This window comes from Microbispora sp. H10836 (assembly GCF_012999525.1).
In the GTDB taxonomy this organism is placed as follows: Bacteria; Actinomycetota; Actinomycetes; order Streptosporangiales; family Streptosporangiaceae; genus Microbispora.
The window spans coordinates 1-459,718 of record NZ_JABBWU010000002.1 but is presented as its reverse complement, the minus strand read 5'-3'; the positions used below and the strand labels follow the sequence as shown (position 1 = coordinate 459,718).

Genomic DNA, 459,718 nt, shown 5'->3' with positions numbered 1-459,718 from the left:
CTTGGTCATCTCCTCGTTCTGCTGCTGGCTGACGAGTGTGGCGTTGACGACGAGGATGTCCTGCAGCATCTGCCGGAAGCCCGCGACGCGCTCGGTGACCGTGATGGCATGGTCGGAGACGTCGCGCAGGTAGCGCTGCAGCTCCTCGTTCACGCCGTATTTGGGCGAGCCCGCGATGAAGCCGTCGAGCATCGGGACCAGCGGGCTGGTCGCCCGCTGGAACTCGATGACCTCGCGAGACAGGGCGTAGATGCGCCGGGGCGCGGCCGGGTCCCCGCCGAAGACCTGCACCTCGATCTCGTCGACGTCGTTCTGCAGCCCGGCGACCACCGGCGCGTAGCCGTCCACGACCGCGTCGAGGATCGCGTACAGCACGGCCTGCGGCCCCTGGCGCAGGAGGTCGGGGTCCGACTCCATGCGCCGGCGCACCTTGGACAGGTCGGGCGCCTCGCTGTGCCTTACGGTCAGCACGAAGTCGGGGCCGACGAAGATGTGCAGCTCGCCGAAGGCGACCTTCTCGGGCTGGTCGAGATACTGGGCGGCCCGCAGCACCACGAACAGCGTGTCGCCGTACCGGTCGGCCTTGGGCCGCTGGTGGGCGACGATGGCGTCCTCGATGGCGAGCTCGTGCAGGCCGAACTCCTCCGCCGCCTTGATCAGCTCGGCCTCCTCCGGCCGGTACAGGCCGATCCACGCCATCGCACCCGGCCGCGACCGCAGCGCGGCGATCGCGTCGCCCAGCGAAAGCGGCGAGTCCACCCGCTCGCCGTCCACGTACACGGCGTTGTCGATCACGCTGTGCCGGAACGGCTCCTCCTCGCCCGCACGGGGGTCCATGGATTGCTCGGGAGCCTGCTCCGGTTTCGCCCTCATCAGCCCACTCAATCCGCGCAGTCCACGCATACGCCGCTCAGCCACACGTAGAAGGTAACCGCCCTCGCATCGGGCACCGACCCTCGCCACCCGGCCTCGGGTTCGCGCGCATGCCGAACGTGGTGCCGCCCCAGGCGCGGGTGGTGGGCACGTCCGCGGCCGGGGGGCGTCCGCCGTACGATTCCGGGGGTGACCCCCCTGAAGGCACTGTGGAACCACCTGACCGCCGTCCAGGTCGCGCCCCCGCTCTGGCTGGTCGTCCTGTCCGGGTTCGCCGCCCTCACCGTCGTCGCCTACCCGGCGTCGTGGCACATCTCCCGCGGCCTGATCACGATCGCGCACGAGGGAGGCCACGCGCTGGTCGCGGTGCTGACCCGGCGCAAGCTGCGGGGCATCCGCCTCCACTCGGACACCTCGGGCGTGACGCTCACCAGAGGCAGGCCCACGGGGCCCGGCATGATCGCCACAGCCGCGGCGGGGTACGTCGCGCCCTCGCTGATCGGGCTCGGGGCGGCCTGGCTGGTCGCCGACGGGCGGATCACGATGCTGCTGTGGGGCGTGCTCGCCCTGCTGACGTGCATGCTGCTGGTGATCAGGAACTTCTTCGGCGCCGTGTCGCTGCTCGCCGTGGGCGGCGCGGTCTTCGCGCTGTCCTGGTTCGCGCCGCCCGACGTCCAGTCGGCCTGCGCGTACGTCGCCGCGTGGTTCCTGCTGCTCGGCGGCGTACGGCCGATCCTCGAACTGCAGAGCAAGCGGCGCGTCGGCCGCGCGCCCGACTCCGACGCCGACCAGCTCGCCCGGCTGACCCGGGTGCCCGGCACGCTCTGGGTGCTGCTGTTCCTGCTCGTCTCCGCGTCCGCGCTCGTCTACGGCGGTTATCTCCTCACGGCCCGCTGGCTGCCTCTGTGAGCTGTTGACCTTGCCGCGACGTCAACGTCTCTAATGAGGGCATGCGGATCGGCGAACTTGCCGCGCTCGTCGGGGTGTCCACCCGCACCGTGCGGCACTACCACCACCAGGGCGTGCTGCCCGAACCGTCGAGGCGGCTCAACGGCTACCGGGAGTACGGCCTGCGCGACGCGCTCCTTCTCGCCCGGGCCCGCAGGCTGACCGAGCTGGGCCTGTCGCTGGACGAGGTGCGCGACGTGCTGACCGGCGACTCCGCCCGGGAGCTGCGGGAGATCCTGCTGGAGCTGGACGCCGACCTCGCCCGGCAGGAGGCGGCGATCAGGGCCAGGCGCGGGCGGCTCGCCGCGCTGCTGAGCGAGGAGTCGCCGTCGCCGGACGACGCCGTCTCGCCGGCGATGGCCGAGTTCCTGCGGTGCCTCGAACCCGTGCGCGACTCCCCGTTCGCGGCGGCCGAGGCCGAACTGCTCGCCCTCCTCGACGCGGCGGCCGAGCCGGAGGACCGGGATCGCCTGCTGGAGCTGATGCGGCCCATGACCACACCGGAGGCGGTCGCCCGGGCCGAGGCGTTGCACCGGAGGCTGGCGGAGCTGTACGGCGCCGACCCCGCCGACCCCCGGGTCGGCGCCCTCGCCGCCGACTTCGCCGCGCACCTGCCCCGCGAGCTCGCCGCCTCGCTGGCCTCCGCGATGCCCCGCGCCGACGACCCGTTCGCCCAGGCGTTCCTCGCCGATCTGTCCCCCGCGCAGGCCGAGGTCGCGCGGCGGGCCATGGCGCTGCTCGCGGACGGAGCGGCGTCGTGAGGCACGCGATCGGCTACAGCCGGGAGCAGACGCCGGCGATGGCGGTGCTGCTGTTCGTGCTGGTCCTGGAGACCGTGGCCATGGACCTGCTGCTGCGCCGGTTCGGGCTGCCGGACGCGCCGCGCCTGGTGATACTGGCCCTCGACGCGGCGTCGGCCCTCGGCGTCCTCGGCGTCATGGTGAGCTGCGCCCGCCGGCCGCACACCGTCTCGCCGGACGCGCTGCGCCTGCGGTACGGCCGGCTGTTCGGCCTGGACGTCCCGGCGCGGCTCGTCGCGTCGGCGCGCGTCGACCGCCGCTACGACGAGAACAGACTCCTGCGCATCTCGGACGGCGAGCTCGCCCTCGCGGTCTCGTCCCAGACCAACCTCGTGGTCGACCTGCGCGAACCGATCGAGGTGTCCCCTCCGCGCCGTCCTTGGCAGGCTGTACGCCCGGCGACGGCCGTCCGGCGGGTGCGGTTCTTCGCCGACGATCCCGCGGCCGCGGTGCGGGCCGTCGCCGCGCTCACCACGACGACCACGGGCGAGCCCGCTCCCTGACCTGTCCGGGCCCGCGGGTCACGACGCGGCCGGTGCCGCCTGGTCGGCGGCGAGGACGGCCGCGAGCGCGGCGGGGGTGATGTTGCGGCCCGAGACCACCGCCACGACCCGTCCGTACACGGCGACCTTTCCGGCGAGCAGGGCGGCGACCGGCACCGCTCCCGCGCCCTCGGCCACGTATCCACGCTCCGCGGCCAGGTAGCGCAGCGCGGTTCGGATCTCGTCCTCGGTCACCGCGACCAGTTGGTGCACATGCCGTGCGACGAGGCCGATAGTGGCCGATCCCGGCTCGATGTTCCCGGCAAGGCCGTCGGCGAGGGTCGGGCCGATGCCGACGGGCACGCGGCGGCCCGCCCCGACCGCCGCGGACACGGCGGTGGAGGCCGCGGCCTCCACTCCGACGACGCGCACGTCCGCGCGGCCCGCCGCCCACAATCCCAGCCCGGAGGCGAGCCCTCCGCCGCCGATCGGACACACCACGGTCAGCGGGCCGTCGACCTGCTCGTCCAGCTCGTGGCCGATCGTGCCCTGGCCCGCGATGACGTACGGATCGTTGTAGGCCGATATGTAGTGGCAGCCCGGCGTCTCGGCGAGTGCGAGCGCGTGTTCCTCCGCCTCGTCGAAACTCTCGCCCGTGCACACCAGGTCCACGTTCAGACGGCGCAGCCCGTCCACCTTCGCTGCCGAGGCGGTCTCCGGGACCACCACCGTCGCCCGCCGGCCGAGCGTCCTGGCCGCGAAGGCGACGCCCAGCCCGTGGTTGCCGGCCGACGCCGTCACCACGCGGGTACCCGGCGCGGCGGCCACGGCGTTGAGCGCGCCCCGGACCTTGAACGACCCCGTGGGCTGCAGGCTCTCCAGCTTCAGCCCAGGGTCGCCGGGCGTGCCCGCGCCCGGGTCCACCGGAGTGGGATGGAGGTGCTCCCGAATCACCTGCCTGGCATTCTCCAGGTCGTCGCGCCGGGGAACGACGACGTCTCGTACCGATCGGTTCTCGCCCATATCCCGATCATGGACGTGGCCCGTTCGTCGCCGCAGCCCGGTTGGTCCTTTACGTTGTAGATTCGTTCAGCGCCTCGTGGACGAGGGCGATGTCGGCCGGGTCGGCGGGCCGGCCGTTCTCCGCGGCGGCCTGGGCCACGAGCAGTTCGCCGGTGTGCGCCACATGAGCGCGCATCGCCGTGGCGGCGGCGTCCGCGTCGCCCGCGAGCACGGCGGCGAGGATCGGCTCGTGCTCCGCGGCGACGTCCGCCAGCGAGCGGGAACGGTCGACGGTGGAGGCGCCGAGCGTCACCGTGGCGTCCCTGAGCCCGGCGACGACCTCGGCCAGCCGCCGGTTGGCTCCCGCGGCGAGGATCGCGTCGTGGAAGGCCCGGTCGTGCCGCATGAAACGCGGCTCGTCATGGTCGGCCGCCGCGGCGCGCATCGCCTCCAGTTCCTCGTGCAGGGCACGGGCGAGGCCGGGACCGGCGTGGCGGGTCGCCCGCCTCGTCGCGGGCACCTCCAGCAGCAGCCGCAGGTGGAACACCTCGGCGATCTCCCGGGGGTCGCGGCGCAGCACCCGGAAACCCCGGCTCCGCTCGAACCGGACCAGACCGGCCTCCGCCAGCCGGAGCATCGCCTCGCGTACGGGGGTGCGGGAGACGTTGAGCTGCCCGGCCAGCCGGTAGACCGAGTACAGCTCTCCGGGCCGCAGCTCGCCCGAGTGGATGGCCTCCCTGACCGCCTCGACGACCTGCTCGGTGAGACTGGAAGTGCCGGCGACCGCTCGCACCGTCTGACCACCCTCCCGAGGGCCGTGGGCCCGCCCGCGTCCCGGCGGCGCATTGACATGCAGCATGCTACATGCCAGGTTCCCATCGGGAACCCCGCACCGGCATCGCGCGTGCCCGCATGAGCCCCCGGATGGAAGGCCAGCGATCGTGATCGTCCCGAGCAACCCCGAGTCCGTCTTCACGTACGGCGCGCCCGCGCTCAAGTTCGGCCCCGGCGCGTCCGCCGAGATCGGCTTCGACCTCGGGCAGTACGGCGTGCGCCGCGCGCTGGTGGTGACCGACGCCGGCGTGGCGGCGACGGGCGCTCCGGCGCGGATCGCGGAACAGATCGCCGGGTTCGGCATGCACGCGGAGGTGTACGACGGCGTCCGCGTCGAGCCCACCGACGAGAGCATGCTCGCGGCGATCGAGCACGCCCGCGCGAGCGGCCCGTGGGACGCCTTCGTGGCGGTCGGCGGCGGGTCGAGCATCGACACGGCCAAGGCCGTCAACCTGCTGACCACCAACCCGGGCGAGCTGATGGACTACGTCAACGCGCCGATCGGCGCCGGACGCGCCCCCTCGCGTCCGCTCAAGCCGCTGGTCGCGGTGCCCACGACCACGGGCACCGGTTCGGAGAGCACCACCATCTGCGTGCTCGACGTGCTCGGTCTCAAGGTCAAGACGGGGATCAGCCACGCCCGGCTCCGCCCGGTGCTGGCGGTCGTGGACCCCGGCCTCACGATGACGCAGCCGCCCGAGGTGACCGCCGCGGCGGGGATGGACATCCTCTGTCACGCCCTGGAGAGCTACACCGCCCGGCCGTACACCTCCTACGAGCGCAGGCGGCCGGAGGAGCGCGTGCCGTACTGCGGGTCGAACCCGGTGGCGGACATGTGGTCGGAGCAGGCGCTCCGGCTGCTCGCCGGCTCGTTCCGCACGGCCGTACGACACGGCGACGACGCGCAGGCGCGGGGCGCGATGGCGCTGGCGGCGACGTTCGCGGGGCTGGGGTTCGGCAACGCGGGCGTACACATCCCGCACGCCAACGCCTATCCGATCGCCGGACGGGTGAAGGATTTCCACCCGGCCGGCTATCCCGGTGGCGAGCCGATGGTCCCGCACGGCATGGCCGTGGCGCTGACCGCGCCGGAGGCGTTCCGGTTCACCTTCGAGGCGGATCCCGCGCGGCACCTGCGCGCGGCCGAGCTGCTCGACCCCTCGGCGGCCACGCCGGACGACCCGGCGGAGTTCCTGCCCGGCGTGCTGACCGCGCTCATGCGCGACGTCGGCATGCCGAACGGCATCGGCGGCGTCGGGTACGCGGAGGGCGACGTGCCGGCGCTGGTGGAGGGGGCGATGAGGCAGCAGCGGCTGCTCACCACCTCACCCAGGCCCGTGGCGGAGGACGACCTCGCCGGCATCCTGACCCGGTCGCTCGCGCTCTGGTGAACCGCCCGCGGGGCGGGTGCGGGCGATCGCACGCGGCCGCCACTGACGCAACAGCGTCCGCACCCGCGTGAAGCGGGCCGCCGCCCCGCGTACCGCCCCGGCCGAGACCGGCGTCCTAGGCGCAGGTCCTCGCCTCCGGCGCGCAGAACCGGACCTCGGGGAAACGCTCCGACGGCCCGTCCAGCAGGGCCCGCGGCCGCCCTCGCAGGTGCAGGTCGAGGAACGCCCTCACGTACGTCCGGGTGACCTCCACGGTGCGGGGACCGGGAAGGCCGCCCCCGAGGTCGACGCCGATCTGACGGGCCAGCAGGTCGTAGTCGGTGAACGACGCGTGCACCGACCCGGTCACCACGAGCCAGCGCCTCCACCCGGACAGGCGCCCCCAGTCGCGGCCCCACGTCGCGTCCTCGCCTCCCGGCCCGTGCGCCTCCTGGCCCAGGAAGAGGAACGGCCGCGCCAGCCCGGTCACGGGAATCGGGACGAACATCGTGCCGTCCATGTTGATCCCGGCCCGCACGCGGCCGTCCCTCAGCATGGTCTCGGCGGCGCTCGCGCCCCCGAGCGAGCTGCCCGCCATCGCGATCCGGGACGGGTCGATCAGGCCGCCGCCCTGCCAGGCCGTGCGCGGGCCGGTCAGCCGGCCGAGCACGAAGGAGACGTCGGCCGCCCGGCTCCGCACCGCCCTCTCGCCGAAGTCCTCGCCGGACTCGATCCGGCAGGCGGCGCACGTGGCGACCCGGCCGTCGGGGAAGGTCGTCGCGAAGCTCTCGTACGTGTGGTCGATCCCGGCCACCACGTAGCCCCTGCTCGCCAGGTCCTCGGCCAGGGCCGTCAGGGAACTGGCCGGCCACGTGAATCCGGGAGAGAGCACCACGAGGGGCAGGGAGCGGCGGGCTCCCGCCGGCTTCGCGTCGCGGAACGCGTTGGTCCGCGTCCTGCTCAGCACGTCGGACGGCACGCCGGTCACCCCGGTGCCATCGAGGACGAGTTGCGACTCGGCCGGCGTCATGTACGGCGCCCGCCGCCCGCCCCGTGACTTCGCGGGATACCACAGCGTCACCATGAGCTCGCGCGCCTTCGCGTCCGGCACCCACGGGTCCGGACGGGAGAGGTCCTTGAGATACAGCGACGTGGTGCCGACCGGATGGGAGCCGGTCGGCGTAGGCAGGTACGGCGCGCGGCCCGGCTTCGCGGACGCCGGAGAGGAGGCCGCCGGCACCGGTGCGGCGGAGACGGAGCCGTACGTGGACGCCGAGGCGGGCGACGAGACGCAGCACAGCGCGGCCAGCAGAGTGAGCCTCCCGGCGGCGACCAGCCCACGCGCCGGGAGGCGGCGGCCCCCCTGGGGAACGGACGCCGCTGTCGTTCGGAAATGGATGGGTGACATGGCCTCATCCTGCGAAATGGATCCGGGGACGGGCATCGGCCGAAAGCAGGGTCGGAGCCGCCTGCGTCGTACTTTCGGACGTTTCGGCATGGACGCCCTCAGGGCCCGGACATGGCCGTCGCGCCGGGAACGGGTTTACAGCGCGTGACCATTCCAGGTCCCTCGACGCTCTTGACCTGCACCGGAGCCCGCTCGCTCGCCCGTGGCCGCGAAGATCATTGCACGCATATTGCACGGCACGAAAACGATCAGTTCCAGCACGTAGACTCGGAGCCATGACGGCTGCCGCCCCTGAAGAGTACGAGGACATGCATCGGCTGGTCGACCAGCTCAGCGGAGATCAGCTCCGGGAGATCCGCGCGCACACGCTGCGACTGGTTCACTCCTCCGAGCACGCCGACAGCGACTCCTGGCCGCCGGCCTTCTTCGGCTCCGTCCGTGCCGGCCGCTCGGATGTCGCCGCCCGTACCGAGGAGATCCTTGCCGAGGGCTTCGGACACGGCGAGTGATCGTCGTCGATACCGGCCCGCTCGTGGCCGCCACGATTTCCGACGATGCCGATCATGAGCGCTGTGTCAGCGAGTTCAAGCGCCTCCATGATGCGCGCCGAGAGCTCCTCGTCCCCAGCTTCGTCGCGGCCGAAGTCTGCTACATGATCTCCAGGTTCGGCGGCGCCGCACCGGAGGCCGCGTTTCTCCACGCTCTCGAGTCGGACGTGTTCACGCTCGTCGAGCTGACCGAGCCTGACCTCTCCAGAGTCGCCGCGCTGGTCGAACGCTACGCGGACTTCCCCCTCGGCGCCGTTGACGCCTCGGTCGTCGCGGTGGCCGAGCGCGTCAAAGTCACTGAGGTGTTCACGCTCGACGTACGCCACTTCGCCGCGGTCCGCCCCGTGCACGTGCCCGCCTTCACCCTGCTTCCCGGGTAGGGCCTCCGTCCCTGCGATCCGCGATCAAGCCCCCGAGGCTCGTGCGGCCTCGCACGCTCCTCCCCCGTCCGCGCATCCCGTATGCCGTCGACCCGCTGCGGAGCAGCAGCAGGCCGGCGACGGAGGCGCAAGCCCGTCTTCGTGTGTACGTCAGCCGGTCGCCGTTCCTCGGCCATCGGACGCCAAGGGTCAAAGACGGGCTTGAGCCGTAGGAGCTGGTCTGCTGGGCTTGCCCGGGTCGATGGCAGGAGGATGGATGCGCGGGCTCTACATCAGCCACCTGCGGCCCGCGTTCTCCGGCCGGGCGGCATCCTGGAGCCGGAGCGCCCCCGCCGGAGGCACAATATGCGCGTGACGGCGATCGCTCTACCGTGCGTGGGGTCACTGAGGTGGGTCGCATGGCAGGCAGGAAGTGGGATCGTGAGGCTCGCCGGGTCCTGCTCGGCTGGACATGCTTCTTAACGTGTTGGTGCGTGTGGGATGTGCTCTCGGACCTTGTCGTTGACGGCCCGCAGAAGATCACGTCGGTGCATGTCGTTGCCCGTGTTGTCGTTGCCGCAGTTTTCTGGCTCGTGGGTGCGCTGCTCTTGCGCTGGCTGGTCCGGACGGTGAACGGGAAATCCGAAAGCGAGGAAGACGCCGACGGCTAAAAGAGGTCAGCGGTCGTTGGTCGGGCGTTGTAGGCGGGCCCCCGCGATTGCCTGTGGCGTTGGTTCCGGCCTGGTGGTGTGTGGCGGGCGGCGCGCAGCGCCGCCCTTGATGCGGCCATTGAGGACCTGGACGAGGAGATCAACCGGGCGGGCCTGCGCGGCAACGTCCTCGGCCGCACCTCCGGCGAGCGCTCACGCTCCACGAAGCGGCGGCAGGACGCCCCGGATCTGCCCAAGCGGCAGATGACCAAGGCCACGCTCGGGCGGACCTTCACCGGCTCGGAGGGAAAGACCTATCGGCCGTCGATGTTCGTCACGCTCACCCTGCCCTCCTACGGACGAGTTTTGGAGGGTGCGCCCGTCCATCCGGGCACCTACGACTACGCGCGGGCGGCCCGCGACGCGCTGCACTTCTCCAAGCTTGTGGACCGCTTCGTGCAGAACCTTCGCCGAGTGGCGGGCTATGACGTGCAGTACTTCGCCACCGTCGAACCTCAGAAACGGCTCGCGCCGCACCTGCACATGGCGATCCGTGGCACCCTGCCCCGTGCGGAGCTGTGGCAGATCATCGCCGCGACCTACCACCAGGTGTGGTGGCCCTCGACCGATGAAGTCCGGTTCGAGGGTGACCACCTGCCGGTCTGGAAGGACGGGGCCGGCTACCTCGACCCCGACACCGGGGAAGTCCTGCCGACCTGGGAACAGGCCCTCGACGCTCTGGACACCGACGAGGACGCCGAGCCCCTGCACGTGCTCCGGTTCGGCGACCAACTCGACATTGAGAGCGTCCTCGCCGGAACCCCGGACGCCGACCAGCTCATTCAGTACCTGTCCAAGTACCTGACCAAGTCCCTCGGCGACGCTCTCGGCACCGATGACCCTCGCCGCAAGGCACATGCAGAGCGGCTACTGGAGGCGCTGCGGTTCGAACCGTGCTCGCCGACCTGCCCGAACTGGCTCCGCTACGGCATCCCGCCCAAGGGTGCCAAGCCCGGCGTGGCTCCGGGCCGGTGCAAGGGAAAGGCGCACAAGCCCGATCACCTCGGCTACGCGGGCCGACGCGTCCTGGTCTCGCGGAAGTGGTCGAACAAGACCCTCACGGAGCACAAGCAGGACCGCCGCACGTGGGTTCTGGAAGCTCTCGGCGTGGAAGACGAGCCGGTCGACCCCCACCGCTACATCTGGCGACCCGTCAAGCCCGGAGATCCCGACTTGGCCCCAATCGGTGTGCGCCTGCTCCGCTCGGTCCATGAACGGCAGCGCTGGCGTAATCACCTGGCCCGGCTCGAAGCCGAGGCAGACGGCCAAGATCTTTCGGCAACTGAAGGGAGGGCGGCATGAAGAAAGACGACAAGCTGATGACAGTCCCCGAAATCCTCGACGAGCTCGGCGGCAGCTCCCGCCGGACCTTCTACCGGTGGCGTGAGACCGGCAAGGCTCCCGAGGGCCTCAAGCTCCCCAACGGGGAGATCCGCATCTACCGCAGTGAGTTCGACGCCTAGCTAAAGCCTGCGGGAGGCTGCGTGAACACCTCCTATGACGTGAAGTTCTTCGAGACCTACCGGAACAAGTCGAGCAAGACGCCGTCCTACGTCGTTCGATGGCAGGTGGCCGGCAAGCGGTCTTTGAAGACCTACCGGACCAAGGCTCTCGCCGAGATCTTGTCGGACCTCCGCCAGGCGGCCAAGCGGGGAGAGCCGTTCGACGTCGAGAGCGGTCTACCGGCCTCCATGATCAAGGCCAAGAGCGCGCGGACCGTCTTCGCCTTCGTCCGGGCCTACATCGATATGAAGTGGCCCCACGCTGCGGCGAAGACGCGCGACAGCATCTCTGACGCGCTCTCCACCGCGACGAGACGAAGACCGTGCGGCTTGCCCTCGACGCTCTCGCGTCCGGAGGGCCTCTGAGCTGCTGTTCTGCTGGTGGCAGGTCCAGGGTTCGAACCTGGGTAGGCTGAGCCGACGGTTTCCCTTCGCCGTCGACGATCTCCGTGACCGGGACGGCACGGCGACGCCGCCGGCAGGCCGGCGACCGCGCGGCCGGTCCGGCCGTCCGCCGACCTCGCGCGTCACCACACGCGGTCAGCGATGCGACAGGGTGGAACCGGAACGGCCCTTGATAACGCGAAGCTGGGCGGGGATGCGCACCCGCAGTTCGGCAACGTGACTGACGACACCGACGGCGCGGCCGCCCTCGCGCAGGCCGTCGAGGATGTCGAGCACGTCGTCGAGCGTCTCGTCGTCGAGCGTGCCGAAGCCCTCGTCCACGAAGAGGCTGCCGATCTCCGCGCCGCCCGCCTCCGCCGTGACCACGTCGGCCAGGCCCAGCGCCAGGGCGAGCGAGGTGATGAAGCTCTCGCCGCCGGAGAGCGTGGCGGGGTCGCGTTCCACGCCGGTCCAGGCGTCGAGCACGCGCAGGCCCAGCCCGCCGCCCGACCGGCCCCGGTCGCCCGCGGACCGGTTCAGGTCGTGCCGCAGCAGATAGCGACCGCTCGACATGCGGTCGAGGCGCTCGTTCGCCGCGTCGACGACCTGCCGGAGCCGCTCCCCCAGCACGTACGCCGACAGCCTCATGTGCCACCGGTTGTCGCCGGACGTTCCGGTCGCCAGCTCGGCGAGCCGGCGCACCAGGCGGTGGCGCTCCTCGGCGGGCCGGTAGGCGCGCAGCGCGGCGTCCAGTTCGCCGGCGAGCCCCGTGAGCTGGTCGAGCCTGCCCCGCGCCCGGTCGCGCGCCGAGGTGCGGGCGGCGTGGTCCCGCTCGGCCCGCTCGTGGCCGGCCTCCAGCTCCGGCAGGTCCGCGCCCGGCTGGGCCGCCGCAGCCACCAGTTCGGGGTCGGCGAGGAGCCCCTCGACCGTGGCACGCTCGGCGTCCAGGTGACCCAGCCGCTCGGACATCGTCTCCCGGTCCTCCGGCGTGCGGACGGCGGCGGCCGCGTGCTCAACGCTCGCGAACCCCTCCCCGGCGGCGGCCCTGGCCGCCTCCGTCAGCGCCGCCCGGCTCTCGCGGTCGGCGGCGGCCGCCGCGACCGCCGCCTCGGCGGCCTCCCTGAGCAGGTCCGCCTCCTCCTCGAGCCGATCGAGGCGGGCGGCGAGCGAGGCGTCCTCGCCGCGGGCGGCGTCGATCACCTCGGCCAGCCTGTGCTCGTCGGCCACCAGCCTGTCCCGGTGCGCCCGCGCCTCCGCGATCGCCGCGCCGGTGCGCGCGGCCCGCGTGCCCAGCTCCTCCAGCTCGGCCGCGAGCCGGGTGGCGCGGGCGGCCAGCTCCTCCTCGGACGCGGCGAGGGACCGGGCGCGCGCCAGGTCCGCCTCCGCCGTCACGAGGTCGCCCTCCAGGCCGGCGGAGAGCCGCTCGCCCTCCGCGAGCAGGGCGTCCCTCCTGGTCCTGGTCTCGGTCAGCAGCCCGGTCAGCTCCGCGGCCCGGTCACGCGCCGACTCCAGCTCCGCCGCGAGCCGCCCGGCCTCCCCCTCGGCGGCCGCGACCGCCGTCTCCGCCGCGCGCAGCCGCGACAGCTCCTCGCGGGCGTCCGCGAGGGCGGCGGACGCGTCGTCCTGAGACAGGTCCCCGGCGCGCGCCGCCGCGTCGCCGAGCCGCGACGAGAGCGCGGCGACGCTCGCCTCCGCCTCCTCACGAGCCCGCTGGGCGGCTTCGAACGCCTCCTGCGCGGCCTGCTCGTCGTCCGCGGTCGCGGCCCGTGCCGCGGGCGCGGCGGGGCGGGGGTGTTCGGTGGCGCCGCAGACGTCGCAGGGCTCCCCGGCGACGAGCCCCGCCGCCAGTTCGGCGGCCATGCCGTCGATCCTGGCCTGGCGGACCTCCTGGAGCCGGTCCCTGCGTTCCTGGGCCAGGTCGACGGCCGCGCGCCGGTCGTGCTCGGCCGCCTCCAGCTCGGCGGTCAGCGTGTCACGCAGCCGCGCGGCCGCCAGGCGCTCCTCCGCCAGGTGGGCGGCGGCCTCCAGGGCGGGGACGCGCGCGGCCATGTCGCGTAAACCCCTGAGCCGTTCCTCGGCGCCCACCAGCAGCGCGGGCAGCTCCGCCTGCGCGGCCCCCGCCCGCGCCTCCTCCTCGGCGAGCCGCGTCAGTTCGGCGTCCAGCAGATCGGCCTGCTCGGTGACCTCCCGCACCCGCAGCGCGGCGTCCCTGGCGGCCGTGAGGCCCGGCAGGCTCGCCGCCGCCGTACGCGCCCGGGCGAGCCGTTCCTCGACGTCGAGCCGCTCGGCCGGCAGAGCCGCCCGCCGCCGCGTCAGCCCGGTCTCCTCCTCGGCCAGCTCGGCGAGCCCGCGTTCGGCGTCCGCGCGCTCGTGGCGAACCTGCCGAAGGCGCGCCTCCTCCGGGAGGATCTGGCGCACCCGGGCGACCTCGTCGCGCCGTTCCCGCTCCAGCACGGCCAGCCGCTCGGGATCCGGCCGCTCGCCGTCCGGTCCCTCACCCGGCTCCTCACCCGGCTCCTCACCCGGGTCCACGCGCGGTCCCGCGAGGGAGCGCGACACCGTGAGGCCGGGAAGCGCGCGGAGCGTGGCGTCGGCGGCCAGCCGCCGCGCCTTGGCCGCGGCCTCCGCCCGCTGGCCGGCCTGCCGGATCAGCGGCGCCACCCGGTCGGCCCGCGCGGCCTCGTCGAGCATCGCCTCCAGGTCCGACCGCTCGTCCGCCGCCGCGTCGAGCTCCTGTCGCCGGGCCAGGGCGGCGGCGTGCCTGCGCTGCCGGTCGGCCAGGGCCCGGCCCTCCTCCAGTCGGGCGCGGGCGGACAGCAGCGCCTCCTGGCTCGCCGTGCCGGCCGCGACCGCGCCGGCGAGCGCGCCGCGGGCGAGGTCGAGCACCTCCCGCGACCAGGCGGCGGGCTCGGAGGCGTCCTTGGGCAGCGGCAGGTCGTCTCCGGCCGCGCCGCGCATGCGGTCGAGCACCGACTCGACCCGCTGGCCCAGCTCCTGGGCATCCCGCCAGGTGCGCGTCCGATGGTCGGCGAGCCACCGCTCCACGTCGCCGAACACCCGCACGGAGAAGAGCCGTTCGAGCAGTTCCCGCCGCTCCTCGCCGCCGGCCCGCAGGAACTTCGCGAACTCGCCCTGCGGCAACATCGCGACCTGACAGAACTGGGCCATGGTCATGCCGGTCAGCGTGTTCACGAAGTCGCCGGCCTCGTCGCTGCGGGTGCTGCGCGCGATCCACTGCCCGCCGGGCCCGGTCAGCCCGTCGACGAGTTCCTCGACCAGGGCCTTCGCCTTCTCCTCCACCAGGCCCGTGCCCCTCAGCTTCGGCCGCATCCAGGCGGGCGAACGGGTGATGCGCAGGCGCCTGCCCCGGATCGTCACCTCCAGCGTCACCGACGGCCCCCGATCCGGCGGCGCGTGGTCGCAGCGCAGACTCCGAGCGCTCTCCCGCTGGCCGGGCACCCTGCCGTAGAGGGCGTAGCAGACGGCGTCGAGCACGGTCGTCTTCCCGGCGCCGGTCGGCCCGTGGATCAGGAACAGGCCCGCCTCGCCGAGCGCGTCGAAGTCGACCTCCTCCGTCCCCGGGAACGACCCGAACGCGACCAGGCGCAGCCGATGCAGCCTCACCGGACCTCCAAACTCGTCCACGGGCCGGGCCCGCGCCCCCGCACCACCACCCGCATGGACAGGCTCCTCATGCCACCCTCTCGCCTGGCGGCTCGGGGTCGCGTCGTGCCGGAGGCGCGCAGGTGACCCGGCCGCATCGCGCTGTGCCCACCGATTCGCTCGCTCATACGCTCTCCTTGATGCGGCACGCCTCGACCGCCTCCTCCAGCAGGCGCCGTTCGCCGTCGTCGGCGGGCTCGCCGCGGACCTCGCGGACGAAGTCGAGCGCCACCTCTATCTCGGGCCGGCCGGCGATCCTCGCCCTGGCCGCCGGTCCCCGCGCCACGCCGTCCGGCTCGAAGGCGAGCGCCAGCGCGTGCGGGAAGCGCCGGCGCAGGCGCTCCATCGCCTCGCGCGGCCGCACCGGGTCGGTCAGCGTCACCTGCAGCCAGTGGTCCTCGTACCGGTCGTAGCGACCGTCGGTCAGCAGGTCCTCGATGCGGCCCCGCACCGTGCTCACCGGCCGGGGCACGGGGGCGGGGACGAACTCCGTCCCGCCCGTGGCGAGGTCGACCAGCCAGGAGCCCTTGGTGTGGCCGGCCTCGGAGAAGGAATAGGCGATCGGCGATCCGCTGTAGCGAACGGTCTCGCTCATCACCTGGCGCCCGTGCAGATGTCCGAGCGCCGCGTAGTCGACCCCGGCGAAGGCGCTCAACGGCACGTGGGAGACTCCGCCGACGCTGATGTCCCGCTCGCTGTCGCTCGCCTCTCCCCCGGTCACGAAGGCGTGCGCGAGCACCACCTTGCGCTCCGCCGGGTGCGCCCGGACACGCTCCATCGCGTACGAGACCGCGGCGGTGTGGCTGCGCTCGGCCAGCTCCCACGGCCCCCGGACGAGCTCGGGCTCCAGATAGGGGATGCCGAAGAACGCCACGTCGCCGATCACGACCGGCTCCCAGGCCCGGCCGGGGTCGGTGCGCAGATGCACCCGCTCCATGAGGTCGGCGCCGAAGCCCAGCCGTACGGCGGAGTCGTGGTTGCCGCTGATCAGCACGGTGTGCACGCCGAGGGTCTTGAGCCTGGCCAGCGCCTCGTTGCACAGCGCCACCGCGTCGACGGGCGGCAGGGCCCGGTCATAGACGTCGCCGGAGACCACCACGACGTCCACGCGCTCGGCACGCACGGTCTCGACCAGGTGGTCGACGAACGCCGCCTGGGCGCCGAGCAGGCTCTCGCGGTGGAACGACCGGCCCAGATGCCAGTCGGAGCTGTGCAGGACACGCATGTCGCAGGAAGCTAACAGGTCCCGCCGACAAACGCGGCCCCAACCACCCCTCTGGTGGGCGTGGTAAATGGGAAGTAATGACTTAGCCTGGATTCGGTATCGCGCGCACGCATGGGGGAGCGGCCTCATGAACGTCGGCCGGGGCACTCTCGGAGTGATCGCCGGTGTGCTGATGGTGGTGCTCGCCTCCGTCGGCCACCTGCTCTCCCCACCGGCCTTCGACCCCGCACCCCTGCCCGCTTCGCCCCGGTTCCGCGAGATACCTCCCCAGCCCGCCGTCGAAGTGCGCCCGGTCGCCCGCACCGACAGGTTCCGTACCGAGACGATCCTCGTCCCGGCGAGGAACGAGACGCTGAAGGCGACGATCAGGGCGCCCCTGTCCCCTGGACGCCACCCGGCGATGGTGTTCGTGCAGGGCTCGGGATCGGGTGACGGCGGGGAGTTCACCCAGCAGGCCGAGTGGCTGGCCCGGGCGGGCATCGTGACGCTGGCGTACGACAAGCGGACCGTGGGCTACTCCTTCCGCAGCCGCGATTTCGGGCTGCTCGCCGACGACGCCCTGCGCATGCTGCGGGCGCTCCGGGAGCGACCGGACGTCGACCCGGCGCGGGCCGGCCTGTGGGGGGTCAGCGAGGGGGGCTGGGTCGTCCCCATCGCCGCCGCCCGCGATCCGCAGGCCGCTTTCGCGGTCCTGGTCTCCTCGCCGAACGTCTCGCCGCTGCGCCAGGTCGCCTGGGCGCTGAACGAGCAACTGCTGCGCCTGCACGCCCCGACCGGCGTGCGCGACCTGCTCACCCGGGCGATGGGCGGGGTCGGCTTCGATTTCCTGCGCTACGACGGGGTGCCCGCCCTGCGCGGGATCGGTCAGCCCGTCCTCGCGTTGTACGGCACCGACGACCCGTCCATTCCCTTCGTGGAGAGCACCGAGGCCCTCACCGGCGCCCTGACGCGGAGCGGCAACACCGACTACACGATCCGCTTCCTCGCGGGGGCCGACCACGCCATGCGGATCCGCGGCGGGCCGTACGCGGCGGACTACCTGCCGACGCTGGCGAACTGGATCAAGGACCTGCCGCGCACGGCCAGGTCCCCGCTGCCGATCGCGGGGGCGACCCCGGTGCAGCGTTTCGAGGCGAGCGACGTGCCGGCCGCGCCGTGGTGGGGGGACAGCACCATCCTGTGGCTCACGCTCTGCCTGGCCGCGGTCGGATACGTCGCGGCGCCGGTCACCGAGATGGTCGTCCGGCTGCGCGGGCGCGACCTGCGGCTGCAGGCCAGGGTCCACCTGTGGCCCGCCCTCAGGCGGCGACTGCGCCGGATGGCCTGGACCGCGCTCGGCGAGCTGGCCGCCGTCATGGCGTTCATCACGCTCATCGTGCTGTTCTCCGTCAACCAGGCCGGCGCCTGGCCCGCCGTGCAGGCCGGGTGGCTGGTCGTACGCCTGCTCGCCATCGTGATGCTCGTGCAGACGGTCACGGCGTTCGCAGCGGTGATCGGCGGCCTGCGGGACGGGTGGGAGCCGACGCCCTGGCAGAAGAGCGTCCTCGCCGGCGTGCTCGGCGGAACCGCGCTGCTGCTGCTGACCGCCGCCTACTACGGCCTGTTCGCCTTCCCCTGGTAGCCGGTCCGGGTTCGGGCGGCCGTCCCCGACGCCCTTAACCTCTCTCCGGGCGCATCATGACCCGCGACCCGGATCCGGCCGGCCGCGGGGGCCCGCCACCGGCCGTTCGACCGCGGATCGAGAGCCGGTTCCCACGATAGGGACGAGCCCTGGTCAAATCCGGGTACGAACTTCCCCGGCTCGCGGCTGCCACCGGTTTTCCGCGGCCGGCGTCGCTTCAATTAACACGTGGTCACCCCTGATCTGGCACCCCGGAAGGGCGCCGCGCCGCCGACGCGTCGCAGCGGGCCGGCGCGGAGAGCCGCCGCGCTCATCGGCTGGGTGGCGCTGTCGGCGGTGCTGCCCGGCGCGGCGCACCTTCGGGCGGGCCGGTGGCGCACCGGACTGCTCCTGCTCGGCGGCTACCTGACCGTGGCCGTCAGCGTCGCCGGCGTGGCCGCGGGCGCCGACGCGGGCCTCGCCGGGCACGCGCTGGGCTGGCTGAGCCAGATCTCCCTGGTGTTCGCGGCCTGTGCCGTCGCCTGGTTCTGCCTGGTCGTCCGCTCGTACGTCGTCCTGCGTCCCGGGCGGCTGCCCCGCTCCGGGCAGATCCTCACCGGCCTGGTCGCGGGGGTGCTCGCGGTCCTCGTCGCCGTGCCGTTCGCGGTCGCCGCCCGGTACGTCCGCGTGTCCGAGCAGACCCTCGACTCGCTCTTCAGCGCATCGGACGGGTCCGGCCAGGTGGGCGGCGCCGTACGCCGGGACGACCCGTGGGCGGGCCGCGACCGGGTCAACGTGCTCCTGCTGGGTGGCGACTGGGGCGACAACCGGATCGGGATGCGCACCGACAGCATCAACGTCGCCAGCGTGGACGTGCGGACCGGCAACACGGTGCTGCTCGGGCTGCCCCGCAACCTGGAGCACGTCCGCTTCCCCCCCGGCAGCCCCATGGCGGCCCGGTTCCCCTTCGGATTCCAGCTGCCCGAGTCCCGCCCCGGCTGGCGGGAGGACCTGCTGTTCTCGGTGTGGCAGTACGCCGACGACCATCCCGAACTGTTCGGCGGGCGGCGGCACATGGGCGCCGAGGTACTCAAGGAGACGGTCGGTCACATCCTGGGCCTGCGGATCGACTGGTACGCGCTGGTCAACATCTGGGGCTTCGCGAAGATGATCGACGCCCTCGGCGGGCTCGTGGTGGCGGTGGACCGCGACATCGTGTACGGCCTGTACGACGAGGGCGTCGTCAGGGCGGGCACCCGGCGGCTGACCGGCACCGAGGCGCTGTGGTACGCCCGCTCCCGCACCGGCAGCGACGACTTCGACCGCATGCACCGGCAGCGGTGCGTCCTCGGGGCCCTGCTCTCCCAGGCCGACCCGGCCACGGTGCTGACGAGGTTCACCGAGATCGCGGCGGCCACGCGCGGGCTCATCCGCACCGACGTGCCCCGGCCCATGCTGGAGCACCTGGTGCCGCTGGCGTGGAAGGTCAAGCACGCCGCGATCAACAGCCTGCAGTTCGTGCCGCCCCTGATCAGCACCGCTTATCCGGACTGGGACCGGATCCGGCTGCTCACGGCCAGGGCGATCCGCGCCTCGGTCCACCCCCAGGCCGGCCCGTCCGCCGCGTCGGCCGGCTCCTCGCCCGCCGCCGCTCCGCGCCGGCACCGCCACCGGCACTCCCCGTCGCCCTCTCCCACGCTCGTGCTCGCCACGCCCGGGACGCCGAGCCCGATCGACGACGGCTGCGGGACGCCGCACACGGCGACGGCCCGCTGAGCCGTCAGACGCGGAAGGTCTCGCGGGCCATGCGGCGTACGCGATCCTCGTCCACGTTGTGCCCGAGACCGGGCTGGGTGAGCGGCACGGCGACGACCCCGCCGGAGGCGCCGACCGGCGGGAGCACCACCTGGGCGCTGCGCGGCGGCTCGGCCACGTCGCTGGGCAGGGAGCAGCCGGGCAGGCTGGCGACGGCGACCGTCGCGGCCCGGGCGAGTCCCGCGCCGAGGCCGCCCGCGCAGACGATGTCCCACCCGGCCTCCACCGCGCGGTCGTGCGCGCGCCGTACGGCGCCGAGCGAGCCGATCTTCGCGGGGCGCAGCAGCAGCGCCCGGCCCGCCCTGACGCTCACCGCCTCGTCGAACTCGGCCACCGAACTCACCTCGACCGCGACCGCGGCCGACACCCTGTCTTGCAGGTCGGCGCTGGTCAGCAGGTCCTTGAACGGGCGCTCGATCGCCACCACCCCGTAGGCGTCCAGCGCCTCCAGTTGGGCGATCTCGGTGTAGGCGCCACGCCCGTCCACCGCGATGGCGAGGCCGGGGTAGGCGGCGCGCACGGCGCGCAGCGGCTCCACGTCCCAGCCGGGGTGGACGTCCAGCGTCACGTGCCCGTAGCCGGCGCACACGTGCCGGTTCACCCGGGCGACCATGCTCTCCAGCGAGCGGTCCGCCGTAAGCCGGACGGTCGCGATCAGCGAGGTACGGCTGCCGCCGAGTGCGTGGGCGAGCGGGACGCCGTTCATGCGGCCCCACAGGTCCCAGCAGGCCATGTCGCCGGCCGCGCCGCCGGGGTTGTCCCCCAGCTCCGAGGGGTGCTCCCAGTCGAGGCCCACGAGCGCGGGCAGGGCCCGCTCCAGCGGGCCGGCCTCGCCGGGATCGACGGCCTCGCCCCAGCCGACCATGCCGCCGTAGTCCGTGATCTTTACCAGGACGGTCTCCGGACGCCTGCCATACGGCAGGGTCATCCTGAAGACCTCCAGCTCCCGGACACGCGGCACTCGGATCCCCTTAATTCTTTCCCCGGGGTCCCCGCCCGCGGCCGGGCCGGACACGGCGCCTGGCGGAATTTCCGGGATTCCCTAGACCTCCATGGTGCCCGCTTCGCGGCGGTGCTCGAAACGGCCGCCGGCCAGTGCGGCCGTGCCGGCCATGACGACGAGCAGGCCCAGGCACGTCAGGTAGACCCACGGCAGGCCACCGTACGCGGCGAGCAGCGCGCCGGTCAGCGAGACGGCGACGACCGAGAAGACCGATTCGCCGACGCTCAGCGACGCGCTGTTGCGGCCCTCCTCCCCGGGCGCCGACAGCTCCAGGACCAGCACCGACAGCGTCGGGAAGACCATGCCGATGCCCAGCCCGGCCACCACCCAGCCCGCGAACACGACGGGGACGGGCACGGCGGGGATGACGGCGGACGCGGTGACGCAGATCCCGGCGGCGATCAGCATCGCGCCGAGACGGATGGTCAGCGCCCGCGCGTGCGGCCTGCGGCCCTGGATCCAGGACCCGAGGGACCAGGCGAGGGCCCCGCCGGTGAGCGCGAGACCGGCCTCGGCCGCGTTCAGCCCCCGCTCCCGCACCAGCATCAGCGGCACGAACACCTCGGCGGCGAAGAACGACCCGGCGGCCAGGCCGCGCAGCGCGACCACGGTGGGCAGGCCACGGGCGGCGCGCAGCGTCCCCGTGGGCAGCAGCCTCGGCAGCGTCAGCGCGAGCACCGCCAGCCCGGCCACGGCCAGGGGGACGCCCGCACCGGCAGCGCCGCTGCCGTACTGCAGCAGGGCCGCGCCGACCGCGGCGCACACGCCCCAGGCGAAGCGGGGCAGGAAGGCCCGGCCCATCGCCTCCCTCGGCTGCCCGCCCGCCGCGGGCAGGCCGCGCCACATGATCAGCGCGGCGGGGACCGACAGCACCGCGACGCCCAGGAAGATCCAGCGCCAGCTCCAGGTCTCCGCCACGAACCCGGTGACCGCCGGGCCGACCACTGACGGCAGCACCCAGGCCGCCGCCAGCGCCGAGAACACCCGAGGGTGCATGGCGGAGGGATACGCCTGGGCGACGAGGACGTACAGCGCCACGTTGAACAGGCCGCCCCCGAGCCCCTGGAGGAACCGGCCGACGAGGAAGACCTCCATGGCGGGCGCGAACCCGGAGACCGCCAGCCCGGCGACGAACCCCGCCACCCCGGTCCACAGGGCGGGGAACGGCCCCCGCGCGTCGCCCCAGCGGCCGCCGAGCACCGTGGCGATCACGGTGGCGGCCATGCCGCCGCTGAACGCGAGGCCGTACAGGTGGTAGCCGTTCAGCTCGCGGCCGATCAGCGGCATCGCGGTGGCCACCGCGAGATACTCGAACGCCACGAGCATCACCAGGGCCACGATTCCGACGCTCAGGGCCCGGTATCGCTGGCTGAAGACGGCCGGGGCGGTCATCACCGAAGTCATGATACGGACATTACAAATCACCGTCCCGGCGCGGGAATGCGACCTTGGTCGTAGGACCGGCGCTCGATCGCGGCGGCCATGAGGCCGGGAAAGGCGTCCGGTGTGCAGGCGAAGGCCGGCACGCCCATCGCGGCCAGCGCCGCCGCGTTGTCGTGGTCGTACTGCGGCGCCCCCTCGTCCGACAGCGCGAGCAGCACGATCACCTGGACTCCGGCGGCGGTCAGCGCACCGATCCGGCGCAGTGTCTCCTCCCGTGGCCCGCCCTCGTACAAATCGCTGACCAGCAGGAATATGGTGTCGGCGGGCCGGGTGATCAGCTGCTGGCAGTAGGCCACGGCCCGGTTGATGTCGGTGCCGCCGCCGAGCTGGGTGCCGAACAGCACCTCGACGGGATCGCGCAGCCGGTCGGTGAGGTCGGCGACGGCCGTGTCGAAGGCCACGAACGAGGTCTTCAGCGAACGCATCGAGGCGAGCACCGCGGCGAAGACCCCCGCGTACACCACCGAGGCGGCCATCGAGCCGCTCTGGTCGACGGCCAGCACGACCTCCCGCCGCACGGCCCGTTGCCCGCGGGCGTATCCGACCAGCCGGGACGGCACGACGGTCTTCCGCTCGGGCAGGTAGTTGCGCAGGTTGGCCCGGATCGTCCGGTCCCAGTCGACGTCGGCCGCCCTCCTCGGCCGGCTGGTCCTGGCCGAGCGGTCGAGCGCGCCGCCGACGGCCGCCAGCGTGCGCCGCGTCAGCCGCTCCTCCAGCTGCCGCACGACCGTGCGGACGACCGCTCTGGCCGACTCGCGGGCGCGCTCCGGCATGAGCCGGCCCAGTGACAGCAGCGTGCCCACCAGGTGCACGTCGGGTTCGACGGCCTCCAGCATCTCGGGCTCCAGCAGCAGCCGGGTCAGGTCGAGCCGCTCGATGGCGTCCTTCTGCATGACCCGCACGACGCTGGAGGGGAAGTACTCCCTGATGTCCCCCAGCCATCGGGCCACGCGCGGCGCGGACGCGCCAAGGCCGGCGCCGCTCCGCTCCTGCTCGTCGTAGAGGGCCGCGAGAGCGGCGTCCATGCGGGCGTCCGCTCCTTCGAGCGTCCCCTCCGCCGCGCCGCCGAGCACCAGCCGCCAGCGGCGCAGCCGCTCGTCCTCGCCGTCCATCAGGGCCTCCCGCCCGTCTCGCGCCCCAAGATCTCCCGCACGGTCCGTACGGCTCCCGCCGCCAGCCCGTCGTCGAGGTCCGCCCCCGCGTCACCGCCCGGTTCCGAGGAGCGGAGCGCGGAGCCGGAGCGGATCCGCCGGCCGATCATCCGCCGCTCGGGCGCCGGGAACGCCCCGAACGTGCGCCGCAGCAACGGCAGCGCGTCCGCGAACTCCTGGGAGGACAGGCCGGTGAGCCAGGCGTCCACGGTGGCGAGCAGGCGCGGATCGTGGACGAGCAGCAGGCCGCCCCCGGACAGGAAGCCCTCGATCCAGGCCGCCGACCGGGCCGGGGGGTTCCCCGGCGACATCGACCGGGCCATGCGCGCGGCCACGTCGTCCTCCAGGGCCTCGGCGTCGGACAGGATCCGCACGATGCGTCCGTCGAGCAGCCCCGGCAGGTCGTCGCGGCGGGCGACCGCGCCCAGCGTCGTGAGCCACCGCCTACTCGCCATCGGCGCGGCCGCCCCCGTCAACCCGGCCGCGTCCATCAACCCGCTGGCCGCGTGTACCCCGTCGACGAGCGCCGCCATCGCGCGGGCCGCGTCCTCGTCCAGTCCCGTCAGGGCGGGGGACAGCCCGGCGCAGATCCGGGCGAGCATCGACTCGGTGACGTCCGCGAGGCCCTCCGTGCCGCGCACGTCGCCGTAACGGCGGGCCCGCACGAGCGCGGGGAGCGCCGCCATGAGGTGGCGCACCTCGCCGTCGAGCGCCGCCCGGTCCTCGATCCGCGCCAGGACGTACGGAAGCGCGCCGAGGAGGTGAGCCGGCAGGCAGCGCTCGACCAGCGCGGCCAGTTCGGGCAGGCCGGCGCCGTCCGCGAGGTCACGGACGCGGGCCGTCGCCGCCGACTCGACCGTGATCCCCCACACGGCTGCCTCGATGAGCGCGACGTCGAGCTCCGGTCGCCACTCCAGCGACCAGGACTCCTTGAACGTCCCCTTGCTCCGGGCCCGCCGGGGCGTTCCCCAGGGCACGTCGAGCAGGGCGAGCCGGTGCAGCAGCCGGCTGCGGCCGAGGTCGAGCGGCCTGCGCAGGTCCAGGTCGTGCTCCCCGGTGAGGGTCTCCGGCTTCATACGCAGCCGCCGCTGCTCGTCACGCAGGTCCCGCCGCAACGGCACCATCGGCGTGGCCTCCGGCACCCGCCCGAGCCGCTCCCCCACGACCATCCGCCGCTGGACCAGCTCGACCTTCGGCTCGTCGCCGTCGCACAGGACCGCCCTGACCGCCTCGGTGACCTCCGACAGCCCGGCGAGCGGCCTGCCGCGCAGCACCGCCAGCCCCCCGGCCAGCCGTACGGCCTCGATGACGTGCGCGGAGGAGACGGGCAGGTCCTCCTCACGCAGGATCGCGGCGGCCCGGGCGAGCCAGCGCTCCACCGGCCGGTCGGGCGCCGTGAACAGGTGCTCGTACCACCCGGGCGCGGCGACGCCCGCGCCGTAGCCCGCGCCCGCGGCGAGCCGTCCGTGGGTCCACGGCACCCACGTCATCTCGACCCTGACCTTGGGCAGGCCGCGCAGCAGCCGCTCGTCCTCCGCCGCCGAGGGCGGGCGGCCGGGGCCGGCCGGCGCCCCCGCCGGCACGGCCGTGGCGGGCCCCCGGGCGCGGTGGCCGGGCGGAGTGAGCACGGGCGGGCCCAGCGCGGACAGGGTCAGCGCGGGCGGGGTCAGCGCGGGCGGGGTCAGCGCGGGCGGGGTCAGCGCGGGCAGGTGCCAGGCCCCGCAGACCACTGCGATGCGGGCGAACCCCTCCCGCGCCGCCTTCCGCAGCGTCCTGCGCATGTACGCCTCGCGCCGGGCCTCGACGCCCTCCGCGACATGCCCGTCGCGCACGGCCCGCATCGCCTCCGCGATCACGTCGAGCGTCCCGGCCTCGCCGCGGTGCTCGACCAGGTCCTCCCACCACCGCTCCGGGTCGTCGTACCCCGCCGCGCGGGCCAGTTCGCCGACGGGGTCCCGGCGTACGGGGTCGGCGTCCAGCGCGAGAGCGTGGGCGGCGGGCAGGTCGCAGAACCGCGCCTCGACGCCCGCCCCGGCCGCGTAGGCGATCGCCTGCCATTCTGGCGAGAACTCCGCGAACGGCCAGAACGCGGCCCGCGACGGCTCCCCCGGCACGTACGCCAGGAGCGCGACCGGCGGGCGCATGCCGGGGTCGGCGGCGAGCCCCAGGAGGCCGTCGGCCTCGGGCGGGCCCTCGACGAGCACCAGATCGGGCCGGATCCGGTGCAGCTCGTCCCGCACCGCCCTGGCCGATCCCGGCCCGTGGTGCCGCACCCCCAGCACCCACACCTCCGGCACGCCCCGGTCCTCGCTCGCGCCCCCGCGACCTCGGCGGGTCCCGCCATCTGGGTCAGAGGCTGGACCGAGACCCCCGCCACTCCCCCGGGCACCCCGATCACCGCCGCTCGCGGTGCCGTCGCGGTCGCCGCCCTGGGTCCCTGCGCCCGGCCCACTGCTGCGGCGAACCCGGTGCGGGCCCGGGGGCGCGACATCCCCGGCGGTCCCACTGGCACCCGAACCCGCACCGCCACTGGCACCCGCACCGCCGCTCGCGCCCGCAACGCCACGGGCAACCGAACCGGCACCCGCAGCGGCACCCGCACCGGCACCGGCACCGGCACCGGCACCGGCACCGAGGGGCACGGTGCCGCCGTCGTACGGCGCGCGCGGGCCGGACGAGGCGCCGGCGGCGATCTCAGCCGGCATCGCGGCAGGCCCGGTAGAAGTCGCGCCAGTCGTCGCGGCCGCGGACGACGGTCTCCAGGTACTCCTGCCACACCACGCGATCGGAAACCGGGTCCTGGATCACCGCCCCGACGATGCCGCCCGCGACGTCGGCCGGGCGCAGCACGCCGTCCCCGAAGTGGGCGGCGAGAACGATCCCGCTGGTGACGACCGAGATCGCCTCCGCCGTGCTGAGCGTGCCACTGGGCGACTTGACCTTGGTCCGGCCGTCGGCGGTCACCCCCGCCCGCAGCTCCCGGAAGACCGTCACCACCCGGCGGATCTCCTCCAGCCCGGTCACGGTCTCCGGCAGTTCCAGGGCACGGCCGAGCTGCGCCACGCGCCGGGCCACGATGTCGACCTCCTCCTCGGTGGTGGCCGGGACCGGCAGCACGACGGTGTTGAACCGCCTGCGCAGCGCGCTCGACAGGTCGTTGACCCCGCGGTCGCGGTCGTTGGCGGTGGCAATGACGTTGAAGCCCTTGGCCGCCTGCACCTCCTCACCCAGCTCCGGGATCGGCAGCGTCTTCTCCGACAGCAGGGTGATCAGGGCGTCCTGCACGTCGGACGGCATGCGGGTGAGCTCCTCGACCCGCGCCAGCCGTCCCTCCGCCATGGCACGCATGACCGGGCTCGGCGTCAGCGCCTGACGGGAGGGGCCCTCCGACAGCAGCCGCGCGTAGTTCCACCCGTAGCGGACGGCCTCCTCCGCCGTGCCCGCCGTGCCCTGCACGAGCAGGGTCGAGTCGCCGCTGATCGCCGCCGCGAGGTGCTCGGACAACCAGGTCTTGGCCGTGCCCGGCACGCCGAGCAGCAGCAGCGCCCTGTCGGTGGCGAGCGTCGCCACCGCGACCTCGACGATCCTGCGCGGTCCGATGTACTTGGGCGTGATCTGACCGCCGTCCCCCAGCACGTAGGTCGTCACCGCCCAGGGCGACAGCCGCCAGCCCGGCGGGCGCGGCCGGTCGTCGGTCTTCCCGAGGACGGCCAGTTCGTCGGCGAACTGGTCCTCCGCGTGCGGACGCAGAACGCTGGTCATGCAAGCTCCTCCAGCATGTCGAAGCGGAACCGCAGGATCGCGGCCAGTTCGGGGACCTCCACCACCCGCGTGTGCATCGCGGGGTCGAACCGCTCGCCGGCCAGCCGGACAAGCTCGCCGGCGTTCCACGGCTGCGTCCGCGTGGTCTCGACGATCTTCTTGAGCACGGCCTTCGCCAGCCGGAGCCCCCACGGTCGCGGCACGCCGCCCAGCATCATGACCATCTGGCCGTCCACGGGATGGCCCGCCACCAGCTCGGCCGCCCGCTGGGACTGCTCCTCCGGCGGGAGCACGGCCAGCAGGTCGGTCAGCGGCTCGGCCCCGAACAGGGCGCGGGCCCACGTCGTGTCCCGCTGCAGGATGGCGGCCCGGGTCCAGCCCATGCGGACCTCCCGCTCCCACTCGCCGATCCGGGCGCCGGCGATCTCGTCCGGCGGCATGCCGAGATGACCCGGCCAGAACGACAGCGGCGTGTGCGCCACCACCTGCTGCAGCCACCAGCCCCGCGTCTCCATGCCGGCGGGCGGCCGCGCCCTGACGCCATCGCGCTCCATCGCGGCGTCGCAGGCCGCCGGCGGCTCCGCCCGCACCCCGGCGCCCCTCCTGGTCACGAACCGGCGCACCCGCGCGGTCATGCGGCGGGCCAGCCGCGACTCCGGCAGGCGGGTGAGGAGGTCGGCGGCGGCCTGCCGCACCTCGCGGCGCCGATCGTCCAGCACCGCCTCCAGGAACGGCTCGTCGGCCATGCCGAGTCCGTCGGCGAGGATCGTCACGAAGACGGTCCGGTCCTCGGGCGTCTCCGCGCCCCAGCCCCGTGCCAGCAGGTCCCTGGCGGCGGCGGGGTCGCGGCGGCGCAGCGCGGCCAGGAAGGCCCGCCTGTCCCCGCTCGTGCCGAGTTGCCACACCTCGTCCGGGGGGACGTGCGCGGGCTCGGCCAGCAGGTACGCCCAGGCGGAGTTGAGACCGGCGAGCCACCGGCCCCGGGCTCCGGTGACCGCCCCCAGGTACGCGCGGATCGACCGGTCCCGCGCCCCGAGGTCGAGCAGCCCGGGGATCAGCTCGGCCGGGACCCGCACCCGCCGCGCGGCGGCCGTCTCCAGCCACTCGGTGAGCAGTCTGCCCTGCTCGCCGCCGAGCATCCGGGCCAGCCGGTCCGCCGCGGCGCCGGGCACGAGCGGCAGCGTCTCCGCCGCCGCGGGGGCCGGCGGACCGCCCCTGCCCGGCCGCCGCCCCGCGCGCGTCCTCACCACCTGCTCGGCCGCCTGCTCCAGCAGACTCTCGGGCGGGACGCCGCGGCGATCGGCGCCCACCAGCGCGGCGGACACCAGCTCCTCCCACGGAACGGTCATCGGGCGGCCCTCCTCCGCGTGGCGGCCGCCTTCGCCCGCCGTCGTACGCCGAGGCCGGCCGCTCCGGCGCGAAGGCGGCGTGCGCGGCCGGGGCGAGCCGCAGGACCAGATCGCCGGGAGGGTGCCGCGCGACGCGCCGTGGGCACGGCCGGGCGACCGGCAGGCGCGAGCGCGCGCGGCACGGCGGCAAACGGGCACGGCGCGGGCACGCCCAGACGCGACACGGCGGCAAACGGGCACGGCACGGGCACGCCCAGACGCGACACGACGACAACCCGAACCGGTGTCATAACCGCACCACCCCACCCTCTTCGTCCCATGTGGTGAGCGGGAGCAGCCCGCGCGGCGTCCACTCGGCGGCGACCGTCACCGGCCGTCCGCCGGAGACGGCCAGCAGCCGCCACGGGACGCCCGCGGACGGATGCAGCGGCAGCGCGTTCCCCTCCTCGTCGGCGAGGCCGTCCAGGCAGGGGACGACGCCGGCGAGCACCAGCGGCCACGAATCGGCCCAGGGGTCGGCCGTGAGCACCTCCGCGATCAGCGCGGGCACCAGGGAGACCGTCGTCCCCGGCGGCGGTCCCGCGTCGGCGAGGCCGTACCGCTCGGCTACGAGGGCCCGCAACGGCGACGCCCCCGGGTAGAACGCCAGATCGGCGTCGATCGTCGTGCCCAGGGCGAGTGACGCGTCCGGCGGCTGCCCGGCCGGCGTGAACGACAGCACCATCGCCGCACGGCCCGTCGTACGGCCCGCGAGCCACACGCGCCGGGCGACCAGCCGCTCCTGCTCCTCGTCCCGGCTGCCGACGACGTCCCAGTGGTCCCGAACGGCCGCGGTGGCCAGGACGGACTCCCGGGTGACGGGGAAGCCGACCCGCGCCCGCACGGTCTGCCGCAGCGGCTCGGGCAGCGCGGCGGCGCGGCGGTGCGCGACCGCGAGCAGATGGAGCAGCGCGTACTCCCCGAGGAGAAGGCCCGGCCAGTCTTCCGCGTGCAACACCCGTGAGAGCCGGGCGACGGTCCCCGCCACGCCGGGCGCCTGCGCGTCGACCAGCCGCCTGGCGAGGTCGTCCCAGTCCGCGAGGCCCGTCTGGCGGGCCTGCGCGATCCCCTGCGCGACCTGGTCGGCCAGCCACCGCTCCAGCTCCGACAGGCCCGCCGCGACCCTGCCCTCCCGCTGCTCGGCCTGCGCGCGCCTGGCCGCCGCCCGGCCACCGGCGTCGGTGCCGGCGATGGCACGGTCGCGGCCCGGCTCGGCGTCACCCGTGCCCCGGGTCGCGACCTGGCCCCACCGTTTCGTCACCCGCCGCACAGTAGCCACGCGGTCCGACAAAAACGCGGGCCGGCGAAACGCGCTCCGGCAGTGCCGGGATCGGCGGCCAACAGCCGGCGCCGCGGCCGGAAGCACGCCGGGAGGAGTTGTCGGTGCCGTATGGCAGGGTCGCGGCCATGAGCGAGCTCCCCGAGGCGAACTACTCGAAGAAGTGGGACGACGATTCCCGGCCGGTCCTCCCCCTCGTCGGCGACGAGCGGGAGATGCTGACGGCTTTCCTGGACTGGCACCGCGTGACGTTCGCGCTCAAGTGCTCGGGCATCCCCAAGGAGCGTCTGTCGGAGAAGGGGGTGTCGCCGTCGGGGCTCAGCCTCCACGGAATCCTCCGGCACCTCGGGGGTGTCGAGCGGTGGTGGTTCCGCATCCAGTTCGCCGGTGAGGACGTCCCGCTCCTCTACTACTCGGACGACGACCCCGACCAGGACTTCGGGGATCTGGACGGGGACGTCGACGAGGCGTTCGCCGTGTGGCGGGCCGAGTGCGAGCGCTCCCGCGAGATCGTGGCCGCCGCCCGCTCGCTGGACCAGACCGGCGTGCACCGCGCCACCGGACAGCCCGTCTCGCTGCGCCGGATCCTGGTCGCCATGATCGCCGAGTACGCACGCCACAACGGGCACGCCGACCTGCTCCGCGAGCGGATCGACGGCGCCACCGGCCAGTGAGGACACGATCCCGCCGGACCCCGGCCCGACTCCCCGGACGCGCGTGACGACGGCACGCAGACCGCTGTGTCCGGGGCCCGTCGTGCCCGGACGGCACAACGGGTTCTCGCCCCCGGTGGAACGGGAGCCCATGTCGTCCGCATCTGGTGTGACCGGTGGGCGCCGATGCCGCCGTCGTGGTTCTGTCAGGGCTGCGTGCCATACTCACCTGCGTGGTTGCACGTACGCCGCGAAAGGTGCTGATCGGGCGTTCTGCCGAGCTCGACCAGCTCGCGGGTGTGCTCGGCGCCGCCGCGGCCGGGCTCGCGGGGGTCGCCCTGGTGGGCGGCGACGCGGGGATCGGCAAGACCCGGATCGTCACCGAGCTGTGCGACCTCGCGCAGCGGCGGGGGTTCGTGACGCTCGTCGGCCAGTGCGCCGAGCTCGGCGACGCCCTGCCGTACCTGCCGCTGGCGGACGCCCTGCGCGGCGCCGCGGCCGATCCCGGCGGGCCGGTCGCTCCGGCCGTCGCGGCCCGTCCCGCGCTGCGTCGCCTGCTGCCCGGCGACGAGGCGGGACCGACGGAGTCCACCACCGGCGGGCTCGCCCAGCAGCGCCTGTTCGGATCGGTGCTCGACATGCTGTCGGAGGTGGCCGGGCGGCAGCCGGTCCTGTTCGTGTTCGAGGACCTGCACTGGGCCGATCGCTCGACCCGTGACCTGCTGGTCTTCCTCACCCGCATGCTGCAGCGCGAGCGGGTCTGCCTCGTCGGCACCTACCGTACGGACGACCTGCACCGGCGTCACCCGCTGCGCCCCGTCCTGGCCGAGCTGCGCCGGCTGCCGCTGGTCACCTCCGTGGAGCTGCCGCCGCTGGGCGACGACGAGATGGCGGAGTATCTCGCCGTCCTCGACCGGGACGGCGAGGCCGCCGCGGGACCGATGGCGGGACACGGTCTGAGGACCGTGATCGAGCGTGCCGGGGGCAACCCGTTCTTCGCGGAGGAGCTGCTGGCGGCGGGCGCGGAACGGGCCCGGCTGCCCGGGACGCTCGCCGACCTGCTGCTGGCCCGGGTGGAGACCCTGTCGGACACCGCCCGCCAGGTGCTGCGCGTCGCCGCGGTGGCCGGTCGCCGCGTCGGCCACGACCTGCTGCGCGACGCGACCGGGCTGGGCGACCTGCCGCTGGAGGACGCGCTGCGCGAGATCGTCTCGCGGCGGCTGCTCACGGCGGGCAGCGACGGGTACGCGTTCCGGCACGCGCTCCTGCAGGAGGCCGTCTACGACGACCTGCTGCCGGGCGAGCGGACCCGGCTGCACACCACGTTCGCCACACTGCTCGCCGAACGCGGCGGCTCCCCCGCCGAACTGGCCCATCACCATCTCGCCGGGCACGACCTGCCGGGCGCGCTGCGGGCGTCGGTGGAGGCCGGCCGGCTGGCCGCCGGGCTCGGCGCGCCGGCGGAGGCGCACCGGCACTTCGAACGGGTGCTGGAGGTCTGGGACCAGGTGCCGGAGGCCGACCGGCTGGCCGGGGAGAGCCGGGCGAGGATCGCGCTGGCCAGCGCCGCCGCGGCGGCCGCGGGCGGCGACTACCACCGGGCGGCGGAGCAGTTGCGGCGGCTGCGGCGCGAGGCGAGCGACCCGGTTCTGATCGCCGAGACCGGCGAGCGGCTGTCCTACTGTCTGGCGGACGCGGGCGGCGACGAGGCCGAGGCGATCACCGTGGCCCGGGAGGCCGTGGACATCGCGCCGCACAGCCCACTGCTGGCCAGGGCCCTGGCCACCTACGCCCGCGCCCTGTTCCGGGAGTACCGCTACGACGAGGGGGCCGCGACGGCGTCCAGGGCGCTGGAGGTGGCACAGGCGACCGGCGCACACGACGCGGAGGCCAGTGCCCTCGTCACGCTCGCCCTGATCGAGGAGGAGTCGGCGAGCGGCGTCGAGCACACCGTCGACCTGCTCACACGCGCCACCCGCCGGCCTTCGGGCGACCTGTCCATCGACCTGCGGGCGCGCTTCAACCTCGCCCGCATCCACTACGAGAACGGCGCCCTCGCCGTGGCCGCCCGCATCACCGAGGACGGCGTACGGCTGGCCGGCGAGACCGGGCTCGCCTGGAGCACGTACGGCACCGACCTGCGTTTCCTGCACTACCTCGTGCACTACGCGGACGGCGACTGGGAGACGGCCGAACGGCTGGCCGGAGGGTTCGGCGTCCGGGTCGGCACCCTGGCGGAGGCCCGGCTGTCCTCGTTCGCCCTCTTCGTGGAGGTGGGCCGGGGACGCCCGGGCGCCGACGAGAGGCTGCGGTGGCTGACCCGGTTCTGGTCCGACGAACTGGTCGGCTACATGGCGCGCGGCATGGCGGCCGAGCAGGCCCTGTGGCGCGGCGACCCCCAGGCCGCGCTCGACCACGCCGGCGCGGTCATCGCCACGCTCGAGCCGTTCGATCCCGGGGTGATCCGCATCGCGGCCACCGGCCTGTGGGCGCTGGCCGACCTCGGCCGGACCGGCGAGCCCTGCGACGACCTGCTGCGCCGGGCGCGGTGGGCGGCGGAGAACGGGCCGAACGGCCCGCGCGCCCGGCTGGGGCCGGAGGGCGGTGCCTGGCTGGCCCGGGCGGAGGCCGAGTGGCACCGCGCCCACGGCACGGCGGACCCGGAGGTCTGGCGGCGCGCCACCGACGCCTTCGGCTTCGGCTTCGTGTACGAGGAGGCGCGGTCGCGGTGGCGGCTGGCCGAGAGCCTGCTGCGGGCGGGCGACCGCGCGGCGGCCCGCGCCGAGTGGGACCACGCTGTGCGCGTCGCCGCCACGCTCGGAGCCAAACCCTTCCTGGAGACGCTCAGGTCGGTCGGGGCGCGGGCGGGGTTCCCCGACCCCACCGCCACCGCCACCGGCACGACGGCCGCCACGACCGACGGCCCGCCGACCCCCGCGCCGGGCCTGCCCGCCGCGGACGACGGGACCTCGGCACCGGCCGCCACCACGGGCCGGGAACCGGGACGGCTGGCCGCGCTCACCGCGCGCGAGCGCGAGGTGCTGGCCCACGTCGCGGACGGCCTGGCCAACCGGGAGATCGGCGAGCGGCTGTTCATCTCCCAGAAGACGGTCAGCGTGCACGTCTCCAACATCCTGGCCAAGCTCGGCGTGACCAGCCGCACCCAGGCCGCCGCGGTCGCCCTGCAGGAGGGCCTGTCGCCGGGCACCGCGCGTGGAAATACTGTGTAATCGAGGCTCGGCACCAGCAACACTTCCGGAGGTCAGCGGTGGCTCGGCAGATCGTTTCCGTCGTCGCGGGTGAGGAGCTCTCTTCGGGCACGCCGTACGAGTCGGTGAACCCGGCGCGGCCCGCAGAGACCGTGGCGACCGTCCTGCTCGCGGACGCGGACGGCTTCGCCGGCGCGTGCCGCGCCGCGGCGGCGGCCCAGCGGGAGTGGGCACGCGTCCCCGCCCCCGTGCGCGGACGGGTGATCGCCTCGATCGGCCGCCTGGTCGAGGCCAACACCGAGGCGCTGGCCCGGCTGGTGACCGAGGAGATCGGCAAGCCGTACGCCGAGGCGCTGGGCGAGGTCCGCGAGATCGTCGACACCTGCGACTTCTTCCTGGGCGAGGGCCGCCGCCTCTACGGGCAGACCGTGCCGTCGGAGATGCCCGACAAGAGCCTGTTCACCTTCCGGGTGCCCGTCGGCGTGGCGGCGGTCGTGACGGCCGGCAACTTCCCGGTGGCCGTGCCCTCGTGGTATCTGGTTCCGGCGCTGCTGTGCGGCAACGCGGTGGTGTGGAAGCCCGCGGAGTACGCCGCGGCGTCCGCGCACGCGCTCTACCGGCTGTTCGCGGCGGCCGGCCTCCCCGACGGCGTGCTCAACCTCGTCTTCGCCGGCGGCGACCAGACGTACGCGGGTCTCGACCGCGCGCTCGGCGAGGGCACCGTGCACAAGGTCGGCTTCACCGGGTCGAGCGCGGTCGGCCGAGCCGTCGGCGAGCTGTGCGGCCGGCACCTGCAGTCGCCCTGCCTGGAGCTCGGCGGCAAGAACCCGATGGTCGTGATGCCGGACGCCGACCTCGACCTCGCGGCCGAGGGCGCGTTGTTCTCCGGGTTCGGCACCGCCGGGCAGCGGTGCACCTCCCTCGGCACGGTCATCGTCCACGAGGACGTGCACGACGAGTTCCTGCGCCGGTTCGCCGCCGCCGTGCGCGACGCGAAGATCGGCGACCCGAACGGCGACGTCCTGTACGGCCCGCTGCTCGACCACAGGTTCGCCGAGCGGTACGAGGACTACCTGGGCTGGATCCAGCCGCACCACACCGTGCTGCCCGGCCCGGTCGGGCGGATGGACGGCGACGGCCTCTACTACCACCCGGTGGTCGTGGACGGCGTCCGCCCGGACGACCGGCTGTTCCTGGAGGAGACGTTCGGCCCGATCGTGGGCGTGACGACGTTCTCCACCCTCGACGAGGCGATCGACCTGGCCAACCGGCCGGGATACGGCCTGTCGTCGTCCATCTACACCACCGACCCGAAGGCGGTGTTCCGCTTCCGCGAGGGCGTGTCGGCCGGGATGGTCAGCGTCAACAACTCCACCTCCGGCGCGGAGGCCCATCTGCCGTTCGGCGGGAACGGCAAGTCGGGCAACGGCAGCAGGCAGAGCGGCATGTGGGTGCTCGACCAGTTCACCCGCTGGCAGGCGATGAACTGGGACTACTCGGGCCGCCTGCAGAAGGCCCAGATGGACGTGGCGGAGATCACGCCGGATCTGGACTTCCGGCTCTGACGCCGGGGGACCGCCGCGCGGGATTCGACGGCCCCGTGGTCCCGGCACGCGCGGGCACGCCGCCCGATGAACGCATCGGACGGCGTGCCTCGGTCACCGGAGGATCGGCTCCGGCAGCGGGGGTCGCGTCACGTGCCCGGACGTTCCCCGCTCACCCTCAGTCGCCGTGGGGGTCGCAGGGGAAGCTCGCCGCTCCGGCGGCCATCTTGATGCCGCCCAGCAGGTGCTTCAGGAACAGCGGGTCGCTGAAGGACTCCTTGGTGTGGCCCATGCCCGTGTACCAGGAGCGCCCGCCGTCGTACCTGTGGCACCAGGCGATCGGGTGGTCGCCCATGGCGCCGGAGCCGGGGTTGTAGGATGTCTCGTCGAGTTCGGCGAGCACGCGCACTCCGGCGTCCCGGGGGTTGCCGCGGAAGTTGTACCACTCGTCCCAGCGGTTCCAGCGGTTCGGCAGCCCGCGGTTGGACGCCGCGCCCTGGCCCACCATCTTTACCGTGGCGTTCTGCTGCGCCGGATGGTTGCGGAAGTAGGAGCCGACGAGGCCGCCGTACCAGCTCCAGGTGTAGCCCGAGTCGGAGGCGGCGTGCACGCCGGCGAATCCTCCGCCGTTGCGGATGTAGCGCTCGAACGCCGCCTTCTGCTCGGGCTGGTTCACCGGGTCGCCGGTGGTGGACAGGAAGACGACGGCCTGGTACTTGGCGAGGTTCGCGTCGGTGAACGCGTTCGCGTCCTCCGTCGCGTCCACCGCGAAGCCGTTCTCCTCGCCGAGCTTCTGGATCGCCGCGACACCGGCGGGGATCGAGTCGTGCCGGAAAGCGGCGGTCTTGGAGAAGACGAGCACGCGGAACGCGGAATCGTCCGCGGGAGCCGCGAGCGCGCTGGTGCCGGCGAAGGCCGGCGCGACGATCGCGGACAGCGCCGCCAGAGCGAGCAGTCGCTTACGTGACATGGTGACAGTCCTCCATCTCGTACGTCACGGAACCACGGGCCCACTGGGGGGTGGTGGGCCCGCGGTTCCGTGACGGAAGGCAGGGGCCAGCACCGCCGAAACGGTCTTCATGGCCTCAAGTGGGCGCCAAATTACCTTCTTTAGTCAACATATGGAAGAAGTTGCAGACAAGTTTCAAGAACTTTCGCTTGCGGTAGGACAAAGTCGTGACGGCATCAGAGCATTCGCCCGACGGGCCGCGGCAACGCGCTTCACCAGGCCGGGAACACGCCGATCCCCGGCGGGCTGTGGCCCCACCGGGGATCGGATCGGTGACCTACGCCTCCGGCCCTCGGCGGCCGTCGTAGCCGAGCAGCCGCATCGCGACCTCGGGGTCCATGGCCGCCGCGAGCAGCTGGGCCCGGTCCGCCGCCCGGTCCCTGGCCTCCTCGGCCCGCCGCCGCCCCGCCTGATGGGAGCGGACCAGCAGGACCGCGACCGCGATGCCGCCGATCACCGCCACCAGCGCGACGGCCAGCAGCACGGCCGTGCCGGCGGGCACGCCGCCGACCGCGGCCGCCCCTGCGGCTCCCTGCGGCGGGGCGAGGAGCAGCGCCCCCAGCAGCACGAACAGCACCACCGCCACGACGACTCCGACGACCGCCCACAGCGCGCCGTTCGACCGGCGGGCCGTCGCGGCGGGCGGCGTGTCGAACAGCGCCCCCGAGGGGAGCGGCGGCGGCGTGCCGTTCCACGGCACGAAGTCCGGCGCCGCCGGCTGGGCCGCCGGGACGTGCCCGTTGCCGCCGGCCACGCCGTTCGGCGGAGGGGCGACCAGCACCGGCGCGGCGCCCCCGGAGGACGCCACGACCGACGCCTCGATCACCCGCGTCCGCGGCAGCGGAAGCTCGACCGGGACCTCGCTGTGCGCCTTGTGGGCCGCCACCGCGGCCGTGTGGTACGCCTCGATCTCCTCGTAGAACTCGTCGGAGGTGTAGACGATGCCGTCGATCAGCGGGCCCATCCTGCCCTCGATGACCGCGACCACGTCGTCGCCGTTGAGCGTCTTGTGCTGTTCCAGGGCGTGCGCGACCGACAGCACCTCGCGGCGGTTTTCCCGCAGCAGCTCGGCCGTCTTCTCCAGCAGCCGGCTGAGGTTGAACTCGATCCGCTCGGGGAGCATGTCGGGCACCATCTCGTCGCGCCGTCCCGCAGGCGTGCCGGTGAAGCCGATGCCGCCGCCCCCGGGCTGCGGCTGGGCCGCCTTGCCCTCGCGCAGGCCGAGCTCCTGCAGCGCGGGCAGCGAGGCGACCCCGATGCCCATGCCCCAGTGGGCCTCCATCAGGCCGGTGATCGCGGTCGCGCTCTGCAGGTCGCCGGAGACGCCGGAGGAGTTGTCCTCGCCGAAGAACATCCGCTCCCCCGCCAGCGAGGCGAGCGACACCATGATGTCGGCCTCGTACTCCGACTTCCACCGGGTGAACTGGTCCTCCGGCTTGATGCTGGCCACCATGCCGAGATAGTCGGCGCCCTTCTCGATCGTCGCCAGGTCGATCTCCAGGTGGTGGCGGGTGCGGTAGGCGGCGACCGCGTGGCACGCCTCGTGCACCGCGACAGCGTGCCGTTCGCGCTCGATGTACTCGACGTCCTCGGGCGGCCCGAGCTGCTTGAGCCGCTTGGCCCGCATGACGTCCGACCAGGTGATGGTCTCCCGGCCGTCCCGGATCGCGGTGATCAGCGACTCGTTGACGAGGTCCTTGATCGTCGCACCGGTGGCGTACGGCGTGATCGTCGCGAGCTTGTCGATCTGCTCGTCGGTGAGGTCGTGGCTGACCTTGTCGAAGTAGCCCCTGTAGGTACGGATCCGGCCCGCCTTCGAGGGGTAGCCGACCTTGTAAATGCGGTCGATGCGGCCCGGCCGCAGCAGCGCCTCGTCCAGGGCCTCGGGCAGGTTGGTGGCCATCATGATGAGAATGCGGTACTTCGGCGGCGGCTTGGGCCGCATGCCGAGCAGCCTGCGCACGTAACGGTTGACGAAGCCGCGCGGTTTCTTCAGACCGCTGATCTCGGTGAGCAGCGCCTCCAGCGTGCCCATCCCGCCACCGCCGCCCATGCCCCCGCCGTACATCAGGCGGTTGACGAAGGCGCCGGTGCGCGGCATCCGCGCGGGCTCGGCCTCGGGCGCCGGGCCCGTGGCGTGGCGGCCGAGCACGGTGCGCGTGTGCGGGTCGAGGTAGGCGAAGCCGTTGCACCCCGAGTTCTCGAACGGCGCGGGCACGGAGCGGCCCCAGCCGCCCGGACCGCCCTGCGCGAGCGCGCCGCGGTTGCCGAGCGAGTCGGCCTCGTCGAAGAAGACGATGACGCCGCCGTACCGCAGGGCCAGCTTGCGCAGCTTGCGGAACAGCGACTTCACCTTGAGGACGCCGACGCCGAAGAACATGTTGATGAACGCGCCCGGGTCCACGAACACGTACGGCTTGCCGGTGGAGCCCGCGACCGCCTCGGCCATCAGCGTCTTGCCGGTGCCGGGCGGGCCCCACAGCAGGATGCCGCTGGGCACGTAGCCGCCCCTGGCCTCGATCTCGTCCGGCTTCTCCAGGAAGACGATGTTCTCCTTGACCCGCTCGACGACGTGGTCCTGGCCCCAGACGTCCGAGAAACGCGTCTTGATGTCGTCGGGGTAGTAGACGTCGACGCCGCCCCGCGACAGGAACCAGAAGATCGCCACGAACTGCCCCACGGCGACCACCATGATCAGCATGAGCTGCAGGACCATGGGAAGGAAGCCCCACACGGTGGCCGGTACGGCGAACAGCGCCTCGAGCGGCGAGACCTGCTGCACCTTGCCCAGCACCAGCGCGATGACCGCGATCCAGACGAACCACTTGATCGCGCGGGAGATGCGGTAGCGGTTCCAGTCGCTGAACCTGCGGTGGGTCCAGCGGTTCCAGCCGCCGAAGACCTTGCGGGTCCAGAACCGGTGGTAGCCGGCCGACCGCTCGCTGATCAGGAAGTGGATCTGCCGGAGCACCTCGACGCCCGCCAGCCACAGGACCCAGGAGGCGTTCGCCACCGTACGGACGACCGCGTCGTACAGCGAGATGATCCCGGGGAACGTCGCGATCTCGTTCCACACCAGTACGCCGAACGCGACGGCGAGCAGGATCAGGAACTTGGTCCGGTCCCACATCGGGAGGCGTTTCCTGGTGAGGGGGTCGCGGTCCACCGGACCCGACCCCGGTTCGCGAAGCCCCTCGTGGTGCTTCGGAGGGAGGGCCGTGCTCATGTGAGGGGCTCCTTCACGGATTGATGAGGTGCTTGACCTTGAAGGACTTGACGACGGTGTCGATCTCGGCGGCCCGCTGGCGGTAGCACGCGGGCGAGCAGCGGATCAGGAGAGTGGAGACCGTCGTCCCGTCGGCGGACAGGTAGGCGGTCTCGTCGAAGGTCTGCACCGGGCCCCCCAGCAGCCGGTAGTTGAACACGCTGCGCACCCCGCGCACGCCGTCCGATACGGGCAAGACCTCGTCGGCCAGCAACTCGAAGCCCTTGTAGGCCGTGGCCTCCTCCATCTTCTTGCGCGTTTCCTGCGGCACGGCCACGTAGAGCCCGGCGGAGTTGCGGAGCTGGTTGAGCGACACCGCGTTCTGCGCGTCCTCCGTGAGCTTCTCCACTTTGACGAAGACGAACGGCTGGTCGTCGGCTCCGGGCGACCCCTGCAGCAGATGCCCCGCGGCCGGCTGCGAGTGGGCGTCGAACGCCGTCGTCCACACCAGCTGTTTCTGCACCTGCGCGGCGGCCGACTCCGTCTCGCCGTAGACCGCCTCGTCGAGCGTCTTCTGGTCGATCTGCCGCCACGACGCCGGGACCTTGAAATAGGTGCCGCCCGAGTCGTCGCGGACGTACGTGTATTCGGGGCCGGCACAGCCGGACAGCAAGGAGGCGGCCATCGCCGCCCCCACGACCGTGCCCACCGCCCCGGCCCTTACCCGCGGTTTTTCCACCAGGGCCCAACCTCCGCTTTTGCGGGTCTACGAGGTAGTAGTGCCCGTTTTCCACCTGTACATCTCACGGTAAGTCGGCGACGCGCCATAAAACTAGACCGAATCTTTTCCGAATTCTGATTCCTCTCGTTACATGGAGGTAACGCGACTGCCGGTCGCCCGCGGCACCGGACCGGCGGCGGCGACGGACTCCTGCTTTCTGGCGATACCCAGCGGACGACCACCGGAAGCGCACGCGGCACGTCGAACAGCCGTGCCGGATGGGCCGGCGATGTAACGCCTGACTGCCTCGAACACGACAACTTGATGCATGACGTCAGGAATCGCCGTGGGAGGGGCTGGAGGACATGAAGCAGGTCTACGAAGAGGACGGCACCGGCGAGGGGCCGGACGGCTTCTTCGGTTCGACGGCGGAGCGCATGTTCTCCGAGGTGTGGTCCCGGCAGGTCCTCACGGTCAGGGAACGGCGGTTGCTGCTGCTCGGCCTGCTCGTCGGCCAGGACATGGACGACATGCTCGCACTGCATCTCGACACCGCCCTGCGCTCGGGCGAACTGACCCCGGCCGAGCTGCGCGAGACGGTCGTGTTCCTCACCCTGTACGCCGGGTGGCCCCGCGCCGCCCGCCTGAGCGCGCAGGTCGAGGAGCTGATCCGCCGCACCGCCGAGCTGTGACCCCGCTACGGAGCCGGACGAGTCGACCCGTGCGGTGGGTACGCTGCCGTCATGCCCACCGCACTCATCACCGGCGCGACCGCCGGCATCGGCGCCGCCTTCGCGCGCCGTCTGGCCGCCGACGGCTTCTCCCTGGTCCTGCTGGCCCGCGACGAGGAGCGGCTCGCCGCCTCCGCCGAGGCCCTGCACAAGCGGTACGGCGTGCGGGTCGAGCCGCTGCGCGCCGATCTCACCACCGAGGAGGGCATGACGGCGGCCGAGGAGCGGCTGCGCTCCGGGGTCGACCTGCTGGTCAACAACGCCGGGTTCGGACACCACGGCGGCTTCCTGGACACTCCCGTGGAGGACGAGGTCCGGATGCTGCGGCTGCACTGCGAGGCGGTGCTGAGGCTGACCCGGGGGGCCCTGCCGTACATGATCTCCAAGGGGCGGGGCGGGGTCGTCAACGTGGCCTCGGTCGCGGCGTTCCTGCCTGGCGGCACCTACAGCGTTTCCAAGGCATGGGTGGTGAACTACAGCGCCTCCGCGGCCAACACGGTCAACCGGCACGGCGTGCGGGTGATGGCGCTGTGCCCGGGATTCGTGCGGACCGAGTTCCACGACCGGGCCGAGCTCGACATGTCCGGCCTGCCGCGCTTCGCGTGGCTGTCGGCCGACCGCGTCGCCGCCGGCGCGATGCGCGACCTGGCCCGCGGGGCCTGGGTGAGCGTCCCGTCGGCCCGCTACAAGGCGGTCGCGGCGCTGGCCAGGCTCCTGCCGCTCAACCTGGTCGGCCGCATGGCGAAGTTGCGCTATCGCTGACTCACAGGCGCTCGACGTTCGGCCCGCGGCAGCGGCCCCGGGTGTCGAAGACGAACCGGCTCGCCCGCTGGACCAGGTCGTAGTCGTAGCAGTCCTGCCCGCCGAGCACGACGACCGCGTCCGCCCGCGCCAGCTCGGCGGCGTCCGGCTCGACGACCTCGACCCCGGCCGGTACGACGAGGTCGTGGGCGCCCCAGTCCGCGGCCCGGGGGTCGGCGGCCCGCACCCGGGCGCCCAGCCGGCACAGCGTCTTGGCGACCTCGACCGGCGACAGCCCGAGCAGCAGGATCCGGCTGCCCCTGATCGAGCGGCACCTGCGGTTGAGCGCGAGACACAGCCGGTCCACGACCTGGGCCGGCATGTGCGCGTTGACGTCGTTGGCCGCCTCCACCAGGCGGAAGGTCCGTCCCACCCCGCGCCGGATCCCCCACGGCAGGTACGCCATGTCGAGCGGCAGGCAGGGGTCCTCACCCCCGGGGCCGGGCGTCGCGGCGGCATGCGCGAAGGGCGTGGTGGCGGCGGCCTCGACCGCCTCCCACACGTCGACGCCGAGGTGCGCGGCGAAGATCGACAGCTCGTTCGCCAGGGCCGCGTCGACGTGCGCGCGGGCGCTCTCCAGCAGGGCGCACAGCTCGGACACCCGGGGCGAGGAGACCGGGACGGTCTCCCGCACCAGCCGGCCGTAGAAGTCCGTCACCGCCCGCAGCGAGGCGGCGTCGATGCCCGAGACGACCTTGGGCGTGTTGCCGAGCCGCCAGCGCGGGTTGCCCAGCGCGGCCCGGTGCGGGCTGTGGCCGAGGTGGAAGTCGTCCCCCGCGCACAGCCCCGATCCGTGTTCGAGCAGGGGCCGTACGAACTCCTCCGTGGTGCCGGGGTAGGCGACGCCCTCCAGCACCACCGTCGCCCCCGGCCGCAGGAACGGGGCTACCCGGCCGGCGGCCGCGCCGAGCGGGCCGAGGTCGGGGGCGCCGTTCCGCATCCGCACGGGCGAGGTGAGCACACAGACGTCGAAGCCGGACGCGTCGGCCGCGTCGGTGCCGGCCGCGTACCGGCCGGAGGCGTGCGCGGCGGCCAGCGCGCCCGCGCCGACTCCCTCGACGCAGGGCTCCCCCGCGTTCAGCCGCTTGACCCGCCACTCGTCCTCGTCGAGGCCGACGACGCGGAACCCGGCCTCCACGGCACGCATCGCCAGGGGCAGCCCGGCGCCGTCCTGGCCCACGACCACCAGCTTCTCCGCCACGCTACGACTGTAGGAGCGACCCCGCCGTCATCCCGGAATTGGCGGACGGGACCGCTTTAAGGCTTGGGTACGGATAGGGAAAAGTCTCTTCCGGCGGCGTCCGGGCACCCCGTCGGGGGTGGGACCAGGGGCTAGCTTCTCCACATGATCAGGGAGGAGCCAGCATGAAACCGGACGACCGGATTCGTGTCATGGAGATAATCGCCCGGATGAACGTGAGCGGTCCCGCCACCCAGGTCACCGGGCTGTGCGAGCGGCTCAGCGCGGTGGAGTTCGACCACCGTCTGTACACCGGATACGTCGACGGCGGCGAAGGCGACCACCTGCAGCTTCGCGACGTGACGATCCCGGTCCACCGGGTGCCGGGCCTCGGCCGCGCGATCAAGCCGGCCGACGACTACCGGGCTCTGTTCCGGCTGGCCAACGCGATGCGCGAGTTCAGGCCACACATCGTGCACACCAGGACCACCAAGGCGGGCACGCTCGGCCGCCTCGCGGTGCGGCTGTCGGGTGTCGGCGCGGCACGGGTGCACAGCTATCACGGCCATCTCCTCGACGGTCAGTTGTCCCGTCCCCGGCGGGCCGTCTACCTCCGTATCGAGCGCCGGCTGGCCAAAATGACCGACCGTCTCGTCACGGTCGGCGCCCGGGTGCGCGACGACCTCCTCGCCGCCGGTGTCGGCCGGCCCGAGCAGTACGTCGTGATCCCGCCCGGCGCCGGGCTCGGCCCGCTTCCCGAGCGCGCGCAGGCCCGCGCCGCGCTGGGCGTCCCGCTCGACGCGCCGGTCGTGGCGTACGTCGGGCGGCTGAAGAAGGCCAAGCGGCCCGACCGGCTCGCGGAGGTGGCCAGGGCGGTCCTCGCCCGGCTGCCCGGCGCCCGGTTCCTCGTCTGCGGCAGCGGCGAACTGAAGGAGGAGGTGGAGCGGGCCGTCATGCCGATGTGGGACTCCTTCCGGCTGCTCGGGTGGCGCCGGGACGTCGAGACCGTGTACGCCGCGTCCGACGTGGTGCTGCTCACCTCCGACAGTGAGGGCACGCCGCTCGCGCTCGTGGAGGCCGGCATGGCGGGCCTGCCGGTGGTGGCCACCCGGGTCGGCAGCGTCCCTGAGGTCGTCATGGACCGCCGCACCGGGTTCCTGACCGAACCCGACGCGGACGAGATGGCCGACCACGTCGTACGGCTGCTCGTGGATCCCGGCCTGGCGCGGCGGATGGGCGAGTCGGCCCGCGCGTGGACCGCGCGCGCTTTCTGCGTGGACCGGCTGGTGGCCGACACCGAGGCCCTCTACCGCGCGCTGCGCGGCGCGACGCGGTCGGAGGTGGGGAGCCTTTGACGCCCGTTCCCGCACCGACGTCCATTCCAGCACTGGCATCCATTCCGGCACTGACATCCATTCCAGCACTGGCGTCCATTCCGGCACTGGCGCCCGTGCTCGCGGGAGCCGCCGCCTGCCTGCTCGCCACCGTGGGGCTGCGCCCGGTCCGCCGTACGGTCCCCTACCTGGGCGGGGTGACGCTGGCGGCGGCCACGGCGGGCGCCGCGACGGCGGTCCTCGGCCTGCCGGACCGGCGGGTGAGCGCGGTCCTGCTGGCCGCCGCGGCGGTGGCGCTGCTCGGCCTCATCGCGGACGTCGGCAGCCTGCCACTCGCCACCCGGCTCATCGTGGAGTCGGTGGCGGCGGGCGGGGTCGTGCTGTGCGGCGTGCAGGTGACGCTGACGGGCGACTGGCTCGACGGGCCGGTCAGCGTCATGTGGATCGTCGCGATGACCAACGCGTACGGGCTGCTCGACCGGCTCGGCGGCGCACTGGCCGCGGTCGCCGCCGTCACCGGCGCGTTCCTCGCCGGGACGGCGCTCGTGCTGGGCGACCCGTTCCTCGCGGTCCTCGCGGCCGCCCCGGCCGGGGCGTTCCTCGGCGCCCTCCCGTACGGCAGGGCGCGGGGCAGAGTCCGGCTCGGGCCGTCCGGCTCGCTGTTCGCCGGGTTCGTCCTGACCTGCGCGGCCGCCGCGCTGACGGCCGGGCGGGGCACCACCGTGATCGCGGCCGGGCTGCTGCTGCCGGCGCTGGCGGCCGTGGTGGGGGCCGGGGCGTACGCCGCCCGCCGGCCGCGGCGGTCCGGGCAGGCCCGGAAGGCCGCGCCCGCCCTGTGCGGCGTCTCGGCCGGCACCGGGACGGCCGGGCTCGCGGTCGCGCTCGGCTGGGTGCCCGCGGGGGCCGCGGCCGCGGTCACCGCCGCGACGGCCGCCGCGTTCCTTTCCCATGCCTGCCTGCGGCGCGGCCGCTTCCACGCGTTCCACACGCGCCGCCTCCGGGGCGACGGCTTCCCCGCGCGCCACCGGCGCGACGAGGTCATGCTCGGAAGGCCGGTGCGGGCCTCCGCCGGGGCGCCGTCCGGTGACGAACGACAGCGCGGGCGCGTACCGCGCCCGCGCTCCGCCGGAAATCCCCCGCCGCCCTACGTACGGCGGGGGTGACCGGGATCAGCGGCCGATGTTGGCCTCGTGGCCGATGGACAGGCCCGAGTCGACGTCGAAGAAGTGCAGGTTGTGCGTGTCGACGACCAGCTCGATCTCCTGGCCGGGACGGACGTGGCTGCGGGCGTTGACACGCGCGGTCCACAGCGACTTGTCGCCGGCCAGCGGCAGCGTCGTCTCCTCGTCGTCCCCGTCGTGGGCGGCGGCCACGGTGTCCTTGTGCTCGACCGGCGGGGCGTCGATCGTGAACAGGACGTTGATCTCCGAGCCCAGCTCCTCGGTGACGTTCGCGCGGACCGGGATGCGCACCCACCCGGCGCTGTTGCCGCTGGCCGAACCGGCGTCCTCGAAGTCGGAGGGCCGGATGCCGAGGATGATCTTGCGGCCGATGTAGCGGTCGAGGCCCGGCTTCTCCGCGAAGGTCGAGTCCGGGACGGGGAGGCGGTAGCCGGCGAACGCCACGGCCGCGCCGCCGTTGTCGCGGATCAGCTCGGCGTAGGTGAAGTTCATGGCCGGAGAGCCCATGAAGCCGGCGACGAACAGGTTGACCGGGTCGTCGAACAGGTTCTGCGGGGTGTCCACCTGCTGGAGGACGCCGTCGCGCAGGACGCAGACGCGGTCGCCGAGGGTCATGGCCTCGACCTGGTCGTGGGTGACGTACACGGTGGTGACGCCGAGGCGCTCGTGGAGCTGGTTCAGCGAGGCGCGCATCGAGACGCGGAGCTTGGCGTCCAGGTTGGACAGCGGCTCGTCCATGAGGAAGGCCTGGGGCTCGCGGACGATGGCGCGGCCCATCGCGACACGCTGGCGCTGACCACCGGACAGGGCGGCCGGCTTGCGCTTGAGGTACTGCTCCAGGCCGAGCATGCGGGCGGCGTCGTTGACGCGCTTCTGGATCTCCGTCTTGGACATCTTGCGCAGCTTGAGGCCGAAGGCGAGGTTCTCCTCGACCGTCATGTGCGGGTACAGCGCGTAGTTCTGGAAGACCATCGCGATGTCGCGGTCCTTCGGGGGAAGGTGGTTCACGACGCGCTCGCCGATGACGATCTCGCCGCCGCTGATGTCCTCCAGGCCGGCGATCATCCGCAGGGCCGTGGACTTGCCACAGCCCGACGGGCCGACCAGCACCATGAACTCGCCGTCCTTGATCTCGAGGTTGAGGCCGTTCACGGCCTTCACCCCGCCCGCGTAGATCTTGTCGACGTTGTTCAGAACGATTGCAGCCATCCCCAGTCCTTCGCGTTTCCGAGCCAAGATGATGTGGATACGTTTTCATGACTGTCCCGTGAAATACCGCCTATTGTCAAGATTTCGATGACACAGGACATGGAATCATGGTGGAATCGTTTCCATGAACGGTCCAGCGCAGCGGCGGATAACCATCAAGGAAGTGGCGGAGGCGGCGGGGGTCGGGGTGGCCACCGTGTCCCGGGTCCTGTCGGGCGGCTCGGCGAGCGCCGAGACCCGCGAGAAGGTGCTCGCCGCGGCGGCGCGCCTCGACTACCGGCCGAGCGCGCTGGGCCGCAACCTGAGGCGCCAGCGGACGGGCGGCATCGGCCTGCTGGTCCCCGACATCACCGACAGCTTCTACGCGCGACTGGCCGACGGCGTGCTGTCGTGCGCCCGCTCGTACGGCGAGCCGGTCACGGTGGGGGTCACCGGCGACGACCCCGAACGGGAGGCCGAGCTGATCGGCACGCTCATCGAGCAGAGCATGGACCGGCTGATCGCGGTGCCGTCCGGGGACGGGGACATGTGGGCGCCCGCGCTGCGCGCGGGGCTGAACGTGGTGTTCGCCGACCGGCGGGTGCGCACGGACGTGCCCAGCGTGGTGCCCGACGACCGGGCGGGAGTGCTGACGGCGGTGGAGTACCTGGCCGGGCTGGGACACCGGAAGATCGCCTACCTCGGCCGGCACGCGCAGTCGCAGCGGGTGGCCGCCTTCACCGCCGCGCTCGCCTCGCTGGGGCTGCCCGCCGACCGGGACCTGGTCGTACATGCCCGGTCGAGCCGCGACTCCGCCTACGCGGCCGCCGCGGGGCTGCTGCAGCACCGGCCGGACGTCACGGCGGTGATCGCGGGCGGCAACGTGCTCGGCGAGGCGGCCGTGCTGGCCGCCCGGGAGCTTGACGTGCGGATTCCCAGGGACGTGTCGCTCATCATGTTCGACGACGTGCCGTGGGCCGAGCTGTGCTCCCCGCCGCTGACGGTGATCGCCCAGCCGGCCCAGGACATCGGCTACCGCGCCGCCGAGCTCGTGCTGCGGCAGGGCAGGCGGCCTCCGACCGTCACGCTGCCCACCCAGCTCGTCGTACGGGCGAGTTGCGGGCCCAGGGTCGCGAGCCCTAGGAGATGACCTTCTCGATCGCCTCGGCGATCTCCGGGGCCTCGGGGACGACGCGGGGGCGGAATCGGGCGACCACCTGGCCGTCGGCGGCGACCAGGAACTTCTCGAAGTTCCACTGGATGTCGCCCGCCTCGCCCTCCGCGTCGGGCACGGCGGTCAGCTCGGCGTAGAGAGCATGCCGTCCCGGACCGTTGACCTCGGTCTTGTCCAGCAGCGGGAAGTCGACGCCGTACGTGGTGGAACAGAACTCCTTGATCTCCTCAGCCGTGCCGGGCTCCTGGCCCATGAACTGGTTGCAGGGCACGCCGACGACGGTGAACCCCCGGTCGGCGTACGTCCGCTGGAGGGCGACCAGGCCCTCGTACTGCGGGGTCAGCCCGCACCTGGACGCCACGTTGACCACCAGGGCGGCCCCGCCGCCGAGCAGGCCGCCGAGGGTCGTGCCCTCGCCGTCGATCGTGGTCACCGGAATCTCGAGAACGCTCATGTCCGCACCCTAAACGAGGGTCCCGTCCGCGCTCGCCGCAGGGCGCGCCGCACGGCCGCACGGTAACCCGCGCCTCCGCGGAGGGTCGGCGTTGGGGGGCGGAACGGCAAAGAACCGGCCGCCGCGTGTCGCGATGCCACCGGCGAAGCGGCTGTCCGTATTTCAATCCGCGTGAGGACCCGTCGCGGTGCCCGCCGGAAGCTCTTGGTGATCCGGGCGGGCCGAGCGGACGGCGGCGCCCACGCCATGGGCGCGGCCGGACGGAGGGCGTCACGCGCGCCCGCCTTCCGCACGCGACCCGACGACAAGGACCGATTTGGACAGCAGAAGCCTTCTACGCAACGCAGTCGCCGCCCTCATCGCGGCCACCGTGACCGGTGGCGGAAGCGGAGTGGCGTGGGCCGGCGAGTGGACCGCCCTGGATCAGACCGGGGAGACGGCGCAGACCGGGGAGACGGCGCAGACCGGGGAGACGGGCCAGACCGGGGAGGCGGAGCGGACCGCGGAGAGCGTGCGGCCCGTCACCCACCTGGGCGTGTGGACCACGCGGGCGGCGGCGCAGCCGCCCCGGTTCCGCCGGGCGCCGGCGAAGATCCGCAGCAAGGCGTACGCCTTCCGGCTCGTCACCCGCCGCACCTGGTCGGGCCAGCAGTTCCAGTGCCTGGACAGCCTGTGGACCAGGGAGAGCAACTGGGACCACCGGGCCTACAACCAGGGCTCGGGCGCCTACGGCATCCCGCAGGCGCTGCCCGGCCACAAGATGGGATACGCCGGCAACGACTGGAGGTTCAACCCGCAGACCCAGATCAGGTGGGGTCTGCGCTACATCAAGGGCCGCTACGGTTCGCCGTGCGGCGCCTGGGGCCACTTCCGGTCCCACAACTGGTACTGACCCGGGCTCACCCGGGCGGGGGCGCCCGGCGGCCTACCGCCGGGCGCCCCCGCGGCCGGTCGGCTCGCCGGTGCCGCGATCGGCCCGCGCGTCCGCCCGTACGGCCATGGCCTGGACGAGCAGTTCCAGGCCGAACTCGAACTCCTCGTCGTGGTCGCAGGAGTCCAGATGCGGCCGCAACTCGCTGACCACGGGGAACAGCGCCGGATCCACGTCGGCGATCGCCGCGTCGGCCCGCACCGGGGCGAATGTCGGGGTCACCCCGACCTCCCGCAGCAGCGAGCCCACCACGTACGCGATGAACATGCGCAGCATGCGGACGGCCTCCCGGCCGTCGAAGCCCGCGTCGCGCAGGGTCGCCAGGGCGCGCTCCACCGGGAGGAGACCCGCTGTCGAGCCCAGCTGCCTGCTCACCACGACCATCGTGGAACGGGGGTAGTGGTGGGCGATGCGCCGGAAGGCCCGCGCCTGGATGCGCACCCGCTCGGTCCAGTGGGCGGACGGGTCGTCGGTGAAGCCGATCCGCGACAGCACGTCCTCGGCCACGGCGTCGAGCAGCGCGGCCTTGCTGGGCACGTGGTTGTACAGCGACATGACGCCGACGCCGAGCTCGGCGGCGATCCTGCGCATCGAGACGGCGTCGGCGCCCTCTCTCTCGATGAGCTCCACGGCGGCGGTGACGATGCGGTTCCGGTTGAGCATGACCGAATCCTCTCTCACCGCCGACGTCCGGCGTCCATTGACGTACGTACAGCGTACGTGACACGCTCGCGGGGAAACGTACGGTGTACGTCAGAGGAGGTCCCCCCGTGTCGACCCACGAGCTCTACACCATCCCCGCCGAGCTCTCCACGTGGGACGTGGAGATGACCGGCGCGGCCCGTTTCAGCTGGGAGTACGACGACGGCCGGGACCGCATGCTCGCCCTCTACCAGAAGGGCAAGGACAAGCAGTGGGACTCCGTCAAGCGGATCGACTGGGACATCGAGGTCGACCCGTACGACGTGCTCGGCGTCCCCGACACCACCCTGGCGATCCACGGCACTCCACTGTGGGAGCGCATGGACCAGCGGCAGCGCGACGAGGTGCGCAGGCACAACGCCTCCTGGCAGTTCTCCCAGTTCCTGCACGGCGAGCAGGGCGCGATGATCTGCTCGGCCCGCATCGTGGAGTCGGTCCCCGATCTGGACTCCAAGTTCTACGCCGCCACCCAGACGATGGACGAGGCGCGGCACGCCGAGACATACGCACGGTTCCTGCAGGAGAAGGTCGGTCTGGCCTACCCCATCAACGAGCACCTCAAGGCGCTGCTGGACAGCACGCTCAGCGACTCGCGGTGGGACATGCCCTACCTCGGCATGCAGGTGCTGATCGAGGGCCTGGCCCTGGCCGCGTTCGGAGTCATGCGCGACGTCACCACCAAGCCCCTGCCCAAGCAGATCCTGGCGTACGTGATGCAGGACGAGGCGAGGCACGTGGCGTTCGGCCGGATGGCGCTGCGCGACTACTACCGGAACCTGTCCGACGCCGAGTTGCGCGAGCGCGAGGACTTCGTGATCGAGGGGTGCTACCTCATGCGCGACCGGCTGCGCGGCCAGGAGATCTGGGAGAACCTCGGCCTGTCGCGGCAGGAGGTCGGCGAGGCCATGGAGTGCGTGGACCGGTCGGAGTACCTGCGGCTGTTCCGCGCGCTGCTGTTCAGCCGGATCGTGCCGTGCGTGAAGGACATCGGCCTGTGGAGCCCCCGCCTGCGGCAGGCGTACGCCGACATGGGCGTGCTCGACATGGCCGGGCAGAGTCTCGACGCGCTGATGCGGCAGGACGAGGAGATCGCCGACCGGCTCGACGCGGAGCGCTTCGCGCGCGAGGAGAAGGAGCGGGCGGAGGAGGTCGCCGGCACCATCGCCGCCGCCGACTGACCCGCCACCGCCGGCCCGCCGGGACGATCCCCGCGTCCCTGCCGCGCGTCGGACAGTGGATTCAGGGCCACTGTCCCCATTTGATCGGGATCCTTGCCATACTCCGTCTTCGTGACACTGGAGTTGACGCGGAGTGGCCGCAGATCTCGCCGGATCGTGGTCGGGGCGATCGGCCTGGTCGTCTTCCTGCTCGCCGGCCTGGGCTCGTACGCCTTCGCGCGCGCCGATCGCGAACAGGACACGAAATACTGCGGCCACGACTGCATCCCCGGCGTCAGGATCGGGACCGTGGTCGAGGCGTTGCAGGACCAGGGGCACACGTGCGCCGACAGAAGACGGTTCTGGTCCTGTGAGCTGAGAGTCGGGAAAGTCCGGTTCGAAGCGGATCTCTTCCGCGTCGACAACCTGGTGAACTTCTACGAGTACATCAGCAAGGTCGAGGCCAGGATCGTCAATCCGGACAGCACCACGGCGGCGGCCGGGCTGGACTACATGTCGTGGTTCGCGACCCTGCCGCACCGGGACGACCCCTCGACGGTCAAGAAGGTCAACGGCTGGCTGGCCGAGCAGATCGCGGGCGACGGGGACACGACCTTCATTCTCGACTGGGAGTACACGCTGGAGCGCGAGGCGAACACCCGGTCAATCGAGCTCACCGTGAAGAGGAGATATTGATGGCGGCGCCCCCCGGCTGGCCGTACTCTCCCGACGGCAGGTTCTGGTGGGACGGCGCCGCCTGGCAGCCGGTGCAGCCGCCACCGCCTCTCGGGTCCCCCGCACAGCAGAACCTCGGCGTGCCACCGCCCCCCGGCTCTCCCGCCCAGCGGGGCGTCACCGTGCCGCCGCCCCCCGGGCCCGCGGCGACCGGTCATCCGTCCATCGCCTCGCCCTGGCCGCAGACGCCCGGGCCGCAGGCGGCTCAGCCGTACGCCGTCCAGCAGGGGCCGCCGTACGCGCCGCCGCCCGACGCCGGGGCTCCCACTCCTACCGGCGTGGCCCCCCAAGGCCGCCGACGTGGAACGGCGGCGTTCGTGCTGGTCACGGTGGGTACGATGATCGCGGCGCTGGCGCTGGGCGGAGTCACCGGCGCCGCCGTGGGCCTGGCGACCACCGAACCGGTGACGGACGCCTCCGCGCCCTCCTTCCCCGGGAGGTTCCCCACGGCCAAGCAGCGGTACCTGCCCAAGGTGACGGTCGACATGGTCGCGGTGAACTGGCTGCAGGCGGCCAATTCCTGGACATGCGCGAAGTCGGCGGCACCCGACCCGTTGACCGGCGCCAGGATGGGAATGATCTGCCGGCCGAGCGATGCCGCGAGGCTTCACATGTCCGTCTTCATTTGGTACGACGGGCCCGACAAGGTGATGTCCGTGATGGCCGACTGCAAGCTCGGCGTCCGGGCGAAGGCGTGCACGAGCCTCTTCGCGAAAATGGCGGACACTCTGCTGTCCCCCGACCGGACCCTGCGCGCGAAGGCGGAGACGTGGGCGGGCGAGAACGCGGACAGGGCTGCGGTGACGGCCATCGGCGGCATCCGGCTGCAGACCAGCCCGCGCCCGCACCGCATGGAGGCCGTGCCGGCGATCTGAGAGTTCCCGGCCGCGATCGCCTCGGTGACGTGCCGCTCAGCCTCAGTGCCGTGCCTGCCGTGCCTGCCGTGCCGCTCGGCCTCACGGCAGGCCGCCGACGGCCCGCTCTCGGTGGGCCGTGTGTTCACACGGCCAGCATCAGCACGAGAACCAGCGCCGCGGCGGCGACGGCCAGCACGCCGGCCCAGACGATGCGCCCGTCCAGCCGGTGGTCGAGCGGGTGACCGTACCGCAGCGCCCGTTCGAGGCGGCGGTGGCGGATCCCGGTACGCAGGAGCAGGACCGCCCCGGCCAGCGCGGCGGCGGCGAAGGGGGCGGCGAGGCCGGGCAGGTCGTGCCGTACGGCGAGTCCCGCCATCACCATGCCGGAGCCCGCCATCGTCACGGCGGTGCGGACCCAGGCGAGCCGGGTGCGCTCGCTGTGCAGACCCGGCCTCGGCACGTCACTCACTGGCCCGGTCACCTCGACAGGAGGATCACGACGAGGGCCAGAACGGCCACCCCCGCCACGCCGTACCCGAACAGGGGAGCCAGGGCGGGCGGCGGAAGCGCGCGGTCCTGCCGGAGCGCCCGGTCGATGTGCCGCCAGCGGGGGTAGGCCGAGCCGGCGGCCACGGCGGACAGCAGCACGAGCACGATGGCGAGCAGAGTGCGCACCCACGGCACGAAGACGCCCTCGGGAACGACCGCGATACCGATGCCGCCCGCGCTCAGCGCGAGCGAGGTGGTGATCCAGGTGAGGAACGTGCGCTCGTTGGCGAGGACGAAGCGGGGGTCGGGTTCGTTCTCTTCCATGCGAGAACGCTATTTCCGCCCCTTTTCCCCTAGATTTGTCGGGGTTGCCGTTTTATCGACCGTCGGTCGGGCGAAGCACCGGGCGGCACGCGTGTGGTGGTGCCGGCCAGGTGCCGCAGCTTCCGCTCCGACTCCGACCCGGCCTCCGCCGCGAACGGGTCCATGCCCTCAGTCCGGGTGGGCGTGGGCGCGGCGGGCACCGCCGGGGGCCTGCGCTCGGCCGTCTCGGTCGCCGCCGCGATCTCCATGATCGGCGTGGCGGCCGCGCCGGCCCCTCCACGGGCACCTGCCCGTACGGCGGCCCGGCCGGCCGGGCCACGGGCCACGGGCCACGGGACGCCGGCGCGTCCGCTCGGCGGCGGTCCCGGCACCGGATCTAAAGGCAGGCCTCGCTGACCTGGCGCAGGTAGCCGGCGCCGTCGGTGGCGACCTTCTGCGCCGCGTCCACCGCCGCGTTGGCGTCGTCGACGTTCAGCTTCTGCAGGCTGTCGGCGAGCCCCTGCAGGGCGTCCCTGAGTGTGGTGTCGGCGGCCTTGTTCGCCATGCTCTCCAGGTCGGCGGCGCCGTCCTCGAGCTTCTGGCGCATGGCGGCGGGGTCGTCGACGACCTTGCCGATCTCACCGATGGTCCGGCTGATCAGCTGCGTCGCCTCGGCGCACGACTGGGCCTTGTCCGCGGTCGCGCAGCCGGTGACCAACAGGACGGCGGCCGCGCAGGCGGCGGCGAACGGGAGGAGTCGCATGCCGGTCACCCTACCCAACCGTCGCCCGCCCGCCGCGGGACCGGAGCGGGACCGGACCGGGCTCCCCTTCCCGGCCCTGCGCCCGCACCACCGGCCGCCGTCGATCCCGGGCCCTTCGAGGCCCCGTCTCTCACCGCGCCATGACCTCGGCGACGACCCCGCGGAAACAGCCGGTGACCTCGCGGGCGAAGGCGGTCCGGGACATCCCGGCCCCGCGCAGGGCGTCTCCGTGGCCGATCACGACCACGGTCAGAACTCCCGCCAGCAGCGACCACCACAGGGCCGAGGCGATCGCCCGCGACAACCGGGACGACTCCCGGAAGGACCGCCGCAGCCGGTCCCGGTGGAAGGGCACGTGGCGCAGCTCGTCGGCGAGGATCCGGCCCGCGACCTCCGCGGCCAGGAGGTCCGGGACACCGTCGCGCACCGCCCGGTAGTAGCCGAGCGCGACGACCTCGGCGAGCATCAGGACCATCAGCTCGGTGCGCAGTCCGAGGAGCCGCCTCAGCCGGACGAAGGCGGCGTCGGTCCAGTGGCCGGAGATCGTGGCGGCCCCCGCCGACTCCAAGAGCCGGCCCAGCAGGCGGGCGTGCTCGCGCTCCTCCGCCACGAACAGGCGGACCGCCTCCGCGTACACCGGATCGCCCGCCCGGCGGGCCTTGTCCAGCAGGCGGGCGCCGTCACCGTCCTCCCCCACCTGGAACCGCTGCAGGCTGCGTACGAGGGCGGGCTCCAGACGCGCTCCCGCGCTCCAGTCGGGGTCGCCCCAGGTGCGCCGCAGCAGCGCCGCGCCTTCGAAGTCGCGTAACCAGGCGGTGAAAGCGCCCGTGTCGACCGTCGTCATGACCCACGAACCTACGGAGGCGATGTGCAGATTCCGGGGGGCGGTTCGTAGAGGTTCGGTGCGAGCGGCCCCCGGCCGGGGGAGGCACCGATCATTCGATGAAGCGCCGTAGCATCTGCGGCATGGGGAACTGCGAACACCTGCTCGTGACGGCCGACCCGGAGCCGCTCACGCCGGAAGGCTGCCAGGAGTGCCTGGAGCGCGGCATGCGATGGGTCCACCTGCGCAAGTGCCTGGAGTGCGGTCACATCGGCTGCTGCGACTCCTCTCCCGGCAAGCACGCCACCGCCCACTACAAGGAGACCGGCCACCCGGTGATGCGCTCGTTCGAGCCGGGCGAGGACTGGCGGTGGTGCTTCGTGGACCAGCGCCTGGGCCAGGCCGTGCCCTGAGCGCCGGGTCCTGGCCGCGCGGGTCCTGACCGCCGGGTTCTGGGGGCGCTCACCCGCGTTCGAGTGTCGCCTCCTCGAAGTCGAGCTCCTGCATGACCCGGTGGAGGACCTCGTCGTCGATGCGCCGCTCGTCCCGCAGCCGCACGAACACCTCGCGTTCGGCGGCGAGCATCTCCCGGCGCAGTCGCCGGTAGACCGAGGCGGGCGTCTCCTCGCCCTCGGGGCCGGTGCCGCCGCCGAGCCGCTCCCAGGCGTGCAGGGCCTTGCGCTCGGCACGGGCGCGCAGCTGCTCGACCACCTCTTCGTGGACGTCCAGCACGCCGTCGGTGGTGAGCTCCTCGAGCCGCGCCAGGGCCGCGGCCGCGGCGGCCTGCTGGGCGCCCGCCTCCGCGAGGTCGTCACCGTAGCGCTCCCGCGCGGTGGACACGCCCAGCCGCCTGATCAGCCAGGGGAACGAAAGGCCGTGGACGATCAGCGTGCCCACGACGATCGTGAACGTCAGGAACAGCAGCAGGTTGCGCTGGGGGAACTGCTCGGGCAGGGCGAAGGCCGCGGCCAGCGACACCACCCCGCGCATGCCCGCCCAGCTCGTCAGCATCACGTTCTGCCAGGACGGCGTCTTGGGCTCCCGGGCGCGCACTCTCTTCGACAGCATCCGCGGCAGGTAGGTGCTGGGCGGCACCCAGGCGATCCGCACGAGGACGACCACCAGGAACAGCACGATCGCGTACGTCGCCAGCTCCCCGGGCCGCTCGTCGTTCAGCCCGGCGATGATCGGGCGCAGCTGCAGTCCGATCAGGGCGAACACGATCGACTCCAGCACCAGGTCGGCGACCTTCCAGACCGCGCCCGACAGCAGGCGCGTGCCGTACGTCGTCCGGCTGAGCTCGTGGCCCAGGTAGATGCCGACGATCACGACGGCGATCACGCCCGAGGCGTGCACGGCCTCGGCCCCGAGGTAGGCGGCGTACGGCACGAGCAGCGAGACGCCGTTGGCGATCAGCGCGTCGTCGAGCCGCCGCAGCGCGACACCGGCGACGTACGCGACGGCGAGGCCGATCGCCACGCCGAGGCCTGCGGCCAGGAGGAACTGCCCGCCGATGTCGAGCAGGCCGGCGGCCGCGCCGGCCGTCGCGCCGACCGCGACCCGGTAGGCGGTCAGCGCGGTGGCGTCGTTGAACAGGCTCTCGCCCACGAGGATGGTCAGCGCGCGTCGCGGCAGGCCGAGCCTGCGCCCGATGGCGACCGCCGACACCGCGTCGGGCGGTGCGACGATCGCCCCGAACGCGAAGGCCGCGGCGAGCGGGAGATCGGGGACGAGCGCGTGCGCGACGAATCCGACCACCAAGGTCGTCGCCAGGACGAGCCCGACGGCCAGGAGGCCGACGGGCCTGGCGGCGTCGCGCAGCCGCAGGTACGAGCTGTCCAACGCCGCCGAGTAGAGCATCGGCGGCAGGAAGACCAGCAGCACGATGTGCGGGTCGAGGCTGTAGTCGGGAACCCCCGGCACGTAGGAGGCGGCCAGTCCGGCCATCACCAGGAGCAGCGGCGCCGACCAGCCGCGCCATTTGGCCAGGGCGGCGACGCCGAGGGCGCCGGCCGGGAGCAGGAGGAACTGCAGTGCCGTTGACGTGTCCATCAGACGACGAGGTTACTTACAGTTGGAACTCCTGCTGACCGGGGCCCTCACCAACCCCGGGAGCCCTCCCAGTTCTCCCCGTTCTCCTCCGACCACGGGATCGGGGAGTCCGATGCGGGCTGTCCGGCGCGCCGCCCCCCGCGGCGCTCGTGCTCGGCGTGCGGGTCGGGGGCCTGGCCATTCGGCCACTGGTCCGGCCGCAGGCGCTCGCCCGTGGTGTAGAGCGGCGGTTCGTTCGCGTACGACTCGTTGACGTACGGCCGGACCGCGCCGAGCCCGAGCGGGTCGCTCGGGTCCACCGGCGCGGGCTGCGCGCCCGGAAGGTAGGCCGCCTGAGGGCCGGTCTGCGGGGCGGACGACGCGACGAGGCGGTCCTGGGTGGGCGTGCCGCGGGCGACGAGCACGTCGTTGGGGCCGAGCGCGGCGGGCGCGGGGTAGGCCTCGGGGGCCGGGGCGGGCGGTGGCACCGGCGGGCGGGCGTACTGCCCGGTTCCCGGATAGTCCGGGTACTCGTAGTCGGCCGGTCCGGGCGGCTCGGGGAACCCCGCGTCGCGCGCCCCGCGGCCGTAGCCGTTTTCGGCCTGCCCGTACCCGTTCTCGCCGTGCGCGTAGCCGTCGTGGCCCCTGCCGTAGCCGTCGGGCGCCGGAACGTGACCGTCGGTGGCGGCGTACCCGTCCCGAGTCTGCCCGAAGGGATCCTGCGGCACGTTGTGGGGTACGCCGTAGGGGTCCTGCGGCGCGTATCCGTCACCGGGCTGCCCGGCGTACGCGTCGGGCCCCGCGTAGGCGTCCTGGGCGCGCGCCGCGTACGCCTCCTGGGGTTCGGCCGCGTACGGGTCGTGGACCTGCGTGGCGAACGGGTCGTGGACCTGGGTCGCGTAGTGGTCCTGCCCCTGATCCTGCGGGTGCGCGGGGTAGGTCCCCTGGGGGGCGTAGCCGTCCTGTCCCGCCGCCCCCTGCTGGGGGAACGGACCGGTCCCGGCGTCCTGCTCCTCGCCGCCCGCCTCGGCGAAACCCTCGTCCAGGGTGTCGATCAGCCGTCCCACGTCGTCCATGGGCATGCGGAAACTCGCCGTGCACATCTCGCCCCGCCACAGGCTCAGCACCAGCGTGCCGTCGTGCCACGTGACCCGGAGCACACGGTCCTGGCCTCGCGCGTCGAAGAACACCTCGCCGAACGATGGCAGTGGGACAACTTCCGACATGGCAGACATAGTGCCTTTACCTGCCCTTTTCCGTCCACTCGATCTCGGGAACCCTCGCGAAACGTCCGTTTCGTCCCTTTTCGACCTCACTGGGTAGATCGCCGTTGACCTTGAGAGCACTGACACCCCAGTGTGCCATGCGCGCCGGGAGGGAGTTCCTGGAACGCCAGGATGTGGTGGGACGGACACGCACCGGATGTCGGTGGCACCGGGTAGCGTTCTTCCGTGCCCAAGGACCGTCCCGAGCTCCCGCCCGTCGAAGAACTCCTCGCCACCGCGGTGACCGCGCTGGGCGGCGTCGAGCGCCCGGGCCAGGTCAAGATGGCGCAGGCGGTGCGCGACGCCGTCGAGAGCGAGGAGCACCTCGCGGTGCAGGCGGGCACCGGCACCGGCAAGTCGCTGGCCTACCTCGTGCCCGCGATCAGGCACGCGGCCGAGAGCGGCGACGCCGTGGTGGTGTCCACCGCCACGATCGCGCTGCAGCGCCAGTTGGTGGACCGCGACCTGCCCCGGCTCGCCGACGCGCTGGAGGGCCTGCTGCCGCACCGCCCCGAGTTCGCGATCCTGAAGGGCCGCCGCAACTACCTGTGCCGCCACAAGATGGCCGCCGGCATGCCCGAGGACGAGGACGACCAGCTCTTCGACCCGCGTGAGGTCAGCGCCACCGGCCGGATGGTGCAGCGCATCCAGGAGTGGGCCAACGAGACCGAGACCGGCGACCGCGACGAGATCGTGCCCGGCGTGAGCGACCAGGCCTGGCGGCAGTTCTCGGTGACGGCCAGGGAGTGCCTGGGGGCGCAGCGGTGCCCCAGCGGCGCCGACTGCTTCGCCGAGCTCGCGCGGGAGCGCGCGGGCGAGGCCGACGTCGTGGTGACCAACCACGCGCTGCTGGCGATCGACGCGATGGAGGACTTCGCGGTCCTGCCCGAGCACGACGTGGTCGTGGTCGACGAGGCGCACGAGCTCGTCGACCGGGTGACCTCGGTGGTCACCGGAGAGCTGTCGGAGAGCACAATCGGCCTCGCCGTGCGCCGGGCGGGACGGCTCGTCGAGCAGGGGGTGGCCGACCGCCTGCAGGAGTCGGGAGAAGACCTGCGCGCCCTGCTGGCCGTCGCTCCGCCCGGCCGGGTCGACACGCTGCCGCAGTCGCTCGGGATGACGCTCGCGCTGATCAGGGACGCCGCGTTCGCCTGCATCACCGCCCTCGGGCCGCGCAACAAGGACAAGGACGACCCGGAGAACGCCGGGCTGCGCAAGGCCGCCTTCACCGTGCTGGACGACGTGCACGACACCGCTCAGCGGATGCTCGACGCCTTCGGCCCGGCGGCCGGCGACGACGCGGACGAGTCCGGCGACGCCGCGAACGGCGACCACGCGGGAGACGCCAGGTCCGAGGAGGTCCACCGGGCGGAGGTCGTCTGGCTGGAGGAGGGGCGCGGGCGCGTTCCCCCCACGCTGCGGGTCGCGCCGCTGTCGGTCGGCGGCATGCTGCGCGACAAGCTGTTCGGCGACCGGACCGTCGTCCTCACCAGCGCCACGCTCGCGCTCGGCGGCTCGTTCGACAGCCTGGCCCGCCAGTGGGGCCTGGGCAAGGGCGAGTGGACCGGCCTCGACGTCGGCTCGCCGTTCGACCATCCGCGCCGCGGCATCCTCTACGTCGCCACGCATCTCCCCCAGCCCGGCCGCGACGGCCTGCCCGAGGCGTACGTCGACGAGATCGCCGAGCTCATCGAGGCGGCCGGCGGCCGGACGCTCGGCCTGTTCTCCTCCATGCGGGCCGCCAAGGCCGCCACGGAGGCGCTGCGCGAGCGGCTGGACGTGCCGCTGCTCTGCCAGGGCGACGACTCGACCTCGCAGCTCGTCAAGCAGTTCGCGGGCGACCCCGCGACGTGCCTGTTCGGCACGCTGTCCCTGTGGCAGGGGGTCGACGTGCCGGGCCCCTCGCTGACCCTGGTGATCATCGACAGGATCCCGTTCCCGCGCCCCGACGACCCGCTCGCCTCGGCCCGGCAGCGCCATGTGGCGGCCACGGGGGGCAACGGCTTCATGGCGGTGGCGGCCACCCACGCGGCGCTGCTGCTGGCGCAGGGCGCGGGCCGGCTGCTGCGCTCGATGGACGACCGGGGCGTCGTCGCCGTGCTCGACCCGCGGCTCGCCACCGCCCGTTACAGCGGGTTCCTGCTCAACTCGCTGCCGCCCTTCTGGCGCACCACCGACCCCGCGAAGGTTCGCGACGCCCTGCGCCGCCTCACCGCCGGCTCCTGAGCGGAGCCGGCGGATCACATCCTCGTGACGGCCCCGAAGGTCTCGCCCGCGTTGAGGCGCCGTACGAGGTCGAGCACGGCGTGCGGCCCGCCGTTCGCGGTGACCCATCGGCTCACCCGGCAGGCCGCCTCCGCATAGGCACGCCGGTCGGCGCCGGCCGCCCGCAGCCAGGCGTCCAGCGTCACCGGCAGCGGCGCGTCCGAGCTCACCAGGCAGCGGTCGGCCGTCGTCTCCGGCGCGAGATAGCGCGGGTCGCCGGAGACCAGCACGGCCAGCCCCTCGTCGAACCACTGCGGCACCTCCACACCGCCCGGTTCCAGCCGGGCGTGCAGTTCGACGTGCGACATCTCGTGGGAGGCGATCACCGGGTCCACGCCCGCGGGCGACAGCATGACCGCGCGGTTCAGCACCGCGACGCCCCGCTCCCCGCCCCCGCCGATGCGGCGGTAGCAGCGGTCGCTGAGGCAGGCGAGGATCCGGGGCGAGGTCTGCCTGCCGCCGAAGAAGGCGCGGACACGCCGCTCCGCCTCCTCCACGGCGGACAGCACCTGCCGTCTCCGGGACGACGGCAGGCCCGATTCCGCGTAGACGCCGGAGGCCAGCCGCTGCAGCCCGTAGCAGCCGGGGCACGTGGTGGCGGCGACCGAAGGAAAGGCCACCGCCACGACAGCGGCCGCCGCGATCGGCAGGACCACGAGCAGGGCGAGCAGCCACGCCCGTCCACGCCGTGACGGGCCGCCTCTCCTGCCGGCGCGCCCTCGCTTCCACACCATGGCCGGTCCCCCTCGATGCCGGTGGTCGTGCGGCAGAGCCTCGCCGATGTCCGCCCGTCGCACATCGGACCGGGGTATGACCTCCCGTGGCATGAGGCGCCCGCCGCCGGCGAAAGCGGCACGTCGCGGCGGGCGCTCGGTCAGGGAGAGGGAATCGGGGGCAGCGGGCTGAGGTCGGGGCGCTTGGGGGCGAGGCCGTCGCCGGACGAGGTGCCGCGAAGGCGCCGCCCGATCCACGGGCCGAAGTGCTCCCTGAGCCACTGCACGTCCTCGCGGCGCTTGGCCCTCGGGTCCACCTGCTCCCGGGGCGGCCAGGTCTTGCGCCAGTCGTCCTCGCCGGGCACGCCCAGCACGTGCAGGACGCGGGCGGCGACCAGGCGGTGGCCTTCGGCGTTCATGTGCAGCCGGTCGCCGCTCCACGCCCGCCAGTCCCGCAGCCCCTGCATCGACCACATGTCCACCAGGTGGCAGCCGTACAGGTCGGCGATCGACCGGACGTGCATGTAGAAGATCGCGAACTTGCCCCGCACCCGGCGCATGATCGGGGTGTCCCGGGGATCGGTGCCGGTGAAGAGTACGACGTCGGCGCCGGTGGCCCGCAGGTCCCGTACGGCGGCGGCCAGCTTCTTGGCCATTTCATCGGGATCGCTGCCGGGGCGGATGAGGTCGTTGCCGCCCGCGCAGAAGCTGATCAGGTCCGGCTTCAGGCCGACGGCCACGGGCACCTGGTCGGCGACGATCTGGTCGATCAGCTTGCCCCGCACCGCGAGGTTGGCGTAACGGAAGTCCGGCTCGAGTGCGGCGAGCCGCTCGGCGACCCGGTCGGCCCAGCCCCGGTAGCGCACCACCTCCGCGGGCGCCGGAGGGAGCGCGTCCGGGAGGGGGTCGTTGAGCCCCTCGGTGAAGCTGTCGCCGACCGCCACATACGACCGGTAGCCCATGATCCCTTCTTTCGTCACTCGCCCATGTCCGCGATCGCGCGCAGCGCGAGCTCGTACGACCGCATGCCGAACCCCGCGATCGTCCCGGTGGCCACGGCCGCCACGACCGAGGTGTGGCGGAACTCCTCCCGCGCGTTCGGGTTGGAGATGTGCACCTCGACCAGCGGGGCCGTACGCTGCGCGATCGCGTCGCGCAACGCGTACGAATAGTGGGTGAAGGCGGCGGGGTTGAGGACCACGGGGGTCCTGCTGTCGGCCGCCTCGTGGATCCAGCTCACCAGCTCGGCCTCGTCGTCGGTCTGCCTGACCTCGACCGACAGGCCCAGCTCGCGGCCGGTCTCGCGGCACAGGACCGCCAGGTCGTCGAAGGTCTGCGCGCCGTAGACGTCGGGCTCCCGGCTGCCGAGACGGCCCAGGTTGGGCCCGTTCAGGACGAGCACCTGCCTCATCGGGCGACCTCCCGGTACGCCGCTTCGAGCAGCTCCTCCGACGGGTTCTCCAGACGGGCGGGCCTGCCGATGTCGTCGAGCACGACGAAACGCAGCACCGCTCCCCTGGCCTTCTTGTCCACCCGCATGTGGTCACGCAGGCGCGGCCAGGCATCGGCGCGGTAGGAGGTGGGCAGCCCGACCGACTCCAGGATGGAGCGCGTACGGTCCACGACGTCGCGCCCGACGCGGCCGTCGAGCCGGGACAGCTCGGCGGCGTAGACGAGTCCGATGGCCACGGCCTCGCCGTGCCTGATGCGGTAGTCCTCGACCCGCTCGATCGCGTGACCGAGGGTGTGGCCGTAGTTCAGGATCTCCCGCAGGCCGCTCTCGCGCAGGTCCGCCCCGACGACGTCGGCCTTCACCCTGATCTTGCGCTCGACCAGCTCGCGGGTGTGCTCGCCCTCGGGGGTGCGGGCGGCGGCGGGGTCGTCCTCGATCAGCATGAGGATCGTCGGGTCGGCGATGAACCCGCCCTTGATGATCTCGGCGAGGCCCGCGACGTAGTCGTCGCGCGGGACGCTCGCCAGCGTGGCAAGGTCGCACAGCACACCCCTGGGCGGGTGGAAGGACCCGACGAGGTTCTTGCCCTCCGGGGTGTTGATGCCGGTCTTGCCGCCGACCGCCGCGTCCACCATGGCCAGCAGCGTGGTCGGCACCTGCACCACCTGGACGCCGCGCAGCCACGTCGCGGCCGCGAAACCGGCCAGGTCGGTCGTCGCTCCGCCACCGACGCCGACGACCGCGTCGGAACGCGTGATGCCGTATCGCCCGAACGCCGACCACAGCTCGGCCGCCACGTGGACGGTCTTGGCCTCCTCGCCGTCCGGCACGGGCAGGGCGACGACCTCCAGCCCGGCGCCCTCGAGCGTCTCGCGGACCGGCCTGGCGATCTCGGGAAGCCCGGCGGGGTGGATCACGGCGACGGTGCGCACCTTCGCGTCCAGCAGGCCGGGCAGCTCGGCCAGCACGTCGGTGCCGACGACGACGTCGTAGGGGCTGTCGCCCCGCACGGTGATGCGCGTCGCGGTCACAGCGCCGCCTCGATGTCGGTCGCCACGTCCTCGGGCTCGCGGCCGTCGGTGGCGACGGTGATCGCGGCGAGGCTCTCATAGATCGGGCGGCGCTGCTCCATCAGCTGCCTGAGACGGCTGCGCGGGTTGAGCACCAGCAGCGGCCGGGCCGAGGCGAGCCCGACCCGCTTGACCGCCTGGTCGAGCCCGACCTGGAGATACACGACCCGGTGGCCGGCCAGCAGCTTCTGCGTGTGCTCGTGCAGGATCGCGCCGCCGCCCAGCGAGAGCACGCCGGGGTGGGTCTCCAGCGCGTCGCGCACGGCCTGCGCCTCCAGCTCGCGGAACCGCTCCTCGCCGTCCTCCACGAACACGTCGCTGACGCTCTTGCCGGCGACGGCCTCGACGTCGGCGTCGGTGTCGCGGAACGGCAGGCCGAGGCGGTCCGCGAGGATTCGCCCGACCGTGGACTTGCCCGAGCCGGGCGGGCCGATGAGGACCGCGGCGGGGCCTTGTGGCGCCGATTGCATGATCACAAACCCTATTACTTGATGACCAGGGACGACAGGTAGCCCGCCAGGTTGCGCGCGACCTCTTCCACGGAGTCGCCGCCGAACTTCTCGACGGCCGCGTCCGCGAGCACGAGCGCCACCATCGCCTCGGCGACGATCGCGGCGGCCGGGACCGCGCAGACGTCCGAGCGCTCGTGGTGCGCCTTGGCCGGCTCGCCGGTCAGCACGTCGACCGTGGCGAGCGCGCGGGGCACGGTGGAGATGGGCTTCATCGCGGCGCTGACCCGCAGCGGCTCACCGTTGGTCATGCCGCCCTCGACGCCGCCGGCCCGGTTGGTCATGCGGCGCACACCCTCGGGGGTGTTCTCGATCTCGTCGTGCGCCCGCGAGCCGGGGCGGCGGGCCGTCTCGAAGCCGTCGCCGACCGCGACCCCCTTGATCGCCTGGATGCCCATGAGTGCCGCGGCGAGACGGGCGTCGAGGCGGCGGTCCCAGTGGGTGTAGCTGCCGAGGCCCGGCGGCAGGCCGTAGACGACGACCTCGACCACACCGCCGAGAGTGTCGCCGTCCTTGTGCGCCTTGTCGATCTCGGCGACCATCGCCGCGCTCGCGGCCGGGTCGACGCAGCGCACCGGGTCGGCGTCCACCGCCTCCATGTCGCCGGGGCCGGGCAGCACGTCGCTGGGCGCGCTCGCCTCGCCGATGGAGACCACGTGACTGACGATGTCGACACCGAGCGCCTGCTTGAGGAAGGAGCGGGCGACCTGTCCGAGCGCCACCCGGGCGGCGGTCTCCCGCGCGCTGGCCCGGTCGAGCACCGGCCGGGCGTCGTCGAAGCCGTACTTCTGCATGCCGGCGAGGTCCGCGTGGCCGGGGCGGGGGCGCGAGCGCGGCGCGTTGCGCGCCTGGCCCTCCAGCACCGCCGGGTCCACCGGGTCGGCGGCCATGACGGTCTCCCACTTCGGCCACTCGGTGTTGCCGATGCGGATCGCGACGGGCGATCCGAGCGTGCGGCCGTGCCGTACGCCGCCGGAGATCGTCACCACGTCCTGCTCGAACTTCATCCGTGCCCCCCGGCCGTATCCGAGACGGCGGCGGCGCAGCGCCTCGGCGAGGTCGGCGGTGGTCACCTCCACACCGGCGGGCAGGCCTTCCAGGATCGCGAGAAGCTCGGGGCCGTGTGACTCCCCGGCGGTCAACCAGCGCAGCATGGTGACAAGTCTTCCATGTGCGTCCCAGTGCGCCGCCCCCTGACACCCCCTTGACCATCCACGGGTGCCCCGAAGCCGGGAAACGGCCCGTCCTATATATCCGGAAAAGCCAGCGCCACGAGCATGCCCGCGAGCATGAACGGGCCGAACGGGAACTCGGTCGTGCGGGTGGCCCTGCGCGCCAGGAGCAGCCCCACGGCGTACAGCGCGCCGAGGACCTGGCCCGCCATCCCGGCGACGATCGTGGCCTGCACGCCGAGCGCCCCGGTGAGCAGTCCGATCAGCCCGGCCAGCTTCACGTCGCCGAGCCCGAGGCCCGTGGGGCGGGCGAACCACAGCACGGCGTAGACCGCGCCGAGCGCGCAGCCCGACGCCACCGCCGGCAGCAGGCGGCCCGACGGCGCGAGCAGGACCAGCAGGATCGGGTACGACGGCAGCGTGATCGCGTCGGGCAGTCGCCAGGTCCGCCGGTCGATCTCCGCGAGGGCGGCCCCCGCGAGAACCGCGTACAGCCACGCGGCGAGCACCCAGCCGTCGTGGACGCGCCAGGCCACCAGCGCCGCGGCCAGCGCGGTCGCGCCCTCGAGCACGTACGGCGGGCGGGGCAGCGGCACGGCGCGGGCCGCCGCGGCGAACGCCGGCAGCACCTCCCCGCGGCGGTCGTCCGGCTCGGGGCCGAACCCGGCGGCGAGGGCACGGGCGTAGGCCCCCGCGATCAGGCCGAGGACGGCGGCGGTGAGGACGACGAGGGACACGCGGCCGACACTAACGCCCGCACGCCCCCCGTGACCCGTGGTGCGCGCTCCCCTGTGGACAGACCGCGCTTCTGCGGACGACCCCGCACCTGTGGACGATGGACCCGGCGCCGCTCGCCGTACCCCACGGCGAAAAGGCCGAAGCCAGTAGGCTGATCGCGAAAGCACTTCGCCGATGAGGCCGGAAGGACGGCGCATGACAGGGCCATCCCTGACCGTGCTGGCACCGATTCTCGTCCTGATCGCGGCGTTCGCGGTCGATGCGTGGGTCTACGCGGATGCCAAGGAGCACCTCAGGCGGGGCCACCCCGCGGTCTTCACCCTCGGGCCCGTCCGGATAGCGACGCCCGAGGCATGGTTTCTGGGATGCCTCATCATGTGGGTCGTCTTCTTCCCGCTCTACCTGACGGTCACCGGGCGCAATCCCTTCCGCTAGCGCATGGGCGGGGTCAGGCGCGGCGGCTCCACCAGCGGCGGCGCTTCTCCTCCGTTGCCCCCAGACGGTCGGCGCCGCCCAGACGGGCCACCGTGGCGCCCGGCACCTCGCGGGCGAGCCGGTCGACGGCGGAGGCGTCCCTCTTGGCCTCCTCCACCGTGGCGAGGGCCTGCAGCATGCCGCCCTCGATCACGAACGGGACCGGCCCGGCGACGTCCACGACCACGGCGGCGGCCCTTTCGTGCCGCGCCGCCTGGCAGACCTGCGGCGCGGTGGCCTGCACCGGCCGGGCGTCCGCGCGCCACCTGCGCATCGGCTCGGTCCCGGTGAAGGCGAGCACGGCCTCACGGCCGTCCTTGCCGACCAGTTTCGGGAGGGCCATCTCGCTCTCCTTCTCCTGGCGCAGGCCGTGCTCCCCCACTTCCGACTCGGTCAGCAGCGCGACCACGGGGACGAGCAGCCTGGTCCCGGCGAGCACCGCCAGGACGTCGGCCGCCGTCGCCGTCCCGGCCTGGAACGCCGACAGCGCCGCCGCGACCGGCGCGTCGGTGCCGCCGTCGTCGTCGGGGCGCAGGGGCTGCGGAATCGATGGCACGTCTCCCGACCCTACCCCCAACCCGGACAGCCCCCTCCGCACTACAAGATCACGCGAGGTCGGCGATGGCGATCACCGGGCCTCCGCCGGACGGGCCCTGGTGGACCGCCGCCACGGAGACGAACACGGCCGGGTCACCGGTCACGCTCGCCGCCACCCCGCCGACCGTCGCCTTGATCTGGCGGTGCCAGTGGACGTCGGAGTCGTCGAGCATGATGTTGCGCCGCCCGCGTACGCGGCCCGAAGGGTCCGCCTCGCACTTGATGAACAGGTTGACCAGCCGGTCGCCGAGATCGTGCGGGCGCGGACGCTCGGGCAGGTCGACGCCCGCGCTCCGGACGGCCTCCCAGATGCCGTCGGTGTCCAGTGCGTCCTTCATCACCGAGTGGCCGGCGCGGTAGCGCCCGCCGATCCCGCGTACGTTGCCCACGACGACGATCTGGGCCCGGTCGAGTTCGACGCCGCTGGAACACGACGCGACCGACGAGTAGAGCGACAGGTCCTTGTGGATCTGCTCGGCCGACGGCATCTCGATCTCCCCGAGCGCGACCGCGATGCCGAGCGCCGTGGTGGAGTTGGAGATGTCCATCGACTTCAGCGTGTCCTCGGTGACGACCGTCTGGCCGCGTTCCTTCGCGTCGGTGATCGTGGACAGCGTGAGCAGCGGCGTCTTGGTCTGCACGTAGTGGACGTCGGCCGGGTCGTCGATGCCGGCGATCTTCATCGCCTCGCGGACCCCGGCGGCCACCTTCTCGACCATCGCGGGCCTGCCGATGTCCTCGGGAAGGATCACCTCGCTCATCGCCACGCCGACGCTCACCCGAGGCTCGTCGGTCCGCACGGCCTTCGCCGGGTCGATCGTGGCGAAGATCGTCGCATGCGGGCTGAGCACGCCGTCGGTGCCGCCGGACCACACCAGGGGCACCTGCGCGACCTCCTCGGCGGTGCGGGTGCCCTTGCCCACGAGCACCTCGCGGAAGGCGCGGTCGGCGAGGATCCGCGTGTAGTCGTTCACGCCGCCGTTGCCCTCGGTCTTGCCGATCACGGCAAGCACGCGGTCGGCCTCGATCACGCCCTGGTCGATCAGCCTCGCCAGCCCGGAGGCGTCGGTGACGCTCTCGATGGGGACCTTCCGTACCTCGATCGGATCCGGCACTATGCCTCCACCCCTCTGTACACCCTTGTACCGATATTTCCTGACAGCGCGGCACCGATGTGGTGCAGCGAGGTGATCACCGCCCGTCCCCCGCCGCCCTCGGCGAAGCGCACGGCGGCCTCGACCTTGGGCCCCATGCTGCCCCCGGCGAAGTGACCGGCGGCCTGCAGCTCACGCAGGGCGGCGACCTCGATCTCCCCGATCGGGCGGGCATGGGGAGTGCCGAAGTCCACCATGGCGTTCGGCACGTCCGTCGCGATGACGAGGTCGGTGGCGCCGACGGCGGCGGCCAGCACGGCGGCGGCGAGGTCCTTGTCGATCACGGCCTCGACCCCGGTCAGCGTGCCGTCCGCGCCGCGCACGACCGGCACTCCCCCGCCTCCGGCGGCGACGACGGTGTATCCGGCCTCGATGAGCGCGACCGCGGCGGACGCGTCCAGGATCTCCACGGGACGCGGCGAGGCGACCACCCGCCGCCAGCCGCGCTCGAAGCGCCGCCAGGCCTGGCCGTGCTCCTCGAAGCGGCGCGCCTCGCCCTCCCCGAAATACCGTCCGATCGGCTTCACCGGGTCCTGGAACGCCGGATCGGCCGGGTCCACGAGCGTGCGGGTGACGACGGTCGCGACCCGCGCGTGCCCGAGTTCACGCTGCAGGGCGTTCATGACGAGCGTGCCGATGGTGCCCTGCGTCTGCGCCACGCACCAGTCGAGCGGCACCGGCGGCACGACGTGCGTGCTGAGCTGGTTCTTCAGCAGGATGTTGCCGACCTGGGGGCCGTTTCCGTGCGTGAGCACCACCTCGTGCCCGGCCCTGATGAGCGCCGCCACGTGGGCCATCGCCTCGCCGATCGCCCGATGCTGGTCGGCCGGGGACGCGCTCCCGTCGGGAGCCGTCATGGCGTTGCCGCCCAGTGCGATCAGTACGCGTCCGCCCACACCCGGAAACTATCCAGCCCCACCCGGGCCTTCATTGGCGAGTCTCGCCCACCCCTGCCACATCCATGGGCACATTTCACCAAGCTCGGCACCGGGCGGCGACGCCGTTCCCCCGCGAGGCAATGGAAGGCGGTCCGAGCGCGGAGGTTCGGCCGTCCGCGGCATCGGGCCGCCTCTCACCAAGAGTGACTTCTGTCACAATGCTCGCCACTGCCCCCCTTTTATTGGAGACACGCATGGCCACGCCTCAGGTGCGTCCCGGCCTCACCCACGAGCGCGTCGGCGTCTTCGCCGACGCCATCTTCGCGATCGCCATCACGCTGCTGGCCCTGGAGCTCCCGCGCCCGGAGGGTGAGGACTTCCAGCGGCTGGGGGCGTTCTTCGGCGACCACTTCGGCTCCTTCATGGCCTTCGCCATCGCCTTCCTGATGCTCTGGTTCGCCTGGCGGGCCCATCACACGCTGTTCGACCAGATCGAGCGGGTGTCCCAGCCGATGCTCCTGCTGCACATCCCGCTGTTGTTCTTCGTGGCCTTCCTGCCGTACACGACGTCGCTCTTCGGCGAGGCCAACGCCGGCCACCTCACGACGAGCGGCAAGGCCCTGGTGACCGGGATGTTCGCCGGCAACGAGGCCATCCTGCTGCTGTCCCAGGCCGCGCTGTTCACTCTGGTGCAGGCGCAGCGCCTGCACCGGCCGGACACCGACCTGCTCCGCCTGCGTGTCAACACCTGGGTCTACTGGGCCATCGGGATCTACTGGCTGCTGAGCGCGGTGGCGAGCGTATGGGCGGTCAACGTGGTGCCCTTCCTGTGGCTGGCGACCCCGCTCGTCGCCTTCGGCACGGTCCGGGTGCTCAAGAGGCGGTGAAGCCGCGCAACACGCTCGCGATCTCGTCGACCTCGGTGAGCTTCCCCGACGCGACCGCGATCACCAGGTCGTACGCCGAGTCGTCGTCCGTGTCCACTGCTACACCGTTGTAGGCGAGGAAGACCACGGTGGAGACCCAGGCCACTCGCTTGTTGCCGTCGATGAACGGATGGTTGATGGCCAGCGAGTGCAGCAACGCGGCGGCCTTAGCCAGGAGGTCGGGGTATGCCTCCTGGTCGAACATCCGGGCTTGGGGCCGGTGCACGGCCGAATCGAGCAGCCCGAGATCGCGAAGCTGGGGCGTGCCCTCAACGGCCAGTTCGGCCAGGTCCAGAACCTGCTCGACGGTCAGATAGCGGGTCACTGGGCGAGACGGTCGAGCACCGGCTTCCAGCGCCGCACCGCCTCGACACCCAGGCGGTGCACTTCCTCATCGGCGGCGTTCCGGGCGAGGTACTCCTCCACCGCGGCGACCACGATCTGCTGCATGCTCCGGCCTTCCTTCTCGGCGCGCCGCCGGAGGGCCTCGGTCTGCTCGTCGCTCAGGCGAAGCGTCATGGCCATGCCTCCATGGTACGGCGCGGTATCACGCTGATACCATCAACGGAGAGTATACGACCGGTGACGCTCCGCCATCAAACCGCTCGGTTCAGCTGACGCCGAGGCGGCGCAGGCGGGTCACCGCCTCGTCGATGACCTCGTCCCGCTTGCAGAAGGCGAACCGCAGGAAGTGCCGGCCCCGATCGGGGTGGTCGTAGAAGACCTGCGTGGGGATGGCGACCACCCCGGCCAGCTCGGGCAGCCGCCGCGCCAGCTCCAGCCCGTCCTCGAAGCCGAGCGGCCGTATGTCGGTCTGCACGAAGTAGGTGCCGGCGGGCCGGAGCACGTCGAAACCGGCCTCCGTCAAGCCCGCCACGAGGCGGTCCCGCTTGGCCTGCAGGGCCGTCCGCTGGGCCGCGACCCAGTCCATCTCCTCCCGCAGGGCGTACGCGACCGCGGCCTGCCAGGGGGCGTTCGCGGTGAAGGTGAGGAACTGCTTGACCGCCTGCACGGCGCCGGTGAGCGGCGCCGGGGCGCACACCCAGCCGGTCTTCCAGCCCGTGACGCTGAAGGTCTTGCCCGCCGAGGAGATCATGACCGTGCGCTCTCGCATACCGGGCAGCGTGGCGAGCGGCACGTGCTCGACGCCGTCGAAGGCGAGGTGCTCGTAGACCTCGTCGGTGACCGCGACCAGGTCATGCTCCCGGCACACGCGGGCCACGCACTCCAGTTCCTGCCGGGTGAACACGGTGCCGGTCGGGTTGTGCGGCGAGTTCACCAGGATCGCCCGGGTGCGGGGCGTGACCGCGGCCTCCAGCTCGGCCGGGTCGAAGGTGAACCTCCCCGCGTCGACCCGCAGCGTCACCGCCCTGCGTACGGCTCCCGCGAGCGCGACGGCCGCGGCGTAGGAGTCGTAGTACGGCTCGAACACGATCACCTCGTCGCCCGGCTCGCAGAGCGCGAGGACCGTCGCGGCGATCGCCTCGGTGGCGCCGACGGTGACGAGGACCTCCCCGTCGGGGTCGTAGGCGAGGCCGTACCACTGCTTGCGGTGCTCGGCGACCGCCTGGCGCAGCTCGGGGAGGCCCGGCCCGGGCGGGTACTGGTTGAGGCCGCTCCGCACGGCCTCGACCGCCCGCTCCAGCATGCGCTCCGGCCCGTCGGTGTCCGGGAAACCCTGGCCCAGGTTGATCGAGCCCGTCTCCACGGCCAGCTTCGTCATCGTGGCGAACACGGTCGTGCCGAACTCCCGCATCCGCCGCACCAGCGGCTCCCTCACGGCCCTCACCCTATCCGCGACCGCCGAGAGCCGGCACGCGCCAACGGGCGTCCCCGATGCGTCCAGCGATCATCCTTGGACGGCACAGGGGTGCGGTACGGGTGCGTGGCGCAGTCGACGTACGACGCACCTGGGCCCATACCAACGACGTGATGCCGGACGACCGTATTTCGCGGAGTGCGGCGCCGCGCCGGAGCGCACCGGAGAAAGAGATGGCTGCCCGAAACGAGGACGAGCAGAGGAATAATGCGACATTCCTGTCGATCCTGGAGCGGGAGCCTATAGTGAAGTGACCGGCGGAGCGCGGGAGGTGGGGTGGCCGGCACCTCGGGCGCTGGAGGCCGTCTCCCGTATTTCTTCATCGGTTACGCGCACACGCCTCGTACCCATCCCGGGGACGAGAACCCCAACCTTCTCATGGAAAAGCTCCGCAAGGAGCTGTGCCGGGAGAGCATGCAGCCCACACCCATGCCCGTTGGCGTTCCTCCGGGCGTCATGGACATCCTCCCGGGCGTCGAGTGGGACAAGCGCCCGGCCAAGAGCCAGTGATCGTTCCCGCGTTCCGGGTTCCGGATCCGGACTTCGAACTGCCGGATATGGTGAGAATTTATCCAATTCCATCATCCGGACCTCGGGACGCACTATCTCGAACGAGGCCTCCACGGCTTCATGAAGATCGAGAGATACCGCGACCATTACAAGTCCGCCGTGGATACGCCGTGCGGCTGGAATCCTTACCACCCCGAGGACCTCGGCCCGCCGGCGCCACCCTGCGCGCACCGCTGCCGACGAAGCCGGCGCGGCCGCTGCCGGGCACCGGCCGCCCGCGCAGGAGGACCGCGCACCCCGAGGATTTCGCGCCCGACGAGCCGCCAGGACGGAAGGGGAGGCAATGACCGAGTTCCGGGACGGCCACATCGTCACCTTCTACTCCTACAAGGGAGGGACGGGAAGGACGATGGCGCTGGCCAACACGGCCTGGATCCTCGCCTCCAACGGCCTCCGCGTGCTGGTCGTGGACTGGGACCTGGAGTCCCCCGGCCTGCACAAGTTCTTCCGGCCCTTTCTCGACGAAGAGTTGATCAGCGGCACGGCCGGCGTGATCGACCTGATCAGGGACTTCGCCTGGGCCGCGACCCGTTCCGGTCCGCGTCCCGCCGACTGGCACACCCGGTACGCGGACGTGGGACGGCACGCCGTATCGGTCGAGTGGCCCAACTTCCCCGACGGCGGCTCCCTCGACTTCCTGCCCGCCGGGCGGCAGAACCGCGACTACTCCTCGCTGGTGTCCACCTTCGACTGGGACGACTTCTACGAGCGGCTGGGCGGAGGGCAGTTCCTCGACGCCCTGCGGGGGGACATGCGGCGCGGCTACGACTACGTGCTCATCGACAGCCGCACCGGCCTGAGCGATATCGCCGACATCTGCACGGTCCACCTCCCCGACACCGTGGTGCCCTGTTTCACGCTCAGCGACCAGAGCATCGAGGGGGCCGCGCGGGTCGCGGCGGAGATCGCCGAACGGTGCCCCGACCGCCGCATCAGGATCCTGCCGATCCCCATGCGCGTGGACCACACGGAGAAGGAGAAGCTCGACGCGGGCCGGGCCTTCGCCCGCAGCCGGTTCGAGGGGTTCCCCAGCGGCGTCGGCCAGGACCAGGCCGGTAGTTACTGGGACGCCGTCGAGATCCCTTACAAGCCGTTCTACGCGTACGAGGAGACCCTGGCGACCTTCGGTGACCCGCCCGGCTCGCCCGGCTCGCTACTGGCCGCCTACGAGCGGCTCACGGGCGTCATCACCGGAGGCCGGGTCTCGTCCCTTCCTCCGCTCGACGAGGACCTGCGGCTGAGTTACCGGGAGCTGTTCGTCCGGCGCCGCCCGTCGCTGTCGAACGACGTCACCCTGAGCTACGCCTCAGAGGACCGGCTGTGGGCGGAGTGGATCGCCGCCGTGCTGACGCAGGCCGGCATCCGGGTCCGTACGCAGGGGGGCGAACGCGAGGACGACGAGAGCGGGCAGGCGCGGACGCCGGAGGCGGCGCGCCGCACGGTCGCGCTGCTGTCCCCTGCCTACCTGCGCTCACCGTGGGCCCAGGAGACCTGGCACGCCGCCGAGGGACCCGCGGCGTTGTCTCTCAACCTCCTTCCCGTCCGCGTGTCGGACGTCCGGGTCCCGCAGCCGTACGCCGATCCGCCCGCGCTGGACCTGTTCCGGCTGGACGAGCAGCACGCGGCCGCCGCGCTGCTGCGCGCCCTCGACCGCCCGGCGGGAACCGAGGCCACCGGGCGAGGAGCGACGCCGCGGTATCCCGGCATTCAGCCCGCCATCCTGAACCTGCCGGCCAGGAACGCCGCCTTCACCGGCCGGGGCGAGGTGCTGGAGCGGCTGCGGGACCAGCTGGTCCGCGGCAGCCAGGCCGCGGTGACCCAGGTGCTGGAGGGCCGCACCCAGGCCCTGTTCGGACTCGGCGGCGTGGGCAAGACCCAGCTGGCCATCGAGTACGCCCACCGTTTCATGAGCGACTACGACGTCGTGTGGTGGGTGTCGGCCGAACAGCCGGAACTGCTGAACGGCGCGATGGCCGATCTGGCCGAGCGGCTGGGCATCAGGATCGGCGACAACCTGGCGGAGGCGGCACTGGCGGCCAAGGACGCGTTGCGGCGCGGCGAGCCGTACGCCCGCTGGCTGCTCATCTTCGACAACGCCAACAGCGTGGATGACGTGCGGACCTACCTCCCCGGCGGCTCCGGCCACGTGCTGATCACGTCGCGCAGCCGGACCTGGTCCCAGATCGCCACGCCACTGGAGATCGACGTCTTCACCCGAGAGGAGAGCCTGGAGCACCTGCGGCGCCGGGTGGCCGATCTCGGCGACGACGACGCCGACCGGGTGGCGGCCGCGCTCGGCGACCTGCCGCTCGCCATCGAACAGGCCAGGGCGTGGCTGCAGGAGACCGGTATGAGCGTGGACGAGTACGTCGACAAGCTCTCCACGCGGCCCGTGCGGACGCTCGCGCTCGGGGACTCCCCGACCTACCCGACGCCTGTCGCCGCCACCTGGAACGTGTCGTTCCAGCGCCTGCGGGAGAAGTCACCCGCGGCGGTCCGGCTGCTCCAGCTGCTGGCCTTCTTCGCCGCGGAACCGGTGTCGCTGTCCATGCTGTACGGCGACGAGACCGTGCGCTGCCTGATCCCGTACGACGACTCGCTGCGCGAGAAGATCATGATCGGCCGGCTGGTACGTGAGCTGAACAGGTTCGCCCTCGCCGAGGTCGACCAGCGCAACAACTCGGTGCAGGTGCACAGACTGGTGCAGGCCGTGCTGCGCGACCAGATGGACGACGACGAGCGCGAGCGCACCGTCCACGAGGTGCACCGCATCCTCCTGGGCGCCCGCCCGCGCGAGGGCGACACCGACGACCCCGGCAACTGGCCGCGGTACGACGAGATCTGGCCGCACCTCGCCCCGTCCAACGCGGAGGACTGCGACGAGGAGCAGACCCGGCAGCTGCTGATCGACCGCGTGCGGTACCTGTATCGGCGGGGCGAGTTCGACCGGGCGCTGAACCTCGGCCGCCGCCTGGAGGAGCTGTGGATCAGGAAGCTCGGCGACTACGACCCGCAGACGCTCTACCTGCGGTTCCACATGGGGAACGTGCTGCGTTCCCAGGGCAGGTACCGCGAGGCGTGCGATCTCGACCGGGCGATCCTCGACGACCAGCGCCGGGTCCTGCCCGACCCGCACCCGCACACGTTGCAGACCGCGGGAAGCCTCGCGGTGGACCTGCGGGCTCTCGGTGAGCCGGCCGAGTCGCTGCGGATGGAGCAGGAGACCTACGCCCGCACCAAGGAGCTGTTCTTCGACGACCATCCGCGGGTCCTCGCGGCGGCCGGCAACCTGGCCGCCGCCCTGCGGCACGTCGGTGACTTCAGCGCCGCGCGCCGGCTCGACCAGGAAACCGCGGACAAACGCCGTGAGGTGCTCGGTCCCGCCCACCCCTTCACGCTCCTGTCCGAGACGAATCTCGCCCTCGACATCCGCGAGGCCGGCGAGTACGCGGAGTCGGCCGAGCTGCTGCGCGAGACGCTGAACAGCTACGCCGAGGTGTCCGGCCCCGAGCTCCCCGACACGCTGAACACGGCACGCAGCCTCGCCGTGTCGCTGCGGGAGACCGGCGCGCTCGCGGAGGCGCGGCGGCTCACCGAGACGACCTACGAGCGTTGTCTCCGGCGCTTCGGTCCCGACTCGCCCGAAACCGTCGCCTGCAAGCTGAGTCTGGCCTGCGACCTCGCCGCGGCGGGCGACAGGCGACGGGCGTTCGAGCTCGCCGCCGAAGTCAGGGCCGGCTATGAAAGCACACTGGGCGCGGACAACCCGTACACCCTGATCGCGGCCAACAACGTCACGATCTACCTGCGGCACCTCGGGGAGCCGGCCGAGAGCCGGGCGCTGGGCGCTCGGACCCTCGCGACGCTGCGGCGCAGGATCGGGCCCGATCACCCCTTCTCACTCGCCTGCGCCGTCAACGTGGCCAACGCGCTGGGAGACCTGCAGGAGCACGCCGAGGCCGAGACGCTGCTGCGGGACACCCTCGACCGGCTGCGCGCGGTTCTCGGGCCCAGCCACCCCACCACGCTGATCTGCGAGGCCGACCTGGCCGTGACCCTGCGCGACGTCAGGCGGACCGACGAGGCGCGGGTGCTGCGCGAGCCCCCGCTAGTCCAGCTCCGCCGGACCCTCGGGGAGGCGCACCCGGTCATCGCCGCGGTAACCGACTGGCGCCGCGTCGACCGGGAGCTGGAGCCCCTCCCCTGGTGACCGGGCCGCGCCGGGTGACCGGGCAGGCCTCAGCGATCAGTCCGTCCCGCAAGCTCTCGAGCGTCGGCTGCGCCTTCGCTCCCCCGTGTGGAGCCCGAGCTGCGTCTCTCCTTCAGGACCACGAGATCGAGCAACTTGCGATGATGGAGCAGGAACGGAGGCTGCGGGACCTGGTCGCCGACCGGGACGCGCTGTCGGCGCGGGGGTTCGGTGGCACGGCCGTCGTCTCGCACGCCCGCGAGCAGCAGATGCGCGTGCCGGTGCTCTGGCCGCCCGGCTCGTGAAGAAACCGACAAGGAGGGGCTGGAGGGTGAGCCTGACGGCAGACAGGATCCGGCGGGTGGACGCGCTGCGCGGGTTCGCCGTGTGCGGGATCATGCTCGTCAACGCGTGGCAGCAGACGGTGCGGCGGACACCGACCTCGCTGGACTGGGTGATGACGAACCTGTTCCAGAGCCGCTTCTACCCGATGTTCGCGTTCCTGTTCGGGCTGTCCTTCGCCCTGTTCCTGCGCTCGGCGCGGCGGCGCACGCGGCGGCCGCGCGTCGTCATGCTCCGGCGCCTGGCCGTGCTCGCCGTGCTGGGCGCGGCGCACATCCTGATCGACCCGGGCGAGGTGCTGCTGCCGTACGCGCTGCTGGGGGCGCTCGTCCTGCTCCCGGCGAGCCTCCTGCCCCGGTGGGTGGTGCTGTCGGCAGGCTGCGCCGCGCTGGTCGCCTCCGTGCTCGACTCCCATCCGTACGTGCTGATCACCGCGCTGTTCCTGCTCGGCCTGGCCGCCGCCCCGGGTGTGGAGGCGGGGAGAGGACCGACGCGCCTCGGCGGGGCGGACGGCCTGGGCAGCGGGCCGTTCCTCGCCGTGGTGTGCGGGGCGGCTGCCGTGCTCGCGGCCTGGCTGACCTGGTGGTGGAACCACGCGCCGCCCGGCGGCGGGGTCTACCAGGCGGCGGCGCTGTGCGGGGCGGTCGCGTACGCGGCGGCGTTCCTGCTGCTCGCCCGGCGCGCGACCCTGTTCGAAGCGCTGGGGCGGATGACGCTGACCAACTACGTGACGGGCACGACGGTGATCGTGGTGGCGATGCCGCTGCTGGAGGCCGACGGCACGGGGGCCGCCCTCGTGCTGCTCGCCGTCGTCACCGTCGCCGTGCAGGCGGTCTTCTGCCGGTGGTGGCTCGCCCGGCACCGGCACGGCCCGCTGGAGTGGGTGTGGCGCACGCTCACCTGGTGGGGCACTTCGCGGGGCACCTGGTGGGGTGTGGAGACGACCGGGCAGACTGTGGTCCGTGACCCGCGTAGCGCTGTGCCAGATCCCCGTCGACCACGACCCGGAGACCAATCTCGCGACCGTGCGTGACGCCCTCGCGCGGGCGCGGGGGGCGGACCTCGCCGTGTTCCCCGAAGCGACGCTCGCCCGGTTCGGCCCACGGATCGTCGAGACGGCCCAGCCGCTCGACGGCCCGTTCGTCACCGGCCTGGCCGAGGCCGCGCGCGAGCACGGCACCGCGGTCATCGCCGGCGTCTTCGAGCCCGCCGCGGACGGGAGGGTCTGGAACACCGCCGTCTGCGTGCGGGAGGACGGCTCGCTCGCCGCGGCCTACCGGAAGATCCACCTGTTCGACTCCTTCGGCGCCAAGGAGTCGAAACTGGTCGCGCCGGGGGACGCGCCGGCGGTGGTGGAGCTGGCGGGGCTCAGGATCGGCCTCATCACCTGTTACGACGTCCGCTTCCCCGAACTGGCCCGCGCGCTGGTCGACCGGGGCGCGGACACGTTCGCGGTGATCGCCGCCTGGGGCTCGGGGCCGCTGAAGGAGGACCACTGGACGACCCTCGTCCGGGCGAGGGCCATCGAGAACACCACCTGGACCATCGCGGTCGGTCAAGCGCCCAACCCCGCCATACCGGACGGGTTCGGTGTGGGCCGCAGCATGCTCGTCGACCCGATGGGGGTCGCCCGCCACGACCTGGGCACGGGCCCCGGCGTGCTGCTCGCGGAGATCGACGCGGCGTGGACCGAGACCGCGCGCGCCACCCTCCCCTCCCTCGAACACCGCCGGCTCGGAGTCGGCAGATCGTAAACTTGGCCCCATGAGCGAGCCGGGACGCAGGACGCGGATGCAGAAGGTGGTTCCGCCGCGGCTGCTCGTGCCGTACCTGTCGGGCCGGCGGACGATCATCTCCGGATACGTCTACCGCGAGCAGGACTGCGACCGCCTCACCACTCCCGCCGCGCTCGTCGAGGCCCTCGACCTGTGCTTCGACGGATCGGAGCTGACACCGGACGTGCCCGAGCTGTACATCATGCGCTGGGACGCGCGGGACATCGACACCTACGTCGTCCCGTACGGGCCGCACATGGGCGGTGATTGGAGCGATGCACCGCCCTTCACCGGGAACGGCTTCACCGCCTCGCGCGAGCAGGTGGTGCCGCAGTTCCACACGATGCCCATGCCGATCCCGGCCGGCGCGGAGATCGTGCACCTCACCGCGGCCGGGGAGCGCCTCTTCGCCGGGTACGACGGCCTGACCTGGCGGCCGGCGCGATGAGCGAGATCGAGCCGGTCGGCCTGGGATTCGTCGCCCGCTACCGCGACCGTGACTACGCCGCCGCGGTCGGGCCGGGCGGCGACGACGTGGTGCTGTTCAGCGAGACCCCGCAGGAGGGATTCACCGCCGTCGGCGGCTACTGGCGGCTGCGGGTGAACCGATCCACCCTGGAGCGGCTCACCCTGCTGCGCACGGTCGGCGCCTTCGGGGGCGAGCCGTGCCTCGTGCTCGACGAGGACGACGGCGGAGACGGCGGGGAGGGCGGCCTGCACATCGCCTACACGGGTCACAACGGGCTGAAGGCCGAGGCGCTCGGCTACTGGCTGGTGGACCACGGCGCGTACGAGGTGGTCGTGCCCCGCGACGAGGTGCACGCGATCCGGGTGGAGCGCGTGCCCGTGCCGCTCGCTCCTGACCGGGCGGACGGTCAGGAGACCACTCCGCAGCCCAGCGACCGGTAGCGGGCCAACCCGGCCGCCGTCCGCTTCGCCGCCGGGCGGTCCGGCGACCCCGCGTTCGTGCTCCCGGCTCCGGCGCGGGCGAGGCCCACGGCGTCCACGAGAGCGAATCGGGCACCCGCGTTCGGCCTGTTCACGGCGTCCGCACCCCCGCTCGGCCGGCCGGGACGTCGTAGTCCTGGCGCGGCCCGGGGGTCACGGACACGTCAGCGGTGGGTGCGATGGCCGCGCCACTGGTCCATCAGCCGGCGCAGTCGCTGCCGGTTCTCCGGATCACGCGTCATGGTCTTGGCCTTCTCGACGTTCTCCCGGCCCTTGGGACTCTGCAGGTACTCCCTGATGCGCTGGACGATAGATGCCATTTGTAACTCACCATCCCTTTTGTGCCGTCATTGAACGGCTACCCACGGACACCGCCGCCAATCACCGGCGCGGGAGCGTCCAGAACGGTACGGTGACGCCCGGGGACGACGTGCGGGTGTCGGTACGCGACCTGGGGGCGAGACGTGGGATCGGATGCACCGGGCACGGGACCGTTGCCGCCGGACTTCAGCGGCATATCCCCCGGGCACATGGATCGTTTCGTCAAGGAACTGGAGCACGCCCGTGGGGTCGTCGGGGAACGCGCCGAGGTCGTCCGGCGGGTGTTCGCCGCGCGGGGACTGCCCGCCGCGTCCCTGAGCCCCATCGGCGAGATCCAACGGTGGATCGACGAACGGCTGCCCGACCTGCGCCGCCGCCACCGGCTGGCGGCAAGCCTCGTTCACGCGCCCGGCTGGTCGCCGGGCTCGCCGGTGCCGTACGACGCCGACGGCTGCGGCAGGTGCTGCAGGAGAACGTGGACGAGGCCGTGCGGACCGTGAGCCGGGCGTTCGGCTCGGCGGTGAGCGGAGGACCGGCGGTCCCCGGCTTCGCCGCCGTCGCCGCCTCCGTGCGCACCGGGGCGGGCGACGAGGAGGACCGCAGGGACATCGGCGACCTGCTGCCGGCGGGGCGCCTGCCCACCGAGTGGCTGGCCGATCTGGTGGCCACACAGGTGTTCCCTTCCCGGGAGAAGACCCCCGCCAAGACGCTGGCGCCGTACCTGAGGGCGCTGGCCGCCGATCCCGCGGCGGCACGGCTCGCGATCTCACTGGCGACCAGGGACAGCCCGCTGCCGAAGGACACCGCCGCCCGCCTGCTCGCGCTCCCTGGTGTCGCCCCGCGTGACCGGCGGCCCGACCTGGTGACGTTCCTGCGGGACCTGAACGACCTCGCGGCCGCGGACGCCACGTCCGCCGACGCGTTCGGCCGGATGCTCGCCGCCGCGGCCGGCGCGTACGACGAGAAAGACGGGGCCCACAGCGACGTCGCGGCCCGGTTCGCGTTCGCGGTCATGACGGGGACGCCCGGGTTCCGCTTCGCCCCGCCCACGCGCGTCCACGTCGCCGAGGTCGCGGGCGCGTACGCCACGGAGATGGCCGAGGGCGCGAACCTCGGCGACTCCAACCAACTGCTGCCCAGCGCGTTCGGGCCGGTCGAGTCGCGGGTGCCGGGACTGTCGCCGGCGTTCCGGCTGAGCCCCGAGGACACCTTCCGGTTCCTGCTCGCCTTCGCGGGCGACGAGTCCGACCGCGGGCCGTTCGACCAGGGCATGGGCGACCTCGCCAATCGGCTCGTCGGCGTGAACGTGCCACCGATGCTCAAGGGACCAGCACGGCACGACCACCTTTCTTTCACTGCCGCAGACAGCGGGAGTCCGAAACGTGCCCACGGACGACGGCCTGGTGCCGAACCCGAAGTACGACGACCTGCGGGCCGCGCTCGAGACGGTCCGGGAGCACGTTCACGTCCTGGAGACGGCCCTCGATCGGGCCTGCGCCCAGTTCGGCGGTGAACCGGTATGGGCGGGCCCCGCGGCTCGCGCCTTCGCCGAGGAGCTCAACGGCCGCCGGGCGCGGCTGAAGAGCACCGTCCAGCATGTGATCGCCGAACTGGAGGCGGAGCTGCGCGCCACACCCGCCAAGGTCTCCCGCTCCGCCGCGATGAGCGGCTGACGCGGAACGGGCCGGAGTCCCGCGCGCGGCCCTCGGCTGCGCCTCGCGCGGGCACAAGGGCCGGATGCCGTGGGGGCGGTCCTCCGGCTCCGCCCCGGCGTGTCAGACGGTGTCCACCTCCGCGTACGGGAGGCCGCCGGAGAGTTTGGGGTAGCCGGGGCCGCGGTCGAAGAAGGCGGCGGGGCGCGTCTCGCGCAGCCGCTCCCGCAGGCGCTCGGTCGCCTCCGTGTCCACGACGACGTCGTCGCGGGTGCCGGTCAGCACGACGCCGTAGTCCTCCCGCGCGCCCTCGAACGAGACCTTCCCGTCGCGGACGTCGGCGGCCACCGTCTCGGCCGGGCGGTCGTAGGGCGAGCCCCAGCCGCCTCCGCCCGTCGTCCGGATGCGGATGACCTGCCCGGCGCGTACGGGGAAGTCGTCGACCAGGCCCTCCATCTCCACGCCGTCCACGGTGACCTGGAAGGGACGGCCCGCCCGGCCGCCGTTCACGCCCCAGCACGACAGGATCGAGCGGTCGGCGATCGACATGAAGGAGGCGTCCCGCAACATGCGGATGTGCTTGTCGTAGCCGAGACCGCCGCGGAACTCCCCCGGGCCGCCGCTGTCCACGGCCAGGCCCAGCCGCTCCACCCGGAACGGCCAGCGTGCCTCGGCGAACTCCGCCGGGATGTTGCGGCTGTCGGGCACCACGTGGATGGTGTCCTCCCCGTCGGCGTACCAGCGCCCGCCCGACCCGCCGCCCAGCACCTCGCGCATGAGGTAGGGACCGTCGTCCGATTCGCCGTACACGCCGGTGTAGCGGATGGTCTCCTGGTCGGCCGGCATGCGGCCGCCGGTCGCCTTGGCCAGCACGCCGGCCAGCACCCCGAGCAGGCGCAGGATCACGAACGTACGGGCGTTGGTGGGCGCGGGGAAGATCGGCGTGAGCAGCGTGCCCTTCTCCGGGAAGACCATCTTGATCAGTGGGACGACACCCTCGTTCACGTCGAGCTCGGCCATCCGCTGGGGAGTGTCGGCGAGGTTGCGCAGGATCGGCGCCAGCCACTTCTTCAGGAAGACCCCGTCGGCGTAGTCGCCCGCGTGGTTGATCGGCCCCTTGGCCTGCGGCGAGGTGCCGGTGAAGTCGATGGTCAGCGGCGTGTCCGCCGAGTGGTCGACGGTGAGCGTGATCCGCTGGGCGTGCAGGCGCGGCTCGTCCACACCGTCGTGTTCGGCGTAGTCCTCCCAGACGTGCACCCCCTCGGGGATCTTGGCGAGCAGCTCGCGGCGGAACGTCTCGGTCGTCTTGGCGATGATCGCGTCGAAGCACGCCTCGACCGCCTCCCGGCCGTACCGGCCGAACAGCTCGCCGAGCCGCCGCGCGCCCATCAAGCAGGCCGAGCACTCGGCGTCGAGGTCGCCGGCGAGGCTGTCGGGCATGCGGGAGTTGCGCGTCATGATCGTGAGCGCGGCGCGGTTGGGCACCCCCTGGTCCCACAGCTTGATCGGCGGGACCATCAGGCCCTCCTCGAACGCGCTGCGCGCGTGCGACGGCATGGAACCCGGCACGGCTCCGCCGATGTCGTCGTGGTGGCCGAACGCCTGGACGAACGCGACGACCGCGCCCTCGTGGAAGACCGGCACCGTCACGCACAGGTCGGGCAGGTGGCCGATGCCGCCCTCGGACAGGTAGACGTCGTTGTGGAAGAACACGTCGCCCGGGCGCATCGTGTCCACCGGGAAGTCGCGGACGATCGGCTGCACCAGCGCCGAGTAGGACCGCCCGGTCAGCTTGCGCATCCGCGCGTCGTGGATGCCGGCGCGGAAGTCGTGGGCGTCGCGGATCATGGGCGACCTCGCCGTGCGCGCGATCGCCGTCTCCACCTCCTTCTCCACCGAGGCGAGCGTGCCTTCCACGATCTCCACGAGCACGGGGTCGGCGGTCCTACCGGTCATCGCTCACCACCACGAGGTTGCCGTAGTCGTCCATGGTCGCCGTGAAGCCGGGGTGCACCGGCAGGGTCGAGCCGTACTCCTCGATCACGGCGGGGCCGTGCACGACCGCGCCCGCGCCGAGGTCGCCCCGGCGGTAGGTCACGGTCCGGCCCCACCGTTCGTAGTACACGTCGCGGGTCGCGACCGGGCTCGGCTCGTCCTCCTGGCGGGGCCTGCGCGCGATCTTCGGCCGGATGATCGGGCCGATGCCGGACACCCGGAGGTTGACCCACTCGACGGCGTGCCGGGGATCGTCACGGTAGCCGTATCCGTAGAGCCTCTCGTGCTCGGCGTGGAACCGCTCGGCGACCGCGCCGAGCCATGCCTCGTCCACGGGGCCGTCGGGGGCGGCCACCCGCACCTCGTACGCCTGGCCGTAGTAGCGCAGATCGGCGCTGCGCGCGTACACGTGCTCGGCGAAGCCCTCGCGGTCGAGCGCGGCCGCGGCCTCGGCCTCCAGGTCGCCGAGGATCTCGGCGACCGCCTCGGGCGAGGGGTCGCGGGAGACGTGCGTGCGGACGTAGTCGTTCTTCACGTCCACGGTGAGCAGGCCGAACGCGGACACGTTCCCGGGGTCCGGCGGGACGATCGCGGCCGGCAGGCCGAGGATGTCGATGAGGCGGCAGGCGAGCAGCGGCCCGGAGCCGCCGAAGGCGACCATCGGGAAGTCCCGCACGTCGAGGCCGCGCTGCACGGTGATCTGCCGGATCGCGTTCGACTGGTTGAACGCGCTGATCTCCAGGATCCCGGTGGCGCAGCGCTCCGGGGTCAGCCCCAGCCGGCCCGCCAGCGCCGTCACGCCCGCCCGCGCGGCGGCGACGTCGAGCGGGATCTCACCACCGAGCAGATGCGGGGGCACCCGGCCGAGGAAGACGTGCGCGTCGGTCACCGTCACCTCGGTGCCGCCCCTGCCGTAGCAGATCGGGCCGGGATCCGCGCCCGCCGACCTCGGGCCGACCTTCAGCGTCCCCTCGGGCGAGATCCAGGCGATCGACCCGCCGCCCGCCCCGACCGTGACGATGTCGATCATGGGGATCTTGCACGGGTAGCGGCCGATGCTGCCCTCGGTCGTCAGCGACGGCTCCCCGTCCACCACGACCGCCACGTCCGTCGAGGTGCCGCCACCGTCGAGGGTGATGACGCTCGGGTGCCCGGCGGTCCCCGCGACGAGCGCCGCGCCGAGCGCCCCCGCCGCCGGGCCGGACAGCACGGTCGTGATCGGCTGGTGCACCACCTCGGCCGCCGACAGCACGCCGCCGTTGCTCTTCATGACCGAGAACGGCCGGCCGAGCCGCTCCGACAGGTTGTCGATGTACCGCCGCATGATCGGCTTGACGGCCGCGTCCACCAGCGTGGTCACCGACCGCTCGTACTCGCGGTACTCCCGCAGCACGTCGCTCGACAGCGACACGACCGCCTCGGGGTGCTCGCGTTCCAGCACCTCGCGCATCCGCCGTTCGTGCCCGGGATTGGCGTAGGAGTGCAGGAAGCACACCCCGATCGCGGTGACGCCGCGCTCCCTGAACCACCGGGCGGCCCGTACGGCCTGCGCCTCGTCGAACGGCCGGACCTCCCGGCCGAGGTGGTCGAGCCGTCCCCCCACGGTACGCACCCGGTGCACGGGCACGATCCGCGGGGGTTTGACCCAGAAATAGGAGTTGCCGTAGCCGTCCGGCACGCTCTGCCGGGCGATCTCCAGGACGAACTCGAAGCCCTCCGTGGTGACGAAACCCAGGTGTGACGTGCCGTCCGGGCGGTCCTCCAGCAACTGGTTGGTGGCGACGGTGGTGCCGTGGACGAGGGCGGAGACGGCGTCGAGGGCATGGGACCCCGCGTGGGCCTCGAGCACCTTGTGCACGCCTGCCATGAACCCGTCGGCCGGGTTGGCGGGAGTCGAGGGAGTCTTGGTCGTGACGATCCGGCCGGACTCCTCGTCGACGAGCACGACGTCGGTGAAGGTGCCGCCCGTGTCGACCCCGATGCGGACGCTAGGCATGCTCAGTGTTTACCGACCGCCGCCGATCGGAAGAACCGGCGCACTCTGCCGAAGAATCGCCGTCCTGTCGTCACACCCTGCCCGGACGGGTGACTCAGACGGCGCAGGTGCCGTCGTCGCAGTCCTCGCCCGCCGTGCCTGCCGTCGTGCCCGGCGCCGCCGCCTCCTGGGCCGTACGCGCCTCGACCTCCCGCAGGGCGGCCACGAGCGTCTCGACGGGCTGCGCGCCCGAGACGGCGAACTTCTCCTCGAACAGGAACAGCGGGACGGCGCGGACGCCGAGCGCGCGGGCGCGGGCCAGTTCGGCGCGCACCTGCTCTGCGCCCTCCCCGGTGTCCTCGACGCCGGTCTCGGCGGCGAGCTTCGCCAGCGTGGCGGGGTCGCCGACGTCGAGGCCGTCGGTGAAGTGGGCGCGGAAGAGCCGGTCGGCCATGTCTCCGTCCCGCCCCGCGCGCCCGGCCAGCAAGATGAGCCGGTGCGCCTCGAACGTGCCGGCCGCGACCGCCCGATCGAATCGGAGCTCCAGCCCGTCCTGCGCGGCCACACCCGTGACGTGACCGGTCATCTGGGTCACTCGGTCGGCGCCGCCGAACTTGCGCTCGAGCGCGCGCAGCAGCGGCTCACCGCTGGAGACGCCGTCCGGGTCGAGCTGGAACGGACGGTGGGCGACCTCGACGTCGCCGCCGAAGGCCCGGACGGCCTGCCGGAGCCGGTGGTGGCCGATGTAGCACCAGGGACACACGACATCGGAGAAGATCTCTACTTTCACGACATGTCCCAACCCGCGGCACCGACCGCCGATTCCCCGGCCGCGCCTGCCGGCGGCTATCGCCGGCGGCTCTGGCGTCCGAGGAGCCAGCCGATGACGGCGCTGCCGAGCGCGACCCCGGCGCCGGTCCCGAACGCCGCGAGCATCGTCCAGGCCGGCACCCCCTGCCGGGGCGGCGGTGTGCACCTCGCGGGCCGCGACACCCCTCGCCTACGGCTGGAAGGCCCACGCATCCCGGGGGATCGCGTAGAACGTGTGACTGGCCTCCATCCAGTCACGATCGATGGGGTGTCCAGTGATCCGGCCGATCAGAGTCAAGGCGGCGTCGATGCTCTCCTCAAGATCGGCGCCCTCTTCGTATGCGAGGACAAGCCCCTCCATATACGAGTCGAGCGCCTGCCGATCAGGCCCCCTGCGGTCCTCCGGGAACGTGAAGTCCAGTGAAACCAGGACGCGCCCGTCTTCTGCGTAAATCAGCCGCTCGTCACCATTGACGCTCCATCCGATTCCAATCGCTCGCCCGGCCCCGGCGGACAAAGCCTCAAGTGCCGAATATCGAGTGCAGTCCAGCCCGTTGAGTTGCAGGATCATTGTCCAGGTTCCGGCGGGGCCGATAAGAACCGCGCCTTCATCGAAGTCGAAGTCCCCCTCTTCGTGCATCAGCTCGTCGATAGTGGACGCGTAGGCGCTGTCAAGGTCTGCTCGAAGGCGACGGGCGGCCTCCTCGCTGGTCAGACCTTCGCACCAGGCCGCGCGAAAGCCGAAGTCATCGTTGTCGAGGTCGTATTCATCGAGGAGATCATAGAGGTGCAAGTCGTCTGTCATGTGCTGAGGCTCCTTGAGGATGCGGGGCCCCAGCCTGTGCTGGAGCCCCGCCTTCCCTCGACCGGCTCTACTACTTGATGGCTATCCAGAATGGGCGGTTGTCTGTGAGCCTATACCGGGCATAAAAGATACCCAAGTCGCTCCCGTCGCGCCCGTTGTCTGTTGCACTGAGTGCCTGTACCGAGAAGTTTCTACCGGCCGACCAAGCACCTTCATGCGTGGAGGCGAACGGAAACTCATCGCACTGCAACTCGCCTGGAATGTCGTTGTCGTCGGGCAGTTCGTCGTCGTCGGCATTGGGGAACCATTGCCTGCAGGCCAATTTGACCTGATACCGGTTCTTTCCGCGGATGGTGCGCCCGTCTGGCGCTTTCGCTTTTCGAGGAACGAACGTCAGGGGTACGGTTCCGTACCGGCCCGGGATGGACTTGGGGAGGGTGTTCCCAGAGTCGTCCCTGAACACCGGAACCGTCTGGTTCGGGAGATAGAGGGCTTTATGGACGTGCTGCGCCACTTCTCCCTTCCAGGGGTCTGAGCGCACCATGGTGTAGACCGGGTTGGCGCCGATGATGGTGCAACAATCACGGTAGCCGGTAACCTTATTGCCCCGATAGGAGCTGTCACAGCGGATCTTCGCCGCGTTGTCGCGAGTGGCGGTTCGATTACGGGGGATATCCCACAGTTCGATGCTCTTCGCCCCGAAACCCTTATGATATCCGTCGAACTTGAACCATGGACGAATGGTGCAATAGTCGGACCAGTTTCCGCTCGAACGGAATCGGAACTCATCCCATCCGTCGTCCTCAAATTCGCCTAGGCTGTCGGTTCGCGTCGTGTAGCCGTCGATACTGGCGCAGCTTCCACCCGGCTTGGTTGGTTTGGCGTCGACGGAGAGGGTGAACTTGTTGGCCTCGAGGAGGTAATCATCATCGATGAGGACGGGGTCGATATGCGTCCAGACCGCGATGTCCCGTGGCTTGGTTTGCGAGCCGGCTGTAGCTCCCATGACGAGATTGCCACTTTTGTCACCGGCGTAGGTATGGATCACGAAAGTGGCGCTGAAGTAGAGCCAGTCCGCATCCGCGTGGTACACGCCGCGTGCTTGAGCCCACAGCGCGTGCCTGGCCGGACGGTGTGCCTCCGTGGTGTGAGCTGCACGCCTGACACCGGGTCAGCGAGAAAGAGAGTGCGTCGTCCACCACGGTCGTCGCCCGATTCCCGGGAGACCACCCGCAGCGGGGACGGCCGGGACAGGACGGCTATCGGCGGCGGCTCTGGCGTCCCAGGAGCCAGCCGATGACGGCGCTGCCGAGCGCGACCCCGGCACCGGTCCCGAACGCCGCGAGCATCGTCCAGGCCGGCACCCCCTGACGGGGCGCGGCCGGGGCCTCGCGGGTGAACACCCGCGGCGCGGCCTCCCCTGCCACGGCCTCCCCTGTCACGGGCGCGGTCACGGCGTCAGCGGACTCGGCGGGAACGGCAGGCACGGCGGGGACGGACAGCAGGTGCCGCTCGACGGCGGCGAAGAACTCGCCCGCGGTCTTCTTGGCGACCGAGGCGAGCATCCGCTGCCCCACACCGCCGATCATGCCGCCGACCACGGCCTCGGCGTCGTAGTCGATCCGGGTGCCGCCCCCGGCGTCGCTGAGCCGTACGGCCACGGTCGCCTCGACGGTGCCGGGGGCGCCCTGCCCGCGCGCGCCGAGCATGAACCGGTCCGGCTCCTCCTGGTCGCGCAGCGCGACCTCGCCCTGGTAGACGCCCTTGATCGAGGCGACCCCCGCGGTCACCGTCATCGCGTACACGTTCTCGCCTGTCGTCTCCAGGCGCTCGCAGCCGGGGATCGTCCGCACCAGGACGCCGGGGTCCTGGAGGGCGTCCCAGACCCGCTTGCGCTCCGCCGCGACCAGCGCGCTGCCCGAGACCTTCATGGGCCACCTCCGATGCCGAGCACCCTAGAAAATCACCTGTCCGGCGAGAACGGCAAGATCTGCCCCGGCACGGCGCGTTGGTCGTGCAGAGTTCACATGCCCCCGCGGCGCGGGCGGGACTACAGGGGCGCCGCGGCCACCTCGGAGGACCTGGACGAGGGCCTGGGGGGCTGGGACAGCGCGACCTCGCGGCAGGTGTTGCGGCTGACCACCGCGAGCAGCGAGCGGAGCGTCTCCACCTCCTCCGGCGTCAGGCCGTCGGAGATCCGGCGGTGGAGCTCCTCCTCGACGCGGCGGACCTCGGGGCGCAGGGCGTCGCCCTTGGGCGTCGTGCTCACCACGCTGACCCGCCGGTTGGCGGGGGACGGCGTGCGGCTCACGAGCCCGCTGCGCTCCAGCCGCTGCAGGCTCTTGGTCATCGTGGACATGTCGATGCCCAGCGCCGCGGCGAGCTTGTTCTGCGACATCGGGCCGTTCTCCCACAGCCTGCCGAGCACCCGGTCCTGCCCGGGATAGAGGCCGATCTCCGCGAGCAGGGCGGCGAGCAGGACGCGGTGGCCCAGGGCCGCCTGCGCCATCAGGCAGCTCAGGCTGTCGGAACCCTCTCCCTGCGGCACTTCGCACGCCCTCGCGTCGCCGGTCAGCGCATCCACCATCACGACCCCTCCTCCGCGATCAGCCTACCCGTTTGCATATTGGTCGGCCAAGTTGTATGACTTTCATTGGCCGACCAAGTTTGCCGACCAATTTGGCTGGCCACCTTGACACGAAAGGACACGATCATGCCGTTCACCTCCTTCGAGCTGGGTTCCCTCCGTCTGCCGAACCGCCTCGTCATGGCACCCATGACGCGGTCACGCTCGTACGTGGCCGGAATCCCCTCTCCGCTCACCGCGCTCTACTACGCCCAGCGCGCCTCGGCCGGCCTGATCGTCACCGAGGGCGTCCAGCCGAGCCCCGCCGGGCAGGGCTACATGGACACGCCGGGGTTGCACACCGACGAGCAGGTCGCGGGGTGGCGTGAGGTGACCGACGCCGTCCACGCGGCGGGCGGCAGGATCGTCGCCCAGATCATGCACGCGGGCGGGGCCGGCCACCCCGCGAACACCGGCAGGCTTCCCGTCGCCCCCTCGGCCGTACGGGTCGGGGGGCAGATCTTCACGCCGTCAGGCCTTCAGGACACGCCGGTGCCGGTCGCGTTGTCCACCGCCGAAGTGGAGGCCACGGTCCGCGACTTCGCCGCCGCCGCGCGGCGCGCGGTGGACGCCGGGTTCGACGGGGTCGAGCTCCACGGGGCCAACGGTTACCTGATCCACCAGTTCCTGTCCCGCAACGCCAACCTGCGCGACGACCGCTACGGCGGGACGGTGTCCGGCCGCATCCGGTTCGCGGTGGAGACCGCCCGGGCCGTCGCCGAGGAGATCGGCCCCGACCGGGTGGGCATCCGCCTGTCCCCCCGGAACGGCGCCCAGGGACTGGCCGAGGACGACGCGCACGAGCTCTACCCCGCCCTGGTGTCCGCGCTCGCCGAGCTCGACCTGGTCTACCTGCACCTGGTGGCGACCGGCGGCGACGAGCTCAACGCGCGGATCCGCGACCTGTGGCCGAACGCCCTCATCGTCAACGACCCCGCGGCCACCGACCCGGCGTCCGCCGCGGAGCGGCTGCTGGGCTGGGGCGCCGACCTGGTCGCGCTGGGCAAGTCCTTCCTGGCCAACCCCGACCTGCCGCTGCGCCTGCGGGTCGGCGCACCGCTGAACGAGGCGGATCTGAGCACCGCCTTCGGCGGTGACCACCGCGGCTACACCGACTATCCGACGCTCGCCCTCCACCCCGCCGCGGCGTAGCCGGCACACGGGACGCGAAGACCTCCGGTTCGGCGAACCGGAGGTCTTCGCCGTTCCCGCGTCCCGTTCCCCGCGGTTCTCAACCGCGCGGCGTACGGGCGAATCAGCCGTGCGGCGGACGCGCTACTTGTCGGTGTTCGTCCATTCTTGATCCCGTGCCTCCCCAGGAGGCGCTCCCGGCGGGACGGGACCCGTGTCCCTGGCGGCCGGGACGATCCGACCGCAATCGTCGGTACTGCAAGAAACGGGGTTCCGGCCCCCGCGAACCGGGGTCCGGACGGCACTCCGCCCGGCTGTGACGAAGATCGCACGTCGCGGGGCCCTAATGCTCTACAGCTTGTAGTACTACTTGTTATAGGACTACGGGCCGTAGAGCTCCGGTGTGAGGGAGACATGGACGCGCTTGACCTGGCACGGTGGCAGTTCGGGGTGACCACCGTGTACCACTTTCTCTTCGTACCCCTGACGATCGGACTGGGCGTCTACGTCGCCGGACTCCAGACCGCCTGGCTACGTACGGGCAAGGAGCACTACCTCAGGCTCACGAAGTTCTTCGGCAAGCTCTTTCTGATCAACTTCGCCATGGGCGTCGTCACCGGCATCGTCCAGGAGTTCCAGTTCGGGATGAACTGGAGCGAGTACTCGACTTTCGTCGGCGACGTGTTCGGCGCCCCGCTGGCGCTGGAGGCGCTGCTCGCGTTCTTCCTGGAGTCGACGTTCCTCGGATTGTGGATCTTCGGCTGGGACCGGCTGCCCAAGCGGATCCACCTCGCGTGCCTGTGGGCCGCCGTCATCGGGTCCAACCTGTCGGCGTACTTCATCCTCGCGGCCAACGCCTGGATGAAGCACCCGGTCGGCTACGAGGTCGTGGACGGCAAAGCCAGGATGACCGACCTGTGGGCCGTCCTGACCAACTCCACGGCCCTCGCCCAGGTGCCGCACGTGGTCGCCGCCTCGTTCGTCGTGGCGGGCGGGTTCGTCATCGCCGTCACGGGCTACCGCATCCTGCGCGAGCGCGGCCTCGGCCTGGTGCCCGGCCGCGGGAACGCCAGGGCCGTCCAGGACGCGACCGTGCCCATGCGCCGCCTACCGGACATGTGGCGGACCAGCCTGCGCGCCGCGCTCGTCATGACGGCGATCGCGGGGGCCGTCGTCGCCGGCAGCGGCGACCTGTCCGGCCAGCTGCTGCGCGAGCAGCAGCCGATGAAGCTGGCCGCGGCGGAGGGCCTGCGCCACGACACCGCCGGCGCGCCGTTCTCGATCGCGCCCGGCGTCGAGGTGCCCGGCCTGCTCAGCCTGCTCGCCGCGCACGACCCCGGCGCGACGATCCAGGGCGTCGACGACGTCCAGGCGCGGTACGAGAAGGCCTTCGGGCCGGCCGACTACATCCCGAACCTGCCGGTCGTCTTCTGGTCGTTCCGTGTGATGATCGGCTTCGGCATGGCCACGGTGGGCCTGTCCGTGCTCGGCCTGTGGCTGACCCGGCGGCCCCGGCGCCGGCAGGGTGGCGACGCGAAGCCGGTGCCCGACTGGTTCGCCCGCCTCTGCGTGCTGGCGCTCCCGCTGCCCACCGCGGCGATCGTCGCCGGCTGGCTGCTCAGCGAGATCGGCCGTCAGCCGTGGACCGTACAGGGCGAGCTCATGACCGCCGCCAGCGTGTCGCCCGGCGTCTCGCTCGGCGAGGTCGCGATCACCCTGGCCGTCTTCACGGTCCTGTACGGCGTGCTGGCGGTGGCCGAGGGCGTGCTGCTGGTGCGGCACGTCAAGGCGGGCCCGGAGCTGCCTCCGGTCGAGGCCGCGCCCGCCGGCGCCGTTCCCGCCCACTCCGACGAGGCGCGGCTCATGCCGACGCTCATGTACTGAGGAGTCACGAGATGACGACCTTCTGGTTCATCGTTATCGCGTTCCTCTGGACGGGCTACTTCGTCCTGGAGGGGTTCGACTTCGGCGTGGGCGCGCTGCTGCCGCTGCTGTCGCGGTCGGAGGCCGACCGCAAGCAGGTGCTGGGCACCATCGGGCCGGTCTGGGACGGCAACGAGGTGTGGCTGATCACCGCGATCGGGGCGATGTTCGCCGCCTTCCCGGCGTGGTACTCCGGCCTGCTGAGCGGTTTCTACCTGGCGGTCTTCCTCGTCATCACCGGCCTGATCGTCCGCGGGGTGGGCCTGGAGTGGCGGGGAAAGGTCCACTCCCGGCGCGAGGTCGCGCTGTGCGACGCCGGGATCGTCACCGGCAGCGTGCTGCCGGCGTTCCTGTGGGGCGCGATCTTCGGCAACCTGTTGTTCGGCACGGCGCTGGCGACCGTGCTCGGCGGGGCCCTGTCGCTGTCGGTGGCCGTGCTGCACGGCGCGGTGTTCGTCGCGCTCAAGACGACCGGCGCGGTCCGCGCCCGCGCCCGCCGCGCCGCGCTGCTCGCGGCCGTCGGCGCGGTGCCGGTCGCGATCGGCACGCTGCCGTCCGTGCCCGGCAAGGGGCCGATGTGGACGCTGGGGACGGCGCTGCTCGCCGCGTCGGCGCTGGCGGCCGGGGTGACGCTGGTGTGGGGCCGCCGTGAGGGCTGGGCCTTCACCGCGACCGCCACGTCGATCGCCGCGACGACGGCCACCGTCTTCGGCGTGCTGTGGTCGGCCCCGCTGCCCGGGCTCACGCTGGCCGAGGCGGCCTCGGCGCCGTACACGCTGACCGTGCTCACCTGGATCGGCCTGATCGCCCTGCCGGGCGTCATCGCCTACCAGGCCTGGACCTACTGGGTCTTCCGCAAGCGCCTCACCGCCCAGGTGTCCTGATCGTCTTCCGCAGACACGGAGCGCACTCGATCTCTCACGGATCGTCCAGAAGGCCTGCGGGAGACCGTGCCGTACGCTGAAGACATGAGCGTGGTTACCTTTCAGGCCGATCCGCGCACCGAAGCCGCGCTGGCCGAGCTCACAGCCGATGGGCAGGCGCCCGACGAGGTCATTCGCGAAGCGATCGTGATGGCATGGCGGCTGCGGCGCGCGGAAACGGCGCGCCGGGAGGCCCTCGCCGCCGCGGATGATCCGGACGATCGCGAGGAAGCGCGAGCGATCATGCGTGACATGGAGTCTCTGCGTGCGTGGTGACGTCCACCGTCTCCGCTCCGCGCGGGACACCATGAAGCACGAGCAGAGCGGCGAGCGGTTCGCCGTAGTGATCCAATCCGACTTCATTCCGGCCCTGTCGACCCTGCTCGTCGCTCCGACCTCCACGAGCGCTCGGCCCACATCCTTCCGGCCTGAGATCGAACTGTTGGGCAAGTCGACGCGAATCATGCTGGAACAGACCGCCGCGGTCGCACCGGAGCGGCTCGGCTCCTTCGCCGGCCGGCTCTCCCCCGCCGAGTTGCTCGAAGTCGACGAAGCGCTCCACCTCCTGCTTGGGCTGGTCCGCTGAAGGCAGCCCGCGCAGGACTGGCCCCTAGCGCGTGAGACGCAGGTGGTGGAGGTCGGAGGGGGAGATGGGCATCCGGTCGATCGTGATGCCCTCGGCGTCCTCGACCGCGGAGGCGATGACGGCGGAGACGGGAATCACCCCGGCCTCCCCAGCGCCCTTGATCCCGAGCGGGTTCAGCGGCGAGGGCGTCTCCAGGTGGGCCGTCTCGATGCGCGGCACCTCCGTGGCGTACGGCATCAGGAAGTCCATGAACGAGGCGTTCAGCAACTGGCCGTGCTCGTCGTAGACCATCTTCTCGTACAGCGCGCCGCCGACGCCCTGGGCGACCCCGCCGTGGATCTGCCCCTCGACGATCATCGGGTTGATCAGCTTCCCGCAGTCGTGGACGACGGCGTACCGCAGGATCCTGATCTCGGCGGTGTCGGGGTCGGTCTCCACGATCGCCGCGTGCATGCCGGCCGCGAAGGTGGATCTGACCGGCGAATAGTAGTCACGGCCCTCCAGCCCGGGCTCCTCGCCCTCGGCCACCGGCGGCCGGTCGTCGGAAGCGGGCCCGGCGAACTGCGTGGCCCGCTTGGCCTCCTCGTCGAAGGCGTACCGCAGCGGGTTGGACAGCACGGCGACGGTCGCCAGCGGGATCGACGCCGACGGCACGCCGGCGACGTGGACCGTCCCGTCGGTGATCTCCAGGTCGCGCGGGTCGGCCTCCAGTGCCTCCGCCGCGATCCGCAGCGCCTTCTCCCTGACCTTCCGGCAGGCGAGCGCGATCGCGTTGCCGCTCATCACGGCCGCCCGTGAGGCGAAGGTCCCCACGGCGTACCCGAAGCGGCGGGTGTCGCCGGTGACCACCGACACCTTCTCGATCGGCACGCCGAGCTCGGTGGCGGCGATCTGCGCGAACACCGTCTCGTGCCCCTGCCCCTGGGAGGTGAGGCCGGTCGAGACGTGCACCCGGCCGTCGGAGGTGATCTGCACGTGCCCGCCCTCGTACGGGCCGACGCCGGTGCCCTCGACGTAGCAGCCGACGCCGATGCCGATCCTGCGCCCCTCGGCCGCCGCGCGGGCCTTCTCCTCGGCGAAGGAGTCCCAGCCGATCAGCTCCTTGAGCATGCGCAGCGCCTCGGGGTAGTCGCCGCTGTCGTAGATCAGCGGACGCCCGTCCTGGAACGTCAGGCCCTGGTCGTAGGGGAACTCGTCCGGCTGGATGAAGTTCGCCGCGCGGACCTGCGTGCGGTCCCTCCCGAGGTACGCGGCGATCTTGTCCATCGTCCGCTCCATGCAGAACACGCCCTGCGGGCGGCCCGCGCCCCGGTAGGGCGTGACCTGCACGGTGTTGGTGTAGATCGAGGAGAACTCGACCCGGTAGGCCCCCACCTTGTACGGCCCGAGCAGCTGGGTCGAGGTGATGATCGGCACGATGATCCCGTACGGCGTGTAGGCGCCGTGGTCGTGCAGGATCTCCACCTCCAGGCCGAGGACGCGCCCGTCGTCGTCGAACCCGACCCGCACGTGCTGGACCTGGCCGCGCTCGTGCGACGACGAGACGAAGTGCTCGCGCCGGTCCTCGGTCCACTTCACCTCGCGGTGCAGCAGCCGGGCCGCCCACGGCACGAGGATCTCCTCGGGCCACGGGTGCACGATCTTGACGCCGAAGCCGCCGCCGACGTCCGGCGCGATGACCTCCACCTTGGGCAGCGGCAGCCCGAGCTTGGCCGCGATCGCCATCCGCACGCTCGTGGAGGTCTGCGTGGAGGAGTAGACGCGCAGCGAGCCGTCGTCGGCGTCCCACCGCGCGTACACGCCCTTCCCCTCCAAGGGGGTGCACGCGCTGCGCTCGACGTCGAGGCGGAACTCCAGCCGGTGCGGGGCCGCCTCGACCGCCTCCCGCGCCGTCACGCCGCCGTGGCCCGGCACCTCCTGGACGAGGTGCGCGCCGACGTTGCCCGGCACGTCCTCGTGCACGAGGTGGACACCGCGCACGGCCTCCTCGATGCCCACCACCGGCTTGAGGATCTCGTAGTCGACCCGGATCAGCGCGCAGGCGTCCTCGGCGAGGTAGCGGTCGCGGGCGACGACCATGACGACCGGCTCCCCGACGTGCCGGACGATCTCCCGGGCCAGCGGGTACGCCGTACGGCCGTGCGTGAGCGCGGGGTGCGGGATCAGCAGCGGCAGCGGCTCGGCCAGCGCCCCCGGCAGGTCCTCCCAGGTGTAGATCGCGACCAGGCCCTCCACGTCGAGGGCGGCCGACACGTCGACGTCGAGGATCCGCGCGTGGGCGTGCGGCGACCTGACGAAGGCGGCGGCCAGCGCGCCCGCGCCGAGGTCGTCGAGGTAGCGGCCCTGACCGGTGATGAGCCGGCCGTCCTCACGCCGCCGGACCGGCTCGCCGAACAGCCTGGTCGTCACCGGTCCTCCTCCGCCTGCAGCTCGGCCGCCCGGTGGACGGCTTTGAGGATGTTCTGGTAGCCGGTGCACCGGCACAGGTTGCCCGCCACGGCCTCCAGCGCCTCCTCCTCGGACGGGGCGGGGTTGTCCCGCAGGAACGCGGTGACGGTGCACAGGAAGCCCGGCGTGCAGAACCCGCACTGCAGGGCGTGGCACTCGGTGAAGGCCCGCTGGACCGGCGACGGTTCGCCGTCGTCGCGGGCCAGGCCCTCCACCGTCGTGATCTCGTGGCCGTCCGCCGTGACGGCGAACGTGAGGCACGAACGGACCGGCTCGCCGTCCAGCAGCACCGTGCAGGCGCCGCAGACGCCGTGCTCGCAGCCCACGTGGGTGCCGGTGAGGCCGAGGTCGTGGCGCAGGCAGTCGGACAGCAGCCGCCGCCCGGGCACCTCCGCCTCACGCAGGACCCCGTTGACCGTCAGCGTCACCCGATGGCGCGTCTCGTTCACGCTTCCTCCCCGTGGGCCGCCGCGGCGGCGTCCCGCAGCGCCCGTACGGCGAGCACCCCGGTGAGGTGCCGCCGGTAGTCCGCCGTCGCGTGGATGTCGCCCTCCGGCTCGACGCGGTCCCGTACGGCGGCCGCCGCGGCCTCCCAGCCGGCCGACGCGGCGGGTCGCGGGCCGCAGGCCGCGGTCACGTCCACGACCACCGGGACGGGTCCAACGCTCACGCAGGCGACGCGGGCGGCGGCGATCCGGAGGTCCTCGTCCACGGTGACGGCGGCGGCGACCCCGGCCACCGCGTAGTCGCCGTGCCGCCGGGCCACCTCGTGGAAGGCCGTGCCCGACCGGGCGGGCAGCGCCGGGAAGAACGCCGACACGGCCAGCTCGCCCGGCCGCAGCGCCGACTCCATGGGACCGGTGAAGAACTCCGCGGCCGGCACCTCCCGCTCCCCGCCCCGGCTCGCCAGCCGTACGGACCCGCCGAGCAGGGCGAGGACGGCCGGCATCTCGGCGGAGGGGTCGGCGTGCACCAGGCTGCCCACCACCGTGCCGCGGTTGCGGATCACGGGATGGGCGACCAGCCGCAGCGCCTGGCGCAGCAGCGGCAGCGCGGCGGCGGCCTCCGGCGAGCGTTCCACGGCGGCGTGCCGGGCCAGGGCCCCGACGCGTACGCCGGGCGGGCCGGCCTCGATCCCGTCGAGGCCGGGCACGCGGTTCACGTCGACGATGTGGGCGGGCGCGGCCAGCCGCATGTTGAGCAGCGGGATCAGGCTCTGGCCGCCCGCCAGCACCTTCCCGTCCGGCCCGGCCTCGGCGAGGACGTCCAGCGCCTCGCCGAGGGTGGCCGGGCCGTGGTAGTCGAACGGGGGCGGCTTCACAGTGCCCGCACCCGCGGCTCCCGCCGCTCGGACCTCACCGGCGGCTCCCGCCGCTCAGACGGCGGGGTCGCGTTCGAACCCGATCTCCCCACCCGAGACCTCCTTCGCTGGTCTGCGCGCGATGGCGCGCAGCAGGTGATAGCCGGCGAGCACCACGATCGTCCCAAGCGCGATGCCGGCGAGCGAGAAGTCGCCGGTGATCTGGTGGGTGACCGGGCCGATCGCGAGGATGATCCCCGCGCCGATCGGCACCATGTTCACCGGGTCGGCGAAGTCCACCCGGTTCTCCACCCAGATCTTCGCGCCGAGCAGACCGATCATGCCGTACAGGATGACCGTGACGCCGCCGAGCACGCCGCCGGGCGTGGCGGCGATCAGCGCGCCGAACTTGGGGCACAGGCCGAACAGGATCGCGATGACCGCGGCGATGTAGTAGGCGGCCGTCGAGTAGACCCGCGTGGCCGCCATGACGCCGATGTTCTCGGCGTACGTCGTGGTGGGCGAGCCGCCGACCGCGGTCGCGACCGCGGTGCCGACGCCGTCGGCGATGACGGCCCTGCCCATCTGGGGGTCGACGTCGGCGCCGGTCATCTGGCCCACCGCCTTGACGTGGCCGACGTTCTCCGCGATCAGGGCGATCACGGCGGGCAGTACGACCAGCACGGCCGACGCCTGGAACGACGGCGCGTGGAAGTGCGGCAGCCCGATCCAGTCGGCGTCGGCGACGGCCTGGAAGCTTACCCGGGGGTGCGTGTCGATCTTCCCGGTGCCCGCGTTGTAGGCGGTGATGTTCCCCAGGACCTTGTCGGCGAGCCAGGACAGGACGAACCCGAAGACGAGCCCGAGCAGCACGCCGATCCGGCCGAGGAAACCGCGGAACAGCACGATGAACACGAACGTCGCGACCATCGTGATCAGCGCGATCCACGGGTCCTGCGGCCAGTAGACGTCGGCCACGACGTACGCCAGGCCGAAGCCGATCAGCATGACCACCGCGCCGGTCACGACCGGAGGGAAGACGCGGTGGATGATCTGCACGCCGAGCACGTGGATCGCCACACCGCACAGGGCGAGCACCAGGCCGGCGACGAGGATCGCGCCTGTCACGACCTGGTCGGCCGCCGGGGTGTCGCCGCCGAACGCCGCCCGCACGGCCACCACGCCGCCGACGAACGACGCCGACGTGCCCAGGTAGCTGGGGATCCGCCCCTGGGTGAACAGCAGGAACAGGATCGTCGCGACGCCCGACATCATCACGGCCGTGTTCGGGTCCAGCCCCATGACGAGGGGGAACACGAAGGTCGCGCCGAACATGGCGATCACGTGCTGGGCGCCGATGCCGACCATGCGCGGCCAGCTCAGCCTCTCGTCGGGTTTGACGACGTCCCCGGGCGCCAGCCCTCTCCCGTCGCCGTGCACTGTCCATCTGAAAGCCATTTACGCCCCTCTTGCTACTGGGCCGTGGGCCGGTCGGCCACCCCGCAGGCGTCCCTCCGCGGCGCTTCTAGACCGTTTGGGGCACTTTAGGACTGGCGTGCGCAACAGACATTGGCATGATCTGCCAAACCCACGGACTCCGGGGCGTCACACCACGCGGATCGTGTACCCGTCTCCGGTGACGACCTGGCCCGCCCGGATTTTGCAGGCCTTGCGCAGCTCCACGCGTCCGTCGACGCGCACCCGGCCCTCGGCGACGAGGTGCTTGGCGGCGCCGCCGCTGTCGGCGATCTGGCAGAACTTGAGGAGATCGCAGAGCGGGATGTGGTCGCCGTCCAGCTCGAAGGTGATGGCAGGGGCCTTCGCATCGTTCACGCCGCCAGCTTAGGCAGTCGCGACGACGACAACGCGGCGAGGCGCCGCCTGGGCGACCGCAGTAGGCAAGAGATCTAAGGGGCACGACCTAGATACCCCGCATGCGCAGCACGTGCAGGGCGAGGGTGAGGTTGAGCCGCAGGTGCGCGTCCTCGGTGAAGTTGCCCAGCATGCGCTCCAGCTTCCCGATCCGGTAGCGCAGCGTGTTGTAGTGGAAGTGCAGCCGGCGCGCGGTCTCGGCGACGTTGAGGTTGGTCTCCAGCAACGCCTGCAGGGTGCGCCGCAGGTCGGCGTTCTCGGCGTCGTCGTCCCCCGCCAGCGGGCCCAGGGTCTCCCGGACGAAGGCGTGCAGCTCGTCGGTGTCGTTCACCAGCGAGAGCAGCCGGTAGACCCCCAGCTCGTCGAAGTGGGCGACCGCGCCCGCCCCATGGAGCTGGCGGCCCACCCTGGCGGCCTTCAGCGCCTGGCCGTACGCGCCGGGCAGGGCGTCCACGCCGGAGGCGACCCGGCTGAGGCCGGTGGAGAACGTGCCGTCGGAGACGGCGGCGAGCGCGTCCCTGGCCACCCTGGCCGGATCGGCGGCCGCCCCGACGATCGCCACGACCTCGTGGGAGAAGCCGGCGACCGCGCCGCGCGGGTCGTGCTTGCGCACCGACGCCTGCCACGCCGCCAGCATGCGGTCCTGAAGCGGCCGTTCCTCGGCGTCGGGGTCGATCTCGGCGACCAGCACGCTCACCGGGCGCTCCAGGTCCCAGCCGAACGCCTGGGCGCGCTCGGCCACCCGCAGCCCGCCCCTGCCGGTGAGCACGTCCCGCAGGAAGTCCGCGCGGTACTTGCTCTCGACGGCGGTGACCGCCTCCTGCTTGGTGATCACCAGCGCGGCGACGGTCGCGGCGCGCTCCAGGATCCCGATGTCGCTGGGAGTCAGCGTGCCGTGGGCGCTGTAGGCCGCGATCCTCCCGTGGTGGTGCCCGCCCGCGACGATCGGGACGGCGGCATGGTGCCCGTCGCCGCCGGCGGGCGGGGCGGCCGGCGTCCGCGCGAGGGCCGCGTTGATCTCCCGCAGCCGGGCCACCTGCGCGGGCTCCCCCGCGGTGGCGAGGAAGTGGCCTGCGGCGTCGGCCGCCCCCACGGCCACCTGCAGCAGCCCGGCCACCTCCGCCGTGACCTCACGCATCCCGCCCCCCGCGAGCACGATCTGCACGAGCGCCCGGTGCGCCTCCTCCGTGCGGGCGAGGATCGCCGCCTGCCGGTTGAGGATGTCGGTGAGCACCTGGTTGAGGATGTCGTCGAAGCCGACGTCGTTGGGCAGCAGGATGAGCGGGAAGCCCAGCCGGTCGGCCTGCTCGACCATCTCCCCCGGGAGCTCGTCCAGATAGCGGCCGAGCTTGATCGCCAGAGCGGCCAGGCCGCGCTCGTCCAGGTCGGCCACGAGCCGGTCGAGCGACTGCGGCGTGTTGCGCAGCGGGTAGCCCGTGGTGAGCAGCAGCTCATGCGGCTTCACCCAGGCGAGGATGTCGGGCACCTCCATCACGTTGAGGCGCTGCACGATGCGGTCGAGGCCGCCCCGACCGGCGATCAGGCGGGCGTCCGCCAGCGTCGAGACTCCGAGCACCTCCCCCACCGACACGCCGTGGAGGATCGTTCCGGTGCTCGCCAGGCGCATCGCGGGCGGGGCCGGGTCGTTCTGCAATGCCGTCTCCGGTCCTGCTTGCCGAAGGGGGTCCCGACGTCCTCGGGTCACCGCTCCTTCTCGTTGGTCGCTCACCGCTCCTCGTTCGCTACGCGGGCCGCTCGTACCTCGCGGACCACTCCGCTCACTGCGTCGGGCTCGGTCCGGGGACGTCTCACGCCGATTGTGCCCGAGCACCGGTCCTGTCAGGAAGAGCCAAGCATTCGGCCGACTGTTGGCATCTTTCTCCGTACGGAGGGGGGAGACCGGGCTTTAGCGTCGGCAACGACTGGCTTCGGGAGGTCCGGTGAGTGTTGGCACGCGCCCGAGAGCGCGGGCGGCGGCGCCCGCGTCCCGCCCCCCGGCGGCCCCCGCCTACGTGAGCGGCGCCGCGAGTACGGCCGTACGGCCCGCGCTCGAGGCGCCCCGCCGTCCGGCCCGGGTGCTCGCGGCCTTTCCCCTCGCGCTCTACCTGGAGATCAGGAGCGAGACCGAGCCGCACGTCGTCGCCGTGGTGACGGGCGAGGCGACCCGCCTGCCCAACGCCGTGGTGCTCGCCGGGCCCGTCGAAGGGGTGTCGGCGGGCGACGACGCCTGGGTCGGGGAGGGCTCCGTCGAGGTCGGCGGCCTGTCGATCCGCGTGCGCCGCTGGTGGGACCCCGCTCCCCCGCTCGCCCCCGCCGACCCCGTACGGCTCGCGGCCGCGCCCGGACTGCTCGGCCGCGCCCGCGCGGCCTCGCCCCGGCGGCCGGGGCTGGACCCGGGCGGCGCCCCGGCGCTGCTGGAGCACGGCTGCCTGGCGGGTTCGCTGCTGGACAGCATCACCGCGGCCGAGCGGCTGATCGGCCTCGGCCCGGGGCTGACCCCGAGCGGCGACGACATGATCGCCGGCCTGCTGGTCGCGCTGCGGCATCTCGGCGCGGCGGCGGACGTGCCGCGCGCCGTCTGGCTCGCGGACTGGCTGGCCGCCGCCGTCACCTACGACGCCCGCACCCGGACCACCCCTGTCTCGGCCACCCTGCTGCACTGCGCCGCGAGGGGCGAGGCGAGCCCGGAGGTCACCGGGGTGCTGCGCGGCGTGGCCGGGCACCAGCCGCTCGATCCGGCCGTGCACCGCCTGCTCCGCCTCGGCCACACCTCGGGCGCCGACCTGGCGTGGGGCGTGCAGATCGGCCTGTCCGCCGTACTCGCCCTTCGGGAGGGCCGGTGAACGACCTGGTCGAGGTACGCCCCGGGGTCTACCGCGACTCCGTGACGCTGATGCGGGTGAGCCGGGCCCTCACCGGACAGCCCGGAGTGACCGTCGCCGTCGTCGCGATGGCCACGGAGCTCAACACGGCTCTCGCCCACGATCTCGGCTTCGCGGTGCCGCCCGCGACGCCCGGCGACCTGCTGGTGGCGGTGCGGGCCTCCTCCCCCGCGGAGCTGGAGGACGCCGCCGCCGAACTGGAACGACAGCTCGCCGCACGGGCACCGGCGAGCGGGACGCGGGACGAGGCGCCGCCGCGCACCACCCGGTCGGCGGCGCGGGCCTTCGAGGCGACGCTGGCGCTGGTGAGCGTGCCGGGCGAGCACGCCTTCGCCGAGGCGCTCGACGCCGTGGAGGCCGGGCTCTCCGTAATGATCTTCAGTGACAACGTGCCGGTGGAGCAGGAAATCCTGCTCAAGGACCGGGCGCGGGCCAAGGGTGTGCTCGTGATGGGGCCCGACTGCGGCACCGCGGTCGTCGGCGGGGCCGGCCTGGGCTTCGCCAACGTCCTGCGCCCCGGGCCGGTGGGCGTCGTGGCCGCCTCGGGAACGGGCGCGCAGCAGGTGACGAGCCTGCTCGACCTCGCCGGCGTCGGCGTGTCCCACGTGCTCGGCGTGGGCGGCAGGGACCTGTCCGCCGAGGTGGGCGGGCGCTCGGCGGTGCAGGCTCTGCGCGCGCTCGACGAGGACCCGGCGACCGAGCTGATCGTGCTGGTCTCCAAGCCTCCCGCCCCCGAGGTGGCCCGCGCCGTACGGGACCTCGACCTGGCGACGCCGGTCGTCGCCGCGCTGCTCGGGCCGGGGCAGGACGACCTGACCACCGCCGCGGAGAAGGTGCTGCGCGCCCTCGGCCGCGACGTGCCCGAGTGGCCCTCCTGGCCCGCCCCCGTCACCCCGGCGGCCCGGCCCCCCGCGCCGCACGGCGCGGACGCGGCGGGCGACGGCGTGGCGGCGCGGCGCGGGCCTCTGCGGGGGCTCTACGCCGGCGGCACACTGTGCGCGGAAGCCGCCCTGGTCGCGGGCGACGGCGAGTTCACCGACTTCGGCGACGACTCCTACACCCGGGGCCGGGCCCATCCGATGATCGACCCGGCGCTGCGTCTGGAGGCGCTGCGCGGCGTCGCCTCCGGCGTCGTGCTGATGGACGTCGTGCTCGGGCACGGCGCCGATCCCGACCCGTCCTCCTGGCTCGCGCCCGCCGTGCGCGAGGCCGTGGCCAGGGGCGTGGACGTGGTCGTGGCCCTCGTCGGCACCGACGGCGACCCGCAGGGGCTGCGTGCCCAGGCCGCCCGGCTCAACGAGGCCGGGGCGGTGGTCTTCACCTCCAACGCCGCGGCCGCCCGGCACGCCCGCCTCCTGGCGGGCGGGTGACGGGCGTGGCCGCGCCGACCATGATCGGAGCCCGATGACCCTCTCCATGCTGTACGGCGAGCCGCGGGTGGTCACCGTGGGGGCGCAGGTTCTGGGCGAGGCGCTGGAGCGGCAGGCCGTGCCGCGGTGTGAGGTCGACTGGCGGCCGCCGCTGCCGGGCACCTCCGCGGCCCTCGCCCGGGTGCTCGCCGACCCCCGCCGCGAGGGCGCCAACGCCACCGCCGTCGGCAGGATGCTGTCGGCGCGGCCGATGCTGACCGGCGTGCGTCCGGCACGTGCGGTCCTGGGCCTGCTGGCCGGGGAGTTCTTCCACGCCGGCCCGCCAATCACCTGGGAGCGCGCCTCCGGCCCGATGCGCGGGGCGCTCACCGGGGCGATGCTGTTCGAGGGCCTGGCCGCCACTCCCGAGGAGGCGGAGGACCGCCTGGCCTCCGGCGCGGGGATCAGCCTCGACCCCTGTCACCACCACCGCACGGTCGGCCCCATGGCGGGCGTCGTCAGCCCGTCGATGTGGATGCTGGAGGTGACCGACGCCGAGCACGGCGGCACGGCGTACTGCTCGCTGAACGAGGGGCTGGGCAAGGTCCTGCGCTACGGCGCGTACGGACCCGAGGTCATCGGGCGGCTGCGCTGGATGGGCGAGGTGCTCGGGCCGGTGCTGGCGGCGGCGCTGGAGCGCTGCGGCCCGCTCGACCTGCGCACGCTCATCGCCCAGGCGCTGCAGATGGGCGACGAGCTGCACAATCGCAACCGCGCGGCGACGTCCCTGCTGGTGCGCGAGATCGCGCCCGCGATCGTGGAGGCCGCTCCGGACCGCGCGGCCGAGGTGCTGCGTTTCATCAATGGAAATGATCATTTCTTCCTGAACGCGGGAATGGCGGCGGCGAAAGTCAGTGCCGACGCGGCCCGCGGCGTACCCGGATCGAGCCTGGTCGTGGCCATGGCGCGCAATGGAACGGATTTCGGAATACAGGTGTCGGGCCTCGGCGACCGGTGGTTCACCGGCCCTGCCGGGGTGCCCGACGGCCTGTACCTCGGGGGGTACGGCCCGGACGACGCCAATCCCGACATCGGCGACTCCACGATCACCGAGACGGCGGGCCTGGGCGGCTTCGCGATGGCGGCGGCCCCCGCGATCGTCCGGTTCGTCGGCGGCGAGGTGTCCGACGCCGTCGCGGCCACGACCTCGATGTACGAGATCACCATGGCCGAGCACCCGGCGTACCAGATTCCCGGGCTGGGCTTCCGCGGCACGCCCGCCGGCATCGACGTGGCGCTCGTGGCCAGAACCGGTTCGCTGCCCGTCGTCAACACCGGAATCGCCGGCAGGATCGCGGGAACCGGGCAGGTGGGAGCGGGTCTGGTGAGCCCGCCGGCCGAGGCCTTCACGGCCGCTCTCGACGCGCTGGCGGACGCGTGAATTCCCTTTGACCGTCATCAGACCGTAATATCGTCGTCAACCTCAGATATCCGATGCAATTCGCACGGTCCGTTCGGGGGATCTTGCGGATCGAGCGTGAATTGGGGACCTTATCTATGACGACGGATCGCCTGCTCGGTATGGTCCCCCCTATGCCAGAGGGTCAGGGACCTGTGGGCCGAGTCCCCTCCGGGGGCGTGCCCGAAGGGCAGGGACGTCTCGTCGGCCGGCGCTACCGGCTGCTGTCCCCGGTGGGCCGCGGCGGCATGGGGATGGTCTGGCACGCCCACGACGTGCTGCTGGACCGGGACGTCGCGGTCAAGGAGCTGCTCCTGCCGTTCGGGCTCGACCCCGCCGGCGCGCAGACGGCGCATCGGCGGGTGCTGCGCGAGGCGCGCTCGGCCGCCCGGCTCAGCCATCCCGGCATCGTCACCGTCCACGACGTCGTGGAGGAGGACGGGCGGCCGTGGATCGTCATGGAGCTCGTCCGCGCCTGGTCCCTGGAGCAGGCCGTGCGGCAGAGCGGGCCGCTGCCGGTCGTGCAGGCCGCCGAGATCGGCATCCGGGTGCTCGACGCGCTGCGCCACGCCCACGCCGCCGGCATCCTCCACCGGGACGTGAAGCCCGGCAATGTGCTGCTCACCGCCGACCGCGTGGTGCTCACCGACTTCGGCATCGCCGCCATAGAGGGCGACGTCACGATCACGCAGACCGGGCTGCTGATGGGCTCGCCGGCGTACATCCCGCCGGAGCGCCTGCAGGGCCGCCCGATCACCCATGCCGCCGACCTGTGGTCCTTCGGCGCGACGCTGTACGCCGCCGTGGAGGGCCGCCCGCCGTACGAGGGACCGGACGCGGTCGCCGTGCTCGGCGCGGTGCTGACGCAGGAGCCCAACCGGCCTCGCCGGGCGGGGGCGCTGCTGCCGGTCATCGAGGGCCTGCTCCGCAAGAACCCGGCCGACCGCCTTCCGGCCGCGCAGGTCGCGGAGATGCTGGAGCGCGTGCTGCACAGCCACGGCGCCGGGCTGCCGGGCCGCGCGGGGACGCCGTCCTCGGTGCCGACGCCGCAGGACTCCACGCCCGCGGGCCTGCTTCCGCCGCTCGACATCCCCTCGGGGCCGCTGCCCTCGCGCATCATCGAGACGCCCTCGGGGCCGGTCCGCGTGCCGCTCACGGCGGAGAGCGTGCCCGGCGGCGCCGCGGCGCGCCCCGCCGGGTCCCACTCCGTGGACGCCCGGCCCGACGAGCCCGCGTACGAGCCTCCGGGGGCGTTCGGGCCCGTGGCCGCCTTCGGGCAGATGCCCTCCCCCGACATGGCCTTCGACCCGCTGTCGTCCCCCTCGGGGTCGACGCACGCGCCGGAACGGCCGAAGGAGGCCATGTGGCCGACGCCCACCTCGGGTGACATGCCCGGCGATCTGGGCGCGACCGCGCAGCCGCCGCACCGGCCGGGGCAGTACGCGTCCCCTGCCGCGCAGGCCTTCCCAGCACAGGCCTTCCCAGCACAGGGCGGCGCGGCGCAAACCGGTGCGGTGCAGGCCGGTGCGGTGCAGGCCGCCGGCTCCGAACCGGCCGCGGAGGCCACGGGCCCGCACCGGCCCGGGGTCGGGCGCAGGCGCAAGGAGCGGGCCGACGAGGTCCCCGGCTCCGACGGCCGGTCGAAGCTCCTCCTGGTCGTGGTCGGCGTGGCCGTGGTCGCGGTCATCGTCGCGATCGTGCTCGTGCTGCTGCCGAGCGGTCCGGACGACGACGAGACCGTGGCCGCCCGGCCGGACACCACGACGGCGGCGGCGACCTCCTCGGCCGGGACGAGCGACGCGCCGTCCGAGCGCCCGCTGTCGGCCGTACGCGTGCCCGAGGGCTACCGCCAGGTGACCGAGGGCGGCGTGTCGCTGGCGGTGCCGAAGGAGTGGTCCGCCACGGTCGAGGACGGGGCCGTCAGGCTCACGGGCCCGAAGGACAGCGGGCAGAGCATCACGATCAAGAGGATCCCGGACGGCGGCCTCACGGCGCTGCGGGCCGCCGAGCAGAACCTCGACATCAAGGACTTCACCGACTACACGCAGATCCAGCTGCGCCAGGTGGACTACCGCTACCCCGCGGCCGACTGGGAGTACACCTACACCAACACCAGCGAGGTCACCGTCCACGCGGTGATCCGGTATGTGGAGGCGACCGGCGGGCGCGCCTACGCGATCATGTTCGCCTCGCCCGACTTCGACTGGAACGAGTCCGCCGCACCGGTGCGGCAGGCCCTCTGGAGCACCTTCCGCCCCGCGTGACCCCGGCAGGGGTCACTTCGCGTCGGCGTAGCAGCTGACGGCAACCGCCTCCATCGGGAAGCGGACCGTGGTATCGCCGAACAGCAGCCGGGTCGCCTCCTCCGCCGCCTGCCCCACGGCCTCGCGGACCTCACCGGCCAGGCCGAGCGGGCAGTGCACCATCACCTCGTCGTGCTGGAAGAACACCAGCCTCGCCGCGTCGGGCAGGAGCCCCCGCAGCACCGCCAGGAGCGTCAGCGCCCACTCGGCCGCCGTGGCCTGCACGACGAAGTTGCGGGTGAACCTCCCCCGGTCCCTGGCCGCCCGGGCGCCCTCGGGACCCGCCACCAGGCGCCGCCACCGCTCGGACGGGGGCGGGCAGGTGCGGCCCAGCCACGAGCGCACCAGCCGCCCCTCCTCCCCCGCGCGGGCCGCGTCCTCCACGAACGCGTACGCCTTGGGGAACCGCTGCCGCATGACGGCAAGCAGCTTGGAGGCGTCGCCGCTGGTCCCCCCGTACATCGCGGACAGCATCGCGATCTTGGCCGACTCGCGGACCCCGCCGAACGCCTGGGCCAGCGCGGCGTACAGGTCGATCTCCCCGGCGGCCCGCGCGAGCCCCCGGTCGCCGGACAGCGCGGCCAGCACCCGGGGTTCGAGTTGTGCGGCGTCGGCCACCACGAGCGTGCAGCCGTCGTCGGCCACCACGACCCTGCGCATCACCTTGGGGATCTGCAGCGCCCCGCCGCCGCTGGTGGCCCACCTGCCGCTCACCACTCCGCCCACGACGTACTCGGGGCGGAAGCGGTGGCCGCTGACCCACTGCGCGGCCCAGGTCCAGCCGTGGAAGCTGTGCAGGCGGGCCAGCTCCTTGTACGCGAGCAACGGCGCGACGGCCGGGTGGTCGACCGTCTTCAGCACATGGGAGCGGGTGGACGGGATCTCGATCCCCGTGGTCTTGAACGCCCGGACGATCTGCTGCGGGGAGTCGGGGTTGACGAGGTGGCCGAAGGCGGCCGAAACCTCGTCGGCCAGCGCCTGGAGCTTCGCGGGCCGCATGCCGTGGGCGGGCCGGGGCCCGAGCACGTCGGTCAGCAGCGCGTCGTGGACGTCCTCCCGCCACGGCATGCCCTCGTGGGCCATCTCGGCGGCGACCAGCGCACCGGCCGACTCGGCGGCGACGAGCAGGCGGAACCGCCCCGGATCGGGCGTACGCGCGATCCGGCGGCGCTGGTCCTCGAACACCTCGGCGACCATGTCGGCCTCGGGGACGTCGTGCCCGGGGGCCGCGGGCTCGAACAGGCTCGCCTGCGTGCCGCCCGCCTGATGCCCCTCTGCGGCCTCGTGGGGGTCGTCGGGCACGGGGAGGCCGTGCAGGCGCGCGTAGGCCGCACGGACCTGCCTGGGCTCTCCGTAACGGCCGTCGGCAGCCAGCAGCAGTCCCTCGGTCAGCGCGACGTCGTGACAGCGCGACAGCCGTACGCCCGCGGACAGGAGCGCCGGGTAGACGCGGCGCGCGTCGGCCCACACCCAGCGGGGCCGTGCGGCGGCCTCCAGCGACCGCACGGCCACGGCGAGATCGGGCACCCTGATCGCGTGCCCCCCGTGCGCCTGCGGCCTCCACGGCGCCCCGGGCACCCCGAATTCACCGGCGCCCCCGGAGTCACCGGACTCCCCGAGGTCACCGCGTCCCCCGGAAGCAGGCCCCCCGAGATCACCGAGCCTCCCGAATTCACCGAGCTGCCCGAGATCGCCGAGCTGCCCGTGCTCTCCGAGGGGCCGGATCGTCCCGCCTCCTTCGGCGTCGGCCGCGACCACAACGTGCACTCCACCAGCGTGCCAGGCGTCACCGACAGTTCACCCGCCGGTCGGTCCCGCCGCCCGCCCCGTGGCCGGTCCCGCCGTCACGCCCCGTGGCCGGTCCCGCCGCCCGCCGTCCGCGAGGACGCCGTACGAGGTCAGAGCGGGATCTCGACCTCGTCCTCCAGCGGGGGCTCCTCCTCCTGCGGGAGGCAGCCGGTGGCGGCGAAGCAGCGCAGCCGGAGTGTGTCCCCGGTGACCGACAGGTGGAGGAAGCTCTTGAAGAAGGGCGGGGTGTCCCAGTCGGACAGTTCGGAGATGTACCGGTGGAAGACCCGGCCCACCGGCAGGCGGAACGGCATCGGCCAGCCGCCGAGCAGCCGGGCCGCCCACCTCACCCGCGCGCCAATCGGCGCTCCCGGCGTGGGCCGGGGCGGGGCGTTGCCGATCCGCCGGGACATCAGGGCCAGCCCCTCCTCCGGCGTGATGTACAGCCCGCGCAGCCGCAGCCTCCTGCTGTAGAGCAGGCTGTAGAACGACAGCGAGTCGCCGCGCAGCGGATAGCACTTGAAGTCGTCCTCGTGGACGCCGCCGGCGTCCACCCGGGGGATGGTGTGGGTCGCGTGCATGAACGCCCCGCCACCCCCGGACACGACGTACTGGATGAGCCTGCCCTCCGCCCGGACCGGGTAGCGCTGGTAGTTGTGCACGTCGCCGCCGATGGCCGCGACGTAGTTGTGCGCGGGGTCGCGGACCACCTCGTCCACCGTGCCGCCGCCCTCGATGGGACAGGGATGGTAGGCGTTGTTGACGTAGATCGGCTTGCCGGTGATCAGGATCTTCGGGCGGGGGCCGGCGGAGACCCGGCGCAGCCACTCGCCCTGCTCGCGGTCGAGCGTGCCCTTGATGCCGGTGTCGATGCCCACGAGCAGCAGGCGTCCGGTGTCGAGCACCCAGTACGGCCCCGGCAGCGCCGGGCCGGGGTCGGGCCGCATCTTCCTGGCCTCGGCGAGGGCGTCCTCGTCGATCGTCTCGGGCTTCTTCCACAGCAGCCCGCGCAGCCCGCCGGGCGACAACCGGAATCCCCTGCGCTCGGCGGACAGGGGGCGGGCGTCGCAGAAGACCCGCATGAAGCCGCCGAGCCCGTCGTACCAGTCGTGGTTGCCGGGCACGGCGAAGATCGGGGCCGGGTAGTCCTTGTACGCCCGGAAGAACTTGTCGCGGTACTCGTTGCCCGAGCCGGTCGGGTAGATCACGTCGCTCGCGATGACGGCGAACGAGGTGCCCTCGCCGAGTTTGAGCATCCCGGGCACCACCGCGTACTGCGAGGCGTCGCCCTCTCCGGTGTCGCCGAGCACCAGGAACGAGAACTCCTCGCCCAGGTCGAGGCGCACCCGGAAGTCCTCGTCGACGCCGCGCTCGCGCTGCGAGGCCACCCAGCGGCGGCGCACCTGCGGCGAGGGGTCGCCGAACAGCTGGGCGAGGACCTCGTTGCGCGAGCGCCACAGCGTCGCGGGGTTCAGCCAGCTGAAGGAGTTCCGGTCGGGCCGCAGCGCGTCGAAGGAGCCGATCTCCTGGCAGTCCCAGCCCGCTCCGGCCTGCGACACCCGTGACGAGACCTGCTTCCCCCGCGCGGCGGCCGCGCCCACATCGACCATGGGAACAATCTTGGCGTCTCTAGGGGATAAGCACACCCGGGTTGAGGATCCCGGCAGGGTCGAGCCGTTCCTTGATCCCCCGCAGGATCTCGCCGCCCAGGTCGCCGATCTCCGCGGCGTACGCCTCGCGGTGGTCGCGGCCGACGCCGTGGTGGTGTGAGATCGTGCCGCCCGCCTGCACGATCGCCTCGTTCGCGGCGCGCTTGGCCGCCGCCCACTGCGCGAGCGGGTCGGCGGTCTGCGCGGTCACCACGGTGAAGTACAGCGAGGCCCCCGTGGCGTAGACGTGGGAGATGTGGCACATGACCAGGGGCGAGCCCAGCGCGCCGAGCAGGGCGAGCCGTACGGCGTCGTACAGGCGCGGCAGGTTCGACCAGAAGCCGGCGGTCTCCAGCGTCTCCACGGTCGCCCCGGCGGCCAGCAGGGAGTCACGCAGGTAGGGCGCGGAGAACCGGCCCTGCGCCCACTTCTCCCCCGGCTCCGGCCCCAGGTGGACGCCGCCCGCCTCGGCCAGCACGGCGGCGGCCCGGTCCCGCCGGTGGGCCACGTCACCCGGGGCGCCCTCGAAGCCCGCCACCAGCAGGCAGCCGGAGTCGCGGCCGGCCGCGCCGAGATCGGCGGGCTTCGCCAGCCCGACCATGGTCTCGGTCTCGTCCGACAGCCGCAGCACCGTGGGAGGCGGGCCCTCCTGCGCGAGCCGCCGCACGGCCGCCGTCCCCGCCGCGAAGCTCCCGAACCGCCAGCCCTCGTACGCCCTGACGGCCGGGGTGCGGTGCACCCGCAGCCGCAGCGAGGTGATCACCCCGAGGGCGCCCTCGGAGCCCAGGAACACCTGGCGCAGGTCGGGGCCGGCGGCCGACCTGGGCGCGCGGCCGATCTCCAGCGTGCCCCGGGGCGTCGCGACGGTCAGACCGGCGACCATGTCGTCGAACCTGCCGTACCCGGCCGAGGCCTGCCCACTGGACCTGGCCGCCGCGAACCCGCCGAGCGTCGCGTACTCGTACGACTGGGGGAAGTGCCCGAGCGTCAGCCCGTGCCCCGCGAGCAGCTGCTCGGCCTGCGGCGCGCGCAGGCCCGGCTCCAGCTCCGCGACCATGGACACGGGGTCGACGGAGACGAGCCGGTTGAGCCTGGCCAGATCCAGCGCGACCACGCCCGCGAAGCCGGGCCGGGCCGCGACGAGCCCGCCGACCACCGAGGTGCCGCCGCCGAACGGCACCACGGCCACCCGGTGCTCCGCGCACAGGCGCAGCACGGCGGCCACCTCGTCGTGAGAGCCGGGGAGCACGACGGCGTCGGGCGCGTCCGAGGCGTCCCCCGCGCGCATGAGCAGCAGGTCGGGGGTGGACTTGCCCCGGGTGTGGCGGATGCGGGCGTCGTCGTCGGCTCGCACGTGCTCGTCCCCCACCACGGTGGCCAGCGCGGCCAGGACGGGCGGCGGCAGCGCCACGGGCGGCAGCCGCACCTCGCCGAACGTCGCCGCCGGCACGGCGGGCGCCCGGACGCCGAGGAGCTCGGCGAGCAGGTCACGCACCGGCGCGGGGAGCTCGGCGGCCTTGGCGGGATCGCCCCAGCCCGACCAGAGCATGGGTTCCGCCGAGGTGAGAGGGGTTTCCATGTCCGTGACGCCTCCAGGTAGGTTACTCAAGAGTAATCCCCAAGTAGTGGAGAGGGCATGAACTCCTCACTCAATGCCGCCAGGCGCCTCTGGGAGCTCGGTGAGGCGCGCACGGACGTCGTCGACGTGCTCGTGGTCGGCCTGGGGGCGACGGGGGCCGGAGCGGCGCTCGACGCCGCCTCACGCGGGCTGTCGGTGGCCGCCGTGGACGCTCACGACCTGGCGTTCGGCACCTCCCGGTGGAGCTCGAAGCTGATCCACGGCGGGCTGCGCTACCTCGCGAGCGGGCAGGTCGGCGTGGCCCGGGAGAGCGCGGTGGAGCGCGACGCCCTGCTGCGCTTCACCGCGCCCCATCTGGTCTCCGCCCACCCGTACCTGCTGCCGCTGACGCCGGCCGTCCCCCGGGCCCGGGCCGCGACCGTCATGGCGGGCTACCGCCTGGGCGACGCGCTGCGGGCCGCCGCGGGCACGCCGCGGCGGCTGCTGCCGGGTCCCTCCCGGCTGGGGGCGGAGCGGGCCCTCACGCTCGCCCCGGCCCTGCGCGTGGACGACCTGCGCGGGGCGCTGCTGTCGTGGGACGGCCGGGTGGTGGACGACGCCCGCCTGGTCGTCGCGCTGGCACGGACGGCCGCCGCCCACGGCGCGCGGATCCTCACCCGCTGCCGGGCGCTGACCCTGGCGGGGGACGGCGCCCGGGTGCGTGACGAGCTGACCGGCGAGGAGTTCGACATCCGGGCCCGCGCGGTGATCAACGCGACCGGAGTGTGGGCCGGTGGGCTGACGCCGTCGGTGGCGCTGCGCCCCTCACGGGGCACGCACCTCGTGCTGCGCCCCGGGGCGCTCGGCGCGCTGCGCGCGGGGCTGCACGTGCCGATCCCCGGCGAGCGCGCCCGCTTCGCGCTGGTGCTCCCCCAGGCCGACGGGCGCGTCTACGCCGGGCTGACCGACGAACCGCTGGACGGCCCGATCCCCGACGTCCCCGAGGCGCCCGAGAGCGACGTCGCGTTCCTGCTCGAGGTCCTCGGGACGGCACTGGACCGGCCGCTGTCCCGCGCGGACGTCGCCGGTGCCTTCGCCGGGCTGCGGCCCCTGGTCGACACGACCGACACGACCGACGCGGCCGGCGCGCGGGCCTCCGCCGGCGGGCCGACGGCCGACCTGTCCCGCCGCCACGCCGTACTGCGCTCGCCGGACGGCGTCGTGACGGTCGTGGGCGGGAAGCTCACCACCTACCGGCGGATGGCCGAGGACGCCGTCGACGCCGCGTGCCCCCTAGCGCGTGCGAGCCGTACGGCGCGGCTGCCCCTCGTGGGGGCCGGACCGGTGCGGCCGGGCACGCCCGGGCGGCTGGCCCGCAGGTACGGCTCGGAGGCCTGGGCGCTGCGCGAGCTGATGCGCGCGGACCCGGCGCTGGCCGAGCCGGTGGCGCTGGGGATCACCCGGGCCGAACTGGTGTGGGCCGTGCGTCACGAGGGCGCTTTGGACACCGCCGACCTGCTGGACCGGCGGACGAGGATCGGCCTGGTTCCCGAGGACCGGGCGGCGGCCCTCCCCGCCGCCGAAGCCGCCCTCGCCTACTCCTGACGCGCGGCCGCGTCCGCACCGCCGCTCGCCCTCGGCCTGAGTACGACGCCCTCGTGCCGCGGATTCGGACGGCCACGGCTGTATCCGGACAATTATGGATTTAATGGGGATTTACAGCCCTGCCTCCGCACCCACTTCCACAAGTCGCTAAGGTAAGTCTTACCTAAGAAACGCGAGAGAAGGACGGGACCGGATGGCCAACGGGTGCGAGCACCCCGCCGCCTGCCACTCGGGGGAGGCGCCGATCCTGGCGAGCGCGACCAAGAAGGGCCGTTTCTGGCTGCTCATCGAGCACGCGGGGCCCTGGGCCGCGGAGCTGGAGGAGTGCCGGCTGCCCGAGGATGTCCACCGGCTGGTCTCCCGCGCCAGGGCACTGGACATCCGGCCGCAGCTGATCCGCCGGCCCGGCCGCCGCGAGGCCCTCACCGGCCCCCTGCACGTCTACGTCGCCGCCGCCGCGGTGGACCACCCGTGGCTCGCGGAGGGCTTCCTGGAGCGCCCCGACGATCTTGACCTGGGCGCACTCGTGCACGGAGTGGTTCCGGAGTCCTGCATACTGGTGAACGAGCCGATGTACCTGGTCTGCACGCACGGCAGGCACAACGCGTGCTGTGCGCGCCTCGGACTCCCGCTGGCCCGGTTCCTGGACGAGAACCTGCCCGGCGAAGTGTGGGAAACCACACATGTCGGCGGCGATCGATACGCCGCCAACCTCGTATGCTTGCCACACGGGCTTTACTACGGCAGCATGTCTCAGGCTGCTGCGATCGCGGCGGCAAACGCGTACCGGCACGGCGAGGTCGTCCTCGACCGTTTCCGGGGACGCGCGGGTATCCCTGAGCCACTGCAGGCCGCCGAGCACTTCGTCCGGGCGCATACCGGCGAGATCTCGGTCGGCGGGGTGGCCGTGGAATCCTCCCGGTCGGTTGACGACACCACGATCTGCGTCGTGCGGCGCACGACGGAGCGTGGGACGTCGCGATTCCGGGTCGTGGTCGAACCCGCGGTGTTCACGGCACCGTGCGGAACGACTTGCGCCGACGGAATCCCGACCTACAGGTTGGCCGAACTGAGCGAGCTCACGCCGGTATTGACCTGAGGGCTCCTGCCCGGAGCCGGGAACACCACGGCCTATCCCGGCGTTGGCACAAGGGACGCCACAAGCGTCCAAAGCGGCACGAACACTGAAATACCTCTCACCAAAGGTGGTTTCTCATGTCTCAGGTACGTCGGCAGCTCGCCCGCCCGCGCCCCAGCTGGGGTTGGCAGGATGATGCCGCGTGCCGGGGAGAGGACCTGGTGCTGTTCTTCGGTCCTGACGGTGAGCGTCAGCCCGAGCGCGACATCCGGGAGCGCAAGGCCAAGGCCATCTGCGCCCAGTGTCCTGTGCGAGCGGAGTGCCTCGACTACGCGCTCTCCCGGCCGGAGAAGTACGGCACGTGGGGCGGCCTCAACGAGGACGAGCGCGCGTCCGAGCGTCGCCGCCGTATGCGCCGCGCTGCCAGCGCCGGCATCAGCGCCGTCGCCTGAGCGTTTTCCCCTTCCCCGACACGCGTCACCGCTGGGCGCCCCGCGTCCCGTCCCCCGAAGAGGACGGCGCACCCGGGGCGCCCTTCGTGTGCCTTCCGTCCCACCGCGACCACCTCGTCCCACCGCGTCCCACCGCGTCCCACCGCGGCCGGTGGGCACGGCACGCCGCGGTGGGACGGCGCCGTCCTACGGGCGACTTCTGCCCCGCATCTGTTTGTGGATGACCTTCCACTTGCGGGTCTCCTCGGCGCGCAGCCGGGCGTCGGTCCGGCGGGCCATCCAGGCGGCCTCGCGCTGCAGCCTGTTCCAGCTCTCCAGCCGCCGCTCGGGCAGCTCGCCCGACTCCACCGCGGCCAGCACGGCGCAGCCCGGCTCCTCATGGTGCCGGCAGTCGGAGAACCGGCAGCCCTCGGCCAGTTCCTCGATGTCGCCGAAGACCAGGCCGACGCCCTCGCTCATCTCGTACAGTCCGACCCGGCGGATGCCGGGGGTGTCGATGACGAGCCCGCCGCCGGGCAGCGGGATGAGCTGCCGGTGGACGGTCGTGTGCCTGCCCCGCCCGTCGGCGGCCCTGACCTGCTGGGTCTCCATGACCTCCGCGCCGGCGAGTGCGTTGACGAGCGTCGACTTGCCCGCGCCCGACGGTCCGAGGACCACGGCGGTCCCGGCGGCGCCGAGGTGGGCACGCACCAGCTCCACCCCGTCGCCGGTGAGTGAGCAGACCGGATGGACGTCGACGCCCGGCGCCGCCGCCTCGACGTCGGCGAGGAGATCGCCGAGTCCCTGTTCGAAGAGATCGGCCTTGGTGACGAGCACGACCGGACGGGCGCCGCTCTCCCAGGCGAGCGCCACGAGGCGCTCGATCCTGCCGAGATCGGCGAAATCCGTGGCGTGCATGGACGGCTCGGCCACGAAGACCACGTCGACGTTGGCGGCCAGGACCTGGCCCTGGCCGTCGCCCGACAGCCCTCCGCGCGAGTCGCGGCTCACCCCGCCCCGGACGAAGGCCGTACGGCGGGGCAGCACCTCGGCCAGTTCGTAGCGGCCTCCGTGGGATGAGGACAGGTCGAGCCGGTTGAGCGCGACCCAGTCCCCCACGCACGGAAGCGCGAGCGGGTCGGCCGCCGCGGCCCTGCGTACGCGGGCGCCGAACCGCGCCTGATGGGTTCCGTCGGCGGCGATGACCTCGGCGGCGCCCCGGTCGACCCGGGCCACACGCGCGGGAACGGCGCCGCCGGGCAGGTCGGGGAGCTGCTCCGCGAGCCCCTCGTGCCAGCCGAGAAGAGAAAGTTCGTTGAACACTGCTGGTGAACACCCTTCGGAAACCGGGCGTCCCAGCGAGAGGAGACTAGGCGGACACCCGGGAGTTGACGGACGGCATGGTCGTCAGAAAGACCCGCATAGTCCTCACCTCCCTGGTCCTAGGCCGCACAGATCGCGGCGATGGGGGGAACACTAGCAGCCCGTCAGCCGCTCCCCGCAACCGAATTAATCCGCTTCATCACACCGCAGGCGATTCGGCCGACCGCCCGGTACGGGAACGGCTCCCCGCCACCTGCGCGGGGAGCCGTCGCGGTCGATCCGGGTGATCAGGACAGGCCGGGCGCGGGGAACCGGCTCGTCAGCTCGGTGACCTCGCCGTGCACCCGCGCGATCACGTCCTCCGCGTCGCCCTTCGCCACTGCGGTGACGACCTCGTCCATCCACGCGCCGATCTGGCGCATCTCAGCCTCGCCCATCCCACGCGAGGTGACCGACGGCGTGCCGATGCGGATACCGGACGGGTCGAACGGCTTGCGCGGGTCGAAGGGCACGGTGTTGTAGTTGGTCTCCAGGCCCGCCCGGTCGAGCGCCTGCGCGGCCGGCTTGCCCCCGACGCCCTTGGACGTGAGGTCCATCAGGATCAGGTGGTTGTCGGTGCCGCCGGAGACCAGGTCGAACCCGCGGGCGAGCAGCTCGTCGGCGAGCGCCTTCGCGTTCTTCACGATCTGCGCGGCGTACGCCTTGAAGTCCGGCTGGGCGGCCTCGTGCAGGGCGACGGCGATGGCGGCGGTGGTGTGGTTGTGCGGGCCGCCCTGCAGGCCGGGGAACACGGCCTTGTCGAGCGCCTTGGCGACCTCGTCGGTGTTCGCCATGAGCATCGCGCCGCGCGGGCCGCGCAGGGTCTTGTGGGTGGTCGTGGAGATCACGTCCGCGTGCCCGACCGGCGAGGGGTGGGCGCCGCCGGCGACGAGGCCCGCGATGTGGGCGATGTCGGCCGCGAGCACCGCGCCGACCTCCTTGGCGATCTCGGCGAAGGCCGGGAAGTCGATCGTGCGCGGGATCGCGGTGCCGCCGCAGAAGATCAGCTTGGGCCGGTGCTCGAGCGCCAGCGCGCGCACCTCGTCCATGTCGATGCGGCCGGTGTCGCGGCGCACGCCGTACTTGACCGAGTTGAACCACTTGCCGGTGGCGGACACCGACCAGCCATGGGTGAGGTGGCCGCCGAACGGCAGGCCCATGCCGAGCACCGTGTCGCCCGGGTTCAGGAACGCCAGGTAGACGGCGAGGTTGGCGGGCGAGCCCGAGTAGGGCTGGACGTTGGCGTGGGCCACGCCGAAGACCGACTTGGCCCGCTCGATGGCCAGCGTCTCGATCTTGTCGATGACCTGCTGGCCCTCGTAGTAGCGCTTGCCCGGGTAGCCCTCGGAGTACTTGTTGGTGAGGACGGTCCCGGTCGCCTCCAGGACGGCCCTGGACACGTAGTTCTCGGACGCGATCAGCTTGACGGTGTCGGCCTGCCGCCGCTCCTCCGCCCTGATCAGCTCGGCGATCTCGGGATCGACGACGTTCAGCGAGTTCTCAGCCATGGCGCCTTCCTTCTCCACGTCGACTCTTCGGCGGCGACCCAGGCGCACGGCCTCCGCGAATTCGCTCCCCGGTGGTGCCCCACCTAGCGACGCGCCACAGGAGCACGTCAGCGCCAGTCGCGATGCCTCCAACCCTATCCGAGCGCGCCTCGCCGGTAAGCCGAGTGCGCCTCAGGCGTCAGATATCGACACATTCCGGAAGACACCCAGGCGGGGGATGTCGACGTCCACCGACTCCGCCTCCTCGGGCACGGACGTGTAGACCGCGTAGAACCGCATCTCCTCACCGGAGCGCACCGCCGTGACCCCGGAGCTGCACACGCACGCGCCGTCCTTCCAGGTCGGATAGAGGGGCTCCTTGCCCCCCGGCGTCGTCAGGCCGACCCGGGACACCGAGTAGTCGAGCGCACTCCTGCCGAAGTCGTCCATGAATATCCAGGCGTTCGGACCCCTGTTCGTGAGCGCCCACCTCAGCCGGACGTCGCCGTCGCGCAGCCGGACCGCTTCGGTGATCTGGACCCGCATCGGATTCTTATCGATCTCCATGTCACGGGTGGTCGCGGGCGTGCCCGGAAGGTTGCCCTTCGACTCCCACGGCCGGACGATGACCAGCGCCGTCGCCGCGGCGGCCAGGGCGAGCACCGCCGCCGCGAGGTACGGCCACCGGTGCCGCCCGCGCCGGCTCTGCGGAACGGGGGCCGCGAGCGTGGCGGACGGAGCGACCACCGGGGTCCAGGTGTCCCCGACCACCCGGGTGGCCGTCTCGATCCCGGCGCTCTCCCGGCCGAGCAGCGCGTCGAGGAGCCCCTGGGCGGTGGGGCGGCGGGCGGGGTCCTTGTCCAGCGCCCGCTCCACCAGCGGGCGCAGGCGCTCGTCGAGGCCGTCGAGCCGCGGCGGCCGGGACACCACGCGGAAGAGCACCTCGGTCGGGGTGCCGCTGCCGAAGGGCGGGCTGCCGGTGCCGGCGCAGGCGATCACGCATCCCCAGGCGAAGACGTCGGCCGCCGCGGTGATCGGTTCGCCGTTCGCCTGCTCCGGGGCCATGTATGCGGGGGTGCCCACGACGGAACCCGTCCGGGTGGCGTCGGCGTCGGCCAGCCGGGCGATGCCGAAATCGATCACTTTGGGCCCGAGCACGCCGAGCAGGATGTTCGACGGCTTCAGATCCCGGTGCACGACGCCGGCCGCGTGGATGGCGACCAGGGCGGCGGCCGTCGCGACGGCCAGGGCCTGCAGGCTTCCGCCGGTGAGCGGCCCCTGATCCCTGATCAGCGAGCCGAGGTCGGGCCCTTCCACGTATTCGGTGACCAGATACGCCTGGTCACCGTCCAGTCCGGAGTCGAGCACGGCCGCGGTGCAGAACGGAGCGACCCGTTGGGCGGCCTGCGCCTCCTGGGCGAACCTCCGCCGGAACTCCGGCCCGGCCGCCAGTTCCGGGCGCATGATCTTGACGGCCACCGGCCGGCCCGACGGATCACGCGCGAGATGGACGATTCCCATCCCGCCCTCACCGAGCCGCCGTAGCAGTGTGTAACCCCCGATCGAGGGCCGCGGCGACGCCGGGGACGTCGACGCGTCGTCAGTGGGAGGAATCGGCGTCGTCACCTGCCTAATGGTGGCGGATAGATCAGTCTTTCGCGTCGAATTCCCGGACTGTACGGACTACGGCGGCGGTCCGGTCAGCCGTCATAGATCGGAACGTCGGCGAAGAGCCCGAACCCGGGGACGTCGACCCCGATCGTCTCCAGGTCCTGCGGTACGCCGGTGTACGTGGCCCAGAGAGGGAGCACGTCACCCGGATGCAGCCACTGGGCCGGAAGGGCGACGCACACGCAGCGGTCGTCCTTGCGCGCGGGCAGGAACTTCGACCCGCTGGGCGGGTCCACGAGGCCCGCGCCGGACAGTTCGTCGCCGAACAGGTCCCTCGGCCACCACGATCCTTCGCTGCCGGTCATCGTGACCGTCCACTGGACGGTCACCGAGGTCCCGCGGCGCTTCACGGCGTCGACCGTGACGTGGAGCGGATGCCCGTTGACCTTGATGTCCCTGGACGCCAGCGGGCCTTTCGGCGGCGTCGTCCCGCCGCCGAAAGGACGCAGTGCGAAGATCAGGACCGCGGCGGCCACCGCGAGCGCCCCGCAGACCGCCGCCACCGGCGCCCAGCGGCGGCCGCCCCGCCTGTCCGTGCCGGCTTCCGTGCCGGCTTCCGTGCCGCCCGCCTTCGCGCCGTCCCCCGCGGCGCCCGCACGGCGGGTCGTCTCGGCGGGGGTCGCCCAGATGTCGCTGACGATCCTCGTGGCGGCCTCGACCGCCACCTCCTCCCGGCCGAGCAGCCGGTCGAGGAGCCGCTGGGCGCTCGGCCGCCGGCCGGGGTCCTTGTCCAGCGCCTGCTCGACCAGGGGCCGCAGGCGCTCGTCGAGCCCGGTCAGGTACGGCACGTGGTGCGCGACCCGGTAGAGGACCTCGGGCGCGGCGCCGCCGCCGAACGGCGGCCTGCCGGTCGCGGCGTACGCGATCACGCAGCCCCAGGCGAAGACGTCGGCCGCGGAGGTCACCGGCTCCCCGCGCGCCTGTTCCGGGGACATGTAACTGGGCGTCCCGATCACGGTCCCGGTCCGCTCGGCCAGCGTGTCGGCGAGCTGGGCCACGCCGAAGTCGATCACCCGGGGGCCGAGGGGCGAGAGCAGGATGTTGGACGGCTTGAGGTCGCGGTGCACGATCCCCGCCCCGTGGATGGCGGCGAGGGCGGTCGCGACGCCGACGGCGAGCGCGTCGAGGTTGGAACCGGACAGCGGGCCCTGCGCGTCGATGACCGACGACAGGTCCGGGCCGTCGACGTACTCGGTGACGAGGTAGTGCCGGTCGCCGTCCCGCCCGGCGTCGAGGAGCGGCGCGGTGCAGAACCTGGCGACCCGCTGGGCGGCCTCCGCCTCCTTGCGGAACCGGGCCCGGAACTCCTCCTGGGTGGCCAGCTCCGATCGCATGACCTTGAGGGCCACCTGGCGGCCCCGCGGGTCCCTGGCGAGATAGACGATGCCCATGCCGCCCTCCCCCAGGCGGCGTACGGGGACATAGGGGCCGATCGTGCGCCGGTGGGTCGCTGTGGGGTCGCCGGCGGAAGGCTGCGCGTCCATCGACGCCATCCTTCCACCGCTGTCGGTATGGATCAGCCTTTACCGGATTTGCGGTGATGGTGCTCGTCCCTGCTGGCACCGCCGAGCGGCCACAGCCGGTCCACCTCCGCGTTCAGGGTCGCCCCGATGAGCACGGCGAGCGCGGTGATGTAGAGCCACAGCAGCACGGCGATCGGCGCCGCGAGCGAGCCGTAGATCGACAGCGGGGTGAACCAGGCCGCCAGCACCTCGCGCAGGAACGCGGCGCACACGATCCAGATCACCAGCGCCAGCACCGACCCCGGGGTCTCGCGCCACCAGCGCGTCCGGTGCGGCACGCTCACGTGGTACAGCACGGTGAGCACCAGCACCGAGCCGATGACGACCACGGGCCAGTAGAGGACGTTCACGAGCACGGCGTATCTGGGCAGGGCGTTGGACATCAGGGTGGGCCCGATGACCAGGACCGGCATGACGACCAGCCCGATCAGCAGCGCGGCGAGGTAGAGGAAGAACGACAGCACCCGGGTGCGGATGATCCCCCGGGTCTCCCCCAGCCCGTACGCGATGGATATCAGGTCCACGTAGACGAACAGGGCACGGGAGCCGGACCACAGCGACAGCAGGAAGCCGACGGAGATCAGCGAGACCTGCCCGCCGCTCAGCACGTCGGCGAGCAGCGGCTTCACGACCCGCTCGACGGTGTTGTGGGTGAACAGCAGCTCCGACTGGGCCACGACCCAGCCTCTGATCTCACCGACGGTGGACTCGCCGATCCACCCGCTGAGATGGCCCATGACGCCGAGCAGCCCGAGCACGAACGGCGGCAGCGACAGCAGCGCGAAGAACGCCGCCTCGCCCGCCAGGCCGGTCACCCGGTAGTTGACGCCGGCCATCGTGGTCGCCTTGACCAGGGACCAGATGTTCGTGTCGCGCAGCCACGTCAGGCGCGCCCGGGCGATCGTCATGCCCTTGCGCGTGTTGCGCCGAGGCCTGCGCGACGGCGCGTCCGTGGAGGTCATGGCACCCAATCGGTCATGAGAACTGGGCTGTACCCGCTGCCGGGGCGCTTAGTACGTGACCTGCGAGCGGATTGTCGCCGCCCAGAATAGGGGCCCCTGCCCTCCTCTCGCGAGGATCGCTCACGAACCGTTCACCGTGCCCCCTTGTCATTCACCCGTGACAGGGGGTGAACAATGGAGACATGATCTGCCCAGCGTGCAGGGAGCACCGGCACGAGGAGTGCCGCGGCGGGTCCTGGTGCGACTGCCAGCACCAGGAGCCGTCCGAGAGGGACCGCGAGGCCGAGCCGCCGGAGAACTGGATGCGCAAGGGGTGACGACCCCGCGTCACATTGCCGTCACAATCCCGCATCCTGGACACGAACTTGGACATCCAGGATCTCAGAGGTATCGTTTGGGACATGCCAGCGGACCCGTTGCTCGTCGTGCGACGCCACGTCGATCTCCTGCGTGTCCGTAGCGCGATCTGTATCGACGCCGGCTGACCGTCGCCCTCCGCTGATCCATTCGGGCGCTCGGCCAGGCGTCGTTTTCGTATGCCCTCACACTCGACGGCGAGGTGAGAGGCCGCCTGCGCCGGGTCCCGCCGAACACCGATCTCAGACCGAGCCTCGGAGAAGGACGTGTGCCCATGAGCACCCCGGCCCGCCCGGCGAACCGCCATCACAAGCGCCCGCGTGGCGAAGGTCAGTGGGCTCTCGGTTACCGTGAGCCGCTGAACAAGAACGAGGAGAACAAGAAGGCCGACGACGGGCTGAACGTCCGCCAGCGCATCATCGACATCTACTCGAAGGGCGGCTTCGACTCCATCGACCCCGCCGACCTGCGCGGCCGCTTCCGCTGGTACGGCCTGTACACCCAGCGCAAGCCGGGCATCGACGGCGGCAAGACGGCCGTCCTGGAGCCCGAGGAGCTCGACGACCGCTACTTCATGATCCGCATCCGGACCGACGGCGGCCAGCTCAGCCTGGAGCAGCTCCGGGTGATCGCCGACGTCTCCAACGATTACGCCAGGGGCACCGCCGACGTCACCGACCGGCAGAACATCCAGCTCCACTGGGTGGAGATCGAGTCGGTGCCGGACATGTGGACGCGACTGGAGGCCGTGGGCCTGTCCACCACCGAGGCGTGCGGCGACACCCCGCGCGGCATGCTCGGCTGCCCCCTCGCGGGGATCGACGCCGACGAGGTGATCGACGGACGGCCCCAGCTCCAGGAGATCCGCGAGCGGTACATCGGCGATCCGGCGTTCTCCAACCTGCCGCGCAAGTTCAAGACCGCGATCAGCGGCTGCGCCGCGCACTGCACGGTCCACGAGATCAACGACATCGCGTTCGTCGGCGTGCAGAACGAGCAGGGCGAGGCCGGCTTCGACCTGTGGGTGGGCGGCGGCCTGTCGACCAACCCGATGTTCGCCAAGCGGCTCGGCGTGTTCGTCCGGCCCGAGCAGGCGCACGAGGTGTGGGCCGGGGTCACCGGCATCTTCCGCGACTACGGCTACCGCCGGCTGCGCGGCAGGGCGCGGCTGAAGTTCCTGATGAACGACTGGGGCCCGGAGAAGTTCCGCGAGGTGCTGCAGACCGAGTACCTCAAGTACGAGCTGCCCGACGGCCCGGCCCCCGCGGCGCCGCGGGGAGACCGGCGCGACCACGTCGGCGTCCACCTCCAGCGTGACGGCAACTACTACGTCGGCTTCGCGCCCCGGGTGGGCCGGCTCAGCGGCGACCTGCTGCACCGCATCGCCGACATCGCCGAGCGCCACGGGTCCGGCCGGGTGGCGACGACGGTCGAGCAGAAGATGGTCATCCTCGACGTCGCGCCCGACCGGGTGGAGTCCATCGTGGCCGAGCTGGAGGCCGCCGACCTGCGGGTCAACCCCTCCACGTTCCGTCGCCAGACGATGGCCTGCACCGGCATCGAGTACTGCAAGCTCGCGATCGTGGAGACCAAGAACGCCGCGTCGGAGCTGATCGACGAGCTGGAGCGGCGCCTGCCGGACTTCGCCGAGCCGCTGACCATCAACATCAACGGCTGCCCGAACTCCTGCGCCCGCATCCAGACGGCCGACATCGGCCTCAAGGGCCAGCTCGTGGTCAACGACAAGGGTGAGCAGGTCGAGGGCTACCAGGTGCACCTGGGCGGCTCGTTCGGCCTGAGCCCGAGCTTCGGCAGGAAGGTCCGCGGCCTCAAGACCACGGCCGAGGACCTGCCCGACTACGTCGAGCGGGTCGTACGCAACTACGAGAAGCAGAAGAACGAGGGCGAGTCCTTCGCCGAATGGGTCAAGCGCGCCGACGAGGCCGACCTCAAGTGACGACCGAGAGGGCGGCGCCGTTCTACTGCCCGTACTGCGGCGAGGAGGACCTGGAGCCCTACGTGACCGAGGAGGAGAGCCACGGATGGTACTGCAGGTCCTGCGCCCGCGCCTTCCGGGTGAAATTCCTCGGCCTCGGCGTGCGTTCGTGATCCCCGAAGGCTTTCGTCCAATCATCCGATGAATCAGTGAACGACGTGTGAGGAGTAACGATGTCGGTGGCGGAGATAGAGGCAGGACTGGAGCGGCAGCGGGTCACGCTGGACCTCCAGGGCATCGTGGAGTCCGCGGCGCGCTTCCTTGAGGACGCGCCCGCCCGGGAGATCATCCGCTGGGCCGCGGCCACCTTCGGCGACCGCCTCTGTCTCACCTCGTCGATGAGCGACGCCCTGCTGATCGACCTGGTCAGCAGGGTCAAGCCCGGCGTCGACGTGCTGTTCATCGACACCGGCTACCACTTCGCCGAGACCATCGGCACCCGGGACGCGGTCGAGGCGGTCTACCAGGTCAACGTGATCAACGTGAAGCCGTCCAGGACCGTCGAGGAGCAGGACCGCGACCTCGGGCCGCGCCTGTACGGGCGCAACCCCGACCTGTGCTGCTACCTGCGCAAGGTCGAGCCGCTCAACCGGGCGCTGGAGCCGTACCTCGCCTGGGTGTCGGGCATCCGCCGCGACGAGTCGCCCACCCGCGCGAACACCAAGGTCGTGGAGTGGGACGCCAAGCGGCAGATGGTGAAGGTCAACCCCATCGCCCGGTGGACCCAGGAGGACGTCGACAACTACATCGCCGACAACGGGGTCCTGATCAACCCGCTGCACTACGACGACTACCCCTCGATCGGCTGCGCCCCCTGCACCCGCCGCGTGGCGCCGGGCGAGGACCCGCGCAGCGGCCGCTGGGCCGGCCTCGGCAAGATCGAATGCGGCATCCACCTGTGACCGTCCCGCACGAAGGCGCGCCGCTGGTCGCGGTGGCGCACGGGTCCCGCGACCCGCGCGCCGCCGCGACCGTGGAGGCGCTGCTCGACGGCGTACGGCGGGCGCGGCCCGGCCTGGACGTCCGCGCCGCCTATCTCGACCACGCCACGCCCTCGCTGCCGCAGGCGCTGTCCGGGCTGGACGAGGCCGTCGTGCTCCCCCTGTTGCTCACCGCCGCCTACCACAGCCGCGTGGACATCCCGGCGGCGCTGCGGGAGGCGGCAGGCCGCGCCCCGCGCCTGCGGGCCGTCTGCGGCCCCACACTCGGCCCGCATCCGCTGCTCGTCCGGGCCCTCGAACGCCGCCTCGCCGAGGCCGGCGTGGAGATCGGCGACCCGGAGACGGCCGTGGTGCTCGTCTCGGCCGGCTCCAGCGACCGCCGGGCGAACGCGACGATCGCCGCCGTCGCCCGTGAGTGGGCGCGCACCCGCCCCTGGTGGTCGGTCACCGCCGCCTACGCCTCGGCCACGGCCCCCACGCCCTCGGACGAGGTCGTACGGCTGACGCGTGCGGGCGCCCCGAGGGTCGTGGTGGCGCCGTACCTGCTGGCCCCCGGCTATTTCGCCGACAAGGTGGAGCGCGACGCCCTGGAGGCCGGGGCGCACGCCGTGGCCGGCGTCCTCGGTCCCGCCCCCGAACTGGCCGCGCTCCTGCTCGAACGGCACGCCCAGGCCGTGCGCGCCGCCTCCGAGGCCGCCTGACGCCACAGTGGGATCACGCCTGTCGCGTGCGTGCCCGCGCCCGGGCCGTCGACGGTGGTAGCCCTGCGAAGCCGTGCGAGGCCGAAGGCGGCGAAGCGCGGCGGGCCGTCATCGGCTCCGGGGTCCGCCGCGCTCACTCTGAACACGCTACGGCGTGCCGGCAGGGATCACGGGCTGGTGCAGGTGAGGGTGGGGTTCGACGGCGTACCGGTGCCGAGGAAGCCGAACGTGCTCGAGCCGGACGCGGGGATCGAGCCGTTGTACGAAACGTTCGTCACTCTGACCGCGGAGCCGTTGGCGCTCAGCGTGCCGTTCCACAACTGGTTGATCGTCTGGCCGCCGCTCAGCGTCCAGCCGACGGTCCACCCGTTGATCGCCGAAGTGCCCGCCGTCACCGTGACCTCGCCCTGGAAGCCCCCGGACCACGAGTTCACCGTACGGTAGCTCGCCGTGCAGGCGCGCGACGTCGACGGGCTGGCGGACGGCGACGGCGACGGCGACGGCGACGGCGAGACCGACGGGCTCGCGGATGGCGATGTCGACGGGCTGGCGGACGGAGACGTGGACGGGCTCGCTGACGGAGACGATCCGCCCGGCGGCACGTACGGGCACTTGTTCCGGTACATCGAGACGTTGCCGGGGTCCGCCAGTTGCGGGCACAGGAACTGGGTGTACCGGGTGTCGTTGTCCAGGAAGATCTTCAACCAGGGGATCAGCACCCGCATCTCGGTGGTGTTCGCGCGGGTCGCGAACAGGTGGTCCACGCCGGTGATCTCCACCCACGCGCTCGGCGTCGAGGCCGGGATCGTGGTGTACAGCCCGTTGAGGTAGGACCGCGTGACGGTCGTGTCCCTCTCACCGGAGATGAACATCGTCGGCACGCGGTCGTTGTACAGGCTGTAGTCCCCGACGGGCGAGCCGGGCGCGAGCCCCACCGCGGCCTTCAGCGTGGGCCGCCGGAGCAGCGCGGACAGGACGCCGGCTCCGCCCGCGGAGTGGCCGATCACCGACAACCGGTTGGGGTCGACCCGGTCGCGCACCGCGCTGCGCTGGGTGAGGTAGTCCAGCGCGGCGAGCAGCTGGGTTCCCCGGGCGTCCGCGCTGTCGGTGCGGCTGTTGGTCTCGATCCCGATCACGACGAAGCCGAAGGACGCGAGCCAGGGGCCCATCCACGCTTCCTCGTTGGCGAACAGGGCGGAGTAGCCCGGCACGATCGCGACGCCGCCGAAGGTCCCCTGGCTGGTGTCCGTCGGGTAGTAGATCACACCGCTGGCGAAGCCGTTCCCGGCCGGCACGCTGACCTGCGCGGTGGCGAACGTCCCCCGGGTGGCCGACACACTGGCCAGGGTGGGGTCGGGACCCCGCTGATAGGGATTGTCGGCGGCCGATGCCGTGTGAGTCGCGATGGTCACCGAGAGCAGCCCGAGGACGACCACCGTCGCGGCCATCATGCGGTGCATCAAGCGGCGTCCCCGGCCTGGCCGCGGCCCGAGTCCGCCGGCGGCACCGTGTTCCGGAGACTCACTCACATGTCTTCGCACCGTTGTGTTCCTCCTTGTCGAGCTCTGACATAGAACGCCTCACCCCGGGCGCCGGCCACCGTGGTGGAGTGAAGCCCCGCGGTTTCCGGGGTGGAGGCGCCGAGGAGCTCCAGCCCGGTAGTGCGCCTGCCAGGTCGCAGGCGGCTCGCCAAGAGACTGTGCAGGGGGTTCGCCGAGGGCCGGCCCGGCTCGGAGGTGATGCTTGGCGGCGCCGACATCGCCGGTCGGGCGTGCCGGACCTCGATGCGTGGCCCGTAAGGGGCAGCCGTGACGTGGTGCCGCGGGGGTCGCAGGCAATCCGGTCGCTTCCGCGCGGGGCGTCCCGTTGTTAACGCTCACATTCTGTCTGCCGGTCGAGCCCCTCTCCGTTGGGGTGGGTGGCGGTGGTGTCGGGCGGAGCAAATACGAGACAGAGCGCCACTGTCAAGCGCCCGGCGCACCCGTTCGCGTCGACCCCATGATTCCGAGCGTGGGCTGACTGGGCGTTGTCGCGAGGCGGCTCAACGGATCGGCGTTACCCGTGGTGAAATTTTCATTCATGCCGCGAAGGAACTCGCCGCCGGGCACGGCGGGCCGGCCGGACCAGGGAGGCCCGGATCAGTGCAGGCCGTGGTGGCGGCGGTCGGGGAGGTCGTATCCGCCGTAGCCCGGGCTCCGGCGGCGCTCCTGCCACCACTCGCTCCACGCGTGCCAGCCGCGCTTGATCGGCTTGGCCCGGGAGTCGCCGATGATCTTCACGTCGCCCATGAGCACGTACGCCGTGACCTTGACGACGGGAGCGGACTGGCCACGCGGGGCCTCGACCACCTGGACCTTCTTGTCCCCCATGATCGTGACGCCGGAGAGCTGGACGTCGACGCCGTCCGGCACGATGATCTTCACGTCACCCATCACGCAGGTGGCGACGATGTCCACCTCACGCCCGCGCACCTCGGCCTCGCGCAGGTCGAGGACCACGTCGCCCATCACGCAGACCGCGCCGAGGCCGTCGTCGATCCGCCACGTGCCGGTCCTCTTGGCGTCGCCCATCACCGCCACGATCCACTTGCGCGCCCTGCTGAGCGGGGCGGCCGGCGCCACAGGAGCGGGGGCGGAGACGGGGGTGGAGACGGGGGTGGCACCCGGCAGGTCGGCGGTGATCTGGGCGAGTTCGCCGTGGGTCTGCGCCAGGTAGGCGGCCTCGGTACGCTCGGTCAGTTCGGCGAGGGTCAGCCGTCCCTCCGTGGACGCCACCCGCAGTCGCTCCACCACGGACTCGCGTTCGGCGTCGGATGCCCGCATTCCACCCGGATCAGTCACGCCCTTCACCGTATCCCGGCCGGCGCCGCTCCCCCATCCTCCTCGGGAACGATCCCGCAACCGTCCCCGGGGTGCGGCGGGAGGACGATCCCTGACGACGACGCCGCCCGGGGCTGTGTGAGCATGGAAACGTGACCCGCAGCAGGTTGCTCGAGGCGATAGCGGGAGGGGACGTCGCGCGGGTGGCGGCGATGCTGCACCCGGACACCGCCGTGAACCCCGCTCAGGGAACGACGCCGCTCTACCGGGCGGCCGTCGCCGGTCACCACGACATCGTCAGGCTGCTGCTGGAGTACGGCGCCGACCCCGACCGGCCGAGCGGGGGGCACGAGGAGGGCCTTCCGCTCTGCGCCGCGGCGTGCTGGGACCACGCCGAGACCGTGCAGGCGCTGCTCGACGGCGGCGCCGACCCCGACGCGGCGGAGGAGGGCGGCTGGACGGCCCTGCTGTGGGCCTCGGCCAACGGCAACCTCGAGTCGGCCGACATCCTGCTCGACGCGGGGGCCGACCCCGGCCGGGCCGACGACGACGGCGACACCCCGCTGACGCTGGCCGCGATCTTCGGGGCGTACGGGATCGTCTGGTCGCTGCTCGAGCACGGCGCCGACCCGTCCGCGCCCGGCTGGGACGGCGCGACCCCGCTGGAGATCGCCACACGCCTCGCGGCGGTGGATCTCGAAGCCATGTTGCGCGAGGAGGTCTCCGCGAGGGTGGAGGGCGAGCACACCGTGCTGGTGGCGCACGGCTCCGCGCCGGACGGCACCCGGCGGGTCACGGTCGAGGCGCGAGGCGCCGACGGCGGCTACTCGATCACCCGCCAGCGCGGGCATGCCGCCGTCGCGACGGTCCTGGAGTCGGCGCTCGGCCTGCGGCCGCCCGCGGATGCGCTCCTCAGGCGCGTGCTGCCGTACCGCGACCTGGACGAGGACGACGAGACGTGGTGGGCCGCCGTCCACGCGCTGCAGTCCCGCCACGATGAGGAGACCTTCCTCGCGCTGGCCCGGCTGTGCGAGAGCGACGACCCGGTGGAGCGGGAGTTCGGTGTCGACGTGCTCGCGGAGTTCGGCCAGGAGACGCGGCCCGGCCGGGAGGCGGTGCGGGAGACGTGGATCGGCCAGGAATCGGGGCCCGGCCGGGACGCGGGGCGCGCTCCCGACCGGGACCGCACTCTGACGATCCTCCGCGACATGGCCCGGCAAGAGATCGAGCCGGCGGTCGTCGAGGCGCTGCTGCACGCGTTCGGCCACCACGCCGACGAGCGGGCGCTCCCCGAGGTGCTGAGCATCGTCAACAGCCCGGGCCGGAAGCCGACCGCCCACGATCCCATCGCGCTCGCCGCGGTCCTGCCTCCGGACGACGAGGACGGGCTGGCCACGCTGATCCGGCTGAGCGAGTGCCCCGACGACGAGGTGCGCGACTGGGCGACGATGGGTATCGCGGGCCTGTCCGCCGACACCGCCCGCATCAGGGACGCCCTGATCACGCGGCTGGCGGACCGCGATCTGACGACGGTGGCCGAGGCCGCGCGGGGCCTGGCCGGGCGCGGGGACCGGCGCGCGCTCGACGGCATCCACCGGGTGCTGTGCGAGGCGGGGGCCGACCAGGACTACGCGCGCGATCTCGCCTTGGAGGCGGCCCAGGAGCTCGGTCTGGAGATCTCGGGCGCCTGACCGGACCCGGACTCCGCCCGGTGTTTGTCCCGGCCGCGCGGAGTGTTGAGATGGAGTCCCAGCAATAACGGACTCCCCGCATCGTGGACGTCCCGCATGGACGAGTCACGGCATCGACCGCAGGAGGACCCAGTGACCCACGACGTGACCAACCAGGTGCCCCAGCTGACCGGCCACGACGTCTCGGCCGATCACGCGCTGCTGGAGGGGCTCGCCAGGGAAGGGGCGGACTGGGCGACCGGAGAGCTGCGTCAGCTCGGCCTGCTGGCCGGCTCGGCGAAGGCGCAGGAGTGGGGGCGGCTGGCCAACGAGCACCCGCCCGTCCTGCGCACCCACGACCGGTACGGCAACAGGATCGACGAGGTCGAGTTCCACCCGGCCTGGCACGAGCTCATGGCGGTCGCGGTCGAGAGCGGCGCGCACGCCGCCCCCTGGACGTCGGCACGGCCGGGGGCGCACGTCGCCAGGGCCGCCAAGTTCTTCACCTGGTCCCAGGTCGAGGCCGGGCACGGCTGCCCGATCTCCATGACGTACGCCGCCGTGGCCGCGCTGCGGCACTCGCCGTCGCTGCGGGCGGAGTGGGAGCCGCTGCTGGCCTCCCGGACGTACGACTTCGGGCTGCGCCCGCCGCAGGAGAAGCGGGGCGTGCTGGCCGGGATGGCGATGACCGAGAAACAGGGCGGCTCCGACGTGCGGGCCAACACCACCCGTGCCGAGCCGCTGGGCGACGGCAGCTTCGCCCTGACCGGCCACAAGTGGTTCAACTCCGCCCCGATGTGCGACGTGTTCCTGGTGCTGGCGCAGGCCCCGGGCGGGCTGTCGTGCTTCCTGCTCCCCCGCGTGCTGCCCGACGGCACCCGCAACGCGATGCGGCTGATGCGGCTGAAGGACAAGCTCGGCAATCGGTCGAACGCCTCCGCCGAGGTCGAGTACGACGGCGCCGTCGCCTTCCTCGTCGGCGAGGAGGGCCGGGGCGTCCGCACGATCATCGAGATGGTGAACATGACCAGGCTCGACTGCGTGATCGGTTCGGCCGCCGGCATGCGGTACGGGCTGACGCAGGCGCTCCACCACGCCCGTCACCGCGAGGCGTTCGGCCGGACGCTGGCCGAGCAGCCGCTGATGCGCTCCGTGCTCGCCGACCTGGCGCTGGAGTCCGAGGCGGCGACCACGCTCATGACGCGCCTGGCGGGGGCGACCGACCGGGCGATCCGGGGCGACGCGGCCGAGGGCCTGTTCCGGCGGGCCGCGCTCGCCGCCGCCAAATACTGGGTGTGCAAGCGGGCGCCGGTCCACGCGGCCGAGGCGCTGGAGTGCCTCGGGGGCAACGGCTACGTCGAGGAGTCGCAGATGCCCCGGCTGTTCCGCGAGTCGCCGCTGAACGGCATCTGGGAGGGCTCGGGCAACGTGGCCGCCCTCGACCTCATGCGGGTGCTGGCCAGGGAGCCGGAGGCGGTCGAGGCGTTCTTCGCCGAGGTGGCGGCGGCCGAGGACAGACGGGTCGCCGACGCGGCCGAGCGGGCGCTCAAGACGCTCGCCTCGGCGGGAGAGGCGGACGCGCGCCGGGTGGCCGAGGAGATGGCGCTGGTCCTGCAGGCGTCCCTGCTCGTACGGCACGCCCCCGCCGCGGTGGCCGACGCGTTCTGCGCCTCGCGCCTGTCCGGCGACTGGGGGCGCGCCTTCGGCACGCTGCCGACCGGCCTCGACCTCGATGCGATCCTCGACCGCGCGGCGCCGGCGTGAGCCGACCGGCCATGCCGGTGAGCCCGGCGCACCGGCGGCGGCGTTAAGGTCACTGTGGATAGGCTCCGCTTACTGAAGGGATATCGCCATGGCGACCACTCGTACCGCGACGACGCAGTGGAAGGGCGCGCTGCTCGACGGTTCGGGCACCGTCTCGCTCGACTCCTCCGGCGTCGGCACCTTCGACGTCTCCTGGCCCTCCCGGGCCGAGCAGGCCAACGGCAAGACGAGCCCGGAGGAGCTGATCGCGGCCGCCCACTCCTCGTGCTTCTCGATGGCCCTGTCCCACGGCCTGGCCCAGGCGGGCACCCCGCCGCAGTCGGTCGAGACCCGGGCGGACGTGACCTTCCAGCCCGGTGAGGGCATCACCGGCATCGTGATCTCCGTGCGGGCCCAGGTGCCCGGCATCTCGGCCGAGGACTTCCAGCAGGCCGCCGAGACGGCCAAGGCGAACTGCCCGGTGAGCAAGGCGCTCGCCGGCACGACGATCAGCCTCAAGGCCGAACTCGTCGGCTGAGCGTCAGCGGGGAGCCCCCGCCGGACCCGGTCCGGCGGGGGCTCCCGCGTTCCCGGGCGAGAGCAGGGGTCGTCGCGGGTGCACGATTCGCCCCGGCAGTGGAGAATGAGGTTACATGCGCGAGGTTTGGCCTGGAGAGCCCTACCCGCTCGGCGCCACCTGGGATGGTGTGGGCACCAACTTCTCGGTGTTCTCGGAGGCGGCCGAGCGGGTCGAGCTGTGCCTGTACGACGACAGAGGCGGGGAGACCCGCGTCGATCTGCCCGAGGTCGACGGGTTCGTCTGGCACGGGTACGTGCCGGGGATCATGCCCGGACAGCGGTACGGCTTCCGCGTGCACGGGCCCTACCGGCCCGAGCACGGGCACCGGTGCAATCCGTCCAAGCTGCTGCTCGACCCGTACGCCAAGGCGATCGAGGGCTCGGTGCGGTGGAACCAGTCGCTGTTCTCCTACCAGTTCGCCGACCCCGGCCGGCTCAACACCGAGGACTCCGCGCCGTACATGCCGAAGAACGTGGTCGTGAACCCGTTCTTCGAATGGGGCAACGACCGGCCGCCCCGCACGCCGTACCACGAGACGGTGATCTACGAGGCGCACGTGCGCGGCCTGACCATGCGCCATCCCTCCGTCCCGGAGGGGCAGCGGGGCACCTACGCCGGGCTCGCGCACCCGGCCGTGATCGACCACCTCCTGTCGATCGGCGTCACGGCGGTCGAGCTCATGCCCGTCCACCAGTTCGTTCCCGAGCACTTCCTGGTGGCCAGGGGGCTGACCAACTACTGGGGCTACAACACGATCGCCTACATGGCGCCGCACAACACGTACGCCAGTTCCGGGCAGCGCGGGGAGCAGGTCCAGGAGTTCAAGGCGATGGTGCGCGCCCTGCACGAGGCGGGCATCGAGGTGATCCTCGACGTGGTCTACAACCACACCGCCGAGGGCGACCACATGGGCCCGACGCTGGGCTTCCGCGGCATCGACAACGTCGCCTACTACCGCCTGCGCGAGGAGGACCGCCGCTACTACCTCGACTACACCGGGTGCGGCAACTCGCTGAACGTCCGCTCGCCCCACGCGCTCCAGCTGATCATGGACTCGCTGCGCTACTGGGTGCTCGACATGCACGTGGACGGTTTCCGCTTCGACCTCGCCGCCGCCCTGGCGCGGGAGCTGCACGACGTGGACCGGCTGAGCGCGTTCTTCGACCTCATCCAGCAGGACCCGGTGATCTCGCAGGTCAAGCTGATCGCCGAGCCGTGGGACGTCGGCCCCGGCGGTTACCAGGTCGGCAACTTCCCGCCGTTGTGGACCGAGTGGAACGGCAAGTACCGCGACTCCGTGCGGGACTTCTGGCGTGGCGCCTCCCAGACGCTGCCCGAGTTCGCCTCGCGCCTGGCCGGGTCGAGCGACCTGTACGCCAGCAGCGGCCGCCGCCCGGTGGCCTCGATCAACTTCGTCACCGCCCACGACGGGTTCACCCTCACCGATCTCGTCTCCTACGACCACAAGCACAACGAGGCCAACGGCGAGGGCAACCGCGACGGCACCGACGACAACCGCTCCTGGAACTGCGGCGCCGAGGGCCCGGTGGAGGACCCGGCGATCGTGCGGCTGCGCCGGCGGCAGCGGCGCAACCTCCTCGCCACGCTGTTCGTGTCCCAGGGCGTGCCGATGCTGCTGGCGGGCGACGAGTTCGGCCGCACCCAGCACGGCAACAACAACGCCTACTGCCAGGACAACGACGTCTCCTGGATCGACTGGTCGCTGCTGCGGCAGGAGGACGACCTGCTGGACTTCGTCCGCCGCCTGGCCGCCTTACGACGGGCGCATCCCGTGTTCCGGCGGCGCCGGTTCTTCCACGGCCGCACGGTCGGGGGCGGCAGCAGGGACATCGTCTGGCTCACGCCCTCGGGCACGGAGATGGCCGACAGCGACTGGCACACGGGATACGCGAAATCGCTGGGGGTGTACGTCAACGGCGAGGCGATCGGCGAGCCCGGCCCGCGCGGCGAGCGGATCAGGGACGAGACGTTCCTGCTGCTGATCAACGCGCACCACGAGAGCCTGACGTTCGCCCTTCCCGGCGCGGAGCTGGGGGCCGCCTGGCGTCCCGTCCTCGACACCGCCGACGAGAGCGTCCACGACGACCCGTACGCCGAGGAGAGCCTGCCCGCCGGGGCCAAGGTCTGCGTCGCCGACCGGTCCATGCAGATCCTGGTCTGCGCCGGCTGATCTACGCGCGCCGCGCATGGGCGGCCGGTCCCGGGTGGGCACCGTACGGCCGTGCGCGGGCCGCCTCGGCGGGTCTGTGGTGGACCCGTTGTGCCCGCCCCGCGTGACCGTTGGGACGAACGCGGCACTGACCCCCATAAGGGACTATCCCGCCCAGTTCGTTACCCTCAGGCGGGTGACCAGGACATCAGTGCAGGCCGGCCTGCCGCCGAAGCCCCGGGCGGCGGTGGTGCGGGACGCCCTCGGGGTGGGCACGGCCGTCGGCCTGTCCGGCTTCGCGTTCGGCGTCACCTCGGCGGGCGCGGGGATGAGCGTCGTGCAGACCTGCGTGCTGTCGCTGTTCGTGTTCACCGGGGCGTCCCAGTTCGCGCTGGTGGGCGCGCTCGGCACCGGCGGGAACCCGCTCGCCGCCGCGGCCGGGGCGCTGCTGCTCGGCGTCCGCAACGCCTTCTACGGGCTGCGGCTGTCGCAGTTGCTGGGGCTCCCCGCGGCGGTCCGTCCGTTCGCCGCGCAGTGGGTGATCGACGAGACCTCCGCCGTGGCCCTGGCCCAGTCCGACCGGCGCCTGGCCCGGCTCGGGTTCACGGTCACCGGGGCCAGCCTGTACGCCGGCTGGAACATCACCACGTTCCTGGGCGCGCTGGGCGCCTCCGCGCTGGGCGACCCGGCGGCCTGGGGGCTCGACGTCGCCGGCCCGGCCGTCTTCCTCGCCCTGCTCCTCCCCATGCTCCGGGGCCGCTCCGCCGCGCCCGATGTTTCCGCGCCCGACGTTTCCGGGCCCGATGCCTCCGGGCCCGATGCTTTCGTCCCCGGCGGCGTTGCCGGCGAGCGGCCGGTCGCGAAGACGGGCCCGGCGGGCACAGGTACGCCCGGAGGCACGTCCCGGGGCACGTCCGGGAGCACGTCCGGGAGCACGTCCGGGAGCACGTCCGGGAGCACGTCCGGGAGCACGGCCTTCCCGCGGCAGGAGGCGTCGGTGGCGGCGCTGGCCGTCGTGCTGGCCCTCGCCTGCGTGCCGTTCGTGCCCGCGGGCGTGCCGGTGCTGGTGGCCGTGCTCGCCGCACCGGCCGTGCTCGCCGTGTCCCGGCTCCTTGCCCGCCGCCGTGCCCGCCGCTCGCCTCAAGGAGGACGCCGATGATCTGGGCCGCGATCGTGGTCACCGCCGCCGGGTGCTACGCGGTGAAGCTCCTCGGGCTCTCAGTGCCGGCGGCGGTGCTCAAACGGCCGCTCGTACGCAGGCTGGCCGCGCTGGTGCCGATCGCGGCGCTGGCCGCGCTGATCGCCCTGCAGACCTTCGCCGACGGCGGCACGCTCGTCGTCGACGCCCGGGCCGCCGGGCTCGCGGCGGCGGCCGTGGCCCTGCTGCTGCGCGCGCCGTTCCTGGTGATCGTCGCGGTCGCCGTCGTCGTCACCGCCGCCGTCCGCGCCCTAACCGGCTGACCCGCCGCCCCGGCCAGAACCGGCCAGGACCGGGCCGTACGCCGCGCGCGTGGCGCGCCCGGTGCCGCGGCGGGACGGTCAGCGGGCGAGGATCTTGTCGAGGTCGTAGCTCACCGGGCGGTCGAGCTGCTCGTAGGTGCAGGACGCGGGAGTGCGGTCCGGCCGCCAGCGGCGGAACTGGGCGGTGTGGCGGAACCGGTCGCCCTCCATGTGGTCGTAGGCCACCTCGACCACCCGTTCGGGCCGCAGCGGGATGAACGACAGATCCTTCTTGGCGTTCCACCGCGACACGGCGCCGGGCAGGCGCTGGCCCTCGGCGCCGCCCGCGGCGACCTCGGCCCAGTGTCCCCACGGATGCTCGCTCAGGTCCCGCACCCGGTACGGCGCGAGCTCCTCGACGAGCTCCTCACGGCGCTTCATCGGGAACGACGCCGCGACGCCCACATGGTGCAGGCGGCCGTCCGGTGAGTAGAGCCCGAGCAGCAGCGACCCGACGACCGGCCCGGACTTGTGCTCGCGGTAACCCGCCACCACGCAGTCGGCCGTCCGCTCGTGCTTGACCTTGAACATCACGCGCTTGTCCGGCGTGTACGGCTGGTCGCCCGGCTTCACGACGATGCCGTCGAGTCCGGCGCCCTCGAACGCGTCGAACCACTCGGCGGCCCGGCCCTCGTCCTGGGTGACCGGCGTGAGCCGTACGGACCGGCCCGCGCCCGCCAGCGTCTCCTCCAGCCGCGCCCTCCGCTCGGAGAACGGCGCCTCCATGAGGTCCTCCGTCGCGGTGGCGAGCAGGTCGAAGGCGACGAACGACGCGGGCGTGTTCTCGGCCAGCAGCCGCACCCGCGACTGGGCGGGATGGATGCGCTGCTGCAGCGCGTCGAAGTCGAGCGACTGTCCCCTGATCAGCACGATCTCGCCGTCCACCACGCACTTGGGCGGCAGCTCCCGCCTGACGGCCTCGACCAGCTCGGGGAAGTAGCGCGTGAAGGGCCGCTCGTTCCTGCTGCCCAGGAAGACCTCGTCGCCGTCCCGGAAGACGATGCAGCGGAAGCCGTCCCACTTCGGCTCGTAGTAGAGCGTGCCGTCCTGCTTCGGCAGCGCCTTGACGGCCTTGGCGAGCATCGGCGCGACCGGCGGCACGACCGGCAGCTCCAGGTCGGGAATCTGCGGCTCAACCGGAAGCTTCATCCTGCGTCTCCCTGATGTATCGGCAGAAGAGGAAGCCGTCCTCCTCGAGCACCTGGGCGAGGGTCAGCGGCGTGTGCGATGCGACGCCGTCCAGTATGCGCGCCGCGTCGCCGCCGGTCAGCAGCGGACTCACGGTCAGCGCCAGTTCGTCGACCAGGCCGGCGGCGGCGAGCTGCGCGTTCACCCGGGGGCCGCCCTCGCACAGGACGCGGCCGAGCCCCCGGTCGCGCAGCTCGCTCACGGCGGTCGCGAGATCGACCGCCTCGTCGCCCGCGACGATCAGGTCGGCCCGCCCCGCCGCCTCCTCGCGCCGGTCCTTCGGCGCCGACTCCGTCGTGATCACGATCGTCCGGGCGTACGGCTCGGTCTCGGTGAACAGCGGGGCCTCGAGGTCGAGGTCGAGGCGGCGGGTGACGACGGCGATGGGCGGCGCCGGGGGCCTGCCCTCCCGCAGGGCCCGCCACGACTCTCGGGGGCGGGCCGGGCGGTATCCCTCCGTGCGGACCGTCGCGGCCCCGGCCAGCACCACGTCGGCCAGGCCGCGCAGCAGTCCGAAGATCCGCTTGTCGGCCCGGCCGGACAGGCCCTCCGAATGGCCCTCGACCCAGGCCGCGCCGTCGGCGCTGGCCACCATGTTGAGGCGCAGCCAGTGGTCGCGCGGGTAGGCGTAGGCGGCGGGGATGTCCGGCTCGTCCTCGGAGTAGGGGTGGATGCGGCGCACGCTTCCTACAGTGGCACACCGCACCGACAAGACCGCCCACGACGCCCCGGCCCACGCTCGTCGCCGCAGCGGCCACCCACGCCCCGCTCCGACTCACCGCCACGACCACCGCCACCGCCACGGGCGCTTTGTCCCGCGGCCGACACGGCCCGAAATTCACGGCCCGGCGGCTTTCTCGTTCTAGTCTTTGCGCCGGTCGGACCAGGCCACGGGACGCGGCGAAATCCGGGGGGCGGAAATGCGGGGGCCGAGCAGGCGGGAGATGCTGGCATCGGCGTTGTGGGGCACGGCGGCGATGGCGCTGGGGACGGGCGGGACGGCGGCGCACGCGGACCCGGCCCGGCCGCCGGCCCGCCTACGAGCCGGTGACATGACCACCCGCCGACGGGTCGGCGACATGACCACAGGCCGACGGGCCGGTGACATGACCACCCGCCGGCGGGTCGGCGACATGACCACCGCGCAGTGGGCGGCGTTCGTCCGGGCGGTGCGCGCGCTCAAGGCGCGGGGAACCTACGACGCGCTGGTCGGGACCTACGCGGACGGCTTCGCGGCCACCCATGCCAACGGCTACTTCCTGCCCTGGCAGCGCAGATACCTCCTGCACTTCGAGCGGGAACTCCGGCGCGTCGATCCGGCCGTGTCCGTGCCGTACTGGGACTGGCCCCTCGACGGCCGGGCGCCGGCGCGCTCGGCGGTGCTGTCGAAGGAGTATTTCGGGGGGAACGGAAGCGCCGCGCGCGATCACGCCGTGATCGACGGCGCGTTCGCGGGGTGGACCGCCAAGATCCCGCGTACTCATCCGCTCCGGCGTTCCTATGCCGACGGCGAGACGATTCCCGCGTGGGGCACCCCCGAGGTCATCGCGAACATGCTGAAGAATCCGAGTTTCCAGGTGTTCAACATGCAGCTGGAAATCCACATCGGAGCGGTGCAGATGGGCATCGGCGGCGATTTGGCCCAGCCCGCCGCCCCGAACGACCCCCTCTACTGGGTCGTCGCCTGCTTCGGCGACCTGCTGTGGCACATGTGGCGCTCCCGGCATCCCGGTGCCCCGATCCGGTCGGCGTACGGGAACGTCACCGAGGAGAGCCGGCTGCCGCGGTACGGCGACACGGTAGCGGGCGTCCTGGACATCGAGAAGCTGGGCTACCACTACGACGGGGCGTGGCCGCGCACCCGCTGACGCCGAGCCCCCTCCCCCTCCGCCCGAGCGGAGAGCCTCACCGCGCGTACAACCGGCGCGGATGGGAACGGCAGGCAGAGGGGGCCGTGGCGATGAGGCTCGATCGTCGGGCGTCCGACGAGCCCGGAGCCGATCGAGCGGAAGCGGGTCGTACCGCCGCGGCCCCGCCCGCACGGGACGCCGGCCGATGTGACGGGGCTGAGGCGGCGGGACCGCTGTGACGGGGGGACAGGACACATGTGCCGCTGGCTGACCTACACCGGCTCGCCGATCGCCCTGGAGAAACTGCTCTACGAGCCGGAGAACTCACTGATCGACCAGAGTCTCCACGCGAGGTACGGCGAGGAGACGGTGAACGGCGACGGGTTCGGCGTCGGCTACTACAGCGACGGCGGCGTGCCGCCCGCGGTGTTCAAGGACACCAAGCCCGCGTGGGGCGACCGCAACCTCCGCGAACTCGCCCGCCACGTCCAGTCGCCGCTGTTCATGGCGCATGTGCGCGCGTCCTCCGGAACGGCGATACAGCAGACGAACTGCCATCCGTTCAGGTACGGCCCCTGGTTGTGGATGCACAACGGCGCGATCTGCGAGTTCGGCCGTCTCAAACGGGATCTCGTCCTGGCCGTCGCCCCGGACCTGTTCCCGGCGATCGAGGGGTCCACGGACTCGGAGGTCATGTTCTTCCTGGCGCTCACGCTGGGGCTGCGCGAGGACCCGCCGGGGGCGGTGGAGCGGATGGCCGGTCTCGTGGAGCGGACGGCGCGCCGGCACGACGTGGACAACCCGCTCCAGATGTCGCTGGCCGCGTCGAACGGGGAGTGCGTGTGGTCTTTCCGCTACTCCAGCGACGGTCGTTCGCGGTCGCTCTTCCACAGCGCGAACACCCAGACTCTCCGGCACCTGCATCCGGAGGTGTTCGGGTCGGTGGATCTCTCCGACGACGCGCGGCTCGTCGTGTCCGAGCCCCTGCGTGACCTGCCCGGCATGTGGCTGGAGGTTCCGGAGTCGACGTACACGGTCGTCAAACCGAGTTTTTTCGATATGCACCCATTCAGACCAGTTACGCCCTGAATGACTCGAGACGGAGAGGAGCGGACGGTGACTCCACGGGAAGGCAGGCAGGTCAGGCAGCGGCCGGTATGGGTCAACCCGTTGTTCGGGGCGACCGACCCCGCCTCCGGGATCACGGCGGTCCCTCCCCGGCGCCGGCTGCCGGAGGGGCCCACGGCACCCGCCACCGTGTCCCGGCTCATCCGCGACGAGCTGATGCTCGACGGGAACCCGCGGCTGAACCTCGCCACGTTCGTCAGCACCTGGATGGAGCCGGAGGCGCACGCGCTCATGGGCGACACGGCCGACAGGAACCTCATCGACAGGGACGAGTATCCCGCGACCGCCGAGCTGGAGCAGCGCTGCATCCCGATGATCGGCCACCTGTGGAACGCCCCCGACCCCGACGCCTCGGTGGGGACCTCCACCGTCGGGTCCAGCGAGGCGTGCATGCTCGGCGGGATGGCGCTCAAACGCCGCTGGATGCGGCGCAACACCGGCCGCTACTCCGCCGGGGCGCGGCCCAACCTGGTCATGGGCGTCAACACCCAGGTGTGCTGGCACAAGTTCTGCAACTACTGGGAGGTGGAGCCCCGCATGGTCCCCATGGAGGGCGACCGGTTCCACCTGGGCGCCGAGGAGGCCGCCGGGCACTGCGACGAGAACACCATCGGCGTCGTCACCGTCCTGGGCTCCACGATGGACGGTAGCTACGAGCCGATCGCCGGCATCTGCGCGGCGCTCGACGCGCTCGAGGAACGCACCGGGTGGTCCGTGCCCGTGCACGTGGACGCCGCGTCGGGCGGGATGATCGCCCCCTTCCTCGAACCGGACCTGGTGTGGGACTTCCGCCTTCCGCGGGTCGCCTCCATCAACGTCTCGGGGCACAAGTACGGGATGGTCTACCCGGGGCTCGGGTGGATCCTGTGGCGGGACCGGGACGCGCTCCCCGGTGACCTGGTGGAGCACGTGGACTACCTCGGCGGAGACGTGGCGACGTTCACGCTCAACTTCTCCCGGTCCGGATCGCAGGTCGTCGCGCAGTACTACAACTTCCTCCGGCTCGGTTACGAGGGGTTCCGCGAGGTGCAGGGCGCCCTCCGGCGGGTGGCGACCCATCTCGCCGAGCGGATCGAGGGCCTCGGCTGCTTCCGGCTCCTCACGCGGGGCGACCAACTGCCGGTGTTCGCCTTCACCACCGGCGAGGACGTCACCCGGTTCAACGTCTACGACGTGTCACGGCGACTGCGGGAGTGGGGCTGGCTGGTGCCGGCCTACCCCTTCCCGCCCAACCGGGACGACCTGCACGTGCTGAGGGTGGTGTGCCGCAACGGCTTCTCGCTCGATCTGGCCGACCGCCTGGCGGACGACCTTCGCAGCCTGTTGCCCTGGCTGCACAAGCAGCCCGCCCCCGTGTTCGGCCCGGACGCCGCGACGAGCTTCCACCACTGACACACACCACGGGCACACACCACGGGCACACACCACGGGCACACACCACGGGCACACACTGACGCTGACACGCACTGACGTAGGCCGGTGCGGCGGCGCCGCTCCCCGGACCGGCTCCGGAACGGGGACAGCCCCGGACCGGGAACATCGCGGCGGCGACGATGTCGTCGCCGCCGCGATCGGAAAGCCCGGAACCGGGAGAGCGGGGCCGCCGCGCGTTCCGGCCAGGCCGGTGCCCGCGGTCTGCCCGCGGTGTGCCCGCGGTGACCGGCGGCGTGGCCGGACGCGCGTGCCTCACGGCCCCGTCGGACGGGCGTCAGCCCCTGGTGGTCGTGGTGGCGCGGGCCCGGCCGGTCGTCTGGCCGACGGGCTCCTTCTCCCTCTCCTGTGCCTGGCGAGCGGACCTGGACAGGTCCTCCAGCTCGTGCGCGGTCTCCTCGAACTCCTGCGCGGCCTCCCGGCTCATCCTGCTGACGAGCCTGCGGCCGCGGACGGCCATGTCCTCGTACACCTCGCCGGCCTTGGCCAGGGCGTAGGGGCCGACGCCGGCGAGGGCGCAGAACGGCTTGGACATGGTGATCCTCTTGACCGGTGTTGTCACTTGGTCACTCTCCATAAATATCGGTCTGGCGGCGGCTTCCACCTGTTTCAACCAGGGGAGAACGGCCCGCTCTCCTCGCCGGGCGCGCGGCCGGGGCCCGGCGGTCAGGAAGGCGGCGTGCCGAGGGACTGCGTCCCGGACCTGATGTTGTCCGCGGCCTGCGCCGGACTGATGTCCGCGGCCCTGGAGGCCTTTCGCAGATCCGTCCAGGTGATGTGGTCGGGATTGCCGTGGTCGTCGTCAGGCTCGCCGCAGCCGCAGCTCAGGCACATCCGGGTGTCTCCCCCCGCTCGGTCTCGTACAAGGCGGCCCCGCCCCCGGCAGCGGTGCGAGGGCGAGGCGCTTGGGTGTTCCAGGTTCGTCCGTGTGCGGTCTTGCCCGGGGACGAGCGCCCGCTCCCCCGTCGGCGAGCGCTCACCAGGACAATCCCCGCGCCCGCCTCCAGGGACACCGGGCGGGAATGCAAGAGCCGATCAAGAGCGGAGACAGGCGGACAAAAGCCAGATCGTGCCGGCACACGGCACGGAGGGTCACCCGGCCGCGTCCTCGCCTTCGGCCGGTCTCGCCTTGGACGGCTGCACGCGCCTGGGCTCGCCGGGCATCTTCGGGTAGTTCGGCGGATACGGCATGTCGCCTCGTTCGTCGGCGTCGTACCACTCCAGCAGCGTGCCGATGTCGCAGGCCCGGTCGTCGATCGCCCGCTGCACGTCGCCGAGCTTGGCGAACCGCTCCGGCATCGTCCTGATGTCGAAGTCGCGCGGGTCACAGTCGGCCAGCTCCTCCCACGTCACGGGGGCGGAGACCCGCGCGTCGGGCCGCGCGCGGACCGAGTAGGCGGCCACCACCGTCCGGTCGCGGGCGTTCTGGTTGTAGTCGATGAAGACCTTCTCCCCCCGCTCCTCCTTCCACCAGGCGCTCGTCGCGAGAGGCGAGCGCCGCTCGACCTCCCGGGCGAAGGCGATCGCGGCGTACCGCACCTCGGTGAAGGTCCAGCGGGGCTCGATGCGCACGTTCACGTGGATGCCCCGGCTGCCCGAGGTCTTCGGGAAGCCCGTCATGCCCAGCTCGTCGAGTATCTCCTTGGCCGTGAAGGCCACCGCACGGGCCTGTTCGAACGAGGTGCCGGGCTGCGGATCGATGTCGATGCGCAGCTCGTCGGGGTGGTCGAGGTCGGCGCGGCGCGCGTGCCAGGGGTGGAAGTCGATCGTGCCGAGGTTGGCGCACCATGCGATGGCCGCCACCTCCGTCGGGCAGAACGCGTCGGCCGTGCGCCCGCTCGGGAAGCGCACCGTGACGGTCTCGATCCAGTCGGGATGCCGGGGCATCCGCTTCTGGTAGATCGCGTCGGTGCCGACGCCGTCGGGGTGCCGCTTGAGGTAGGTCGGCCGCTCCCGCAGGGCGCGCAGCACGCCGTCCCCCACGCTCACGTAGTACTCCACCAGGTCACGCTTGGTGGCGCCGATCTCCGGGAAGTAGACCTTGTCCGGGTTGGTGACCTTGACCGTGCGGCCACCCACCTCTATCTCGATGTACGGCGAAGCCATGGATCGACCCTATAGGGAGGAGGGGGTCCGTCCCGGGCTGCCGACGGCGGCCGGACCGGGCGCTCCCACGGCCGCGCCCTACCGGCGCAGGCGCGTGGTCGCGTACGGCGCGCTCGCGTTCGGCTGCGCCGTACGCGACGGGACGGACCACGACGGCCGCCCGTGGGCGGCCTCCTCTCACCGTCCGGCGGCGTCCAGCACGGGTCGGGTGCTTCGCCGCCCTGACGGCGGTGCGGGCGACCGCCTCCGCGCGGGTGCGGCGATCAGCCCCTCGTCAGTGAAGACGCCGGAAGACCGGGGAAAGGATGCCTCGCACCGTGAACATCTGCCGGGAAGATCCCCGGCCGCCGCGGGGTTCCTCAGTTCGTAATCCCCGCGAGGGGCCACAGAAGGCAGGGTGGTGAGCTATGGAGAAGATCGTCAAGAGCGACGCCGAGTGGCGCGCGCGGCTTTCCCCCGAGGAGTACCGGGTCCTCCGGCAGGCGGGGACGGAGCGTCCGTTCAGCGGCGAGTACGTCGACACCAAGACCGTCGGCGTCTACTCCTGCCGCGCGTGCGGGGCGGAGTTGTTCCGGTCGGAGACCAAGTTCGAGTCGCACTGCGGCTGGCCGTCGTTCTACGAGCCGTCCGAGTCGGATGCCGTCACGCTGCACGAGGACGACTCGCTCGGCATGCGCCGGGTGGAGGTCCGCTGCGCCCGCTGCGACTCGCACCTCGGGCACGTGTTCCACGGCGAGGGCTATGCCACGCCGACGGACGACCGGTACTGCATCAACTCCGTGTGCCTGAATCTGCGGCCGGCCGACTGAGGGTCACTTGGGCTTGGGGTAGGTGACCCGGCAGTCGTCGTCGTCCGGCCCGAGGACGTTGGCGAGGACGGGATTGCCGTTCTCGCCGAACCGGGACTGGACGAACACGACGGGGTTGGCCTCCCCCCGCTCGGCCAGGTACTCCAGGCCGCGCTTGCACAGCGTGATCGCGGTCTTGGAGTTGTCGGCGTTCTCCGGCAGGTTCGTGTAGATGCGCAGGTAGCGGCCGGTGGTGCGGATGTCCTTGACCCGCTTGGCCGTCTTGTCGTTCCACCTGCTGCGGAAGTAGGCCTCCGCCTTCGTGTCGGTGTACTTCGACGGTCCCGACGCCTTGTGCTCGGCGGCCTTTTTGTCCTTTTTCTCCCGCTTGGCGTCGGCCTTCTCGCCGGTGTCGACGCTGGCGACGGTCAGCTCCCCCGCCGGGGAGGCCTGCGGCACGGGCGCGGCGACCGCGCGCTCGGGGGGAGCCGCGTCGGAGCGGGACAACGGCCAGGCGATCGCGGCGGCTCCGACCGCGAAGGCGGCCACCCCCAGCGACACCTCGACGACGTGCGAACGGGCCCGCCTCTTGCGGCGGCGCCCCCTGGAACGTGCCAGCCCGCTTGTCACTCTGCCTCACATAGACGTCGATCCTTCGTCACAGTATGGCAAAGACTTCCGGCGGCCAAGACCGTTTCCGACGTTTCGCGCACGGTCCGCCAGAATGTCCTTTCTGAACGGGTCAGTGGTGCCCGCCGTTCGGAGGGAGGGTGCGTGCCGGCCGTCATGTCCTGGCTCGTGTTCGGGCTGGCCTGCGTCCTGGTCGCGGCGGGCGGGGCGCTGGGCGGCGCCGACCCGATGGACGCGGCGCTCGCGCTCGGTTTCACCCCGCTCGGCGCCTACCTCCTGTCCCGCCGCGAGGGCGGGGCGGTGGGGCCGTGCTGCCTGGTGACCGTGCTCGGCGCGGCGGCCTACTTCGCGGACTCCTACGCCTCGCGGCCGGATCTTCCCGGCGCCCCGTGGGCCGCCTGGGTGGGCGCCTGGGTCTGGGCCCCCGCCCTGCTGACCGTGAGCGGCGTCCTGCTGCTGCTCGTGCCGGACGGCCGCCTGCCCGGCCGGGCCTGGGTGCCGGTGGCGGCGACGGGAGTGGCCGCCACCGCGGCGTTCACGGTCGCGGCCGCACTGGTGCCGGAGGGCGTGGACCGGCCGTTCTCCGTCGAGGCCCTGGCGCCGGTGCGCGACGCGCTGCCGGCGGTCATCGTGATCCTGGCCGCGACCTCGCTCGCCTCCGCGGCCGGGCTCGTCGTCCGTACGGCGCGGGCGCAGGGCGAGCAGCGCACCCAGCTGCTGTGGATCTGCCTCGGCGCCGCCGCGTTCGTGGCGGGGGTCTTCCTGCCGGCCGTCGTCCGGCTGCCCGCCGCCGGCGTGCCGTTCATCCTGGCCCTGCCGGCCTGCGTCGGCGTTGCGATGCTCCGCCACGACCTGTACGGGACCGGCCCGTGGCTGCGCCGCGCGCTGACCCTGGGGCTGCTGGCGGGGGCGCTGGCCCTGCTGTACTTCACGGTCGACGGGCTCACCGGGGCGCACGTCGCCGCCGCGGCGGCCGTGGCGGTCGCGGTCGAGCCGCTGCACCGCTGGCTGCGCCGGGCCTCCGGCCGCATCCTGTACGGCGGCGGGCCCGACCCCGAGGCCGTCCACGCCCGGCTGGGCGCCCGGCTGGCCGCGACCTCGGAGCCCGGGGAGATCCTCGCCGCCGTCGCCGACGCCGTGGCCGAGGTGACCCGGGCCCCGTACGTACGGGCCGAGCTGGGCGCGCCGGGCGAGCCGTTGAAGGTCGCCGAGCGGGGAACACCCGCCCCGCTCGGCGTGTCGGTGCCGCTGCGCTTCCAGGACGAGGTCCTCGGCGCCCTGGGCGCGTCGGGAGGCGACGCACGGGTGCTCGCCCCGCTCGCGTCGCACGCCGGGGCCGCGCTCGCCGCCGCCCACCGCGCCGCGGCGCTGCAGCGTTCGCGGACGCTGCTGGTCACGGCCAGGGAGGAGGAGCGGCGACGGATCAGCAGGGACCTGCACGACGGGCTGGGCGCCTTCCTCGCGGGCATCGGCTTCACCGTCGACGCCGCGGGCAACGCACTCAAGGCCGACCCGGATCGGGCGCGGGGCCTGCTGACCCAGATCAGGACCCAGGTCGCCGAGGCGGGCGCGGGCGTACGCCGCCTGGTGCGGGGGCTGAGGCCGCCCGAGCTGGCCCAGCTGGGCCTGACCGGCGCCGTGGAGCACACCGCGGCGACGCTGGGCGACGGCGGGGTCGAGATCGAGATCACCGCGGAGGACGTGGGCGGCCTGCCGGCCGCCGCGGAGGTCACGGCCTACCTGGTGGCCCGCGAGGCGCTCACGAACGCGGTGCGCCACGGCGCGCCCCGCCGCTGCGCCGTACGGCTGGGCCGGGTCGCGGGCGGGTTCGAGCTCAGCGTGCGCGACGACGGGCGGGGACTCGGGCCGCAGGCCGTCCCGGGAGTCGGCCTGACCTCGATGCGGGAGCGGGTGGAGGAGCTGGACGGAAAGCTGACGATCGACGCCGCCCCGGGCGGCGGAACGGTGGTGACCGCGTGGATTCCCCTGTGATCAGGCTGCTCGTCGTCGACGACCACCCCGTGGTCCGCGACGGCCTCGGGGCGCTGATGTCGACCGTGGAGGGCATCGAGGTCGTCGCGGTGGCCGAGGACGGCCGCCGGGCGCTCGCGGCCGTCCGCGAGCACTCCCCCGACGTCGTGCTGATGGACATCGCGATGCCGGACATGGACGGCATCGAGGCGACCCGGCGCCTGTCCGCCGGGCCCCGTCCGCCCAGCGTGATCATGCTCACGATGTCGGACGACGACCTGTCGCTGCTGGCGGCCGTCCGCGCGGGGGCGAGGGGCTATCTGCTCAAGAACGCCGCCCAGGACGACGTGGTCGCCGCCGTGCGCGCGGCGGCCCGTGGGCAGGCCGTCTTCGGGACCGGCGCGGCCGAGGCCGTGATCAAGCTGCTGCACGCGCCGCCCCGGGTGTCCCCCCGGCCGTTCCCCGCGCTCACCGAGCGGGAGTACGAGATCCTCGAACTCGTCGCGCAGGGCCTGGGCAACCAGGCGGTCGCGGCGCGCCTGGGCGTCAGCCCGAAGACCGTGGCCAACGCCGTGTCCGGCGTCCTGGTCAAGCTCGGCGTACGCGACCGCGCCGAGGCGGTCGCCGCCGCGCGGGCGGCGGGACTCGCGCCGGGCTGAGCCCGTTCCCGCGGGGTCGGGAGGCGTTCCCGGGCCCGCGGGACCATCGGCTCCTCCGGCCGGGAACGTCGCGGCCCGAATCTGGACGGGCAACGACATCACCCTCCGGAGGAGAACGTCATGGACGCCACCGCGTCGCCCCACACTCCCGCCACCGCGCACCCTCGGGCCGCGCGTACGGACGACCCGGCGGGCGGGAGGCCCGCCGCCGCCTCGGTCGTCGCCGCGCCGCTCGTCGCCGCAGCGGCGTCGCTGACGCTCGGTGTGACGCAGCTCCTGCACACGCAGACGGTGCCGTTCGCCTCGGCGGGCGACTACGTCGCCGAGGGCGCGTACGCCCTCTACCTGGTCGCGGCGATCGGGGCCGTCCTGGCCCTGCGCCGCGTCCACCGCCCGGCGCGGGGCTGGGGGCGGACGGGCGACGCCGGGGCGCTGCTGTACGGCCTCGGCCACGCGGTCGTGGCGGTCCCGGTGACCACCACCTTCGTCCTCGCCACGAACCCGCCGGACCCGCTCGGCGCGCTGTACGCGCCGGGGATCGTGCTGTGGCTGGCCGGCCTGCTCCCGCTCGCGGTCGCGGTCTTCCGCTGCGCGCTGGTTCCCCGCGCCGTCGCCGTCGTCCTCCCGGCGACGCTGCCGCTGGCAATGGCCCTGGGCGCGGCGGGGCCCCTGGTCGAGGCCCTGACCTGGGCCGTCCTGGCGTTCGCGATCGTCAGGGAAGCGCGGCGACGAGTTCGCTGACCGGCTTGCGGGTGCCCGTGTAGAAGGGGATCTCGACCCTGGTGTGCCGCCTCGCCTCGGCCCCGCGCAGGTGGCGCATCAGGTCGACGATGCGGTGCAGCTCGTCGGCTTCGAAGGCGAGCATCCACTCGTAGTCGTTGAGCGCGAAGCAGGCGACCGTGTTGGCCCGCACGTCGGGGTAGTCGCGGGCCATCTTCCCGTGCTCGGCGAGCATCGTGCGGCGCTCGGAGTCCTCCAGCAGGTACCACTCCAGCGACCGCACGAAGGGGTAAACGCAGACGAAGCCCCTGGGCTCCTCCTCGGCGAGGAAGGCCGGGACGTGGGACTTGTTGAACTCGGCCGGGCGGTGCAGGGCCATGGCCGACCAGACCGGCTCGCTCGCGCGGCCGAGCGTGGTGCGGCGGAAGCGGGTGTAGGTCTCCTGCAGGTCCTCGGGCGAGGGGGCGTGCCACCAGAACATGAAGTCGGCGTCGGCGCGGAACCCGGCCACGTCGTAGCAGCCGCGGGTCGTCACGTCCTTGCCCGCCGCCTGCGCGAGCAGTTCCTCGACCTCGTCGGCCACGCCGTCGCGGGCGGCGGGAAGCTGGTCGCGCAGCCGGAAGACCGACCACATGGTGTATCGGATGACCAGGTTGAGATCGCGTGCCTTGGGCCGCGGGGCAGGCTCCGTCATGCCTCCATTCTGCCGGTACGACGCGGTGGTCCGGCCGCCGGGTGCCTTCCCGGGGGAGGCACCGGCGACCGCGGCGGCCGCGCGTCCGGTCAGGCGTCGGAGGCCGCCGCCGCCCGGCCGCCCCGCAGGTGCTCCACGACGAGCTTGGCGGCGGTGCGGGCGGTCGCGACGCAGGCCGGGATCCCGAGGCCCTCGTACGCCGCGCCGCAGACGGCGAGGCCGGGCTGCCCGGCGATCGCGGCGCGCACACGGGCGATCCGGTCGAGGTGGCCCACGTCGTACTGCGGGAGCCCGCCGCCCCAGCGGGTGACCCGGGTGTCCAGCGGCAGGCCCCGCACGCCCATGATCTCGGCCATCTCGTTCATCGCCAGGGCGGTCAGCTCGGCGTCCTCGCGCTGGAGCACGAGCTCCTCGCCCAGGCGGCCGACCGAGCACCGCACGATCACGACGTTGCGGTCGGCCTCGGCCAGGTGCGGCCATTTGACGCTGCTGAACGTCGCGGCCTTGACCGGCCTGCCCTCGACCGGCGGCACGAGGTAGCCGCTGCCCTCCGGCGGCTCGGGGAAGGCCGTACGGGGATAGGCGAGGGTGATGATCGCCATGCTGGCGTACTCGATCCCGGCCAGTTCGGCCGCCGCCTTCGGCACCTCGCGCCGGAGCAGGCGGGAGGCGGGCCGCGCGGGGACCGCCAGGACGACCGCGTCGGCGTCGATCACCTCCTCGTCCCGGGTGGGACCGGTGACCAGCCGCCAGCCGTCCGGCGTCCGGATCAGGTCGCGTACGGTGACGCCGGTGCGGATCTGCGCGCCCGACTCCTTCGCCACGGCGGCGGGCAGCGACCCCAGGCCGCTCCTGAGCGTGGTGAACACCGGCCCGGCGTCCGCGGGCGCCTCGGCGGCGATGCTCCTGGCCGCCTGCAGCAGCGACCGCTCGGTGCGGGCGGCGGCGGCGATCCGCGGCATGGTCGCGTCCAGCGACAGCATGTCGGCCCGGCCCGCGTACACGCCGCCGAGCAGCGGCTCGACCAGCCGGTCGACGACCTCGCCGCCCATCCGGGCCCGGATGTAGGCCGCCACGGAGACGTCGCCGGTCACGAGCGTGGGCGGCAGGAACTGGTCAAGGGGCACCCGGGCGAGCCCGGCCGGCGACAGGACGCCCGAGCGCGCGAGGGCGACCACGTCCGAGGGGACGCCCATCACCTGCTGCCGGGGCAGCGGGCGCAGCGATCCGCGCGACAGGACGGCGGCCCGCGTCGTGCCCGGGTCCACCAGGTCGTCGCCGAGGCCGGCCAGCCGGGCCAGTTCCTTGCCCTCGGGCCGCCGCGCCAGCATCGACTCGGCGCCCGCGTCGACCTCCACCCCCGCCACCTGCGAGGCGTACAGCTTGCCGCCGACCCTCGGCGCCGCCTCCAGCACTGTGATCCGCAGGCCGGCGTCGGCCCGGTTCAGGTGCAGCGCCGCGGCCAGACCCGCGATGCCCCCGCCGACGACGACCACATGACGACCCGCAATCCCGTCCATGGGGAAAAACTATCGGCCCGTGCGCGCGGCTCCCGCACCGGCGCGGGGCGTGTCCGCCGCGAGGCGGGAACTTCGCCGCCACAGAAAGAGCACAGATAGTCACCCACTGGAACAGTCCCCGACAAAGCGGTCGGGAAGGCAAGATTCTCAGAAACTTTTCACCTGTAGGGCAAAAAGTAAGGGTTTGCTGTAATAAAGTTGATGTCGTCGGAGCAGAAGTAGAGTCACTTCTGGCACGCACCCCGATTCCCCGACCCGAAGAGCGGCGTGAAGCGAATGACGGCTCGCCCCGAGAACCCGCACCAGGCGCGGCTCCTGCGCCTCCTGCGTCAGGACGGCGCGCGCTCGCGTGCCGAACTCGGCGAGGTGGCCCGTCTGTCACCGTCGAAGCTCGCACTCGAGCTCGACCGGCTCAACAAGCTGAACCTCCTCGAAACCGGCGGCCTCGCGGCCTCGCGTGGCGGCCGGCGGTCGGGCATCGTGCGGATCGCCTCGCACCTGCGTTTCGTCGGCATCGACATCGGCGCCACGTCCATCGACGTGGGGGTGACGAACGGCGAACTGGAGGTGCTCGGCCACCTGTCGAAGCCGGCGGACGTGCGGGACGGCCCCGAGGCGGTGCTGGAGCAGGCCCTCGATCTCGTCGGCAAGCTGCGGACCGGCGAGACGAGCGAGATCCACGGTGTCGGCATCGGGGTGCCCGGTCCGGTGAGCTTCCTCGACAGGACGCCGGTCTCGCCGCCGATCATGCCGGGCTGGGACCGCTTCCCGGTGCGGGAGACGCTGAGCCGGGAGTTCGGCTGCCCGGTGCTCGTGGACAACGACGTGAACATCATGGCGCTCGGCGAGCTGCACGCCGGGCTCGCCAGGGCCGTCGGCGACTTCCTGCTCGTGAAGATCGGCACCGGCATCGGCTGCGGCATCGTGGTCGACGGCGAGATCTACCGCGGGGTGACGGGCAGCGCCGGCGACATCGGCCACATCCGGGTGTCGGAAGGCGGCCCCCTGTGCACGTGCGGCAACACCGGCTGTCTCGAGGCCTACTTCGGCGGCGCGGCGCTGGCCCGCGACGCCCTGGCCGCGGCGGAGTCGGGCGAGTCCCCCTTCCTCGCGGAGCGGCTCACGCACGAGGGCACGCTGACGGCCGAGGACGTCGCCGCAGCCGCGGCCTCGGGCGACGCCGCCGCCGTACGGATGATCCGCGAGGGCGGCCGGCACGTGGGCCTCGTGCTCGCGTCCCTCGTGAGTTTCTTCAACCCCGGCCTGGTGATCATCGGAGGCGGGGTCGCCGGTCTGGGCCACGCGCTGCTCGCGGAGATCCGCAGCGTCGTCTACCAGCGCTCGCTGCCGCTGGCCACCGGCAACCTGCCCATCGTCTTGTCCGAGCTGGGCGACACGGCCGGGATCGTCGGCGCCACCCGCCTGATCAGCGACCACGTCTTCTCCGCCGAGTGAGCCGCGCGGCACCGCGTGCCGCGCTCCCTCCGGACGCCGAACGGCCGCCGTCCCCTGCCGGGACGGCGGCCGGTCCGCGTAATCCTGTCAGCCCTTGAGCAGCTGCGTGAGCAGGCCCTTCACCTCGGTCGCGGCGTACGCGTCCTTGTCGAAGGGGCCCAGCAGCACCGGTCCGTCCGCCGCCGCGTCGGGCAGGCGGCCGTGGCTGCCGCGCACCGGGGCCGGGTCGAGCGGCACCACCGACATCTTGTAGCGCATGCCCATCTTCTTGCGGGCCAGCGCCGTGCCCGCGCGCAGCTTCACCAGCGGGTCGTTCGGATCCATGAACAGCTCCGCCGGGTCGTAACCGGGCTTGCGGTGGATCTCCACGAGCTTCGCGAAGTCGGGCGCCCGGTCGTCGGACAGCCAGTAGTAGTACGTGAACCAGGCGTCCGGGTCCGCCACGGCGACCAGATCACCGGCCCGCTCGTGGTCGAGGCCGTACCTCGCCTTGCCCTCCTGGTCCAGGACCTCGTCCACGCCCTGCAGCTCCGCCACGATGTCCCGTACGCGGGGCAGGTCGGCGGTGTCGTTCACGTAGACGTGGGCGACCTGGTGGTCGGCGACCGCGAAGGCCCGCGAGGCCCAGGGGTCGAGATACTCCATGCCGTCCTGGGTGTAGACCTCCAGCAGCCCGGCCCGGCGCAGCGCGCGGTTGACGTCGACCGGGCGGGAGGCGTTGGTGATGCCGTACTCCGACAGCACGACGACGGTGGCGTCCTCCCGCAGCAGCGGCGCGAGCGCGGCGTCGACCTCCCGGGCCGCCGCGATCGCCTGCGGCGCGTCGGGCCCGAAGCGCTGCAGGTCGTAGTCGAGGTGCGGGATGTAGACCATGAGCAGGTCGGGCCGCTCCTTCGCGAGGATCCGGCGGGCGGCCGCGATGATCCACTTGGACGAGGTGATGCTCGCCGTCGGCCCCCAGTAGGTGAACAGCGGGAACTCGCCCAGTTCGGCCACCAGGTCGTCGTGCAGCGACGGCGGCCTGGTGTAGCAGTCGGGCTCCTTGCGCCCGTCGGCGTAGTAGATCGGGCGCGGGGTGACGATGAAGTCGCTGGAGCCGCCCATGGCGTACCACCAGCAGACGTTGGCCGTGCGGATCCCGGGCACCGCGTCCCACAGCTGCTCGCCCTGGATCAGCCGGTTGTGCTGCCGCCACAGGAAGACCTCGCCGAGGTCCCTGAAGTACCAGCCGTTGCCGACGATGCCGTGGTCGCGCGGCATCGAGCCGGTCAGCAGGGTGGCCTGCACGGAGCAGGTCACGGCGGGCAGCACGGGCTTCAGGGACGCGGCGGCCCCCACTTTCGCCACGTTCGGCATGTGCGCCAGCAGGCGCGGGGTCAGGCCGACGACGTTCACGACGACGACGGGCGCCATCAGATCTCCTTAAGTCCGAGGGCGGCGAGCCGCCGCCGGGTCCAGTCCAGCTCGGCCGCGACGCCCTCGGCGACGTCGACCGGGCCGGGCAGCACGCTCCAGGTGTAGGTCTCGACCTCGAGGTGCCGGGTGAGGGGGGCGGTGAGGCCCCCGTCCGGGGTCATGAGCCGGCCCAGCAGGTCCTCCAGGTACGGAGCCGTCGTGGTGAGCGGCGGCGGAGCCGCGGCGTGCAGGGGCATGTGGAAGTGCGTGCGCCACGGCAGGTCCACCGGGAGCCCCCCGGCCAGCGCCTCGGGCAGGTCGTCGGCGTACCCGGCCGTGCAGCGGGTCTGGTGGAGGTACCGCTCCTCCTCGTACGCCGCCAGGGCGGACTGGCCGCCCGGGGGCGCCTCGACCGCGGCCGACACCTGGAGCTTCACGATCGGCAGCCCCAGGGCGGCGGCGTCGGCGGGCTCCTCGAGACCGACGGCGAGGTGGCAGGCGTCCAGGCAGACACCGAGGTACTCGGGGTCGGCGCCGCCCAGCAGCGCGACGGCCTGCGGGGTGGTCTCCACGATGCAGCCCGGTTCCGGCTCGAAGCCCACGCGGATCGTCTTGCCGGTGCGCTCCGCCAGCGCCCGCAGGCCCCGGGTGAGCGCGCCCAGGTTGGCGTCGACCGCCGCGGCCTTGTCCGGCGTCCACTCCGTGCGCCAGGCGAGGGGCAGCGTCGAGATCGAGCCCTCGGTCACGTCGTCCGGCAACAGCACGGCGAGGATCTCGGCCAGGTCGAGGGTGTAGGCGAGCCGCTCCGGCTCGGCCCAGTCAGGGCGGTACACCCGGAGCTTCACGACCTGGTCGTGGAAGCCCTGATAGGGGAAGCCGTTGAGGGTGACGACCTCCAGCCCCAGCTCGTCCAGCCGGGCGCGCAGCCGCGCCAGCTCGTCGGGGTCGGCCCGCAGCGCCCGCGCCGCGCGGGACGACAGCCACAGCCCGAGGCCGAGCACCGGGGCGCCGGTCAGCGCCCGCACCCGGGCGGCGACCCCCGAGAGCTGCCCGTGAATGCCGTCGAGGTCCTCGGCGGGGTGGACGTTGGTGCAGTAGGCCAGGTGGACGACGGAGCCGGAGGGATGCAGCAGGCGCATGGTCAGCGCGTCCCGCGCAGGATCGTGTTGCCCTCGTAGTCGCCGCCGGACTCGACGTCGTCCAGGTGCAGGCGCCCGCTCTGGCCGTAGAAGGCGACCGGGTTCTGCCACAGCACCCGGTCGACGTCCTCGTCGGTGAACCCGGCGGCCAGCATGGCCTCGCCGACCTCGCGCGTCTTCAGCACGTCACTGCGCCCCCAGTCGGCGGCGGAGTTCACGATCATCCGCTCGGTGCCGTACTCCTTGAGGATCGCCACCATCCGGTCCGGATCCATCTTGGTGTCGGGGTAGATCGAGAAGCCCGCCCAGCACCCGGCGTCGCGGACCATGCCGACGGTCAGCTCGTTGAGGTGGTCGACGAGGACCTTGCCCGGGTCCATGCCCTTGACCACGTCGAGCGTGCGCCGGGTCCCGGCCGCCTTGTCGCGGTGCGGCGTGTGCACGAGCACCGGCAGGCCGTGCTCCTCGGCCAGCGCGAGCTGGGCCTCGAAGACGCGGTCCTCCTCCGGCGTCACCGAGTCGTAGCCCACCTCGCCGACCGCCACCACGGAGTCCTTCAGCAGGTAGCGGGGCAGCTCGTCCAGCACGCCCGCGCAGCGCGGGTCGTTGGCCTCCTTGGGGTTGAGGGCGAGCGTGCAGTAGTGGCGGATGCCGTACTGCGCCGCCCGGTAGGGCTCCCACCCCAGCAGCGCGTCGAAGTAGTCGAGGAAGCTGCCGACGTTCGTGCGCGGCTGGCCGAGCCAGAAGGCGGGCTCCACGACGGCACGGACCCCGGCGGCGTACATGCGCTCGTAGTCGTCCGTCGTGCGGGACGTCATGTGGATGTGGGGGTCGAAGATCCTCATCGGGAATCAGAGCCTCTCGAAAACGTCGGGGGGAACGGGCCGTCCGGCCGCACGGCGCTCGGCGGCGAAGTCGGCGAGCATGCGCCGCAGTTCGTCGTCGAAGCGCCGGTCGAGGCCCTCGACCGACGCGAGCGGAACGGACATGAAGACGCACTTGAGCACGCCCTGACGGAAGGCGTGGTCGTCCAGCCAGGCCGAGCCGTACGGGCCGAGCGCGGCGGCGACCAGCCGGGTGTCGTTGGTGCGCAGGGCGTCGTGGATGAGCGGGAGAGCGGCCGGACCGAGGTCGAGCCGCGCGAGCGCCTCCAGGATCTCCAGCCGCTCCCCCGCGTCGCCCTGCCAGTAGAGCTTCGTGATGGCCGCCACCGGGTCCGGCAGGGTCTTTGTGAGCGCTCTCAACAGCTCGGCACGGGCGTCTGGGCCGCCCTCCCGCGCGGCCCGCGGGAACAGCGCGTAGACGGTCTCCGGGTCGCGCTCAACGTCGGCTACGGCCTGCGCCAGCCAGGTCATGTGCCCTCCTCAGGAATTCGATCGACCTTCGCGCCACGTCGGGCGCCGCGTGGCTGTGCCTGGCCAGCTCGACGGCGACCAGCCCGCCGAAGCCGTCGAGCGCGGCGAGCGCGGGCGGGAAGTCGATCTCGCCCTCGCCGAACTCGAGATGCTCGTGGACGCCCCGCCGCATGTCCTCGATCTGCACGTGCACGAGGTGCGGCAGCGCCCGCTCGACGCATTCGGGCACGTCGTACGGCTCCAGACAGCGGCAGTGCCCGATGTCGAGGGTGAGGCCGAATCTCGCATGGCCGCCGAGCAGGCCGCGCAGCCGTTCGTATCCGGCCAGGTCCGCCACGAGCATCCCCGGCTCGGGCTCGAATCCGAGCGTGACGCCCACCTCGTCGGCCTCGCCGAGCAGGCGCTCGCACTGCCGGACGAGCCGGTCCCACGCCTCGGCCTCGGGCACCTCCGGCGGCCGGATGCCGCTCCACAGGTGCACCACGGGGGCGCCGAGGTCGGCCGCGATCCGCATCGCCTCGCACAGGAAGCGCACGCGCGCCTCCGCGTCGTCGTGCAGCAGCGTCGGGTAGTGCTTGCGCCGGGGGTCGAGCGCGTACCTGCCGCCCGTCTCGACGGCGAGGGACAGGCCGAGCCGCCGCGCCAGCGCCGCGATCCGCCCGACCTCCGCTGCGGAGGCGCCGGGCATGAGGTGCCCGTGGTCGAGCGTGACCGCCGCGCCGGTGTAGCCGAGGTCGGCGAGCACCTCCAGCGTCTGGTCGAGCGGATGGTCGCGGAAGCCGTTGGTGCAGTAAGCCCAGTTCATAGGCACGCTCACGACGTGGCCACCTTCGCCGACAGCCAGCGGCCGGCCGGCAGCGCGGCCAGCAGCGCCGCCGCCTGGGCGAGCCTCCCCCGCCCGGCCACCGCGGCCGCCTGCAGCGGGATCAGGCCGAGGATGCTCATCCGCACCGCCTGCCGCACCTGCTCGGGGTCGGGATCGGCGCGCAGCGCCAGCTGGGCCCGGCCGGCTGTGGCGAGGTAGCCGGCGATCATCACGGCGGCGCCCAGCCGTCCCGCCGTCTCACCCTGGCGGCAGGCGACCGCCGCCAGCGCCGCGGACGCGCCGGTCGCGGTCAGCGCCTGGACGACGGTCGCGGGGGTCGCGCCGTCCACCTCGGCCCGGCCCAGCAGGGTGATGCCGTAGGTGTGGGCGCCGACGGCCAGCGCCATCGGGGCCGCCGCCCGGGTCCGCGGCCCCGCCCCGAGCAGCACGTCGAGCGCGCGGCAGGCCGCCATCGCGGCCGGGCCCGCCACGGTGTGCTTGAGACGCAGGTCGTAGGCCCACGCGGCGCCGGCGAGCAGGCCCGCGAGCGCGAGCCCGCGCCGTCCGCCGGCGACCGCGGCGGTGGCCACCCCGGCGCCGGTCAGGGCGACGGCGAGGCCGAGCGCCCCTTCCGGGCTGATCCTGCCGGAGGGGATGGGCCGTTCCGGGCGCTCCTTCGCGTCGAGCTTCCGGTCCGACCAGTCGTTGAGCGCCATGCCGGCCCAGTAGAGCAGCACCGACGCGGCGGCGAGGCCGGGCCGTGCCGGCCGTCCGGCCACCGCCGCGCCCGCGAGCGTGTCACCGGGGACGGACAGCGCGGCGGGCGCGCGGACCAGCTCCAGCCAGGCCTTCACAGCCGTTCACCCGTGATCGATTGTGCGAAGTCGACCAGCCGGGCGTACTGGGTGGGCAGGTCGTGTCCCGCGCCGCCCAGCGGGTCCTTGAAGAAGTAGCCGAGCTCGGGGAGCACGCCGCTGTGCCCGGCCTCGTGGGCCCGCGCGACGAGGCGGGCGAGGTCGAGGACGAGCGGGGCGGCCAGCGTCGAGTCGCAGCCCTGCCAGGTGAACTGCATGGTCATGCGGACGCCGAGGAACCCCTCGAACGTGATGTGGTCCCAGGCGGTCTTCCACTCGCCGAGGTCGGCGACGTAGTCGATGTGCGTCAGGCCCTCGACCTCCTCGCCCACGATCGCGGGGACGGCCCGCGCCTTGCTCGCCGACTTGCTCTCCCGGGCCGCGGGGTCGGCCAGCGTGGCGCCGTCGCCGCCACCGAGCAGGTTGAGCCCCGACCACGAGCGCACGCGCAGCGCGCGGCCGGCGAACATCGGCGCGAGCGCGCTCTTGACCAGCGTCTCCCCGGTCTTGCCGTCGCGTCCCGCGTACGGCACGCCGTTGCGCCGCGCCAGCTCGTCCAGGGCGGGAGGCGTCGGGCCGGCGGACGGGGTGAACGCGACGTAGCCGCACCCGGCGGTGAAGGCCGCGTAGGCGTACAGGGAGCTGGCGGGCAGCGGGTCCTGCCCCGACGCGAGCGCCTCCTCCAGGTCGGAGAGCCGCGCGTGCGAGACCTCGGCGGGAGGCTCGGTCGACGACACGTCCACCACGACGACGTGGGACAGGCCGTGCCGCTCCCGGAAGTCCGTGATGTCGGCGGCCAGCCGCCGCGCGGCATCGGCCTGGCTCTCCTCGCCGGGCACGTAGCCATGCCTGCTCTCGGCCTCCGCGGCGTCGAGGTCCGCGGCGAGCAGGGTCGTCAGGACGGGAGGGAACACTCCCGCCTGGGCGAGCATCTCGGCCCTCTTGCGCAGTGGGGTCCCGACCACGTCGTGACCGCCGAACACCAGGTCGCCCAGAGGAGCGAAGCCCCCGGGGAAGCCGGCGGCCTCGATGACGCACCCGGTGGGCGCAGCCGCTCCCGCACGGACCGCCGCCGCCCCGACTACCGCCGTGGTCGCGACGGACCCCCGGGCGCCGACCAGCCAGACACCGATGGGCACTGTAACTCTCCCGTCAACTCGGGTATGAAGGATGACCCCGGAACATTCGGATACTAAGAGGCATCTTTCGTCGCTGACAAGAAAAAGTTTCCAGCAGGCTACGGAAAGTTCAAAGCTCGCGCCTCGGAACGAGGATCCCGGGCCCCCGGCCGCCGACCACCCCCTCCGAGTCCCGCCCCTCGGACGGTCGCCGTCGCCGCCCTTCTCCCTGTGCTCCTCCGACTTTGTCCTCGAATAACACAAAGTTCAAAAGATCATGAAGAAACTTCTTCCCTGTTAGACAAAAGTGGCGTAGCTTGCTCGCCAAGTGCACCCGCGGCCTGGCCGCGTCATCGGGGGATCAAGGTTCTTCACGCAGATGGAGTTGGCAAGACGATGAGTGCGTACGAAGAAGAGATGGAGTCGGCGGGCAACCTCGGACGCCGGCTGGGGCTCAGCCGCCGCCAGCTGCTCGCGGCCACGACCGGCATGGCCGCGGCCGCCGCCGTGGCGGCCGCCGGTCCGATGAAGTCGGTCGCGCGTGCGACGACCCCGGGCAACGGCCCCAACGGCATCCTGGTCCCGCCGCCCCGGCGCGGCATCATCCTGTACACGGTCCGCGACGCCATCTCCCGTGACCCGCTGTCCAGCAACCTCCCCTCCGGGTTCCGCGCCGTGTTCGAGGAGCTCGCCCGAATCGGCTACGCGCAGGTGGAGTTCGCCGGCTACAGCCAGCACCGCAACGCCGAGGGCGGCGCCAGCCTGGAGAGCATCGAGGGCGCCAAGCTGCTGCGCGGCTGGCTGGACGACAACGGCCTCGTCGCCCAGGGCAACCACGGCTTCATCCCCGGCTCCTGGCCGCTGACCCAGGCCGACCTGGACCGTTTCAAGCTCCACCTGGAGATCGCCAACATCCTCGGCCTGGGCCACATGGGCACCGGCAGCGACCCGACCGGCAGCGCCTACAAGGCCGACTGGGACGTGGCCGCCGACAAGTGGAACACGCTCGGCCAGATCGCCTCCGAGGCGGGCCTCAAGCTGTACACCCACAACCACGACGTGGCCTACAGCTTCCTGCTCGACAGCGGCCCGCTGGACGACCGGGGCCGCCCCACCCGCTCCTCCGGCATCCGCCGCCTGGAGTACTTCCTCCAGATCACCGACCCCAAGCACGTCTGGCTCGAGATGGACATCTTCTGGGCCCACGTCGCGCAGTACAAGCACAAGACCTTCACCGCCCCCGACGGGTCCACCCAGACCCAGGTCTTCAACCCGCTCGGCGTCGTGCAGGCCCAGACCAAGCGGTTCCCGCTGTTCCACGCCAAGGACGGCAAGATCAACACCGGCACGTCCAACGGCTACGACATGGTTCCGTTCGGCACCGGCGACATCGACTACGCGGCGTTCTTCCGCGGCGTGGGCGCCAAGGGCTACCACCACCCGATGTACGAGCAGGACACCGCCCCCGGCGGCACCGCGAACCCGGCGCAGTCCCTGCAGTACGCGGACCTGAGCTACCAGAACATGTCCGCCCTGCGCGGCTGACGACTTCGGCGAATGACGAATATGGCGGACCGCCACGCGTTCGACCCGTTCCACCGGCACGCGGCGGCCCGCCTTTCCCTGCCACCCCCCTGAAAAGAAGAGGCGCAGCAGACTTGAAGCGTACTCGCATTCTGGGCGGCGCTCTCGCCGCCGCGTTGACGCTCCCGATGGCGGCGGCGCTCACCGCCGCACCGGTCCAGGCGCACGAAGACGCGCTGCACTGGGAGAACTACGAGAAGGTCACGCTCACCAAGGACGTCGGCGAGCCGATCGACATGGCGATCCTGCCGGACAGCCGGGTGCTGCACACCGCCCGCAACGGCGACATCCGGATGACCGACCCCGCCACCGGCGTGACGAAGATCATTAACAAGATCGACGTCTACAACAACTCCGAAGACGGTCTGCAGACGATCGGCGTCGACCCCGACTTCGCGACCAACAAGTGGGTCTACGTCTACTACGCGCCCAGGAAGATGACCGCGCCGTACCCGGAGGAGACCCCGACCGGGTCGGCGCCCAACTCCCTGCCCGCAGGCGCGGACGAGTCGTACTGGAACCAGTGGAAGGGCTACAACCAGCTCTCCCGGTTCAAGTGGGACGGCGAGAAGCTCGACCTGTCCACCGAGCAGGTCATCATCAAGGTCGAGACCAACCGCGGGCAGTGCTGCCACGTCGCCGGCGACTTCGACTGGGACGACGACGGCAACCTCTACCTGTCCACCGGGGACAACACCCCGGCCAGCACGCCCGGCGCCAACGGCATGGCGCCGAACAACGACGCCCCGGGCATGAACCCGGGCTTCGACGCCCGCCGCGGCGCCGGCAACTCCAACGACCTGCGCGGCAAGATCTTGCGTATCAAGGTGGGCGAGGACGGCTCCTACACCGTTCCCGACGGCAACCTGTTCCCGAAGGGCACGGCCAAGACCCGGCCGGAGATCTTCGCCATGGGCGTTCGGAACCCGTTCCGCATCGACGTCGACCCGGGGACCGGGACCGTGTCGTGGGGCGACTACGGACCGGACGCCGGCGCCGCCAACCCCGACCGCGGCCCCATGGGCTACGTCGAGTGGAACGTCACCCCGATCAGCAAGCCGCTCAACGCCGGCTGGCCGTACTGCCACGGCGACAACTTCAACTACAACAACTGGGACTACGCGACCTCGAAGCCGCGCGAGTGGTTCGACTGCGACGCCGGCCCGACGAACACCTCCCGCTGGAACACCGGCCTGGACAAGCTCCCGCCCGCGGTTCCCGCCGACATGTACTACGGCGACCGCGCGAGCGACCAGCCGGAGGAGTGGGCCGGGCTGACCGAGTTCGACCCGAGGCAGAACGGCCAGGGCCCCATGGGCGGCCCGGTCTACCACTACGACGCCGACAACCCCTCGGCCACCAAGTTCCCCGCGTACTGGGACAAGAAGTTCTTCTTCGCGGAGTTCTCCCAGGACTACCTGGCGGCGTTCACGGTGACGGGCTCTGACGGGCCGGTGACCAAGCTCGAGCACTTCCTGCCGAACGCCGAGCTGACCAAGATGGCCATGCCCATCACGGACAACCCGATCGACATCGAGTTCGGCCCCGACGGCGCGCTGTACGTGCTCGACTACGGCGACGGCTTCTTCCGCGCCAACCCCGACTCGGGCCTGTACCGCATCGACTACTCGCCCGGCAACAAGGCCCCGCAGGCGAAGATCAGCGTCGACAAGACGTCGGGCACCAACGCGCCGCTCACCGTCGAGTTCAGTGGCGCCAAGTCCACCGACGCCGAGGCCGGCGACCTGACCTACCAGTGGGACTTCGACGGCAACGGCACCTTCGACGCCACGGGCGTGACGGCGACCCACACCTACGACAAGCTCGGGCAGTACACCGCCCGGCTCCGCGTCACCGACGCGGGCGGCAGGTTCGGTCTCGCCACCATCGAGATCACCGTCGGCAACACCGCGCCCGAGGTCAGCATCGAGACCCCCGGCGACGGCGGCTTCATCGACTGGGGCAACGTGGTCCCGTTGAAGGTCAAGGTGACCGACGCGGAGGACGGCGACAACCCGACCTGCAGCCGGGTCGCGTGGACCTTCGGCCTCGGCCACGACACGCACGCCCACCCGATCACCACCGGCACGGGCTGCACCGTCACCTGGGCGACCCCCGCGGACGCCCCCGAGCACGGCGTGACCGAGAACATCTTCGGCGTCGTCGTGGTCAGCTACCGCGACAACGGCGCCAACGGCATTCCCGGCGCCTCCAGCGACGCGAGCCTGATCCTCAACCCCAAGCTCATGCAGGCCGAGCACGGGGACGACAACAAGGGCGTCACCAAGACCCAGGACGAGACCGCCTCCGGCCTCAACAAGGTCACCTCGTTCGACGCCGGCGACTACATCGGCTACGACCCGGTGAACCTGGCCGGCATCACCGCGGTGAAGACCCAGGCCAGCGGTGCGGGCACGCTGTCGCTGCGCTGGAACTCGCCGACCGCGACCCCGTTCGCGACCGTCGCGATCCCGGCCGGCTCCGGCTGGCAGACGGTGACCACCGCGCTGAACAACGCCCCCACGGGCAGCGGCAAGCTGTACGTCACCTCGACCGGCGGCGTGGAGGTGGACGCGTTCACCTTCGTGGGCGACGGCGTCGCCGACAAGACCCCGCCGACCGTGACGGCCACCCTCAACCCGGCCCAGCCGACCGGTGAGAACGGCTGGTACAAGGGCAACGTGTCGATGACGGTCACCGCGACCGACAACGGCACGGTGGCGAGCCGGCAGTACTCGGTCAACGGCGGCACCACCTGGCTGAACGCCAACAACGCGGTGACGCTGAGCACCGAGGGCACCACCGAGGTCCGCTACCGCGCCACCGACAACGCCGGTAACGTCTCGGAGATCGGCACCGTCACGGTGAAGATCGACAAGACCGCGCCCGCGCTGACCGTGAGCGGTGTCGAGTCCGGCGACCACGGCGACTCGACCTCGATCACGCCCGTCTTCTCCGCCACGGACGCCACGTCCGGGGTGGCGAGCGTGACCGCCGCGATCGGCGACCTGCAGGTCACCTCGGGCGAGCCGCTCCCGCTGTGGAAGCTGCCGCTCGGCGAGAACGAGCTGGTCGTGACCGCCAAGGACAAGGCCGGCCACGTCACGGAGAAGAAGTCGGCCTTCACGGTCACGACCTCCTTCGACGACCTGGACGCCCTGCTGAAGGCCTTCAAGACCGCCGGCACGGTGACCGAGGACGGCGACGTCCTGATCGCGCAGCTCGACCTGGCGGTCAAGCAGGCCGGCATGGGCAAGAAAGACAACGCGATCAAGGCTCTGGAGCGGTTCGTCGGCTTCGCCGGCGACGCCAAGCGGGTGACCGACAAGGCCGTGAGCGACGCGCTCATCCGCGACGCGCAGGCCCTGATCGAGCAGCTGCGCGGCTAGCAAGACGTCCCGTGGGTCCCGGCCCGGCCCGGCCGGGACCCACGGGGCCCCCAACACCAAGCCGAGGCGCCGGCGACCACGAAGGCATCGTGATGCCATCGTGATCGCCGGCGCTGAACTGTGCCCGGCGGTGATCCGATGTAAGGGCATGAGGCGAATCCGATACGGCGTGGCGGCCCTGGCGGCCGTCGCCTTTCTGCTGACGGGGTGCGGCGGCGCGGAGGACATGTCGAGCAGCAGCGGGGCGGCCGACAGCGGCGGCGCACCCGCGGCGCCGGCCGCGGACGCTCCCATGAAAGGGCCCACCGCGCAGAGCGCGGAGCGGTCCGCCGCGGACGGCGAAGGCGGCGGGCAGGAGAAGGCCAGGATCGATCCGGCCGACCGCGCGATCATCTACCAGGCCGAGCTCACCGTCGAGGCCAAGGACGTCACCGCGGCGGCCGACCGCGCGAAGACGATCGTGACGGGCGCGGGCGGGTACGTCGCCGAGGAGCGCAGCGACTCCTATTCGGGCGGCCAGCACGCGGTGGTCACGTTCAAGGTTCCTCCGGCCCGCTACGCCGACGTGCTGGCCCAGCTCGGACGAGACCTCGGCAAACGCAAGTCGATGCGGCAGAACGCGCAGGACGTCACCGAGGAGGTCGCCGACGTCGCCAGCCGGGTGAAGTCGGCCGAGGCCGCGCTCGGGCAGTTCCGCACGCTGCTGTCGAAGGCGAACAAGATCGGCGAGATCCTGGAGATCGAGCGGGAGATCACCAACCGCGAGGCCGAGCTGGAGTCGCTGCAGGCCAGGCAGAAGGCGCTGGAGGCGCAGACCGGCATGGCCACCGTGACGCTCACCCTCGTGCTCCCGCCGGAGTCCTCGGCCCGGCCCACGAGGAAGGAGGACCCGTCCGGTTTTCTCGGCGGGCTGCGGACCGGATGGGACACCCTCACCACCTCGACCCTGGTGGCGCTGACCGTGCTGGGCGCGCTGCTGCCCTGGCTCGTCGTGGCCGGGCTGGTGTGGCTGGTCGTCCGGACCGTCATGCGCCGGATGCGCCGCCGTACCGCTCCGCCCGCCGGTGCCGTGCCCCCCGGTGCCACGCCCTACAGTGCCGTCCGCTCGGGTCCCCCCGTGCCTCCCGGACACGGGCCCGCCTCCGCCGCTGACGAGGCCCCGGACGCCCGGGACGAGAGCCGGGCGTCCGGGCACACTCCGCGCGAGTAGGACCTCAGCGGGCCGACGACTCGTGGACGAAGTCGGTGAGCCGGGCGAGCTGGTCGGGGTCGGTCGAGGGAAGCACGCCGTGGCCGAGGTTGAACACGTGCCCCTCGGCCACCCTGCCCCGTTCGAGCACGTCCCTGGCCCGCCCCTCGACGACCTCCCAGGGCGCGAGCAGGATCGCCGGGTCGAGGTTGCCCTGCAGGGCCTTGCCCGCGCCCACGCGGAGCGCGGCCTCGTCGAGCGGCACCCGCCAGTCGACGCCCACCACGTCGGCGCCGGCCTCGCCCATGAGGCCGAGCAACTCGCCGGTGCCGACGCCGAAGTGGATGCGCGGCACGCCGAGGTCCGCCAGGCCGGCGAAGATCCGGCTGGTGTGCGGCAGCACGTAGGAGCGGTAGTCCTGCGGCGCGACCGCGCCGACCCACGAGTCGAAGAGCTGGACGGCCGAGGCGCCCGCCGCCACCTGGACGCGCAGGAAGGCGAGCGTGATCGCGCCGAGCCGGTCCATCAGCTCGTGCCACAACTCGGGCTCGCCGTACATCATGGCCTTCGTGCGGTCGTGGCTCTTGGAGGGGCCGCCCTCGATCAGATACGACGCGAGTGTGAAAGGCCCTCCGGCGAAGCCGATCAGCGGGGTCCCGCCCAGTTCCCCGGTGAGCGCGCCGACCGCCTCGGTCACGTACGGGACGTCGTCCGGCTCCAGCGGGCGCAGGACCTCCATGCCCGCCTTGTCGCGGATGGGGGTCCCGACGACGGGACCGACGCCCGGCTTGATGTCGAGGTCGACGCCGATGGCCCTGAGCGGCACCACGATGTCGCTGAAGAAGATCGCCGCGTCCGTGCCGTACCTGCGGACCGGCTGCATCGTGATCTCGACCACGAGGTCGGGTGTGGCGCAGGCGGTGAGCATCTCGACGCCCGCGCGCACCCTGCGGTACTCGGGCAGCGACCGCCCGGCCTGGCGCATGTACCACACCGGGGTGTGCGGGACGGGCTCGCGCCGGCAGGCGCGGACGAAAACGGAATCGGCGAGCTGGGGTTTCACGACACCAGCCTGCCATGCCCGGGGGGCGCCCGGCGCCCGGACCCATGACCTGGGGTTCCAGAACGACGCGAGAAAGGTCGCTCATCGCGTAAGGTGAACCCCATCCCCTCCTGTGAGTCGTCTCACACCTCGGCAATGTGTTCGCCAATCGGCCATCCGGCATCGATTCCAATACCACTTTCGAGACACGCCGAGCGCGATGCGGGGAAATGTCGCCGGGACGTGCCAACGTCGGATCAGTCCCGAGCGACCGCCACGACCGTGGATCCGACGAGAGGCCCCGGAGCGATGACTTCGATGTGGAGTTCCCCCGAACGCCGCACTGAGCGCTGTGCCGGCAGCGACGCCGCGCGCCCCGCCCGCCCGAGCCGCGCGGACGGCTGCGGCGACCGCCGGGACCGCACCCTCGGACGCGGCCCGGCGCGGACGCCCGCCCGGGTGACGGCTCGACTGGCGGCGACGGTTTGACGACCTGCGATGCCCCCCACAGCCACCCCCCTGCTTCGCGCCATCCCGAATCCGACCTACTCTTCCGTCATGACCCTCGGTGAGCCGCCGGCGCCTCCCGCCGCCTTCAGGCGCGCGCTGGAGACGTTGCGCCCTGCCGAGGTACGGCCGGAGATCGAGCTGGAGGACATCCCCGCCCCCCAGCGGCTCGCGCCGTACTCCGGAGCCGTCGGGGCGTCCGTGTACCGTGACGACGACGAACTCGCCGTCGGTCGTCTGATCATGCTGTTCGACCCCGAGGGCCAGCGCGGCTGGGAGGGGCCGTTCCGCCTCGTCGCCTACGTACGCGCCGACATGGAGCCGGAGATGACCACCGACCCGCTGCTGGGGCCGGTGGCCTGGAGCTGGCTGACCGAGGCGCTCGACGCCCACGGCGCGCGGTACGCCGCGGTGGGCGGCACGGTCACCCGCGCCGTCTCGGAGGGGTTCGGCGGCAAGGCGGACGACCCCGTCACCACGGAGATCGAACTGCGCGCCTCGTGGTCCCCGCTCGACGAGGACCTGTCGCCGCACGCGGCCGCGTGGTGCGACCTCATGTGCCTGGCCGCGGGAATCCCCCCACTGCCGCCCGACGTCGCGACGCTGCATCCGCGTCCCGCCCGCCGAGATGATCCGAAAGTTCCATAGCCCGTGACAGAACCCGTAGTCCAGCCCCTGTTGGAGCCGCGCGAGGGAATCCCGCCCGTCATCGAGGACTCCGCCGCGCTCGCGGCCGCCGTGGACGCCTTCGCCCGCGGGACGGGACCGGTGGCCGTCGACGCCGAGCGCGCCTCCGGATACCGCTACAGCGGCCGCGCCTACCTGGTGCAGCTGCGCCGGGCCGGCGCGGGCACCGCGCTGATCGACCCGATCGGCTGCCCCGACCTGTCCGCGCTGGACGAGGCCGTGAGCGACGCCGAGATCGTCCTGCACGCGGCCAACCAGGACCTGCCGTGCCTGGCCGAGCTGGGCTTCCGCCCGCGGCGGCTGTTCGACACCGAGCTGGCCGGGCGGCTGCTCGGCTACGAGCGGGTGGGTCTGGGAACCATGGTCGAGCTCGTCCTCGGCCTGCGGCTGGAGAAGGGGCACTCCGCGGCCGACTGGTCGTCCCGCCCGCTACCGGAGGACTGGCTGCGTTACGCGGCGCTCGACGTGGAGGTGCTGGTCGAGCTGCGCGACGTCCTTCACGAGGAGCTGACCGCCACCGGCAAGCTGGGATGGGCGCTGGAGGAGTTCGCGTCGATCCTGGCCGCCCCCGCCCTTCCCCCGCGTACCGACCCGTGGCGGCGCACCTCGGGCATCCACCGCGTGCGCACGCTGCGCGGGCTCGCGGTGGTGCGGGAGCTGTGGACGCTGCGCGACCAGATCGCGCGGGAGGCCGACCTCGCACCGGGACGGGTGCTGCCCGACTCGGCGATCGTCCAGGCCTCCCTCGACCAGCCGCGCACGACCAAGGCCCTCACCGACATCACCCCGTTCGTCGGCCGCAGCGCCCGCCGCCACCTCAACGACTGGCTGGCGGCGGTGAACCGGGCCCGCACGATGCCGGAGCAGGCCCTGCCGCAGCCCGTGGGGCCGGGTGACGGCCCTCCCCCGGCCAACCGGTGGGCCGACCGGGACCCCGCAGCCGCCAGGCGCCTCGCGGCGGCACGGACCGTCGTGGCGGCGCTCGCCGACGAGCACCGCATGCCGACGGAGAACCTGCTCCAGCCCGACGCCGTACGCAGGCTGACGTGGGAACCGCCCGTGCCGATCAGCGAGGAGACCGTGGGCGACCGGCTGCGCGAGCTGGGCGCGCGGGACTGGCAGATCGGCCTGACCGTCCATCCGCTGACCAAGGCGCTCGAACGGCTGGAGATCAAGGGCGAGGTGTGACATGCGGGGATACGGCCCGGACGTGGAGTCCCCCTTCGGCTACGTCCTTCACCACGTGCAGCTCGCCATCCCGCCCGGCGTGGAGGACGACTGCCGCCGCTTCTACGTGGGCCTGCTCGGCATGACCGAGATCGGCAAGCCCCCCGCGCTCGCCGCGCGCGGGGGCCTGTGGGTGCGGGCCGGCGCCCTGGAGATCCACCTCGGTGTGGAGGAGGACTTCCGCCCCGCGCGCAAGGCGCACCCGGGCATCCTGGTGACCGGCCTGGACGACCTCGCCGCGCGTCTGGGGACCGCCGGAGTCGAGGTCGCCTGGGATCCGCACTTCCCCGGCCATCGTCGCTTCTACGCCCACGACAACGTCGGCAACCGGCTCGAGTTCCTCTCCCCGGAGACCTGACCGGCGCGTACGACCGGCGATTGGAAATGAAGCATTTCGGCCTGGCTCGGTAAGTACAGGTGACCGCAGACGCCAGGAAAGGCCGAGATGCATGACAACTACCCGCGAAGTCGTCGCGGCGGATGATGCGACCCTCATCGGGAGATCGCTGCACGAGCCGGAGGTCTTCGCCGTCCTGTTCGACCGGCACGCACCACTCCTCCACCGCTATGTGACCAGGCGGCTGGGGCCCGGCGAGGCGGAGGACGTCGTGGCCGACACCTTCCTGGCCGCCTTCCAGAGCCGGGACGACTACGACCTGGGCCGCCCCGACGCCCGCCCGTGGCTGTACGGCATCGCCTCCAACATGATCGGGAAACGACGGCGCGCCGAGGCCGGCCTCTACCGCGCGTACCTCCGCAGCGGCGTCCATCCGGGGGAGATACCGGGCGCGCAGGTGGAGGACGGAGTCAACACCCTGGCCGTCAACCGGCCGCTGGCGCGGGCCCTGATGCGGCTCAAACGGGCCGACCGCGACGTGCTGCTGCTCGTCGCCTGGGCCGGGCTGAGCTACCAGGAGGTCGCCGAGGCGCTCGCGATCCCCCCGGGCACGGTCGCCTCGCGGCTCAACCGGGCCCGCAACCAGATTCGCCGGGATCTACCAGAAGGAGAATGGCAGTGAACGCGCTCACCAGCATGTGGCAGGCCGTACCCGCGGCCTCGCAGGACGACCTCGCCGGGGCCAGGCGGCGGCTGCTGGACGGGATGCACGCCCGGCGGCCCGCCCTCGCCGCCTCCCGGCGGCGGGTCGTCACGGCCCCTCGGCTGCTGATCGCGGCCGGCGTCGCGGCGGCGGCCGTCACCGCACCGCTGGTCGCCGGCGGCGGGACCCCGGCGTACGCCGTGACCGAGAACCCCGACGGCACGATCACGGTGGCTCTCAACGAGATGCGCGACCCCGAGGGACTGCGGGCCGATCTGCTGACGGCCGGCGTCACGGCCGACGTGTCGTTCCTGGCGCCGCACACGCGGTGCGCCGACTCACGGTTCGAGGGCGTGGACCCTTCGTACGGGTCGCGGGGCCACACGGAGGCGCAACTGCGGAACGGCGTGGAACGGTGGCGCTCGTTCGAGGCGGCCCAGGTGGTCGACGTCCGTGAGATCAGGATCCGTCCGGAGTTCATCCGGCCGGGCGAGACGCTCGTCCTGGAGTTCCGCGACAACCAGGACGCGCGGCGGCCCTGGCGGCTCGGCGCCTGGCTGGCCAGGACCGGCTCGCCCGTGAAGCCCTGCACGCCCGTCCCGGACGCCGGCTGAACCTGCCCGCGTCGTCCCGGTACGGCCGGAAGCTCCCGGAGGTACGCGACCGGCAGTGGCCGGCGTACGTCCGGGAGCCTCCTCTCCCCGCAGGGGCGTCCCGGCCGCGCGGCCCGAGGAGCCCCGCGTGATCAGGTCGCGTCGTCGTCGGTGACGACGAGCCGGGCGAAGCCGTCGCCGATCGTCGCGTTGACCGGCGCCGAGGCGACCACCTGGTAGGACTGCGGCGCGGACGCCACCGCGGTGTCGCCGTCGACCGGCACCCGGAAGGACGCCTCCAGGGCCCCGGCCGCGATGACGACCTCCTGCGCCGCCGAGGTGATCACCGGGGCGGCCCCGGTCGCGATCGACTGCCGTGCCCGGCCCGTCGCCCTCGTCCACGGTGGCGCCTTCCACCGACACCTGCGGCAGCCTGTCGGTGCGGGCCACACCCACGATGTGGCCAGATCGGAGAGGTAGACCGTGCCCTTCCGGCTCGCGCCCGAGATCCGGATCTCGCTGATCTGCTGCGGCTTGACGCCGGTGAGCGAGCTCAACGGGACGCGGACCGTGCGCAGCCAGATCTTGGGCAGCGGCGAGGCGGTGCCGGGGAACGCCGTGAGCGCGTCGCCGGCCTCGGACACCTTGACCGTGTGGGACGCGCCCCGCTTGTCGACGATCTCGACCGCGAGGTCCACGTCGCCGGTCGACGTCTCGTCCCTCGCCGCGCGGAAGGTGAGCGCGTCGTAGCGGGAGACGTTCTGGTCCGGCGTGTCCAGCGGCACCGTCACCGTGCCCGTGGGGTCGCTCCAGGAGAACCGCAGCACCGGTGTCGAGGCGACGTTGTTCGCGTACGTCGCGGGCGTCCAGGATGGCGCCTGCGAGGTGGTCAGCGTGGAGGCGCAGGACGGCAGGCCGCTCTGCGGCGAGCGGTCGAGCATCCCGGCGCAGACGACCGCGGCGGCCGAGCCGGAGATCCGGGCGGACGTCGACGGCGACGTGAAGGGGGCCACGTCGAGGCGCTTGCCCGCGGGCGCCTGGGCGACGGCGTGCACGACGGCCCGCCCCGCGGAGGCGGCGGTCCCGCCGCTGCCGTCGAACAGCGGCAGCAGGCCCTGCTCGCCGCCCTGGACCAGGCGGAAGAACCCGGCGATGTACGCCGTGCCGACCGCGTACTGCTAGGCGGCGGTCAGCCGTGACGGCGCGGCGCCGCCGCAGACCGGGTCGTCGCGCTTCGACCAGTCGTCGGACGCGGGCGCGTGCGCCACGCCCGGGGTCCATTCGGTGTTGAAGAAGTTGTGGTCGGCGCCCATGACCATCAGCGAGGAGCGGAAGGCCGGGTCGCCGGCGTCGGCGTACCGGGAGTCGTCGTAGAAGTGCTGGCCCTGCTGGTTGGAGACGTCCCCGTCGCAGTACGGCAGGATGACGGCCATCGGCGTGCCGGGCAGGGTCGCCCGCGCGAAGTCCGTCGGCGCGAGCGGGAGCACCGCCCTGATCCCGTACGGCGTGGCCCGGCCGGCGTTCATCAGCGCGGCCTTGACGACACCCTCGCCCCCGCGCGAGTGGCCCATCAGGCCGACGTCGGCCATGTCGAGGCGGCCCCTGAAAAGGCTCACCAGCTTCGCGTCGCCCACGCCCTTGCCGGCGTCGGCGAGCAGGTCGAGGTGCCGCATGACGACCTCGCCCCGGGCCAGCGCGCCCCGGTCCTCGCTGTAGGGGTTGTCCGCGGCGTTGACCCCGTTGGCGCTGACCGACACGACGACGTACCCGTGACTGGCCAGCACGTCGGCGGGGCCGTCGTAGCCCTGGTAACTGGCGATGGGCCGCTGCCCGGCCGGGCACGGCCACTGGGTGTTGGACGTCGTCCAGGCCGTGGGGTTGTAGCAGGCCGAGTGGCGGCCGTGCAGGAAGACGACCAGCGGGCGCCTGCCGCGGGCACCTTCCGGCAGGTAGACCTTCGCCCGGATCTCGGCCTGACGGCCGCCGAGTCCCGCCAGGGCGATGGCGGTGTCGCCGAGGTCGTACTCGTCGTGCCGCACGGCGTAAGGACCGGGCGCGGCCGGATCGACGGGCGTCGGGGCCTTCTTGCCGTGCGACTTGGGGGGCTGCGGGGCGGCCTTGCCGATGCCCGCCACGGTGGTCTCGGGCACCTCGCCGTTCCAGGCGACGTCGACCGACGACGCCGTTGCGACGGCGGGGTCGGGGGTGACGACCGTCAGCGTCATGCCGTCGGGCGACTCCTCGGCCGGGCCGAGCGAACGGCCGTCCGCCGCGAGTTCGGGGACCGCGTCGCGGACCGGCAGCGGGTTGTTCAGGTGGAGCGTGACCCGGTGGCCGCCGCTGACGGGTTCGACGGTCCAGGTGCCGTCCCCGCCACTCGGGCCGGCCGGTGCCGGCGGCGCGGCGTGCGCGGGTCCCGTGAGGAGGGGGGTGGACAGGGTCGCGGCCGTGACGGCCGCGGCGAGCGCCTTGGTCAAGGCGCGCACAGGAGAGCGCATCGGTTCCTTTTTCGAGTGCAATGCCCCAAGAAAGACACTCTCGTGAGTGGTTCTTGAGGTTTGTGAAGTTGCATCCCGAATGAGATCGTCACCGGCGGCATGTACTGATTCCGACCGGTTTCCTGCCGGTTAACGATCTTTCACCGGCCCCGATGGCCCCACCGATCCCCGAGACCGGTTACCGACCAGTAGCATAGGCCTCCGGAAGCTACCGACCAGTAGGAGCGAACCCGTGCCTGCGTCCCGTGAAGTCGTCTTCGTCGACGGCGTTCGGACGCCTTTCGGCAAGTCGGGCCCGAAGGGCCTGTACGCCGAGACGCGTGCCGACGACCTGGTAGTCCGCGTCATCCGCGAGCTGATGCGGCGCAACCCCGGCCTCCCCCCGGAGCGGGTGGACGAGGTGGCCATCGCGGCCACCACCCAGATCGGCGACCAGGGCCTGACGATCGGCCGGTCCGCGGCGGTGCTCGCCGGCCTGCCGAAGTCGGTCCCCGGCTACGCCATCGACCGCATGTGCGCCGGCGCGATGACCGCCGTGACCACGGTGGCGGGCGGCATCTCCTTCGGCGCGTACGACGTGGCCATCGCCGGCGGCGTGGAGCACATGGGCCGTCACCCCATGGGCGAGGGCGTCGACCCCAACCCCCGGTTCCTGTCCGAGCAGCTCGTCGACGGCTCGGCACTGATCATGGGCATGACCGCGGAGAACCTGCACGACCGCTACCCGTCCATCACCAAGGAGCGGGCCGACGCGTTCGCCGTCGCCTCCCAGGAGAAGGTCGCCAAGGCGTACGCCGACGGCAGGATCCAGCGCGACCTGGTGCCGGTGGCCGCCCGCAAGGCCGCCGAGGGCTGGGGGCTGGCCACGGCGGACGAGGCGCCGCGCCCCGGCACGACGCTGGAGGGGCTGCGCTCCCTCAAGACGCCGTTCCGGGCGCACGGGCGGGTGACCGCGGGCAACGCCTCCGGCATCAACGACGGCGCGACCGGCTGCATCGTGGCCGCCGAGGACGTGGCGCGGGAGCTGGGCCTGACCCCGCGCATGCGGCTGGTGTCCTACGCCTTCGCCGGTGTGGACCCCGAGGTGATGGGCGTCGGGCCGATCCCCTCCACCGAGCGCGCGCTGCGCCTGGCCGGGCTGTCCATCGGCGACATCGGCCTGTTCGAGATCAACGAGGCGTTCGCCGTGCAGGTGCTGGCGTTCCTCGAGCACTTCGGCATCGCCGACGACGACCCGCGCGTCAACCCGTACGGCGGCGCGATCGCGTTCGGCCACCCGCTCGCCTCGTCGGGCGTGCGGCTGATGACGCAGCTTTCGCGCGAGTTCGCCGAGCGTCCCGACGTCCGGTACGGGATCACCACGATGTGCGTCGGCATGGGCATGGGCGGCACCGTCATCTGGGAGAACCTGTCATGAGCACCCTCGACACCTGCAAGGCCCTCCTGGAGGGCAAGAACGCCGACGAGGTCGTCACCAAGGCCCTCGTGCGCGACGTCGAGCTGCCGTACGGCGCGGGCACGATGGCGCTGATCACGCTCGACAACGGCCTCGACCACACCAAGCCCAACACCTTCGGCCCGCACGGCCTGCTCGCGCTCAACGAGGCGCTCGACGCCATCGCCGCGCGGTCCGATCTGGCGGCCGTCGGCCTCGTCGGCAAGCCGTTCATCTTCGCCGTCGGGGCCGACCTCAAGGGCGCGGCGGCGGTCTCCTCCCGCGAGGAGGCGCTCGCCATCGGGCAGCTCGGGCACCACGTCTTCCGCCGCCTGGGCGAGCTGGACGTGCCGTCGTTCGCGTTCGTCAACGGCGCGGCGATGGGCGGCGGTCTGGAGATCGCCCTCCACTGCACCTACCGCACCGTGTCGTCGGGCGTCCCGGCCATCGCGACGCCGGAGTGCTTCCTCGGCCTGGTGCCGGGATGGGGCGGCACCCAGCTCCTCCCCCGCCTGATCGGCCCGGAGAAGGCGCTCAAGGTCATCATCGAGAACCCGCTGTCGCAGAACCGCATGATCAAGGGCCGCGACGCGTTCGCCCTCGGGATCGCCGACGCGATGTTCGAGCCCGCCGACTTCGTCGAAGAGTCGCTGCGGTGGGCCGCCCAGGTGCTGCGCGGCGAGGTGACCGTCGAGCGGGCCGACCACACCGCCGAGGACTGGGCGCCGGTGGTCGACCAGGCCCGTACCCTCGTCGACCTCAGGCTGCGGGGGGCCTCCCCCGCTCCGTACCGGGCGCTCGACCTCGTGGCCCTGGCCCGTACGGCGTCCCGCGACGAGGGCTTCGCCGCCGAGGACGAGGCGCTGGCCGACCTGCTCATGAGCGACGAGCTGCGGGCCGGACTGTACGCCTTCGACCTGGTGCAGCGCAGGGCCAAGCGGCCGGCCGGCGCGCCGGACAGATCGCTCGCCCGCCCGGTCACCAAGGTCGGCGTGGTGGGCGCCGGGCTCATGGCCTCGCAGCTCGCGCTGCTGTTCGCCCGCCGCCTGGAGGTCCCGGTCGTGCTGACCGACCTCGACCAGGCCCGGCTGGACAAGGGCGTCGGCTACGTCCACGTCGAGGTCGACAAGCTGCTCGGCAAGGGCCGGATCTCCGCCGACCAGGCCAACCGGCTGAAGGGCCTGGTGAGCGGGTCGCTGACCAAGGACGCCTTCGCCGACGCCGACTTCGTGATCGAGGCCGTCTTCGAGGACCTCGCCGTGAAGCAGAAGGTGTTCGCCGAGGTCGAGGAGGTCGTCTCCGGCACCTGCGTGCTCGCCACCAACACCTCCTCGCTGTCCATCACGGACATGGCCTCCGGCCTGCGGCATCCGGAGCGGGTCGTGGGCTTCCACTTCTTCAACCCGGTCGCGGTGCTGCCGCTCCTGGAGATCGTCCGGGGCGCGGCCACCGACGACGCCACGCTGGCCACGGCGTTCGCGGTCGGCAAGACGCTGAAGAAGTCGTCCGTGCTGGTCAAGGACGCGCCCGCGTTCGTCGTCAACCGGCTGCTGACGCGCTTCATGGGCGAGGTCACGGCCGCCGCCGACGAGGGCACCCCGCTGGAGGTCGCCGACCACGCGCTCGACTCGCTCGGCCTGCCGATGACGCCGTTCGCGCTGCTGCAGCTCGTCGGCCCGGCCGTCGCGCTGCACGTGGCCGAGACCATGCACGCGGCGTTCCCGGACCGCTTCGGCGTCTCGGAGAACCTCGCCAAGCTGGTCGCCGCGGGCAAGCCCGGCCTGTACGGCGCGGACTTCCAGATCGACCCGGAGGTGCGGGCGCTGTTCGAGGGCGGCTCGTCCCCCTCGACCGCCGACGAGGTGCGGCTGCGCGCGCTGCGGGCCCTCGCCCAGGAGATCAGGCTCATGCTCGACGAGGGCGTGGTCTCCGCGCCGCAGGACATCGACCTGTGCATGATCCTCGGCGCGGGCTGGCCGTTCCACACCGGCGGCATCACGCCGTACCTCGACCGCACGGGCATCTCGGAGGAGGTCACCGGCTCCCGCTTCCTGGAGCCCGGTGTGGCCTCCGTGCCGGCCTGACGCACGGGGCCGCCCGGCCGGCACACGGGTGGCCCGCCTGAGCCTTCCGCCACGGACCCGCGAACCACGAAATCGCGGACCCACCAGGCCCTTCACCACAGGGCCGCGCGGAACACCGGGGCCCCGCACCACAGGGGCCCCGACCCGAGCCGCCGCGCCGTATCGGCGCGGCGGCTCGGCGGCTCGGCGTCACCGAGGTGGTGGCGGCATTCCCGCTCTGCCGGGCCGGAAGATGTCGTCCCTTCTCTGCACGCTCTATGAGCAGGAAGGGAGCAGGCCATGACAGCGCAGCCGCACGACTTCGTACCGGGTGAAACGCCGTTGCCGGAGAAGAACCTGCGTGCCATACGCGCCGCGTTGGTCATCCCCCAGGACCGCGAGGTGTTCGACGCTGGACTGAAGGCGGTGCTCGACGAGGTCAGGGTCAGCCTGGACCTGAGTGCACTGAATACGTTCGTGCACCGGTGGTGGATTTCCGCCTGTGACTCGGTACGCGATCCCGAAGGCCGTCGGCAGATGCACAACCGGGCCGAACAGGTCCTCGCCGGCGGCCCCCGGACCGAGGGAAAACCCTGGCGCGAGATTCTCGCCGCTCGCGGAGTTGTTCACGCTTCTGGCCACCGAAACCCAACGGCCCATGCTGCCCCACGCGGTCAGGCCGCGTGCCGGTAGGCGGGGTAGGTGAGGTAGCCCGCGTCGCCGCCCTGGTACCAGGTGGACTCGTCGTCCGGCGCGATGGGGAGTCCCTGGCGCAGCCGCTCCACGAGGTCGGGGTTGGCGATGAAGGCGCGGCCGAAGCTGATCAGGTCGGCGCCGAGCCCCAGCCAGTGATCGGCCGCGGCCTTGTCCGCCCGCCGGGGGCCCATCGGGAAGACCGGGTTGACGACGAGCGTGCCGGGCCAGGCCTTGCGCAGTTCGACGAGCACGTCCTCGTCGGTGGTGGCCTCGATGTGGACGTACGCCAGGTCCAGGGGTGCCAGCTCGGCCAGCAGCGCGCCGTACAGCTCGGGGACGTCGCTGTCCTCCGCGCCCCAGAAGCCCGCGCCGGGCGAGAGCCGGATGCCCGTCCGGTCTCCGCCCACCGCCTCGGCGGTAGCCGACACCGCCTCCACGGCGAAACGGATCCGGTTGGCGATCGGCCCGCCGTACGCGTCGGTGCGCAGGTTGGCGGTGCCCGACAGGAACTGGGCGATGAGATACCCGTTCGCGCCGTGCAGTTCCACGCCGTCGAAGCCGGCGTCGACGGCCCTGAGCGCGGCCTGCGCGTAGGACAGGGCCTGCTCGGGCACCTCGGCGGTCTCCAGCGCCCTCGGCACGGGCGCCGGCTTGGGCCCTGACGGGGTGAACACCTCGCCGGGAGCGGGGACGGCAGAAGGGCCCACTGGCCGCATCCCCGTGGTGTCGGGGTGGGAGACGCGGCCCCCGTGCATGATCTGGGCGAAGACGCGGCCGCCGTTGGCGTGGACCGCGTCGGTGACCGGCCGCCACGACGCGACCTGCTCGTCGGTGTACAGCCCCGGAGTGCCCGGGTTGGACTGCCCCACGAGGCTCGGCTGCACTCCTTCCGTCACGATGAGCCCGGCGGTGGCGCGCTGGGCGTAGTAGGCCGCCATCGACGGTGTGGCCAGGCCGCCCGCGGCCGCGCGGACGCGGGTCATCGGGGCCATCACCACACGGTTGGGCAGGGTCAGCGCGCCGAGCCGGTAGCGGTCGAAGAGGGTCGTCATTCCTGAACGCCTTTCGGGAACCTGCGGATGGTCGTGTCCGCCGGCTGGACACACGACTACGCTAAGACCTGACATTGACGTCAGATGCAAGCGTTCGAGCCGAGGTTTTCCGACAGGAGGCGCGATGCGGATCGGCGAGTTGGCGTCGCAGGCGGGAGTGAGCGTCCGTTCCCTGCGCTACTACGAGGAGCAGGGCCTGCTCACCAGCACGCGCAGCCCCAGCGGCCAGCGCCACTACACCGAGGACGAGGTCGAGCGGGTGCGGTTCATCCAGCGCCTGTACGGCGCGGGGCTGTCGAGCCGGACGATCGCCGAGGTGCTGCCGTGTGTCGACTCGCCGAGCGAGCGGAACTCCGACGAGGCGTTCGAGCGGCTGGTCCAGGAGCGCGACCGGATCAGCCGGCACATCGACGAGCTCGCCCAGGCCCGCGACGCCCTCGACCTGCTCATCGACGCCAACCGCGCGCACCGCGCGCACCTGATGCCTCGCTGACCACGGACATGACGACGGCGGCGCGCCGCCGATCGTGACCTCCGCGACAGACCGCCACGACCCTCCCGTGCACGTACGGGAGGGTCGCCGCGAGGACGGGGTCAGCGCGTGAACAGGCGCGGCGCCAGGTCGATGAGGTTCTTCTGCCACACGTCCCAGCCGTGCGGCCCCGGGGTGACCCCGTCGAACTCGTAGCGGATGCCGAGATCGTTGAGCGTGGTCAGTGACCCCATGAAGAACGGCTGCACGAAGTCGGTCTGGTCACCGACGTACAGGCGCAGCATCTTCGTCCCGTTGTTGATCGCCGCCACGTCGACGCCGGCGCCGTCGCCGAACCAGGCCGAGAACGCCGCGACGTAGGCGAACCGGCCCGGGTACGCCTTGAGCACCCCGAGCGTCTGCACCCCGCCCATCGAGAGACCGGCCAGGGCCTGGCGCGACGGGTCGCCGGAGATGTTGTAGCGGGCGCGGGCCGCCGGGACGATGTTCTCCAGCAGCTCCTTGTTGAAGTCGGGCACGTTGCCGTTGCCCATCACGACCACCATCGGCACCAGCTTCCCGTCGAGGAACTGGTGGTCGAGGATCTGCTTGGCACGGCCCATCTCGACCCAGTCCGTGTAGCTCTGACCGCTGCCGTGCTGGAGGTAGAGGACGGGATACGGCTCCGCGCGCTTGGCGTCGTAGCCGGGCGGGGTCCACACCAGCGCGGTCCGGTCCTGGTTCGCCACCGTGCTCGCGTACGTCAGGCTCTCGATCTTCCCGCCCCGGCCGGCCGGAACATCCGAGAGCAGGCGTGACCTCTCGCCCGGGATGAAGAAGGAGCTCCAGTTCGGCTCGGAGGTCACCTTCGTCGGGTTCGACGCGTCCTTGACCGCGACCCGGTCCACGATCCACTGGTAGTAGTAGAACCACGGGTCCAGCGGACCGATGGTCACCCGCCACCGGTCGCCGGCGCGGGACATCGGAACGCGCAGCCAGCTCCCGCCGGGAGCGTCGTTCGCCCACACCGTGACGTGCTTGGCGTCCTTGAAGTCCGTCGAGGTCTCGAAGGTGACGAAGCCGTCCTGCACGAAAGGCGTCGGGGTGGTGCCGGGCGCCGGCGGGGTGAACTCGCCCTTCAGCGGCCCGTGACCGGCGCTCGGACCGTGATCCCGCACCGTGCGGAACAGCCGGGGCACGAAGTCGATCAGGTTCTCCTGCCAGGCCTTCCAGTTCGCCCCGGCGTCGGGGTTGACCCCGTCGAACTCGTACCTGATGCCCGCGCGGCTCAACGCCCTCGTGAGGTGGACGGTGGCGTTGTACGCGGGATCGGTCACGTTCCCGGTGTACAGGCGCAGCAGCTTGAGGTCGCGGTTGATCGCCTTGGCGTCCGGCCGGTCGGCGCCGTCCGTCAGCAGACCCGAGAACGAGCCGGCGTAGGCGAAGTCGTTCGGCTTGGTCAGCGCGGCACGCAGCGCCTGCGTCCCGCCCTCGGACACACCGGCGATCGCCTGGTGCGCCGGGTCGCGGAGGACGCGGTAGGCGTCCCCGACCGCCTTGCGGAGGTCCTTCAGCTCCTTGTCGTCGGCCGCCCCGTCGCCGATTACGACCACCATCGGCTCCATGGAGCCCTGGGCCGACAGGTTGTCGAGGATCTGCCTGGCCCGGCCGAGGTCGAGCCAGTCGGTGGCGCTCTGCCCGTGGCCGGACCGCAGGAACAGCACCGGGTAACCCTTCGGCCCCTTGGCCTGGTAGCCGGGCGGCGTCCACACCAGCGCCGAGCGCTCCTTCTTCTTGACCTGGTAGGTCAGCGTCTCGACCTTGCCGCCCTGTCCCTGCGGCGCGTCCGCCAGCAGACGCGCCGAGTCACCCGGAACGAGGAAGGTGCTCCACAGCGGCTTGGACGCCACACTGGTGGCGTTCGTCGGATCCTTGAGGCTCCTGGTGTCGTCCCCCGTGACCTGGTAGGAGTACAGCCCCGGCTTGAGCGGGCCGAGGGCCCCCCACCAGACGTCGCCCCGGCGGGTCAGACCGTACTCCGCCCAGGCGGAGGAGGGGCCGAAGTTCCCCTCGACCGCCAGCTGCGACACCGGGCCCGCGTTGGCCTCGATGTAGGCCGCCGGGATGCTGATCGCCACGTAGCCGTCGTCCGAAACACTCAGCCACGGTGTGTCCGCCACCGCTGGTCGCGGCGCGACCAGAATCGCCGCGACCGCCATGACTCCGGCGGTGATCACCGCCGAGAGCCGGCGCACGCCCTTGGGGCGCAGGCCGCCGTGCTGGAATAACGTCATACCGAAACTCCCATGATGGCCGCAGCGGTCGGTCTGACCCACCGACCTTACTCGTCGGTAGAATGCGCCATCGATTCTGTGACCGCACATCCGTCGGCACAGGCGCATTCGCTCTCTATTAGTCGCGAGCAATATCGGTCGCGATTCCAACGAGTCAAGTTAATTGATAAGGGCGGGATACACAAGCCTGCTTCGCGCCGACCGGCCAGGACACGGCCGTTGCGCCGGCGCCGCCTCGGAGCATGCCGCATCCACGGGAGCCCGGCGGACACGGCACCGATTCATGGACGCAAGGGTGACCTCCCACATGTCCGCCGCCCGGACAGCGGCCGGCGCCGGGCGGCCGCTGTCCGGGGAGTGAAACGGACGGCAGCGGAGCGCTGTCCCCGCCGGAGACGCGACCGGTGCCGACCGCGGCGAACGGTTGCCGATGCTTGACCGGCGTCTCTGACGCCGCCGGATCGGCAGCTCATTCAGAAGACGCCGTTTCCCGGAGACGGCGGTCCGGAGGCCCCTCGTCGCATGGCCCTCGTCCCGGCGGCGTGCGGTCACCTGAACGCGAATTCGTTCTCTTCGCGGCGGCTCGCGCTGTTCGCACCGCCGGGTTAACCGTCCCCCAATAGCGCGCAAGTCGCATACTCTTCCGCGATCGGGTAAGCGGCCCTTCGTGTCAAAGTTCGCGACGACGAGAAGAGGCCGGACATGGAAAGGACACAAGACGAGCTGATCGCCCTGGAAACAGCGGGCTGGGCAGCGCTTTCCTCCACCCCCGAGGCCGCCACCGAGTTCTACGAGCAGGTCCTCGACCGTACCGTCGTCATGCTCCTGCCCGGCGGCATGGTGCTCGACGACCGAGCGGCGATCGTGAAGTCGATGGCGGGGCAGCCATGGTCCTCCCACGAACTCCAGGACGCGCGAGTGGTGCACCTCACCGACGACACCGGGCTGGTCACGTACGGCGTCGTCGCCGAACGGGACGGCGATTCCGCGTACTCGGCGCTGATGAGCAGCCTTTACGTGCGCAGGCAGGACGGCTGGAAGCTCGCCTTCCACCAGCAGACCCCGCGTTGAGGCCCACACGAGCACCGGCGCCTGTTCCGGGCCGTAGTGCGCGCCGACCTCGTCCAGGTGCCGCCTCGACGACGCGCAGGCGGCGTCGTAGTCGCCCATGCCGCCCTCGGCCATCTCGACGGTGACCGTGCGCCGGTCGCGTTCGCCGCGCACCGCGCCGACCAGTTGACGCCGGCCGATCGTCTTCGGACCCACACGCTGCCGCCGGTGTCGTTGTGGTCCTTGAGCCCGAACGTCGTGTCCGACCAGCCCGACTTGGAGGAGTCCCACATGCGCGGCGCGGGCGCGTGGAACACCTCGGCCCCCGACTCGGTGAGCGCGCTCAAGCCACCGGTCGCCGCCTTGCGCACGCTCAGCCCGTCCGCGCGCAGGCCGAAGGCGAGCCGGTTCAGCGCGGGGTTGGCGGCGGCCTGCCCGGACTTGACCACGAGTACCTCGGAGAAACCGAGCACCGACGCGGTCACCTTCAGGTCCACACCCGGCAGCACCTCGGCATACGTCGCGGTATCCCCCTCAGGGCGCCGGCCGCGTCCCCCCGCTGTCCGACCGGCGATACCCTCTCGTGCGGACGAAACGGGAGGTTACGGGCGTGACGGAACTGCTGATGGGGCTCAGCCTCGGCCTGGGGGCGGGTGTCACACCCGGGGCGCTGCTGACCCTCGTCATCACCGCCAGCCTGCGCGGCGGGTTCCGCGCGGGGGTGCGCCTGGCCTGCGTGCCGCTGCTGTCCGATCTTCCCGTGGTGCTGCTCGCCGTGACGGCCGTCGGGGCGCTGCCGCAGGTGCTCCTGCGCGTCCTGGCGGTCGGAGGCGGGCTCTACGTCGTGTACCTCGGCGTGGAGACGCTGCGCGAGGCCCGTACGGCCCTGCCGCCTTGGCCGGGCGAGGCGGCGCCCTCCTCGGCCGGGGAGGTCCTGCGCGGCGTCGTGGTGAACCTGCTCAACCCGCACCCCTGGCTGTTCTGGATCGCCGTGGGCTCCCCGATCTTCGTCTCCGCGTGGGACCACGCCCCGGCGTACGCGCTGGCCTTCGTGGGTGGCTTCTACCTGGTCCTGGTGGGGTCCAAGGTGGTGCTCGCGGGGGCCGTGGGGGCCGGCCGGCACCGGCTGACCGCCCGCGGCTACCGCCTGCTGCTGGGCGCGAGCGGCCTGCTGCTGGCCGCCGTCGGCGTCGTGCTCACCGTCCGAGGACTGCTTCCCCGGGCGTTGTAGTCGCCACCCTGCTGCGGCGGTGGCCGTACAGGAAGTAGACGACCGCGCCGACGGCCATCCAGACGAGGAACCGGATCCAGGTCTCCACGGGCAGGTTGAGCATCAGGTAGGCGGATGCCAGCACCGACAGGATCGGCACCAGCGGCACCAGCGGCGTACGGAAGGAGCGGGGCAGGTCGGGGCGGGTCCTGCGCAGGATCACCACCGCCACCGCGACGATCACGAACGCGAACAGCGTGCCGATGTTCACCAGCTCCGCGATGGCGCTCAGCGGGATCAGCGCCGCGAGCAGCGCGGTGACCGCGCCGATGACGATCGTGATCCGGTACGGCGTGCGGAACACGGGGTGGACCCGGGCGAGGGAGCGGGGCAGCAGGTTGTCGCGGCACATCGCGAACAGCACGCGGCTCTGGCCGAGCATGAGGATCATCACGACGGTGGTGAGCCCGGCGATGGCGCCGATGCTGATCAGCATCGCCATCCAGGGCTGGCCCACCGCCCGGAACGCGTCGGCGAGCGGGGCCGACGCGCTGAGCTCGGAGTAGTGCTGCATGCCGACGACCACGAGCGAGACCGCCACGTAGAGGATCGTGCACACGACGAGCGAGGCGATGATCCCGATCGGCAGGTCGCGCTGGGGGCGGCGGGTCTCCTCGGCCGCGGTCGCCACGACGTCGAACCCGATGTAGGCGAAGAACACCAGGGCGGCGGCCGTGAAGACGCCGAAGACGCCGTACGCGACCGGCTGCACGCCGAACAGCACCTGGATGAGCGGCGCCTTCATGCCCTCGGTCGCGGGCATCGCCTGGGCCGGCGGGATGAACGGCCGGTAGTTGCCTCCCTTGACGAAGAACAGCCCGGCGACGATCACGAGCAGCACCACGGCCATCTTGACCGCCACCATGGCGCCGTTGAACCGGGCCGACATCTTGATCCCGGCCACCAGCACCCCGGTCAGCAGGATCACGATCAGCGCCGCCGGGATATTGAAGACGGCCTCGTCGCCGGCGATGGACGGCGGCAGATAGACGCCGAAGTTCTTCAGCAGCGACGCGAAGTAGCCCGACCAGCCCGAGGCGACCACCGCCGCGCCCAGGGCGAGCTCCAGCATCAGGTCCCAGCCGATGATCCAGGCGGGAAACTCGCCGATCGTGGCGTACGCGTAGGTGTAGGCCGAGCCGGCGACCGGCACCGTGGCGGCGAACTCGGCGTAACACAGGGCCGCGAGCGCGCACACGACCCCGGCGACCACGAAGGAGATCGCGACGGCCGGTCCGGCCGTGTTGCGCGCCGCCACGCCGGTCAGCACGAAGATCCCGGTGCCCACGATGACGCCGACGCCGAAGACGGTCAGGTCGAGAGCGCTCAGACTGCGCCTGAGCCGATGCTCGCCGCCTTCGGCATCCTCAATCGACTGTTCTACCGGCTTCGTCCGGAACACGCTCATCCGCAGGCTCCTCGTCATGTCGATGACCTGCAAGCTTCCCGGTCACACCGGTATTACTCCTGGTTGTCAATCGGTGGGCTGCACCAGCCGCGCCGGATGGCTCTCCATCACCGGCGACCGGCGTGCCACGGCCTCGGTGATCTGACGGGCGAGGTCCTGCCCGGTCAACCCGATCTCGGAGAGGATCTTGGCCCGCTTGGCGTGGTCGAGGAAACGCTGCGGGATGCCGTAGGTGCGCATCGGCACGTCCACGTCGGCGTCGCGCAGCAGGCGCGCGACGGCGTCGCCCACGCCGCCGACCCGGCCGTTGTCCTCCACCACGACGACCAGCTTGTGCGCCGCGGCGGCCAGCACCAGGGCCCGGTCCAGCGGCTTCACCCAGCGGGGGTCCACCACGGTGGCCGAGATGCCCTGCGCGTCGAGGAGGCCCGCGGCCTCCAGGCAGATCTCGGCCATCGGGCCGACCGCGACCAGCAGCACGTCGGCGTCGCCGGCCCGCAGGACGTCCATCTCGCCGAGCTTGCCGACGGCCTCCACGTCCTGCGGCAGGGCGCCCTTGGGGTAGCGGACCACCGACGGACCGTCGTCGATGCGGACCGCCTCGGCCAGCAGCTCGCGCAGCCGCGTGCCGTCGCGCGGGACGGCGATCGACAACCCGGGGATCACCTGCAGAATCGACAGGTCCCACATGCCGTTGTGGCTGGGGCCGTCGTCTCCCGTCACGCCCGAGCGGTCGAGCACGACGGTGACCGGCAGGCGGTGCAGCGCCACGTCCATCAGGAGCTGGTCGAAGGCCCGGTTGAGGAACGTCGCGTAGAGGGCCACGACCGGGTGGACGCCGCCGAGGGCGAGCCCCGCGGCGCTGGTCAGGGCGTGCTGCTCGGCGATGCCCACGTCGTAGATGCGGTCCGGGTACGCCTCGGCGAACGCGGCCAGGCCGACCGGGTGGAGCATCGCCGCCGTGATCGCGACGACGTCGTCCCGCTCGCCCCCGATCTTCACGATCTCCTCGCTGAACACGTTGGTCCAGCTGTGCGGCTTGGGCCGCTCCTCACCCGTCAGCGGGTCGAACGGGCCGGGGCCGTGGAAGCAGTCCTCGTCGTGGTTCTCCGCGTGGGTGTAGCCGTTGCCCTTGCGGGTCAGCACGTGGACGATGACGGGCCCGCGGAAGCCCCGGGCGCGGCGCAGGGCGGCCTCCACGGCCCCCTCGTCGTGCCCGTCGATCGGGCCGACGTACTTCAGCCCGAGGTCCTCGAACATGACCTGGGGGGTCACGATGTCCTTCAGGCCCTTCTTGATGCCGTGCAACGTGTCGTAGAGCGGCGCGCCGACCACCGGAACCCGGGCGAGGTTGTTCTTCACCAGTTCGAGCACGTGCTCGTAGCCCTGGGTCATCCGCAGGGACGACAGGTGGGAGGCCAGACCGCCGATCGTCGGCGAGTAGGAGCGGCCGTTGTCGTTGACCACGATGATCAGCGGCAGGTCCTTGCGCCCGGCGATGTTGTTCAGCGCCTCCCAGGCCATGCCGCCGGTCAGTGCGCCGTCGCCGATCACGGCCACCACCGTGCGGCCGGTCTCCCCGCGCAGCGTGATCGCCTTGGCCAGCCCGTCGGCGTACGACAGGGCGGTGGAGGCGTGGGAGTTCTCGATCACGTCGTGCTCGGACTCGGCCTGGCTGGGATATCCCGACAGGCCGCCCTCCTGGCGCAGCGTGCCGAACTGCCCGGCCCGCCCGGTCAGCATCTTGTGCACGTACGCCTGGTGGCCGGTGTCGAACAGGATCGGGTCGCGCGGCGAGTCGAAGACCCTGTGGAGGGCGATGCTCAGCTCGACGACGCCCAGGTTGGGCCCGAGGTGGCCGCCGGTCTTCGCGACGGAGGAAACCAGCAGATCGCGGATCTCCGCCGCCAGCGCGGGCAACTCCCCCGCCTCAAGGCGCTTCACGTCGAGCGGGTCCTTGATCGTCTCCAGAATCCCCACCGCGCATCCTTCCGCTCGCCATCGAACGGATCGAGTCTAGTTCCAGGCAGGCCTGGAGGTATCAGGGGTGGCACCGAACCTCCACAAGACCTTTCCCGTGACGACATCGATTCCGCTTTACCCGTTGCCGCCTCCTGCCCTACCCTCATGATCCACGTGGGGAAAGTCCGTATTACTGCGCCTTCGGGCTCCTCGCCACATTCCTGACTCTCTCTCTGTCCGCTTGGGATGCCCACTCATGATTCGCATAAGCCTCCGCCCGGCGGCCGTCGCGGCCACGGCGGTGGCCGGAGTCCTGTCCCTCACCGGCACCGCGGGGGCGTCCGGCGCGACGGCGGCGCCGGCCACGTCCTCGGCGCGGCCCATGCCCACGGGTCCCGGGGCGCTGACGAGGAACCCGCTCTACACCACCGGCGAGTTCGAGTTCTTCGAGTGCACCGAGCTGAGCCGCAGGCCCGGCGACATCGACACCTACCGGGTCTACCTGGACAACCTGCTCGACTGCCTCAACCGGACCTGGACCGAGGAGTTCCGGCAGGCCGGGCTGAAGTTCTCCCCGCCCAAGGTGCGTTACATCACCAAGAGCGTGGCGACGGGCTGCGGCAAGTACCCGGCCGGCTACGCGGCGGGCCTGTACTGCCCCAGGAACGGCACGATGTGGATCCTGCTGTCCAAGGGACAGCTGTCCGACCCCAACGAGTTCAGCCTCTTCACGGTCATCGCCCACGAGTACGGCCACTACGCGCAGGACCGCGCCGGCATCCTGCTCGAGTTCGCCCGGCAGTACCCCAGGCTGAGCAAGAAGCGCATCGGCGACCTCAACCGCCGCATCGAGCTGCAGGCCGAGTGCTTCTCCGGCGCCTTCATCGGCAGCGTCTGGCGCTCGCTCGGCCGTGACCAGGTCGACTGGGACGACCAGCTCAAGTGGATCATCGGCGACAAGTGGCACGGCAAGGCGGCCAGCATCCGCTACTGGCTCAAGCGCGGCTGGTACGGCAACGGCCCGAAGGTGTGCAACACCTTCTCCGCCCCCGCGGCGAAGACGGCCTAGGGAGCGACCCGGGACAGCGCTTCGAGGGGGTCGGCGAGCACCTGGGCGAAGGCCAGCTCGGCGGCCCCCATCAGGGTCGCGTCGTCGCCCAGGGCCGAGGTGCGCAGCCGCACCTGCTCCCGCGTCGCGCGCAGGGTGCCGGTCGCGATCCGGCTGCGCACCTGGGCGGCCGAGCCCAGGTAGATCTCCCGCAGGATGCCGCCGAAGACGACCATCTCGGGATTGAAGATGTTCACCAGGCTGGCCACGCCGAGCCCGAGCCAGTTCCCCACGCGGGCGAGGGCCTCCTGGGCCATCACGTCGCCGCGGTCGGCGGCGTCGACGACGGCGCGGACCGCGTCCCGCCCGATGATCTCGCCGTACCGGCCGGCGTGCTGCATGAGGGCGGGCTCCCCCACCTCGGCCTCCAGGCAGCCGCGCGAGCCGCAGGCGCAGGGGCGGCCGTCCGGGTTGACCACCATGTGGCCCACCTCGCCGCCGTACCCGCCGTACCCCCCGAGGAGCTGGCCGTTCACGATGATCCCGCCGCCGATCCCCACGTCGGCGTGCAGGTAGATCAGGTCGCGGCAGCCCGCGCCGATCCCGCGGGTGTGCTCGGCGAGCGCGCCGAGGTTGGCCTCGTTGCCCACCGCCACCGGCAGCCCGAGCGCGAGCCGCCTGGTCAGCTCCTCCCCCAGCGGCACCTCGAACGCGCCGATGTTGGGCCCGATCCTGACCACGCCGTCGGAGGCCCGGACCACGCCGGAGACCGCCGCGGCCGCGCCGACGCAGATCGTGTCCTCACGCGTCTTGCGCCGCATCTGCCGGGCGAAGCCCGCCAGCGTCCCCACGACCTGCGCCATGTCGAACGGCTGGCGCGCCCGTGCGGTCTCGCGGCGGTCGAGGATCACGCCGCCGAGGCCGATACGCGCGGCGGCCAGCCGGTCGACCCCCACCTCGAAGGCGAGCACGTAGACGCGGGCCGTCTCCGGGCGGACGACCAGCGACGGCCGTCCCGCCCGGCCGGTGTCCTTGGGCAGTTCCTCCCTGACGAGACCGGCCGCCGTGAGGTCCGCCGTGAGCGCCATGATGGTGCTGCGGTTCAGCCCCATCAGCGCGGTCAGCTCGGCCCGCGAGGTCGGCCCGCCCAGGTGGACGTGCCGCAGGAGCGTCCCGAGATTGTGCTTGCGGATCTCCTCCTGTGAGGGACCGGCGCGCATCATCGGGGCAGCCTCGCGGATTCCGTGGGGGGCGGTCAGGGGGGGACGTGAGAGAGCTCAGGGGGCGCAGATCACCTTAGCGGCCCCGATCACGTCATCTTCTGCCGGTCGCCGCCGCACGCTTCCTCGACAGCGCGTCCACGCCCGCGGCGAGCAGGAGCACCGATCCGGTCACGACGAACTTGACGCCGGCGCTGTAGCCCATGAGGCCCATGCCGTTCTCGATGACCGCGACCACCGCGCCGCCGAGCACCGCGTCGAGCGCCCGGCCCTTGCCGCCGAAGAGGCTGGTGCCGCCGATGACGGCCGCGCCCACCGCGAACAACAGCACGTTGCTGCCGCCGGTGTTGGGGTCGACCGAGTTGGCCCGCGACGCCGCGATGATGCCGCCGATCGAGGCCATGAAGGAGCAGATCACGAACGCGGAGATGCGGATGCGGTCCACGTTGATGCCGGCCCGGCGGGCGGCCTCGGCGTTGCCGCCGACCGCGTAGATGTGCCGGCCGTACCCCGTGCGCCGCAGCACGAAGGTCCAGACGATCAGCAGGATCACGATCAGCGGGACGACGATCGGCACGCCCTTGAGCGACACGATCGCCGCGTTGCGGCTGCGCTCCAGGTTGAGCACGTACACCGCGAACCCGGCGACCACGGCGAGCGTCACGATCCGGGCGGCGATCACCGCCACCGGGGTGGCGACCAGGCCGCGGGACACGCGGCGGCGCGCCTGCAGGAACTGCAGGGCGGCGTACGCGGCGACGCCCACGACCAGCGCCGCCCAGCCGGCGACCGGGGGGACGTTCTTGTTCGCGAGCGCGAGGATCGTCTCGTCGCGGATCGAGATGTTGGTGCCGTCCTTCACCAGCAGCAGCACGACGCCCTGGAAGGCCAGGAACGCCGCCAGCGTGACCACGAAGGACGGGATGCCGAGCTTGGCCACCAGGGACCCGAGGACCATGCCGATGACGGCGCCGGTGACCATCGCGGCCAGGACCGCGAGATACCAGGGCCAGCCCTGCAGGGTCAGCAGCACGGCGAGCACCGCCGCGCAGACGCCGCTCGCGAAGCCGGCGGACAGGTCGATCTCGCCGAGGAGGAGCACGAAGATCAGGCCCATGGCGATGACGGCGACCGCCGCGCCCTGGGTGAACAGGTTCGCGAAGTTGACCGCCGACAGGAACGCCGGGCGCAGTACCGAGAAGACCACGCAGAGGATGACGAGGCCGAAGACCGCGGGCAGCGCCCCCAGCTCACCGCCCTTGACCCGGTCGATGTAGCCCTTGACGTGCACGCCGATCGAGGAGTCGGCGTTCTCCTGCTTGGGGAGCGTTTCGGTTGTCATGATGCCGCTCCGTTGCCGTTCCTGAGCCCGAGCTCCCCGCTCCGCCCGGAGGTGATGAGTTCCACGACCTGCGAGTGGGTCACCTCGGAGGCCTTCACCTGGGCCGCCATCCGTCCCAGGTACAGCGCCGCGATCCGGTCGGAAACGGCGAAGACGTCGTTCATGTTGTGCGAGATGAGCACCACCGCGAGGCCCTTGTCGGCCAGGCGGCGGACCAGCTCGAGCACCTGGGCGGTCTGCGCCACGCCGAGGGCGGCGGTCGGCTCGTCGAGGATGACGACCTTGCTGTTCCATAGCACGGCCTTGGCGATCGCCACGGTCTGCCGCTGGCCGCCGGACAGGCTGGAGACGTGCTGGCGCAGCGACTTGACGGTGCGGACCGACAGGCCGGCCAGGGTCTTGGCCGCCATCTCCTCCATCGTGTCCTCGTCCAGGACCAGCCCGCTGCGGCGCTCGCGGCCGAGGAACATGTTCTGCACGATGTCGAGGTTGTCGCAGAGCGCGAGGTCCTGGTAGACGATCTCGACGCCCAGCGCCGCCGCGTCCCTGGGCCCGTGCACCTGGACCCGCTCGCCCTCGAAGAAGTACTCGCCCGAGTCGATCGGGTGGATGCCGCCGATGCATTTGACCAGCGTCGACTTGCCGGCGCCGTTGTCGCCGACCAGTGCTGTCACCTCGCCCGGATAGGCCGAGAAGGCGACGTCGTGAAGGACCTGCACGGGGCCGAAGCTCTTGTTGATGCCGCGCAGTTCCAGGATCGGTCCCTGGGACACGTTGGGCTACTCCGTAGATCGATGGGGCCGGTACGGCGCCGTTGTCCGGGCCGCCAATCGTCGCTCCGGGCGGTGCGGGGCGCCCTGTGCCCTTTCGGGACAGGGCGCCCCGCACGGTGCTCGTCGCGGCTCAGCACGTCACCCGCTCAGGGGGTCCGCGTCGCCGTACGCACCCGGTGGATGGATGGGCTTAGCTGATGCCGGCCTCGGTGCACTTGTCGGCGAACTCGCCGGTGCACAGCTCGTCCTTGCTCACGAAGCCGTCGGCCACGACGTCCTTGACGTTGTCGAAGAAGATGGCCTGGGGCTCCAGCAGCACGGAGGGGACGTCACGGTTGCCCTCGGTGTCCTTGACGGTGCCGCTCGCCTGCGGCTGCTCGCCCTTGGCCAGCGAGACCGCGAGCTGCGCGGCGGCGTCGGCCTCCTTCTTGATGGCCTTGTAGACCGTCATGCACTGGTCGCCGGCGAGGATGTTCTGCAGGCCCTGCACGGTGGCGTCCTGGCCGGTGACCGGGACCTTGCCGTTCAGCTTCTGCTTCTTCAGCACGGAGATGGCGGCGTTGCCGAGGCCGTCGTTGGCGGCGAGGACACCGGCGATCTTCGGCTCCTGGGTCAGCATCTGCTCGAAGATCGTGCCGGCCTGGGTGTTGTCCCAGTCGGGAACCGACTGGTCCGGGCCCTTCTTGTACTCACCGGCGTCGTACTTCGGCTGCAGCACGCCGTCGTAGCCCTGCTTGAACAGCGTGGCGTTGTTGTCGGTCGGCGAGCCGTTCAGCTCGGCGACGATCGGCTTGTCGGCCTTCTTGTCCGTCAGGCACTTGACCAGGCCCTCGCCCTGCAGCTTGCCGACCGCCGTGTTGTCGAAGGACACGTAGTAGGAGGCGCTGCCGCCGAGCGTGAGGCGGTCGTAGTCGATCGTCGCCACGCCCTGCGACTTGGCCTTGTCCAGCACGGCCTTGCCGGTGCCGCTGTCCAGGTTGACGATCATCAGGACGGTCGCGCCGTTGGTGATCATCTGGTCGGCGATCGTCTGGAACGCCGTCTTGTCGCCCTGGGCGTTCTGGATGTCGTACTGGACGCCCGCCGTCTTGAAGGCCTCTTCGAGGTACTTGCGGTCGGCGGTCTCCCACCGGGCGGAGGACTTGCTGTCCGGCAGGATGACGCCGATCTTGCCGGGCTTGGCGTCGCCTGCGGCGGCCGAGGGGGCGCCGCTGGTCTCCGCCGAGGTGTCACCGCTCTCGCCCCCGCAGGCGGTGAGACCGAGGGTGAGCGCCGCGGCGGCGGCGCCGATGCTGAGGATCCCCTTGCGCATGATGCGTGGGTCCTTTCTTTGGCTGGGGGTCTATGAGGGGGTGCGGCCGAGCCAGTGCCTCGTCCCGCCGTCTGGGCGAATGCTGCCGGTCAAGGCACTCTGGCCACCCGGTACGGCAGGAGCCGGGTCACGGCGTTCACCGCTCCAGGGAATGTTGTTTGAGACAACGTAAGCCCAAAGCCCAGGTGGTGAAAGACACAGGACGGTAACGTTTGTTGTCCGCGGTAACAATGAAGAAACGCACGATCAACATCGGGCGGCGTCTCACGACCTAGTGGGCGAGGCTCTGCCCCAGCAGGGCGCAGGCGGAGACGGCGGCCACCGCCAGGACCGCGGTGCGGACCCGTCCGCCGTCGAGATAGCGGCGCAGCGGTCCCGACACCGCGAACCCGAGCAGGACGAAGGGCACCAGCGCCGCCCCCGCGGCCAGTGCGCGCCCCGGGAGCCTGTCGAGGGCGGCGAGGATGACGAGCGACTGGGCGGCGCTCAGGCAGAAGTACGTCGCCAGCGTCGCGCGGATCTGCGGGCCGCGGGCGCTCTGGTAGACCAGGGCGATCGGCGGGCCGCCGATCCCGGTGGCCGTGCCGGTGATCCCCGACAGGAAGCCCGCGACGGTCAGCGTCGCGCCGTTGCGCGGCACGCGGACCGCCCGGGCCGTCAGCGCCACCGCGACCAGCACCATCACGCCGACCAGCACGCCGAGCGCCGCCGTACTCACGTAGACGACCACGAGGGCGCCGATCGCGCTGCCCGGCAGCCGGCCCAGCAGGGCGAACCCGGCCCCCCGCCACTCGGTCCTGCGCCACTCCCGGGCCAGTGTGAACACCGGCATCGCGAGGTTGACGACCTGGACCGCCCCCGGCATCACCGAGGGATCGAGCAGCGCGATCAGCGGTGCGGCCACCAGGCCCAGCCCGAACCCCACGCCGCCCTGCACGACGGCCCCGATGAAGACGGCCACTCCCCCGATGAGCAGCAGCACCACGTCGTGATCCATGCGCGGACCCTAGCGGCGTCCCCCGGCGCCCCGGCAACCGGTTATCCGGGGCCAGGAACTCGGACAATCACCGTCAGTAACTGGAATATGTTGCGATGGTAATCAGACAGTTCGTAAGCTCGGCGGCGGCGACATCGCCGTAGCGCTTTTTGTAGACAGGATCGTAGCCTCGCGGTATGGGCAGCGAGCAACGCCACACGACGATCCGGGTCAGCGTCGAGACCAGAGACCTGATAGCGCAACTGTCGGAGCAGGAAGGCAAGAGCATGACCGCATTGGTCGAGGACGCCGTGAGGGAGCACAGGAGGAAGCTCCGCTGGCAGCGTGTCGCGGCACAGATGGAGCGGACGCGCAGGGAGGACCCGGAAAGCTGGGCGGAGTACGTCGCGGAGCGCGACCTGTGGCTCGGCCCTCCGTCGAACCGCGTCGCCCCCGAGTGGGAGGGCCTGATCGATCCGCCCCAGGATCTCCCCGGCGAGCCCGAGGAGAGGAATGAGGGTTAGGCAAGGCGACATCTGGTGGGCCAACCTCGGAGAGCCGATCGGCCGCGAGCAAGGGTACGGCCGGCCGGCCGTCGTCGTCAGCAACGACATTTTCAACAGGCTCGTACGGGACCCCGTGCTCGCCGTTCCGCTGACGACGCGGTTCCGCGGCTGGGACACGCACATCGAGATAGCGCCCGAGGAAACGGGGCTGCCGAAGACGAGCTGGGCGATGGTCGAACAGGTGCGCGCGCTCTCACCCGAACGATTCGGCGCAAGAATCGGGGTCGTTCCGCCCGACGTGCTGTCGGAGATCGGCGACTGGGTCGCCGATATGTTGTAGGACGGCCGACGGCCCTGGACGGGACCGGAATCCCGTCCAGGACAGCGTCGCGTCCGATGCGGATGCGGTTCAGCTCTTGGCGAGCAGGGAGCGCAGGACGTACTGCATGATGCCGCCGTGGCGGTAGTAGTCCGCCTCACCAGGCGTGTCGAGGCGCACGACGGCCTGGAACTCGACGTCCCCGGCACGGACGGTGACCGTGGCGGGAGTCGAGCCGCTGTTGAGCTCCTCGATGCCGGCGATGTCGAAGGTCTCCTCGCCGGTCAGGCCCAGCGAGTCGGCGCTCTCGCCCTCGGGGAACTGCAGCGGCAGCACGCCCATGCCGATCAGGTTCGACCGGTGGATGCGCTCGTACGACTCGGCGATGACGGCGCGCACGCCGAGCAGCGCGGTGCCCTTGGCCGCCCAGTCACGCGACGACCCGGAGCCGTACTCCTTGCCGGCCAGGACGACCAGCGGGATGCCGGCGGCCTGGTAGTTCTGCGACGCGTCGTAGATGAACGCCTGCTCCCCGCCCTCGGTGAAGTCGCGGGTGTAGCCGCCCTCCACGCCGTCGAGCAGCAGGTTGCGCAGCCGGATGTTGGCGAACGTGCCGCGGATCATCACCTCGTGGTTGCCGCGGCGGGAGCCGTAGGAGTTGAAGTCCCTGACCTCGACCCCGTGCTCGCGCAGGTAGCGACCGGCCGGGGTGTCGGCCTTGATCGAGCCCGCGGGCGAGATGTGGTCGGTCGTGACCGAGTCGCCCAGCTTGGCCAGGACGCGGGCGCCGCTGATGTCCGTCACCGGCTCGGGCTTGGCGGGCATGCCGTCGAAGTACGGCGCCTTGCGGACGTACGTCGACTCCGGGTCCCACTCGAAGGTGTCGCCGGTCGGGATCGGCAGCGACCGCCAGTGCTCGTCGCCCTTGAACACGTCCGCGTAGTCACGCTTGAACATGTCCTGGCTGATCGACTCCGACACCACCGCCGCGACCTCCTCGGGCGACGGCCAGATGTCCTTGAGGAAGACCGGCTGCCCGTCGGTGCCGACGCCGAGCGGCTCGTTGTTCAGGTCGACGTCCATCGTCCCGGCCAGCGCGTAGGCCACCACGAGCGGCGGCGAGGCCAGGTAGTTCATCTTGACGTCGGGGTTGATCCGGCCCTCGAAGTTGCGGTTGCCCGACAGCACGGCCGTGACCGCGAGGTCGTTCTCCTGGATCGCCGCGGAGATCTCCGGCTCCAGTGGGCCCGAGTTGCCGATGCAGGTGGTGCAGCCGTAGCCGACGAGGTTGAAGCCGAGCTTGTCGAGGTACGGCTGGAGGCCGGACCGCTCGAAGTAGCCGGTGACCACCTGGCTGCCCGGAGCGAGCGAGGTCTTCACCCACGGCTTGCGCGACAGGCCCTTGTCCACCGCGTTCTTCGCCAGCAGGGCCGCGCCGAGCATGACGTACGGGTTCGAGGTGTTCGTGCAGGAGGTGATCGCGGCGATCGTGACGACGCCGTGGTCGATCTCGAAGGACGTGCCGTCCGACAGCGTCACCGGCGTGGGCCGGTGCGGGCGCTCGCCGTTGCGCCGCACCGCGTGCGGCACGTCGCCCGCCCCGCTGTGGGCGATCGCCGGAGAGTCCGAGGCCGGGAAGGACTCGGCCGACGCCTCGTCGGCCGGACCCTCGATGCCGTCGTCGGTGACGTAGGTGCGCACCGCCGCGCGCCAGGCCGACTTGGCGTCGGCCAGCGGGATGCGGTCCTGCGGGCGCTTCGGCCCGGCGATCGACGGGACGACGGTCGACAGGTCGAGCTCGATGTACTCACTGAAGACGGGCTCGGGGGCCGAGGGGTCGAGCCACAGGCCCTGCTCCTTGGCGTACGCCTCGACCAGCGCGACCTGCTCCGGCGAGCGGCCGGTGAGCTTGAGGTAGTCCATGGTCTGGCCGTCGATCGGGAAGATGGCGCAGGTGGAGCCGAACTCGGGGCTCATGTTGCCGATCGTGGCGCGGTTGGCCAGCGGCACGCTGGAGACGCCCTCGCCGTAGAACTCCACGAACTTGCCGACCACGCCGTGCTTGCGCAGCATCTCGGTGATCGTGAGCACGAGGTCGGTCGCGGTCGCGCCGGCCGGCAGCTTGCCGGTCAGCTTGAAGCCGACCACCCGAGGGATCAGCATCGAGATCGGCTGGCCGAGCATGGCGGCCTCGGCCTCGATGCCGCCGACGCCCCAGCCGAGGACGCCGATGCCGTTCTCCATCGTGGTGTGGGAGTCGGTGCCCACGCAGGTGTCCGGGTACGCCTTGCCGTCGCGGGTCATGACCACGCGGGCCAGGTGCTCGATGTTGACCTGGTGGACGATGCCGGTGCCGGGCGGGACGACCTTGAACTCGTCGAACGCCGTCTGGCCCCAGCGCAGGAACTGGTAGCGCTCGCGGTTGCGCTCGTACTCCCGCTCGACGTTGCGCTGGAAGGAGTCGGGGTGCCCGAAGAAGTCCACGATGACCGAGTGGTCGATGACCATCTCGGCCGGCGCGAGCGGGTTGATCCTCGCCGGGTCGCCGCCCAGGTCGCGTACGGCCTCGCGCATCGTGGCGAGGTCGACCACGCAGGGTACGCCGGTGAAGTCCTGCATGATCACGCGGGCGGGCGTGAACTGGATCTCCACGCTCGGCTGGGAGTTCGGGTCCCAGCCCGCGATGGCGCGGATGTGGTCGGCGGTGATGTTCGCGCCGTCCTCGGTGCGGAGCAGGTTCTCCAGCAGGATCTTCAGGCTGTACGGGAGGCGCGCCGACCCCTCGACGGCGTCCAGCCGGTAGATCTCGTATGACGCGTCACCGACGCGCAGCGTGTCACGGCTGCCGAAGCTGTTCGCGGACACGAAGTTCGCCTCCCCAGGGTTACGGGCTTGTCACAGGTTTCGTGTGCATCCTCCCGCACGCACGGGACACTCCTGACAATTAGGTTGCCCTAACCTGTGCGGCTCGGCGGATGTCTCGACATCAAGATATCCCTCAAGATATCTCGACATCAAGTTACTCACAGGTAGGAAGATCGCCGTGCGGCCGATATCCGCAAATAGCCAGATTTTTCACGGTTCGCCAAGACGATCGCTCAGGTCGGCATCATCCGCAGGCAGAACAGCGCGATCACCACGATCGACAGGGCCGGGCCGAGGAACTGCTTCTCGAACGCCTTGCCGGTCTTGATGCCGATGTCCCACGGCAGGAGCCAGCGCCCCTTGATCGGCCATAAGACGGGACAGCCGCGCTCGGTCAGGCAGTCGCCGATCACGTGCACCAGGCAGCCGACCCCGATGGCCAGGCCCAGCCAGGCGTAGGTGACCCCGAGCGTCAGGAACGTGAAGAACAGCGCCGCCGTGAGCCCCACGTTCACGATGGCGGAGGTGAGCGTCCTGCCGGGCACGCCGATGCCCACGGCGCGGATCGCGAGGCCGATCATCAGCACGACCAGGACGTCGCGGCCGATGGCGTAGTGCTCGCCGAGCAGGTGCGCGCCCACGCCGGCCAGGACGCTGAACAGCAGCGAGTGTGTGGCGTGCCGGTGCCCGCCGCTGACGAAGTTCACGCCCTTGCTGAGCAGCCAGGTCACCGGTCCGAACGTCTGGGCGATCGTGGCGCTGGGGTGATCGAGATCGGGCAGCATGGCCGCGCCGGCGCACACGACGGCGCCCGCGACGAGCTCGGGCGGGGTCAGGATCGGCCCCGTCAGCGTCGCCAGCTCCGGGTGCCCCACCGCGTCGGGCAGCGCCATCAGGGCCGGCGCGACCGCCAGCCACACCGCCGCCCCACTGAGGGCGTGCGAGTGCCCCATCATGACAAGATCACGCTTGCAGACTGTACGGCAAAGCACCGACAAAGTCCGCGAAGCGCCCACCGCCCGGGCACGTGTCGCACGCGACGGCGGCCGGAACGACAAAGACGGGATCGTCCCGCTCCAAGAGCACCCCCCAGCCCTCTCAGAGCAGAACGATCCCGTCTTCGTGTGAGATAACGCTACGGTCTCGGAGCCTGTTCCGCCTACTCAAAAAACTTCCGCGTGAGCTACGTCACTCTTACCTAGGCATTGTCGCCAGAACGATCGCGATATATCGTTGAACCATCGAGAACAGGTCGCAAACCAGAAGGGGGCACTGCGATGAGTTCGGCACACGCGATGGGCGCGCCCTGGGCCCGCCCGGACTGGAGACAGCAGTTCAGACAGGAGATGCGGCGCGCCATGCGCGACAGGCTCATCAAGGGGGCGGCCATGTGGCATCAGGAACAGGGCGGCGGCCCTCACGAGCACCGGCACAGGGGCGGCATGCGGGGGCGCGGCCCATGGGGCGGTTTCGGGCCCGGCGGCCCCTTCGGGCCGTGGGCGGGCGGCAACTTCCCGTTCGGCCCCCGGGGCTTCGGCCGGCCGAGGAAGGCCAAGCGCGGTGACGTACGGGCCGCGATCCTCGCCCTGCTCGCCGAGCAGCCGCGCAACGGCTACCAGATCATCCAGGAGATCGCCGAGCGCAGCCAGGGCGGGTGGAAGCCGAGTCCCGGCGCCGTCTACCCCGCGCTGCAGCAGCTCACCGACGAGGGCCTGGTGCGCGCGGAGGAGACCGAGGGGCGCAAGACGTTCCAGCTCACCGAGGCCGGGCGCACCTACGTGGAGGAGCACGGGGACGAGGTCCGGGCGCCGTGGGAGGAGATGACGCCGGACATCGGAGACGACGTCCACGAGCTGTTCGACCTGTCCAGGCAGGCGGCCTCCGCGCTGTTCCAGATCGCCCACTCGGGCTCCGCGGGGCAGGTCGGGCAGGCGAGGCAGGTCCTGACCGAGACCAGGCGGCGGCTCTACCAGATCCTCGCCGACGGCGACCCGGCGGAGGAGTGACGATGGTCTCCCCCGAGGGCTTCCCCGGCCGGCCCGCCGCCGGAGGCGGCGCACACGCATCCCGTGGCGGCGACGCGCCGGGCGGCGCGTCCGCGGGCCACGCCCCGCCGGGCGGTCCGGCGTACGGCGAGCCGCGGACCGGCGGCCTTCGCATCGGGGACAGGGAGCGCGACGAGGTGACGCGGCTCCTGCACGACGCGTTCGCACAGGGCCGCATCACCCCCGAGGAACTCGACGAGCGCCTCGACGCGACGCTCTCGGCCCGCACGGCCGGGGACCTGCGACGGGTGACCGCCGACCTCCCCGGCGCCTGGCCGGACGACCCGCGGCCGGCGGGCGCCCACGACGGCGGCCGCTGGGCCGGGGGCCCGTGGCGCCCGGGCTCCCCCGGCTCCCCCGGGCTGCCGGGCACGGGGTCCGGGCCGTACGGCGGGCCGTGGACGGGGGCCGCCACGTGGGCCGGTGCGTGGGGCCCGCACGCGGGGCCGCCCTGGGCCACGCGTCACCGCCACGGTCCGGCCTGGGAACCGGCCGGGCGGCGGGGCGCCATGATGCGCACGAGGGGCGGCCCCGCGCCGATCGCGCTCGCCGCCGTGGCGATCCTGGTCGTCGGGCTGCTCACCGGGGCCTGGCCGCTGTTCGTGATCGGCAGGCTGTTGCTGGTCGCCTGGCTGGTCACGACCGTGGTGGGTCTGATCCGGCGCCGTCACCACAGGCAGGGCATGGGATACCGGTGAGCGGCGGGGCGTGGCGCCGCCCGGCGCACGCCCCCCCGTTGACCGGAATTGGGCCTTGACCCGGGATCGGGAGCGGCCAACGATCGTCATGTCGCCCTCGGGGGAGTGTTTGCGGCCACGCCGACGAACGGAGGGTGAATTGAAGCCGGCCGAGCCAGAACCCGAGGTGGTGCGGGAGACCGAGACTGCGGGGACGAGGCAGATCAGGATCAGGCTGCTGGACGCGGTGGAGACGGCCGTGTGCAGCAACTCGACGGGGAACTGACCCCTACCAGACGTTCGCGGAAGACCCACGCGCGCCACGAATCCAGATCCGGGCCGGAGCCGGGCGCGCTCCGACCAGCGATTCGGCTTCGGCCGAGGGAGGCTCCATGCCCGGAGAAGCGTTCGAGCACGTCAGACAGGCAGCGGGAGAGGTGCTTCCCGCCGCGGAGTACCGGACCGAGCTCTACGATCACCTGCGCGGGACCGAGGGCGTGGTGTGGAAGCTGGAACGCGCCCAGCACTTCCACGAGCCCGACACCCCGAGCTGGGTCGCGATGACGAGCGGAGACTGGGACCGGTCGCTCGCGCTGATGGACGAGATGCGCTTCGCCGACGACCTGCCGCCCCGGGCGGAGTTGCGCCGGCTGCGGATCGTCGAGATGCCGCCGACGCCGTACCTGCAGTGGGAGATCGTGTTGCTCGCGGCGCGCACCCGGGCGGGCGAGCGGGCGCGGGCGCTGCACGCCCGGTCCGTACGGCCGCTGGAGAGCCGCGCCCCGCTGCCCGAGTTGCTGATCGTGAACCACGGCCTGATGTACGAGATCCTCTACGACGAGATCGGCGCCCACGTGGGCGGACGGCGGATCACCGACACCCGGGTCGTCGAGGGCTGCGCCCGGGCCGTCGCCGAGCTGTACGCCCGCGCCGAGGACATGGTGGCCTTCCACGACCGTGAGGTGGCGCAGCTGCCGCCGCCGGTCGCCGGACGCATCCTGTCCCGCCCCGGCCACCCGTGACGGCCCCCGCTCCGCACGGCGGCCGCGATCACAGGTGCGCCGTACGGAGACGGCCCATCTCGGCCGCGATCGCCTCCAGCGTCCAGTGGGCGTTGAGCCCGCTGGGGTTGGGCAGCACCCACAGCGCCGTCTCGCCGATCGTCTCCTCCTGCGGGCCGACGCGGGCGGCGGGGCGGGCGAAGGCGACGCGGTAGGCCGACACCCCCGCGACCGCCAGGACGCGGGGGTGGACCTCCGCCACCAGCCGCGCGAGCCGCGCTCCGCCTTCGCGGAACTCCTCCGGGGCCAGTTCGTCGGCCCGGGCGGTCGCCCGGGCCACGACGTTGGTGATGCCGAGGCCGTACGACGGGAGCAGGTGCTGCTCGGACGGCGCGAGCCTGCGTGGCACGAGCCCGGACAGGTGCAGCGCGGGCCAGAACCGGTTGCCCGGCCGCGCGAAGTGATGACCGGTGGCGGCCGAGTAGAGGCTGGGGTTGATCCCGCAGAACAGCACGTCGAGCCCGGGACCGAGCACGTCCTCGACCGTCGCGTTCCTGGCCGCCTCGAGGTCGGCCTTGGTGGGGGCCATGCCGTGATGCTAGTGCCCCTCCCGCCGGCTCCTGGTCACGTTCCACACGGCACTGGTGCGCAGGTGGTTGTCGTAGAGCTCCCGTGGGAGTCCTTGCGTCGGGAGTGGCAACGGCGGGCGGGAATCAGACGGCGAAGAGCAGGGCGGCGCTGATGAGGACGATCACGGCGGTCGCGAAGTGGATGCCGAACGCGACCGCCCGGGTGCCGCCGTTGCGCAGCACGATCAGGGTGTCGCCCAGGGGCAGCAGGGCGACGATCAGCATGTACCAGGCCTCGGCGCGGGCGCCGGCGAAGACCAGCAGAGCCAGTCCCAGCAGGCCGTAGCCCCCGTCCCGCAGCCCCTTGATCGTCAGGTAGGCCACGTCGCCGTCCTTCTTGGCCGGGACGCCGTAGCCGGCGGCCGCGGCGTGCGGCACGAGCAGGAAGCGGGCGCCGATGAACAGGACGAGCAGGTTGAGGACGACGGCGAGGCCGTACGCGATGGGGGTGAGCATGTCTCTCTCCGAGAACTAGCAGCGCTAGGAACGAGAACGAAGCTAGCAGAGCATTGCCACTAACGCTAGCGCTGCTAGAGTTCCAAGCATGTCCATCCAGTCACGCAGGGAGCGCGAGCGCGCCGAGCGCGAGAAGCTGATCGTCACAGCGGCCCGGGAACTGGCCGAGGCCGAGGGCTGGGAGGCGGTCACGACCCGGCGGCTGGCCGAGCGGGTCGAGTACAGCCAGCCGGTGCTCTACAGCCACTTCAAGGGCAAGGACGCGATCATGGCGGCCGTCGCCGTGGAGGGCTGCGCCGACCTGGCCCGGGAACTGCGCGCGGCCCGGACCGCCGCGCCGGACGCCCACCGCGCCCTCGCCGGCGTCGGCGCGGCCTACGTGGCCTTCGCCGACCGGCACCCGGCCCTCTACGACGTGATGTTCAGTCAGGCCGTCCCGCTGCCGTTCGCCACCCCCGAGGCCCCGCCCGCCCTGCAGGCGGCCTTCGGCGAGCTGGCCGAGGCCGTCCGCCCGCACGCGGGCGACGACAGCCTGGGCGCGCTGACCGAGACCTTCTGGGCCGCCCTGCACGGCCTGGTGACCCTCATGCGCGGCGGCCGGCTCCCGCGCGAGCACCACGAGCTCAGGCTCGGGCTGCTCCTGGCCCGCTTCACGGGCTGAGCCCGGCGGGCACCGGGGCTCAGCGGAAGGGCTGCGCCAACTGGTCGAGGGCCTGCTCGACGATCTGCGAGAGCGGGCGGGCCTCCTGCTCCTCGATCCACACGTGGGTGGCGATGCGCAACGCGACCAGGAAGGCGGCGGCCATGATCCGCGACTTCAGGTCGGCTGCGGGATCCCCCGGCCGGTCGCGTTCGCCGATCGCCTGGACCAGATCCCGTTCCAGCGCGGCGTGGTTGGCGAGCTGCCGGGCGAGCAGGGAGGGGTGGCGCTTGGTGAGCGCGGTGCGCACCGCCCACTCGCGGTCGAGCTCGCCCATGTCCTCCAGCATGTCGCGCACGGCCCCGCGCAGCGCCTGCCAGCCCGACTCCCCCGCCGGCCGTTCTCGGACCGCACGGACCAGGAACCGGACGCGCTCCTCCTCGCCGTACAGGAGGGCGTCCTCCTTGCTGCCGAAGTAGTTGGAGAAGGTCCGGCGCGAGATGTTGGCGGCCTCCACGATGTCGTCGACGGTGACGTGGTCGAGCCCACGCTCCACGGCGAGCCGCAGCGTGGCCTTGTGGATGGCCTGCCGCGTCTCGGCCTTCTTACGCTCGCGCAATCCCGCCGTCGGTTCCATGGTGGGTTCAGCTTAGCCGCTTAAACATTGCCCATCGGGCAAAGTTGCCTGCTGGGCATGTATCGTGGACCGGTAATCCCCTTCGAACTCGCATTGGAGGCTGCGCGTGAGCGCACCCACGCTGCCGGAGACGGGGGCCAAGAGCCACCGGCAGGTACTCGAAGCGCTGAGCGGCCTGCTCCTCGTCCTGTTCCTCGCGATGATCAGCAGCACGATCGTGTCCGTCGCGCTGCCACAGATCATCGGCGCGCTGAACGGCACCCAGTCTCAGTACACCTGGGTGGTCACCGCGGCCCTGCTCACCACGACCGCCTCGACCCCCATCTGGGGCAAGCTGGCCGACCTGTTCAGCAAGAAGCTGCTGCTCGAGGTCGCCATCGGCATCTTCCTCGTCGCCTCGCTCGCCTGCGGCTTCGCGCAGAACACGCCGATGCTGATCGCCTTCCGCGCGGTGCAGGGCCTGGGCATGGGCGCGCTGCAGATCCTGGTCCAGGTGGTCATCGCCGCCATGATCAGCCCGAAGGACCGGGGCAAGTACAACGGCTACCTCGGCGCGGTCATGGCCGTGGCCACGGTCGGCGGGCCGCTGCTGGGCGGCCTGATCACCGACACGTCCTGGCTGGGCTGGCGGTGGTGCTTCTTCCTCCCGATCCCGTTCACGGCGATCGCGCTGATCATCCTGCACCGCACGCTCGACATCGCCACGGTCCGCCGTCCGGGCACCTCGGTGGACTACCCCGGCGCGATCCTCATCGCCGCCGGCGTGAGCATCCTGCTCATCTGGGTCACCTTCGTCCGCAACTCCTTCGACTGGATCTCCTGGCAGACCTTCGCCATGGTCGGCTCCTCGGTGGTGCTGCTCGGCATCGCCGTCTGGGTGGAGTCCGCGGTCCGCGAGCCGGTCGTCCCGCTGCACGTCATCCGGCGGCGCACGCCGGCCCTCGCGATCCTCGCCAGCCTGGCCGTGGGCATGGCCATGTTCGGCGGCGCGGTCTTCCTGGGCCAGTACTTCCAGATCGGCCGCGGCTACACCCCCACCGAGGCGGGCCTGCTCACGATCCCGATGATGCTCGGCGTCCTGGTGTCGTCCACGATCTCGGGGCGGATGGTGTCCCGCAGCGGCCGGGTCAAGCCGTACATCCTCGTCGGATCGATCGTGCTCACGCTCGGGTTCCTCGTCCTGTCCACGATGGACCACGACACCTCGCTGGTCCTCGTCGGCGGCGGCATGCTCGTGGTCGGCGCCGGCGTCGGCATGTCCATGCAGAACCTCGTGCTGGCCGTGCAGAACACCGTCCCGCTGCGCGAGCTGGGCGCCGCCAGCGGCGCGATCACCTTCTTCCGCTCGCTGGGCGGCACGATCGGCGTCTCGGTCCTGGGCGCCGTCCTGGCCAACCAGGTCACCGCGAACATCACCACGGGCCTGGCCAAGGCCGGCATCCGAGTCCCGGCGTCCCAGAGCAGCGGCGGCGGCAGCCTCAACATGGGGGCGCTCCCCGAGCCGATCCGCGGCATCGTGCGCGCCGCCTACGGCGACGCCACCGGCCACATCTTCCTCATCTCGGCCTGCATCGCGGTCGTCGGCATCCTCGCCGTACTGTTCCTCCCGCAGGTGCGGCTGCGCGACAGCGTGGACCTGCCCGAGCCGGCCGCCGCCGGAGCGGACGCGCCCGCCGCGGCCGAGCCCCGCTGAGCCGCGTCTCCGGGTACGACCCCGGGCCCCGGGGCACGGCCCCCCGCCGGTGAGGCGGGAGCCGTGCCCGGGGGCCGTCAGGCCAGAGACACGGCCCGTCAGGTCAGAGACACGGGCCGTCGGGTCACAGACGCGGGCCGTCGGGTCACAGACGCGGGTCGACCGGCTCGGACTCCAGCGCGAGGACGGCGAAGACCGCCTCGTGGATCCGCCAGAGCGGCTCACCCTCCGCCAGGCGCGCCAGCGCCTCGAGGCCGAGCCCGTGCTCCCGCAGCGCGAGCGACCGCTTCCTGCCGGTGAACCTACGCCGAAGCACGTCGAGCGACTCGGTGTAGTCGGGGCCGTAGATGATGCGCAGATACTCCCTGCCACGCACCTTGACACCCGGCTGCACCCGCCCCTCCGGGTGGGCGGCCGGTTTCACCACCATGCCCTCGCCCCCGGCCTCGGTCAGCGCCGTCCACCACGCGACCGCCGCCTCCCGCTCCCGCGGCGAGTCGAGGGAGACGAAGACGTGGCGGGTCGGCGCGACGAGCGGCGAGTCCATCAGCCCGAGCGTCTTCAGGTGCCACTCGTGCGGCTCCTCCACCGCCGTCGCCCTGCCCTCGCACGCGAGGATCTGGAACGGCGCGAGCCGTACGGCGCCTTGGCCGACCACGGCAGCAGCTCGCAGTCGAGCACCACCCAGTCGGTCTCCAGCGCCTCCCACAGCGGCGCCGCGGCCTCGCGCAGCCGGTCGACCAGTTCCGGCATGCGGGCGTCGAAGAAGGGCCGCCCGGTGCGGGTGTAGACGCTGCCCGCCGTGCCGTCGGCGACGGCGAAGCGGCGCGCCGCGGCCTCCGGCGTCCGCGCCAGCACGGCGATCGCCCGCGAGCCCATGTGCTTCTCCTCGCACACGACCCGGGACACGCCCGCGCGGACGAACTCCTCGAACGCCTCGGCCGGGTGCTCCAGGTAGCCGTCCAGCGCGGAGGTCTCCGGCGGCGCCATGGTCGGCGGAAGGTAGACCAGCCAGCGGGGGTCCACGGCGAACCGGCTCATGATCTCCAGCGCGGCGCGGGAGTTCTCCTCCGCGATCCTGATCCGGCCGCCGAACCGCGACTCCACGAAGCGGGTGCCGTCCACGTCGCCGATGTCCAGCATGCCGGGATCGCGGGCGGGGGCCGGCGCTGTGAGGGGCCGCGTGGGCTCGTACCAGACCTTCTCCGCCGGGACCGAGACGAGCTCCCGCTCGGGGTAGCGAAGGGCGGTCAGCCGCCCGCCGAAGACCGCGCCGGTGTCGAGGCAGATCGTGTTGTTGACCCACTCCGGCTCAGGCACCGGGGTGTGGCCGTAGACGACCATGGCACGTCCCCGGTAGTCGTTCGCCCAGGGGTAGCGCACCGGCAGGCCGTACTCGTCGGTCTCCCCGGTCGTGTCGCCGTACAGGGCGAACGCCCGCACCCGCCCGGAGGCCCGCCCGTGGTAGGCCTCCTTCAGCCCGGCGTGCGCGACCACCAGCCGGCCGCCGTCGAGGCGGTAGTGGCTGATGAGCCCGTCCATGAACGTCCTGGCGGCCGCGCGGAACTCCGCCGGCTCGGCGGCGAGCTGCTCCAGCGACCGCTCCAGGCCGTGGGCCACCCGCACCTTCCGGCCGTCGAGCGCCCGGACCAGCTTCTGCTCGTGGTTGCCGGACACGCACAGCGCGGTCCCCGCCTCGACCATGCCCATGACCAGCCACAGCACCCCCGGCGTGTCCGGGCCGCGGTCGACCAGGTCGCCGACGAAGACCGCCGTACGCCCCTCGGGGTGGACGGCGCCGTCCGGCCCGGCCTCCCAGCCGAGCTTCACCAGCAGCGACTCCAGCTCGGCCCGGCAGCCGTGCACGTCGCCGATGATGTCGAACGGCCCGGTGAGGTGGGTCCTGTCGGTCCACGCCTTCTCGTACGTGACGGCCACGTCGTCGATCTCGTCGCCGCGCAGGACGTGGACCCGGCGGAAGCCGTCCTTGGCTATCTTGCCGAGCGACCGGCGCAGCTCCTTGCGCTGCCGGGTGATCACGTGGGGGCCGAAGGCGCGGTCGGGGCGGGTCGCGTTGCGGGCGCGCGCCACCTCCTCCGCCACGTCGAGCACGATCGCGTCGGCGAGCACGTCGTGCGACCTGGCCAGCTCGATGAGCTTCTTGCGGGCCTCCCACTGCACGTTGGTCGCGTCCACCACGGTCAGCAGGCCCCGGCGCAGACGGATGCCCACGATGTGGTGGAGCAGGTCGAACGCCTCGGGCGTGGCCGTCTGGTCGTTCTCGTCGTCGGCGACCAGGCCACGGCAGAAGTCGGACGAGACGACCTGGGTGGGCGCGAAGTGCCGGGCCGCGAACGTCGACTTGCCGCTCCCGGAGATGCCGACGAGCACCACCAGCGACAGCTCCGGCACGCTGATCTCGGTCACGGCCGTCCCTCCACTCTGCTGAGAACCGCCATCTGGGTGGGCGGGCCCACCTCGGGGTCGTCCACGCCGACCGGCCGCAGATCGGCCGCGTAGCCGTACGTCTCGCAGACGCCCGCCACCCATCGGGCGAACTCCGCCCTGCTCCACTCGAACCGGTGGTCGGGGTGGCGCCGCGCCCCCGCGAGGAGCTCGTACCTGACGTTGTGCTCCACGTTGGGCGTGGTCACGATCACGTGTGCCGGCCGCGCCGTGCCGAAGACCACGCGCTCGAGCGCGGGCAGCCGCGGCGGGTCCACGTGCTCGACGACCTCCATCAGCACCGCGGCGTCGTACCCGGCCAGGCGCGCGTCGGTGTACGTCAGCGAGCCCTGGAACAGCTCCAGCCTGGACCGCTTGGCGTCCGGCATCCGCTCGGCGCGCAGGCGCCGCTTGGCCAGCGCGAGCGCGCGGGCCGACACGTCCATGCCGGCCACCTTGGCGAAGGCCGGCCTGTCCAGCAGCGCCGACAACAGCTGGCCCGAGCCGCACCCGAGGTCGAGCACGGTGCGGGCGCCGAGCTCCTCCAGCGCCGCCACGACGGCCTCGCGGCGCAGCGTGTTGAGCGGCACCCGCGCCTCACCGGCCCCGTCGCCCGGGGCGGACCCGTCGCCTGAGGTGGGACCGCCGTCCGGAGCGGAGCCGTCGCCTGAGGTGGGACCGCCGTCCGGAGCGGAGCCGTCGCCTGAGGTGGGGCCGTCGCCGTACACGGGGCCGTCGTCTGGGATGGGACCGCCGTCCGGGCGCGGAACGGCGTCGCCGGAAGCCTCGGCATCCGGCTCCCGCACGATGTCGTCAACCACGGCGCGCTCTTCCGCGGTGTCGCCCACCGGGACGTGCTCCTCCGCCGTGTCTCCCTCGGCGGCGTGCTCCTCTTCGACCGGCGGGTCCAGGCTCTCCTCCACGTCGTCGCCGAGCTCGGCGAGACGGGCGAACGCGGTGCGGGTGAGCGCCCATCTCCGGCCGAGGTATCGGCGGGTGATCAGCCCCTTGTCCGGATGGGCGGCCAGCCATCCCTCCCCCGCGCGGACGAGCTTGTCGACCTCGTCGCCCGCCAGCCAGTAGTGCTTGGCGTCGTCCAGCACGGGGAGCAGGACGTACAGGTGGTTGAGCGCGTCGGCCAGACGCACGCTCCCGCGCAGCGCGAGCCGTACGTACCGGGACTCGCCCCATTCGGGGAAGCCGGGGTCGAGCGGCACGGGCGCGGCGTCGACCTCCCAGCCCAGCGGCCCGAACAGCCGGTGCGCGAGATCGGCCCCTCCCCGGCACGGCAGCGCGGGCAGGGTGATCTCCAGGGGGATCGGCCCGTCCGCGAGGTCCTGCCGCGAGGCGCACCGCCCGGCCCGCGCCGTGCGGAACACGTCCGCGAGCGCCGACGCCAGCAGCGAGGACGCGGCGTACGGCCGGTCGTTGACGTACTGGCCGAGGGAGAAGTCGGGTGAGGACGAGCCCCGGGATCGGGCCAGCCGCACGGGGTCGACCTCCAGCAGCAGCGCCGCGGTGCACCGGTCCTCGCCCGCCTCCGGGTAGAACACCCTGGCGACGCCGAACGACCGCTCGAACTCCTGCACCCGGTCGGGGTGCTTGTGCAGGAGGAAGCCGAGGTCCGTGGCGGGCCGCAGAGTCGTCGAGATCGTGAGGAGCACCCGGCAAAGTGTGCCGGATGCCCCCTTTCGTTAGCGAGCGGAATTCCGCGCGATCCCGGCGCCGCCTCGGGTGGTGTCGCGGGCCGGGCGGCGGGTCACGCCGCCGACACGTGCGGCAGCACCTCGGCCGCGATCAGCTCCAGGTGCTCCAGGTCGTGCATGTCGAGGATCTGGAGGTAGAGCCGCTCGGCGCCCATCTCGGCGAACCGGCCGATCTTGTCCACGATCTCCTGCGGCGTGCCCGCCAGCCCGTTGACGCGCAACTCGTCGACCCCGCGGCCGATGTTGGCGGCCCGCCGGGCGACCTCCGCCTCGTCCCGCCCGGCGCAGACGACCTGCGCCGCCGACAGCAGGACGGTCTCCCGCCCCGCGTCGTCGCACGCCTGCCTGACCCGGTCGAAGGCCGCGGCGGTGTCCTCGGGGAGGTGGAACGGCACGTTGTACTCGTCGGCGAACCGCGCGACGAGCCGCGGCGTCCGCTTGGCGCCCCCGCCTCCGATGATGACGGGCGGCCGGGGCCGCTGCGCCGGCTTGGGCAGCGCCGGGGAGTCGGCCAGCCGGTAGTGCGCGCCCTCGAACGAGAACGGCTTGGCCGCCGCCCACAGCCCGGTCACGATCTCGAGCTGCTCCTCCAGGCGCTCGAACCGCTCCCCCAGGGAGGGGAACGGAATCCCATACGCCGTGTGCTCCTCCTCGAACCAGCCGGTGCCGAGACCCAGCTCCACACGACCGCCGCTCATCTGGTCCACCTGGGCGACGCCGATCGCCAGCGGACCGGGCAACCGGAACGTCGCGGCGCTCACCAGCGTGCCGAGCCGGATGGTCGAGGTCTCCCGGGCGAGACCGGCCAGGGTGATCCACGCGTCGGTGGGGCCGGGGGCGGGATCGCCGTCGCCCATCCGCAAATAGTGGTCAGACCGGAAAAACGCGTCGAATCCGAGCCGCTCGGCGGCCTGCGCCACCCTGAGCTGATCGTCGTAACTCGCCCCCTGCTGGGGTTCGGTGAAGATCCTCAATTTCATCCGTCCATTATCCCCTCCCCTGAGTCCCCGGCTTGCTAGAGTGCGAGCCGCCTGTGCGCTCCGTGTTCGTATCGCAACTCAGGGTGGTGAGCGTGGACTCCGCACGTCATTCCCGCGAAGCGGGCCGCCCCCCGCGATCCCTCGTCCTCCTGGCGTCGGCCGCGCTCGTCGCGGGCACCGGCGCGGCGCTGTGGGCCCTGCCCCCGGCCCCGCCCGGCGGGTGGAACGTCGCATCCGGCGTCGCGGCCGGGACCAGGCCGCCCGCCGGTGCGCGGACCCCGGCCTCCGCCACGCCGGAGACGCTGGTCGCCGCGCGCCAGACGGTCACGGCGTCGCCCGCACCGTCCGCCGCTTCCCCCGCCGGCGGACCCACGGCCCGCTACCGGGGCTTCCTCGACGCCGCCGGTAGTCCGCACCCCGAACTGCTGGAGGCGGGCGTGCGGTCCTACAGCATCGGCCACGTCGTCGCCGGCCCCGGCGGTTGCGCTCCTCACTGGGCGGGGGTGCGGCCGCGGGGCGGGGAGGCCGTCGCCGCGCGGATCGGGCGGCTGCGGGCCGGGGGCGGCGAGGTGTGGCCGGCGTTCGGCGGGCCGTACGGGCAGGAGCTGTCGGTCGCGTGCGAGGACCCGGAGCGGCTGCTCGCGGCCTACCGGCGGGTCGTCGCCGCGCTGGCCCCTCCCGGCGTCGACTTCGAGCCCGCGGATCCGGCGATTCCGCCCGGGGGGCCGGAATGGACCGGCACGGCGGACCCGGAAGGGGAGGCGGTCGCCCACCGCCGCGCCGCCGCACTCGCCCGCCTGCAGCACGAGGCGCGGACCGGGGAGAGACCGACCGGCGAGGCCGGCTCGCTGCGGGTGACCTTCACGCTTCCCGCCTCCCCGGACGGTCTGAGGCCGGCCGACCGGGAGGCGTTGCGGATCACCAGGGAGGCGGGAGTGGAGATCGAGTCGGTCGGCCTGCTCGTGCCGATGAACACCGGTCCCACCGCGCTCCACGGCCTGGCCGTGGCGGCCCGCGCGGCGCGCCCGCAGATCGCGGCGGCGTTGGGCGTCCCGCCCGACGCGGCGTGGCGGCGCATGGGGCTGGTGCCCGTCCTCGCCGATCCGGGCGACCTGGGGCCGGGCGACGCGGCGCGGCTCGCGGCGTTCCGGGCCCGCAACGGCCTGGCCTGGCTGTCCCTGCGCGGCGCCAGACCGGCCGACGACGTCGTACGGATCCTGGCCAGGCCGTCGTCCCACCCCGGGGCCGGTGTCGCCCGGCCCGAAGCCGCGCCCGGCGACCGCGGCGTCCGCCCCTGGTGATCGTTGTCGCCGGCGCCGCGGTCCACGCGTGAGCGGCCGGCCGGGCGTATCGGTTCGCGGCGGAGGCCGCGATCGGCTCCGGAAGTCCCGGCCCGTGAGTGACGCGACGAGGGGTCTGGTGTCCGGCATCGGCGGACACACCCGGCGAGTGCGCCGCGCGCCTCAGTCGTGCTCGCCGTGAGCGAAGGGAGCCGTGAGGACGACCTTGCCCTGCCGTGGCCCTCGCGCGGCGGCCGCGTGCGCCTCGGCCGCCCGGTCCATCGGGAACACCGCCCGCACCGGGACCCAGAACCGCCCCTCTTCCGACAGTGCGGCCGCGAGGGCGAGACCGTGCCGCCCGTGCGGCTCGCCGCCGAGCGCACCCTGAGAGACGGCGACACCGAGCTCCGGGCCGGTGAAGTCCGCGATGGTGAGGACCGACGCCGGCGTACCGGTGACCGCGACGAGCTCGCGGAGCGAGCCGGCGCCGGCGACGTCGAGCGCGAGATCGGCCCGTCCGCCGGCGACCTCGCGTACGCGCTCGGCGAGCCCCGGCCCGTGGGCGACCGGGACCGCGCCGAGCCGGGAGATGAAGGCGTGGTTCTCCGGGCGGCCCGTGCCGATCACCCGGGCGCCGCGGGCTACCGCCAGTTGGACGGCGACGCCGCCGACGCCGCCGGAGGCGCCGTCGATCAGGAGCGTCGTTCCCTCACGTACGCCGAGCCGGTCGAGCGCCCGGGTGGCGGTCTCGACGCTCGTGCCGGCGGCGCCGGCCTCCTCCCACGACATCGAGGGCGGCTTCGCGGCCCAGAACGCCAGCACGGCGAACTCGGCGGCCGCGCCGCCCAGCCGCGAGACGTCGACGGCGCCGAAGACCTCGTCCCCGAGGGCGAAACCGGTGACGCCGTCGCCGACCTCGTCGACCAGCCCGGCGGCGTCGACCACGGTAGGCAGACAAACCGGAGCGGATGCCTCGGATCGCCGGAAGTGAGAGGGGCGCGGACCACATTGACTCGGAAATTCCGGACGGACGCGGAGCACAACCGGCGGCGCATCGTGGCGGTCGCCCGTGCCGCGTTCGCCGCGGACGGGCTCGACCTGCCCGTGCACGAGATCGCCCGGCGTGCCGGTCTGGGCGTCGCGACCGTCTACCGGCACTTCCCGTCGCGGCAGGACCTCGTCGGCGCCGTGCTCACCGAGCAGGTGGCCGTGTGCGGCGCCCAGATGCGTGCCGCCCTGGACGATCCCGACCCCTGGCGCGCGCTGCGCGCAACCGTCCACCGGTTCGCCGAAAACCAGGTACGGCACCGCGGGCTGAACGAGGCGCTGCTCGGTTCCCATCCGGCGGGCGCGGCGTTCGCAGGGCAGCGCCGCGCACAGGCCCGAGGTCTCGAGCAGCTCGTCGAGCGGGCCCGGAGCGCGGGCGGCGTCCGTCCCGAGCTGTCGGTCGAGGACGTGCGGATCGGCCTGAGGGCCATCGCCTCCTTCCGCGCCGGTTCACCCGAGGGCGGGATCCTGGCGGTCCGGAGGCTGGCGGACATCCTGGTCGCCGGCATGTCCCGCTGAGGCGGCGCCGCGATCAGTCCCTGACGAGCAGGGCCACGCACTCCACGTGGTGGGTCATCGGATACTGGTCGAAGGCCCGCAGGTCCTCCAGCCGGTAGCCGTGCTGACCGAACCACGCGACGTCCCTGGCCAGCGTCGCCGGGTCGCACGAGACGTACACCACCCGCGAGGCCTCGAGGACGGCGACGCGCTCGACCACCGGGCGGCCGAGCCCCGCGCGGGGCGGGTCGGCCACGACCAGGTCGGCCCGGTCGATCCGCAGCCGGTCGAGCGCCTCCTCGACCCTGCCCCGCTCGACCCGCGCCTGCGGCAGGTCGCGCAGGTTGAACCGGGCGTCCTGCGCCGCCTGCGGCTCGGACTCGATGCCGAGCACGGCCCCCTCCGGGCCGACCGCCCCGGCCAGCGCGGCGGCGAACAGGCCGGCGCCGCAGTACAGGTCGAGCGCCCACTCCCCCGGCTCGGGCCGGCCGAAGTCGAGCACCGCGTCGAGCAGCGTGGCCGCCGCACCCGGGTGGACCTGCCAGAACCCGCTGGCGGTGACCCGGAAGTCCCGTTCACCCACCCGCTCGGTGAGCGAGGCCCGGCCGCGCAGCGCGCGCGTGCCCCGCCTGCCCTCGTCGAGCAGTACCGCGGCGTCGACGTCCGGGATGACCGCCCTGCGGCGCGGCTCGGGTTCGACGATCACGGCGCGCTCGCCGCCCGAGGCCGCCACCACCTCGACCGAGGCGGCTCCCGGCCAGGCGAGGCGTTCCGCGCCGACGCCTTCGACGGCGGGGTGCGCGATGAGGCACTCGGTGACGTGCTCGATCTCGTGCGACCGGTGCTTGCGCAGCCCGGCCGTGCCGTCCCGGTCCACGGCGAACCGGACGCGGGTGCGCCACCCGAGGCCGTCCTCCGACCCCGGCACCTCCTCGACCACGACCTTGAGGTCCAGGCCCGCCAGCCGCCGGAACTGCTCGGCGACCACGTCGGCCTTGAGCCGGCGCTGCGCCTCCAGCGACGCGTGCTGCCAGTCGCAGCCGCCGCACCGGCCGGGGCCAGCGAACGGACAGGGCGGCGTGACCCGGTCGGGTGAGGGCTCCAGGATCTCGACGGCGTCGGCCCGCAGGAACCGCGCGGTCTCCTCGGTCACCTCGGCCACGACCCGCTCGCCGGGCAGGGCGTGCCGGACGAACACCACCCGGCCCTCGTGCCTGGCCACGCACCAGCCGCCGTTGGCGACGGCGTTCACCGTCAGCTCGAGCCGTCCCTTGTTCATCCGGTCGGCCTCTCTCGTCTCGTCATCGGTCTTGAAATGTGCGGCACGCCGCACCGGTCGCAGGCGGACGGGCTGTCACGTCTTGACCTGCGTGTCCTTCGGTGGCGGCTGGTAGGAGCGGCGGGAGGCGCCGGGCGCGACCGGCTCCCTGCGGCCCTTGAGACGGTCGGAGGAGGCGAGCTGGAACGGCACGCTCGTGACCATGACCCCGGGCTTGAACAACAGCCGGCCCTTGAGCCGCAACGCGCTCTGGTTGTGCAGGAGGTGTTCCCACCAGCGGCCGACCACGTACTCGGGGATGTAGACCGTCACGACGTCGCGCGGCGAGCGCCGCCGCAGCGACTTCACGTAGTCGAGCACGGGACCGGTGATCTCCCGGTACGGCGAGTCGAGGATCTTCAGCGGTACGTCGATGCCGCGCCGGTCCCACTCCTCCCTGAGCCTGTTCGCCTCGTCGGCGTCCACCATGACGGTCACGGCCTCCAGGCTCGACGGGCGGGTCGCCCTGGCGTACGCGAGCGCGCGCAGCGTCGGCTTGTGGATCTTCGAGACGAGCACGATCGCGTGGTTGCGAGCCGGCAGCATCGACTCGTCGATCTCGCTCTCCTCCGGCGCGGCGAGCTCCTCGGCGACCCGGTCGTAGTGCCGCCTGATGCCCTTCATCATCAGGAACAGCACCGGCATCGCGATGCAGACGATGTAGGCCCCGTGGGTGAACTTGGTGGCGAGCACGACGACGAGCACGAGTGCGGTCATGATCGCACCGAAGCCGTTGATCAGCCGCGAGCGCATCATGTGGAAGCGCGCCCTCGCGTCGCTCTCGGTCCTCAGGTGACGGGTCCAGTGCCGGACCATGCCGATCTGGCTGAGGGTGAACGAGACGAACACCCCGACGATGTAGAGGTTGAGCAGCTTGCTCACGTCCGCGTCGAACGCCCAGATAAGCAGGCAGGCCCCGGCCGCGAGGATGACGATGCCGTTGCTGAAGGCGAGGCGGTCGCCCCGGGTGTGGAGCTGACGCGGCAGGTAGCGGTCCTGGGCGAGGATCGACCCGAGCACCGGGAAGCCGTTGAACGCGGTGTTGGCCGCCAGGAACAGGATGAGGGCGGTCACCGCGGCGATCACGACGAACAGGACCGAGCCGTTGCCGAAGACGGCCGACGCGACCTGCGCGATGATCGGCTGCTGGTAGTAGCCGGGGCCGGCCGGGTGACCGTTGATGATGATGTCCCTGGCCGCGGTGGCGGGGTCGGCCACCGTCACCCCGGACTTCAGGCCGAGGAAGATGATCCCGCTGAACATCGTGACCGCGATGAGGCCCATCATCAGCAGCGTCGTCGCGGCGTTCCTGCTCTTGGGCTTGCGGAAGGCCGGCACGCCGTTGCTGATCGCCTCGACACCGGTCAGCGCCGCGCAGCCGGAGGAGAAGGCGCGCAGCACCAGGAACGCCAGCGCGAACCCGGCCAGGTCCGCCTGCTCGGCGACGAGTTTGTAGTCCGCCGTCGGGGCACGCAGCTCCTCGCCCAGTACGACCAGGCGGAACAGCCCCCACAGGATCATGCCGATGACCGCGGCCATGAAGGCGTAGGTCGGAACAGCGAAAGCGACACCCGATTCCCGGATGCCGCGCAGGTTCATGATGGTCAGCAGTACGACGATGGCTATCGCTACCAAGGGGCGATGCTCGGCGACGAAGGGAATCGTCGCGCCCACGTAGTCGGCGCCGTTGGCGACCGACACCGCCACGGTCAGCACGTAGTCGACGAGCAGGGCGCTCGCGACGGTCAGCCCCGCCGTCGGTCCCAGGTTCGTCGTGGCCACCTCGTAGTCGCCGCCGCCGCTGGGATAGGCGTGCACGTTCTGCCGGTAGGACGCCACCACGACGAGCATGACGAGGACGACCCCCGCCGCGACCCACGGACTGATGCTGTAGAGACCGACCCCGGCGATCGACAGGATGATCAGGATCTCCTGCGGCGCGTACGCCACAGAAGACAGTGCGTCACTGGCGAAGACGGGCAGCGCCACACGCTTGGGCAGCAGCTGATGGTGGAGCGCGGTGCTTCGCAGAGCCCGCCCCACGAGGAGCCGCTTGACAAGATCTGGCACCTTGGACACGTCTGTTGAGCCTAGTCCCCCCGTGTCGTGCCCGGGTCATGCGGTGCGCCATGAGGGCGACATACTGTCTGCAATAGGAGACCGCCACAACCCACGGCGGGGGAGCATGCATATTGTGATCATGGGATGCGGACGGGTCGGCTCGACCCTGGCGCACATCCTTGAGGACAACGGGCACTCGGTCGCCGTGATCGACCGTGACCCGCAGGCCTTCCGGCGGCTGCGGGCAGGCTTCCGGGGCCGCAGGGTAACCGGCATCGGCTTCGACCGCGACGTCCTCGAAGAGGCCGGCATCGCCTCGGCCGCCTCCTTCGTGGCCGTCAGCAGCGGGGACAACTCCAACATCATCTCCGCCCGGGTCGCCCGGGAGATGTTCGGCGTGGACAACGTGGTCGCCCGCATCTACGACCCCCGCCGTGCCGAGGTCTACCAGCGGCTCGGCATCCCCACCGTGGCGACGGTCCGCTGGACCGCCGACCAGATCCTGCGCCGGGTGCTGCCCGAGGGCGCGGAACCCCTCTGGCGGGACCCGACCGGTACGGTCGTCCTCGCCGAGGTGGCCTTCCACCAGGGCTGGATCGGCACCCGGGCCAGGGAGATCGAGAACGTCACCGGCGCGCGCGTGGCCTTCCTCAACCGCATGGGCGAGGCGCTCGTGCCGAAGGACGCGACCGTCGTCCAGGAAGGGGACATCCTCCACCTGGTCGCCGCCGAGAACGACATGGACCGCATCAACAAGATGCTGTCCGCCCCGCCGTCCGACGAGGAGCACTGATGCGCGTCACCATCGCCGGCGCCGGAGCCGTCGGCCGCTCCATCGCGGCGGAGCTCCTGGAGAACGGCCACGAGGTCCTGCTCATCGACATCGACCCCCACGCCATCAAGATCGACAGTGTGCCGCGGGCCGAGTGGCTGCTGGCCGACGCCTGCGAGATCTCCTCACTGGACGAGGCCGGGCTGAACAGCTGCCAGGTCGTGATCGCCGCCTCCGGCGACGACAAGGTCAACCTCGTGGTCTCGCTGCTCGCCAAGACCGAGTACGGCGTGCCGCGGGTGGTCGCCCGGGTCAACCACCCCAAGAACGAGTGGCTGTTCAACGAGTCGTGGGGCGTGGACGTCGCGGTCTCCACCCCGCGTCTGCTGTCGGCCCTGGTCGAGGAGGCGGTCAGCGTCGGCGACCTGGTGCGTCTCATGACCTTCCGGCAGGGTCAGGCCAACCTGGTGGAGCTCACGCTGGCCGAGGACGCGCCGGTGGTGGGCCAGCGGGCGGGCTCGGTGCCGTGGCCGGTGGACGCCGCCCTCGTGGCGATCCTGCGCGAGGGCCGGGTGCTGGTCCCCTCGGCCGACGACCCGCTGGAGGTCGGCGACGAGCTGCTGTTCGTGGCCAACCAGGAGGTCGAGCACGAGCTCACCGTCCTGCTGTCGGCCCACGGACGTTCCTGACCCGCACGAACTCAGGCCCCGGGACACGCGCCCGGGGCCTTCTTCGCGTTCCGTCAGACGGACGGCTGAACGGGTGGCTGGGCGGGCGGCTGGAGACCGGGCTCGATCGGGGTGCGGCCCCGGGCGAGCACCCACACCATCGCGGCCAGCGCCGCGACCTGCAGCGGCCAGCCCAAGGCGATCTTGGCCACGCCGAGAGCGGTCACCTGGTCCGCCCAGTAGAGCGGCAGTTGGACCACCACCCGCAGCAGGCAGGGCAGCATGAGCAGCCACGTCAGCCGCGAGCACAGCCGGACCAGCGCGGAGTCGTTGTGCCAGGCCGTCGGGTCGCCGGTCACCGAACCGATCAGGAACCCCACGACCGGCCAGCGGACCACGATCGACAGCAGCATGCCGGCGGCGTAGGCCCCGTTGTAGAGGATCCCCGGCAGGAACACGTCCTTGGCGTCGCCCGTGCGGGTCGCGAAGAACGCGCCGATGCCGATGCCGACAAGGCTGTTGAGCACGAACTGCGGCGTCGTGCGCTGCGCGAGCCGCACCAGCAGGAGCACCACCGCCGAGGCGATGCCGACGATCAGCGAGGTCTTCAGCTGGCTGGTGCTCACCCACGTGCCGGTGAAGGCGATCGTGGGCACGGCCGCCTCGACGATCCCGCGCTTGCCTCCCAGCGCCTTGCTCATCTGGGCACGAACGGCCGCCTCAACGGTGGCGTGCGCCGCGGGGGCCGTCATGTCCGCTGTGCTCATACGGTCTCCTGAGAGATCAAGGGCCACCGGCCGGGCGTAGCTCGTAACGGGGATTGAACATGACCTTGCGGCCGTCCTGGACGCTGACCAGTCCTTCGGCCCGCACCACCCGGCCCGGCTCGATGCCGGCGATCTTCCGGCGGCCGAGCCAGACCAGGTCGATCACGTCCGACCCGTCGTACAGCTCCGCCTCGAGGGCCGGCGCGCCGCCGCGCGGGCGGAGGGTGACGGTGCGCAGCGTGCCCGCGACGCAGGTGCGCTGACGCTCACCGCACCGGGCGATGGGTGTGGCCCCCTGCTGCTCCAGGTCCTCCTGAAGCTCGGCGGCCTCCAGCTCGGCCTGGCTGGTGGTCAGCCGTCGGAAGAAGCCCCGCAGTCCGCCTCGTCTGGCAGGCTCCGGCGTGCCCATCGGTCACTCACCCAGCTTCCTCCCCCTGCGGGGGATTCGTCGTCCCGGCTTCCAGCCTAGGCCCGTCGTTTCCCACCGCAGCATACGTGAGCCGCATACGGGCCAGAAGGACGGTCAGGGCAGGGCTTGCTCCTCGATTCGGTCAACCGGCGCGCCGCCCCCTGGCGGAGGTCAGCGGATCTCTTGGATCTCGGGACCGCGTTCGAAGGGCCGGAACTCCTCCCGGCGGCCCCCCTGCTCCTCCATGGCCTGTCGTGCCTCGGCCGGCAGGCGGAGCTGGATCGCCTCCCTGGGCGGCATCGGCTCGTCGCCGCGCACGACGACGATGTCGCGCACGACGTCCTCCAGGATCCGCGCCGCCTCCGGGTCGACCGCCGCCCTGCCGCTGATCACGGCCCGCAGGAACCAGCGCGGCCCGTCGACGCCGACGTAGCGCACCGGCTGCCGCCCCTGCGCCTGGCCCTGTGCGGGCACCTCGGCCGCGATCTCGGGGCCGAACGGGCCGTCCCGCTCCTCGGCCGCTCCGCCCGCGGCCACCACCTCGCGGGCCAGCTCGGCCCGCACCTCGTTCCAGATCCCGCTGCGCTTGGGCGCGGCGAAGGCGTTCACCTGCAGGGCGCTCTCCTCGACCAGGACGATCACACCGTCGACCTGGTCGCCCGCCATGCTGAGCTGGATCTCGAACCCGGGGCCGACGGGCAGGCGCAGGCCCCCCAGGTCCACTCGCTCGGCCTCCGGATAGTCGTCGCCGGAGTCCCAGGGGCCCGTCGTCCGCGCCGGGGCGGGGCTTTCCTCCCGCCCGACGGCTGCTGCGGTCTCCTCCTCCACGCGTCGCCGGCGTCGCAACACTTGTCTCACTCTCCTCGCATCGTGGCCCGTTCCCGGGCCCCGCGGTGTCAGCTCCCCGTCGAGCCGAACCCGTTCGTGCCCCGTACGGAGCCGGGCAACCGGTCGACCTCGTAGAACGCCGCCCGTTCCACCCGCTGGACGACGAGCTGGGCGATGCGGTCGCCGCGCCGGAACCGTACCGCGTCCTTGGCGTCGGTATTGATCATCGTCACCCTGATCTCGCCCCGGTAGCCGGCGTCGATCGTGCCCGGCGCGTTGACCAGCGTGACACCGTGCCGGGCCGCCAGGCCCGAACGCGGGTGGACGAAGGCGGCGTAGCCGTCCGGCAGCGCGATGGCGACACCGGTCCGCACGACCGCCCGCTCACCGGGCAGCAGCTCGACGTCCTCCGCCGCGTACAGGTCGGCCCCGGCGTCACCGGGATGGGCGTACGACGGGAGCGGAAGGCCGGGGTCGAGCCGGTGGATCAGGATCTCGACATCGCTCATGAGGCAAGACCCTACCCGTTGCGCTGGGGGGACACCGCCTCTCCCGCTCCGGAGGACGGGCGTGCCGTCTCCGGTTCCTGCCCGCTCTGCCCGGGGGCGGCGGGCTCCGGCTCCTGGGAGGGGGCGGACTTCGGGGGGCCGGCCTCCTCGGCGCCGGGCGGGCCGCCTTCGGCCGGCGGTTCGATCTCGGGCTGGGCACGGCGCAGCTCGGGCAGCGCGCGGTAGATGACCGCCGTGAGCGGCACGGCCACCACGGCGCCCGCGATGCCGCCGAGCACACCGCCCACCGCGAGGACGAGGATGATCGCCAAGGGGTGGAACTCCAGGGCCCGGCCGACGATGAGCGGCTGGAGCACGTGGTTTTCCAGCTGCTGCTCGACCACGAGGACGCCGACGAAGATCAACGCGTAGACCCAGCCCTGGGAGCCGAAGGTCACCAGCGTCGCGATGCCGCCCGCCAGCAGGATGCCGACGACCGGGACGAAGCTCGCCAGGAAGACGAGCACCGCGAGGGGCGCCCACAGCGGCACCCGCATCCCGGCGAGCACCACTCCGATCACGACCCCGTGGATGGCCGCGACCGCGACCGTGCCGTGCACATAGTGCGAGATCGTCGCCCAGGCCGCCCGGCCCGCCCGGTCCACCCGCGGCGCGGTGCCGCCGAAGGCGCGCAGGAACCAGCCCCAGATCCGTTCGCCGTCCTTCAGCAGGAAGAAGGTCACGAAGAGGATCAGCACGATCGAGGTGAGCACCTCGACGACCGCGGTGGCGCCGCTCAGCACCGTGCTGGTGATCTGACTGCGGTACTGGGTGATCTGGCTGCTGAGCTGGTCCACGAAGTCGGCGATCTGCGCCTCCTTCAGGTGGAGGGGACCGTGCAGCAGCCAGTCCTGGACGTTGCGCACGGTGACCTGGATCTGCAGGACCAGCCGGGGGAACTCCTCGTTCGCCCGCACGCCGATCAGGAATCCGATGCCGACTATCAACGCGAGGCCCAGCAGCATCGTGATCCACGTCGCGTAGATCGGCCGGAGCCCGGCGGAGCGCAGCCGTCGCGTCAGCGGATACAGCAGGGCCGCGAGCAGCAGCGCCACGACCACCGGCATGACGACGAAGCTGATCCTGCCGATGATCTGCCACAGGAAGTAGACCATCGCGCCGAGCAGCAGCAGCCGCCAACTCCACGCGGCCATCGTGGCCAGGGTCGGCGGAACCCTCTCATGGGTACTGCGGTTAGACGGGATCACGGATCCAGCCTGGCATGTCGGCGGGCACGGCGCGCGGCCGTTTTACCCGTGATTGGGGATCGATTCGGCGCGATCCGCCGCCGGCCGCCGCGCCGCGGGATCGCCCCGCGGCGCGACGGTGGCCGGCGGCGTCGTCGTCAGGCGGTCAGCTCGGCGACCGCGTCGAGCGGGGCGTCACCGGGTTCGAGGACGAACTCCTCGACGTTGCCGGCCGCGCACAGGTCGTCCTGGGCCAGCCGGACCAGCTCCGCCTGGTCCCCCGACACGGTCAGCCGGGAGACCTCGGCCCGCATCGACAGCCGGGCCTCGGACTTCGCCCGGCGCACACGGCGGAGCACCTCCGCCACGGCGTCGAGCACCGCGGTGTCGCCGAGCCCCGCCTCGGGCAGCTCGCCGGCGGACGGCCAGGCGGCGCGGTGCACCGAGCCCTCCCGCCACCACGACCAGACCTCCTCGGTCACGAACGGCAGGAACGGCGCGAACAGCCGCAGCAGCACGCCGAGCGCGCGCCGCAGGGCGGCGACGGCCGAGGCGTCCCCGGCGTACGCGCGGGCCTTGACCAGCTCCAGGTAGTCGTCGCAGAACGACCAGAAGAACCGCTCGGTCCGCTCCAGCGCCCGGGTGTAGTCGTACGCCTCGAACGCCTCGGTGGCCTCGGCGACGACCGCCCGCAGCGCGGCCAGCATGGACAGGTCGACCGGCTCGGTGACCTCGCCGCCGCCCTCGGACCGGAAGCCGAGCACGAACTTCGACGCGTTCAGGATCTTGATGGCCAGCCGGCGGCCGATCTTGATCTGCCCGGTGTCGAACGCCGTGTCGGTGCCGGGACGCCCGTTCGCCGCCCAGTAACGGACCGCGTCGGAGCCGTACTCCTCCAGCAGGCCCAGGGGCGTGACGACGTTGCCCTTGGACTTCGACATCTTCTTGCGGTCGGGGTCGAGGATCCATCCCGAGATCGCCGCGTGCCGCCAGGGCAGCCCGCCGTGCTCCAGGTGCGCACGCACGACCGTGGAGAACAGCCAGGTACGGATGATCTCGTGGGCCTGGGGCCGCAGGTCCATCGGGAAGACGCGGCGAAACAGGTCGTCGTCGCGCTCCCACCCGGCGGCGATCTGCGGGCTCAGCGAGGAGGTCGCCCACGTGTCCATGACGTCGGGATCGGCGACGAAGCCGAACGGCTTGCCCCGCTGGTCCTCGGTGTACCCGGGCGGCACGTCGCTGGACGGGTCGACCGGCAGCGCCGACTCGGGCGGGACGATCGGCGCCTCGTGGATCGGCTCGCCCTCGGCGTCGAGCGGGTACCAGACCGGGATCGGCACGCCGAAGAACCGCTGCCGGGAGATCAGCCAGTCGCCCGCCAGGCCCTCGACCCAGTTGTCGTACCTGACCCGCATGTGCGGCGGATGCCACTCCAGCTCCCGGCCGCGCTCCAGCAGCTCGGCGCGCAGCCGCGCGTCCCTGCCGCCGTTGCGGATGTACCACTGCCGGGTGGTGACGATCTCGAGTGGCCGGTCGCCCTTCTCGTAGAACTTCACCGGCCGCTGGATCTTGCGCGGCTCGCCGTCCAGGTGGCCGGACTCGCGCAGCATCTCCACGATCCGCTCGCGCGCGCTGTGCACCGTCTTGCCGGCCAGCTCGGCGTACGGCTCGGCGGGCACGCCCTGCGGCGGCTCGGGGAGCAGGCGGCCGTCCCAGCCGATCACCGGCCGGGTCGGCAGGTCCAGCTCGCGCCACCAGGTGACGTCGGTGACGTCGCCGAACGTGCAGATCATCGCGATGCCCGAGCCCTTGTCCGGCTCGGCGAGGTGATGGGCCACGACCGGCACCTCGACCCCGAAGACCGGGGTGCGGACGGTGGTGCCGAACAACGGCCGGTAGCGCTCGTCGTCGGGGTGGGCGACCAGTGCCACGCAGGCCGGGATCAGCTCGGGGCGGGTCGTCTCGATCCACACCATGCCCTCGCCGGGCCGCTCGAAGCCGATCCGGTGGAAGGCGCCGGGCCATTCCCGGTCCTCCAGCTCGGCCTGGGCCACGGCCGTGCGGAACGTCACGTCCCACAGGGTCGGGGCCTCGGCGACGTACGCCTCGCCGCGGGCGAGGTTGCGCAGGAACGCGCGCTGGGACGCCGCCCGGGCGCCCGCGTCGATGGTCGCGTACGTCATCGACCAGTCCACCGACAGGCCGAGACGGCGCCACAGCTCCTCGAACGCCTTCTCGTCCTCGGCGGTCAGCCGCTCGCACAGCTCGATGAAGTTCCGGCGCGAGATCGGCACCTGCCGCTTGGCGTCCGGCTTCTCCGGCGGCGTGAAATCCGGGTCGTACGGCATGGAGGGATCGCAGCGCACGCCGAAGTGGTTCTGCACGCGACGCTCGGTGGGCAGGCCGTTATCGTCCCACCCCATCGGGTAGAAGACCTCGCGCCCCCGCATCCGCTGGTAGCGGGCGATCGTGTCCGTGTGCGTGTAGGAGAAGACGTGCCCCACATGGAGGGACCCGGACACGGTGGGCGGCGGGGTGTCGATGGAGTAGACCTCGTCCCTGCCCCGGGACCGGTCGAACCGGTAGGTGCCCTCGGCCTCCCAGCGCCCTACCCATACCGCTTCCAAGCCGTCGAGTGTGGGTTTCTCGGGCATGGCTGCGGGGAGTCGCTGTTCGGTCATGCCACCACATGGTATGGCGTGGACCGCCACCCCGTGCGGAGACACTAAGGTCGTTATCGAGGAGGAATCATGGCGGACATGGCTCGGGAGGCCAAGCGCGAACTCGGCGCGATGGACAAGCCCGACATGCAGTGGCGTATCGTCGGCGGCCTGCTCGGCCTGGCGGTGGGCTTCTGCTCGCGCAAGGTGCTGTCGTTCGCGTGGGAGAAGGCCACCGGCAAGAAGCCGCCGGCGAGCGCCGACTCCCCCGACATCGGGCTCGGCGAGGCGATCGCGTACGCCGTGGTGATGGGCCTGGGCATGGAGATCACCAGGATCGTCGTCACCCGGTCGGCGGCGAGGAAGTGGCGCAACTGGAAGGACGCCGCCCGGGACCTCACTCCGTAGGAGCGGCCCGCTCCCCGGACTCCAGGGCGGTGAGGAAGTCGCTCGCCCACCTGTCCACGTTGTAGGTGGCGACCCTGCGCCTGAGCGAGCGCATCCGGCGCGCCAGCTCGTGCGGGGTCGCCCGCATCGCCGCCAGCATCGTCCGCTTCATGCCGTCGATGTCGTACGGGTTGACCATGTAGGCCTGGCGCATCTCGTCGGCCGCGCCGGCGAACTCGCTCAGCACGAGCGCCCCGCGCAGATCGTGGCGGCAGGCGACGTACTCCTTGGCGACGAGGTTCATGCCGTCGCGCAGCGGCGTGACGACCATGACGTCGGCCGCCAGGTAGAGAGCCGCCAGCTCCTCCTTGTCGTACGACTGGTGCAGGTAGGAGATCGGCATGCGGCCGAGCACGCCGTGCTCGCCGTTGATGCGGCCCACTCTCAGCTCGATGTCGTTGCGCAGCCGGATGTACTCGGCGACGCGCTCCCGCGTGGGCGTCGCGACCTGGACGAAGACCGCCTCGTCCGGCTTGATCACGCCGTCGTCGAGCAGCTCGCCGAACGCCTTGAGCCGCTGGCCGATCCCCTTGGTGTAGTCGAGCCGGTCGACGCCGAGCAGCACGTGCTCCGGATCGCCCAGCTCGGCGCGGATCTCCCTGGCCCGCTGCTGGACGCGCGGCTCTCGGACGAGCTGGTCGAGCTCGCCGTAGTCGACCGAGATCGGGAACGACTCCGCGCGGACGGTCCGGTCTTCGAGCTGGATCTCGTTGCGGAGGTACTGCACCCCGAGCAGGCGGCGGCACAGGCGCAGGAAGTTGGCCGCGCCGCCCGGCCGCTGGAAGCCCACGAGATCGGCCCCGAGCAGGCCTTCGAGGATCTCGTTGCGCCACGGCAGCTGGTAGAACAGCTCACCCGGCGGGAACGGGATGTGCAGGAAGAACCCGATCTTCAGATCGGGCCGCAGCTTTCGCAGCATCGCGGGCACGAGCTGGAGCTGGTAGTCCTGCACCCACACGACCGCGCCGGGCGCGGCGGCGTCCGCGGCCGCGCGGGCGAACCGGTCGTTGACCGCTCGGTAGGCGTCCCAGAGCACGCGCGAGTAGACGGGCGTCGCGACCACGTCGTGGTAGAGCGGCCACAGGGTGGCGTTGGAGAAGCCCTCGTAGTACAGCTCGACCTCGAGCTGGGACATCGGGATGGGGATGAGATGCATGCCGTCGTGGTCGAAGGGCTTCAGCTCCTCTCCGGCCGCTCCGGTCCAGCCGAGCCAGGCCCCGTCACGGCGTTGCATGACGGGCGCGATGGCGGTGACAAGCCCTCCCGGGCTGCGCCGCCACTCGTTCTCGCCCACGCGATCGACCGGTAGCCGGTTCGCGACGATCAGAAATGAGCTGGTGCCACGCATGCATCTCCTCCAGGTGGTCGCCTGTGACCACCATACGGAAAGTCACCAGTGACCCCCATACCCGTAAGAACGTGCACAATTCCCACCGGTTGTTGTGAGAATGATCTCACGCAGCTCATACGGGGTCGGCAAGTGGTTTAGACCACTGGGTGACACTTCCCTACCTGAAAGATCAGGACGGTCCGAGAGGGCCGATAGGGACGGCACCTGGGCCGATGCCCGTTCTCCCCGGGGGACGGAACCGGATCGGCAGGGGGATCAGCCGGATGCGGAGGGTCCGTCTGGAGACGGGGGTGTCAGCTCGGAGATAGGGGTGGCGGCCTGCGGCAGAGCGCGCTGGCGGCGCAGGTCCGCGCGCACGGCGGCGGCGAGCTTCTTGGTGGCGGCCCGGTTCAGCGCGCCGCCGGCCACGGCGCCGGTGAGGAAGGGGCCGAGTGTGGTGAGGTGCCGGCCGAGCGTGCGCATCAGGCGGTTGCGCAGCGCGGTCTTGGCGGCGGTCCCGAGCGCGATCGTGGCCGAGCCGGGGGCGAGGGGGTTGACGCCCCGCTGCTTCGACCAGGCGAGCGCGAACGCGGCCGCCCTCTGGGTGCCGTTGCCGGGGACCCGCACGTCGTACACCTCGTGTAGTTCGGCGAGGAGCTTCACCTCGATGGCCGCGACGACCAGCGTCTCGGCCACGATCTGGGCGGGTGCGGACAGCAGGAGCGGCGGAGCGGCGAACTCGGCCGCGGCGAGCGCCCCGCCGACCGCGCCGACCGCCGTCGTCGCCTTGGCGGCGGTGCGGACGAGGTCGTCGGCGAGCTGCTCGCCGGTGAGCCCGTAGTGGTGTTCCCGCAGGGTCTCAAGGTCCCTGACCGGTAACCGCGGAGCGATGTTCATGAATACGTCGGCAAGCCATCGGCCACGGCCGACTCCCCGTTGACGCGCCTTCCCCGCGGACCGTGCCAGGGCCCCGCTGAGGCGGCCGAGCAGCCGGCGCCGCTCGGCCCCGTCCGTCTCCTCAGAGGCGACGAGCTTGCCGACCAGGTCGGCGACCTCGTTGTTTGAATCATCCGCTGCTGAAGTCACGGACCCTCCCAAGGGTCTCCTAGGCGGCGCACTCGCGGCAGACCTGCTGGCCGTTCTTCTCCGAGGCCAGCTGGCTGCGGTGGTGCACCAGGAAGCACCGCGAACAGGTGAATTCATCGGCCTGCCGAGGAATCACCCGCAGCGAGAGCTCCTCGTTCGACAGATCCGCCCCCGGCAGCTCCAACGACTCGGCCAGATCGGTCTCGTCGATGTCGATGCTGCCCGACGACTTGTCGCTCCTACGCGCCTGGAGTTCCTGAAGGCTGTCCTCGTTGAGGTCGTCGTCGGTCTTACGCGGGCTGTCGTAGTCGGTAGCCATCTGCTACTCCATCCCCCTCATCTATCTGCCTGCGCCTGTGTCGCGCGTGGATAACGCTCGGAAGGCCGGTGTTGTGCCCGCGGGGGCCGGTAAATTGTGCAATCGGTACCCGCTTGAACGAACACTGAACCTTCCGACACGCGAGGGGCGTCCCGCCGGAGGCTGCGGTTAGCCAAATATGGCGAAAACCACAGTATCGGCGGTATCCCTACCGCGTTCGACGGCACATCCAACCACATGTACGGCGCGCTCGCTCCATCAGCGCGCCGACTGCGGCGTCCCCGGAGATCCCCCGGTTCCGGAGAGTCGTACCGTCACCACGAGGCCGCCCCCGTCTCGGGGAACGGCGGCGACCGTACCGCCGTGCGCACGGACGATCGCGCGCACGATGGACAGGCCGAGACCCGCGCCCTTGGCGGACTGGACCCGGTCGGCATTCAGGCGCCGGAACGGCTCGAACAGGCTCTCCACCTCGTACGCGGGAACGTGCGGTCCCGTGTTCGCGACCTGAACAACCGCACCCCCGTCGACAATTCCCGTCCGGACCCATACTTTTCCGAACTCGCCAAGATTGTGCTTGATGCCGTTCTCAACCAGGTTGGAGACGCAGCGTTCTATGAGAACGGGGTCGCCGGTCGTGGCCGCCGGGTGGAGGTCGTGTTCGACCGTGACGCCCTCTTCCCCGGCGAAGGGGGCCAGTTGCTCCACCGCCGTCCTGGCGACCTCCTGGACGTCCACGGGCTTGCGCACCGACAGCTCGCGCTCGCTGCGGGCGAGCAGGAGCAGGCCCTCGATGAGCCGCTCGTTGCGGGCCGTGGTGCCCAGGAGCGTACGCCCGAGCACCTTCAGATCGTCGGAGGCCTCGGGGTCGGACAGGGCCACCTCCAGCACCGTCCGGTTGATCGCCAGCGGCGTGCGCAGTTCGTGCGAGGCGTTGTCCACGAACCGCCGCTGCGCGTCGAAGGCGGTGTTGAGCCTGGTGAGCATGGCGTCGAAGGTGTCGGCCAGCTCCTTCAGCTCGTCGTCGGGGCCCTGGAGGTCGATGCGCTCGTGGGCGAGCGAGGTCTCCGACAGCTTCCGCGCGGTCGCCGTCATCTTCATGACCGGCCGCAGGGCCCGGTCGGCCACTACGTAGCCGAGCATCAGGGCGAAGATCCCCACGCCCAGCAGCGCCAGCAGCGCCCGCTTCAGCAGTTCGCTGCGCGCCGCCGCGGTCACCGCCGCCTGCGACTGGGCGAACTGCCTGTTGACCTGGTCGACCCACTCCTGCGGCACGATCCCGCTCGGGATGTAGATCTTCGGCACGTTCTGCCAGCCGACGTCGATCGCCTGGCCGACCAGCACGTACATGACCATCACCAGCAACGCGCCGGCGACGAAGACCAGCGCGGCGTACGTGAGCGTCAGGCGCCACCGGATGCTGACGCGGTTCTGCAGCGACCTGATCTCGTCGAGCAGGTTGCCCCGCTGCACCGGGTGGGCGACCAGCGGCGGCGGCCCGTCCCAGGCGGGCGGGCCGCTGGGCGGCGGCGGCACCTGGCTGCGGTAGGGGCCGGTGCCCATCGGGTTCGACATCCTGCGGGTCGGACCCGCCGCCTGCGCTCCGGCCGGAGCCGGCGAGCCCGGCGCGGTGGCGGAGCCCGGCGCGGTCGCGGCGGAGCCCGCTTCGCCGGGCGGCGGAAGGATCTGCGGCGTCCCTCTGTCGGAGGCGTCACGCGGTTCGGTCACAGGACCCCCTCCCCCGGGGAACTCGCGGAGACGGCGGCGGCGCGGGTCGTCACAGCCGGTACCCGACGCCCGGCACGGTCTCGATCACCGGCGGATCTCCCAGCTTCTTGCGCAGCGTCATCATGGTCACCCTGACCACGTTGGTGAACGGGTCGATGTTCTCGTCCCACGCCTTGTCGAGCAGGTCCTCCTGGCTGACGACGGCGCCCTCGGCCCGCATCAGCTCCTCCAGCACCGCGAACTCCTTCTTGGTGAGGTGGATCTCCGCGCCGTCCCTCGTCACCTGACGCCTGCCGGGGTCGAGCCGGATGCCCGCGCGTTCGAGAACGGGCGGCAGCGGCGGCGCGGACCTGCGGCCGAGCGCGCGCACCCGGGCCACGAGCTCCATGAACACGAAGGGCTTGGCCAGGTAGTCGTCGGCGCCGATCTCCAGCCCCTCGACCTTGTCGTCCACGTCACCCGCGGCCGTCAGCATGATGATCCGCGAGGCCGACCGCTGGGCGACCAGGCGGCGGGCCACCTCGTCACCGTGCACCTTGGGCAGGTCGCGGTCGAGCACGATCACGTCGTAGTCGATGTAGCCGGTCTTCTCCAGAGCGGCGGCGCCGTCGTAGGCGACGTCGACAGCCATCGCCTCCCGGCGGAGGCCGGTGGCGATCGCGTCCGCGAGCACCCGCTCGTCCTCCACCACAAGCACGCGCATCAAGTCCTCCTAGCTGGTACGACGTCCTCATTGTGGTCACATTCGACGTAAGCCGCCGGTAAGCGGTTCCAGCGCTCTACGTGACGTAGAGCACAGAAATTCACAGGTTTGCGGTCGGTCCGGACATGGGTAAGGCCCGTGACACCCTCCATTGTCGTGTGCCGGGGAAGGGCGCGCCTCACCGCAGGAGCCGCGCCGGAGCCCCCAGTGACACGTTTCGCCCCCTGAGAAAGAAGGTGAGATGGGCGAGTTCACGACCACGATCGAAACCAGGCTCGACCAGGCCTACAAGGGTCTTGAAGAGGCCACCACGAGCGGGGACGACTTCCTCGCCGACACCCTCACCGCCGAGATCGAGGACCTGCACCGCCTCGCCGAGGATCACGGCATTTCCATCCCGCGCTGACCGCTACGAACACTGACGAGGGGGCCCGCCGATCGGCGGGCCCCCTCGCCTGTGTGCCCGGGCGAACTCCGGGCGTCCGCGCCGGGCGGACGCACGCGCGTCGCGTCCGGCGCTCTCTACGCGCGTCGTGCCCGGCGGACTCCGCGCGAAATCACCGCGAACCCTGGGCGAACCCTGCGCGAACCCGCATGTACTCGGCGGGAGTTCACAGCGGCTCCTGGTCAGGCGCGCGGCGGCCGCCGGCTCGGCGCCCCGGACCATAGTCGCGCAGAGCGTGGCGCCGCCGGTGCCACGCGAAGTCGTCACGCGAAGTCGTCACGGTCCACGTCGGCCTCGGACATGGCCTCTTTGAGCTTGGCGGCCATCTCGGTGTCCTGTGGGCCGCGTCGCGAGTCGCCCCGCTGTGCGGGCGCGGCCTGCCGCGACAGGGCCGGGTCGTTCTGATCGGTCTTGGGGGCGTTCTCTTCGGGAACGGTCATGTTCTGCTCCTTCCGCCGTCGTCCTGCGCCGCGTACCCGCGAGGCGGCCGGGCATGCCGCCGGGACCTGGGCAATCGACCGACGAGCACAGAGCATCGCGGTTGATGAGCACCGAGCAGCGCGACCGATGAGCGACCGCGGCGCCGACCGGATCGACCGGCCGGCGCCGCGCGGACGTTGTCGAAGCCGGGGGCCTTCAGTCGCGTTCGGGGTCGAGGGGGACGAGCAGGTCGTGCAGTTCCTCGAAGAGCCCCGGGGCCGCGCACAACGTCATGTCGGGGCTGACCGGCCTGCCGTTCAGGCCGCCGAGCCGGGCCCCGGCCTCCACGGCGATCAGGCCCGCCGCCGCGTGGTCCCAGTAGTTGGTGCCGCGCTCGTAGTAGGCGTCGACGCGGCCCGTCGCGACGGAGCAGAGATCGACGGCGCACGAGCCGCCGCGCCGGATGTCCCTGACCTGGGGCACGACCTGTGCCAGCACTTCGGCCTGCACCCGGCGACGCCCGGCTTCGTAGCCGAACCCGGTGGCGACGAGGGCCTTGGCCAGCGGGACGCCGGTGTTGCAGCGCAGTCGCTCGCCCCTCAGCCAGGCGCCCCCGCCCTTCGACGCGGTGAACAGCTCGCCGCGCGGCACGTTGTGCACCGCTCCCGCGACGATCTCGCCGTCCACCTCGACGCCGATGCTCACGGCCCAGTCCGGCAGGCCGTACAGGAAGTTGACCGTGCCGTCGATGGGGTCGACGACCCACCGGACGGTGCCCTCGCCGGGGGTGTCGCCGCCCTCCTCGCCGAGGATCGCGTCGTGCGGCCTGGCCTCGGCGATCCTGCCGCGGATCAGTTCCTCCGCGGCCCGGTCGAGGGCGGTGACGACGTCGGTGGGGCTCGACTTGGTGGCGAGCACCTCGGGCCGCGCGGGCCGCTTGGCGAGGAGCATCTGGCCGGCCTCCTCCGCTATGCCGGTCGCCAGTTCCAGCAGTTCCTCCACCCGCGCGCGGTCATGCCGGTACTCCCGCTCGTCCATCCTGGCCTGCCCCCTCCTCGTACGTGCTCGGAAAACGAAGCGCGGCCGGCGCCCGGCTCGGGCGTCGGCCGCATGGAGACATCCTCCCAAATCAGGATGTACCGCCACTCAACGGTCAGCTCAGGGACGGCGGCCGGGTCCACTCCTCGTCCAGGACGTGCTGAGAAAGGAAGGCCAGGACGGTCTCGTACCAGGCGATCGCGTTGCCGGGCTTGAGCACCCAGTGGTTCTCGTCGGGGAAGTAGAGGAACTTCGACTCGACCCCCGAACGCTGGAGGTCCCACCACAGCCGCAGGCCCTCGCCGATCGGCACGCGGTAGTCCTTGTCGCCGTGGATCACCAGCATCGGCGTCCTGATCTCCCCGAGCGACCGGTGGGGCGACAGCCGGGCGTACCGGGCGGACCCGAGGACGCCGAACTCCCGCTGCCAGTAGTTCGCGCCGTCGGTGGTGCCCGCGAACTGGTCCAGGTTCCACAGCGAGGCGTGCGTCACGATGGCCCGGAACCGGTCGGTGTGCCCGGCGACCCAGTTGGCCATGTAGCCGCCGAACGACCCGCCCATCGCCGCCGTCCGCTGCTCGTCGATCTCCGGCCGCTTGAGGCACTCGTCCGTGATCGCCATGAGGTCGGCGTGGGTCACCGGCCCCCAGTCGCCCCAGCCCCGCTCGACCATGCCCTGGCCGTACCCGGTGGACAAGCAGGGGTCGGGCAGCAGCACGGCGTAGCCGTGCCGGGCCATGAGCCAGGGGTTCCAGCGCCAGCTCCAGTCGTTCCAGCTCGACAGCGGACCGCCATGGATCCACAGCAGGAACGGCGCCGGGTCCTCGGCGGTCGCCTCCGCGGGGACGACCAGCCAGCCGCGGATCTCGGTGCCGTCCTCGGCCGTCGCGGTCACCTCGGTCAGCGTGCCGGGCAGGTCGAGCGGCGGCGTGGGCGAGGGCAGCGTCGTCACCGAGCCGTCGGCGGCGATCCGCACCGGCCGCGGCGGCGAGTCGATCGCGCCGCGCAGGGCGTAGACCGAGCCGTCGGGGGCCGGGCACAGTTCGGCGTACGCACCGTCGTCCGAGGTCACCCGGGTGACCGCGCCGTCGAGGGGGACGCGGAAGACCGGCCGCCGGCCCTGGTGGTCGGCGGCGAAGTAGAGCTCCCGTGACGAGGGCGCCCACGCGACCGCCGCGGGGAAGATCTCCCCGGCGACCGCGCGTCCCTCGCCCGTGTCCAGGTCGACCACCCACAGGTCGAGCGCGACCGGCGCCTCCTCGGTGCCGTGCCGCTCCCGCACGCAGGCGACCAGCCGCCCGTCGGGCGACACCACGACCGGACCGCCGAAGTCGTGCCCGCCGGACGTCGCAAGCGTGCGCCGGGACCCGTCCGCGACGTCGATCGCGACCAGGTCCCAGCGGACGTCGCCGTTCCGGAGCGGCACCCGCCAGGTCGTGACCACGGTCCGCCCGTCCGGGGTGACGTCGAACGACATGTGCTCGTCCAGCGCGCCGCCGGGCTCGGGCGTGAGGTCACGCACGTCCTCCAGGCCCTCGCGCGCGGCGCGGCCGGCGAAGATCCGGGTCTGCGCCGGGCCGAGGTCGTGGTCCCAGTAACGCACCGGATAGCCCTCGTGCAGGATCGCGCTCACCCCGGCCTCCTCGCGGGCCTTGCGGCGCTCCTCCTCGGTGCCGGCGTCGCCGGGGAGCACCGCGGAGGCGTAGACGACCGTGCCGCCGGCCGCCCGCACACCGGAGACCCCACCTGGGCGGGTGGCGACGCGCACCGGCTCGCCGCGCTCGGGCAGCAGCCACAGGGCGGCGGTGTCGCCGCCGGTCTCCTTGGCCGTCTCGTCGGGCCTGCGGGAGACGAAGAACAGAGTCCCGTCGGGGGTGAACTCGGCCCCCGCCTCCCCCTTCGCCGACCTGGTCAGCCGGCGGGGCTCGCCTCCGGGGTCCTGGGGGATCTCCCACAGCGCGGTGCCGTACGACTTGCCGTCGGGGTTGAGCGACTGGACCACGGACACGAGCCGGGTCCCGTCGGGCGACAGCCGCAGGGAGTTCACGCGCGGCAGGGCCATGTATTCGGGGATGTCCGGAAATTGGCTCACCGCTCGAACCTACTCGCAGACGCGGCAGCCGCCCAACCTTTAAGGCGCGGGCCAGACTGTCGTACCGTCCGCGTAAGGTGTGGCGCATGGGGAGCACCAACGGGTACGACGCCCTGCTCGTCGTCTCCTTCGGCGGGCCGGAGAAGCCCGAGGACGTCATGCCGTTCCTGGAGAACGTCGTACGCGGCCGGGGCGTGCCGCGCGAGCGGCTGCTGGAAGTCGAGGCGCACTACCAGGGGTTCGGCGGAGTCAGCCCGATCAACCAGCAGTGCCGTGACCTGATCGCCGCGCTCGACGTGGACCTGCCGGTCTATTGGGGCAACCGCAACTGGCACCCGTTCCTGGAGGACACGGTCCGCCGGATGAAGGAGGACGGCGTCCGCAAGGCGGCGGCCTTCGTCACCGCGGCCTACAGCTCCTACTCGTCCTGCCGGCAGTACCTCGACGACATCGCCCGTGCCCGCGCCGCCGTCCCCGGCGCCCCCGAGATCGTCAAGCTCCGTCACTACTACGACCACCCCGGGTTCGTCGCGGCGATGGCCGACCACACCCGCGAGGCCCTCGGCCGGCTGCCCGAGAGCGACCGCGATCAGGCCCGGCTCGTGTTCACCGCGCACAGCATTCCCGTCTCCATGGCCCGGACGGCGGGGCCGGCGGGCGGTGCGTACGAGGCCCAGCTCAGGCGGGCCGCCGAGCTGGTGACGGCCCAGATCGGTGAGGCACGGCTCGGCGAGGGACGGGCCTGGGACCTGGTCTGGCAGAGCCGCAGCGGCCCGCCACAGGTGCCCTGGCTGGAGCCCGACGTCTGCGACCACCTGAAGGCGCTGCACGCCGAGGGCGTGCGGTCGGCCGTCCTGGTGCCCATCGGGTTCGTCTCCGACCACATGGAGGTCGTCTACGACCTCGACGTCGAGGCGGCGGCCACGGCCGAGAAGCTCGGCATGGCCCTCACCAGGGCCTCGACCGCGGGCACCCATCCGCGGTTCGTGTCGATGGTGGCCGAACTGCTCGCCGAGCCCGAGCCCGCTCCATGCCCGGCGACCTGCTGCCCGGCACCCGTGCGGCCCGCCCGCCCGGCGGCAGGGTGACGGTCCGGTAAGACTTTCCCCTCAGGAGGCGTACGCGCGGGCGTAGGCGTCCGCGAGGGACAGGACCTTGTTCACGTAGTCCCAGGAGTGGTTGTAGAACCACACGGCCTTCCTGAGTTTGTCGCCGCCGGCGCCGGCTCCGTTGGCGCACAGGTATTTGGCGGCCGACGGCACCGCGTCGTAGGGGCTCCAGATGTCCGCCTCGCCGTCGCCGTCGCCGTCCACGCCGTACGCCTTCCAGGTGGCGGGCATGAACTGCATCGGCCCGAGCGCCCCCGCCGACGAGGGGCCGTTGTTGCGGCCGTGGCTGCTCTCCACCTGCCCGATGGCGGCCAGGACGGTCCACGAGAGGCCGGGGCAGACGGTGGCGGCCCGCTGGTAGAGGTCCAGGTAGCTCCCGGGCCGCCCCACCAGGGCCTGTCCCGGTGTGGCCGTGGCGTGCGGCCGGGCCGCGGCCTGCCCGACCCGGACGACCTGCGCGCCCTTGCCGAGCAGGCGCCTGACCGCCGTGTCGCTCACCTTGCCCGGGTCGCCGTGGACCAGCACCACGACGCCGGCGGGGAAGCCGAGCCTGCGTCCCAGGTCCTGGCTGACCAGGCCGTCCACCCCGGGCAGCCCGAGCGAGGCCGAGGCCGCGACGCGCAGCCTGGGGCCGCGGTCGATCTGGTAGTCCGCGCCGAGCACCATGCCGAGACGCTTGATCGTGGCCGCGTCGGCGACCATCTCGCCCCGGGCGAGCGCGCTCCACACCTCCGGGTGGTCGGCCACGCGCTTGGGCGTCCACGACCGGAACGTGGCCGGGTCGACCGCGAGCAGCCGCAGGGCCGTGCCCGACACGTGGACCGCGCCGCCGTCGGTGACCGCCACCTTCTGCACGTGCCGCAGCTTGGCGATCTTCAGCAGGGTGCCCTCCGGCACCCTCTTCGGTGCGATCGCCAGCAGGTGCGGCGGCGTGACCTGCACGCCGGGCCCGCCGACGACGGGCGCGCTCGACGGCAGCGTGCGGTCGGGCACGAGGCTTCCCGCCGTCGCCCGCGCGGCCGGAGGCGGGTCGCCCGCCCGCGCTCCATCGGTCTCCGCCCGTGCCGCGTCCTGCCCCGGACCGCCGCCGCCCGCCGCCAGCGCGCCCCTGTCCGGCCAGGTGACCAGGAAGGCGGTGCCGGCGGTGATGACGCTCAGGATCACGACGGCGAGGCCGGTCACGATCGGGCGCAGCCGCGCGGAGGCGGCATGAGTGGGTGTTTTCACCTCAGCCCCTGCACCCCCGACGCGGAAAAATCACTTGCCTCATGATATGCGGGTAGGCGATAACCAAACCGGAGACAAACGCCGTCCGCGTGTCCCGGGGGGCGCCCCTGGGACCGCCGCCGCTGTCGAACGGCCGGCCCGGACGCACACGCACCACCGTGCGGAAGGGAAACACACCATGGTCGGGCCGTATCGGGGGCTGTTCGGCACGCCCGGAGTCAAGGGCTTCGTCATCTCCGGGTTCATCGGGCGCGCGCCCATGTCGATGCTCGGCATCGGCGTCATCCTGCTGATCTCCGCCGTCACCGGGTCGTACGCGACCGCCGGGGCGGTCGCGGCGGCCGTGTCGCTCGCGTTCGCCGTCGCCGCGCCCCTGTCGGGGCGGCTGGTGGACCGGTTCGGCCAGGCGAAGGTCCTCGTCCCGTTCATCCTCCTGCACGCCGTCTCGATCACCGCCCTGATGCTGTGCGCGCACGCCGGGGCACCGCAGTGGACGCTGTACGCCACGGGCGTGGCGTCCGGGGCGACCGGCCTGTCGCTGGGCTCGATGGTCCGGGCCCGCTGGTCGCACGTGCTCAAGGACTCCGGCCGGCTGCACACCGCCTTCTCGTTCGAGTCGGTGGCCGACGAGGTGATCTTCGTCGGTGGGCCGGCCTTCGTGACCGCGCTCACCACGGGCGTCAACGCGTACGCCGGGCTGATCGCCACCATCGTCCTCGCCCTGGCGGGCACCCTCGCCTTCGCCTGCTTCCGCGGCACCGAACCGCCGGCCGTACGCCACCGGAGCACGGGCCGGTCCCCGATCGCGATCCCGGGGGTCGCGATGCTTTCGGCCGTCTTCCTCGCCATGGGGGCGGTGTTCGGCTCGATCGACATCATCACGGTCGCCTTCGCCGACGAGCACGGCAGCAAGGCGGCGTCGGGATTCCTGCTCGCCTCGATCGCGGCCGGCAGCATGGTCTCCGGCCTGTGGTTCGGCTCCCGCCAGTGGAAGATCAGCCTGCGCAGCCGGTTCGTCCGCGGCCTGTCGCTGTTCGCGGCCGGGCTCACGCCCGTGCTGCTGATGGACGACATCCGGGCGATGGCTCCCGCGCTCTTCCTCGCCGGCCTGTCGATCTCTCCCACGCTGATCACCGGGTTCTCCCTCGTGGAGCGGATGGTCCCGGCCGGGCAGCTCACCGAGGGCATGGCGTGGATCTCCACGGCCCTCGGGCTCGGGGTGGCCGCCGGCGCGTGGGCGGGCGGGCGGCTGACGGACCTGTTCGGCGCGTCCAACGCGTACGGTTTCTCCTACGCCTGCGCGCTGCTCGCGGTGGTGGCGGGTCTCGGCGGCTCCGCGCTGGTCCGCAGGCGTCAGTACACCGGCTGAGCGGCGGGCCGCGTGCCCATAGGCAGCCGGCCCGATCATGAGTAGTGTTCATGTCCACCCCGGGCAGGTGCCGGGGCGAGGAGGATCATGGACGCCTTCGTCAACTGGGCGCGCAACCAGTCGGTCACCCCCGCGGAGGTCCGCACCCCCGCGTCGGCGGCCGAGGTCGCCGACGCCGTACGGGACGCCGCCAGGACCGGCCGGCGAGTCCGCATGACCGGCACGGGGCACTCGTTCACCGGCGTCGCGCTCACCGACGGCATCCTGCTGCGGCCCGGCGCGCTGACCGGCGTCCTCGACGCGGGCGACGGATGGGTCAAGGTCGCCGCGGGCACCCCGCTCCACGCGCTCAACGAGGAGCTCCACCGGCGCGGCCTGGCGCTGGCCAACATGGGTGACATCACGGCCCAGACCGCCGCCGGGGCGATCCAGACCGGGACCCACGGCACCGGCAGGCACGTCGGCGGCCTCGCCGACCAGGTCGTCGAACTGGAGATGGTCCTCGCCGACGGCTCCGTGACGACGGTGCGCGAGGGCGACCTGTTCGACGCCGCCCGGGTGGGCCTCGGCGCGCTCGGCGTCCTGACCGCGGTCACCTTCCGGGTCGAGCCCGCGTTCCTGCTGCGGGCCCGCCGCGAGCCGATGGCGTTCAGCCGGATCCTCGAGACGCTCGGCGAACTGACGGAGACCGACGACCACCTCGACTTCTTCTGGCTTCCCCACACCGACACCTGCCTGGTCAAGCGCAACAACCGCGACGCCGGGCCGGCCCGGCCGCCCGCGGCGTTCAAGCGGTGGCTCGACAACGTCTTCCTGGAGAACACGCTGTTCGGCGCGGCCTGCGCCCTCGGGGCCCGCTTCCCCGGCGCGGTGCCCACGATCAACGGAGTCTCCGCGCGCATGCTCGGGGCGTCGGAGTCCGTCGACGCGTCCTACCGGGTCTTCACCTCGGTGCGCGAGGTCCGCTTCCTGGAGATGGAGTACGCCGTTCCGCGCCACCACCTCGCCCAGGCCCTGCGCGAGACGCGGGACCTCGTGGAGCGGTCGGGCTGGCCGATCACCTTCCCCGTCGAGGTGCGGGTCACGCCGCCCTCGGACGCCTGGCTGTCCACCGCGTACGGCAGGCCCTCGGCGTACGTCGCCTGCCACGTCTACCGCCAGGCCCCCAACCCCGCGTACTTCGAGGGCGTGGAGGAGATCATGGTCAGGCTGGGGGGCCGGCCCCACTGGGGCAAGCTGCACACCCGCGACGCGGGCTACCTGCGTACCGTGTATCCGAGGTTCGGCGACTTCCTCGCGCTGCGCCGCGAGATGGACCCGGACGGGCTGTTCGCCAACGATTACCTCGACCGGGTACTCGGCGCGTCGCGGGAAGCCTGACCCCATGGCCGCGTAAAGTCCCTCTCCACGGTCCGGCGTCTTCCGCGTGTCGCGTTGCCCGCGCCGGCCCTCGGGCAGGCACATTGCGGAGCACGGGCACACCAGAGCCCGGCGCGCCACTCGAACCCGAGGGAGCAAGCAGGAATGAGACCCTCCCGCAGGTCCGGCCGCACGGCGTACGGCACGGTCACGGCGCCGTGCGCCGCGCCCGTGCCACACGGACGGGCGGTGGGCGCGCACCACCTGAGGAGACACGACCCTCGCTCTCGCCTTCTGGGCCGGATCGGCGGCGCGGCCGCCGTCCGTGGACTGCCGCTCCCGCACGACCGACGGGTTGCGGAAAGGTGAACGCGAAAAATGTGACCGGGGTCACAACATCTGCCTCGCCCCCTGGCGAGGCGATGTTCGGACATGCCGGGTACGGTGCTGGAAGGCAACCGGCTCACGCGAGAGACTCAAGGGTCCGGGGGAAGACAGAGCACGACGACGAAGGGACTCGCATGCAGGAGCTCCGTCTCGTCGCGGTAAGTGAGGACGGAACGTACCTCGTCCTGGCGACGGCCGGGCGGGGCACGCGCTTCACGCTGCCCGTCGACGACCGGCTCCGCGCTGCCGTCCGCGGCAACTTCTCCCGTCTCGGCCAGTACGAGATCGAAGTGGAGAGCCCGTTGCGTCCCAAGGAGATCCAGGCGCGCATCCGTGCCGGCGAGACGGCGGAGGAGATCGCGGCCACCGCCGGCATTCCGGTGGAGAGAGTCCGCTGGTTCGAGGGGCCGGTTCTCCAGGAGCGCGAGTACATGGCCCAGCAGGCCCAGCGGGTCTCGGTCCGGATGCCCGGCGAGACGACCCCCGGGCCCACGCTCGGCGAACTGGTCGCCGAGCGGCTGACCCGGCGCGGCGTGCCCGCCGACGAGATCGACTGGGACTCCGCCAAGCGCGACGACAACCTGTGGCGGGTGCGGCTCGGCTTCGTCTGGAACGGCCACACCCGGCACGCCGAGTGGCTCTTCGACCCGCGCCGCCGCCACATCACCCCCAACGACGACGAGGCCATGCGCCTGTCGGCGGCCGAGTACGTCGAGCCGGAGCGGGACGACGCCACCGTGCGGCCCTTCGTGCCCCGCCTGGCGTCCAAGCTCGCCCCGGTGCCGCCGCTGCCGCAGGAGGCCTACCCGGCCCGCGACGAGCGCGGTCTCGGCGTGCCTGCCGTACGTCCCGAGCCCGTGCGCTCCGAGCCGGCCGCGCTGGCCGAGCCCGTGCCGCCGCCGCGGCTGAGCCCGCCGCTGCGCGCGGAGCCCGGGCGATCCGAGTCCGGACGGCCGGAACCGTACGCGGACGAGCCCGCGGCGTACCGGCCCGAACTGACCCCGGTGCCCTTCCGGCTGCCGCAGTCGCTCATCGCCGCCCCCGACCCCGTGCCCCCGACCGACGCCAGGGTGGAGCGCGCCGCGGAGACCACTGGGGAGCCGGCCGCCGAGTCCGTCCGGGTCGTCCCGCAGGCCGCGGACACTCGGGCCGTTCCGAGCCGTGAGGCCACCGGAGACGGCGCGGGCCGCGAGGACGGTCAGGACGCGGTGGGACGGCAGGCCGCGTCCCAGCCCGTCGCCGATGCCACGCCCGTGCCCGCTGCGGACGCCGGGATGCCGGCCCTGCCCTCCGGCGCGACCGGTCCGGCCGATGCCGCCCCCGTCCAAGCCGGTACGCCACGACCCGCCGCTGCGCAGGCCACTACTGGGGCCACTGCGGCGGCTGCGGCTGTCGGCGAGACCACCGTCGCCGGACCGGCGTCCCGCCCGCAGGAGCCCGCCGCGAACGCGGCGCCGGACGCCGACGCCACCACGACGCCAAGCGATGCCGCGGGCACGCCGGCGGACCCGCAGGAGGCCGCGCGCCACGCGACGCCCGCGGACGCGTTGTCCGCCGAGAACTCCTCGGCGCCCACGGGCACCACGACGACCACGACCGTCGGCACCGCGGCGGCGCCGGACCCCGTTCCGGCTGGTACGGAGGCGACGGGCACCGCGACGACGGACTCCGGGGCGACCGTTTCCGGGGCCGCGGACGTCGCGGCCGCCGGAGGCGACGCCTCTGGCGGTGCCAGTGCGGCCGCCGCCCCAGCGGTCCCGGACGCTCCCGCCCGCACGGACGTCCCCGGCGCGGCTGACGCCCCCCGCGCGGCTGCCGAGGCCGAGCACCCGGCCGCGTCCGACGCGGGCACGGAAACCGGCACAGGCACAGGAATCGGCACAGGCGTGGACACCGCCATGGCCACGACCGCGGACCCCGCCGGCGGCGCCCCGGACGAGGCGACATCGGCGGTCGCGGTTTCCGCCGCCGTCCCCGCACCCGCGCCACCCGCGGAGCCCGTAACGGCGCCCGCCCCCCGACCGGCGGCGGACACCGCGACGAGCGTGCCCACGGAGCCCACGACGGAGCCCACGACGGAGCCCGCCGCCCCGCCGGCGGCCGACACCGCGGCGAACGTCCCCGCGGAGCCCGCACCGGCCCCTGCCACTCCCGCCCCTGCCACTCCCGTCCCTGCCGCTCCGGCGGCGGAGGCCCAGCCGGCCGCCACTCAGGCGGAGGCCGCGCCGGCCGCTGAAGCTCCGGCGCAGCCGGCCGCCGAGGCCGCACCCACGCGTCAGGCTCCGGCTCCCGCCCCGGCGGCCCGTACGGGTGACGCCGCCGGGAAGCGCGCGGGCGACGGGCCCAAGGACGGCGCGAAGGAGGCGCAGAAGGACGCCTCGAAGGACGCCAAGCCCGAGACGCCCGCCCCGCCCGTGCCGAAGCCGGCTCCCCCGCGTCCCCGCAAGTCGCGCGGACGCCGGGCCTCGGTGCCGACCTGGGATGAGATCATGTTCGGCGCCCGCAAGCAGGACTGACCCCGCGGGACGCCGGGCCTTCGGGGCCCGCTGAGCGGAGCCGGTGACGGCATCGGCCGTGATCAACCTGGCATGGAAAGGCGGGCGGGGAGTTCGCGAACTCCCCGCCGGCCTTTCGCACGTCCGCGCGGATGCCCGGCTGCGCACGAGGGCCGTCGTCGGCCCCGTCTCTCTGCGTCTCAGGCGAACAGCCCCGTGTCGGACTGTCCGGAACAGTTCCGGACGATCATGAGCCTTGTCCCGCGTCTCGTCGATCGACGATCTTCCGTGGTGTTCCCTCTTCCCCCCACGGAGGTTCTCCTTGCATCGACGATCACGGTGGAAACGCATCCGCGTGCTCGCGGCGGCCGCTCTGGTGACCGCAGGCACGCTGGTCGCGCTCCCCCTGGCAGCGCACGCGGCGGTCACGGGGCCACCGCCGCAGGCGTCCGCCTTCGACCACGTCCTCTACTGGAACAGCGTCTTCCTCGACACCATCCGCACCCTTCCCCGGGACGGCGTCGACCCTCAGTACAGCCACGACGGGGACCCGACCCGGCTCGCGCGGGCCGGCGCCATGCTGCACATCGCCCTCCACGACGCGAACTGGCCGGCCGCGCCCGTCACGTACCTGCCGAAGATCACCCAGCAGAACCCGGACGACTCGATAGAGGCCACCATGGACGCGGCGGCACACCGCGTGCTCGAACACCTCTATCCGTACCTCGACTTCGACGCGAACCTCGCGTACGCGCTCGCGCAGATCCCCTCGTCGGTCCCGTCCCGCTACATCCAGGGCGGACGGGCCGACGGCGAGAGGATCGGCGATCTGGTGATCGCCGAGCGGTCGGGGGACGGGCCGGCGTTCGACCTCTCCTACACGGAGGGCACGGTCCCCGGCGCGTGGCGGCAGACGGGCTCCGGACCGGCAGTGACGCCCAACTGGGGGAGGCTCAAGCCGTTCGCCATGACGTCTTCAACGCAGTTCCGGCCACCGCCGCCCGGCGGCTTCACCTCCTACGACCAGCTCGTCCGCAGTTCGCAGTACGCGCAGCAGGTCAACGAGGTCAAGGCGTACGGCGGGGCGGGAACACCCACCTCGCGGTCCGCCGACCAGACGCACGCGGCGTTCTTCTGGGCCAACGACGGCAAGGGCACCTACCGGCCGGTGGGGCACCTGTTCTCCATCACCCAGACGGTGGCCAAGCAGAGGAAACTGAAGCAGAACGAGACGGCGGAGCTGTTCAACCTCGTCTCCATGGCGCTGGCCGACGCGTCGATCGTCGCCTGGGGGGCGAAGTTCGACTCACCGGTCGACCTGTGGCGGCCGGAGAGCGCGATCAAGCTGGCCGACACGAACCTGAACCCCGCCGTCACACCCGACCCCTCCTGGGCGCCGCTGTCGGTGAACGCCGCCGGGCAGCACTTCTCGCCGCCCTTCCCCGCGTACATCTCCGGACATGCCACGTTCGCCGGGGCCTGGGCGGGCGTGATGCAGAGGTGGTTCGGGCACAACCTGACCTTCACCGCGTCCACCGACGATCCGAACGCCAACCCGAAGACCAGGACCTTCACGAGCTTCGAGCAGGCCGCCGAGGAGGACGCCCTCAGCCGGCTCTGGCTCGGCGTCCACTACCGCTGGGACGCCGACCGCGGCCTCGACTCGGGGTTCAACCTGGGTGACTTCGTCTACGTGACCAAGCGCGACCAGGGATAGGAACAGGCCACTCCTCCGAGCCCTCCGGGCGGCGAAATCCGCTGACCCGGAGGGCTGCCTCGCGTCACCGATCTTTGTTAGTGTTTCGCCCGGATCGACGCCAAAGCGGGGCTTGGGAGGATCGTCGTGTCAGGGCCCTTAAGCACGCCTCCCCAACCCGAGGGCCTGACCAACCCGGCCGAGTTCGTCGCCGCGCTGGGCCGTCTCCGCCAGTGGTCCGGCCTGACCTACCGGCAGCTCACGGCCGCCGCGAAGACGGCGGGGGACGTGCTGCCCACCAGCACGATCGCAGGGGCCCTGGGACGCACGACCCTCCCCAGGGAGGAGTTCGTGGCCGCCTTCGTCCGCGCCTGCGGGCTCGGCGAGGCCGAGACCGCGCGCTGGGTGGCGCACAGGAAGCGACTCGCCGCGGGCATGACGCTTCCGGCCGACCCGCGGGACGAGACCACCGGCCCTGAGACCGCCGGCCCCGAGGCCACCGGCCCCGGCCGCCCACCCGTCCGGCCGGAACAGCCCGGGCCGGCGGACCGGTCCGGTCACGCTGAACCCGCCGCGGCCGGTGGGCCCGAGCGGCCCCACCAGGACGATCGCGCCGCAGGCAGTGGGCCCGAGCGGCCGGGGCAGGCCGATCCCGCGGCCCCTGCCGTACCCGACGCCCCCGCCGCGCAGGACGATGCGGAAGAACCACGCCGGGACGCCGTACGGCCGGAAACCCGGGCGTTACGGCGGTTCACCCTGGCGGGCGCGGGCATCGTGGTCCTGCTCCTCGCCACAGGCGCGGTCCTGCCGGAGCTGCGCGCGTCCCTGACCGGCGGCGGTGCGAAGCCCTCGCCCGCACCCGCCGCCGCGACGGCCGGTAGCGACCGCACATCGTTCTCGGCCTTCCCCGGTGCCGCGACGGCCGGGAGCGACCGTACGCCGTCCTCCGCCGCGACCCCCGGCAGCGGCGGTACGCCGCGCGACGGGTGGTACCGCATGATCCCGTCGCACGTCGCCGGACGCGACCTGTGCGTCGGGGAGGGACGCGAGCGCAACAAGCGGACCGACCGGCCGCTGGCCGCGCAGCGGCCCTGCCGGGACCTCGTCCCCGACACCTACCTGCGGGCGGCCGGCGACGGCGCCTACGAGATCCAATGGCACCATCCCAAAGAGGGCGTCGGCTGCCTCATGGTCGACGGTGCGATGACCGGCCCGGAGACGCTGCTCGCTCCCGCGAACTGCTCCGGGGCGGCGCACCAGCGGTTCCTGCTGACACCCTCGGGGCCCGGGTTCACCGTGCGGCCCCTGCACAGCGGGCTGTGCCTCGGCGCGCTGTACGGCGAGGCCGATGTGGCCCCCGGCGCCGAGATCGCCCAGATGCCCTGCACCGGGCGGCCCGACCAGGCGTTCCTCTTCCGTCCCGTGCCCGCCCCGGCCTGGACGCGCGCCGACCGCACCGGCCGGGCCCACGCGTCCTAGCCGGCCGGGGGCCGGGAGGCGAGGAACGGCGCGAGCCACTCGGGGGTGACCTCGGCGGCGAAGGCGACGCCCTGCTCCTCCCCCGCGTCGACCACCGCATAGCCGCCGCTGCCCGCGCCGACCCCGGCGACCACGGTCAGCAGACCCGCCATACGTTGCGGAAGCGTCTGCCGCACCGTCCACCCGACCACCGCGCGGCGTTCCACGACGACCTGACCGCGGCGCAGGGAGCCCGACCTGACCGACAGACGGGCGCCGTCGTAGGCGTGCCCGAGCGAGCGGTAGCGGTCGAAGGCCAGAGGCACCCCCGCGACGGCGAGCACGGACGCGACGATCGCGGCGAGGTTCCAGCCCGCGAGCAGGGCGGCCACGGCGGCCAGGAGCCACGGCGCGACCGCGCGCACGAGCCTGCGGCGGCGGGCGGCGGGCGGATGACGACGCAACGGCGCCCGGATCGGCCCCACCGCCTCCGCGGCCACCCCGGTGGCGAACGCCCGGGGCGTCACGGGCAGCAGTTGTCCCCTGCTCCGGGCGTCCCCCAGTCCGGTGACCAGGGCCCACAGCCGTACGACCCCGGCACGCCGCTCGATCAGGCCGTCGGCCAGTTCGTACCCCCTGATCCTGCGCCGCTCCAGCGACACGGACCTGCGGGTGAACAGGCCGCGCTCGGCGACCAGATGCCCCTCACGAGAGCGCAGCGTGAAGTCCCAGTTGAACAGCGCGTACGTCACTCCGCCCGCGACGGGCATGGCCGCCACGAGCACCAGGGCGACGGCGATCAGCAGCCCGGGCCGGTCGAGCGCCCATTCGAGCGCGCGCACGGCCGCCCGTTCGCCGAGGCCCAGCTCGCGCCGCCACTGCCAGGCGAGACCGAAGGCACCGGCGACCAGTGCGAACGGCGTGAAGAGATAGGCGCCGGACAGCGGGCCGTACATCAGCCAGGCGCGCGGCACCCGGGCCAGCACCCGCGGCGGGTCGTCGGCCCCGCCGCCCTCCCCCTCGGCGGGAACAGCTCCCGCAGCCGCGACGGCGGCGCCCCGGACGACCTGCGCCGCCGGGCCGGGACCGCGCTCGGCCGGGCCGGCGTCCTGAGGGGTCCCAGCACCGGCCGGTCCGGGCACCGCCGGGAGGGGCCCGCGGGCGAGCAGCACGGCGCGCAGCGCCTCGGCGCGCTCGGCCGTGAGCGCGTCCAGCACGCCCTCCTGCTCGCCGCCTCCGGCACCGGTGTCCAGCCTGAGCACGGCCAGGCCGAGCACCCGGTGGAGTGGTGAGGCGCTGACGTCGACGCCCCTGATCCGTTCCAGCGGGATCGTGCGCACCGAACGGCCGACCAGTGCCCGGGTCAGCTCCAGCCTGCCGCCCGCGACCCGGTAGGTGAACGTCGCCCACCGGAGCACCGCGTAGATCACCGAACCGGCGACCCCGGCGGCCGCCCAGCCGAACGACGCGGGCGAGAAGCCCCCGGCGAGCAGCACGCCCGCCAGCGGCAGGACCAGCGAGGGCAGCATGCGGATCGGGTCGATCAGCAGCACCCGCGGGCTCAGCCGCGCGGTCCCGGATGGCTCCGGCGCGCCGGGAGCGGCGGGCGGGCCGCCAGGAGGGACGGCGGCGGAAGGCGGCGGGCCGGTCACGTGGCGTCGTCCCTGAGCTCCTCGGCCCGCCGGGCGAGATCCTCCGCGAGGCGTGCCGCGACGTCGTCGTCGAGCCCGGAGATCGTGGACGATCCGGCGTAGGAGGCCGTGCGGATCTCCACGGTCGCCAGCCCCAGCAGGCGTTCGAGCCAGCCCTGCGCGCGGTCGACCGTCTGGATCCTGCTCACCGGGACGAACACCCACTGCCTGCTCAGCCACCCCGCCCGGGCGTAGACGACGTCGCCGGACAGCTCCCAGCGGTGCACGGCGTACCGCAGCAAGGGTTCCAGGACGACGAAGGGCGCCATGACCACGCCGACGGCGACCGGGAGCAGCCAGGCGTGCTCGGACAGCACGTCCGGAGGCCACCGCGCCCCGCTCAGCCAGGCGGCCGCCCCGGCCGTCCCGCCGACGAGCAGGACAAAGCCGATCAGTGCCTCCACCAGCCACAACACGATGGCACGGCGCGACACCGGGTGGGCCGGGTCGCGGAGCGGACCTGTCACGCCTCCCACCCTAGGCAAGCCGTCAGCGATATGTCAGCGGCTGACGGCCGCCCTCAGGGCCCTGTCAGCGCCGCTCCGCAGAGTGGAGGCGCACACGATCCGAGGAGGCGCGATGAGACATGCGATCCAGGCCGAGGGCCTGGCGAAACGGTACGGCCGGACACGGGCGCTCGACGGGGTGGACCTGGAGGTGCCCCAGGGCCGCCTCCTGGGCGTACTGGGCCCCAACGGGGCCGGGAAGACCACGGCGGTGCGGGTCCTGGCGACGCTCGTGCGGCCGGACGGGGGCGGGGCGCACGTGGCAGGGTTCGACGTGGTCCGGCAGGCGCACCAGGTGCGCTCCCTGATCGGGCTGACCGGGCAGTACGCGGCCGTCGACGACACGCTGACCGGGGTCGAGAACCTCGTGATGATCGGCCGCCTGCTCGGCCTGACCAGGGCCGACGCGCGGCGCCGGGCCGACGATCTGCTCGGCCGCTTCGCGCTCACCGAGGCGGGCGGACGGGCGGCCAAGACCTACTCGGGCGGCATGCGCCGCCGGCTCGACCTCGCCGCGAGCCTCGTGGGCCGCCCCCAGGTGCTGTTCCTGGACGAGCCGACAGCCGGCCTCGACCCGCGCAGCCGCACCGAACTGTGGGGCGTCGTCCGCGGCCTCCAGGACGAGGGCGTGACCGTCCTGCTCACGACGCAGTACCTGGAGGAGGCCGACCAGCTCGCGGACGACATCGTCGTCTTCGACCACGGGAAGGTGATCGCGCACGGCACGCCGGACGGCCTGAAGGCGGCGATCGGGGGCCAGGTCCTGGAGGTGCGGCCCATCGAGACCGCCCACCTCGACCTCGTCCGACGCGTGGTGGCCGACGTGCTCGACGTCACGCCGGAGGTCTCCCAGGGCCAGGTCACGGCCCCGGTCCGCGATCCCGCGACCGTCCCCGCGATCGTACGGCGCCTCGACGACCTCGACGTGGTCGCGGCGGAGCTGTCACTGCGCCGGGCCAGCCTCGACGAGGTGTTCCTCGCGCTGACCGGGCACCGCGCCGAGGACCGGCAGCGGGACGCGGACCGGCAGCGGGACGAGGAGGCCGCGGCGTGAGGCCGCGACCGGAGTCACCGGACGCACGAAACCGCGAGGAGACACGATGACCCCGATCACCCGGACCACGCCCGCGGTCGCGGTGGCCCCCCGGCCGGGCGCGGGGGCCGCCCTGCGCCACACGATGACGCTCGCCTGGCGCAGCCTGGTGCAGATCAAGCACAACCCGATGGAGCTGATCGACCTCAGCGTGCAGCCCATCATGTTCCTGCTGCTGTTCACCTACGTGTTCGGCGGCGCGATCGCGGGATCCACGGGCGACTACCTGCAGTTCGCCCTGCCCGGCCTGGTCGCGCAGAACATGCTGTTCGCGAGCATGACCACGGCCGTGGGGCTGAACGTCGACATCGCCAAGGGCGTGTTCGACCGGCTGCGGAGCCTGCCGATCTCCCGCTCGGCCCCGCTGGCCGGGCGCATCGTCGCCGACACGCTGAAGCAGGTGTGGGCGTTCGCCCTGTTCCTCGGGCTGGGCCTGGTGCTCGGCTTCCGGGTGCACACGGGGATCGCCGGAGTGCTCGGCGCGCTCGCGCTGCTGCTGGCGTTCGCGCTCGCGATGTCGTGGATGGCGGTGCTGGTGGGAGTGACGGCGGCGAGCATGGAGAAGGTGCAGATCCTGATGTTCTCGCTGATGATGCCGATCACTTTCACCAGCAACGCCTTCGTCGCCACCGAGACCATGCCGTCCTGGTTGCAGAAGTGGGTGGACGTCAACCCGGTCAGTCATCTGGCGGACGCCGTCCGCGGCCTGCTCGGCGGCGGGCCGGTCGCGTCGGACGCCACGATCTCGCTGCTGTGGGCCGCCGGCATCGCGCTCGTCTTCGCCCCGCTCGCCGTCCGCGCCTTCCGCAACCGGTCCTGACCTCACCCACCCGGGCGGGCGGCTGTGGTCGTGGCCACGGGGTCACGCACCGCCGGACGCGAGGGCCAGCACCTCGTCCCGGCTCAGGCCGCGCCCGCGCTCGCGGCACCGGGCGAACTCCCCGGCCCCGATCGCGGCCCGTACGGCGTCGGCCACCCTCCGGTGGTCGACGCTCAGGTCGTGGACGAACCCGCGGACGGCCTCCGCCCCGCCGAGCAGGGCGGCGGCCCGCGCGTGGTCGCCGCCGCGGGCGGCGAGTGCCGCGTGCCCGACGAGCACGTGCCCGATGACCGGGGCGTCGTGCGACTGCACGGCGATGGCCAGCGCCTTGTCGTGCAGGACGCGGGCCGCCGCGACGTCGCCCTCCTGCTCGGCCAGCATGCCGAGCGAGGTCGTCAGCGTCGCCTCGAACTGCGGGATCATCCACGCCGTTCCCAGCAGCCGCAGCGCCTCGTCGTAGAGGCGCCGCGCCGTCCCGTGGTCGCCGTCCGCGCGGGCGAAGTCGCCCCGCACGTGCCGCACTCCGGCCAGCCCGATGGGATCGCCGGTGGCGTCGCACAGTCGCTCGGTCTCCCGCAGAGCCGCCTCGGCGGCCTCCCGGTCGCCCGCCGCGTCCAGCGTGACGGCCAGGCGGGTCCGCAGGTACGGCGTCTCCTCGACGGCCCCGACCTCCTCCAGGAGCGCGACCGCCTCCTCCATCAGGAGCACCGCGGCCTGGAGATCGCCGCGCATGGCCTTCGTCTCCGCGAGGACGCTGAGGCAGTTGCCCACCCCCCACCGGTCTCCGACCACTCTGAACCGGTCGAGCGCGATGACCAGGTCGGCCTCGCCCTCCTCGGAACGGCCCGCGTTGAAGTGCAGCTGGGCGCGGAAGACGCGGGCGGAGGCGGCCACCCAGGGGTCCTCGTGCCCCAGCAGCGGCACCAGCCGGGACTCGGCCTCCTCGTGCAGGCCGGAGAACATCGACATGATCGGCACCGCGATCGCCACGAGCGGGTGCGAAGCGATGCCTCCTCGGCTCTCGCGCGCGTACCGGATCGTGGCAGACAGGCTCTCCCTGGCCTGCCGCAGGTTCCCCTCCCCGCCGGCACTGGTGATGCCGTGCACCGCGTGGGCCAGCGCCAGCCGCATCGGGTCGCCGTCGCCCGCCAGGACCAGCGCCTCCGCCGACCGCCGCGCGCCCTCCAGCCGGTGGCCGGACAGCCACCAGTACCAGCCGAGTGCGCCGACCAGGCGCAGCGCGAGGTCCGTCTCGCCCTGGTCGCAGGCCCATCTGAGAGCCCCCGACAGGTTGTCGTGCTCGGCCGACAGCCGGGCCAGCCACTCGATCTGCTCGCTGCGGCGCAGGTGCGGCTCCGCGGTCTCGGCGAGGCCGGCGAAGAACGAGGCGTGGGCGCGCCGCACCCGCCGCTCCCCGCCCGACTCCGCCAGCCGTTCCGCGGCGTACGCCTTGATCGTCTCCAGCATGCGGTAGCGCCCGCCGTCGAACACCACGAACGACTTGTCCACCAGCCTGCCGAGCACGTCGACGTCGCCCTCGCAGACCTGTTCCGCGGCCTCAAGCGTGGCGCCGCCCGCGAAGACCGCCAGCCGCGCGGCGAACGCCCGCTCGTCGGCGTCGAGCAGGTCCCAGCTCCATTCCACGACGGCGCGGAGCGTCTGGTGCCGCGGCATGGCCGTACGGCTTCCCGCGGTGAGCAGCCGGAACCGGTCGCCGAGCCGCTCGGCGATGTGGGCGGCCGTCAGCGTGCGGAGCCGGGCGGCGGCCAGTTCGATGGCGAGCGGCATGCCGTCGAGCTCGCGGCAGATGCGCTCCACGGCGTCGCGCTCGACGTCCACCACGTAGCCGGGCCGTACGGCGGCCGCCCGCTCGGCGAACAGCCGCACGGCGTGGCCGGAACCGAGCGGCCCCACCGGCCACAGCCGCTCGCCGGTGATGCCGAGCGGCTCCCGGCTGGTGGCGAGGATCCGCACGCCGGGGCATTCGGCGAGGAGCCGGTCGGCGAGCGCCGCGGCAGGCCCGACCACGTGTTCGCAGTTGTCCAGCACGATCAGCGTGTCGCGCCCCGCCAGCGCGGAGACGATGCGGGCCACCGGGCCGGGCTCCCCACCCGGCGCGGACGGCATGGCGGCCCCCGCGTGGACGGGCACCAGGCCGGTGTCGCGCAGGCCGAGCGCGGTCAGGGCGGCCTGCGGCACCTCCGCCGCGTCGCCGACCGGTGCGAGCTCGACCAGCCAGACTCCGTCGGGGACGAGCGCGGCGATCGCCTCGGCGGACTCCACCGCGAGCCTCGTCTTGCCCGCCCCGCCCGGGCCGAGCAGCGTGACCAGGCGGTCGGCGGCGAGGATCGCACCGATGCGGCCGACGTCGTCGTCCCGGCCGACGAAGCTGGTCAGCCGGGCCCTCAGGTTGCCCCGGCGCGGCGCCCGCGGGCCTCCGGAGCGTACCGCGGACGGATCCGCAGGCAGCGGCACCGGGCCGGGCCCGGCGGGCGGCGCGGCCGGTGACGGCCGCGTCCCCTCCGCGGCGGGCTCGCCCCTCAGCATCGCGAGATGGAGCCCGGCCAGCGCGGGCGAGGGGTCGGCCCCGAGCCGCTCCGCGAACACCGACCGGGCCTCCTCGTAGGCGGCCAGCGCCTCGACCCGGCGGCCCGCCCCGTAGAGGGCGCGCATGAGCTGCCCGTACAGCCGTTCCCGCAGCGGATGGGCGGTGACGAGCGTCCGCAGCTCCGGGACCAAATCCGCGTGCCGTCCCAGGGCCAGCTCCGCCTCGACACGGTTCTCGGTGGCCGCGGTCCTGAGCTCCTCCAGCCGCGCCACCTCGGCCTCGGCGTTCGGCAGGTCGGTCAGCGGGGCGCCGCGCCACAGGCCGAGCGCCTGACGCAGCAGACCGGCGGCGCGGCCCGGGTCGCCCGCGTCCAGCGCGGCCGCGCCCTCCCTCGCGAGGCGGGCGAACAGGTGGAGGTCCACCTGTTCGCGCGAGACGGCCAGGCGGTACCCGGACGGCCCGCCGACGACGAGGCCGCGGCCGACCGTGGCCCGAAGCCGGGACACCAGCGCCTGCAGGGCGTTCCCCACGCCGCCGGGCGGACGGGCGTCCCACACCCCAGCCACGAGCGCCTCGGTGGAGACAATGCGGCCGGCGTCGAGCAGCAGGAGCGTCAGCAGGGCCCGCAGCCGCTGTCCGCCGACCTCGACCGGCCGCCCGTCGCGCCGTACGTCGAGGGGGCCCAGAACGGCGAAGCTCATGCCCGCTCCCGGCGTGTCCCCCTGCATGCCTCGATTGTGGCGGAAAAGGGCGCGCGAGGCCTCACACCCCCGCACGACGGTCCTCTGCGCGCACGGATCGATTCCGCGGACACCGAGGGATTCTGAAGACACCGAGGTCAACGGCCCGTACGGGCTCGATCATCGGTACGGATCACCGCGATCCGGTCGGGGCACCTGTCCAATCCGCGTAGCATCATCGGGCATGGGGTCGCCGAGAAAATCAGCGGTCGTGCGAGCCGCCGTCACGGTGACGGCGTTCACGCTGGCCGCGTCGGGCTGCGGAATCCTGGGCGGGGGGTCGCCGAGGAACCTCGACGTCATCAGCGTGTCGAGCCCGCAGTTCCGCGACGGCGCCCCCCTGCCGGACGACTACTCCTGCAAGGGGGGGCAGGGCAACCCGCCTCTCCGCTGGTCGGGCACGTCGGGCGCCAAGTCGGTGGCCCTCGTGGTCGACGACAGCAGTCCTCTCAGCGGCCCGGAGGTGCACTGGGTGGTGTACGACATCGACCCCGCGACGACGGAGCTGGGCATGAACGACGTCCCCCGGGGCGCCAGGCAGGGCAGGACGACGAGCGGGAAGGTGGGCTATGCGCCCCCATGCCGGGCCGACGGCAGCTACCGTTTCACTGTCTACGCGTTGAACGCGAAGCTCGAGCTGCAGCAGGGGGCCGACCTCGCGCAGACCCTGGAGGGCATCGCGAGTCACACCATCGCCCGTGGGCGCCTCACGGCGAACACGATCGAGTGACATGCTGAGCACCGGAGGTAGTCGTGCTACACCAATCTTCGCCTAGGGTGTGACAACGGTCATTGTGGTCGAGCAGAATCGGATCCAATTGCTGAGCGCAGGTGGTCAAAGGGGGCAGGTCGCGTCGATGGCCGCGCGATCTCACCGGCGCCGCAGAAAGGCCATGGCCTTGAGGGTGGTGCTATGACTGCGGTCATTTCGGGTCTTGTCGCCGTCGTGCTTCTTGTGCTGCTGGTCGTGGCGCTGGGCATGCGGTCGATGAACCGCAGGGAGAGCGCTCTCTCCGCCGAGCGCATCAAGGCGATGGCCGAGAACAAGGGCCCCAAGCCCCGGCGGCCCGCCGAGGAGACGTTCTTCGAGAGCTTCCCCAAGGGGTTCGACGCCTTCGAGGAGCCGGATAAGCAGCGGCCCGCGCCGCGCCCGGCCCCCCGCCCCGGCGGACGGCAGGCCGCGCGGCCCGCGCAGCGCGGCGGCAAACAGCCCGCCGCCGCCCGCGGCAAGCGCGGCGTGGACGAGTGGGGCGAGGCCGACGACTACGACGACGACTACTGGTCGCGCGTACGCGCCGACGACGGCGGCTTCGGGGGGACGATCGCCGCGAAGATGGCCACACCCCGTCCGGTCGACGAGACCGAGGGCGTGGCCGGTGCCCCGGCCCAGGCGGCCGACCCCGACGCCGCGACCGTGCAGGCCCCCCTGCCCTCCCGCCCGTCCCGCCCCTCCCGCGCCGGCGGCTCCGAGCCCGTGATGCCCGCCGCCCCCGTGCCCGCCTCGGCCCTCGCCGACCAGAAGACCGTCACGTTCTCGGCGCCGACGCCCGACCTGCTCGACGCCGCCGCAGCGGCCGGCTCCCCCGCGACCGGCCCGTTCGACGCGAGCCGCGCGACCGGCCCCTTCGACTCCCCCGCGGCGGGCGACCCCTTCGCGACCGCCACCGGGCCCCAGCCGGCCACGCCGGGCGCGTCCGGCAGGTCGGGCAGGTCCGGCCGGTCGTCGCGCGCCGCCCGTCGCGCCGCCGCCGCTGCCGCCGCCGAGACCGGCGGCTCCTACGACAGCCCGCGCGCCACGGGTCCGTTCCCGTCGTCCGCGAGCACCGGCTCGTACGGGACGCAGCCCGCCGACCCGCTGGGAATCTCGGCGAGCACCGGGCCGTTCGGGGCCCCCGCGTACGACACGCCGGCGGGCACCGGGCCGTTCACGGCGCAGGGCGGCACGGGCTCCCACTCCGTCTCCCCCGACGGCCGTTACGACACGGCGCCGTCCTCCGCCATCCCGGCCACCGGATCCTTCGCCGCGGCCTCGTACGACGCGGCCCGCACGAGCGGCGCGTTCGACGCCGCGGCGTCCACCGCCTCGCCGGGCGACGCGCTCGCCGACTCCGCGCCCCGCTCGACCGGCGGCTCCTTCGACGCGTGGGCGGGCTACGAGACGCCGCGTTCCGACACCTACGACCAGTCCGGCGTCGCGACGGGCCCGTTCCGTGCGGCCGACACTCCGTCGTACTCGCCCAACGCGACGGGCGCCGGTCCCGACAGGGGCGGCGCCACCGACCCCGGCTGGCCGGTCGCGGGCAGCTACCCGCCGGTCCCCGCCGCCTCCGCTTCCACGACGGACCCCTCCTGGACGGGCGCCCGCGACGTGCTCGACGACCCCGAACCGCCGCGCGGCGCGTCCTCCTGGCCCAACGCGGACACCTACCAGACCCCGGCCTACGAGGGCTACTCCTCCGGCTACCCCGCCGAGGGCGGCTACGCGGCCGGCTCGACGCCGCCGGCCGCGCCCTCCACCCCGTCGTACGAGGTGAGCGCGGGCTGGGCGACGATCGACGCCTCCGACACGGTGACGGGGACCGCGCCGGGCACCGCCTCGCCGTATGAATCGGCGGGCTACGACGCCCCGTCGGGGCAGAGTCAGTACGGCTACGACCCCCAGCAGCCGCAGCAGGGATACGGCGACGCCCAGCAGCCGTCGTGGCCCGAGCAGAACACCGGAGGAAGCTGGCCCTCCTACGACGAGCTGTACGGCGACACCCCCACCTCGGCGAGCGGGCGGCGGGGCAGCCACCGCAACCCGGAGAGCGACTATCCCGACTACTACCGGTGATTTTCCCGTTGCCTGCCTGGTGAGGGCCTGCGTGGCTGACATATCGTCAGCCCATGACAATCAGTGACGACGCGATCTCACGCCGTAACTGGAAGTCCGTGCTCCAGCATGACGTGCCCGCTTCGCTGGTGGTCTTCCTGGTGGCGGTGCCGCTGTCGCTCGGCATCGCGGTCGCGTCGGGCGCACCGGTGGCGGCGGGGCTCGTCGCCGCCGTGGTCGGCGGCGTGGTGGCCGGCGCCCTCGGCGGGTCCGTCGTCCAGGTGAGCGGCCCGGCCGCCGGGCTCTCCCTGGTCGTCGCCGAGCTCGTCCACACCTACGGCTGGCGCGCCACCTGCGCCATCACCGTCATGGCCGGCGTCCTCCAGCTGGGGCTCGGCTGGCTGAAGGTGGCGCGGGCCGCACTGGGGGTCTCCCCCGCCGTCGTCCACGGCATGCTCGCGGGGGTCGGCGTGGTGATCGCGCTGTCCCAGCTGCACATCGTGCTCGGCGGCTCGCCGCAGCGCTCCGCGCTGGAGAACGTCGTGGAGCTCCCCGCCCAGATCCTCGACAACCACACGCACAGCGTCGTGATCGGGGTGCTGACGATCGGGGTTCTGCTCGTGTGGGGGCGCGTCCCCCGGCTGCGTACCGTGCCCGCCCCGCTCGCCGCGCTGATGGTCGCCACGCTGACGGCCGCGGTGACGGGCTGGGACCTGACGAAGGTGGACCTGAAGGGCGGGTTCTCCTCGGTCGAGGCGCCGCTGATGCCGCAGGGCGACTGGCACGCGATCGCCGGAGCCGTCCTGCTCGTCGCCCTCCTCGCCGGGGTGGAGTCGCTGCTGACCTGCGTGGCCTCCAACCGCCTGCACGACGGTCCGCGCGCCGACCTCGACCGCGAGCTGACCGCGCAGGGGGTGGCGAACGTGGTGTCCGGCGCCCTCGGCGGCCTCCCGGTGGCGGGCGTCGTCGTGCGCACGACGACCAACGCGCGGGCGGGCGCGCGCAGCCGCTGGTCCACCGTGCTCCACGGGGTGTGGGTGCTGCTGTTCACCGCGGCCTTCGCCTGGATGATCGCGTTGATCCCGCTGGAGGCGCTCGCGGCGCTGCTGCTGTTCATCGGCGTGCAGATGGTCAACCTCGGGCATGTCCGCAACCTGCGCAGCCACCGCGAGATACCGGTCTACTTCGTGACGATGGCCGGGGTCGTGCTGGTCGGCCTGGCCGAGGGCGTGGCGATCGGCCTCGGGCTGGCCGCCCTGCTGGCCCTGCGCCGCCTGGCCTGGGTCTCGGTCGACGTACGGCAGGCGGGCGAGCGGCGATGGCGGGTCGTCGTCACCGGGTCGCTGACGTTCCTCGGCGTGCCCCGGCTGAGCGAGGCGCTGCGCGGCATCCCCGCGGGGTCCGCGGTCGAGCTGGACCTGCACCTGGACTTCATGGACAACGCCGCCTTCGAGGCCCTGCACGCCTGGCGGCTGGAGCACGAACGCACCGGCGGCGTCATCGACGTGGACGAGCCGCACGACGAGTGGTACTCCGCCGCGATCAGCGGCGCCCGCCTGTACCCGGCCAGGATCCCGCCCCGGCACGACCGCTGGTGGCTGCCCTGGGCCTACCGGCGCCGCTCCCGCCCGATGGACTCCTACGCCGGGGACGCCGGTACCTACGAGGTGATCGGCGCGAACGGCGCGGGCGGTGGCGACCATGACGGCGTCACCGCGATTCCCGGACCGCAGGGCGCGCCCGACCTGCTGGAGGGGACGCGGGAGTTCCAGCGCCGGACCGCGCCGATGGTCCGCCCGCTGCTCCACCGCATGGCCCGCAAGCAGTCGCCGTCGCATCTGTTCATCACCTGTGCGGACTCCCGCATCGTGCCGAACATCATCACCGCGAGCGGCCCCGGCGACCTGTTCACGCTGCGCAACATCGGCAATCTCGTGCCGCGCGCGGGCGCCCTCCCCGCGGACGACTCGGTCGCGGCCACGATCGAGTACGCCGTGAAGGTGCTCGATGTGCGCACGATCACGGTCTGCGGCCACTCGGGCTGCGGCGCGATGGCCGCCCTGCTCGGCGAGGTGCCCGACCTGCCCGCGCTACGCGACTGGCTTAGGCACGGGCGGCAGAGCCTGGCCCGGTTCGTCGCCGAGGAACGCACCGAGGACGACGCCGGGCCGCTCGATCGGCTCTGCCGGGTCAACGTGATCCAGCAACTCGACAACCTGCGGACCCACCCGTTCGTGGACGCCCTCGTACGGGCGGGCAGGCTGGAGCTCACGGGCCTGTACTTCGACATCGGCGCGGCGCGGGTGCACGTGCTGGAACAGGAGCGCTTCACACCGGTTCCCGAACTGCGCACCGGCTGAGCCCGGCCCGGTCTCGGCCGGGGGGAACGGCCGTACGGCGGCTCGCCGGGACGTCCTGTGGGCCGCCTTCCGCTGTGAGCGGATCACGTCCGCCGACCGTGAAACGGGGCAGACGCCGGGGGCGGGCGGGCCAAGGATGTCCGTATGAAAATTCTGGTCATCGGCGGTTCGGTGTTCCTCGGACGCGCCATCGTGGAGGAGGCGCTGCGACGCGGTCACGAGGTCACGACCTTCAACCGCGGCAGGAGCGGGACCGACCTGCCGGGTGTGGAGGCGGTCCGCGGCGACCGTGAGGTCGCCGGCGACCTGCGGCGGCTCGCGGACGGCAGGCAGTGGGACGCGGTGGTCGACGTGTGCGGGTTCGTCCCCCGCGTCGTCCTGGAGTCGGTACGCACGCTGTCGGGGCACGCTTCGCATTACACGTTCATCTCCAGCATCTCCGCCTATCGGGACTGGCCCGAGAAGCAGGGGGTCGACGAGACCTTCCCGCTGTACGAGTGCCCGCCGGACGCGGACGCCGAGTTCGGCGACTACGGCGTGCTGAAGGCCGGCTGCGAGCGGGCGGTCGAGCAGCACTTCGACGGCGGCGCACTGGTCATCCAGCCCGGCCTGATCCTCGGACCCCACGAGAACGTGGGCCGGCTGCCCTGGTGGCTCACCCGGATCTCCAGGGGTGGACGGGTGCTCGCCCCCGGCGACCCGGACCTGCCGATCCAGCTCATCGACGCCCGCGACATCGCGGCCTTCACCCTCGACCAGGTGGCGAGGGGTACGACCGGCCGTTACATGACCGGCGGAGTGCAGGGCAACGCCACGTACGGCAGCTGGCTGGACGACTGCGCGGAGGTCACCGGCTCCGACGCGGAGTTCGTCTGGGCCGGCGACCGGTTCCTGCTCGACCAGGGCGTGCAGCAGTGGACCGAGCTTCCCCTGTGGTCGGCCGCCGGGGAGAGCGAGGGCGTGTGGACCCACTCCTCCGCGAAGGCCGTCGCCGCGGGTCTCACCTGCAGACCGGTACGGGAGACCGTGCGCGACACCTGGGAGTGGCTGAAGGACATTCCCGAGGAGCGGCGCAGCTTCGGCGGCGTCCGGCTGAGCCACGGCATCGACCCGGAGAAGGAGGCGCGCATCCTCGCCGCTTGGGACGCCCGCTCCTGACCGCGACCGGCCTTCCCCGCGCGGCGGAGCGCAGCCGCGCGGGGCTTTAGGCTGTCGGTCATGATCTGGGTGGTATTGGCGGTGGCCGTGCTGGTCGTGTTGGGGGCTCTCGGCGTGGCCGGCCGCCTGCCGGGAGTACCCCGCCGGCGGTCCACGCCGCCTCCCTCCGGGGGCGGCCGTCTATCGGGCCGCGGCGGCGGGCAGGCACGGCCCGCGGGACGCGGGACGGCCGGGACCACGCGGCCGGGCACCAGGCCCGGAAGCGGCACCGGCCCCGGCACGAGGCGCGGCTCCGCCGGCCACGCCTCGGGGACCGGTGGCGGGGGCCGCCGGGCGACGGGCGGCGACGGGGCCGGGCGCGGCGGTGCGGCCACGCAGGCCGGACCGCGTCCCGGCGAGATCTGGTGGGCCGACGTGCCCTACGAGGACGGGCCCGGCCACAAGGTGCGCCCGTGCGTGGTGCTCAGGACCTACCGGGGCGGCGCCGAGGTCCTGAAGATCACGAGCCAGGATCGCAGCGACCGCGACGACCACGTGGAGATCCCCACCCGTGCCTGGGATCCCGACGCCGACCACAACAGCTTCCTCGACCTCACCGGGCCGGTCCGCGTCCCCATCGCCGACTTCCAGGACAGGGCGGGCACGCTCGACGCGCGCGTCTGGCGGCAGGTCTGCCGTCTCCACGAGATCTCCCCGAACTGACCCCGCCGGGCCCGGGAACGGCCGGTCGGTGAAGACGCCGCCCGGTGGGCCGGGGCGTCACGTCAGCGCGGTGACGCGACCCCTTCCGTCTCGCCGCGCGGCGGCAGACCCGCGGCGATTCCGTCGAGCAGCCGGTCCAGGCCGTACGCGAAGCGGTCGTCGGCGGCGGTGTACTCCCGCCCGGCCTCCTTCGTCATCCGCTCCAGCATGGGATAGTTCCCCGTCGCGATGAGCGACTGGATGTAGGAAAGGTGCCGGGCCAGCCGCTGGGCCAGCGTGAGGCCCAGCCGCCGCATCGCCTCGGCCTCGGCCAGTTCGCTCTGGATGTACCCGTGCACGTACGCGAAGACCGCGCCGACGAGGGTCAGCATCTCGTCGACGCTCAGGCCTATACCGTCGAGCATGCCGAGGGCGGTCTCCGTCAGACGCGCGCTGTTCGGGCCGGCCTGCGGCCGGCCGGCCGCGAGCGGTGCGAGCCACGGATGGCGGAGCATGGTGCGCCGGGCCTGCCAGGCCAGCAGGCGGAGTCCTTCGGCCCAGTCGTCCGGCGGCCGCCGGTCCTCCGGCAGGTACTCCCCCACCGCAGTGTCGATCATGAGGTCGAAAACCTCGTCCTTGCCCGTCACGTAGCGGTACAGGGACATCGTGCCCGCCCCGAGATCGGCGGCGAGCCGCCGCATGGAGATCGCCTCCAGCCCCTCGGCGTCGGCGATCCTGATCGCGGCCTCGGCGAGAGCGGCGCGGCTGAAGCTCGGCCGCGGCCCCCGGGCGGGGCGCTCGGGTCGCATCCACAGGTTGTCGTGGCCCGTCATCGTTGGTCGTCCCAGGTCGTCGCGCTATTGCGTACACGGTACCCGGTATGTAGGCTCGCATCGGTAAAGTGAGTACGGCGTACTCAGTTTTTGAACGGCCGGACGAGGGGATTCCCCATGCCCGCAAGCCTCGCCGGAGACGACTTCACGGCTCCCGGTGTCGAACTGTTCGACTTTCCGTCGCTGTGGCCCGGCGCGCCACACTGGCTGACCAAGCCCGTGGTGCTGGCCGCGGTGGGCGTGGTCCTGCTGTGCGCGCTCGCGTGGGGGGCGTTCGCGCGGCCGTCACTGGTCCCCCGCGGCCTGCAGCATCTCGGCGAGTACGGTTACCTGTTCGTGCGCGACCAGGTGGCCCGGCCGTTCCTCGGCGCGGACGCCGAGAGGTGGATGCCGTTCCTGCTCAGCCTCTTCTCGGTGATCCTGCTGTGGAACCTGTTCGGCGTGATCCCGGGAGTGCAGTTCCCGGTGAACTCTCACATCGCGTTCCCGGTGGTGTTCGCCCTGGTCGTGTACGTGATCAAGCTCTATCTCGGCTTCCGGCACCACGGGGTGGGCGGATATCTCAAGAGCCTGATGTTCCCGCCCGGCCTGCCCAAGCCGCTCGCGCTGGTCCTGTTCGCGCCGCTCGAACTGCTCTACACGTTCGTCACCGCGCCGTTCACGCATGCCGTACGGCTGTTCGCGAACATGTTCGCGGGGCATCTGCTGCTGGCATTCTTCAGCGCGGTCGGATTCTGGTTCCTCGTCGAGCACCCCACGGTGCCCGGGTTCCCGGTGGGCCTGGCCGGCGTGGCCATGGCCGTCCTGATGACGGGCCTGGAGATCTTCATCCAGTTCCTGCAGGCATTCCTGTTCACCATGCTGGCGGCCATGTACATCGGCAACGCCCTGCACCCGGACCACTGAAGGCGGAGTTCGTACTCACCGGTAACTGAGTATCGGCGCTCATGTCCGGCAGGCGTACGCCACGGATCATGACACTCATGACGAAACCGGTGAAACCCTCGACGACGACGGCTTTCTACGTCCAGGCCGTCATCTCATTCGCGATCTCCCTCGCGGCCCTGGCGGCCGGCATCGTCTACCTTCCGGTCACGGCCTGGGTGCGCTCCTTTCTCGCCCTCGGACTGATGTACGTGGTGACCTCGACGTTCACGCTGGCCAAATGCGTACGGGACCGGCAGGAGGAGTCGAGCGTCGTCAGCCGGGTGGACCAGGCCCGGCTAGACAAACTCCTCGCCGAGCACGACCCCTTCCGGGCCGACTGACAGGACCGGCCGGCCGGGGGGCGGCGGCACAGCTGGACCTCTCATGGGGCCTCGGCAGGGCGGAGCGGGTCGGGGCGCACAGGGAACCATGCGCGACCTTAGCAAGCCACATAACACTTCATCCATCTATGTGACGAAGTGTTATCAGTTGCCGCGTGACTTCTTGACACTGATGCCACAACTACCGCCTAATTCCATCGAAAGTATCAGCGATGCCGTAGAAAGCATCACCTGTCCCGCCCCGCTGCCTTCAGGCCGGACCGAGCGCTCCGCGTCTCCGCCCGGCAGACGCGACGTCGTCCCGGCCCGGCTCGTCACCGGTCCGCGGAGGCGGAGCCGCCCCGGGCGCGAACGGGACGTCGTCACCGATAGGGGAACCATGACCGAGGTAGGCAGGGGCATGGGCCGGAGCCAGTTCTCCCGGCGCGCCTTCACCACGGCCGCGACCGCCGCCGCGTTCGCCCCGCTGGTCATGTCGGGCCAGGCAAGCGCGGCGCCCGTGGACAAGACCGCGACCGCACCGACCGGCGTGCTCCCGCGCCGCATCACCCTCTACGCGGAGAACCTGCCGAACGGCGAGATGGGTTACGGCCTGGAGCCGGGCAAGGCGACGATCCCCGGACCGCTCATCGAGATGGTCGAGGGCGAGACCCTCGAAATCGAACTGGTCAACAACTCGGACGTGACCGCGAGCCTCCACGTCCACGGCGTGGACTACGAGGTGACCAGCGACGGCACGCGCATGAACGACAGCGTGGTGGAGCCGGGAGGCCGACGCACCTACGTCTGGCGCACCCATGCGCAGGGCCGCCGCTCCGGCGGGACCATCGAGCCCGGCAGCGCGGGCTACTGGCACTACCACGACCACGTGGTGGGCTCCGATCACGGCACGGGAGGCATCAAGAAGGGCCTCTACGGGCCGCTGGTGGTCCGCCGGAAGGGCGACGTGCTGCCGGACAAGACGTTCACCGTCGTCTTCAACGACATGCTGATCAACAACCGCAGAGGGGAAGGGCCGCACTTCCTCGCCAAGATCGGCGAGCGGGTGGAGTTCATCGTCATCACCCACGGGAGCGCCTTCCACACCTTCCACATCCACGGGCACCGATGGGCCGACAACCGCACCGGCCTGCTGGAAGGCCCTCAGGACCCGAGCCGGATCATCGACACCAAGACCACCGGCCCGGCCGAGTCGTTCGGCTTCCAGGTGATCGCCGGGGAGCGCGTCGGCCCGGGGGCGTGGATGTACCACTGCCATGTCCAGAGCCACTCCGACATGGGAATGGTCGGGGTGTTCATGGTGGCCGACGAGAAGGGCAACGTTCCCGGCCACGACATGGGCGGCATGACCCACAATCCCGACATGGGCACCATGCCGCACTGATCCCGTCCCGCCCTCGTAGGCGCCGGGCGGGCCCGTTCGCGACGCGGGCCCGCCCGGTCGCCCGCGGGGGCGGGACGCCCGTGCCGCCGGACGGCGAGGTCAGTAGCCTGCGGCCATGAACAGCGACATGGACGAGCGTGGGCAACCGGCTCTCGCCGCCGCCGCATCTGAGGCGGCTCTCGACTACTACCTGATCACGTCGGAGACGGGCGCCGAGGGAGTCGTCGTCGAGGAGTTCGCCCTGGCCGACGACTTCAGGACCGTCGGCCTGAACACCGCCGGGTGGACCGCGGCCGACGGCGTGTGGTGGAGTTCGGCGGCCTTCGGGCGCGCGATGCGGGAGGATCCCGGCCTGCGTGCCCGCGCGCACGCGGTGAGCCGCCCCGAGGCCGAGGCGGCCTACCACGGTCTCGGCGGGGGCGAACTGCCCGGCGAGGCGTGGTTGCGCGCCATGTTCCACGACTACCGGCTCCTGCCGGACTCGCCTCCCCTACGCCTCAGCCCGCCGCAGGTTCCCGAGGGGTTCCACGACACGCGGGTCTACCGCGTGCTGTTCGCCGGCGAGCCCAGCCTTCCCCGCCTCGCGGAGATGGTGACGCTCGCGGCGGAGGCCGGCGACCCGCGGACCAGGGTCGTCGGCACGGGTGCGCTGCGCACGGCCTCGGACGTCTTCACCTGGGACGTACGCCGGATCGGGCCCGGCGCCGCCTGCTCCGTCGACCTCACGGCCCATCTGGGGACCACGTCCGACGAGGCCCTCGGGCCGCTGCTGCGGCGGTTGACGACGGTCATGCGCCACGCGGGACCGGTCCCCGTGACCGTCGAGCGTTTCTCCTGAACGCGCAGGCCGTACGGCGCCGCGGCCGACACCCCGGCCGGCGGCCCGGCCTCGGGGCTACGCCGGCGTTCCCCGCTTGTTCGGTCCCCGATCGCGGAGAAGGGAGCCGGTCAGGCCAGGGGCAGCCGGACGACGAAGGCCGCGCCGCCGGTCGGCGACCGCTCGACGTGCACCTGGCCCTCGTGGCCGTACACGATGTTCCGCACGATGGCCAGGCCGAGGCCGGTTCCGCCGCGGTCGCGGGAGCGGGCGGCGTCGAGACGGGTGAAGCGGTCGAAAACCCGCTCACGGTCCTCCTCCCGGATCCCGTCGCCGTCGTCGGCGACGACGAGCTCCGCGGTGTCGGCCGTACGCTGGACCTGGACGATCACGCGGGTCCTGGCGTGTCGCTGCGCGTTGTCGAGCAGCTCGGAGAGCATCCGCCGGAGCCGGGCGTCCAGGCCGCGGACCACGACCCCGGGGTCGGCCCGCACCTTGACGTCGAGCCTGTCGGTGCGCTGGGCCAGCTCGCTCTGCACGAGCTGCCCGAGGTCCAGCAGGGCCGGCTCAGTCGGCTGCGCGGCCGCCTGAAGCCGGGCCAGCAGGTAGAGATCGTCGACCAGCGCATGCAGCCGCTCCACGTCGTTGAGCGCCCGTTCGAGCAGGTCGTCCACATCGATTTCGCCGGGATGCAGCCGGGCCTCCTCCAGCTGTGCCCGCAGCCCCGCGATCGGGGTGCGCAGCTCGTGGGACACGTCGGCCTCGAACCGTCGCTGCCAGTCGATGGCCCGATACAGCTTGCCGCACATGCTGTCGATACCGTGCTTCACGCTGCGCTCCAGCTCATCGAGTTCGCCAAGGCAGTCACGGAGGTGGCGGAGCGATGTCATCTCTGTGAGGTTCCCTGACCCGCCCGCGACGATTCCCAGCAGAACCTAAAATCGGCACACTCGGTGCTCGTCGTACGAGGGCGCGGGCTGCCGGACCGTTGGGCTCTCGCCGGTGCGGTGACGCCGGTCGACGGGCCGAGCCGCGACGGCGTCACCCGCGTCCCGCGCGGTCACTGCTCGCGCATGCCCCAGGGAGAGCCGTACTCCGTGAGCAGGTCGAGGAAGGGCCGGGGCGGCAGGGCCTCAGGGCCCAGGACGCCGGCCCCGGACCAGACGCCGGTGGCCATCAGTTCGAGGGCCACGACCGGGTTGACGGCGGTCTGCCAGACCACCGCCTGCGAGCCGTACTCACGCATGGACCACTCGTTGTCGACCACGTGATACAGGTAGACCTCGCGCGAGCCGCCGTTCCTGGTGCCCTTGACCCAGGTGCCCGCGCACGTCTTGCCGCGCATGCGTTCCCCGAGGGTCGCCGGGTCGGGCAGGCACGCCGCGACCACGTCACGCGGGGAGACCTTGACGGTGGCGCCGCCCTCGGCGACGACCTGGACCGGTTCGGTGCGGTCCAGCCCCAGCAGGTGCAGGGTCCGCAGCGTGTCGATGAACTCCGCGCCCAGCCCGTACTTGAAGGTCACCCGCTCGGCGTCGACCCAGCGGGGCACGAGCAGGACCTCCTCGTGCTCCACGTTGACGCACTCCACCGGGCCGATGCCCTCGGGGAAGTCGAACACCTCCGGCTCACTGAAGGGCGGGGTGGTGAACCAGCCCCGGCCCGCCTCGTACACGACCGGGGGGTTGAGACACTCCTCGATCGTGGTCCAGATGTTGAAGGACGGCGCGAAGTCGTACCCGTCAACGGTGAGGTTGGCGCCGTCGCGGATGCCGATCTCCTCGATGTGGTCGAAGAGCTCGTCGGCGGCGTACCGGGCGAAGACGTCCGACAGCCCCGGCTCCACCCCGATGCCGACCAGCGCGAGCCTGCCCGCCTTCTCCCACTCGGCGGCCATCTCGAACTGGGCGTCCCCCAGCTTGACCCCGCACACCTCGTGCGGGCGCTCCGGATCGGGCCGCGACAGCGACATCGCCATGTCCAGGTAGTGCGCTCCGGCCGACAGCGCCGCCCGGAACAGCGGCATGACGAACCGCGGGTCGGTGGCGTTGAGCAGGACGTCGCAGCGGTGCTCGGCCAGCAGCGCCGCCACCGCGGCCTCGTCGCTCGCATCCACCCGCCGGGCGCTGAAGCGCGCGCCCGCCTCCCCGAGTGCGGCGACCGCCGCCTCCGCGCGAGACAGGTCGTAGTCGGTCACGACCATGTGGTCGAAGAAGGACCGGCGGGCCGCGATCCGGGTGATCGCCGTACCCACTCCACCGGCGCCGACGAGCAGAACACGCATGACAAAACTCTCCCTTTCCAGGACAAAACGTCTTGGTACGCCCGATCCAACGGCACCGTCACTGATAACGTCAATGGTGTTGGCATAAGCTGCCAGGCGGAGAGGAGGAGCGGCGTGCCCAAGCCCGTGGTCCCGGAACCGGCGCGCAGACGGCGCCGCCCGACGAAGAACGGAGTGGTCCTCTCGGAGGACCTGATCGTGCGGACCGCGCTGCGCATGCTGCGCGAGCACGGCTCCGCCGGATTGACCGTACGGCGGCTCGGCATCGCACTGGGCGCCGACCCCAGCACGCTCTACCGCTACTTCGCCGGAATCGACGACCTGACCCTGGCCATCGGCGACATGCTCATCGGGCGTGCCATGGCCGGCTGGCGTGGCACCGGCGACTGGCGCGCCGACCTACGCGAACTGGGCCTGCTCATCCACGCCGCCTACCTCGAACACCCCCAGGCCGCGGTGCTGACCGCCAGCCGCATCAGCGGCAAGTCCCACGAAATCGCGGCCGACGAGGCCATCCTCGGGCTGCTGCGGGGTGCCGGGTTCTCCGACCGTGAGGCGGTGCGCGTCTACCACACCTTCATCGACATGACGCTGGCCTTCGCCGCGCTGGACGCGGCCTCCCTCGCGCTGCCGGAACAGGCACGCAGGGCGGACGAGGAGATCTGGCAGGCGACCTACGCCCGCCTCCCCCCGGTCACCCACCCCAACATCGCGGCGGTCGTGCCTCTGCTGATCGCCGACATGAACGACAGCGCCTACCCCGCCGCCCTGGACATGCTGCTCGACAGCGCCATGTCACGCCTCAACACCGGCTCCGGACACCCCTGACCGCAGAGCCGGACGCGCGACGGCCTTGTGCGCCATCACGTTCGAGGAAGGCACTATCGCGAGGACAGAACGTAGAACTCGTTGCCGTCGGGGTCGGCCATGACCACCCAACCGGCCTCGCCCTGACCGATGTCGATGCGCTCCGCCCCCAGCGAGATGAGACGCTCGACCTCCGCTTGCTGATCGCCGTCGGCGGGTGGAGCGATGTCGAAATGCAGCCGGTTCTTCCCGGTCTTCGGCATCAGCGGCGGACCACCCCAGGTGATCTTCGGACCGCCGTGCGGCGAGCGGATCGCGGTCTCCTGGTCCTGGTCCCAGACCAACGGCCAGCCCAGCGCTGCGCTCCAGAAATACCCGACCTCCTGCGAACCGTCGCAGGCGACCGCCCCGATGAATCCGCAGTCGGCGAGGAACTTGTTGTCCGGGCCGATGACGCAGAACTCGTTGCCTTCGGGGTCCGCGAGCACGACGTGATCGTCCTCCGGGCTCTGCCCGATGTCGATGTGCCGGGCGCCGAGTTCGAGCGCCCTGGCCACCGTCTGCTGCTGGTCCTCAAGGGATGTGCTCGTCAGATCGAAGTGCGCGCGGTTCTGGCCGGACTTCTGCTCCTGGGTCGGCAGGAATCGAATCCGGAACCCGGTGTCATCGCTCGGCAGGAGCGCGATGTCGTCCTCGGCCGTCTCCCAGCCCAGAACACCGGCCCAGAAGCGCGCGAGACGGAGCGGATCGTGCGCGTCGAAGCAGAGCGCGACGAGATGACAGGTCATGCCGCTCCGCACCTCCAATTCGAATGCAAAGCCGTCGGCAGGGCACGTCCTCCGCGCCCGTAAAGAAGACCAAGGCTAGGTGCTCCGGGACGCGCCACGCGAAGCATTTTCCGCAGGACGATCTCGCCGCGTACGCGTTCCCGATCGCCGTGCCTTCCGCGCCCGGTCTCCGAGACGAGGCCTGAGCCGGGGCTTGTGGTTCAGCACGTGCCGGCCGTTTCGGAGGTCTCTCGCGTTCCGGCGCACAGTCGCGGCGTCTCAGTCGTCCTCCCTGGCAGCCTCCAGGCTCCCCGGCAGCCTCCGGCGAGGCCGAGTGCCGTGCCACGGGCGGCCCGTGCCTCGTCGCCGAGGCGGCCTGACGGGCTCACGGCTGTAGGGCGCTCACCCTGCCGGCGTTCCCTGCCGGGTCACCGCGGCTCTCTGAGCGGTCCGCCGTCTGCCAGTGGCGCGGGTAGGCCGGTCGCTGCTCCGGATGCCGGGGCCGCCACCGGTCCGGGTGTGAGCCGGGCTGGGGAGGCCGGCGATCCGAGCGGACCACCGAGGACGCGGGCACGCAGTCGTACTGCGGGCACGGTGTGGTGAAGCACTGCTTGGGCGAGGGCACGCAGACGCGCCCCGGGCCACAGTTGACCGCCGCACACGGCGATCCGGGACTACACGCAGTGGACTCTTGCCCGGCCGGCGTGGCGGCGATGACCGCCCGTGCCGACAGAACTCCCGGCAACTCGTCGGCCCAGGCATCGGCCATGGCGGTTGGCGATGTCGCCACGGCCACGCCCACTATCAGGATCAGTTTTCGGAGCATGTGTCCCCCGGCTGTGGTGATCGCTTCTACCCTCGCGATGCTCGCACCGGCCGCGCCCGCTGACGGCAAAACGGCTCCCAGCAAGTCGCATGACTTGCCGCAAGCCAGGTGACCGACGCTTCCACGAAGCCGGTTTCGAACCGTTCAAGCGCCACCGGCACCGGCCGCGGCTGTCACGCGGGCAGAAGGACGTCAACCGTGCCCACGCCCGCATCCGAGCCCTCGGCGAACGCGCCATCGAGACCCTGAAGACGTGGAAGGTCCTGGCCAAGCTCCGCTGCTGTCCTCGCCGGGCCACCGCGATCGTGCAGGCCATCCTCGTCCTGCACGCCGTCGAAGCCGACCCCTACTCAGGATTAAAAGGGCTCAATGGACCAGCTGAGATTGCGATATCCGAGTTGACCTGCCAGTCGTCATTGAGCGCCTTGCGGGACTCCGCCCGGCCGACCCGCGTGCCGCCCATCATGGCGTCTGCTGGTCGCGGCGGGTCTGCTTCTTCTCGCGGATGACCGCGTGGGCGTCGGCGACGGGGCCTAGGTGAGCGAGCTTGTCGGGATTGACGATCGAGCGGATGGTCTGGATGCGTCCGTCCAGGATGTCGAGCGTCCAGACGTTAAAGATGTGACCGTCTCGGTCGCGGATGATCGCACCCGGCTGGCCGTTCACCTCGTGCGCCTCCAGCACCGCGCCGATCTGGGCGAACGGCGGGATGGCGACGGACAGCACCCGGGCGATCTTCGCGACGCCGAAGAGGGGAATCGTACTCCCGATCTTGCCGGCGCCGTCGTTGACCAGCTGGACGTCGGCGGCCAGCAGTTCCTGCAGCCCTGTGACGTCCCCCTCCCTCATCGCATGGAAGAACCGCCCGGCGAGCTGCTCGCGGGCCCGGCGATCCGCCTCGAAGCGGGGCCGGCCCGCGTCCATGTGACGGCGTGCCTGCACCGCGAGCTGGCGGCAGGCCGCCTCCGACCGCTCCACCGCGGCGGCGATCTCCCGGTAGCTGAAGGCGAACACCTCGCGGAGCACGAAGACCGCACGCTCGAGCGGGCTGAGCCGCTCCAGCAGGATCAGCGCTGCCATCGACAACGAGTCGGACAGCTCCGCCGACCGCTCCGGGTCCTGGTAGGGGTCGGTCAGCAGCGGTTCGGGGAACCATGGCCCGACGTAAGCCTCGCGCCGGACGCGGGCCGAGCGCAGCACGTCGATCGAGATCCGCGTCACCGTGGCCGACAGGAAGGCCTTGGGTGACTCGGGCTGGGCCGGGGAACCTTCGTAGCGCAGCCAGGCCTCCTGGACGGCGTCCTCGGCCTCGCTCACGCTGCCCAGGATGCGGTAGGCGATCGCGAAAAGCAGCGGCCTCAGTTCCTGGAAGTCCTCGACGCGAGTCACGCCGACCATTGATATCACCACTCAGGATAAAGGTGACATGGTGTCGCAGATCACACTCGGGCGATCTCACATCTCTGCCGGGCTATCTCGTCCAGGGGGTTGTAACGGCTGAAAGCGGCAACAAGGAGCACACCATGCAGAAGGTTTGGTTCGTCACCGGCTCGTCCCGCGGCCTGGGCCGCAACTTCGTGGAGGCCGCCCTGGCGCGCGGCGACAAGGTCGCTGCCACCGCCCGGAACACCGCGAGCCTGCGGGCGCTGGCCGACACCTATGGAGACGCGGTGCTTCCACTGGAGATGGACGTGACCGACAGGGCCACCGTCTTCGAGAGCGTGAAGCGCGCCAAGGAGCACTTCGGCCGGCTCGACGTCATCGTGAACAACGCCGGCTACGCCCAAGTCGGCGCGGTCGAAGAACTTACAGAACAGGAACTGCGCGACCAGCTCGAGACCAATCTGTTCGGCGCGGTGTGGGTGGTCCAGGCGGCGCTGCCGTACCTGCGCGAGCAGCGCTCGGGGCACATCATCCAGCTTTCCTCGGCCGCCGGGGTCATCGCGATGCCGCTCGGCGGCGCGTACCACGCCTCTAAGTGGGCCCTGGAGGGCCTGAACGAGGCGCTCGCCGGCGAGGTCGCCGAGTTCGGCGTCAAGGTGACCATCATCGAGCCCGGCGGCTTCGCCACCCGGGACGGCAACAACCCCGACCCGCTCGCCAACGGCTACATGGCCAAGCCCGACCCGGCCTACGACGGTCTCCGTCAGCGCCTCGGGGCGATGGCAGGGAAGATGCCCGCAGGCGACCCGGCCGCCGCGGCGCAGGCACTGCTTAAGCTCGTGGACTCCGCCAACCCGCCGGTGCGGGTGCTGTTCGGCAAGGGCTTCCACCCACTGATCGAGCGGGCCTACGCCGACCGGCTCAAGACCTGGGCCGACTGGCAGGACCTCTCAATCGAGGCACACGGCAACCTCGAAGCCCGCTGACTCAGGTGAGAGGCCGCACAACCGGCGAGCGGCGCCCAGGTCGCCCAGGCCACCTGGGCGTCCGGGCGATCCGCTCGGCGGTGAGCCGGATTGTCCTGACGGAGTTGGGGCCTGCTCCCACGTGGGCGGGATGATCGGGCTTCCACCTCAGTCGCTTACGGCCCCGACGCCCGGCACGGCGATCACCCCGGAGTCCGGTGCCACGCATGACCTGACCGCGGTACGCGCGACCGTCCTGATCGACGCGCTGACCGCCGCAGGGGGTAAGAACCTTTGCCGGCAAGGGATATCGAGGCGCGGGCTGCAGCATCCGCACGCCGTTCAAAGGCCATCGGCTACGACTGCCGCTGTCGCGCCATCAGCGCTCGGTCAAACGCGCGCAAGCTCCCATCCGCGCCTGCGGGGAACGCGCCGTGGCCACCTTGTAGACCTGGAAGATCCTGACCCGGCTGCGCTGCCGCCCGCAGCGCGCCACCACGATCATGCAACCATCCTTGTCCTGCAGCTCATCGAAGAAGGCCGCTACTCAGGATGAAAAGCGCTCGCTGTTCATCGGCCGCCAGGCGTCGGGGTCACTCGCTACGAAATCCAGGAGATCGACCGGCACCGGCTGGAGGACGGCCGGTGTCATCTTGTTGGTGTCCTCCCATAGCCGAGCCGCGTAGTAGCCGGCAAATGGGCGCTGCACAGCAGGATGGTCGATTCGATATCGCTGCAGGGTTTCCGATGAATAGGGCAGCAACTGGTGACCGGCCAGTTCTATCCGGTACCAGCCATCCGTCAGTCCGAACCAGTGCAGCTCCCGCCCTCAGGGCCCCATGGGGCAACCTGGCCCAGCGGTGTCAACGCAAACGGAACCTGATCACCGGGCGTATGGTAGCTGCTCGGTGGAACGACTCGCCGGACGGCCACAGGTTGATTTGATAGAGCGCTGTCCGAGCGTGTATGCCGCCTATTCACTCTGGTCGGCTGCGTCTGCGAACGCCGTGAACTCCTGCTGCGCGCGGGAGCCTGCGGCGACCGGCGCCGTTGCCCGGAAGCACAAAGGGCCGCCGCACTACTGCAAGGCCGGCGAACTCGCTGGAATCAACCCCTGATGTCTCCACCGAAGCCGGGGCGTTTTAGTCCTACACGCGATCGACGAGGGGTAGCATCGTCGCGCCTAACCTGCCCCCTCGTGTTAAGGACAGGCGATGTCCCGCCTGATTGACAGCCTCACGGACGTGATCACCGTCGAGTATCGACAGGTTATGGTCATGGACCTCGATGGAGCGAACGGAGTCCCGGAAGGGGCCGAGGACCTCTGGGAACTCTCAGACCGCGAGAACGTGACCAACTGGTTCATCGCCGCGGCGAACGTCGGCATTATCACCAGTGAGGCGGATGACTGGCACAGGGTCGAGGTCACGCTGGAGCTCTGGGATGGGGAACCGCCGGCCGATGACACCCTGTGGGCCAGAAGTGAGACAGCAGAGCTGTACTCAAGCTCCGGCAAGCTGCGTATGGTCGGACCCTTTGGTAATTCCTCCGGCAAACTCATTGACCTCCGCCAAAAAGCTCGGAACTGGCTCGTGCGTGCAAATGTCTGCCCTGGTCCCGGCGCGCGCTACCCGGACGAGCAGCCTCCCGAAGGACTTGAGACGTACCGCCTGCAATTCTGGCCCGCACTGCCGTGACACGCTTGCTTATCAGGGCAACAGCGACAGTCGTTCGAGCTGGCCTCTTTGGCTCTCCACCTGTGAGGAGAGTCCATCGTCGTCCACTAGTGGCCGCTGGTGTCCGTGAGTGTTGTCACGCAGTTGGACACGCAGGGCGGATCGGCGGGGAGCTTACTGCGGGTCATCGGGTACGGGAGCGGTGATAATCCCGCCGAGCAGAGCGTCACTCTCGACCATGTCCCGGTGGAACAGGACCCCGGAGAGGCGGCTGGCCAGCGCGAGCGCGAGCGCCACGATCTCGTGCCGGTACCGGGACTTCTCCTGCGGTCCTGAAGGCGTGAGTCCGAGCTCGCGCATTTCTGCGTTCAGGGCGTCGGGCTGGGCTCCCCAGCGTTCCTGGGGCCACTCCAGCCGGAAGGCTGTGCGCAGTTCACCGTCGACCGCATGCGCGAAGTGGTGGGATGCGGCGTAGTCATGCCGCATGACAGAAACCGCCTCGCCTCCCCGGGACAGCTCACGCAACGTCTCCGGCCGGTTGCCTTCCCAACCGCAAGCCTCAAAGGCGATCGTCCACCCGTTCATGTGGGTCACGACGACCAGGTCGGATTCTCCGGCGGTCTCCTCGACACGCTCCCAGACGTCCTCCCAGTTGTACGGCCGCATGTCCGCCTGGGCGACCCCGAACCTGCGCAGCGTCTCCCGCTCATCGTGGCCGCAGACGAACGTGACCGTGTATATCTCCTCCCAATCGCTCTGCCAGGCGTAATCGTCAGAGGTGGCGGGTGGCATAAGCTTTATACCTTTGGCTCTTCCCTGACCTCTCGATCAGGCTTCCCGAGCAACGAGTGGTAGTCATATCCGAGCTCGTCAAGACGGGTGCGGACCCATTGAGTATGTGCGTCGTCTGCTCCCTGCAGAAGGAGTCTCAGGCTCTCACTAGCCCTTCGCTCCCGTTGCCGCTTGCTGCGCGAGCTAAGACTTCCGGGCAAGTTGTGGCATATGTCCGCGATTACTCGTATCTGCTCGTGGTAATCCTCCGGGCCGTCAATCCACTCCAGGAGCGTCGGATCGCGACGGTAACTCATGGTGCGGATCTCTATGAATGCCAAGCTCATCAGACCTATGACGGCCTCCTGCGCCGAAATTCGCATTCGAACCACCGGGTTCTCCCACGCTCGTGCGGACCCGCACATTATCCGCTGGCCTGATCTCTCGTCTGCCATCGACCCATCGCGAAGCGACAGCGGGCCGGGGACGGAGGGGCAAGCCCATGCCTCGCGTGTACCTGCTCCCGGTGAGCTTCCTCGCGCGCTGGTTGTCCTGGCCGCACGGCTGGGCTTGACCTGGAGGAGCCGGGCTGCTGGGCTCTGCCTGGGTCGATGGCGGGATGACCGCTTCGACGCTGCCCGCAAGGCGGACACCGCCCGTGGTGACTGGATCGACCCCAAGCTCGGTCAGACGAAGTTCGGCGACTACGCGCCGGAATGGCTGGCCGCCCGGCTGCACAAGCCGACCACCGAGGAGACCTACCGGAACCACCTGCGTAAGCACATCTACCCGGCGTTCGACCGCGTGCCCCTCGCGTCGATTCGGCCCACCGCCGTGCAGCAGTGGGTCAAGGGCCTGCGGGCCAAAGGGCTCGCTCCTCGCACGATCGAGACCGTCTACACGATCTTTGCGAGCATCGTGCGCGGGGCTGTACGTGACGGTCTGATCAGTAAGACACCTTGCCGGGACATCCGTCTGCCGCACGCCGACAAGACCGTGATCCGACTCCTGGCACCCGATCAAGTCATGAGGCTGAGCCGTGCCATGCCGCCGAAGTACGGACCGTTGGTGCTTCTGGGTGCGGCTGCCGGTCTGCGGCAAGGGGAAGCGTTCGGGCTGTCGGTGGATCGCGTCAGGTTCGCCGATCAGATGATCAGGGTTGATCATCAGGTGGTGATCGTGGATCGTCGGCCGACACTGGCGACTCCGAAGAGTCCGGCGTCGGTGCGCGAGGTGCCCATGCCGGTGTTCCTCGCCGAAGCGCTGGAGAAGCACATCGCCGACCACTCCCCCGCCGATCTCCTCTTCTCGACCTCGCGCGACAACCTGATGCGGCGGGACTACTTCAACGCCCGTATCTGGAAGCCAGCGATCAAGGCGGCCGATCTGCTGCCGGACACGACCTTTCACGACCTGCGGCACGCCTTCGCGAGCACGGCCCTGGCTGAGGGCGTTCCGATCTCCGAGGTGTCCCGGTGGCTCGGTCATGAGTCGATCACCACGATGGTCGATCTCTACGGGCATCTCGTGCCGGAAGCCTCCGAGCAGGCTCGTACGGCGATCGATTCGGCATTCCGGTCCGCCCCGAGGAGGAGGGCCCGGGAATCTGCCCAGATCAGAGGGCGGAAGGTGGACGAGTCGGCCTGTAGGCCGGGTTCTGTGGTCAGCCACATGGGCTGACCGGCGGCCATCCATCTAGGACCGCCGTTGCCGGCGGCCTCAAGCGGTCTACCCGCGCGGCTCGGGCGGGCAGCCCTCGAACGTCGCGCGCGGGACGTTCCGGAGAACGTCCCTTCTTGACCTTGCTCCGGGTGGGGTTTACCGAGCCGCCCACGTCACCGTGGGCGCTGGTGGTCTCTTACACCACCGTTTCACCCTTACCCCCGTGAAGGGGCGGTCTGTTTTCTGTGGCACTGTCCCGCGGGTCGCCCCGGGTCGGCGTTACCGACCACCCTGCCCTGTGGAGCCCGGACCTTCCTCGGCAGGGCCGAAGCCCTGACGCGGCCGCCCGGCCGGCTCGTCCACCGTGAAGGTAAGCCTAGCGGCTCCCGAATCATTCCCCGGCCCGGCCGGCGGTCATGTGAAGACCCTCTGAGTTCGCCCGCGAGACGGAGACGTGAGGCCGCACCGGCGCAGGTCGCGGGCGGACCGCTCACAGGACTCGCACAGAACCTCTCAGAGACCACGCAGACCGGTGGGCGAGTCTGCGTCCCATGATTGAGTTGCGGCAACTGACGAAGAGGTACGGCGAGGTCGCCGTCGTGGACGGCCTCAGCTTCGACGTACGGCCGGGCGCCGTCACCGGCTTCCTCGGACCGAACGGCGCGGGCAAGACGAGCACGATGCGGATGATCCTCGGGCTCGACAGACCGACGAGCGGGAGCGCGACGATCGGGGGGCGACGCTACGCCGACCTGCCCGTGCCCCTGCGGGAGGTGGGGGCACTGCTCGACGCGCACGCCGTGCACCCACGCAGGACCGCGTTCGACCATCTGCTCTCCCTGGCGTACGGCAACGGCATCGGACGGCGCCGGGTCGAGGAGGTGCTGGGGCTCGTTGGCCTGGCCGACGTGGCGGGCCGTCGCCCCGGTGGATTCTCGCTGGGGATGAAGCAGCGGCTCGGCATCGCTGTGGCGCTGCTCGGCGACCCCCCGGTGGTGCTGCTCGACGAACCCGTCAACGGGCTGGACCCCGAGGGCATCCGGTGGATCCGCACGCTGACGCGGAGCCTGGCCGCGCAGGGCCGGACCGTCCTGCTGTCCAGCCACCTGATGAGCGAGATGGCCCTCACCGCCGACCATCTCGTCGTCATCGGCCGCGGGCGGCTGATCGCCGACACCGGGCTGGAGGCCTTCGTCCGCTCGGCCGCGCGGCAGGCGGTGCTCGTGCGCACTCCCGACGCGCCGCGGCTCGCCTCCCTGCTCCAGGAGGCCAGCGCCGTCGTACGGCCCGGCGCCGGGGGCGGCCTGACGGTGACCGGGCTGTCCGGCGCCGAGATCGGGGGTCTCGCCGGCGCGCACGGAATCGTCCTGCACGAGCTCACGCCGTGGCGGGCCTCCTTGGAGGAGGCCTATCTGGAGCTCACCGGCGACAGCGTCGAGTTCGCCTCGAGTCCCGCCGGAGCCGTCTCATGACCGCGTACGGCGTGCTGCGCTCGGAGTGGGTGAAGTTCCGCAGCATCCGGGCCATGCTCGGCTGCCTGGCCGGGGCTGTGGTCGCGGCCGGGTCGTACGGCTACCTGTTCGGCATGGCCGCCGCACGCGACTACCTCGCCGCGCCGGCCGCGGACCGGGCGGCCTTCGACCCCACGGAGACGGCCTTCCGCGCTCTCGTGCTGGTGGGAGTGCTCGTCAGCGCGGCCGGCGCGCTGACCGTGACCTCCGAGTACGCCTCGGGGACGATGCCGGTCAGCGTCACCGCCGTGCCCAGACGCGGGCTCCTCCTCGCCGGCAAGGGGGCCGTCGTCGCGCTGGCCACGCTCCTCACCGGGCCGCCGCTGGCGCTCCTGTCGCTGACGCTCAGCCAGGCGGCGCTCGCGGCGCGGGGCGTGCCGAGCGTGGGACCTGGTGATCCGGGAGTGCCGGGGGCGCTGCTGGGCGCGGGCCTGTTCACGGGCCTGATCGGCCTGTACGGCATGGCGCTCGGGTTCCTGCTGCGCAGATCGGCGGGGGCCGTCTCGCTCGGGACGTTCCTGCTGGTCCTGCCCGGCATGGCGGGCCTGTTCCCGGAGGCGGTGGCCAGGTGGATCGTCACCTGGTGGCCGAGCGCGGCGGGCGCGAGGCTCTTCGCAGTCCATCCCGGCACGGAGGGGCTCGCGCCGCTCGCGGGCGCCGGGGTGCTCGCCGCCACCGTGCTCGGCCTGCTCTGCGCCGCCGCCGCACTCTTCCACCGGCGGGACGCCTGAGGTCCACCGGCGGGACGCCTGAGGCGACGTGGCCTGTACGCCGGGCTTAGCACCGCGTACCTATTCTTCCGCTGATCGGCGAAGGGAGGCCGGAGGTGGACGGGCGGCACCTGCTGGTGGTCGACGACGAACCCGTGGTGCGGGAACTGCTGGCGGCCACGCTCCGCTTCGCGGGATACGAGGTGACCTCGGCCGCGACCGGGTCGCAGGCCCTGGACACCGCGCGGGGCACGCCGCCCGACCTCGTGCTCCTCGACGTCATGCTGCCCGACATGGACGGCTTCGAGGTCATGCGCCGTCTCCGGACGCTGCCCCGCCCGCTGTCCGGCGGCCGTCCGGGTCAGGTGCCCGTGCTCTTCCTGACCGCGCGCGACACCACTCAGGACAAGATCAACGGACTGCGTCTGGGTGGCGACGACTACGTGACCAAGCCGTTCGACCTGGAGGAACTGCTGGCCCGGATCGAGGCCGTGCTCAGGCGGGCCGGAGCCGCCCCCGAGGACCGCACGCTGCGGGTGGCCGACCTGGAACTCGACCCGGAGGGCCATCAGGTGGCCCGGGCGGGCACCCCCGTGCGGTTGTCGCCGACCGAGTTCCGCCTGCTGCACTACCTGGTGCTCAACGCCGGGAGGGTGGTGTCCAAGGCGCAGATCCTGGAGCACGTCTGGCGGTACGACTTCGCCGGAGACTCCAGCATCGTGGACACCTACGTGAGCTATGTGCGCCGCAAGATCGACAGAACCGGGCCCAAGCTGATCCACACGATGCACGGCATCGGATACGTGCTGCGCGGGCCACGCCCATGACGGCGCGCACGAGGCGTCCGTCGCCGCGCTGGGGGAGCCTGTCGCTGCGTGGACGGCTTCTGCTCACCACCATGGCCCTGCTCGCGGCCGGTCTCGCCGTCAGCGGCGCGGTCGCGGTCGCCACGCTGCGGGCCCACCTCATCGAACGCGTGGACCGGCAGCTCACGCCGATGGCGACGGTGCTGTCGCGGATCCCCGCCCGGCTGATCGCCGGACCGTCCGCGCCGCAGAGCCCGCAACTGCCGGGCACCCTGCCCGGGATGGACCTGATCGACCAGGTGTACATCGCCTACCTGCGCGCGGACGGCGCTGTCGAGCAGGAGGGCGGTCCGTGGCTGCAGGACCGGCTGCGGGACGGGCTGCCGGATCGGGGCCCGGCGCTCCCCCGGCTCGACAGCGCCGAGGTCGAGCGGCTGGGCGGGCGGCCGTTCGACGTGACCGGCCCCGAGGGCGGCAAATGGCGGGTCGTCGCCGTCCTGCGGCCCGCCACCGCGACGACGCCGGCGGCGGCATCCGGCAGCGTCGTCGTGGCGGCGTCGCTCGGCGGGGTGCGGTCCACCGTCGGCCGCCTGACGACGGTCTGCGCGGCGACCGCGGCGGCGCTCGTGACGTCGCTCGCCGTCATCGGTTGGTTCGCCGTACGCCGGGGGTTGCGGCCGCTGCGGCGGATCGAGGAGACCGCCGCCGCCATCGCCGGGGGCGACCTGTCCCGGCGCGTCCCCGCGCTGGCCGCGCCCCGGAGCGAGGTCGGCCGGCTGGCGGCCGCCCTGAACGTCATGCTCGGCCAGCTGGAGACGGCCTTCGCCGAGCGGGAGCGGGCGCAGGCCCGGATGCGCCGCTTCGTCGCCGACGTCAGCCACGAGCTGCGGACCCCGCTCTTCGGCATCAAGGGGTTCGCCGAACTGCACCGGATGGGCGGGCTGCCCGACGCCGACCTCACCCTCGACCGTATCGAGAGCGAGGCGGGCCGCCTGGTCCGGCTCGTGGAGGACCTGCTCCTGCTCGCCCGTCTGGACGAGGGCGAGAACGCCCTGCCCATGGATCTCGCGCCCATGGACCTGCGGACGCTCGCCGCCGACGCCCACCACGACCTGCGCGCGCTGGACCCCGGACGGGAGGTCGCGCTGACCGGGCCGGACGGCGGGCCGCCGGGTGCGGCGCCGGTTCACGGCGACGAGGCGCGGCTGCGCCAGGTGGTGTCCAACCTCGTGGGCAACGCCGTCGCCCACACCCCGCCGGGCACGCCGGTGCGGATCGGCGTCGGCACGGCCGGCGGGGACGGGATCCTCGTGATCGCCGACGAGGGGCCGGGGATGCCCGCGGAGGAGGCCGCCCGGGTGTTCGACCGCTTCTACCGGGTGGACGGCTCACGCAGCCGCACCGGCGCCGGAGGCGCCGGGCTTGGGCTGGCCATCGTCCGCTCGATCGTCGCCGCGCACGGGGGCCGGGTGGACCTGCGGACACGGCCCGGCGCCGGAGCCGCCTTCCGCGTCGTGCTGCCGGGCGCCGCGTCGGATGCCCTCACCCGTACGGCCGGACGCGCTGGCCGCGGGTGACGTCCTTGACGAACACCATCCCGTCGTAGCCGGGCAGGTGGGCCGGGTCCAGCGGGGCGTAGCCGAACCAGGGGGACTCGCGGGGGGCGGGCGGCGCGTCGGCGAAGGCGGCGGCCAGCCGGCGGACGTCGACGACGTAGCGCTCCTCCGGGAGCGCGTACAGGAGCCCTTCGAGCGTGTCCGCCGGCGGGGTGTCCACCCCCTGGTGCCGGATCGTGCCGAGGGCCATGGACAGGAAGGCATACCCCTCGCCCAGATGCGCGTCCGCGATCGCGCCGGAGCTCCACCACTCGAACGACACGTCGCCCATCCGCATCGTGCTCCTGTCCCGCTGGAGATGGCTGTTGTGGGCGTACACCAGCACCGGGCCCCGCTCGGCGACGGCGAGGAGGTTGGCGGCGATCATCGAGCTCCGCAGGCCCAGTAGTCGCGGCATGCGGCCCGGTGACGTGTCGGCCATCCAGTAGTGGTAGCGCAGCAGGCCGGTGGCGGCGCGTCCGTACAGGCGCGCCCGGTCCCACTCGTCCTGTGTGGACGTCGCGAGCAGGCGCGGCGTCTCCGCGTCGAGCAGCGCCACGAGATCGTCGGCGAGCAGTCGCAGCTCCCCGGCCTCGGCCGACCGCCCCACGGATCGGGACGGATCCATCATCGTGGCGGGATCGGCCCAGCGGTCGTCGGCGCCGAGCAGGCGGTCGAGCATTTCCGCATCGCAGGGGAGCATATCCGCGCCCACCCGGGCCGCGAGGTAACCGTGGAGAGCGGTGAGAGCCTGCCGGGGGCTCGCGGCGTGGCTGATCTCCAGCGGGCCGTCGAGACCGGCGAAGCGCAGCCGCTCGGCCGCGGGCCGGCCCTCGTTGTACGCACGCATCCAGCGCACGAGCTCGTGGTTGGCCGAAAACGCACCCCACCCGTGGCTGATGCCGCGCTCCACGACCTCGTCGAGGATGCCCGCGCCCGAGGCGACGTGGTCGTCCACTACCAGGCCCATCAGGCAGTCGCTCTCGAGCGCGATCGTCCGGTAGCCCGCCTGCTCGACGAGCTGCCGGAACAGCTCGTTACGCAGGTCCAGCAGTTCGTTGTCGCCATGGGTGGGCTCGCCGAGGGCGAGCACCCGCGGCCGGGCCGGGAGCAGCCTCATGACGGAGGCGGCGTCGACGGCGTGGACGGTGTCCGTGATGTCGATAGCCATACCTTCAACGGTATCGTTGGACCAATTCGTGAAGACTTCTCCGCCGATCCACCAGGACCAGAGGAAGAAACCCTCAATTCACGGGTTTAAGCCGTCGGCGGGCGCACGGACCGGTTGGGATGCGAGATGTGCCGGAGTGACGCCGTGGTGCGCGATGCCTCTGGCGGAAATCGCCGGGCTGTCCTGGGTTGCGTGCCGGCGCGGGAAGGCGCGGCTGGGGCACGGCTGGAGGGCACGGCCGAAGGGCCGGGCACGCGCGGCATCACGCCGCGCCGTCACGGCCCCTCACGTCTCCCCTGTGGAAGGGCTCAGGAAAGGTGCGCGGTGTCGTTCAGCGCGCGTACGACCGCGGGCCCGTCGGCGTAGTAGTCGATCATCGACAGGCAGGCCAGGTCGAGGTGCATCCGGTAGAGGGCCTCGGGCGGCGCGCCCAGCGCGAAGCGGACGAGCATCTTGATCGGGGTCACGTGGGAGACCACGACGACGCTGCGGCCCTCGTGGGCCTTCACGATGCGGTCCCTGGCCTGCTCGACCCGCCGCGCGGTCGCCGCGAAGCTCTCCCCGCCGGGCGGGGCGACGTCCGGGTCGGCCAGCCAGGCCGCCAGTTCCCGGGGCCAGCGCTGCTGGATCTCGGCGAACGTGTGCCCCTCCCACGCGCCGAAGTCGGTCTCCCGGAGATCGTCGTCGACAAGCACCGTGAGGCCGGTCCCGGCGGCCACCGCCTCCGCCGTCTGCCGGGCGCGGGTGAGCGGGGAGGTGACGATCACCTCGACCTCGTACGGCTGACGCGACAGGCGCAGGGCCGCGGCCTCGGCCTGGGCGAGCCCGGTGGCGGTGAGCGACGGGTCGCCGAGCCCGGAGAAGCGCTTCTCCACCGACAGCGGCGTCTGCCCGTGCCGGAGCAGGAGCAGGGATGTGGCGACGCGCGTGGCCCGGGGCATCCATCCGTGCCCGCGCCGGTCATGGGAGGTGGCGGTTCCGGCCGCCGTGTCCTCGGTCCTACCGGCTGTGCCCGCGTCCGCCGCGCGTCCGCCGGCGGTCCCCGCAACGGTCGCGCCGGAAGTCACCGTACGCCCATCGGCGACGGCCGGGGCAGGGGCGCCGAAGGCCTCGTCGAACAGCGTGGGCGCGTCGGTGTTGGGCGGCTCGGCCTCGGGCTCGACGGCCGGGACGGCCTCCGGCGCGGAGGTGATCTCGCTCGCCTGCCAGGTCTCCCCCCGGGCCGCGGCGTCCATCGCCTCGTTGGCGAGCCGGTCGGCATGGCTGTTGCGCTCGCGCGGAATCCACGTCCAGGTGACGCGGAAGCGCCGGGCCAGGCCCGCCGCCTCCAGGGCGAGCGGCCGCAGGCCCTCGTGCTTGACCTTCCAGCGGCCGGCCATCTGTTCGATGACCAGCTTGGAATCCATCCGCACCTCGACCCGCCCGCCCTCGGCGCCGAGTGCGAGCAGTGCCCGGAGCCCGGCGATGAGCCCGCGGTATTCGGCCACGTTGTTGGTCGCGGTGCCGATCGACTCGGCGGCCTCGGCGAGCACCCGCCCGGCGTCGTCCTTGACCACCGCGCCGTACCCGGCCGGGCCGGGGTTGCCCCGCGACCCGCCGTCGGCCTCTACGACGTAACCCCCCGTCGCGCCCATCGCCGCCGTCACAGCCCCGACTCGGCCGTACGCACCAGGATCCGGCGGCACTCCTCGCAGCGGACCACCTCGTCGTGCGCGGCGGCCCGGATGCGGTTGAGGTCGGCGATCGACAGGCTCGTCCGGCAGCCGAGGCACCGGCCGCCGTGCAGCATGGCGGCGCCGACGCCACTCTGCTCGCGCATCTTCTCGTACAGCGCGAGCACGTCGGCCGGGACGTCGGCGGTGATCGCGGACCGGCCGCCGGCCAGCTCGCCGTGCTCCTTGTCGATCTCCGCGAACGCCGCGTCGCGGCGGTCCTCGGCGGCGCGCAACGTGCCGGTCACCTCGTCCCGCTCCGACTTGAGCGTGGCGACCCGGGCGTCGGCCGTCTCCCGGCGTTCCATGATCTCCAGCACGATCTCCTCCAGGTCCGACTGCCTGCGCCGCAGGGAGACGATCTCGGACTGGAGGCTCGCCAGGTCCTTCGGCGAGGAGACCTGCCCGGAGTCGAGGCGCTTAGTGTCCCGGTCCACCCGCACGCGTACGGCGTCGACGTCGGACTCGGCCTTGGCCTGGTCCCGGGCGAGGTCGCCGGCCTCGGTCTCGGCGGCGATGATCTGCGTCGAGACCCGGGCCAGCCTCTTGGACAGCTCGTCGATCTCGGCGAGCTCCGGCAGGCTGCGGCGGCGGTGCCGCAACCGGTCGAGACTCGTGTCGAGCTCCGCGAGATCGAGCAGACGCTTCTGTGCTTCCGGTGCGGCCTTCATCCCAAATCCCTCAAGATGCTCGGGGGTCCAAGTCGGTGATCGTCGCCGTCCAGGCGTCGGTGACGGCGTCGGAGACGCGCGCCTCAACAGTAATGCCCCCGGCCGCCAGCGCTGACGTCAGACGCCGGGCGGCGTCCGCGAGCCACGGCCATTCTGTGGCCCAATGGGAGGCGTCGACCAGCGCGGGCCCGTCCGCCTCCAGGTGCTCGCTGGCCGGGTGGTGCCGCAGGTCGGCCGTCAGGAAGACGTCCACGCCCGCGGCCCGTGCCGTCCCCAGCAGCGAGTCGCCCGCGCCGCCGCAGACGGCGACCGTACGCACCGGCCGGTCGAGATCGCCCGCGACCCGCAGTGGGCCGGCCGTACGGGGCAGCCCGGATGCGGCCAGCGCGGCGAACTCCCGCAGCGGCATCGGGGCGGGCAGGTCGCCGACGCGGCCGAGCCCGCGGCGCGGGTCGGCGACGGAGGGCTGGAGGGGCCGCAGGTCCCCGGTCAGGCCGACGGCCCGCGCGAGCGCGTCGGAGACCCCGGGGTCGGCGACGTCGGCGTTGGTGTGCGCGGCGTAGAGCGCGGCGCCGCCGCGGATGAGCCGGTGCACGACCCGGCCCTTGAAGGTCGTGGCGGCGACGCTCGTGGTGCCGCGCAGGTAGAGCGGGTGGTGGGTGACGACGAGGTCGGCCCCCCAGTCGAGGGCCTCGTCCACGACCACGGCGACCGGGTCGACCGCGAACAGGATCTTCCGTACGGCCTGCTCCGGGTCGCCGCAGACGAGGCCCACCGCGTCCCAGGATTCGGCCCACGAGGGGTCGTACAACGCCTCCAGGCGTTCGACCACCTCGGCGAGGGTGCAGGAGATCGATTCCACCCGCGCACACTACAGCCTGCTGGCGGAACGTTCCCGGAAGAGTAACGTCCCCTTTGACGCCCCGCCGCCAGGAAGGATCCCCAGCGTGCCCGTTGATCAGCAGAGCCTGCACGTCAGGTCCGTGGTCGCCGACACCCACAACGACCTGCTCATGGCCGTCTCCGCCCGGCCGCCCGCGGCATGGGCCTCGTTCTTCCGCGAGCAGTGGCTGCCCCAGCTCGTCGAGGGCGGGGTCGACGTGCAGGTGCTGCCCGTGTTCGTGGAGAGCCAGTTCCGCCCGGAGGGCGCGCTGCGCCAGACCCTGCGGATGATCGAGTGCGCCCACGTGCTGGCCGAGGGCAACCCCGACGCGGTGGCGCTGTGCCACGACGGGCAGCAGATCGACGAGGCCCTCGCCCTCGGCAGGATCGCCCTGGTGCTGGCCCTGGAGAGCATGCCGGGGATCGACGAGAGCGTCGAGCTGATCCCGGCCCTGCACCGCCTCGGGGTCCGCGTCGCCTCGATCGCCCACTGGGGCCGTACGGCTCTCGCCGACGGCAGCGGCCAGGACGGCACCGGTTCAAGGCTCACCAGTCACGGAGTCGAGGCGCTGCGCGAGATGGAGCGGCTCGGCATGCTCTTCGACATCTCGCACCTGGGCGCCACGGGCGTCGCGCACGTGCTGGAGATCGCGACCCGGCCCGTCATCGCGACGCACTCCTCCGCGCGCGCCCTGCGCGACCACCACAGGAACCTCACCGACGAGCAGCTCAGGGGCGTCGCCGCGGGCGGCGGCGTCGTCTGCGTGAACTTCCTCGCCGCTTTCCTCACCGAGGACGCCCGCTCGGCCACGGTCGACCATCTCGTGGACCACATCGAGCACATCGCCGGCGTCGCCGGCATCGACCACGTGGGTCTCGGCCCCGACTTCGTGCGCGAGGTGTACGCGGACCTCACCCCGCCGTGCTGCGAGGGCTTCAGCTACTCCGGGATCGACGCCAACGCCGCCATCCCCGGCCTGGAGGGCCCGCGCGGACTTCCGCTGGTGACCGACGCGCTCCTCAAGCGGGGGTTCGCCGACGAGGAGATCCAGAAGATCCTGGGCGCCAACGTGATGCGCCTGTTCCGCGCCGAGCTGGGCCGCACGGCGCGGGAACGGCAGTAGCGGTGGACCCGGAGGCCATGCTGGCCGACCTCGAGGAGCTGGTGCTCTGCGAGTCGTACTCCACGGACCACGAGGCGGTGGCGCGCAGCGCCCGCGTCGTGGGGGCGCTGGGCCGCAGGCTGCTCGGCGCCGAGCCGGAGACCCTGGTGATCGACGGGGCCACCCACCTGCGCTGGTCGTTCGGCACCCCGCGGGTCCTGCTGCTGGGCCACCACGACACCGTCTGGCCCGTCGGCACCCTGCGCGAGCACCCCTGGTCGGTGCGGGACGGGGTGGCGCGGGGGCCCGGCGTGTTCGACATGAAGGCCGGTCTCGTGCAGCTCTTCCACGCGGTCGCCTCGCTGCCGTCCCCCGAGGGCCTGACCGTGCTCGTCGTCGGGGACGAGGAGCTCGGCTCGCCGACCTCCCGCCCGCTGATCGAGTCGATCGCGTCGCGGTGCGCCGCCGCGTTCGTGCTGGAGGCGAGCGCGGACGGCGGCGCGCTGAAGACGGCCCGCAAGGGCATCTCGCGGTACGAGCTGACCGTGCACGGCCGGGCCGCACACGCCGGCCTCGAACCCGAGCTGGGGGCCAACGCCGGCGTCGAGCTGGCCCACCAGGTGCTCGCCATCGCGGGCATCGCGGCCCAGGTCGAGTCGTCGTCAAGGGCGGGGGCCACGTCGGTGACGCCCACCATGCTGACCGCCGGGACGAGCACCAACACGGTCCCGGCGCGGGGCCGGGTGGCCGTCGACGTACGCGTGCCCGACCGGGCGGCGCAGCGGCGGGTGGACGAGCTGATACGGGCGCTGACCCCGCTCACTCCGGGTGTCCGGCTGGAACTGCGCGGCGGGCCGAACCGCCCGCCCCTCGATCCCGCCGCCTCCGCCGGGCTCTTCGACGTCGCCGTACGGCTCGCGCGCGAGCTGGGCATGGCGCCGCTGCGCGGGGCGGCCGTCGGCGGCGGCTCGGACGGCAACTTCACCGCCGGCGTCGGCTGCCCGACGCTCGACGGCCTGGGCGCGGTGGGCGGCGGCGCGCACGCCGCCGGGGAGCACGTCGTGGTCGCCGAGATGCCGGGCCGCGCCCGCCTGGTCGCGGCGCTGGCGGCGTACGTGCTGTCGGGCGGGCCGATCGGCCCCGGCGACGACGCGGACCGCGCGGCGCGGGACACGAGACGGACCGCCCGGGAGACCGCGTGAACCCGGAAGAGCGCGTGAACCGCGAGGACCGCGCGGGCGCCGTGGACCCGGGGGACCCCGTCGTCGCCCGGGATCAGGCGGCCGCGGCCGCCGCGGGCCGCGGCCTGCGGATCGCCGAGCTGCGCACGATCGCCGAGTTCGCGCGGGTGGTCCGGCTGTTCGACGGCATCTGGCACCCGGAGCCGTGGAACCCGCCGATCACGGCGGAGTTGATGCGGGCGCTGACCCACGCGGGCGGGTACGTCGCCGGGGCGTTCGACGGTGCGGAACTCGTCGGCGCCGGGGTCGCCTTCCTCGCGGCGCCCGCGGGACGGGCGCTGCACTCGCACGTGACCGGGGCCGTGCGTCCCGGCGCCGGATTCGCGCTCAAGCTGCACCAGCGGGCCTGGGCCCTGGAGCGCGGCCTGAGCCGGATCACCTGGACCTTCGACCCCCTGGTGCGCCGCAACGCCCACTTCAACCTGGCCAAGCTCGCCGCCCTGCCGGAGGAGTACCTGCCCGACTTCTACGGGCCGATGGGCGACGCGGTCAACGCCGGCGACGAGTCCGACCGCCTCCTCGCGGTGTGGCGGCTGGACGACCCGCGGGTGGCGCGGGCGTGCGACGGCCTGCCGTACCGGCCCGCCGGGGCGGACGGCGCGGTGGCCGCGCTCGCCGAGCGGGACGGGCGGCCGGTGGCCCTGGGCACGGACGCCCCGGCGGTGCTCGTCGCCGTGCCCGCGGACGTGGAGTCCCTGCGCCTCGCCGCTCCGGAGACGGCCAAGGCGTGGCGGCACGCCGTACGCGACGTGCTGGGCGGGCTGATGGCGGAGGGCCGCCCGGTGACGGGCTTCGCCGGCGGTTGCTACGTCGTCGGACGGCGCTACCCCACGGCGGGTTGAGCCGGCACCGCCGCCGCGTACGGGGCGGAGCGGGGATGGACCGGACAGCGACGTCCCCGGCGACTGCGGCGATCACCGGCAGAGGTAACGTGCCAGATGAGCCGGGTGGGGAGGCCCGGCGGCGGGTCACGAGTCCTTATTGATCATCTGATTACCGGGGGGAATCAGATGAGCGGGTGGCGGGGATCCTCGGTGCGGATCCGCTTGACGGTGCTGGGGAGCGCGGTGATGGCGCTCCTGTGCGCCGTCGCCGTGCTGCTCGTCCTCCTCGTCCTGCGCGGCACCGCCGAGCAGTACAGGACCGACGAGATCACGACCGCCGCCGTACGCCTCGCCTACCAGGCCAAGCGCGACCGGCTGCCTCCGGTGCTCCTCGATCAGGACCTGGCCGGGGTGCAGGTGATCGACCACGGCGGCCGGATCGTCTCCGTCAGCGACAGCCTCGTGGGGCACCCGCGCATAGCCGCGTTCCGGCCGGAGCTGACGAGCCCGGAGACGAGCAAGACGCTCTGCGACTCCCCGGCGTTCCCGGGCCGGTGCGTGGACGTCGTCGCCTTCCGCTTCCACAACAGCGGCGGCCTGTGGACGATCTACGCGGCCGACGACCCCGTGCCGTGGTATGTCAGCGGCCCGCTGCTGGCGGCGCTCCTCGGCGGTTCGCTCCTGCTGGTCGGGGTGACCGCGCTCGGCACCTACCAGACCGTGCGCAGGGCGCTCGGCCCGGTCGAGGCGATCACGAGCAAGCTGGCCAGGATCACCGCCACCGACCTCAGCCAGCGCGTGCCGGTGCCGAAGCACCACGACGAGATACGGCGGCTCGCCGAGACCGCCAACCAGACCCTGGACCGAGCGGAGACGGCCGTCGAGCGGCAGCGGCGCTTCGCCTCCGACGCCTCCCACGACCTGCGCAGCCCGCTGACCGCGATGCGCACGGAGATCGAGGAGGCGCTGCTGCACAGCGAGGACGCGGACTGGCCCGCCACCGGGCGCGCCCTGCTGGGCAGCTGCGACCGCCTGCAGGCGCTCGTGACCGACCTGCTCCAGCTCGCCCGGCTCGACTCCGGCGCCTCACCCCGGCGCGAGCCCGCCGACCTCGGCGGCCTCACCGCCCGTGAGCTCGACCGCAGGCCGCGCAAGGTCGAGATGGTGCGGCACCTGGCACCCGGCGTCATCGTGGTCGGCAACCGGATGGCCCTGGCGCGCCTGCTCAACAACCTCCTGGACAACGGCGAGCGGCACGCGGCCTCCACGCTGACGGTGACCGTGCGCCGCGAGGACGGCAAGGGCGTGCTGGAGGTGCTCGACGACGGTGCGGGGATTCCGCCGGACAAGCGGGAGCTGGTCTTCCAGCGCTTCACCCGGCTCGACGCCGCCCGGTCGAAGGACGCCGGGGGCACCGGGCTCGGCCTGTCCATCGCCCGCCAGATCGCCCAGGCGCACGGGGGGACGCTCACGATCGAGGACAGCGACCGGGGCGCCCGTTTCGTGGTGCGGCTCCCGCTCGCGCCCGCCCGCTGACCGCCGTCACTCCCTACTCCTCCTCGGGCACGACGATCACGGTGGGCACCGGAACGCGCAGGGCGTCGGCGACCGCCTCCTCCAGCTCCCCCGGTGTCTTGACGGCGCGGCCCCGCGCGCCGTACGCGGCGGCGAGGGCGGGGAAGTCGGGCGCGTGCAGGTCCACGGCGACCGGCCGCATGCCCCGCTCCCGCATCTCCTCGCGGATCTCCCCGAAGCCGCCGTTGACGGACACGACGACCGGCAGGCTCAGCTCCAGCTGCACCGCCGTGGCCAGCTCCTGCAGGCTGAACTGGAAGGCCCCGTCGCCGGCCAGCGCCACCACGGGGAGGTCGGGCCGGCCGAGCTTGGCCCCGATGGCGGCCGGCAGCGCGAAGCCCAGCGTGCCGAACCCGGTGGGGAACAGGAACCGCCCAGGCGGGTCCATCGGCATGCCGACGAGCGCCCCGTGGTAGACGAACATGGAGTTGTCGCCCACCACGACGGTCTCCGGCGGCAGGGCCCGGCGCAGCGCCGCGAGCTGGCCGGACCATCTGCGGGTGAGCTCCTCGAGCTCCGCCCTGTGGCCCGTGCCGGGATGCCGCTCCCGGCGCGGCCACGGCACGACGCCCTGCCGGTCGAGCCGCTCGGCCAGCCCGCGCATGGCGAGCTCCGCGTCCGCGACGATCGCCACGTCGGCCACGTGGTCGCCGTGCATCTGCCCGGGGTCGATGTCGATCCGCACGAGGCGGCCGGACAGGGCGAAGGCGTCGTCCCACAGGTCGGCCGGGCCCAGCTCGGTGCCGACGGCCAGCACGACGTCGCACGCGGCGAGCCATCGGCGGACGTCCGCCAGGTGCAGTGTGGCGCCGAGCACCAGCGGGTGGCTCTCCGGCACCGCGCCCTTGCCGTTGACCGTGGTCACGACCCGCGCGCCGAGCCGTTCCGCCAGGCGCATCGCCAGGCTCCCCACCGGCGGGGCCTCGCCGGCCGGGCTCCGCCGGCCCGGGCACTGCGCACCGCCGCCGAGCACGAGACCCGGGTGGCGCGCCGCCTTCAGCAGCCCGGCGGCCGCGTCGAGGGCCCCCGGATCGGGCTCGCGGCGCGTGATCAGATACGGCGGGACGACCTTGACCTGCCCCTCCAGGTCGAGCAGGTCGAAGGGGATCTCGACGTGGACCGGGCGGGGGCGTCCCTCGGCGAAGCGCCCGAAGGCGCGGGCGACGGCGGCGGGAATCTCCCGCACGGTCGTCACGCGGTGGCTCCAGGCGCACAGCGCGTCGATCGCCCGCGACTGGTCCCTGCTCTCGTGCAGGTAGCCGCGGCCGTCGCGAGGATGGCCGGTCGGGACGCCCGGGGAGACGAGCAGGATCGGGGAGGAGTCGGAGTACGCCTGCCCGAGGGCCGTGGCCGCGTTGACCACGCCGGGGCCGGTGGTGGTGACGACGACGCCCGGCCTGCCGGTCACCCTGGCGTACCCGTCGGCGGCGTACCCCGCGCCCTGCTCGTGCCGTGGCGTCACGCACCGCACGCCCGCCCGGTCGAGCTCCTCGTAGATCGCGAGGTTGTGGGTGCCGGGAATGCCGAAGATCGTGTCGACGCCGTGCAGCCGCAGCGCCTCGACCAGGGCGCGCGCCCCCGTGGGCGTCGTGATCGTCCCCGCCGGGGGGATCGGGTCATGGCCGTCCACGTATCACTTCCCGGGAGAGCGGAGGGGTTTCTCTTGGGTTTCCCAAATGGTTTCCCCTTTTCGCGCGCCGCCCTACCGTTCCGCGTGCCGGATTTTTCCTCCGGTCATCGGAAACGCGGCCGGGGACGCGATCCCACCTCGTGTTCGTCCGATCCGTACGTCAGCACATTCCCGATGGAGTTCACGGCCTGACGCACCATCCGGTGCATCGCCTCGGCGGTGTGGGAGGCGATGTGCCCGGTGATCAGAAGGCGGTCGGGGAAATCCCGCCGCAATTCGATGGCCTCCTCGCATTCCGGGTCGTAGAAACCGTCGAAGACGGCCATGCCGACGCGGCCCTTCTCCAGGCCGGCGTACAGGGCGCCGGGGCTGACGATGGCCGGGCGTGCGGTGTTGACGAGGAGCGCGCCCTCCGGCATCCGGCCGATCACCGTCGAGTCGACCATCGCCCTGGTCTCGCCGGTCTCCGGCACCATGACCACGAGGATGTCGCTGGCCGCGGCCAGGTCGAGCAGGGGCAGGTAGGAGATGCCGAGGTCGCGCTCGGCGTCGGGCCTGCGGGTGCGGCTGAAGTAGGACACGCGGACGCCGAAGCCCCGGCGCAGGATCTCCGCGATCCGCCGGCCGTTCGCGCCCATCCCGATGATGCCGACGCTGCGGGCGGCGAGCTCGTGCGGGAGTTCTTCGGAGCCGTGCCAGCCGGGGACCCGGTCGCCCAGGTGCCGGGGAATGCCGAGGTTGGCGTTGACGATCTGCGCGACCGTGAACGTCGCGACCGCGTCGGTCGCCGCCCCCGGCGTGTTCGTGACGGCGATGCCCAGCCGGTCGGCCGCCACGACGTCGACGAAGTTCTCGTAGCCCACCCCGAGGAAGGCCACGACCCTCAGCGTCTCGCGCGCCTCCCGCAGCGCCCGCGCCGTCGCCCGCTCCTCGCCGCCGTGCAGGTAGGCGACCGCCCCCACCAGCTCGCGCGCCAGCTGGTCCTCGGTCAGCGGCGACGCGAGCCGCCGTACCGTGAGTCCCTGCCGGGCGAGCGGCTCCAGCAGCGCCGCGTCGATGCCCGTCCCCGTGACCAGGACCGTCCCGCCTTCGCACTCCGCTCCGGCCGCAGGCCGCGGCTGCGCGGGACGACAGTCCGTTATATCCCTTGGAGCCACGATTTGGGACATTTCAAATATCTCTCAGACTTGGGACATATATGTCTGTTTTTCTCTGGGGTATCTCTCCAATCACAACAACCAGGCGGCGTACGAAATACCACGGATGGTCCAGGCGACGGAGCAGGAATCCAATGGTATAAGGGTTGTGGTGGTTCCGTCTCCACCTGAGTCGGAAAAGGAAACCCCTAGGGAGGGTCTGGGGGACCCCGGCCTCGGTCCCGCCCAGCCACACGTGCGTCCGTTTCCGCGCCCACGGCGGTACGGAAAGGGCGCGCGGCAAGGACGGCGCAGCGCAGAGAGGGCCACGAATGAAACTCCAGCCGCGACAGCAGCTTCTGGAGCTGTGGGAGGCGGCCGCGCGCGCCTCCTACCGGGACGGCGCCTGGGCGTGGGGAGGCCGGGACGGGTCGAACTCGATCTCCGACGCCGAGCAGCTCCTGTGCTTCATGTATCCGGCCTCCGAGCTGCCCGGCTTCCGCCTGGACACACCGGACGAGACGGCCGACGACGTGCTGGCCGCGCTGTCCGTCCTCGGCGACGCGGTCGAGATCCCCAAGCTGCTGCTCAAGATCATCGGGCAGTACCTGCGCACGTACACCGCGGACGACGGCCGCCCGCTGTTCTCCGGCGGCAGCTACTTCCGCCCGGTGGACGACGAGGCGAAGGTCGCCCCCGAGCAGCTCCAGCTCGACGTGGTCGACTCCTTCTCGATGTCGGTCACGCTCATGCTCGGCACACTCGGCTTCCTGAAGGTCTTCCGGCAGAGCGTGCGGCGCGAGCCCATCCGCCGCGAGATCCGCGAGCTGGAGGACCTGGCCAGCAAGCGGCTGTCGGCCGCGATGGCGGGCCTGCTGCGCAGCTTCACGGTCAACGCGTTCGACCCCGGCTCCACGGCCGGCCGCGCGCTGCTGCGCACCGTCAACCAGACCGGCGCGCCCACCCGCCGGGTGCTCGACGACCTGCGGCGCGAGCTGCGGCCCGTACGGGCCGGTCTGCGGGACCTGACCATCGGCTCGGGCAGCCAGGTCGACCTGGACAACGAGAACCTGCTGTTCGAGTGCGGCTGGACGTGGGGCATCGTGAAGGACGCCCCCGACATCGTCACCCCGCTCGACATCGGGCCCCAGCCCAAGGGCGTGGCCGCCGACACGCCGTTCCTCTACTTCACGGTCAACGCCCTCGTCGGCATCGCCGACCTGTTCACCTCCCGCACCCGCGTCCTGAGCCTGCTCAACGACGACCAGATCACCCTCGCCCAGGCCATCCAGCGCCGCTGGGACCTCACCCAGTCCTACTGGCGCACGATCGCGACGTACGGGCGGGGCACCTGGCCGCTGGAGGACATCCCCTGGCGGACGGTGGACGAGAAGGAGTCGGACTACTACAGCCTCGGCGTCACCGCCATGGTGGTGCAGAGCCTGGTCAACAACCGGGCGGCCGACCTGGACCTCGGCCGGGTCGCCGCCGTGCTGGAGGAGCTGGCCATCCGCGCCAGGATCATCCGCAGGGCCGTGCCGGGCGACCCGCCCGTGCTCATGCACTCCCCCGGCGTCCCGATCAATCTCCACGGCAGCGACGCGCTCGGCCCCCACCTGGTCTGGGTCGTCTCCGACTTCGCCATCACGCTGCTCAAACGCACCATCTGGGCCGCCTCCATCGCGCAGAACACGCGGATGCGCGAGCGGCTGGTCGCCCTCGCCGACCAGATCTGGCGGCACATCATGCTGCGCCGCCACGCGGACGGCCCGGCCGCCGGCCTGTGGGACCAGCCCGGCAACGTCTTCGCCGACATCCAGGCGCGCGACGAGGATCCGTCGTGGTACTTCAGCGAGCGCGTCGTCGAGTTCCTCGTGTCCGCCGCGACGTCCAGCGGGGAGCCGCCACTGCGCAGCCCCCAGCTCGTCGAGCTGGCCTACCAGATGCTCGGAGAGGCCGAGCACCTGCTGGACCAGGAGCTGGTCACCCGGCCGCTGGTGGCCGGGCAGACGATCCAGCCGAAGCTCCGCACGATCCAGGCCTCGCTGCAGCGGGCCAGGGTCATCGTCAGCGACCGCCCCGCGACCGCGCAGGCACTGATCAACAGCGCGCTCCTCGACCTCGAACGGCTCGCCGCCGCCCGCGACAGCGCGTCGGAGGCGATCTGAATTGCTCGTCTTCGCGATCTCGGACAAGGGCGGGACCGGGCGCTCGGTCACCGGCACCAACATCGTGTACCGGCACGCCCTGCAGGGCAACGACGTCTGTTACCTGGACTTCGACTTCGGCTCGCCGACCGCCGGAGCCATCTTCAGCGTGAGCGGGGTGGCCCGCGGCACCCGGCAGAACGGCCTGCACGAATACCTGCGGGGCGAGTGCCCGCAGCCGCGGCGTGTGGACGTGTGGGCCGAGTCCGACCGCGAGGGGCTGCGCACGCGCCCGCCCGGCGCGGGACGGCTCGTGCTGCTTCCGGGCAGCGAGGGCGGCGGCGAGCTGTCGGCCCTCACCGACGAGATCATCGGCCGCTGCGTCCAGCTGTTCGGGCGGCTGGAGGAGGAGTTCGACCTCTGCATGATCGACGTCAGCGCCGGCCGGTCGTTCACCGCCGAACTGGTCCTGGCGGCGACCGTGCGGATGCCGGCCGTCCCGTTCCGGTGGCTGGTCTTCCACCGCTGGACGCGTCAGCACATCATCGCGGCCGCCGGGCTCGTCACCGGCGCGGACGGGCTGCTCGACGTCGGCACCAGGTTCGGCCATGACGCCGACGACCTGCGTGACCGCATCCGCTACGTGCGCACGGCCGTGCTCGAACCGGACTCGGCGGAGCTCGTCGGGCTGCGCGACGAGCAGCGGGCCTGGCTGAGCGCGTGCGACAGCGAGCTGCGCGAGCTGGCCGGCCGCCACAGCGTCGGCCGTACCGCCATGCTCGGCAAGATCCCGCTGGATCCGGTCCTCCAGTGGCGCGAGCAGCTCATCACCGACGAGGACGTGCTCGCCAGCAAGATCGCGAACGCGGAGACCGCCGCCGCGTTCGACGAGCTGGCCAAGAAGATCGTCGACGACAACGCGTGGGAGGGCCTGTGACGCCGGTGCACGCGACGTTCGGCGAGGTGGCGGCCGAGCGCAGGATCGCCTCCGTCCCCCTCTCCCACGTGTCCGTCGAGCTCGGGCACCTCTACATGGAGGACTTCGAGGCGGGTCCGGCCCGGCTGCGCGAGCAGTTCCGCAAGGTCGCGCCGTGGCTCGCAACGGTCCGCTCCTTATGGCGTGAGCGGGTGCCCGGGGGCCGGGCCCGGGTGAGCACCTGCTTTCTCGTGGACGACTACTTCAGCCGCTTCAGCACTCCCGCCGAGCTGGTGCCGATGGTCCTCGAGGCGGCGGCCGAGCACGACCTGACCATCGACTACCTGGCCCGCGAGTCCGCCTGCGCGCAATCCGATGGCGTCGAGCTGGCCCGGCTGGTGGAGGACCGGCTCGTCGACGACCCGCCGCCGGAGACCGACGGGTCGCGCCCGCCGGTGAAGGAGACGGGCTGGCTGTGCAACGGCTCCCGCTCGCCCCGCACCGCGCCCGTGCAGGCGATGGGGAAGGCCCGGCCGTGGGAGCCGCCCGCGCAGAACGCCAAGCGCGGCCACTCGATCTTCGTGGACGTCGAGCTGTGGGACGAGAGGGGGCCGCGGCGCACCTGGTCGTGCCCCTTTCTCGCGGCCGTCTGGCAGCTCCTGCGGCTGGGGCTGCTGCGCAGCGACGGCCGGGTGCCGCTCCCTCCGGTGACCCTGGACGGCGGCTGGCCCCGCGACTGGGACGAACTGCCCGCGGTGGTCCGGCTCGACCCCCAGGCCGCGCCGTTCAGCGCGTACACCACGCTGTCCGTCCTCTCCCCCCGGTTCCTGCCCGTCGAGCTGGCCGTACGGACGATCCTGAGCCAGGTCGCGGTGGACGACGAGGTCCTGCGGCAGGTCGCCGGCCGGAGCGAGGGCGAGGGAGTCCGGCTCGAAGAGGAGCTCGTCGACCGCATCTCCTACGTCTTCGTCTGAGGGGCCCGATGCTGGTGATGGGGGAAGTCCACACCGGGCTGCTGCAGAACTCCGGGGAGATCTCCGAGTCGACGTGCCGTCAGGTGCTCGGGATCACGGCCGGGGAGACCGTGCGGGTCTCCCGTCGTCCCATCGTCCACGCTCTGTCGCCCGAGCGGCTGACCGGGGTGGACTGCACGCTGCCCGCCGCCTCCCGTTCCCGTGTCAGGGGCGTGGGCACGGTCGTGTCCCGCTGCGCGGTGACCGGCGGCCGGGTGGCCCAGGGCTCGTCGTACGTCAGGGTGGTGCGCTCTGAGGCCGACCGCAGGCTGCCCTGGTCGCACTACCTCGCGCGGCCGGGCGTCGTGGAGGTCCTGGGGAAGGCGAAGGCGGCCGACCTCGCCGAAGGATTCACCGGCGACCCCGCGCCCGGCCGCCCCGACGGTGCCTGCCTCGACCTCGCAGCCGTCAGCGGGCGCTTCCTCGACCTCGTGCAGGCCTCCCCGCTGCTGGACCGGCGGGCCCCCTTCAAGATCCCGCGTACGAGCCTGCGGTGGGTGGCCGAGACCGGCGAGCCGTCGATCCGCTTCACCCTGCACACCGAGCAGGAGCGGACCCTGCGCCTGACGCACCCCGGCCCGTTCACCCCCGCCGTGGTCGACCTGTGCGAGGACCTGGCGACGCACGACTGGCTGCTGACGTCGCTGCTGGTCATCGTCGAGCGGGCGCGGATCGGGACGACGCCGGGGGCTGCGGCGGTGGCCCGCCTCGCGCCCGCCATCGACCACCTGCTGCACCTGTGGATGCCCGCCGCCCGGGTCGAGGAGTGGCTGACGCCGTTCTGGGACAGCCTGGAGCGGCGGCCGGGGTTCACCCGGCAGTGGCGCTCCCTGGTCGACCGGGTCCGCGACCAGGTCGCGATGAACACCCTGGCCCTGCTCAGTGCGTCCGCCGAAACCGGACGGAGGTGACCATGACCGGAGAAACGCCCGAGCCGTCGCACGCGCTGGTCCCGAGGATCGTGCGCAAGGCCCTCGTGACGGTGCTCGTGGGCGGGGTGAGCTACCTCGTGAGCAACGCGCTCATCAACAGCGAGAACGAGGACCTGTGGAGCCTGCTGCTCGCGACGTTCATCAGCGGCGTCGTCTTCGTCGTGCAGTTCCTCGCGGACGTGGACGACCAGCTCGAGACCGTGCTGCAGGAGCAGCGCAGGCAGCACACGAAGACCCACAATCTGGTGGCCGACAGCTTCTCCAAGATCAACGAGGCGAGCAAGCTGTTCGGCGTCGTGGAGATGTCCGCGCTGGAGACCAGGGGCGTGGCCGAGCTGGTGCAGAACGCCGCCAAGATCCGCGACGACATGCCCGACCTCGTCAAGAACCTGGTCCACCACGAGGTCACCCGGATGGCCAAGTTCCTCGGCGAGCTGTCCGACGGCAGGTACGCGTTGTACGAGGGCGAGGACCGCGACTGGCTGCTCGCGCTCGCGCGCAACACGCGGATCAGTCTCGACGCGATCAGCCTCACCAGCGTGGACGCCCGCGACACCGAGTTCGGGAGCGGCTTCTGGCACACCGACCTCGGGCAGCGCTACGTCCGGCTCCAGCGCGACCTCGTCCAGCGCGGGGTGCGGGTGCGCCGGCTGTTCGTCGTGGATCGTTCCGAGCGGCTCGACTCCGAGGCGTTCCGCCGGGTGTGGAAGTGGCAGACCACTGTCGGGATCGAGGTGCGCACGCTCCTCCTCACCGACGCGCCGCCCCTGCTGCGCGGCTCGCTGTCGGACTTCATCCTGTTCGACGGGGTCGTCTACTACGAGTCCAACCCCGCCCCTCAGGTCGGCGACGGCATCGCCCCGGTGATCCACAGCACGATCCTCGTACGGGACCAGGAGAGGGTGCGGGAGCGGGTCGAGCGGTTCGGCGAACTGTGGGACGCGGCGACACCCGCGGCCTAACCGGAAGCAGGCCGGGCGCTTCAGACAACGACGTCAGGCACCGGCGGCGCCGGGGGGAAGGGGCGGTCGGGACGGCAGACGGCGAGCAGTTCCCGCTCCTTCGCGCCGACGGTCCCCGCGACCAGGGCCGCCACCAGCTCCGCCGTGACGGGGGCGAGCGTGATGCCGAGGCCGCTGTGGCCGGTGGCCGCCACGACGCGTCCGTGGTCGTCCACGTGGCCGAGGATGGGCATGTGGTCGGCGCTGCCCGGTCGCAGTCCGGCCCACCGCCGGCCGATCGGCCAGGTGGCCGCGGTGGGCATGAGGGCGGCGACGCCCCGCCGGATCTCCTCGATCGCCTCGGGGGTCACCGTCACGTCCCCCACGTTCTCCTCGTAGGTGACGCCTACCGCCACCCTGCCGTCGTACCGCGGGACGAGATAGGGGAAGTACTCCCGGCCGTCCTGCCTGATCTCCGCGAAGACGTGGTGGCGCAGCGGGTAGGTGACCGCCCCGGGCGGGCGGACGTCGAAGGCCACGCCCTTGATGGGAAACAGGTGCGCGCGATGGCGGGGCAGGAAGACCCCGCTCAGGTGGCCGGCCGCGACCACGGCCGTCTCCGCGGACACCCGGCGGCCGTCGTGGAGGTCCACCTCGACACCGGCGGGCCCGGTCCGCAGGCCGGTGGCGTACACCGCGTTCAGCACCCGGATCGGCGTACGGTCCGACAGCACGGCTCCCGCCAGGGCGGTCATGAGCACCCGCGGGTCGAGCGCGAGCTCCTCCGGCAGTAGAAAGCCGCCGACGACGCGCTCGCTCAGCAGCGGTTCGAGGCGCCTGGCGTCGGCCGCCGTCAGCCGCTCGACGGCGAACGGCGAGTTCTTCCACTGCGGCAGCACCGTGGACTCCAGGCGCTCCATCTCGGCCTCGTCCAGCGCCACCTGGATGTCGCCGCCGTCCAGCACCGGGACCTCGACGCCGGAGGCCGCGTGGATCTCCTCCAGCCATTCCGTATACATGTCGCGGCTGCGCTTGATGACGTCGCTGAGCGGGCCGAGGCAGGAGGGCTCCGTCTGGGTCAGGATGCCGCCCATCGCGCCGTCGGAGGCGCCGAGCCCGAGACGCTGCCCGGCGTCCACGAGCACCACGCTCGTGCCCCGCGCGGCCAGCCGGTGCGCGATGGCGCAGCCGATCACGCCACCACCGATGATCACGACGTCGCAGGTCTCAGGCACGCGGGCTCCCAGTTCGCCGTCCTCGCTTCGACAGTAGGCGAGGCAGGGCCGTTCAAGAAGGCCACACACCGGTGACCTCGCCGAACTGTACCGCGACGGAATCTTGCCGGCCGGGAAATCCGCCGAGTCGCGACACGCCAACCCCTTCCCGAGTTATTGGATGAGCCGTACAATTACGGCGCCGGAAGGGAGGGCCGCATGTCCGCCGCGCCGAAGACCACCGCGACCAGCGAGAAGGACGAGCACGTCGCCGACCGGAGCGCGTACGAGGCCGTCATCGAACGCCTGTCGAAGGCCTCGGTCGACAAGCACTGGGAGCCGTACGTCGACATCCCCTGGGACGACCCCGAGTTCCACGTGGACCGGACCGACCCGCGGTGGGAACTGCCGCCGGCCGACAGGCTGGGCGGCCACCCCTGGTACCTCGCGCAGCCGCCGGAGGTCAGGGCGCGCATCGGGCTCTGGCGGGTGGCGACCGCCATGAAGATCGGGCTGCAGTTCGAGAACCTGCTCAAGCGCGGGCTGCTCAACTACGCCTACCGGCTGCCGAACGCCTCCCCCGAGTTCCGGTACGTCTACCACGAGATGATCGAAGAGGGTCATCACGGGATGATGTTCCAGGAGTTCGTGAACCGCACGAAGCTCCCCATCCGCGGCATGCCCGGCCCGCTCAGCCTGCTCGCCCAGGTGGTGCCGTGGATTCCGCTGATCTCCACCGAGCTGTTCTTCGTCTTCGTGCTGGGCGGCGAGGACCCGATCGACCACGTGCAGCGCGCGACGCTGAAGAGCGGGCGGATCCGGCATCCGCTCGAAGAGACGATCATGCGCATCCACGTGGCGGAGGAGGCGTGGCACATCTCCTTCGCCCGTCACTACCTGGTCTCACGGGAGAAGAGCACCACCGGCTGGCGCTACACCAAGACGAGACCACCTACAACTTTACAACGTAGATTTGTCGCGCGGCGCGAGCGCCTACACAGATGAGTACGACCCCAACGTGCTGATCCGCAGGGCCCGCGCCCTGCACACGGCGTGGAGCTCCCCCGCGGACCACCAGGCCCGGGAGATGACCCCACTCGCCGGATGACGCGGGGTCACAGCACGCGGATCGAGGAGATGAGACGGTTGACGTCCGGCAGGTAGTCGTGCGCGGGGTCGGGCATCTTGACGTAGAGGTAGGCGGGCCGTTCCTTCCCGGTGTCGATCAGGACCAGGATCTGCAGCTCGCTTCGGATCGTCGTGTCCGCCTTGGCGCCCATCCTGGTCTGCCGGACGAGCACCCATGCTTCATGGCCGTCCACGGTCAGCGGCTGCGAGACCAGGTCCACGAAGATGGTGTCAGGCGAGTAGATCCAGGTGAAGGCTTCCATCTGGGCCATGGCCGCCTGGAAGAGCCTGCGCTCGCCTTGGTAGCGGGCAAGCAGCTCCGGGCTCAGCCGGTCGGAGCCGTACAGGGCGAACCAGCCCCGCTCCGGCCGGGACTCCACCCACAGGCTGAGCGTCCGCCCGGCGACGCCCTGCTGCTGCTCCCGGCTCGGCGACGCCCACCCGCCGCCCAGCCGGGCGTAGGACAGCCCCGCCGCGCGATCGGTGAGCCGTCCGATCACCGGGGACGACTTGCCCGGATAGCGCGGCAGCTTCATGATGTTGTCGTTCTGCGCAAGTTCCATCGCCGGTCCCAGGGGTACCGGCCGGTAGGTCGACGGATCGCCGGGCGTCGCGCCACACGACGCGATGTGGTTGATGTCCGCAGAGACGGTCTCGCCCTTGATCTGCATCTCGCAGCGGACCAGGAGGCCGCCCACGCCCGTGGCGATCACGGACACCGGCTGACCGGGATGGACGTCGACGTCCCGGCGGAGCGGCAGACTGACGTCCTTCAGCTCCTCCTGGCGACCTCCAGACAGTTCCAGGGCGACGTCGGCACGCCCGTCGCCGTCGATCAGATAGCTCACGGTGACCGGAGGCGCCACGCGGGCCGCCGAACCGACAGCGAACACGGCGCCATAGCAGAGCAAGATGGCGGCACCCAGGCCGCTGACCCAGCCGGGCATGGGGGCGCGCATCCGGTGGCCTTCACGCGAGTACGGCATCAGCTCGCCTCCGCCAGCCCGTCGGCCGCGGGTCCCGGGGCCAGGGCGAGCCCCGCTCTGCGCGCACGGCGTACGCTGGCGCGCAGCACCTCCTCCACCCTGCGCGCCTCCTCCGTAAGCCCGGCTAACTGGGCGACGGCCAGTTCGTCCCTGACGGTCCGCGCAAGGAGCTCCCGGTACGCCTCACTGCGCGCCGACAGCCGGCGCGCCGTCTCCCACTGCCGCAGCGCCTCGTCGGCGGCGGCGGCCTGGGCGGCGTACTCCTCCAGCGCGGCGACGCGCCGGCTCACCGCCTCGGTCGCCAGGTCGAGGGCCTGTGCCTGTGCGCCGAGCATGTCGGCGATCCTGCCGTCCTCCCGGTGCGGCACGGCCTCGTGCTCGGCCCGCAACGCCTCCACCTGGGCGAGCGTGAGGGCAATCTCCCAGAGCTGGGTGGGCAGCGTGACCGCGTTGCGGACGTCGTCGAGCAGCCCAGACCGGTTCACCTCCGATCCGAGCACCGCCCCGACCGCTTCCCGCGCCCGCTCCAGCAGATCGGCCGACGCGTTGCCGAGGTCCTGCGGGCGTACGTACCGCCCGTGCAGAGTCTGGGCGAGCCGCGCGGCGGGCCCTTCCCCGCACCGCCACAGCAGCACGCCGAAGACGACCGGCATGAGACACCCGCACAGCAGAAGGAACGCCCCCAGCCCCGGGCCCCATGCGATCGAGCCCACGGCCAGACCCGCCAGCACGGCCTGCGCGGCCAGCCCCGCCCACATGACGGCGCCGCCGTAGAACCGGCCCATCACAGCGGGCAGGAGCGTCCACACCGGTGCGTATGACAGGCAGAGCCCGGCGTCTCGGAGGGTGCGCCCGCCGAACGGCGGATTTCCCGGCGGAGCACCGGGCGGACACAGCACGTCGGCGTCGCTCATCAGGAGCCTGCGCTGACGCTCGGGCACCTCGGGATCGATGATCGGTTCCGGCACGTGTCCATCCTGTGTCTGCACCAGACCGGCCTCAAGATCCCTACCGGAAACGGAATCAGTCAGAGACAAAGCGGCCGAGGCCGCGTAGGACGGCGGCGGCCTGGGTGACGATGGAGTCAATCAGCTCCTCGCACGTGGGCAGGTCGTCGATGAGCGCGACGACCTGGCCGGACGCCATGACGCCGAGGTCCGGGCGGCCGTCCACCATGGCCGGCTTGAGCAGCACCGGAGTGCTGGCGGCCATCAGCACCTGCTACCAGCTCAGCTCCTTGCCGTGCTTCATGGCCAGGCCGTCGCGGATCATGGCGGGCCACGACATGCCGGAGTCGACTCGTGACCTTTCCGCATGAGGCACCACCGCTGCTGCCCAGCGGCGGACCGGGGCACATCAGGAAATTTCGGTGTTCCAGTTGATCTGCGGCCGTGATTGCTACGCTCCAAACGATCATCCGCGAGGCACGGAGAGCAATGTCATGGGCCAGCCCCCCTATCCGCCCAATCAGCAGCCCTATGGGCACCCTCAGCAGCCTTACCAGCCCCAGCCCTACGGGCAGCAGCCGTATCCGCCCCAGCCGTACCCCCAGCACCCGCCGATGCCGCGCAAAAGCGTGACCAAGCACCGGGCCTATCGGCCAAGTCGCACGTGTTCCACCTCGTACCGACCATCTGCACATGCGGCCTGTGGGGCTTCGTGTGGTTCGGCCTGTGGATCTACCGACTATTCGTGCGCCGCAGGGAGGTCACCCGCCACTACTACTGATCGGCGGTTCGCCCCGTGAGCCCCCGCAGGGCGGGGGCTCACGTATGTTCGGCCCGCGGCCCCTAATGGTGATCTCGCCGCCCTTCGCGGCGCCCTGGCGGCTCCCTGCGGGGCCGATGATCCTAGCGCTGTCGCTTGGGGGGTTCCCCCGATGTGTGGACACCGGCTGTTATGCGGCGATCAGCACCTTATCGGGCTGCTGCTCGTAGTCGATGGGGCTGAGGTACCCCAGGCTCGAATGCTTCCTTCGGGTGTTGTAGCGGGTGATCCAGGCGAAGACGGCCAGCCGGGCCTCTCGGGCGGAGGGCCAGCACCTGGCGCCTTGAAGGGTCTCCCGCTTGAGGGTGGCGTTGAGTGCCTCGGCGGCAGCGTTGTCCGCGCTGGTGCCGACCGCGCCCATGGACTGGCGCACCCCGAGCTGCCGGCACACGGCGGCGAACTCGGCACAGGTGTATTGCGACCCGTGGTCGCTGTGGAAGATCGCCCCGGTCAGGGCGCCGCCCCTGGTGGCGGCCGCGGCGTGCAGCGCGTCGGTCACCAGGGTGGTGCGCATGTGATCGGCGATCGACCAGCCGGCAAGCCGCCGCGAGTGCAGGTCGATCACCGTGGCCAGATACAGGAACCGGCCCTCGGCCAACGGCAGATAGGTGATGTCGCCGACGTAGCGCTGGTTCGGCCCGGCTGCGGTGAAGTCCCGCTTGAGCAGGTCGGGCACCGCCTGGGCCGCCGGCTGCGGCACGGTCGTGCGGACCTTTCTGCGCAGGTGAAGCCCGACGATGCCGTGGGTGCGCATCACCCGCTCCACCCGCTTGTGGTTGACGCGCGCCCCGTCCTGGCGCAGCTCGGCGGTGATGCGGGGGCTGCCGTAGGTCCCGTCGAACTCGGTGTGGATGGTCCTGATCCGATTCGCGAGCTCGGCGTCGGCGGCGGCGCGGGCCGCCCGGGCGGGTGCGGCGGCGCGCCAGCGGTAGTACCCCGAGCGGGACAGGGCCAGGACGCGGCACAGTCGCTTGACGCCGAAGGCGCTCGCGTGGTCGGCGACGAACTGGAAGCGACTCACCAGTTGGTCTCTCCGGCGAAATACTTGGCCGCCCGGCGCAGGATGTCGCGCTCCAGCTCCAGTTCCCGGATCCGGGCCTTGAGCTGCTTGTTCTCCTCTTCCACGTCGCTTGACGGTAGCGGGGCCTGCGAGCGCTTGGGCACCGGCCTCTCCTTCGCCGGCGCGGTGCCCGCCGCCTGGGCCTGGCGCACCCACAACCGCAGCGTCTCCCGGCTGATCCCCAGATCCCGGGCCACCGACGTGATCGTCCGGGCCGGGTCCGACAGATACAGCGCGACCGCGTCGGCTTTGAACTCAGGCGGGTAGACCTTCATGACCACCAGGAACTCCTCGGTCTCCAGATCTCCATGATCTGGCACTCAAGGTGTCCACACCTCGGGGGGAGGGCCCCTTCGCGCCCTGCCCCAAGGTTGGCGAGGCGCTGCCTCGATACAGCGGGCGTAGCCGATGCGAATGGCGGCTGCGGGTCGGTAGAGGGTCTACGGGGCGAGCGCCGAGGTGCCGTGCGGCAGGCCAGCGTCGAACGACCGACCTTCTTCAGCAGCCTCGAACCGACCCCGGGTGCCACATCTGGCGCTATCGGCGACCGATGGCCCGCGCTGGCCGCGCGGGACGCCTACCCCCAGGGACCCTACGCGTTGGTCGAAGGGCTGCTCGCCCACGCCATGCTGGCGACTGCCAGCGGCGTCGGCCCGAGCATGAGCATCGGTCCGGCAGGCGAGGATAGCTCCATCCCGGGCACCGGCCGCGCGGTGGGCCTCCAGGCGCCCGAGATCGCCAGAGGCTGGTGTGCCAGGCTCACCGCGAGTGCCCGTACTCCGCCTGAGGCTCCGCACCCTGGTCACCGCCGACAATCCGGCCCATCCTTGGGGTGGGAGGTGCCAGCATGCTCTACCGGATCCTGGCAGATACGATCACGAGCTGGGTGGACGCGGACATCCCCCGCGACGACGAGCGGCCCTCGGGCACGCGGCTGCGCGGGGCGTGGGCGTCGGGCGGTCCGTGCTCCTCGCTGGATGGGCTGCGCCTGCCGCCGCTGAACAACCGCCGGGTCCGGTTCTGGTACACCGAGGAGGGCTGGCGCGTGTACGGCCGGGCCCACTGGGCCGAGCTGCGCGAGGCGGGTCACACCGTACGGGTGATCCGCGTCAAGAACGCCCCCGGCTCCCGGGTGGCCTACCGCGACCGCTATCAGGTCGCCCTTCTCCCTCCGTCGCCGGGAAGGCGCTGACGACCACCGCCGGATCCCGGCGAGGCGATCCCACACCCGGTCCGGGGACGAGACCCCCGGGACCAGGGGGAAGATCCGCCCGAGCGGGTCTACGCGGCGCTGCCGGTGGCCGAGAGGGAGGTGGCGCGCGATCTGCTATTGCGCCTGGCGGACGTGCGGGTCCTCGGCCAGGGCCAGGGCCAGGTCGAGGATCAGCGACCGTTCGGTGTGCTCGCCGGCGGCGATGCCCTCCAGCACCTTGACGCCGACGCCGCGCTGGAACAGGTCGTTGAGGACGATCAGCCCTTCCAGGAGATTGCGGCCGAGCCGGTCGACCTCCTGGACGGTCAGCACGTCGCCGTCGCGGATGTAGGACAGCGCGTTCAACAAGCAGAACACGCAGCGGCAGCACGACGCCCTCGATCCCATCTGCTGGAAGGTCTTCGAGGAGAAGATCAGTGGCAAGCTCGCCACCGACGACCGACCCAATCACTTTCGCGCCGTTGCTCGTCGGGCGAGATTATCGGCCCTTTCGGGCACTTGAGGTCCAGAGAAGGTTAATCCGGCCAGTCTCGCGACCGGCAACTCGCCAACATCCGCCGCATCGACGGCCCGGAGAAAGAGGCCCTCGGCGCCCTGGCCACGATGCCGGAGCGGCGGGCCCGATGGGGTGCCGCCGCGACGTGAGGCCATGGCCTAGAGACTCTCCTCAGCTGCCCGGATGGCGGCGGCTCACGACCCCTTGCGGCTGCGCTTATCCCCCTCCGGCCTCGTCGTAGGGCGCCCACCCCTTATCGAGAAGGTGGAACCCCACATCGATGGCCGCCGCTGGATCGGGCTCACGGATGGCCATGAGCTGAATCTGCAGGGCAAACCGGACGTAGAAGCGGATCTCTTCGCTTGGCTCCTCCAGCCCGAATTCCTCGGTCATCGCCGCGACCAAGGCATCCTCGTGGCGCAACCACATCTTCTCCGCGTAGTCGACCAGAGCCGGCGTCTCCTCCATGAGAGCGAGTATTTGACTCTGCGGCTCGGATTTGAGCGCGGCGATTTCGGAGAGGTAGTGGGCCTTCAGCGCGTCGGAGATCGAGGTCCCCGCCATGCGGCCACTCACCGCAGCAATCAGGCGTTCATGCCGCTCACCTTCGTCACTGAAGACAAGCGCCTCCTTGTGTGGGAAGTGTGTGAAGACCGTCTTGGGCGACACATCGGCCGCATCTGCGATCTCGCGCACAGTCACCGCATCGAAGCCGCGTGCAAGGAAAAGCGTCGTCGCCGCCTCCAATATCGCCGCCCGCGTCGCCGCCTTCTTGCGCTCACGTCGGCCCGCCGTCGCTGCATCCACCATGGCGCATACTCTACACCCGAACACTAAGAATATTGACAGTAAAGGTAGTCTCGATATAGTAAGTGAGTGAGTGAAGTGAAAGAGTCTCGCTCATGGCGTACTCGTTGACGGGTTGCCGGGCTCCTAGCCAATGAGGTCTTAGCCCAGCCGCTCGGCCTCCTCGGCGCGCCCGAAAATCGCCGCCGCCGATCGGGAGTCGCAGGCACAAGCGAGCCGCGTCAATCTCCGGCGGGCCCTCCCGCCAACCCCGGCTATCAGAAAGGGACCCGACCATGTCCGAAGCAATTGACTCACGGTCTAAAAGTCGCGAGATGCCTGCCTCCCACGTGCGCTTGCCTGCGCAGCGCCGAGTGGCGGGAGCGTTGCTCGTCGCCGGGCCGGCGATCTTCCTGCTCGGGGAGTTTGTCGCCGCCGCAGCGTGGACCGACCCCGCCTACAGCTACACGCACCATTTCATCAGCAACCTCGGAGTCCACGGGCCCTCGACCCTGTTCGGGCAGTACATGTACTCGCCCCTAGCCTGGGTAATGAATGCCGGATTCCTCCTCTTCGGGATCACGATCCTGGCCGGAGTGGCCACGCTGCGCGATCTGTCGGACGGCCGCCGTTGGGCCATGCTCGCCCCCGCGACGCTGCTGGCCGTCGGCGGCGTCCTGCTCGCGCTGTTTCCCGGATCTGGCGAGGCACTCAACAACGGCACCGGCGAGTACCACAGCATGGGAGCCTTCGCCGGCTTCGTCGGTGGGAACGCGCTGGCCATCGTGCTCGGAAGCAGGTGGCGGCGCATCGGCATCTCTCCGCGAATGGGGCGAGCACTGATCACGGTCGGCGTGATCGGTCTGCTCTCGATGGTGCTCTACCTCGCGATGATCTTTACCACGGGCGACACCCCCATCGGCATCATCGGCCTCATCGAACGCGGCGCCGTTCACCCGTTCCTGATCGGCCTCATCTGCGCTGGAGCATCGATCTGGAAGCGGAAGACGTGAACGAACCCCTTGCGTCCTCCGTCACCACGGAAATGGCAGCCTGACGCCGAACTCTTCGAGCACCCAGCACACGCAGGCAGAACTCCCGCTCGAACCGCGCCCGGCCCGCGCCCACGATCCGGTCCACTCGCCCCGGCGGCTCGATCTTCAACGTCCGGCAGCGCCTCAGCAGGGCCGCCCGCAGCCCTTCGTCCGTGAACACCATCGGGCAGATCTTGTCCGCCAGCCACTCGGCCAGCACATCCTCATCCGCCCGAGTCGACTCCCGGAACCCCAGCGCATCCCGCACCTGCTTGCGGTGGTATTCGATCGTCGACCCCGACCACCGGTACTCCGCGAACAGGACCGGGTCGACCTTCACCTGCCCCGCCACATAGTCGACAGCGGCCTTCGGGACCTCACCCGAATGCCGCGGGAACCGGCCCTCCTGCTCGAAGAACTTGAGCAACAGACCGAAGCCCAGCCGCGTCGCGCCTGTCTTGTTCCCCACCAGCTCCCAGTCGCCGTCCAGCAGCTTCCACTGAACGGGAGGTTCTCCCCCGACGGACGCTTCCTGGCGGTCGCGCATGACACCCGGGTCACGCTGTTCGATGTGGCGGGCGGCTACCAGTTGGGCGCCCCGCTGGTCGTCACCGTCGCTGAGGCGGCGAAGGCCAACGCGATCCCCCCTGTCATGGCCTTCTCCCCGGACAGGTCGCCGAGGGCCGGGCGGACGGGCCCCGGAGCGTGTCGGCAGGCTCCAGGGCCGTCGTCAGTCCTCCCGCCGGGGGCAAGGTGCGTGCCAAGCGACGGTCTGCCGACCAAGGTCAACGACTACGGCGACACGAGCACGGCCTCCGACAACACCTGCACCGCGATCGCCTACGCCCGCAACACCACGACGCGGCGGGTGCCGCGCATGCCCCGCCACCGCCGCTTCGCGCTGAGCGTGCTCACACCGCTGATCATCGGCCTGATGGCGCGGATCATGCTGTCCCCGCCCGGCTCCATGATCAGGGCGTTCCGCATTCCCGGCGACGTCGTGCGCGAAGTCTACGTGGACAACCCCGAGACGGCCGCGCAGACCCGCGACTCGGTGGCCAGAACGAGGGAGCTGTGCACCGATCTGGGCATGATGAACCCGATCAGCCGCCGTCTGTGGCGGGCCATGGGCATCTGGGACGAGCCGAAGGCTCGGGCGAGGAGCAAGGCGTGAGGAAGACCGCCGTCGTCACGGGCGGGGCGTCGGGGATCGGGCGGGCCGTCGCCGCCGAGCTCGTACGGCGCGGCGTCCACGTCACGATCGCCGACGTCCGGGGGGCCGACGACGCCGCCAAGGAGCTCGGCTGCGCGGGCGTCGTGTGCGACGTCTCCGACGCGCAGGCCGTACGGGAACTCGTCACCGGGGTGGCCGCGGAGCACGGGCGGCTCGACTTCCTGTTCAACAACGCCGGCATCGCGGTGGGCGGCCGCGCCGAGGAGTTCACGCTCGACCACTGGAACCGGACGATCGACGTGAACCTGCGCGGGGTGGTCCACGGCGTGCACGCGGCGTACCCGCTCATGATCGAGCAGGGCTTCGGGCACATCGTCAACACCGCGTCGCTGGCCGGGCTGACCCCCGCGCCCATGATGCTGCCGTACACGACGACCAAGCACGCCGTCGTCGGGCTGTCGCTCGCGCTGCGGGCCGAGGCGGCGGCGCACGGCGTGCGGGTCAGCGTGGTCTGTCCCGGGTTCACCGACACGCCGCTGCTGGACAACGCCAACCCCGGGCTACCGCAGACCGAGATCGGCCTGCGCGCCCGCACGTCGGCCGTGCGAGCCCAGGGGCGCCTGTATCCCGTGGAGTCGCTCGCCCGCGACGTGCTGCGCGGCGTGGCCGCGAACCGGGCGCTCATCGTGGCGCCCGCGTCCGCCCGGGCCACCTGGCGGGCCGTACGGCTCTCGCCCGCCCTGGCGGTGCGGGCGGCCGGGACGGCCTTCCGCCGGATCATGCGCTGATTCCCGGCCGGCTCACGGACTGAGCGGCAGGTACTCGAACCAGTCGAACGCGGCGACGTTGGAGCTCGGGCGGCCGTTGGAGCTGGCGTACATGCCGACGTAGGCGCCGGTGAAGCCGCCGGCGACCGCCGTGCTGAGGATCCTGCCGTCCACCGGGTCGCCGAGGTCGGTCCACTCCCCCGCCGTCACGGCGTACCTGGCCTGGTAGGCCTGCCCGCGCGCCTCCACGCCGAGGTACAGCCGCCGCTGGCCCGGCACCCGTACGGAGGCGAGCAGGTCGTCGCCGCCCGCCTTCCTGCGGACGAGTTCGAGGCCGCGCGGGGTCCGCACGAGCAGCACGTGATGGTCGTCGTTCTGCACCAGCGCGAGCCCGGCGCACTCCCCGGCCGCGGGCGTGAAGTCGAGCGCGGCGTGGACGGCGAAGTCCATGTGCTGCTGCCGGCGGGCGACCAGGCTCGGGTTGACCCGCTGGGCCAGCGTCTCCGGCCGCAGCCGCAGCCGCAGCCGGCTGTCACCGAGGCTCCAGTAGGGCGTGCGCGGGGTGCGCAGGTGGTTCCAGACGGGCGAGAGCCGGCCGGCGTCGAAGTGGTCGCAGGCGGGGACGGCGGGCCAGCGGTGCTCGGGCAGCGCGGGCCCCGCCGCCACGGGCTCGACCCGCGCGGCGACCGGCCAGCCGTCCTCCCAGGTGACCCGGGTGAGGAAGGTCTCCCTGCCCAGGTTGTCACCCCTCACGTTGCCGGCGCCCAGGTCGCCGGGGGTGCCGTACGGGCGCGTGGCCAGCAGGACCATCCACCACTCGCCGTCCTGGGTCTCCACCAGGTCGGCGTGGCCCGTGCAGGCGATGGGGTGACCGAGGCCGAGATGCCGGTGGGTGAGGATCGGGTTGCGCGGGTTCGGCTCGTACGGCCCGGTCACGTGGTCGGCCCTGGCCACCACGACCGCGTGGTCGTACGACGTGCCGCCCTCCGACGCCAGCAGGTAGTACCTGCCGCCGACCTTGTACAGGTGGGGGCCCTCGGCCCACACGGCGCCCCGCTGGGCGGCCTCCCAGACGACCCGCTCCTCACCGCGCGGATCCAGGGTGGCCGGGTCGAGCTCCAGGAGGTAGACCTCGGTCTCGCCGGGGTAGCGGGCCGCCTCCCTCTCCCTGGTGCCGGTGAACCAGACGCGGCCGTCGTCGTCGAACAGCAGCGAGGGATCCATACCGCGGGTGCCCGGCAGCCATCGGGGCTCGCTCCAGGGGCCCGCGGGGTCGGCGGCGGTGACGATGAAGTTGCCCCGCCCGTCCACCAGCGTGGTGACGACGTAGAAGACGCCGCCGTGATGGCGGATGGTGGCGGCGTAGACGCCGCCCGAGGGCCGCACGCCGTCCAGGTCGAGCTGGGACGGGCGGTCGAGCACGTGCCCGAGCTGCCGCCAGTTGACCAGGTCGCGGCTGTGGAAGATCGGCACCCCGGGGAACCACTCGAAGCTGGATGTCACCAGGTAGTAGTCCTCGCCCACCCGGCACACCGATGGATCGGGGTGGAACCCGGGGATGACCGGGTTCCGGTACTCCCACCCGTCGACTGCGTCGATCATTCGTCCCCTCTCTCTCAGGCGTGACCGGCCCGGTTCCCCTTCCGGGGAACCGGGCCGTCCGGCACGGACACGGTGCGCCAGAGCCTCCCAGCGCGGGGCCTCCCTGCGCCAGGCCCCTGCGGCGGATCCGGCTCCGGTCATCGGTGTCCGGCTGGATGCCGGGGCTCAGCGCCGAAGTCGGAGCACGCCCCAGTGGCTGGTGTCCCGGTAGCCCTGACCGGTGGCGTCGCTCCAGGTCACCGCGCTCGTACGGGCGGTCCCGGCGGCATCGTTGACCTGGACGTCGAAGCCGAGCAGCGCGCCGTCCTCCAGGGTGACCGTGGGCAGTTTCACGGCCGCCTCGACGACGTATCCGCCGGGGACGACCTTGGCGGCGGCCGTCAGGTTGTCCTTCACGCCCGCGGCGTCGAAGGTGCCGCCGACGCTGGTCTTACCGGAGAAGCTGATCCGGTACTGGCCGTCGTCGTCGCCGTAGCCCCTGGTCTTGCCGTTGCCGGGGTCGACGAAGAACTCGACCGAGTCCTGCTCCCAGGGGTTGGCCGACTGCTCGCTGAGCGTGCCGTCGGCGACCTGCGCCAGCAGGTAGAGCGTCCCGCCGCTCCACAGGGCCCGGGCCCGCGCGGTCGCCCCGGACGTGCCCTGGATCCACGTGGCGGTGCGGATCTCCGGTGCCTCCGCCCAGACCCGGTCGACGGTGCCGTCCACCACGGGCTGCCGCCTGGGCGCCGTGGTGAGCTTCACCGCCGGCACGGCCGTCACCGTGCCGGTCCACGTGGTCTCCGACCCGCCGGAGGCGTCCCTGACCACCACGCCGACGTCGGTGCCGAGGGGAAGCCGCGCCTCCACCCGGTAGCCGCCGGACGTCTTCTTCACGGCCGCGTCCACGCCGTGCGGGTGGCTGCCGTCGCGCCCGACCGCGTACGGCCTGCCGCCCACGGTGAACGTCACCCGGTCGCCCCGGTCGTCGCCCGGGTCGCGCACCTCCGCCAGGACGTACAGCCACTTGGCCGACGAGCGGGCCTGGAACCCGGCCGACACCTGGCCCACGCGGGCGATGGGGACGTCGGGCAGCAGGTCCCATTCGAGGTCGCGCCCGCCGTCCACCTTCGGCGTCGCGGCGGGGGCCTCCAGCCTGCGCACCAGCGGCGGCAGCTTCGCCGGGTCCACGATCCCCCAGTACGCCGGCTTGGCCTGGAGCTCGTCGTCGAAGGGCAGCGGCGCGTTCAGCCGGGTGATCGGGAAGGTCGACAGCCACGTGCCGTCGTCGGCCAGGCCCCAGACGGTGACCGAGCTGATCTCGCTCTTGTGCCTGCGGAAGACGTCGAACAGCTCCTTGTAGCGGTAGCCCTGCTCGGCGAGCACCTCCGCGGGGATGGTGTCCCAGCTGGAGACGAAGTCGGGGTAGACGCTCACGTCCAGCTCGGTGATCTGCTGGTCCACGCGGAGCGTCGCGAACTTCTCGATGGTGGCCTCCACCTCGGCGGCGGGCGGCTGCTCGATGTTCAGGTGGAGCTGGTGCCCGACGCCGTCGATCGGCACGCCCTCGGCCTTCAGCTTCTTCACCAGGGCGTACAACGCCTGCCGCTTGCGCGGGAACTCGGTGTTGTAGTCGTTGATGAACAGCTTGGCGGCCGGGTCGGTCTCGCGCGCGACGCGGAAGGCCGTGCGGATGAAGTCGAGGCCGGTGATCTGGAACCACTTCGACCGGCGCAGGCCGTCGGGCTGGTTCTCGTCGATCACCTCGTTGACCACGTCCCAGACCGCGATCTTGCCCTGGTAACGGCCGACCAGGGTCTTGACGTGGTTCTCCAGCCGCTTCAGCAGCAGCGCCTTGTCCTGCGCGGAGGAGGTGAGGTCGCGGTCGCCGTCCTTGAACACCCAGTCGGGCGTCTGGCTGTGCCAGGCGAGCGTGTGCCCGCGGAAGGTCAGCCCGTGCCGGACGGCGTAGTCCACCAGGTAGTCGCCCTCGGCGAAGCTGAACTCGCCCTCGCGCGGCTCGGTCGCGTCCCACTTGAGGTCGTTGCCGGGGGTGACGCCGCCGAAGTGCTTGAGCAGCAGGTCGCCGTGCTCGCCGAGCGTCTGGGCGCGGGAGATCGCCGCCCCCAGGGTGAACGGCACCTCGTCCTTCAGCGAGGGGATGCCGGTCTGGATCGGCTTGGGCTCGACGTACGTCAGCGTGAAGTCGTCCAGGTAGAAGGGGAACGTCCCGTCGTCGGACTCCACGTAGACGCTGAGGAACTCCACGTCGTAGGCGAGGGTGTAGGTGCCGGTGAGCTGGACCCACTGCCCCGCCGGGACCGCCTTCGGCGCGGCCACCCGCTCGTAGCTGGGCGTGCCGCCGGTCCGGCGCTCGATCGACAGGCCGAGGTTGCCGGAGGTCGTGTCCGGGCCGAGGCGCACCCAGGCCGACAGGGTGTACTTCGCCCCCTTGGCCATCTTGCCCAGCACGCTGATCGCCGGGCCGTCCCACGAGGCCGAGCGGCCGGTGACGGCGAGGCTGCGCGTGCCGCCGTGCGCCGCCTCCGTGCTCGCCGTCAGGGACGCCGAGGCGCGCGGCGACCAGCCCTGCGCCGTGCCGGTCTCGAAGTCGGTGGTGAGCCCGGAGCGCGAGGGGTCGCTGTCGGAGGTGACCACGATGTCGTCGATGTAGTACTTCGCGGTGGCGTCGGAGCTCTCGGCGTAGAGCTGCAGGCCGGTGGAGTCGGCTCCGAAGGAGTAGGTGCCCGACAGCTCGGCCCAGCCGCCGTCGGTCACGGTGGCGGCGGCGACCCGCTCGTAGGTGGTGTCGCCGCCGTCGGGGGTGCGCTGCATGGTCAGCGCGATCGTGCTAGACGGCTCCCCGCTCACCATCCGCGCGTACGCGGTCACCTGGTAGGTGACGCCCTTCTCGAAGGGCGGGCTGATGGACGCCCCGTGCCAGGTGGCGGTGCGGCCGGAGGTGAGCAGGGAGCGCGACCCCGAGTGCGCGGCGTCGGAGGTCGCGCCGACCTCGACCCCGTCGCCTCTGGGCCCCCATCCCTGGGTGGTGCCGTCTTCGAAGTCGTACTTCGCGACCTGCACGGCCGCGGCGGCGGCGGGAGTCGCGTTCGCCACGACCGCCGGCAGTCCCATCAGTGCGCACAGCACGGCCGCGGCAGCGGGCCGGACTGCAAACGAACGCAGCACGGCCGCGACAGCGGGCCGAAGTGAGAGCGATCGCGGGACTACCGCGGCCGTCCGGGAAAGGAGGCTGCGCATCGGGGGGTCTCCTCGTGCCGCGCTAGCGCGCGGACAGGTTGTCGGCGAGAAGCCGGATCAGAGGCTCGCGCCGGGTGCAGTCGGACAGGGCGAAGGAGTCGGCGAGCGCGATCAGCTCGTCGTCGTCCAGTCCGCGGAACAGATCGGCGTACTCGGGGAGGAGCGCCTGTGCGATCAGGATGTGCCGGATGAGGTCGTCGGTCTGGTAGCGGGCGCCCCACGGGTAAGGGTCCCAGCTGGGGAACTCGGTGTCGATCAGCCGGTGCAGCGGCGCGAGCTCGCCCGCCGTCTCCTCCATCGTCGAGCCCCACCGGTCGGCGCCGAGCCGCTTCTTCTTCGCCATGAACGGCCCGAACCGCTCCATGTACGACCCGCCAGCGCAGACCAGGCCCTGCAGGCCGACGTCCTTGTAGGTCCAGATGGACCAGCCGGCCTCGTACGCGTCGAAGATCTCTAGCTGGTCGCGCAGGATCTGGTAGCGCTGCTCGTCCACGGAGGGGTCACCGGTGTAGACGGGCCCGAACTCCCCGACCCAGATCGGCGTGCCGGTCTCCCGCTGGAAGGTGGTGCGGCGGGCGAAGGTGCGCTCCAGTTCGTCGCGGTCGCACCACTCGCCCCTGGTGAAGCCCGGGTAGGGGCCGCCGTGGGCGAACCCGGCCAGCGCGTAGTCGTGGCAGACGAAAACGGTGTTCTCGTAGACCTCGTGGAAGACCGAGAAGTCGGTGGAGTAGGTGTTGCCGTCGAGGAACAGCACGTGGGCGGGGTCCACCGCGCGCAGCGCCTTGACCAGACGGTCGTAGAAGGGCCCGACCACCCTGCCGCTGGGGTCGCCCGGCTCGTTGATCGGGTTGTAGCCGGCCACCCAAGGGTTGTCCTTGTAGTGGTCGGCCAGCGCCTCCCACAGGTGAACCGCGCGGTCCTGGAAGTGCCGGTGCTGCCAGAAGGAGGCGACGTGGGTGGGGTTGTCGGAGTGCCAGTGCTGGTTCTGCGCCCCCGGGAGCGCGTGCAGGTCGATGACGCTGTAGACGCCGCGCTCACCCAGCATCCCGATCATGCGATCGAGATGGCGGAAGCCGCGCTCGATGATCTCCATCGGCCGGTCGTCCGTCTCGAAGTGACGGTAGTTGACCGGGATCCGCACGCAGTTGACGCCCATGTCCCGCAGCAGGTCCGCGTCGGCCTCGGTGAAGAACGAGGTGAGGAAGCGCTCGAAGAACAGCTCGTAGCGTTCCTCGCCGAGCGCTTCCAGCACCGCCGCGCGCATGGAGGACTCGTTGGCCGCGTAGCCGGTGATGAAGTTCTCCATGTTGAGCCAGCCGCCCAGGCCGACCCCCCGCAGCCGGACCGTGCCGCCCGTCTCGTCTACCAGCCGGGATCCGGACACACGCAGCAGCGTCATCGATTCTCCTCAATCTCCGAAAATCCTCGAAACCGGCGGCGTGGCCGGAGGGCGACGGCCCCGCTTCTCCTCGGCTACCCGCTGCTGAAAAGTTTCGGCCAGTATCCGAATGTTTCGTGGTCCGGAGGATAAGTAAAGCTGAGGTTAAGCGTCAAGGGTGCTGTCGGCTTGATCACGACGATGAACCGTCTCATCAGGAGGAACCGGTTCAGGTATCCCGAAAGTTTCGGCTACGATCTGCTTCATGCCAGTGAAAAGGCGGGTGACCATCGCCCAGATAGCGGAGGAGGCCGGAGTCTCCGTTCCGACCGTGTCCAAGGTGATCAACGGCCGTCCCGAGGTGGCGCCGGAGACCCGTCAGCGAGTGGAGCGCCTCCTGCAGAAGCACGGCTACCAGCGCAGGACGGGACAGGGCGACGGCCCGGTCGGTTTACTGGACCTGGTGTTCGCCGAGATCGAGAGCCCGTGGGCCATGGAACTGGTGCGCGGGGCCGAGCAGGCGGCGCACGAGGCCGCCGCGAGCGTGGTGATATCCGTGCTGCACACGCATGCGGGCCCCGGCCGTGACTGGCTCGAGCGCATCGCGGCGCGGCGGACGGACGGTGTGATCATCGTCAGCTCCCGGCTCTCGGTGCGGCAGCAGGGCCAGCTCAGCGCCCGCTCGATCCCGTTCGTCGTCGTCGACCCCGAGGGCGAGCCGCCACCCGGCGTGGCGTCTGTCGGCGCGACCAACTGGCACGGCGGCCTGGCGGCCACGCGCCACCTCCTCGACCTCGGACACACCCGGATCGGCATGATCGGCGGCCCGCCCGACATGCTCTGCAGCCGGGCCAGGATCGACGGCTACCGCGCCGCGCTGGAGACCGCCGGGGTGTCCATCGACCCCGAGCTCATCCGGTACGGCGACTTCCTGGTCAACTCGGGCCACGACGCCGGTCACGCGCTGCTCTCGCTGGACAACCCCCCGACCGCCATCTTCGCCGGCAGCGACATGCAGGCGTTCGGCGTGTTCGAGGCGGCCAGGCAGCGGGGCCTGCGGGTGCCCGAGGACCTCAGCGTGGTCGGCTTCGACGACCTGCCGCTGTCCCGGTCCGCGTGGCCGCCGCTGACCACCGTGCGCCAGCCGCTGGAGGAGATGGCCGCGCTGGCCGCGCGCATGGTGCTGGCCATGGGCCGGGGCGAGAACACCGAGGCCCGCCGCGTCGAGCTGTCCACCGATCTGGTGATCCGGGAGAGCACCGCAAGTCCCCGGTGAAAGCCCGGCGGAACGATGAAACCGGGACCGGTCCCATGATCGTCCAAAATGGGAGCGCATGGACGAACGGGGGCGCGATGGCCGACGGACACGCTAAGGTTTCTGCGGATATCGCCGGGTTCGCGGGACGGGGCTGACGGTTGCGGAGTTGGGGTGGAGCGGCCGTCACGGCATTCGCCGCGGCACTCGTGCTCCTGGGAGGTTCCGGGTCGGCGGCCCTCGCGGCGCCGGCCCGCGACGAGGCCGGGACGGTGCGGACCACGGCTCATGGGGCGGTTGGGGCGCACGCGGCGGCCGCCTCGGCGCCGATGGTTCCCCGGGCGACCGGGGCGGCGGAGCCGTCCGTCGAGGAGCGGCCCTGCCCGGTCGCCGTGCCGTCCGGCACGACCTGCGGCTACCTCCTCGTCCCCGAGCGGCGCGACGTCCCCAACAGCAGGACCATCAAGGTCGGCTACGCGGTGCACCGCGCGCCGGAAGCCTCGGGTCAGCCGGCCGATCCGGTCGTCTACATGAGCGGCGGCCCGGGATCGGCCTCGCTCCAGCTCACCGGATTCCTCACGCAGATGCTCCCCGGCCGCGACGTGGTCGTCCTCGAACAGCGCGGCGGCCGTTACTCCGAGCCCAGGCTGAGCTGCCCCGAGATCGCCCGCGGGATCGTCGACACCCTGCGCGGACCCGGGCCGGGAGCGGCCGAGAACGTCCCACTCGCCCGGCAGGCGCTGGCCTGTCAGTCGCGCCTGGAGGCGGAGCAGGTCGACCTGCGCGGCTACCGGACCACCGAGATCGCGGCCGACGTCGTGGACCTGCGGGCCGCGCTCGGCTACCCGGGGTGGCACCTGTTCGGCGTCAGCTATTCCACCCGCCCGATGCTGCTGGCGGCGGCGCGCGACCCGGAGGGCACCCGGGGGGTCGTGCTGGACTCCCTGCTTCCCGCGCGCGCCCACTGGTACGACGAGGCGTCCGCCGCGCTCTCGGCGACGATGACCAAGCTGGGGATCGCCGCCAGGTTCGACGCCATGGTGAAAGCGCTCAACGCCCGCCCCGCGACGTACGAGACCCGGGACCCGCTCACCCGCGAGCGGCTGACCGTGCGGCTCAACGGGGACGACGTGGCGACGATCCTCGCCGAGGCGCTGCACGAGACCGACGTGATCCCGATCGTGCCGGCCCTCGTGGACGGGCTGGCCGCCGGGCGCACCGAACTGCTGCAGCCGCTGGTCGACGCGGCGGGCGACGGGCTGACCTCGCACGAGTGGGGGCTGTACTACGCCGTCCAGTGCCAGGACGAGGTGCCGGACAACACCTTCCCCGAGTCGCGGAGCCCCCGGCTGTTCACCGGGGTCGTCGACGCGGCGGTCTGCGACGCCTGGGGGCTGCCCGCCGCGCGGGCCGAGGCCGACGCGCTGACGCCCGGCGCGACCGCCACCCTCGCCTCCGCGGGAGGCGAGACGGGAGGCACGGCCACCGGGAGCACGGAAGGCATGGCCGCCGGGAGCACGGCCCCGCCGATCCTGGTCCTGGGCGGCGGGTACGACCCCACCACCCCGCCGGAGGCCGCGCGTGAGGCGGTGTCGGCCGTGCCGGGCGCGCGGTTCGCCGGGTTCGCCGGGACCGGGCACGCCGTGTTCCTGTCGAACGGCTGCGCACGCCGGACGATCGCCGCGTTCCTCGACGACCCGGCAGCGACGGCGCGCGCCTGCGACCCCGGCGCCGCGCCGCACGCGCTCGTGCGGCCGGGCGATCTCGCCCTCACCTCCTCGGTCTACCGGCTGCTCCGGTCGCCGATCCCGCTGGCGGTCCCCGCGGCCTTCCTGCTCGTGTCGGTCGTCCAGCTCCTCGCGGCGCTGGTCTCCCTGATCCGCAGGCGCGGCGGCGGGTTGAGCGCGCTCGCGGGCCTGGCGGGCGTCGCGCTGTGCGGGCTGTCGGCGCTCAGCCTCTCGGCCATGGAGGACTGGACCGCGCTGGCGATCGGGGTGCCGCACGCTCTGGCGTGGTACGGCCTGCTGGCCCTCGTCTCCACCGGGCTGTCGATCGTCGAGGCGTTCCGGCTGAACGCCGCCGCCGCCCGGATCGTCCCCGCCCTGACCGGTCTGGCACTCATCGCCTGGCTGTACGGCTGGCTGCTCGCCTGATCAAGCAGGCCTCAAGAGAAAGTTAAAAGGAAAGTTTCTTATTAGAGAGCATTGACGGGGCAGCTCACACCGGCTTACCTTCCGATCAACCCCCTGGGGGCGGGGTGTGGAACGTCGGCACTTCGCCTGTCGGAGGTGTGGCTGTGCGCCTTTCCCTGTTCTCCCGGACCGCACTCGCGGTCTGCCTCATGCTCGCCGCCGGGGCCGTGGTGCTCGGCGGCGGCACCGCCGGGGCCGCCGCCGGCGACGAGGCGTGCCGGCCCGACGGGCTCTACCGGACGCCCGGGGTGGACGTCCCCTACTGCCTCGCCTACGACGAGAACGGCCGGGAGAAGATGGGCGCCGGCCATCCGCGCCGCATCATCGGCTACTTCACCGGCTGGCGCGACGGATCCAACGGGCAGACCCGCTACCTCGTCACGGACATCCCGTGGGGCAAGGTCACCCACATCAACTACGCGTTCGCCCACGTGGGGGCGGACAACAAGATCTCCGTCGGGTCCGGCACGCCGAAGAACCCCGCCGTCGGGATGACCTGGCCGGGCGTGACCGGCGCGGAGATGGACCCCGCCTACTCCTTCAAGGGCCACTTCAACCTCCTCGCCAAGTTCAAGAAGCAGCACCCGGACACCAAGACGCTGATCAGCGTGGGCGGCTGGGCCGAGACCGGCGGCTACTTCGACGACGCGGGGAACCGGCAGGCGAGCGGCGGCTTCTACACGATGACGTCGACCCAGGCGGGCATCGACACGTTCGCGGACTCCGTCGTGTCGTTCCTGCGCACGTACGGCTTCAACGGCGTGGACGTCGACTACGAGTACCCCACCTCGATGAAGGACGCGGGCAACCCGCTGGACTGGCCGACCGCCAACGCCAGGCGCGCCACTCTCATGAAGGGCTACGCCGCGCTGATGAAGACGCTGCGGGAGAGGCTGGACGCCGCCTCCGCCGCCGACGGCAGGTACTACATGCTGACGGTCGCCGCGCCGTCCAGCGGCTACCTGCTGCGCGGCATGGAGACCTACCAGGTCACGCAGTACCTCGACTACGTGAACATCATGTCCTACGACCTGCACGGCGCCTGGAACAAGTACGTCGGCCCCAACGCCTCGCTGTTCGACGACGGCAGGGACGCCGAGCTCGCCGCCGCCGGCGTGTACGGTACGGCGCAGTACGGCGGCATCGGCTACCTGAACACCGACTGGGCCTACCACTACTTCCGCGGCGCCCTGCCGCCGGGACGCGTCAACATCGGCCTGCCGTACTACACCCGGGGCTTCAGGAACGTGCAGGGCGGCACGAACGGCCTGTGGGGCACGGCCCCCTCGTCCACCTGCCCGGCCGGGGCCGGCCTGACGAGCTGCGGCGACGGCGCGGTCGGCATCGACAACCTGTGGCACGACCTCGACACGGCCGGCAACGAGTCGCCCGCGGGGTCCAACCCGATGTGGCACGCCAAGAACCTGGAGAAGGGCGTCCTCGGCGACTACCTGGCCTCCTACGGCGTCACCGACACGTCGCTGACCGGCTCCTACACGCGTCACTACGACTCCACCCTGGTCGCGCCGTGGCTCTGGAACCCCGCCAAGAAGGTGTTCCTGTCGACGGAGGACGAGCAGTCGGTGGGGGCCAAGGCCGACTACGTGGTCTCCAGGGGCCTCGGCGGCACGATGGTCTGGGAGCTGGCGGGCGACTACGGCTGGAACGCCGCCAAGGGCCAGTACGAGCCGGGGTCCACGCTGACCACGCTGATGTACGACACGTTCAGGACCGCCGCGCCGTACGGGAACGTGCGGGCGACCACCCCGATCCCGGCACAGAAGCTGGACATCTCGGTGGAGTTCCGCGACTTCGCCCTGGGCGACAACAACTACCCGATCAACCCCAAGATCCACATCACCAACAACTCGGGCGTGACGCTGCCGGGCGGGACGGAGTTCCAGTTCGACTACGCCACCTCGGCGCCGGGCAACGCGGCCGACCAGTCGGGCTTCGGCTCGACGATCGTCCGCAGGGACCACACCGCGCAGAACAACGTCGGTGGCCTGAAGGGCGACTACAACCGGGTGTCGCTGAAGCTGCCGAGCTGGCAGACCCTCGCGCCGGGCGCCTCGGTGGACGTCGCCTTCGTCTACTACCTGCCCACCTCCACCCCCGCCAACTGGACGGTCTCCTTCGACGGCACGACGTACGGGATCACCCAGGACCTGGCCAGGGGCGGCGTGACGGCCTCCCCCTCCGTGTCTCCCCCGGTGTCCCCCTCGGTGTCACCGTCCGTGTCCCCCTCGGCGTCCCCCTCGGCGTCCCCCTCGGCCGGCGCGTGCACGGCCCCCGCGTGGTCGTCCACGACCGTCTACACGGGCGGCCTCGTCTCGTACGCCGGTCACACCTGGAAGGCGCAGTGGTGGACCCTGGGCGAGACGCCGGGCGCCGCGCAGGTGTGGCTGGACCAGGGACCCTGCGCGTCAGCGTCCCCTTCGGCCTCTCCGTCCGCGTCCCCCAGCCCCTCGCCGTCTGCCTCGCCGTCTGTTTCGCCTTCGGCCTCGCCGTCTGTTTCGCCTTCGGCCTCGCCGTCCGTGTCGCCATCGGCCTCGCCCTCGGCGAGCCCGGGTCACCCGGCCTGGACGGCCGGCACGGCGTACGCGGCGGGCGCCCGGGTGACCTACGGCGGCGCGGTCTACCAGTGCCGGCAGTCGCACACCGCGCTGGCGGGCTGGGAGCCGCCGAACGTCCCCGCCCTCTGGACCAGGATCTGACCTTCGCCCGTGCCCGCACGTCCGGCGGCGGCTTCCGCCCGGACGTGCGGCCAAGCCTCCGGGCCGTGCCGGACCGGTGACACCGGCACGGCCCGGAGCCGATGCCCGGCGATCTCCAGCCCATCACCGGGCTGGAGACCGCCGGGCGTCACACCGTCCGGTGTCCTTTCTCACGCCCCCGTGCTTCGGGCACGGCGGGCCACGTGCCGGGTGACCAGCAGCATCCCCCCGACCGAGGCCAGCATGCCGGCGACGATGACCGGCACGACGGCCCCGAACCCGGAGGCGCCGGCGACGAGACCGAACAGCGGGGGGCCGAGGAGCGCGCCCACGCTGCCCATCTGGGCCACCATCCCGGTGCCCACGTCGGCGTGGTCGAGGCGCTCCAGCACCAGGGGAAGGGCGGCGAAGGCGAGGGCTCCCAGCAAGCCGTTCTCCAGGGAGACGACCCCCGCGCCGGCCGCCGCGACGGCCAGCGGCCCGTCGGCGACGTAGGTCAGCCAGGCGGCCGGCACGACCAGCAGCCCCGACGCGGCGAGCGCGGCGAGCGGCACGCCCCGCCGGAGCAGGACTCCCACGGACAGCCCGCCGAGAACGCCGGCGAACGAGATGGCGGAGGTCAGGGCCCCGGCGGCGCCGGCCGAGCTCGCGTGCCTGTCGATCAGCAGCGTGGGCAGCAGCACGACCACCGGCATCGTCACCAGCACCATCAGGCAGAAGGAGACGGTGAGGAGCGCGGGCCACGCCAGCGCCCGCGCGCCGGGCACGGGCCCGGCGACCGCGCCGGAAGCGGACGGCCGCGGCAGCCGCACCCGGACGGCCACCGTCGTCAGCAGCGTCAGCCCCGCGATCAGCAGCACCCAGCCGCGCCAGCCGAGGGCCTCCCCGGCGGCGCCGCCGGCGAGCGTGCTCACTCCGATGCCGACGGGGACGAACGTCGCCCAGACGGACAGGGCGAGCCCCCGGTCCCGTTCCTCGGCGAGTTGGAGGATCAGTGCCGGGCAGGCGATGGAGACCACGAGATAGCCGGCGCCCTCGGCGACGCGGGCGGCCAGCAACCAGGCGAAGCTCCCCGCCGCCGCGCTCAGCGCGCTCGCCGCCGCCATCAGCGCCAGGGCGGCGACCAGCGCCCTGCCCGCGCCGGACCGGCGGACCAGATATCCGGCGGGCAGACCGGCGACGGCCCCCACCCCGACCACCGCCGAGATCACCCAGCCCAGTTGCGACAGCGACAGCCCGAGCTGATCGGCCATCGACGGCCCGACCGAGGAGAACTTGCCGTAGCTCATCGCCGCCACGACGCCGGCGAAGTAGATGACGAGGATCGTCAGCCACGGCGAGCGCCGCACCGGCGCCGCGTTCCGCTCGGATCCGCCTACCGTCGGCTGGGGGGTCATGGCTCTCCTTCGTGGCGGTCGTTACAGCGGGCGTACGGTCCCAAATGGCGAATCCGGCTTGTTGTTCACTCAATCAGGAGAAGGCGTACGCCGCCCGGCACATCACCGAAGCCGATCACCACGGCACCGTCCGCAGCCGTCGGGGGTCCACCGTGGGCGTGGGGAGGTTCCGATCAGTGGGACCATGGCTGGGTCTGCGCCCGGTGAAAAGGCTGGGCCTGCTCCCGGTGAAAAGGAAGGCAAGGCAGGTGGACCAGGTCGCCCGGATGTGCAACGACGCCCCGGCCCCGCGCGTCGGTCGGCGAACGACCGGACAGACCGCCCCGCCCCCGGCGGCGGTGCGCGCCGTCGTGCCGCGTAACCGTCTGCGGCTGCTCGCCGCGCCGCTGCTGGCCCTGCTCGCGGTGCTGCTGGTCGCGACGCCCGCACGGGCCCACGACGTGCTCGTCGCCAGCGACCCCAAGGACGGCGCGGTTCTCGGCGCGATGCCCGCCGCCGTGACGCTCACCTTCAACCAGGTCGTACGCCGGGACTACGCGAGGATCGCCGTCACCGGCCCGGACGGCGCCCACTACGAGCAGGGCGAGGTCAGGGTGGACGGCCCGCGTGTGTCCATCGGCGTACGGACGGGCACCCCCGCGGGGACCTACGCGATCGGCTACCGCATCGTGTCGAATGACGGTCACCCGGTCACCAGCACCGTGAAGTTCAGCGTGACCGGTGCGGGCGCGGCCCCCGGGACGGCCGCCCAGCCGACGGATCCGCCGGCGGCCGGGGCGGCGGGCTCCGGTGCGGCGACCGGTCAGGGCGGCGGAAGCTGGGTCTGGGGACTGCTGGCCGTCACCGCCGCGTTGCTGGCGCTGTGCGCCCGCGTGCTCGTGAAGCACGACCGTCGGATGCGCGAGGGGATGGTCCCGGCTCCCCCGGCAGCGGACACAGCGGCGGGCACGGCGGCGGGCACGGCGGCGGACACAGCAGCGGACACGGCGGCGGGGCCGGCGCGGGCGGCCTCTCCGGCCGGTACGACGGGCGGCCCTCAGACAAGCGACACGAAGACAAGCGACACGAAGACAAGCGGCTCGGCGACGGGCGGCACGGCATGACCGCGACCTCGGAGCGCCGCGTCCCGGCGCGCCGGTCCGGGCCCGGAGCGGAGCGGGCCCGCGCCCGGGTCCCGGCGGCCGGGCTGACCGCCGGCGGCGTCCTCGCGGTCGTGATCGCGACCTGGCTCACGGTGCCCGGGGCGGTGCCGGGGCTCCCCATGCCGGGCACGATCGTGCAGTACGGCCTGCCCGTCGTCCGCCTCGTGCTCGACCTCGCCGCCACCGCGACCGTCGGGCTCAGCCTGCTCCCCAAGCTCCTCGGCTTCGACGACCCTGACAGGACCGAGCCGGTCGCCGCCAGGGCCCGGCACTGGGCCGTGCTGTTCTCGCTGGTCTGGTGCGCGGCGGCGCTGACATCGGCCGTCCTCAGCGCGGCCGAGATCACTCCGGGCGGCGTTCCCGACGTGGCCGCCTACGTCGACGGCATCGGCGCGGGGCAGGGCATGATCGTGAGCGCGTCGTGCGCCCTGGCCAGCGCCGCCGTGGGGATGCTCGCGGTGCGGTTCGGCGAGAAGGTTCCGGCCGAGTTGCGGGTGCTCGTCGCGGGGTTCGGGCTGCTGCCGCTTCCGGTCACCGGGCACGCCTCGAACTGGTACTGGCACGACCTCAGCATGGTCTCGATGGAGTTGCACGTCATCGGCGCCTGCGCCTGGGTGGGCGGCCTCGTCGCGCTCGCCGTCCTGCTGCCGCGCCATCGCGATCTGCTCGCCCGCACGCTGCCCCGGTTCTCCCGGCTGGCGACGTACGCGCTGATCGTCGTGGGGCTGTCCGGGCTCTTCAACGGCCTGGTGGAGCTTCTGCTCACACCCGGTGAGAGCTTCCCCGCGTCGCTGGTCACCACCGGCTACGGCCGGCTCGTGGTCGCCAAGACGGTGTTCACCGCGGTGATCGCGCTGCTGGGGGCCAACATCCGCTGGCGGCTGCTGCCCGCGGTCACGCGTCAGGCCCCGGCGGCGTTCGCCGCCTGGGCGGCCCTGGAGCTGACCGTGATGGGCCTCGCGTACGGCGTCGCGGTCGCACTGACCAAGGCCCCGGTGGCCTGACCCACGGCCCTGCCCGGGCACCGGGCACCGGGCACCGGGCACCGGGCACCGGGCACCGAGACAATGGCATCGACACCGAGACGCCGAAGGGGCCGCACCCGCGAGGGAGCGGCCCCTTGACATCAGAGTCGGCAGAACCCGCAGGTGCGGGCGGCGGCCGTCAGGCCGTGGGCTCGGACACGGCGGCGGGCGCGGGCGCCGCCTCCGACGCCGCCTTCGACGCGGCATCGAGCGGCGTGTCCGGCTCGGCCGCTATCTGGCTGTCCCCGGCCCGCCTCTCCTGAGCGATCCTGTCCTCCGCCGCGGCGGCCGTCAGGCCCTGGCGGCCGGCGAACCACTCCACCGCGGACCACACGACGGCCAGCGCGACGAGCGCCACCGGCCAGAACTCCGGCGCGTACGGCGGAGCTTCCAGCACCCGGTCCTGCGCCAGCAGCCCGCCGTACACGCCCGCGGTGGCGAGCACCGCGCCCGCGAGCGGCCGCAGCAGCCTGACCGGAACCAGGAAGGCCAGGTCGACGCAGAGGCCCGCGAGCAGGAAGAAGAACGGGATGGTCGACGGCGGGAACCCGCCGCCGACGAGCAGCGGCCAGATCAGGCAGCGGTAGGCCACGTACGACGCGGCGACGGCGGTGGCGGTGAAGCGCCGGCCGATCATGACGCGGGCGAAGACCAGGATCCCGATGCCCACCACGCCCGCGTACACCGCGTAGACGACGTCCGGCACCGGCAGCGAGAACTTCAGGACCATGGCGCGGTCCACGGCCTGCCCCATCTGCTCGGCCGCGAAGTTGAGCAGCGTCGGCTCGGCGTACGGCTGCCCCCGGTCCCAGGAGGCCAGCTCCAGCACGCCGTACTCCTGCTGCAGCTCGGGGAAGTGCGCGTTCTCCAGGAAGAACGCGAACAGGCCGCCCAGCACCAGCGCGCGCCGCCTGCCGGAGATCTCCGCGTAGCGGCCCGAGCCGATGTACCAGCCGCGGATCACGCCGGCGAGCATCAGCGCGGTGCCGATGTACAGCAGCGCGTGCGACGGGCTCCAGGCGGTGATGTCGATGCCGTTGACCCGGTGGTTGATCAGGTCGAGCGGGATCGCGATGAGGAAGACCCCGCTGCCCCACACGATCAGGCGGGAGGCCGTGCGGTCCACCCCGTAGCCGGTGTACCAGTGGACGATGGTGAGCGCCACGGCGATCACCGTGCCGGCCGTGTTGAGCAGGTGCGGCGGGGCCAGGTCGTCGCGCAGCCACTTGAAGTGCCACGACACGTCCCAGCTCGACCCGAGCACCTTGAGGACGAACGCCGCGAGCCAGCCCAGGTAGAGCACCCGGAAGAGGTCCTCCGGCGTCCGCCTGCCCGCCTCCCCTCTCGTCCAGTAGGGAAGGGCCCACTCGATCACGCGAGCGGGGACTTGCTTGAGCGGCGTTCCATTCACGCGCGAAATGATGCCGCTCCCCATGGTGGGGCGCAATCAGGGATTACCCCGATCCATCATCACGATTCGTACCTCCGATCAGGCGCGGACGGCGAGGCACGGTCATCCACAGGCGCGGCGAGCTCCTCAGCTGTCTCTCAGGAGTGACGAGTAGCATCTCGACATGGCTTTCCCGGGTGGGCGGCGTGCCCTCGCGATCGTGGTCTCGCTGGTCATCCTGATGGCCGCAGGCGTGACGTGGGCTCTGTGGCCCTCCGACCCCGTGGTGAAGGGTCGTGACCTGGTCATCCCCGTCATGGACGGACCGGCGGACGACCAGCGCGTCGACCTCGACGCCACCTTCTATCCCCCCGCCTCCGGCGGCAGGGCTCCTGCGGTGCTGCTCGCCCACGGCTTCGGCGGCAGCAAGGAGAGCGTGCGCGAGCAGGCGGGACGGCTCGCGGGGCAGGGCTACGCCGTGCTCACCTGGTCGGCGCGCGGGTTCGGCCGCTCGACCGGGGAGATCGCGCTCAACTCCCCCGACTACGAGGTCAAGGACGTGCGGGGGCTGATCGACTGGCTGGCCGGGCGGCCCGAGGTGCGCCTCGACGCCCCGGGCGACCCGCGCGTCGGGATCGCCGGCGGCTCCTACGGCGGCGCGATCGCGCTGATGACCGCGGCCTACGACAGCCGGGTCGACGCGATCGTCCCTCAGATCACCTGGTACGACCTCGCCGACGCGCTCTTCCCCGACGCCTCGGGCAAGGGGCCGGTGAACGGCGTGTTCAAGAAGATGTGGGCCGGCATCTTCTTCACCTCCGCCGCCGACCGGCTGGCCCCGGGCGGCGGCTCCGGCGCGGGCGGTCTCGCCGGCCTCGCCGGCGCGGCCGCGCAGCCGCCCGGCGGATCCGGGGGCCGGGAGGCCGGGCAGGGGGCCGGACAGGCAGGCCCGGCGACGCCCGGGCCCGACCAGGTGCGGTGCGGGCGGTTCCTGCCGCAGATCTGCGAGATGTACCAGAAGGTGGCCGAGACCGGCCGGGCCACCCAGGAGGCGGTCGACCTCCTTCGGCGGTCGAGCCCGGTCTCGGTGCCCGGCAGGATCAAGGTTCCGACGCTGCTGCTCCAGGGCCAGCGTGACTCGCTGTTCCCGCTCGCGCACGCCGACGCCAACGCCCGCGCCATCGCCGCCACCGGCGCTCCGGTCGAGGTCGCCTGGTTCAACGGCGGCCACGACGGCGGCGACGGCGAGGCCGACTGGCTGTCCGGCCGTACGACCGGCTGGTTCGACCGCTACCTCAAGGGGACGGGCTCCCCGACGGGCGACGGTGGCTCCGCGGCGTTCACCGTGACCAGGGACGGCGGGCGCGACCCGGGCACGCGCCGGCCCGTGCTCCTGCACGCGACCGGGGACCGCTACCCGGGCCTGACGGGCGGGGAGCGGACGACCGTCGCCCTCGACGGCCCCCAGCAGCCGATCGCCAACCCGGCGGGCGGGTCGCCCGCGTCGATCTCGGCGGTCCCCGGCCTCGGCGGGCTGCTCGGCGGCACCGGCGGCGGATCGATCGCGCTGGACATGCCCGGCCAGGCGGCCGTCTTCGAGTCCGCCCCGCTGGCCAAACCCACGCAGGTCACCGGCAGCCCGACCGTCACGATCAGGGTGTACGGCACGGGCGAGGCCACGCTGTTCGCCAAGCTCTACGACGTCTCCGGGGGGTCGCTGCCGGTGCTCCCGTCGAGCCTGGTCGCGCCGCTGCGGGTCACCGCGAGCGAGGCGGGCACGCCGGTCACCGTGACGCTTCCGGCCATCGACCGGCGTTTCGACGCCGGGCACAGGATGCGGCTGGTGGTGTCCACCACCGACCTCGGGTACGCGACGCCCGCCGCCCCCGCGGTATACCGGGTCGCGCTCGACGCCCCCGCCCTGGAGCTGCCCGGGGACGCTGCGCTGCGGACGCCCGCCACCGGCCCCGCGTGGTGGACGTGGGCCCTGCCGCTCGCCGCGATCGTGGTCGCCGCCGTGCTCCTGCTGACCGGCAGGGCCAGGCGCGGCACGCACGCGGGCGACGCCCCTGACGCCGAGTCGGCCGGGGTGCCCTTGGTGATCAGCGGGCTGGGCAAGCGCTACCGCAACGGCGAGAAGGCGGTCGACGACCTGTCGTTCCGGGTGGAGAAGGGCCAGGTGCTCGGCCTGCTCGGGCCGAACGGCGCGGGCAAGACCACCACGATGCGCATGCTCATGGGCCTCATCCACCCCGACGAGGGCGAGATCCGGATCTTCGGCCACCGCGTTCGCCCGGGCGCTCCGGTGCTGTCGCGACTGGGCTCGTTCGTCGAGGGGCCCGGCTTCCTGCCGCACCTGTCCGGGCGGGCCAACCTGGAGCTGTACTGGCAGGCCACGGGACGGCCGCCGCAGGACGCCCACATGGAGGAGGCGCTGGAGATCGCCGGGCTCGGCGCGGCCCTGGAGCGCGCGGTGCGCACCTACTCCCAGGGCATGCGCCAGCGCCTGGCCATCGCGCAGGCCATGCTCGGCCTCCCCGACCTGCTCGTGCTGGACGAGCCGACGAACGGCCTCGACCCGCCGCAGATCGCCGAGATGCGCCGGGTGCTCAGGGCGTACGCCGAGCGGGGGCGCACCGTCATCGTCTCCAGCCACCTGCTCGCCGAGGTCGAGCAGACCTGCAGCCACGTCGTCGTCATGCACCGCGGGCGGCTGGTGTCGGCCGGGCCGGTCGGCGACCTGCTCGGCACCGCGGCGGCCGTCAACGGCGGCGGGCCACGCCTGGAGGACGTGTTCCTCGACCTGATCGGAGAGAGCCGTTGAGCCCGAATCGACCGGCCACGGACCTGACCGGAGACGTCCCCGCCGACGGACGCGCCGCGCCGGTCGCCCAGGACGGACCGGACACGCGCGGGGGCGACGCGGGGGGCCGGGCGCCCGGTTACGCGCCGGGGCGCACGCTGCCGCTCCGCGTGGAGTTCGTGCGGCAGTTGCGGCGGCGCCGGACCATGGGGATGTTCGGCGTGCTGCTCGCCCTGCCGTGGGTCCTGGTGGTGGCGTTCCAGTTCGGGCCGGCCGGGCGGGGCCAGAGCAGCCTGCGGCTGTCGGACCTCGCCACGGCGGGCGGGCTCAACTTCGCGGCCTTCGCCCTGTCGGTGTCGGCCAACTTCCTGCTGGTCGTCGCCGTGGCCCTGTTCTGCGGCGACACGGTGGCGAGCGAGGCGAACTGGTCGTCGCTGCGCTACCTGCTCGCGGCGCCGGTGCCCCGCGACCGGCTGCTGCGCCAGAAGCTGGTGGTGGCGCTGACGTACTCGGCCGCCGCGGTGACTGTGCTCCCGCTGATGGCCCTGCTCGCCGGCACGCTGGCCTTCGGGTGGAACGACATCACCGTGCCGGGGACCGGCGAGGTGATCCCCGCCGCCGACGTGCTGCCCAAGTTTGCCGTCGTGATCGGGTACGCCCTGGTCAGCCAGCTGGTGGTGGCCTCGGTCGCCTTCCTGCTGTCGGTGGGCACCGACTCCCCGCTCGGCGCGGTCGGCGGGGCGGTCGGCCTGGTGATCGTCAGCACCATCCTGCAGGCGGTCGAGGCGCTGGGCTCGCTGCGCGAGTTCCTGCCCACCTTCTGGAACACCGCGTGGCTCGACGCGCTCGCGCCCGAGCCCGACTACAGCGGCATGGTGAAGGGCGTGGCGGTCTCCGTGACCTACTCGGTGATCCTCGTCGCCCTGGCGTTCCGCCGCTTCCGGCGCCGGGACGTCGTGTCCTGACGGGACTCCGCGCGTCCCCGGGCATTCCAGCTAGCAGGAAGGCCCGGGGACGGCTGGCGGTGGGACGGGAATGGAGGCTGCCAGCGCAGACAGGACGGCGCCGGCAGGAAAGGGTGGTATCGAAGCCGCCCGGGACATCCGGGCCGACGTCCCTCACGCCCGGCGTGGTGGTCCTCGATCACAGCCGTACGGCCCCGCCGGACGTTCGAGAACGCGACAGCACCACGACCGCAGCCGGAGGTGACCAGGTGCCGAGGATACTCCCGGACCCGACCGCTCCCTGGCCTGGCCGGGCGCCTTCTCCGAAGGCCCTCGCGCCACCTCGCGGGCGCCGCACGCCGCCTCACGGCCGGGGCGGGCCTGCGGGGGCCGCGACACCGACGGCAGCGTCCCGATGAGCGTCATGTGCCACCACGACCCCGCCACCACCCGCGATCCGAGCACCCGCGGCCCCGCCTTTCCCGGCGAGGACGAGGCCGCTCTGCCGGTACACGCCGCAGAGAGAATGCCGGCGGGGCTCGCGGACGGCGGAAGGTGCTTGGATCGCAGGGCCGAGCAGCGGCGCCGGTTCCTGGCCGGCGCCTCGCACGAGTTGCTCACCCCGCTCGCCGGGCTGCGGGCGCAGTTGGAGGAGGCCCGGCTGCACCCCGCCGAGACCGACGTCACCGAGCTCGTCGATTGCTCGCTGAGAGACGTGGACCGTCTGCAGGCGGTCGTATCCGACCTGCTGCTGCTCCTGAAGGCGGGGGCGAAGCCGCCCCTCGGGAGAAGAGCGGCCGACCTGGCCGAGCTGGTGCGGACGGAGGTCTCCTGCCGGGCGCACCGGTCACCGGTGGTGCTCCGGCTCATCCCCGGCGTGGCGGTCCACGCCGTCGAGCACGAGATCCACCGCCTGCTGGGCAACCTCCTGGACAACGCGCAACGCCATGCCAGGAGCAGGGTGCTGGTGGAGGTGCGCCAGGAGGACGCCCACGCGGAGCTCGCCGTCTCCGACGACGGAGGCGGCGTCGCCGAGGCCGACCGGGAGAGGGTGTTCGAGCCGTTCACCCGGCTGGAGGAGTCCCGTGGCCGCGGCCGGGGCGGCTCGGGCCTGGGCCTGACCATCGCGCGGGAGATCGTGCGGGCGCACGGCGGGACCATCGGCGTGGAGGACGCGGCGGAGGGCGGCGCCCGCTTCGTCGTCCGCCTGCCGCTCGCCGGTCCTCCGCCCGGCCGGGGGGCGTGACCGCTCCGTCAGCCGTCGCCGACCGGGATCACGGCTGTCAGCGTGGTGCCGTGGCCGATCGGGCTGGTGACCTCGATCGCACCGCCGAGCGCCTGCACCCGGTCGATGAGGCCGATCAGCCCGGAACCCCTGCCCGGGTCGGCGCCTCCTTTCCCGTTGTCGCGGATCCCGACCCTCGCCGCGTCGCCCGCCGCCTCGACCTCGACGCACACCAGCGAGGCCCGCGCGTGCTTGGCCACGTTCGTCAGGCACTCGGAGACGATGTAGTAGACCGCCACCTCGACCCGCTCCGGCAGGCGTCCGTCGACCCGTACGTTCAGCTCGACGGGGACGGCCGAACGGCGCGCGAGCATCTTCAGAGCCGGTCCGAGGCCTCCTTTGGACAGGATCGCCGGGTGGATGCCGCGCGACAGCTCTCGCAGGTCCTCCAGCACCAGCGTCAGGCCCTCCGCCGTGTGGGACAGCTGTTCCTTGAGCTTCGGCAGATCCGGCGGCACGACGGTCTCCGCCATGCGCAACTGCAGCCCCAGGGAGACGAGGCGCTGCTGGGCCCCGTCGTGCAGATCGCGTTCGATCCGGTGCCGGGTCTCGTCCGAGGCCGCGACGACGCGGGCGCGCGAGGCGGCGAGCTCGTCGCGGGCCTGGGCGTTGGAGATCGCGGTGGCGACGAGTTCGGTGAAGTCCCGCATGCGCTCCTCGACCCCTTCCGGCTGCGGCTCCCGAGCGCGGAAGAAGGCGATCATCACGCCCCACAGGCGCGCCTCGACGACGATGGGGCTGGCGACCGCGGAGGTGATCTCCTTGTCCTCGGCCCACCCGTCCGGTTCTCCGGCTGCTCCCTCCTCCACCGTCATCCTGCCGGGCCGTCCCGTCCGCAGGACGAGGGCGGACAGGCCACTGTCCCTGAGCGGGCGGCGCGTGCCCACCGGCGGCGGGGAGCCGCGGTCCGACGCGCTCCAGGAGCTCACCAGGACGACCGTCCGGTCGGGCTCGTAGCGTTCGATCGCGGTGAGGTCCGCCTTAACGATCAGGCCCATCTCACGTGCGACGGCGCCGAAGATCTCCGTCGGCGAGACCCCCCGCGCGACCAGGGTGGCGACCCTTCGCAGGGCGGCCTGCTCCTCGGCGATCCTGGCGAGCTCGTCCCGGCTCACCGCCAGGGCGGTGCTGATGGCCTCGCGGTCGCGCGCCGCCACCAGCACCGCTTCCAGCGAGGGCACCACCCGCTCCCGCAGGCGTCGCATCGTGGCCGTCGGCAGGTCTGCGGGCGCGACGAGCGTGCCGATCCCGGCACCGTCCTCGGTCAGCGGCAGCGCGGTGTGGCGCGGGTCGTCGCCGACCGGCCCGAGTTCGATGGCCAGGAACGGCAGACCGAGTCCCTGCGCCAGGCGCCGGGCCACGATCGGCAGCGCCGAGCCCAGATGTTCGGCCCGCAGGAGGAGCCGGGCCGTCCTGGCGTCGAGATCGGCTTCGCGGCGGCGTTCCTCCGCCTCGATGAGCAGCGCTCGCATCAGCACGGCGGCGACGCTGACCAGCACCCCGACGACCAGGAAGATCAGCAGCGGCATCCACGTCCAGGAGCTGAAGACAGTGATCCGGTTGACGGGCTCCACCAGGAAGAAGTCATAGACGAAGCCGCTCGCCAGCGCGGTCAGTAGGCCGAGCGGCAGGCCCCACAGGTACGCGACCACGAGAACGCCGACCAGGTAAACTACGTCCAGGGCGCCGGTGGGCGCCACCTGCGCCAGCGCAAGGGACATGAACGTCTCGGCTGCCACGCATGCGGCGCCCGTCAGGATGCCCCACAGGAGGGGCGGGCGGCTCGCGCGTAGCAGCAACGACAGCAACCGCGCGCGCACAAGGCCACACTACTCCCGCTCGGCGGATAGGGGTACGGACGAAAGCCCAGGTCAACGCCGTCGCTCGCCGTGCCTGACCGACAGCCCCGGCATGCGAAGAAGGCGGCAGAGCGGTGGACGAGACTCCGACGCGAGTGGTGCTCGCGGACGACGACGTCCTGCTGCGCGAGGGGCTGGCCAGCTTGCTGGAGCGATCGGGGTTCGAGGTCGCCGGCCAGGCGGGAAACGCGGCCGAGCTGCTCGCCCTCGTGCGGGAACGCCGTCCGGACCTGGCCATCGTCGACATCCGGATGCCTCCGGCGCACGCCACGGAAGGCGTCGAGGCGGCCAAGGTCATCCGGGCGGAGTTTCCCGAGGTGGGCATCCTCCTGCTGTCGGCGCACGTCGAGGTCGAGCAGGCGATGGAGCTGCTCGCCACCGGGCACCGGGTCGGCTACCTGCTCAAGAGCCGGGTGACCGCGCTGTCCGACTTCGTCGAGACGCTCCAGCGCATCGTCCACGGCGGCTCGGTCGTCGACCCCAGCCTCGTGGCCGAGCTGTTCAACGCGCGCCGCCGGCGTGATCCGCTGGAGGAGCTGACCCAGCGTGAGCGTGAGGTGCTCTCCCTCATGGCGGAGGGCCGCTCGAACGCGGGGATCGCGCACAAACTCTGGATCACCGAGGGCACGGTCGAAAAGCACGTGCGCAGCATCATGTCGAGGCTGCGGCTGCCGGAGACGGAGGACGACCACCGCCGCGTGCTCGCGGTGCTCGCGTTCCTCGACGCCCTCTGATGACGCCCGCTGATGGCGCCCCCTGATGACGCCCCCTGAGACCGGCCCGATGTCGCCGGCCCGGCCCGATTCACCGGGCCGGCTCAGGCCTCCGCGCCCCGCAGGATCTCGCCGATGGCCCGTCCCGACAGGAACGGCTTCGACAGGAAGGCGACGGCCGGGCTGGTCGCGATCAGCTCGGCGAAATCCTGCTCGTCGTACGTCGAGATCAGGATCACCGGCGGCGGCTCCCCGCCGCCCGCTTCGTGCAGACGCCGGGCCAGGTCGAATCCGTTCTCCTCGCCCAGGTCGATGTCGACCAGCACGACGTCAGGCCGGAGCTCGCCGAACCGGCCGAGCGCCTCGGCGATCGTGGACGCGAAACCGACGACAGCGACGCCGTCCGCCTCCAGCAACAGGCGGGCGGCCTCCTTGAAGTGGTCGCTGTCGTCCACGATGAGACACCGCAGGGGCACGTATTCACAGTGACATCGGAGCACGTCCGTGTCATTGCAGCTAGCTGGCATGCCGGGGTGCCGTGCCCACGCCCTTGAGATGGGTGCTGCCAGCGCAGACGGCGTGGCCCCCAGAGGCCATCGTGGGAAGTGTCAGCGAGCGACCGCGCGGTGGGTGAGATCACCCGAGGCTGGAAGGAGGCGGCGATGCTGACCGACAGCCACGAGGCGTGGGCCGGCGAGGCCACCGGCCGGGGCTCGGCCGCGCCGATGCCGGGCAGGGCCGGCGCGGGCCCGGAGCGGGCCGGCGGCACGTCCCGGATCGTCGTGGCCGACGACGGGGTGGAGCTGTACGTCATGGTGGACGGCCCCGCCGGCGCCGAGACGACGATCGTCTTCTGCCACGGCCTGTCCTCGTGCCTGGACTGCTGGGAGAACCAGCGGACGGCCTTCGCCGGCAAAGCCCGTGTGGTGACGTACGACCAGCGTGGCCACAACCGGTCGGGCCGGGGCGTCGCGGGGTCGGCCACAATCGCGCAGCTCGGCCGCGATCTCCATCGGATCCTCGACGAGGTCGTCCCGGCGGGGCCGGTGGTCCTGGTGGGACACTCGATGGGCGGCATGACGATCATGGCGTTGGCACAGGCGCACCCGGAGCTGTTCGGCCGGCGGATCACGGGCGTCGCGCTGCTGGCGACCTCGGCCGGCGGGCTGGACGGCGTCACCCTGGGCCTCCCGGCGTACGGCGCGCGGCTGCTGCGTCCGCTGGTGCCGGCGCTGCTCAGGCTGCTCGGCGACGACCCGCCTCGCCCCGGGCGCCACGCCGTGGACGAGATCGTGCACCTGCTGGTGCGGCGCTACTCCTTCACCTCCCAGGCGCCGTCGGACGTGCGGGAGGCCGCCGTCCGGCTCATCTGCTCCGCCCCCGCGCAGGTGTTCCGGGATTTCTACCCGGCCCTGATGGCGTACGACGGGTTCGCCGCGCTCGCGGCGCTGCGGGAGATCCCCACCCTGATCTTGGCCGGCGGCGACGACCTCGTCACTCCGGCCGGGCACAGCGAGGCGATCGCGCGCGCCCTGCCTTCGGCCCGCCTCGTGGTGCTGCCGGAGACCGGCCACAACCTGATGCTCGAACGGCCTTTGAGCGTCAACGCCGCGCTCGGCCGCCTGCTCCGCCTGGTCGCCCGGCCAGAACCGGCTCTTCGCGAACTGTCCGCCGTCTGCTGAGGGATCGAGGTGACACGCATGTGCCCACACACCCCGCCGTGCCCGCCCGCGTACGCCCCCGACCACGACGCCGCCCGTCTCGTGGCCTTCCACCCCGAGCAGGGGTGGGGGCTGCTCTGCAACGGTGTCGTCGTGTTCGAGGACACCGGCGAACTCCTGCCCGACGGCCGGAGCCTGCTCCCACACCGGGCCTGCTGTGCACAGGCCGCGTGAGTTCATGGGCGTGAGCACGCTCGTCCCCATGGCGCGGCGGCCGGACGGCGCCTTCCCGGGGGAACGGCTCCCGGCGGCGCCGGACGACGTAACGGACGACGGCATGCCGAAGGCCCGCCGGGCCTCCTGGGTCCTCCCCACCGACGGGTCCGCAACGGGCCGGGCGCGCCGGTTCGTCCGCGCCGCGCTGCGCGATTGGGCGGGCAGCGCGGACGGCGAGGTGCCCGATGTGGCCGAACTGCTCGTCAGTGAGCTGGTCGCCAACGTCCTGCGACATGGTCGGGGGGAGCCGATCCTCACGCTCCTGCTGCGGGACGGCGTCCTGCGGTGCGAGGTCGAGGACGAAGCCCGCGTTCCGCTGCGGGCCCGCGACAGGTCACCGGACGACGAGGGCGGCCGGGGCCTGCTGATCGTCGAATCCCTGTCCCGCGACTGGGGCGTGCGCCCGACGCGCAGGGGAAAGGCCGTCTGGTTCGAGCTGGCGGTGCCGCTCTGGGCGACGCGACGGGGCGAAGACCGGCGGGAGAGGCACTAGTCCCAGTGAGGGGGGCGTTCCTCCAGCAGGCGGGAGACGTTGGAGTCAGAGCGCCATTCGCCCCACCCGAGATCGGTGTCGTCGCTCGTCTGGTCAGGCAGCACCGGCAGCCCCTCGTCGAAGAGGTCCACCGGACGCATGTCATCCGGATGCTGCGCACTCACGCACCCAATGCTACTGGCATCGCCGCGTGCCGTGGAGCCGGTGCGGCCACCGTGGGCGGCGCGCCGGGCTCCTTCCCCGGAGGGGAGATTTCGCCCGTCTCGCCGCCGGGCAAAGGTCACGCTCGTACCACCAGACAGCCAACCGCACCCAAAGGTACGATGCGGGAGCAGGGAGCACGCCGGACGAACCCCCCGTGAGGCGGCATGGCAACGCCAGCAGGATGGCGGCAAGAGGGCAACCTGCCCGTGGAGCTGACCAGCTTCGTCGGGCGGACGCGATTGCTCGCGTCACTCAGACAGAGACTGCAGGAGCACCGGCTGGTCACCGTCACGGGCATCGGCGGGGTCGGCAAGTCCCGCACGGCGCTGCGTCTCGCGCACCAGGTGCGGCGGCAGTTCCGGGACGGCGTCTGGTACGTCGACCTGGCCCGGCTGCAGGACCCGGCGATGGTGTACCACACGATCACGGCCGCGCTCGGCATCGCCGACCAGTCGCCGCGTGAGGGCTCCGACACCCTCACCGAGTGGCTCGCCGACCGGGAGCTCCTGCTCATCCTGGACACCTGCGAGCACCTGGTCGACGCGTGCGCCCGGCTCACCCAGGACCTGCTCGGCACGGCGCCGCACCTGCGCATCCTCGCGACGAGCCGGCGGTCGCTGAACGCGCCGGGCGAGTACACGGCCGCCGTGCCACCGCTGTCGGTGCCCGGCGACAACCCCTCGGAGAGCCCGTTCACCAACGAGGCCGTCGAGCTGTTCGGCGCGCGGGCCTCCGCCGTCGTGCCCGACTTCGTGGTGGACGAGGACAACATCACGGCCGTCGCCGAGCTGTGCCGCCGCCTCGACGGGATCCCCCTGGCCATCGAGCTGGCCGCCGTACGCCTGCGCACGCTGTCGGTCGAGCAGATCCTCGCCCTGCTCGCCGACCGGTTCAGCCTGCTCGCCGGGGCCAGCCGTACGGCGCTGCCGCGGCACCAGACGCTCCGCGCGGCGATCGGCTGGAGCCACGAGCTGTGCGAGCCGGCCGAGCGGCTGCTGTGGGCGCGGCTGTCGGTGTTCGCCGGCGACTTCGAGCTGGACGGGGCCCGGCAGGTCTGCGGCGGCGACGCCCTGCCCTCCGAGCGGATCCTCGACGTGATCGGCGGCCTGGTCGACAAGTCGGTCCTGCTGAGCTTCCCCACCCCGGCGGGCCAGCGCTACCGGCTGATCGACACGCTGCGGCAGTACGGCGGCGAGTGGCTGGACAAGCTCGGCGAGACGCAGGACCTGCGGCGCCGCCACCGCGACTACTACCTCCAGCTCGCCGAGCGCAGCGAGCACTCGTGGTCGGGCCCGCGCCAGGTCCACTGGTACACGCGGATGCGCCAGGAGCACGACAACATCCGCGTCGCGCTCGACTTCTGCCTGTCGACCCCGGGCGAGGAGCGCGTCGGCCTGGAGCTGCTGTCGGCCCTGTGGTTCCTGTGGGTCGCCTGCGGTTTCGCCCGCGAGGGCGTGGTCTACCTGGACCGCGCGCTCAAGGCCAGCCCCTCGCCGAGCAAGGAGCGCTGCAAGGCCCTGTGGGTGCTGGCCTACATCCGCAGCGCCCAGGGCGACATGGCGGGCGCGCTCGGCGCGGCCGAGCAGTGCAGCACCGACGCGGTACGCGTGGGCGACTCGGGCGCGGTGCTGCTCGCGACCAAGATGCAGGGCACCGCGGCCATGCTGCAGGGCGACGCGAAGAAGGCCACCGCGCTGCTCGGCGTCGCGATCGAGTTCCACCGCGGTGGACGGGAGCTGAACCCGGGCCTGCTGCCGGCGATCGTCGAGCTGTCCATGGTGCTGCTCGCGCAGGGCGAGTTCGCGGAGGCGGAGACGCTGCTGGTCGACTGCCTGCAGGTCTGCCAGGAACGCGGTGAGCTGTGGCTGCGCTCCTACGCCTGGTACGTCTCCTCCCTGGTGCACCGGGCCACCGGCCGGCGCGACGAGGCGCTGGTGGCGTGCAAGGAGTCGCTGCGCATCAAGCGGCACTTCCACGACGTGCTCGGCATCGTCCTGTGCGTGGACAACCTCGCCACGCTGAGCCTGGAGGCCGGCGACCCGGAGCGGACTGCGGTCCTTCTCGGGGCGGCCCAGGCCAACTGGCGGACCTTCGGGCTGCCGCAGTTCGGGTCGCCGTTCTTCACCACCGAGCACGAGCAGTGCGTCAAGGAGTGCAAGAAGCTGATCGGCGACGCCGCCTACGAGGAGGCCTACACCGTCGGAGCCCGGTACAGCCTGGGCGACCTCGTCGAGTACGCGCTGGACGATCTCGACGACTTCCACCTGGACTGACCGGGCCCCGGATCAACCGGCGGGGGTCCCGGCAGAGATCACTGCCACGCGCCGACGTACCGTGAGCTGGTCAGCGAGTAGTCCACGCTGCCGCTGATCCAGTACTTCAGCCCGTTCACGTACGCGTCGACCGCAGGCGAGCCGAGCGCCTCGGTGGCCGGGGTGAGCGCCGCCATCGCGGCCACCGCCTCGTCGCGCATCGCGCCGATCCTGTCCATCGCCTCCTGGACCGTGCAGCCGGTGTGCCCGACGAGCACGCTGACGAGGTTGTTGCGGATGTTCGCCTCACCCCGCTCCTTGGCGTACGAGATGAGGTCGTTGTCCCAGACGACGACGTCGTTGGCGTGCTCGGTCATCTCGTGCACGACCGGGTCGCGCCACTCGTCGACGGTGAGGCGGACCTCGGCGGCCACGTCGATCAGGGCGAAGACGGTCAGCATCGCGCCGGTCCTGCGGCGCATGAAGATGTAGTCATCGATCGTGGGGACGACGTCGTCCTCCCGGTTGGCGGCCTCCCACACCTGCGCGAACAGGTAGTCCTTCGTCATCGCGCACCAGCGGTCGAGCTGGTCGGCGGTGGCGTGGGCGGCGATCCTGGTCCTGATGTCGAGCAGCGCCCGGGCGAAGACGTTGTCGACCGGTTCCGCGTGCTCCTCGACGACGCCGTAGAGCTGGGGCAGGGCCCGGGCGATCTCGGCCGCCCGCCGGTCCGACTCGCAGTAGGCGTCGTCGAACGCGAACAGCCACACGCACCAGTCGGTGACGAGCTGGCACAGCTCCCGGGAGGCGTACGGGTAGGTCCGGGCACCGAGCCATCCGTAGTGGGCGAGCCGGAAACGCTCGAGCTGGTCGTCGTCGGCGATCATACCGGAGGCGGCCAGCCAGGCCAGCGTGTCCCGGTTCACCTCGTCGACGTGCGGGTTCACCGCACTCGGGAAGGGGCAGGTGAGGGAGGGAAGGCGGAGGGGGCGCCCGCTGAGGGAATCCGCTTTCGCAGTAGCCATCCGACAAGCATGGTCCTACCGGTTGGACGACGCCAGACCTCCCCTAATTACGGACACACCAGTCAGCCGGGTCGACTCGGCCGGTTCAGCCCTCCAGAAGCGTGACGATCTCCGCGTCCCCGAACATGCGTGCGGCGTCGACGGCCGACGGCGTCCCGGCGTAGCGGTCGGCTCCCAGCTCCAGCAACGCCCGCACCACCTCGGGCTCCTTCTTGAACACCGCCCCGGCGAGCGGGGTCTGCCCGCGGTCGTTGGCGAGATCCGGGTCCGCGCCCCGCTCGCCCAGGGCGCGGACCGTGGCCGCGTGCCCGTGGTAGGCCGCCAGCATGAGCAGGGTGTCGCCCTTCTGGTTGCGCAGGTTCACCGGCACGCCCGCGTCGACGTAGGCGCACAGCGCCTCGGCCCGCCCCGACCTCGCGAGGTCGAAAAGCCTGGTGGCGAACTCCTCCAGCTCCGGGTCCGGCTCCATGTCCCCCATAGTCCAACGGTAAGGTCGCCGCTACCGCCCCTGCAGCGAGCACGGTGTCGAGCACGGAATCGACCGGGGATCCCGTAGGTTCAGTAGGTAAAGACTTCGTGAGAAAGGCTGGGACACGTGTCCGACCCCACGGATCTCTATCGGCTCGACGGGGACCTGCCCGAGCTGACCGATCCGGTGCTGCTCTACCACTTCGAGGGGTTCGTCGACGCCGGCGCCGCCGGGCGGCTGGCCCTGGGGCACCTCCTCGCCGAACTGGAGCACCGGGTCATCGCGACCTTCGACGTGGACCGGCTGATCGACTACCGGTCACGCCGCCCGACGATGACCTTCGACACCGATCACTGGAGTGACTACGACACTCCTGAGCTCGCCGTCTACCTGACCAAGGACGTCACCGGCACGCCGTTCCTCATCATGAGCGGCCCGGAGCCGGACCGGGAGTGGGAGCTGTTCACCGAGGCCGTCGGCATGCTGGTGACCCGGCTCAACGCAGGCAGGCTCGTGACCGTGCACGGGATCCCGATGGGCGTCCCGCACACCCGGCCGCTCGGCCTGACGGCCCACGCCACGCGTCCCGACCTCGTGCACGGGCAGACCAGCCCGTTCGGCAAGGTCCGCGTGCCGGGGAGCCTCGCCGCGCTCATCGAGTTCCGGCTCGGGGCCAAGGGCCACGACGCGCTCGGCTACGCGATCCACGTGCCCCACTACCTCGCCCAGGCGGAGTATCCGCAGGCCGCGGTGACGGCGCTGGAGGCCGTCACCCGGGGCACCGGGCTGGTGTTCCCCATGGACGCCCTCAGGGACGCGGCCGACAAGACCAACACCGAGATCGAGGAGCAGATCGCGGCGTCCGAGGAGCTGGCCGGCGCGATCCGCGGCCTGGAGCAGCAGTACGACGCGTTCCAGTCGGGCGCCGAGCGGGAGAGCCTGCTGGCCGAGGAGACGCAGATGCCCACCGGTGACGAACTCGCCGCCCAGTTCGAGGCGTTCCTCGCCGAGCGGGACGACCGCGACGGCTGAGCGCCGGTGAACCGCGAACGGCGCCCCTGAGCATCCGAATAAAAAGGACCACCTCCCTCCATGTCGCTCTCCGACGCCCCCGAAATCCGTGTCGGACTGGCCGGTTTCGGTCCGGCCGGATCCTTCTTCCACGCGCCGTTGATCGCCGCCACGCCGGGACTGCGCCTGACCGCCGTCGTCACCCGCGACCCGGCCAGAGCCGAGCGCGTCCGCGCAGACCATCCCGGCGCGGACGTCGTCCCGGCCGCGCAGGCCCTGTGGGACCGCTGCGATCTCGTGGTGATCGCGACGCCGAACCGCACCCACGTGCCGCTGGCGGCCGAGGCGCTGAAGGCCGGTCTTCCCGTGGTCGTCGACAAGCCGCTGGCCGGCACCGCCGCCGAGGCCCGCGACCTCGTACGGCTCGCGCGCGACCACGGGCTGATGCTGACGGTCTTCCAGAACAGGCGCTGGGACGGCGACTTCCTGACGCTGCGCCGGCTGCTGCCCGAGCTGGGCGAGGTCCACCGGTTCGAGTCGCGGTTCGAGCGGTGGCGGCCGGCGCCCAAGGGCGGCTGGCGCGAGTCGGGCGGCCCCGAGGAGATCGGCGGCACCCTCTACGACCTCGGCAGCCACCTGGTGGACCAGGCGCTGCGGCTGTTCGGGCCGGTCTCCCACGTGTACGCGGAGACCGACGTCAGGCGGGCCGGGGTGCGGGGCGACGACGACGCGTTCGTCGCGCTGACCCACCGGAACGGGACCCGGTCTCACCTGTGGATGAGCGCGGTCGCCGCGAACCTCGGCCCGAGGTTCCGGGTGCTCGGCTCCCGCGCGTCGTACGTCAAGTGGGGACTGGACCCGCAGGAGGAGCGCCTGCGCGCGGGCGGGCGCCCGGGCGGGGGTTCCGGCGAGGAGGCGGGCTGGGGCGCCGAGCCCTCCGAGCGCTGGGGCACGCTCGGGGTGGAGGGCGACGCCCGCCCGGTTCGCACCGAACCCGGGACGTACCAGCGGTTCTACGAGGGCGTCGTGGCCTGCCTGCGGGACGGCGCCGCGCCCCCGGTCGAGCCGGACGACGCGGCCGAGACCATCGCCGTCCTCGAGGCCGCGGTCCTGTCGGCCGCCCGCGGCCAGGTGGTGCCCCTCCCTCAGCGGGAGGAGTAGCCACCGGGCCGCCGCGGGCCCTGTTCCTCACGGCCGACAACCACGTCACCGGCCAGGTCGTCACGGTCGACGGGCGGGGAGACCCTCGTCCGACCCGGGCCCGTCCACGTCATCGCTGTCAGTCGCGCAGGCGGCCGCGCAGTGCCTCGGTGTCGGTGTCCGTCCAGCCGTGGGTGCGCAGCCAGCCGAGTGCGCCGCCGAACCTGGCGTCCAGCGTCGTCAGGAACTGGTCCATGTACTCCGGCCGCGGCAGGTGGCTGTCGGCCGGCTTCGCGTCGAGGTCCGCGCGGTAGGTGTGGCTGGCGCGCAGCCGGGCGAGGATGCCCTCCAGACGTTCGCCGGTGGCGACGTAGTCCTCGATGATCGCCTCCCGGGTGGCGCCCGCCACGGCGAGCGCCAGGGCGCAGACCACGCCGGTGCGGTCCTTGCCCGCCGCACAGTGCACCACGGCCATGCCGTCGTCACGGGCGAGCACGCGCAGGGCGGTCACCACGGAGTCGGGCCGATCGCGCAGGTAGCCGTAGTAGTAGCCGGTCACGCGGAGCTCGGCCAGGTCCTTCTCGTCGCGCTCCCCCTGCCACGGCAGCGCCCTGTCGTCGACGGTGTCGGCCTCGACGTCGGTGAGGCGCCCGCCCTTCGCGAACAGGCTGTGATGGTGGATGCCGACCTCCGGCAGCAGGGTCAGCGGGCCGGGCCCCTCCAGGCGTACCTCGGTCTCCGATCGCAGGTCGACCACGTGCCGCAGCTTGAGGTCGCCCACGAGCAGCGCGACGTCATCCTCGGTCAGGCCCTGCAGGTTGTCGGCCCGCAGGATCCGGCCGGACACCGTGGTCCCGCCGTCCGCGGTCGGCAGACCCCCGAGGTCGCGTACGTTAGCCGCGCCTCGCAGCACAATCCAACGCTCGTATGCATTCATCCTGCCGAGCCTATCCGTCCCTCTATGACGGAAAGATGAGTGCAGAGTGAAGGTCTGCACCCGCTGTCGCATCGATACCGCTACATGTCTCAAGGTCCCTTCCGCACCTGAGGAGGCTCGAGCGCCGCGCCCGCGGCGGTCGCGAGCGTCGGGTCAGGTCCGGGTGACGCGGTCGAGCAGGGCCTGGGCGCGCGAGACGCCGGTTTCGTTGCCGAGGCTGTGGTAGATCTCCAAGGCCTCGGCGACGGGCTCGTGCGCTTCCTCCCTGCGGCCCGCCTCCAGCAGCACCTCGCCGAGCGTGCGCAGGCCGCGTGCCTGCCACCAGCGGTCGCCCAGCTCCGCGAACTCGCCCACGGCCTCGCGCAGCGCGGCGACCGCCTCGTCGGCGCGGCCCAGCCTGGCCAGCGCCGCGCCCTCGGAGGACCGGGTTCTGGCCACGCCCCAGGGGTCCCCCAGCTTCTCGAGCGTCTCCTTCGCCAGGCGCACCCCGGCGTACTCGCGCAGGCCGTTGTGCGGGTCGCCGATCTCGCCCGCGGCGCGCAGGCAGCGGGCCTCCTCCCACTCCTCCCCACGCTCGTGGAACGCCCGGATGGCGAAGCGCAGCGCGTTGCCCGCAAGGACGAACCTCCGTTCGGCCGCCGCGGCGTCCCCGTCCTTCAGCAGTTCGCGAGCCTCGGTGGCCAGCACCTCCCCGAGCACCCGCTGGGTCTGCGCCTCCGAATAGCGGTTGCCCCCGCTCTCGAAGACCGCGAGAGAGTCCTCCAGGAGTTGCCTCGCCTCGGCGAGCCTGCCCTGGGCCAGGCGCAGCTCGGCCAGGTTGCGCTGGGTGCGCGCCTGCCACCAGCGGTCGTCCTCGGCCTTGAACGCGGTGATCGCGCCGGTGAGGTACCCCTGCCCGCGGTCGAGGTTGCCCTCGCCGAACAGCGTCATCCCGACCGTCCGCATGGCCCGCGCCGCCCACCACGACTCCCCCAGACCGGTGAAGATCTCCAGCGCCCGCTCTGCGTCCGTCCTCGCCGCGGCGGATCTCCCGCTGCCGCCGACGACCGCCGCCCGTTCCATCAGCGCGATCCCCACGGCCCTGGAGTCGCCGGTGCGCTCGGCGGCCTCGCAGACCAGGTCGGCGACCTCCCGCCAGTCGGACCAGTAGGCGCGCAGCGAGTGACACAGCGAGCAGAAGGCGCGCCCGGTCGCCCAGGCGAGGTCCCACAGCTCCTGCGACCCGGCCATGTGGACGGCGGACAGCAGGGCGAGCCGTTCGGCCGTGAACCAGGCAGCCGAGGAGACCTCGCCGCTTTCTCCGCTCTCGGCGCCGGAGCGCATGCCGCGCCGCCGCCAGTCCTGCGGCCAGCGCTCGGTGGCGGCGTTCTCCGCCCGGCGGCGGTAGCCGTACAGGACCCGCTCGATGGCGGCGCGGCGGCGGTCCTCGGGCTCCTCCCGTACGGCGACCTCACTGGCGAACAGCCGGACCAGGTCGTGCAGGCGGTAGCGCATCCGGCCGACGGCGTCCCGGCCCGAGCACTCGGCCAGCTGCGCGTCGACCAGGGCCTCCAGCTGGTCGGCGCCGTCGAGCTCCGAGGCGCCGAGCAGGTCGCCCGCCACCCACGCCTGCACGTCCGGCGCGGGCAGCAGGCCGAGCAGGCGCAGCAACCGGCGCTGGATGCCGGTGCAGTCGTCGTAGCTGAGCTGCAGCGAGGCCCGCACGCTGCGGTCGATCTGCGTGCCGACCTCCAGCTGACCGAGCCTGCGCCGCTCGTCGGCGAGCCGGTCGGCCAGTTCCCGCAGGGACCACCGCTCCCTGGTCGCCAGGCGGCCGCCGCAGATGCTGATGGCGAGCGGCAGCCGATCGCACAGCCGTACGATCGCGAGGGCGGAGTCGAGGTCGGCGGCGACGCGCTCGTCTCCGGCGAGCCGGGCGAGCAGCTCGACCCCCTGCGCCTCGGTGAAGACGGCGAGCTGCCGGTCGTAGCGGTTGCGCAGGAACAGCGGCTGCCGGGACGTGACGATCACGGCGCAGCCCGGTTCGGGCGGAATCAGAACCCTGACCTGCTCACCGCTCTGCGCGTTGTCGAGGAATATCAGGACGCGCCGGTCCTTGGTCCACGTCCACCAGAGCTTCTGCAGCTCGGTGATGCCGCCGGGATCGGTGGTCAGCCGGACACCGAGGGACCGCAGGAACGCGGCGAGCACCTCCTCGGGCCGCACCGCCCCGTCCGCGCCCCGCAGGTCGAAGTAGAGCTGGCCGTCGGGGAACTCGCCGATCACCTCGTGGGCGAACCGCGTGGCCAGCGCCGACTTGCCGACGCCGGCCCGCCCGTAGAGCGACACGACCAGCGGAGCGTCCTGGTCGCCCGCGGAAGGACGGTTCCGGGCGCCGAACCGCTCGCGCAGCTCGGCGAGCACCTCACGCCGGCCAGTGAAGTGCGCGATGACCGGCGGCAGCTCGGCGGGCGGCGGCGTCCCCCTCGCCGCCCGCCGGCCGGACTCCGCGGACTGGGGCGCGAGCGTGGCCCAGGTCAGGGTGCCGACAAGCGCCGCCACCACTACGGTGATCGCCACCCGGGCGGGCACCGGCAGCGTCCAGATGTCGAGCGAGGTGCCGAGAGCGCTCGCCACGGCCGCCCCCACGCCCGCGAGGGCGGGCGCGGCCAGCGAACCACGCCGGCGGGCGGGCGGCCGGGCCGCCGGGACGTCGTCGTCACGCGTGGACGGGAGCATCCGTCTGGTCCTCCAGGACGTCAAACGGCTCGGAGAACGGTCAACGCTACAGTCAAGATTCAACCAGAATGGGATCGACCGCCGCGCCTGACGGGCAAGTTCTCACCCAGTGTTCGTCAAACAGCCGTAATGTATGGCGTCGCGGAGGCTTCTCGATCATCGGATCCGGTGCGACGATCGGGATCGCCGCCGCCACGGACCCCGCCCCAGGCAGCGACACCCCACATGGAGGACCCGGATGGCACGGCCGGCTCACCGGTTGACCATGGCCGCTCTCGCCCTCGCCGTCAGCGGCACGACCGTGGCGCTCCCCACGGCGCCCGTCCACGCGGAGTCCCCCACGGCCGCGACCGCCCGGCGGCACCCCACGTCCTCCGCCGCGCTGAGACCCGCGGCGGCCGGCGGACACCGGAAGGCCGCGCCGCGGCCCGGCGGCGAGGCGCCCGTACGGCGGCGCCTGGTCGGCTCGTGGACCACCTCGACCTACCGCGTCCCGGCGGCACTCGGCGGGCAGACCGTGCGCATGGTCGTGCGTGCCAGCATCGGCGGCAGCGGGATGCGCCTTCGCCTGTCCAACCTCTTCGGCGCGGCGCCGGTGACGTTCGCGAACGTCCACGTGGGCGTCCAGGCGTACGGCGCGGAGATCCTCACGGGCACCAACCGGCCGGTGACCTTCCGCGAGCGCGCGGCGGTGAAGGTGGCGCCGGGCCAGGCCGTCTGGAGCGACCCGATCCCCGGCCGGATCGCCGGCGGCTCCGCCGTCGTGGTCAGCCTCCACCTGCCCGGCACGGTCAACGGGGTCACCGGGCACGAACGCGCCTACAGCACCACCTATCTGTCGGACCCGGGTGACCACACGGCCGAGGAGAGCGGCGAGGGCTTCACCTACACCAGCACGCAGTGGTACTTCCTCGACCGCCTCGCGGTGGAGGCGGGCGCGGCCACGATCGGTTCTGTGGTGGCGTTCGGCGACTCGATCACCGACGGCGCGGGCCAGGCCGTCGACGCCAACCGCCGGTGGACCGACTATCTGCGGCAGCGGCTGGCCCACGAGGCGCCGTCGCGGCGGATGGGGGTGCTCAACGCCGGCATCTCCGGGAACCGGCTGCTGCGGCCCAACGTCGGCCCGAGCGGCGTCACCCGGTTCTACCGCGACGCGCTGTCCCAGCCGGGGGTGCGCACGGTGGTGGTCTACGAGGGGATCAACGACATCTCCCGGGGTTCGTACACCTCGATCAAACCCATCGTGTACGGGTACAAGCGGCTGATCCGCGAGGCGCACGCCCGCAAGGTCAAGGTGCTGGGCGCCACGCTCACCCCGTTCTACGGCTTCGGCACCTGGACCCCGGAGCGTGAGGAGATCAGGCAGCGGCTGAACACCTGGATCCGCACGAGCGGGGCGTTCGACGGCGTGCTCGACTTCGACCGGGCCGTGCGCGACCCCGAGTTCCCCGAGCAACTGGCCCTCTCGTACGACTCGGGTGATCACCTGCACCTGAGCGACGCCGGGCGGCGCGCGCTCGCCGACGCGGTGAACCTGCGCCTCCTCTGATTTCGGACCGGCCGCGGGATCGCTACGGTGTGACCCATGGTCGCCCCCCTTGAGCCAGATGACCCGCGTACGCTCGGCGGGTTCCGTATCAGCGGACGGCTCGGCGAGGGCGGCCAAGGCGTCGTCTACCTGGGCCACGCGCCCGACGGCGCACCGGTCGCGGTGAAGGTGCTCAAGACCGGGCTCGACCCCGTCGTCCGGGCCCGGTTGTCGCGTGAACTCGACGCCCTGCGCGGCGTCGCTCCCTTCTGCACCGCCCGGGTGATCACCGCGGTGGTGGACGGGCGCGAGCCGTACGTCGTGAGCGAGTTCGTCGACGGCCCCTCGCTCCAGCAGCGGGTGAGCGCGTCGGGGCCGCTGCGCGGCGGCGAGCTGGAGCGGCTCGCGGTGGGGACGGCGACCGCGCTGGCGGCGATCCACAGCGCGGGCATCGTGCACCGCGACTTCAAGCCGGGCAACGTGCTGCTGGGTCCGGACGGTCCCCGCGTGGTCGACTTCGGCATCGCCCGGCAGGGCGAGAGCGAGACGATCACCGCGGGCCCGGTGGGCACCCCGGCCTACCTGGCGCCCGAGCACATCGCGGGCCATCCGGCCAGCCCCGCCTCAGACGTGTTCGCGTGGGGGGCGACGATCGTCTTCGCGGCGACCGGCCGGGCGGCGTTCGGCGCCGACAACGTCGCCGCCGTGCTGCACCGGATCATGACGACCTTCCCGGACCTGACGCAGCTGCCGCCGCCCCTGCGCGCGCTGGTCGGACGCTGCCTCGCCAAGGACCCCGCCGCCCGCCCGGCCGCCCGCGACCTGCTGCTCGAACTGGTCGGCACCGCGCCCGGGCCGCTGCCTGCGGGCGCGAGCGTGCACGGCGTCCCGCCCGCCGCGCCCGCACCGCCGCACGGCCCGTCCCTGTCGCCGGTGACGTCGCCGTCGGCGGGCCGGGCCGGAGAGGAGACCGCTCCCGGAGGAGGCCGCGGGAGATCCCGCGCCCGTGTCCTGGCCGGGGCCGGCGCGGTCGTGGCGGCCCTCGGGATCACCGCGGCGCTGCTGGTCCCGCGCCTGGCCACGCTGTCGGCCGGCCCGTCCCCCACGCCTGCGGCGAGCGCCCCCGCGCAGAGCACGTACGCGGGGGACCCGACGCCGACCGGCGCCGCGGCCACCGACGCCCCGACCGGCGGCACGGACGGGACCTACCCCACGACCGCCTCCGCCCAGGAGGCCATCCCGCAGGCGTTCGCGGGCAAGTGGCAGGGTCACATCGCGCCCACCGCCGGCCTTCTCACGAGCGAGTACGACATCGAGATCGAGTTGAAGCGCGGCGAGAAGGCGGGCAGGTGGAAGGAGCCGGCGAACTCGTGCGAGGGCACGCTGCGGCTGACCGGCGGCTCCGGCTCCGCGCTCACGTTCCGCCTGGAGGAGGTGCCGGGATGCGTCCCGGGCGACGTCGTGCTCACCCGCAAGGGCGGCGCCCTCGCCTACCGCCACACCGACGACCTCGGGCTGATCGCCTACGAGGGAACTCTTACCAGGGACTCCTGAAATCGTCCCGGGCTCAGCACCTCCCGGGTGCCCTCGCGGCCCCGACCGCGAGGGGGATCGCCAGCAGTCCGAGCAGGGCGAGCTGGGTCTGGCGCTGGTCGAGAGAGTTCTGGCATGGGATGGGCAGGTCACCGTACCAGGGGGTGAAGACGGCAGCGGGCGGGCCGCACCGCCACCCGGGCGGCGACAACGGCCACAGCGCCAGTGCCAGGATCACGCCGAAGAGCGCGACCAGCGCACGCTCGGCGTCGGACGTCTCGCTTCCGGGATGCCGCAGGCGGTGCCACTGGCCGTATGCCCAGAAGTAGGCGGCGAGCGCCACGGCGGTGAAGACCCTGGCGGCCCGATCGTGGTTGACGCGACCGGGCGCGCAGTCATAGCAGCCGGCGGGTTCGACGAACATGAACAGCAGCACCGCCGCCGCCAGGCATATCAGGGCGAGCCACCACGCCGGATGCCAGGCGAACTCCCATTGTCCGACACGCGCGCGGCCCGTCTCCGATTCACGGTTCATGGCGTCGAGGGTGGCGTCCCGCGCTTGTGAGCCGGTTGGAAGGCACAAGGACGAGAGCCGGTACTCCGCCGGTGTGATCGCCGCGGCGCCGGGTAGTGCGAGCGCGTCCACGCACAGGAGGAACTCATGGCAACCGACGTCATCAGCCTGATCAAGGAAGATCACCGCGACGTGGAGTCGCTGTTCGAGCGGCTCCAGAAGATGCCGGAGAACCGGCCGGCACTGCTCGCGGAGCTGGCGGCGAAGTTCGTCGCGCACAGCGAGGGCGAGGAGGACGAGGTCTACCCCGCGCTCGCCAGGCGGCGGCCGGAGGAGAAGGAGGAGGTCCACCACGGCGCGGAGGAACACCACGAGGCCGAGGAGATGATCTCCCAGCTCCTGGAGACCGACCCGGACGGCCCCGAGTTCGACACGCTTCTGCAGGAGCTGATCGGGGCGGTGACGCACCACGTCGAGGAGGAGGAGAACGACATCCTCCCGGTCCTGGAGAAGGCCGTCCCCTTCGAGGAGCGGGTCCGGCTCGGCAAGGCCTTCAGCAAGCGGAAGGCCGAGGTGCTGGCCGCCCCGCTCAAGCCGCGCTCGCGGACCAAGGACGAGCTGTCGCACCAGGCCAGGGAACTGGGGATCGAAGGCGCGTCCGGGATGACCAAGGACGAGCTCGTCGCCGCCGTCAGGCAGAAGAAGCAGCAGGGCTGAGGACCTCCCCCGTCGCGGCGCCGGACGTCTCACAGGCAGGCGTACAGCGCCGCGACCATGGGCTCCCACCTCGGGTCGGGCCCCGCCGCGCTGACGACGAGGCGGCTCGGCGTGTAGGCGAGGGCCACCCCCGCGTCCGGGTCGGCGAAGGCGAGCGCCCCGCCCGAGCCGCTGTGCCCGAAGGCGCGCGGGTTCGGCGCGAACGGCCGGATCTCGCAGGGCAGCATGTACCCCAGTGCGAACCTGGTCCGCGCCAGCAGGACCTCGTCGCGCCCCTCGCTGCGGGGCGCTACGGCCCGGCCCAGAACGTCAGGGTCGAGGATGCCGCCCTCGCCTCCGGCGGCGCGCCTCCGGCACGACACGAGCCGGCCGTACAGGGTGGCGAGGGCTCTGGCGGTCGCGTGCCCGTTGGACGCGGGGATCTCGGCGGCCCTCCAGCGCGCCGTGTTGGCCAGACCGGGTGTGAACTGCTCGGCGGGGTTGCCGAAGGCCATCATCGTGATCGAGCCGGGTTCGGACATGGCCTTCGTCAGCGCCGCCGGCGGATCGTCCCCGGCCTGCGGCGGGGCGAGGTACGCGGCGCGGCCCGCCTCCGAGGCGGGCAGGCCGATCCACAGGCCGGGGACGCCCAGCTCGTCACGGACCAGGTCGCGGACCGGCCGCCCGCCCACCCGGCGCAGGATTTCCCCGACGAGCCAGCCGAAGGTCACCGCGTGGTAGCCGTGCCGCTCCCCCGGCGTCCACCACGGGCTCTCGGCCGCCAGCGCGGCGGTCATCGCGTCCCAGTCGAACAGGGAGCCCGGCGGCAGCTCCCGGCGTACGGCGGGCAGCCCGGCCCGGTGCGCGAGCAGGTCGGCGACAGTGGTGGGGGTGGCGAACCCCGGCCAGTAACGGGCCACCGGGGCGTCCAGGTCGAGCAGCCCGCGCTGGACGTACAGGTGCGCGAGCGTCGCCAGCATTCCCTTGGACGCCGAGAAGACGTTGACGACCGTGTCCCGTTCCCAGGGCCGTACGCCGTCCCGGTCGGCCGTGCCCTGCCAGATGTCCACGACCGGGCGCCCGCCCGCGTACACGGCGAGGGCGGCGCCGCCTCCCGCTCCTCCGCCCGTCTCCCGGAACGCGTCGGCGACGGCCGCGAAGGCCGGATCACACCACATGGACACCCTCCAAATTCTTCAACCTAAGTTGCGAAACCATGGTTGAGTATTTGAGTATCCGAACGTGGTGTCAAGCGATCTGACCCTGCTGTTCACGGCCCTCTCCGCGGCCTGCGACGCCGAGGTGCGCGCCCGGATGGCCGCCGCCGGGCACGACCAGGTGCGCACCGTGCACGGGTACGTCTTCCAGCACCTGCTCGCCGGCCCCGTACGCGTCTCCGACCTGGCCGGTCTGCTCGGCATGACCCCGCAGGGCGCCTCCAAGGTGGCGGCGGAGATGGAGCGCATCGGCTACGTGGCACGCCGGACCGACCCCGGCGACCAGCGGGCACGGATCATCGAGCTGACGCCGCACGGCAGGGCCGCGGTCGAGGCGGGCCGGGCCGCCCGCGAGGCGGTGTCCGCCCGGATGCTCGGCCTTCTGAACGCGCCCGGGGAGTTCCTCGCGTCGCTCAACCGCCTCGGGGAGGAGACCGGCGCGCTGCGCGAACTCCTCGCCCGCCGGCTGCGCCCCTGATCAGGTGAGTGCGGGGACCAGGCGGACGAGGTCGGCGAGGCCGTCGGCGACGATGTCGGCCCGGGCGGCGTCCGGGCGGCCGGCGTGGAGGTAGCCCCAGGGCCCCCGGCGCAGCAGGGCGGTCCGCATCCCGGCGCGCGCGGCGGGCAGGACGTCGTTGTCGAGCCGGTCGCCCACGTACAGGATCTGCCCGGGCTCATGGCCGAGGACCGCCGCGACCTTGGCGAAGAACTCCGGGTCGGGCTTCTCCACGCCCCAGGCGGCCGAAGTGTGGATCCCGTCGACCGGCAGGTCCATCGCGACCAGCGCGTCGTACGCCTGCGGCGGCTGGTTGCCCGCGACGACCAGGTCGTAGCCGGCCTCCCGCAGGGCCGTGAGAGCGGGCCGCACGTCCGGGTAGAGGTCGTCGGCGTCGAAGTTCTCGCGCAACCCGCCGGTGTCCTCGCGCCGCCACGCCTCGATCTCGGCGTCGAGGTCGATCCCCGGCCTGACCAGCTCGAACGCCTCCAGGTGCCCACGGTCGAGTGCGGCCATGCCGCCGAGCACGCCCATGAAGGTCAGGCGCGGCACGCCCAGCCGGTCGGCCCACCGGGACCAGATCCGGGTCTCGTCGATGAGCGTCTCCCCCACGTCGAACACGAGCGCCCGGACCATGAACGTCCTCCCCATCCGTCCTGATTACGGCAGCCACTCTACGAGGTGCCGTAACATCCCCGGACGTGAGCGAGACTCGGTATGCCCTGAACGGCATGGTGTGCACCGTCGACCATCTGGCCTCCGCGGCGGGCGTCGCCACCCTCGACAGGGGCGGCAACGCGGCGGACGCGGCCATCGCCGCCAACGCCGTGCTGGCGGTCACCGCCCCGCACATGTGCGGTCTCGGCGGCGACCTTTTCGCCCTCGTCCACGACGGTGCCGTGAGCGCGCTCAACGCCTCGGGACGGGCGGGCTCGGGCGCCGATCCCGCCCGGCTGCGGGCGGAGGGTCTCGGCCGGATGCCCCACCTGTACGACATCCGCTCGGTCCCGGTGCCCGGCTGCGCCGACGGGTGGCTCGCGCTGCACGAGCGCTACGCCCGCCTGCCGCTGGCCGACCTGCTGGCCCCCGCGATCCGCCTCGCGGCCGAGGGCTTCCCCGCCTCCCCGCTGCTCGGGCCCGTCGGAGACTTCGTCGGCACCCTGCCCGGGGCCGGGGACTTCGCGGCCGCCCGCCGCCCCGGGGACGTGATCCGCAGGCCCGGCGTCGCCAGGGTCCTCACCGCGCTCGGGGAGGGCGGCCGGGCGGGGTTCTACCAGGGCGAGTTCGGTGAGGGACTGCTGAAGCTGGGCGGCGGCGAGTACACCGAGGAGGACCTGGCCCGGCCCAACGCCGACTGGGTGGAGCCGCTGAGCGTCGAGGTGTTCGGGCACCGCGTCTGGAGCGTTCCGCCGAACTCCCAGGGCTACCTGCTCCTGCTGGCCCTGGAGATCCTCGCGGAGCTCGGCCCGCCCGCCGACCCGGCCGACCCGCGCTGGGCGCACCTGCTGGTGGAGTCGGCCAGGGCGGCCGGGCACGACCGGCTCGACGTCCTGCACGAGGGGGCCGTGGCGCCGCTCGGCACGACCGCCGCCCGCAGCGCGCTGGTCGACCCCGAAAGGCGCGCCCCGTTGCCCGACGTCCCCGCCGGGCCGGGCGACACGACGTACCTGTGCGTGGTCGACGGCGACGGCATGGGCGTCTCGCTCATCCAGTCGAACGCATCGGGCTTCGGCAGCCTGCTCTTCGAGCCCACCACCGGGATCAACCTGCACAACCGCGGCATCGGCTTCTCGCTCACGCCCGGCCACCCCGCGGAGTACGGCCCGCGTCGCCGGCCACCCCACACGCTGTCCCCGGCGCTGGTCACCCGGCCGGACGGGGCGCTGCGCACGGTCCTCGGCACGATGGGCGGCGACGCGCAGCCGCAGATCCTGCTGCAGCTGGTCACCCGCCTGCTCGCGAACGGCCAGACGCCCGGCGAGGTGATCGGCGCGCCGCGCTGGGAGCTCGGCACCGGCGGCACCGGCTTCGACACCTGGCGGTCCGTCCCGCTGGTCGAGGTCGAGGAGGGCGCGCCGTGGGCGGACGGCCTGCGCGAGCGCGGCCACACCGTCGAGACGATGGAGTACGGCTCCAACTTCGGCCACGCCCACCTGATCGACGTCCTGCCGTCGGGCGTGCTCGCCGGGGCGGCCGACCCCCGCGCACTGATCGGCGCCGCGCTCGGCCGCTGAGCCGTGTCGCCGACCCGTGTCGCTGAGTCCCCGCCGCCCAGATCGGCGACGCAGGTCACCCGGCCCGGGCGGCGGACTCGGCCTGCTGCATGGCCTTGCGGATGCGCTTGTCCGAGACCGGGGTGGGAGTGCCGAGCTGCTGGGCGAAGAAGCTCACCCGCAGTTCCTCGATCATCCAGCGGATGTCCCGTACGGCCTTGGCGTCCCGTTCGTCGGGCTTCAACCGGTCGAGCAGGTCGCGGTACTCGTCCTCGACGTCGTGCACGCGGTGCATCCACTCGCGGTCCCGATGGGGATCGTCGGGGAGCTTGTCGAGGCGGCGCTCGACGGCACGCAGGTAGCGCTGCACGTCGGGCAGCCGGTCGTAGCCCGTCTCGGTGACGAACCCGTCGTGCACCAGCCCGTCGAGCTGGTCGGCGATGTCGGCCTTGAGGTCGGCGACGCCGCCGCCCAGCGCGCCGAGCCGGTTCTGCGCCGCGTGCCAGACCGCCAGGACGCGCTCCACGCGGGAGACGACCTCCTCGGTCGTCTCGAACAGCGAGGCGCGCACGTGGTCGCGCAGCCGCTCGAACCCGGCCTCGTCCCAGACGGGCCCGCCCGCCTGCGCCATGAGCTTGTCGGCGGCGCACGCCGTGCAGTCGTCGAACAGGGCGGCGGCCCCGCCGTGCGGGCTGCGGCTGAGGGCGAGCTTCTGCGCGGTGGTCAGGGTCCGCAGGATGGCCTTGGCCGGGTTGACCACGTTGAGCAGCACCAGCCTCCTGGTGCCCGCCCACATGGCCCGGTCGCGCTCCCGCTCGGTCTCGAACATTCGCACCGCGACGCTCGTGCCCTCGTCCACCAGGGCCGGGTAGGCGCGCAGCCTGCCCTGCTCGAACACCTTCGGCAGCGTGCCGATCGTCCAGCCGTGCAGGCCGTCGCGTTCGAGGTCGTCGGCGGCCCTCGACAGCGTGGCGCGCAGCTTGGGCGCGAGCCGCCGCTTGAGCGCCTCCAGGTCCTTGTCCTCGCCCACCGTCCGCTTGCGGTCGTCGATCACCCGGTAGGTGATCCGCAGGTGGGCGGGGAGCTGGTCGAGGGCCCACGCGTCGCGCGGCACCTCCACCCCGGTCAGCGCCCGCAGCTCGCGCTCCAGCGCCTCGAGGATCGGCTCGCCGCCGGGCCGTACGCGTTCCAGCACGGCCTTGGCGTAGTTGGGGGCGGGCACGAAGTTGCGCCGCAGGTTCTTCGGCAGCGACCGGATGAGCGCGGTGACGAGGTCCTCACGCAGACCGGGGATCTGCCAGTCGAAGCCGGTGGGGTCGACCTGGTTGAGCACGGCCAGCGGGATGTGGACGGTCACGCCGTCCGCCTCACCCGTCTCCACCGCGCCGGGCTCGAAGCGGTAGGTCAGCCGCATCCGCTGGCCGTTCTGCCGCCAGGCGTCGGGGTAGTCCCCGGCGCTGACCCCGGCGCTGTCGTTGACCAGCATCTCCGGCGAGAACGTCAGCAGGTCGGGCTTGTCCCGCGACGTCGTCTTCCACCAGCTGTCGAAGTGCCTGCCCGAGACCACGTCGGCCGGGATCCGCCGGTCGTAGAAGTCGAACAGCGTCTCGTCGTCCACGAGGATGTCGCGGCGGCGGGCCTTCTCCTCCAGCCGCTCGACCTCCTCCAGCAGCTTGCGGTTCTCGTGGAAGAACTTGTGGTGGGTCCGCCAGTCGCCGTCGACCAGCGCGTGCCGGATGAACAGCTCCCGGCTCAGCTCGGGGTCGATGCGGCCGTAGTTGACCTTCCGCTCGGTCACGATCGGCACGCCGTACAACGTGACCTTCTCCAGCGCGACCACGGCGGCCTGGTCCTTCTCCCAGTGCGGCTCGCTGTAGGTGCGCTTGACCAGGTGCTGCGCGAGGGGCTCGATCCAGTCCGGCTCGATCTTGGCGTTGACCCGGGCCCACAGCCGGGACGTCTCGACCAGCTCGGCCGACATCACCCACTGCGGCTGCGCCTTGGCCAGGGCCGAGCCGGGGAAGATCGCGAAGCGGGCGTTGCGGGCGCCGATGTACTCCGTGATCGGCCGGCGGCCCTCCTGCCTGCGCTTGTCGACGACGTCCTTGACGCCGATGTGCGACAGCAGGCCGGCCAGCAGCGACTGGTGGACGCGCTGGGGATCGGCGGGCACGCTGTTGGGTACGACGTTCAGCGTCCTGGCCACCTGGCGGAGCTGACTGTCGATGTCCTGCCATTCCCGCACGCGCAGGTAGTTGAGGAACTCCGCCTTGCACAGCCGCCGGAACGCGCCGGACGACAGCTCCTTCTGCTTGTCGCGCAGGTAGTTCCAGAGGTTGAGGTAGGTCAGGAAGTCGGACTCCTTGTCGGCGAACCGGCGGTGCTTCTCGTCGGCCGCCTGCTGCTTGTCGGCCGGCCGCTCGCGCGGGTCCTGGATCGACAGCGCGGCCGCGATGATCATCACTTCGCGGGCGCAGCCGTTCTTCTCCGCCTCCAGCACCATCCGGGCGAGGCGGGGGTCCACCGGGAGCTGGGCCAGCTTGCGGCCGAGCGGCGTGAGCTGCGTCCCCTTCCCCGCCTCCCGGGCCGCGCCCCTGTCCGCGAGGGCGCCCAGCTCGATCAGCAGGTTGACGCCGTCCCTGACCTGGCGGCTGTCGGGCGGCTCCACGAACGGGAACGCCGCGATGTCCCCCAGGCCGAGCGAGGTCATCTGCAGGATGACGCTCGCCAGGTTCGTACGGAGGATCTCCGGGTCGGTGAACTCCGGCCGGGAGAGGAAGTCCTCCTCCGAGTAGAGCCGGATGCACACGCCGTCCGACGTACGGCCGCAGCGGCCCTTGCGCTGGTTGGCCGACGCCTGGGAGATCGGCTCGATCGGCAGCCGCTGGACCTTCAGCCGATGGCTGTAGCGGGAGATCCGCGCCGTGCCCGGATCGACCACGTACTTGATGCCCGGCACAGTCAGCGAGGTCTCGGCGACGTTGGTGGCCAGCACGATCCGCCGCCCCCGGTGGGACTGGAAGACCCGGTGCTGCTCGGCGGCCGACAGCCGCGCGTACAGCGGCAGGACCTCCTCGGGACGGCCCTTGAGCGCGTCGGCGGTGTCGCGGATCTCCCGCTCGCCGCTGAGGAAGACCAGGATGTCGCCCGGCCCCTCGGCGCACAGCTCGTCGACGGCGTCGACGATGGCCTGGGTCTGGTCGTCGTCCTCGTCGACGGGGCGGTAGCGCACCTCGACCGGGTAGGTGCGCCCGGACACCTCGATCACGGGCGCCGGCTCCCCGCCGGGGCCGGCGAAGTGCCGGGCGAACCGCTCGGGGTCGATGGTCGCGGAGGTGATGACCACCTTGAGGTCGGGCCGTTTGGGGAGGAGCTGCTTGAGATAGCCGAGGATGAAGTCGATGTTGAGGCTGCGCTCGTGCGCCTCGTCGATGATCAGCGTGTCGTACTGCAGCAGGAGCGGGTCGGTCTGCATCTCGGCGAGCAGGATGCCGTCGGTCATGAGCTTGACCAGGGTCCCGTCGCTGGAGTGATCGGTGAAGCGGACCCTGTAGCCGACCGCCTCCCCCAGCTCGATCGACAGCTCCTCGGCGATGCGCTCGGCGACCGTCCGGGCGGCGATGCGACGCGGCTGGGTGTGGCCGACGAGCCCGTGGACCCCCCGGCCGAGCTCCAGGCAGATCTTGGGGATCTGGGTGGTCTTCCCCGAGCCGGTCTCACCGGCCACGATCACGACCTGGTGGTCCCTGATGGCCGCGAGCAGGTCGTCCTTGTGCCGGCTGACCGGCAGTTCGGGGGGGTAGCGGAGATCGGGGACGGCCGCGCGGCGCGCGGCCACGCGGCGTTCCGCGGCCTCCACATCCCCCGCGATCTCCTCGACGACGGACTGGCGGGCGGCGCGGTCGCGGACCCGGCGCATGCCGTCGAGACGGCGGCGCAGCCTGCGCCGGTCGCGCAGCATCAGGTCGGGAAGGCGGGCCTGGAGATCGGCGAGCGTGTTCATTCCATGCTCAAGGATAGGCAACACCCCCCGCCGATCTGCCAGCCGTTTTCCGGCGGCCCTCTTGGGGCGAGGTCAGTGGCGGCGCGGCGGCTGGTACTTGTACCCCACGTTGCGGACGGTGACGATGCGGCCCGCGTGCCGGCCCAGCTTGCGGCGCAGCCGCAGAACGTGCACGTCGACCGTACGGCCGCCCTCGTCGTCGTACCTGTCCCAGACGGCCGCCATGAGCTGGCGGCGGTTGTAGACCCGGCCGGGCGCCGAGCTGAGATAGTCGAGCAGCTCGAACTCCCGGAAGGTCAGTTCGACCTCCTCGCCGCCCGCGCGGACCACCCGCGCGGCCCGGTCCAGGACCAGCTCCTCCTCGTCGTGGGCGGGCCGCCGCGGCGGCGGGGCCGTACGCTCCCGCGCCACCGGCGCCTCCGCCGAGCCCCCGGCGGGCACCAGGTAGCCCACGATCATCAGCACGGCGCCGGTCTCCGGCACCGGCAGCACGCCGAGCACGGACCCCTGCCCGAGATCGGGGGGCTCATGGCCCTGCTCGCGCCTGCGCTCCACAAAGTCGATCACGTTCTGGTGGGACATGCCCTCTCCTTGCCTCGTGGCGTACCGGACGGTGGTGACCGCGGTCGTCAACAGGCGGCGGCGCAGACGCGCAGCAGGTCGATGTGCCGGCGCTGGGTCAACCTCCCCGAGGGGTTCATGGGATCATCATGGCAGCGATATTACCCGCTGTCCAGGTAGGAATAAGGGACTTCTATCGCTCAAGGGACGAGCGCGGCCCCCGCGGCGGCCATCGCCGCGCCGATGATCCCGGCCTCGTTCCGCAGCACGGCGGGCATCAGCGGGGTGTCCCCGAGGTCGACGTACGGCAGGAACCTGTCCGCCTTCTTGCTCACGCCCCCGCCGATCAGGATCAAAGTGGGCGACAGCAGGTCCCGCATGTGCCTGAGGTACTCCTCCACGCGCCCGGCCCACTTCTCCCAGCTCAGGTCCCCCTCTTCGCGCACCCGGTCGGAGGCGCGGTGCTCGGCCTTCCTGCCACGGATCTCGACGTGGCCGAACTCGGTGTTGGGCACGAGCGCGCCGTCCACGAAGAGCGCGCTGCCGATGCCGGTGCCGAAGGTCAGCATGAGCACGACCCCGCGCCGGTCGCGGCCCGCGCCGAAGGTCATCTCGGCGACGCCGGCCGCGTCCGCGTCGTTGAGCACGACCGCCTGCTCGCCGAACAGGTCGGCGCCCTTCACCCCGATCCACGACCTGTCCACGTTGGCCGCCGTCCTGATGACCCCGTCGAGGACCACTCCGGGGAAGGTCACGCCCATCGGGCCGGTCCAGGAGAAGTGCTCCGCGATCTCGCGTACGGCCTGGGCGACGGCCCCCGGCACGGCGGGCCGCGGTGTCGGGATGCGCAGGCGCTCCCGGGTGAGCACGCCGGCGGCCGTGTCCACCGTGGCGCCCTTGATTCCGGAGCCGCCGATGTCGATGCCCAGAACTTCCATGACTTTCCTCCTGGTCCGGCTGCACGGCTACCCAGCCGCCCTCACCTCATGCGCGGTCGCGAGTATCGCACGGCGTGATGGGTCGAGCCGGGTTACGGGAGGACAGGCCGGGTACGCCCGAAATCGGGGCAAATCACCACAAGGGGGACACGCATGATCAGGACACTCCACAAGATGGGACTGCGCTCCAATCACATGTACAGCGCCGCTCTGGGGTCAATCGGCATGTCGATCGCCTCATGGGTCGTCTCGAACAAGTACGAGGCGGCCGGCATCGAACGCGCCGACCGCTGGGCGTTGTTCGTCGGCGAGTGGGCGCCCACCTTCTTCGCGATGGGGGTCGCCCTGCGGATGGAGGAGATGGCCCAGGAGAAGGGGCAGGAGACCCCCGAGTGGCAGGAGCAGAGCAGCGACATCCGCCGCCCCACCCGCGCCGGCGTGTAGCGAGGGCGGGCAAGGGCTTCCACGAGCGGCCCGGAGGGACCGGACGGCCCCTCCGGGCCGCCGCATGACCACCCCCGGCCGTCCCGGGAAGCGTCAGGCCACGGCCCGCAGGTGCTCGTGCGCCCAGTCCTCGAAGGTCGTGAGCGGGATGCCGAGGGCCCGCGCGTACTCCGGGCGGGCGGGCTGACCGACCACGTTGATGAATTCGTGTGCGGCGACGCCGTAGCCCGGCATCCCCGCGGCGACCGCCTCCTCCACCGTCATGTCGGGCGCGGTCAGCTCGGTGCCCAGAGCCCGGGAGAGGACCGCGGCGATCTCTCTCATCGGCCGGTGGTCACTGGCCAGTTCCAGTTCGACGCCGTGGAACCGTTCCGGTGCCGCGAAGGCCGCGGCGGCCGCCGCCCCGATGTCGTTGACCGCGACGAGGGAGAGCCGGGTGCCGGGCTTCAGCACGGTCACGATGCCCCCCTCGACGCCGCGGGGAAGCAGGTACCCCGCGGACGGGAGGAAGTTCTCCATGAAGAAGCCCGGCTTGATGATCGTCCAGTGCGTGAAGCCCGCCGCACGCACGCGGTCCTGGGCGCCGGCCTTGGCGGTGAGGGCGGGCTCCAGCGACGCCCAGCGGCCTTCGGCCCAGCCGGGGGCCTCGGTGTGCCGCCCCGCGCCGGTGACGGACGTGTGCACGAACTGCGGCACGCCCGCGGCCAGCGCGCCCTCCACCAGGTTGACGGCCTGGACCAGCTCGCCCTCGAAGTCGAAGGCGCCTGCCCGCAACGCCGGCATCTGCACCGAGAAGACGGCCCGGGCTCCTCGCGCGGCCCTGATCACGGAGTCGCGGTCGCGGAGGTCGCCGGCGACCAACTCGGCGCCGAGCGCTTCGACCGCCCTCGCTCGTTCGGTCGCGGGGTCGCGGACCAATGCCCGGACGGGGACGCCGTTCGCCAGCAGGGCACGGGCGGTGGCGCCCCCCTGCTGTCCGGTGGCGCCGGTGACCAGAACGGGTGCGGAATCGATTGCCATGTGGCCCTCCTGGGGCGAGCACAGAAACGGCGGGGCCCGCCGTTTATGTTTCGGTACAATACGGCGGACCCCGCCACTTAGCAACCGATGAGGTGACACGATGCCCGTCCAGCGCGCGGACGCCCGGCGCAACTACGCGCGCCTGCTCGCCGTGGCCAAGGAGGCGATCGCCGCGGAGGGCCCCGACGCGTCCCTGGAGCAGATCGCCCGCACCGCGGGAGTCGGATCCGCCACCGTGCGCCGGCACTTTCCCGATCGCCAGTCGCTGCTGGAGGCGGTCTTCCGCGAACGGGTCGAGGCCCTGTGCGCGCACGCCCGCGAGCTGACCGGCAGGGCCGACACCCGGGCCGCGCTGCTGGAATGGCTGAGCGCCGTCCTCGCGGACGCCGCGACCATCCGGGGGCTGGCCACCGCGCTGACCCGCGACCGGGCGGCCGGCCCCGACGCGGCGCACGAGCACTGCTGCTCGGCGCAGCTCACCGAGGCGGGCGACCCGCTGGTGCGCCGCGCGGCCGACGACGGCGCGCTGGCACCGGGCGTGACCACCGGCGACCTGCTCGCCCTGATCACCGGCATCGCCCTGGCCATGGAACACCACCCGGACTCCGCCGCCGACGCGCAGCGGCTCCTCGGCCTGTCCATGGCGGGGATCAGCCCCCATCAGGGGTGATGGGAGTCGGCACTCCGGTGCTCCGTCAGGCTCGGCCCGCATGACAGCAGACCCCGCGGCGGTCGCGCGCTGGCTGCGCACGCGGCCCGCCCGCGCGGCCGGCACCCGGATCCTGGCCGTCGAGGGCCGCTCGGGCGCGGGCAAGTCGACGCTGGCAGCCGCCGTGGCCGCGGCGCTCACCGCGCCGGTCGTCCGGATGGACGACCTGTACGACGGCTGGGACGGCCTGCAGGCCGGGGTGGACGCCCTGCTGGAGTGGGTGCTGCGTCCTCTGGGCCGCGGGGACCGGGCACGCTGGCGGCGCTACGACTGGACGCGGGGCCGGTACGCCGAATGGCACGAGGCTCCCCGGGCGGACACCGTCGTCGTCGAGGGCGTGGGCTGCGGCGCCCGCGAGGCGGGGCCGTACCTCAGCGGGCTGGTGTGGCTGGAGGCCGCCGAGGAGGTCCGGCGGGCGCGGGCGCTCGCCCGCGACGGCGAGGTGTACGCACCCCACTGGCGGCGCTGGGCCGAGCAGGAGGAGCGGTACTACGCCCGCCACGACGTGCGCTCCCGGGCCGGCCTGGTCATCGTCACGGGCTGAACCGCGTCGGAAACGGGCCCGCACGCCGGCCTCGTCGTCGTCACCGGCCGAGCCGCCTCGGGAACGAACCCGCTTGTCGCCGTCCCCGGCTGAGGCCCGTCAGGCACGGATGCGCACGCCGACCTCGTCGAGCCGCGTCAGCAGCTCGGCGGGGTCGGCGTACACGCGGAAGGCGCCGGCGCGCTCCAGCTCGTCCCTGCCGTAGCCGCCGGACAGCAGCCCGACGCCCAGGGCGTCCGCACGCCGTGCGGCCAGCAGGTCCCACACGCTGTCGCCGACGACCATGGTGAACCTCGGCTCGACGTCCAGCAGCGCGGCGCCCGCGAGGAACAGGTCCGGATCGGGCTTGGCCCGGCGCACCCGGTCGCGGTGGACGAGCGGCACATCGGGCGGCAGTCCGAGCATGTCCAGCGCGTGCCGGGCGGTGCCGGCCCGGCTGCTGGTCGCGATCGCCCAGCGGACGTCGTTGTCGGACAGCCGCCGCAGCAACTCGGTCGCGCCCGGCAGCGGGCGCACCGAGTCGATCTGCTCCAGATACGCCTCGGCGTGCGCCTGCTGCAGGTCCTCGATCTGCTCGTCGCTCAGCGAGACGCCGGTCTCCCGCAGCAGCGCGTTGACGAGCAGGCCGCCGCTCATGCCGATCCGGCGGTGGACACGCCACACCGACAGGTCGATGCCGACCCCGCGAAGAGCGGTGCGCCAGGCGATGACGTGCTGGTAGACGCTGTCGATCAAAGTGCCGTCGAGATCGAAGAGGAAGGCCGGGACGGGCGGCTCCGGGTAGTCGAATCGCGTGTTCATCCGGGCAGTTCTCACCGGCCGGCGCCCGCCGAAACACGTCCGGCCGCATTCACCGCGGCGGGCGGACCGAAACCGTGGAGACCGTGCTCAGCCGAGGCCGGCGCGGTACTCCTCGTCGGTCACCGGCCCGTGCCAGTGGGTCTTGCCGCTCGCCGTGACGGCGATGTGCACCAGCGTGTCGTCGTCGACGGCGCCGTGCCAGTGCTTCTCGCCCGGCTGGACGTGGACCCAGTCGCCCGGCCCGATGAGCGTGCCACCGGTCTCGCCCCAGCGCGTCACCACTCCGCGTCCCGACAGCACGTACAGCGCCTGCTCCCCGTCGTGGGTGTGCCACCCCGAGCGGGCCTGCGGGTCGTAGGAGAAACGCTGGGCGCGCAGGCCGTCCGGCTCCACCTCCTTCAGCGTCTCCGCCTCCCACACGCCGTCGGTGAACCTGTCCGGTCCCGGCCGGGTGGCCTTGATCTCGCCTTCGCGTACGAACCTCATCGCGCACTCCCTTCGCCGCGGGCCGCGTCATGCCGGCGCCGCCCGCACCCATCCACGATCGCCGCCGAGGAAGCCCTCCATCGTGAGCCCGGCCTCGCGCAGCAGTTCCCCGAACCGGTCGTCGGTACGGCGCCTGCTGACGAACGTGTGCGTCCATCGCCGGTCCCCCACGACGTACTCCATCGTCGCGTCGAGCAGATCCGGCTCGGGGCGGCTCACGTCCGTCATCCGGACCACCCGTCCGTCGCCGCGCCTCTCCGACGGCCCCACCGTGTCGTACCACTCGGGCGGACGGCGCTGGAGGATCACGCGCCCGTCCGGCGCGACGTGACGGCGGCAGGTCCGCAGGAACGCCCGGCACAGATCGTCGTCGGCGGTGTCGATCACGTACGACATCAACAGGACCACGTCGAACCTCCGGGACAGGGACAGGTCCTGGATGCGGGACAGGACCGTCTCCGCCCCCTGGATGTGCGCGAGCATCTCGGGCGACTCGTCCACGGCCACCACCTCGTGGCCGAGCGCGAGGAGGGCGTGGGTGATCCGGCCCGCCCCCGCGCCGAGTTCGAGGATCGCCGCGCCCTCGGGTATCGCGGCGTGGACGATCCCGGGTTCGCCGTCGGGCGTGAGCGTCGCGTAGTAGTCGACCGCGCACCCGTCCGGAGTGATCGGGCCGGGGCCGGTGCCGTGATAGATCCGTTCAGGCAGCATGATCACCATCCTGCATCACGGGCTCACCGATAGTCTGACTGTGGCGATTTGTCCGATTTCTGCCGGGTATTTCTTCCATGATGAGTTCTGCCGGACGGAGGTGACAGGCATGAGCGTTCCGATGCGACGGGAGTCCAGAGGTCTCGTTCCCGACCTGTTCGACCTGCTGGAGGCGCCGATGGCCGCACTGCGGCCGATGGCCGGGCAGCAGATGCGGCTTGAGGACTACGTCGAGGACGACCGGTACGTGCTGCGCGCCGAACTGCCCGGGATCGACCCGGACAAGGACGTGGAGATCAGCGTGTCGAACGGCGTGCTGACCATCCACGCGGAACGGCGCCACGAGGAGCGGCAGGCGCACCGCACCGAGTTCCGGTACGGAGCCTTCACCCGGTCGGTCGTGCTGCCGCAGAACGTGGACGAGAACGACGTGAAGGCCACCTACGACAAGGGGGTCCTCGAGGTGAGCGTGCGGCTCGCCGAGGAGCGGGAGGAGCGCAGGCGAATCCCGATCGAGAAGCCGGGAGCCGGGCAGCCGCAGAGCTGAGGCGGCTCACGCCGGGCCCGTCCGCGCCGCGCGGACGGGCCCGGGTCGTGTCCCGCCCGTCCCGGAGCGCGTCCTGACCGCCTCGGCGCCACCCGGGCCTGCTCGGGCCGGCCCTGCTCACCTGCTCAGGTCGTCGGCCCTGCTCCGCACGACGGCGACCGGGCACTCGGCGTGGTGCAGCACTCCCCGGCTGACCGAGCCGAGCATCGCCGAGCCCAGCGCGCCCCGTCCGTGGGAGCCGACCACGAGCAGGCCGGCCCCGCGCGAGGCCTGGACGAGCGCGTCGACCGGGTGCCCGTAGACGATCTCCTCCCGCACCGGCACCTCGGGACACCGCCCGCGCGGGTCCGCCAGCTTCTCCCGGGTCACGTGCCGGTGGGCCTCGCGCACCTCCTCCACGTCGTAGGTGATCTCGGGCGCGAGCGGGTGGGCGGGCAACTGCCATGCGTGCACGGCCCGCAGCGCGCCGCCGTGCGCTTTGGCCTGTTCGAAGGCGTACGCCAGGGCGGGCTCGCATTCGGGCGAGTCGTCCACGCCCACCACGATCTCTCCCCTGCCTCCGCTCCACCCGGGCCGTACGACGACGACCGGGCAGGGGGCGTGCCCGGCGACGTGGGTGCTGACCGAGCCGACGACGATGCCGGCGAAGCCGCCGAGTCCCCTGCTGCCGAGCACGATCTCGACGGCCTCCCTGGCCTTGTCGCGCAGGACGCGGGCGGGGATGCCCTCGACGATCTCCGTGCTGATCTTCACGTCCGGCTGCCGCTCGCGGGCCACCGCCTCCGCGGCGGACAGGGCCCGCTCGGCGTGGGAGGTGAGCGGATCGCCGCCGGAGACGGGGAACTTGGGGATGCCGTACGCCCAGTGGTCCACGACGGAGACGAAGCGCAGCGGGCAGCCGCGTCGGGCCGCGTCGTCGGCGGCCCACCGCACGGCGGCCGTCGCGGCGGGCGAGCCGTCGGTGCCGACGATGATCGAGCCGGACATGGACGCTCCTTCCTGGCCTGTGCCTTCCTCACCTGGCCTCTCCATGTCACCACCACCGGCGGCGGCGCTCCAGGGCCGCAGGTCCTCATTACCGGGCCCGATGCCGGGGCCGCCCGGCCGGGAGGGATGCTGGAGTCCTGGAGGTGGTCCGACATGGAATCGAAGCGCTGGACCGTCGAGATCTTCGTGAACGAGGACGACAACGACGACGTCACCACCGCGACCGCCGTGCTGTACACGCCCGCGGGACGACGCCACGAGAGCGTCGGCCGAGCCCGCCGCAACCCGGTCGACCGGCCCGTGCCGGAGATCGGCGACGAGCTCGCGGCCGGACGGGCCCTCGCCGACCTGGGGGCGAAACTCATCGGGGACGGTGCGGAGGACGTGGCCCAGCTCGCAGGCCCCGCCTACGAGTCGTACTGAAAAGCGCGGCACACCTGGAGCCCGGGGCCGGAACAGGCCCCGGGTCTCGTTGTGCCGCAGCACGGGCGAGAGCCTTTCCGGATGCCCGGAAAGAGCTTTTCCATATCGGAGCGATCTGAAATCCGAGAATGTGCGCATCGTTTTTCTCATCCGGTCGCCCGGGGGAGATCGACTGCTCCGGAGCGACCCCCTCATCTGCGTGTCGACATCTTTTCCATGCCTGACTATGGTCGTAATCTCAGGAGACCGGAGTAATGCCTACGGCAAGAGAGTCCCATGAGCCACGACATGTTCCGTCATCTCAGAGGCGTTCTGGACCCCATTGTCCCGGCAGACGTGGGCACCGTGGCGGAACGCGGCGGCGACCTTCTCTCGGATATCACGGACGCCCTGCGCACCGACTCGCGATTGCTGGAATCGGTCGCCGCCCGCTCTTATGCCCACACGAATGGCTTCGACCGAATTTCCCTCTACAATGAGCGGGACGGGCCGGAAGTGCGCATACACCTGTGGTGGGCGGGAGTGCCGTCCGACGAGAGCATCCATAACCACGCGTGGGATTTCAGTTCACTCGTGCTGACCGGCTCGCTGACCTTTCAGATTCTGGGCCAGACGACGTATGGGCAGTCTTACGACCTCTACAGATCGAGCATGCCCGCGGGCGGCAGACCCGGCGACTACGAATTCACCCCCATGGGGGACATGTCGGCCAGCGTGACCTTCGAGGCGACCATCGCGGCCGGTTCCTTCTATCGGATGGACCACGACACCTATCACCGCGTCCTGGCGTCGCCGCCGTCAGGCGCGCCGTTGACAGCGACGATCGTCGCGCGAGGGCCGGTGCGCCGGCGCTTCTCTCAGGTGCTGATGCCGCACGGAACGCCCATGCCGCAGAGAAGGTCCATGCGCCGGCTGAGCGGCGAGGAAATCGTAGACAAGCTGGACGCGCTGCGCCGGGACCTGAAATAGCCGTTCAGCGGCCATCCAGAACCTGTTCCTGAGTCGAGGTCCAGGGCGGCGTCGACGTCAGCAGCATCCGCAGGCGCGAACCCTCGTAGCTGAACCTCGCACCCTTGGGAACCGTCACGAGATCACCCTGGGCACAGCGCTCCTTGCGGTCCTCGATGAGGAAGGTGCCCTCACCGTTGAGGACGTAGTAGACGAAGTCGCACTCCCGTTGCCTGAGCCAGGTGGGCAATCGGCCGTCGATCTCCACGATCAGATGGCTGCTGCTGGACAGATGCTCGTTAGGGCCGAACAGTTTGCCCCGGTGCCCGAGCTTCTCGAAACTCCAGTCCTGAGGTTCGGAGAACACGTAGGCGCCCATGCTCACCTTCCCCGATTGCGTGCGGTTCTGCCGTCTTGTCCGCGTTCAGACCCACTGTTAATCATATGCCGATACCTCGCCTCATGTCGGCTGGGCACTCCAGCAGGGCCTCCATCCTCGACATCATGCCACCCTCCGATCACCAGTTCAATTGGCGATTAGGATCGCTTCGCATCGTCTCGATGAATCCGTTTGCCCAGCCAGGCCACCAGCACAGCGAGTGCAGCCCAGATCAGAGAGCTGACGAGATTCGTCCAGATTCCTTGCGGATCCCACTTGAAATCATTGAAGACCCATTTCAATCCGGTTGCGATATAATCCCACATCTGGGCGGCACATAATCCACCGAAAGCAAGGTAAAGGAACGAGCCGCGCCCCCAGGCCACAAGGCTCCGCAAAGACCTCCACAGTTCACCCGTCAGCCCGGTTTTCTGGACCCGCCCAAAATAGGCGGCACTGTTCTCCTGCCATTTCTTCAGCGCCACCACCACCTGCGAGGTACACCAGACCAGTTCCCTCGGGTCGTAGTCCTCGAACAGCCAGGCACCGGACGGCCGCTGGCGGCCTGTCAGGTGACGCACAGCCAGTTCGGCCGCCTGACGGCAGCGCGGATCGTCCGGGAAATCGGTGAGCGCCAGCAGCGCCCAACCGGTTCCGTAGTGAACACATCGGGAGGGGACCCCGTCGAGGTCGACGGTGAACCACTCGTCGTAGCTGTTCTGCCAGGACCCGTCCTCGTTCTGGTGTTCGAGCAGATAGCCCATTCCATCCCGGATCCAGTCGACGTCCTCCGGCACACCGGCGACGCGGAGCGCGTGCAGCACCTGCGCGGTGGTCGCGGCGTTCGGCGTCGCGCCGACGCCGATCCCCCACCCCTTGCTCTCCGGCTCCTGCATGCGCTTCAGCCTGGTAATCATCTTGTCTCGGAGGTTCTCCTGATCGTCCCCCTGCCGCGCCAAGGCCCACAGGACCAGTGCGGTGGGCAGGGTACGTGGATTTGTGAGGTCCCGCGGGGTCGTCGCGGCACCGCCGTCCGCGTCCACACACCTGTCCAGGTAGCCGATGGCCTTGCGGATCTCCGCGTCGTTGGCGCTGTTCCAGCCCATGTCGGCCAGGGCGATCAGCACCCAGGCGGTGGCCTCGGCCGGCGAGTACCTCATCTCCCTGGCGGGGAAGCCCCCGTCAGAGTTCTGCCGGCTCTTCAGCCACTTCATCGCGCCGGTCAGCATCGGGGAGTTGGGACTTTCCCCCATCGCGATCAGTGCGCGGATGCCGTCCAGGGTACCGCCCCACTCCGTGGGGTCCTCGTCCTTGTGGTGGCCCCACCCCTTGGCCGTAGGCGTGTCCCAGTAGAGCGAGCGGAGCCATTTCTCCGCCTTCTTCAAGCTGTCCGTTACGTCCAGAACGGCGGGGGGCATGTCACCTCGAAGGGTTTGGAACGTTACCACTCTGCTTTGACATCGCGATCGGCACGCCGAATGTCACACCCCTGACGCGAGTTACTCGCCGTGAGATCTGTTCTCAACCGGGCAGTAGGCTGTCGTGAAAGACTCCACACGGCTCGGCGGTCCGTCGGCGCCCCGGCAGAGCGAGAGCGTGCAATGGCGCACGTGAATGACGGTTTCCCCACTTCGATCAGAATCGGCACCTGGAACGTTCGAGAGTGTGTGCCGAAAAGGCCGTGCCCCGACGTCATCGGCGAACTGACGAGCCTGGTCCGCGACATGCGGCTGGACGTCCTGTCCCTGCAAGAGGTCCCGTTCTCCGGCTCGGGGTCTCCTCTGCTCGCCCTCCAGGATCTGGACTGCCGCCTGCCGTACGTCGCCGAACACGTCCTATCGGTGGGCATGCACGGGTCGCCGTCCTCCGGACTGGCGCTGGTCAGCAGGTTTCCGCTGGAGTCTGTCACCCGCACCCTCTTCCCCAACCCGTGCCTGCGGCTCAACGGGCTGCGCTCTTTCGATAAAGGGGTCATGACGGCGGCGATCGCCGTCGGCGGCCGCAGCGTCCGCGTCGCGGGTGTCCACGTGTTCCCTTTCCACCGGTTCGGTCGACGAGCCGAAGAGGACGTCTTCGCGCCCATCTGGGACCTGTTTGGCAACGAGGTCGCCAAACAGGTGAAGGGGCCGGTCTTCGTGGCCGGAGATCTGAACACCAGACGCAGGGACCTGATCCCACCACGCATCGTCGCGCTCGACTCCGCCGTCCGGGCCGGAGTCGACGACATCCTGTACGGCGCCGGCGCCCAGCTGATCTCGGTCGATATCGTGCCGGGGTTCTCGGATCACAACCTGTGCGTGGCCGAGTTCGAGCTGCCCTGACCGGCCCCCTTCAAGCCCCGGAGGCACGCCTCCGCCCGCTTCGCGCGGTTCCGACGAAAGGGGCCGGTCGCCTGCCGGGGCCGGAGCGCCGGAGGACGGGCCCGCCCGCGAAGCCGGATCCCGGGGGCTCCGCGGCGAGCCCCCGGAGTCCGGCCGTACGTCCTCATTCCGCCGGGCCGGCCGGGTCCTCGCCGAGGAGCCCCGCGGCCCGCATCTCCTCCCGCAGCCAGGCCATCGCCGCCTGCTCGTACGCGGCCGGGCCCGCCCCCGCGACCGGAGTGCCGTTCGCCGTGCGCGGACCGGCGGGGACGTCGCCGGCCGCGCCGTCAGGCGCACGGCCCCCGCCGGGGCCGGGCGCGTACGGCCGCCCCGCGGCCGTTCCCCTTCGCTTGGCCCCTGTCCCGGGGCCGCCGGACGCTCCGCCCTGGTCGGCCGCCGGGACGCCACCGGCCGCCGCGGCCCGTCGGCGCGGGCCGCCGGGCACGAGACGACCTGCGGGCACCGGCCCGTTGGGCGTCGCGCCTCCGCCGTACGCCGCCTGGGGCGCCATACCGGAAGACACCCCCGGGCCCGCCTGGCCGCCCTGGCCCGCCCGCCCGGAGTCGCCGCCCGGGCCGCAGGCTTCCGGCACGAGCAGTCCCGCGCCGGTCATCTCGGCCGTGAGCTGCCCGAGCAGCGCGTCCGCCTCGACCGGCTCGGGGGTGATCTGCGCGAGGGCAGGCGCGAGCGCGCGCAGCGCGTTCGGCATGCCCGCGCCGGTTCGGTGGAGATCGCCGAGGTTCAGCGGGACGCAACTCGACCTGATGATGTGGAAGAGGTGGTCGACCCGCCGCGCGTCCCGCCCACTGAAGGGACCCCGGAAGTCGCCGTGGTGCGCGAGCACCAGCGCCGCCAGGCCGGCGACGTGCGGCGCGGCCATCGAGGTGCCGTCCAGCGCGGCGTACCCGTCCGGGGGCACGGCCGACAGGACGGCCACGCCCGGGGCGCACACGTCGATCTCGGGGCCGTGGCAGGTGAAGCGCGGCGAGAAGTAGCCGTCGCCGGTCACCGGCCCGCGGATCTCGGCCTCGTGGGCGGTACCGGGCGGGAACGCGTCGGCCTTGCCGACGGCCGCGACGGTCAGCACGCCGGGCAGGGTGCCGGGGAAGCCGACCGGTCCCCCGTCGTTACCGGCGGCCACCACGCACGCCACGCCCGCCTCGCGCGCCTGCTCGATCTTCGCGGCGACGAGCGGTGAGTGGTGCCTGCCCGCCAGGCTCAGGTTGACCACGTCGATCCGCTGCTCGATGCAGTAGTCGAGCGCCTCGATGAGGTCGCTGAACCGCCCGCCCGGAAAGATCTTGCACGCGTGCACCTCGGCCTCGACGGCGAAGCCGACGACGCCGCGGCCGTCGTCCGCGCCGGAGACGACGGCCGCGCAGTGGGAGCCGTGGTAGGCGGCGTCGACGGACCAGCCGTCCGGCTCGCCGCCCACGAGGTCGACCCCGGCACGGACGCGGTCACGCAGGTCGGGATGCCGGAGGTCGGCCCCGGAGTCGACGACGGCGATCCTGATCCCCGCGCCGCGCAGCGTGGGCGGCAGGCGGTCGAGGTTCATCGCCTGCTGGCCCCAGCCGAAGACCTGCTTGCCGGGGAAGCCGTCGAAGGTCTCCGACAGTCGCATCGGCTCGATCAGGTTGTCGCGGGTCGTGGACAGGGCCGGGCGGTCGATGTGCACGCTCCAGTAGCCGGAGCGCGGCCGGACGGTCACCCCGCTGATCGACTCCGGGGTCTCCCCCACCATCGTGACCACGGCGCGGCCGTCGGCCCCGGTGGACGTCTGGGCGGGCCAGCCGTGCCCGGTCACCAGGACGCTCGCGCCGGGCAGCGGCGTGCCGTCGGCGTCCCTGACCAGGAAGGCGAACGTGCTCTCCACGCCCGGCGGCACCACCGCCGGGGCGGGCCGCCGCCTGCGCGGCGGCCGGGGCACGTCGCTGTAGGTGAGCAGCCGGTCGCGCTCGAAGTAGAGCTGCGGATACTGCCGCCGCAGCGCCTCGACGTGCTCGGCGGTCATCTCCGCCACGACCACAGCGGGGAACCCGGGCGCCTGAGCCCCCGGGTTCCCCGCCGTCCCCCGCAGGCGGCGCAGCACGCGCACCTCGGGGTCGTCCTCCAGCAGCCTGCGCACCGTGTCACCGTCGAGAGCCGGCGCGGCCGCTCCCGGCGCCGCCGGATGCGACTGGGGCAGCGCGGCCACCATGTAGCGCCGCGGCCGGGGCTCCACCGGCTGCGGCGCCTGGCGGGATGCCTGCCGCCCCCGCGGGGACGCCGGGCGCGGCTCCTCGCTTCCGTCCTTGGGCTTGTCGTTACTGGTCACCACGTCTCGACTCTCCCCAGCTCAGGCTGGTGTGGCCGGCCGCGCCCCGTACGGCGCGGCGGGCAGTTCAGGCTCTGTCATCCCATTCGCCGCTCTCGGGACGGCGGGGGCCCGGACCGGCCGCCGACCGGTCCGGGCCACCGAAGTGATCACGTCACAGCAGTGGAACCGTGGGCCGTCCGGGGGTGACGACGCCGAGCGCGAACTGGATCTGCGCCAGGCACGCGTCGTACCGCCCGGCCCGGTACAGCTGTACCGCCTGCACCAGCAGCGGGATGATCCCCGCGACCTGGGGCGCCTGCGGGAGTGACGCCTGCAGCCAGCCGTACAGCCGCTGGAGCGTCACGGCGCAGTGCGCCTGTAGCGGCGCGACCGGCGCCGGATGCCCCGTCACGACTCCCACGGCCGGGGGCGTCACCGGACCCATCCCGAGACCCATCGACTCCACGGTGTTCCTCCGATCAGAGAGCGGCACCGACCGGCACCGGGACCTGCTGGTGCGGCTGGCCGTAGGCCTGGCCATAGGCCTGGCCGTAGACCTGCGACAGCGGCTGCATGGTCATCGGGACCTGCTGCCCGTACGCCGCCTGCACGTGCTGGGGCATCACGGGCTGGATGCCGAGGTGCAGGGCCTGCTGGCCGGGGTGCTGCGCGTACGCCTGGGTGGCGTACGGCTGGCCGTAGACCTGCGGGATCTGCTGGGCCTGGGCCTGGATGGCCTGCAGGGCCTGCAGAACCTGAGGCGGAAGCACCTGCTGCTGAACCTGCTGCTGGATCTGCTCACGGACCTGGTGCTGGTAGAGCACGCCCTCCAGCATCTGGCGGGCCGCGGGAGCGCCGTACCGCACGCTGCACCGCGCGACCTTGGTCCAGAAGGTCACCGGGCTCACCAGGTGCTCCTGCGGGAGGATCTGCTCCTCCTGCTGCTGGATCATCGCCAGCGGCGACAGCTGCTGCTGCGCCGCCGGGATCTGCTGACCGAGCTGGAGAGGCGAGATCTGCTGCTGAGCGCCGTACCCCAGCGTGGTCGCCATGGACGCGGGGTTCATAGTTGTGAACGTCATTGTCACTCCTTCGGAGCCAGTAGGTCCGGCCCATCGCCGATGTGATTACATCGCGTGACAGATCGGTAGCACAACGTTATAGGCGTAATGAGTGGCTATGGCCGACTTGGCACTCGGGCTCGGTGACGCAACGGACCGCTCCGGTCATACTCCGGCTTGGAGGTGCCGGCATGACACAGAGCGCTGAGCGGCGCACCTGGTTACATGGATCGTTCCTCGACCTGCTTCCGGCGGTGGGGGGTAAGGAACTCCTCCGCCTCGGCTCCCTGCGGACTTATCCGAACCGGCAGGTGCTGATCCGGGAAGGCGACCCCGGGCGCACGGTCTACCTGCTGATCGACGCGCTGGTGAAGGTCACGGCACTTGCGGAGAACGGCTCCAGGACGCTTCTGTCGATCCGAGCGAACGGCGACATCGTCGGTGAGATGGCCGCGCTGACAGACCACCCCAGGATGGCCACGGTGACCACCTGCAGACGATCTCTCGTCTGCGTGCTGAAGGGTCCTGTCTTCACCGCCTATCTCGCCCGCGCCCCCGAAGCCGCCGCCGCACTCAGCCAGGTCGCGATCGACCGTTTGCGGTTCGCAAACCGGCGGCGCCTCGACTTCGCGGGCTACGAGGCCGACGTCTGCCTGGCCCGGGTCCTGGTCGATCTCGCCGTGCAGCACGGGCGGCCCCACCACGAGGGCCTCGATATCGGAGTGCCGGTCACCCAGGCCGAACTGGGCGAACTCGTCGGAATCAAGGAACGCACGGTGCAGAAGGCGATGCACGATCTGTCCGCCCGCGGTCTCGTGCTGCAACGGCACCGAGGCGTAGTCATCAGGGATCTCGACGGTCTGACCGACTTCGCCGACCTGCGGCTCCAATAACCCGGCTGAAAGCCGCACCAATGCGGGCTTTGAAGAGCCTGCTGGAGTCATCGTGGTCCGGCCGACACAGACCAGCCAGGAGGCACGATGACTCACCTCCCCATGCCCACCTCGCACGCAATGATCGCGGTGGACATCGAGAAGTACAGCGGGCGCAACGACCAGGAGCAACTCCACCTTCAGGAAACCCTCGTCCGGGTGCTCGATGCCGCCGCGGCCGATACCGGTCTCGACAGGTCGACGTGGACCGAGCGGCAGCCTCAAGGGGACGGCGAGTTCTCCTGGCTCCCGCCCCACGCGCACCTCGGTGTGCTGGTCGGCGGCTTTGTTCGCGAGCTGGACGGGCAACTCGGCCTGTACAACCGGCGCCACGCCGGTCCGTTCTGGACGCGCATGCGCCTGCGCATGGCCATCCACTTCGGCCCCGTACATCTGGGTGCCCCCAACGGGGTCGCCGGCCGCCACGCCGTACAGCAGGCCCGGCTCCTCGATTCCGCCCCCGTGCGGCGGGCCCTCGACGCTTGCCCGGCCGCGGATCTGGCCCTCATCGTCTCCGACCGCGTGTACGACGACTACATCAGCCAGGGACTGGGCGAGCCGCAGGCGTACCGGCCCGTCCAGGTGCGGGTGAAGGAGCACTCCTGCACCGCGTACCTGCACGTGCCCGGTCACGATGTCGGCGGGCTCGGCGCCCTGGACCTCTTCGACCCCGAGGAGCCCGACATGCCCGAGACGGGCCGTGCGGGAGCGAACCTCGACCGCGGCAGAGATCGGACGCGCGCCTCCACGATCATTTACGGCGACCAGATCGGCGGTCCCTCGCACCGCGCAAGCGGTGGCGGCACGGTCAACATCGTCAGCGGCGATCAGAACAACCGCCCCTGGCACGAGGGACAGTGATGGCGGAGCCCGAAGCCCCCACTGTCGCACCTGGACACGGCGAGAAAGAACACAAAGTCGGCAAAGGCGGGGAGCAGAACGCCCAGCGTGACCTGCGTGAGGAGCTCAGCGAGCAGCGGAAGCGAAGCCGGATCTCCGCCCAGAACCTGGACGCCCTCTACGCCGACACCGTCATCGGCGGTGACGACATCGCGGGAGCCTCCCATCGGGCGACCGACGGCGGCACGGTCAACGCCTCGGGGCGGGACCAGTACTTCATCGGCTGGTCGCAGGAGGACAAGGCGGTCGACACAGTCGGTGTCCCCGCCCGTGCTGTCGGCATCGTACGTCGTTGCCACGCACCAACAGACTCCTACCGCACGTTGGTCCGGCGTCTCCATGACGAGCACGTGCTGTTGCTGCGCGGAGAGCAGCACAGCGGGCAGCCGACTACCGCCCTGGCCGCCCTCGCGCGCCGGACCGGCGACGACAAGCGTCTCGCCTGGCTTCTTCTCAGGCGGGACCCCCTGCACCTCGTTACCGCCGATCTGTGCGACGCGACGGGGTACCTCCTCGTAGCGGGCGACGACGCGACCTGGAGCGGTCACGCCGACCAGGTGCTTGGATACCTGTGCAGAATCGCCGAAAGGGCCGGGGCCCGCATCGTCGTCCTGGCCGGTCCTGAGTTCCCCGAGCACGACTGGGCCGTGAAGCACGAACGGCCTCCCCTGGAGAACGTGTTCACCAACTGGCTGGCCCACGAGTTGTACGAGGGCGGCGAGGCCCATCCGCAGGAGCGGGCCGACAAGACGGCGGCCGACGAACTCGTCCGGGAGAAGCTGGCCGGCTACCGGCGTCCTCGCGAGGCGCGTGCTCTGGCCCTGCAGGTGGCAACCGGCCTCCTGCACGGCCGGTCCGTCAGCGAGATCCTGGAAGGGCTGCCCGAACAGAGACGTTTGAGGGCGAGGAGTCTGCTTACCAAGGACAGTCCCCGGAGGGCGCGCAGCTTTCTGATCGCCAGTTCTGTTCTCAGCGGATCCGCGGCGGCCCTGGTCGCCACGCAGACCCTGAGGCTGGCGACTCTCATCGAGGAGGAACTGGCTCGGCAGACGACCGTCGAGCAGCCGCGCCGGCATCACCTGTGGGAGTGGCTCAGCGACTGGACCGAGGGCACGGGTCTCAAGGTCAAGGAGACGGGACGGGGCGGCGACGGGCAGGTCATCGCGTTCGACGAGCCCAGGATGGCCGGTTCGATCCTGCGGGTCGTCTGGGAAGAGCAGCCCACGATCCACGAGCCACTGCTGGCGTGGCTGGACCAGCTGACGGAGGACGAACAGTTCGGCACGCGGATGAAGGCGGCCGAGGCCATCGGGCTTCTGGCCACCTACGACTTCCTCGCCGTCCGTGACCGCTTCCTCGAGAAGTGGCGGGACAGCGAAGAATTCGAGCGACGCGAACTGGCCGCCTGGGCGCTCGCCTCGGCGGCGCGGGATCCGCAGGTGGAGCCGAGGGTCCTCGAGTGCCTGAACCGCTGGGCCCACAACGGCCGGGGAGCCCAATCCGTGGTGATCCACGCCTGCGGCTCGTGGCTGGGAGCGCGTCATGTCGAGGAGGCCCTGCGCGTTCTCGGCTACATCGCGAAAACGTCGGGTTACGTTCTCGCCGGGAGCGTCGCCCGCGCCGTCTCCCAGATCCATCAGCTCGGGACCGGCAGAACCTTCCTGTACGACGCCGAAAACAGCGAGGTCCCAGAGAACACCCGGAGGATCATCTCTGCCCTCGTGGAATGGTCAGCCGATCCCGAGTCGAAGGGACCGCGCCGAGCCGCCGCCCTCGCGTTCGTACGCCTGCTCGCGTCCCCTGATTCGATCCGGGTCATCAACCTGGCGGCGGATGCCGGCGCGACCGCCGACCTCGTCGCGCTGTGGCGCCACATCCTCCTCCACGGGGTCACCCGCGGACCTGACGCGGCGCTCACGCCGGAGGCGTGGGACCTGCTGAGCGACTGGCTCGGCAGGTGGGAGGCGGACGCCGGAGTCCGGCGCGTCCTCTCAGAGGTCCTCACCCCCCCGCCCGACGAGCTGCGGATGTCTCTGTCGTTCCATCTCCGGCTCTGGGGCCGGATCGGAAAAGTCGACCCCGAAGTCGCGGCCCGGCTCGCCGCGCTCGTTGAAAGGAGTTGAGCGTCATGTGGCTCATCCGATATAGCCTGCCCGCCGGTGGCCTCGACACGGCGGAGAACGTGAGTGAGTTCTCGTTCACCGCCCCGGCGCGGGGGGATGTCTTCGACTTCGACGTGACGGTCGCGCTGTCCTGGTCGGCGGGCGGCCGTCGCTGGCAGGGAGGTCCCGACACAGCCGAGCGCGACCACGTCCAGGGACGCGTCCGGGCCGAGACACGGGCGGTCGCACGGCGCCACTCGCCGTACCACTCGGAGATCGCCGAGCGCGAGGTGAACGATGCGCTCGGCGATCTCCTCCGAGAGCTGCCGACGCATGACAGGCGGGTGATCCTGCGGTGGACGGCACAGGCGGAGGTGCGGCCCTGTGAGGAGTTGCGCGCGCTGCAGCGGGAGCGGGCACGCCGCCTTTACGAGATCGACTGCGAGGTCGCGGAGGCGAAGCGACGCGCGGAGACGGCGGAGGAGATCCGCGCCGCCTGGGAACGCTTCCTGACCGGGGCTCGCAGGAGTGAGCTGACCAGATACGCGATGCGCCTGGCCGAGCAACCGCAGGCCAAGGCCGAGATCATCGCCGAGATGCTGGACAAGAGCGAGGACACCGCCGCACACTTCATCCAGAAACTCGACAAGCTGATGACCCTCCACGAGAGGGGCAACCTCCTGGAGTTGCTCCTTGGCAGCGAGACCGCTTTGCGGAGCGCGATGACCGCGCTGGGATTGCCGGTTCAGCCCCTTGACCCCGACCCGCTGCTGCCGAGCGGGTTCGGTCAGCCGTAGAGCGCCCCCAGGGCAAGCCACAGCAGGGTGGCGACGAGCATGAGGGCCGTCCACGGCAGCGCTCGTCCCACCCTCCGGTGCTTCTCACGGCTCAGTTCGGCCAGTGTGCTCACGAGGAGCCATGCCTCCCGTTCCTGCTGCGTGACACTCACTTGTGACGACCCGCTTGAAGGACCGGCCAGGCCGAACCTGTTCGGCCCGTCAGGCCCGCCCAGGCGAGGGCGTAAGCCCTGGACAAGGTGATAGCCGGCCACGAGGAACCCGGCCATGTAGAGCGTGATCAGAACAATGGGGACCACACCCAGCGCGGCAGGGGCTCCCGGTGCTCGCAGGCCGGCCAGCGCCCCCATCTGCGTGGCCGCCACGGCCGCCGCGCCGAGGTGCACGGTGGTGACGGTGGCGACCTTGGCGTCGGCATGCTGCACGTAACCCTGGAAGGTGCCGACCGTGGTGAGCGCCACGGTCAGCGCCTCAACGGGAGTCATTCCATCCTTGCGCCGGCCCATACGACCCTCCTCATACGCCTCACTGGAGTGAATCGCCGATTCTTAGGCGAAGGACCGCACTGGTGCGGCTTCACCACCGACACGTCTCTTTGCCTTGACAAAAATATTCGTCGGAAGCCATGCTTGGGGCATGAAGGATGTGGCGGTGATCGAGGACCCGGCGGCGGCGGAGGCCTCCCTGGATCCGATCCGGGTGCGGTTGCTGGCCGAGCTGGCGGAGCCCAACTCGGCGACGATGCTGGCGGCCAAGGTCGGGCTGCCGAGGCAGAAGGTGAACTACCACCTCAAGACCCTGGAGCGGCACGGCCTCGTGGAGCTGGTCGAGGAGCGGCGCAAGGGCAACGTCAACGAGCGGGTCATGCGGGCGACGGCGGCGTCGTTCGTGATCTCTCCCGCCGCGCTGGCGTCGGTCGCGCCCGATCCGTCGCGCGCACCCGACCGGCTGTCGGCGCGCTGGCTGCTGGCCCTGGCCGCCCAGCTCGTGCGCGACGTCGGCACGCTCATCACCGGTGCGTCCCAGGCGCGCAAGAAGCTCGCGACGTTCGCCGTCGACGCGCAGGTGCGCTTCGCCTCGGCCGCCGACCGGGCCGCGTTCGCCGAGGAGCTGTCGGCCGCCGTGGCCGCGCTCGTCAGCAAATATCACGACGAATCGGCCGAGGGCGGGCGCGAGCACCGCCTGATCCTCGCCGTCCATCCCACCGTCCCCCGGACGGTTTCCCCTCAACCTGACGAGGAGTCCTGATGGCCCACGAATTCGAGCTCAGCAAGGAAATCGAGCTGGACGCGACGCCCGAGCAGGTCTGGGAGGCGATCGCGACCGGCCCGGGCGTGGACTCCTGGTTCATGGGACGGACGGAGATCGAGCCGGGTGAGGGCGGCCGCGGCCGGTTCACCATGTTCGGCGGCACCGAGACCACCACCGTGACCGCGTGGGAGCCCGGCAAGCGGTTCGCGTTCCGCAGCGACGAGAACCCCGACGGCGCCTTCATGGCGATGGAGTACCTCGTCGAGGGCCGCGACGGCGGCAGCACGGTCCTGCGCCTGGTCCAGCACGGCTTCCTCGGCGACGACTGGGAGACCGAGTACGAGGCGATGGTCACGGGCTGGGACCTGTACCTGCACAAGCTCGCCCAGTACCTCACGTACTTCCGCGGGCGGCCCGTCACGGTCGTGTCCGCCGCCCGCCCCGGAGCCCCGGAGAGCGAGGAGGCGTGGGCGGCGATCAAGGACGCGCTGGGCCTCGCCGGCACGGTCCGCGAGGGCGGCCCGGTGCGGCTCGCGGTGGACGGCCTGCCGCCGGAGGACGGCGTCGTCGACTACGCGGCCCTGCCGGACTTCCTGGGAGTGCGGACCGCCGACGGTCTCTACGGGTTCATCCACTCGGGGCCGAAGCGCGGGAACGTGGTGGTCCTCGGGCACCACATCTTCGCCGAGGACACTGGCGGGGAGCGGGCCGAGAGCGCCTGGCAGTCCTGGCTCACCCGGCTCTTCCCCTGAACGCGCCGGACTCCTGACCGCGCCTGTCCGACGACGAGGCCGAACCACGGCAGACGGGCGGAACAGCCGGCATGGGCCGTCGTCAGGCCCAGATGGCACAGGGGATGCCGTCGGAGAAGACCTCGGGAGGATCGGGCAGGGGCCGGGCCCGCCCCGCGGCCACCAGCAGGGCGGTCCAGGCGGCGGCGCCCGCGTCGAGCACGTCGTCCACCCCCGCCGCCGCCCCGGCCGGGCCGAGGTCGCCCGCGAGCACGACGCCCGCCGCCGCCAGCAGTTCGCGCCGGCGCTCGGCGCCCGCCCACGTCGTCTTGGGGTGCGGCAGGGGCTCCCCCGCGAGCCGGGCGAAGCTCAGCTCGGGGTGGATCTCGACGACCCGCCTGCCCGCCTCCCGCACCCAGCGCTCGACCTCGAACAGCTTCTCCTTGAGCCCGAACGCCTGGCGGGAGACTCCTTCCCCGGTCAGGCGGCGGTTGACCGCCACGGCCGAGGCGTGGTCGTCCGCCTCCAGCGCGGCGCGCACCGGGGTCATGAACACCGACCGCCACCGGGGACCGAGCTCCGCGCGCGCCAGCACGTCGGCCCGGCGCCGGCCCCGGCCCGGCGGGCCGCCGGGGTGGGCATCGGGCAGCCCGATCGGCATGTCCACGGCCACGACGGCGACCTCGCCGTCCGCGTCCGCCAAGGCGACCAGATCGGCGACCCGGGTCGCGAAGTAGGCACGCGCCGTACTTCCGTCCCGGGGGCCGGCGGGCGGGACCACCCCGATCCAGCCCGCCCTGCACGCGTCGACGCCGAGCACACGAGCACCGTTCATGTGACCATGCTCAGCCCTGGCGGGGGACGACGTGACCGAAGCGGAACAGGTTCGCCGGGTCGTAGACCTCGCGCAGCTTCACCAGCCGCCGCAGCGTCTCCTCGGGCCAGGCCCGGGAGATCTGCTCGGGAGCCAGGGCGCCGCCCTGGAAGTTGATCTGCGCGCCGCCGGTGGACCAGGGCGCGGCGGCCTCCACCACGGCCCGTACGGCGGCGGGCACAGCCGTGTCCATCAGCTCGGGCACCGGCGCGCCGATGGCCAGCAGCGTGAAGGCGGCGTCGCGCCCGCCCACGGCGTTCGGCTCCTTGGGCTGACGGGCGAGCGCGCCGCCGAGCTGGCGCAGCTCGACCACGGCCAGCGGGACCTGCGCGGCCGGCCCGGCGACCGCAAGCAGCGCCTCCACGGTCTCGGCGGTCAGCTCGCGCAGCAGCGCGCCCCGCTCCGCGACCGGCATGGGCTGGGTCGGGTCCCGGTGGATGGAGTCGATCGCCGCGTACGGCAGGGGTCCGACGGCGTCGAGCACCGGCTCGGCCACGGCCCGCATGGGGGCCAGCAGCGCCTCGGCCTCCTGCCCCTCCCCCACGTGGGCGACCCTCAGGTGGACCACGAACTTGCCGCTGAGCTGCGGCGGCAGCTCGGGCAGCGGGGGCAGGCGCAGCAGCGCGACCGAGGTGGTGGTGGTCTCGGGCAGCGTGCCGGTCCAGGTGCGGTAGGCGTGCAGGACCCGCCCGGCGTCCTCGGCGGCATAGAACAGGCCGCCGCCGTACAGGCCGGTGAGCGGAAGCAGGTCGACCGTGATCGAGGTGACCACGCCGAACCCGGCCTTGCCGCCGCGCAGCGCCCAGAACAGGTCGGGCTCGCGGTCCGCGTCGGCGGTGCGGATCACGCCGTCGCCGGTGACGACGGTGAGCTCCCGCACGTGGTCGGCCGCAAAACCGAAGGTCCGCGCGATCGGCCCGAGGCCGCCGCCGAGCGTGAAGCCGACCACGCCGACGCTGGTCGCCGATCCGCACAGCGGAGCCAGGCCGTACGGCGCCGCGGCGGCGACGACCTCGCCCCACGTGCAGCCCGCCGCGATCGTGGCGGTGCGTGCCGAGGGGTCCACCACGACCTCCCCCATGGCGCGGGTGCTGATCAGGACCGCGCCGTCGGCCGCCTGCACGGCGCCGTGGCCGGTCGACTGCACGGCCACGGGCAGCCCGTGCTCGGCGGCGAGCCGTACGGCGGCGGCCACGTCGCCGGCGTCCCGCGCCGCGACGACCACGGCGGGCCGGTGGCGCACGGCGAGGTTGAACCCGGCGGCCTCCTCCTCGAACCCGGCCTGCCCCGGAGCCAGGACCCGGCCGGCGATCCGTCCCCGCAGCGCGTCTTCGATGGTGCTGTGCATGTCCGTCCTTCGGATGTCGTCGTCTGTGACGGAACAGTTGTCGCATCGGGGTCTTGGTGTTCGCTTGCGCCGATCGGGCCGGCGTTCCGCCGGGCGCCGGAAGGCCGCCTAGAGATGTCCTAGTGGCTTCCAAGACGTCCCCCGCACGCTGGGGCGATGCCGCCGCCGTCCGACAATCACCAGCCGCCGTACGCCGGGGATCCGGGCCCGCCCGATCCCCGGCGCGATCCGGCGCGCGTCATGCCGGACGTCCGGCCCGACGCGCGCCCCCGCTCCGCCGACGACCCGCGGGCCGGTTCCGCGCGTGCCACCGCACCGGCCGGCACGCTGCTGCTGCGCGAGGTCCCGGCGCACGCGGGCGCGCCGGGGGCCCGTGTCATCGGCCCGGCGCTCGAAGAGGCTCTGCGCGTGGTGCCCGCCGCGCGGTGCCGCCTCTACGTGCTGACCGACCTCGCCCTCCCGTCCGCCGCCGCCCCGCTCGCCGCCGCGCTGCTCGAAACCGCGCTTCTCGAGACCGGGGCGCTGGCGGAGGCCGGGGCGCCGGCGGAGACCGGGGTCCCCGGGCACGTCCCGCGGTGGGCCCTGCTGCACGCGCTCGCCGTGGCCGCCCCTCACCGCGGCCGGGGACTGGACCGCCGCCTGCTCGACGACCTGCTCATGGAGTTGCGCGCGGACGGCGTACGCGCCGTGTGGTTCCTCCCCCGCCCCGGTGACGAGGACGTGTCCGCCCTGCTGAGGAGCGCCGGATTCACGGACGGAACCGGCCCCGGTTTCCCTCGCCGGAACGAGCGGACATATGGGTATCATGAGCCAGAAATCCGACCCTGGGTCGCCTGGCTCGTTCGGGAGTTGTGATGCGCACGGGCATCGACGGCGCGCGCTCAGGGGCGCCGCGCCAGGGCCAGGGCCAGGGCCAGGACGGTCGCCAGGGCCCCGCTCTGGACTTCCGCCTCCTCGGCACGCTTGAGGTGGCCGACGGCACGGGGACGATCCTCGATCTCGGGCCCCGCAAGCAGCGTGCCGTGCTGACGCTCCTGCTGCTGAACGCGCCCCACGTCGTGCCCCTCGACCAGCTCATCGACCGGCTGTGGCGGGACGAGCCGCCCTCGAGCGCCACGGGAACGCTCCAGGCGTACATCTCGCACCTGCGCAGGACGCTCGAACCCCGGCGCAGCCCGCGCTCCCCCGCCCGGGTCCTGCGTACGCGGGAGCCCGGCTACCTGCTGGACATCGAGCCGGACCAGGTCGACGCCGAGCGGTTCGGCCGGGCGGCGGAGGCCGCGCACGCCGCCCTGGCGGCGGGCCGCCCCGAGGAGGCCGAGCGGATCCTGGGCCCGGCGCTGGCGCTGTGGCGGGGCGAGCCGCTGGCCGACCTGGCCGACGAGCCGTTCGCCCGGTCCACCGTGGCCCGCCTGAGCGAGATCCGCCTGTCCGCGCTGACCGTACGCGCCGAGGCGTGGCTCGCGCTGGGACGGGCGGCCGAGGTGACGGTCGAGGTCGAGCGCCTGCTCGAACAGGACCCCTACCGCGAGGGCCTGTGGGCGCTGCTCATGCGGGCCCTCTACCGAGAGCGCAGGCAGGTCGAGGCGCTGGCCGCCTACCAGCGCTGCCGCGCCCTCCTCGGCGACGAGCTGGGCCTCGATCCGAGTCCCGAGCTGCGGCGGCTGGAGCAGGCCATCCTCCTCCAGGACGAGTCGCCCGCGGGCGTGTGGGCCCCCGTGGTCGCCGTGCCGCCGGAGCAGGGCCCGGGGGGAGGCGCGGAACCCCCGGAGGACGGCCGGGCGTACGGGATCGCCGATGACGACAGCGCCGGGGACGCGGCGGGAGGGGGGCCGCTCGGAAGAGGGCTGGTGGGGCGGGAGCCGCACCTGCGGCGCATCGCCGAGCGGCTCGACGACCTGCGCCGGGGCGTCGGCGGGGTCTTCCTGGTGAGCGGGGAGTCCGGCATCGGCAAGACCCGCCTCGCCGAGGCCGCCGCGAGCATGGCCGCCGAGCGCGGCGCCGCGGTGGCCTGGAGCAGGTGCGTCGAGGGCAGCGGCGCGCCCGCGTTCTGGCCCTGGATCCAGGCGCTCAACGCCCTGGACGCGCACGGCGCCCCGGGAACCGTCCGGGCTCCGGGAGCGGACGGCATCCGGGGAGCGGGCAACGCTCCGGAGACCGGCCAGGCGATGGCGATCGTCAATGGCGGGCAGACGGGCGGCGATCTCGCCCGGCTCGCCCACCGCCTCCTCGACGGCGACCGGACGGACACGGCCGACCCCGACACCGCCCGCTTCCTGCTGCACGACAGCGTGGCGCGGGCCCTGGCGCGGCGGGCCTCCGCCACACCGGTCCTGGTCGTGGTGGAGGACCTGCACTGGGCCGACGCCGCCTCGCTGAAGCTGCTCACCTTCCTCGGCGCCGACCTGCACCGCGTCCCGCTCCTGGTGCTCGCCACCGTACGGCCCGAGCCGGCGGTGGACAGGCAGGCGCTGACCGAGACGCTCGGCGAGCTGACCCGCCAGCGCGGCACGGAACGGATGACCGTCGCTCCGCTCACTCCCGAGCAGATCGCCGACTACCTGCGCGAGGCGGGCCGGGCCGGACTCGGGCCGGAGCTCGCCGCCGCGCTGCACGACAGGACCGGCGGCAACCCGTTCTTCCTCGGCGAGCTGCTGCGCCTGCTGACCAGCACCCATCCCGGCGACCGGGTGGGCGTGACGGACGTGCTCGCCCTGGCGGTGCCCGACGGCGTGCGCGATGTGATCAACCAGCGTGTGTCACGGCTGCCGGAGGACTCCCAGACCCTGCTGCGGGCGGCCGCCGTCATCGGCAGGGACGTGGACGCCGACGTGCTGGAGACCGCGACCGGGGTCGGCGGCGCCCGGGTGATGATGCTGCTCGAACCGGCCGTCGCGACCGGGCTGCTGCTGGAGGTGGACGGCGGCTGGGACTACCGCTTCTCGCACGCCCTCGTGCGGGAGGCGTTGTACTCCGGGCTCAGCCGCAGGCAGCGCGCCCAGCTCCACGGCCGGGTGGGCGAGGCCATCGAGACCCTGCGGTGGGGCGAGGCCGGCGCGCGGCTGCCCGCCCTGGCCCACCATTTCGGGCTGGCCGCCAGGGTCGGCTACGCGGACAAGGCCGTCTCGTACGCCGTGGAGGCGGCCGGGCAGGCGACGGCCCGGCTCGCCTACGACGAGGCCGTCCTGCACTGGGAGCAGGCCCTCGATGCCTTCGCCGCCGGGCCCGCGGCGGCCCGCTGCGCCCTGCTGATCGGCCTCGGCAAGGCCCTGCGGGTGACCGGCGACGTGGAGGGGGCGCGCCGCGCGCTGGACGAGGCCGTGACGCTCGCGACCGGCGTCGGCGACGACGACGCCGTCATCGAGGCGGCCACCGTCTTCGGCGGCGTCACCCTCTGGAACTGGCGCTCGTACGGCGTGGTGGACCGGCGCATGGTGTCCGTGCTGGAGGATCAGCTATCCCGGCTCGGCCCGGAGGCCGTGCGCACCCGGGCGGAGCTGCTCGGCACGCTCGGCGTGGAGCTGTACTACGGCGAACGGCGCGAGGAGGGCCGCCGCCACGCGCTGGAGGCCGTGGAGCTGGCCCGGCGGACCGGCGACCCCCTGCTGCTGGCCCGCACGCTGAACAACTTCGTCATCGCGGCCTGGACGCCCGAGCACGAGGAGGAGCGCTACCGGGCGGCCGAGGAGATGCTGAGTCTTCCCGGCCTGCCCAGGGCCACCGAGATCGTCGCCCGCCTGCACCGCATGCCCAAGTTCTTGAAGGCGGGGCTGCTCGCCGACTACGACGCGGAGCTGGCCCGCTGCCTGCGCCTCACCGCCGAGGTGCGGATGCCGGAGATCGAGACACAGGTCGCGTACGCCGCGGCCGGGCGAGCGGTTCTGGCGGGCGACTGGGCGGAGGCGAAGCGCCTCGCGGACCTCGGCACCGGGAGCTACCGCCGCACCAGCCTCTGGGGGCCGGACGTCCTGAAGCGGATCCACTCGTTCTTCGTCGACTGGGGTCAGGGCCGGGGCGGCGAATTCCTCGCCGAGCTCGTCGACACCGCGGCCGACGAGTCCAACCTGGTCGCGCGGCCCACGGCCGTGCTCGCGGCGATCGAGGCAGGGGACCGCGACCTGGCCCACCGGCTGGTCGACCGCTGGGGAACCGTGGCACCGCAGGACTGGACGTGGCAGTTCGTCGTCTGGCAGTGGGGTCTGGTCGCCGCGCGGCTCGGCCGTCCCGACCCCCACGCCATGCTCGCGGAGCTGCGGCCCATCGCGCACGAGCTGGTGATCATGGGCACCGGCTGCGTCGCCTGGGGCACGCTTCACGACGTGGTCGCCCGGCTCCTGCACCGGGTCGGCGACGTTCCGGCGGCCCTGGCGCACGCGGAGTCCGCGCGGGACGCCCACCGGCGGCTCGGCCTGCCCCATCTCGTGAGTCGCAGCGAGGCCCTGCTGCGCGAGATCCGCGAGGGCGCGGCGGACTCCGGGCGAGCCGGCGGCGCGCCCACCTGACGCCGGGGCGCCTGGGCGCCTGGGCGCCTGGGCGCCTGGGCACAGCCTTGGACCCCGTTGCGGGGTCCTGGACGCGGTTCTCATCCGGTTCCGGGCCCGGCTTCGGGCGCGGCTCTCGGCACGGTTTCGGGCTCGGCAGGTGCGGGACGCTCGCACCTGCGCCGCACCCGCTGTTGTCGAGGTGCTGCGACGGGTTTTCCGCGCCATTGTGGACGTCATGAGCCAGGAACAGGCCGCCCCCGGATACGGGCACGGGCACGGGCATGGGCATGGGCATGGCCACGGGCACGGTGCGGGGACGTTCCGGGCGCGGATGGCGCATCTGCTGCGCCCGCACTCCCACGAGGCCGCCGACAAGATCGACCCGGTGATGGAGTCGTCCGCCCGGGGGATGCGCGCGCTGTGGGTGTCGCTGGCCGGTCTCGGCGCGACCACGCTGGTCCAGGCGGTGGTGGTGGCGCTGTCCGGGTCGGTCGCGCTGCTGGGCGACACCCTGCACAACGCGGCCGACGCCCTGACCGCCGTGCCGCTCGGGATCGCGTTCCTGCTCGGCCGCCGCCCGCCCACCCGCCGCTACACCTACGGGTACGGCCGGGCCGAAGACCTGGCCGGTGTGGTCATCGTCGTGACGATCGCCGCCTCCTCGATCGCCGCAGCGTACGCCGCGATCGGACGGCTCCTCCAGCCGCAGGAGGTCTCCCACCTGGGGGCCGTCGCGGCGGCGGCGCTGGTGGGCTTCGCCGGGAACGAGCTGGTCGCCCGCCACCGCATCCGCGTCGGGCGGGAGATCGGCTCGGCGGCCCTCGTCGCCGACGGGCTGCACGCCCGCACCGATGCCTTCACCTCACTGGCCGTGCTGGCCGGCGCCGGAGGTGCCGCCCTCGGCTGGACCTGGGCCGACCCCGCCGTCGGCCTGCTCATCACGGTCGCGATCCTGACGGTGCTGCGGCAGGCGGCGCGGGAGGTGTACCGCCGGCTGATGGACGCCGTCGACCCCGCGCTCGTGGACCGCGCGGAGGCGGCCCTGCGGGGCACTCCCGGCGTGCTCGGCCTGGGCCAGGTGCGGCTGCGCTGGATCGGCCACCGGCTCAGGGCCGAGTGCGAGGTCGTCGTCGACCCCGCGGCCACGGTGGTGGAGGCCCACCGGGTCGCCGCCGAGGCCGAGCACAACCTGATCCACGCGATTCACCGGCTGACGGCCGCCATCGTGCACGCCGACCCGCTGGCCCGCGACGGTGTGGACCACCACGCCGTCCTCGACGGCCACCGGCACGACCCCCCTTCGGCCGGCCTCGTACGGCACCGTCCCGGCTGACCGGCGTTCGAGGGCTTGTCTGTTCAGGGGCGGGGCATCGCCATGGCGTTGGGGAAGGGCAGTCCTCCCTCGTCGACGATGCGGGCGGCGAGCGGGCGCAGGAGCCGCGCGAGCCGCGCCGCGCCGGCCTCGCCCAGGGCGTCCAGCGGCGGCCGCGCGAGGCGTTCGGTGAGGGCCTCGACGGCGTCGCGCTCCCGGCGGCCCCTCTCGGTCATCGCGCCCTCGCGGTCGAGCACGCCGCGCTCGCGCAGCCGGTCGGCCGCGGCCCGCCACTCCTCCTCGGTCCACCCCCGGTAGGCCCGCTGCTCCGGCGGCACGAGCCCGAGCGCCGACGCGACGACGTTGGCCTCGCAGCCGTCCAGTCCAGCGGTGACGAGGGCCGCGACGTGCCCGTCGCCGCGGAACTCGCGCAGCGCGGTGAGCGCGTGCCACAGCGCGGCGAGCGGCTCGCCGGGCGGCGGCAGGGCGGCGTGCGCCGCGAACAGCACCCTCCCGGCGGCGGGACAGGCCTCCACCGCGGCCCCGGCCAGGCCCGCCGCCTCCCGCACGTCCGGGTGGTCGGCGAGGCCGCCGAGGAGGCGGCGCAGGCACCGGCCGGCCACCTCCAGCCGCGCCTCGAGCACCTTCTCCGGCGGGCAGAACCGCCAGGCGTCGGGGATCGCACGGGCGACCATCGCCGGGGCGAAGTTGTAGAACACGGCGGTGACGACCTGCGGGGAGACCGGGCCGAGCGCGGCCGACCTGGAGGCGAAATACCCCATCCAGAAGCCCTTGAGCCCCGCGGCGGCGTACGCATCCTTGGCCTCGGGCGCGAAGTAGACCGGTGCGTGGCAGCACTCGATCAACCGCCAGATCTCGTCCATGCCCGCCAGGCTAGATCACCCCGTACGGCTGCCGCCGGGACGGGTGGAAGCCGTACGGGCACGCGTCGGCCGCCGGCACCGGCGTGCTTGCCGACGCTCGGCCTGTCGTCGGAGGCGACGGCGCCGAGGTCAGAACCAGCCGCGGTGCCGGGCCATGGCGGCCAGGCCGTCGCGCAGCGCCTGCTCCACCGCGCCGGGCTGGTCGCCGTACCCGACGCGGAAGCGGTTGTAGACGTCGTGGCTGGAGGTGAGGAAACCGCCCCGCTTGTCGGCCTCCAGGATCACGTCCATCGAGTGCGGCCCCGCGATGAAGGTCAGCTCCAGCTCGTTGAAGTGGCGCCGCCACTCCGGACCGGCGTGATACTCGATCTCCTGGTAGAAGGGCATGGTCGAGCCCCGGAGCGTGCCGCGCTCCAGGTCGGCCCGCTTGAAGTGGAAGCCCATGCGGACCAGTGCCCCCAGCAGGTGGTCCTGGGCCGGCAGCGGGTTGACGTACAGCGGGTCGAGGTCGCCCTTGTCGAGCGCGCCCGCGAGCGCCAGCTCGGTGGCCACGCCGAGCCGCATGCCGGGCAGCGGGCGCCCGCCGACCGCGCTGACCGGGGTCTCCCACGGCACCGGGATCGCGAACGGCAGCGCACGGGTCTCCCCCGCGCGCAGGTCGAACGGTCCCGACACCGGCGCCTTCAGGAAGCTGTAGGTCGCGTGGTATTCCTGGTCCCCGCGCTCGACCTCCACGACGGCGGTGAAGTCCACGGTGATGCCGTCCACCTTGTGGTCGGACGACCCGCCCCTGAAGCGGACCTCGCCGTACAGGGTCTCCCCCGGGCGCACGTGCGGGTCGCGCAGCACCGTGTCGACCTCGACGCCGGCCCCGAGCGCGGCCATCAGCTTACGGAACACCGATCACTCCCTTGGTCGCGGACCGTTCACCGCTGCCAACGACCCGTTCCGCCGCCCGGTTCCCGCCCCTCACGAGGCGAGCAGGTCGAAGAGGAAACCGACGGCGAACATGGCGAAGGCGAGCCAGCGCAGCAGATGGAACGGGCGCGTCCGGTCTACCCCGAAGGCGACGGGCCGCAGCACGCTCCGGTGAACCCACCAGCGCAGGGCCGACCGCGCGTCCCCCGGAGTGGCCGCGAGCAGGAGTCCCAGCGCGGCCACGACGCCCAGCGCGACCAGCCGGAAGGCCGAGGCGGACGACTGGACCGACACCGCCAGCCAGGCCAGCGCGGCGGCGCCGGCCAGGAGAGAGACGACCTGGATCGTCACGGTCTGCTCGGCCGCCCGCCCGGCCCGGCCCAGCAGGGTCCGTTCACGCTTGGGCAGGAGCCGGCCGAGGAAGTCGTCGATCCGGGCGAGCACGTGGTCGTACTGCTCCGGGCAGGGCTCCGCGTGGTCGTGGCGGCATCCGTGCGCCCCGGGAAGCTCGGCGATCACCTCGGTCCAGAAGGCGACCAGTTTCGCGTGATCGACGCCCTCCGGAGCACGCGCGGGAGGCTTCTTGTGGATCCCCCTCACCGGTTTGACCGCCGGTCCGCCCCCGGACGTCACCGTGTAGAAGAAGCCGTCGTACAGCTCCTTCCGCATTTTGGCGTAGCGCTGGACCCTCGCCTCGATCCTGCCCCTGCGCGTCACCCGCTCGTATCGCCGTTCCTGGCGCCCGAGCCACCGGACGAGCCGGTCGAGGCCGATGAGGTCGAACACGGCCACCAGTCCCGCCGCGAACTGCACGATCTTGCCCAGGCGTCCCCACCACAGCATCGTGTGGCCCCACAGCACGAGGCCGGACGTGGACCGTCCGTCCAGCCAGACGGACACCACGTCGGGCAGGCCGACGTCGAAGGCCGCCATCGATGTCTCCTCCTGAGTCGGCGAGCACGCGTCGAACAATCGGTGAACGCTCGCCACGCCGGACGAGTGCCTGCGGTGTCCTTTCCGGGCCGTCCCATTCGTCGTACGGACATGATGGGATACGGGCCCGAGGAGGACGGATGAAATACGTGCTGCTCATCTGCGGCGACGAGTCGGCTGCCGAGCACGCCTACGACGGGTGCGGCGGATGGTCCGAGACGATGGCGGAGCGCGGCGTGCTCCGGGGAGGCGCCGGGCTGCGCCCGCCGGGTGACGCCACCACGTTGCGCGTGCGCGAGGGCGAGGTGCTGCTGTCGGACGGGCCGTTCGCCGAGACCAAGGAGCAGCTCGGCGGGTTCTGCCTGATCGAGTGCGCCGACCTGGACGAGGCCATCGAGATCGCCGCCGCCCATCCCGCCGCGGCGTACGGCACGATCGAGATCCGGCCGCTCACAGACCTGTGACGCCGCCGGTCGAGGCCGCCGTCGACCGGGCCTTCCGGGAGGAGTGGGGGCAGGTCGTGGCCACCCTCATCCGCTGGACCGGCGACTGGGACCTGGCCGAGGAGTGCGCGCAGGACGCCTTCGCCCAGGCCCTGCGCACCTGGCGGCGCGACGGCGTGCCGCGCCGCCCCGGCGCGTGGCTGACCACCGCCGCGCGCAACCGGGCCGTGGACCGGCTGCGCCGCGAGGCCACCGGCGCGGCCAAGCTACGGGAGGTGGCGGACATGCTCGCGGCCCAGGACGGCGACGCCGCCGACGAGCCGGGCGTGCCGGACGACCGGCTCCGGCTGATCTTCACCTGCTGCCATCCGGCGCTCGCGCTGGAGGCCAGGGTAGCGCTGACCCTGCGCACCCTCGCCGGGCTCACCACGGCCGAGATCGCGCGGGCGTTCCTGGTCGGCGAGCAGGCGATGGCCAAGCGGCTGGCCCGGGCCAAGCAGAAGATCCGGCACGCGGCCATCCCGTACCGCGTGCCGCCTGCGCACCTGCTGCCGGAGCGCCTCCCGGCGGTGCTCGCGGTGCTGTATCTGCTGTTCAACGAGGGCTACTCCGCGACGGCCGGCGCCGGTCTCGTACGGCACGACCTCGCGTCCGAGGCGATCCGGCTGGCCCGGGTGCTGGTGCGGCTGATGCCGGACGAACCCGAGGCGGCGGGCCTGCTCGCGCTGATGCTGATGCACCACGCGCGCCGCGCCGCGCGGCTGGACGAGGCCGGCGACCTGGTGGTGCTGGAGGACCAGGACCGCGGCCGGTGGGACGCCGGTCAGATCGCCGAGGGCGTGGCCCTGCTGGACGGCGCGCTGGGGCGCGGGCGGCCCGGCCCTTACCAGGTGCAGGCCGCCATCGCCGCCTGCCACGCCACCGCCGCCCGCCCCGAGGACACCGACTGGGCGCAGATCGCCGTCCTGTACGGGCTGCTCGCGCGGCTGGTCCCGTCGCCCGTCGTCGAGCTGAACCGCGCGGTGGCGGTCGGCATGGCGCACGGCCCTGCCGCGGGCCTGGCCCTGGTCGACGCCCTGCGGGAGACACTGCGGGAGTCGGGCGCCCTGGCCGGCTACCACCTGCTGCCCGCCGCCCGCGCCGACCTGCTGCGCCGCCTGGGCCGTACGGCCGAGGCGGCCGAGGCCTACCGGGAGGCGGCCGGCCTGGCGGCCACCGACGCCGAGCGCCGCTATCTCGCCCGCCGCCTCGCCGCCCTCGAATAGGTGTCCGTACGGGCCGTGCCCGTTCGTCGGAAGGACGAACACGTACGGCACGAACGGAAGGCGACGACCGATGGATACGGATGTACGACGGCAGATAGCGGCGGAACGCCGCGAACTGGCGGACCTGCTGGGCGAGTTGCCGCCGCAGTCGTGGGACGCGCCGTCGCTGTGCGCGGGATGGCGGGTGCGGGAGGTGGTCGCGCACATGACGTCGCCCTACCGGCGCTCCGGGCTGAGCGTGCTGGCCGGTCTCGTCAGGGCCCGGGGGAACTTCGACCGGCTGGCCGACCGGCTCGCGCGCGGGGACGCGGCTGCGCTCGGCCCCCGGGAGCTGACCGCGTGCCTGCGGGACAACGCCGAGCATCCCTGGCGGCCTCCGGGCGGCGGCTACGCGGGCGCGCTGTCCCACGACGTGATCCACGGCATGGACATCACCGTGGCGCTGGGGATCGACCGGCGGATCCCCGCCGACCGGCTGCGCGTCCTGCTCGACCACGGGATGTCACCCCGGAGCCTCAGGTATTTCGGCGTCGACCTGGACGGCGTCGAACTGCGCGCCGACGACGTCGACTGGTCGCTCGGGACGGGCACCCCGTTGTCCGGCGCCGCGCAGGACCTGGTGCTGGTGCTGTGCGGCCGCCGGCTGCCGGAGGGCCGGCTGCGCGGCGAGCCCGCAGCACGCTTCACCCGCTCCGTCCGCTGAACGCGCCGCTTCGGCCGCTGGTCGCAGAGCCGGGGAGGTCTGTGCCCTTTCGGGCGTCGTGCGCGTTAACGTGCTCGAGATCACGGACCTCTCCGGTCGGAGCGACGAGGCTCCCGGCGAGGTCTCCTCCGCTCTGAGCACTCCTGGAGGCCCTTACATGCCGCCCCGCTCCGGTTTCGATCCCGACCCGCTGATCAGGAAGCACCGCACCGCCGGCGCCACGCTCACCGTGACCGCGGACGGAGCGCCGCTCGCCGGCCGGGAGGTCGTCGTGGCGCAGCGCCGGCACAAGTTCCTGTTCGGCTGCATCGGGTTCGACTTCATCCCGCTGGCCAACGGCGAGATCTCGGCGGGCACCGGCGAGCGGCCGTCGCTGGGCGAGTCCCCCGCGGCCGGGTCCCAGCAGGTCGCCGACCTGTGGTTCGACCTGTTCAACTTCGCCACGCTGCCCTTCTACTGGGGTCAGTTCGAGCCGGTCCGTGGCCGTCCGGACACCGAGCGGCTGCTCACCACGGCGCGGTGGTTCGCCGACCGGGGCGTCCCGGTCAAGGGGCACCCGCTCGCCTGGCACACCGTGACCGCCGACTGGCTGATGGACCTGTCGAACGCCGAGATCGCCAAGGCCCAGGTGGACCGGATCCGGCGTGACATGACCGACTTCGCCGGCGTCATCGACATGTGGGACGTCATCAACGAGGTCGTCATCATGCCGATCTTCGACAAGTACGACAACGGGATCACCCGGATCTGCCGGGAGATCGGCCGGATCCCGATGGTCCGGATGGTCTTCGACGCGGCCCGTGAGGCGAACCCGCACGCCACTCTGCTGCTCAACGACTTCGACATGTCCGCGGCGTACGAGTGCCTGATCGAGGGCGTGCTGGAGGCGGGCATCAAGATCGACGTACTCGGCCTGCAGAGCCACATGCACCAGGGCTACTGGGGCGAGGAGAAGACGCTCGCCACGATCGACCGCTTCGCGCGGTACGGCCTGCCCATCCACTTCACCGAGACGACCATCGTCTCCGGCCACATCATGCCGGAGGAGATCGTCGACCTGAACGACTACCAGATCCCCGAGTGGCCGAGCACGCCCGAGGGCGAGGCCCGCCAGGCCGACGAGGTCGTGCGCCACTACAAGACCCTGCTGTCCCACCCGGCCGTGGAGGCGACGACCTACTGGGGCCTGTCGGACGGCGGCTGGCTGGGGGCGCCGGGCGGCTTCGTCCGCGTCGACGGCACTACCAAGCCGTCGTACGACGCGCTGCGCTCGCTCGTCAAGGACGAGTGGTGGCTGCCGCCCACGACGATGATGACCGACGACGACGGCCGTGTCCGCTTCGACGGCTTCCTTGGCGAGTACGAGGTCAGCGCGGGCGGCCGGACGGTCACGTTCGCCCTGGACGAGCCCGGAGACGCCGAGGTGGCCGTGTCCCTCTGAGTCCCTCTGACTTTCGCCTCCGGCCGCGGAAGATTTTTCGGGATTTCCTCGTGGAGGATGTCGAGAATCGGGGAGCCGGCTTCTACCCAGGGGTGAGCGCGCCCACGAGGGGCGGGCGGCAGGAGGAGCAAGACATGAAGTACATGCTGCTGATGCAGTTCGGCCCGCAGAGCGGCATCGCCTCGATGGACACCTGGTCGCCGGAGGACGTCAAGGCGCACATCGAGTTCATGCACGACGTCAACCGCGGGCTCGTCGAGGCCGGCGAGTTCGTCGACGCGCAGGGGCTGGCGATGCCCGACCAGGCGCGGATCGTGCGGGCCGGAGAGGGCGGCGTCCCCGTCGTCACCGACGGCCCGTTCCCCGAGACCAAGGAGTTCCTGGTCGGCTACTGGATCATCGACTGCGAGGGTCCGGAGCGGGCGTACGAGCTGGCGGGCCACATCTCGGCCGCGCCCGGCCTGAACGGCGAGCCGCTCAGGATGCCGATCGAGGTGCGGCAGGTGATGGCGGCCCCTCCGCAGGAACTGTGACCGCCGCCCACCCACCCGTCGACGACCTGCTGCGCCCGCTGGCGCCGCAGGTCGCCGGCGTGCTCACCCGCAGGTTCGGCGACTTCGACGCGGCCGAGGACGCGGTCCAGGAGGCGATGCTCGACGCCCTCGCCCAGTGGCCCGCCGAGGGTGTGCCGGACAACCCGAAGGGCTGGCTCGTCCAGGTCGCGTACCGGCGGATGATCGAGCAGGTGCGGGGCGAGCAGGCGCGCCGCCGCCGCGAGGAACTCGTGGCCGCGCGGTCGCCCGCCGACCACTGGACCTCCCCGGCCGCCGACCGGGCGCCCGGGACGGACGGGGACGACACGCTCGTCATGCTGTTCCTGAGCTGCCACCCCGCGCTGACGCCCGCGTCCGCCATCGCCCTGACCCTGCGCGCCGTCGGCGGGCTGACCACGGCCGAGATCGGCAGGGCCTTCATGGTGCCCGAGGCGACGATGGCGCAGCGGATCAGCCGGGCCAAGCAGCGCATCAGGGCGTCGCGCGTGCCGTTCCGGATGCCGGAGCCGGAGGAACGCGCCGAGCGGCTCGCCGCCGTGCTGCACGTGCTCTACCTGATCTTCAACGAGGGGTACGCCTCCAGCGGCGGCCCGGGCCTGCACCGCGTCGAGCTGTCCCGCGAGGCGATCCGGCTGGCCAGAACGCTGCAGCGCCTGCTGCGAGGTCAGCCGCACGGTGAGTGCGAGGCGGCCGGGCTGCTCGCGCTGATGCTGCTGACCGACGCGAGGCGGCCCGCCAGGACCGGCCCGGGCGGTGTCCCCGTTCCCCTCGCGGAGCAGGACCGGAGCCTGTGGGACCGCGAGGCGATCGCCGAGGGCGTCGCGCTGCTCACCACCGCCCTGCGCCGGGGCGCCGCCGGGCCGTACCAGATCCAGGCGGCGATCGCCGCCGTGCACGACGAGGCGGCGACGGCCGAGGAGACCGACTGGCCGCAGATCCTCGCGTTGTACGGCCTGCTCGAGCGCATGTCGCCCAACCCGATGGTCTCCCTCAACCGCGCCGTCGCCGCCGCCATGGTGCACGGCCCCGCCGCGGGGCTGGCCCTGCTCGAACCGCTGGCGGACGGCCCACTGGCGGGTCACCACCGTCTGCACGCGGCGCGCGCCCACCTGCTGGAGATGACCGGTGACCACCGGGCGGCCGTCGAGGACTACCGTGCCGCGGCGAGCCGTACGGCCAGCGTTCCCGAGCGCGACCACCTCATCATGCGCGCCGCCCGCCTCTCCGCCTCCCTGTGAGCGGTCTCACCCTGGTGCTGCTCGGTCTCTCCGCCACTCGGCCGGTCCTGCCCGGCGTCAGGGGCGGCGGGAAGCCGATCCGGGCGCCAGGCGGCGGGCAAGGAACTCGAGCGCCGCGACGACCTCGGCGACCTGCGCCGGATCGTCGGTGCCCAGAGCCGCCGCGAGGGGCTCTTCGACACCGGCCGCCCGCACGGCCTCCACCCGCGCGGAGTGCCCGGGCGCCTGCCTGATCACGACCCGGCGCCGGTCGGCCGGATCGGGGGCCGTGACAACCGCCCCGGCCTCCTTCAGCCGGGCGACGGCCCCCGACACGGCGCTCTGCGGCAGGCCCGTCCGCGACGCGATCTCCCCCACGGAGGTCTCCGGGTGCGCGCGCAGGTCGGCGACGACCACCAGCACCGTCCGGACACTGGCGGCCTGCGTCGTTCTCGACGCGGCGATGTCCTCGACCGGCATGGCCTCTTCGCCGATCTTCATGAGGGTCCTGCCGAGCAGGAAGAGGTCGACTCCGTTCACCACACCAGAATACATCATGCTTGATGCATCAAACCTGATGGAATATTGTCCGGATCACCCGAGTGAGAGGACGACCCGTGAACGGCATGCTCCGTACGACCGGCGCCACCGTCTACTACGAGGTGCGCGGCGCCGGCCCCGTGCTCCTCATCTCGCAGAGCGGTGAGGGGGACGCGGACCGGACCGCCGACCTGGTCCGCCATCTCGCCGCCGACCACACCGTCGTCACCTACGACCGCCGTGGCCTGTCCCGCAGCGTCCTCGACGACCCCGGCCGGGGCGCGACCATGGCCGACCACGTCGACGACGTCCACCACCTGCTCGCCGCCGTGACCGACCGGCCGGCGAGCATGCTCGGATGCAGCTTCGGCGCCGTCATCGGGCTGCACCTGGCCGTCGGGCATCCGGAACAGCTCGGCACCCTGATCGCGCACGAGCCGGTCGCCCCCTCGCTCCTCCCCGCCGCCGAACGGGTCCGTCACGTACGCGAGCTGGAGGAGCTGCAGGACCTCTACCGTGCGCGCGGCCTCGCCGACGCGTTCGCCGGGATCGCCGAAACGCTGGGTATCGACCCCGTCGCCCAGGACACCGAGCCCGGCCTCACCCCGCGTCCCCTGGACGACCGGCGGCGGGCCGGCTTCGACTTCTTCATCCGCAACGACTTCACCGCGATCGCCCGCGACACGCTGGACGTCGCCACGCTCAGGGACACGACCGTCCGCGTCATCCCGGCCTTCGGCCGCACCACGCCCCGGCACGTCTTCGACCACCGATGCGCGCAGGAGCTCGCGGCGCTTCTCGGCGTCGAGGCGAGGGAGTTCCCCGGTGGGCACAACGGCAACACGACCCACCCCCGCGCGTACGCCACGCGGATCCGCGAACTTCTGGCGACCTGAACCACAACCCACGCGCGAACCCGCGATTCCTCGGCATACATATGGCCACTGTTACGGAAAAACCGTCCTTTTCTGGATATCCCTTGCCTGGGCGGGCCGCTGGAAACATGAGACGCGACAGCGCCCCGAAAGGATGAAACAGTGGCGAATATTTACGGCAGAACCCGACTCGGCTTGTCCACACTGCTCGCCCTCACGGCGGCGGCAGCCATCGCGCCGGCCGCACCGGCCGCCGCGGCAGGCCCCGACTTCGAGCTCGAGATCACCTGGCTGTCGTTCTCCCTTCCCGAGCGCGACAGCTGTGACCCGACCGGCCCGATCGTCGGCGGCCCCAGGGTCCCCCTGCATCCCACACCGGAGTGCGGGGCGTGGGAACGCGTCAACGCCTCCATGAGCGTGGAGGGCGGCACGGTGGTCGGCTACCGCGTGCGCAACATCGGCACATGGGACAGGGGGCCGCGCAACTGGGAGCGGACCGAGAACTGGTCCAGCACGGCATACCCCGATTTTCCGGTGTTCATCGGCAGTTCGACGAGCTTCGCCATGGCCGACCGTCCCATGTGCCAGACGGAGACGTACCGGTGGTGCCGGACCAGTTTCGAGAAGAAGTCCAACACCGTGAAAATCCGCGGGAATTACGGGGACAAAGTCAGGCTCAACTTCCACGCCCAGACGACGGACGGCCAGGAAGGCTGCCTGATCCACGACGAGTACACCTGGACGCAGGCACGGGTCGATCTCTACAACTCGTGGAACGCGCGTCTCGCGATCATGTCTGCCCGATACGATGGCCACTCCGAGGATATCTGCAGAGTCGGTTTCCAGGTGGTGGCGAGAAAGCTGTAGGCGGGAGCGTCCGCGCCGCCCCGGCCCTCCGGCGACGGCGGCGACGCTCTTGACGTGGGACGACGGAGCGCTCTAGGTTGCTGCCGCAGCCGACAGTTTTCGCCTGTCCACCGAAAGATTTCCGCCCCGGCCGATACGGCCGGGGCGGCCGTGGGGCGGGCAGCGGACCGCCCCACGATCAGATTCGGAGTCACCGCGTGAAGGTCCTCTACATCGGCGGCACCGGGACGATCAGCTCGGCCTGCGTGGCCGAGTCGGCACGCCGGGGTCTCGACGTCCACGTGCTCAACCGGGGCCACACCGCCCGGCGCCGTCCGCTGCCCGACGGGGTCACGACGCTCACCGCCGACGTACGGGACCGTGACGCGCTCCGCCGGGCCCTGGCCGGGAGCGCGTACGACTGCGTCGTCGACTTCCTCGGCTACACGGCCGAGGACGCGGCGGCGAGGGTGGACCTGCTCGACGGCCGCACCGGCCAGTACGTCTACATCAGCAGCGCCTCCGTCTACCACAAGCCGGTGCGGCGGGCGCCGTTCACGGAGTCGACCACCCGGCGCAATCCCTATCTCGGCTACGCCAGGGACAAGATCGCGGCCGAGGACGTCCTGCGCCGCGCGTACGAGGAGCGCGACTTCCCCGTCACGATCGTGCGCCCCTCGCACACCTACGACGACGCGCATCCGCCGCTGCCCGGCGACTGGACGGCGTGGGACCGGGTCGTGCGCGGCGACGAGATCGTGGTGCCCGGCGACGGCACCAGCCTGTGGACGCTGACGCACGCGGACGACTTCGCCGTCGGCCTGGTGGGCCTCATCGGCGCCTGGCAGGCGGTCGGCGAGGACTTCCACATCACCTCAGACGAGGCGCTCACCTGGAACGAGATCTACGAGGTCGTCGGGTGCACGGCCGGGACGCCGGCCCGGCTCCTCCACCTGCCCGCGGAGTTCCTGCCGATCGTCGCGCCGGACTGGTTCTGGTCCGACCTTATCGTCGGCGATCTCCAGCACACCGCGTTGTTCGACACGACGAAGATCAGGCGCTTCGTCCCGTCGTTCCGGCCGGTCGTCACCTGGGCGGAAGGGGCCAGGCGACTGCACGCCCGGCGGACCGCTCATCCGGAGGAGACCCTGCCCGGCGCCGCGACCGACGCGGTGCTGGCCCGGCTGGCCGAGGGACACCGGCTCGCCGCGGCCGCCGTGGCGCGGCTGGCACCGGGCATCGCTGACGGCTCGTGACGGAAGGACGCACCCCGATGCCCCACGACGCCCGCGACGACCTGACGGTCCCGGACCCGGCGCTGCGCCGGCCGTTCGGGCGTACCGGCCTGGCGGTGACGCCGGTATGCGTCGGCACCAGTCCCCTGGCGAGCATGCCGGGACTGTACGGGTACGAGGTCGGCGAGGAACGCGCGCGGGCCACCGTGGAGGCCGTGTTCGACGGGCCCTTCAACTTCCTCGACACCTCGAACAACTACGGCGGCGGCAGCGCCGAACGGCGCATCGGCGCCGTGATCCGCCACCGCGGCGTCCCCGCCGGGTTCGTCCTCGCCACCAAGGTCGACGCGGACACCGGCACCGGCGACTTCTCCGGCGAGCGCGTGCGCCGTTCGGCCGAGGAGAGCCTGGAACGGCTCGGCGTCGGCCACGTGCCGCTGCTGTACCTGCACGATCCCGAGTTCCACATCACGTTCGAGGAGGCCATGGCCCCCGGCGGGGCGGTGGAGGCGCTGGTCGCACTGCGGGACGCCGGCGTCGCCGGTCACATCGGCATCGCGGGCGGCCCGGTCGGCCTGTTGCGCAGGTACGTCGCGACCGGCGTGTTCGACGCCGTGATCAGCCACAACCGCTGGACCCTGGTGAACCGCGAGGCCGGCCCGCTGCTCGACGAGGCCCGCGATCGCGGCGTCGCCTTCGTCAACGGCGCGCCGTACGGCGGCGGGATGCTGGTCAAGGGACCCGACGCCCAGCCCCGCTACGCCTACCGGGACACCGGCGAGCCGGTCCGGAACGCGGTCCGCGCCATGCGACGGGTCTGCGACGCACACGGTGTGCCCCTCGCGGCCGCCGCGCTGCAGTTCTCGCTGCGCGACCCCAGAATCGCGTCCACCATCGTCGGCGTCTCGGAACCCGAGCGGCTCGAGGAGACGCTGCGCCTCGCCGCCACCCCGATCCCACCCGATCTGTGGGGCGAGCTCGACCGGCACCTGCCCTCTCCCGCCGCCTGGCTGGACTGATCGTCCGCCCGGCTTCCCGGTTGTCGGTCAGGGTTCCGCCAGGAGTCGGCCTGCCGTCATCGCACCGTGGTCCGGGTCCGCGAAGACTGTGCCATGCGCAAAACCCTCCTCGCGGCGTCCGCTCTCGCCGCGTCGCTCGCCGCCGTGATCGCGACCCCCGCACTGATCACCCCCGCACTGGCCACCCCCGCACCGGCGGGCTCCGGCAAGGGGCCGGCGGTGACCTTCGCCCTCATCGGCGACACGCCGTACGGCGACGACCAGCGGGCCCGGTTCCCCGCCCTGGTCGACGCGATCAACTCCGACACAGACGTGCGCTTCGTGCTGCACGCGGGCGACGTGAAGAACGGCTCGAGCACCTGTGACGACGCCCGGTTCGCCGACCTCGCCGGGCTGTTCGGCACCTTCGCCGACCCCTTCGTGCTGACGCCGGGCGACAACGAGTGGACCGACTGCCACCGCACCGCCGCAGGCGGCTACCTGCCCACCGAGCGCCTCGACGCGGTCCGCCGCGTGTTCTACCCGGTGGCCGGCCGCACGCTCGGCCGTCACCCCATGCCGGTGCTGTCGCAGGCCGCGGACCGGCGCCACCGCGACTACCGGGAGAACGTGCTGTTCACCAAGGGACGCGTCGTGTTCTCCACCGTCCACGTCGTGGGCAGCGAGAACGACCTGCAGCCCTGGTCCGATCTCCCCGGCGGGGACCGTCCCGAGCTGCGGACGGCGGAGTTCGAGGCACGCAGGAGCGCGGCGCTGGACTGGATCGACACGACGTTCGACCGGGCACGCCGCACCCACGCGCCCGGCGTCCTGCTCATGATGCAGGCCGAGCCCGTGCAGAGCCCCGGCTTCGCCGACATCCGCGCCCGCGTCGTCGCCCAGGCCCGCGCGTACGGCAAGCCGGTGCTGCTCGTGCACGGCGACGAGCACGTCTACGAGGTCGAACCCGGGTACGCCGGGGTGCCGAACCTGACCAGGTTGGAGACCTTCGGCTCCACCGCGAGCCAGTGGCTGCGGGTCACGGCCGACCCCAGGACGCCATCCATCTTCTCCTGGCAGCCCCAGACGGTGCCCGGGGCCTGACCTCCGCCCTCCCCGGGCGCGGGACGCGTCCGGGGAGCGGCGCTCACAGGAGACCGGCGTCGCGCACCTTCATCGCCACCTGGACCCGGTTGTCGGTGCCGAGCTTGGCGAAGATCCTGGTGACGTTCGCCTTCACGGTGGCGACGCTCATGTAGAGACGCCCGGCGATCTCCGCGTTCGACCTGCCGTGCGCCACCTCGACCGCGACCTCGAGCTCCCGCTCGGTGAGCCGGGCCAGCTCCTCCTTCGCCCGCGGGAGGGACGGCCCGGATCCGCCGGTCGCCGCGGCGATCACCTGGCGGGCGACGCTCGGCGACAGCACGGGCTCGCCCTTGGCCACGGCGCGGACCGCCTCGATCATCCGCGGCGGCGGGGTGTCCTTCAGCAGGAAGCCGTCGGCGCCGAGCCGCAGGGCCCGCAGCACCATGTCGTCGGCGTCGAACGTGGTGAGCACGAGGATCCGCGGCGGGCTCGGCTGCGCCCGCAACAGCTCGGTGGTGACCAGCCCGTCCTGGTTGGGCATCCGGATGTCCAGCAGCACCACGTCGGGGCGCAGGTCGCGGATCACGTCCATGGCGCGCAGCCCGTCTTCGGCCTCGCCGGCGATGTCGAAGTCGGGTTCGCCGCCGAGGATGAGACGCAGCCCGGTCCGCACCATCGCGTCGTCATCCACTATCACCAGCCGGGTCACGGTCCACAGCCTCCCATGGCAATCGGACATCAAGGATGAAGCGCCCGTCCTGGATGGCATGGCTGAGGGTGCCGCCGGCCATCCTCGTCCGCTCCGCCAGACCCACCAGGCCCAGCCTGCCGCCCGGGCCGGGGGCCGAGCCGGGGCGCGCGGGGTTCGTCACCCGGATCCGCAGGTCCTCCCCCGGCCGTCCGCCGAGCTCGGCGGTGACCCGGGCGCCCGGCGCGTGCTTGCGCGCGTTGGTCAGCGCCTCCTGCACGATCCGGTACGCGTGCCGGCCCGTCTGCGCGGGCAGCGACTCCCGGCCGTCGATGCTGTCGTCCACCTCGACCTGCTGCCCGGCGGCGCGGACCTCGCCGAACAACGCGTCCAGCTGGGTCAGATCGGGCTGCGGCGCCTCCACGGCCCCGTCCTCGCGGAGCGTGCGCAGCACCGCGCGCAACTCGTTGAGCGACTGGTGCGCGTTCTGCTGGATGGCCAGCGCGGCCTCCCGGGTCTGCTCGGGGCCGAGGTCCGTGCGGTACGCCAGGCCGCCGGCCAGCATGGCCAGCAGGGAGATCCGGTGCGCGAGCACGTCGTGCATCTCCTGGGCGATCTTCACCCGTTCCGCCAGCCGCGCCCGGTCGAGCCGCTGGCGCTGCTCACGCTCGGCGGCCCACGCCTGCTCCCGCAGGGACATCTCCAGGTCGCGGCGTCCCCGCAGATAGAGGCCGAACACGGTCAGCCCGCCGAGAATCGTCAGCCCCGTCACCGAGGAGACGACCGTCGCCTGGTCGACGCCGCCCCGTGCCCCGCCGGCCAGCAGGCACGCCGCGGACACGACCGCGACCGGGATGGTCCGGCTCCACCGGCGATGGGTCACCAGGGACACGTACGCGACATACGCGGGGCCGGTCGCCGTGGACGAGAACGTCGTCAGCAGGGCGGTCGCCAGCGCGATCTGCCACGGCCACCGGCGCCGCCACCCCATCAGGGCGAGCCCGATCAGGCCGAGCGTCGTGTCGATCAGCACCTGCGGGAGACGGTCGCCGTCGTGCAGGACGAGCCAGGCCAGCACCACACCGTTGAACAGCATCGGCACCGCGGCGCACAGATAGCGCAGCGCGACGCCCCGCCTGTCCAGAGGCGGCTGGTAGTCCGGTCGGCCGTGCACAGCCCCACAGCTTAGGGACCACCGCGGACAGGTCTTAGCGACCTGGGTCGACCTGTGGACAGCCGCAGGTATCGCCCGCGGGCGGAAGGTACGGCCCCGCGTCCGATCGCGGCGGACCCCGGTCCGATGCGGCGGCGTCCGCCCTCGCGATGGACTGAACGGCGTGATCGAGTTCAACCATGTCAGCAAGATCTACGGAACGGTGACGGCGCTCGACGACGTGTCCTTCACCGTAGGGGCCGGAAGCGTCACCGGCTTTCTCGGGCCCAACAGCGCCGGGAAGTCGACGGCCCTGCGCATCCTGGTGGGGCTCGCCCGCCCCTCGTCCGGTTCGGCGACCGTGTTCGGCCTGCCGTACGCCGAGATGGCCGGCCCGGCCCTGCGGGTCGGCACCCTGCTCGACGCCGGGGCGCGGCATCCGGGCCGCACCGGCAGGGAGGTGCTGACGCTCGGCGCGATGACCCTCGGACTGCCGCGGACGCGGGTCGGTGAGGTGCTCGACCTGGTGGGACTGACCGAGCGGGAGAGCCGGCGGACGGTCGGCGGCTACTCGCTCGGGATGCGGCAGCGGCTCGGCATCGCGCACGCCCTGCTCGGCGGTCCCGAGGTGCTCGTCCTGGACGAGCCCGCCAACGGCCTCGACCCCCAGGGCATCCACTGGATGCGCCGCCTGCTGCGCGACCTCGCGGACGCCGGATGCGCCGTGCTGCTCAGTTCGCACCTGCTGCACGAGGTGGAGCAGGTGGCGGACCGCATCGTGATGATCGGCCGCGGCCGCGTGCTCGCCCAGGGCACGGTCGACGAGCTGAGCCGGGGCCGCGGCCTCGAAGAGACCTTCCTCGAACTGACCGCGCACGAGGACCGGAGGAGCACGGGCGCCGGCGCGTTCCCCGGCACCGACGCGGGCCGGGGCGCCGCATGAGCCGCGTCGGGCGTCACCCGAACGACATCGCGGGGGCCGCGCCGAGCCCCCTCACGAAGGACGGCACGATGACCGCGACCACACCGATCCCCTTCCGCAGACTGCTCCTCGTCGAAGCCCGCAAGCTCGTCGACACCCGCAGCGGCAAGATCATCACGTTGGTCATGCTCGCGCTGGTGGTCGCGTCCATCGCCGCGCGCGGCGCCGTCGTCGGGCCGAAGTCGCAGACCCTGGTGGGCACCGCCGGGATCGCCCTGGGCACTCTGCTCCCCGTGCTCGCCATCCTCACCATGACCGGCGAGTGGACGCACCGCACGGCGCTGACCACCTTCGTGCTCGAACCGCGCCGCCATCGCGTCCTCGCCGCCAAGAGCCTGCCGCCCCTGCTCGCGGCGGTGGCGCTCTCGCTGTACGCCATGCTGGTCGCGGTGCCGATCACGGCCGTCGTGGCCGTGGTCAGGACCATTCCCGCCGATTGGGGGGTGCAGCCGATCTGGCTGCTCGGCTGGACGGGGGTGAACGTGCTCGTGGCCGCGCAGGGCCTCGCCCTCGGCGCGCTGCTCCTCAACGCGCCCGCCGCGATCGTGATCAGCCTGTCGACGCCGGTCCTGTGGGCCGTCGTCGGCAGGCTCGGCTCGGTCGGCGCGGGGCTCGCCGAGTGGCTCGACCTCAACACCACCTGCGCTCCCCTGGTGAGCGGCGACATGACCTGGAGCGAGGGCGCCAGGCTCGCGGCGTCGGCGGCCTTCTGGATCGTCCTCCCCATGGCCGCCGGCCTGGTCCGCGTGCTCCGCAAGGAGGTGACCTGACCCGAGCACGCCCGTCCCTGCGGGGCCTGCGAGGTGCGCGCCGGCCCGCAAGGCCGGGCACGGGTGACGTGGTGCGCACCGCCCGCAGGTCGGGCACGGGTGACGAGGTGCGTGCCGGCCCTCAGAGCTGGGCACGGGTGACGAGGTGCCTCTAGAGCCGGTCGAGGAGCGTGGCCACGCGGTCGGTCTCCGCGGCCAGGAGGCGCTCCGGCACCGGCTCGAACAGCTCCGCGACCGGACGCCCCTCCTTGGCCTCCCACACGCCCGCCACCCGGCCCCGGTGGATGACCACGGGCGAGATCCAGCCGGCCGTCCGGCTCACCTTGGGCCGCGCGGCCTTCGGCAGGAGCGGTTCCAGGTCGCGCGGCGCACCCAGGATGAACTGGTCGAAGCCGGGCAGCAGATGCACGTCCTCGGACGGCGGGCAGGCCAGCAGGTCGTCCAGAAGCTCCGCGGGCAGCACGGCGGGCATGCCCTCCACCTCGACCTGCGCCAGCTCGGGCTCCAGATCCCGGAACCAGCCGCGCAGGACGGCCTTCGGCGTGGCGCCGCGGAACAGCCAGGCGTCGAACATCCGGGGAGTGGCCGGGCCGTGGGCGCCGAGGAAGGCGCGGAGCACCCGCACTCCCCCTTCCTCCGCCGAAAGCGCCTCTCCCCCGCCCGGCAGCCAGCCGGCGGGTGCGGTAAAGGTGACCCTGCCGTCCCGCGGCGGGCCGTAGCACAGCTCGCCCAGGAAGCTGAGCGGCTTGAGCAGCGCGCCCCAGCCGGACGTGAGGGCCTGTCTGACGTGGGCGTCCCCGGTCACCTCGATGACCGCCTCGACCAGCTCCTCGCGGGTCAGCACCCGGCCGGACAACGCACGCGGAACGGCGTCCACGACGGCCTCGATCTCCCCGGCGGACACTCCGTGGCCACGCTGCCAGGAGGCCTTCTCCCAGAACCTCAGCGACCCGAGGGCCGCGCGGTAGGCGGGGAACTCGTCGGCGGGGAGGATGTGGAGCGTGCCGCGCATCGTCCAGGTCTTGACCAGCGTGCGGTCACGCCACAGGGCGTCCTCGATCTCTCCGGGGCGCGGACTCGCGTGCCGCACGGCGACGGCCAGCGCCGCCGACGAGGCGACCTGGGCCTGCACCCCGCACAGACGCCGCGCGATCGCCACCGCGTCGTCACCGGTCGCGGGCTCGACGAACTGCCGTCTCAGCCTCCAGGAGAGCACCCGCGCCCACGTCGTCTCAGCAACCACGTCACACTTCTACACCTCGGGTGCGACAAGTCGCGCACCCCGAGGTGCACGGTCGTACCGCTCCCGCCGGGCGACCCCGCAGGCCCCGGGCCCGGTCAGCCGAGCCGGCGCATCAGGTGGTCACGGGCGGCGCGGTCGCCGGGGCCGCCCCGCTCCGCGAGGCGTTCCGCGACGTACCGCCGGTGGGCATCGTCCACGTTCCCGCCGTACTTGAACTTGCCGTTGACCTTCTGGACCGCCAGCCGGAGGCCGCGGATGCCCGGCAGGCTCCGGTGGTGCTCGGCGGGGTCGGCGAGATCGTGGTCCAGACGCGCGAGCTGGGCCCGCAGGATGCCGAGTTTCCCGTCGGGATCGTCGACGATCTCCGCGCGGCAGACCAGCTGGACGGCCGCGTAGTACGTGGTGGGGATACCGAGCCGGGGATCCTCGCCGGTGCCCGGCAGCGCCTTCCAGCCCCCCTCGACGTACGCCCAGTCACCGGCCACCGACATGACCACGGCCGGGTTCTCCTCGATCGCGGACCAGACCGGGTTCGGCCGGGCGAGGTGCAGCAGGATCGTGGACGCGTCGGCGAGGAGGAACTGCGTGGGCACGATCACCGGCACGTCACGGTCACGCCCGGACGCGATGAGGTGACCGAACTCGTTGGCGCGGACGAAGGCCAGCGCCTCCTCGTCGGCGGCGGAGTCCCAGGGATGGATGAGCACACCCTTACTGTACGCAGAGACATCCGCCCTCCCCACGCGCAGGATTGGCCGGCCCGCACCTACCTCCCGGTGTCACTATCGCCATCGTGGACATCGACCAGTTCTGGCGCCTGATCGAGCAGTCCGCCCGGGAGACCGAGCGGAAGCAGGCCCGCTTCGAATGGCTGCGGGACCGGCTGGCACAGCGCCGGCCGGAGGAGATCGTCGATTTCAAGGAGCTGCTGTCGGCGACGGAGAAGAAGGCCTACACCTGGCTGATGTGGGGCGCCTTGCTGGGTCTTTTCGGCTACGGCGGCGACGACGGCTTCCGGTATTTCCGCCTGTGGCTCGTCGGTCTGGGGCGTGACGCCTTCGAACGGGTCGCGCGCGAACCCGACGCCCTCGTCGAACTACCCGCGATCCGTCACCTGCTGGGCGAACAGAGCGCATGGTTACGGCGGCCCGATCACCTGGACGACTCGGCGTGGAGCAACGATGAGTGGCCCGACTTCGAGTGGCTCGAATTCGTGCCCGACGCCGCATGGGAGCAGGCGACCGGTGAGGACGCCGACGGGCTCTACGCGGCTTATCGGGCACGCGGCCACGACCCGTCATGCGTACCTCAGCCGGGGGGCGAGGAATGGGACGTCTACGACTGGGACGAGACGGCCCGCAGGCTGCCGAGAGTCGGCCGGTACCTGAGGGACCCGCACCGCGGCATCGACGACTGAGGCCGGCGCTCACACACGCCGCAGGAGCAGGGTGACGAAACCGAGGGCACCGCGGTAGCCGCCGAGCCACATGTCGCGGTGCTCCCGCATCACGGCGAGCGCCCGGTCACCGTCGGGGCCGGGGTTGTCCGCGGCCCAGCGCGCGAGCGTGCCGGTCCACGACCATTCGTACTCGTCCCACTCCGCCAGGTCGCTCACGTGGGCGTAGACGGTCAGCCACCCCTTGGACTCGGCGGCCTCCACCGTGCCCGCGAGATCCGGGTAGTCGCCGATCGCTTCGAGGACCTCGGGAGCGGGAGGCCGTTCCCAGTACCCCTCCCCCACCAGCGCGAGGCCGCCGGGCCGTACGAACCCGGCGAGAGCCTCCATCGTCTCCGTCAGCCCGCCGAAGGCGTGCGTCGAGCCCACGCACAGCCCCAGGTCGTACGGCCGGGCGACGGTGAAGGCGTCGGCGGACATCGTGTGCAGCGTCAGCCGGTCGGCCAGCCCCCGCCTGACGGCCGCCTCGTTCGCGGACGCCACGGCGTGCGGCGAGATGTCGACACCGTCGGCCCGCGCGGACGGGTGGAGTTCGAGCGCCCGGAGCGACCACTCGCCCTCGCCGCAGCCCAGGTCGAGGATGCGGGCCTCCTGCGGCAACGCCGCCCGGCGCAGCAGCCGGTCGAGGGACGCCGCCGAGACGGGCGCGGCGATCGGATGGTCACGATGAGCGATGGCGCTGAGCAGTCGTCGATCCACGTCGCCATCCTCGCAAGGAGGACGGGACCTCCGCATCCGCATATGACGGCCCGGCCCATGCCGGCCAAGCATCACCGGGCGACGAACCGCCGGCGGGCATGCCTTGATCCGCAGGCAGAGAAGTCGGGACAATTTCCTCGCCAGTCGCATCGAATCGCATCCCTTTCACCGCCGCCCGGACGGCGGCGCGAGGCGTGCCGTCCGTACCACCGCGAGCCACGAGTGAGCGGAGGACGGCGGCCACCGCAGGGTCGGCCAACCCGACGACCCGCCCGACAGGAAGGACCGTGATGAGTCACTCAGCGCAACGCCTGGGCGTGGTCGCCGAATCGGCGCCGGGCGAGACACGCGTGGCGGCCACCCCGGCCACCGTCCCGCAACTGGTCTCGCTCGGCTACGAGGTGGTCGTCGAATCGGGCGCCGGCCGGCGGTCGGGCTTCACCGACGACGCGTACGCCCGGGCCGGAGCGCGGATCGGCGACCGCGAGGAGACGTGGAGCGCCGATGCCGTGCTCAAGGTGAACGCCCCGGCGGGGGACGAGATCACGGCGCTGCGCGAGGGCGCCACGCTCGTCTCGCTGATCGGCCCGGCGGCCAACGCCGACCTGGTGGACGCGCTCGCACGACGGCCGATCACCGTCCTCGCGATGGACGCCGTGCCGCGCGTCTCCCGCGCGCAGGCGCTCGACGTGCTGAGCTCGATGGCGAACATCGCCGGCTACCGCGCCGTCATCGAGGCCGCGCACGCGTTCGGGCGGCTCTTCACCGGTCAGGTGACCGCGGCGGGGAAGGTCCCTCCGGCCAAGGTCCTGGTGGCGGGCGCGGGCGTGGCGGGGCTGGCGGCCATAGCCACGGCGGCCAGTTTGGGCGCGATCGTACGGGCGACCGATCCCCGTCCCGAGGTCGCCGAGCAGGTGCGCTCTCTGGGCGCGGAGTTCCTCGACGTCGGGGTCGCGCAGGAGTCGAGCGCGGACGGGTACGCCAGGCAGACCTCGCGCGACTACGACCGCCGCGCCGCCGAGCTGTACGCCGAGCAGGCCGCCGACGTGGACATCGTCATCACCACCGCCCTGATCCCCGGGCGTCCCGCCCCCCGGCTGCTCACCTCCGAGCACGTGGCGCGCATGCGCCCGGGCAGCGTCGTCGTCGACATGGCCGCCGCGCAGGGCGGGAACGTCGAAGGCACCCGTCCCGGCGAGGCGGTCGTGACCGAGAACGGCGTGACCATCATCGGCTACACCGACCTCGCGGGACGGCTGCCGGCGCAGGCCTCGCAGCTCTACGGCACCAACGTCGTCAACCTGATGAAGCTGCTCACCCCCGGCGAGGACGGCCGGCTCGTGCTGGACTTCGACGACGTCGTGCAGCGCGCGATGACCGTCGTCCGCGACGGCGAGAAGACCTGGCCGCCGCCGCCCGTGCCGGTGAGCGCGGCCCCCGCCCCCACCCCCGTAGCCGCGGACCAAGGGACGACGCCGTCCTCCGCCGGGAGACCGCCGTCCCCGCCAGGACGACGACGTCACCTGGTCACCGCCGCCGTCGCCGCCGCGCTGTTCGTCCTGACCGCGTTCTCGCCGAACGCGCTGATCGAGCACGTCACCGTCTTCGTCCTGTCGATCGTGATCGGCTACTACGTCATCGGCAACGTGCACCACGCGCTGCACACGCCGCTGATGTCGATCACGAACGCCATCTCCGGAATCATCGTCGTCGGCGCGCTGCTCCAGATCGGGCAGGGCGGCACGGTCGTCGCCGTCCTGTCGTTCGTCGCCATCCTGCTGGCGAGCGTCAACATCGTCGGCGGCTTCGCCGTGACCCGCCGCATGCTCGGCATGTTCACGAGGAGCTGACCGTGACCCTCGCCACGGCCGCGCAGGCCGCCTACATCGTCGCCGCCCTCCTGTTCATCCTCAGCCTCGCCGGCCTGTCCAAGCACGAGACCGCCCGCTCCGGCGTCGCCTCGGGCATCTCCGGCATGGTCATCGCGCTGGCCGCGACGGTCGTCCTCGCCGCCGACGGCAGCGGAACGCTCGCGGTGATCCTGCTCGCGGCCGCCATGGCGATCGGCGGCGCCATCGGGCTCTGGCGGGCCCGGATCGTCGAGATGACCGCCATGCCGGAACTGATCGCCATCCTGCACAGCTTCGTCGGCCTCGCCGCCGTCATGGTCGGCTGGAACGGCTTCCTGGAGGTCGAGGTCGGCGGCACCCGGCTCCCCGGCTCGCTGCTCGGCATCCACCATGCCGAGGTCTCCATCGGCGTGTTCATCGGGGCGCTCACGTTCACCGGGTCGGTCGTCGCGTTCCTCAAGCTGTCGGCCCGGATCGACGCCAAGCCCATGATGCTGCCGGGCAAGAACGCCCTGAACCTGGCCGCGCTCGCGGCGTTCGCGGTCCTGACCGTGGTCTTCGTGACCTCCCCCAACCTCGGGATCCTCGTCGCGCTGACGGTCGTGGCGCTGCTGCTCGGCTGGCACCTGGTCGCCTCCATCGGCGGCGGGGACATGCCCGTCGTCGTCTCGATGCTGAACAGCTACTCGGGCTGGGCGGCCGCGGCGTCCGGGTTCCTGCTCGACAACAACCTGCTGATCGTCACCGGCGCCCTCGTCGGCTCGTCCGGCGCCTACCTGTCGTACGTGATGTGCCAGGCGATGAACCGGTCGTTCATCTCCGTGATCGCCGGGGGTTTCGGCATCGAGGCGGGCCCCGCCGGCGACCGCGACTACGGGGAGCACAGGGAGATCACCGCCGTCGACACCGCCGGCCTGCTGAAGGAGGCCAAGTCCGTCGTCATCACCCCCGGGTACGGCATGGCGGTCGCGCAGGCGCAGTACCCGGTCGCCGAACTCACCCGCAGGCTGCGGGAGCGCGGCGTCGAGGTGCGGTTCGGCATCCACCCGGTCGCCGGTCGCCTGCCGGGGCACATGAACGTGCTGCTCGCCGAGGCCAAGGTGCCGTACGACATCGTCCTCGAGATGGACGAGATCAACGACGACTTCGCCACCACGTCCGTCGTCCTCGTCATCGGCGCCAACGACACCGTCAATCCCGCGGCCGTCGAGGACCCGGACAGCCCCATCGCCGGCATGCCCGTCCTGCGCGTGTGGGAGGCGGACAACGTCGTCGTCTTCAAGCGGTCGATGGCCACCGGGTACGCCGGAGTGCAGAACCCCCTGTTCTTCCGCCACAACACCGGCATGCTCTTCGGCGACGCCAGGCAACGCGTCGAGGAGATCGTCGCCGCTCTCTGACGCCGCCGCCCCGGGCCTCCCCGGCGCTCCGCGCGGCCGGACGACCGGGCGGCTCAGCCGGTCCAGGAGCTGTTGAGGAACGAGAACGTCATCGCCACCACGAGCGGCCCGATCACGGTGGCGTAGACGATGATCAACGACCGGTGACGGGCGCCCGCCCGCCCGATGAGCACCCACAGCGGCCACCACAGCAGCGCCGACCTGGGGATCGACATATAGAACGTGGAGGTGACCAGCGCGCCCAGTTGCAGCCCGACGTAGACGAACTCGGCCCAGCGGCGGGCGACGAGCAGCCAGACGAGCAGCAGCACCCCGACGATCGCCGCCGCGATCTCGAGCCGGAACATCGGCCCGAACCCTTCGTCACCGCCGGTCGAGTCCCAGGTGGTGCGGAACGCCTCCCAGGGCCAGACCGGTTTCCGGCCCCATCCGGTCTGCTGCGCGTTGTTCCAGGCCAGCCAGTCACCGGTACGGGAGTGCTGGTAGGCGGCGTACGCGAGGAGCGGCGCGAACGGCAGCGCCAGCCAGGCTCCCCGCCGCCAGCCCGCCCAGCCGTCCCTCCGGATGCGGCTCACGACGAACTCGACGATCAGCGCGACGGCCAGGAACAGGCCGGTGATCCGGACGCAGGACGCCCCGGCGGCCAGGGCACAGGCCAGCGGCCAGGCACGGCGGCGGGCCGCCAGCCAGGCGGGCAGCGCGAAGGCGAGGAACAGCGCCTCGGAGTAACCGGCGAACAGGAAGACGGCGGGCGGGCACAGCAGCAGCGCCAGGACGGCCCAGCGGCCCGCGCCGGCGGGCCCCTCGACGTCGGCGAGCCGGGCCAGCGCCACCACGGCCACCGCGCCGGCCACGAACGAGATGACCAGGCCGGCCAGGATCCAGTCGTCGACCACCAGATGCACCAGGCGCATCGCCAGCGGCATGCCGGGGAAGATGGCCGGCAGCCCGGGGTCGGGCTCCAGGTTCGGATCGCCGTCGTACCCGAACTCCGCGATCTTCCGGAACAGGCCGACGTCCCAGTGTTTCCACCGCTCGAGCAGCGGGGCGTGGCTCTGGCCGGACACGATCAGCGCGCCGTAGAGCGCCACGAGGAGCATGCCCGCCCTCGTGCCCACCCACAGCAGCAGCGCGTCCCGGACCGTGGCGCTCTTCCTCAGTGGCTCCGGGGATCTGCCGGATTCAGGAGTTCTTCCGGGTTCGGGGGGTTGCCGGGGTTCCAGGACGGGGGCCTTCTCATCCGGCCCGGTCCGCTCCCCGCGCTCAGGGTCGTGGCCGGACTCCTGGACGGCAGCCGTCACCTGACGCCCTCCCCTCTCGTCGCGCACCTGCCCGCCCCCGCCGTGCGTCCTCCTGCCTGCCGGCAGGGGCCGCTGCCCCTACGGGCATACGGTAGCCACCCCGTGATCAGGGATGGTGTCAAGAGCCGCAGGAGCGGCGCCAGACCGCGGCCCGCCCGGCGGCCGCCCCCGGAACCGCGCCACGCATTGACCTGCGAAGTCACGCCGGCGCGAAGCGGCGCGACCGGCGCCTCGCGTGAAAGTTGCAGCGCCCCCCGCCGGCGTCCCGGACGGGGACGTACGGGTCAGCGGGCGGGCGCGGCGCCGATGACGGAGGTGCCGATGACCAACTGCCCGGTGGGATCGCACCCGAGGAGCTCCTCGACGAGCTGGTCGCGCAGGGCCGCGGTGAACGTGATGTGCAGACCGGCCGCGGTGGCCAGCAGGTAGACGGTCTGGCTGAGGTGACCGACGTCCATCAGCAGCGCCCTGTAGACACGGGGAAAGGTGTACTTCCACTGGTTGCGCGCGATCACGCTGGTGTAGAAGATCAGCGCTCCGGCGCCGGCGACCCAGTCCTGGTCGCCGACCGCGGCCACGAGCCGCTCGTCGTCGAGACGGCGGCCGAGGTATTCGAGGCTGTGGTCGGCCGCGGCGTAGTGATAGGCGCCCGGGGCGAGGCCTTCGACATCGCGCGCGTAGAGGTAGACCTCGGTGGGATGACGGGCGCCGCCGGACGGGCTGGTCTTGAACACCCGCTGCCAGGAGTCGGTCAGCACGCCGCCGGGGTCGAGGGTGACGCCCGCCTGGGTCAGGGGGCCGTCGGCCCGCGGCAGAGGTCCGGCGGCGGTCTTGAGCAGGGCGGCGACGACGTCCAGCGGCAGCGCCGTGCCGCCGAAGTGGCGGCGGCTCCGGCGCCGGTGCAGCACGTCGATCAGGTCGCGGTGCCGCCAGACGCCGGGATCGACGTCGGGCAGCGCGTGGCGGGAGACGGCGGGCAGGGACCAGAACGCCGGTGGCGGCGGGTCGGTGAGGACCTTGGCTTCGAGCTCCTCGTTGTCCTGTTCGGCGGTGCGCATGGCGGTGCCCGCGTGGGAACGACTGGAGAAGTGGTAGGCGCGGGCCAGGGGTCCCCACGGCCGCCAGGCCTGTTCGATGGCCTGTTCGCGTTGATGGCGAGGCCCGTTCTCGCGGATCAGGACGTCGTTGTCCGCCAGGACGGTGGCGACCTTGTGCCAGTGGTCGGCCTCGCCGGGATCGTCGGCCATCTCCCGTACGGAGTCGAGTGGGCGGAAGCCGGTGAACCAGCGCAGCACCCGCTCGACCCCGTCGACCAGGGCGAACTGGCGATGGTCGAGGTAGTCGTCCCAGACCAGTTGGCCGGCGTCCCAGAGCAGGGCGCCGCAGGCGGACAGGCGGACGTTCACGATGGCGTCTCTTCTCGGGCGGGGGCGATCGGCTCTTCTCGGGCGGGTGCGGTCCGCCGACGCGGCTCCACGTCCGCGGGCGGCAGTTCGGCGCGCGCGTCCGCCAGGCCGCGGCGGGCCGCCGCGAGGTGCGGATGGTCCGGCGCGGCCCGCCTTAGCGCCTCGACCGCCCGTCCGTAGCAGGCCTCGGCCTGATCGGGCCGGCGGCGGGCGCGGTGCAGTGCGCCGAGGTTGATCAGGGTGATGGCCGACTCCGGATGTCCCGGGCCCAGAACCGCGTCCTTGACGGCCAGTGCGCGCGTGTAGCGGGCCCGCGCCTCGTCCAGGTCTCCCCGCCGGTGTGCCAGGGCGGCGAGGTTGTGCAACGCGGCGGCGACGTCGTGGTGTTCCGGGCCGTACGCCGCCTCGGAGACGGCCAGGGCGTTCCGGAGCAGCGCCTCGGCCTCGGCGGGGCGCCCGCAGCCGTCCACGAGCGCGGCCCAGGCGGCGAGGTCCGCGGCGACCCTCGGATGCCGCTCGCCGAGGAGCCGGGCCCGCACCTGCGTCGCGCGCCGGGCCCACGGCTCGCCTGCCGCGTGGTCGCCGCGCGCGTGTGCGAGCCCGCCGAGGTTGTGACAGACCGTGGCCACGTCCTCGTGCTCGGGGCCGCGCGCCTCCTCCAGGATCTCGAGAGCGCGCCGGTACAGTGCCTCGGCCTGCCGGAAGCGGCCCGTGTACTTGCCCAGCACGCCCCACTCGTTGCAGAGTGCGGCCACCTCCACCGATCGCGGGCCGAAGGTCCGCTCCGCCGCGGGGAGAGTCAGGGCGAACAGCAGCCCGGCCCTGCGGTAGTCGCCGCGCATGCGCCACAGGGTCGCCAACCCGATCTGGGCGCGGACCCGTACCCCCGTCAGGCCGTCGCCGCGCCGGGCCTGGTCGCCGCGCCGGGCCTGGTCGACGGCGGCCCGCAGGGCGCGCTCCGCCTCCGTGAAGTCGTTCTCGCCGCGTCGCCTCAAGCCGTGCCGCAGCAGTTCCTCCGCCGGCATCTGCTCTACCGCGTCTACCGCGGAGCCGGGATCCGCCCTACCGCTCACCAACGCCTCCCGAACCACCTCGCCGCACCAGGGGCGCTTGTGCCCCGGGTGTCTCCCCGCGTTCCGCTGCCACCGGCGTCCGCCCCCGGGCTCGCCGGAGCCCCGGGGCGGACGCACATCGCGTCACGACAGGCCGGGCGCATCACGCGGATGCGCGCGTTCCGGGCCCGTCACGGTGTCACGCCTCGACGAGGATCTCGTTGTGGTTGTAGGTCAGCGCGGCGTCCGGCGTGCTGTAGGCGTCCTCGCGGACCTCGAACACCGCGCTCTCGTTGTGGTTGAGGTTCAGCGCGGCCTCCGGCATGGCGTAAGCGTCCTCGTGCGCCTCGAACACTTCCGACGAACCCTGGGACATAGGTGTCGCTCCTTTCACGAGCTCCCGTGACAGCGGTCGTACGACCTCGTCACCGGAGCGGGGATCACCGTGGCAGCACCGTTGCACAGGCTCTGACGCACGTACGATCCCAAGAGGAAAGATCGTCAGGCCAAATCCAGTCTGCGGCGAAATCACCCGGAATTCTGGTCATGCGCCTCCGGCCGCATTCGGGTCCGTGGGAGAATCCGCAGGCCCGCCGCCGGAAACGGCGTCGGTTCGGCGGTACCGAGCAGGTGCCGAGCAGGTGCCGAGCAGGTGCCGAGGTTGGCTGTGGCTTCGCTGGGTAGCCGCGTCTCGCATGACGGAGTATGGAATCCACGCCTCCCACGAGCAGATCCCGCCCGCCGATCTCCTCACCGCGATGGTCGCCGCCGAACGTGCCGGTTTCGGCACCGCCATGTGCTCCGACCACTTTTCCCCCTGGAGCGAGCGGCAGGGCGAGTCCGCCTTCGCCTGGTCCTGGCTCGGCGCCGCCCTGCAGGCCACCGGGCTCACCTTCGGCATCGTGAACGCGCCCGGGCAGCGCTACCACCCGGCGATCGTCGCTCAGGCGATCGGAACCCTCGGCGCGATGTTCCCGGGCCGGTTCTGGGCCGCATTGGGCAGCGGCGAATACAGCAACGAGCACATCACCGGCGGGCCGTGGCCGCGCAAGGAGATCCGCGACGCCCGCCTGCGCGAGTGCGTGGACGTCATCCGCGACCTGCTCGACGGCAAGGAGGTCACCCGTGACGGCCTGGTGACCGTGGACCGCGCCCGGCTGTGGACCCGTCCCGAGACGCCGCCCCCGCTCATCGGCGCGGCGGTGAGCACCGGCACGGCGGCCCGGTGCGCGGAGTGGGCGGACGGCCTGATCACGGTCAACGGCCCCGAGGACCACCTCCGCGAGATGATCGCGGCGTACCGGGAGGCGGGCGGGCGCGGCCCGGTCTGCCTGCAGGTTCACCTGAGCTGGGCGCCGACGGAAGAAGAGGCGGAGGCGATCGCCCACGACCAGTGGCGCAGCAACGTCTTCGGTCCGCCGGTGAGCTGGGACCTGGAACTGGTGGAGCATTTCGACGTCGTCTCGGAGCACGTGACCGTGGAACAGGTACGCTCCGTGGTCAACGTCTCCTCCGACCTCGGCCGGCACATCGACTGGCTACGCGGGTACGCGGCCCTGGGATTCGACCGCGTCTACCTGCACCACGTGGGCCAGGACCTGTTGCCGTTCATCGAGACCTTCGGCGCCAAGGTCCTGCCCCACCTGCGCGACAGCGAGTGAGATCGCGGCGCGACGCCCCGACGCCGCCCTGGTTCGGGCGCGCGCCGTAATTGGTTACCCCGAATTCGCCTGCATAATGCCCGGCCGTCCTGTTTGGGGGCGGAGTTCGCGCTCGACGTTGAGATCCGGCCATTCCGAAGGAGCGGGGTGCGCCCGAAACGCCTGAATTGTGATCACGCCCCTGGACCCGACCGGGAAGGGCCCGCACACTGGATGAATCACACGATGCCACCCTGAACGCCTTTGCCACCTCACGGGCGGCCGCCGTGGAAACAGGTCAGGATCGAGTTGCGCCGTATTCACCGGACAGCCCTACCGAATGTGGGTCGCGACCGGGCGTGAGGGGACAAGGAGCAGTATGCCGAGAACGACGCCATTTGCGAAGAGCGTCCGAGAACGGGCCTTATCGGCAGCCCGAATCGGGTTCGCGGCGACGGTGGTTCTCGCCGTCATACTGGGATTCTGGGGCCTGGAGTCGTATTCACACAGCGCGTCGTACGCGCTCGGCCGGAGCTTCTGGGATATCGCCTACTACGATCTGCAGCTCTTCGTCCTGGGTGCGGCCCCGCTCGACAACCCGGGACCGTTTCCCTGGCCGTTGCAGGTGGCCCGGTTCCTCGCGCCGGCCGCGACCATCTACGCCTTGTTCGAGGCGGGCCGGGCGGTGTTCGCGAGCGAATGGCAGCGCCTGTCGCAGCGGCGCCGAACCGGGCACACGATTGTCGTCGGTGAGACGCCGATCGCCGACGCCATGGTCGACGGGCTGCGCCGCAACGGGCTGGTGCTGCGCGCCACCGCCGGCGACGCCGAATCGCTGCGCGACGCGGGCATCGCCGGTGCCAGGTTCGTCTACGCCTGCGCCGACGACCGCGACGACAGCAGCGTCAACGTGTTGGTCGCGGCGACCGCGAGGCAACAGGCGCGCACGAAGAAGGCGGGCGACCTGAACGTGTACGCGCACGTCAGCGACCCCGCGTACGCGCTCGCGCTGCGCGCCCGCCACCTGAGTCAGCCGGTCACCGGCGCCGACTTCTTCAACATCGACGAGCTGGCCGCCCGGGAACTGGTCCGGCAGGAGGCCGGCTCGTTCCGCGGCGGCGAGCCGCTCGTCGTGGTCGTGGGGCTCGGGCCGTTCGGGCAGGCGATCGTTGTCGAGCTGGCACGGATGTGGCAGGTGTCGGCGCGCGCGGACGAGAAACTCGTCGTGGTCCTCGTGGATCGCGACGCCGAGGCCGTCGAGAGGGATCTGCAGCGGCGCTGGGTGGCCGTCGCCGAAACGTGCGAGCTGAGGCCGGTCGCCGACCTCGCCGAGGTGTTCCGCACACCGGCCATGCCCACCCCCCATCGCGTCTATCTGTGCCACGAGGCCGAAGAGGAGGCGGTGCGGGCGGCGCTCACCATGCCGGCCCTGTGGCAGGGCGGGGAGCGTTCGGTCGTCGTACGCCTGGACCGCCTGAGTGGCCTCGCCGACGTGCTCGGCGGCGGTGACGGCAGCCTGCTTGACGACGTCGAGGGTCGGCTGCAGCCTGTCTGCGTGGGCAAATTCGTCGTCGGTGCCGACGCGGGCAAAGCAGAGCGTATCCACGAGGACATCTACGAGCGTCTGGCACAACTGATCCATCACAACTATCTGCGGCACGAGCTGAAGAAGGGCAACGCCATGGGCAGTGCCCCGGCGATGGTTCCGTGGGAGGACCTCGCCGAGGACTACAAGCAGGCCAACCGAGCCCAGGCACGGGACATAGGCAACAAGCTCACCGCCGCCGGCTGTACGGTGGCGCCTCGCACCGGCACCGGGGTCGAGCTGGGCGACGACCCCCTGCTCGAGACGCTCGCCGAGCAGGAGCACGAGCGGTGGAGGGCTGAGCGCACGGCGCAGGGGTGGACGCGGGGTGAGCAACGGGACGACGAGGCCAAGCACCACCCGAGCCTCGTTCCGTGGGAGAGGCTGCCCGAGGAGGAGAAGGACAAAGACCGTGCCGTGATCTGCGAGATAGGCGAAGTGCTCGCCCACTGCGGCCTCGAGATAGTCCGCCTCACCCCGGTCCGATAACGTCTGCCGCCGCCCCGAACCGGATTCGTCATCACGTGCCATGGGGCCGGCCGCAGGCGCTTCATCGGGGCGAGCGGCGGCATCCTGCGGCGTAGCAGCGTGCGAGGGGCAACGCATTGTCGCTGGTCACAGCGTCGACGGGGCCGGCCATCCGGCCTTTCGGTCAGCTCCCCCGCCCTTATCACCATATATCAGATTCGCGCATCTCATGAGGTGCCCGAAAGTGCTTCATACTTGCCCGTTGCGAAGCGACCAGACGAACGATGGAGCAAGGCGATTGCGCTACGTGATGGGTTTCGAGGAAATCGGCGGGACGAATGTCGCGGACGTCGGCGGAAAGGCGGCGCATCTGGGCGAGCTCTCCCGAATCGACGGCGTCCGCGTGCCGGACGGCTTCTGCGTCACGACGGACGCCTTCCAGCGGGTCGTGGCCGAGGCGCCGTCGATCGACGCTCGGCTTGATGCGCTGTCGCGCGTGGAACCGGACGACCGCACGGCGATCCGCACCCTGAGCGCGGACATCCGTCGCGCCGTAGAAGGCGTCGCGGTTCCCGAAGATCTTGTAGCGGCGATCGGCGAATCGCTCGCCCGGCTCGGGGAGCACGCCTCCTACGCGGTGCGTTCCAGCGCGACGGCCGAGGACCTGCCGACCGCGTCCTTCGCCGGCCAGCAGGACTCGTACCTGAACATCGTGGGCCTGGAGGCGATCGTCCGGCACGTCCGGAGGTGCTGGGCCTCGCTGTTCACCGAGCGGGCGGTGACCTACCGGCGCCGTAACGGCTTCGACCACCGGAAGATACGGATGGCCGTGGTCGTCCAGCGGATGGTGTTCCCGGATGCGGCCGGGGTCCTGTTCACCGCGGATCCCGTGACCTCGAACCGGAAGATCGCCACCGTGGAAGCCGGCTGGGGGCTCGGGGAGGCATTCGTCTCCGGCCTGGTCGCCGCGGACGTCTACACGGTGCGCGACGACCAGGTCGTGACCACAGCGGTCGCCACCAAGCCGCGGTTCGTCCAGGCGTCGCCGGGAGGCGGTACCCAGGAGGTACCGGTCGAGCCGCAGCGGCAGACGCAGCCGGCTCTGACGGATGCTCAAGTCGTGCGCCTCGTGCTGCTGGGCCGGCGGATCGAAGCGCACTTCGGCCGGCCCCAGGACATCGAATGGTGCCTGACCGGCGACGAGTTCCACATCGTCCAGAGCCGGCCGATCACCACCCTGTTCCCCATCCCTGCGACCGATGACCAGGACAACCACGTCTACGTCTCCGTCGGTCACCAGCAGATGATGACCGACGCGATGAAGCCGCTGGGACTGTCCCTGTGGCAGCTGACGACCCCACGGCCGATGCACGAGGCGGGCGGACGGTTGTTCGTCGACGTGGCCCCCGTCCTGGCGACATCCGCGGGCCGCGCACGCCTCCTCGGGACCTTCGGAAACTCCGACCCGCTGGTTCGGGACGCGCTGCAGACCGTCCTCGACCGCGGTTTTGTCCGCGCGCTTCCGGACGAGGGTTCCGGCCCCGCATCCGCCGGCGACGCACCCGCCCCGATCGAGACCGATCCGGCCGTCGTCACCCAGCTGATCGAACGCAGTCAGGCGTCCGTCGCCACCCTGCGGCGCGAGATCCAGGGTCTGTCCGGGCCGGCACTGCTCGATTTCATCCTGGCCGACATCGTTGAGCTGAAGCGCATCCTGTTCGATCCGCGGAGCTCCCAGGTGATCATGGCAGGGATGGAGGCGGCCTGGTGGCTCAACGACCAGCTCGAGACATGGCTGGGCGAGAAGAACGCGGCCGACGCGCTCACGCAGTCCGTCCCTGACAACATCACGTCGGAGATGGGGCTGGCGCTCCTCGACGTCGCGGACGCGGTCCGGCCGCACGCGGACGTCGTGGCGTTCCTGCAGCGCGTCGTGGACGAAGGCCGGGAGGGCGACGGCTTCCTGGACGAGCTGGCCGGGTTGTCCGGCGGACGGGAAGCACGTGACGCCATCCGGGGCTACCTCGACGAGTACGGCATGCGCTGTGCGGGCGAGATCGACATCACCAGGACGCGCTGGAGTGAGCAACCCGCCACGCTCGTGCCCACCATCCTCGGCAACGTCAAGAACTTCGAGCCCGGCGCCGGCAAGCGACGCTTCGAACAAGGACTCCACGAGTCACGACGGAAAGAACAGGAACTGCTGACGCGGTTGCGCGCCCTACCCGACGGGGAGCAGAAGGCCGAGGAGACCAAGCGGATGATCGACCGCGTCCGCACCTTCGCCGGATACCGGGAGTACCCCAAGTACGGCATGGTCAGCCGCTACTTCGCCTACAAGCAGGCGTTGCTGCGGGAAGCCGATCGCCTCGTCCGGTCCGGCGTCCTGCGGGAAAGGGAAGACATCTTCTTCCTCCGGCTCGAGGAGTTGCGAGAAGTCGTGCGCACCGACGATGTGGACGCCGAACTCATCCTGCAGAGGCGGGAGGCGTTCCGGTCGTACGAGGCGCTCACACCGCCCCGGGTCCTCACGTCGGACGGCGAGGCCATCACCGGCCGGTATCGGCGTGACGACGCCCCACCCGGCGCGCTGGCCGGCCTCCCGGTGTCGGCCGGGACCGTCGAGGGCCGTGCCCGTGTCGTCACGGACATGGCGCGGGCCGACCTTGAGGCGGGTGACATCCTCGTCACCGCCTACACCGACCCCAGCTGGACCCCCCTGTTCGTCACCGTCGCAGGACTGGTGACGGAAGTAGGCGGCCTCATGACGCACGGGGCGGTTATCGCACGGGAGTACGGCCTGCCGGCCGTCGTGGGGGTGGAGCAGGCCACCCGGTTGATCCGGGACGGGCAGCGGATCCGCGTCCACGGAACCGACGGGTACGTCGAGATCCTCGCCTGAACCGTCGCGCCGGACCCGAACTCCAGTATTACCGGGGCCGGCGCCGGTGGCGTTTCCCCGCAGTGCGGCTGGTGCCGCCTGCGCGCGTCAAGATGCCCAAGCGGCAGATATATGGCCGGGCCGACCCCGGCCTCCTGCGCAAACGCGTCCTCCTCACCGATTGAGGCGGGTCAACGCGCGGAATCTGTGCCAGAGCCGGTATTGGAGCGCCACCGTCACCGCCCCGCGGAGAACGCGAACGAAAACGTACGCCGCCTGGTCCCAATAGGCACATCCCCGTAGAACGCGTGCTTTTCAGTGGAACGCCGAGAAGCCTCACGCGATTATCCGATTGACAGATCGTCGGAGTGGGGGAGATCGATGGAAGTGCTGCTCGGCAACAGACCCGTCTTCGCCAGCACCGATCTCGACGAGGTCCGTGACGAGGTCGCGAGGGTCTTCTGCCCGCATCGGCTGGACCTGACGGGCGCGGCGTCCCTGCTGTCGGCCCGGTTCAACTCCGTCCGGCTCGGCTCGGTCCGGATCAGCTACCTCGACTACGGGGCCGACGTCCGCATCGAACCCGGCGACCTCGACACCTTCTTCCTGGTGATGATCCCGCTGGCCGGGCGCAGCCTGATCCGCAGCGGGAGCCAGGAAATCGTCTCGACCCCGGCGACGGCGACCCTCGCCTCTCCGACACAGCATCTCGACATGCGATGGGCGGCGGGCACCCCCAAGCTGATCGTCAAGTTCGAGCGCACGGCGGTCGAGCGTTCGCTGGAGCAGATGCTCGGCGAGCCGCTCGACCGGCCGGTCGTCTTCGATCTGGGCGTGGACCTGACTGCGGGATGGACGCGCGCCTGGCGGGCGATGGCCGATCTGATAGTCCGCGAGGCCGAGCACGACGACGGGCTGACCGCGCAGCCGCTGGCCGTCGCCCACCTGGAGAACGCGCTGCTCACCTCCCTGCTCACGATGCAGCCCTCCAACTACCGGGAACGGCTGGCGGCGCCTCGGCCGCCCGTGCTCCCCAAGGTGGTGCGCCGGGCGCTGGAGTTCATCGAGCAGCACGCCCACCTCCCGATCACCACCGAGGACGTCGCGCGGGCCGTGGCGGTCAGCGGCCGGTCGCTCCAGGAGGGCTTCCGCGTCCACGTGGGCCGCACGCCGATGGCACAGCTCAGAGAGGTACGGCTGACCAAGGTGCACGAGGAGCTCGCCGCCGGGGATCCCGCCCGCTACACCGTCACGAGCGTCGCCGCCCGCTGGGGCTTCCTCCACCAGGGCCGGTTCGCCGCGCTCTATCGCCAGAAGTACGGCCGGCACCCGTCGGAGACCCTGAGACGCGGTTGAGGAGGATCCCGCGCCAGATGGACGGAACCCGCGCTGAGCGGATGGATCACCGGGCCGCTTCGGCCGTAATTTCAGCTGAAACCTCAACTTTCAGCGGAAGGAACACCCTCATGCGCAGAGTCCTCGTCGTCGGCGCCGGTCAGGCGGGTCTGCACCTGGCCATCGGCCTGCTGCAGAACGGCTACGACGTCACAGTGATCTCCAACCGCACCCCCGAGTCGATTCGCGACGGCCGGGTGATGTCGGGCCAGTGCATGTTCGGCACCGCCCGGGCACACGAGCGCGCGCTCGGCCTGGACTGGTGGGCGGACGCCTGCCCGCCCATCGAGGGCATCGAGTTATCCGTCCCTAGCCCCGCGGGCGGCAAGGCTCTCGGCTGGGCGGCCCGGCTGAGGACTCCCGCCCTCTCGGTCGACCAGCGGGTGAAGATGCCGGCCTGGCTGGACGAGGTCGAACGACTCGGCGGCAAGCTCGTCATCCACGACGCCACTCCGGAGGATCTGGAGACCTACGCGGCCCAGCACGACCTGGTCCTGGTCGCCGCGGGGAAGGGGGATATCGCCTCGCTGTTCGAGCGGGACGCGACGCGCTCGACGTACAGCACCCCGCAGCGGGCACTGGCGGTCACCTACGTCAACGGTCTCGCCCCCCGGCCCGAGTACTCCACGGTCAGTTTCAACCTGCTGCCCGGCGTCGGCGAGTACTTCGTCTTCCCCGCTCTGACGCACAGCGGCCCGTGCGAGATCATGGTGTTCGAGGGTGTGCCGGGCGGGCCGATGGACTGCTGGGGCGATGTGCGCGGCCCCGCCGAGCACCTGGCGCGCAGCCGCCGGATCTTGGAGAGCTTCTTCCCCTGGGAGGCGGAACGCTGCTCCGGGATCGAACTCACCGACGCCGGCGGGGTGCTGACCGGGCGCTTCAGCCCCACCGTGCGCCGCCCGGTCGCCATCCTGCCATCGGGCGCGCCGGTGCTCGGGGTCGCCGACGTGGTGGTGCTCAACGACCCGATCACCGGGCAGGGCAGCAACAACGCCGCCAAGTGCGCCGCCACCTACCTCCAGGCCATCCTGGAGCGCGGCGAGCAGCCGTTCGACGCGGCCTGGATGCGGCAGACCTTCGATCGCTTCTGGGCGCAGGCCCAGCACGTCACCCGCTGGACCAACGCGCTGCTGGCCCCGGCCGAACCGCACCACCTGGCGATCCTGGGCGCCGCCGGCCAGGTGCCGGAGATCGCCTCCCGCTTCGTCAACGGCTTCGACGACCCCACCGACTACGCCGAGTGGTTCATGGACGCCGACAAGGCACAGGCCTACCTCGACCGGGTCGCGTCATGAGATCGCTGCGCGAGGCGTTGGGGCAGTTCGCCACCGGGGTCGCGGTGGTCACCACCGCGACCGCGAGTGGGGAGCGGGCAGGGGTGACGGTGAACTCCTTCAGCTCGGTCTCGCTTGATCCGCCGCTGGTGCTGTGGTGCCTGTCGGACCGCGCTCCCAGCGCGCCCGTCTTCCTGCGCGCGGGGCGTTTCGCGGTCAACATCCTGGCCGCCGACCAGGACGAGCTGTCGCGGCGGTTCGCGACACCGGCGCCGGACAAGTTCGCCGGCGTGGACGTGCTCGCCACCCCCACCGGGCTGCCCATGCTCGCCGGAACCCTGGCCACCTTCTCCTGCCGTACGGTGACCGTCCACGCCGGCGGCGACCACCACATCTTCGTCGGCGAGGTGGAGCACCACCAGCGGTCAGGAGGAGAGCCGCTGCTCTTCCACTCCGGCCGCTACCGCGAGTTCGCCTCCTCCCCGGGATGGTGAGGTGCGGACGGGCCCTTGCGCCTCCCGCGGGAGCCCGGCACCACGGCCCTTCGGCGGCCGGGGTGCCGCGACGTCAGCCTCGATCGGGCGACGACACGTCCGCGCCGCCCGATACCCGCCCGTACGGCGGCCACATGGGACTCGCCCGGCAACGCTCTTCGTCACGACCGCGTGAGGGGCCGGGTCTCCACTGCGCCGGTGACCGCGAGGTGGCGGCGACGGCTGGGCAGCATCATGGTCGGGTGGGAGATGCCCCAGGCCGCGCCGGCGCAGATCATCTCCTTGATGCGGGCGGCGGTCCGGCCCGTGAAGACGGTGGACGTGACCTGATCGTCGGGGGTCAGGCGCTGGATGATTCCATCGCGGCGTCCGAGGCTGATGCACTGCAAGGAGTAGCCGAGCGTGGTCTCGGGAACCTCGCGACCAGTCAAGCGCGCGGCGATGACGTCGGCTGCCAGCCACGCCATCGGGTTCGCCGAAGCGCAGGACATCCGCAGCGGCTTGCCACCCGCTCCTTCGGCGAGCGCGGCGTCGCCGACGGCGTACACATCGGGGTGCGAGACCGATCGCATGCCGGCGTCGACGACGATCCGGCCTGTGTCGGACAGCTCAAGGGCGGTGGCGGCCGCGATCGGGTGCACGGTGAAGCCCGCGGTCCACACGGTCACCTGGGCCCGGATCTTGCTGCCCGCACCGGTGACCACGCCGTTCGCTTCGACGCGCGTGATGTCGGCGTGGTCGTGGACCGTGATGCCGAGCCGGTCCAAGGCGCCGCGCAAGTGGCGCTGGGCCTTGTCGCTGAGCCAGCCGCCGACGCGGCCGCGGGCGGCGATCGCGATCTCAAGGTCCGGGTGGGCTTCGGCGATCTCGGTGGCCGCCTCGATGCCGGTCAGGCCGCCGCCCACGATCAGCACGGTCCCACCGGGCTTCACCTCGCTCAGGCGCGCCCGCAGCCGGAGAGCGGCCTGCTTGCCGGCCACGTTGTAGGAGTGCTCCGCGACGCCGGGGACGCCGTGATCGGCGATGGTGCTGCCCAGGGCGTACACGAGGGTGTCATAGGCGAGGGTCTCACCGCCGAGATCGACGGTCTTGCCTTCCACATCGACAGCGGTGACCCGCGCGGTCCGGACCTGTACGCCGGTGCCCGCGAAGAGGTCGCGCAGTGGGCGAGCCTGCAGGTCCTGCCCGCTCGCGAGCTGGTGCATGCGTATCCGTTCGACGAACTCCGGGTCGCCGTTGACCAGGGTGATCTCGATGTCGTCGCGGTGCAGCCGCTTCGCGAGACGCCCGGCGGTGATGGCTCCGGCGTACCCGGCTCCCAGGACGACGATGCGGTGCTTCATGGCTCGCTCCTATCTGGTTGCTCTCACCTCCTGAACCGGACAGGCGCGCGATCCCTGACAGCGAACGAGCGTGATCTGGGTCACCAATTCACCGCTAGCGGGCGATGGGGTCCAGCGGCCGCCCACTGGCGCGCGATGCGCTGAAGTTTGTCCGGGTTGACCTGGATATGGATCGACGCCAGACCGTCGGAGGTCGCATCGAGGCAGAACACGCCGATGACCTGCTCTTCGACCTCGGCCAGCACGGCGGGACCGCCGTTGACGACGGCGGCATAGAAGGCGGGACTGCCACCGACGAGGGCTCGCTTGGCATCGCTCGGCTGGAACAGAGCACGCAGGTACTTCGCGATGCCCATCGCTCCGATGACCGGGGTCCTGCGGGCATGAACCTTGCCGCCGCCGTCGGCCATGCTGACCGCGTCGTCGGTGAGCAGCCGGATCAGTGGCTCGGTGTCGCCGCTGAGGGCCGCGGCGAGGAACTCCTCCACGATCTTCCGCGTGGCGACCACGTCGATCTCCGTGCGGGATCGTTCGACAGCCAGATGCTGCCTGGCACGCCGGTAGATCTGCTGGCAGTTCGACTCGGTGATGTCCAGGATCTCCGCGATCTCGCGGTGCGCGTACCCGAACGCCTCGCGCAGCACATAAACGACGCGCTCGTTGGGGGACAGCCGCTCCATCAGGGTGAGCATCGCCATGGAGACCGACTCACGCTGCTCGAAGGTGTCGGCGGGACCGAGCATCCGATCTCCGTCCAGCACCGGCTCAGGGAGCCACTGCCCCACATAGGTCTCCCGCCTGGCCCGCGCCGAGGTGAGCTGGTTGACGCAGAGATTGGTGAGCACCTTCGTCAGCCACGCTTCGGGCGTCTCGATCCGTTCCCGGTCCGCCGCATGCCAGCGCAGGTACGTATCCTGCACCGCGTCCTCCGCGTCACCGGCCGACCCCAGCAGCCGGTAGGCGATCGCCTCCAAGCGGCCCCTGGAGCTCTCGAACAGATCGACCTCGTGCGTGCGGAGCGACATCGTCCCATGATCGGTCATGCGCGCAGGTCGCGTCCACACCGTGTCCGCCGTGACCGGTGGCGGGACCCGCACCGGCACCCCGCCCTGACCTGGGCGTACGGTCCACGGTCGTCTGCCATAGACCATGCCGCACCAGCCATGCCGCCACCGGTTCCGGAGCCTCCACATTTGAGGGACCATCTGGGGGGCCACAGCGGGGCGGAGGGGATAGTCATTGGCGTCGGCGCAAGCGGAAAGCTACGCGCGATCAGCGGCACCGCGTACCCCGATGACCGGTCCTGGCATCTTTCCACCGCCGGCCGGGCCGCCGACCAGCGGACCCCACCCGTGAGGAACGACACCGCCGCGTACCTGAGCGACGGCGGCCGCCCTCGATGTGAAAGCCCCACATGATTTGCCGGCCACGTGAGCACTCCTATGGCGGCCGCTGTACCGCCTCGATGGTCCGCCCTCTGAGGTACCGCCGAGAGGGCCTGACCCACGACCTGAAAACCCGCGCGAGGTGCCATAACTGACCCCTCGTGATACACATGAGGAATTCGGCGCAGCAAGCCTATTCTGTCCACGTCTACAGGCCAATGCCGGATATACGATTGATTGGGATGGTGCATGGCCGCAGCGAGGCGGTGGATCTGGGGCGTGCTGGTCGCTGTCACGGCCGTTGCCATCCTGACCGGTTGCTCCTCAACCGCTATCACGTCGGAGAACTCATGGCCGCAGCCGAGCTGGCAACCCCAGACCGGCCCCGATGCGCGTTTCGCAGCCGATGATCTTTGCCCGAAGGGCCGAGGGCCGAGAGGTCTGGATTGCCGTTCGAAAGCTCCCGGATATAAGGCATGCATGAAGCAGCATCCGGTGAAAAATTCGGCCATGCTGTGTCAGCAAGCGCTTATCGTCCGTATTGAATGCCGCTTCGGAGAACGAGCCGCATTCCACATCGAACACGACTGTGCCTCGTCGTTCGAATCCTACGTGTCATGCCGGACGGGAACTCCGAAGCGGTCTGATGACGTGTGCGCCGCAGGCGAGAGAGAGTTCCTGCGTTGCCCAGAGAGTCTTGATCCGGCCGGCGATTTCAACTGCGTGAAGGCACGAGACGCCTACTACGATTGTCGCGGCGACACGCGCGCCGAGGATATATCTTGCTCGACGTATATTGAAGTCGTCGGCGTGTGTTCCGCACTGCGGGTGAGGTGCTCCGACCTTCTCGACAAGTACCTCACGTGCACAGATAAAGGGTCCCCCAATGAGTGCGCATTCGGGTCGCACATGAGGCTCAACTGCCTGCATGACCTGAAAGCCGGCATCTTTCTGCAGACCTCGACATGCGACTCCATCTGGAGTGAACACCTCAAAAATTGTTCCGGCGCTAAGGGACTGGAGGTCGGCGGTCCTACGCCCTGTACACACGCCGCGAACTGGAACGAAGCGAGCTTTTCGATCTGCGAAAGCCAGGGCGGCTCCCCCGAAACGATCGGCGTCGCTTATGTCAACCCAAAGGACGACAGCAATTACCGATTGCCGATCTGCTGGGCGCCTAAAGGCGAGAATCACCATATGGGCGAGGAGGCCGAACACGCTATAGGCGAGAGGGTTGTCCGCGTCATACACCGCCTCGGCGAAACCCGCTACGAATCCATGTGATCACTTGGTCATTCCCGTCCTCGCGCTTGGCGACAGCAGAGCCGATGTATCTCCGGCACGCCGATGGCACGACGAACGCGTCTCTTGTCGCAGTTCGCGATTTCTTCTGATCACGGCTGGCGGTCACCTCGCCGCCTTCAATGGCACGACGGTCACGGAGTATGTCGCGAGGTGCGGACCTGCCCGCCTCTTCCCTACCCGATCTTTCCGTCTGCCTCGACCCACCGCTAAGCGGCAGCGGGCCGGCAACGGAAGATCAAGCCCATTCTCACTGTGTACCTCAACCGGCCGCCTTTCCTCGATCATCAGATCCAACAGTCACTGACGGGCTTGAACTGGAGGCGTCGGGCTGCTGGGCTCTGCCTGGGTCGAGGCAGGCGGGACGATCAGGCTCTACCTCAGCCACTCCAGCACAGAACCTTGGGCTTCGCGATCATCCCGGAGCCGAGGCCCCCGCCGGAGGCGTAAAAGACCCCGGGCGAGGTGATACAAAGCGGCAACGATTACGGCAGCGATGACACCCACGACCAGCAGCGCGCCACCGAGCATGAACAACGAACGAAGCACTTCATAAACGAGCCAGAGGAAGATGCCTGCGGAGGACAAGACGGCTCCTAGCGCTTCGGGTGACCGGTCTCGCGAGCATAAGCCGGTTGCGCCTGAATGTGTACGTCTGGGCGGCGGGGCAACGGAGATCGCAAAGGCGTACCGGTTCCTGCGGGCCGTGCTCATGACCGCGACGGACGACCAGCTCATCCCGCGCAACCCGTGCCGCGTTCGCAGTGCCGGCGAGGAGAAGTCGGAAGAGCGGCCGGTCCTCACCGTGGCCCAGGTCTTCCAGCTCGCCGACCTGGTGCCGGTACGGCTGCGCGCGTTGATCCTGCTGGCGACCTTCGCTCTGCGGTGGGGCGAGGTCGCGGCGCTGCGGCGGATGGACCTGGACCTGAACGCCGGGACCGTCAGCGTTCGGCAACAGCACGTCGAGTTGGACACGGGCGAACTCCTCGTCGGGCCGCCCAAGTCCCGTGCCGGTCTGCGGACGGTGGCGATCCCGGAGGCGATCATTCCGGCGCTGCGCCAGCACCTCGACCAGTTCACCGAGCCAGAACCGACCGCGCTCGTCTTCACCGGGGCCAACGGCGGCATCCTGCGGCGCAGCAACTTCCGCCGGGCCGTCAAGTGGAGCGAGACGACACGCAAGCTCGGCGTCCCCGGGCTCCACTTTCACGATCTTCGCCACATTGGGAACACGATCGCGGCCAGTGCCGGCGCTTCCCTCCGCGACCTGATGGCACGCATGGGCCATGACAGCGTGCGCGCCGCGATGATCCACCAGCACCGCACGGCGGAGGTGGACTAGGGCATCGCCCACGCGATGAATCGCAAGATCAAAACAGCAAAGATCCAAAGCTAATGGCACGTTGATGGCACGAAGCCCCATGGCATGATCGCTACGGGACTTGTTTTTGCAGGTGGGCGGTACTGGATTCGAACCAGCGACCCCTCGCTTGTAAGTCAACCCAGGAAGGGACGGGACCAGCACCGGAACCCGCCCTGACCTGGGCGCACGGTTCACCGTTGTCCACCGCCGTCCGGGCCCGTCCATCGCGATTGTCACCCAGATACTCGCCCAGTGCTGCCATGCCTGAAAGCAGCCGGACGATTAGATCCACTGCACGCGAACGATGTACACCTCGCGCTGGGGCTCCAATACGAGATAGGTCACCAGCCCACGCTCCCCAAACGGCATGACCCTCATATTGCCGTCGGGCTTGCTTGGCGACTGCGGTCCACCGGCCCAGGGCTCAAGCTCAATCAGGTCCAGTACTCCGGCCAGATACCGCAAGGCATCGTCTGGCAGGGCCGCGATCTGTTCTTGGGCGACAGGATCGGGCTCGACAATCGAGTACACCTACCGCTCGACCCCGCGCTCCGCCAGCAGTTGGCGCCACGTCTTACCGCTCCTAGGAATCGGTTGGCCGGCGTCGGCCAATTCCTGGACGTGGGCAGCCCGCTCGTAGACGTCTCTGCGGCCCTGCGGATCTTTGACGGAGTCGCACGCGATCAGCCACCAGGTGTGGATGAACTCGCTCAACCGACCGAGGTCCAAACTGGCGCGAACCTCAGCCAGGACGACATCAAGACCTGCGTCGAACCCCTCTCGGTCCTGGGGCACGACCAACGCTCTACGGATGGCACGCAGATTCTTCTCAGGAAGAGGACCTTCGGGGGTGAACTCCTGCGGTTGCGCGCTCATGCCGTCAGTGTACGTACAGGTACTCGATGCGGCCCAGGCAAACACAGGACTTGAGGAAGTGATCGCACGCGGACCGACGTGCTACTCCAGGACGTGACTCCCCGCCTACTAGGGCGGCACGAGCGCCCCACCGCCTGGTGAAGATCGAGATGAAGACCAGTGTCGTAGGGGCTGTGTCAGCACCCCATGTCCGAGCGCAGGATCTCTTCATGCCGCTCGGCAAGGTCCGGCTCCGCCTCGAACGACGCAAAGAAGGGGAGGTGACGCTCCGCCGGGGCGGACTCGGTCAGCCGCTCTCGAACCAGCTCCACTCACGCTCCCAGTCTGTTCTCACTAACGGACGCCGACCATGATTACGGTGTCGAGAGGAAGCCGTGGCCGCGAGATCAGACGGGTCAGAACCCAAAGCCAATGGCACGTTGATGGCACGAAGCGGCGGCCTGCTCGAGCATCCGGGGTCATCGACGTACGCGAGATCCCGCATGGCCAGCGGCACCCGCGCATCTTCGCCCGCTACGCCCACCTCGCGCCCGGCGAGGCCTTCATCCTGGTTAACAACCACGACCCCAAGCCGCTGCGCGGGAGTTCGAAGCCACCCACCCCGACGCCTTCACCTGGGACTACATCGAATCCGGCCCGGAGCACTGGCAGGTGCGCATCGGACGGACGGCGAGCGATGTCTGACACGCGCATGGCCTCCCGCACGGACCCGCAGGCCTCGCGAGCACGCGGCGGCATCCTCGGTACGCCGGGCGCGGTCACGGACCGGCCGCGCCCTTCCCGCCGGATATCGTCATGGTCCTCACTCGGAAGAGTCCTCCTGGTCACCGGCAGGGGAGGCGCTGACATCGTCCAGGCGGTAGGTCTCGAACGCCCTGCCCGGCACCGAGTCGTCCATCTCACCACGGGCGACCAGCTGCTCGAGCACTCGCAGCACGATCGATGGCGCGTCGACCTTGAAGTGCCTGCGCAGCGCCCCGCGGGTGTCGGACCGACCGAACCCGTCGGTGCCGAGCGAGGACCAGGTGCCGCGTACGAACGGCGCGATCTGATCGGGAACGGCCCGCATCCAGTCCGACACGGCCACCACCGGGCCCGGCTCCTCGATCAGGGCAGCAGTGACGTACGGAACCCGTCGCGGCTGATCGGGGTGCATGAGGTTCCACTCGTCCGCGGCAAGGGCGTCGCGGCGCAGCTCGGTCCACGACGTCACCGACCACACGTCGGCGTACACGTCCCAGTCACGCCGCAGGATGTGTTGTGCCTCCATAGCCCACTGCACGGCGATGCCGGAGGCGAGGATCTGCGCCCTCGGCCCATCGCCCTGACCGCCGCCGGCGTAGCGGTACATTCCGGCGAGGATGCCCTCGACGTCGACGTCGTCTGGTTCCGCGGGCTGCACGATCGGCTCGTTGTAGACGGTGAGGTAGTAGAAGACGTTGGGATCCTCCCCATCGCGAGGCTCGCCGTACATTCGCCGCAGCCCGTCACGCACGATGTGCCCGAGCTCGAACGCGTAGGCGGCGTCATAGGCGACGCACGCCGGGTTGGTCGACGCGAGCAGCAGCGAGTGGCCGTCCTCGTGCTGCAGACCCTCACCGTTGAGGGTCGTGCGTCCGGCAGTGGCGCCCAGCAGGAATCCGCGGGTCATCTGGTCTGCGGCCGCCCACAGCCCGTCCCCGGTGCGCTGGAACCCGAACATCGAATAGAAGATGTAGATCGGGATCATTGGTTCGCCGTGCGTGGCGTACGAGGTTCCGGCCGCCGTCCACGACGCCGCCGCCCCGGCCTCGGTGATGCCCTCATGCAGCAGGACGCCCTTGGTGTCCTCCCGGTAGCTCAGCATGAGCTCCCGATCCACCGACAGATAATTCTGCCCGTGCGGGGAGTAGATCTTTCGGGAAGGGAACAGCGAGTCCAGCCCGAAGGTCCGGGCCTCGTCCGGGATTATCGGCACGAACCGGTGGCCCATCTCCTCGTCCTTCATCAGGTCCTTGAGCAACCGGACGAACGCCATCGTCGTGGCGACCTGCTGCCGGCCTGATCCGCGTCGGGCGACCGCGTACGCCGCGTCGCCGGGCAGGACCAGCGGCTTGCTGTTCACCGTACGGTCGGGCAGGTACCCGCCCAGGGCGCGGCGCCGTTCGTGTAGGTATTCCAGTTCCTCCGAGCCCTCCCGTGGCCGGTGGTAGGGCGGCAGCTTCGCATCGAGGGCGGAGTCGGGGATGTCGAGGTAGAGCCGGTCGCGGAAGCCCTTGAGGTCCTCCAGGGTGAGTTTCTTCATCTGGTGGGTGGAGTTGCGGCTCTCGAAGTGCGAGCCGAGCGTCCAGCCCTTGATGGTCTTGGCCAGGATCACCGTCGGCTGGCCGGTGTGCTCGACGGCCGCGTGGTAGGCGGCGTAGAGCTTGCGGTAGTCGTGCCCGCCGCGCTTGAGGCCCCAGATCTCCTCGTCGGACAGGCTCTCGACCATCGCACGGGTGCGGGGATCACGGCCGAAGAAGTGCTCGCGCACGAATGCCCCGGACTCGGCCTTGTAGGTCTGGTAGTCCCCGTCCGGTGTGGTGTTCATCAGGTTCACCAGGGCGCCCTCGTCGTCGGCCGCGAGCAACGGGTCCCATTCCCGGCCCCAGATGACCTTGATGACGTTCCAGCCCGCACCGCGGAAGAACGCCTCCAGCTCCTGGATGATCTTCCCGTTACCGCGGACGGGGCCGTCGAGGCGCTGCAGGTTGCAATTGACGACGAAGGTCAGGTTGTCCAGCTCCTCCCTGGCCGCCACGCCGATCGCGCCGAGGGATTCCGGCTCGTCCATCTCGCCGTCACCGAGGAAGGCCCATATGCGCTGACGGCTGGTGTCGGAGATCCCGCGCGCATGCAGGTAGCGGTTGAACCGGGCCTGGTAGATCGCGTTGAGCGGGCCGAGCCCCATCGAGACCGTCGGGAACTCCCAGAAGTCCGGCATGAGCCGCGGATGGGGGTAGGACGGCAGGCCGCCGCCGCGCCCGCGGCGGGAGAGCTCCTGGCGAAACCCATCAAGCTGGGCCTCGGACAACCGGCCTTCGAGGAACGCCCGCGCGTATATACCGGGAGAGGCGTGGCCCTGGAAGTAGATCTGGTCACCTCCGCCCTCGGCGCCATGACCGCGGAAGAAGTGGTTGAACCCGATTTCGTACAGCGACGCCGAGGATGCGTAGGTGGAGATGTGCCCGCCGACCTCGACGCCGGGACGCTGTGCCCGGTGGACCATGATCGCGGCGTTCCAGCGGTTGTAGGCCCGAATCCGCCGTTCGACGCGCTCATCACCGGGGAACTCCGGTTCGGACTCCGGTGGGATCGTATTGATGTAGTCGGTGCTGCTCAGGCTCGGCACGCCCACATGCCGCTCGCGCGCTCGTTCCAGCACCCTGAGCATCAGATAACGCGCCCGGTTCCGCCCGGCGTTGTCCACCACCCCGTCCAGGGACTCGCACCACTCCTGGGTCTCCGAGGGGTCCGGATCGGGAAGCTGGCTGGGCAGCCCATCGCTTATCACGGGCGGGCGCTGCGGTCCTGAGGTCATGGCTTCTCCGTTTCCGCGGTGACGTGCTGATGGGCCGCAAGGAGTGTGGGGTGGTGAAGGTCGAAGGCGGGGCGTTCGGAGCGGATGCGCGGGATGGAGGTGAAGTTGTGTCTCGGAGGCGGGCAGGAGGTCGCCCATTCCAGCGAGTTTCCGTAGCCCCACGGATCATCCAGCCTCACCCGGGGTGCGACGCGTGCCGTACGCCAGATGTTGTAGAGGAACGGCAGCGTTGAGGCGCCGAGCAGGAACGCGCCCAGGCTGGACACCTGGTTGAGGGTCGTGAAGCCGTCGGCCGGGCTGTAGTCGGCGTAGCGGCGCGGGAAACCGCTCGCGCCGAGCCAATGCTGTACGAGGAAGGTGGTGTGGAAGCCGATGAACAGCATCCAGAAGTGGATCTTTCCCCAGGCTTCGTTGAGCATCTTGCCGGTCATCTTCGGCCACCAGAAGTAGAAACCGGCGAACATCGCGAAGACCACGGTGCCGAAGACGACGTAGTGGAAGTGGGCGACCACGAAGTAGGTGTCGGTGACGTGGAAGTCGAGCGGCGGCGAGGCGAGGATGACGCCGCTGAGCCCGCCGAACAGGAAGGTGACCAGGAAGCCGATCGAGAACAGCATCGGGGTTTCGAAGGTCAGATGCCCTCGCCACATCGTGCCGACCCAGTTGAAGAATTTCACCCCGGTGGGGATCGCGATGAGGAAGCTCATGAATGAGAAGAACGGCAGTAGTACTTGGCCTGTCCCGAACATGTGGTGTGCCCACACGGTCATCGACAGCCCGGCGATGGCGATGGTGGCCGCGACGAGGCCGAGGTAGCCGAAGATCGGTTTGCGGCTGAAGACCGGGATCACCTCGGTGATGATGCCGAAGAACGGCAGGGCGATGATGTAGACCTCCGGGTGCCCGAAGAACCAGAACAGGTGCTGCCACAGCATCGGCCCGCCGGTGGCCGGGTCGTAGATGTGGGTGCCGAGCTTGCGGTCGGCCTCCAACGCGAGCAGCGCGGCGGCCAGCACCGGAAAGGCGAGCAACACCAGGATCGATGTGAGCAGCACGTTCCAGGTGAACACCGGCATGCGGAACATGGTCATGCCGGGCGCGCGCATGCAGACGATCGTGGTGATGAAGTTGACGGCACCCAGGATCGTGCCGAGACCGGTAAGCACCAGCCCCATGATCCACAGGTCGCCGCCGACGCCCGGGGAGAAGGTCGCGGTGGACAGCGGTGTGTAGGCGAACCAACCGAAGGCCGCAGCGCCGCCCGGGGCGAGGAAGCCGCTGACGGCGATCAGGCCGCCGAACAGGAACAACCAGTAGCTGACCGCATTCAAGCGGGGAAAGGCCACGTCTGGGGCGCCCACCTGCAGCGGCATGACCACGTTGGTGAACCCGGCGAACAGCGGGGTGGCGAACAGTAACAGCATGATCGCGCCGTGCATGGTGAACAACTGGTTGTACTGCTCGCTGGAGACGAGCTGCAGCCCAGGCTTGGCCAGCTCGGCGCGGATCACGATCGCCAGGATCCCCGCGAAGAGGAAGAAGCCGAACGAGGTGATGAGGTACAAATAGCCGATCACCTTGTGGTCGGTCGATGAGAGCCAGGACACCAGCAGGCGTCCCCTCGGCTCGCGAGATCGGGTACGGCTACGGACAGACGGCGCGTTTTCGCTAACGGCCACACAGATCTCCCAGATCAGTCCTTATGGTCACTTTTTCGGACCTGCGCCGAAACCGCCCCCGCCGGAACCCTCGCGGTCACACCCGCCCACCTGGCGGCGTTCTGGCCGGACGCCGCCTCCCCCGGTGCGATGCCTTGCGATGTGGGTGGACCGGTCACTCAGTAGCGGCGAATCACCTCCACCCGCCACCGGTCCGGCCCGCCTGGCAGGTAAGTGAAGCCGTAGTCGCCGTGCTCGGCTGCGGCCAGCCGCCGGCAGAGCAGGTCCGGGTCGCTGCTGGAGCGCAGTTCCACCTGTTCACCGCGGTCAAGCCGCCGCAGCCGATCTCCTACAGCGTCGATTACCCGGTCGTCGGGCAGCACATCCAGGTCGATCACCGGCCCTTCGGTGAGCGGATACCAGTGATGCGGGCGGGCGCCCAAAGCGGCGGTCGCCGCCGCCGGTTCGCCGAACCCGGCCAGAACCGTTTCCTCGGCGCTGAAGTGGCTTCTCAGCTGGGTGAGGAGATCGCAGGTGGTCGTGGCGATCTCAGCCGGCGAGCAGTGGGCTTCTCCGCTGGCCGCGCCCGCTATCACGTCGATGCAGGCCCGAAGCCGTACATGGTCGCGGGTCAGCCGTGACAGACCGGCCGCGGCGCCGCAGGAGGGAAACAGCAGCCATTCCTCGTCACTGACCTGCCGGAGCACCTCCGCACGCAGGTAGCCGGCCAGCGCTCGCAGTTCCCGATCGGGCCACCGATCCTGGCCTGCGACCTTCAGAAGCTCCTCGGACCGGTCGATGACCTGCGTCAGCAGTTGCGCATGTTCCGCGGTCAGGGTGGACGGGGGATCGCCGAACGCCGCCGCGGCGGCCTGCGATCGCCACTGCCCACTGCCCTGGTGCGCCATCATGACCTCTTTCCCTCTTTTGTCCTCGAGCCTTGTCCTTCAGCCCTGGTCGCGGCACACCCCTGTGTCCGAACAGCCGATCCGTTCTCCTACGAGTTCCGCCCTCCAACCGCGAATCGGGTCATCTCAGCGACCCTCCGGGACGGGTGTGCTGCCGTGGGCGGTGATGACGCACAGGTCGGGGCGGACGAAGGCGTGCAGATCCGGGGCGGGCGCGCCCGGATCGAGGCGGGCGAGCGCGGCGCGCAGCAGAGCGCGGTGCGCGCCGCACACCACCTCGGGGTGTGCCTGGGCGGTGGCGCGGAACGGGCAGGCGTGCAGCAGGATCCGCCCGTCGCCGGCCTGTTCTGGATCGAACCCCATCTCGGTGAACAACATCGTCAGCGCCGCCTGGGCGTCGGGGGCTCCAGCCGCGGACGGGAAGGAACGCAGTCGCTGCCGTGCCCACTCCGCGCCGACCTGTTCGGCGCGCTGGGCGCGTAGCGCGGGGGTGTCGGCGAGATGGGCGGCGAGCAGTTCGGCGAGTTCCTGGTAGGGACCGCTTTCCGGCTCGGCGGTCCACGACGCCGAGTAGACGGTGCGCGGACGGCCTCGTCCGCCGGTCCGCTCGCTGTGCTCGGTGACCAGCCCGACATCGATCAGCGCCGACAGGTGGAACCGTACCGTGGTCACGTGCAGGCCTACCTGCGCCGCCACCCGGTGGGCGTCCATCGGTTCCGCGCAGGCGCGTAGCCGATCGAGGATGGCGATCCGGCTGGGCACGGACAGCACTTCGTGGGCACGCGCCCGGGCCTGCCCGGTCATGTCGCCACCAGATAGCCGTCCACCGGGCCCTCCTGCAGGCACGGCACGGCGGTCACATGTGTCACCCAGACCCCTCTCCGATCTCATTTAGAGGATGCACATGCTTTTAATTGAGAGTCAAGACCGTTCCATGAAGGCGCCACCGTGGATGAGACGGGTTGGGTGGCCAGTGATGACCTGTTCACCGCGATCTGCGTGAGGCGGCGTCAGCGGGAGGCGCCGGCAAGCAGCGACACGGAGGCCGCCGATCGTGCCATCGACCGCCGGCGGGGCGAGCGCCGCAGTGCACGCCTGGTGCGGCATCGTCTACGTCGCCTTCGTCGTCGACGTCTATTCCCCGGCGATCGTCGGCTGGTCGGCCTCGATGTCCAAGCGGGCCACGCTGGTGCTGGATGCCCTGGACATGGCCATGTGGCGGCGTGACCGCACCGGACGCCCCGCCGGCCCCGGCCTCATCCATCACTCCGATGCCGGCAGTCAATACACCTGTTTCCGCTTCACGACCCATCTGATGACCGCCGGTACCGACGCCTCGATCGGCACGGTCGGGGATGCACTCGACAACGCGCTGATGGAATCGCAGATCGGCCTCTACAAGACCGAACTGATCAGACCCCGCGGGCCGTGGCGCAGCCTGGCCGAGGTGGAACTGGCCACCGCCGAATGGGTCGAGTGGTTCAACACCACCCGCCTGCACTCCTCCATCGGCAACATCCCGCCGGACGAGTACGAAGCTCTCTACTACGCTCAACACCACCCCAGCGAACCCGCTGGAATCAACCCCTGAGGTCTCCATCGAAGCCGGGGCGGTTCACCGGCACCCGCCCCGACTTGGCGTACGGTCCGTCGTCGTCCACTGCGGTCCAGACTCGTCCACGGCGATTGTCACCCAGATAGTCACCCAGACGTGGCGTGCGATCAGCCGGGCAGCAGCGTGAAGGCATCGACGTGGCGTGGGCGCACGATCCGGAAGTGCCGGCGGTCGACTGTCGCGACCTCCCTCAGCCCCAGGCGCTCGGCGATCGCGATAACGGCGGCGTCCACCAGTCCGAGAGGAAGATCGACGTACCTCTCGACGAGTTCCGGCATGCGAGGGAGGTCTTCGTCCTCCAACTCGGCTACATGGAAGCCACTGCCACCGAACGACTTCAGGAACGTGACCTCGGCATGCGGGCCGACACGCGACTCCAGGAGATAGCCGACTTCTCCCATGACCGGCGACGGCACGAGCAGCGGTCCCTCCGCCTGGCGGAGCAGCTTGAGACAGGCCTGGTGGTATTTGTCCTTGGCATTGCCGACAGCGAGAAGGACGCCGGTGTCGCACAGGAGCACGTCAGCGGCCCATCTCGGAGCGCAGAATCTCCTCATGGCGTTCGGCGAGGTCCGGTTCAGCCTCGAACGACGCGAAGAAGGGGAGGTCACGCTCCGCCGGGGCAGGCTCGTCCAGACGGCCACGGATCAACTCCAGAGCCGGGCGTAGCTCCGACTCCGGCAACTGGTCCACGAGATAGTGCAACTCCTCGCGCATGGCGCTCATGTCCCCAGTCTAGGTCTGCAGCCTGACGAGGGCATGAGCATCGGGCGTAATCTGGCCGCCGAAAAGATCGTCGAGGGTAGTGAGGCAGGGCCAACGCGAGGCGGGGAGGAGGTCGGCGTAACAGCGGTCCCAGGAGCACTGGCGGGGCTCGGCCAGACGCGGAAGTTTCGGCAGCCCTGTCACGAGTCTTGCAGCCGAAAGTGCCTGCGCTCGTTCCCTTTCACAGGCTTTGCCTTCCATAGCAGTATCAAATCGGCCGTATCACCCAGCCGATACCGGTATGGCCGGCCGCTGCTTGCCTCCTTCCCTCTCAGAATCCTGCGCACGTGAGGTGCCCTGATATGCGCCTTCCGCAAGAGGCTTCCCAACTCCGCCGCTGTAACGAGGCTCGCCGCCGGCTCCAATTCCCCGGGCGCTGGTGTAAATCCCCTGAATGCGTGGAGACGGTCCTGCACCACAACAGCCTTCAGCCGGCGTGCCGAGGAGATCTTCGAGGAGAACACCGACTGCTGGCCAACCGCTCGCTTCTTGGAGGACGTCGAGGACCTGGACGGCTCGACCCTCCGTCGGCTCGGCCAGAGCGCCTGACACACGACGCCGAAGGTGCACCTCTACTTCGATGCTGCTGGCACGCTCCCGCCACGCCTTTGTCCGTTTCGACACCCCACCACCGTCAACGGGACATGCAGCTGATGCCGCATACCCGACCGGATGCCGGCTGGCATGGCAATGGTCGGACCTCACCAGCGATCAGATCGAACCCTCGTCGATCAGGGGGGCACGACGCACGGGCGGAGGACCATGAGCGAGTCCTCCAAGGACGCCACCACAGCGAAGGGGAACCGGTCGAGTTCAAGACAGAGTGCGACGTCATCGGGATGGGCTCCTTGGCGTACGCCTTGTGTCAACTCGGCGGCGGCGCGTGACTCGCCGGCGCGGCGAAGGAACTCAGCTGCATCCGGCCCAGCCCCGGTGGCTCTCTTGGCGATGTATTGAGCGCAGGCCAGATCTTCGTCGGCCCGCCCTTCGTCGCCGGTGACCACGAACGTGACACTGCCACACTCGCGTATCTGCAAGAGCCGAGCCGTTGCCTCCGCCACCACGAAGCTGGCGCACAACACCAGCGACGCCTCCTTGACCGCAAGGGCACCGACCGTCCCTGCCGAGGTCTTCTGCACAACGGTCCGCCCGCCAAGGTCAACAGACTGCAGCAGCCCCGGCGAGTTGACGGCGTCGAACCCCACCGACGGCGGACCGTCTTTGAGCGCCACCCAATCCGCATGGCGAGCCTTGAGCGCCAGGGCTTCGTCCAGCGACTCAGCAAGAACGATCTTTTCCGCTCCTTGGGCGAAGACCCAAGGAGCCACTGTGAAGGCACGCATGACGTCGACTACCACCGCTGCGGACGGAGCTTCGACCAGCTCAGAGATGCCGAGGAAGCGAACATCCATCCGGTCACGATCGCACATCCTGGCCGGAAACACTCCAGACAGTGACACGCATTACCTTGCCGGCGGTCTCGGCACGCGACACCTCCCGCTACCTGCGTCGCGAAAGAGGCGAGTGGTCACCGAACAAGATCGATTGCGTTCGCTAATGGCACGAGCCCCGTTTTCCCTGAGGGAGACGGGGCTCTTTTCGCTGGTGGGCGGTACTGGGTTCGAACCAGTGACCCCTCGCTTGTAAGTCAACCCAGGAAGGGGCGGGACCAGCACCTGCACCCGCCCTGACCTGGGCGTACAGTCCACCGTTGTCCACCGCCGTCCAGGCTCGTCCACGGCGATTGTCACCCAGATAGTCACTCAGTAACCGTCCGGATGAGAGGGCCTGCCCGGCTGCTATGCAGTACGCCACGCATCCCCGATGCATGCCTCCTGATAATCCCACCATCCCGCCTCCACACCTCGGTTCAACAGTGCTTTAGTGGCGCGGACGTCGGCATCGGGAGGCACGCTGAGAGCCACGAGTGGGAATTCCACGCTGTACGCCTCCGCTCCGATGCCCAACGGAGCGAATACCTCGTGCACCGCCTTGGCGGTCGCCTTCGGCCCTCCACGGACCGGCAAGACGAGGATCGTGCACCTACCGGACCACTCCACGCGTTCCTCGACCCATCGGACGCCCTCGGCGTCCATAGTGAATCGCACGATGTCACCCTCGGCAGCGCCATCGACGAAGAACGGAACATTGTCCACCTGTGCGAGATCCCCGCCGAGCAGGGTCGCCCACACGCCTTCCTGGTCGAACTGCGGCCATCCCTCACGCGGTACGAAGCGGTACCAAATTTTCACTCTTCCATCAGGAACCATCGCTGTGCTCTCGGACGAGGAGGAGACCATGCTGACGATCCTGTCGGAGACGCTCCTTCCGGTACAGATCCACCACAGGCAACCTCGCGCCCGTCCCTCCACATAGCGAGGTCGGATAACAGCGGCGCGAGACAACCGTCTTTAGCATGGATTCATGGCCACGATAGGCGAACGCATCCGCAGCGTCCGGAAGCGGCGGGGCCTGACTCAGCAGGGCCTGGCCGACCTCGCCGGCGTGTCCGCCTCGCTCATCCGGAAGCTTGAGCAGGACGCCCGGAGAGACGCGCGGCTGGAAACGCTGCGCAAAATAGCGGTGGCCCTCAAGGTGCCGACAACCTCGCTGATGATCCGGCACGACCCGGAGCCAGCCGACGAGCAGACTCTCGACCTGTGGGGGCCGGTACGGCGGGCGCTTTACGGCCTCGAAGGTCCGCCTTTAGAGGCGCCGACCCGAGAAGGACTGGGCTCAGCCCTGGAAGCGTCGATGCCGCTGTGGAAGCAGGATCGCTATTCGCAGATCGCGGCCATGCTGCCGGTGATGCTTCGGGACGTCGATGCGCTGGTAGAGGCGGACCTGTCGGCGCGTCACGTACGAGGCAGGCTGCTGCACCTTGTCGGCTGGCTGATGACCCAGACCCGCCAGTTCGACGAGGCCGAGTTCGCGCTATCGCGGGCCATGGACGACATGAACGATCCCCTTGACGCGGCGGCGACGGTTAGCTTCTCCTACGTCAGGGACGGCTCGACGAAGCCCGCCAGATGGCGATGCGCTGGGCCGACGACGTAGAGCCGCGCATTTCCCGTGCCACATCACACCAGTTGTCCGCCTGGGGATGGCTGCTGCTTCGCTCCTCGGCAGCCGCCATCCGCGACAACCGACCCGGCGAGGCGGACGACACAATCCGCCTTGCACGAACCGCGGCCGTAGCGATGGGACGCGACCTGACGCCGGACGAGGACTTTCTACGCACCTTCGGCCCGATCACCGTGGCGATGAAGCGCGTGGAGAACGCCATGATCGAGGATCGGCCGGACAAGGTCCTCCAACTCTCGCAGACGATCCCGGTTACGGACCTGCGGCCAACCTCCAACAACCGGAACCGTCATCTCCTCGACGTGGCCGAGGCACACCGCCGGATGCACCGGCACAGCGAGGCCTTCGACATCCTGCAAGGCGTTCGACGTGACGCCCCGGAGTGGATGACCAACCAGCGATACGCCCGAGACATCCTCAAGGGAATTATCGGCAGGCGACGCACGCTCTCCAGCGAAATGCGCGACCTCGCGGACTTTGTGCGGCTTGATTACTGAGTAGTGGACACCGCTCGTGTCACTTCCGTCTGCGGGCATCGGGAAGTGACACGAAATCGCACTTCCAGGCTATTGTGGCCACTCATAGCGTTGCAGCATGCATTCGGCCATGACGGGATTCCATCCCATTGACGCAAGAAGGAAAACGCTTACAACGCCATCGCTAGCCGCTGAGCGATTGAGCGATGAATTGGCGGCTCTCGGCATACGAACTGATGTCCACGAGGGATATGGGCTCGCCCTGGTGTCGGTGTGGGTCGAGCTAGTCGTCTGGACGGATGGCCGGTGCTACCGCTGGTGGTCGGGGCGTAAATCACTACGGACCCAGCGATGGGTTTATGCGTTCGGTCCAGTCGACGACCCGATAACCACCGCTCGCCGAATCGCCATCCGGTACAAGGATCTCCGCCAGCATCATCCGCTTTCCGCCCTGCTGACGAACAGCACACCATGAACGCCTCTGACAGGTGTCTGGCTCCGCATGTGCCGTTGGCTCAGCGAGGGCACCTCAAGCTGGCTTGGCATGAACCGTTCTACAGGTTCGGACGCGCCCGTGTTCTAGCTTGGACCTGCGACTGCCGGGCGACGATCTACGAGCTATGCCAGGCCGGCGGTCAAGCCTTCATTCGCAGCACTCTCCAGTGCGAGCCCGAATATGAAATAAAGGAAACCTTTCGCTGGCCGCTCCGCCAGGCGCGTGACATATGGGTTGCACTGCTGTGCGGCGAAGCACGGTAAGTGTGACCGTGCATGCGTGCAGACGCTGGTAGGAGACGTGCACAACCCATGACAGCTTGGAGAGCGAACGTAACAGGGTGGCCATCACCAGTCTGAAGAGCGCCTTCCTCCTCCCGCTGCGACAGTTGCCACAGTTTCGCACATTTGTGCGATGTAACGTTCCAAAGCGTCAGAACGAATACAACCACAGGCAGGTCATGGGCTCTATCCCTAGGCCCAGACCAGCGCAGCAAGCAATAAAGTGAGTGAGGGCATAGACGCTAACGAGGCCACAGCGGAGGCTAATCGTGAAGCTAAACATCTTCCTAATCCCCATGGAAAACATCGCCCGACTCCGAGAAAAGATCGAGGCCGCAGGCATGGAGAGGATCTATCAAGGTGAGGTCGACGATTGGATTATGGAATTCTACTTTTCTACAACTCCAGATCCCATAGAGATACCGTGGGCCAAGGATTTCGCAACGGAACTCGCATCCCTGCCTGAGATTCCGAAGAACGAGATGCACTACGGGGCGTACCTCTGGCGGTCAGAGGAAGCGTGCTTCGCCATCAGCTTTGGAAAGAGCCACTTCTACCTACGGGAGTTCTGCGATAGCGACTTTGGATTGAGTATGGCCAAACGGATTGGCGACAAGGATGACGTGCGGCAGAAGGCTGCACGCAGATACGCCGGGAGAAGCACAAAACAGATCAGATCCTACCGCAGAGAAAGTACCCTTGATCTTGAGAGTGGTGAATCGATAGATTACCTTCACGCCGCAACGAGAGAGAGCGAAATTTGGGGCGCTTGGGCGAAGTTTGGTAGTTCTCTCCTACTCTCGCTCACCCTCGACAAGGACGACAGCCTGGCAGCACTTCTGGGAAGGATTCTGGAAGAGCTCAAGAAGCCAGAACTCTTCGCTCTTCCTCGCACCGAGATCGTCAAAGATAAAGCTCTAATCGAACGCTATGACCGAGAACTGATTGAGGCTATAGTCTCCGAAGGTGCCGAATTCGAGGAAGCTGCACACCAACTAGTGGGAGTGGACTTCGTTTTCGCAAGCAACGAGCACTACTATTTTCAGCGGCGGCGCGCTGTTTCCTCCGAGCTAGGCCGTCTCGACAGACACGAACTACGCGAATTCATTATCCAGAACGGAATCAGAAAGGACCAAATATTCGACATAAAGATCGTTGTCGTACGCGAAGACTCCAGGAAGTATTCACACCCCATCAAGAAATCTCTGGAATATTCCATCGCGGATCAGAAAGTTTTCCTTCGAGCCGGGGAGTGGGTTCAGTTTAACGAGGACTACGCGAGGTTCTTAGACGAATACATAGATAACACCATCGAGATCGACCAGACATTGGAGCCTGACCTACTAGAGATTGATCTGGCAGAGCCGGACTTCAATGACCAATTCAATAACCAGCTGAAGAATCGGGGGTACGAGGTCGCCGACACAGACCTAACGATCCTTACCCTTCGCAATTACAAGATTGAAGCATGGGATCTCAAGAAGGGCAAGACAGTCTATGCCGTTAAGTTCGGATCGGCACAGAAACTAGGATACGTATGCGATCAGGCCGCCAACGTTTTAGAGATTTACCGGAACGAGCCGGCAGCGTTTAGGGACATAGACATCGACACCTACTGTCTCTGGCTGGGGTTTGCGCTAGCCCGAATCCCAGAGCGGCTATCCGATATAAACTCGATCATCTTCAAGCAGAAGTTGGAAGCGTGGGCGCGCAAGTGCCAGACCATGAACATAAAACCTATGGTGAGGATCAGCCGGAAGATTCCCTCATCTTGAGCGCGACGCGAGTATAGGCTCCCTCTATACAACTCCTCCGCACATGATGCATGATCGATAGCATGCAGGACGAGTGGGAGTATGAGCAGGAGCAAGAATACGACCAGATATTTGGGCAAACTACTGGTCTATTAGCCCAGCGGGGCGACGAGGAAGCGGTCTCGCTGATGGTTGACGTCCACCACATGGCGATTGAAGACACAGACGAAGCTATACAAACCGAGACATACCAGGATCCTTGGACTCTTCAGTCTCGAACCAGGACTATCTTCAGGCGCAAGGTGCTATTAGATGTAGAGGAACACCTCATCCCTCGCTTCGCCGAGGATGTCCGCAGGCGCATCCTCCGAACCCTGCGCTACGTTGCCGAACGCAACGGACAAGGGGACATCGCTTACATCGAACCGCGACCAGCACTACCGGAACTGGGCGAGAACTGGCGTGATACTTTCCGCAACCGTTTAACCGCCGAACGTCCCAGCAACCAGGCCAGAAGAGAAAGAGATACCAAACACCCTGTAGAAGATGCCCTGACATTCGGGAGCAAGGAAGAGCTACGCGTTTATCGGGCACTCAAACGGCTGCAGACAAGATTCCCCGAGCACGACACCATCGCTATAGCACCTCTCCCTGGCATCAGATTGCGCACAGGAAATACGTGGAGCCCCGACGTGCTTGTGATGGGGCGCGGCCGTGCTTTGATCATCGAAACTGACGGGCCCTACCATCGGAGCACTCGCCGCTATGTCGATGACCGCAACCGCGATCTCCAATGGCAACGGTGCGGCGTCCATGTTGTCCGCATACCCGTTGAAGATCTTGAAGACGACGACTCCCTTGATGCTCGGCTCAAAGAGGAAATCCTCCGCTACCTTCCTCCTCCCTGACGACCCTAGCTTCGTTCAGGCCCTGCCAATTTTCGCTGGGGCCAGTTCAGTGGTCATCTCCTCGTCGGGCAGGCGTAGCCATGCCGGGCCGGACGCCTGGGGTCAAGCCGTCGCTTGCGTGTACATGCTCCCGGTGACCTTCCTCGCCTGCTGGTTGTCCTGCCCGCACTCGACGGCTTGACCCTGGGCGGCCGGTCTGGCATTCCTCGGGGTGGCCGGCGAGGAGATGACCATTCCAACCGCACCGTCCCGGCTCATCTCCGAGGAGGGCCGGGGGTGCAGGGGGCAGAGCCCCTTGCGGTTCTTTCCTCCGGCTACCTCGGCGAGCTGGACTGCGTCGCCCGGGTCGCGGTGGTCTTCGATTGTCTGGAGCTCCGTCTTGGTGGCTGGGAGCGCGCGGGCGGCGCCGGCCGGGACCGGCCGGAGAGCCGCATGCCCGGACGGCTAGCCGCCCGGCGCGCGAGCGGGCCGCCACAGGCGGGCCGCCTTGAACCAGTAAAGAAACTCTGAGCCACCCAGAAGGCAGGTTCTAGATCACGAGGTCGATGCCGTTGTCGCTGAGTTCCTGCGGCGTGAGGTCGGCGTCGGGGTCGTCGGCGAGCTCCGTGTGATAGCCGATCTCGTAGCGGTTGGCGGGGGCCTTGACCTCGGTGACCTCGATCGGACGGCCGTTTGCGTGGGCCATCGTGCGCCGGATGATCAGCAGTGCCTCGGCGTAGTCCAGTCCCAGCAGGGCTCGCTCGTCCTCGTACGCGATGCGGGCCGTCGCCAGGGTCATCCACCTGACCGGGCCATGCTCACTGATGAGCGACTGGTAGAAGAAGCCGGGACGCTTACGGAACTGCTGGTAGCGCTTATGGTCGTCCCACTCGGGGAGCATGTCCGCGTTCGTGTAGGAGTTGATCTCCAGCCGGGCTGACGCGCCATGAATGCGAGCGGTATGGCCGCGGTGCCACATGCTGCGGCGATGGATCACCGGGTGTCCAGGCCGGACGCCGAGCATGATTGCGACGTCTCGGTTCGCCCGGCTCGTCGGCTGTGGTGTAGCTGTGCAGGACCTCGCCGGTGCCCGCGTCCACGATGACCGACTCGCCGGCCAGGTGGATCGGGTGAGAACAGCCGCCTGTCGCGGCCCAGCGGCAAGACCAAGACCGAAGCCAAGGCCAAGCTCAAAGAGATCATCCGCGACCATGAAGACGGGCTGGCCATCGCCCCGACCAACTACACCGTGAGCGACGCCGTGACCTACTGGCTCGCTCACGGCCTGGGCGGCCGGTCCCCCAGCACGGTCCGGATGTACACAACGTTCGCGGAGACCCACGTCCTCCCGGCGCTCGGCGCGCGCAAGCTGCGTGACCTGTCCGTGGAGGACGTGGACTCCTGGCTGGCCAGCAAGAAAGGAGAACTCAGCACACGCTCACTCAAGCTGATCCACGGCATCCTGAACCGCGCGGTCAAGAGCGCCATGCGCCGCGACAAGGTGAAACGAAACGTCGTCGACCTCTGCGAGATCCCCGAAGCGCGCGCCGGTCGTCCATCCAAGGCGCTCACCCTGGCGCAGGCTCAGGCCATCCTCGACGAGGCGGCCAAGGCCAGCCCACGCATGCGGGCGTACATCGTGCTCTCGCTGCTGATCGGCGCTCGAACCGAGGAGCTTCGCGCGCTCACCTGGTCGCATGTCGTCGCGTACGACGAGGAGCGGCAGGCGTGGTTGCCCGTCGCCGAGGCCGGCTGGGACCACGAGGAGTTCGCTATCCATGTCTGGCGCTCCGTGCGGCAGAAGGGCGACACCAAGACCGTGAAGTCCCGTCGATCCCTCAAGCTGCCCCGTCTCTGCGTGGAAGCCCTCCAGACCCTTCACCAGAAGCAGGGAGCCTCAGAAAGCGATCTCGTCTTCCGTACCAAGAACGGCACAGCGCTCACCGCGCACAACGTACGACGCGACTTCCGGAAGATCCTCGACAACGCGGATCTCCCCGGCAAGGACTGGTCTCCGCGCGAGATGCGGCACAGCTTCGTGTCGTTGCTGTCGGACTCCGGCGTTCCGATCGAGGACATCTCCCGTCTCGTCGGCCACCGGAACACCGTGGTCACCGAGACCGTCTACCGCAAGCAGATCCGCCCGGTCCTCATGCAGGGCGCGGAGAAGATGGACAGCCTCTTCGAGGCATAGTCACTCAGATAGTCACTCGGTCCGCGAAAACAAGATCGGCAACACGCCGTTTCACCAGGTGGGCGGTACTGGGTTCGAACCAGTGACCCCTCGCTTGTAAGGCGAGTGCTCTACCGCTGAGCTAACCGCCCGGACCGGACTACACCTTACGACACCGACCCGCCTCTCAGCACATCGAGCGACCAGTCGGCGCCCGCGTCGTGCTCGCCCGCCGCCTGCCAGCCGAGGAGCGCCGCGCCGAGCATGCCCGCCAGGGGGCCCAGGGCGGCCGGGCGCAGGGGCGGGGGCTCCTGGAAGGCCAGACGGCCGGCCAGCCGCTCCCGCAGCGGCTCGAACAGGGCCGGACCGGCCTCCGCCAGGCCGCCGCCGATCACGATGAGGGCCGGGTCGAGCACGAGCACGTACGACGCGAGGGCGATGGCCAGGGCCTCGATCGCCTCACCGAACACCTCGGCCGCCACCGGGTCTCCCGCGGACGCGAGCTCGACGACCTCCTTCGCCGTCGCCGCACGGCCGGAGCGGGCCGTGAAACGGCGGGCCACGGCCGAGGCGGAGGCGTAGGTCTCCAGGCAGCCGATCTGCCCGCAGGCGCACTTCTCCCCCGCCGGCCAGACGGACGCGTGCCCGATCTCGCCGCCCCAGCCGTGCGCACCGCCGTACGGCTCGCCGCGGAGCACCACCGCGCCCGCGATGCCGGTGCCGATGGGCAGGAAGAGGAAGTCGGCGACGTCGCGACCCGCGCCGAAGACGCTCTCGGCCAGGCCGCCCGTCCGGACGTCGTGGCCGAGCCGCGTGGGGACGCCGGGAGGCGTGAACGCCTCGGCGGGCACGTCGCGCCAGCCGATGTTGGCGGAGTAGACGGCGGTGGACGCGGTGACGATGCCCGGCACGGCCAGGCCCACCCCGGCGGGCTCGGTGCCGTACCGGGAGCGGCCGAGGCCGGCGATCTCGCCGACGTAGGCGCGCACGGCCTCCACCACCGCGTCCGGACCGTTCTCGCGCCCTGTGGGACGCCCGGTGAGGACGGTGACCTCGCCGCCGCGGGTGACGAGGCCGCCCTTCATGGAGGTGCCCCCCACGTCCAGAGCGACGACGTACGTCACGATCGGCCCAGCACCCTGTCGAGGGCCGCCTCCACCTCCGCGGCGAGGCCGGGCATGCGGGCCGGACCCGGCGGGCCGGCCGTGACGAGCGGCTCACCGTCGCGGGCGAGCCGCACCTCCCCGCAGGAACGGCACTCGATCTCCCCCAGGCGGCAGATCAGCGCGATCGAGCCGCACGAGGCGCACGTGTCGAGATCGAGGTCGTGCACACGCTGGCAGTCCGGGCAGACGAGGACCTGCGCCTCGTGGCGCACCGCGCGCTTCCAGGGGCTGGCGCCGCGGACGGGGTCGGTCTGCCGGGCCCCGCACCTGTAGCAGGGCATCGTGGCCTCCAATGGGGCGAGTCGGAGTCGGAGTCGAATATGTCAGTGCCCGGGGGCGGGCAATGAAACGATCAGATTTCCGCGAGCGCCTTGCGGTACTCGTCGAGATCGCGCGCGGAACCGATCGGGTTGACGACCTTCCAGCGGACGACGCCTTCGCCGTCGATGATGAACGTGCCCCGGAGCGCGAGTCCCCGGTCCTCGTCGAGGACACCGTACGCCCGGGCGACCTCACCGTGCGGCCAGAAATCCGACAACAGGGGAAACGAGAAGCCCTCTTGGTCGGCCCAGGCACGCTGACTGAACATCGAGTCGACCGACACCGCCAGCAACTGGACGTGCGGAGACAGGGAGCCGGCCAGCTCGTCGCGGATCGCCGCGAGCTCACCGTGGCAGACGGGGCTGAAGGACAGGGGATAGAAGACGAGCATGACCGTCCTGCCCCGCAGGCCGGAAAGACGCACGGGAACGCCGTGCTGGTCCTTGAGCGCGAACTCCGGAGCCCGCTGCCCGACCTCTATCGCCATGAGCAGTCCCTCCCAGGTGTCCGCTCATCATCCTGCCGTACGGCATCCCCGGGCCGTACGGCAGGGCAATACTCAGCGGCGGGCCTTCGGGGCGACGAGCCTCGTGCCCGACCAGTCCCTGGCGGCGCTCACGCTGCTCGTCTGCGACAGACCTGCGGTCGCCGCGTCCTCACCGATGTCGCTGGGCTCCACGTGGCCGTCGCGCCCCGCCTTTGGGGTCAGCAGCCAGATCTGGCCTCCGTCGGCGAGTGCGGTCATCGCATCGCTCAGGGCGTCGAAGAGGTCGCCGTCGCCGTCACGCCACCAGAGCAGCACCACGTCGACGACGTCGTCGTAGTCCTCGTCCACCAGCTCGTTGCCGGTCAGCTCCTCGATGGACTGGCGCAACGCCTCGTCGCAGTCCTCGTCCCAGCCGACCTCCTGCACCACCTGACCGGCTTTGAGGCCGAGTCGTTCGGCCAGGCCGCGCTCGTCCTGCGCCTGACCCGCGGTCGCGCTCACGTTCATCCCTCCTGCTTGGGGTGACCCCGCCCATTTCTGCGGTTGTCCTGGCTCGTTGAGAGCCATGCTTCGGCACAGTCCACACGCTGCGACCCGTAGTCGTCAACGGTCGCCACGGTGGGTGACCCGCACCGTTATCTCTTAATCGGTCAAAAACGACAAACGTACACGCCTGTCGGGGTTGTCGACGTTGAGGTCGATCAGGGCGACCGACTGCCAGGTCCCCAGAGCCAGCCTGCCCCCGAGGACGGGAACGGTGGCGTACGGCGGAATGAAGGCGGGCATGACATGCGACCTCCCGTGCCCACGGGAGCCGTGCGCATGCCGCCACCGGTCGTCCGCCGGCAGCAGGTCGCCCAGAGCGGCGAGCAGGTCCTCGTCGCTGCCGGAGCCGAGCTCCAGCAGTGCCACTCCTGCCGTCGCGTGCGGGACGAAGACGTGCAACAGTCCGTCTCCCCCGCACTCGCGCGCGAAATCGGCGCACTCCTTCGTCATGTCGTGCACGCGTTCCCGCGCGCCGGTCCGTACCTCGATCACCGTCGATTTCACATCCGCGATATTACGATTCGCGCTGAGCTGGGAGGACGACGGCGTCCGGACCGGGGAAGACGAGCGCCTCGTGCCCGTCCTCGTACTTCACCAGGAACGGCGGGCCGCCCTCTGGGCCGCGGACCTCGACGATGACACCGTGCTTCTCGTGGTCGCCCACGACCGCGCCGTGCACCACCAGCCGGTCCCCTACCGTTGCGTGCATCTCGATCCCCCTCTCTCCAGAGCCTGGTACGGCTATCGCCATCTGGAAAGAGGGGAAACCCTCCTCTCCACAGAGGGAGGGACAACCCATACCAAAACGTTACGCGGCCGCGAAGCCCCGCGACAGGGGGCCGTGTCCGGCGCGCACGCGGGCCCCGCAAGCCCGCCGGAGACGGGAGACGCGCGAGGCGGATGGTTGCGGAGACGTCGGCGGGGGGCTGTCCGGCGGGCACCTCCCGCGGCGTCGCGGCGGACCCGCCACGCCTGCCGGGTAGGCCGGGACCAGACCGGGTAGAGAGGCTCCGACCAGGCACGACGTGGTGCCGATGGCCGTTGGGGTGCCCCCGGCGGCGAGCGGGAATGGATGGTGAGTAAAAATCGTCCTACCATCGGTGGTCTAGGCCAAGACCACCCCGCAGCCAGCGCGGACGGTCCGGTTACCGGGGAGTAGAGATGCGCTTTCCGGTATGACGAGACAGGATGGAAGACGACCGCAACGCCGCGATCAAGCGCTGACCGCATCGCAGCAGGCAACACAGACGTAACAGATCCGACGAGACAAAGTCCATCTCGGAAGGCGAGACCCAGTGGCTTCCGGACGCCAGCGTTTTTCGATCATCAGTGACGGCCTACCCAGCCAGTTGCCTGATGTCGATCCGAGCGAGACCAACGAATGGCTCGAATCGCTCGACAACGTCATCAAGACCGAGGGCCGCACCCGGGCCCGCTACCTGATGCTCCGGCTGCTTGAGCGCGCCCGCGAACACCAGGTCGGCGTGCCCGGCCTGCGGAGCACGGACTACATCAACACCATCCCCCCGGAGCGCGAACCCTGGTTCCCCGGGGACGAGTACGTCGAGCGCCGCATCCGGGCCTACATCCGCTGGAACGCGGCGGTGATGGTGACCCGTGCGAACGCGCGGACCAACGTCGGCGGCCACATCGCCACCTACGCGTCCGCAGCCTCGCTGTACGAGGTCGGCTTCAATCACTTCTTCCGCGGCAAGGACCACGGCGAGTCGGGCGACCAGATCTTCATCCAGGGCCACGCGGCGCCGGGCATCTACGCCCGGTCCTTCCTGGAGGGCCGCCTGAGCACGGCCCAGCTGGACGCGTTCCGCCAGGAGCTGTCCCACGGGATCAAGGGCCTGCCGTCCTACCCGCACCCCCGGCTCATGCCGGACTTCTGGGAGTTCCCGACGGTGTCGATGGGCCTCGGCCCGATCGGCGCGATCTACCAGGCCCGGTTCAACCGCTATCTGCTGAGCCGCAAGATCAAGGACACCAGCCGCAGCCACGTCTGGTGCTTCCTCGGCGACGGCGAGATGGACGAGCCCGAGTCGCTCGGCGCGATCGGCGTGGCCGCCCGTGAGGAGCTCGACAACCTCACCTTCGTCATCAACTGCAACCTGCAGCGGCTCGACGGTCCGGTACGCGGCAACGGCAAGATCATCCAGGAGCTGGAGTCGTACTTCCGCGGCGCCGGCTGGAACGTCATCAAGGTCGTCTGGGGCCGTGACTGGGACCCGCTGCTGGCGGCCGACGTCGACGGCGTGCTGGTCAACCAGATGAACACCACGCCCGACGGGCAGTTCCAGACCTACTCGGTCGAGTCGGGCGCCTACATCCGGGAGAACTTCTTCGGCGGCGACCCGCGCCTGCGCAAGATGGTCGAGCACATGACCGACGACGACATCCGCAAGCTGTCGCGCGGCGGCCATGACTACCGCAAGGTGTACGCCGCGTTCAAGGCGGCCCGCGAGCACGTCGGCCAGCCGACCGTCATCCTGGCCCAGACGATCAAGGGCTGGACGCTCGGCAAGGACTTCGAGGCGCGCAACGCCACGCACCAGATGAAGAAGATGAGCAAGGCCGAGCTCAAGGAGTTCCGCGACCGGCTCTACCTGCCCATCCCGGACAAGGACCTCGAGGCCGACCTCCCGCCCTACTTCCACCCGGGCGAGGACAACGACGAGATCGCCTACATGAAGGAGCGCCGGGCGGCGCTCGGCGGTTACCTGCCCAAGCGGGTGGTACGCGCCAAGCCGCTCAAGCTTCCCGGCGACCCCGTCTACTCCGGCCTGCGCAAGGGGTCGGGCAAGCAGAATGTCGCCACGACCATGGCGTTCGTCCGCCTGCTCAAGGACCTCATGCGCGACAAGGAGATCGGCGCGAGGTTCGTGCCGATCATCCCGGACGAGGCCCGCACGTTCGGTGTGGACGCGATGTTCCCGACCGCCAAGATCTACTCGCCCCACGGGCAGACGTACGAGGCGGTCGACCGCGAGCTGCTGCTGTCGTACAAGGAGTCGACCGAGGGTCAGATCCTGCACGAGGGCATCAGCGAGGCCGGCTCGATGGGCTCGGTCCTCGCGACGGGCACGTCGTACGCCACGCACGGCGAGCACATGATCCCGGTCTACATCTTCTACTCGATGTTCGGGTTCCAGCGGACCGCCGACCAGATGTGGCAGCTGGGCGACCAGATGGGCCGCGGCTTCCTGCTCGGCGCCACCGCCGGCCGCACCACGCTGAACGGCGAGGGCCTGCAGCACGAGGACGGCCACACCCCGCTGATCGCCTCGACCAACCCGGCCGCCGTGGCGTACGACCCGGCGTGGGCGTTCGAGATCGCGCACATCGTCAAGGACGGCCTGCGGAGGATGTACGGGGAGCACCCCGAAGACGTCTTCTACTACCTGACCGTCTACAACGAGCCCTATCCACAGCCGGCCGAGCCGGAGAACGTGGACGTCGAGGGCATCCTCAAGGGTCTCTACCTCTACGCCCCTGCGACGGGCGACGGGCCGAAGGCGAACATCCTGGTGTCCGGCGTCGCCGGCCCGTGGGCGCTGGAGGCGCAGCGGATGCTGGCGGAGGACTGGGGGGTGTCGGCCTCGGTCTGGTCGGCCACCTCCTGGAGCGAGCTGCGCAGGGACGCCCTCGCCGTCGAGGAGCACAACCTGCTCAACCCCGACGCCGAGCAGCACGTGCCGTATGTGACCGGCAAGCTGTCGGGCGTGCCGGGGCCGTTCGTGGGCGTCAGCGACTACATGCGCGCCGTCCCGGACCAGATCGCCCAGTGGGTGCCGGGTGACTGGTCCTCGCTCGGCACCGACGGCTTCGGCCTGTCGGACACGCGTTCGGCGCTGCGCCGCCACTTCCACGTGGACGCGGCCTCGATCACGCTGGCGGTGCTGACCCAGCTCGTACGGCGCGGCGAGGTCAAGGCCGAGGTCCTGCAGGAGGCCGTCGCCCGTTACCACCTCAAGAACGGGGTGACCGAGGTGTCGGCCCAGCAGACCCCGGAGACCAACGACACCCAGTCGATGGGCGTCTGACCCGCGGATCCGTCCGGCGGAGGCCATGCCGCTCGCTTCCGCCATCGTTTCCGGCGGAGGTCATGTCCGCTCGCTTCCGCCATCGTTCCGGCGGAAGGCATACCCGCTCGCTTCCGACGGCGGGCCCCGCGAGCGGCCTGGACGGCGGCCCGGCCGGGCAGGAAGCGGCTCGAACGGCGGCCTTGCAGTGCGGTACCGGCCGGTCCCAAGCCACCTCCAAGCAAGAAACAAGACCGTTCCATCACGCTTGCTGCCGTGGATGGAAATATCAGGAAATACTTCGGCAGACTGACCGGGGGGATGGCCGCGATCGCGGCTCTCGCCCTGCTCGTCACGGCCGCTCCCGCTTCGGCGGACCCCGGGGACGAGATCCCCGTCGGCACCCGGCTGGCCGCTCGCACCCACCCGGCCGTGCAGCTCACCAGCATCACCTACTCCGGCGAGGTCGTCGTCCCGAGCAGCCAGGCCAAGGAGGCCGCGTGGGACCAGCTGACCAACGAGGCCACGCAGGCCGTGCTCGCCGGCAAGATCCCCTCCGATGAGCGGAGCATCGCCAAGTTCCTCTTCCAGCGCGTGGCGTCCGACGTCGACCGGTACCTCCAGCCCGTCGGTCCGGAACGCACGGTCAAGGCCCAGGTCGGCGGCATGTGCACGGGCTGGTGGGTCACCCCCGACGGCTACATGGTCACCGGCGCGCACTGCGTGCAGATGAGCGACCAGGAGCTGTCGCAGACCTTCGCGCAGCAGGCGCTGGAGAAGTTCAACAAGCAGGACGCGAAGGACATGATCAACGCCCTGCGGAACTTCGAGGCCGACAAGGAGATGATCGAGCTCGTCCAGCAGATCTACGTCACCTTCAACAGCACCCACCTGGAGATCCGCGGCCTGCAGAAGAGCCTGTCGGTCCTGCAGAGCCTGCCCGGCGGCGGTGTCGACAAGACGGCCAAGGAGGTCCCGGCCGAGCTGGTGTCGGTCGGTGAGAGCTACCCGGGCAAGGACTTCGCCCTGCTCAAGGTGAACGGCCAGCAGAACCTGCCGACCGTGCCGCTCGGCGAGGACGCCGACGTGCAGACCGGCGACACGCTCTACATCAGCGGCTTCCCCGGCCTGGTGACCAACACCCCCTGGTTCAGCGTCGAGTCCAAGCTCGACCCCGCGCTCACCGAGGGGCCGTACAACGCCAAGCGGAGCACGCAGGAAGGGGTGCCGTACATCCAGACGCAGGCGCCCTCCTACCACGGCAACTCCGGCGGTCCCGTCTTCAGCCGGGCGGGCAAGGTCGTCGGCATGCTCATCGCCGGCACCGTGAGCGAGAACGGCGAGGCGTCGGAGAACGAGAGCTTCGTGCTCCCGGTGTCGATCATCAAGGAGAAGCTCAACGAGAAGAACGTCAAGTCCTCCGCGTCGCTGACGACGACGAAGTACAACGAGGCGCTCGACGACTTCTTCCAGCGGCACTACAAGGACGCGCTGCCGAAGTTCCGCGAGGTCCAGGCGTTGTTCCCGAGTCACCCGTACGTCGCGAAGTACATCACCGACTCCCAGCAGGCGATCTCCTCCGGCAAGGACGAGACCCCGCAGCCGATGTGGGTGTGGATCGCCGTCGGCGCCGGTGCGCTGATCCTGGTCGGCGGCGGCCTCCTGCTGCTGCTCCTGATGCGCAGGCGCAAGAAGGACTCCGCCTCCCCGGGCCAGTCGCCCTCGCCCGCGTACGGCGGCCCCTATCCCGGGCCGAACTCCGGCGGCGGCTACCCGGCGCAGGTCGGCGGCGGCTACGACCGGCAGCCGGTGAACGGCCAGGTGCTGCCCCAGGGCTGGCAGCCGCAGAGCCTGCCGCCGGCCGGCGGGCCGGCGCGGACGGCCGGAGGCTACGAGGCGCCGCGCCCCGGCGGCTACGACCGGCGCCCGGACGGCCACGACCGGCAGCGGCCGGACGCGGGCTACGACCCGCAGCGGCCCGACGGCGCGACGCAGTACGTCCGTCCCGCGCCCTACGGTCAGCAGCGGCCGCACGCCATGCCGGGCCAGGCTCCGGCCGACGCCGGCGCGCCGGACGTCGCCGACCTGGAGCGGGAGATCGCCGAACTGCGCCGTCAGCTGCAGCACCGTCCGCCGGAGGCGTGACGACCGCGCGGGAGGGTGCCACGCTCACCCTCCCGCCCATCCCCGCGCAAAAACACGGGCCGGGCGCACCTGACGGTGCGCCCGGCCCTTATGTCGTGTCCCTCGGATCTGTGGCCCGCCGCGCTCGCCACGGCGAGATCCTCTGGGCAGTGCCCCGCCTCACGGGAGAGTGGTCAGCTCTCGGAGGAGAAGGCGGCGTCGAAGGCGGCGGCGGGTGGGGTGATGGCGTTGAGGGAGCGGATGTAGGCGAGGGATTCGGGTGCGCCGTGCAGCCGGTCCATGCCCGCGTCCTCCCACTCGATGGAGATGGGGCCGTCGTAGCCGATGTGGTTGAGTGC

411 protein-coding genes, 1 tRNA gene, 1 other RNA gene, 7 pseudogenes and 1 riboswitch (1 of these 421 cut by a window edge) are annotated in these 459,718 nt (G+C 71.8%); of the genes and pseudogenes, 210 read left to right on the top strand and 210 right to left on the bottom strand.

The features are described from left to right. Positions 1-873: the 5' portion of a magnesium and cobalt transport protein CorA gene (locus HHX30_RS06835; protein ID WP_249349728.1), read on the bottom strand. 219 nt of this gene lie to the left of the window's left edge; only the first 873 of its 1,092 coding nucleotides appear in the window; it begins with the start codon at positions 871-873; its stop codon lies beyond the left edge, outside the window. 189 nt (positions 874-1,062) lie between these two features. Here HHX30_RS06835 and HHX30_RS06830 point away from each other — a divergent pair, with 189 nt between their 5' ends. The 3 genes from HHX30_RS06830 to HHX30_RS06820 are packed head-to-tail and all read left to right on the top strand — an operon-like array spanning position 1,063 to position 3,124. Beyond that, positions 1,063-1,782, top strand: coding sequence for a M50 family metallopeptidase (locus HHX30_RS06830; RefSeq protein WP_396703420.1), 720 nt, complete (start codon positions 1,063-1,065; stop codon positions 1,780-1,782). 41 nt (positions 1,783-1,823) lie between these two features. Further along, positions 1,824-2,582, top strand: coding sequence for a MerR family transcriptional regulator (locus tag HHX30_RS06825; RefSeq protein WP_169980488.1), 759 nt, complete (start codon positions 1,824-1,826; stop codon positions 2,580-2,582). Then, entirely contained in the window at positions 2,579-3,124 is a 546-nt protein-coding gene (locus HHX30_RS06820) for a hypothetical protein (RefSeq protein WP_169980486.1), read from the top strand. The genes HHX30_RS06825 and HHX30_RS06820 overlap by 4 nt, the downstream gene beginning before the upstream one ends. Positions 3,125-3,142: 18 nt before the next feature. On the opposite strand, the gene HHX30_RS06815 is transcribed toward HHX30_RS06820, so the two are convergent. Both HHX30_RS06815 and HHX30_RS06810 read right to left on the bottom strand, forming a co-directional pair. Then, a complete protein-coding gene (locus HHX30_RS06815) occupies positions 3,143-4,126 on the bottom strand; it encodes a threonine/serine dehydratase (protein WP_169980484.1) in 984 nt (327 codons plus the stop codon). A gap of 49 nt (positions 4,127-4,175) precedes the next feature. Further along, positions 4,176-4,898: a GntR family transcriptional regulator gene (locus tag HHX30_RS06810; RefSeq protein WP_310741903.1), complete on the bottom strand. Its 723-nt coding sequence runs from the start codon at positions 4,896-4,898 to the stop codon at positions 4,176-4,178. A gap of 148 nt (positions 4,899-5,046) precedes the next feature. Here HHX30_RS06810 and HHX30_RS06805 point away from each other — a divergent pair, with 148 nt between their 5' ends. Then, positions 5,047-6,330 carry a hydroxyacid-oxoacid transhydrogenase gene (locus tag HHX30_RS06805; protein ID WP_311922150.1) on the top strand — a complete coding sequence of 428 codons (1,284 nt, stop codon included), beginning with the start codon at positions 5,047-5,049 and terminating at the stop codon, positions 6,328-6,330. A gap of 115 nt (positions 6,331-6,445) precedes the next feature. On the opposite strand, the gene HHX30_RS06800 is transcribed toward HHX30_RS06805, so the two are convergent. Further along, positions 6,446-7,717: an alpha/beta hydrolase gene (locus HHX30_RS06800; protein WP_169980478.1), complete on the bottom strand. Its 1,272-nt coding sequence runs from the start codon at positions 7,715-7,717 to the stop codon at positions 6,446-6,448. Between the two features lie 275 nt (positions 7,718-7,992). Here HHX30_RS06800 and HHX30_RS06795 point away from each other — a divergent pair, with 275 nt between their 5' ends. From HHX30_RS06795 to HHX30_RS06770, 6 genes are all read left to right on the top strand, one after another. Next, positions 7,993-8,226, top strand: a complete 234-nt coding sequence (locus HHX30_RS06795; protein WP_169980476.1) for a hypothetical protein — start codon at positions 7,993-7,995, stop codon at positions 8,224-8,226. Continuing rightward, complete coding sequence (locus HHX30_RS06790) at positions 8,223-8,645, top strand: PIN domain-containing protein (RefSeq protein WP_169980474.1); 423 nt, start codon at positions 8,223-8,225, stop codon at positions 8,643-8,645. Before HHX30_RS06795 ends, HHX30_RS06790 begins: the two co-directional genes overlap by 4 nt. Positions 8,646-9,118: 473 nt before the next feature. Beyond that, positions 9,119-9,295: a hypothetical protein gene (locus HHX30_RS06785; RefSeq protein WP_169980473.1), complete on the top strand. Its 177-nt coding sequence runs from the start codon at positions 9,119-9,121 to the stop codon at positions 9,293-9,295. A 78-nt stretch (positions 9,296-9,373) separates the two neighbouring features. After that, entirely contained in the window at positions 9,374-10,636 is a 1,263-nt protein-coding gene (locus tag HHX30_RS06780; RefSeq protein ID WP_311922148.1) for a replication initiator, read from the top strand. Further along, positions 10,633-10,797: an AlpA family transcriptional regulator gene (locus HHX30_RS06775; RefSeq protein ID WP_169980472.1), complete on the top strand. Its 165-nt coding sequence runs from the start codon at positions 10,633-10,635 to the stop codon at positions 10,795-10,797. Before HHX30_RS06780 ends, HHX30_RS06775 begins: the two co-directional genes overlap by 4 nt. Before the next feature lie 21 nt (positions 10,798-10,818). Continuing rightward, complete coding sequence (locus tag HHX30_RS06770; RefSeq protein ID WP_249349726.1) at positions 10,819-11,202, top strand: hypothetical protein; 384 nt, start codon at positions 10,819-10,821, stop codon at positions 11,200-11,202. Between the two features lie 174 nt (positions 11,203-11,376). On the opposite strand, the gene HHX30_RS42550 is transcribed toward HHX30_RS06770, so the two are convergent. Genes HHX30_RS42550 through HHX30_RS06755 form a run of 3 tightly spaced genes read right to left on the bottom strand, consistent with a single transcriptional unit; the run spans position 11,377 to position 16,108 of the window. Continuing rightward, on the bottom strand, positions 11,377-14,844 hold the full coding sequence (locus tag HHX30_RS42550; protein WP_169980471.1) for an AAA family ATPase: 3,468 nt from the start codon (positions 14,842-14,844) through the stop codon (positions 11,377-11,379). Continuing rightward, positions 14,841-15,011 (bottom strand): hypothetical protein, encoded by a 171-nt coding sequence (locus HHX30_RS06760; protein WP_169980470.1) that lies wholly within the window; start codon positions 15,009-15,011, stop codon positions 14,841-14,843. Before HHX30_RS06760 ends, HHX30_RS42550 begins: the two co-directional genes overlap by 4 nt. Then, entirely contained in the window at positions 15,008-16,108 is a 1,101-nt protein-coding gene (locus HHX30_RS06755) for an exonuclease SbcCD subunit D (protein ID WP_169980469.1), read from the bottom strand. The genes HHX30_RS06760 and HHX30_RS06755 overlap by 4 nt, the downstream gene beginning before the upstream one ends. Before the next feature lie 127 nt (positions 16,109-16,235). On the opposite strand from HHX30_RS06755, the gene HHX30_RS06750 reads away from it, so the two are divergent. Together HHX30_RS06750 and HHX30_RS06745 are read left to right on the top strand one after the other, a co-directional pair. Then, positions 16,236-17,729 carry a S9 family peptidase gene (locus HHX30_RS06750; protein ID WP_169980468.1) on the top strand — a complete coding sequence of 498 codons (1,494 nt, stop codon included), beginning with the start codon at positions 16,236-16,238 and terminating at the stop codon, positions 17,727-17,729. 228 nt (positions 17,730-17,957) lie between these two features. Next, the gene (locus tag HHX30_RS06745) at positions 17,958-19,484 is read left to right on the top strand and encodes an LCP family protein (RefSeq protein ID WP_169980466.1); all 1,527 of its coding nucleotides are present in this window, start codon (positions 17,958-17,960) and stop codon (positions 19,482-19,484) included. A 4-nt stretch (positions 19,485-19,488) separates the two neighbouring features. Here the strand turns inward: HHX30_RS06745 and HHX30_RS06740 are convergent, their stop codons facing one another. The 7 genes from HHX30_RS06740 to HHX30_RS06710 form a co-directional block, all read right to left on the bottom strand. Continuing rightward, positions 19,489-20,484: an enolase C-terminal domain-like protein gene (locus HHX30_RS06740; protein WP_169980464.1), complete on the bottom strand. Its 996-nt coding sequence runs from the start codon at positions 20,482-20,484 to the stop codon at positions 19,489-19,491. 81 nt (positions 20,485-20,565) lie between these two features. Continuing rightward, entirely contained in the window at positions 20,566-21,930 is a 1,365-nt protein-coding gene (locus tag HHX30_RS06735) for an MFS transporter (protein ID WP_169980462.1), read from the bottom strand. A 17-nt stretch (positions 21,931-21,947) separates the two neighbouring features. Next, positions 21,948-23,081, bottom strand: coding sequence for a VWA domain-containing protein (locus HHX30_RS06730; RefSeq protein ID WP_169980460.1), 1,134 nt, complete (start codon positions 23,079-23,081; stop codon positions 21,948-21,950). Further along, on the bottom strand, positions 23,081-25,417 hold the full coding sequence (locus HHX30_RS41380) for a DUF5682 family protein (RefSeq protein ID WP_311922145.1): 2,337 nt from the start codon (positions 25,415-25,417) through the stop codon (positions 23,081-23,083). Before HHX30_RS41380 ends, HHX30_RS06730 begins: the two co-directional genes overlap by 1 nt. Positions 25,418-25,814: 397 nt before the next feature. Next, positions 25,815-26,882: an AAA family ATPase gene (locus tag HHX30_RS06720; protein ID WP_169980458.1), complete on the bottom strand. Its 1,068-nt coding sequence runs from the start codon at positions 26,880-26,882 to the stop codon at positions 25,815-25,817. After that, positions 26,879-28,231: a DUF5691 domain-containing protein gene (locus tag HHX30_RS06715; RefSeq protein ID WP_169980456.1), complete on the bottom strand. Its 1,353-nt coding sequence runs from the start codon at positions 28,229-28,231 to the stop codon at positions 26,879-26,881. Before HHX30_RS06715 ends, HHX30_RS06720 begins: the two co-directional genes overlap by 4 nt. Positions 28,232-28,517: 286 nt before the next feature. Then, positions 28,518-29,531, bottom strand: a complete 1,014-nt coding sequence (locus tag HHX30_RS06710) for an SWIM zinc finger family protein (protein WP_211591645.1) — start codon at positions 29,529-29,531, stop codon at positions 28,518-28,520. A 146-nt stretch (positions 29,532-29,677) separates the two neighbouring features. On the opposite strand from HHX30_RS06710, the gene HHX30_RS06705 reads away from it, so the two are divergent. From HHX30_RS06705 to HHX30_RS06695, 3 genes are all read left to right on the top strand, one after another. Beyond that, the gene (locus HHX30_RS06705) at positions 29,678-30,223 is read left to right on the top strand and encodes a DinB family protein (protein WP_169980454.1); all 546 of its coding nucleotides are present in this window, start codon (positions 29,678-29,680) and stop codon (positions 30,221-30,223) included. Between the two features lie 212 nt (positions 30,224-30,435). Further along, complete coding sequence (locus HHX30_RS42545) at positions 30,436-33,432, top strand: helix-turn-helix transcriptional regulator (protein ID WP_169980452.1); 2,997 nt, start codon at positions 30,436-30,438, stop codon at positions 33,430-33,432. Positions 33,433-33,470: 38 nt separating this feature from the next. After that, the gene (locus HHX30_RS06695; protein ID WP_169980450.1) at positions 33,471-34,976 is read left to right on the top strand and encodes an aldehyde dehydrogenase family protein; all 1,506 of its coding nucleotides are present in this window, start codon (positions 33,471-33,473) and stop codon (positions 34,974-34,976) included. 157 nt (positions 34,977-35,133) lie between these two features. Here HHX30_RS06695 and HHX30_RS06690 read toward each other — a convergent pair whose 3' ends face one another. The 3 genes from HHX30_RS06690 to HHX30_RS06680 form a co-directional block, all read right to left on the bottom strand. Beyond that, positions 35,134-35,925 (bottom strand): ThuA domain-containing protein, encoded by a 792-nt coding sequence (locus HHX30_RS06690; protein WP_169980448.1) that lies wholly within the window; start codon positions 35,923-35,925, stop codon positions 35,134-35,136. 316 nt (positions 35,926-36,241) lie between these two features. Then, positions 36,242-39,190, bottom strand: coding sequence for an AAA family ATPase (locus HHX30_RS06685; RefSeq protein ID WP_169980446.1), 2,949 nt, complete (start codon positions 39,188-39,190; stop codon positions 36,242-36,244). A 13-nt stretch (positions 39,191-39,203) separates the two neighbouring features. Continuing rightward, positions 39,204-39,908, bottom strand: a complete 705-nt coding sequence (locus HHX30_RS06680; RefSeq protein ID WP_169980444.1) for a hypothetical protein — start codon at positions 39,906-39,908, stop codon at positions 39,204-39,206. A gap of 347 nt (positions 39,909-40,255) precedes the next feature. Between HHX30_RS06680 and HHX30_RS06675 the strand changes: the two genes are divergently transcribed. Together HHX30_RS06675 and HHX30_RS06670 are read left to right on the top strand one after the other, a co-directional pair. Beyond that, on the top strand, positions 40,256-40,582 hold the full coding sequence (locus tag HHX30_RS06675) for a carboxymuconolactone decarboxylase family protein (RefSeq protein ID WP_169980442.1): 327 nt from the start codon (positions 40,256-40,258) through the stop codon (positions 40,580-40,582). Between the two features lie 51 nt (positions 40,583-40,633). Further along, positions 40,634-41,383, top strand: a complete 750-nt coding sequence (locus tag HHX30_RS06670; RefSeq protein WP_169980440.1) for an SDR family oxidoreductase — start codon at positions 40,634-40,636, stop codon at positions 41,381-41,383. Between the two features lies 1 nt (position 41,384). Here HHX30_RS06670 and HHX30_RS06665 read toward each other — a convergent pair whose 3' ends face one another. Further along, positions 41,385-42,623, bottom strand: a complete 1,239-nt coding sequence (locus HHX30_RS06665) for a nucleotide sugar dehydrogenase (RefSeq protein ID WP_169980438.1) — start codon at positions 42,621-42,623, stop codon at positions 41,385-41,387. 164 nt (positions 42,624-42,787) lie between these two features. Here HHX30_RS06665 and HHX30_RS06660 point away from each other — a divergent pair, with 164 nt between their 5' ends. Together HHX30_RS06660 and HHX30_RS06655 are read left to right on the top strand one after the other, a co-directional pair. After that, complete coding sequence (locus HHX30_RS06660) at positions 42,788-43,957, top strand: glycosyltransferase (protein WP_169980436.1); 1,170 nt, start codon at positions 42,788-42,790, stop codon at positions 43,955-43,957. Between the two features lie 95 nt (positions 43,958-44,052). Next, entirely contained in the window at positions 44,053-45,099 is a 1,047-nt protein-coding gene (locus tag HHX30_RS06655; RefSeq protein ID WP_169980434.1) for a hypothetical protein, read from the top strand. 6 nt (positions 45,100-45,105) lie between these two features. On the opposite strand, the gene HHX30_RS06650 is transcribed toward HHX30_RS06655, so the two are convergent. After that, positions 45,106-46,326 carry an ABC transporter ATP-binding protein gene (locus HHX30_RS06650; protein WP_169980432.1) on the bottom strand — a complete coding sequence of 407 codons (1,221 nt, stop codon included), beginning with the start codon at positions 46,324-46,326 and terminating at the stop codon, positions 45,106-45,108. Between the two features lie 124 nt (positions 46,327-46,450). Here HHX30_RS06650 and HHX30_RS06645 point away from each other — a divergent pair, with 124 nt between their 5' ends. Further along, positions 46,451-47,455, top strand: a complete 1,005-nt coding sequence (locus HHX30_RS06645; RefSeq protein ID WP_169980430.1) for a LacI family DNA-binding transcriptional regulator — start codon at positions 46,451-46,453, stop codon at positions 47,453-47,455. On the opposite strand, the gene HHX30_RS06640 is transcribed toward HHX30_RS06645, so the two are convergent. Next, on the bottom strand, positions 47,445-47,933 hold the full coding sequence (locus HHX30_RS06640) for a glutathione peroxidase (RefSeq protein WP_169980428.1): 489 nt from the start codon (positions 47,931-47,933) through the stop codon (positions 47,445-47,447). The genes HHX30_RS06645 and HHX30_RS06640 overlap by 11 nt on opposite strands. 316 nt (positions 47,934-48,249) lie before the next feature. Here HHX30_RS06640 and HHX30_RS06635 point away from each other — a divergent pair, with 316 nt between their 5' ends. Then, the gene (locus HHX30_RS06635) at positions 48,250-48,825 is read left to right on the top strand and encodes a transglycosylase SLT domain-containing protein (RefSeq protein WP_169980426.1); all 576 of its coding nucleotides are present in this window, start codon (positions 48,250-48,252) and stop codon (positions 48,823-48,825) included. Between the two features lie 33 nt (positions 48,826-48,858). Here HHX30_RS06635 and HHX30_RS06630 read toward each other — a convergent pair whose 3' ends face one another. Continuing rightward, entirely contained in the window at positions 48,859-49,527 is a 669-nt protein-coding gene (locus HHX30_RS06630; RefSeq protein ID WP_169980424.1) for a TetR/AcrR family transcriptional regulator C-terminal domain-containing protein, read from the bottom strand. Between the two features lie 107 nt (positions 49,528-49,634). Between HHX30_RS06630 and HHX30_RS06625 the strand changes: the two genes are divergently transcribed. The 3 genes from HHX30_RS06625 (at position 49,635) to HHX30_RS06615 (ending at position 52,333) form a co-directional block, all read left to right on the top strand. Further along, positions 49,635-50,744 (top strand): ferritin-like domain-containing protein, encoded by a 1,110-nt coding sequence (locus tag HHX30_RS06625; protein ID WP_169980422.1) that lies wholly within the window; start codon positions 49,635-49,637, stop codon positions 50,742-50,744. Positions 50,745-50,855: 111 nt separating this feature from the next. Further along, positions 50,856-51,419 (top strand): hypothetical protein, encoded by a 564-nt coding sequence (locus HHX30_RS06620; protein ID WP_169980420.1) that lies wholly within the window; start codon positions 50,856-50,858, stop codon positions 51,417-51,419. Beyond that, entirely contained in the window at positions 51,419-52,333 is a 915-nt protein-coding gene (locus HHX30_RS06615; RefSeq protein WP_169980418.1) for a hypothetical protein, read from the top strand. The genes HHX30_RS06620 and HHX30_RS06615 overlap by 1 nt, the downstream gene beginning before the upstream one ends. Before the next feature lie 124 nt (positions 52,334-52,457). On the opposite strand, the gene HHX30_RS06610 is transcribed toward HHX30_RS06615, so the two are convergent. The 4 genes from HHX30_RS06610 to HHX30_RS06595 form a co-directional block, all read right to left on the bottom strand. Beyond that, on the bottom strand, positions 52,458-52,784 hold the full coding sequence (locus HHX30_RS06610) for a DUF202 domain-containing protein (protein WP_311922143.1): 327 nt from the start codon (positions 52,782-52,784) through the stop codon (positions 52,458-52,460). Positions 52,785-52,792: 8 nt separating this feature from the next. After that, positions 52,793-53,128, bottom strand: a complete 336-nt coding sequence (locus HHX30_RS06605) for a YidH family protein (protein ID WP_169980414.1) — start codon at positions 53,126-53,128, stop codon at positions 52,793-52,795. Positions 53,129-53,504: 376 nt separating this feature from the next. Further along, positions 53,505-53,870 carry a hypothetical protein gene (locus HHX30_RS06600; RefSeq protein WP_169980412.1) on the bottom strand — a complete coding sequence of 122 codons (366 nt, stop codon included), beginning with the start codon at positions 53,868-53,870 and terminating at the stop codon, positions 53,505-53,507. A 130-nt stretch (positions 53,871-54,000) separates the two neighbouring features. Next, the gene (locus HHX30_RS06595; RefSeq protein WP_169980411.1) at positions 54,001-54,714 is read right to left on the bottom strand and encodes a ferritin-like domain-containing protein; all 714 of its coding nucleotides are present in this window, start codon (positions 54,712-54,714) and stop codon (positions 54,001-54,003) included. Between the two features lie 122 nt (positions 54,715-54,836). Here HHX30_RS06595 and HHX30_RS06590 point away from each other — a divergent pair, with 122 nt between their 5' ends. Continuing rightward, positions 54,837-55,106, top strand: coding sequence for a ubiquitin carboxyl-terminal hydrolase 14 (locus HHX30_RS06590; RefSeq protein ID WP_169980409.1), 270 nt, complete (start codon positions 54,837-54,839; stop codon positions 55,104-55,106). A 49-nt stretch (positions 55,107-55,155) separates the two neighbouring features. Here HHX30_RS06590 and HHX30_RS06585 read toward each other — a convergent pair whose 3' ends face one another. After that, positions 55,156-56,745: a Na+/H+ antiporter gene (locus HHX30_RS06585; protein WP_169980407.1), complete on the bottom strand. Its 1,590-nt coding sequence runs from the start codon at positions 56,743-56,745 to the stop codon at positions 55,156-55,158. 47 nt (positions 56,746-56,792) lie between these two features. Next, positions 56,793-57,950, bottom strand: a complete 1,158-nt coding sequence (locus tag HHX30_RS06580; RefSeq protein WP_169980405.1) for a hypothetical protein — start codon at positions 57,948-57,950, stop codon at positions 56,793-56,795. A 225-nt stretch (positions 57,951-58,175) separates the two neighbouring features. Between HHX30_RS06580 and HHX30_RS06575 the strand changes: the two genes are divergently transcribed. Next, positions 58,176-60,215 (top strand): ATP-dependent DNA helicase, encoded by a 2,040-nt coding sequence (locus HHX30_RS06575; RefSeq protein ID WP_169980403.1) that lies wholly within the window; start codon positions 58,176-58,178, stop codon positions 60,213-60,215. A gap of 14 nt (positions 60,216-60,229) precedes the next feature. Here HHX30_RS06575 and HHX30_RS06570 read toward each other — a convergent pair whose 3' ends face one another. The 7 genes from HHX30_RS06570 to HHX30_RS06540 all read right to left on the bottom strand — a co-directional run bounded on the left by HHX30_RS06570 (position 60,230) and on the right by HHX30_RS06540 (position 65,908). Next, positions 60,230-60,988 carry a hypothetical protein gene (locus tag HHX30_RS06570; protein WP_169980401.1) on the bottom strand — a complete coding sequence of 253 codons (759 nt, stop codon included), beginning with the start codon at positions 60,986-60,988 and terminating at the stop codon, positions 60,230-60,232. A gap of 140 nt (positions 60,989-61,128) precedes the next feature. Beyond that, positions 61,129-61,929 carry an SGNH/GDSL hydrolase family protein gene (locus HHX30_RS06565; RefSeq protein WP_169980399.1) on the bottom strand — a complete coding sequence of 267 codons (801 nt, stop codon included), beginning with the start codon at positions 61,927-61,929 and terminating at the stop codon, positions 61,129-61,131. Positions 61,930-61,943: 14 nt separating this feature from the next. After that, positions 61,944-62,378, bottom strand: a complete 435-nt coding sequence (gene aroQ / locus HHX30_RS06560) for a type II 3-dehydroquinate dehydratase (RefSeq protein ID WP_169980397.1) — start codon at positions 62,376-62,378, stop codon at positions 61,944-61,946. Beyond that, a complete protein-coding gene (aroB, locus tag HHX30_RS06555; RefSeq protein ID WP_169980395.1) occupies positions 62,375-63,451 on the bottom strand; it encodes a 3-dehydroquinate synthase in 1,077 nt (358 codons plus the stop codon). The genes aroQ and aroB overlap by 4 nt, the downstream gene beginning before the upstream one ends. Next, entirely contained in the window at positions 63,448-63,960 is a 513-nt protein-coding gene (locus HHX30_RS06550; RefSeq protein ID WP_169980393.1) for a shikimate kinase, read from the bottom strand. The genes aroB and HHX30_RS06550 overlap by 4 nt, the downstream gene beginning before the upstream one ends. Positions 63,961-63,974: 14 nt before the next feature. Continuing rightward, positions 63,975-65,153 (bottom strand): chorismate synthase, encoded by a 1,179-nt coding sequence (aroC, locus tag HHX30_RS06545; RefSeq protein WP_211591644.1) that lies wholly within the window; start codon positions 65,151-65,153, stop codon positions 63,975-63,977. A 92-nt stretch (positions 65,154-65,245) separates the two neighbouring features. After that, positions 65,246-65,908, bottom strand: coding sequence for an A24 family peptidase (locus HHX30_RS06540; RefSeq protein ID WP_169980391.1), 663 nt, complete (start codon positions 65,906-65,908; stop codon positions 65,246-65,248). 196 nt (positions 65,909-66,104) lie between these two features. On the opposite strand from HHX30_RS06540, the gene HHX30_RS06535 reads away from it, so the two are divergent. Further along, positions 66,105-66,344, top strand: coding sequence for a hypothetical protein (locus tag HHX30_RS06535; RefSeq protein WP_169980390.1), 240 nt, complete (start codon positions 66,105-66,107; stop codon positions 66,342-66,344). A 13-nt stretch (positions 66,345-66,357) separates the two neighbouring features. Here the strand turns inward: HHX30_RS06535 and HHX30_RS06530 are convergent, their stop codons facing one another. The 3 genes from HHX30_RS06530 to HHX30_RS06520 are packed head-to-tail and all read right to left on the bottom strand — an operon-like array spanning position 66,358 to position 69,030. Continuing rightward, positions 66,358-66,939, bottom strand: coding sequence for an SseB family protein (locus HHX30_RS06530; protein ID WP_169980388.1), 582 nt, complete (start codon positions 66,937-66,939; stop codon positions 66,358-66,360). A 49-nt stretch (positions 66,940-66,988) separates the two neighbouring features. Next, a complete protein-coding gene (locus HHX30_RS06525) occupies positions 66,989-68,095 on the bottom strand; it encodes a ring-opening amidohydrolase (protein WP_169980386.1) in 1,107 nt (368 codons plus the stop codon). Beyond that, positions 68,095-69,030, bottom strand: a complete 936-nt coding sequence (locus HHX30_RS06520) for a carbamate kinase (protein WP_311922140.1) — start codon at positions 69,028-69,030, stop codon at positions 68,095-68,097. Before HHX30_RS06520 ends, HHX30_RS06525 begins: the two co-directional genes overlap by 1 nt. 236 nt (positions 69,031-69,266) lie before the next feature. Between HHX30_RS06520 and HHX30_RS06515 the strand changes: the two genes are divergently transcribed. Next, positions 69,267-69,899, top strand: coding sequence for a TMEM175 family protein (locus HHX30_RS06515; protein WP_169980384.1), 633 nt, complete (start codon positions 69,267-69,269; stop codon positions 69,897-69,899). Here the strand turns inward: HHX30_RS06515 and HHX30_RS06510 are convergent. The 3 genes from HHX30_RS06510 to HHX30_RS06500 all read right to left on the bottom strand — a co-directional run bounded on the left by HHX30_RS06510 (position 69,886) and on the right by HHX30_RS06500 (position 71,718). Next, on the bottom strand, positions 69,886-70,263 hold the full coding sequence (locus tag HHX30_RS06510) for a type II toxin-antitoxin system death-on-curing family toxin (RefSeq protein WP_169980382.1): 378 nt from the start codon (positions 70,261-70,263) through the stop codon (positions 69,886-69,888). The two genes, HHX30_RS06515 and HHX30_RS06510, sit on opposite strands and share 14 nt — an antisense overlap. Continuing rightward, complete coding sequence (locus HHX30_RS06505) at positions 70,260-70,463, bottom strand: ribbon-helix-helix protein, CopG family (RefSeq protein ID WP_169980380.1); 204 nt, start codon at positions 70,461-70,463, stop codon at positions 70,260-70,262. The genes HHX30_RS06510 and HHX30_RS06505 overlap by 4 nt, the downstream gene beginning before the upstream one ends. An 85-nt stretch (positions 70,464-70,548) precedes the next feature. Further along, positions 70,549-71,718, bottom strand: a complete 1,170-nt coding sequence (locus HHX30_RS06500) for a pyridoxal phosphate-dependent aminotransferase (protein ID WP_169980378.1) — start codon at positions 71,716-71,718, stop codon at positions 70,549-70,551. Positions 71,719-72,135: 417 nt separating this feature from the next. Between HHX30_RS06500 and HHX30_RS42540 the strand changes: the two genes are divergently transcribed. The 7 genes from HHX30_RS42540 (at position 72,136) to HHX30_RS06470 (ending at position 79,542) form a co-directional block, all read left to right on the top strand. After that, complete coding sequence (locus HHX30_RS42540) at positions 72,136-72,267, top strand: hypothetical protein (protein WP_283246690.1); 132 nt, start codon at positions 72,136-72,138, stop codon at positions 72,265-72,267. 343 nt (positions 72,268-72,610) lie between these two features. Beyond that, positions 72,611-76,537 (top strand): FxSxx-COOH system tetratricopeptide repeat protein, encoded by a 3,927-nt coding sequence (fxsT, locus tag HHX30_RS06495; RefSeq protein WP_169980376.1) that lies wholly within the window; start codon positions 72,611-72,613, stop codon positions 76,535-76,537. Between the two features lie 140 nt (positions 76,538-76,677). Next, entirely contained in the window at positions 76,678-76,821 is a 144-nt protein-coding gene (locus HHX30_RS06490) for a hypothetical protein (RefSeq protein ID WP_211591642.1), read from the top strand. 26 nt (positions 76,822-76,847) lie between these two features. Continuing rightward, a complete protein-coding gene (locus HHX30_RS06485; RefSeq protein ID WP_211591641.1) occupies positions 76,848-77,891 on the top strand; it encodes a DUF418 domain-containing protein in 1,044 nt (347 codons plus the stop codon). Further along, complete coding sequence (locus HHX30_RS06480; protein WP_169980372.1) at positions 77,821-78,612, top strand: carbon-nitrogen hydrolase family protein; 792 nt, start codon at positions 77,821-77,823, stop codon at positions 78,610-78,612. The genes HHX30_RS06485 and HHX30_RS06480 overlap by 71 nt, the downstream gene beginning before the upstream one ends. Before the next feature lie 10 nt (positions 78,613-78,622). Then, positions 78,623-79,081, top strand: a complete 459-nt coding sequence (locus HHX30_RS06475; RefSeq protein ID WP_249349723.1) for a hypothetical protein — start codon at positions 78,623-78,625, stop codon at positions 79,079-79,081. Continuing rightward, positions 79,078-79,542, top strand: coding sequence for a hypothetical protein (locus HHX30_RS06470; protein ID WP_169980371.1), 465 nt, complete (start codon positions 79,078-79,080; stop codon positions 79,540-79,542). The genes HHX30_RS06475 and HHX30_RS06470 overlap by 4 nt, the downstream gene beginning before the upstream one ends. Here the strand turns inward: HHX30_RS06470 and HHX30_RS06465 are convergent. Both HHX30_RS06465 and HHX30_RS06460 read right to left on the bottom strand, forming a co-directional pair. Further along, entirely contained in the window at positions 79,509-79,676 is a 168-nt protein-coding gene (locus HHX30_RS06465) for a hypothetical protein (protein WP_169980369.1), read from the bottom strand. The genes HHX30_RS06470 and HHX30_RS06465 overlap by 34 nt on opposite strands. Before the next feature lie 69 nt (positions 79,677-79,745). Beyond that, positions 79,746-79,901 (bottom strand): hypothetical protein, encoded by a 156-nt coding sequence (locus HHX30_RS06460; RefSeq protein WP_169980367.1) that lies wholly within the window; start codon positions 79,899-79,901, stop codon positions 79,746-79,748. Positions 79,902-80,111: 210 nt separating this feature from the next. On the opposite strand from HHX30_RS06460, the gene HHX30_RS06455 reads away from it, so the two are divergent. The 3 genes from HHX30_RS06455 to HHX30_RS06445 are packed head-to-tail and all read left to right on the top strand — an operon-like array spanning position 80,112 to position 81,575. Next, positions 80,112-80,402, top strand: coding sequence for a hypothetical protein (locus HHX30_RS06455; RefSeq protein ID WP_169980365.1), 291 nt, complete (start codon positions 80,112-80,114; stop codon positions 80,400-80,402). Then, the gene (locus tag HHX30_RS06450; RefSeq protein ID WP_211591640.1) at positions 80,378-81,415 is read left to right on the top strand and encodes a hypothetical protein; all 1,038 of its coding nucleotides are present in this window, start codon (positions 80,378-80,380) and stop codon (positions 81,413-81,415) included. Before HHX30_RS06455 ends, HHX30_RS06450 begins: the two co-directional genes overlap by 25 nt. Further along, the gene (locus HHX30_RS06445; protein WP_169980361.1) at positions 81,306-81,575 is read left to right on the top strand and encodes a hypothetical protein; all 270 of its coding nucleotides are present in this window, start codon (positions 81,306-81,308) and stop codon (positions 81,573-81,575) included. The genes HHX30_RS06450 and HHX30_RS06445 overlap by 110 nt, the downstream gene beginning before the upstream one ends. 102 nt (positions 81,576-81,677) lie before the next feature. Here HHX30_RS06445 and HHX30_RS06440 read toward each other — a convergent pair whose 3' ends face one another. The 7 genes from HHX30_RS06440 to HHX30_RS06410 form a co-directional block, all read right to left on the bottom strand. Then, entirely contained in the window at positions 81,678-83,510 is a 1,833-nt protein-coding gene (locus HHX30_RS06440) for a hydantoinase B/oxoprolinase family protein (RefSeq protein ID WP_169980359.1), read from the bottom strand. Then, entirely contained in the window at positions 83,500-85,545 is a 2,046-nt protein-coding gene (locus HHX30_RS06435; protein ID WP_169980357.1) for a hydantoinase/oxoprolinase family protein, read from the bottom strand. Before HHX30_RS06435 ends, HHX30_RS06440 begins: the two co-directional genes overlap by 11 nt. 94 nt (positions 85,546-85,639) lie before the next feature. Further along, the gene (locus HHX30_RS06430; RefSeq protein WP_169980355.1) at positions 85,640-86,314 is read right to left on the bottom strand and encodes a DsbA family protein; all 675 of its coding nucleotides are present in this window, start codon (positions 86,312-86,314) and stop codon (positions 85,640-85,642) included. Positions 86,315-86,524: 210 nt separating this feature from the next. Further along, on the bottom strand, positions 86,525-87,139 hold the full coding sequence (locus HHX30_RS06425; RefSeq protein WP_169980353.1) for a DUF6461 domain-containing protein: 615 nt from the start codon (positions 87,137-87,139) through the stop codon (positions 86,525-86,527). Between the two features lie 70 nt (positions 87,140-87,209). After that, entirely contained in the window at positions 87,210-88,232 is a 1,023-nt protein-coding gene (locus HHX30_RS43170; RefSeq protein WP_169980351.1) for a NucA/NucB deoxyribonuclease domain-containing protein, read from the bottom strand. 166 nt (positions 88,233-88,398) lie between these two features. Next, positions 88,399-89,070 (bottom strand): carbon monoxide dehydrogenase subunit G, encoded by a 672-nt coding sequence (locus tag HHX30_RS06415; RefSeq protein WP_169980349.1) that lies wholly within the window; start codon positions 89,068-89,070, stop codon positions 88,399-88,401. Positions 89,071-89,189: 119 nt separating this feature from the next. After that, complete coding sequence (locus tag HHX30_RS06410) at positions 89,190-89,726, bottom strand: MarR family winged helix-turn-helix transcriptional regulator (RefSeq protein ID WP_169980347.1); 537 nt, start codon at positions 89,724-89,726, stop codon at positions 89,190-89,192. A gap of 126 nt (positions 89,727-89,852) precedes the next feature. Here HHX30_RS06410 and HHX30_RS06405 point away from each other — a divergent pair, with 126 nt between their 5' ends. The 5 genes from HHX30_RS06405 (at position 89,853) to HHX30_RS06385 (ending at position 94,328) form a co-directional block, all read left to right on the top strand. Then, positions 89,853-90,917 (top strand): alkene reductase, encoded by a 1,065-nt coding sequence (locus HHX30_RS06405; RefSeq protein ID WP_169980345.1) that lies wholly within the window; start codon positions 89,853-89,855, stop codon positions 90,915-90,917. A gap of 393 nt (positions 90,918-91,310) precedes the next feature. Then, positions 91,311-92,780: a cytochrome ubiquinol oxidase subunit I gene (locus HHX30_RS06400; RefSeq protein WP_169980343.1), complete on the top strand. Its 1,470-nt coding sequence runs from the start codon at positions 91,311-91,313 to the stop codon at positions 92,778-92,780. An 11-nt stretch (positions 92,781-92,791) separates the two neighbouring features. Next, positions 92,792-93,703: a cytochrome d ubiquinol oxidase subunit II gene (gene cydB, locus HHX30_RS06395; protein WP_169980341.1), complete on the top strand. Its 912-nt coding sequence runs from the start codon at positions 92,792-92,794 to the stop codon at positions 93,701-93,703. Between the two features lie 84 nt (positions 93,704-93,787). Continuing rightward, on the top strand, positions 93,788-94,018 hold the full coding sequence (locus HHX30_RS06390; protein ID WP_169980339.1) for a hypothetical protein: 231 nt from the start codon (positions 93,788-93,790) through the stop codon (positions 94,016-94,018). A 31-nt stretch (positions 94,019-94,049) separates the two neighbouring features. Next, complete coding sequence (locus tag HHX30_RS06385; RefSeq protein WP_249349722.1) at positions 94,050-94,328, top strand: type II toxin-antitoxin system PemK/MazF family toxin; 279 nt, start codon at positions 94,050-94,052, stop codon at positions 94,326-94,328. 24 nt (positions 94,329-94,352) lie between these two features. Here the strand turns inward: HHX30_RS06385 and cutA are convergent, their stop codons facing one another. From cutA to HHX30_RS06355, 6 genes are all read right to left on the bottom strand, one after another. Next, the gene (gene cutA, locus HHX30_RS06380) at positions 94,353-96,737 is read right to left on the bottom strand and encodes an aerobic carbon-monoxide dehydrogenase large subunit (protein WP_169980335.1); all 2,385 of its coding nucleotides are present in this window, start codon (positions 96,735-96,737) and stop codon (positions 94,353-94,355) included. Further along, on the bottom strand, positions 96,734-97,225 hold the full coding sequence (locus tag HHX30_RS06375; protein WP_169980333.1) for a (2Fe-2S)-binding protein: 492 nt from the start codon (positions 97,223-97,225) through the stop codon (positions 96,734-96,736). The genes cutA and HHX30_RS06375 overlap by 4 nt, the downstream gene beginning before the upstream one ends. Beyond that, positions 97,222-98,097: a xanthine dehydrogenase family protein subunit M gene (locus HHX30_RS43165; protein WP_169980331.1), complete on the bottom strand. Its 876-nt coding sequence runs from the start codon at positions 98,095-98,097 to the stop codon at positions 97,222-97,224. Before HHX30_RS43165 ends, HHX30_RS06375 begins: the two co-directional genes overlap by 4 nt. 54 nt (positions 98,098-98,151) lie before the next feature. After that, positions 98,152-99,534 carry a uracil-xanthine permease family protein gene (locus tag HHX30_RS06365; RefSeq protein WP_169980329.1) on the bottom strand — a complete coding sequence of 461 codons (1,383 nt, stop codon included), beginning with the start codon at positions 99,532-99,534 and terminating at the stop codon, positions 98,152-98,154. A gap of 147 nt (positions 99,535-99,681) precedes the next feature. Then, on the bottom strand, positions 99,682-99,909 hold the full coding sequence (locus HHX30_RS06360) for an RNA-binding S4 domain-containing protein (RefSeq protein ID WP_310742008.1): 228 nt from the start codon (positions 99,907-99,909) through the stop codon (positions 99,682-99,684). An 88-nt stretch (positions 99,910-99,997) separates the two neighbouring features. After that, on the bottom strand, positions 99,998-101,575 hold the full coding sequence (locus tag HHX30_RS06355) for a PucR family transcriptional regulator (protein ID WP_169980759.1): 1,578 nt from the start codon (positions 101,573-101,575) through the stop codon (positions 99,998-100,000). 313 nt (positions 101,576-101,888) lie between these two features. Here HHX30_RS06355 and HHX30_RS43160 point away from each other — a divergent pair, with 313 nt between their 5' ends. From HHX30_RS43160 to HHX30_RS41355, 4 genes are all read left to right on the top strand, one after another. Further along, positions 101,889-102,791: a DUF2877 domain-containing protein gene (locus tag HHX30_RS43160; RefSeq protein ID WP_169980327.1), complete on the top strand. Its 903-nt coding sequence runs from the start codon at positions 101,889-101,891 to the stop codon at positions 102,789-102,791. Next, entirely contained in the window at positions 102,788-104,200 is a 1,413-nt protein-coding gene (locus tag HHX30_RS06345) for an FdrA family protein (RefSeq protein WP_311922138.1), read from the top strand. The genes HHX30_RS43160 and HHX30_RS06345 overlap by 4 nt, the downstream gene beginning before the upstream one ends. Positions 104,201-104,234: 34 nt before the next feature. Next, positions 104,235-105,620 carry a DUF1116 domain-containing protein gene (locus HHX30_RS06340; RefSeq protein ID WP_169980325.1) on the top strand — a complete coding sequence of 462 codons (1,386 nt, stop codon included), beginning with the start codon at positions 104,235-104,237 and terminating at the stop codon, positions 105,618-105,620. Positions 105,621-105,817: 197 nt separating this feature from the next. Then, positions 105,818-107,902 (top strand): protein kinase domain-containing protein, encoded by a 2,085-nt coding sequence (locus tag HHX30_RS41355; RefSeq protein WP_311922137.1) that lies wholly within the window; start codon positions 105,818-105,820, stop codon positions 107,900-107,902. 12 nt (positions 107,903-107,914) lie between these two features. Here HHX30_RS41355 and HHX30_RS06330 read toward each other — a convergent pair whose 3' ends face one another. The 3 genes from HHX30_RS06330 to HHX30_RS06320 all read right to left on the bottom strand — a co-directional run bounded on the left by HHX30_RS06330 (position 107,915) and on the right by HHX30_RS06320 (position 112,957). After that, on the bottom strand, positions 107,915-109,519 hold the full coding sequence (locus HHX30_RS06330; RefSeq protein ID WP_169980756.1) for a bifunctional 3'-5' exonuclease/DNA polymerase: 1,605 nt from the start codon (positions 109,517-109,519) through the stop codon (positions 107,915-107,917). A gap of 320 nt (positions 109,520-109,839) precedes the next feature. Next, positions 109,840-111,339, bottom strand: coding sequence for a metallophosphoesterase (locus HHX30_RS06325; protein ID WP_169980323.1), 1,500 nt, complete (start codon positions 111,337-111,339; stop codon positions 109,840-109,842). A 19-nt stretch (positions 111,340-111,358) separates the two neighbouring features. Further along, positions 111,359-112,957: an FAD-binding oxidoreductase gene (locus HHX30_RS06320; RefSeq protein WP_249349721.1), complete on the bottom strand. Its 1,599-nt coding sequence runs from the start codon at positions 112,955-112,957 to the stop codon at positions 111,359-111,361. A 57-nt stretch (positions 112,958-113,014) separates the two neighbouring features. Here HHX30_RS06320 and HHX30_RS06315 point away from each other — a divergent pair, with 57 nt between their 5' ends. From HHX30_RS06315 to HHX30_RS06305, 3 genes are all read left to right on the top strand, one after another. Continuing rightward, the gene (locus tag HHX30_RS06315; protein WP_169980321.1) at positions 113,015-114,541 is read left to right on the top strand and encodes a glycerol-3-phosphate dehydrogenase/oxidase; all 1,527 of its coding nucleotides are present in this window, start codon (positions 113,015-113,017) and stop codon (positions 114,539-114,541) included. A 193-nt stretch (positions 114,542-114,734) separates the two neighbouring features. Next, a complete protein-coding gene (locus HHX30_RS06310; protein WP_169980319.1) occupies positions 114,735-115,640 on the top strand; it encodes a sucrase ferredoxin in 906 nt (301 codons plus the stop codon). 116 nt (positions 115,641-115,756) lie between these two features. Continuing rightward, positions 115,757-116,071, top strand: a complete 315-nt coding sequence (locus HHX30_RS06305; protein WP_076434697.1) for a WhiB family transcriptional regulator — start codon at positions 115,757-115,759, stop codon at positions 116,069-116,071. A 186-nt stretch (positions 116,072-116,257) separates the two neighbouring features. Here the strand turns inward: HHX30_RS06305 and rsgA are convergent, their stop codons facing one another. The 5 genes from rsgA to HHX30_RS06280 all read right to left on the bottom strand — a co-directional run bounded on the left by rsgA (position 116,258) and on the right by HHX30_RS06280 (position 123,055). Then, positions 116,258-117,373 carry a ribosome small subunit-dependent GTPase A gene (gene rsgA, locus HHX30_RS06300; RefSeq protein ID WP_169980317.1) on the bottom strand — a complete coding sequence of 372 codons (1,116 nt, stop codon included), beginning with the start codon at positions 117,371-117,373 and terminating at the stop codon, positions 116,258-116,260. Positions 117,374-117,660: 287 nt separating this feature from the next. Next, positions 117,661-118,920, bottom strand: a complete 1,260-nt coding sequence (glyA, locus tag HHX30_RS06295) for a serine hydroxymethyltransferase (protein ID WP_169980315.1) — start codon at positions 118,918-118,920, stop codon at positions 117,661-117,663. Positions 118,921-118,949: 29 nt separating this feature from the next. After that, a riboswitch (ZMP/ZTP riboswitch) is annotated at positions 118,950-119,051 on the bottom strand. A gap of 40 nt (positions 119,052-119,091) precedes the next feature. Continuing rightward, positions 119,092-120,447 (bottom strand): serine/threonine-protein kinase, encoded by a 1,356-nt coding sequence (locus HHX30_RS06290; protein WP_283246701.1) that lies wholly within the window; start codon positions 120,445-120,447, stop codon positions 119,092-119,094. A gap of 152 nt (positions 120,448-120,599) precedes the next feature. Next, positions 120,600-122,054, bottom strand: a complete 1,455-nt coding sequence (locus tag HHX30_RS40535) for a serine/threonine-protein kinase (RefSeq protein ID WP_211591637.1) — start codon at positions 122,052-122,054, stop codon at positions 120,600-120,602. A gap of 32 nt (positions 122,055-122,086) precedes the next feature. Next, on the bottom strand, positions 122,087-123,055 hold the full coding sequence (locus tag HHX30_RS06280) for a YihY/virulence factor BrkB family protein (RefSeq protein ID WP_169980311.1): 969 nt from the start codon (positions 123,053-123,055) through the stop codon (positions 122,087-122,089). A 182-nt stretch (positions 123,056-123,237) separates the two neighbouring features. On the opposite strand from HHX30_RS06280, the gene HHX30_RS42525 reads away from it, so the two are divergent. The 6 genes from HHX30_RS42525 (at position 123,238) to HHX30_RS06260 (ending at position 127,050) form a co-directional block, all read left to right on the top strand. Continuing rightward, positions 123,238-123,372, top strand: coding sequence for a hypothetical protein (locus HHX30_RS42525; protein ID WP_259401018.1), 135 nt, complete (start codon positions 123,238-123,240; stop codon positions 123,370-123,372). A gap of 84 nt (positions 123,373-123,456) precedes the next feature. After that, positions 123,457-123,540 carry a putative leader peptide gene (locus HHX30_RS43675; RefSeq protein WP_357054749.1) on the top strand — a complete coding sequence of 28 codons (84 nt, stop codon included), beginning with the start codon at positions 123,457-123,459 and terminating at the stop codon, positions 123,538-123,540. 146 nt (positions 123,541-123,686) lie between these two features. Then, positions 123,687-125,369 (top strand): nitrite/sulfite reductase, encoded by a 1,683-nt coding sequence (locus HHX30_RS06275; protein WP_169980309.1) that lies wholly within the window; start codon positions 123,687-123,689, stop codon positions 125,367-125,369. Further along, a complete protein-coding gene (locus HHX30_RS06270) occupies positions 125,333-125,521 on the top strand; it encodes an Insertion element protein (protein ID WP_169980307.1) in 189 nt (62 codons plus the stop codon). Before HHX30_RS06275 ends, HHX30_RS06270 begins: the two co-directional genes overlap by 37 nt. A 60-nt stretch (positions 125,522-125,581) precedes the next feature. Further along, entirely contained in the window at positions 125,582-126,310 is a 729-nt protein-coding gene (locus HHX30_RS06265) for a phosphoadenylyl-sulfate reductase (RefSeq protein ID WP_030505395.1), read from the top strand. Further along, positions 126,292-127,050 (top strand): sirohydrochlorin chelatase, encoded by a 759-nt coding sequence (locus HHX30_RS06260; RefSeq protein ID WP_169980305.1) that lies wholly within the window; start codon positions 126,292-126,294, stop codon positions 127,048-127,050. The genes HHX30_RS06265 and HHX30_RS06260 overlap by 19 nt, the downstream gene beginning before the upstream one ends. A 167-nt stretch (positions 127,051-127,217) precedes the next feature. Here the strand turns inward: HHX30_RS06260 and HHX30_RS41350 are convergent, their stop codons facing one another. Together HHX30_RS41350 and HHX30_RS06250 are read right to left on the bottom strand one after the other, a co-directional pair. Next, positions 127,218-128,510 carry a cellulose binding domain-containing protein gene (locus HHX30_RS41350; protein ID WP_169980303.1) on the bottom strand — a complete coding sequence of 431 codons (1,293 nt, stop codon included), beginning with the start codon at positions 128,508-128,510 and terminating at the stop codon, positions 127,218-127,220. Between the two features lie 678 nt (positions 128,511-129,188). Then, the gene (locus HHX30_RS06250) at positions 129,189-129,890 is read right to left on the bottom strand and encodes a DUF1707 domain-containing protein (protein ID WP_169980301.1); all 702 of its coding nucleotides are present in this window, start codon (positions 129,888-129,890) and stop codon (positions 129,189-129,191) included. A gap of 131 nt (positions 129,891-130,021) precedes the next feature. On the opposite strand from HHX30_RS06250, the gene HHX30_RS06245 reads away from it, so the two are divergent. The 6 genes from HHX30_RS06245 (at position 130,022) to HHX30_RS06215 (ending at position 137,493) form a co-directional block, all read left to right on the top strand. Further along, entirely contained in the window at positions 130,022-131,560 is a 1,539-nt protein-coding gene (locus HHX30_RS06245; RefSeq protein ID WP_311922135.1) for an ankyrin repeat domain-containing protein, read from the top strand. Positions 131,561-131,656: 96 nt separating this feature from the next. After that, positions 131,657-133,303: an isovaleryl-CoA dehydrogenase gene (locus HHX30_RS06240; protein ID WP_169980299.1), complete on the top strand. Its 1,647-nt coding sequence runs from the start codon at positions 131,657-131,659 to the stop codon at positions 133,301-133,303. Between the two features lie 88 nt (positions 133,304-133,391). Next, positions 133,392-133,820, top strand: a complete 429-nt coding sequence (locus tag HHX30_RS06235) for an OsmC family protein (protein WP_169980297.1) — start codon at positions 133,392-133,394, stop codon at positions 133,818-133,820. 115 nt (positions 133,821-133,935) lie between these two features. Further along, the gene (glgX, locus tag HHX30_RS06230; RefSeq protein ID WP_169980295.1) at positions 133,936-136,053 is read left to right on the top strand and encodes a glycogen debranching protein GlgX; all 2,118 of its coding nucleotides are present in this window, start codon (positions 133,936-133,938) and stop codon (positions 136,051-136,053) included. 175 nt (positions 136,054-136,228) lie between these two features. Then, entirely contained in the window at positions 136,229-137,191 is a 963-nt protein-coding gene (locus HHX30_RS41345; protein WP_311922134.1) for an AzlC family ABC transporter permease, read from the top strand. Further along, entirely contained in the window at positions 137,188-137,493 is a 306-nt protein-coding gene (locus HHX30_RS06215; protein ID WP_169980293.1) for an AzlD domain-containing protein, read from the top strand. The genes HHX30_RS41345 and HHX30_RS06215 overlap by 4 nt, the downstream gene beginning before the upstream one ends. 78 nt (positions 137,494-137,571) lie before the next feature. On the opposite strand, the gene HHX30_RS06210 is transcribed toward HHX30_RS06215, so the two are convergent. Together HHX30_RS06210 and HHX30_RS06205 are read right to left on the bottom strand one after the other, a co-directional pair. Further along, positions 137,572-138,648, bottom strand: a complete 1,077-nt coding sequence (locus HHX30_RS06210; RefSeq protein WP_169980750.1) for an ATP-dependent DNA ligase — start codon at positions 138,646-138,648, stop codon at positions 137,572-137,574. A gap of 16 nt (positions 138,649-138,664) precedes the next feature. Further along, positions 138,665-139,402, bottom strand: a complete 738-nt coding sequence (locus tag HHX30_RS06205) for a pyrimidine reductase family protein (protein ID WP_169980291.1) — start codon at positions 139,400-139,402, stop codon at positions 138,665-138,667. A 238-nt stretch (positions 139,403-139,640) separates the two neighbouring features. Between HHX30_RS06205 and HHX30_RS06200 the strand changes: the two genes are divergently transcribed. The 3 genes from HHX30_RS06200 (at position 139,641) to HHX30_RS06190 (ending at position 143,090) form a co-directional block, all read left to right on the top strand. Next, positions 139,641-140,588: a tyrosinase family protein gene (locus HHX30_RS06200; RefSeq protein WP_211591636.1), complete on the top strand. Its 948-nt coding sequence runs from the start codon at positions 139,641-139,643 to the stop codon at positions 140,586-140,588. A gap of 237 nt (positions 140,589-140,825) precedes the next feature. Next, complete coding sequence (locus HHX30_RS06195; RefSeq protein WP_169980287.1) at positions 140,826-141,659, top strand: class II glutamine amidotransferase; 834 nt, start codon at positions 140,826-140,828, stop codon at positions 141,657-141,659. Positions 141,660-141,686: 27 nt separating this feature from the next. Then, complete coding sequence (locus HHX30_RS06190; protein ID WP_211591635.1) at positions 141,687-143,090, top strand: glutamate decarboxylase; 1,404 nt, start codon at positions 141,687-141,689, stop codon at positions 143,088-143,090. Positions 143,091-143,406: 316 nt separating this feature from the next. On the opposite strand, the gene HHX30_RS06185 is transcribed toward HHX30_RS06190, so the two are convergent. Together HHX30_RS06185 and ligD are read right to left on the bottom strand one after the other, a co-directional pair. Continuing rightward, entirely contained in the window at positions 143,407-143,691 is a 285-nt protein-coding gene (locus HHX30_RS06185; protein WP_169980283.1) for a hypothetical protein, read from the bottom strand. Between the two features lie 530 nt (positions 143,692-144,221). Beyond that, a complete protein-coding gene (ligD, locus tag HHX30_RS06180) occupies positions 144,222-145,235 on the bottom strand; it encodes a non-homologous end-joining DNA ligase (RefSeq protein ID WP_169980281.1) in 1,014 nt (337 codons plus the stop codon). Between the two features lie 407 nt (positions 145,236-145,642). Between ligD and msrB the strand changes: the two genes are divergently transcribed. Beyond that, positions 145,643-146,044 carry a peptide-methionine (R)-S-oxide reductase MsrB gene (msrB, locus tag HHX30_RS06175; RefSeq protein ID WP_169980279.1) on the top strand — a complete coding sequence of 134 codons (402 nt, stop codon included), beginning with the start codon at positions 145,643-145,645 and terminating at the stop codon, positions 146,042-146,044. Positions 146,045-146,047: 3 nt separating this feature from the next. On the opposite strand, the gene HHX30_RS06170 is transcribed toward msrB, so the two are convergent. After that, positions 146,048-146,653, bottom strand: a complete 606-nt coding sequence (locus tag HHX30_RS06170; RefSeq protein WP_169980277.1) for a hypothetical protein — start codon at positions 146,651-146,653, stop codon at positions 146,048-146,050. Between the two features lie 144 nt (positions 146,654-146,797). On the opposite strand from HHX30_RS06170, the gene HHX30_RS43155 reads away from it, so the two are divergent. The 3 genes from HHX30_RS43155 (at position 146,798) to HHX30_RS06155 (ending at position 150,024) form a co-directional block, all read left to right on the top strand. Then, positions 146,798-148,645 carry a sensor histidine kinase gene (locus tag HHX30_RS43155; RefSeq protein WP_169980275.1) on the top strand — a complete coding sequence of 616 codons (1,848 nt, stop codon included), beginning with the start codon at positions 146,798-146,800 and terminating at the stop codon, positions 148,643-148,645. Beyond that, the gene (locus HHX30_RS06160; protein WP_310742014.1) at positions 148,630-149,283 is read left to right on the top strand and encodes a response regulator transcription factor; all 654 of its coding nucleotides are present in this window, start codon (positions 148,630-148,632) and stop codon (positions 149,281-149,283) included. The genes HHX30_RS43155 and HHX30_RS06160 overlap by 16 nt, the downstream gene beginning before the upstream one ends. Before the next feature lie 120 nt (positions 149,284-149,403). Continuing rightward, positions 149,404-150,024 carry a hypothetical protein gene (locus HHX30_RS06155; RefSeq protein ID WP_169980273.1) on the top strand — a complete coding sequence of 207 codons (621 nt, stop codon included), beginning with the start codon at positions 149,404-149,406 and terminating at the stop codon, positions 150,022-150,024. Here the strand turns inward: HHX30_RS06155 and hemQ are convergent. Next, complete coding sequence (hemQ, locus tag HHX30_RS06150; protein ID WP_169980271.1) at positions 149,996-150,697, bottom strand: hydrogen peroxide-dependent heme synthase; 702 nt, start codon at positions 150,695-150,697, stop codon at positions 149,996-149,998. The genes HHX30_RS06155 and hemQ overlap by 29 nt on opposite strands. 89 nt (positions 150,698-150,786) lie before the next feature. Continuing rightward, positions 150,787-152,217 carry a protoporphyrinogen oxidase gene (hemG, locus tag HHX30_RS06145; protein WP_169980269.1) on the bottom strand — a complete coding sequence of 477 codons (1,431 nt, stop codon included), beginning with the start codon at positions 152,215-152,217 and terminating at the stop codon, positions 150,787-150,789. Between the two features lie 276 nt (positions 152,218-152,493). On the opposite strand from hemG, the gene HHX30_RS06140 reads away from it, so the two are divergent. After that, positions 152,494-153,672, top strand: a complete 1,179-nt coding sequence (locus tag HHX30_RS06140; RefSeq protein ID WP_169980267.1) for an ROK family protein — start codon at positions 152,494-152,496, stop codon at positions 153,670-153,672. A gap of 87 nt (positions 153,673-153,759) precedes the next feature. On the opposite strand, the gene HHX30_RS06135 is transcribed toward HHX30_RS06140, so the two are convergent. The 7 genes from HHX30_RS06135 to HHX30_RS06105 are packed head-to-tail and all read right to left on the bottom strand — an operon-like array spanning position 153,760 to position 160,359. Next, positions 153,760-155,085: an alkaline phosphatase family protein gene (locus HHX30_RS06135; RefSeq protein ID WP_169980265.1), complete on the bottom strand. Its 1,326-nt coding sequence runs from the start codon at positions 155,083-155,085 to the stop codon at positions 153,760-153,762. Next, a complete protein-coding gene (eboE, locus tag HHX30_RS06130) occupies positions 155,085-156,206 on the bottom strand; it encodes a metabolite traffic protein EboE (RefSeq protein ID WP_169980263.1) in 1,122 nt (373 codons plus the stop codon). The genes HHX30_RS06135 and eboE overlap by 1 nt, the downstream gene beginning before the upstream one ends. A 2-nt stretch (positions 156,207-156,208) precedes the next feature. After that, positions 156,209-157,051, bottom strand: a complete 843-nt coding sequence (locus HHX30_RS06125; RefSeq protein ID WP_169980261.1) for a TatD family hydrolase — start codon at positions 157,049-157,051, stop codon at positions 156,209-156,211. Between the two features lie 6 nt (positions 157,052-157,057). Continuing rightward, on the bottom strand, positions 157,058-157,561 hold the full coding sequence (locus tag HHX30_RS06120; protein WP_169980259.1) for an EboA domain-containing protein: 504 nt from the start codon (positions 157,559-157,561) through the stop codon (positions 157,058-157,060). After that, the gene (locus tag HHX30_RS06115) at positions 157,527-158,378 is read right to left on the bottom strand and encodes a sugar phosphate isomerase/epimerase family protein (RefSeq protein WP_311922132.1); all 852 of its coding nucleotides are present in this window, start codon (positions 158,376-158,378) and stop codon (positions 157,527-157,529) included. The genes HHX30_RS06120 and HHX30_RS06115 overlap by 35 nt, the downstream gene beginning before the upstream one ends. After that, entirely contained in the window at positions 158,375-159,220 is an 846-nt protein-coding gene (locus HHX30_RS06110; protein ID WP_169980257.1) for an SCO3242 family prenyltransferase, read from the bottom strand. Before HHX30_RS06110 ends, HHX30_RS06115 begins: the two co-directional genes overlap by 4 nt. Beyond that, a complete protein-coding gene (locus HHX30_RS06105) occupies positions 159,217-160,359 on the bottom strand; it encodes an inositol-3-phosphate synthase (RefSeq protein WP_169980256.1) in 1,143 nt (380 codons plus the stop codon). The genes HHX30_RS06110 and HHX30_RS06105 overlap by 4 nt, the downstream gene beginning before the upstream one ends. 375 nt (positions 160,360-160,734) lie before the next feature. Between HHX30_RS06105 and HHX30_RS06100 the strand changes: the two genes are divergently transcribed. The 3 genes from HHX30_RS06100 (at position 160,735) to HHX30_RS06090 (ending at position 166,521) form a co-directional block, all read left to right on the top strand. Beyond that, the gene (locus HHX30_RS06100) at positions 160,735-161,883 is read left to right on the top strand and encodes a sugar phosphate isomerase/epimerase (protein WP_169980254.1); all 1,149 of its coding nucleotides are present in this window, start codon (positions 160,735-160,737) and stop codon (positions 161,881-161,883) included. A 113-nt stretch (positions 161,884-161,996) separates the two neighbouring features. Next, complete coding sequence (locus tag HHX30_RS06095; protein WP_211591634.1) at positions 161,997-165,311, top strand: PQQ-dependent sugar dehydrogenase; 3,315 nt, start codon at positions 161,997-161,999, stop codon at positions 165,309-165,311. Positions 165,312-165,459: 148 nt separating this feature from the next. Continuing rightward, positions 165,460-166,521: a DUF4349 domain-containing protein gene (locus HHX30_RS06090; protein ID WP_169980252.1), complete on the top strand. Its 1,062-nt coding sequence runs from the start codon at positions 165,460-165,462 to the stop codon at positions 166,519-166,521. Positions 166,522-166,525: 4 nt separating this feature from the next. Here HHX30_RS06090 and hemE read toward each other — a convergent pair whose 3' ends face one another. Next, positions 166,526-167,563: a uroporphyrinogen decarboxylase gene (gene hemE / locus HHX30_RS06085; RefSeq protein WP_169980250.1), complete on the bottom strand. Its 1,038-nt coding sequence runs from the start codon at positions 167,561-167,563 to the stop codon at positions 166,526-166,528. Positions 167,564-168,100: 537 nt separating this feature from the next. On the opposite strand from hemE, the gene HHX30_RS06080 reads away from it, so the two are divergent. From HHX30_RS06080 to HHX30_RS06060, 5 genes are all read left to right on the top strand, one after another. Then, positions 168,101-168,697 (top strand): DUF3000 domain-containing protein, encoded by a 597-nt coding sequence (locus HHX30_RS06080; RefSeq protein WP_142563873.1) that lies wholly within the window; start codon positions 168,101-168,103, stop codon positions 168,695-168,697. Between the two features lie 3 nt (positions 168,698-168,700). Beyond that, positions 168,701-169,924: an HRDC domain-containing protein gene (locus HHX30_RS06075; RefSeq protein WP_169980248.1), complete on the top strand. Its 1,224-nt coding sequence runs from the start codon at positions 168,701-168,703 to the stop codon at positions 169,922-169,924. Position 169,925: 1 nt separating this feature from the next. Beyond that, on the top strand, positions 169,926-170,321 hold the full coding sequence (locus HHX30_RS06070; protein WP_169980246.1) for a glyoxalase: 396 nt from the start codon (positions 169,926-169,928) through the stop codon (positions 170,319-170,321). A 91-nt stretch (positions 170,322-170,412) separates the two neighbouring features. Then, complete coding sequence (locus HHX30_RS06065) at positions 170,413-170,982, top strand: RNA polymerase sigma factor (protein WP_169980244.1); 570 nt, start codon at positions 170,413-170,415, stop codon at positions 170,980-170,982. Then, the gene (locus HHX30_RS06060) at positions 170,979-171,617 is read left to right on the top strand and encodes a hypothetical protein (protein WP_169980243.1); all 639 of its coding nucleotides are present in this window, start codon (positions 170,979-170,981) and stop codon (positions 171,615-171,617) included. Before HHX30_RS06065 ends, HHX30_RS06060 begins: the two co-directional genes overlap by 4 nt. A gap of 131 nt (positions 171,618-171,748) precedes the next feature. On the opposite strand, the gene HHX30_RS06055 is transcribed toward HHX30_RS06060, so the two are convergent. Both HHX30_RS06055 and HHX30_RS06050 read right to left on the bottom strand, forming a co-directional pair. Next, entirely contained in the window at positions 171,749-172,651 is a 903-nt protein-coding gene (locus HHX30_RS06055) for a hypothetical protein (RefSeq protein WP_169980241.1), read from the bottom strand. Between the two features lie 123 nt (positions 172,652-172,774). Further along, positions 172,775-174,094: a hypothetical protein gene (locus HHX30_RS06050; RefSeq protein WP_169980239.1), complete on the bottom strand. Its 1,320-nt coding sequence runs from the start codon at positions 174,092-174,094 to the stop codon at positions 172,775-172,777. A 232-nt stretch (positions 174,095-174,326) separates the two neighbouring features. On the opposite strand from HHX30_RS06050, the gene HHX30_RS06045 reads away from it, so the two are divergent. The 3 genes from HHX30_RS06045 (at position 174,327) to HHX30_RS06035 (ending at position 178,285) form a co-directional block, all read left to right on the top strand. After that, positions 174,327-175,511, top strand: a complete 1,185-nt coding sequence (locus HHX30_RS06045; RefSeq protein WP_169980237.1) for a thiolase family protein — start codon at positions 174,327-174,329, stop codon at positions 175,509-175,511. Further along, the gene (locus tag HHX30_RS06040; RefSeq protein WP_169980236.1) at positions 175,508-177,613 is read left to right on the top strand and encodes a 3-hydroxyacyl-CoA dehydrogenase NAD-binding domain-containing protein; all 2,106 of its coding nucleotides are present in this window, start codon (positions 175,508-175,510) and stop codon (positions 177,611-177,613) included. Before HHX30_RS06045 ends, HHX30_RS06040 begins: the two co-directional genes overlap by 4 nt. Before the next feature lie 279 nt (positions 177,614-177,892). After that, a complete protein-coding gene (locus HHX30_RS06035) occupies positions 177,893-178,285 on the top strand; it encodes a DUF6247 family protein (RefSeq protein WP_249349717.1) in 393 nt (130 codons plus the stop codon). Here the strand turns inward: HHX30_RS06035 and HHX30_RS06030 are convergent. After that, positions 178,267-179,340, bottom strand: a complete 1,074-nt coding sequence (locus HHX30_RS06030) for an alkene reductase (RefSeq protein ID WP_169980234.1) — start codon at positions 179,338-179,340, stop codon at positions 178,267-178,269. The two genes, HHX30_RS06035 and HHX30_RS06030, sit on opposite strands and share 19 nt — an antisense overlap. A gap of 124 nt (positions 179,341-179,464) precedes the next feature. Here HHX30_RS06030 and HHX30_RS06025 point away from each other — a divergent pair, with 124 nt between their 5' ends. Further along, the gene (locus HHX30_RS06025; protein WP_169980232.1) at positions 179,465-179,833 is read left to right on the top strand and encodes a MerR family transcriptional regulator; all 369 of its coding nucleotides are present in this window, start codon (positions 179,465-179,467) and stop codon (positions 179,831-179,833) included. Between the two features lie 101 nt (positions 179,834-179,934). Here HHX30_RS06025 and HHX30_RS06020 read toward each other — a convergent pair whose 3' ends face one another. Beyond that, positions 179,935-182,106, bottom strand: a complete 2,172-nt coding sequence (locus HHX30_RS06020; RefSeq protein ID WP_169980231.1) for an esterase family protein — start codon at positions 182,104-182,106, stop codon at positions 179,935-179,937. A 702-nt stretch (positions 182,107-182,808) separates the two neighbouring features. Between HHX30_RS06020 and HHX30_RS06015 the strand changes: the two genes are divergently transcribed. Next, the gene (locus HHX30_RS06015) at positions 182,809-183,177 is read left to right on the top strand and encodes a nuclear transport factor 2 family protein (protein WP_169980229.1); all 369 of its coding nucleotides are present in this window, start codon (positions 182,809-182,811) and stop codon (positions 183,175-183,177) included. Here HHX30_RS06015 and HHX30_RS06010 read toward each other — a convergent pair. Continuing rightward, the gene (locus tag HHX30_RS06010) at positions 183,120-183,653 is read right to left on the bottom strand and encodes a hypothetical protein (RefSeq protein WP_169980228.1); all 534 of its coding nucleotides are present in this window, start codon (positions 183,651-183,653) and stop codon (positions 183,120-183,122) included. The two genes, HHX30_RS06015 and HHX30_RS06010, sit on opposite strands and share 58 nt — an antisense overlap. Before the next feature lie 113 nt (positions 183,654-183,766). Here HHX30_RS06010 and HHX30_RS06005 point away from each other — a divergent pair, with 113 nt between their 5' ends. Beyond that, positions 183,767-184,387, top strand: coding sequence for a LysE family translocator (locus HHX30_RS06005; protein WP_169980226.1), 621 nt, complete (start codon positions 183,767-183,769; stop codon positions 184,385-184,387). Here the strand turns inward: HHX30_RS06005 and HHX30_RS06000 are convergent. The 3 genes from HHX30_RS06000 to HHX30_RS43670 all read right to left on the bottom strand — a co-directional run bounded on the left by HHX30_RS06000 (position 184,353) and on the right by HHX30_RS43670 (position 187,925). After that, a complete protein-coding gene (locus HHX30_RS06000) occupies positions 184,353-185,834 on the bottom strand; it encodes an amino acid permease (protein ID WP_283246687.1) in 1,482 nt (493 codons plus the stop codon). The two genes, HHX30_RS06005 and HHX30_RS06000, sit on opposite strands and share 35 nt — an antisense overlap. Positions 185,835-185,900: 66 nt before the next feature. Beyond that, entirely contained in the window at positions 185,901-187,814 is a 1,914-nt protein-coding gene (dxs, locus tag HHX30_RS05995) for a 1-deoxy-D-xylulose-5-phosphate synthase (RefSeq protein ID WP_169980224.1), read from the bottom strand. Positions 187,815-187,850: 36 nt separating this feature from the next. After that, the gene (locus tag HHX30_RS43670) at positions 187,851-187,925 is read right to left on the bottom strand and encodes a hypothetical protein (RefSeq protein ID WP_396703460.1); all 75 of its coding nucleotides are present in this window, start codon (positions 187,923-187,925) and stop codon (positions 187,851-187,853) included. A 127-nt stretch (positions 187,926-188,052) separates the two neighbouring features. Here HHX30_RS43670 and HHX30_RS05990 point away from each other — a divergent pair, with 127 nt between their 5' ends. After that, entirely contained in the window at positions 188,053-188,865 is an 813-nt protein-coding gene (locus tag HHX30_RS05990) for a neutral zinc metallopeptidase (RefSeq protein WP_169980223.1), read from the top strand. Here HHX30_RS05990 and HHX30_RS05985 read toward each other — a convergent pair. The 5 genes from HHX30_RS05985 to HHX30_RS05965 form a co-directional block, all read right to left on the bottom strand. After that, on the bottom strand, positions 188,862-190,064 hold the full coding sequence (locus HHX30_RS05985) for an ROK family transcriptional regulator (RefSeq protein ID WP_169980740.1): 1,203 nt from the start codon (positions 190,062-190,064) through the stop codon (positions 188,862-188,864). The genes HHX30_RS05990 and HHX30_RS05985 overlap by 4 nt on opposite strands. 94 nt (positions 190,065-190,158) lie before the next feature. Further along, positions 190,159-191,406 carry a sugar ABC transporter permease gene (locus HHX30_RS05980; RefSeq protein WP_169980221.1) on the bottom strand — a complete coding sequence of 416 codons (1,248 nt, stop codon included), beginning with the start codon at positions 191,404-191,406 and terminating at the stop codon, positions 190,159-190,161. After that, entirely contained in the window at positions 191,403-192,179 is a 777-nt protein-coding gene (locus tag HHX30_RS05975) for an ATP-binding cassette domain-containing protein (RefSeq protein ID WP_169980220.1), read from the bottom strand. Before HHX30_RS05975 ends, HHX30_RS05980 begins: the two co-directional genes overlap by 4 nt. A 190-nt stretch (positions 192,180-192,369) precedes the next feature. After that, the gene (locus HHX30_RS05970) at positions 192,370-193,491 is read right to left on the bottom strand and encodes a sugar ABC transporter substrate-binding protein (protein ID WP_169980218.1); all 1,122 of its coding nucleotides are present in this window, start codon (positions 193,489-193,491) and stop codon (positions 192,370-192,372) included. 271 nt (positions 193,492-193,762) lie between these two features. Continuing rightward, positions 193,763-194,488, bottom strand: coding sequence for a sulfite exporter TauE/SafE family protein (locus HHX30_RS05965; protein WP_211591632.1), 726 nt, complete (start codon positions 194,486-194,488; stop codon positions 193,763-193,765). A gap of 176 nt (positions 194,489-194,664) precedes the next feature. Here HHX30_RS05965 and HHX30_RS05960 point away from each other — a divergent pair, with 176 nt between their 5' ends. After that, complete coding sequence (locus tag HHX30_RS05960) at positions 194,665-194,991, top strand: ribbon-helix-helix protein, CopG family (protein ID WP_169980216.1); 327 nt, start codon at positions 194,665-194,667, stop codon at positions 194,989-194,991. Continuing rightward, positions 194,981-195,313 carry a type II toxin-antitoxin system PemK/MazF family toxin gene (locus HHX30_RS05955; protein ID WP_169980214.1) on the top strand — a complete coding sequence of 111 codons (333 nt, stop codon included), beginning with the start codon at positions 194,981-194,983 and terminating at the stop codon, positions 195,311-195,313. Before HHX30_RS05960 ends, HHX30_RS05955 begins: the two co-directional genes overlap by 11 nt. Before the next feature lie 69 nt (positions 195,314-195,382). On the opposite strand, the gene HHX30_RS05950 is transcribed toward HHX30_RS05955, so the two are convergent. Next, complete coding sequence (locus HHX30_RS05950; RefSeq protein ID WP_169980212.1) at positions 195,383-198,157, bottom strand: aconitate hydratase; 2,775 nt, start codon at positions 198,155-198,157, stop codon at positions 195,383-195,385. A 233-nt stretch (positions 198,158-198,390) separates the two neighbouring features. Further along, positions 198,391-199,113, bottom strand: coding sequence for a metal-dependent hydrolase (locus HHX30_RS05945; protein ID WP_169980210.1), 723 nt, complete (start codon positions 199,111-199,113; stop codon positions 198,391-198,393). Positions 199,114-199,434: 321 nt separating this feature from the next. Between HHX30_RS05945 and HHX30_RS05940 the strand changes: the two genes are divergently transcribed. The 4 genes from HHX30_RS05940 (at position 199,435) to HHX30_RS05930 (ending at position 201,901) form a co-directional block, all read left to right on the top strand. Continuing rightward, the gene (locus tag HHX30_RS05940) at positions 199,435-200,163 is read left to right on the top strand and encodes a PadR family transcriptional regulator (RefSeq protein ID WP_169980208.1); all 729 of its coding nucleotides are present in this window, start codon (positions 199,435-199,437) and stop codon (positions 200,161-200,163) included. A gap of 2 nt (positions 200,164-200,165) precedes the next feature. Further along, on the top strand, positions 200,166-200,900 hold the full coding sequence (locus HHX30_RS05935; RefSeq protein ID WP_169980206.1) for a DUF1707 domain-containing protein: 735 nt from the start codon (positions 200,166-200,168) through the stop codon (positions 200,898-200,900). A 139-nt stretch (positions 200,901-201,039) separates the two neighbouring features. Further along, positions 201,040-201,165 carry a hypothetical protein gene (locus tag HHX30_RS42520; RefSeq protein WP_259401020.1) on the top strand — a complete coding sequence of 42 codons (126 nt, stop codon included), beginning with the start codon at positions 201,040-201,042 and terminating at the stop codon, positions 201,163-201,165. 106 nt (positions 201,166-201,271) lie between these two features. Then, on the top strand, positions 201,272-201,901 hold the full coding sequence (locus HHX30_RS05930) for a DUF6879 family protein (protein WP_169980204.1): 630 nt from the start codon (positions 201,272-201,274) through the stop codon (positions 201,899-201,901). Between the two features lie 28 nt (positions 201,902-201,929). Here the strand turns inward: HHX30_RS05930 and mug are convergent, their stop codons facing one another. After that, a complete protein-coding gene (mug, locus tag HHX30_RS05925) occupies positions 201,930-202,469 on the bottom strand; it encodes a G/U mismatch-specific DNA glycosylase (protein WP_169980203.1) in 540 nt (179 codons plus the stop codon). 124 nt (positions 202,470-202,593) lie between these two features. Next, a complete protein-coding gene (locus HHX30_RS05920; protein WP_169980201.1) occupies positions 202,594-202,965 on the bottom strand; it encodes a DUF4267 domain-containing protein in 372 nt (123 codons plus the stop codon). 88 nt (positions 202,966-203,053) lie between these two features. Here HHX30_RS05920 and HHX30_RS05915 point away from each other — a divergent pair, with 88 nt between their 5' ends. After that, positions 203,054-203,626, top strand: coding sequence for a TetR/AcrR family transcriptional regulator (locus HHX30_RS05915; RefSeq protein ID WP_169980199.1), 573 nt, complete (start codon positions 203,054-203,056; stop codon positions 203,624-203,626). Positions 203,627-203,645: 19 nt separating this feature from the next. Here HHX30_RS05915 and HHX30_RS05910 read toward each other — a convergent pair whose 3' ends face one another. Beyond that, on the bottom strand, positions 203,646-204,242 hold the full coding sequence (locus HHX30_RS05910; RefSeq protein ID WP_169980197.1) for a TetR/AcrR family transcriptional regulator: 597 nt from the start codon (positions 204,240-204,242) through the stop codon (positions 203,646-203,648). 199 nt (positions 204,243-204,441) lie between these two features. Between HHX30_RS05910 and HHX30_RS05905 the strand changes: the two genes are divergently transcribed. Further along, positions 204,442-205,935 (top strand): MDR family MFS transporter, encoded by a 1,494-nt coding sequence (locus HHX30_RS05905; protein ID WP_169980736.1) that lies wholly within the window; start codon positions 204,442-204,444, stop codon positions 205,933-205,935. Between the two features lie 145 nt (positions 205,936-206,080). Here the strand turns inward: HHX30_RS05905 and HHX30_RS05895 are convergent. The 3 genes and pseudogenes from HHX30_RS05895 to HHX30_RS05885 form a co-directional block, all read right to left on the bottom strand. Further along, a pseudogene (locus tag HHX30_RS05895) lies at positions 206,081-208,362 on the bottom strand (polynucleotide kinase-phosphatase). Continuing rightward, positions 208,359-210,044 (bottom strand): 3' terminal RNA ribose 2'-O-methyltransferase Hen1, encoded by a 1,686-nt coding sequence (locus HHX30_RS05890; RefSeq protein ID WP_169980195.1) that lies wholly within the window; start codon positions 210,042-210,044, stop codon positions 208,359-208,361. The pseudogene HHX30_RS05895 and the gene HHX30_RS05890 overlap by 4 nt, the downstream one beginning before the upstream one ends. Positions 210,045-210,139: 95 nt before the next feature. Beyond that, positions 210,140-211,066 carry an LLM class F420-dependent oxidoreductase gene (locus HHX30_RS05885; RefSeq protein ID WP_169980192.1) on the bottom strand — a complete coding sequence of 309 codons (927 nt, stop codon included), beginning with the start codon at positions 211,064-211,066 and terminating at the stop codon, positions 210,140-210,142. A gap of 92 nt (positions 211,067-211,158) precedes the next feature. On the opposite strand from HHX30_RS05885, the gene HHX30_RS05880 reads away from it, so the two are divergent. Continuing rightward, a complete protein-coding gene (locus HHX30_RS05880; RefSeq protein ID WP_169980190.1) occupies positions 211,159-212,367 on the top strand; it encodes a hypothetical protein in 1,209 nt (402 codons plus the stop codon). 162 nt (positions 212,368-212,529) lie between these two features. Here the strand turns inward: HHX30_RS05880 and HHX30_RS05875 are convergent, their stop codons facing one another. Further along, the gene (locus HHX30_RS05875; RefSeq protein ID WP_211591631.1) at positions 212,530-213,291 is read right to left on the bottom strand and encodes a zinc-binding dehydrogenase; all 762 of its coding nucleotides are present in this window, start codon (positions 213,289-213,291) and stop codon (positions 212,530-212,532) included. A gap of 63 nt (positions 213,292-213,354) precedes the next feature. Here HHX30_RS05875 and HHX30_RS05870 point away from each other — a divergent pair, with 63 nt between their 5' ends. Beyond that, positions 213,355-213,912, top strand: a complete 558-nt coding sequence (locus HHX30_RS05870) for a TetR/AcrR family transcriptional regulator (RefSeq protein WP_169980186.1) — start codon at positions 213,355-213,357, stop codon at positions 213,910-213,912. A gap of 13 nt (positions 213,913-213,925) precedes the next feature. On the opposite strand, the gene HHX30_RS05865 is transcribed toward HHX30_RS05870, so the two are convergent. Next, complete coding sequence (locus HHX30_RS05865) at positions 213,926-215,170, bottom strand: class I SAM-dependent RNA methyltransferase (RefSeq protein WP_169980184.1); 1,245 nt, start codon at positions 215,168-215,170, stop codon at positions 213,926-213,928. A gap of 75 nt (positions 215,171-215,245) precedes the next feature. Then, positions 215,246-217,288, bottom strand: coding sequence for an APC family permease (locus tag HHX30_RS05860; protein ID WP_169980182.1), 2,043 nt, complete (start codon positions 217,286-217,288; stop codon positions 215,246-215,248). Positions 217,289-217,394: 106 nt separating this feature from the next. On the opposite strand from HHX30_RS05860, the gene HHX30_RS05855 reads away from it, so the two are divergent. Both HHX30_RS05855 and HHX30_RS05850 read left to right on the top strand, forming a co-directional pair. Beyond that, on the top strand, positions 217,395-218,063 hold the full coding sequence (locus tag HHX30_RS05855) for a TrkA family potassium uptake protein (protein WP_169980180.1): 669 nt from the start codon (positions 217,395-217,397) through the stop codon (positions 218,061-218,063). Beyond that, positions 218,063-218,731, top strand: coding sequence for a TrkA family potassium uptake protein (locus tag HHX30_RS05850; protein ID WP_169980178.1), 669 nt, complete (start codon positions 218,063-218,065; stop codon positions 218,729-218,731). Before HHX30_RS05855 ends, HHX30_RS05850 begins: the two co-directional genes overlap by 1 nt. 53 nt (positions 218,732-218,784) lie before the next feature. On the opposite strand, the gene HHX30_RS05845 is transcribed toward HHX30_RS05850, so the two are convergent. The 6 genes from HHX30_RS05845 to valS all read right to left on the bottom strand — a co-directional run bounded on the left by HHX30_RS05845 (position 218,785) and on the right by valS (position 225,130). Next, a complete protein-coding gene (locus HHX30_RS05845; RefSeq protein WP_169980177.1) occupies positions 218,785-219,477 on the bottom strand; it encodes a DUF3159 domain-containing protein in 693 nt (230 codons plus the stop codon). Between the two features lie 16 nt (positions 219,478-219,493). Continuing rightward, positions 219,494-219,886 (bottom strand): OB-fold nucleic acid binding domain-containing protein, encoded by a 393-nt coding sequence (locus HHX30_RS05840; RefSeq protein WP_030505482.1) that lies wholly within the window; start codon positions 219,884-219,886, stop codon positions 219,494-219,496. 171 nt (positions 219,887-220,057) lie between these two features. Beyond that, positions 220,058-220,735 carry a DUF3710 domain-containing protein gene (locus HHX30_RS05835; protein ID WP_169980175.1) on the bottom strand — a complete coding sequence of 226 codons (678 nt, stop codon included), beginning with the start codon at positions 220,733-220,735 and terminating at the stop codon, positions 220,058-220,060. A gap of 47 nt (positions 220,736-220,782) precedes the next feature. After that, entirely contained in the window at positions 220,783-221,223 is a 441-nt protein-coding gene (gene dut, locus HHX30_RS05830) for a dUTP diphosphatase (RefSeq protein ID WP_169980173.1), read from the bottom strand. 11 nt (positions 221,224-221,234) lie between these two features. Beyond that, positions 221,235-222,416: an AI-2E family transporter gene (locus HHX30_RS05825; protein WP_169980171.1), complete on the bottom strand. Its 1,182-nt coding sequence runs from the start codon at positions 222,414-222,416 to the stop codon at positions 221,235-221,237. A gap of 191 nt (positions 222,417-222,607) precedes the next feature. After that, positions 222,608-225,130: a valine--tRNA ligase gene (gene valS / locus HHX30_RS05820; protein ID WP_169980169.1), complete on the bottom strand. Its 2,523-nt coding sequence runs from the start codon at positions 225,128-225,130 to the stop codon at positions 222,608-222,610. Positions 225,131-225,199: 69 nt separating this feature from the next. Here valS and HHX30_RS05815 point away from each other — a divergent pair, with 69 nt between their 5' ends. Then, positions 225,200-225,517, top strand: a complete 318-nt coding sequence (locus HHX30_RS05815) for a DUF4235 domain-containing protein (RefSeq protein ID WP_169980167.1) — start codon at positions 225,200-225,202, stop codon at positions 225,515-225,517. Here the strand turns inward: HHX30_RS05815 and HHX30_RS05810 are convergent. From HHX30_RS05810 to HHX30_RS05790, 5 genes are all read right to left on the bottom strand, one after another. Further along, positions 225,507-226,904, bottom strand: coding sequence for a trehalose-6-phosphate synthase (locus HHX30_RS05810; RefSeq protein ID WP_169980165.1), 1,398 nt, complete (start codon positions 226,902-226,904; stop codon positions 225,507-225,509). The two genes, HHX30_RS05815 and HHX30_RS05810, sit on opposite strands and share 11 nt — an antisense overlap. Before the next feature lie 258 nt (positions 226,905-227,162). Next, a complete protein-coding gene (locus HHX30_RS05805; RefSeq protein ID WP_169980164.1) occupies positions 227,163-227,972 on the bottom strand; it encodes a hypothetical protein in 810 nt (269 codons plus the stop codon). A gap of 19 nt (positions 227,973-227,991) precedes the next feature. Next, positions 227,992-228,291 (bottom strand): DUF4193 domain-containing protein, encoded by a 300-nt coding sequence (locus HHX30_RS05800; RefSeq protein WP_030505490.1) that lies wholly within the window; start codon positions 228,289-228,291, stop codon positions 227,992-227,994. A gap of 258 nt (positions 228,292-228,549) precedes the next feature. Further along, positions 228,550-230,019, bottom strand: a complete 1,470-nt coding sequence (locus tag HHX30_RS05795) for a HAMP domain-containing sensor histidine kinase (protein WP_311922126.1) — start codon at positions 230,017-230,019, stop codon at positions 228,550-228,552. Between the two features lie 49 nt (positions 230,020-230,068). Then, positions 230,069-230,722 carry a response regulator transcription factor gene (locus tag HHX30_RS05790; RefSeq protein WP_169980162.1) on the bottom strand — a complete coding sequence of 218 codons (654 nt, stop codon included), beginning with the start codon at positions 230,720-230,722 and terminating at the stop codon, positions 230,069-230,071. A 241-nt stretch (positions 230,723-230,963) separates the two neighbouring features. On the opposite strand from HHX30_RS05790, the gene HHX30_RS05785 reads away from it, so the two are divergent. Then, on the top strand, positions 230,964-231,128 hold the full coding sequence (locus HHX30_RS05785) for a hypothetical protein (protein ID WP_169949406.1): 165 nt from the start codon (positions 230,964-230,966) through the stop codon (positions 231,126-231,128). Between the two features lie 302 nt (positions 231,129-231,430). On the opposite strand, the gene HHX30_RS05780 is transcribed toward HHX30_RS05785, so the two are convergent. The 3 genes from HHX30_RS05780 to HHX30_RS05770 form a co-directional block, all read right to left on the bottom strand. Continuing rightward, on the bottom strand, positions 231,431-231,607 hold the full coding sequence (locus tag HHX30_RS05780) for a hypothetical protein (protein ID WP_169980160.1): 177 nt from the start codon (positions 231,605-231,607) through the stop codon (positions 231,431-231,433). 196 nt (positions 231,608-231,803) lie between these two features. After that, positions 231,804-232,625 (bottom strand): inositol monophosphatase family protein, encoded by an 822-nt coding sequence (locus tag HHX30_RS05775; RefSeq protein ID WP_169980158.1) that lies wholly within the window; start codon positions 232,623-232,625, stop codon positions 231,804-231,806. Positions 232,626-232,740: 115 nt separating this feature from the next. Beyond that, positions 232,741-234,687 (bottom strand): alpha/beta fold hydrolase, encoded by a 1,947-nt coding sequence (locus HHX30_RS05770; RefSeq protein ID WP_169980732.1) that lies wholly within the window; start codon positions 234,685-234,687, stop codon positions 232,741-232,743. 116 nt (positions 234,688-234,803) lie between these two features. Between HHX30_RS05770 and HHX30_RS05765 the strand changes: the two genes are divergently transcribed. After that, a complete protein-coding gene (locus HHX30_RS05765) occupies positions 234,804-235,805 on the top strand; it encodes a ferrochelatase (RefSeq protein WP_169980156.1) in 1,002 nt (333 codons plus the stop codon). 21 nt (positions 235,806-235,826) lie between these two features. Here the strand turns inward: HHX30_RS05765 and HHX30_RS05760 are convergent, their stop codons facing one another. Next, entirely contained in the window at positions 235,827-237,053 is a 1,227-nt protein-coding gene (locus HHX30_RS05760) for a lytic transglycosylase domain-containing protein (protein ID WP_311922124.1), read from the bottom strand. A 178-nt stretch (positions 237,054-237,231) separates the two neighbouring features. Here HHX30_RS05760 and HHX30_RS05755 point away from each other — a divergent pair, with 178 nt between their 5' ends. The 5 genes from HHX30_RS05755 (at position 237,232) to HHX30_RS05735 (ending at position 245,838) form a co-directional block, all read left to right on the top strand. Beyond that, positions 237,232-238,422, top strand: a complete 1,191-nt coding sequence (locus HHX30_RS05755) for an MFS transporter (RefSeq protein ID WP_169980154.1) — start codon at positions 237,232-237,234, stop codon at positions 238,420-238,422. Positions 238,423-238,509: 87 nt separating this feature from the next. Continuing rightward, a complete protein-coding gene (locus HHX30_RS05750) occupies positions 238,510-239,802 on the top strand; it encodes a D-arabinono-1,4-lactone oxidase (RefSeq protein ID WP_169980152.1) in 1,293 nt (430 codons plus the stop codon). A gap of 500 nt (positions 239,803-240,302) precedes the next feature. After that, the gene (gene sepH, locus HHX30_RS41335) at positions 240,303-242,684 is read left to right on the top strand and encodes a septation protein SepH (protein WP_249349715.1); all 2,382 of its coding nucleotides are present in this window, start codon (positions 240,303-240,305) and stop codon (positions 242,682-242,684) included. 301 nt (positions 242,685-242,985) lie between these two features. Beyond that, positions 242,986-244,380, top strand: a complete 1,395-nt coding sequence (locus tag HHX30_RS05740; RefSeq protein ID WP_169980150.1) for a vanadium-dependent haloperoxidase — start codon at positions 242,986-242,988, stop codon at positions 244,378-244,380. A 126-nt stretch (positions 244,381-244,506) separates the two neighbouring features. Continuing rightward, positions 244,507-245,838, top strand: coding sequence for an XRE family transcriptional regulator (locus HHX30_RS05735; RefSeq protein ID WP_169980148.1), 1,332 nt, complete (start codon positions 244,507-244,509; stop codon positions 245,836-245,838). Here the strand turns inward: HHX30_RS05735 and HHX30_RS05730 are convergent. After that, positions 245,835-247,469, bottom strand: a complete 1,635-nt coding sequence (locus HHX30_RS05730) for a PH domain-containing protein (protein WP_311922122.1) — start codon at positions 247,467-247,469, stop codon at positions 245,835-245,837. The two genes, HHX30_RS05735 and HHX30_RS05730, sit on opposite strands and share 4 nt — an antisense overlap. Beyond that, positions 247,466-247,975 carry a PH domain-containing protein gene (locus HHX30_RS05725; RefSeq protein WP_311922121.1) on the bottom strand — a complete coding sequence of 170 codons (510 nt, stop codon included), beginning with the start codon at positions 247,973-247,975 and terminating at the stop codon, positions 247,466-247,468. Before HHX30_RS05725 ends, HHX30_RS05730 begins: the two co-directional genes overlap by 4 nt. Before the next feature lie 112 nt (positions 247,976-248,087). On the opposite strand from HHX30_RS05725, the gene HHX30_RS05720 reads away from it, so the two are divergent. Together HHX30_RS05720 and HHX30_RS05715 are read left to right on the top strand one after the other, a co-directional pair. Beyond that, positions 248,088-249,068 (top strand): ATP-binding cassette domain-containing protein, encoded by a 981-nt coding sequence (locus HHX30_RS05720; RefSeq protein ID WP_169980146.1) that lies wholly within the window; start codon positions 248,088-248,090, stop codon positions 249,066-249,068. 46 nt (positions 249,069-249,114) lie between these two features. Then, positions 249,115-249,927 carry an ABC transporter permease gene (locus HHX30_RS05715; RefSeq protein ID WP_169980144.1) on the top strand — a complete coding sequence of 271 codons (813 nt, stop codon included), beginning with the start codon at positions 249,115-249,117 and terminating at the stop codon, positions 249,925-249,927. A 42-nt stretch (positions 249,928-249,969) separates the two neighbouring features. Here HHX30_RS05715 and HHX30_RS05710 read toward each other — a convergent pair whose 3' ends face one another. Beyond that, complete coding sequence (locus HHX30_RS05710; RefSeq protein ID WP_169980142.1) at positions 249,970-253,203, bottom strand: BTAD domain-containing putative transcriptional regulator; 3,234 nt, start codon at positions 253,201-253,203, stop codon at positions 249,970-249,972. Positions 253,204-253,426: 223 nt separating this feature from the next. Here HHX30_RS05710 and HHX30_RS05705 point away from each other — a divergent pair, with 223 nt between their 5' ends. From HHX30_RS05705 to HHX30_RS05685, 5 genes are all read left to right on the top strand, one after another. Next, complete coding sequence (locus HHX30_RS05705; protein WP_310742024.1) at positions 253,427-253,945, top strand: YbhB/YbcL family Raf kinase inhibitor-like protein; 519 nt, start codon at positions 253,427-253,429, stop codon at positions 253,943-253,945. Positions 253,946-254,128: 183 nt separating this feature from the next. Continuing rightward, positions 254,129-256,048, top strand: a complete 1,920-nt coding sequence (locus tag HHX30_RS05700; protein WP_169980138.1) for a hypothetical protein — start codon at positions 254,129-254,131, stop codon at positions 256,046-256,048. Positions 256,049-256,101: 53 nt separating this feature from the next. Next, complete coding sequence (locus HHX30_RS05695) at positions 256,102-258,387, top strand: SulP family inorganic anion transporter (protein ID WP_169980136.1); 2,286 nt, start codon at positions 256,102-256,104, stop codon at positions 258,385-258,387. A gap of 144 nt (positions 258,388-258,531) precedes the next feature. Then, complete coding sequence (locus tag HHX30_RS05690) at positions 258,532-259,545, top strand: NAD-dependent epimerase/dehydratase family protein (RefSeq protein WP_169980134.1); 1,014 nt, start codon at positions 258,532-258,534, stop codon at positions 259,543-259,545. A gap of 60 nt (positions 259,546-259,605) precedes the next feature. Then, positions 259,606-260,247, top strand: coding sequence for a type II toxin-antitoxin system PemK/MazF family toxin (locus HHX30_RS05685; RefSeq protein WP_169980132.1), 642 nt, complete (start codon positions 259,606-259,608; stop codon positions 260,245-260,247). Between the two features lie 62 nt (positions 260,248-260,309). Here HHX30_RS05685 and HHX30_RS05680 read toward each other — a convergent pair whose 3' ends face one another. Then, positions 260,310-261,059, bottom strand: coding sequence for a TetR/AcrR family transcriptional regulator (locus tag HHX30_RS05680; protein ID WP_169980130.1), 750 nt, complete (start codon positions 261,057-261,059; stop codon positions 260,310-260,312). A gap of 117 nt (positions 261,060-261,176) precedes the next feature. On the opposite strand from HHX30_RS05680, the gene atpB reads away from it, so the two are divergent. The 4 genes from atpB (at position 261,177) to HHX30_RS05660 (ending at position 264,549) form a co-directional block, all read left to right on the top strand. Then, positions 261,177-261,965, top strand: a complete 789-nt coding sequence (gene atpB, locus HHX30_RS05675; RefSeq protein WP_169980128.1) for a F0F1 ATP synthase subunit A — start codon at positions 261,177-261,179, stop codon at positions 261,963-261,965. Positions 261,966-262,042: 77 nt separating this feature from the next. After that, positions 262,043-262,327 carry a YiaA/YiaB family inner membrane protein gene (locus HHX30_RS05670; protein WP_169980126.1) on the top strand — a complete coding sequence of 95 codons (285 nt, stop codon included), beginning with the start codon at positions 262,043-262,045 and terminating at the stop codon, positions 262,325-262,327. A 379-nt stretch (positions 262,328-262,706) separates the two neighbouring features. Next, positions 262,707-263,711, top strand: a complete 1,005-nt coding sequence (locus HHX30_RS05665) for a multicopper oxidase domain-containing protein (RefSeq protein WP_211591628.1) — start codon at positions 262,707-262,709, stop codon at positions 263,709-263,711. 115 nt (positions 263,712-263,826) lie between these two features. Then, positions 263,827-264,549: a hypothetical protein gene (locus tag HHX30_RS05660; RefSeq protein WP_169980124.1), complete on the top strand. Its 723-nt coding sequence runs from the start codon at positions 263,827-263,829 to the stop codon at positions 264,547-264,549. 110 nt (positions 264,550-264,659) lie between these two features. Here HHX30_RS05660 and HHX30_RS05655 read toward each other — a convergent pair whose 3' ends face one another. Continuing rightward, positions 264,660-265,418, bottom strand: a complete 759-nt coding sequence (locus HHX30_RS05655) for a cell wall metabolism sensor histidine kinase WalK (RefSeq protein WP_169980122.1) — start codon at positions 265,416-265,418, stop codon at positions 264,660-264,662. Between the two features lie 170 nt (positions 265,419-265,588). Continuing rightward, positions 265,589-266,812: a saccharopine dehydrogenase family protein gene (locus HHX30_RS05650; protein WP_169980120.1), complete on the bottom strand. Its 1,224-nt coding sequence runs from the start codon at positions 266,810-266,812 to the stop codon at positions 265,589-265,591. Positions 266,813-266,926: 114 nt separating this feature from the next. Here HHX30_RS05650 and HHX30_RS05645 point away from each other — a divergent pair, with 114 nt between their 5' ends. Next, entirely contained in the window at positions 266,927-267,640 is a 714-nt protein-coding gene (locus HHX30_RS05645) for a TetR/AcrR family transcriptional regulator (protein ID WP_169980118.1), read from the top strand. Positions 267,641-267,693: 53 nt separating this feature from the next. Here HHX30_RS05645 and HHX30_RS05640 read toward each other — a convergent pair whose 3' ends face one another. Further along, entirely contained in the window at positions 267,694-268,407 is a 714-nt protein-coding gene (locus tag HHX30_RS05640; protein ID WP_169980116.1) for a VOC family protein, read from the bottom strand. Between the two features lie 912 nt (positions 268,408-269,319). Between HHX30_RS05640 and HHX30_RS05635 the strand changes: the two are divergent. Beyond that, positions 269,320-269,568 (top strand): annotated as a pseudogene (locus HHX30_RS05635) (transposase family protein); the annotation flags it as partial. Between the two features lie 106 nt (positions 269,569-269,674). On the opposite strand, the gene HHX30_RS05630 reads toward HHX30_RS05635, so the two are convergent. Further along, complete coding sequence (locus HHX30_RS05630; RefSeq protein ID WP_169980114.1) at positions 269,675-270,601, bottom strand: RNA polymerase sigma-70 factor; 927 nt, start codon at positions 270,599-270,601, stop codon at positions 269,675-269,677. A gap of 134 nt (positions 270,602-270,735) precedes the next feature. Between HHX30_RS05630 and HHX30_RS05625 the strand changes: the two genes are divergently transcribed. Together HHX30_RS05625 and HHX30_RS41330 are read left to right on the top strand one after the other, a co-directional pair. Then, positions 270,736-271,581 (top strand): SDR family NAD(P)-dependent oxidoreductase, encoded by an 846-nt coding sequence (locus HHX30_RS05625; RefSeq protein WP_169980112.1) that lies wholly within the window; start codon positions 270,736-270,738, stop codon positions 271,579-271,581. A gap of 196 nt (positions 271,582-271,777) precedes the next feature. Next, positions 271,778-272,116 (top strand): annotated as a pseudogene (locus tag HHX30_RS41330) (transposase family protein); the annotation flags it as partial. Here HHX30_RS41330 and HHX30_RS43665 read toward each other — a convergent pair. Further along, the gene (locus HHX30_RS43665) at positions 272,108-272,380 is read right to left on the bottom strand and encodes a DUF5984 family protein (protein WP_396703457.1); all 273 of its coding nucleotides are present in this window, start codon (positions 272,378-272,380) and stop codon (positions 272,108-272,110) included. The pseudogene HHX30_RS41330 and the gene HHX30_RS43665 overlap by 9 nt on opposite strands. A gap of 424 nt (positions 272,381-272,804) precedes the next feature. Here HHX30_RS43665 and HHX30_RS05620 point away from each other — a divergent pair, with 424 nt between their 5' ends. Continuing rightward, positions 272,805-273,257 carry a hypothetical protein gene (locus tag HHX30_RS05620; RefSeq protein WP_169980110.1) on the top strand — a complete coding sequence of 151 codons (453 nt, stop codon included), beginning with the start codon at positions 272,805-272,807 and terminating at the stop codon, positions 273,255-273,257. A gap of 153 nt (positions 273,258-273,410) precedes the next feature. On the opposite strand, the gene HHX30_RS05615 is transcribed toward HHX30_RS05620, so the two are convergent. After that, complete coding sequence (locus tag HHX30_RS05615; RefSeq protein WP_169980108.1) at positions 273,411-274,028, bottom strand: DUF6461 domain-containing protein; 618 nt, start codon at positions 274,026-274,028, stop codon at positions 273,411-273,413. A gap of 294 nt (positions 274,029-274,322) precedes the next feature. On the opposite strand from HHX30_RS05615, the pseudogene HHX30_RS43660 reads away from it, so the two are divergent. After that, positions 274,323-275,522, top strand: a pseudogene (locus HHX30_RS43660) (tyrosine-type recombinase/integrase); the annotation flags it as partial. 115 nt (positions 275,523-275,637) lie between these two features. On the opposite strand, the gene rnpB reads toward HHX30_RS43660, so the two are convergent. After that, an RNA gene (gene rnpB / locus HHX30_RS05600) (RNase P RNA component class A) lies at positions 275,638-276,027 on the bottom strand. Between the two features lie 193 nt (positions 276,028-276,220). Between rnpB and HHX30_RS05595 the strand changes: the two genes are divergently transcribed. The 4 genes from HHX30_RS05595 (at position 276,221) to HHX30_RS05580 (ending at position 280,273) form a co-directional block, all read left to right on the top strand. Then, a complete protein-coding gene (locus HHX30_RS05595; RefSeq protein WP_169980106.1) occupies positions 276,221-277,141 on the top strand; it encodes an ABC transporter ATP-binding protein in 921 nt (306 codons plus the stop codon). Next, on the top strand, positions 277,138-277,911 hold the full coding sequence (locus HHX30_RS05590; protein WP_169980104.1) for a hypothetical protein: 774 nt from the start codon (positions 277,138-277,140) through the stop codon (positions 277,909-277,911). The genes HHX30_RS05595 and HHX30_RS05590 overlap by 4 nt, the downstream gene beginning before the upstream one ends. A 95-nt stretch (positions 277,912-278,006) precedes the next feature. Next, positions 278,007-278,717 (top strand): response regulator transcription factor, encoded by a 711-nt coding sequence (locus tag HHX30_RS05585; protein ID WP_169980102.1) that lies wholly within the window; start codon positions 278,007-278,009, stop codon positions 278,715-278,717. Further along, entirely contained in the window at positions 278,714-280,273 is a 1,560-nt protein-coding gene (locus HHX30_RS05580) for a cell wall metabolism sensor histidine kinase WalK (protein ID WP_169980100.1), read from the top strand. The genes HHX30_RS05585 and HHX30_RS05580 overlap by 4 nt, the downstream gene beginning before the upstream one ends. Here HHX30_RS05580 and HHX30_RS05575 read toward each other — a convergent pair. The 4 genes from HHX30_RS05575 to HHX30_RS05560 all read right to left on the bottom strand — a co-directional run bounded on the left by HHX30_RS05575 (position 280,239) and on the right by HHX30_RS05560 (position 284,707). Further along, the gene (locus HHX30_RS05575; RefSeq protein ID WP_169980098.1) at positions 280,239-281,462 is read right to left on the bottom strand and encodes an erythromycin esterase family protein; all 1,224 of its coding nucleotides are present in this window, start codon (positions 281,460-281,462) and stop codon (positions 280,239-280,241) included. The genes HHX30_RS05580 and HHX30_RS05575 overlap by 35 nt on opposite strands. A gap of 308 nt (positions 281,463-281,770) precedes the next feature. After that, positions 281,771-283,096, bottom strand: a complete 1,326-nt coding sequence (locus tag HHX30_RS05570; RefSeq protein ID WP_169980700.1) for a bifunctional RNase H/acid phosphatase — start codon at positions 283,094-283,096, stop codon at positions 281,771-281,773. An 8-nt stretch (positions 283,097-283,104) separates the two neighbouring features. Further along, the gene (locus HHX30_RS05565) at positions 283,105-283,845 is read right to left on the bottom strand and encodes a zinc ribbon domain-containing protein (RefSeq protein ID WP_169980096.1); all 741 of its coding nucleotides are present in this window, start codon (positions 283,843-283,845) and stop codon (positions 283,105-283,107) included. Positions 283,846-283,855: 10 nt separating this feature from the next. Next, positions 283,856-284,707 (bottom strand): Nif3-like dinuclear metal center hexameric protein, encoded by an 852-nt coding sequence (locus HHX30_RS05560; RefSeq protein WP_169980094.1) that lies wholly within the window; start codon positions 284,705-284,707, stop codon positions 283,856-283,858. 85 nt (positions 284,708-284,792) lie between these two features. On the opposite strand from HHX30_RS05560, the gene HHX30_RS05555 reads away from it, so the two are divergent. From HHX30_RS05555 to HHX30_RS05540, 4 genes are all read left to right on the top strand, one after another. Continuing rightward, on the top strand, positions 284,793-285,851 hold the full coding sequence (locus tag HHX30_RS05555) for a dipeptidase (RefSeq protein ID WP_311922118.1): 1,059 nt from the start codon (positions 284,793-284,795) through the stop codon (positions 285,849-285,851). Between the two features lie 2 nt (positions 285,852-285,853). Further along, a complete protein-coding gene (locus tag HHX30_RS05550) occupies positions 285,854-287,032 on the top strand; it encodes a M20/M25/M40 family metallo-hydrolase (RefSeq protein WP_311922116.1) in 1,179 nt (392 codons plus the stop codon). Next, the gene (locus HHX30_RS05545; protein ID WP_311922115.1) at positions 287,029-287,913 is read left to right on the top strand and encodes a GNAT family N-acetyltransferase; all 885 of its coding nucleotides are present in this window, start codon (positions 287,029-287,031) and stop codon (positions 287,911-287,913) included. The genes HHX30_RS05550 and HHX30_RS05545 overlap by 4 nt, the downstream gene beginning before the upstream one ends. Positions 287,914-288,105: 192 nt before the next feature. Continuing rightward, complete coding sequence (locus HHX30_RS05540) at positions 288,106-289,431, top strand: HAMP domain-containing sensor histidine kinase (RefSeq protein ID WP_311922114.1); 1,326 nt, start codon at positions 288,106-288,108, stop codon at positions 289,429-289,431. Positions 289,432-289,444: 13 nt separating this feature from the next. Here HHX30_RS05540 and HHX30_RS05535 read toward each other — a convergent pair whose 3' ends face one another. Together HHX30_RS05535 and HHX30_RS05530 are read right to left on the bottom strand one after the other, a co-directional pair. After that, positions 289,445-291,100, bottom strand: coding sequence for a thiamine pyrophosphate-binding protein (locus HHX30_RS05535; protein WP_211591626.1), 1,656 nt, complete (start codon positions 291,098-291,100; stop codon positions 289,445-289,447). A gap of 104 nt (positions 291,101-291,204) precedes the next feature. Then, positions 291,205-292,257 carry a 2-hydroxyacid dehydrogenase gene (locus tag HHX30_RS05530; protein ID WP_169980092.1) on the bottom strand — a complete coding sequence of 351 codons (1,053 nt, stop codon included), beginning with the start codon at positions 292,255-292,257 and terminating at the stop codon, positions 291,205-291,207. Positions 292,258-292,568: 311 nt separating this feature from the next. Here HHX30_RS05530 and HHX30_RS05525 point away from each other — a divergent pair, with 311 nt between their 5' ends. From HHX30_RS05525 to HHX30_RS05505, 5 genes are read left to right on the top strand one after another with little or no spacing between them, the layout of a single operon-like run. Continuing rightward, the gene (locus HHX30_RS05525; protein ID WP_169980090.1) at positions 292,569-294,404 is read left to right on the top strand and encodes an SCO2524 family protein; all 1,836 of its coding nucleotides are present in this window, start codon (positions 292,569-292,571) and stop codon (positions 294,402-294,404) included. Position 294,405: 1 nt separating this feature from the next. After that, the gene (locus HHX30_RS05520) at positions 294,406-295,320 is read left to right on the top strand and encodes an SCO2523 family variant P-loop protein (protein ID WP_169980088.1); all 915 of its coding nucleotides are present in this window, start codon (positions 294,406-294,408) and stop codon (positions 295,318-295,320) included. Further along, positions 295,317-296,273 carry an SCO2522 family protein gene (locus HHX30_RS05515; RefSeq protein ID WP_211591625.1) on the top strand — a complete coding sequence of 319 codons (957 nt, stop codon included), beginning with the start codon at positions 295,317-295,319 and terminating at the stop codon, positions 296,271-296,273. Before HHX30_RS05520 ends, HHX30_RS05515 begins: the two co-directional genes overlap by 4 nt. Positions 296,274-296,290: 17 nt before the next feature. Then, positions 296,291-297,223 carry an SCO2521 family protein gene (locus HHX30_RS05510; protein ID WP_169980086.1) on the top strand — a complete coding sequence of 311 codons (933 nt, stop codon included), beginning with the start codon at positions 296,291-296,293 and terminating at the stop codon, positions 297,221-297,223. A gap of 2 nt (positions 297,224-297,225) precedes the next feature. Beyond that, on the top strand, positions 297,226-298,206 hold the full coding sequence (locus tag HHX30_RS05505; protein WP_169980084.1) for a phosphatidylserine/phosphatidylglycerophosphate/cardiolipin synthase family protein: 981 nt from the start codon (positions 297,226-297,228) through the stop codon (positions 298,204-298,206). A gap of 20 nt (positions 298,207-298,226) precedes the next feature. Here the strand turns inward: HHX30_RS05505 and HHX30_RS05500 are convergent, their stop codons facing one another. Continuing rightward, complete coding sequence (locus HHX30_RS05500) at positions 298,227-299,420, bottom strand: FAD-dependent oxidoreductase (protein WP_169980082.1); 1,194 nt, start codon at positions 299,418-299,420, stop codon at positions 298,227-298,229. A gap of 198 nt (positions 299,421-299,618) precedes the next feature. Here HHX30_RS05500 and HHX30_RS05495 point away from each other — a divergent pair, with 198 nt between their 5' ends. Then, entirely contained in the window at positions 299,619-300,404 is a 786-nt protein-coding gene (locus tag HHX30_RS05495) for a diiron oxygenase (protein ID WP_249349709.1), read from the top strand. 110 nt (positions 300,405-300,514) lie between these two features. Here HHX30_RS05495 and HHX30_RS05490 read toward each other — a convergent pair whose 3' ends face one another. From HHX30_RS05490 to HHX30_RS05475, 4 genes are all read right to left on the bottom strand, one after another. Further along, positions 300,515-301,420: a hypothetical protein gene (locus HHX30_RS05490; RefSeq protein WP_169980080.1), complete on the bottom strand. Its 906-nt coding sequence runs from the start codon at positions 301,418-301,420 to the stop codon at positions 300,515-300,517. Between the two features lie 92 nt (positions 301,421-301,512). Then, positions 301,513-302,481, bottom strand: a complete 969-nt coding sequence (locus HHX30_RS05485; protein WP_169980079.1) for a hypothetical protein — start codon at positions 302,479-302,481, stop codon at positions 301,513-301,515. A 55-nt stretch (positions 302,482-302,536) separates the two neighbouring features. Continuing rightward, the gene (locus HHX30_RS05480; protein ID WP_211591624.1) at positions 302,537-302,725 is read right to left on the bottom strand and encodes a hypothetical protein; all 189 of its coding nucleotides are present in this window, start codon (positions 302,723-302,725) and stop codon (positions 302,537-302,539) included. A 685-nt stretch (positions 302,726-303,410) separates the two neighbouring features. Continuing rightward, positions 303,411-304,621 (bottom strand): IS3 family transposase gene (locus HHX30_RS05475; RefSeq protein ID WP_169980685.1). Its coding sequence is split into 2 segments (ribosomal slippage): positions 303,411-304,312 and positions 304,312-304,621, totalling 1,212 coding nucleotides; the frame shifts between segments, so codons are not numbered across the junction. Positions 304,622-305,187: 566 nt separating this feature from the next. On the opposite strand from HHX30_RS05475, the gene HHX30_RS05470 reads away from it, so the two are divergent. Beyond that, entirely contained in the window at positions 305,188-305,532 is a 345-nt protein-coding gene (locus tag HHX30_RS05470; RefSeq protein ID WP_169980077.1) for a hypothetical protein, read from the top strand. Positions 305,533-305,667: 135 nt separating this feature from the next. Here HHX30_RS05470 and HHX30_RS05465 read toward each other — a convergent pair whose 3' ends face one another. Beyond that, positions 305,668-305,985 carry a recombinase family protein gene (locus HHX30_RS05465; RefSeq protein WP_311922112.1) on the bottom strand — a complete coding sequence of 106 codons (318 nt, stop codon included), beginning with the start codon at positions 305,983-305,985 and terminating at the stop codon, positions 305,668-305,670. Positions 305,986-306,265: 280 nt separating this feature from the next. Beyond that, entirely contained in the window at positions 306,266-306,859 is a 594-nt protein-coding gene (locus HHX30_RS05460) for a TetR/AcrR family transcriptional regulator (protein ID WP_169980075.1), read from the bottom strand. A gap of 311 nt (positions 306,860-307,170) precedes the next feature. On the opposite strand from HHX30_RS05460, the gene HHX30_RS05455 reads away from it, so the two are divergent. Beyond that, positions 307,171-307,848 (top strand): DUF998 domain-containing protein, encoded by a 678-nt coding sequence (locus tag HHX30_RS05455; protein WP_249349707.1) that lies wholly within the window; start codon positions 307,171-307,173, stop codon positions 307,846-307,848. Here the strand turns inward: HHX30_RS05455 and HHX30_RS05450 are convergent. Further along, positions 307,808-308,416 carry a DUF4158 domain-containing protein gene (locus HHX30_RS05450; protein ID WP_249349705.1) on the bottom strand — a complete coding sequence of 203 codons (609 nt, stop codon included), beginning with the start codon at positions 308,414-308,416 and terminating at the stop codon, positions 307,808-307,810. The genes HHX30_RS05455 and HHX30_RS05450 overlap by 41 nt on opposite strands. A 210-nt stretch (positions 308,417-308,626) precedes the next feature. Between HHX30_RS05450 and HHX30_RS42515 the strand changes: the two genes are divergently transcribed. Continuing rightward, positions 308,627-309,043, top strand: a complete 417-nt coding sequence (locus HHX30_RS42515) for a diiron oxygenase (RefSeq protein ID WP_311922111.1) — start codon at positions 308,627-308,629, stop codon at positions 309,041-309,043. Further along, positions 309,040-309,831 (top strand): SDR family oxidoreductase, encoded by a 792-nt coding sequence (locus tag HHX30_RS05440; protein ID WP_169980068.1) that lies wholly within the window; start codon positions 309,040-309,042, stop codon positions 309,829-309,831. Before HHX30_RS42515 ends, HHX30_RS05440 begins: the two co-directional genes overlap by 4 nt. A 12-nt stretch (positions 309,832-309,843) precedes the next feature. On the opposite strand, the gene HHX30_RS05435 is transcribed toward HHX30_RS05440, so the two are convergent. From HHX30_RS05435 to HHX30_RS05425, 3 genes are all read right to left on the bottom strand, one after another. Then, positions 309,844-311,412 (bottom strand): glycoside hydrolase family 43 protein, encoded by a 1,569-nt coding sequence (locus tag HHX30_RS05435; protein WP_169980066.1) that lies wholly within the window; start codon positions 311,410-311,412, stop codon positions 309,844-309,846. A gap of 165 nt (positions 311,413-311,577) precedes the next feature. Next, complete coding sequence (locus tag HHX30_RS05430; RefSeq protein WP_169980064.1) at positions 311,578-314,523, bottom strand: endo-1,4-beta-xylanase; 2,946 nt, start codon at positions 314,521-314,523, stop codon at positions 311,578-311,580. A gap of 148 nt (positions 314,524-314,671) precedes the next feature. Beyond that, entirely contained in the window at positions 314,672-316,048 is a 1,377-nt protein-coding gene (locus HHX30_RS05425) for a glycoside hydrolase family 5 protein (RefSeq protein ID WP_169980062.1), read from the bottom strand. Positions 316,049-316,292: 244 nt separating this feature from the next. Between HHX30_RS05425 and HHX30_RS05420 the strand changes: the two genes are divergently transcribed. From HHX30_RS05420 to HHX30_RS05410, 3 genes are all read left to right on the top strand, one after another. Continuing rightward, positions 316,293-317,303: a LacI family DNA-binding transcriptional regulator gene (locus HHX30_RS05420; protein ID WP_169980060.1), complete on the top strand. Its 1,011-nt coding sequence runs from the start codon at positions 316,293-316,295 to the stop codon at positions 317,301-317,303. A gap of 188 nt (positions 317,304-317,491) precedes the next feature. Further along, positions 317,492-319,435 carry an alpha/beta fold hydrolase gene (locus tag HHX30_RS05415; protein ID WP_169980058.1) on the top strand — a complete coding sequence of 648 codons (1,944 nt, stop codon included), beginning with the start codon at positions 317,492-317,494 and terminating at the stop codon, positions 319,433-319,435. Positions 319,436-319,578: 143 nt separating this feature from the next. Next, positions 319,579-322,191 (top strand): chitinase C-terminal domain-containing protein, encoded by a 2,613-nt coding sequence (locus HHX30_RS05410; protein WP_311922110.1) that lies wholly within the window; start codon positions 319,579-319,581, stop codon positions 322,189-322,191. A 170-nt stretch (positions 322,192-322,361) separates the two neighbouring features. Here the strand turns inward: HHX30_RS05410 and HHX30_RS05405 are convergent, their stop codons facing one another. Further along, on the bottom strand, positions 322,362-323,588 hold the full coding sequence (locus HHX30_RS05405) for an MFS transporter (RefSeq protein WP_169980056.1): 1,227 nt from the start codon (positions 323,586-323,588) through the stop codon (positions 322,362-322,364). A gap of 248 nt (positions 323,589-323,836) precedes the next feature. On the opposite strand from HHX30_RS05405, the gene HHX30_RS42510 reads away from it, so the two are divergent. Together HHX30_RS42510 and HHX30_RS05395 are read left to right on the top strand one after the other, a co-directional pair. After that, complete coding sequence (locus HHX30_RS42510; protein WP_311922108.1) at positions 323,837-324,691, top strand: copper resistance protein CopC; 855 nt, start codon at positions 323,837-323,839, stop codon at positions 324,689-324,691. Continuing rightward, the gene (locus HHX30_RS05395; protein ID WP_169980054.1) at positions 324,688-325,734 is read left to right on the top strand and encodes a copper resistance D family protein; all 1,047 of its coding nucleotides are present in this window, start codon (positions 324,688-324,690) and stop codon (positions 325,732-325,734) included. The genes HHX30_RS42510 and HHX30_RS05395 overlap by 4 nt, the downstream gene beginning before the upstream one ends. 160 nt (positions 325,735-325,894) lie before the next feature. Here HHX30_RS05395 and HHX30_RS05390 read toward each other — a convergent pair whose 3' ends face one another. Then, a complete protein-coding gene (locus tag HHX30_RS05390) occupies positions 325,895-327,166 on the bottom strand; it encodes a hypothetical protein (RefSeq protein WP_211591623.1) in 1,272 nt (423 codons plus the stop codon). 163 nt (positions 327,167-327,329) lie between these two features. On the opposite strand from HHX30_RS05390, the gene HHX30_RS05385 reads away from it, so the two are divergent. From HHX30_RS05385 to HHX30_RS43650, 4 genes and pseudogenes are all read left to right on the top strand, one after another. Then, a complete protein-coding gene (locus HHX30_RS05385) occupies positions 327,330-329,969 on the top strand; it encodes an alpha/beta fold hydrolase (protein WP_169980051.1) in 2,640 nt (879 codons plus the stop codon). Continuing rightward, the gene (locus HHX30_RS05380; RefSeq protein ID WP_311922107.1) at positions 329,966-330,913 is read left to right on the top strand and encodes an ABC transporter permease; all 948 of its coding nucleotides are present in this window, start codon (positions 329,966-329,968) and stop codon (positions 330,911-330,913) included. The genes HHX30_RS05385 and HHX30_RS05380 overlap by 4 nt, the downstream gene beginning before the upstream one ends. 394 nt (positions 330,914-331,307) lie before the next feature. Next, positions 331,308-331,646: pseudogene (locus tag HHX30_RS43655) on the top strand (histidine kinase dimerization/phospho-acceptor domain-containing protein); the annotation flags it as partial. 60 nt (positions 331,647-331,706) lie between these two features. Continuing rightward, a complete protein-coding gene (locus tag HHX30_RS43650) occupies positions 331,707-332,138 on the top strand; it encodes a sensor histidine kinase (protein WP_396703454.1) in 432 nt (143 codons plus the stop codon). A gap of 8 nt (positions 332,139-332,146) precedes the next feature. Here the strand turns inward: HHX30_RS43650 and HHX30_RS05370 are convergent, their stop codons facing one another. After that, complete coding sequence (locus tag HHX30_RS05370) at positions 332,147-333,997, bottom strand: DUF4118 domain-containing protein (RefSeq protein ID WP_169980047.1); 1,851 nt, start codon at positions 333,995-333,997, stop codon at positions 332,147-332,149. A 113-nt stretch (positions 333,998-334,110) separates the two neighbouring features. Here HHX30_RS05370 and HHX30_RS05365 point away from each other — a divergent pair, with 113 nt between their 5' ends. Next, the gene (locus HHX30_RS05365) at positions 334,111-334,770 is read left to right on the top strand and encodes a response regulator transcription factor (RefSeq protein WP_169980045.1); all 660 of its coding nucleotides are present in this window, start codon (positions 334,111-334,113) and stop codon (positions 334,768-334,770) included. 83 nt (positions 334,771-334,853) lie between these two features. Here the strand turns inward: HHX30_RS05365 and HHX30_RS05360 are convergent, their stop codons facing one another. Then, the gene (locus tag HHX30_RS05360) at positions 334,854-335,225 is read right to left on the bottom strand and encodes a response regulator transcription factor (protein WP_211591622.1); all 372 of its coding nucleotides are present in this window, start codon (positions 335,223-335,225) and stop codon (positions 334,854-334,856) included. A 186-nt stretch (positions 335,226-335,411) separates the two neighbouring features. Between HHX30_RS05360 and HHX30_RS05355 the strand changes: the two genes are divergently transcribed. From HHX30_RS05355 to HHX30_RS05345, 3 genes are read left to right on the top strand one after another with little or no spacing between them, the layout of a single operon-like run. Then, positions 335,412-336,431, top strand: a complete 1,020-nt coding sequence (locus HHX30_RS05355) for an alpha/beta fold hydrolase (RefSeq protein ID WP_169980041.1) — start codon at positions 335,412-335,414, stop codon at positions 336,429-336,431. A gap of 18 nt (positions 336,432-336,449) precedes the next feature. Further along, on the top strand, positions 336,450-336,644 hold the full coding sequence (locus HHX30_RS05350; protein ID WP_169980039.1) for a DUF5999 family protein: 195 nt from the start codon (positions 336,450-336,452) through the stop codon (positions 336,642-336,644). A 10-nt stretch (positions 336,645-336,654) separates the two neighbouring features. Then, positions 336,655-337,179 (top strand): ATP-binding protein, encoded by a 525-nt coding sequence (locus tag HHX30_RS05345; protein WP_169980037.1) that lies wholly within the window; start codon positions 336,655-336,657, stop codon positions 337,177-337,179. Here HHX30_RS05345 and HHX30_RS05340 read toward each other — a convergent pair. Further along, on the bottom strand, positions 337,176-337,343 hold the full coding sequence (locus HHX30_RS05340; protein ID WP_169979848.1) for a hypothetical protein: 168 nt from the start codon (positions 337,341-337,343) through the stop codon (positions 337,176-337,178). The genes HHX30_RS05345 and HHX30_RS05340 overlap by 4 nt on opposite strands. Positions 337,344-337,547: 204 nt before the next feature. Here HHX30_RS05340 and HHX30_RS05335 point away from each other — a divergent pair, with 204 nt between their 5' ends. After that, the gene (locus HHX30_RS05335; RefSeq protein WP_169980035.1) at positions 337,548-339,656 is read left to right on the top strand and encodes an AAA family ATPase; all 2,109 of its coding nucleotides are present in this window, start codon (positions 337,548-337,550) and stop codon (positions 339,654-339,656) included. A 38-nt stretch (positions 339,657-339,694) separates the two neighbouring features. Here HHX30_RS05335 and HHX30_RS05330 read toward each other — a convergent pair whose 3' ends face one another. Beyond that, a complete protein-coding gene (locus tag HHX30_RS05330; RefSeq protein ID WP_169980033.1) occupies positions 339,695-340,660 on the bottom strand; it encodes a 4-epi-cubebol synthase in 966 nt (321 codons plus the stop codon). A gap of 85 nt (positions 340,661-340,745) precedes the next feature. Continuing rightward, positions 340,746-341,138, bottom strand: a complete 393-nt coding sequence (locus tag HHX30_RS05325) for an ankyrin repeat domain-containing protein (protein WP_169980031.1) — start codon at positions 341,136-341,138, stop codon at positions 340,746-340,748. Between the two features lie 117 nt (positions 341,139-341,255). Here HHX30_RS05325 and HHX30_RS05320 point away from each other — a divergent pair, with 117 nt between their 5' ends. Together HHX30_RS05320 and HHX30_RS05315 are read left to right on the top strand one after the other, a co-directional pair. Further along, positions 341,256-342,161, top strand: a complete 906-nt coding sequence (locus tag HHX30_RS05320) for a proteasome assembly chaperone family protein (protein WP_169980029.1) — start codon at positions 341,256-341,258, stop codon at positions 342,159-342,161. A gap of 60 nt (positions 342,162-342,221) precedes the next feature. After that, complete coding sequence (locus HHX30_RS05315; RefSeq protein WP_169980027.1) at positions 342,222-343,301, top strand: Gfo/Idh/MocA family oxidoreductase; 1,080 nt, start codon at positions 342,222-342,224, stop codon at positions 343,299-343,301. A gap of 118 nt (positions 343,302-343,419) precedes the next feature. Here HHX30_RS05315 and HHX30_RS05310 read toward each other — a convergent pair whose 3' ends face one another. Together HHX30_RS05310 and HHX30_RS05305 are read right to left on the bottom strand one after the other, a co-directional pair. Next, entirely contained in the window at positions 343,420-344,217 is a 798-nt protein-coding gene (locus HHX30_RS05310) for a tyrosine-protein phosphatase (protein WP_169980025.1), read from the bottom strand. Between the two features lie 153 nt (positions 344,218-344,370). Further along, on the bottom strand, positions 344,371-346,935 hold the full coding sequence (locus HHX30_RS05305) for a tetratricopeptide repeat protein (RefSeq protein ID WP_169980023.1): 2,565 nt from the start codon (positions 346,933-346,935) through the stop codon (positions 344,371-344,373). Positions 346,936-347,173: 238 nt separating this feature from the next. Between HHX30_RS05305 and HHX30_RS05300 the strand changes: the two genes are divergently transcribed. Further along, on the top strand, positions 347,174-348,487 hold the full coding sequence (locus tag HHX30_RS05300) for an SGNH/GDSL hydrolase family protein (protein ID WP_169980021.1): 1,314 nt from the start codon (positions 347,174-347,176) through the stop codon (positions 348,485-348,487). A 36-nt stretch (positions 348,488-348,523) separates the two neighbouring features. Beyond that, complete coding sequence (locus tag HHX30_RS40525; RefSeq protein WP_211591621.1) at positions 348,524-350,020, top strand: serine/threonine-protein kinase; 1,497 nt, start codon at positions 348,524-348,526, stop codon at positions 350,018-350,020. A gap of 13 nt (positions 350,021-350,033) precedes the next feature. On the opposite strand, the gene HHX30_RS05290 is transcribed toward HHX30_RS40525, so the two are convergent. Continuing rightward, positions 350,034-350,534: a hypothetical protein gene (locus HHX30_RS05290; RefSeq protein WP_169980019.1), complete on the bottom strand. Its 501-nt coding sequence runs from the start codon at positions 350,532-350,534 to the stop codon at positions 350,034-350,036. A gap of 126 nt (positions 350,535-350,660) precedes the next feature. Here HHX30_RS05290 and HHX30_RS41315 point away from each other — a divergent pair, with 126 nt between their 5' ends. Next, positions 350,661-351,230: a hemerythrin domain-containing protein gene (locus HHX30_RS41315; protein ID WP_169980017.1), complete on the top strand. Its 570-nt coding sequence runs from the start codon at positions 350,661-350,663 to the stop codon at positions 351,228-351,230. Positions 351,231-351,259: 29 nt separating this feature from the next. On the opposite strand, the gene HHX30_RS05280 is transcribed toward HHX30_RS41315, so the two are convergent. Continuing rightward, complete coding sequence (locus tag HHX30_RS05280; RefSeq protein WP_249349747.1) at positions 351,260-352,387, bottom strand: serine hydrolase domain-containing protein; 1,128 nt, start codon at positions 352,385-352,387, stop codon at positions 351,260-351,262. 64 nt (positions 352,388-352,451) lie between these two features. Here HHX30_RS05280 and HHX30_RS41310 point away from each other — a divergent pair, with 64 nt between their 5' ends. Then, positions 352,452-352,904: a MarR family winged helix-turn-helix transcriptional regulator gene (locus HHX30_RS41310; RefSeq protein WP_211591620.1), complete on the top strand. Its 453-nt coding sequence runs from the start codon at positions 352,452-352,454 to the stop codon at positions 352,902-352,904. Here HHX30_RS41310 and HHX30_RS05270 read toward each other — a convergent pair whose 3' ends face one another. After that, a complete protein-coding gene (locus HHX30_RS05270; protein WP_249349703.1) occupies positions 352,905-353,573 on the bottom strand; it encodes an HAD family hydrolase in 669 nt (222 codons plus the stop codon). 50 nt (positions 353,574-353,623) lie between these two features. Here HHX30_RS05270 and HHX30_RS05265 point away from each other — a divergent pair, with 50 nt between their 5' ends. Beyond that, positions 353,624-355,156 carry a gamma-glutamyltransferase gene (locus HHX30_RS05265; RefSeq protein WP_169980013.1) on the top strand — a complete coding sequence of 511 codons (1,533 nt, stop codon included), beginning with the start codon at positions 353,624-353,626 and terminating at the stop codon, positions 355,154-355,156. Positions 355,157-355,211: 55 nt separating this feature from the next. On the opposite strand, the gene hrpA is transcribed toward HHX30_RS05265, so the two are convergent. From hrpA to ppgK, 3 genes are all read right to left on the bottom strand, one after another. Further along, positions 355,212-359,138 carry an ATP-dependent RNA helicase HrpA gene (gene hrpA, locus HHX30_RS05260; RefSeq protein WP_169980011.1) on the bottom strand — a complete coding sequence of 1,309 codons (3,927 nt, stop codon included), beginning with the start codon at positions 359,136-359,138 and terminating at the stop codon, positions 355,212-355,214. Positions 359,139-359,210: 72 nt separating this feature from the next. Continuing rightward, a complete protein-coding gene (locus tag HHX30_RS42505; protein ID WP_169980009.1) occupies positions 359,211-359,720 on the bottom strand; it encodes a winged helix-turn-helix domain-containing protein in 510 nt (169 codons plus the stop codon). A 179-nt stretch (positions 359,721-359,899) separates the two neighbouring features. Further along, on the bottom strand, positions 359,900-360,637 hold the full coding sequence (ppgK, locus tag HHX30_RS05250; protein WP_169980007.1) for a polyphosphate--glucose phosphotransferase: 738 nt from the start codon (positions 360,635-360,637) through the stop codon (positions 359,900-359,902). 153 nt (positions 360,638-360,790) lie between these two features. Here ppgK and HHX30_RS05245 point away from each other — a divergent pair, with 153 nt between their 5' ends. After that, positions 360,791-361,081 carry a hypothetical protein gene (locus HHX30_RS05245; protein WP_139580668.1) on the top strand — a complete coding sequence of 97 codons (291 nt, stop codon included), beginning with the start codon at positions 360,791-360,793 and terminating at the stop codon, positions 361,079-361,081. Between the two features lie 93 nt (positions 361,082-361,174). On the opposite strand, the gene HHX30_RS05240 is transcribed toward HHX30_RS05245, so the two are convergent. Further along, a complete protein-coding gene (locus HHX30_RS05240) occupies positions 361,175-362,101 on the bottom strand; it encodes an NmrA family NAD(P)-binding protein (RefSeq protein ID WP_169980005.1) in 927 nt (308 codons plus the stop codon). Between the two features lie 100 nt (positions 362,102-362,201). Between HHX30_RS05240 and HHX30_RS05235 the strand changes: the two genes are divergently transcribed. Next, entirely contained in the window at positions 362,202-362,771 is a 570-nt protein-coding gene (locus tag HHX30_RS05235) for a TetR/AcrR family transcriptional regulator (protein WP_169980003.1), read from the top strand. Positions 362,772-362,811: 40 nt separating this feature from the next. Continuing rightward, a complete protein-coding gene (locus tag HHX30_RS05230; protein ID WP_169980001.1) occupies positions 362,812-363,354 on the top strand; it encodes a dephospho-CoA kinase in 543 nt (180 codons plus the stop codon). A gap of 99 nt (positions 363,355-363,453) precedes the next feature. On the opposite strand, the gene HHX30_RS05225 is transcribed toward HHX30_RS05230, so the two are convergent. From HHX30_RS05225 to HHX30_RS05215, 3 genes are all read right to left on the bottom strand, one after another. Beyond that, entirely contained in the window at positions 363,454-364,155 is a 702-nt protein-coding gene (locus tag HHX30_RS05225) for an HAD family phosphatase (protein ID WP_169979999.1), read from the bottom strand. Between the two features lie 87 nt (positions 364,156-364,242). Continuing rightward, positions 364,243-364,641: a cupin domain-containing protein gene (locus HHX30_RS05220; protein WP_169979997.1), complete on the bottom strand. Its 399-nt coding sequence runs from the start codon at positions 364,639-364,641 to the stop codon at positions 364,243-364,245. A 27-nt stretch (positions 364,642-364,668) separates the two neighbouring features. After that, positions 364,669-365,352: a bifunctional 2-polyprenyl-6-hydroxyphenol methylase/3-demethylubiquinol 3-O-methyltransferase UbiG gene (locus HHX30_RS05215; RefSeq protein WP_211591619.1), complete on the bottom strand. Its 684-nt coding sequence runs from the start codon at positions 365,350-365,352 to the stop codon at positions 364,669-364,671. Positions 365,353-365,461: 109 nt separating this feature from the next. On the opposite strand from HHX30_RS05215, the gene HHX30_RS05210 reads away from it, so the two are divergent. Continuing rightward, a complete protein-coding gene (locus tag HHX30_RS05210) occupies positions 365,462-365,899 on the top strand; it encodes an Hsp20/alpha crystallin family protein (RefSeq protein WP_169979994.1) in 438 nt (145 codons plus the stop codon). 117 nt (positions 365,900-366,016) lie between these two features. Here the strand turns inward: HHX30_RS05210 and HHX30_RS05205 are convergent, their stop codons facing one another. Then, positions 366,017-366,886 (bottom strand): universal stress protein, encoded by an 870-nt coding sequence (locus HHX30_RS05205; protein ID WP_169979992.1) that lies wholly within the window; start codon positions 366,884-366,886, stop codon positions 366,017-366,019. A 153-nt stretch (positions 366,887-367,039) separates the two neighbouring features. Here HHX30_RS05205 and HHX30_RS05200 point away from each other — a divergent pair, with 153 nt between their 5' ends. Together HHX30_RS05200 and HHX30_RS05195 are read left to right on the top strand one after the other, a co-directional pair. After that, the gene (locus tag HHX30_RS05200; protein WP_169979990.1) at positions 367,040-367,309 is read left to right on the top strand and encodes a DUF1876 domain-containing protein; all 270 of its coding nucleotides are present in this window, start codon (positions 367,040-367,042) and stop codon (positions 367,307-367,309) included. A 276-nt stretch (positions 367,310-367,585) separates the two neighbouring features. Continuing rightward, a complete protein-coding gene (locus HHX30_RS05195) occupies positions 367,586-368,278 on the top strand; it encodes a hypothetical protein (RefSeq protein ID WP_169979988.1) in 693 nt (230 codons plus the stop codon). Positions 368,279-368,282: 4 nt separating this feature from the next. On the opposite strand, the gene HHX30_RS05190 is transcribed toward HHX30_RS05195, so the two are convergent. After that, positions 368,283-368,636: a hypothetical protein gene (locus HHX30_RS05190; protein WP_169979986.1), complete on the bottom strand. Its 354-nt coding sequence runs from the start codon at positions 368,634-368,636 to the stop codon at positions 368,283-368,285. 158 nt (positions 368,637-368,794) lie between these two features. Then, the gene (locus HHX30_RS05185) at positions 368,795-370,054 is read right to left on the bottom strand and encodes a prenyltransferase/squalene oxidase repeat-containing protein (RefSeq protein WP_169979984.1); all 1,260 of its coding nucleotides are present in this window, start codon (positions 370,052-370,054) and stop codon (positions 368,795-368,797) included. Positions 370,055-370,237: 183 nt separating this feature from the next. Between HHX30_RS05185 and HHX30_RS05180 the strand changes: the two genes are divergently transcribed. Beyond that, positions 370,238-370,957 carry an endonuclease/exonuclease/phosphatase family protein gene (locus HHX30_RS05180; protein ID WP_249349701.1) on the top strand — a complete coding sequence of 240 codons (720 nt, stop codon included), beginning with the start codon at positions 370,238-370,240 and terminating at the stop codon, positions 370,955-370,957. A 163-nt stretch (positions 370,958-371,120) separates the two neighbouring features. Here the strand turns inward: HHX30_RS05180 and HHX30_RS05175 are convergent, their stop codons facing one another. The 3 genes from HHX30_RS05175 to HHX30_RS05165 form a co-directional block, all read right to left on the bottom strand. Further along, positions 371,121-373,316 carry a S8 family serine peptidase gene (locus tag HHX30_RS05175; protein ID WP_169979980.1) on the bottom strand — a complete coding sequence of 732 codons (2,196 nt, stop codon included), beginning with the start codon at positions 373,314-373,316 and terminating at the stop codon, positions 371,121-371,123. 151 nt (positions 373,317-373,467) lie between these two features. After that, positions 373,468-373,752, bottom strand: coding sequence for a hypothetical protein (locus HHX30_RS05170; RefSeq protein WP_169979978.1), 285 nt, complete (start codon positions 373,750-373,752; stop codon positions 373,468-373,470). Between the two features lie 22 nt (positions 373,753-373,774). Then, a complete protein-coding gene (locus HHX30_RS05165) occupies positions 373,775-374,377 on the bottom strand; it encodes a hypothetical protein (RefSeq protein ID WP_169979976.1) in 603 nt (200 codons plus the stop codon). A 170-nt stretch (positions 374,378-374,547) separates the two neighbouring features. On the opposite strand from HHX30_RS05165, the gene HHX30_RS05160 reads away from it, so the two are divergent. From HHX30_RS05160 to HHX30_RS05145, 4 genes are all read left to right on the top strand, one after another. Continuing rightward, a complete protein-coding gene (locus HHX30_RS05160; RefSeq protein ID WP_169979974.1) occupies positions 374,548-375,249 on the top strand; it encodes a Crp/Fnr family transcriptional regulator in 702 nt (233 codons plus the stop codon). 87 nt (positions 375,250-375,336) lie between these two features. Further along, on the top strand, positions 375,337-376,149 hold the full coding sequence (locus tag HHX30_RS05155; protein ID WP_169979972.1) for a hypothetical protein: 813 nt from the start codon (positions 375,337-375,339) through the stop codon (positions 376,147-376,149). Then, entirely contained in the window at positions 376,149-378,311 is a 2,163-nt protein-coding gene (locus HHX30_RS05150; RefSeq protein ID WP_169979970.1) for a hypothetical protein, read from the top strand. Before HHX30_RS05155 ends, HHX30_RS05150 begins: the two co-directional genes overlap by 1 nt. 59 nt (positions 378,312-378,370) lie before the next feature. After that, positions 378,371-379,087: a hypothetical protein gene (locus HHX30_RS05145; protein ID WP_211591618.1), complete on the top strand. Its 717-nt coding sequence runs from the start codon at positions 378,371-378,373 to the stop codon at positions 379,085-379,087. Here the strand turns inward: HHX30_RS05145 and HHX30_RS05140 are convergent. Further along, positions 379,078-379,572, bottom strand: coding sequence for a hypothetical protein (locus tag HHX30_RS05140; RefSeq protein WP_169979966.1), 495 nt, complete (start codon positions 379,570-379,572; stop codon positions 379,078-379,080). The two genes, HHX30_RS05145 and HHX30_RS05140, sit on opposite strands and share 10 nt — an antisense overlap. Positions 379,573-379,723: 151 nt before the next feature. Here HHX30_RS05140 and HHX30_RS05135 point away from each other — a divergent pair, with 151 nt between their 5' ends. Together HHX30_RS05135 and HHX30_RS05130 are read left to right on the top strand one after the other, a co-directional pair. Beyond that, positions 379,724-380,335: a helix-turn-helix domain-containing protein gene (locus tag HHX30_RS05135; RefSeq protein ID WP_169979964.1), complete on the top strand. Its 612-nt coding sequence runs from the start codon at positions 379,724-379,726 to the stop codon at positions 380,333-380,335. Further along, positions 380,335-381,090 (top strand): SRPBCC domain-containing protein, encoded by a 756-nt coding sequence (locus HHX30_RS05130; protein ID WP_169979962.1) that lies wholly within the window; start codon positions 380,335-380,337, stop codon positions 381,088-381,090. The genes HHX30_RS05135 and HHX30_RS05130 overlap by 1 nt, the downstream gene beginning before the upstream one ends. 82 nt (positions 381,091-381,172) lie before the next feature. On the opposite strand, the gene HHX30_RS05125 is transcribed toward HHX30_RS05130, so the two are convergent. Further along, positions 381,173-381,904 (bottom strand): DUF429 domain-containing protein, encoded by a 732-nt coding sequence (locus tag HHX30_RS05125; RefSeq protein WP_169979960.1) that lies wholly within the window; start codon positions 381,902-381,904, stop codon positions 381,173-381,175. Between the two features lie 10 nt (positions 381,905-381,914). Beyond that, entirely contained in the window at positions 381,915-383,291 is a 1,377-nt protein-coding gene (locus HHX30_RS05120; protein ID WP_169979959.1) for an FAD-binding oxidoreductase, read from the bottom strand. A gap of 156 nt (positions 383,292-383,447) precedes the next feature. Here HHX30_RS05120 and HHX30_RS05115 point away from each other — a divergent pair, with 156 nt between their 5' ends. From HHX30_RS05115 to HHX30_RS05105, 3 genes are all read left to right on the top strand, one after another. Then, the gene (locus HHX30_RS05115) at positions 383,448-384,146 is read left to right on the top strand and encodes a GNAT family N-acetyltransferase (protein WP_169979957.1); all 699 of its coding nucleotides are present in this window, start codon (positions 383,448-383,450) and stop codon (positions 384,144-384,146) included. After that, entirely contained in the window at positions 384,146-387,793 is a 3,648-nt protein-coding gene (locus tag HHX30_RS05110) for a BTAD domain-containing putative transcriptional regulator (protein ID WP_169979955.1), read from the top strand. Before HHX30_RS05115 ends, HHX30_RS05110 begins: the two co-directional genes overlap by 1 nt. 217 nt (positions 387,794-388,010) lie before the next feature. Next, positions 388,011-389,108, top strand: a complete 1,098-nt coding sequence (locus HHX30_RS05105; protein WP_169979953.1) for a cation diffusion facilitator family transporter — start codon at positions 388,011-388,013, stop codon at positions 389,106-389,108. Positions 389,109-389,131: 23 nt separating this feature from the next. Here the strand turns inward: HHX30_RS05105 and HHX30_RS05100 are convergent, their stop codons facing one another. From HHX30_RS05100 to HHX30_RS05090, 3 genes are all read right to left on the bottom strand, one after another. Continuing rightward, a complete protein-coding gene (locus tag HHX30_RS05100; RefSeq protein ID WP_169979951.1) occupies positions 389,132-389,971 on the bottom strand; it encodes an SCO6745 family protein in 840 nt (279 codons plus the stop codon). A 129-nt stretch (positions 389,972-390,100) separates the two neighbouring features. Continuing rightward, positions 390,101-390,871: a sporulation protein gene (locus HHX30_RS05095; RefSeq protein WP_311922104.1), complete on the bottom strand. Its 771-nt coding sequence runs from the start codon at positions 390,869-390,871 to the stop codon at positions 390,101-390,103. 69 nt (positions 390,872-390,940) lie between these two features. Next, positions 390,941-391,822, bottom strand: a complete 882-nt coding sequence (locus HHX30_RS05090) for a hypothetical protein (protein ID WP_169979949.1) — start codon at positions 391,820-391,822, stop codon at positions 390,941-390,943. Positions 391,823-391,962: 140 nt separating this feature from the next. Here HHX30_RS05090 and HHX30_RS05085 point away from each other — a divergent pair, with 140 nt between their 5' ends. From HHX30_RS05085 to HHX30_RS05060, 6 genes are all read left to right on the top strand, one after another. Further along, on the top strand, positions 391,963-392,286 hold the full coding sequence (locus HHX30_RS05085) for a YciI family protein (RefSeq protein ID WP_169979947.1): 324 nt from the start codon (positions 391,963-391,965) through the stop codon (positions 392,284-392,286). Further along, positions 392,283-393,530, top strand: coding sequence for an RNA polymerase sigma factor (locus HHX30_RS42500; RefSeq protein WP_169979945.1), 1,248 nt, complete (start codon positions 392,283-392,285; stop codon positions 393,528-393,530). The genes HHX30_RS05085 and HHX30_RS42500 overlap by 4 nt, the downstream gene beginning before the upstream one ends. Positions 393,531-393,600: 70 nt before the next feature. Continuing rightward, positions 393,601-394,233, top strand: a complete 633-nt coding sequence (locus tag HHX30_RS05075; protein ID WP_169979943.1) for a maleylpyruvate isomerase family mycothiol-dependent enzyme — start codon at positions 393,601-393,603, stop codon at positions 394,231-394,233. A gap of 157 nt (positions 394,234-394,390) precedes the next feature. Next, entirely contained in the window at positions 394,391-395,674 is a 1,284-nt protein-coding gene (locus tag HHX30_RS05070; RefSeq protein ID WP_169979941.1) for an endo-1,4-beta-xylanase, read from the top strand. Between the two features lie 134 nt (positions 395,675-395,808). Beyond that, a complete protein-coding gene (locus HHX30_RS05065) occupies positions 395,809-396,207 on the top strand; it encodes a YciI family protein (RefSeq protein WP_169979939.1) in 399 nt (132 codons plus the stop codon). Then, positions 396,204-397,466, top strand: coding sequence for an RNA polymerase sigma factor (locus HHX30_RS05060; protein ID WP_169979938.1), 1,263 nt, complete (start codon positions 396,204-396,206; stop codon positions 397,464-397,466). Before HHX30_RS05065 ends, HHX30_RS05060 begins: the two co-directional genes overlap by 4 nt. A gap of 57 nt (positions 397,467-397,523) precedes the next feature. Here the strand turns inward: HHX30_RS05060 and HHX30_RS05055 are convergent, their stop codons facing one another. Next, positions 397,524-397,985, bottom strand: coding sequence for a MarR family transcriptional regulator (locus HHX30_RS05055; protein ID WP_311922103.1), 462 nt, complete (start codon positions 397,983-397,985; stop codon positions 397,524-397,526). A gap of 86 nt (positions 397,986-398,071) precedes the next feature. Here HHX30_RS05055 and HHX30_RS05050 point away from each other — a divergent pair, with 86 nt between their 5' ends. The 5 genes from HHX30_RS05050 to HHX30_RS05030 all read left to right on the top strand — a co-directional run bounded on the left by HHX30_RS05050 (position 398,072) and on the right by HHX30_RS05030 (position 403,043). Beyond that, the gene (locus HHX30_RS05050) at positions 398,072-398,881 is read left to right on the top strand and encodes an alpha/beta fold hydrolase (protein WP_169980669.1); all 810 of its coding nucleotides are present in this window, start codon (positions 398,072-398,074) and stop codon (positions 398,879-398,881) included. A gap of 141 nt (positions 398,882-399,022) precedes the next feature. Further along, positions 399,023-399,727 carry a hypothetical protein gene (locus HHX30_RS05045; protein WP_169979936.1) on the top strand — a complete coding sequence of 235 codons (705 nt, stop codon included), beginning with the start codon at positions 399,023-399,025 and terminating at the stop codon, positions 399,725-399,727. A gap of 197 nt (positions 399,728-399,924) precedes the next feature. Next, complete coding sequence (locus HHX30_RS05040) at positions 399,925-400,962, top strand: NAD-dependent epimerase/dehydratase family protein (protein WP_211591617.1); 1,038 nt, start codon at positions 399,925-399,927, stop codon at positions 400,960-400,962. A gap of 17 nt (positions 400,963-400,979) precedes the next feature. After that, entirely contained in the window at positions 400,980-401,960 is a 981-nt protein-coding gene (locus tag HHX30_RS05035; RefSeq protein WP_169979935.1) for an aldo/keto reductase, read from the top strand. Positions 401,961-402,053: 93 nt separating this feature from the next. Beyond that, positions 402,054-403,043 (top strand): metallophosphoesterase, encoded by a 990-nt coding sequence (locus HHX30_RS05030; RefSeq protein ID WP_169979934.1) that lies wholly within the window; start codon positions 402,054-402,056, stop codon positions 403,041-403,043. 43 nt (positions 403,044-403,086) lie between these two features. Here the strand turns inward: HHX30_RS05030 and HHX30_RS05025 are convergent, their stop codons facing one another. Together HHX30_RS05025 and HHX30_RS43150 are read right to left on the bottom strand one after the other, a co-directional pair. After that, positions 403,087-403,734 carry a response regulator transcription factor gene (locus HHX30_RS05025; RefSeq protein WP_311922102.1) on the bottom strand — a complete coding sequence of 216 codons (648 nt, stop codon included), beginning with the start codon at positions 403,732-403,734 and terminating at the stop codon, positions 403,087-403,089. Next, positions 403,709-404,887, bottom strand: coding sequence for a histidine kinase (locus HHX30_RS43150; RefSeq protein WP_169979932.1), 1,179 nt, complete (start codon positions 404,885-404,887; stop codon positions 403,709-403,711). Before HHX30_RS43150 ends, HHX30_RS05025 begins: the two co-directional genes overlap by 26 nt. 163 nt (positions 404,888-405,050) lie before the next feature. Here HHX30_RS43150 and HHX30_RS05015 point away from each other — a divergent pair, with 163 nt between their 5' ends. Beyond that, entirely contained in the window at positions 405,051-405,809 is a 759-nt protein-coding gene (locus tag HHX30_RS05015) for an ABC transporter ATP-binding protein (RefSeq protein WP_169979931.1), read from the top strand. 68 nt (positions 405,810-405,877) lie between these two features. Next, entirely contained in the window at positions 405,878-406,618 is a 741-nt protein-coding gene (locus HHX30_RS05010) for an ABC transporter permease (RefSeq protein WP_169979930.1), read from the top strand. A 151-nt stretch (positions 406,619-406,769) separates the two neighbouring features. Here the strand turns inward: HHX30_RS05010 and HHX30_RS05005 are convergent, their stop codons facing one another. Beyond that, positions 406,770-407,861, bottom strand: a complete 1,092-nt coding sequence (locus HHX30_RS05005) for a winged helix DNA-binding domain-containing protein (protein WP_169979928.1) — start codon at positions 407,859-407,861, stop codon at positions 406,770-406,772. 95 nt (positions 407,862-407,956) lie between these two features. Beyond that, positions 407,957-408,568, bottom strand: coding sequence for an FMN-binding negative transcriptional regulator (locus HHX30_RS05000; RefSeq protein ID WP_169979926.1), 612 nt, complete (start codon positions 408,566-408,568; stop codon positions 407,957-407,959). An 86-nt stretch (positions 408,569-408,654) separates the two neighbouring features. Here HHX30_RS05000 and HHX30_RS04995 point away from each other — a divergent pair, with 86 nt between their 5' ends. Continuing rightward, positions 408,655-409,278 carry a DUF4240 domain-containing protein gene (locus HHX30_RS04995; protein WP_169979925.1) on the top strand — a complete coding sequence of 208 codons (624 nt, stop codon included), beginning with the start codon at positions 408,655-408,657 and terminating at the stop codon, positions 409,276-409,278. 9 nt (positions 409,279-409,287) lie between these two features. Here HHX30_RS04995 and HHX30_RS04990 read toward each other — a convergent pair whose 3' ends face one another. Continuing rightward, positions 409,288-410,016, bottom strand: a complete 729-nt coding sequence (locus HHX30_RS04990; RefSeq protein WP_169979923.1) for a cyclopropane-fatty-acyl-phospholipid synthase family protein — start codon at positions 410,014-410,016, stop codon at positions 409,288-409,290. Positions 410,017-410,306: 290 nt separating this feature from the next. Between HHX30_RS04990 and HHX30_RS04985 the strand changes: the two genes are divergently transcribed. Together HHX30_RS04985 and pntB are read left to right on the top strand one after the other, a co-directional pair. Beyond that, complete coding sequence (locus HHX30_RS04985) at positions 410,307-411,866, top strand: Re/Si-specific NAD(P)(+) transhydrogenase subunit alpha (RefSeq protein WP_169979921.1); 1,560 nt, start codon at positions 410,307-410,309, stop codon at positions 411,864-411,866. Positions 411,867-411,868: 2 nt separating this feature from the next. Continuing rightward, on the top strand, positions 411,869-413,266 hold the full coding sequence (gene pntB, locus HHX30_RS04980) for a Re/Si-specific NAD(P)(+) transhydrogenase subunit beta (protein ID WP_169979919.1): 1,398 nt from the start codon (positions 411,869-411,871) through the stop codon (positions 413,264-413,266). A gap of 53 nt (positions 413,267-413,319) precedes the next feature. Here pntB and HHX30_RS04975 read toward each other — a convergent pair whose 3' ends face one another. The 4 genes from HHX30_RS04975 to HHX30_RS04960 form a co-directional block, all read right to left on the bottom strand. Next, on the bottom strand, positions 413,320-414,567 hold the full coding sequence (locus HHX30_RS04975; protein ID WP_311922101.1) for a mannosyltransferase family protein: 1,248 nt from the start codon (positions 414,565-414,567) through the stop codon (positions 413,320-413,322). Positions 414,568-414,851: 284 nt separating this feature from the next. Continuing rightward, positions 414,852-415,973, bottom strand: a complete 1,122-nt coding sequence (locus HHX30_RS04970; RefSeq protein ID WP_169979916.1) for a SagB family peptide dehydrogenase — start codon at positions 415,971-415,973, stop codon at positions 414,852-414,854. After that, positions 415,970-417,046: a tetratricopeptide repeat protein gene (locus tag HHX30_RS04965; RefSeq protein ID WP_169979914.1), complete on the bottom strand. Its 1,077-nt coding sequence runs from the start codon at positions 417,044-417,046 to the stop codon at positions 415,970-415,972. The genes HHX30_RS04970 and HHX30_RS04965 overlap by 4 nt, the downstream gene beginning before the upstream one ends. A 178-nt stretch (positions 417,047-417,224) precedes the next feature. Continuing rightward, positions 417,225-417,401, bottom strand: a complete 177-nt coding sequence (locus HHX30_RS04960; protein ID WP_169979912.1) for a hypothetical protein — start codon at positions 417,399-417,401, stop codon at positions 417,225-417,227. Between the two features lie 319 nt (positions 417,402-417,720). Here HHX30_RS04960 and HHX30_RS04955 point away from each other — a divergent pair, with 319 nt between their 5' ends. The 6 genes from HHX30_RS04955 to HHX30_RS04930 all read left to right on the top strand — a co-directional run bounded on the left by HHX30_RS04955 (position 417,721) and on the right by HHX30_RS04930 (position 426,762). Beyond that, positions 417,721-418,686: a TIGR03885 family FMN-dependent LLM class oxidoreductase gene (locus HHX30_RS04955; protein WP_169979910.1), complete on the top strand. Its 966-nt coding sequence runs from the start codon at positions 417,721-417,723 to the stop codon at positions 418,684-418,686. A gap of 436 nt (positions 418,687-419,122) precedes the next feature. Next, on the top strand, positions 419,123-420,739 hold the full coding sequence (locus tag HHX30_RS43145; RefSeq protein ID WP_169979908.1) for a RyR domain-containing protein: 1,617 nt from the start codon (positions 419,123-419,125) through the stop codon (positions 420,737-420,739). Positions 420,740-421,028: 289 nt separating this feature from the next. After that, positions 421,029-423,620: a rifamycin-inactivating phosphotransferase gene (gene rph, locus HHX30_RS04945; RefSeq protein ID WP_169980663.1), complete on the top strand. Its 2,592-nt coding sequence runs from the start codon at positions 421,029-421,031 to the stop codon at positions 423,618-423,620. A 360-nt stretch (positions 423,621-423,980) separates the two neighbouring features. Continuing rightward, positions 423,981-424,955, top strand: coding sequence for an AraC family transcriptional regulator (locus tag HHX30_RS04940; RefSeq protein WP_169979906.1), 975 nt, complete (start codon positions 423,981-423,983; stop codon positions 424,953-424,955). Between the two features lie 110 nt (positions 424,956-425,065). Beyond that, complete coding sequence (locus tag HHX30_RS04935) at positions 425,066-426,289, top strand: styrene monooxygenase/indole monooxygenase family protein (RefSeq protein ID WP_169979904.1); 1,224 nt, start codon at positions 425,066-425,068, stop codon at positions 426,287-426,289. Next, entirely contained in the window at positions 426,286-426,762 is a 477-nt protein-coding gene (locus tag HHX30_RS04930; protein ID WP_169979902.1) for a flavin reductase family protein, read from the top strand. Before HHX30_RS04935 ends, HHX30_RS04930 begins: the two co-directional genes overlap by 4 nt. Before the next feature lie 161 nt (positions 426,763-426,923). Here HHX30_RS04930 and HHX30_RS04925 read toward each other — a convergent pair whose 3' ends face one another. Together HHX30_RS04925 and HHX30_RS04920 are read right to left on the bottom strand one after the other, a co-directional pair. Then, on the bottom strand, positions 426,924-428,105 hold the full coding sequence (locus HHX30_RS04925; protein ID WP_169979900.1) for an NAD(P)/FAD-dependent oxidoreductase: 1,182 nt from the start codon (positions 428,103-428,105) through the stop codon (positions 426,924-426,926). 80 nt (positions 428,106-428,185) lie between these two features. Continuing rightward, complete coding sequence (locus HHX30_RS04920; RefSeq protein WP_169979898.1) at positions 428,186-429,130, bottom strand: RNA polymerase sigma-70 factor; 945 nt, start codon at positions 429,128-429,130, stop codon at positions 428,186-428,188. An 840-nt stretch (positions 429,131-429,970) separates the two neighbouring features. Here HHX30_RS04920 and HHX30_RS04915 point away from each other — a divergent pair. Together HHX30_RS04915 and HHX30_RS04910 are read left to right on the top strand one after the other, a co-directional pair. Beyond that, complete coding sequence (locus HHX30_RS04915) at positions 429,971-430,774, top strand: hypothetical protein (protein WP_169979896.1); 804 nt, start codon at positions 429,971-429,973, stop codon at positions 430,772-430,774. Between the two features lie 730 nt (positions 430,775-431,504). After that, positions 431,505-432,134 carry a site-specific integrase gene (locus HHX30_RS04910; RefSeq protein WP_211591615.1) on the top strand — a complete coding sequence of 210 codons (630 nt, stop codon included), beginning with the start codon at positions 431,505-431,507 and terminating at the stop codon, positions 432,132-432,134. 303 nt (positions 432,135-432,437) lie between these two features. Here the strand turns inward: HHX30_RS04910 and HHX30_RS04905 are convergent, their stop codons facing one another. The 3 genes from HHX30_RS04905 to HHX30_RS42495 all read right to left on the bottom strand — a co-directional run bounded on the left by HHX30_RS04905 (position 432,438) and on the right by HHX30_RS42495 (position 433,342). Then, positions 432,438-432,686, bottom strand: coding sequence for a hypothetical protein (locus tag HHX30_RS04905; RefSeq protein WP_169979892.1), 249 nt, complete (start codon positions 432,684-432,686; stop codon positions 432,438-432,440). Further along, positions 432,687-433,031, bottom strand: coding sequence for a DUF6247 family protein (locus HHX30_RS04900; RefSeq protein WP_169979890.1), 345 nt, complete (start codon positions 433,029-433,031; stop codon positions 432,687-432,689). A gap of 176 nt (positions 433,032-433,207) precedes the next feature. Beyond that, a complete protein-coding gene (locus HHX30_RS42495; protein WP_283246681.1) occupies positions 433,208-433,342 on the bottom strand; it encodes a hypothetical protein in 135 nt (44 codons plus the stop codon). A 38-nt stretch (positions 433,343-433,380) separates the two neighbouring features. On the opposite strand from HHX30_RS42495, the pseudogene HHX30_RS43645 reads away from it, so the two are divergent. Next, positions 433,381-433,599, top strand: a pseudogene (locus tag HHX30_RS43645) (DUF2249 domain-containing protein); the annotation flags it as partial. 234 nt (positions 433,600-433,833) lie between these two features. Here HHX30_RS43645 and aceE (HHX30_RS04890) read toward each other — a convergent pair. From aceE (HHX30_RS04890) to HHX30_RS04875, 4 genes are all read right to left on the bottom strand, one after another. Next, a complete protein-coding gene (aceE, locus tag HHX30_RS04890; protein WP_169979888.1) occupies positions 433,834-436,590 on the bottom strand; it encodes a pyruvate dehydrogenase (acetyl-transferring), homodimeric type in 2,757 nt (918 codons plus the stop codon). Beyond that, on the bottom strand, positions 436,587-438,197 hold the full coding sequence (gene ctaD / locus HHX30_RS04885) for a cytochrome c oxidase subunit I (protein WP_396703299.1): 1,611 nt from the start codon (positions 438,195-438,197) through the stop codon (positions 436,587-436,589). Before ctaD ends, aceE (HHX30_RS04890) begins: the two co-directional genes overlap by 4 nt. Positions 438,198-438,427: 230 nt before the next feature. Further along, positions 438,428-439,159 (bottom strand): hemerythrin domain-containing protein, encoded by a 732-nt coding sequence (locus tag HHX30_RS04880; RefSeq protein ID WP_169979884.1) that lies wholly within the window; start codon positions 439,157-439,159, stop codon positions 438,428-438,430. Positions 439,160-439,282: 123 nt separating this feature from the next. Next, positions 439,283-439,960: a metalloregulator ArsR/SmtB family transcription factor gene (locus HHX30_RS04875; RefSeq protein ID WP_169979882.1), complete on the bottom strand. Its 678-nt coding sequence runs from the start codon at positions 439,958-439,960 to the stop codon at positions 439,283-439,285. Between the two features lie 250 nt (positions 439,961-440,210). Between HHX30_RS04875 and HHX30_RS04870 the strand changes: the two genes are divergently transcribed. Further along, complete coding sequence (locus HHX30_RS04870; protein WP_169979880.1) at positions 440,211-440,747, top strand: integrase core domain-containing protein; 537 nt, start codon at positions 440,211-440,213, stop codon at positions 440,745-440,747. A 131-nt stretch (positions 440,748-440,878) separates the two neighbouring features. On the opposite strand, the gene HHX30_RS04865 is transcribed toward HHX30_RS04870, so the two are convergent. The 4 genes from HHX30_RS04865 to HHX30_RS04850 form a co-directional block, all read right to left on the bottom strand. Beyond that, entirely contained in the window at positions 440,879-441,292 is a 414-nt protein-coding gene (locus tag HHX30_RS04865) for a PIN domain-containing protein (RefSeq protein ID WP_169979878.1), read from the bottom strand. Position 441,293: 1 nt separating this feature from the next. After that, complete coding sequence (locus HHX30_RS04860) at positions 441,294-441,497, bottom strand: hypothetical protein (RefSeq protein WP_169979876.1); 204 nt, start codon at positions 441,495-441,497, stop codon at positions 441,294-441,296. 770 nt (positions 441,498-442,267) lie between these two features. Next, positions 442,268-442,948: a 2-phosphosulfolactate phosphatase gene (locus HHX30_RS04855; RefSeq protein ID WP_169979874.1), complete on the bottom strand. Its 681-nt coding sequence runs from the start codon at positions 442,946-442,948 to the stop codon at positions 442,268-442,270. Between the two features lie 387 nt (positions 442,949-443,335). Then, positions 443,336-443,836, bottom strand: coding sequence for a DUF4265 domain-containing protein (locus tag HHX30_RS04850; RefSeq protein ID WP_169979872.1), 501 nt, complete (start codon positions 443,834-443,836; stop codon positions 443,336-443,338). A 124-nt stretch (positions 443,837-443,960) separates the two neighbouring features. Between HHX30_RS04850 and HHX30_RS41285 the strand changes: the two genes are divergently transcribed. From HHX30_RS41285 to HHX30_RS04835, 4 genes are all read left to right on the top strand, one after another. Further along, on the top strand, positions 443,961-444,593 hold the full coding sequence (locus HHX30_RS41285) for a helix-turn-helix domain-containing protein (protein WP_249349694.1): 633 nt from the start codon (positions 443,961-443,963) through the stop codon (positions 444,591-444,593). Beyond that, complete coding sequence (locus HHX30_RS41280) at positions 444,566-445,117, top strand: hypothetical protein (RefSeq protein ID WP_249349692.1); 552 nt, start codon at positions 444,566-444,568, stop codon at positions 445,115-445,117. The genes HHX30_RS41285 and HHX30_RS41280 overlap by 28 nt, the downstream gene beginning before the upstream one ends. 1,025 nt (positions 445,118-446,142) lie before the next feature. Continuing rightward, positions 446,143-447,648: a DUF6119 family protein gene (locus HHX30_RS04840; RefSeq protein WP_169979870.1), complete on the top strand. Its 1,506-nt coding sequence runs from the start codon at positions 446,143-446,145 to the stop codon at positions 447,646-447,648. 62 nt (positions 447,649-447,710) lie between these two features. Then, positions 447,711-448,535, top strand: coding sequence for a hypothetical protein (locus HHX30_RS04835; RefSeq protein WP_169979868.1), 825 nt, complete (start codon positions 447,711-447,713; stop codon positions 448,533-448,535). A 529-nt stretch (positions 448,536-449,064) separates the two neighbouring features. On the opposite strand, the gene HHX30_RS04830 is transcribed toward HHX30_RS04835, so the two are convergent. Next, positions 449,065-449,511 carry a UTRA domain-containing protein gene (locus HHX30_RS04830; RefSeq protein ID WP_311922096.1) on the bottom strand — a complete coding sequence of 149 codons (447 nt, stop codon included), beginning with the start codon at positions 449,509-449,511 and terminating at the stop codon, positions 449,065-449,067. Positions 449,512-449,763: 252 nt separating this feature from the next. Between HHX30_RS04830 and HHX30_RS04825 the strand changes: the two genes are divergently transcribed. Beyond that, positions 449,764-450,708: a tyrosine-type recombinase/integrase gene (locus HHX30_RS04825; protein WP_311922095.1), complete on the top strand. Its 945-nt coding sequence runs from the start codon at positions 449,764-449,766 to the stop codon at positions 450,706-450,708. Between the two features lie 59 nt (positions 450,709-450,767). On the opposite strand, the gene HHX30_RS04820 is transcribed toward HHX30_RS04825, so the two are convergent. The 7 genes from HHX30_RS04820 to HHX30_RS04790 all read right to left on the bottom strand — a co-directional run bounded on the left by HHX30_RS04820 (position 450,768) and on the right by HHX30_RS04790 (position 453,916). After that, positions 450,768-450,839 (bottom strand) — tRNA-Val (locus HHX30_RS04820). Positions 450,840-450,854: 15 nt separating this feature from the next. Then, positions 450,855-451,811, bottom strand: coding sequence for an ROK family protein (locus HHX30_RS04815; protein WP_169979864.1), 957 nt, complete (start codon positions 451,809-451,811; stop codon positions 450,855-450,857). Continuing rightward, positions 451,808-452,134: a hypothetical protein gene (locus HHX30_RS04810; protein ID WP_169979862.1), complete on the bottom strand. Its 327-nt coding sequence runs from the start codon at positions 452,132-452,134 to the stop codon at positions 451,808-451,810. Before HHX30_RS04810 ends, HHX30_RS04815 begins: the two co-directional genes overlap by 4 nt. A gap of 71 nt (positions 452,135-452,205) precedes the next feature. Further along, positions 452,206-452,661: a peroxiredoxin gene (locus HHX30_RS04805; RefSeq protein ID WP_169979860.1), complete on the bottom strand. Its 456-nt coding sequence runs from the start codon at positions 452,659-452,661 to the stop codon at positions 452,206-452,208. A 72-nt stretch (positions 452,662-452,733) separates the two neighbouring features. Next, positions 452,734-453,162 (bottom strand): DUF3052 domain-containing protein, encoded by a 429-nt coding sequence (locus HHX30_RS04800; protein WP_084370137.1) that lies wholly within the window; start codon positions 453,160-453,162, stop codon positions 452,734-452,736. 141 nt (positions 453,163-453,303) lie between these two features. Then, complete coding sequence (locus HHX30_RS04795) at positions 453,304-453,657, bottom strand: YjbQ family protein (protein ID WP_211591650.1); 354 nt, start codon at positions 453,655-453,657, stop codon at positions 453,304-453,306. Positions 453,658-453,721: 64 nt separating this feature from the next. Further along, positions 453,722-453,916 (bottom strand): DUF1918 domain-containing protein, encoded by a 195-nt coding sequence (locus tag HHX30_RS04790; RefSeq protein WP_030505662.1) that lies wholly within the window; start codon positions 453,914-453,916, stop codon positions 453,722-453,724. A 586-nt stretch (positions 453,917-454,502) separates the two neighbouring features. Here HHX30_RS04790 and aceE (HHX30_RS04785) point away from each other — a divergent pair. Then, positions 454,503-457,256 (top strand): pyruvate dehydrogenase (acetyl-transferring), homodimeric type, encoded by a 2,754-nt coding sequence (aceE, locus tag HHX30_RS04785; protein WP_169979856.1) that lies wholly within the window; start codon positions 454,503-454,505, stop codon positions 457,254-457,256. Between the two features lie 255 nt (positions 457,257-457,511). Next, on the top strand, positions 457,512-459,380 hold the full coding sequence (locus HHX30_RS04780) for a trypsin-like peptidase domain-containing protein (RefSeq protein ID WP_311922093.1): 1,869 nt from the start codon (positions 457,512-457,514) through the stop codon (positions 459,378-459,380). A 173-nt stretch (positions 459,381-459,553) separates the two neighbouring features. Here the strand turns inward: HHX30_RS04780 and HHX30_RS04775 are convergent. Then, positions 459,554-459,718, bottom strand: a pseudogene (locus tag HHX30_RS04775) (sugar phosphate isomerase/epimerase); the annotation flags it as partial.

Coding starts and splice junctions, on each gene's coding strand:
- HHX30_RS06825 (WP_169980488.1), top strand. CDS start 1,824: ATGCGGATCGGCGAACTTGCCGCGCTCGTCGGGGTGTCCACCCGCACC.
- HHX30_RS06815 (WP_169980484.1), bottom strand. CDS start 4,126: ATGGGCGAGAACCGATCGGTACGAGACGTCGTCGTTCCCCGGCGCGAC.
- HHX30_RS06800 (WP_169980478.1), bottom strand. CDS start 7,717: ATGTCACCCATCCATTTCCGAACGACAGCGGCGTCCGTTCCCCAGGGG.
- HHX30_RS06795 (WP_169980476.1), top strand. CDS start 7,993: ATGACGGCTGCCGCCCCTGAAGAGTACGAGGACATGCATCGGCTGGTC.
- HHX30_RS06775 (WP_169980472.1), top strand. CDS start 10,633: ATGAAGAAAGACGACAAGCTGATGACAGTCCCCGAAATCCTCGACGAG.
- HHX30_RS06760 (WP_169980470.1), bottom strand. CDS start 15,011: ATGAGCGAGCGAATCGGTGGGCACAGCGCGATGCGGCCGGGTCACCTG.
- HHX30_RS06755 (WP_169980469.1), bottom strand. CDS start 16,108: ATGCGTGTCCTGCACAGCTCCGACTGGCATCTGGGCCGGTCGTTCCAC.
- HHX30_RS06750 (WP_169980468.1), top strand. CDS start 16,236: ATGAACGTCGGCCGGGGCACTCTCGGAGTGATCGCCGGTGTGCTGATG.
- HHX30_RS06735 (WP_169980462.1), bottom strand. CDS start 21,930: ATGACTTCGGTGATGACCGCCCCGGCCGTCTTCAGCCAGCGATACCGG.
- HHX30_RS06730 (WP_169980460.1), bottom strand. CDS start 23,081: ATGGACGGCGAGGACGAGCGGCTGCGCCGCTGGCGGCTGGTGCTCGGC.
- HHX30_RS06720 (WP_169980458.1), bottom strand. CDS start 26,882: ATGACCAGCGTTCTGCGTCCGCACGCGGAGGACCAGTTCGCCGACGAA.
- HHX30_RS06715 (WP_169980456.1), bottom strand. CDS start 28,231: ATGACCGTTCCGTGGGAGGAGCTGGTGTCCGCCGCGCTGGTGGGCGCC.
- HHX30_RS06705 (WP_169980454.1), top strand. CDS start 29,678: ATGAGCGAGCTCCCCGAGGCGAACTACTCGAAGAAGTGGGACGACGAT.
- HHX30_RS06690 (WP_169980448.1), bottom strand. CDS start 35,925: ATGTCACGTAAGCGACTGCTCGCTCTGGCGGCGCTGTCCGCGATCGTC.
- HHX30_RS06685 (WP_169980446.1), bottom strand. CDS start 39,190: ATGAGCACGGCCCTCCCTCCGAAGCACCACGAGGGGCTTCGCGAACCG.
- HHX30_RS06675 (WP_169980442.1), top strand. CDS start 40,256: ATGAAGCAGGTCTACGAAGAGGACGGCACCGGCGAGGGGCCGGACGGC.
- HHX30_RS06670 (WP_169980440.1), top strand. CDS start 40,634: ATGCCCACCGCACTCATCACCGGCGCGACCGCCGGCATCGGCGCCGCC.
- HHX30_RS06660 (WP_169980436.1), top strand. CDS start 42,788: ATGAAACCGGACGACCGGATTCGTGTCATGGAGATAATCGCCCGGATG.
- HHX30_RS06650 (WP_169980432.1), bottom strand. CDS start 46,326: ATGGCTGCAATCGTTCTGAACAACGTCGACAAGATCTACGCGGGCGGG.
- HHX30_RS06645 (WP_169980430.1), top strand. CDS start 46,451: ATGAACGGTCCAGCGCAGCGGCGGATAACCATCAAGGAAGTGGCGGAG.
- HHX30_RS06640 (WP_169980428.1), bottom strand. CDS start 47,933: ATGAGCGTTCTCGAGATTCCGGTGACCACGATCGACGGCGAGGGCACG.
- HHX30_RS06630 (WP_169980424.1), bottom strand. CDS start 49,527: ATGCTCAACCGGAACCGCATCGTCACCGCCGCCGTGGAGCTCATCGAG.
- HHX30_RS06615 (WP_169980418.1), top strand. CDS start 51,419: ATGGCGGCGCCCCCCGGCTGGCCGTACTCTCCCGACGGCAGGTTCTGG.
- HHX30_RS06605 (WP_169980414.1), bottom strand. CDS start 53,128: ATGGAAGAGAACGAACCCGACCCCCGCTTCGTCCTCGCCAACGAGCGC.
- HHX30_RS06600 (WP_169980412.1), bottom strand. CDS start 53,870: ATGCGACTCCTCCCGTTCGCCGCCGCCTGCGCGGCCGCCGTCCTGTTG.
- HHX30_RS06595 (WP_169980411.1), bottom strand. CDS start 54,714: ATGACGACGGTCGACACGGGCGCTTTCACCGCCTGGTTACGCGACTTC.
- HHX30_RS06590 (WP_169980409.1), top strand. CDS start 54,837: ATGGGGAACTGCGAACACCTGCTCGTGACGGCCGACCCGGAGCCGCTC.
- HHX30_RS06585 (WP_169980407.1), bottom strand. CDS start 56,745: ATGGACACGTCAACGGCACTGCAGTTCCTCCTGCTCCCGGCCGGCGCC.
- HHX30_RS06580 (WP_169980405.1), bottom strand. CDS start 57,950: ATGTCGGAAGTTGTCCCACTGCCATCGTTCGGCGAGGTGTTCTTCGAC.
- HHX30_RS06570 (WP_169980401.1), bottom strand. CDS start 60,988: ATGGTGTGGAAGCGAGGGCGCGCCGGCAGGAGAGGCGGCCCGTCACGG.
- HHX30_RS06565 (WP_169980399.1), bottom strand. CDS start 61,929: ATGGGCTACCGGTCGTATGTGGCGGTCGGCGACAGCTTCACCGAGGGG.
- aroQ (WP_169980397.1), bottom strand. CDS start 62,378: ATGAGGCAGGTGCTCGTCCTGAACGGGCCCAACCTGGGCCGTCTCGGC.
- HHX30_RS06550 (WP_169980393.1), bottom strand. CDS start 63,960: ATGCAATCGGCGCCACAAGGCCCCGCCGCGGTCCTCATCGGCCCGCCC.
- aroC (WP_211591644.1), bottom strand. CDS start 65,153: ATGCTGCGCTGGTTGACCGCCGGGGAGTCACACGGCCCCGAGCTTCTC.
- HHX30_RS06535 (WP_169980390.1), top strand. CDS start 66,105: ATGACAGGGCCATCCCTGACCGTGCTGGCACCGATTCTCGTCCTGATC.
- HHX30_RS06515 (WP_169980384.1), top strand. CDS start 69,267: ATGGCCACGCCTCAGGTGCGTCCCGGCCTCACCCACGAGCGCGTCGGC.
- HHX30_RS06505 (WP_169980380.1), bottom strand. CDS start 70,463: ATGGCCATGACGCTTCGCCTGAGCGACGAGCAGACCGAGGCCCTCCGG.
- HHX30_RS42540 (WP_283246690.1), top strand. CDS start 72,136: ATGGAAAAGCTCCGCAAGGAGCTGTGCCGGGAGAGCATGCAGCCCACA.
- fxsT (WP_169980376.1), top strand. CDS start 72,611: ATGACCGAGTTCCGGGACGGCCACATCGTCACCTTCTACTCCTACAAG.
- HHX30_RS06490 (WP_211591642.1), top strand. CDS start 76,678: ATGATGGAGCAGGAACGGAGGCTGCGGGACCTGGTCGCCGACCGGGAC.
- HHX30_RS06475 (WP_249349723.1), top strand. CDS start 78,623: ATGAGCGAGCCGGGACGCAGGACGCGGATGCAGAAGGTGGTTCCGCCG.
- HHX30_RS06470 (WP_169980371.1), top strand. CDS start 79,078: ATGAGCGAGATCGAGCCGGTCGGCCTGGGATTCGTCGCCCGCTACCGC.
- HHX30_RS06460 (WP_169980367.1), bottom strand. CDS start 79,901: ATGGCATCTATCGTCCAGCGCATCAGGGAGTACCTGCAGAGTCCCAAG.
- HHX30_RS06455 (WP_169980365.1), top strand. CDS start 80,112: ATGGATCGTTTCGTCAAGGAACTGGAGCACGCCCGTGGGGTCGTCGGG.
- HHX30_RS06440 (WP_169980359.1), bottom strand. CDS start 83,510: ATGACCGGTAGGACCGCCGACCCCGTGCTCGTGGAGATCGTGGAAGGC.
- HHX30_RS06435 (WP_169980357.1), bottom strand. CDS start 85,545: ATGCCTAGCGTCCGCATCGGGGTCGACACGGGCGGCACCTTCACCGAC.
- HHX30_RS06425 (WP_169980353.1), bottom strand. CDS start 87,139: ATGACAGACGACTTGCACCTCTATGATCTCCTCGATGAATACGACCTC.
- HHX30_RS06415 (WP_169980349.1), bottom strand. CDS start 89,070: ATGAAGGTCTCGGGCAGCGCGCTGGTCGCGGCGGAGCGCAAGCGGGTC.
- HHX30_RS06410 (WP_169980347.1), bottom strand. CDS start 89,726: ATGGTGGATGCGCTGACCGGCGACGCGAGGGCGTGCGAAGTGCCGCAG.
- HHX30_RS06405 (WP_169980345.1), top strand. CDS start 89,853: ATGCCGTTCACCTCCTTCGAGCTGGGTTCCCTCCGTCTGCCGAACCGC.
- HHX30_RS06400 (WP_169980343.1), top strand. CDS start 91,311: ATGGACGCGCTTGACCTGGCACGGTGGCAGTTCGGGGTGACCACCGTG.
- cydB (WP_169980341.1), top strand. CDS start 92,792: ATGACGACCTTCTGGTTCATCGTTATCGCGTTCCTCTGGACGGGCTAC.
- HHX30_RS06390 (WP_169980339.1), top strand. CDS start 93,788: ATGAGCGTGGTTACCTTTCAGGCCGATCCGCGCACCGAAGCCGCGCTG.
- HHX30_RS06385 (WP_249349722.1), top strand. CDS start 94,050: ATGAAGCACGAGCAGAGCGGCGAGCGGTTCGCCGTAGTGATCCAATCC.
- HHX30_RS06365 (WP_169980329.1), bottom strand. CDS start 99,534: ATGGCTTTCAGATGGACAGTGCACGGCGACGGGAGAGGGCTGGCGCCC.
- HHX30_RS06355 (WP_169980759.1), bottom strand. CDS start 101,575: ATGCGCCTGGCGAGCACCGGAACGATCCTCCACGGCGTGTCGGTGGGG.
- HHX30_RS06340 (WP_169980325.1), top strand. CDS start 104,235: ATGACCCTCTCCATGCTGTACGGCGAGCCGCGGGTGGTCACCGTGGGG.
- HHX30_RS06325 (WP_169980323.1), bottom strand. CDS start 111,339: ATGGTCGATGTGGGCGCGGCCGCCGCGCGGGGGAAGCAGGTCTCGTCA.
- HHX30_RS06320 (WP_249349721.1), bottom strand. CDS start 112,957: ATGGAAACCCCTCTCACCTCGGCGGAACCCATGCTCTGGTCGGGCTGG.
- HHX30_RS06315 (WP_169980321.1), top strand. CDS start 113,015: ATGAACTCCTCACTCAATGCCGCCAGGCGCCTCTGGGAGCTCGGTGAG.
- HHX30_RS06310 (WP_169980319.1), top strand. CDS start 114,735: ATGGCCAACGGGTGCGAGCACCCCGCCGCCTGCCACTCGGGGGAGGCG.
- HHX30_RS06305 (WP_076434697.1), top strand. CDS start 115,757: ATGTCTCAGGTACGTCGGCAGCTCGCCCGCCCGCGCCCCAGCTGGGGT.
- glyA (WP_169980315.1), bottom strand. CDS start 118,920: ATGGCTGAGAACTCGCTGAACGTCGTCGATCCCGAGATCGCCGAGCTG.
- HHX30_RS40535 (WP_211591637.1), bottom strand. CDS start 122,054: ATGGACGCGCAGCCTTCCGCCGGCGACCCCACAGCGACCCACCGGCGC.
- HHX30_RS06280 (WP_169980311.1), bottom strand. CDS start 123,055: ATGACCTCCACGGACGCGCCGTCGCGCAGGCCTCGGCGCAACACGCGC.
- HHX30_RS42525 (WP_259401018.1), top strand. CDS start 123,238: ATGATCTGCCCAGCGTGCAGGGAGCACCGGCACGAGGAGTGCCGCGGC.
- HHX30_RS43675 (WP_357054749.1), top strand. CDS start 123,457: ATGCCAGCGGACCCGTTGCTCGTCGTGCGACGCCACGTCGATCTCCTG.
- HHX30_RS06275 (WP_169980309.1), top strand. CDS start 123,687: ATGAGCACCCCGGCCCGCCCGGCGAACCGCCATCACAAGCGCCCGCGT.
- HHX30_RS06270 (WP_169980307.1), top strand. CDS start 125,333: ATGGGTCAAGCGCGCCGACGAGGCCGACCTCAAGTGACGACCGAGAGG.
- HHX30_RS06265 (WP_030505395.1), top strand. CDS start 125,582: ATGTCGGTGGCGGAGATAGAGGCAGGACTGGAGCGGCAGCGGGTCACG.
- HHX30_RS06260 (WP_169980305.1), top strand. CDS start 126,292: ATGCGGCATCCACCTGTGACCGTCCCGCACGAAGGCGCGCCGCTGGTC.
- HHX30_RS41350 (WP_169980303.1), bottom strand. CDS start 128,510: ATGCACCGCATGATGGCCGCGACGGTGGTCGTCCTCGGGCTGCTCTCG.
- HHX30_RS06240 (WP_169980299.1), top strand. CDS start 131,657: ATGGACGAGTCACGGCATCGACCGCAGGAGGACCCAGTGACCCACGAC.
- HHX30_RS06235 (WP_169980297.1), top strand. CDS start 133,392: ATGGCGACCACTCGTACCGCGACGACGCAGTGGAAGGGCGCGCTGCTC.
- glgX (WP_169980295.1), top strand. CDS start 133,936: ATGCGCGAGGTTTGGCCTGGAGAGCCCTACCCGCTCGGCGCCACCTGG.
- HHX30_RS06215 (WP_169980293.1), top strand. CDS start 137,188: ATGATCTGGGCCGCGATCGTGGTCACCGCCGCCGGGTGCTACGCGGTG.
- HHX30_RS06200 (WP_211591636.1), top strand. CDS start 139,641: ATGCGGGGGCCGAGCAGGCGGGAGATGCTGGCATCGGCGTTGTGGGGC.
- HHX30_RS06195 (WP_169980287.1), top strand. CDS start 140,826: ATGTGCCGCTGGCTGACCTACACCGGCTCGCCGATCGCCCTGGAGAAA.
- ligD (WP_169980281.1), bottom strand. CDS start 145,235: ATGGCTTCGCCGTACATCGAGATAGAGGTGGGTGGCCGCACGGTCAAG.
- msrB (WP_169980279.1), top strand. CDS start 145,643: ATGGAGAAGATCGTCAAGAGCGACGCCGAGTGGCGCGCGCGGCTTTCC.
- HHX30_RS06155 (WP_169980273.1), top strand. CDS start 149,404: ATGGACGCCACCGCGTCGCCCCACACTCCCGCCACCGCGCACCCTCGG.
- hemQ (WP_169980271.1), bottom strand. CDS start 150,697: ATGACGGAGCCTGCCCCGCGGCCCAAGGCACGCGATCTCAACCTGGTC.
- hemG (WP_169980269.1), bottom strand. CDS start 152,217: ATGGACGGGATTGCGGGTCGTCATGTGGTCGTCGTCGGCGGGGGCATC.
- HHX30_RS06140 (WP_169980267.1), top strand. CDS start 152,494: ATGACGGCTCGCCCCGAGAACCCGCACCAGGCGCGGCTCCTGCGCCTC.
- HHX30_RS06135 (WP_169980265.1), bottom strand. CDS start 155,085: ATGGCGCCCGTCGTCGTCGTGAACGTCGTCGGCCTGACCCCGCGCCTG.
- eboE (WP_169980263.1), bottom strand. CDS start 156,206: ATGCGCCTGCTGCATCCCTCCGGCTCCGTCGTCCACCTGGCCTACTGC.
- HHX30_RS06125 (WP_169980261.1), bottom strand. CDS start 157,051: ATGAGGATCTTCGACCCCCACATCCACATGACGTCCCGCACGACGGAC.
- HHX30_RS06120 (WP_169980259.1), bottom strand. CDS start 157,561: ATGACCTGGCTGGCGCAGGCCGTAGCCGACGTTGAGCGCGACCCGGAG.
- HHX30_RS06100 (WP_169980254.1), top strand. CDS start 160,735: ATGAGTGCGTACGAAGAAGAGATGGAGTCGGCGGGCAACCTCGGACGC.
- HHX30_RS06090 (WP_169980252.1), top strand. CDS start 165,460: ATGAGGCGAATCCGATACGGCGTGGCGGCCCTGGCGGCCGTCGCCTTT.
- HHX30_RS06080 (WP_142563873.1), top strand. CDS start 168,101: ATGACCCTCGGTGAGCCGCCGGCGCCTCCCGCCGCCTTCAGGCGCGCG.
- HHX30_RS06070 (WP_169980246.1), top strand. CDS start 169,926: ATGCGGGGATACGGCCCGGACGTGGAGTCCCCCTTCGGCTACGTCCTT.
- HHX30_RS06065 (WP_169980244.1), top strand. CDS start 170,413: ATGACAACTACCCGCGAAGTCGTCGCGGCGGATGATGCGACCCTCATC.
- HHX30_RS06050 (WP_169980239.1), bottom strand. CDS start 174,094: ATGCGCTCTCCTGTGCGCGCCTTGACCAAGGCGCTCGCCGCGGCCGTC.
- HHX30_RS06040 (WP_169980236.1), top strand. CDS start 175,508: ATGAGCACCCTCGACACCTGCAAGGCCCTCCTGGAGGGCAAGAACGCC.
- HHX30_RS06035 (WP_249349717.1), top strand. CDS start 177,893: ATGACAGCGCAGCCGCACGACTTCGTACCGGGTGAAACGCCGTTGCCG.
- HHX30_RS06030 (WP_169980234.1), bottom strand. CDS start 179,340: ATGACGACCCTCTTCGACCGCTACCGGCTCGGCGCGCTGACCCTGCCC.
- HHX30_RS06025 (WP_169980232.1), top strand. CDS start 179,465: ATGCGGATCGGCGAGTTGGCGTCGCAGGCGGGAGTGAGCGTCCGTTCC.
- HHX30_RS06020 (WP_169980231.1), bottom strand. CDS start 182,106: ATGACGTTATTCCAGCACGGCGGCCTGCGCCCCAAGGGCGTGCGCCGG.
- HHX30_RS06015 (WP_169980229.1), top strand. CDS start 182,809: ATGGAAAGGACACAAGACGAGCTGATCGCCCTGGAAACAGCGGGCTGG.
- HHX30_RS06000 (WP_283246687.1), bottom strand. CDS start 185,834: ATGAGCGTGTTCCGGACGAAGCCGGTAGAACAGTCGATTGAGGATGCC.
- HHX30_RS05990 (WP_169980223.1), top strand. CDS start 188,053: ATGATTCGCATAAGCCTCCGCCCGGCGGCCGTCGCGGCCACGGCGGTG.
- HHX30_RS05985 (WP_169980740.1), bottom strand. CDS start 190,064: ATGCGCGCCGGTCCCTCACAGGAGGAGATCCGCAAGCACAATCTCGGG.
- HHX30_RS05980 (WP_169980221.1), bottom strand. CDS start 191,406: ATGACAACCGAAACGCTCCCCAAGCAGGAGAACGCCGACTCCTCGATC.
- HHX30_RS05970 (WP_169980218.1), bottom strand. CDS start 193,491: ATGCGCAAGGGGATCCTCAGCATCGGCGCCGCCGCCGCGGCGCTCACC.
- HHX30_RS05965 (WP_211591632.1), bottom strand. CDS start 194,488: ATGGATCACGACGTGGTGCTGCTGCTCATCGGGGGAGTGGCCGTCTTC.
- HHX30_RS05960 (WP_169980216.1), top strand. CDS start 194,665: ATGGGCAGCGAGCAACGCCACACGACGATCCGGGTCAGCGTCGAGACC.
- HHX30_RS05955 (WP_169980214.1), top strand. CDS start 194,981: ATGAGGGTTAGGCAAGGCGACATCTGGTGGGCCAACCTCGGAGAGCCG.
- HHX30_RS05945 (WP_169980210.1), bottom strand. CDS start 199,113: ATGATGGGGCACTCGCACGCCCTCAGTGGGGCGGCGGTGTGGCTGGCG.
- HHX30_RS05940 (WP_169980208.1), top strand. CDS start 199,435: ATGAGTTCGGCACACGCGATGGGCGCGCCCTGGGCCCGCCCGGACTGG.
- HHX30_RS05935 (WP_169980206.1), top strand. CDS start 200,166: ATGGTCTCCCCCGAGGGCTTCCCCGGCCGGCCCGCCGCCGGAGGCGGC.
- HHX30_RS05930 (WP_169980204.1), top strand. CDS start 201,272: ATGCCCGGAGAAGCGTTCGAGCACGTCAGACAGGCAGCGGGAGAGGTG.
- mug (WP_169980203.1), bottom strand. CDS start 202,469: ATGGCCCCCACCAAGGCCGACCTCGAGGCGGCCAGGAACGCGACGGTC.
- HHX30_RS05920 (WP_169980201.1), bottom strand. CDS start 202,965: ATGCTCACCCCCATCGCGTACGGCCTCGCCGTCGTCCTCAACCTGCTC.
- HHX30_RS05915 (WP_169980199.1), top strand. CDS start 203,054: ATGTCCATCCAGTCACGCAGGGAGCGCGAGCGCGCCGAGCGCGAGAAG.
- HHX30_RS05910 (WP_169980197.1), bottom strand. CDS start 204,242: ATGGAACCGACGGCGGGATTGCGCGAGCGTAAGAAGGCCGAGACGCGG.
- HHX30_RS05905 (WP_169980736.1), top strand. CDS start 204,442: ATGATCAGCAGCACGATCGTGTCCGTCGCGCTGCCACAGATCATCGGC.
- HHX30_RS05885 (WP_169980192.1), bottom strand. CDS start 211,066: ATGAAATTGAGGATCTTCACCGAACCCCAGCAGGGGGCGAGTTACGAC.
- HHX30_RS05865 (WP_169980184.1), bottom strand. CDS start 215,170: ATGAACAAGGGACGGCTCGAGCTGACGGTGAACGCCGTCGCCAACGGC.
- HHX30_RS05855 (WP_169980180.1), top strand. CDS start 217,395: ATGCATATTGTGATCATGGGATGCGGACGGGTCGGCTCGACCCTGGCG.
- HHX30_RS05850 (WP_169980178.1), top strand. CDS start 218,063: ATGCGCGTCACCATCGCCGGCGCCGGAGCCGTCGGCCGCTCCATCGCG.
- HHX30_RS05845 (WP_169980177.1), bottom strand. CDS start 219,477: ATGAGCACAGCGGACATGACGGCCCCCGCGGCGCACGCCACCGTTGAG.
- HHX30_RS05840 (WP_030505482.1), bottom strand. CDS start 219,886: ATGGGCACGCCGGAGCCTGCCAGACGAGGCGGACTGCGGGGCTTCTTC.
- dut (WP_169980173.1), bottom strand. CDS start 221,223: ATGAGCGATGTCGAGATCCTGATCCACCGGCTCGACCCCGGCCTTCCG.
- HHX30_RS05825 (WP_169980171.1), bottom strand. CDS start 222,416: ATGGCCGCGTGGAGTTGGCGGCTGCTGCTGCTCGGCGCGATGGTCTAC.
- valS (WP_169980169.1), bottom strand. CDS start 225,130: ATGACCGAACAGCGACTCCCCGCAGCCATGCCCGAGAAACCCACACTC.
- HHX30_RS05815 (WP_169980167.1), top strand. CDS start 225,200: ATGGCGGACATGGCTCGGGAGGCCAAGCGCGAACTCGGCGCGATGGAC.
- HHX30_RS05810 (WP_169980165.1), bottom strand. CDS start 226,904: ATGCGTGGCACCAGCTCATTTCTGATCGTCGCGAACCGGCTACCGGTC.
- HHX30_RS05800 (WP_030505490.1), bottom strand. CDS start 228,291: ATGGCTACCGACTACGACAGCCCGCGTAAGACCGACGACGACCTCAAC.
- HHX30_RS05790 (WP_169980162.1), bottom strand. CDS start 230,722: ATGCGCGTGCTTGTGGTGGAGGACGAGCGGGTGCTCGCGGACGCGATC.
- HHX30_RS05785 (WP_169949406.1), top strand. CDS start 230,964: ATGGGCGAGTTCACGACCACGATCGAAACCAGGCTCGACCAGGCCTAC.
- HHX30_RS05780 (WP_169980160.1), bottom strand. CDS start 231,607: ATGACCGTTCCCGAAGAGAACGCCCCCAAGACCGATCAGAACGACCCG.
- HHX30_RS05775 (WP_169980158.1), bottom strand. CDS start 232,625: ATGGACGAGCGGGAGTACCGGCATGACCGCGCGCGGGTGGAGGAACTG.
- HHX30_RS05770 (WP_169980732.1), bottom strand. CDS start 234,687: ATGGCCCTGCCGCGCGTGAACTCCCTGCGGCTGTCGCCCGACGGGACC.
- HHX30_RS05765 (WP_169980156.1), top strand. CDS start 234,804: ATGGGGAGCACCAACGGGTACGACGCCCTGCTCGTCGTCTCCTTCGGC.
- HHX30_RS05755 (WP_169980154.1), top strand. CDS start 237,232: ATGGTCGGGCCGTATCGGGGGCTGTTCGGCACGCCCGGAGTCAAGGGC.
- HHX30_RS05750 (WP_169980152.1), top strand. CDS start 238,510: ATGGACGCCTTCGTCAACTGGGCGCGCAACCAGTCGGTCACCCCCGCG.
- sepH (WP_249349715.1), top strand. CDS start 240,303: ATGCAGGAGCTCCGTCTCGTCGCGGTAAGTGAGGACGGAACGTACCTC.
- HHX30_RS05720 (WP_169980146.1), top strand. CDS start 248,088: ATGAGACATGCGATCCAGGCCGAGGGCCTGGCGAAACGGTACGGCCGG.
- HHX30_RS05715 (WP_169980144.1), top strand. CDS start 249,115: ATGACCCCGATCACCCGGACCACGCCCGCGGTCGCGGTGGCCCCCCGG.
- HHX30_RS05710 (WP_169980142.1), bottom strand. CDS start 253,203: ATGCAGGGGGACACGCCGGGAGCGGGCATGAGCTTCGCCGTTCTGGGC.
- HHX30_RS05700 (WP_169980138.1), top strand. CDS start 254,129: ATGACTGCGGTCATTTCGGGTCTTGTCGCCGTCGTGCTTCTTGTGCTG.
- HHX30_RS05695 (WP_169980136.1), top strand. CDS start 256,102: ATGACAATCAGTGACGACGCGATCTCACGCCGTAACTGGAAGTCCGTG.
- HHX30_RS05690 (WP_169980134.1), top strand. CDS start 258,532: ATGAAAATTCTGGTCATCGGCGGTTCGGTGTTCCTCGGACGCGCCATC.
- HHX30_RS05685 (WP_169980132.1), top strand. CDS start 259,606: ATGATCTGGGTGGTATTGGCGGTGGCCGTGCTGGTCGTGTTGGGGGCT.
- HHX30_RS05680 (WP_169980130.1), bottom strand. CDS start 261,059: ATGACGGGCCACGACAACCTGTGGATGCGACCCGAGCGCCCCGCCCGG.
- atpB (WP_169980128.1), top strand. CDS start 261,177: ATGCCCGCAAGCCTCGCCGGAGACGACTTCACGGCTCCCGGTGTCGAA.
- HHX30_RS05670 (WP_169980126.1), top strand. CDS start 262,043: ATGACGAAACCGGTGAAACCCTCGACGACGACGGCTTTCTACGTCCAG.
- HHX30_RS05665 (WP_211591628.1), top strand. CDS start 262,707: ATGACCGAGGTAGGCAGGGGCATGGGCCGGAGCCAGTTCTCCCGGCGC.
- HHX30_RS05660 (WP_169980124.1), top strand. CDS start 263,827: ATGAACAGCGACATGGACGAGCGTGGGCAACCGGCTCTCGCCGCCGCC.
- HHX30_RS05655 (WP_169980122.1), bottom strand. CDS start 265,418: ATGACATCGCTCCGCCACCTCCGTGACTGCCTTGGCGAACTCGATGAG.
- HHX30_RS05650 (WP_169980120.1), bottom strand. CDS start 266,812: ATGCGTGTTCTGCTCGTCGGCGCCGGTGGAGTGGGTACGGCGATCACC.
- HHX30_RS05640 (WP_169980116.1), bottom strand. CDS start 268,407: ATGACCTGTCATCTCGTCGCGCTCTGCTTCGACGCGCACGATCCGCTC.
- HHX30_RS05625 (WP_169980112.1), top strand. CDS start 270,736: ATGCAGAAGGTTTGGTTCGTCACCGGCTCGTCCCGCGGCCTGGGCCGC.
- HHX30_RS05615 (WP_169980108.1), bottom strand. CDS start 274,028: ATGCCACCCGCCACCTCTGACGATTACGCCTGGCAGAGCGATTGGGAG.
- HHX30_RS05595 (WP_169980106.1), top strand. CDS start 276,221: ATGATTGAGTTGCGGCAACTGACGAAGAGGTACGGCGAGGTCGCCGTC.
- HHX30_RS05590 (WP_169980104.1), top strand. CDS start 277,138: ATGACCGCGTACGGCGTGCTGCGCTCGGAGTGGGTGAAGTTCCGCAGC.
- HHX30_RS05580 (WP_169980100.1), top strand. CDS start 278,714: ATGACGGCGCGCACGAGGCGTCCGTCGCCGCGCTGGGGGAGCCTGTCG.
- HHX30_RS05575 (WP_169980098.1), bottom strand. CDS start 281,462: ATGGCTATCGACATCACGGACACCGTCCACGCCGTCGACGCCGCCTCC.
- HHX30_RS05570 (WP_169980700.1), bottom strand. CDS start 283,096: ATGGGCGCGACGGGGGGTTACGTCGTAGAGGCCGACGGCGGGTCGCGG.
- HHX30_RS05565 (WP_169980096.1), bottom strand. CDS start 283,845: ATGAAGGCCGCACCGGAAGCACAGAAGCGTCTGCTCGATCTCGCGGAG.
- HHX30_RS05525 (WP_169980090.1), top strand. CDS start 292,569: ATGAAACTCCAGCCGCGACAGCAGCTTCTGGAGCTGTGGGAGGCGGCC.
- HHX30_RS05510 (WP_169980086.1), top strand. CDS start 296,291: ATGGGGGAAGTCCACACCGGGCTGCTGCAGAACTCCGGGGAGATCTCC.
- HHX30_RS05505 (WP_169980084.1), top strand. CDS start 297,226: ATGACCGGAGAAACGCCCGAGCCGTCGCACGCGCTGGTCCCGAGGATC.
- HHX30_RS05495 (WP_249349709.1), top strand. CDS start 299,619: ATGTCCGCCGCGCCGAAGACCACCGCGACCAGCGAGAAGGACGAGCAC.
- HHX30_RS05480 (WP_211591624.1), bottom strand. CDS start 302,725: ATGGCCGCCAGCACTCCGGTGCTGCTCAAGCCGGCCATGGTGGACGGC.
- HHX30_RS05470 (WP_169980077.1), top strand. CDS start 305,188: ATGCTCTACCGGATCCTGGCAGATACGATCACGAGCTGGGTGGACGCG.
- HHX30_RS05460 (WP_169980075.1), bottom strand. CDS start 306,859: ATGGTGGATGCAGCGACGGCGGGCCGACGTGAGCGCAAGAAGGCGGCG.
- HHX30_RS05455 (WP_249349707.1), top strand. CDS start 307,171: ATGCCTGCCTCCCACGTGCGCTTGCCTGCGCAGCGCCGAGTGGCGGGA.
- HHX30_RS05450 (WP_249349705.1), bottom strand. CDS start 308,416: ATGCGCGACCGCCAGGAAGCGTCCGTCGGGGGAGAACCTCCCGTTCAG.
- HHX30_RS05435 (WP_169980066.1), bottom strand. CDS start 311,412: ATGATCGACGCAGTCGACGGGTGGGAGTACCGGAACCCGGTCATCCCC.
- HHX30_RS05430 (WP_169980064.1), bottom strand. CDS start 314,523: ATGGGACTGCCGGCGGTCGTGGCGAACGCGACTCCCGCCGCCGCCGCG.
- HHX30_RS05425 (WP_169980062.1), bottom strand. CDS start 316,048: ATGACGCTGCTGCGTGTGTCCGGATCCCGGCTGGTAGACGAGACGGGC.
- HHX30_RS05420 (WP_169980060.1), top strand. CDS start 316,293: ATGCCAGTGAAAAGGCGGGTGACCATCGCCCAGATAGCGGAGGAGGCC.
- HHX30_RS05405 (WP_169980056.1), bottom strand. CDS start 323,588: ATGACCCCCCAGCCGACGGTAGGCGGATCCGAGCGGAACGCGGCGCCG.
- HHX30_RS05395 (WP_169980054.1), top strand. CDS start 324,688: ATGACCGCGACCTCGGAGCGCCGCGTCCCGGCGCGCCGGTCCGGGCCC.
- HHX30_RS05385 (WP_169980051.1), top strand. CDS start 327,330: ATGGCTTTCCCGGGTGGGCGGCGTGCCCTCGCGATCGTGGTCTCGCTG.
- HHX30_RS05355 (WP_169980041.1), top strand. CDS start 335,412: ATGCTGACCGACAGCCACGAGGCGTGGGCCGGCGAGGCCACCGGCCGG.
- HHX30_RS05350 (WP_169980039.1), top strand. CDS start 336,450: ATGTGCCCACACACCCCGCCGTGCCCGCCCGCGTACGCCCCCGACCAC.
- HHX30_RS05335 (WP_169980035.1), top strand. CDS start 337,548: ATGGCAACGCCAGCAGGATGGCGGCAAGAGGGCAACCTGCCCGTGGAG.
- HHX30_RS05330 (WP_169980033.1), bottom strand. CDS start 340,660: ATGGCTACTGCGAAAGCGGATTCCCTCAGCGGGCGCCCCCTCCGCCTT.
- HHX30_RS05325 (WP_169980031.1), bottom strand. CDS start 341,138: ATGGGGGACATGGAGCCGGACCCGGAGCTGGAGGAGTTCGCCACCAGG.
- HHX30_RS05315 (WP_169980027.1), top strand. CDS start 342,222: ATGTCGCTCTCCGACGCCCCCGAAATCCGTGTCGGACTGGCCGGTTTC.
- HHX30_RS05310 (WP_169980025.1), bottom strand. CDS start 344,217: ATGAATGCATACGAGCGTTGGATTGTGCTGCGAGGCGCGGCTAACGTA.
- HHX30_RS05305 (WP_169980023.1), bottom strand. CDS start 346,935: ATGCTCCCGTCCACGCGTGACGACGACGTCCCGGCGGCCCGGCCGCCC.
- HHX30_RS05300 (WP_169980021.1), top strand. CDS start 347,174: ATGGCACGGCCGGCTCACCGGTTGACCATGGCCGCTCTCGCCCTCGCC.
- HHX30_RS40525 (WP_211591621.1), top strand. CDS start 348,524: ATGGTCGCCCCCCTTGAGCCAGATGACCCGCGTACGCTCGGCGGGTTC.
- HHX30_RS05290 (WP_169980019.1), bottom strand. CDS start 350,534: ATGAACCGTGAATCGGAGACGGGCCGCGCGCGTGTCGGACAATGGGAG.
- HHX30_RS41315 (WP_169980017.1), top strand. CDS start 350,661: ATGGCAACCGACGTCATCAGCCTGATCAAGGAAGATCACCGCGACGTG.
- HHX30_RS05280 (WP_249349747.1), bottom strand. CDS start 352,387: ATGTGGTGTGATCCGGCCTTCGCGGCCGTCGCCGACGCGTTCCGGGAG.
- HHX30_RS05270 (WP_249349703.1), bottom strand. CDS start 353,573: ATGGGGAGGACGTTCATGGTCCGGGCGCTCGTGTTCGACGTGGGGGAG.
- hrpA (WP_169980011.1), bottom strand. CDS start 359,138: ATGAACACGCTCGCCGATCTCCAGGCCCGCCTTCCCGACCTGATGCTG.
- HHX30_RS42505 (WP_169980009.1), bottom strand. CDS start 359,720: ATGTCCCACCAGAACGTGATCGACTTTGTGGAGCGCAGGCGCGAGCAG.
- ppgK (WP_169980007.1), bottom strand. CDS start 360,637: ATGGAAGTTCTGGGCATCGACATCGGCGGCTCCGGAATCAAGGGCGCC.
- HHX30_RS05245 (WP_139580668.1), top strand. CDS start 360,791: ATGATCAGGACACTCCACAAGATGGGACTGCGCTCCAATCACATGTAC.
- HHX30_RS05240 (WP_169980005.1), bottom strand. CDS start 362,101: ATGGCAATCGATTCCGCACCCGTTCTGGTCACCGGCGCCACCGGACAG.
- HHX30_RS05235 (WP_169980003.1), top strand. CDS start 362,202: ATGCCCGTCCAGCGCGCGGACGCCCGGCGCAACTACGCGCGCCTGCTC.
- HHX30_RS05230 (WP_169980001.1), top strand. CDS start 362,812: ATGACAGCAGACCCCGCGGCGGTCGCGCGCTGGCTGCGCACGCGGCCC.
- HHX30_RS05225 (WP_169979999.1), bottom strand. CDS start 364,155: ATGAACACGCGATTCGACTACCCGGAGCCGCCCGTCCCGGCCTTCCTC.
- HHX30_RS05220 (WP_169979997.1), bottom strand. CDS start 364,641: ATGAGGTTCGTACGCGAAGGCGAGATCAAGGCCACCCGGCCGGGACCG.
- HHX30_RS05215 (WP_211591619.1), bottom strand. CDS start 365,352: ATGCTGCCTGAACGGATCTATCACGGCACCGGCCCCGGCCCGATCACT.
- HHX30_RS05210 (WP_169979994.1), top strand. CDS start 365,462: ATGAGCGTTCCGATGCGACGGGAGTCCAGAGGTCTCGTTCCCGACCTG.
- HHX30_RS05205 (WP_169979992.1), bottom strand. CDS start 366,886: ATGTCCGGCTCGATCATCGTCGGCACCGACGGCTCGCCCGCCGCGACG.
- HHX30_RS05200 (WP_169979990.1), top strand. CDS start 367,040: ATGGAATCGAAGCGCTGGACCGTCGAGATCTTCGTGAACGAGGACGAC.
- HHX30_RS05195 (WP_169979988.1), top strand. CDS start 367,586: ATGAGCCACGACATGTTCCGTCATCTCAGAGGCGTTCTGGACCCCATT.
- HHX30_RS05190 (WP_169979986.1), bottom strand. CDS start 368,636: ATGGGCGCCTACGTGTTCTCCGAACCTCAGGACTGGAGTTTCGAGAAG.
- HHX30_RS05185 (WP_169979984.1), bottom strand. CDS start 370,054: ATGCCCCCCGCCGTTCTGGACGTAACGGACAGCTTGAAGAAGGCGGAG.
- HHX30_RS05180 (WP_249349701.1), top strand. CDS start 370,238: ATGGCGCACGTGAATGACGGTTTCCCCACTTCGATCAGAATCGGCACC.
- HHX30_RS05170 (WP_169979978.1), bottom strand. CDS start 373,752: ATGGGTCTCGGGATGGGTCCGGTGACGCCCCCGGCCGTGGGAGTCGTG.
- HHX30_RS05165 (WP_169979976.1), bottom strand. CDS start 374,377: ATGACGTTCACAACTATGAACCCCGCGTCCATGGCGACCACGCTGGGG.
- HHX30_RS05160 (WP_169979974.1), top strand. CDS start 374,548: ATGACACAGAGCGCTGAGCGGCGCACCTGGTTACATGGATCGTTCCTC.
- HHX30_RS05155 (WP_169979972.1), top strand. CDS start 375,337: ATGACTCACCTCCCCATGCCCACCTCGCACGCAATGATCGCGGTGGAC.
- HHX30_RS05150 (WP_169979970.1), top strand. CDS start 376,149: ATGGCGGAGCCCGAAGCCCCCACTGTCGCACCTGGACACGGCGAGAAA.
- HHX30_RS05140 (WP_169979966.1), bottom strand. CDS start 379,572: ATGACTCCCGTTGAGGCGCTGACCGTGGCGCTCACCACGGTCGGCACC.
- HHX30_RS05135 (WP_169979964.1), top strand. CDS start 379,724: ATGAAGGATGTGGCGGTGATCGAGGACCCGGCGGCGGCGGAGGCCTCC.
- HHX30_RS05130 (WP_169979962.1), top strand. CDS start 380,335: ATGGCCCACGAATTCGAGCTCAGCAAGGAAATCGAGCTGGACGCGACG.
- HHX30_RS05125 (WP_169979960.1), bottom strand. CDS start 381,904: ATGAACGGTGCTCGTGTGCTCGGCGTCGACGCGTGCAGGGCGGGCTGG.
- HHX30_RS05120 (WP_169979959.1), bottom strand. CDS start 383,291: ATGCACAGCACCATCGAAGACGCGCTGCGGGGACGGATCGCCGGCCGG.
- HHX30_RS05115 (WP_169979957.1), top strand. CDS start 383,448: ATGCCGCCGCCGTCCGACAATCACCAGCCGCCGTACGCCGGGGATCCG.
- HHX30_RS05110 (WP_169979955.1), top strand. CDS start 384,146: ATGCGCACGGGCATCGACGGCGCGCGCTCAGGGGCGCCGCGCCAGGGC.
- HHX30_RS05105 (WP_169979953.1), top strand. CDS start 388,011: ATGAGCCAGGAACAGGCCGCCCCCGGATACGGGCACGGGCACGGGCAT.
- HHX30_RS05100 (WP_169979951.1), bottom strand. CDS start 389,971: ATGGACGAGATCTGGCGGTTGATCGAGTGCTGCCACGCACCGGTCTAC.
- HHX30_RS05090 (WP_169979949.1), bottom strand. CDS start 391,822: ATGGCGGCCTTCGACGTCGGCCTGCCCGACGTGGTGTCCGTCTGGCTG.
- HHX30_RS05085 (WP_169979947.1), top strand. CDS start 391,963: ATGAAATACGTGCTGCTCATCTGCGGCGACGAGTCGGCTGCCGAGCAC.
- HHX30_RS05075 (WP_169979943.1), top strand. CDS start 393,601: ATGGATACGGATGTACGACGGCAGATAGCGGCGGAACGCCGCGAACTG.
- HHX30_RS05070 (WP_169979941.1), top strand. CDS start 394,391: ATGCCGCCCCGCTCCGGTTTCGATCCCGACCCGCTGATCAGGAAGCAC.
- HHX30_RS05065 (WP_169979939.1), top strand. CDS start 395,809: ATGAAGTACATGCTGCTGATGCAGTTCGGCCCGCAGAGCGGCATCGCC.
- HHX30_RS05050 (WP_169980669.1), top strand. CDS start 398,072: ATGCTCCGTACGACCGGCGCCACCGTCTACTACGAGGTGCGCGGCGCC.
- HHX30_RS05035 (WP_169979935.1), top strand. CDS start 400,980: ATGCCCCACGACGCCCGCGACGACCTGACGGTCCCGGACCCGGCGCTG.
- HHX30_RS05030 (WP_169979934.1), top strand. CDS start 402,054: ATGCGCAAAACCCTCCTCGCGGCGTCCGCTCTCGCCGCGTCGCTCGCC.
- HHX30_RS05010 (WP_169979930.1), top strand. CDS start 405,878: ATGACCGCGACCACACCGATCCCCTTCCGCAGACTGCTCCTCGTCGAA.
- HHX30_RS04985 (WP_169979921.1), top strand. CDS start 410,307: ATGAGTCACTCAGCGCAACGCCTGGGCGTGGTCGCCGAATCGGCGCCG.
- HHX30_RS04960 (WP_169979912.1), bottom strand. CDS start 417,401: ATGTCCCAGGGTTCGTCGGAAGTGTTCGAGGCGCACGAGGACGCTTAC.
- HHX30_RS04955 (WP_169979910.1), top strand. CDS start 417,721: ATGACGGAGTATGGAATCCACGCCTCCCACGAGCAGATCCCGCCCGCC.
- rph (WP_169980663.1), top strand. CDS start 421,029: ATGGGTTTCGAGGAAATCGGCGGGACGAATGTCGCGGACGTCGGCGGA.
- HHX30_RS04940 (WP_169979906.1), top strand. CDS start 423,981: ATGGAAGTGCTGCTCGGCAACAGACCCGTCTTCGCCAGCACCGATCTC.
- HHX30_RS04935 (WP_169979904.1), top strand. CDS start 425,066: ATGCGCAGAGTCCTCGTCGTCGGCGCCGGTCAGGCGGGTCTGCACCTG.
- HHX30_RS04930 (WP_169979902.1), top strand. CDS start 426,286: ATGAGATCGCTGCGCGAGGCGTTGGGGCAGTTCGCCACCGGGGTCGCG.
- HHX30_RS04925 (WP_169979900.1), bottom strand. CDS start 428,105: ATGAAGCACCGCATCGTCGTCCTGGGAGCCGGGTACGCCGGAGCCATC.
- HHX30_RS04920 (WP_169979898.1), bottom strand. CDS start 429,130: ATGTCGCTCCGCACGCACGAGGTCGATCTGTTCGAGAGCTCCAGGGGC.
- HHX30_RS04915 (WP_169979896.1), top strand. CDS start 429,971: ATGAAGCAGCATCCGGTGAAAAATTCGGCCATGCTGTGTCAGCAAGCG.
- HHX30_RS04910 (WP_211591615.1), top strand. CDS start 431,505: ATGACCGCGACGGACGACCAGCTCATCCCGCGCAACCCGTGCCGCGTT.
- HHX30_RS04900 (WP_169979890.1), bottom strand. CDS start 433,031: ATGAGCGCGCAACCGCAGGAGTTCACCCCCGAAGGTCCTCTTCCTGAG.
- aceE (WP_169979888.1), bottom strand. CDS start 436,590: ATGACCTCAGGACCGCAGCGCCCGCCCGTGATAAGCGATGGGCTGCCC.
- HHX30_RS04880 (WP_169979884.1), bottom strand. CDS start 439,159: ATGATGGCGCACCAGGGCAGTGGGCAGTGGCGATCGCAGGCCGCCGCG.
- HHX30_RS04875 (WP_169979882.1), bottom strand. CDS start 439,960: ATGACCGGGCAGGCCCGGGCGCGTGCCCACGAAGTGCTGTCCGTGCCC.
- HHX30_RS04860 (WP_169979876.1), bottom strand. CDS start 441,497: ATGAGCGCCATGCGCGAGGAGTTGCACTATCTCGTGGACCAGTTGCCG.
- HHX30_RS04855 (WP_169979874.1), bottom strand. CDS start 442,948: ATGGATGTTCGCTTCCTCGGCATCTCTGAGCTGGTCGAAGCTCCGTCC.
- HHX30_RS04850 (WP_169979872.1), bottom strand. CDS start 443,836: ATGGTCTCCTCCTCGTCCGAGAGCACAGCGATGGTTCCTGATGGAAGA.
- HHX30_RS41285 (WP_249349694.1), top strand. CDS start 443,961: ATGGCCACGATAGGCGAACGCATCCGCAGCGTCCGGAAGCGGCGGGGC.
- HHX30_RS41280 (WP_249349692.1), top strand. CDS start 444,566: ATGGCGATGCGCTGGGCCGACGACGTAGAGCCGCGCATTTCCCGTGCC.
- HHX30_RS04835 (WP_169979868.1), top strand. CDS start 447,711: ATGCAGGACGAGTGGGAGTATGAGCAGGAGCAAGAATACGACCAGATA.
- HHX30_RS04810 (WP_169979862.1), bottom strand. CDS start 452,134: ATGCCCTGCTACAGGTGCGGGGCCCGGCAGACCGACCCCGTCCGCGGC.
- HHX30_RS04805 (WP_169979860.1), bottom strand. CDS start 452,661: ATGGCGATAGAGGTCGGGCAGCGGGCTCCGGAGTTCGCGCTCAAGGAC.
- HHX30_RS04795 (WP_211591650.1), bottom strand. CDS start 453,657: ATGACGAAGGAGTGCGCCGATTTCGCGCGCGAGTGCGGGGGAGACGGA.
- HHX30_RS04790 (WP_030505662.1), bottom strand. CDS start 453,916: ATGCACGCAACGGTAGGGGACCGGCTGGTGGTGCACGGCGCGGTCGTG.